Origin of the sequence: Pseudalkalibacillus hwajinpoensis (genome assembly GCF_015234585.1) — a bacterium.
GTDB lineage: Bacteria > Bacillota > Bacilli > Bacillales > Guptibacillaceae > Guptibacillus > Guptibacillus hwajinpoensis_B.
Map to the genome: position 1 here is coordinate 1,669,295 of NZ_JADFCM010000008.1, position 377,000 is coordinate 2,046,294.

General features: G+C 39.3%; 394 protein-coding genes, 15 tRNA genes, 1 pseudogene, 9 riboswitches and 2 other annotated features (1 of these 421 cut by a window edge). Of the genes and pseudogenes, 73 read left to right on the forward strand and 337 right to left on the reverse strand.

The genetic code is table 11. The annotated features are described in order from the left end of the window. The 3 genes from IQ283_RS20145 to IQ283_RS20155 form a co-directional block, all read left to right on the forward strand. On the forward strand, window positions 1–119 hold the 3' portion of the coding sequence (locus tag IQ283_RS20145; protein ID WP_194221846.1) for an MFS transporter. Its footprint begins 1,030 nt before the window's first position; the window shows 119 of its 1,149 coding nt (coding positions 1,031–1,149); its start codon lies off the left edge, out of view; the stop codon is at window positions 117–119. 18 nt (window positions 120–137) lie between these two features. Continuing rightward, window positions 138–464, forward strand: a complete 327-nt coding sequence (locus tag IQ283_RS20150; RefSeq protein WP_194221847.1) for a DUF1516 family protein — start codon at window positions 138–140, stop codon at window positions 462–464. Between the two features lie 979 nt (window positions 465–1,443). Then, a complete protein-coding gene (locus tag IQ283_RS20155) occupies window positions 1,444–3,828 on the forward strand; it encodes a penicillin acylase family protein (protein ID WP_194221848.1) in 2,385 nt (794 codons plus the stop codon). 41 nt (window positions 3,829–3,869) lie between these two features. Here IQ283_RS20155 and IQ283_RS20160 read toward each other — a convergent pair whose 3' ends face one another. Next, window positions 3,870–4,937: a branched-chain amino acid aminotransferase gene (locus IQ283_RS20160; RefSeq protein WP_194221849.1), complete on the reverse strand. Its 1,068-nt coding sequence runs from the start codon at window positions 4,935–4,937 to the stop codon at window positions 3,870–3,872. A 379-nt stretch (window positions 4,938–5,316) separates the two neighbouring features. On the opposite strand from IQ283_RS20160, the gene IQ283_RS20165 reads away from it, so the two are divergent. Then, the gene (locus IQ283_RS20165) at window positions 5,317–5,940 is read left to right on the forward strand and encodes an acetate uptake transporter (protein ID WP_408962612.1); all 624 of its coding nucleotides are present in this window, start codon (window positions 5,317–5,319) and stop codon (window positions 5,938–5,940) included. 584 nt (window positions 5,941–6,524) lie between these two features. On the opposite strand, the gene IQ283_RS20170 is transcribed toward IQ283_RS20165, so the two are convergent. From IQ283_RS20170 to IQ283_RS20195, 6 genes are all read right to left on the reverse strand, one after another. Then, on the reverse strand, window positions 6,525–7,055 hold the full coding sequence (locus IQ283_RS20170) for an RNA polymerase sigma factor (RefSeq protein WP_194221850.1): 531 nt from the start codon (window positions 7,053–7,055) through the stop codon (window positions 6,525–6,527). Next, complete coding sequence (locus IQ283_RS20175) at window positions 7,052–9,067, reverse strand: DUF6449 domain-containing protein (RefSeq protein ID WP_194221851.1); 2,016 nt, start codon at window positions 9,065–9,067, stop codon at window positions 7,052–7,054. The genes IQ283_RS20170 and IQ283_RS20175 overlap by 4 nt, the downstream gene beginning before the upstream one ends. After that, the gene (locus tag IQ283_RS20180; RefSeq protein ID WP_194221852.1) at window positions 9,042–9,944 is read right to left on the reverse strand and encodes an ABC transporter ATP-binding protein; all 903 of its coding nucleotides are present in this window, start codon (window positions 9,942–9,944) and stop codon (window positions 9,042–9,044) included. The genes IQ283_RS20175 and IQ283_RS20180 overlap by 26 nt, the downstream gene beginning before the upstream one ends. Then, window positions 9,937–10,311: a GntR family transcriptional regulator gene (locus IQ283_RS20185; RefSeq protein ID WP_194221853.1), complete on the reverse strand. Its 375-nt coding sequence runs from the start codon at window positions 10,309–10,311 to the stop codon at window positions 9,937–9,939. The genes IQ283_RS20180 and IQ283_RS20185 overlap by 8 nt, the downstream gene beginning before the upstream one ends. A 275-nt stretch (window positions 10,312–10,586) precedes the next feature. After that, on the reverse strand, window positions 10,587–10,937 hold the full coding sequence (locus tag IQ283_RS20190; RefSeq protein WP_194221854.1) for a DUF2200 domain-containing protein: 351 nt from the start codon (window positions 10,935–10,937) through the stop codon (window positions 10,587–10,589). 166 nt (window positions 10,938–11,103) lie between these two features. Further along, complete coding sequence (locus tag IQ283_RS20195) at window positions 11,104–11,400, reverse strand: nuclear transport factor 2 family protein (RefSeq protein ID WP_322098505.1); 297 nt, start codon at window positions 11,398–11,400, stop codon at window positions 11,104–11,106. A 318-nt stretch (window positions 11,401–11,718) separates the two neighbouring features. On the opposite strand from IQ283_RS20195, the gene IQ283_RS20200 reads away from it, so the two are divergent. Next, window positions 11,719–12,150, forward strand: coding sequence for a DUF1641 domain-containing protein (locus IQ283_RS20200; protein WP_194221855.1), 432 nt, complete (start codon window positions 11,719–11,721; stop codon window positions 12,148–12,150). A gap of 30 nt (window positions 12,151–12,180) precedes the next feature. Next, on the forward strand, window positions 12,181–13,362 hold the full coding sequence (locus tag IQ283_RS20205; protein ID WP_194221856.1) for an NAD(P)/FAD-dependent oxidoreductase: 1,182 nt from the start codon (window positions 12,181–12,183) through the stop codon (window positions 13,360–13,362). Between the two features lie 181 nt (window positions 13,363–13,543). Here the strand turns inward: IQ283_RS20205 and IQ283_RS20210 are convergent, their stop codons facing one another. Together IQ283_RS20210 and IQ283_RS20215 are read right to left on the reverse strand one after the other, a co-directional pair. Then, window positions 13,544–14,599: a PQQ-dependent sugar dehydrogenase gene (locus tag IQ283_RS20210; RefSeq protein WP_242057401.1), complete on the reverse strand. Its 1,056-nt coding sequence runs from the start codon at window positions 14,597–14,599 to the stop codon at window positions 13,544–13,546. A gap of 39 nt (window positions 14,600–14,638) precedes the next feature. Further along, the gene (locus tag IQ283_RS20215) at window positions 14,639–14,986 is read right to left on the reverse strand and encodes a VOC family protein (RefSeq protein ID WP_194221858.1); all 348 of its coding nucleotides are present in this window, start codon (window positions 14,984–14,986) and stop codon (window positions 14,639–14,641) included. Window positions 14,987–15,101: 115 nt separating this feature from the next. On the opposite strand from IQ283_RS20215, the gene IQ283_RS20220 reads away from it, so the two are divergent. Beyond that, complete coding sequence (locus IQ283_RS20220) at window positions 15,102–15,491, forward strand: hypothetical protein (protein ID WP_194221859.1); 390 nt, start codon at window positions 15,102–15,104, stop codon at window positions 15,489–15,491. Between the two features lie 155 nt (window positions 15,492–15,646). Here the strand turns inward: IQ283_RS20220 and IQ283_RS20225 are convergent, their stop codons facing one another. After that, window positions 15,647–16,234: a YdeI/OmpD-associated family protein gene (locus tag IQ283_RS20225; RefSeq protein ID WP_194222319.1), complete on the reverse strand. Its 588-nt coding sequence runs from the start codon at window positions 16,232–16,234 to the stop codon at window positions 15,647–15,649. A gap of 262 nt (window positions 16,235–16,496) precedes the next feature. Beyond that, on the reverse strand, window positions 16,497–17,624 hold the full coding sequence (locus tag IQ283_RS20230; RefSeq protein ID WP_194221860.1) for an NAD(P)/FAD-dependent oxidoreductase: 1,128 nt from the start codon (window positions 17,622–17,624) through the stop codon (window positions 16,497–16,499). Window positions 17,625–17,808: 184 nt separating this feature from the next. On the opposite strand from IQ283_RS20230, the gene IQ283_RS20235 reads away from it, so the two are divergent. Continuing rightward, window positions 17,809–18,243, forward strand: coding sequence for a VOC family protein (locus IQ283_RS20235; protein WP_194221861.1), 435 nt, complete (start codon window positions 17,809–17,811; stop codon window positions 18,241–18,243). Between the two features lie 152 nt (window positions 18,244–18,395). Continuing rightward, entirely contained in the window at window positions 18,396–19,184 is a 789-nt protein-coding gene (locus IQ283_RS20240; RefSeq protein WP_194221862.1) for a DUF817 domain-containing protein, read from the forward strand. A gap of 68 nt (window positions 19,185–19,252) precedes the next feature. Here the strand turns inward: IQ283_RS20240 and IQ283_RS20245 are convergent, their stop codons facing one another. The 3 genes from IQ283_RS20245 to IQ283_RS20255 all read right to left on the reverse strand — a co-directional run bounded on the left by IQ283_RS20245 (window position 19,253) and on the right by IQ283_RS20255 (window position 22,958). Further along, complete coding sequence (locus IQ283_RS20245; RefSeq protein WP_194221863.1) at window positions 19,253–19,861, reverse strand: trimeric intracellular cation channel family protein; 609 nt, start codon at window positions 19,859–19,861, stop codon at window positions 19,253–19,255. Between the two features lie 111 nt (window positions 19,862–19,972). Further along, window positions 19,973–21,460, reverse strand: a complete 1,488-nt coding sequence (locus IQ283_RS20250) for a UDP-N-acetylmuramoyl-L-alanyl-D-glutamate--2,6-diaminopimelate ligase (RefSeq protein WP_194221864.1) — start codon at window positions 21,458–21,460, stop codon at window positions 19,973–19,975. A 196-nt stretch (window positions 21,461–21,656) separates the two neighbouring features. After that, window positions 21,657–22,958 (reverse strand): acetamidase/formamidase family protein, encoded by a 1,302-nt coding sequence (locus IQ283_RS20255; protein ID WP_194221865.1) that lies wholly within the window; start codon window positions 22,956–22,958, stop codon window positions 21,657–21,659. Window positions 22,959–23,157: 199 nt separating this feature from the next. Here IQ283_RS20255 and IQ283_RS20260 point away from each other — a divergent pair, with 199 nt between their 5' ends. Both IQ283_RS20260 and IQ283_RS20265 read left to right on the forward strand, forming a co-directional pair. Beyond that, window positions 23,158–24,231: a DUF3900 domain-containing protein gene (locus IQ283_RS20260; protein ID WP_194221866.1), complete on the forward strand. Its 1,074-nt coding sequence runs from the start codon at window positions 23,158–23,160 to the stop codon at window positions 24,229–24,231. Window positions 24,232–24,593: 362 nt separating this feature from the next. Then, on the forward strand, window positions 24,594–25,589 hold the full coding sequence (locus IQ283_RS20265) for an aldo/keto reductase (protein WP_194221867.1): 996 nt from the start codon (window positions 24,594–24,596) through the stop codon (window positions 25,587–25,589). A 165-nt stretch (window positions 25,590–25,754) separates the two neighbouring features. Here IQ283_RS20265 and IQ283_RS20270 read toward each other — a convergent pair whose 3' ends face one another. Together IQ283_RS20270 and IQ283_RS20275 are read right to left on the reverse strand one after the other, a co-directional pair. Then, complete coding sequence (locus tag IQ283_RS20270) at window positions 25,755–26,672, reverse strand: HNH endonuclease (RefSeq protein ID WP_194221868.1); 918 nt, start codon at window positions 26,670–26,672, stop codon at window positions 25,755–25,757. Window positions 26,673–27,067: 395 nt separating this feature from the next. Further along, complete coding sequence (locus IQ283_RS20275) at window positions 27,068–28,063, reverse strand: LCP family protein (protein WP_194221869.1); 996 nt, start codon at window positions 28,061–28,063, stop codon at window positions 27,068–27,070. A 485-nt stretch (window positions 28,064–28,548) separates the two neighbouring features. Between IQ283_RS20275 and IQ283_RS20280 the strand changes: the two genes are divergently transcribed. Further along, window positions 28,549–29,277 carry a glycoside hydrolase family 25 protein gene (locus tag IQ283_RS20280; protein ID WP_194221870.1) on the forward strand — a complete coding sequence of 243 codons (729 nt, stop codon included), beginning with the start codon at window positions 28,549–28,551 and terminating at the stop codon, window positions 29,275–29,277. Window positions 29,278–29,417: 140 nt separating this feature from the next. On the opposite strand, the gene fbp is transcribed toward IQ283_RS20280, so the two are convergent. The 10 genes from fbp to IQ283_RS20330 all read right to left on the reverse strand — a co-directional run bounded on the left by fbp (window position 29,418) and on the right by IQ283_RS20330 (window position 35,022). Continuing rightward, a complete protein-coding gene (gene fbp, locus IQ283_RS20285) occupies window positions 29,418–31,349 on the reverse strand; it encodes a fructose-1,6-bisphosphatase (RefSeq protein ID WP_194221871.1) in 1,932 nt (643 codons plus the stop codon). Between the two features lie 381 nt (window positions 31,350–31,730). Then, complete coding sequence (locus IQ283_RS20290) at window positions 31,731–32,576, reverse strand: bifunctional 5,10-methylenetetrahydrofolate dehydrogenase/5,10-methenyltetrahydrofolate cyclohydrolase (RefSeq protein WP_194221872.1); 846 nt, start codon at window positions 32,574–32,576, stop codon at window positions 31,731–31,733. Window positions 32,577–32,617: 41 nt separating this feature from the next. Next, window positions 32,618–32,700: riboswitch (ZMP/ZTP riboswitch) on the reverse strand. Window positions 32,701–32,891: 191 nt separating this feature from the next. Beyond that, a complete protein-coding gene (locus IQ283_RS20295) occupies window positions 32,892–34,202 on the reverse strand; it encodes an ATP-binding protein (protein ID WP_194221873.1) in 1,311 nt (436 codons plus the stop codon). Window positions 34,203–34,336: 134 nt separating this feature from the next. Next, window positions 34,337–34,410 (reverse strand) — tRNA-Arg (locus tag IQ283_RS20300). A 91-nt stretch (window positions 34,411–34,501) separates the two neighbouring features. After that, window positions 34,502–34,575 (reverse strand) — tRNA-Gly (locus IQ283_RS20305). A 5-nt stretch (window positions 34,576–34,580) separates the two neighbouring features. Next, window positions 34,581–34,655, reverse strand: a tRNA-Gln gene (locus IQ283_RS20310). Window positions 34,656–34,659: 4 nt separating this feature from the next. Beyond that, window positions 34,660–34,744: transfer RNA gene (locus IQ283_RS20315), tRNA-Tyr, on the reverse strand. Window positions 34,745–34,761: 17 nt separating this feature from the next. Then, window positions 34,762–34,838: transfer RNA gene (locus IQ283_RS20320), tRNA-Met, on the reverse strand. Between the two features lie 14 nt (window positions 34,839–34,852). Then, a tRNA-Arg gene (locus tag IQ283_RS20325) sits at window positions 34,853–34,929 on the reverse strand. A gap of 8 nt (window positions 34,930–34,937) precedes the next feature. Continuing rightward, a tRNA-Leu gene (locus IQ283_RS20330) sits at window positions 34,938–35,022 on the reverse strand. A gap of 162 nt (window positions 35,023–35,184) precedes the next feature. Between IQ283_RS20330 and kynU the strand changes: the two genes are divergently transcribed. The 7 genes from kynU (at window position 35,185) to IQ283_RS20365 (ending at window position 40,441) form a co-directional block, all read left to right on the forward strand. Next, window positions 35,185–36,462, forward strand: a complete 1,278-nt coding sequence (kynU, locus tag IQ283_RS20335; protein WP_194221874.1) for a kynureninase — start codon at window positions 35,185–35,187, stop codon at window positions 36,460–36,462. Window positions 36,463–36,520: 58 nt separating this feature from the next. Beyond that, a complete protein-coding gene (locus tag IQ283_RS20340) occupies window positions 36,521–36,706 on the forward strand; it encodes a hypothetical protein (RefSeq protein ID WP_194221875.1) in 186 nt (61 codons plus the stop codon). Between the two features lie 11 nt (window positions 36,707–36,717). Continuing rightward, the gene (locus IQ283_RS20345; RefSeq protein WP_194221876.1) at window positions 36,718–37,002 is read left to right on the forward strand and encodes a spore coat protein; all 285 of its coding nucleotides are present in this window, start codon (window positions 36,718–36,720) and stop codon (window positions 37,000–37,002) included. Between the two features lie 123 nt (window positions 37,003–37,125). Continuing rightward, window positions 37,126–38,508 (forward strand): alanine/glycine:cation symporter family protein, encoded by a 1,383-nt coding sequence (locus IQ283_RS20350; protein ID WP_194221877.1) that lies wholly within the window; start codon window positions 37,126–37,128, stop codon window positions 38,506–38,508. A gap of 112 nt (window positions 38,509–38,620) precedes the next feature. Continuing rightward, window positions 38,621–38,785, forward strand: a complete 165-nt coding sequence (locus IQ283_RS24445; RefSeq protein WP_370314233.1) for a YjcZ family sporulation protein — start codon at window positions 38,621–38,623, stop codon at window positions 38,783–38,785. Window positions 38,786–38,982: 197 nt separating this feature from the next. Continuing rightward, window positions 38,983–39,516 carry a 5' nucleotidase, NT5C type gene (locus tag IQ283_RS20360; protein WP_194221878.1) on the forward strand — a complete coding sequence of 178 codons (534 nt, stop codon included), beginning with the start codon at window positions 38,983–38,985 and terminating at the stop codon, window positions 39,514–39,516. Window positions 39,517–39,526: 10 nt separating this feature from the next. Continuing rightward, window positions 39,527–40,441 carry an NAD(P)/FAD-dependent oxidoreductase gene (locus IQ283_RS20365; protein ID WP_194221879.1) on the forward strand — a complete coding sequence of 305 codons (915 nt, stop codon included), beginning with the start codon at window positions 39,527–39,529 and terminating at the stop codon, window positions 40,439–40,441. 54 nt (window positions 40,442–40,495) lie between these two features. Here IQ283_RS20365 and IQ283_RS20370 read toward each other — a convergent pair whose 3' ends face one another. Continuing rightward, entirely contained in the window at window positions 40,496–41,704 is a 1,209-nt protein-coding gene (locus tag IQ283_RS20370) for a D-alanyl-D-alanine carboxypeptidase family protein (RefSeq protein WP_194221880.1), read from the reverse strand. Window positions 41,705–41,972: 268 nt separating this feature from the next. Further along, a complete protein-coding gene (locus IQ283_RS20375) occupies window positions 41,973–42,137 on the reverse strand; it encodes a hypothetical protein (protein WP_194221881.1) in 165 nt (54 codons plus the stop codon). A 174-nt stretch (window positions 42,138–42,311) separates the two neighbouring features. On the opposite strand from IQ283_RS20375, the gene IQ283_RS20380 reads away from it, so the two are divergent. Next, complete coding sequence (locus IQ283_RS20380; protein ID WP_098443926.1) at window positions 42,312–42,515, forward strand: alpha/beta-type small acid-soluble spore protein; 204 nt, start codon at window positions 42,312–42,314, stop codon at window positions 42,513–42,515. Window positions 42,516–42,566: 51 nt separating this feature from the next. On the opposite strand, the gene IQ283_RS20385 is transcribed toward IQ283_RS20380, so the two are convergent. From IQ283_RS20385 to IQ283_RS20405, 5 genes are all read right to left on the reverse strand, one after another. Then, the gene (locus IQ283_RS20385) at window positions 42,567–43,064 is read right to left on the reverse strand and encodes a hypothetical protein (protein WP_194221882.1); all 498 of its coding nucleotides are present in this window, start codon (window positions 43,062–43,064) and stop codon (window positions 42,567–42,569) included. 54 nt (window positions 43,065–43,118) lie between these two features. Beyond that, on the reverse strand, window positions 43,119–43,373 hold the full coding sequence (locus tag IQ283_RS20390) for a DNA alkylation repair protein (RefSeq protein ID WP_194221883.1): 255 nt from the start codon (window positions 43,371–43,373) through the stop codon (window positions 43,119–43,121). A 102-nt stretch (window positions 43,374–43,475) separates the two neighbouring features. Next, a complete protein-coding gene (locus tag IQ283_RS20395; RefSeq protein WP_194221884.1) occupies window positions 43,476–43,838 on the reverse strand; it encodes a YppE family protein in 363 nt (120 codons plus the stop codon). 107 nt (window positions 43,839–43,945) lie between these two features. Further along, a complete protein-coding gene (locus IQ283_RS20400; RefSeq protein ID WP_194221885.1) occupies window positions 43,946–44,440 on the reverse strand; it encodes a MerR family transcriptional regulator in 495 nt (164 codons plus the stop codon). Window positions 44,441–44,773: 333 nt separating this feature from the next. Beyond that, a complete protein-coding gene (locus tag IQ283_RS20405) occupies window positions 44,774–45,724 on the reverse strand; it encodes a DUF2515 family protein (protein WP_242057402.1) in 951 nt (316 codons plus the stop codon). Window positions 45,725–45,822: 98 nt separating this feature from the next. Between IQ283_RS20405 and recU the strand changes: the two genes are divergently transcribed. Beyond that, the gene (gene recU / locus IQ283_RS20410; protein ID WP_194221886.1) at window positions 45,823–46,428 is read left to right on the forward strand and encodes a Holliday junction resolvase RecU; all 606 of its coding nucleotides are present in this window, start codon (window positions 45,823–45,825) and stop codon (window positions 46,426–46,428) included. Window positions 46,429–46,506: 78 nt separating this feature from the next. Further along, complete coding sequence (locus tag IQ283_RS20415; protein ID WP_194221887.1) at window positions 46,507–49,227, forward strand: PBP1A family penicillin-binding protein; 2,721 nt, start codon at window positions 46,507–46,509, stop codon at window positions 49,225–49,227. A 103-nt stretch (window positions 49,228–49,330) separates the two neighbouring features. Here IQ283_RS20415 and nth read toward each other — a convergent pair whose 3' ends face one another. From nth to IQ283_RS20505, 18 genes are all read right to left on the reverse strand, one after another. Further along, a complete protein-coding gene (gene nth, locus IQ283_RS20420) occupies window positions 49,331–49,993 on the reverse strand; it encodes an endonuclease III (protein WP_194221888.1) in 663 nt (220 codons plus the stop codon). Between the two features lie 88 nt (window positions 49,994–50,081). Continuing rightward, window positions 50,082–50,798 (reverse strand): DnaD domain-containing protein, encoded by a 717-nt coding sequence (locus IQ283_RS20425; RefSeq protein ID WP_194221889.1) that lies wholly within the window; start codon window positions 50,796–50,798, stop codon window positions 50,082–50,084. A 210-nt stretch (window positions 50,799–51,008) separates the two neighbouring features. Beyond that, window positions 51,009–52,301: an asparagine--tRNA ligase gene (gene asnS, locus IQ283_RS20430; RefSeq protein WP_194221890.1), complete on the reverse strand. Its 1,293-nt coding sequence runs from the start codon at window positions 52,299–52,301 to the stop codon at window positions 51,009–51,011. A 146-nt stretch (window positions 52,302–52,447) separates the two neighbouring features. Next, complete coding sequence (locus tag IQ283_RS20435; RefSeq protein ID WP_194221891.1) at window positions 52,448–53,635, reverse strand: pyridoxal phosphate-dependent aminotransferase; 1,188 nt, start codon at window positions 53,633–53,635, stop codon at window positions 52,448–52,450. 22 nt (window positions 53,636–53,657) lie between these two features. Next, entirely contained in the window at window positions 53,658–54,155 is a 498-nt protein-coding gene (locus IQ283_RS20440) for a DUF5590 domain-containing protein (protein ID WP_194221892.1), read from the reverse strand. Window positions 54,156–54,167: 12 nt separating this feature from the next. After that, the gene (locus IQ283_RS20445; RefSeq protein WP_098443938.1) at window positions 54,168–54,338 is read right to left on the reverse strand and encodes a YpmA family protein; all 171 of its coding nucleotides are present in this window, start codon (window positions 54,336–54,338) and stop codon (window positions 54,168–54,170) included. A 324-nt stretch (window positions 54,339–54,662) separates the two neighbouring features. After that, window positions 54,663–55,487, reverse strand: coding sequence for a ComEC/Rec2 family competence protein (locus IQ283_RS20450; protein WP_194221893.1), 825 nt, complete (start codon window positions 55,485–55,487; stop codon window positions 54,663–54,665). Between the two features lie 43 nt (window positions 55,488–55,530). After that, the gene (dinG, locus tag IQ283_RS20455; RefSeq protein WP_194221894.1) at window positions 55,531–58,326 is read right to left on the reverse strand and encodes an ATP-dependent DNA helicase DinG; all 2,796 of its coding nucleotides are present in this window, start codon (window positions 58,324–58,326) and stop codon (window positions 55,531–55,533) included. A gap of 211 nt (window positions 58,327–58,537) precedes the next feature. Beyond that, on the reverse strand, window positions 58,538–58,921 hold the full coding sequence (panD, locus tag IQ283_RS20460; RefSeq protein WP_194221895.1) for an aspartate 1-decarboxylase: 384 nt from the start codon (window positions 58,919–58,921) through the stop codon (window positions 58,538–58,540). 3 nt (window positions 58,922–58,924) lie between these two features. Beyond that, on the reverse strand, window positions 58,925–59,788 hold the full coding sequence (gene panC / locus IQ283_RS20465; RefSeq protein WP_194221896.1) for a pantoate--beta-alanine ligase: 864 nt from the start codon (window positions 59,786–59,788) through the stop codon (window positions 58,925–58,927). After that, window positions 59,785–60,624 (reverse strand): 3-methyl-2-oxobutanoate hydroxymethyltransferase, encoded by an 840-nt coding sequence (panB, locus tag IQ283_RS20470; RefSeq protein WP_194221897.1) that lies wholly within the window; start codon window positions 60,622–60,624, stop codon window positions 59,785–59,787. The genes panC and panB overlap by 4 nt, the downstream gene beginning before the upstream one ends. 262 nt (window positions 60,625–60,886) lie before the next feature. Further along, window positions 60,887–61,864 carry a biotin--[acetyl-CoA-carboxylase] ligase gene (locus IQ283_RS20475; protein ID WP_242057403.1) on the reverse strand — a complete coding sequence of 326 codons (978 nt, stop codon included), beginning with the start codon at window positions 61,862–61,864 and terminating at the stop codon, window positions 60,887–60,889. Continuing rightward, entirely contained in the window at window positions 61,849–63,036 is a 1,188-nt protein-coding gene (locus IQ283_RS20480) for a CCA tRNA nucleotidyltransferase (RefSeq protein ID WP_194221898.1), read from the reverse strand. The genes IQ283_RS20475 and IQ283_RS20480 overlap by 16 nt, the downstream gene beginning before the upstream one ends. Further along, window positions 63,033–64,169 (reverse strand): N-acetyl-alpha-D-glucosaminyl L-malate synthase BshA, encoded by a 1,137-nt coding sequence (bshA, locus tag IQ283_RS20485; RefSeq protein ID WP_194221899.1) that lies wholly within the window; start codon window positions 64,167–64,169, stop codon window positions 63,033–63,035. Before bshA ends, IQ283_RS20480 begins: the two co-directional genes overlap by 4 nt. After that, window positions 64,166–64,879: a bacillithiol biosynthesis deacetylase BshB1 gene (bshB1, locus tag IQ283_RS20490; RefSeq protein ID WP_194221900.1), complete on the reverse strand. Its 714-nt coding sequence runs from the start codon at window positions 64,877–64,879 to the stop codon at window positions 64,166–64,168. Before bshB1 ends, bshA begins: the two co-directional genes overlap by 4 nt. Beyond that, window positions 64,860–65,270, reverse strand: a complete 411-nt coding sequence (gene mgsA / locus IQ283_RS20495; protein WP_194221901.1) for a methylglyoxal synthase — start codon at window positions 65,268–65,270, stop codon at window positions 64,860–64,862. Before mgsA ends, bshB1 begins: the two co-directional genes overlap by 20 nt. A gap of 11 nt (window positions 65,271–65,281) precedes the next feature. Then, on the reverse strand, window positions 65,282–66,082 hold the full coding sequence (dapB, locus tag IQ283_RS20500; RefSeq protein ID WP_194221902.1) for a 4-hydroxy-tetrahydrodipicolinate reductase: 801 nt from the start codon (window positions 66,080–66,082) through the stop codon (window positions 65,282–65,284). A 2-nt stretch (window positions 66,083–66,084) separates the two neighbouring features. Continuing rightward, window positions 66,085–66,423, reverse strand: a complete 339-nt coding sequence (locus IQ283_RS20505; RefSeq protein ID WP_194221903.1) for a nucleotide pyrophosphohydrolase — start codon at window positions 66,421–66,423, stop codon at window positions 66,085–66,087. A 243-nt stretch (window positions 66,424–66,666) separates the two neighbouring features. On the opposite strand from IQ283_RS20505, the gene IQ283_RS20510 reads away from it, so the two are divergent. After that, entirely contained in the window at window positions 66,667–67,536 is an 870-nt protein-coding gene (locus IQ283_RS20510) for a YitT family protein (protein ID WP_194221904.1), read from the forward strand. Window positions 67,537–67,571: 35 nt separating this feature from the next. Here the strand turns inward: IQ283_RS20510 and IQ283_RS20515 are convergent, their stop codons facing one another. From IQ283_RS20515 to aroC, 23 genes are all read right to left on the reverse strand, one after another. Continuing rightward, window positions 67,572–68,249 carry a zinc metallopeptidase gene (locus IQ283_RS20515; protein WP_194221905.1) on the reverse strand — a complete coding sequence of 226 codons (678 nt, stop codon included), beginning with the start codon at window positions 68,247–68,249 and terminating at the stop codon, window positions 67,572–67,574. Between the two features lie 114 nt (window positions 68,250–68,363). Continuing rightward, window positions 68,364–69,125 carry a sporulation protein YpjB gene (locus IQ283_RS20520; RefSeq protein WP_194221906.1) on the reverse strand — a complete coding sequence of 254 codons (762 nt, stop codon included), beginning with the start codon at window positions 69,123–69,125 and terminating at the stop codon, window positions 68,364–68,366. A gap of 59 nt (window positions 69,126–69,184) precedes the next feature. Next, window positions 69,185–69,778: a DUF1405 domain-containing protein gene (locus IQ283_RS20525; RefSeq protein WP_194221907.1), complete on the reverse strand. Its 594-nt coding sequence runs from the start codon at window positions 69,776–69,778 to the stop codon at window positions 69,185–69,187. An 89-nt stretch (window positions 69,779–69,867) separates the two neighbouring features. Beyond that, window positions 69,868–70,635 (reverse strand): menaquinol-cytochrome c reductase cytochrome b/c subunit, encoded by a 768-nt coding sequence (locus IQ283_RS20530; protein WP_194221908.1) that lies wholly within the window; start codon window positions 70,633–70,635, stop codon window positions 69,868–69,870. Window positions 70,636–70,699: 64 nt separating this feature from the next. Continuing rightward, window positions 70,700–71,371 (reverse strand): menaquinol-cytochrome c reductase cytochrome b subunit, encoded by a 672-nt coding sequence (gene qcrB, locus IQ283_RS20535; RefSeq protein WP_194221909.1) that lies wholly within the window; start codon window positions 71,369–71,371, stop codon window positions 70,700–70,702. A gap of 12 nt (window positions 71,372–71,383) precedes the next feature. Next, entirely contained in the window at window positions 71,384–71,881 is a 498-nt protein-coding gene (locus IQ283_RS20540; RefSeq protein ID WP_194221910.1) for a ubiquinol-cytochrome c reductase iron-sulfur subunit, read from the reverse strand. Window positions 71,882–72,014: 133 nt separating this feature from the next. Next, window positions 72,015–72,485 (reverse strand): YpiF family protein, encoded by a 471-nt coding sequence (locus IQ283_RS20545; protein WP_194221911.1) that lies wholly within the window; start codon window positions 72,483–72,485, stop codon window positions 72,015–72,017. Beyond that, window positions 72,466–73,305 carry a GNAT family N-acetyltransferase gene (locus IQ283_RS20550; RefSeq protein WP_194221912.1) on the reverse strand — a complete coding sequence of 280 codons (840 nt, stop codon included), beginning with the start codon at window positions 73,303–73,305 and terminating at the stop codon, window positions 72,466–72,468. The genes IQ283_RS20545 and IQ283_RS20550 overlap by 20 nt, the downstream gene beginning before the upstream one ends. A gap of 180 nt (window positions 73,306–73,485) precedes the next feature. After that, window positions 73,486–74,022: a ReoY family proteolytic degradation factor gene (locus IQ283_RS20555; RefSeq protein WP_194221913.1), complete on the reverse strand. Its 537-nt coding sequence runs from the start codon at window positions 74,020–74,022 to the stop codon at window positions 73,486–73,488. 67 nt (window positions 74,023–74,089) lie between these two features. Further along, window positions 74,090–75,364, reverse strand: coding sequence for a tetratricopeptide repeat protein (locus tag IQ283_RS20560; protein ID WP_194221914.1), 1,275 nt, complete (start codon window positions 75,362–75,364; stop codon window positions 74,090–74,092). Continuing rightward, the gene (locus tag IQ283_RS20565) at window positions 75,334–76,293 is read right to left on the reverse strand and encodes a hypothetical protein (protein WP_194221915.1); all 960 of its coding nucleotides are present in this window, start codon (window positions 76,291–76,293) and stop codon (window positions 75,334–75,336) included. The genes IQ283_RS20560 and IQ283_RS20565 overlap by 31 nt, the downstream gene beginning before the upstream one ends. A gap of 445 nt (window positions 76,294–76,738) precedes the next feature. Beyond that, window positions 76,739–78,025 (reverse strand): 3-phosphoshikimate 1-carboxyvinyltransferase, encoded by a 1,287-nt coding sequence (aroA, locus tag IQ283_RS20570; protein WP_194221916.1) that lies wholly within the window; start codon window positions 78,023–78,025, stop codon window positions 76,739–76,741. Window positions 78,026–78,038: 13 nt separating this feature from the next. After that, window positions 78,039–79,145, reverse strand: coding sequence for a prephenate dehydrogenase (locus IQ283_RS20575; protein ID WP_194221917.1), 1,107 nt, complete (start codon window positions 79,143–79,145; stop codon window positions 78,039–78,041). Next, window positions 79,142–80,245 (reverse strand): histidinol-phosphate transaminase, encoded by a 1,104-nt coding sequence (hisC, locus tag IQ283_RS20580; protein WP_194221918.1) that lies wholly within the window; start codon window positions 80,243–80,245, stop codon window positions 79,142–79,144. The genes IQ283_RS20575 and hisC overlap by 4 nt, the downstream gene beginning before the upstream one ends. Before the next feature lie 9 nt (window positions 80,246–80,254). Next, window positions 80,255–81,082 (reverse strand): tryptophan synthase subunit alpha, encoded by an 828-nt coding sequence (gene trpA / locus IQ283_RS20585; RefSeq protein WP_194221919.1) that lies wholly within the window; start codon window positions 81,080–81,082, stop codon window positions 80,255–80,257. Next, complete coding sequence (gene trpB, locus IQ283_RS20590; protein WP_194221920.1) at window positions 81,075–82,262, reverse strand: tryptophan synthase subunit beta; 1,188 nt, start codon at window positions 82,260–82,262, stop codon at window positions 81,075–81,077. The genes trpA and trpB overlap by 8 nt, the downstream gene beginning before the upstream one ends. Window positions 82,263–82,264: 2 nt before the next feature. Then, on the reverse strand, window positions 82,265–82,903 hold the full coding sequence (locus IQ283_RS20595; RefSeq protein ID WP_194221921.1) for a phosphoribosylanthranilate isomerase: 639 nt from the start codon (window positions 82,901–82,903) through the stop codon (window positions 82,265–82,267). After that, a complete protein-coding gene (gene trpC, locus IQ283_RS20600) occupies window positions 82,890–83,660 on the reverse strand; it encodes an indole-3-glycerol phosphate synthase TrpC (RefSeq protein WP_194221922.1) in 771 nt (256 codons plus the stop codon). The genes IQ283_RS20595 and trpC overlap by 14 nt, the downstream gene beginning before the upstream one ends. Beyond that, entirely contained in the window at window positions 83,653–84,678 is a 1,026-nt protein-coding gene (gene trpD, locus IQ283_RS20605; protein WP_194221923.1) for an anthranilate phosphoribosyltransferase, read from the reverse strand. Before trpD ends, trpC begins: the two co-directional genes overlap by 8 nt. After that, window positions 84,671–86,122 (reverse strand): anthranilate synthase component I, encoded by a 1,452-nt coding sequence (gene trpE / locus IQ283_RS20610; protein ID WP_242057404.1) that lies wholly within the window; start codon window positions 86,120–86,122, stop codon window positions 84,671–84,673. The genes trpD and trpE overlap by 8 nt, the downstream gene beginning before the upstream one ends. 340 nt (window positions 86,123–86,462) lie before the next feature. Beyond that, entirely contained in the window at window positions 86,463–86,825 is a 363-nt protein-coding gene (gene aroH, locus IQ283_RS20615; protein ID WP_194221924.1) for a chorismate mutase, read from the reverse strand. Beyond that, window positions 86,822–87,898, reverse strand: a complete 1,077-nt coding sequence (aroB, locus tag IQ283_RS20620) for a 3-dehydroquinate synthase (protein WP_194221925.1) — start codon at window positions 87,896–87,898, stop codon at window positions 86,822–86,824. The genes aroH and aroB overlap by 4 nt, the downstream gene beginning before the upstream one ends. Before the next feature lie 2 nt (window positions 87,899–87,900). Further along, entirely contained in the window at window positions 87,901–89,073 is a 1,173-nt protein-coding gene (gene aroC / locus IQ283_RS20625; RefSeq protein ID WP_194221926.1) for a chorismate synthase, read from the reverse strand. 279 nt (window positions 89,074–89,352) lie between these two features. Here aroC and IQ283_RS20630 point away from each other — a divergent pair, with 279 nt between their 5' ends. Further along, window positions 89,353–90,771: an amidase gene (locus IQ283_RS20630; RefSeq protein WP_194221927.1), complete on the forward strand. Its 1,419-nt coding sequence runs from the start codon at window positions 89,353–89,355 to the stop codon at window positions 90,769–90,771. An 81-nt stretch (window positions 90,772–90,852) separates the two neighbouring features. Here IQ283_RS20630 and ndk read toward each other — a convergent pair whose 3' ends face one another. The 17 genes from ndk to IQ283_RS20715 form a co-directional block, all read right to left on the reverse strand. Beyond that, window positions 90,853–91,296 carry a nucleoside-diphosphate kinase gene (ndk, locus tag IQ283_RS20635; RefSeq protein ID WP_194221928.1) on the reverse strand — a complete coding sequence of 148 codons (444 nt, stop codon included), beginning with the start codon at window positions 91,294–91,296 and terminating at the stop codon, window positions 90,853–90,855. Between the two features lie 102 nt (window positions 91,297–91,398). Further along, window positions 91,399–92,367, reverse strand: a complete 969-nt coding sequence (gene hepT / locus IQ283_RS20640) for a heptaprenyl diphosphate synthase component II (protein WP_194221929.1) — start codon at window positions 92,365–92,367, stop codon at window positions 91,399–91,401. A gap of 41 nt (window positions 92,368–92,408) precedes the next feature. Next, window positions 92,409–93,122: a demethylmenaquinone methyltransferase gene (locus IQ283_RS20645; RefSeq protein ID WP_194221930.1), complete on the reverse strand. Its 714-nt coding sequence runs from the start codon at window positions 93,120–93,122 to the stop codon at window positions 92,409–92,411. A 3-nt stretch (window positions 93,123–93,125) separates the two neighbouring features. Continuing rightward, window positions 93,126–93,953: a heptaprenyl diphosphate synthase component 1 gene (locus IQ283_RS20650; RefSeq protein WP_194221931.1), complete on the reverse strand. Its 828-nt coding sequence runs from the start codon at window positions 93,951–93,953 to the stop codon at window positions 93,126–93,128. Between the two features lie 213 nt (window positions 93,954–94,166). Beyond that, window positions 94,167–94,388: a trp RNA-binding attenuation protein MtrB gene (mtrB, locus tag IQ283_RS20655; protein WP_098443979.1), complete on the reverse strand. Its 222-nt coding sequence runs from the start codon at window positions 94,386–94,388 to the stop codon at window positions 94,167–94,169. A gap of 23 nt (window positions 94,389–94,411) precedes the next feature. Beyond that, a complete protein-coding gene (folE, locus tag IQ283_RS20660; protein WP_194221932.1) occupies window positions 94,412–94,978 on the reverse strand; it encodes a GTP cyclohydrolase I FolE in 567 nt (188 codons plus the stop codon). Between the two features lie 118 nt (window positions 94,979–95,096). After that, window positions 95,097–95,369: an HU family DNA-binding protein gene (locus IQ283_RS20665; RefSeq protein ID WP_048309232.1), complete on the reverse strand. Its 273-nt coding sequence runs from the start codon at window positions 95,367–95,369 to the stop codon at window positions 95,097–95,099. A 390-nt stretch (window positions 95,370–95,759) separates the two neighbouring features. Then, window positions 95,760–97,238: a stage IV sporulation protein A gene (gene spoIVA, locus IQ283_RS20670; protein ID WP_194221933.1), complete on the reverse strand. Its 1,479-nt coding sequence runs from the start codon at window positions 97,236–97,238 to the stop codon at window positions 95,760–95,762. Between the two features lie 220 nt (window positions 97,239–97,458). Continuing rightward, window positions 97,459–98,178 (reverse strand): hypothetical protein, encoded by a 720-nt coding sequence (locus IQ283_RS20675; RefSeq protein ID WP_194221934.1) that lies wholly within the window; start codon window positions 98,176–98,178, stop codon window positions 97,459–97,461. Between the two features lie 32 nt (window positions 98,179–98,210). After that, window positions 98,211–98,408, reverse strand: coding sequence for a DUF2768 domain-containing protein (locus IQ283_RS20680; RefSeq protein WP_194221935.1), 198 nt, complete (start codon window positions 98,406–98,408; stop codon window positions 98,211–98,213). Window positions 98,409–98,726: 318 nt separating this feature from the next. After that, a complete protein-coding gene (locus tag IQ283_RS20685; protein ID WP_194221936.1) occupies window positions 98,727–98,978 on the reverse strand; it encodes a stage VI sporulation protein F in 252 nt (83 codons plus the stop codon). A gap of 69 nt (window positions 98,979–99,047) precedes the next feature. After that, window positions 99,048–100,103 (reverse strand): NAD(P)H-dependent glycerol-3-phosphate dehydrogenase, encoded by a 1,056-nt coding sequence (locus IQ283_RS20690; protein WP_194221937.1) that lies wholly within the window; start codon window positions 100,101–100,103, stop codon window positions 99,048–99,050. A gap of 12 nt (window positions 100,104–100,115) precedes the next feature. Beyond that, the gene (gene plsY, locus IQ283_RS20695; RefSeq protein ID WP_194221938.1) at window positions 100,116–100,715 is read right to left on the reverse strand and encodes a glycerol-3-phosphate 1-O-acyltransferase PlsY; all 600 of its coding nucleotides are present in this window, start codon (window positions 100,713–100,715) and stop codon (window positions 100,116–100,118) included. A 51-nt stretch (window positions 100,716–100,766) separates the two neighbouring features. Then, window positions 100,767–102,080, reverse strand: coding sequence for a ribosome biogenesis GTPase Der (gene der / locus IQ283_RS20700; RefSeq protein ID WP_194221939.1), 1,314 nt, complete (start codon window positions 102,078–102,080; stop codon window positions 100,767–100,769). Window positions 102,081–102,277: 197 nt separating this feature from the next. Next, a complete protein-coding gene (locus tag IQ283_RS20705; RefSeq protein ID WP_194221940.1) occupies window positions 102,278–102,463 on the reverse strand; it encodes a capping complex subunit for YIEGIA in 186 nt (61 codons plus the stop codon). Then, the gene (locus IQ283_RS20710; protein ID WP_194221941.1) at window positions 102,460–103,350 is read right to left on the reverse strand and encodes a YIEGIA family protein; all 891 of its coding nucleotides are present in this window, start codon (window positions 103,348–103,350) and stop codon (window positions 102,460–102,462) included. The genes IQ283_RS20705 and IQ283_RS20710 overlap by 4 nt, the downstream gene beginning before the upstream one ends. Then, window positions 103,347–103,946, reverse strand: coding sequence for a YphA family membrane protein (locus IQ283_RS20715; RefSeq protein WP_194221942.1), 600 nt, complete (start codon window positions 103,944–103,946; stop codon window positions 103,347–103,349). The genes IQ283_RS20710 and IQ283_RS20715 overlap by 4 nt, the downstream gene beginning before the upstream one ends. A 130-nt stretch (window positions 103,947–104,076) precedes the next feature. Here IQ283_RS20715 and IQ283_RS20720 point away from each other — a divergent pair, with 130 nt between their 5' ends. Further along, window positions 104,077–104,214 (forward strand): YpzI family protein, encoded by a 138-nt coding sequence (locus tag IQ283_RS20720; RefSeq protein ID WP_194221943.1) that lies wholly within the window; start codon window positions 104,077–104,079, stop codon window positions 104,212–104,214. 68 nt (window positions 104,215–104,282) lie between these two features. On the opposite strand, the gene rpsA is transcribed toward IQ283_RS20720, so the two are convergent. The 7 genes from rpsA to prsW form a co-directional block, all read right to left on the reverse strand. After that, entirely contained in the window at window positions 104,283–105,428 is a 1,146-nt protein-coding gene (gene rpsA / locus IQ283_RS20725) for a 30S ribosomal protein S1 (RefSeq protein WP_194221944.1), read from the reverse strand. Between the two features lie 182 nt (window positions 105,429–105,610). Continuing rightward, window positions 105,611–106,195 carry a lysophospholipid acyltransferase family protein gene (locus IQ283_RS20730; RefSeq protein WP_194221945.1) on the reverse strand — a complete coding sequence of 195 codons (585 nt, stop codon included), beginning with the start codon at window positions 106,193–106,195 and terminating at the stop codon, window positions 105,611–105,613. A 4-nt stretch (window positions 106,196–106,199) separates the two neighbouring features. After that, the gene (gene cmk, locus IQ283_RS20735; RefSeq protein ID WP_194221946.1) at window positions 106,200–106,871 is read right to left on the reverse strand and encodes a (d)CMP kinase; all 672 of its coding nucleotides are present in this window, start codon (window positions 106,869–106,871) and stop codon (window positions 106,200–106,202) included. Between the two features lie 151 nt (window positions 106,872–107,022). After that, a complete protein-coding gene (locus IQ283_RS20740; protein ID WP_194221947.1) occupies window positions 107,023–107,190 on the reverse strand; it encodes a DUF5359 family protein in 168 nt (55 codons plus the stop codon). Between the two features lie 13 nt (window positions 107,191–107,203). After that, window positions 107,204–108,553 carry a germination protein YpeB gene (gene ypeB / locus IQ283_RS20745; RefSeq protein ID WP_194221948.1) on the reverse strand — a complete coding sequence of 450 codons (1,350 nt, stop codon included), beginning with the start codon at window positions 108,551–108,553 and terminating at the stop codon, window positions 107,204–107,206. A 14-nt stretch (window positions 108,554–108,567) separates the two neighbouring features. Beyond that, window positions 108,568–109,365 carry a spore cortex-lytic enzyme gene (gene sleB / locus IQ283_RS20750; RefSeq protein ID WP_194221949.1) on the reverse strand — a complete coding sequence of 266 codons (798 nt, stop codon included), beginning with the start codon at window positions 109,363–109,365 and terminating at the stop codon, window positions 108,568–108,570. Window positions 109,366–109,472: 107 nt separating this feature from the next. Then, on the reverse strand, window positions 109,473–110,159 hold the full coding sequence (prsW, locus tag IQ283_RS20755) for a glutamic-type intramembrane protease PrsW (protein WP_194221950.1): 687 nt from the start codon (window positions 110,157–110,159) through the stop codon (window positions 109,473–109,475). A 125-nt stretch (window positions 110,160–110,284) separates the two neighbouring features. Here prsW and IQ283_RS20760 point away from each other — a divergent pair, with 125 nt between their 5' ends. Beyond that, a complete protein-coding gene (locus IQ283_RS20760; protein ID WP_194221951.1) occupies window positions 110,285–111,256 on the forward strand; it encodes an asparaginase in 972 nt (323 codons plus the stop codon). 45 nt (window positions 111,257–111,301) lie between these two features. Here the strand turns inward: IQ283_RS20760 and IQ283_RS20765 are convergent, their stop codons facing one another. From IQ283_RS20765 to IQ283_RS20775, 3 genes are all read right to left on the reverse strand, one after another. Then, window positions 111,302–112,297 (reverse strand): YpdA family putative bacillithiol disulfide reductase, encoded by a 996-nt coding sequence (locus IQ283_RS20765; protein ID WP_194221952.1) that lies wholly within the window; start codon window positions 112,295–112,297, stop codon window positions 111,302–111,304. Window positions 112,298–112,416: 119 nt separating this feature from the next. Beyond that, window positions 112,417–113,697 carry a Glu/Leu/Phe/Val family dehydrogenase gene (locus IQ283_RS20770; protein WP_194221953.1) on the reverse strand — a complete coding sequence of 427 codons (1,281 nt, stop codon included), beginning with the start codon at window positions 113,695–113,697 and terminating at the stop codon, window positions 112,417–112,419. Between the two features lie 285 nt (window positions 113,698–113,982). Next, entirely contained in the window at window positions 113,983–114,897 is a 915-nt protein-coding gene (locus IQ283_RS20775) for a D-alanine--D-alanine ligase family protein (protein WP_194221954.1), read from the reverse strand. Between the two features lie 204 nt (window positions 114,898–115,101). Here IQ283_RS20775 and IQ283_RS20780 point away from each other — a divergent pair, with 204 nt between their 5' ends. Then, window positions 115,102–115,815, forward strand: a complete 714-nt coding sequence (locus IQ283_RS20780) for a PIG-L deacetylase family protein (protein ID WP_194221955.1) — start codon at window positions 115,102–115,104, stop codon at window positions 115,813–115,815. A 102-nt stretch (window positions 115,816–115,917) separates the two neighbouring features. Here IQ283_RS20780 and IQ283_RS20785 read toward each other — a convergent pair whose 3' ends face one another. The 5 genes from IQ283_RS20785 to IQ283_RS20805 form a co-directional block, all read right to left on the reverse strand. After that, window positions 115,918–116,508, reverse strand: a complete 591-nt coding sequence (locus IQ283_RS20785) for a genetic competence negative regulator (protein ID WP_194221956.1) — start codon at window positions 116,506–116,508, stop codon at window positions 115,918–115,920. 139 nt (window positions 116,509–116,647) lie between these two features. Then, the gene (locus IQ283_RS20790) at window positions 116,648–117,571 is read right to left on the reverse strand and encodes a MerR family transcriptional regulator (RefSeq protein WP_194222323.1); all 924 of its coding nucleotides are present in this window, start codon (window positions 117,569–117,571) and stop codon (window positions 116,648–116,650) included. Between the two features lie 93 nt (window positions 117,572–117,664). Then, a complete protein-coding gene (locus tag IQ283_RS20795) occupies window positions 117,665–118,423 on the reverse strand; it encodes a metallophosphoesterase (RefSeq protein WP_194221957.1) in 759 nt (252 codons plus the stop codon). Beyond that, the gene (locus IQ283_RS20800) at window positions 118,420–118,818 is read right to left on the reverse strand and encodes a hypothetical protein (protein ID WP_206759496.1); all 399 of its coding nucleotides are present in this window, start codon (window positions 118,816–118,818) and stop codon (window positions 118,420–118,422) included. The genes IQ283_RS20795 and IQ283_RS20800 overlap by 4 nt, the downstream gene beginning before the upstream one ends. A gap of 58 nt (window positions 118,819–118,876) precedes the next feature. Continuing rightward, window positions 118,877–119,512 carry a CBS domain-containing protein gene (locus IQ283_RS20805; protein ID WP_194221959.1) on the reverse strand — a complete coding sequence of 212 codons (636 nt, stop codon included), beginning with the start codon at window positions 119,510–119,512 and terminating at the stop codon, window positions 118,877–118,879. A gap of 210 nt (window positions 119,513–119,722) precedes the next feature. On the opposite strand from IQ283_RS20805, the gene IQ283_RS20810 reads away from it, so the two are divergent. Further along, window positions 119,723–119,938, forward strand: a complete 216-nt coding sequence (locus IQ283_RS20810; RefSeq protein ID WP_194221960.1) for a hypothetical protein — start codon at window positions 119,723–119,725, stop codon at window positions 119,936–119,938. Between the two features lie 3 nt (window positions 119,939–119,941). On the opposite strand, the gene IQ283_RS20815 is transcribed toward IQ283_RS20810, so the two are convergent. The 5 genes from IQ283_RS20815 to IQ283_RS20835 form a co-directional block, all read right to left on the reverse strand. Continuing rightward, window positions 119,942–120,391, reverse strand: a complete 450-nt coding sequence (locus tag IQ283_RS20815; RefSeq protein WP_194221961.1) for a DUF2663 family protein — start codon at window positions 120,389–120,391, stop codon at window positions 119,942–119,944. A gap of 82 nt (window positions 120,392–120,473) precedes the next feature. Next, the gene (locus IQ283_RS20820; RefSeq protein ID WP_194221962.1) at window positions 120,474–120,659 is read right to left on the reverse strand and encodes a hypothetical protein; all 186 of its coding nucleotides are present in this window, start codon (window positions 120,657–120,659) and stop codon (window positions 120,474–120,476) included. A gap of 27 nt (window positions 120,660–120,686) precedes the next feature. After that, window positions 120,687–121,265, reverse strand: a complete 579-nt coding sequence (locus tag IQ283_RS20825) for a CPBP family intramembrane glutamic endopeptidase (protein ID WP_242057405.1) — start codon at window positions 121,263–121,265, stop codon at window positions 120,687–120,689. Next, window positions 121,246–122,784 (reverse strand): RecQ family ATP-dependent DNA helicase, encoded by a 1,539-nt coding sequence (locus tag IQ283_RS20830; RefSeq protein WP_194221963.1) that lies wholly within the window; start codon window positions 122,782–122,784, stop codon window positions 121,246–121,248. Before IQ283_RS20830 ends, IQ283_RS20825 begins: the two co-directional genes overlap by 20 nt. Continuing rightward, window positions 122,784–123,833, reverse strand: coding sequence for a helix-turn-helix domain-containing protein (locus IQ283_RS20835; RefSeq protein WP_194221964.1), 1,050 nt, complete (start codon window positions 123,831–123,833; stop codon window positions 122,784–122,786). Before IQ283_RS20835 ends, IQ283_RS20830 begins: the two co-directional genes overlap by 1 nt. A 217-nt stretch (window positions 123,834–124,050) precedes the next feature. Between IQ283_RS20835 and IQ283_RS20840 the strand changes: the two genes are divergently transcribed. Next, on the forward strand, window positions 124,051–124,299 hold the full coding sequence (locus IQ283_RS20840; protein ID WP_194221965.1) for a ferredoxin: 249 nt from the start codon (window positions 124,051–124,053) through the stop codon (window positions 124,297–124,299). Window positions 124,300–124,464: 165 nt separating this feature from the next. After that, window positions 124,465–126,045, forward strand: a complete 1,581-nt coding sequence (gene serA / locus IQ283_RS20845) for a phosphoglycerate dehydrogenase (RefSeq protein ID WP_194221966.1) — start codon at window positions 124,465–124,467, stop codon at window positions 126,043–126,045. A gap of 111 nt (window positions 126,046–126,156) precedes the next feature. On the opposite strand, the gene IQ283_RS20850 is transcribed toward serA, so the two are convergent. The 16 genes from IQ283_RS20850 to IQ283_RS24340 all read right to left on the reverse strand — a co-directional run bounded on the left by IQ283_RS20850 (window position 126,157) and on the right by IQ283_RS24340 (window position 140,180). Further along, a complete protein-coding gene (locus IQ283_RS20850) occupies window positions 126,157–126,966 on the reverse strand; it encodes a histidinol-phosphatase (RefSeq protein ID WP_194222325.1) in 810 nt (269 codons plus the stop codon). A gap of 175 nt (window positions 126,967–127,141) precedes the next feature. After that, complete coding sequence (locus tag IQ283_RS20855; protein ID WP_194221967.1) at window positions 127,142–128,932, reverse strand: ATP-binding protein; 1,791 nt, start codon at window positions 128,930–128,932, stop codon at window positions 127,142–127,144. After that, the gene (locus tag IQ283_RS20860; RefSeq protein WP_194221968.1) at window positions 128,932–129,648 is read right to left on the reverse strand and encodes a response regulator transcription factor; all 717 of its coding nucleotides are present in this window, start codon (window positions 129,646–129,648) and stop codon (window positions 128,932–128,934) included. Before IQ283_RS20860 ends, IQ283_RS20855 begins: the two co-directional genes overlap by 1 nt. A gap of 131 nt (window positions 129,649–129,779) precedes the next feature. Beyond that, the gene (gene ccsB, locus IQ283_RS20865) at window positions 129,780–130,979 is read right to left on the reverse strand and encodes a c-type cytochrome biogenesis protein CcsB (protein WP_194221969.1); all 1,200 of its coding nucleotides are present in this window, start codon (window positions 130,977–130,979) and stop codon (window positions 129,780–129,782) included. Window positions 130,980–131,008: 29 nt separating this feature from the next. Continuing rightward, a complete protein-coding gene (gene resB / locus IQ283_RS20870; protein WP_194221970.1) occupies window positions 131,009–132,634 on the reverse strand; it encodes a cytochrome c biogenesis protein ResB in 1,626 nt (541 codons plus the stop codon). A 12-nt stretch (window positions 132,635–132,646) separates the two neighbouring features. Further along, the gene (gene resA / locus IQ283_RS20875; protein ID WP_194221971.1) at window positions 132,647–133,174 is read right to left on the reverse strand and encodes a thiol-disulfide oxidoreductase ResA; all 528 of its coding nucleotides are present in this window, start codon (window positions 133,172–133,174) and stop codon (window positions 132,647–132,649) included. Between the two features lie 64 nt (window positions 133,175–133,238). Next, window positions 133,239–133,976 carry a pseudouridine synthase gene (locus tag IQ283_RS20880; protein ID WP_194221972.1) on the reverse strand — a complete coding sequence of 246 codons (738 nt, stop codon included), beginning with the start codon at window positions 133,974–133,976 and terminating at the stop codon, window positions 133,239–133,241. Between the two features lie 139 nt (window positions 133,977–134,115). Next, entirely contained in the window at window positions 134,116–134,634 is a 519-nt protein-coding gene (locus tag IQ283_RS20885) for a spore maturation protein (RefSeq protein WP_408962613.1), read from the reverse strand. Further along, window positions 134,631–135,224: a nucleoside recognition domain-containing protein gene (locus IQ283_RS20890; protein WP_194221973.1), complete on the reverse strand. Its 594-nt coding sequence runs from the start codon at window positions 135,222–135,224 to the stop codon at window positions 134,631–134,633. The genes IQ283_RS20885 and IQ283_RS20890 overlap by 4 nt, the downstream gene beginning before the upstream one ends. Next, on the reverse strand, window positions 135,217–136,380 hold the full coding sequence (locus IQ283_RS20895) for a D-alanyl-D-alanine carboxypeptidase family protein (RefSeq protein WP_408962614.1): 1,164 nt from the start codon (window positions 136,378–136,380) through the stop codon (window positions 135,217–135,219). Before IQ283_RS20895 ends, IQ283_RS20890 begins: the two co-directional genes overlap by 8 nt. Window positions 136,381–136,446: 66 nt before the next feature. Next, window positions 136,447–136,995: an isoprenylcysteine carboxyl methyltransferase family protein gene (locus IQ283_RS20900; RefSeq protein WP_194221975.1), complete on the reverse strand. Its 549-nt coding sequence runs from the start codon at window positions 136,993–136,995 to the stop codon at window positions 136,447–136,449. A gap of 3 nt (window positions 136,996–136,998) precedes the next feature. Then, window positions 136,999–138,090: a type III polyketide synthase gene (locus IQ283_RS20905; protein ID WP_194221976.1), complete on the reverse strand. Its 1,092-nt coding sequence runs from the start codon at window positions 138,088–138,090 to the stop codon at window positions 136,999–137,001. A 163-nt stretch (window positions 138,091–138,253) separates the two neighbouring features. Then, complete coding sequence (locus IQ283_RS20910; RefSeq protein ID WP_194221977.1) at window positions 138,254–138,628, reverse strand: hypothetical protein; 375 nt, start codon at window positions 138,626–138,628, stop codon at window positions 138,254–138,256. Between the two features lie 35 nt (window positions 138,629–138,663). After that, the gene (scpB, locus tag IQ283_RS20915; protein WP_194221978.1) at window positions 138,664–139,242 is read right to left on the reverse strand and encodes an SMC-Scp complex subunit ScpB; all 579 of its coding nucleotides are present in this window, start codon (window positions 139,240–139,242) and stop codon (window positions 138,664–138,666) included. Further along, a complete protein-coding gene (locus IQ283_RS20920) occupies window positions 139,239–139,988 on the reverse strand; it encodes a segregation/condensation protein A (protein ID WP_194221979.1) in 750 nt (249 codons plus the stop codon). Before IQ283_RS20920 ends, scpB begins: the two co-directional genes overlap by 4 nt. A 63-nt stretch (window positions 139,989–140,051) precedes the next feature. Beyond that, entirely contained in the window at window positions 140,052–140,180 is a 129-nt protein-coding gene (locus tag IQ283_RS24340; RefSeq protein ID WP_276511849.1) for a hypothetical protein, read from the reverse strand. A gap of 45 nt (window positions 140,181–140,225) precedes the next feature. Between IQ283_RS24340 and IQ283_RS20925 the strand changes: the two genes are divergently transcribed. After that, window positions 140,226–140,753, forward strand: a complete 528-nt coding sequence (locus IQ283_RS20925) for a DUF309 domain-containing protein (protein WP_194221980.1) — start codon at window positions 140,226–140,228, stop codon at window positions 140,751–140,753. Window positions 140,754–140,774: 21 nt separating this feature from the next. Here the strand turns inward: IQ283_RS20925 and IQ283_RS20930 are convergent, their stop codons facing one another. The 27 genes from IQ283_RS20930 to IQ283_RS21060 form a co-directional block, all read right to left on the reverse strand. Further along, window positions 140,775–141,137 (reverse strand): GNAT family N-acetyltransferase, encoded by a 363-nt coding sequence (locus IQ283_RS20930; protein WP_194221981.1) that lies wholly within the window; start codon window positions 141,135–141,137, stop codon window positions 140,775–140,777. A gap of 229 nt (window positions 141,138–141,366) precedes the next feature. Beyond that, complete coding sequence (gene ribH / locus IQ283_RS20935; RefSeq protein ID WP_194221982.1) at window positions 141,367–141,837, reverse strand: 6,7-dimethyl-8-ribityllumazine synthase; 471 nt, start codon at window positions 141,835–141,837, stop codon at window positions 141,367–141,369. A 33-nt stretch (window positions 141,838–141,870) separates the two neighbouring features. Beyond that, the gene (locus IQ283_RS20940) at window positions 141,871–143,064 is read right to left on the reverse strand and encodes a bifunctional 3,4-dihydroxy-2-butanone-4-phosphate synthase/GTP cyclohydrolase II (RefSeq protein WP_194221983.1); all 1,194 of its coding nucleotides are present in this window, start codon (window positions 143,062–143,064) and stop codon (window positions 141,871–141,873) included. A gap of 26 nt (window positions 143,065–143,090) precedes the next feature. Further along, window positions 143,091–143,747 (reverse strand): riboflavin synthase, encoded by a 657-nt coding sequence (ribE, locus tag IQ283_RS20945; RefSeq protein ID WP_194221984.1) that lies wholly within the window; start codon window positions 143,745–143,747, stop codon window positions 143,091–143,093. Further along, a complete protein-coding gene (gene ribD / locus IQ283_RS20950; protein ID WP_194221985.1) occupies window positions 143,747–144,829 on the reverse strand; it encodes a bifunctional diaminohydroxyphosphoribosylaminopyrimidine deaminase/5-amino-6-(5-phosphoribosylamino)uracil reductase RibD in 1,083 nt (360 codons plus the stop codon). Before ribD ends, ribE begins: the two co-directional genes overlap by 1 nt. Window positions 144,830–144,971: 142 nt before the next feature. Then, a riboswitch (FMN riboswitch) is annotated at window positions 144,972–145,117 on the reverse strand. 22 nt (window positions 145,118–145,139) lie between these two features. Next, a complete protein-coding gene (locus IQ283_RS20955) occupies window positions 145,140–145,577 on the reverse strand; it encodes a peptidylprolyl isomerase (protein ID WP_194221986.1) in 438 nt (145 codons plus the stop codon). A 92-nt stretch (window positions 145,578–145,669) separates the two neighbouring features. Further along, window positions 145,670–146,989: a diaminopimelate decarboxylase gene (gene lysA / locus IQ283_RS20960; RefSeq protein ID WP_194221987.1), complete on the reverse strand. Its 1,320-nt coding sequence runs from the start codon at window positions 146,987–146,989 to the stop codon at window positions 145,670–145,672. A gap of 100 nt (window positions 146,990–147,089) precedes the next feature. Further along, window positions 147,090–147,277: riboswitch (Lysine riboswitch) on the reverse strand. Window positions 147,278–147,323: 46 nt separating this feature from the next. Then, a complete protein-coding gene (locus IQ283_RS20965; RefSeq protein ID WP_194221988.1) occupies window positions 147,324–148,817 on the reverse strand; it encodes a spore germination protein in 1,494 nt (497 codons plus the stop codon). Then, on the reverse strand, window positions 148,798–149,376 hold the full coding sequence (locus IQ283_RS20970; RefSeq protein WP_194221989.1) for a stage V sporulation protein AE: 579 nt from the start codon (window positions 149,374–149,376) through the stop codon (window positions 148,798–148,800). Before IQ283_RS20970 ends, IQ283_RS20965 begins: the two co-directional genes overlap by 20 nt. A gap of 5 nt (window positions 149,377–149,381) precedes the next feature. After that, window positions 149,382–149,732, reverse strand: coding sequence for a stage V sporulation protein AE (gene spoVAE / locus IQ283_RS20975; protein WP_194221990.1), 351 nt, complete (start codon window positions 149,730–149,732; stop codon window positions 149,382–149,384). Then, window positions 149,732–150,745: a stage V sporulation protein AD gene (gene spoVAD, locus IQ283_RS20980; RefSeq protein ID WP_194221991.1), complete on the reverse strand. Its 1,014-nt coding sequence runs from the start codon at window positions 150,743–150,745 to the stop codon at window positions 149,732–149,734. The genes spoVAE and spoVAD overlap by 1 nt, the downstream gene beginning before the upstream one ends. 13 nt (window positions 150,746–150,758) lie before the next feature. Continuing rightward, complete coding sequence (gene spoVAC, locus IQ283_RS20985; RefSeq protein ID WP_194221992.1) at window positions 150,759–151,217, reverse strand: stage V sporulation protein AC; 459 nt, start codon at window positions 151,215–151,217, stop codon at window positions 150,759–150,761. Beyond that, complete coding sequence (locus tag IQ283_RS20990; RefSeq protein WP_194221993.1) at window positions 151,217–151,648, reverse strand: stage V sporulation protein AB; 432 nt, start codon at window positions 151,646–151,648, stop codon at window positions 151,217–151,219. The genes spoVAC and IQ283_RS20990 overlap by 1 nt, the downstream gene beginning before the upstream one ends. Next, a complete protein-coding gene (locus IQ283_RS20995; protein WP_194221994.1) occupies window positions 151,645–152,262 on the reverse strand; it encodes a stage V sporulation protein AA in 618 nt (205 codons plus the stop codon). The genes IQ283_RS20990 and IQ283_RS20995 overlap by 4 nt, the downstream gene beginning before the upstream one ends. Window positions 152,263–152,462: 200 nt before the next feature. Further along, complete coding sequence (gene sigF, locus IQ283_RS21000) at window positions 152,463–153,218, reverse strand: RNA polymerase sporulation sigma factor SigF (protein ID WP_194221995.1); 756 nt, start codon at window positions 153,216–153,218, stop codon at window positions 152,463–152,465. 12 nt (window positions 153,219–153,230) lie between these two features. Beyond that, window positions 153,231–153,671: an anti-sigma F factor gene (spoIIAB, locus tag IQ283_RS21005; RefSeq protein WP_194221996.1), complete on the reverse strand. Its 441-nt coding sequence runs from the start codon at window positions 153,669–153,671 to the stop codon at window positions 153,231–153,233. Further along, window positions 153,671–154,021, reverse strand: a complete 351-nt coding sequence (spoIIAA, locus tag IQ283_RS21010) for an anti-sigma F factor antagonist (RefSeq protein WP_194221997.1) — start codon at window positions 154,019–154,021, stop codon at window positions 153,671–153,673. The genes spoIIAB and spoIIAA overlap by 1 nt, the downstream gene beginning before the upstream one ends. A 100-nt stretch (window positions 154,022–154,121) precedes the next feature. Further along, window positions 154,122–155,300 carry a D-alanyl-D-alanine carboxypeptidase family protein gene (locus IQ283_RS21015; RefSeq protein ID WP_194221998.1) on the reverse strand — a complete coding sequence of 393 codons (1,179 nt, stop codon included), beginning with the start codon at window positions 155,298–155,300 and terminating at the stop codon, window positions 154,122–154,124. A 287-nt stretch (window positions 155,301–155,587) separates the two neighbouring features. Beyond that, window positions 155,588–156,889 carry a pyrimidine-nucleoside phosphorylase gene (locus tag IQ283_RS21020; RefSeq protein WP_194221999.1) on the reverse strand — a complete coding sequence of 434 codons (1,302 nt, stop codon included), beginning with the start codon at window positions 156,887–156,889 and terminating at the stop codon, window positions 155,588–155,590. Window positions 156,890–156,911: 22 nt separating this feature from the next. Further along, a complete protein-coding gene (locus IQ283_RS21025) occupies window positions 156,912–157,739 on the reverse strand; it encodes a purine-nucleoside phosphorylase (protein ID WP_194222000.1) in 828 nt (275 codons plus the stop codon). Between the two features lie 22 nt (window positions 157,740–157,761). Next, window positions 157,762–158,940: a phosphopentomutase gene (deoB, locus tag IQ283_RS21030; protein ID WP_194222001.1), complete on the reverse strand. Its 1,179-nt coding sequence runs from the start codon at window positions 158,938–158,940 to the stop codon at window positions 157,762–157,764. Window positions 158,941–159,082: 142 nt separating this feature from the next. Continuing rightward, the gene (gene xerD, locus IQ283_RS21035; RefSeq protein ID WP_194222002.1) at window positions 159,083–159,973 is read right to left on the reverse strand and encodes a site-specific tyrosine recombinase XerD; all 891 of its coding nucleotides are present in this window, start codon (window positions 159,971–159,973) and stop codon (window positions 159,083–159,085) included. A gap of 12 nt (window positions 159,974–159,985) precedes the next feature. Continuing rightward, the gene (locus IQ283_RS21040; RefSeq protein ID WP_371018615.1) at window positions 159,986–160,213 is read right to left on the reverse strand and encodes a YqzK family protein; all 228 of its coding nucleotides are present in this window, start codon (window positions 160,211–160,213) and stop codon (window positions 159,986–159,988) included. Between the two features lie 96 nt (window positions 160,214–160,309). Continuing rightward, window positions 160,310–160,789 (reverse strand): Fur family transcriptional regulator, encoded by a 480-nt coding sequence (locus IQ283_RS21045; protein ID WP_194222003.1) that lies wholly within the window; start codon window positions 160,787–160,789, stop codon window positions 160,310–160,312. Window positions 160,790–160,909: 120 nt separating this feature from the next. After that, complete coding sequence (gene spoIIM / locus IQ283_RS21050; protein ID WP_194222004.1) at window positions 160,910–161,551, reverse strand: stage II sporulation protein M; 642 nt, start codon at window positions 161,549–161,551, stop codon at window positions 160,910–160,912. Between the two features lie 72 nt (window positions 161,552–161,623). Beyond that, the gene (locus IQ283_RS21055) at window positions 161,624–162,787 is read right to left on the reverse strand and encodes an endonuclease Q family protein (RefSeq protein WP_194222005.1); all 1,164 of its coding nucleotides are present in this window, start codon (window positions 162,785–162,787) and stop codon (window positions 161,624–161,626) included. A 4-nt stretch (window positions 162,788–162,791) separates the two neighbouring features. Then, entirely contained in the window at window positions 162,792–163,331 is a 540-nt protein-coding gene (locus IQ283_RS21060) for an NUDIX hydrolase (protein WP_194222328.1), read from the reverse strand. Between the two features lie 120 nt (window positions 163,332–163,451). Between IQ283_RS21060 and mciZ the strand changes: the two genes are divergently transcribed. Then, window positions 163,452–163,610 (forward strand): Z-ring formation inhibitor MciZ, encoded by a 159-nt coding sequence (gene mciZ, locus IQ283_RS21065; protein ID WP_194222006.1) that lies wholly within the window; start codon window positions 163,452–163,454, stop codon window positions 163,608–163,610. A 43-nt stretch (window positions 163,611–163,653) separates the two neighbouring features. Here mciZ and IQ283_RS21070 read toward each other — a convergent pair whose 3' ends face one another. Continuing rightward, entirely contained in the window at window positions 163,654–164,193 is a 540-nt protein-coding gene (locus tag IQ283_RS21070; RefSeq protein ID WP_194222007.1) for a cysteine hydrolase family protein, read from the reverse strand. Between the two features lie 136 nt (window positions 164,194–164,329). On the opposite strand from IQ283_RS21070, the gene IQ283_RS21075 reads away from it, so the two are divergent. Then, on the forward strand, window positions 164,330–165,241 hold the full coding sequence (locus IQ283_RS21075; protein ID WP_194222008.1) for an aldo/keto reductase: 912 nt from the start codon (window positions 164,330–164,332) through the stop codon (window positions 165,239–165,241). Window positions 165,242–165,294: 53 nt separating this feature from the next. Here the strand turns inward: IQ283_RS21075 and IQ283_RS21080 are convergent, their stop codons facing one another. From IQ283_RS21080 to IQ283_RS21090, 3 genes are read right to left on the reverse strand one after another with little or no spacing between them, the layout of a single operon-like run. Continuing rightward, a complete protein-coding gene (locus IQ283_RS21080; RefSeq protein ID WP_194222009.1) occupies window positions 165,295–165,963 on the reverse strand; it encodes a CoA transferase subunit B in 669 nt (222 codons plus the stop codon). A 10-nt stretch (window positions 165,964–165,973) separates the two neighbouring features. After that, window positions 165,974–166,660 (reverse strand): CoA transferase subunit A, encoded by a 687-nt coding sequence (locus tag IQ283_RS21085; protein ID WP_194222010.1) that lies wholly within the window; start codon window positions 166,658–166,660, stop codon window positions 165,974–165,976. Window positions 166,661–166,683: 23 nt separating this feature from the next. Next, window positions 166,684–167,868 carry an acetyl-CoA C-acetyltransferase gene (locus tag IQ283_RS21090; protein ID WP_194222011.1) on the reverse strand — a complete coding sequence of 395 codons (1,185 nt, stop codon included), beginning with the start codon at window positions 167,866–167,868 and terminating at the stop codon, window positions 166,684–166,686. A gap of 161 nt (window positions 167,869–168,029) precedes the next feature. Between IQ283_RS21090 and IQ283_RS21095 the strand changes: the two genes are divergently transcribed. Continuing rightward, window positions 168,030–168,947 (forward strand): hydroxymethylglutaryl-CoA lyase, encoded by a 918-nt coding sequence (locus IQ283_RS21095; RefSeq protein ID WP_194222012.1) that lies wholly within the window; start codon window positions 168,030–168,032, stop codon window positions 168,945–168,947. 55 nt (window positions 168,948–169,002) lie between these two features. Here IQ283_RS21095 and IQ283_RS21100 read toward each other — a convergent pair whose 3' ends face one another. The 18 genes from IQ283_RS21100 to IQ283_RS21185 form a co-directional block, all read right to left on the reverse strand. Continuing rightward, entirely contained in the window at window positions 169,003–169,164 is a 162-nt protein-coding gene (locus tag IQ283_RS21100) for a hypothetical protein (RefSeq protein WP_159782922.1), read from the reverse strand. A gap of 21 nt (window positions 169,165–169,185) precedes the next feature. Continuing rightward, complete coding sequence (locus IQ283_RS21105) at window positions 169,186–169,500, reverse strand: iron-sulfur cluster biosynthesis family protein (RefSeq protein WP_160918920.1); 315 nt, start codon at window positions 169,498–169,500, stop codon at window positions 169,186–169,188. Window position 169,501: 1 nt separating this feature from the next. Next, window positions 169,502–170,062, reverse strand: a complete 561-nt coding sequence (locus tag IQ283_RS21110; RefSeq protein WP_194222013.1) for a PadR family transcriptional regulator — start codon at window positions 170,060–170,062, stop codon at window positions 169,502–169,504. A gap of 246 nt (window positions 170,063–170,308) precedes the next feature. After that, the gene (locus IQ283_RS21115; protein WP_242057406.1) at window positions 170,309–174,595 is read right to left on the reverse strand and encodes a S8 family peptidase; all 4,287 of its coding nucleotides are present in this window, start codon (window positions 174,593–174,595) and stop codon (window positions 170,309–170,311) included. A gap of 732 nt (window positions 174,596–175,327) precedes the next feature. Beyond that, window positions 175,328–176,416: an FAD-dependent oxidoreductase gene (locus tag IQ283_RS21120; RefSeq protein ID WP_194222014.1), complete on the reverse strand. Its 1,089-nt coding sequence runs from the start codon at window positions 176,414–176,416 to the stop codon at window positions 175,328–175,330. Window positions 176,417–176,436: 20 nt separating this feature from the next. Further along, entirely contained in the window at window positions 176,437–177,864 is a 1,428-nt protein-coding gene (locus IQ283_RS21125; protein WP_194222015.1) for a dihydrolipoyl dehydrogenase family protein, read from the reverse strand. Between the two features lie 14 nt (window positions 177,865–177,878). Beyond that, window positions 177,879–178,460, reverse strand: coding sequence for a CDP-alcohol phosphatidyltransferase family protein (locus IQ283_RS21130; protein ID WP_194222016.1), 582 nt, complete (start codon window positions 178,458–178,460; stop codon window positions 177,879–177,881). A 13-nt stretch (window positions 178,461–178,473) separates the two neighbouring features. Then, complete coding sequence (locus IQ283_RS21135) at window positions 178,474–179,130, reverse strand: TVP38/TMEM64 family protein (RefSeq protein ID WP_194222017.1); 657 nt, start codon at window positions 179,128–179,130, stop codon at window positions 178,474–178,476. Next, entirely contained in the window at window positions 179,127–180,113 is a 987-nt protein-coding gene (locus IQ283_RS21140) for an ABC transporter ATP-binding protein (RefSeq protein ID WP_194222018.1), read from the reverse strand. The genes IQ283_RS21135 and IQ283_RS21140 overlap by 4 nt, the downstream gene beginning before the upstream one ends. Window positions 180,114–180,126: 13 nt before the next feature. Then, window positions 180,127–180,945 carry an ABC transporter permease gene (locus IQ283_RS21145; protein ID WP_194222019.1) on the reverse strand — a complete coding sequence of 273 codons (819 nt, stop codon included), beginning with the start codon at window positions 180,943–180,945 and terminating at the stop codon, window positions 180,127–180,129. Further along, a complete protein-coding gene (locus IQ283_RS21150; RefSeq protein WP_194222020.1) occupies window positions 180,942–181,826 on the reverse strand; it encodes an ABC transporter permease in 885 nt (294 codons plus the stop codon). Before IQ283_RS21150 ends, IQ283_RS21145 begins: the two co-directional genes overlap by 4 nt. Beyond that, window positions 181,795–183,033: an ABC transporter substrate-binding protein gene (locus IQ283_RS21155; RefSeq protein WP_194222021.1), complete on the reverse strand. Its 1,239-nt coding sequence runs from the start codon at window positions 183,031–183,033 to the stop codon at window positions 181,795–181,797. The genes IQ283_RS21150 and IQ283_RS21155 overlap by 32 nt, the downstream gene beginning before the upstream one ends. A gap of 277 nt (window positions 183,034–183,310) precedes the next feature. Next, window positions 183,311–184,660: a copper amine oxidase gene (locus IQ283_RS21160; RefSeq protein ID WP_194222330.1), complete on the reverse strand. Its 1,350-nt coding sequence runs from the start codon at window positions 184,658–184,660 to the stop codon at window positions 183,311–183,313. A 296-nt stretch (window positions 184,661–184,956) separates the two neighbouring features. Beyond that, window positions 184,957–185,619: a sulfite oxidase-like oxidoreductase gene (locus IQ283_RS21165; protein ID WP_194222331.1), complete on the reverse strand. Its 663-nt coding sequence runs from the start codon at window positions 185,617–185,619 to the stop codon at window positions 184,957–184,959. An 83-nt stretch (window positions 185,620–185,702) separates the two neighbouring features. Further along, window positions 185,703–185,801, reverse strand: a riboswitch (SAM riboswitch). A gap of 61 nt (window positions 185,802–185,862) precedes the next feature. Beyond that, window positions 185,863–186,327 (reverse strand): GNAT family N-acetyltransferase, encoded by a 465-nt coding sequence (locus tag IQ283_RS21170; protein WP_194222022.1) that lies wholly within the window; start codon window positions 186,325–186,327, stop codon window positions 185,863–185,865. A 196-nt stretch (window positions 186,328–186,523) separates the two neighbouring features. Beyond that, the gene (locus IQ283_RS21175) at window positions 186,524–186,955 is read right to left on the reverse strand and encodes a GNAT family N-acetyltransferase (RefSeq protein ID WP_194222332.1); all 432 of its coding nucleotides are present in this window, start codon (window positions 186,953–186,955) and stop codon (window positions 186,524–186,526) included. A gap of 97 nt (window positions 186,956–187,052) precedes the next feature. Then, a complete protein-coding gene (locus IQ283_RS21180; protein WP_194222023.1) occupies window positions 187,053–187,616 on the reverse strand; it encodes a GNAT family N-acetyltransferase in 564 nt (187 codons plus the stop codon). Between the two features lie 65 nt (window positions 187,617–187,681). Next, a complete protein-coding gene (locus IQ283_RS21185) occupies window positions 187,682–187,819 on the reverse strand; it encodes a hypothetical protein (RefSeq protein WP_194222024.1) in 138 nt (45 codons plus the stop codon). 50 nt (window positions 187,820–187,869) lie between these two features. Between IQ283_RS21185 and IQ283_RS21190 the strand changes: the two genes are divergently transcribed. Then, window positions 187,870–188,493 (forward strand): LysE family translocator, encoded by a 624-nt coding sequence (locus tag IQ283_RS21190; RefSeq protein ID WP_194222025.1) that lies wholly within the window; start codon window positions 187,870–187,872, stop codon window positions 188,491–188,493. A 59-nt stretch (window positions 188,494–188,552) separates the two neighbouring features. Here the strand turns inward: IQ283_RS21190 and IQ283_RS21195 are convergent, their stop codons facing one another. From IQ283_RS21195 to IQ283_RS21215, 5 genes are all read right to left on the reverse strand, one after another. Continuing rightward, entirely contained in the window at window positions 188,553–189,329 is a 777-nt protein-coding gene (locus tag IQ283_RS21195) for a 3-hydroxybutyrate dehydrogenase (RefSeq protein ID WP_194222026.1), read from the reverse strand. A 240-nt stretch (window positions 189,330–189,569) separates the two neighbouring features. Continuing rightward, window positions 189,570–191,759, reverse strand: a complete 2,190-nt coding sequence (locus IQ283_RS21200; RefSeq protein WP_206759497.1) for an FUSC family protein — start codon at window positions 191,757–191,759, stop codon at window positions 189,570–189,572. Between the two features lie 216 nt (window positions 191,760–191,975). Beyond that, a complete protein-coding gene (locus IQ283_RS21205; protein ID WP_194222028.1) occupies window positions 191,976–193,505 on the reverse strand; it encodes a glycine betaine uptake BCCT transporter in 1,530 nt (509 codons plus the stop codon). Between the two features lie 259 nt (window positions 193,506–193,764). After that, window positions 193,765–194,526 carry an anti-sigma factor gene (locus IQ283_RS21210; RefSeq protein ID WP_194222333.1) on the reverse strand — a complete coding sequence of 254 codons (762 nt, stop codon included), beginning with the start codon at window positions 194,524–194,526 and terminating at the stop codon, window positions 193,765–193,767. Next, window positions 194,510–195,082 carry an RNA polymerase sigma factor gene (locus tag IQ283_RS21215; protein WP_194222029.1) on the reverse strand — a complete coding sequence of 191 codons (573 nt, stop codon included), beginning with the start codon at window positions 195,080–195,082 and terminating at the stop codon, window positions 194,510–194,512. Before IQ283_RS21215 ends, IQ283_RS21210 begins: the two co-directional genes overlap by 17 nt. A 532-nt stretch (window positions 195,083–195,614) precedes the next feature. Between IQ283_RS21215 and fabL the strand changes: the two genes are divergently transcribed. Continuing rightward, complete coding sequence (fabL, locus tag IQ283_RS21220; RefSeq protein WP_242057407.1) at window positions 195,615–196,373, forward strand: enoyl-[acyl-carrier-protein] reductase FabL; 759 nt, start codon at window positions 195,615–195,617, stop codon at window positions 196,371–196,373. Between the two features lie 109 nt (window positions 196,374–196,482). Here fabL and IQ283_RS21225 read toward each other — a convergent pair whose 3' ends face one another. Continuing rightward, on the reverse strand, window positions 196,483–197,370 hold the full coding sequence (locus IQ283_RS21225) for a phosphatidate cytidylyltransferase (protein ID WP_408962622.1): 888 nt from the start codon (window positions 197,368–197,370) through the stop codon (window positions 196,483–196,485). 96 nt (window positions 197,371–197,466) lie between these two features. Here IQ283_RS21225 and IQ283_RS21230 point away from each other — a divergent pair, with 96 nt between their 5' ends. Then, window positions 197,467–198,021, forward strand: coding sequence for a hypothetical protein (locus IQ283_RS21230; protein ID WP_194222031.1), 555 nt, complete (start codon window positions 197,467–197,469; stop codon window positions 198,019–198,021). Between the two features lie 97 nt (window positions 198,022–198,118). Here the strand turns inward: IQ283_RS21230 and IQ283_RS21235 are convergent, their stop codons facing one another. The 3 genes from IQ283_RS21235 to IQ283_RS21245 all read right to left on the reverse strand — a co-directional run bounded on the left by IQ283_RS21235 (window position 198,119) and on the right by IQ283_RS21245 (window position 201,077). Continuing rightward, entirely contained in the window at window positions 198,119–199,048 is a 930-nt protein-coding gene (locus IQ283_RS21235; protein WP_194222032.1) for a manganese-dependent inorganic pyrophosphatase, read from the reverse strand. 147 nt (window positions 199,049–199,195) lie between these two features. After that, window positions 199,196–199,840: an SDR family oxidoreductase gene (locus IQ283_RS21240; protein WP_194222033.1), complete on the reverse strand. Its 645-nt coding sequence runs from the start codon at window positions 199,838–199,840 to the stop codon at window positions 199,196–199,198. Window positions 199,841–199,901: 61 nt separating this feature from the next. After that, window positions 199,902–201,077: an MFS transporter gene (locus IQ283_RS21245; protein ID WP_194222034.1), complete on the reverse strand. Its 1,176-nt coding sequence runs from the start codon at window positions 201,075–201,077 to the stop codon at window positions 199,902–199,904. Window positions 201,078–201,226: 149 nt separating this feature from the next. Here IQ283_RS21245 and IQ283_RS21250 point away from each other — a divergent pair, with 149 nt between their 5' ends. Next, window positions 201,227–201,985 carry a TrmB family transcriptional regulator gene (locus IQ283_RS21250; RefSeq protein ID WP_194222035.1) on the forward strand — a complete coding sequence of 253 codons (759 nt, stop codon included), beginning with the start codon at window positions 201,227–201,229 and terminating at the stop codon, window positions 201,983–201,985. 219 nt (window positions 201,986–202,204) lie between these two features. On the opposite strand, the gene IQ283_RS21255 is transcribed toward IQ283_RS21250, so the two are convergent. Beyond that, window positions 202,205–202,510, reverse strand: a complete 306-nt coding sequence (locus IQ283_RS21255) for an AbrB/MazE/SpoVT family DNA-binding domain-containing protein (protein WP_194222036.1) — start codon at window positions 202,508–202,510, stop codon at window positions 202,205–202,207. Window positions 202,511–202,892: 382 nt separating this feature from the next. Here IQ283_RS21255 and IQ283_RS21260 point away from each other — a divergent pair, with 382 nt between their 5' ends. After that, window positions 202,893–203,345: a MarR family winged helix-turn-helix transcriptional regulator gene (locus tag IQ283_RS21260; protein WP_194222037.1), complete on the forward strand. Its 453-nt coding sequence runs from the start codon at window positions 202,893–202,895 to the stop codon at window positions 203,343–203,345. Beyond that, window positions 203,342–205,984, forward strand: coding sequence for an MMPL family transporter (locus IQ283_RS21265; RefSeq protein WP_194222038.1), 2,643 nt, complete (start codon window positions 203,342–203,344; stop codon window positions 205,982–205,984). The genes IQ283_RS21260 and IQ283_RS21265 overlap by 4 nt, the downstream gene beginning before the upstream one ends. 84 nt (window positions 205,985–206,068) lie before the next feature. On the opposite strand, the gene IQ283_RS21270 is transcribed toward IQ283_RS21265, so the two are convergent. From IQ283_RS21270 to IQ283_RS21290, 5 genes are all read right to left on the reverse strand, one after another. Next, window positions 206,069–206,998, reverse strand: coding sequence for an aminoglycoside phosphotransferase family protein (locus IQ283_RS21270; RefSeq protein ID WP_194222039.1), 930 nt, complete (start codon window positions 206,996–206,998; stop codon window positions 206,069–206,071). Between the two features lie 28 nt (window positions 206,999–207,026). Continuing rightward, complete coding sequence (locus tag IQ283_RS21275; protein WP_194222040.1) at window positions 207,027–208,400, reverse strand: hypothetical protein; 1,374 nt, start codon at window positions 208,398–208,400, stop codon at window positions 207,027–207,029. Window positions 208,401–208,711: 311 nt separating this feature from the next. After that, window positions 208,712–209,170, reverse strand: coding sequence for an NUDIX hydrolase (locus tag IQ283_RS21280; protein WP_194222041.1), 459 nt, complete (start codon window positions 209,168–209,170; stop codon window positions 208,712–208,714). 17 nt (window positions 209,171–209,187) lie between these two features. Continuing rightward, entirely contained in the window at window positions 209,188–209,751 is a 564-nt protein-coding gene (locus IQ283_RS21285; RefSeq protein WP_194222042.1) for a M15 family metallopeptidase, read from the reverse strand. Between the two features lie 36 nt (window positions 209,752–209,787). Further along, window positions 209,788–209,925 carry a hypothetical protein gene (locus IQ283_RS21290; protein ID WP_206759498.1) on the reverse strand — a complete coding sequence of 46 codons (138 nt, stop codon included), beginning with the start codon at window positions 209,923–209,925 and terminating at the stop codon, window positions 209,788–209,790. Window positions 209,926–210,072: 147 nt separating this feature from the next. Here IQ283_RS21290 and IQ283_RS21295 point away from each other — a divergent pair, with 147 nt between their 5' ends. Both IQ283_RS21295 and IQ283_RS21300 read left to right on the forward strand, forming a co-directional pair. Then, complete coding sequence (locus IQ283_RS21295) at window positions 210,073–210,612, forward strand: topology modulation protein (protein WP_194222044.1); 540 nt, start codon at window positions 210,073–210,075, stop codon at window positions 210,610–210,612. Window positions 210,613–210,702: 90 nt separating this feature from the next. Continuing rightward, window positions 210,703–211,164 (forward strand): hypothetical protein, encoded by a 462-nt coding sequence (locus tag IQ283_RS21300; protein ID WP_194222335.1) that lies wholly within the window; start codon window positions 210,703–210,705, stop codon window positions 211,162–211,164. A 47-nt stretch (window positions 211,165–211,211) separates the two neighbouring features. Here IQ283_RS21300 and IQ283_RS21305 read toward each other — a convergent pair whose 3' ends face one another. Genes IQ283_RS21305 through IQ283_RS21315 form a run of 3 tightly spaced genes read right to left on the reverse strand, consistent with a single transcriptional unit; the run spans window position 211,212 to window position 214,527 of the window. After that, the gene (locus IQ283_RS21305; protein ID WP_194222045.1) at window positions 211,212–211,643 is read right to left on the reverse strand and encodes a GNAT family N-acetyltransferase; all 432 of its coding nucleotides are present in this window, start codon (window positions 211,641–211,643) and stop codon (window positions 211,212–211,214) included. Further along, on the reverse strand, window positions 211,640–212,875 hold the full coding sequence (locus tag IQ283_RS21310) for an MFS transporter (RefSeq protein WP_194222046.1): 1,236 nt from the start codon (window positions 212,873–212,875) through the stop codon (window positions 211,640–211,642). The genes IQ283_RS21305 and IQ283_RS21310 overlap by 4 nt, the downstream gene beginning before the upstream one ends. A gap of 32 nt (window positions 212,876–212,907) precedes the next feature. Further along, a complete protein-coding gene (locus tag IQ283_RS21315; RefSeq protein WP_194222047.1) occupies window positions 212,908–214,527 on the reverse strand; it encodes an SLC13 family permease in 1,620 nt (539 codons plus the stop codon). A 295-nt stretch (window positions 214,528–214,822) separates the two neighbouring features. Between IQ283_RS21315 and IQ283_RS21320 the strand changes: the two genes are divergently transcribed. Then, the gene (locus IQ283_RS21320) at window positions 214,823–215,500 is read left to right on the forward strand and encodes a hypothetical protein (RefSeq protein WP_194222048.1); all 678 of its coding nucleotides are present in this window, start codon (window positions 214,823–214,825) and stop codon (window positions 215,498–215,500) included. 61 nt (window positions 215,501–215,561) lie between these two features. Here the strand turns inward: IQ283_RS21320 and IQ283_RS21325 are convergent. The 5 genes and pseudogenes from IQ283_RS21325 to IQ283_RS21345 form a co-directional block, all read right to left on the reverse strand. Next, window positions 215,562–216,897, reverse strand: a pseudogene (locus IQ283_RS21325) (IS3 family transposase). Window positions 216,898–217,062: 165 nt separating this feature from the next. Further along, window positions 217,063–218,358, reverse strand: coding sequence for a Na+/H+ antiporter NhaC family protein (locus IQ283_RS21330; protein ID WP_194222049.1), 1,296 nt, complete (start codon window positions 218,356–218,358; stop codon window positions 217,063–217,065). 70 nt (window positions 218,359–218,428) lie between these two features. Then, window positions 218,429–218,532, reverse strand: a riboswitch (SAM riboswitch). 193 nt (window positions 218,533–218,725) lie between these two features. After that, window positions 218,726–219,565, reverse strand: coding sequence for an alpha/beta fold hydrolase (locus IQ283_RS21335; RefSeq protein ID WP_194222050.1), 840 nt, complete (start codon window positions 219,563–219,565; stop codon window positions 218,726–218,728). A gap of 162 nt (window positions 219,566–219,727) precedes the next feature. Next, window positions 219,728–220,057: a YolD-like family protein gene (locus IQ283_RS21340; RefSeq protein ID WP_194222051.1), complete on the reverse strand. Its 330-nt coding sequence runs from the start codon at window positions 220,055–220,057 to the stop codon at window positions 219,728–219,730. Window positions 220,058–220,071: 14 nt separating this feature from the next. After that, complete coding sequence (locus IQ283_RS21345; protein WP_194222052.1) at window positions 220,072–221,328, reverse strand: DNA polymerase thumb domain-containing protein; 1,257 nt, start codon at window positions 221,326–221,328, stop codon at window positions 220,072–220,074. Between the two features lie 520 nt (window positions 221,329–221,848). Here IQ283_RS21345 and IQ283_RS21350 point away from each other — a divergent pair. Both IQ283_RS21350 and IQ283_RS21355 read left to right on the forward strand, forming a co-directional pair. After that, entirely contained in the window at window positions 221,849–223,504 is a 1,656-nt protein-coding gene (locus tag IQ283_RS21350; RefSeq protein ID WP_194222053.1) for a M4 family metallopeptidase, read from the forward strand. A gap of 119 nt (window positions 223,505–223,623) precedes the next feature. Beyond that, window positions 223,624–224,427 (forward strand): SDR family NAD(P)-dependent oxidoreductase, encoded by an 804-nt coding sequence (locus IQ283_RS21355; protein WP_194222054.1) that lies wholly within the window; start codon window positions 223,624–223,626, stop codon window positions 224,425–224,427. Window positions 224,428–224,515: 88 nt separating this feature from the next. On the opposite strand, the gene IQ283_RS21360 is transcribed toward IQ283_RS21355, so the two are convergent. From IQ283_RS21360 to IQ283_RS21385, 6 genes are all read right to left on the reverse strand, one after another. Further along, entirely contained in the window at window positions 224,516–225,076 is a 561-nt protein-coding gene (locus IQ283_RS21360; RefSeq protein WP_194222055.1) for a GNAT family N-acetyltransferase, read from the reverse strand. 161 nt (window positions 225,077–225,237) lie between these two features. After that, the gene (locus IQ283_RS21365) at window positions 225,238–225,585 is read right to left on the reverse strand and encodes a DUF805 domain-containing protein (RefSeq protein WP_194222056.1); all 348 of its coding nucleotides are present in this window, start codon (window positions 225,583–225,585) and stop codon (window positions 225,238–225,240) included. 116 nt (window positions 225,586–225,701) lie between these two features. Continuing rightward, a complete protein-coding gene (locus IQ283_RS21370) occupies window positions 225,702–226,238 on the reverse strand; it encodes a GNAT family N-acetyltransferase (RefSeq protein WP_194222057.1) in 537 nt (178 codons plus the stop codon). 193 nt (window positions 226,239–226,431) lie between these two features. After that, window positions 226,432–227,079, reverse strand: a complete 648-nt coding sequence (locus IQ283_RS21375; protein WP_194222058.1) for an NUDIX hydrolase — start codon at window positions 227,077–227,079, stop codon at window positions 226,432–226,434. Between the two features lie 725 nt (window positions 227,080–227,804). Beyond that, on the reverse strand, window positions 227,805–228,596 hold the full coding sequence (locus IQ283_RS21380) for an SDR family NAD(P)-dependent oxidoreductase (RefSeq protein WP_194222059.1): 792 nt from the start codon (window positions 228,594–228,596) through the stop codon (window positions 227,805–227,807). Window positions 228,597–228,608: 12 nt separating this feature from the next. Continuing rightward, a complete protein-coding gene (locus IQ283_RS21385; RefSeq protein WP_194222060.1) occupies window positions 228,609–229,577 on the reverse strand; it encodes an MBL fold metallo-hydrolase in 969 nt (322 codons plus the stop codon). Between the two features lie 415 nt (window positions 229,578–229,992). Between IQ283_RS21385 and proC the strand changes: the two genes are divergently transcribed. Further along, entirely contained in the window at window positions 229,993–230,823 is an 831-nt protein-coding gene (proC, locus tag IQ283_RS21390) for a pyrroline-5-carboxylate reductase (RefSeq protein WP_194222061.1), read from the forward strand. Window positions 230,824–230,912: 89 nt separating this feature from the next. On the opposite strand, the gene IQ283_RS21395 is transcribed toward proC, so the two are convergent. Next, the gene (locus IQ283_RS21395; protein ID WP_194222062.1) at window positions 230,913–231,176 is read right to left on the reverse strand and encodes an HPr family phosphocarrier protein; all 264 of its coding nucleotides are present in this window, start codon (window positions 231,174–231,176) and stop codon (window positions 230,913–230,915) included. Window positions 231,177–231,437: 261 nt separating this feature from the next. On the opposite strand from IQ283_RS21395, the gene IQ283_RS21400 reads away from it, so the two are divergent. After that, complete coding sequence (locus IQ283_RS21400) at window positions 231,438–231,746, forward strand: MerR family transcriptional regulator (protein ID WP_194222063.1); 309 nt, start codon at window positions 231,438–231,440, stop codon at window positions 231,744–231,746. 107 nt (window positions 231,747–231,853) lie between these two features. Beyond that, window positions 231,854–232,240: a DUF302 domain-containing protein gene (locus IQ283_RS21405; protein WP_194222064.1), complete on the forward strand. Its 387-nt coding sequence runs from the start codon at window positions 231,854–231,856 to the stop codon at window positions 232,238–232,240. Window positions 232,241–232,291: 51 nt separating this feature from the next. On the opposite strand, the gene IQ283_RS21410 is transcribed toward IQ283_RS21405, so the two are convergent. Further along, window positions 232,292–232,615 carry an MGMT family protein gene (locus IQ283_RS21410; RefSeq protein WP_194222065.1) on the reverse strand — a complete coding sequence of 108 codons (324 nt, stop codon included), beginning with the start codon at window positions 232,613–232,615 and terminating at the stop codon, window positions 232,292–232,294. 141 nt (window positions 232,616–232,756) lie between these two features. Here IQ283_RS21410 and IQ283_RS21415 point away from each other — a divergent pair, with 141 nt between their 5' ends. Beyond that, entirely contained in the window at window positions 232,757–234,403 is a 1,647-nt protein-coding gene (locus IQ283_RS21415) for a BCCT family transporter (RefSeq protein WP_194222066.1), read from the forward strand. 113 nt (window positions 234,404–234,516) lie between these two features. Next, window positions 234,517–234,720: a binding site (T-box leader), on the forward strand. Between the two features lie 72 nt (window positions 234,721–234,792). Beyond that, window positions 234,793–236,136: a sodium-dependent transporter gene (locus tag IQ283_RS21420; protein ID WP_194222067.1), complete on the forward strand. Its 1,344-nt coding sequence runs from the start codon at window positions 234,793–234,795 to the stop codon at window positions 236,134–236,136. A 54-nt stretch (window positions 236,137–236,190) separates the two neighbouring features. Here the strand turns inward: IQ283_RS21420 and IQ283_RS21425 are convergent, their stop codons facing one another. Further along, window positions 236,191–238,239 (reverse strand): peptidoglycan D,D-transpeptidase FtsI family protein, encoded by a 2,049-nt coding sequence (locus IQ283_RS21425; protein WP_194222068.1) that lies wholly within the window; start codon window positions 238,237–238,239, stop codon window positions 236,191–236,193. A gap of 284 nt (window positions 238,240–238,523) precedes the next feature. Then, the gene (gene cls, locus IQ283_RS21430; protein WP_194222069.1) at window positions 238,524–239,969 is read right to left on the reverse strand and encodes a cardiolipin synthase; all 1,446 of its coding nucleotides are present in this window, start codon (window positions 239,967–239,969) and stop codon (window positions 238,524–238,526) included. A 257-nt stretch (window positions 239,970–240,226) separates the two neighbouring features. Between cls and IQ283_RS21435 the strand changes: the two genes are divergently transcribed. Both IQ283_RS21435 and IQ283_RS21440 read left to right on the forward strand, forming a co-directional pair. Continuing rightward, the gene (locus IQ283_RS21435; protein ID WP_194222070.1) at window positions 240,227–240,364 is read left to right on the forward strand and encodes a hypothetical protein; all 138 of its coding nucleotides are present in this window, start codon (window positions 240,227–240,229) and stop codon (window positions 240,362–240,364) included. Window positions 240,365–240,535: 171 nt separating this feature from the next. After that, on the forward strand, window positions 240,536–241,171 hold the full coding sequence (locus IQ283_RS21440) for an FMN-dependent NADH-azoreductase (RefSeq protein ID WP_194222071.1): 636 nt from the start codon (window positions 240,536–240,538) through the stop codon (window positions 241,169–241,171). Between the two features lie 52 nt (window positions 241,172–241,223). Here IQ283_RS21440 and IQ283_RS21445 read toward each other — a convergent pair whose 3' ends face one another. The 3 genes from IQ283_RS21445 to IQ283_RS21455 form a co-directional block, all read right to left on the reverse strand. Continuing rightward, window positions 241,224–241,433, reverse strand: a complete 210-nt coding sequence (locus IQ283_RS21445) for a heavy-metal-associated domain-containing protein (protein ID WP_242057408.1) — start codon at window positions 241,431–241,433, stop codon at window positions 241,224–241,226. Window positions 241,434–241,556: 123 nt separating this feature from the next. Then, on the reverse strand, window positions 241,557–241,943 hold the full coding sequence (locus IQ283_RS21450) for a DoxX family protein (RefSeq protein ID WP_194222072.1): 387 nt from the start codon (window positions 241,941–241,943) through the stop codon (window positions 241,557–241,559). 69 nt (window positions 241,944–242,012) lie between these two features. Then, a complete protein-coding gene (locus tag IQ283_RS21455; protein WP_194222073.1) occupies window positions 242,013–243,629 on the reverse strand; it encodes a M20/M25/M40 family metallo-hydrolase in 1,617 nt (538 codons plus the stop codon). A 152-nt stretch (window positions 243,630–243,781) separates the two neighbouring features. On the opposite strand from IQ283_RS21455, the gene IQ283_RS21460 reads away from it, so the two are divergent. Both IQ283_RS21460 and namA read left to right on the forward strand, forming a co-directional pair. After that, window positions 243,782–244,567 (forward strand): glycerophosphodiester phosphodiesterase, encoded by a 786-nt coding sequence (locus IQ283_RS21460; RefSeq protein ID WP_194222074.1) that lies wholly within the window; start codon window positions 243,782–243,784, stop codon window positions 244,565–244,567. A 76-nt stretch (window positions 244,568–244,643) separates the two neighbouring features. Next, the gene (gene namA, locus IQ283_RS21465; protein WP_194222075.1) at window positions 244,644–245,663 is read left to right on the forward strand and encodes an NADPH dehydrogenase NamA; all 1,020 of its coding nucleotides are present in this window, start codon (window positions 244,644–244,646) and stop codon (window positions 245,661–245,663) included. 30 nt (window positions 245,664–245,693) lie between these two features. Here namA and rnz read toward each other — a convergent pair whose 3' ends face one another. Further along, a complete protein-coding gene (gene rnz, locus IQ283_RS21470) occupies window positions 245,694–246,626 on the reverse strand; it encodes a ribonuclease Z (RefSeq protein WP_194222076.1) in 933 nt (310 codons plus the stop codon). A 90-nt stretch (window positions 246,627–246,716) separates the two neighbouring features. Between rnz and IQ283_RS21475 the strand changes: the two genes are divergently transcribed. After that, window positions 246,717–247,313 carry a CPBP family intramembrane glutamic endopeptidase gene (locus IQ283_RS21475; RefSeq protein ID WP_194222077.1) on the forward strand — a complete coding sequence of 199 codons (597 nt, stop codon included), beginning with the start codon at window positions 246,717–246,719 and terminating at the stop codon, window positions 247,311–247,313. Here IQ283_RS21475 and IQ283_RS21480 read toward each other — a convergent pair. The 9 genes from IQ283_RS21480 to IQ283_RS21520 all read right to left on the reverse strand — a co-directional run bounded on the left by IQ283_RS21480 (window position 247,290) and on the right by IQ283_RS21520 (window position 257,921). Then, window positions 247,290–248,510 carry a hypothetical protein gene (locus tag IQ283_RS21480; protein WP_194222078.1) on the reverse strand — a complete coding sequence of 407 codons (1,221 nt, stop codon included), beginning with the start codon at window positions 248,508–248,510 and terminating at the stop codon, window positions 247,290–247,292. The genes IQ283_RS21475 and IQ283_RS21480 overlap by 24 nt on opposite strands. Further along, window positions 248,507–249,718 carry a DUF58 domain-containing protein gene (locus tag IQ283_RS21485; protein ID WP_194222079.1) on the reverse strand — a complete coding sequence of 404 codons (1,212 nt, stop codon included), beginning with the start codon at window positions 249,716–249,718 and terminating at the stop codon, window positions 248,507–248,509. Before IQ283_RS21485 ends, IQ283_RS21480 begins: the two co-directional genes overlap by 4 nt. Further along, a complete protein-coding gene (locus IQ283_RS21490) occupies window positions 249,715–250,668 on the reverse strand; it encodes an AAA family ATPase (protein WP_194222080.1) in 954 nt (317 codons plus the stop codon). Before IQ283_RS21490 ends, IQ283_RS21485 begins: the two co-directional genes overlap by 4 nt. A 36-nt stretch (window positions 250,669–250,704) precedes the next feature. Continuing rightward, window positions 250,705–251,985, reverse strand: a complete 1,281-nt coding sequence (locus IQ283_RS21495; protein ID WP_194222081.1) for a DNA polymerase IV — start codon at window positions 251,983–251,985, stop codon at window positions 250,705–250,707. A gap of 98 nt (window positions 251,986–252,083) precedes the next feature. After that, window positions 252,084–252,572, reverse strand: a complete 489-nt coding sequence (locus IQ283_RS21500; RefSeq protein ID WP_194222082.1) for a transcriptional regulator, SarA/Rot family — start codon at window positions 252,570–252,572, stop codon at window positions 252,084–252,086. A gap of 138 nt (window positions 252,573–252,710) precedes the next feature. Continuing rightward, entirely contained in the window at window positions 252,711–253,832 is a 1,122-nt protein-coding gene (locus tag IQ283_RS21505) for a M20/M25/M40 family metallo-hydrolase (RefSeq protein ID WP_194222083.1), read from the reverse strand. A gap of 25 nt (window positions 253,833–253,857) precedes the next feature. Next, window positions 253,858–255,408: an acyl-CoA carboxylase subunit beta gene (locus IQ283_RS21510; RefSeq protein WP_194222337.1), complete on the reverse strand. Its 1,551-nt coding sequence runs from the start codon at window positions 255,406–255,408 to the stop codon at window positions 253,858–253,860. After that, a complete protein-coding gene (gene mce, locus IQ283_RS21515; RefSeq protein ID WP_194222084.1) occupies window positions 255,405–256,241 on the reverse strand; it encodes a methylmalonyl-CoA epimerase in 837 nt (278 codons plus the stop codon). Before mce ends, IQ283_RS21510 begins: the two co-directional genes overlap by 4 nt. Before the next feature lie 21 nt (window positions 256,242–256,262). Then, on the reverse strand, window positions 256,263–257,921 hold the full coding sequence (locus IQ283_RS21520; RefSeq protein ID WP_194222085.1) for an acyl-CoA mutase large subunit family protein: 1,659 nt from the start codon (window positions 257,919–257,921) through the stop codon (window positions 256,263–256,265). A 206-nt stretch (window positions 257,922–258,127) separates the two neighbouring features. On the opposite strand from IQ283_RS21520, the gene prli42 reads away from it, so the two are divergent. Next, entirely contained in the window at window positions 258,128–258,220 is a 93-nt protein-coding gene (prli42, locus tag IQ283_RS21525) for a stressosome-associated protein Prli42 (RefSeq protein ID WP_142329569.1), read from the forward strand. 140 nt (window positions 258,221–258,360) lie between these two features. Here the strand turns inward: prli42 and IQ283_RS21530 are convergent, their stop codons facing one another. From IQ283_RS21530 to IQ283_RS21595, 14 genes are all read right to left on the reverse strand, one after another. Further along, window positions 258,361–258,918 carry a L,D-transpeptidase gene (locus IQ283_RS21530; protein WP_194222086.1) on the reverse strand — a complete coding sequence of 186 codons (558 nt, stop codon included), beginning with the start codon at window positions 258,916–258,918 and terminating at the stop codon, window positions 258,361–258,363. Between the two features lie 46 nt (window positions 258,919–258,964). After that, window positions 258,965–259,933 carry an aromatic acid exporter family protein gene (locus tag IQ283_RS21535; RefSeq protein ID WP_194222338.1) on the reverse strand — a complete coding sequence of 323 codons (969 nt, stop codon included), beginning with the start codon at window positions 259,931–259,933 and terminating at the stop codon, window positions 258,965–258,967. Window positions 259,934–260,160: 227 nt separating this feature from the next. Further along, on the reverse strand, window positions 260,161–260,883 hold the full coding sequence (locus IQ283_RS21540) for an amino acid ABC transporter ATP-binding protein (RefSeq protein WP_194222087.1): 723 nt from the start codon (window positions 260,881–260,883) through the stop codon (window positions 260,161–260,163). Continuing rightward, a complete protein-coding gene (locus tag IQ283_RS21545; protein ID WP_194222088.1) occupies window positions 260,876–261,535 on the reverse strand; it encodes an amino acid ABC transporter permease in 660 nt (219 codons plus the stop codon). Before IQ283_RS21545 ends, IQ283_RS21540 begins: the two co-directional genes overlap by 8 nt. 26 nt (window positions 261,536–261,561) lie before the next feature. Further along, window positions 261,562–262,362, reverse strand: coding sequence for a transporter substrate-binding domain-containing protein (locus IQ283_RS21550; RefSeq protein ID WP_194222089.1), 801 nt, complete (start codon window positions 262,360–262,362; stop codon window positions 261,562–261,564). Window positions 262,363–262,614: 252 nt separating this feature from the next. Beyond that, a complete protein-coding gene (locus IQ283_RS21555) occupies window positions 262,615–263,043 on the reverse strand; it encodes a BrxA/BrxB family bacilliredoxin (protein WP_194222090.1) in 429 nt (142 codons plus the stop codon). Window positions 263,044–263,170: 127 nt separating this feature from the next. Next, window positions 263,171–264,466 carry a dihydrolipoamide acetyltransferase family protein gene (locus IQ283_RS21560; protein ID WP_194222091.1) on the reverse strand — a complete coding sequence of 432 codons (1,296 nt, stop codon included), beginning with the start codon at window positions 264,464–264,466 and terminating at the stop codon, window positions 263,171–263,173. 27 nt (window positions 264,467–264,493) lie between these two features. Next, window positions 264,494–265,477: an alpha-ketoacid dehydrogenase subunit beta gene (locus IQ283_RS21565; protein WP_194222092.1), complete on the reverse strand. Its 984-nt coding sequence runs from the start codon at window positions 265,475–265,477 to the stop codon at window positions 264,494–264,496. A 12-nt stretch (window positions 265,478–265,489) separates the two neighbouring features. Continuing rightward, entirely contained in the window at window positions 265,490–266,482 is a 993-nt protein-coding gene (locus IQ283_RS21570) for a thiamine pyrophosphate-dependent dehydrogenase E1 component subunit alpha (protein ID WP_194222093.1), read from the reverse strand. Between the two features lie 28 nt (window positions 266,483–266,510). After that, window positions 266,511–267,932 carry a dihydrolipoyl dehydrogenase gene (lpdA, locus tag IQ283_RS21575; protein ID WP_194222094.1) on the reverse strand — a complete coding sequence of 474 codons (1,422 nt, stop codon included), beginning with the start codon at window positions 267,930–267,932 and terminating at the stop codon, window positions 266,511–266,513. Window positions 267,933–268,010: 78 nt separating this feature from the next. Beyond that, entirely contained in the window at window positions 268,011–269,117 is a 1,107-nt protein-coding gene (gene buk, locus IQ283_RS21580) for a butyrate kinase (RefSeq protein ID WP_194222095.1), read from the reverse strand. Window positions 269,118–269,131: 14 nt separating this feature from the next. Beyond that, window positions 269,132–270,229, reverse strand: coding sequence for a branched-chain amino acid dehydrogenase (gene bcd, locus IQ283_RS21585; protein WP_194222096.1), 1,098 nt, complete (start codon window positions 270,227–270,229; stop codon window positions 269,132–269,134). Between the two features lie 30 nt (window positions 270,230–270,259). Next, window positions 270,260–271,156: a phosphate butyryltransferase gene (yqiS, locus tag IQ283_RS21590; RefSeq protein ID WP_194222097.1), complete on the reverse strand. Its 897-nt coding sequence runs from the start codon at window positions 271,154–271,156 to the stop codon at window positions 270,260–270,262. Between the two features lie 118 nt (window positions 271,157–271,274). Further along, window positions 271,275–273,341 carry a sigma-54 interaction domain-containing protein gene (locus IQ283_RS21595; protein ID WP_194222098.1) on the reverse strand — a complete coding sequence of 689 codons (2,067 nt, stop codon included), beginning with the start codon at window positions 273,339–273,341 and terminating at the stop codon, window positions 271,275–271,277. A gap of 237 nt (window positions 273,342–273,578) precedes the next feature. Between IQ283_RS21595 and IQ283_RS21600 the strand changes: the two genes are divergently transcribed. Next, on the forward strand, window positions 273,579–273,818 hold the full coding sequence (locus IQ283_RS21600; protein ID WP_226614134.1) for a DUF2627 domain-containing protein: 240 nt from the start codon (window positions 273,579–273,581) through the stop codon (window positions 273,816–273,818). Between the two features lie 66 nt (window positions 273,819–273,884). On the opposite strand, the gene spo0A is transcribed toward IQ283_RS21600, so the two are convergent. The 30 genes from spo0A to IQ283_RS21750 all read right to left on the reverse strand — a co-directional run bounded on the left by spo0A (window position 273,885) and on the right by IQ283_RS21750 (window position 299,602). Beyond that, window positions 273,885–274,685, reverse strand: a complete 801-nt coding sequence (gene spo0A / locus IQ283_RS21605) for a sporulation transcription factor Spo0A (RefSeq protein ID WP_194222100.1) — start codon at window positions 274,683–274,685, stop codon at window positions 273,885–273,887. Between the two features lie 242 nt (window positions 274,686–274,927). Continuing rightward, entirely contained in the window at window positions 274,928–276,223 is a 1,296-nt protein-coding gene (gene spoIVB, locus IQ283_RS21610; protein WP_242057409.1) for a SpoIVB peptidase, read from the reverse strand. A 124-nt stretch (window positions 276,224–276,347) separates the two neighbouring features. Then, window positions 276,348–278,042 carry a DNA repair protein RecN gene (recN, locus tag IQ283_RS21615; RefSeq protein ID WP_194222101.1) on the reverse strand — a complete coding sequence of 565 codons (1,695 nt, stop codon included), beginning with the start codon at window positions 278,040–278,042 and terminating at the stop codon, window positions 276,348–276,350. A gap of 35 nt (window positions 278,043–278,077) precedes the next feature. Further along, a complete protein-coding gene (gene ahrC, locus IQ283_RS21620) occupies window positions 278,078–278,527 on the reverse strand; it encodes a transcriptional regulator AhrC/ArgR (protein ID WP_098444159.1) in 450 nt (149 codons plus the stop codon). Window positions 278,528–278,706: 179 nt separating this feature from the next. Next, window positions 278,707–279,513: a TlyA family RNA methyltransferase gene (locus IQ283_RS21625; protein ID WP_194222102.1), complete on the reverse strand. Its 807-nt coding sequence runs from the start codon at window positions 279,511–279,513 to the stop codon at window positions 278,707–278,709. A gap of 6 nt (window positions 279,514–279,519) precedes the next feature. Then, window positions 279,520–281,412: a 1-deoxy-D-xylulose-5-phosphate synthase gene (gene dxs, locus IQ283_RS21630; RefSeq protein ID WP_194222103.1), complete on the reverse strand. Its 1,893-nt coding sequence runs from the start codon at window positions 281,410–281,412 to the stop codon at window positions 279,520–279,522. An 18-nt stretch (window positions 281,413–281,430) separates the two neighbouring features. Continuing rightward, window positions 281,431–282,039, reverse strand: coding sequence for a hypothetical protein (locus tag IQ283_RS21635; RefSeq protein WP_194222104.1), 609 nt, complete (start codon window positions 282,037–282,039; stop codon window positions 281,431–281,433). 768 nt (window positions 282,040–282,807) lie between these two features. Next, window positions 282,808–283,689 carry a polyprenyl synthetase family protein gene (locus IQ283_RS21640; protein ID WP_242057410.1) on the reverse strand — a complete coding sequence of 294 codons (882 nt, stop codon included), beginning with the start codon at window positions 283,687–283,689 and terminating at the stop codon, window positions 282,808–282,810. Then, a complete protein-coding gene (locus tag IQ283_RS21645) occupies window positions 283,686–283,922 on the reverse strand; it encodes an exodeoxyribonuclease VII small subunit (RefSeq protein WP_194222105.1) in 237 nt (78 codons plus the stop codon). The genes IQ283_RS21640 and IQ283_RS21645 overlap by 4 nt, the downstream gene beginning before the upstream one ends. After that, window positions 283,909–285,267 carry an exodeoxyribonuclease VII large subunit gene (gene xseA / locus IQ283_RS21650; protein ID WP_194222106.1) on the reverse strand — a complete coding sequence of 453 codons (1,359 nt, stop codon included), beginning with the start codon at window positions 285,265–285,267 and terminating at the stop codon, window positions 283,909–283,911. The genes IQ283_RS21645 and xseA overlap by 14 nt, the downstream gene beginning before the upstream one ends. Window positions 285,268–285,288: 21 nt before the next feature. Continuing rightward, complete coding sequence (gene nusB, locus IQ283_RS21655) at window positions 285,289–285,675, reverse strand: transcription antitermination factor NusB (protein WP_194222107.1); 387 nt, start codon at window positions 285,673–285,675, stop codon at window positions 285,289–285,291. A 127-nt stretch (window positions 285,676–285,802) separates the two neighbouring features. Continuing rightward, window positions 285,803–286,198, reverse strand: a complete 396-nt coding sequence (locus tag IQ283_RS21660) for an Asp23/Gls24 family envelope stress response protein (protein WP_194222108.1) — start codon at window positions 286,196–286,198, stop codon at window positions 285,803–285,805. Window positions 286,199–286,208: 10 nt separating this feature from the next. After that, the gene (accC, locus tag IQ283_RS21665; RefSeq protein WP_194222109.1) at window positions 286,209–287,576 is read right to left on the reverse strand and encodes an acetyl-CoA carboxylase biotin carboxylase subunit; all 1,368 of its coding nucleotides are present in this window, start codon (window positions 287,574–287,576) and stop codon (window positions 286,209–286,211) included. Window positions 287,577–287,587: 11 nt separating this feature from the next. Next, the gene (accB, locus tag IQ283_RS21670) at window positions 287,588–288,076 is read right to left on the reverse strand and encodes an acetyl-CoA carboxylase biotin carboxyl carrier protein (RefSeq protein ID WP_194222110.1); all 489 of its coding nucleotides are present in this window, start codon (window positions 288,074–288,076) and stop codon (window positions 287,588–287,590) included. 442 nt (window positions 288,077–288,518) lie between these two features. After that, window positions 288,519–289,082, reverse strand: a complete 564-nt coding sequence (locus IQ283_RS21675; protein WP_194222111.1) for a SpoIIIAH-like family protein — start codon at window positions 289,080–289,082, stop codon at window positions 288,519–288,521. Further along, the gene (spoIIIAG, locus tag IQ283_RS21680) at window positions 289,083–289,721 is read right to left on the reverse strand and encodes a stage III sporulation protein AG (protein ID WP_194222112.1); all 639 of its coding nucleotides are present in this window, start codon (window positions 289,719–289,721) and stop codon (window positions 289,083–289,085) included. A gap of 5 nt (window positions 289,722–289,726) precedes the next feature. Next, complete coding sequence (gene spoIIIAF / locus IQ283_RS21685) at window positions 289,727–290,332, reverse strand: stage III sporulation protein AF (RefSeq protein WP_194222113.1); 606 nt, start codon at window positions 290,330–290,332, stop codon at window positions 289,727–289,729. Between the two features lie 10 nt (window positions 290,333–290,342). Further along, the gene (spoIIIAE, locus tag IQ283_RS21690; RefSeq protein WP_408962615.1) at window positions 290,343–291,533 is read right to left on the reverse strand and encodes a stage III sporulation protein AE; all 1,191 of its coding nucleotides are present in this window, start codon (window positions 291,531–291,533) and stop codon (window positions 290,343–290,345) included. A gap of 15 nt (window positions 291,534–291,548) precedes the next feature. Next, on the reverse strand, window positions 291,549–291,938 hold the full coding sequence (gene spoIIIAD / locus IQ283_RS21695) for a stage III sporulation protein AD (protein WP_194222342.1): 390 nt from the start codon (window positions 291,936–291,938) through the stop codon (window positions 291,549–291,551). 12 nt (window positions 291,939–291,950) lie between these two features. Continuing rightward, window positions 291,951–292,157 carry a stage III sporulation protein AC gene (gene spoIIIAC, locus IQ283_RS21700; RefSeq protein ID WP_048308951.1) on the reverse strand — a complete coding sequence of 69 codons (207 nt, stop codon included), beginning with the start codon at window positions 292,155–292,157 and terminating at the stop codon, window positions 291,951–291,953. A 19-nt stretch (window positions 292,158–292,176) separates the two neighbouring features. Then, window positions 292,177–292,689 carry a stage III sporulation protein SpoIIIAB gene (spoIIIAB, locus tag IQ283_RS21705; protein WP_194222114.1) on the reverse strand — a complete coding sequence of 171 codons (513 nt, stop codon included), beginning with the start codon at window positions 292,687–292,689 and terminating at the stop codon, window positions 292,177–292,179. A gap of 1 nt (window position 292,690) precedes the next feature. Continuing rightward, window positions 292,691–293,626: a stage III sporulation protein AA gene (spoIIIAA, locus tag IQ283_RS21710; protein ID WP_194222115.1), complete on the reverse strand. Its 936-nt coding sequence runs from the start codon at window positions 293,624–293,626 to the stop codon at window positions 292,691–292,693. A gap of 76 nt (window positions 293,627–293,702) precedes the next feature. Beyond that, entirely contained in the window at window positions 293,703–293,963 is a 261-nt protein-coding gene (locus IQ283_RS21715) for a DUF2619 domain-containing protein (protein WP_194222116.1), read from the reverse strand. A 206-nt stretch (window positions 293,964–294,169) separates the two neighbouring features. Further along, complete coding sequence (locus tag IQ283_RS21720) at window positions 294,170–294,829, reverse strand: TetR/AcrR family transcriptional regulator (RefSeq protein ID WP_194222117.1); 660 nt, start codon at window positions 294,827–294,829, stop codon at window positions 294,170–294,172. Window positions 294,830–294,844: 15 nt separating this feature from the next. Continuing rightward, a complete protein-coding gene (locus tag IQ283_RS21725; RefSeq protein ID WP_194222118.1) occupies window positions 294,845–295,858 on the reverse strand; it encodes an ABC transporter permease in 1,014 nt (337 codons plus the stop codon). Further along, entirely contained in the window at window positions 295,855–296,577 is a 723-nt protein-coding gene (locus IQ283_RS21730; RefSeq protein ID WP_194222119.1) for an ABC transporter ATP-binding protein, read from the reverse strand. The genes IQ283_RS21725 and IQ283_RS21730 overlap by 4 nt, the downstream gene beginning before the upstream one ends. Window positions 296,578–296,700: 123 nt before the next feature. Then, the gene (gene efp, locus IQ283_RS21735; RefSeq protein WP_194222120.1) at window positions 296,701–297,258 is read right to left on the reverse strand and encodes an elongation factor P; all 558 of its coding nucleotides are present in this window, start codon (window positions 297,256–297,258) and stop codon (window positions 296,701–296,703) included. Window positions 297,259–297,277: 19 nt separating this feature from the next. Beyond that, the gene (locus tag IQ283_RS21740; protein WP_194222121.1) at window positions 297,278–298,345 is read right to left on the reverse strand and encodes a M24 family metallopeptidase; all 1,068 of its coding nucleotides are present in this window, start codon (window positions 298,343–298,345) and stop codon (window positions 297,278–297,280) included. 226 nt (window positions 298,346–298,571) lie between these two features. Continuing rightward, entirely contained in the window at window positions 298,572–298,991 is a 420-nt protein-coding gene (gene aroQ / locus IQ283_RS21745; RefSeq protein ID WP_194222122.1) for a type II 3-dehydroquinate dehydratase, read from the reverse strand. Window positions 298,992–299,071: 80 nt separating this feature from the next. Beyond that, complete coding sequence (locus IQ283_RS21750) at window positions 299,072–299,602, reverse strand: YqhR family membrane protein (RefSeq protein ID WP_194222123.1); 531 nt, start codon at window positions 299,600–299,602, stop codon at window positions 299,072–299,074. A gap of 223 nt (window positions 299,603–299,825) precedes the next feature. Between IQ283_RS21750 and IQ283_RS21755 the strand changes: the two genes are divergently transcribed. Next, window positions 299,826–300,773 carry a DUF1385 domain-containing protein gene (locus IQ283_RS21755; RefSeq protein ID WP_194222124.1) on the forward strand — a complete coding sequence of 316 codons (948 nt, stop codon included), beginning with the start codon at window positions 299,826–299,828 and terminating at the stop codon, window positions 300,771–300,773. A 22-nt stretch (window positions 300,774–300,795) separates the two neighbouring features. After that, window positions 300,796–301,185, forward strand: coding sequence for an SA1362 family protein (locus tag IQ283_RS21760; protein ID WP_194222125.1), 390 nt, complete (start codon window positions 300,796–300,798; stop codon window positions 301,183–301,185). Window positions 301,186–301,322: 137 nt separating this feature from the next. Here IQ283_RS21760 and IQ283_RS21765 read toward each other — a convergent pair whose 3' ends face one another. From IQ283_RS21765 to IQ283_RS21780, 4 genes are all read right to left on the reverse strand, one after another. Further along, window positions 301,323–302,228, reverse strand: coding sequence for a patatin-like phospholipase family protein (locus IQ283_RS21765; protein ID WP_194222126.1), 906 nt, complete (start codon window positions 302,226–302,228; stop codon window positions 301,323–301,325). Window positions 302,229–302,305: 77 nt separating this feature from the next. Beyond that, entirely contained in the window at window positions 302,306–302,752 is a 447-nt protein-coding gene (mntR, locus tag IQ283_RS21770) for a transcriptional regulator MntR (protein ID WP_194222127.1), read from the reverse strand. Between the two features lie 298 nt (window positions 302,753–303,050). After that, window positions 303,051–305,615 (reverse strand): vitamin B12-dependent ribonucleotide reductase, encoded by a 2,565-nt coding sequence (locus tag IQ283_RS21775; RefSeq protein WP_194222128.1) that lies wholly within the window; start codon window positions 305,613–305,615, stop codon window positions 303,051–303,053. A 404-nt stretch (window positions 305,616–306,019) separates the two neighbouring features. Beyond that, window positions 306,020–306,850 (reverse strand): lipoate--protein ligase family protein, encoded by an 831-nt coding sequence (locus tag IQ283_RS21780; RefSeq protein WP_194222129.1) that lies wholly within the window; start codon window positions 306,848–306,850, stop codon window positions 306,020–306,022. Between the two features lie 299 nt (window positions 306,851–307,149). On the opposite strand from IQ283_RS21780, the gene IQ283_RS21785 reads away from it, so the two are divergent. After that, the gene (locus tag IQ283_RS21785) at window positions 307,150–307,521 is read left to right on the forward strand and encodes a rhodanese-like domain-containing protein (protein ID WP_194222130.1); all 372 of its coding nucleotides are present in this window, start codon (window positions 307,150–307,152) and stop codon (window positions 307,519–307,521) included. 165 nt (window positions 307,522–307,686) lie between these two features. On the opposite strand, the gene gcvPB is transcribed toward IQ283_RS21785, so the two are convergent. Genes gcvPB through gcvT form a run of 3 tightly spaced genes read right to left on the reverse strand, consistent with a single transcriptional unit; the run spans window position 307,687 to window position 311,611 of the window. Continuing rightward, window positions 307,687–309,144: an aminomethyl-transferring glycine dehydrogenase subunit GcvPB gene (gcvPB, locus tag IQ283_RS21790; RefSeq protein ID WP_194222131.1), complete on the reverse strand. Its 1,458-nt coding sequence runs from the start codon at window positions 309,142–309,144 to the stop codon at window positions 307,687–307,689. Further along, window positions 309,141–310,484, reverse strand: a complete 1,344-nt coding sequence (gene gcvPA / locus IQ283_RS21795) for an aminomethyl-transferring glycine dehydrogenase subunit GcvPA (RefSeq protein WP_194222132.1) — start codon at window positions 310,482–310,484, stop codon at window positions 309,141–309,143. Before gcvPA ends, gcvPB begins: the two co-directional genes overlap by 4 nt. Window positions 310,485–310,510: 26 nt before the next feature. Next, a complete protein-coding gene (gene gcvT, locus IQ283_RS21800; protein ID WP_194222133.1) occupies window positions 310,511–311,611 on the reverse strand; it encodes a glycine cleavage system aminomethyltransferase GcvT in 1,101 nt (366 codons plus the stop codon). A 173-nt stretch (window positions 311,612–311,784) separates the two neighbouring features. Then, window positions 311,785–311,873, reverse strand: a riboswitch (glycine riboswitch). Between the two features lie 209 nt (window positions 311,874–312,082). Between gcvT and IQ283_RS21805 the strand changes: the two genes are divergently transcribed. Both IQ283_RS21805 and IQ283_RS21810 read left to right on the forward strand, forming a co-directional pair. After that, window positions 312,083–313,753, forward strand: coding sequence for a DEAD/DEAH box helicase (locus tag IQ283_RS21805; protein ID WP_194222134.1), 1,671 nt, complete (start codon window positions 312,083–312,085; stop codon window positions 313,751–313,753). Next, window positions 313,731–314,525: a YqhG family protein gene (locus IQ283_RS21810; RefSeq protein ID WP_194222135.1), complete on the forward strand. Its 795-nt coding sequence runs from the start codon at window positions 313,731–313,733 to the stop codon at window positions 314,523–314,525. Before IQ283_RS21805 ends, IQ283_RS21810 begins: the two co-directional genes overlap by 23 nt. A 48-nt stretch (window positions 314,526–314,573) precedes the next feature. On the opposite strand, the gene IQ283_RS21815 is transcribed toward IQ283_RS21810, so the two are convergent. The 11 genes from IQ283_RS21815 to IQ283_RS21865 form a co-directional block, all read right to left on the reverse strand. Beyond that, window positions 314,574–314,768, reverse strand: a complete 195-nt coding sequence (locus IQ283_RS21815) for a YqzE family protein (protein ID WP_194222136.1) — start codon at window positions 314,766–314,768, stop codon at window positions 314,574–314,576. 56 nt (window positions 314,769–314,824) lie between these two features. Beyond that, the gene (locus IQ283_RS21820; protein ID WP_194222137.1) at window positions 314,825–315,322 is read right to left on the reverse strand and encodes a shikimate kinase; all 498 of its coding nucleotides are present in this window, start codon (window positions 315,320–315,322) and stop codon (window positions 314,825–314,827) included. After that, window positions 315,319–315,741: a competence type IV pilus minor pilin ComGG gene (gene comGG, locus IQ283_RS21825; protein WP_194222138.1), complete on the reverse strand. Its 423-nt coding sequence runs from the start codon at window positions 315,739–315,741 to the stop codon at window positions 315,319–315,321. The genes IQ283_RS21820 and comGG overlap by 4 nt, the downstream gene beginning before the upstream one ends. Next, window positions 315,692–316,111: a ComGF family competence protein gene (locus IQ283_RS21830; protein WP_194222139.1), complete on the reverse strand. Its 420-nt coding sequence runs from the start codon at window positions 316,109–316,111 to the stop codon at window positions 315,692–315,694. The genes comGG and IQ283_RS21830 overlap by 50 nt, the downstream gene beginning before the upstream one ends. A gap of 302 nt (window positions 316,112–316,413) precedes the next feature. Further along, window positions 316,414–316,866: a competence type IV pilus minor pilin ComGD gene (gene comGD, locus IQ283_RS21835; RefSeq protein WP_206759499.1), complete on the reverse strand. Its 453-nt coding sequence runs from the start codon at window positions 316,864–316,866 to the stop codon at window positions 316,414–316,416. Further along, window positions 316,866–317,195, reverse strand: coding sequence for a competence type IV pilus major pilin ComGC (comGC, locus tag IQ283_RS21840; protein ID WP_194222141.1), 330 nt, complete (start codon window positions 317,193–317,195; stop codon window positions 316,866–316,868). Before comGC ends, comGD begins: the two co-directional genes overlap by 1 nt. Window positions 317,196–317,209: 14 nt before the next feature. After that, complete coding sequence (comGB, locus tag IQ283_RS21845) at window positions 317,210–318,238, reverse strand: competence type IV pilus assembly protein ComGB (protein ID WP_194222142.1); 1,029 nt, start codon at window positions 318,236–318,238, stop codon at window positions 317,210–317,212. After that, complete coding sequence (gene comGA, locus IQ283_RS21850) at window positions 318,213–319,295, reverse strand: competence type IV pilus ATPase ComGA (RefSeq protein ID WP_194222143.1); 1,083 nt, start codon at window positions 319,293–319,295, stop codon at window positions 318,213–318,215. The genes comGB and comGA overlap by 26 nt, the downstream gene beginning before the upstream one ends. Window positions 319,296–319,451: 156 nt before the next feature. After that, the gene (locus IQ283_RS21855) at window positions 319,452–320,303 is read right to left on the reverse strand and encodes an alpha/beta fold hydrolase (protein ID WP_194222144.1); all 852 of its coding nucleotides are present in this window, start codon (window positions 320,301–320,303) and stop codon (window positions 319,452–319,454) included. 37 nt (window positions 320,304–320,340) lie between these two features. After that, window positions 320,341–320,655: a YbjQ family protein gene (locus tag IQ283_RS21860; RefSeq protein WP_194222145.1), complete on the reverse strand. Its 315-nt coding sequence runs from the start codon at window positions 320,653–320,655 to the stop codon at window positions 320,341–320,343. After that, the gene (locus IQ283_RS21865; RefSeq protein ID WP_194222146.1) at window positions 320,636–320,830 is read right to left on the reverse strand and encodes a hypothetical protein; all 195 of its coding nucleotides are present in this window, start codon (window positions 320,828–320,830) and stop codon (window positions 320,636–320,638) included. The genes IQ283_RS21860 and IQ283_RS21865 overlap by 20 nt, the downstream gene beginning before the upstream one ends. Window positions 320,831–321,187: 357 nt before the next feature. On the opposite strand from IQ283_RS21865, the gene IQ283_RS21870 reads away from it, so the two are divergent. Continuing rightward, window positions 321,188–321,262: transfer RNA gene (locus tag IQ283_RS21870), tRNA-Gln, on the forward strand. A gap of 5 nt (window positions 321,263–321,267) precedes the next feature. Here IQ283_RS21870 and IQ283_RS21875 read toward each other — a convergent pair. Then, window positions 321,268–321,651, reverse strand: coding sequence for a Spx/MgsR family RNA polymerase-binding regulatory protein (locus tag IQ283_RS21875; protein WP_194222147.1), 384 nt, complete (start codon window positions 321,649–321,651; stop codon window positions 321,268–321,270). Window positions 321,652–321,899: 248 nt separating this feature from the next. Here IQ283_RS21875 and IQ283_RS21880 point away from each other — a divergent pair, with 248 nt between their 5' ends. Then, complete coding sequence (locus IQ283_RS21880; protein ID WP_098444207.1) at window positions 321,900–322,145, forward strand: DUF2626 domain-containing protein; 246 nt, start codon at window positions 321,900–321,902, stop codon at window positions 322,143–322,145. 22 nt (window positions 322,146–322,167) lie between these two features. On the opposite strand, the gene IQ283_RS21885 is transcribed toward IQ283_RS21880, so the two are convergent. Together IQ283_RS21885 and IQ283_RS21890 are read right to left on the reverse strand one after the other, a co-directional pair. Beyond that, the gene (locus tag IQ283_RS21885) at window positions 322,168–323,241 is read right to left on the reverse strand and encodes an SAM-dependent methyltransferase (protein WP_194222148.1); all 1,074 of its coding nucleotides are present in this window, start codon (window positions 323,239–323,241) and stop codon (window positions 322,168–322,170) included. 24 nt (window positions 323,242–323,265) lie between these two features. Then, the gene (locus IQ283_RS21890) at window positions 323,266–323,907 is read right to left on the reverse strand and encodes an MBL fold metallo-hydrolase (protein ID WP_194222149.1); all 642 of its coding nucleotides are present in this window, start codon (window positions 323,905–323,907) and stop codon (window positions 323,266–323,268) included. 73 nt (window positions 323,908–323,980) lie between these two features. Between IQ283_RS21890 and IQ283_RS21895 the strand changes: the two genes are divergently transcribed. Both IQ283_RS21895 and IQ283_RS21900 read left to right on the forward strand, forming a co-directional pair. Next, the gene (locus IQ283_RS21895) at window positions 323,981–324,460 is read left to right on the forward strand and encodes a hypothetical protein (protein WP_194222150.1); all 480 of its coding nucleotides are present in this window, start codon (window positions 323,981–323,983) and stop codon (window positions 324,458–324,460) included. A gap of 147 nt (window positions 324,461–324,607) precedes the next feature. Beyond that, a complete protein-coding gene (locus IQ283_RS21900; RefSeq protein ID WP_098444211.1) occupies window positions 324,608–324,793 on the forward strand; it encodes a DUF2759 domain-containing protein in 186 nt (61 codons plus the stop codon). Window positions 324,794–324,907: 114 nt separating this feature from the next. Here IQ283_RS21900 and IQ283_RS21905 read toward each other — a convergent pair whose 3' ends face one another. The 15 genes from IQ283_RS21905 to IQ283_RS21975 all read right to left on the reverse strand — a co-directional run bounded on the left by IQ283_RS21905 (window position 324,908) and on the right by IQ283_RS21975 (window position 338,983). After that, window positions 324,908–325,213: an MTH1187 family thiamine-binding protein gene (locus IQ283_RS21905; RefSeq protein WP_194222151.1), complete on the reverse strand. Its 306-nt coding sequence runs from the start codon at window positions 325,211–325,213 to the stop codon at window positions 324,908–324,910. After that, window positions 325,213–325,986: an ABC transporter permease gene (locus IQ283_RS21910; protein ID WP_194222152.1), complete on the reverse strand. Its 774-nt coding sequence runs from the start codon at window positions 325,984–325,986 to the stop codon at window positions 325,213–325,215. The genes IQ283_RS21905 and IQ283_RS21910 overlap by 1 nt, the downstream gene beginning before the upstream one ends. A gap of 3 nt (window positions 325,987–325,989) precedes the next feature. Beyond that, window positions 325,990–326,685 carry an ABC transporter ATP-binding protein gene (locus IQ283_RS21915; RefSeq protein WP_194222153.1) on the reverse strand — a complete coding sequence of 232 codons (696 nt, stop codon included), beginning with the start codon at window positions 326,683–326,685 and terminating at the stop codon, window positions 325,990–325,992. 153 nt (window positions 326,686–326,838) lie between these two features. After that, window positions 326,839–327,651 carry a bifunctional hydroxymethylpyrimidine kinase/phosphomethylpyrimidine kinase gene (gene thiD, locus IQ283_RS21920; protein ID WP_194222154.1) on the reverse strand — a complete coding sequence of 271 codons (813 nt, stop codon included), beginning with the start codon at window positions 327,649–327,651 and terminating at the stop codon, window positions 326,839–326,841. A 16-nt stretch (window positions 327,652–327,667) separates the two neighbouring features. Then, window positions 327,668–328,759 carry a glycine oxidase ThiO gene (gene thiO / locus IQ283_RS21925; RefSeq protein ID WP_322098509.1) on the reverse strand — a complete coding sequence of 364 codons (1,092 nt, stop codon included), beginning with the start codon at window positions 328,757–328,759 and terminating at the stop codon, window positions 327,668–327,670. A 16-nt stretch (window positions 328,760–328,775) separates the two neighbouring features. Next, the gene (locus IQ283_RS21930) at window positions 328,776–329,540 is read right to left on the reverse strand and encodes a thiazole synthase (RefSeq protein WP_194222155.1); all 765 of its coding nucleotides are present in this window, start codon (window positions 329,538–329,540) and stop codon (window positions 328,776–328,778) included. A 4-nt stretch (window positions 329,541–329,544) separates the two neighbouring features. Further along, entirely contained in the window at window positions 329,545–329,742 is a 198-nt protein-coding gene (gene thiS, locus IQ283_RS21935) for a sulfur carrier protein ThiS (protein ID WP_194222156.1), read from the reverse strand. Continuing rightward, window positions 329,739–330,374 (reverse strand): thiamine phosphate synthase, encoded by a 636-nt coding sequence (gene thiE / locus IQ283_RS21940; protein WP_194222157.1) that lies wholly within the window; start codon window positions 330,372–330,374, stop codon window positions 329,739–329,741. The genes thiS and thiE overlap by 4 nt, the downstream gene beginning before the upstream one ends. Window positions 330,375–330,586: 212 nt before the next feature. Further along, window positions 330,587–330,703: riboswitch (TPP riboswitch) on the reverse strand. 55 nt (window positions 330,704–330,758) lie between these two features. After that, window positions 330,759–331,946 carry a M14 family metallopeptidase gene (locus IQ283_RS21945; RefSeq protein WP_194222158.1) on the reverse strand — a complete coding sequence of 396 codons (1,188 nt, stop codon included), beginning with the start codon at window positions 331,944–331,946 and terminating at the stop codon, window positions 330,759–330,761. Window positions 331,947–332,112: 166 nt separating this feature from the next. Next, entirely contained in the window at window positions 332,113–333,987 is a 1,875-nt protein-coding gene (locus IQ283_RS21950) for an LTA synthase family protein (protein ID WP_194222159.1), read from the reverse strand. Between the two features lie 293 nt (window positions 333,988–334,280). After that, the gene (locus tag IQ283_RS21955; RefSeq protein WP_194222160.1) at window positions 334,281–335,252 is read right to left on the reverse strand and encodes an ROK family glucokinase; all 972 of its coding nucleotides are present in this window, start codon (window positions 335,250–335,252) and stop codon (window positions 334,281–334,283) included. Between the two features lie 27 nt (window positions 335,253–335,279). Then, entirely contained in the window at window positions 335,280–336,029 is a 750-nt protein-coding gene (gene nfsA, locus IQ283_RS21960) for an oxygen-insensitive NADPH nitroreductase (protein ID WP_194222161.1), read from the reverse strand. Beyond that, window positions 336,026–336,226 (reverse strand): YqgQ family protein, encoded by a 201-nt coding sequence (locus IQ283_RS21965; RefSeq protein ID WP_194222162.1) that lies wholly within the window; start codon window positions 336,224–336,226, stop codon window positions 336,026–336,028. Before IQ283_RS21965 ends, nfsA begins: the two co-directional genes overlap by 4 nt. A 133-nt stretch (window positions 336,227–336,359) precedes the next feature. Then, window positions 336,360–337,823, reverse strand: coding sequence for a spore germination protein (locus IQ283_RS21970; protein WP_194222163.1), 1,464 nt, complete (start codon window positions 337,821–337,823; stop codon window positions 336,360–336,362). Window positions 337,824–337,930: 107 nt separating this feature from the next. Beyond that, window positions 337,931–338,983, reverse strand: a complete 1,053-nt coding sequence (locus IQ283_RS21975; RefSeq protein ID WP_194222164.1) for a M42 family metallopeptidase — start codon at window positions 338,981–338,983, stop codon at window positions 337,931–337,933. A gap of 113 nt (window positions 338,984–339,096) precedes the next feature. On the opposite strand from IQ283_RS21975, the gene IQ283_RS21980 reads away from it, so the two are divergent. Next, a complete protein-coding gene (locus IQ283_RS21980) occupies window positions 339,097–340,002 on the forward strand; it encodes a hypothetical protein (RefSeq protein ID WP_194222165.1) in 906 nt (301 codons plus the stop codon). 8 nt (window positions 340,003–340,010) lie between these two features. On the opposite strand, the gene IQ283_RS21985 is transcribed toward IQ283_RS21980, so the two are convergent. The 16 genes from IQ283_RS21985 to IQ283_RS22060 form a co-directional block, all read right to left on the reverse strand. Next, window positions 340,011–340,718, reverse strand: coding sequence for an HAD family hydrolase (locus IQ283_RS21985; protein WP_194222166.1), 708 nt, complete (start codon window positions 340,716–340,718; stop codon window positions 340,011–340,013). A gap of 220 nt (window positions 340,719–340,938) precedes the next feature. Further along, window positions 340,939–341,112 (reverse strand): hypothetical protein, encoded by a 174-nt coding sequence (locus IQ283_RS21990; protein WP_194222167.1) that lies wholly within the window; start codon window positions 341,110–341,112, stop codon window positions 340,939–340,941. 54 nt (window positions 341,113–341,166) lie between these two features. Next, window positions 341,167–342,552: a Na+/H+ antiporter NhaC gene (nhaC, locus tag IQ283_RS21995; RefSeq protein ID WP_194222168.1), complete on the reverse strand. Its 1,386-nt coding sequence runs from the start codon at window positions 342,550–342,552 to the stop codon at window positions 341,167–341,169. Window positions 342,553–342,638: 86 nt separating this feature from the next. Further along, window positions 342,639–342,837 (reverse strand) — a binding site (T-box leader). A gap of 112 nt (window positions 342,838–342,949) precedes the next feature. After that, window positions 342,950–343,969, reverse strand: coding sequence for a ThiF family adenylyltransferase (locus IQ283_RS22000; protein ID WP_194222169.1), 1,020 nt, complete (start codon window positions 343,967–343,969; stop codon window positions 342,950–342,952). Next, window positions 343,970–344,566 carry a molybdenum cofactor guanylyltransferase gene (gene mobA / locus IQ283_RS22005; RefSeq protein ID WP_242057443.1) on the reverse strand — a complete coding sequence of 199 codons (597 nt, stop codon included), beginning with the start codon at window positions 344,564–344,566 and terminating at the stop codon, window positions 343,970–343,972. Further along, a complete protein-coding gene (locus tag IQ283_RS22010; protein ID WP_194222171.1) occupies window positions 344,563–345,333 on the reverse strand; it encodes a DUF92 domain-containing protein in 771 nt (256 codons plus the stop codon). Before IQ283_RS22010 ends, mobA begins: the two co-directional genes overlap by 4 nt. After that, complete coding sequence (locus IQ283_RS22015) at window positions 345,330–345,896, reverse strand: 5-formyltetrahydrofolate cyclo-ligase (protein ID WP_194222172.1); 567 nt, start codon at window positions 345,894–345,896, stop codon at window positions 345,330–345,332. The genes IQ283_RS22010 and IQ283_RS22015 overlap by 4 nt, the downstream gene beginning before the upstream one ends. Window positions 345,897–345,974: 78 nt before the next feature. Beyond that, complete coding sequence (rpmG, locus tag IQ283_RS22020) at window positions 345,975–346,124, reverse strand: 50S ribosomal protein L33 (RefSeq protein WP_048308894.1); 150 nt, start codon at window positions 346,122–346,124, stop codon at window positions 345,975–345,977. A gap of 76 nt (window positions 346,125–346,200) precedes the next feature. Continuing rightward, window positions 346,201–348,183: a glycoside hydrolase family 15 protein gene (locus IQ283_RS22025; RefSeq protein ID WP_194222173.1), complete on the reverse strand. Its 1,983-nt coding sequence runs from the start codon at window positions 348,181–348,183 to the stop codon at window positions 346,201–346,203. Between the two features lie 116 nt (window positions 348,184–348,299). Beyond that, window positions 348,300–348,959: a phosphate signaling complex protein PhoU gene (gene phoU, locus IQ283_RS22030; protein WP_194222174.1), complete on the reverse strand. Its 660-nt coding sequence runs from the start codon at window positions 348,957–348,959 to the stop codon at window positions 348,300–348,302. 21 nt (window positions 348,960–348,980) lie between these two features. After that, on the reverse strand, window positions 348,981–349,790 hold the full coding sequence (gene pstB / locus IQ283_RS22035; RefSeq protein ID WP_194222175.1) for a phosphate ABC transporter ATP-binding protein PstB: 810 nt from the start codon (window positions 349,788–349,790) through the stop codon (window positions 348,981–348,983). A gap of 54 nt (window positions 349,791–349,844) precedes the next feature. Continuing rightward, the gene (gene pstA / locus IQ283_RS22040; protein ID WP_194222176.1) at window positions 349,845–350,723 is read right to left on the reverse strand and encodes a phosphate ABC transporter permease PstA; all 879 of its coding nucleotides are present in this window, start codon (window positions 350,721–350,723) and stop codon (window positions 349,845–349,847) included. After that, window positions 350,723–351,655, reverse strand: coding sequence for a phosphate ABC transporter permease subunit PstC (gene pstC / locus IQ283_RS22045; protein WP_194222177.1), 933 nt, complete (start codon window positions 351,653–351,655; stop codon window positions 350,723–350,725). The genes pstA and pstC overlap by 1 nt, the downstream gene beginning before the upstream one ends. 79 nt (window positions 351,656–351,734) lie before the next feature. Next, the gene (locus tag IQ283_RS22050) at window positions 351,735–352,697 is read right to left on the reverse strand and encodes a PstS family phosphate ABC transporter substrate-binding protein (protein WP_194222178.1); all 963 of its coding nucleotides are present in this window, start codon (window positions 352,695–352,697) and stop codon (window positions 351,735–351,737) included. Window positions 352,698–352,986: 289 nt separating this feature from the next. Next, window positions 352,987–355,008, reverse strand: coding sequence for a peptidoglycan D,D-transpeptidase FtsI family protein (locus IQ283_RS22055; protein ID WP_242057411.1), 2,022 nt, complete (start codon window positions 355,006–355,008; stop codon window positions 352,987–352,989). 112 nt (window positions 355,009–355,120) lie between these two features. Then, window positions 355,121–356,365 carry an MFS transporter gene (locus tag IQ283_RS22060; RefSeq protein ID WP_194222180.1) on the reverse strand — a complete coding sequence of 415 codons (1,245 nt, stop codon included), beginning with the start codon at window positions 356,363–356,365 and terminating at the stop codon, window positions 355,121–355,123. Window positions 356,366–356,466: 101 nt separating this feature from the next. Here IQ283_RS22060 and IQ283_RS22065 point away from each other — a divergent pair, with 101 nt between their 5' ends. Beyond that, window positions 356,467–356,757, forward strand: a complete 291-nt coding sequence (locus IQ283_RS22065; RefSeq protein ID WP_194222181.1) for a hypothetical protein — start codon at window positions 356,467–356,469, stop codon at window positions 356,755–356,757. 48 nt (window positions 356,758–356,805) lie between these two features. Here IQ283_RS22065 and IQ283_RS22070 read toward each other — a convergent pair whose 3' ends face one another. The 10 genes from IQ283_RS22070 to IQ283_RS22115 form a co-directional block, all read right to left on the reverse strand. After that, the gene (locus IQ283_RS22070) at window positions 356,806–357,417 is read right to left on the reverse strand and encodes a superoxide dismutase (protein ID WP_194222182.1); all 612 of its coding nucleotides are present in this window, start codon (window positions 357,415–357,417) and stop codon (window positions 356,806–356,808) included. Window positions 357,418–357,687: 270 nt separating this feature from the next. Continuing rightward, window positions 357,688–357,763: transfer RNA gene (locus tag IQ283_RS22075), tRNA-Phe, on the reverse strand. A 150-nt stretch (window positions 357,764–357,913) separates the two neighbouring features. Next, window positions 357,914–357,990: transfer RNA gene (locus tag IQ283_RS22080), tRNA-Met, on the reverse strand. A gap of 56 nt (window positions 357,991–358,046) precedes the next feature. Further along, window positions 358,047–358,139, reverse strand: a tRNA-Ser gene (locus IQ283_RS22085). 10 nt (window positions 358,140–358,149) lie between these two features. Continuing rightward, window positions 358,150–358,226 (reverse strand) — tRNA-Ile (locus tag IQ283_RS22090). 12 nt (window positions 358,227–358,238) lie between these two features. Continuing rightward, window positions 358,239–358,314: transfer RNA gene (locus IQ283_RS22095), tRNA-His, on the reverse strand. A gap of 22 nt (window positions 358,315–358,336) precedes the next feature. Further along, window positions 358,337–358,413, reverse strand: a tRNA-Met gene (locus IQ283_RS22100). 3 nt (window positions 358,414–358,416) lie between these two features. Continuing rightward, window positions 358,417–358,491: transfer RNA gene (locus IQ283_RS22105), tRNA-Asn, on the reverse strand. 134 nt (window positions 358,492–358,625) lie between these two features. After that, on the reverse strand, window positions 358,626–359,108 hold the full coding sequence (locus IQ283_RS22110) for a DUF456 domain-containing protein (protein WP_194222183.1): 483 nt from the start codon (window positions 359,106–359,108) through the stop codon (window positions 358,626–358,628). A gap of 101 nt (window positions 359,109–359,209) precedes the next feature. Continuing rightward, window positions 359,210–360,838 (reverse strand): Na/Pi cotransporter family protein, encoded by a 1,629-nt coding sequence (locus tag IQ283_RS22115; protein ID WP_194222184.1) that lies wholly within the window; start codon window positions 360,836–360,838, stop codon window positions 359,210–359,212. Between the two features lie 236 nt (window positions 360,839–361,074). On the opposite strand from IQ283_RS22115, the gene IQ283_RS22120 reads away from it, so the two are divergent. The 5 genes from IQ283_RS22120 to metH all read left to right on the forward strand — a co-directional run bounded on the left by IQ283_RS22120 (window position 361,075) and on the right by metH (window position 369,744). Then, window positions 361,075–361,884, forward strand: a complete 810-nt coding sequence (locus IQ283_RS22120; protein ID WP_194222185.1) for a DUF1189 domain-containing protein — start codon at window positions 361,075–361,077, stop codon at window positions 361,882–361,884. 85 nt (window positions 361,885–361,969) lie between these two features. After that, window positions 361,970–362,080: riboswitch (SAM riboswitch) on the forward strand. A gap of 73 nt (window positions 362,081–362,153) precedes the next feature. After that, window positions 362,154–363,284: a methionine biosynthesis PLP-dependent protein gene (locus IQ283_RS22125; protein ID WP_194222186.1), complete on the forward strand. Its 1,131-nt coding sequence runs from the start codon at window positions 362,154–362,156 to the stop codon at window positions 363,282–363,284. After that, window positions 363,271–364,464, forward strand: coding sequence for a cystathionine beta-lyase (gene metC / locus IQ283_RS22130; protein WP_194222187.1), 1,194 nt, complete (start codon window positions 363,271–363,273; stop codon window positions 364,462–364,464). Before IQ283_RS22125 ends, metC begins: the two co-directional genes overlap by 14 nt. Then, window positions 364,461–366,317 (forward strand): bifunctional homocysteine S-methyltransferase/methylenetetrahydrofolate reductase, encoded by a 1,857-nt coding sequence (locus IQ283_RS22135; protein WP_194222188.1) that lies wholly within the window; start codon window positions 364,461–364,463, stop codon window positions 366,315–366,317. The genes metC and IQ283_RS22135 overlap by 4 nt, the downstream gene beginning before the upstream one ends. Before the next feature lie 40 nt (window positions 366,318–366,357). Further along, window positions 366,358–369,744, forward strand: a complete 3,387-nt coding sequence (gene metH / locus IQ283_RS22140) for a methionine synthase (protein ID WP_242057444.1) — start codon at window positions 366,358–366,360, stop codon at window positions 369,742–369,744. Window positions 369,745–369,866: 122 nt separating this feature from the next. Here the strand turns inward: metH and IQ283_RS22145 are convergent, their stop codons facing one another. The 9 genes from IQ283_RS22145 to IQ283_RS22185 all read right to left on the reverse strand — a co-directional run bounded on the left by IQ283_RS22145 (window position 369,867) and on the right by IQ283_RS22185 (window position 376,846). Beyond that, window positions 369,867–370,430 (reverse strand): NAD(P)-dependent oxidoreductase, encoded by a 564-nt coding sequence (locus IQ283_RS22145; RefSeq protein WP_194222190.1) that lies wholly within the window; start codon window positions 370,428–370,430, stop codon window positions 369,867–369,869. Next, a complete protein-coding gene (locus IQ283_RS22150; protein ID WP_194222191.1) occupies window positions 370,427–371,173 on the reverse strand; it encodes a sirohydrochlorin chelatase in 747 nt (248 codons plus the stop codon). The genes IQ283_RS22145 and IQ283_RS22150 overlap by 4 nt, the downstream gene beginning before the upstream one ends. Window positions 371,174–371,186: 13 nt before the next feature. Next, window positions 371,187–371,972 carry a uroporphyrinogen-III C-methyltransferase gene (gene cobA / locus IQ283_RS22155; protein ID WP_194222192.1) on the reverse strand — a complete coding sequence of 262 codons (786 nt, stop codon included), beginning with the start codon at window positions 371,970–371,972 and terminating at the stop codon, window positions 371,187–371,189. Window positions 371,973–372,028: 56 nt separating this feature from the next. After that, window positions 372,029–372,637, reverse strand: coding sequence for an adenylyl-sulfate kinase (gene cysC / locus IQ283_RS22160; protein WP_194222193.1), 609 nt, complete (start codon window positions 372,635–372,637; stop codon window positions 372,029–372,031). Between the two features lie 14 nt (window positions 372,638–372,651). After that, on the reverse strand, window positions 372,652–373,800 hold the full coding sequence (gene sat, locus IQ283_RS22165; protein ID WP_194222194.1) for a sulfate adenylyltransferase: 1,149 nt from the start codon (window positions 373,798–373,800) through the stop codon (window positions 372,652–372,654). Window positions 373,801–373,824: 24 nt separating this feature from the next. Next, complete coding sequence (locus IQ283_RS22170; RefSeq protein ID WP_194222195.1) at window positions 373,825–374,889, reverse strand: inorganic phosphate transporter; 1,065 nt, start codon at window positions 374,887–374,889, stop codon at window positions 373,825–373,827. Between the two features lie 5 nt (window positions 374,890–374,894). Further along, window positions 374,895–375,617 (reverse strand): phosphoadenylyl-sulfate reductase, encoded by a 723-nt coding sequence (locus tag IQ283_RS22175; protein WP_194222196.1) that lies wholly within the window; start codon window positions 375,615–375,617, stop codon window positions 374,895–374,897. A 111-nt stretch (window positions 375,618–375,728) separates the two neighbouring features. Then, the gene (locus IQ283_RS22180; protein WP_194222197.1) at window positions 375,729–375,872 is read right to left on the reverse strand and encodes a YezD family protein; all 144 of its coding nucleotides are present in this window, start codon (window positions 375,870–375,872) and stop codon (window positions 375,729–375,731) included. Window positions 375,873–375,968: 96 nt separating this feature from the next. Next, a riboswitch (SAM riboswitch) is annotated at window positions 375,969–376,074 on the reverse strand. A 115-nt stretch (window positions 376,075–376,189) separates the two neighbouring features. After that, window positions 376,190–376,846 (reverse strand): NfeD family protein, encoded by a 657-nt coding sequence (locus IQ283_RS22185; RefSeq protein WP_194222198.1) that lies wholly within the window; start codon window positions 376,844–376,846, stop codon window positions 376,190–376,192. Window positions 376,847–377,000: the final 154 nt, after the last annotated feature.

A 377,000-nucleotide genomic window follows, 5' to 3' on the forward strand; every position in this document is an offset into this window, starting at 1 on the left:
CATGGATTTTTGAAATGCATACACTAGCTACTTTTTTAACCGCGAGTCTACTAGGTATTTTAAGCGTTACGCTAATTATCGCCTTTGAAAAGAAAGAAATACAGGCGAACACTATATAAAAAGGAGATTATATTCTTATGTTTTATTCTATCCATGCCAGTACTTGGTTACTAGTTGTTATATTGTTTATTTTGTCAATTACATTACGAAAGAACACCATTCTGAAGATATTGTTACGAATCAGCTACCTGGTCATGCTTACTACAGGAATTATTATGCTCGTACAATTTCAGTTTCCCGGCATTTATATAACCAAAGGATTATTAGCTATATTCATGATTGGAACAATGGAAACCTTACTTGCCAGAAAGAAGAAAGGAAAATCTTCATATCCTATTTGGATCCTGTTTGTTTTTTTACTTATTTTAGTACTACTGATAGGGTTTAATTTGATTACATTTTAATAGTTGATATAGTCAGAGAAAGATGAAGGGCGTTGAAATTGGACGTCCTTTTTTTACTCATTTATTATCAGAACATTATTAACCTGAAAGGAAAAGGTTATGAAAAAGAAAGTTTTCAATACTAACACCTTTCGTGACTTACTTAACCATCATTCCTGGAAATCTTTACAGAATGGAATATCATATCATACATTTCAACAAAAGGTACTAAATTCACAACTCTTGGAAATTCAGACCCGTAATATCTGGGATAAAGAGTGACCAATAATACCCCAACTGTGCTTAGTCCAACTAAAGAATTTATTAGCAAGCAAGATTACTCTTCTTACTTACAAAATAGCCCACAGCACCAACTACTATAGCAATAACGAAAAATAAAGGAAACAAGTTTCCAAAAGCCCTCCATAATTGAGTCATTTCTATCCCCTTTTTAAAATCAACTTTCTTATCCTAACAGAATTGATCCGAAATACAAGATACTCATACTGTTTGAAAGGTGCTACTCATATTTCATTAAAACCCTAACTAGAAACCATTATTTCAAAAAACATCCATATGCTCAACGTTATTTTTTCCATTAAATCACTCTAATTATTTCGAAACTGAGTCTTCCATAAACCTATCCGATTGTCGAACATCACTCAATTACTATCCAATGCTGATATTAACATATTTTGGATGTTTTTTCTTCGCCATACTCAGTAATTTTCTATCTTATTCATTTTAATCAAACCAAAAATTTAATTCGTATCATACACACTGATCCGAAATCATCAACAGTAATTGTAATGTAACTAAGGGGTCCAATTATTTAGGTTTATACATAAATTTATTATTTTGATTTGGTTCGTGATCGGTTCAATCACACCTCTATTACCTATCTTTTGTCTATCGCCTTAATACCCTTCCACGCCAAAAGAAAGCGTTATCATTCAAGGTAATTATGGTAATATATAGTTAAAATGAAATGGGGGACGTTATGAGCACGGTTGTTACACCTGAAAAGCACGTTAAGATCCAAAGGAGGAAATGGCCGTATTATCTGCTTGGGGGTTTTTCACTTTTACTGGTCATTGCTATCGCTGTAAGCTTCTGGTTTGTTCAAAACACAGCTCCTAAGACAAAGGGGGAAATTATCCTATTAGGCTTGGAGGAATCTGTTTCCATATATCGAGATGAGCCGGGTATTCCTCATATTGAAGCCTCCTCTACTAAAGATCTCTTTATGGCTCAGGGATTTGTCACGGCACAAGATCGCATGTTTCAAATGGACTTGAGTCGTCGGCAAGCTTCCGGAACGCTTAGTGAAGTCATTGGTGAATCAACAATTGATAAGGACAAGTTCTTTCGAACGCTTGGTTTAAGAAGAGCTGCAGAAGATTCATTTGATGCCTACTCTCAGGAAGCGAAACAAATTCTTCAATGGTATGCTGATGGTGTGAATGCCTATATGGCTCAAGCAAAAGAAGAAAACTCATTACCACTTGAATTTACACTTGCGGGTTATGAGCCTAATGAGTGGGATCCAATCGATTCTCTTACAATCGGTAAATATATGGCTTTTGATCTTGGAGGACATTGGGAAGGTCAAGCCTTTCGTTATTATCTTCTGCAGAATTTCTCAGAAGAAGAAGCCGTGGACTTGTTCCCAAGTTACCCTGAAGAAGCCTCAACTGTGATTCAAGAAATTAAGGAAAGTAACCTTGATATGTCAAAAAGCTTTGCGAAATCAGTAATCCCAGATCAATATAATGGGAGTAACAATTGGGTCGTTTCTGGAGATAAAACCGCTTCGGGACAACCGCTTCTAGCCAATGATCCTCACCTGGGTCTTGGTACCCCACCGATATGGTATGAAACTCACTTAAATTCACCTGAATATAATGTAAGTGGCGTTATCTTTGCTGGTGTGCCAGGTATTATCGTTGGACGAAATGACTCCATTGCCTGGGGCGTTACCAATGTTGGTCCTGATGTTCAAGATCTTTATATTGAGAAAAGAAATCCTGATAATCCGACTGAATTTCAATATAATGATGAATGGGAGAAAGCAGAAGTTATAGATGAAAGCATTCTTGTAAAAGATAGTGAACCAATTCCATATGAAGTCGTTATTACGCGCCACGGGCCGATTCTCTCTGAATTTGCTTATGACGACCAACCTGATACTGCATTGTCTTTAAGGTGGACAGCCCTTGATCCCTCTAGCGAGCTTGAGGCCGTTCTAATGATGGATAAAGCATCTAACTGGGAAGAATTCAAAAGTGCCTTAACCTCTTTTCATACACCCGCTCAGAATTTCGTTTTTGCTTCTACTGACGGCACGATTGCCTACCGGGCGAATGGATTAATTCCTATTCGCAAAAATGGTGACAGCATGGTGCCAGTCCCTGGATGGAACGATGAATATGAATGGGAAGGTTATATCCCATGGGAAGAGCTTCCCACAATTGTTAATCCTGACGAAGGCTTCATTTCAACAGCAAATAATAAAATCACAACGGAAGACTACCCATATCACATCACACATACATGGGCGCAACCTTATCGTCAAGATCGCATTCGAGAAGTTTTGCTTGAAAGCGATGAACTTGAACCAAAAGACATGATGGATCTACAAAATGATTTCGTGAATTTGCAGGGAAAAGAATTTACTCCTCTTCTCATAGAGGAACTTAACAGTGAAAACTTAACATCTGTTGAAAAAGAGGCGCTATCTGTCCTTAATGAATGGAATTATATTGATGGTAGAGATGAAGCTGCTCCCCTACTCTTTCACCTCTGGTTAGTAGAAATGGAGAAAGTTCTTTTTGATGGAAAAATTGAAAAAGAGATGATGCCGCTTTTTGATGGTAAAAGCCAGGTGGTTGACCAGCTCATAAGACGAGCTGCAAGCGGGGATGAAGGGGCATGGATAAAGAAGTCTGGAGGGTTTACATCCTTAGTCACTGAATCTTATCAGGCTGCAGTTGCGAGAGCAGTTGATTTACAAGGGCGTACACCAGAAAAATGGGCATGGGGTACGTTCCATGCGGTACCATTTGAACATCCCCTAGGTGCGATTAAACCGTTAAACCTCCTTTTTAACCCTGATGTAAATGCAATGGGTGGCAGCCGCGTTACGGTAGGTGCTGCTGGATGGAACACGACAACTGGACTTGTAACTCATGGTGCACCATGGAGAGGCGTTACTGATTTATCAAACATTCAAACAAGCTACAATGTCATTTCACCAGGTCAGTCCGGCTTCGTTTTTAGTAAATGGTATGATAATCAAATTACGGATTGGGTTGAAGGAGAATATCATGAAACAAAGATGAATGATTATCAAGAAAATGCACAGCACCTCATTCTAAAACCATAACAAAAGGCTCTCTCAGTCAATGAGAGAGCCTTTTAGCATTTTTATTTTACAGAAACGGTCCAATTCTGCGTATCTTCTAATTTTCCAGTTTGAATTCCTGTAATTGTATCATAAAGCTTTTGAGACAGTTCCCCAATTTCATGATCATTGATGACCATTTTCTTACCAGCCCAGTTTAATTCACCTACAGGGGAGATAACAGCGGCCGTTCCTGTTCCAAATGCTTCTTCAAGCTGCCCTTTTTGAGATAGCTCGTACAGCTCTTCAATGGAAACTTTTCTTTCCGTAACAGGGATATCCCATTTCTTTAACAATTCAATAACCGACATTCGCGTAATGCCGTGGAGAATGCTACCGTTTAATTCAGGTGTCACAACTTCCCCATTTATTTTAAAGAAGATGTTCATGCTTCCCACTTCTTCGATGTAACGCTTCTCTACCCCGTCCAACCAGAGAACATCAGCATTTCCATCTTTATATGCTTTCGCTTGCGCTTGATATGCAGATGAGTAGTTACCAGCCGTTTTGGCCATACCCGTTCCACCTTTAACAGCTCTTGTAAATTTATCCTCTACGCTAATTTTCACTGGAGTTAACCCTCCTGAGAAATACGACCCTACTGGTGAGAGAATAATCATCAATTTGTATGTGTGGGAAGGGGCAACAGATAGATTTGGTTCCGTTGCAATAATATAAGGACGTACATAAAGAGACGTTCCAGGTGTTGAAGGAACCCAATCTTGCTCCAAGCTAATTAATTCCTTAAGATAGCCCATTACACGCTCTTCATCAATATGTGGAATGCTTAAACGTTCACTTGAAAGGTTCAGTCTCTGTAAATTTTTCTCAGGTCTAAACAATAAAATTCGATTATCAGCACGATAGGCTTTTAACCCTTCAAAAACGGTTTGACCGTAATGAAAAATCATTGCAGCAGGATCAAGAGTGATTGGCTCATATGGAATGATGCGAGGTTCAAACCACCCTTTTTCAGTTTCATAATCCATTACAAACATGTGATCTGTGAACGTTCTTCCAAAAGGAATTTGATCTTTCTCAGGCTTCGCTTTCAAATTAGTGCTTTTCACAATTTCTAAATCTGTACTCATGGCCAGGACTCCTTACTCTCTTGAAAGTGGTTATGATAATGAATTCATACTCCTTCCACATGAAGGCAGTAGATTAACTATTCATCTATTGTACTGCCAAACTCTACTGAATTAAAGCTTTATAGTGCAGAAAGGTAAAAAAATTCAGTTTTTAACACCTAGCTCTATCATTTCATACAAATTCTAGCTTTCCGGTCCTGCTGGTCAGCATTTGAATCACACTTTTTTCACCTTTTACTGTAAGCGATTTCGAGTGAACAATAGCAATGTTTTTAACCAGAATAACAACCAGTTCAGATAATGCCTTTTAATATTTGCTATTGCAAGAGAGGCGATTTTTATGTAAATTAGTCAAGTATGTTTATTAGGAGGTCTCATCATGAATCAAACACAAAATACTCAACGCGTGCAAATGGTTACAGCTGATCCATCCGCTATTGGATTATTCGGGCTTGCTATGGTAACGCTTGTTGCATCATCAGCCAAGCTTGGTTGGACAGATGGCGTCTCATTTGTACTCCCTTGGGCGATTTTTCTAGGGGGCATTGCACAGCTGATCGCTAGTTTTCTAGATGCAAAGCACAATAATACATTTGGTACGACAGCCTTCGCAGCTTTTGGACTGTTTTGGCTTGGAGTAGGAACGTCATGGTTAATTGAATTCGGTGTCTTTGGAGACGCTGCGGCTGCCGCTGTGGATCCAAAGCAATTAGGCATTGCATACATCGGCTATTTGATCTTCAGTGTCTTCATGACAGTTGGAGCTATGGAAACACATAAAGTACTTTTCTATATTTTTGTCTTTATTGATTTCTTATTTATCGGACTCACATTCTCCACTTTAGGTATTTTCCCTGAAGGCATGCACTTCTTAGCCGCCATTGCTGAGTTCTGCATTGCTATTTTAAGCTTCTATGGCTCAGCTGCGAGTGTTTTGAATACTCACTTTGGCAAAGTCACACTCCCGATTGGCAAACCATTCGGTATTTTCAAACAAGCTTAGTATCACGTAAAGAGACAGATGAATCTAGATTCATCTGTCTCTTTTATAATTTATAAAGATTTATGAAGATCATGGAGCCTTTGAATTGCCTTAATGCGAATCAAGTTCTAATAAAATGAGTTGTATCACCTATCTCCTTCACTGCGAACTTCCCCCTTATCACGCTTCTATATCAACCATAATATCATTATGTAAACTTCATTAGTGATTAACTATAAAAAACTCTATTATCTCTTTTCACCTAAGCCAGGATAAGTGAATTGATTCTCTCCAAATCATTTTAACGCAATATGTATATTATATATTTTCAATTAATTGTGAAATGCTAAAAAGAGATACAAGGCTAACCTCGTATCTCCAATTGATATTCGTCATCCTTATTCACTCAACTTTTTAATCTGATCGATAATATTATTTATCTCAGCTAACGTTTGAAAAGCTTCTGTATTTTCAACCATCGAAAAATCTAAATTCCTAGTTTTTATGTTCGTAAGAAGCGATCACCTTTGAAAATTAGTTCATATACAATTCAGAAAAATTCAGTTTTATTAACCCTCTTATCATCAAGTAAGGACGCCTTTTGATTATGCCGAATGATTTTGTGTTAATTCATCACTTAGTTTTGTTCTCATAGCCATTCGCCCACGATGTAGACGAGACTTCACTGCCCCCGGTGATAGCTGCAGTTTATATGCTATTTCACTTTCCTTTAAATGATCATAGTAGTGAAGCTTCATCACCACTCTTAATCTCGGGGATAACAAATGGATCTTTCTTTTCACAGATTCTTCAAAAAGAAGAATCTCACAGTCTTCTTCTACGTTACAATCGTGATCCGCTTGATTCATGAGAGTATCTTCCGTATGGAACAGAGTCACTTTTTTTTGCTTTCTTAATTGATCAATCGATTTTCGAGCGGCAATAGTTGAAAGCCAGGATCCTAGCTTCCTTTCACTTTGCACTTCGTCTAATCGATCATACGCCTTTAAAAAGGTTTCTTGAAGCACATCTTCGGCAAGTCCATGATCTTTCAATATGCTTAATGCGGTATAATAAACGCGGTTATAGTATTTTGTAAAGATTCCATTAAAACATATTGTTCTCAAGTCTTTCATTGTTGTTGATCCTTAAAATGATTTTGCACAAAGCCTGGAGCATTTGAAGAATCAAAGGTTAACACTTCATAATACCCACCTTTTAAATCCTCATAATGAATGCCAACTAAATAATCCCCTTTCTCTCCTTCTTGGCTGCTTAATAATATCGTTTGGATTTGCTTCTTATCCTTTATCTCAAAAGGTTCAACGGATTCATTCTCTACAATTTGATCATAAGCTTCTCTCGGATATTGATTTTGTGCTTCACCCCATGGATAAATGCTTACATGATCGATTTCACCTTCGTCAATAAAAGCATCCTCATAGAAGCCTTCCTCTTTCAACCAATTAACAGTATTTTCATAAGAATTATAGATCGAATTGTCTTGCGGATAATAGTATTCCTCTGTCCAATCGGAACCTTCTCTTACTTCAGATACATGAGATCGAATCCCTTTTGGATGAATCAATTGATCATAGGATAAATTGTAAATATCCTCTCTTACATGTTGATAGAATTCTTGAATTTGCAGCGGATCAAGTATGGAAACTTCTTTATTAACGGGCCCTCCCGGTTGAAGTGTGACTTTTTGAACTTTTGAAGGGTCACTATTTAAGACAGGGTAAGTTAATTCTTTGTATTCCTTAGTTTCCATTACACGTTTAAGGGTTTCCTGGACGTTCTTTCGATCGACTTGATACGAACGTTGCACGTGATCCCCGTTTTTCAATTCATATGAGATGAAATACATCATTCCGGTAGAATTAAACTGATCGTTCTGGTTAATCATCTCTTTTTGTAACTGTATAACTGCATTAATTGCACCTTCTGATTCTATTAAATCAGGTGAAGTATTTTCGATAAGTTCTTCTAACTGATAGATATTGTCTCCTATATAAACATTTTTAACTTCACTCGTTTCTGGAACGTAACTTTCATAGTTTAACCAGAACAATGGCAAAATCCCTATAATTAAACCAGCTGTTGCTCCGTAAACGAACAAGCCTTTAAAGTGCTGCAAGCGAAACACGCGCCAGCTTTTATCTAACACCATTGAAGAAAGGAAAAATCCGACGATCCCACCTATAACGTACCCAAAAATCAACCACGATAACATTAGTTGAGTTTCTCCAAAATAGGTACCACCGACTAGAGCAAAGCAGAAGGTCATTCCAAACTGAAAGACTGGCTTTAACACGTTAATGGCAATCGTCTGTGAAGCTACTTCTAATGGACGTTTCTTATAGATGGCTTTTCCACTAAAGTAGAATACTATTGAAGCGATAAAATAGATACCCAACATTATATACTGAACGGGGAGAAACCCCTCCTGTGGGTCGTTAGGGTAATATTGAAAAACGTTGACAAGGGGAGAATAGTTACCTACCGTATGATTGATTACCACCAAGTCTGAAAACCCAGCAATAAAGAAGCTAAGATGTACCGCTACAAGAACATAAATCCCTGCGGGAAGAAGCATAAGGATATAAGTTAAAACAGCTTGAACGGTTGATAATCCAGTTAATGTACCAGCAAAGACACAAATCATAAACGTTAGAATGCTTAAAATGATCATCATCAGCGTCCAATAACCAAGCTGGCTAATTGAATAAAAAGCTGACACGTTAGTAAACAAAAAGAACATGAATAGAATAAGACTAGTCAACAAAATAGGCGCAATGAGCAAAATCACTCCTGAAAAAGCGTGATGGCGAAATAGATGCTCTCTGCTAATTGGTAAACTGTGAATAAAGTCTGAAGCACCTTTCACGTGAATGTAACGAAAAAGAAATACAGCCATTAAAACGGGCATAAGAAATAACAGCATAAATTGTACTTCAAACATAAATATCGGATCAAAAAGCCCAGCTCCGCTTGCTTCTATCCTATATTCATCGTTAAACGCCATGAGTAATTGGAGCGGCAAAGTAAAGGCAAGACCACAAAAAAACAAAATACTAATCCAACCAACATTTCTAAAATCTCTTTTGAACATTTCTCTTCTAAACAAGGACGTTTTCGATAGCATATCCAACACCCTCCATTTCATAGATGAATATTTCTTCTAATGTAAGTGGTAATCGATCCATTAAGACTGGACCAATTTTCTCGATTTCGGTCATCACTTTTTGTTCTTCTCCTTTTACGATCAAGAGAATAACACTTCCCCGTTTTTCTTTATAGAGAATATCAAGATCGCTAGAAGTCAAATCGTGTTCTCCTGAATCTTTGAATGCGACTTGAACTTTATGTACGTCTTCCTTTAATGCATCTAAATCACGTTCAAGAAGAATTTCACCATGGTGAAGAATCCCGACATGATCACAAATCTCCTCAACTTCTCTTAAATTATGTGACGAGAGCAACACAGACATTTCTCTTTCAGCCACATCCTGAATGATCATGCTTCTTACTTTTTTTCTCATAACGGCATCCAAACCATCAAAAGGCTCATCTAAAATAAGCACATCCGGCTTAACTGACATAGATAAGATGAAAGCCACTTGTCTTTGAAGACCTTTAGAAAACTGGCTTACTTTCTTGTTCTCATCGAGCTTAAACAAATTCGTTAGATTTGTGTAGCGCTCCTCATCCCACTGTTCATATAAACTAGCATAATAATTGGCTAGCTGCCTCATTGTATATTGTGGTAAAAAATAAAGGGCATCTGGAATAAACACCACTCGTTGCTTCGTAGAGACATTTTCATAAATGGGATGGTCCAGTACGAGAATTTCTCCTGAATCTTGTCTCAGAATACCGGAAATCATTCGCATAAGTGTTGTTTTTCCGGCGCCATTTGAACCAAGCAAACCATATATTGATCCAGGCTGCACAGTAAAACTAACTTGATGGATGATTTTGTTAGTCCCAAAAGACTTTTCAACACCGTTTACTTCAATCATCCTTTTTCCCCCCTTCAATTTCAGTTAATAGTGACTCAATTTCCTCTACTGTCATTCCAAGATAAATGGCTTCAGCTAGTAGCTTCTTTAACTGATCTCGCACGTTTTTTAGCTCCTCACTCTCAAGCTTTTTTGAAGGATTAACAAAACTCCCCTTCCCTTTCACTGAATAAATGTATCCTTGAGACTCAAGCTCTCTATATGCCTTTTGGATGGTATTCGGATTAATTGTCAGCTGATGCGCAAGTTCACGGACAGAAGGAAGTTTCTCATCGTCTTTCATAACATCTTTAATGATCAGCTGCTTCAAACGATCAACTAACTGTTCATAGATCGGCTTTCGACTTCTAAAGTCCAATTCAAACATCAATTCACCTCCACTCTCACTAGCTATAACTGTATTAACTGTATTAATATATGTAGTACAGTTAAAGTATATCGAAAGCCGATTGATTTGAGAAGTCTTTTTTTGTAATTTTTTCTATTAATGATCAAAAATGACTTTATCAAAATAAAAATAAGCCGTAACTCAATTCCATACTTGGGATTGAGTTACGGCTATTAGTTAGTTTTCAATAGACTTCCTTGTCTAAAGGTTTATGTAAATTCGCAAATAAATCAGATCATTTTCTTTCCAATATATTATTTACGCAAAATCTTTTCCATCGCTTTTCCTTTTGCTAACTCATCGATCATCTTATCCAAATAGCGAATTTCCTGCATAGTTGGTTCTTCAATGTTTTCTACTCGTACACCACAGACCACTCCTTTGATCATCTTGCGTGAAGGATTCATTTGGGGAGCTTCCATAAAGAAGGTCTCAAAGTCTGTCTTTTTTTCTAATTGAGTTTCAAGCTCATTTTGGCTATACCCTGTCAACCAACGAATGATTTCATCCACTTCTGCTTTTATCCGCCCCTTTTTTTCCGCTTTCGTCACATAATGGGGATAGACGCTTGCGAAGCTCATTGTATAAATTTTATGTTTTGTCATAAAAAAAGCCTCCTTTGATTACTAAAGTAAAGATTTGCAACAGCTTACATATTCGTCTTCACATCATACTGTCCCTCAACCTTTAATGTTATACAATTTCATCAGTCAACGTTCCCTGATGAAAAATCATCTCCCACTTTCCATTATTGTTTCTCCATATGGAACTTCATAAGGTCTTTTGTGATCTTGTTTTATCATGGATGCGATATGTTGCAAGAACGGCAGCCTCTGATATTGGGTGTATTTCGAATTCACTTAGAATCATTTCTCTATTGGAAAGACCATTAATGTGATTCCCCTCTTTATGCCACACTTTCCCGGAACTGCCAAACTCAAAGAAATCATCTGCAAGTAGCTGATTTAATCTATCTGGATGAGAACGTATTTCAGGCTTTAATAGTTCTTCTTCTAATTTCAATAAATGATTTTTTAACTCTATTTCCTCGATGATAATCACCCCCACTTTTTACTTATTCATCCATATTGTACTCTTTTAAAACGACAGAACGTGATATTCTTCACGAAATTATTGATGTAAGCGGTTAAGTATGAGGCTATGCATTGAAATTCGCTCAAGGATAATTTAACCTATTAGAGTAGGTATAAAAGATGACTGGATGATGGACACTTTATAGGGAAAAATAAACAGAGTGAAGTCCAACTTTTCTTCTATCTCTTGATTAGTAACTTCGTTTCTAATCGGGTATAAAAATACCTTAACATGGTTTTGCCTTACTATATAACAAATAAGCGTAATTGCTTAAAAGAAGGAGAAGTGACTATGTCAGAATCAATCACAACCGAAACAGGCGAAAAACGCGTCCCTACTCAAGACGAACGCGAACTGCTTGATCAGCTTTTGGATCCTAAAGTTCAAGAGTCACTAAGCGTGCTTGTAAAGGAACTTCCTAAAGTAACGGAACTTGTTAATATGATGTCTAAATCATATGATACGGTCCAAGCTCTTGCAACAGATGATGTATTGAAGAATGATACAGTAGAATTTATGTCTGAAATTCTTCATCCTGTTACAAACTCCGTGAAAGACGTTGCAGCAAATGCAATTGAAGCAAAAGATGAAGCTGAAAAGAGCTCAGAAGTTATTGGGGTATTCGGTCTTTTAAAAATGTTAAAAGATCCTCAAGCTCAGAAGCTTTTCAGATTCGTGAATGCTTATCTTAAAGTTTCAGGAGAAAAAAGTAACCAAAAATAATACTGATCTGCTAGAAATGGAGGAACAATCATGTCAAAACAAATAGTCATTTTGGGCGCAGGTTATGGTGGGCTTCTTTCTGCTTTATCCGTACGTCAATACTTAAATGAATCAGAAGCTACTGTTACATTAATTAATAAAACACCTACTCATCAAATCATTACAGAGTTGCACCGTCTAGCTGCTGGTAACATCTCTACAGAAGCAGCGGCACTTCCACTGGACAAGTTATTAAAAGGAAATGACATTAACCTTAAAGTTGCATCGGTTGATTCATTTTCTGTTGATAATAAAGAAGTTAAGTTATCTGATGGTTCTACACTTTCTTACGACGCATTAGTTGTAGCACTAGGTAGTAAAACAGCGTACTTCGGTATTCCAGGACTTGAAGAAAACAGCATGGTACTGAAATCTGCTGAAGATGCAAACCGTATCCACGCTCATGTTGAAGAACGCATCAAGAGCTTTGCAGCATCAGGTGACGAAGCGGATGCTACAATCCTTATCGGCGGTGGCGGTCTTACAGGGACTGAACTCGTAGGAGAACTAGCTGATGAAACACCAAAGCTTGCTCGTAAATATGGCGTAGATCCTGCCAAGATCAAATTGAAGCTTGTTGAAGCAATGCCTAAAATTCTTCCAATGCTTCCTGATGAATTAATTAACCGAGCGATGACTAGCCTTGAAAAACGCGGTGTTGAATTCCTTACAAACCTTCCTGTAACGAATGTAGAAGGAAATGTTGTTGAATTGAAAGATGGCCAAAAGATTTTTACAAACACATTTGTTTGGACAGGCGGCGTTCAAGGGAATCCACTTGTTGGCGAATGCGGTATCGAAGTAAATCGCGGCCGTGCAACAGTGAACAATTACCTACAATCCACTTCTCATGAGGATGTATTCGTTGCCGGTGACAGTGCCGTTTACTTCAAACCAGGTGACGAGCGTCCACAACCACCAACTGCTCAAATCGCTTGGCAAATGGGTGACCTTATTGGTTACAACTTGTATGCTTACCTTTATGACAAAGACTACAAAGAATTTGAACCAGTTAACTCTGGAACATTAGCAAGTCTTGGTCGAAAGGATGCCGTTGCTCAAATAGGTGGCAACGCAACATCCCTTAAAGGCCTTCCTGCATCTGTGATGAAAGAAGCAAGTAACGTTCGTTACCTTTCACACATCAAAGGATTGTTTGCATTAGCATACTAGGATATTGAATATGATTAAGGGTACTGTGTAGATAACACAGTACCCTTTTTTTAGTGCCTTATCTATTTAATAAGGCCATTCTATTCAAAAAAACACAAACAAAGCAGTCATAAAAGCAGAGAACGATTTCCTTCTAAAATCGCTCTTACTTCTTCATTAACTTCTAACTTTTGCTATAGCGCTATTCTCCTAAACGTACCTTCACCATACGATCATCCTCTTTAACCGGGTCTCCCCGACCATCTTTATTGTTTGTTATCGCAAATAATATGTCCTCGTCCAATAATAAGGAGCGAACTCGTCCAATATCTTCTGACTCCACAGTAGTACCCTGGCCCTTCAGTTCAAACGACCGAATTTCCTCGCCTCTTAAGCAAGCAACGTAAAGTTTGTCATCTTGAAAAACCATTCCTGACGGAGCCCATGTATCATCTCCAGAGTGATAGATCGGCTGCACCATGCCATCAGCAATTTCATCTCCTTCAATCACTGGCCACCCATAATTGTTTCCTGCTTCAATTTGATTGATTTCATCATGAGCAGACTGCCCATGCTCTGAACTAAAAAGCTGTCCTTCTTCATTCCACGCGAGTCCCTGAGGGTTTCGATGACCATAAGAATAAACATAGGAATCATTAAATGGATTATCTTCTGGTACGTTTCCTTCCAGATCCATACGCAAAATTTTGCCCGCTAAACTATCTTTATCCTGTGCAAGCTCCGGTTCTCCAGCATCACCTGTTGTGATATAGAGCATACCGTCTGGTCCGATTTTCAGTCTTCCTCCGTTATGAAACTGTGAGCCAGGAATATTCGCAAGAAGCTCATCCGTTTCTTCCCAGGTGTCCTCTGTAAGTTTAAGCTTCACCACCCTATTAAATGTGTTTCCACCTTCTAAATAAGTATGGTAGAGATAGGCTACTTTAGACTGAGAAAAATCTTCAGCTATTGCCATCCCCAAAAGTCCGCCTTCACCTTCACTATGCACAGGTTTTGTAAGTTGGATCGTTTGCCTTTCCAGGGAGTTATCGAATTTCGCTATCTTACCCGAACGTTCTGTGAGATAAAACGTTTCTCCTGTTTGGACGATCTCCCATGGAACATTTAAATTTTCAATATAGGCTGACTCTATTTTAGTCTCCTCATCCGCACCATCGCTAGAACTTGAGTTTGGATCATTACTTGAGCAGGCTGTTACGAGGAGTAACGCACAAAGCAAGCCCCCTATTTTCACCATGTCTTCCTCCATTTCATCCAGATCTTATTTTAAACAGTGCTACTCACAAATCATGAGTACATTCCCATCAGGATCTTTAAAATTAAACCAATGACCATTCTCAATATCAGTGATAAGCTCAATTCTTTTTTCTTTCATAAAAGAAAAAGCGGCTTCAATGTCTTTCGTATTGAAATGAAGAGGTGGAGTTTTGTAAAGGTTATCCTCAGAATAAATTTTGCTATCTAATACAAGGCCGTTATCTTTCATTGGCACGACATACAAATGTCCTGCTACTATGTCGCCAGAGGCAGGAATCCCAAGTAAATCACAATACCAATTTTTTGCATCTTCAATATCTTTTACGGGAATAAAAACAGCACCAATTTCATTTAAAATCGGATTCATTTGAATGACCTTCCTTCCCAAATCATTTTTCAGTACTTACTCCTTCTTTCTTATTTGATCCGATCCTTCCAAAACCCACTAAAAATATGTACACCACATTATTGAGGAAGAAATGATGAACATGTATGATATTCTTGATTTAACAAATATCCCCATAATAAATCACTCTACAAAAAAGGAGTGGACTAGTCTGAGTACGATTAAGAATATTTTCTTAATCGTTTTTTCAAGTGACCATTCTCAAAACGACCTTGCAGAGCTTCTGGTAATGCCTATAGGACTATTTTTAATACTATTGATTCATCATTTTTTCCATGTTGTTCCGCTAAACTGGTACTCGTTACGGTCAGCTGTCATTTTCATAGCTATTTTTACACTCTTCTATTCTTTTATGAAACTAATTAGAAAAAAACTAGGAACCAAAAACAAAAAGCTCTCACCTTATGTCATTTACATGGCCTATTTTGTTGCCATCCTCGGAGGATCAGTGATCATGGCCTCATGAACAAAACCGCACTTTCCCTTTACTAATCCCCCAAAAAGCTCGATGTAGCAATACTCCGGGCTTTCACCACAGGCAGGAAGAATATCAAATCTAAAATCCTTATCCACAGCCACTGAAGCTACCAGCGGATCGATCAGGAATTACTATTATGATCTCTAATCATTTAATCCTTTTCCCTGTAGAATTTGCTGCATATATTTCTCGATCCTTGCTTCTCGTGTTTTGGATTGTTTAGCTTTAGAAAAGTAAAGGACATATGCTCTTTGCCTTCCTGGTGTTAAAGCTTCAAATGCAGATTGTAATGCAGGTACTTCATTGAATTTATTTTGAAGTTCTTCAGGGATTTCTATATTCTTCTCAATATTCACTTCTATACCAGCTTTTTCAACGGCAATGGCGTTATAAATATATTCTTTCAATATGTTTTCCTTATCCACTATTTCTTCTATATTGGTGAATCTTATCTGACGGCTAGACTGTACATTTTCCGTTTGTTGAACAAGCATATCATGCGTATCTTGTAACAAGACACCTTTAAAAAATAATAGAGCACAGTATTCTTTAAATCCATGTATTAAAACGATATTTTTCCCTTTGAATGTGTAACATGGAACCCCCCACTTCAATTCTTCAGTCAGCTCACAGTCAAGAATGATCATTCTCAATTTCTTAAATTCTTCCTGCCACTTTTGGGGTTTACTGATAAAGCCATCAACTTTAGGATTCATTCTACTATTTGTCATTAAAGCACTTCCTTTCGCAGTTTTTTGATCAGCCGAAAGTTTTAAATCACTATTTGCAATTGCCCCATCCATTTTCAATGACAATACTTTCATATTTACTTCTAAATAATACCACAAACCTATCCATTACCTTGAGCAGGCTTAGTCTCATTTTCGATGACCTTCCTTATTAGATTTTTCGTGCAAATACAAAAAGCAGTTCAATGTAGGTGACTAATCTATCTTTGCACGCTACACTGAACTGCTTCATTTTCATGTTATCTTAAGTTTCTTGTTTAGTTATGGCTACTTCAATGTCATAATCTTCCGGGTCAAGTTCTGTTTCCGTTCCGAGCGCAAGTTTAGCGAGCTCAAGTCCTAGATACGGGCCAACTGTGAGTCCAGAAGCCCCCAGACCATTAGCAGCAAGTAGATTCTTACTACCTGGCACATAACCAAACACTGGTAAAAACCCTGGTGTGAAAGGACGGAACCCTACTTTCGCTCCTAGAAACGTACTATCCGCTAATCCTGGGGCGACGGATAGGGCTTTAGTGAAGATTTCCTGCAGTCCTCCAGCAGTCACACGCTGATCCATACCAGCTTCATTTTCATGAGTTGCCCCAACAACAACGCGTCCATCATCAAAGCTTAATAAGTACTGATCGTTAGGCGGCATCACGACTGGCCACTCATTCGTTACCGAGTTGTTCATTTCAAGGTGGACGATCTGAGCTTTCTGAGAAGTAACATTAAATTGAAGGCCCATTGGAGATAAAAGCTCTTCCGCCCAGGCTCCAGCCGTCAAAATTACTTTGTCCGCTATAAAGATCTCGTTACCTAACGTAACACCAGTCACTTCGTCTTCTGATAAATAAAGCTTAGCATCACCATACATGATGGTAGCACCGTGTTTTTCAGCTGAGCGAAGTAGCGCATTACGAAGAGCTGAACCGTTCACTCTTGCCGCTCCACTAACAAATACAGACTGGTAATCTTCAGCTATAGGGGGGAATATCTCTCTTGTTTCCTCAGAAGATAGCTTCTTGATGTCCCCGATTTCAGGGGCATCTTCTCGTCGCTTTTTAGCACGTTCGATCATTTTATCTAATTTTGTCTCATCAGTGTGGAGGCTGATTGCTCCTACTTTCTTATAACCCGTTTCTGTTTCTCCATCCTCTATTAATTGTTGAATCAAGTCTGGATAATATTTTGCTCCCCCTTTAGCAAGTCGATACCAGACTTTATTCCGACGTTGGGAAAGCCATGGACAAACAATACCAGCTGCCGCTTCTGTCGCTTGTCCAGGTTCATTACGATCGATAATCGTAACGTTTATTCCTTCTTTTGCAAGATGATAGGCCGTTGAAGCTCCAAGGATGCCGGAGCCGACAATAATTGTTGATTTCATATGTAACACCTTTTTCATTGATTTCGATTCTTTGTTCATTTTACATAAATTCAGTTAAGCACACAAACCGACTGTATTAACTAATACTCTTTAAATGAAGACCTATCTTTTTTCAACCTATTTCTTCAGGTGAAGCCTTTCATTATGCTAAAATAACACCATTACATGAAGAAGGAGTCTCACTATGAAAAAAACATTAGACCACATTGGAATTGCAGTCAGACGTTTAGATGAAGGAGTTCAGTTTTATACAGAAGTATTAGGTGGCGAGCTTTTCGACCGTTACCGTAGTGAAGCAACAGGTGTAGAAAGCGAAATTGCCGTTATAGATCTTGATGGCAGTCGTATCGAACTGCTGATGCCTACGAATAATTCCACTTCGCCAATCGCACGTTTTATGAAACAAAAAGGGAAAGGCGTCCACCATGTTGCCTATGTTGTCGATAACCTTGATGAGGCAATAAAGGAATTAGCGCAACAGAATATTCGCGTAATGGAAGATACGCGACGAGTAAACAAACACGGCAGAAGATTAATTTATTTAAATCCAGCTGACACAGAAGGAACAATCATTGAATACTGTGATTATCCTGAATCAGGTAAAACTACAATTGAATAACTGCCAGTCGAATAACAAGAATCATAAACAGCAAGAATGTAAGTACAAGTAGTACATTCAATCTTGTCGGTAGGTCATTATTCCGATTATTTTTATCGCTCATATGATTTCTCCTTCCTTATATGTTAACTACGTTCAAAAAGGCGGTGCTTATGAAGCATATTTATAATCTTTTTTACTTCGGTTACTTGCAAGCCATTTCTTGTCTGTTTCCATTAATTATTTTTGTAACGCTAGCATTAAGCGAAAGAATGACGCCTTTTTTTCTACCAAGGTATGATTTTATTCTTATCGTTTGCATTTTAGCACAAATCTTCTTATTAATAACCAAATTTGAGACATTTGATGAAATGAAAGTGATTCTTGTTTTTCACATTATTGGTTTGGCACTCGAGATATATAAAGTTCATATGGGTTCATGGTCTTATCCAGAGGAAGCTATTTTCAAAATAGCTGGCGTTCCACTGTATAGCGGATTCATGTATGCAAGCGTGGCTAGTTACATGTGCCAGGCATGGCGACGACTGAATTTACAATTAGTGAATTGGCCTACATCTTGGATGACGATCGGTTTAGGAATTGCCATCTATGGAAACTTTTTCACCCATCATTTTCTATATGATTTTCGCTGGGTGTTGAAGATCCTTGTTGTGGTTCTCTTCTTTCGAACGATGGTGTACTTTACTGTCCACCAGACAATTTACAGGATGTCTCTCCCTATATCTTTCGTACTCATTGGTTTTTTCATATGGATTGCTGAAAATATTGCGACGTTTTTCGGAGCATGGGCGTATCCAAATCAGCAAAGTGATTGGGAAATCGTACATATTGGTAAAATTAGCTCGTGGCTTTTATTAGTCATTGTGAGCTTTATGATCGTAGCTCAGTTAAAGCATACAAAATACGAAAAATTAGCTCATAACAAAAATGCAGCTCTTTAAGAGAGCTGCATTTTATAATCCACCTATTTCTAATGAAATGTTCGTCTCCAGATGAATATAGCTACTTTCTATGAACTGTGAATGCTACGATATGGCAATTTCCATCCATAACGGAGGGACAGCATTCGGAGAAAGACGATGGCACCAAATAAGAACATGAGCTGAGGCAGTTCTTGTGGATAACCAAGACCAATTAACAACCCTGCCATCATGGCCCACACAGCATAAACCTCTTTTTGTAAAACGGTCGGTTTCCTTCTCGCTAATAGATCACGAATAATTCCACCACCAGTTCCCGTCATGGCTGCAGCAACCATGGCAGCAATAAAAGGATGACCCATTTCTTCTGCGAATAGCGCGCCCTGAATCGCAAATGCAGCAAGCCCAATTGCATCAAAGAAGCTCCCCCACTTCTCCCAATAGTAGTTAATCCAGCTTGCAGGAAAAACAAAAATGATCAGGATTGTGCCGATCGCAATCATAATAAGCACATCCTGGTCCCAAATCGAAGCGACTGGCACCCCTATTAATAAATTCCGTATAATTCCACCACCAAATGCTGTAGCAAGTCCAAGAACAATCACACCGAGAAAATCAAACTCCTCCTCTAATGCAACAAGTGCTCCACTTGCAGCAAAGGCAATTGTACCAATGATATTTAATATTTCCCAAGTCACACCATTACGCCCTTTCACGATCTATTGAAAGTTAAAGTGTACGTCAGCTTTCATCTGTTATCAACCCTTATTTTTTGGATAAAAGAATTAAAAAAACCTCCTAATGGAGGTTTAAGACGAAAGATGATAATACATTTCGATGATGTCCTCATCTGAATGAGGAATTTCATTTCCTTTCACAATTTGTGCACCGTTGATACATCCACTTGTTAAAAGGATGATATCCTGTTCGCTGCCAAGTTGTAAAGACTTTAAGACGCCCTCTCTTCTTGTATTCGTTCGATAAATATTAGGGTCATTGGGATTCGAAAATCCTGACATAACCTTGTCGACAATGAGAGATGGCTCATGGTAGCCGGGATGATCAACTGTGACGATAATTTCATCCGCTCTACCTTCAATTGCTTTCGCCATTTTAGGCATCTTCTCAAAATCCCTAATCCCAATTCCGGCAATCATTACAATAAGCTTGCGATGATCCATCTTTTTCACTTCATCTACAAGACGTGTTAAAGCTACTGGAGTATGCGCGTAGTCCAGGATGATTGTTTCCCGGTTAGGCCCACTAATTACTTGAAAACGACCTTCAGGGCTTTCTAATTGCGGTAGCACATTAATAATCGTTTGCAATCGGTATCCAAGTAACAAAGCTGTTCCGACAGCAGAAAGCACGTTTGCAACATTATAATCAGCAAACACTGGTACAAAAACATCGTACGCTTTACCATGTGAGAACAATTTGAATGAGGTACCATCTAGTGTATATTCCAACTCAGTGGCTACAAGATCCGCTTCTGCATGTGGATTTAAGCTATAAGTCACTATGCGATGTTCATAAGCTCGGCTAAGTTCAACACCCATTTCATCGTCTACATTGACTACAGCCGCTTTTGCTTGATTGAAGAGTTTTTCTTTACAAGCTTTGTAGTGTTCAAAAGTATGGTGATATTCTAGGTGTTCTGGAGAAATGTTAGTGTGAATAGCGACATCAAATTCAATTCCTTCTACCCGCTTTTGATCAAGAGCAATAGAAGAAACCTCCATCGCTACTCCCCCATCTCCTTCGTTTATCAAATCCTTGAAGATGCGATGAAGATCAAGTGACTCAGGAGTCGTTGGCGTGCTTTTCTTATAGGGAATTTTCTTTTTGGAGGACCAAATACCTGTTGTTCCAATAGATCCTGTTGGCAATCCTAGCAGTGTAAGTAACGAGCGCACATAAGCTGCAACGGTTGTTTTACCATTTGTACCTGTAACGCCAACCGTCTTTAATTTCTCGTCTGAAGAGCCATAATATTGTTTCGAAAAGGATGCCATTGCTTTTCTAACATCATCGACAAGAATAAAAGTACAATGAGGATAACTGTGAGCAAGACTTGTAATGAGATCATCTTGATCTGCTACTACGGCTACTGATCCATTCTTAATCGCATCTTCTATGTATTTATGTCCATCGTGATTCTCGCCTTTAATTGCAAAAAAAACAGAAGAAGACCCTGACATTTTTGAATGAAATGTAAGGCACTTAATCGTTTGAATGTCTGGTCCATATATATGGGTGATCGGAGTGTATTGAAGTTGGTTAAAATTAATCTTCATGGTGAATTCCTCGCTTCAGTGGTATTATTTACTTTTATTGGAAAATTTTTATATCGAAAGTAAATAATATATTTTTACTTAAATTCCCCATTTTTCCTTACTTAAAACAATATCGTTACATTTAGCATACTCAATTAGTACCATGCTTCATTCATGTAAAATCAACAGACAGCTAATGAGCTGTCTGTTATGGTAATTATTTTGCCGCGTTGTAATGATTGCGAACTAGGTCTGTTAAACTCAGTTCATCTAATAAGTGTACAGGTACTAATAATGTAATCGTGACAACACCAGGATGCCTTCCTATTTCAATCGAACCAGTGATCGTCGCTCTATTCATAACTTCTGGAACTGATATTCCGAGAGTTTCTGCTGCACGATTAAGGCCGTTATCTGTTGCCTCATTAAGGTTCGCTCCTGTGCCTATAAAAGAAAGAGGTAAAGATTCTTCTATTTTTGCAACCCCGTACATATCTGCTACTTGTTTAGCTGATGCTTTTTCCTTATCGGTGAAAGGTTTAGCTAAATGAGGTAGATCTTCTAGTACCGGGAGTAAAATAGGGCCTTCAATGTTAAGATTCTTGATTACCTTTGCTTGAAGGTTTACGATACCGGATACGTCAGCAGTATGCCCAGCGATTTCTCCATTCCCCTGCATGGCATGCATATCCCCAATATAAACGCCTCCACCTGGGACCTTTACAGGACAAATGAGAACCGCACCTTCTCTAACGCGATTAATATCCATATGACCATCTGTACGATCTTCTAATTCCTCTTTCGTTACGCCATAATCATGCGGAGCATCAATGAGAAATTGACCGAAGTCTCCTGCATTATGAGAATCGGGCAATGGGCGTGAAGGTGTTGTTCCGAGCTGCCCTAAAAATGGACGGAGCCTAGCTATTGTTCCAACGAGATCACTTGGCGCAAAAGTAACAACTGGATTTTGTACAGAGTTCTCGGGAGTAGCCATAAATGATTTTCCATGTTCTGCTATGTACTTCGCAGCTGCCTCATCCACTGTCACACCTATTGTTCGATTCGAATCAAATGCCATTGTATATCCATTCGTAAACACAAATGGCGTCACATCTTCACCACAATTTGAACACCGAATAGCTTCTGGTCCTGTACCTTCAATCTTAGTCTCTGGATATAGTTCACCGCAGCCAGGACACTTGACAGCAACGAAAGGATCACCGACAAATCTTCCATCAACGGGACGATCATTTCCTGAAGAAGTAGCCATAGATGTAACTTGAACGGATTTAATTCGAATCGCTATGGCGTCACCAACTTCAGCCCCTTCCACAAAAACAGGCTTTGTTACTTCATGGCCGCCTCTTAAGCAGGGGGTGATCATGGGTCCCCAACAGCCAGGTGCAGTATTTGCAATAATATGACCGCCGTCCTTCAATGGTCCTATCATCTCTTCCTTTGGATCCAAAATACCATTCGTAAACTCATTTACAAAAACGGTTTGCTTCGCTTCCATTACCTCTCCCCTTTTCATCATTATTCCTACCTATATTATAAGAGTAATGTCGATTCATGTAAAAATTTAATTGGCTAAATACAAAAAAACTTTGAATTCAAAGAAATACACCTTCTCGAATTCACTTTTTTTCAGTGATTGACGAAATGCAAAACCTTGCCTATACTGAATAAACGCAAACGTAAAGACAGGTGATGAAATGGAATTTAAAATGCAGTATCTTTCCTTTTATTTAATACAAGTAGAAGGAAGCGGAGAAAGTGAAGAACGACGTTACAAGCATTATCAAACTCTTGACGCAGATGCCTATGAGGAAAGCTCGCTAAAAGACTTTCTAAACGGTGAGTTAACGAAAATCATGAAACGTAAAGTAGATCGTCATGCGAAGTCAGAAGGAGCACCTACGAAAATTGGGCGCTTTATTGTTGAGCAAGGTCATGATTTAACATCTAATCCAAATTATAATTTATTCGCTCGGACACGTTATGCTGAATCAGCAGATGATTTCGAAACTTCATCCGATCAAATTGTTCAAATGTATTTGGATACTAGCGCAATCAGAGGTGGCGTGTTAATTGTGGCCACATCAAAGCTTACAAAACTCTTTGATGACCCTTTTCTCTTCATCTTGAAGTGCGATTTTGAACCGAAAGTAGCAACAATTACTGATGAAGATACGCTAATTCAGAATGTGGAAATGGCGATCACAACAAAAAGCATGAAATCCGTCCAATACCCCTACATGCCAGAAGAAGGCATGATCGACAGTGCTGAAATCAAAGTCCACCAGTCTTCTCATGCACGCTACTTCGAAGACTTCTTGAAATGGGTCGAATATGAAAAGTCGATGCCTGAAATTGTGAAGACACAAACGATGGGTATGGTCCAGGAGCACATCCAGGAAACGTATCAGGAAGAAAGTGAAGAAAAAGAAGAGTTCGAACAAGCGATAGAGGAATGGTCTCAGAGTCCAAAGCGAGAGCTACAAGAGCGGTTTACGACCGAACAGGTCGTGGAAGCTACTTCACAAATCGTGGAGCACTCCCCTGACGTTGAGTGGAAGCTAAAGCTTGACCATGTGTCCGTCAAAGCGATGCTGTCTGACTTCGGGGAATCGATTCATCTTGCGAAGGTAAATGGCAAGTATGTGCTTGCGATTGAAGCCGATTCGATTACGTTCGAAAAAGGCTTTTCTCCTGTCGAGTTTCATAAGCCTGATACGCTTCAGGAAGTGGTGGAACGGATTTATAAGAAGAATGAGAATGAATCATAATTAAAGCGTTTTGGTCTCCTGAAAGTTCTGATAAAGGAGAATCCATTTAATTTCTTAAATAAGGTGCCTCGCAAATGGAAAGAACATTTTGCGGGGTATTTTCATTTTCGTATTGCTCAGTGAAACGAACAGTTTAGTAAAAAGACGATCAGAAAGCAAAACCGATTTCCAACCCTCACGAAATGCCGTTATCGATATCTCACTACTTAAGACGGAATAACTCCTTAATGGATGATAAAACTAGTAATCTATTTTGATATAGTGACTGCATATTCTCTTGCCATTTCTTATTCTATCGCGTTTATTTTTCCCTTTTTCTGGGTAGAAAATTATATCATTTAATTAAAGGTGGAATTGAACTTATGACATCCTTTGAAAATGCATTAAAACATCAAGTAGGATTAGGCACTGCTCCTTTAGGTAATATGTTCAGGGAAGTTCCAGAAGAAGAAGCACGCAAAACGATTCAAACCGCGTGGGATCAAGGAGTACGTTATTTTGATACTGCCCCTTTCTACGGTGCAGGTTTGGCAGAGATGCGCCTTGGTAACGTACTATCGCAATATAACCGTGATGACTACTTATTAAGTACAAAAGTCGGCCGTTATATCACTGAAGATACAGAAAATAAGGAAGGTTTATTCCAATATGCCCGGAATAATAAAGTGGTTACGGACTACACGGAAGATGCAACGAAACGATCTATTGAACAAAGCCTGGAACGATTAAAAACAGATCGATTAGACTTTGTCTTTGTGCATGATGTTTCCCCTGATTTTCACGGGGATGAGTGGCTAGCCAAATTTGATGAAGCTCGTGAAGGAGCTTTTCGTGTGTTAACACGCCTGCGCGAAGAAGGAGTAATCAAGTCGTGGGGCCTTGGTGTTAATACGACAGAACCGATTGAAAAAGCAATGGAACTTGAAGAAACTCAACCGGATGTATGCTTGTCGGCTACCCAATATACATTGCTACAGCATGAACAGGCTTTACAAAAAATGATGAAAAAAGCTGTAGAAAAAAATGTAGACATCGTCGTTGGATCACCTTATAACTCCGGTGTATTGCTAGGCGGGGATCATTACAATTATGAGAAGGCGGATGCTGATATTATTGCCAGAGTCAATCAGCTAAACGAAATAGGTCAGAAATATGATGTCCCATTAAAAGCAGCAGCCCTTCAATTTTCAACTTCTCATCCTGCCGTAAAATCAGTCATTCCGGGATCAACACGTCCAGATCGAATTAAGGAAGATCTCGATATGATTCAACTCGATATACCGAAAGAGTTCTGGGATGAATTGCTCAGCAAAGGGTTCATTTCATCAAATGCCCCTTTGCCTAGCAATGTTAGCTAAATTATTTTTCTCGGTAAGTTGCGCTTAACTAAAAGAGCAATAGTTAAAGCTCAAATAAAGAATGGACTTCTTAAGAAGTCCATTCTTTATTTTATATTTTCAAATGGCACTGTAATTCTAAACAGATACTTTATCGAGTTCAACCCCATAGCCAAACTGTAACAATTACTTTCTAAATATCTTTCGCTTATGCCACTTGAAATACACTTTATTTTCCTGATGAATGCTAATTTTTGCTCGCTCCACTAATCCGTATATTTCGTAGTCTTTTTCTTGCATGATCGAAGAAATATGCAAGCGACCCTGACCATCAAACGCAATTAGCCCTTCCTCATATAAACCTGCGTGGTTTCGACAAAGTAACAAGCCGTTATAAGGATCCAACCGCTCATCATTTGAACAATCCTTCCAAGGTTTAGAGTGACTAGCCTTCAATAATTCCGGCAAGTTAATCGCACATAATGCACATTGTTCTTCCCATAACGGGGCTACTTCATTTCTAAATTTAAGCTTGCCCCACCTCATTTTCGTTTTTGCTTCTGATTCAGTTTCTGTAATCACCGGAACGAGCGTATTCCGATCCGTTCGCCTTACTTCATCGACTGTAAGCTCTAATTGCTCTTCATTTACTCGATAAAAATTCGACTCACTAATAAGCTCAAGCAATTTAATCGTTAATGCTTCATTACAAGGATATAAGTATCCAGGATTCCCACTAGCATCATTTTGAAACGGCGAATATTTAAGAGGTAATAAAGGAGAAATCTCTTGAAACTTCTCTTTCACATTCACCGGAACATCTAATTCTTGATATTCTAACTTCACTAAATATCCCTGTTTGGATTCGGTTTGATTCCACAAAGTTGACGGTTGCATTTCTTCGCTACAGTCAACCTTTGCAATACTAACGGCAACAATATCTCCTTTAACATAGTGGAAAATAGGATCTCCTTGCCTCACTTCTTTCAGCCTTTTCCAAGAATGCGGTACCTGACCTCCCCTGTCTTGTTTAGGAGACCAGATCACTCCTGCTTCTTTTTCCTCAAGGTATGTATCTCCTTGCATGACAATAAAACTATTCATCTTTCTTCCCCCACCTGACGAGCATATTCCTCTAGTTGTTATTCTACATGAAACATAAGGGTTTTTCCCTTCTAAAACGTTATTCCTTGTCTTAGTATGAGTATATGGTGGATGAAAGAATCATTCAAGTAAAGTCTTCGCAATTTTTCCGATAAAAAAACCTTATAAGATGGTTTCTATTGCATCATTTGCATGACCACACACAAATAATCCCACCACCACACGAGCAATATCATCTGCGTATAGAGCTTTCCCTGAAGAAGTATGAACGAAGTCAGAAAGCCTTTCTTATAGTTGCCCAATAATCATGAGTTAAATTCATACGCGAACTCAAAAGAGACCAACAAATTTTCCTTTGTTGGTCTCTTACTTGGTGTATCCATGTCGTTTAAACTCTATAAATTGAGAGCTTCTCTTAATTCGTTCTTCAATAATTCTAGCTGATCGAGATCTGGAATAAAGTAAGAAGGACCACTTACCTCAGGCGTCGTTCCCTTTATTTCTTTCGTTTCAATCGCAGTTGAACTAAGTGATGGGAACTCTCTCTGAAGAGCGAGAATCTCTCCAGGTGTAATATTTGTCTCAACATTATTTTTCAATACATTTGAAATTTTATTAATCTCAAAGATCGTGTCTCCAGACTTCATTTCATCGACCGTTGCTTTAATAAACTGCCTTTGACGCTCTTCTCTTGAATACACCGTATTTATATCACGTTTCCTCATTCTTACAAAGGCTAGTGCCTCTTCACCATTCATTTCGGTTATGCCTTCATCGAAATAGATGCGATCATTTGAGTAGTAGTTTTTTTCCCAGAATGGGTATTTAACATCAACTTCCACTCCGCCGATTGCGTCAACAATATCATGAAAACCATCAAAATCCACGGCTACATACCGATCTATCGGAATATTCAATAGATCTTCCACTGTTTCTACGGCTAATTTCTTCGCCCCGTAATCACTAAGATATCCGTATGTATAAGCAGCGTTTATTTTATGACTACCATCATATTCCTCTCCTACTTTCTCTATAGGAACTTCTACCTTCGTATCTCTTGGGATACTTGTCATAGTAACATTCTTTGAAACAGGATCAAGTGTGAGAACAATTTGGGTATCAGCTCTTCCACCCTTTCCATCTGAAGAGTAGTTTTCAATTCCAAGAAGTAGAATCGAGATCGGCTCTTCTCCAATGTCCACTTTTGTCTCTCTCAATTCTGAAATATCATTATCCCGATCAAGCTCACTATAAGATTGCTTTGCCGTGTTATAAACCTGGAAGCCTAGATAGCCACCAATACCAACGATCACTAGTAATAGAATTGAGACACTAAACAGTATTTTCTTTTTACGCTTCTTTTTCCTTCTATGAGCTAATCTATTTTTCATATCTTTCACTGCTAATTATTCCTTTCTTTCACTTGTTCTGTGTTAATGACTATCGAAACTTTTGGCTCATTTACGCTCTATGTTGAAAAAGGATTGAAGTAAATGTTTCACTCGAATATAGCAAAAATCATACTATCAACAATATAAGCTCATATCGTTAATTGCATAAAAATTTATCTAAAACAAACTCATCTACAACATGAGCCACTCTCTAAAGCTATCATCAGAATACCACTATTTATCGTAACATTAATTTACCAATTATTTCATGATTTTTTAATAGGTTATATTCACTTTTTATTTCTTTGATCTGAAAAACAGATGAAAATCCTTGTGAATCTAGTATTAATTAATATGTATATTCAACTTTAAACTATACATTTCAAACTATTAAGGGGGGGTTACCATTTCCTTAATTTGGTATATTTTTAAACGATAACCTTTCTAGATGTTATACTGAAAATAAAAAATGAAATGGTGAAAAGATGAGAAAAATTGTTGCATCTCTTATTATAGCTCTGATCAGCGTCCTGCTTATATCCGTTTTTTTGTGGTACGAAGGAATCATTATCCCTAACGCTTCTAATATAAAACCTTTTCCTGTTAAAGGTGTCGATGTCTCATCTTATCAGGGGGAGATTGAGTGGACCAAAATACAGGACCAAGGTATGTCCTTCGCTTTTATTAAAGCGACAGAAGGAAGCTCATTTATCGATCCATATTATCAAACGAATTGGAAAAATGCTCAAAAGACTAACTTACGAATCGGCGCCTATCATTTCTTCAGTTTTGATAGTAAAGGAGCGACGCAAGCCAAGCATTTTATCGAAACCGTACCGATTGATAAGTATGGATTACCACCAGTTATTGATGTTGAATTTTATGCTGATAAAGAAAAAAATCCTCCTGATAGAAGCGAAGTAGAGTCAGAGCTTCAGACAATGATAACGATGCTGGAAGAACACTATGAAAAAAAGGTCATTCTTTATACCACTCACGAGGCATATGAGCTCTATATCAAAGATAGCTTCAATCAGTGTGATCTTTGGATAAGAGATGTTTTAACTAAACCAACCTTACCTGATAATCAATCTTGGACTTTTTGGCAATATACTGACAGAGAGCAGTTAAATGGGTATAACGGAGAAGAAAAGTTCATAGATGTTAACCTATTTCATGGTAATAAGAAGGAGTTTGAAAAGTATAGTTATTAATTTCGAACCTTTTAAAAACTCAAATGAGCTAGAGTTGTTATTTACAGAATACCCCTTATAAAAACAACCCACATTTCTGTGGGCTGTTTTTATAGTAAACCGCAATTGTAAATTCGTTTATACCCTGGCATGTGATTCCTTTAATTTACATAACGATATTCCATTAGACTATTTAAAAAATAGACTTCCTGTAACAATTCTTCTCCAACGTTCGTTTCGCGAACCTTTTTCCTCTCTAACTCCTTATCTACCAACCTTTTTACTGATAAAACATCTGCTCCATTTAGTAAAACCTCATCTTTGGAATTAAAATGTTTATGTGCGACAAGTTGCATGCCGTATGAATTAAATAATAACGTGTATCCTGCAATACCTGTGGTTGATTGATAAGCCTTAGAGAAGCCTCCATCTATCACTATCATTTTACCATTTGCCTTAATTGGGTTCTCTCCGTCTATTTCTTTTACTGGTGTATGCCCGTTAATAATATGACCTTGATCTGGATTAAGATCAAATTCTTCAAGAATATCTCGGCAGGTATTCTCGTTTTCACGTAAATAGTAATATGGGTTCTTTCTTTCTTTATGAGTTGCTTTATTCTTAATAAAATAACGTTCAAAAGTGGTCATTTCTCTTTTACCAAAAAGTGATGAATATTGTCCGGTCCACAAATACCAAACCATATCCGTTGCTAGATCGTCTGTTTCATCAGGATGTGCAAACGCATGTCGAAGATAATTTTCAAAAACGTCGAGCAGTTCACGACCTCCATAGGATTTGTTTTCGATCATCATTTCTTCCATATTACCTTTTTCATCTAAAGGAATACATCCATGTATTAATAAGTTCCCGTTGTACTTCAAATATAGAGAACCTTTTTTCATCAAGAAATTCATATGCCTTGCCAGCTTTTCAGAGTGTTGGAGAGAAAAAAGCAGCTTATCGATTACTTCCTCCTCTTCTTCCAATAACTGATCCGGTCGCTCTGGATTAACGGTCGCAAAACAAGTGTTTTCAAGCGGATACGTTTTACCGTGAAGCGTAATGTTATTCTCATCAAAGTCTATTTTCTCAAGCAACAGCCTTTCCGACATATTAAAATACGAGCGCCTCTTTATAATCGGACTTTCAAGTTTGAACTGAATCATAGTTATCGCCTGATGAATTTTGGTAATTTGACATTTTTCATGATTCGATTGCTTTTCATCCGAATCTATTTTAGGTGTAAACGCTGGATTGTCATGATAGTATTTCTCTGCAAGATTTAGTAGCGGTCTAAGATTGATTCCATACACATCTTCAATAATCTCCAGATTGTTATATCTTGCGCATATACGAATGATATTAGCGAGACAAACCTTTGAACCAGCAAACGCACCTATCCATAGAACATCATGGTTTCCCCACTGGATATCAACTGAATGATAATTAATGAGTGTTTCCATAATTTTGTCAGGTTCTGGACCTCGATCATAGATATCCCCTACTACGTGAAGATGGTCAACGACTAATCTCTGAGTCGTATATGCAAGACCAATGATGAGTTTATCAGCTTGTCCGAGGGAAATAATTTGCTGGAGAATTTTCTGGTAATACGTCTCCTTATTTGTAAGATCGTCCGTTTTGTATAGCAGTTCTTCAATCACATAAACAAACTGAGCAGGTAAAGCTTTTCGTAATTTCGAACGTGTATATTTGGAGGACGCATAAGAGATAAGCTTAAGCATCCGCTCTATGATTTCTGCGTACCATTGGAATAATTCTGTTTCATTGTCAAAAGCATTCTTAATTAACTTTATTTTTTCTTCAGGATAATAAACTAAAGTGGCAAATTCATTAATCTCATTCTCTGGTAATATTTCTTCAAAAAGATCAGTTATTTTCTCCTTCACTTTCCCAGAACCGTTTCTTAAAACATGTTGAAAGGCTTGATATTCTCCATGTAAATCACTCACAAAATGCTCCGTACCCTTTGGTAAGTTAAGAATGGATTTAAGGTTGATTATTTCAGTGACTACCTTTTCTTCACTATCATATTTTTGAGCTAATAAATCTAAGTATTTCGTGTTCATGATTATGTATCCCCTTTCAATATTAATGACTATGTAAGTTAAATTACCGTCTTTGTATAATCTATTCTATTAGGTGATCGCATGTTTCTTGATTTCCATGCTCATTCATTACTGCTGAAAGGAAAAGGCACTCACTACTCATCACTTATGTGTGAAGCGATGAATAAACGATTCATTATCTATGATAGTATCACATTTTTATCTACTGAAATAAGAGACTATTATAAAAACTATGTTCGTTCGTATAATTGATCACCTTACATCATTCCACTATGTTCATAACCAAGGTGGAATGATTGAATTTAAAAAGCAGCTTAACTTAAAGGACAAATTAAATATTTGTCCTCCTACATTAAACTGCTTTTCATATCTTATGTTATTTTAACGAACTGTTTTCTCAGCTGCATCAACCGTATGCTTTAGTAGCATAGCAATTGTGACAGGTCCAACTCCACCTGGGACAGGTGTGATATAGGAGGACTTTCTAGCAGCAGCCTCATATTCAACATCCCCGATATTGCCTTTGTTGTACCCGGCATCGAGCACAACCGCTCCTTCTTTGACCCAGTCCCCTTTAATAAATTCTGGTTTTCCTACAGCAGCTATCACAATATCTGCTTGACGAACATGAGAAGCAAGATCTGCGGTCCTTGAATGACACGTTGTAACTGTAGCATTCTGATTTAATAAGAGAGCCGATACTGGTTTTCCTAGAATTGGACTACGCCCAACAACCACAGCGTGCTTTCCTTCAGCTTGAATATCATAATCTTCCATAATTTTCATAATAGCTGCAGGAGTACAGGATGGGAAAGTTCCAAACCCAAGAGCTGTTTGGCCATATCCAGCACTTGTTACCCCATCAACGTCCTTCTCAATAGCAATGGTTTCAAAAGCAAGACGCTCATCAACTTGTGATGGCACTGGATGTTGAAGTAAGATACCGTGTACTGATGTATCATTGTTTAATTCTTCAATAGTTTGAACTAACGTTTCTGTTGTCGTGTCTTCAGGGAGATGAATTTTTTTAGACGTAATTCCTACCCGTTCACAAGCGTTGCCCTTCATTCTCACATACGTTTCAGAAGAAGGATCATCTCCAACTAGAATCGTTACAAGACTTGGTGTAACTTCTTTTTCTTTAAGAGAAGCTACTCTTGTTTTCAGATCTTCCTTTATGCGATTTGCAACTGCTTTTCCGTCTAGAATTTTAGTTTCAATTGTCATTTCTATTCCTCCTGAAAATTGGTAAAGAATGAGGTCACTCACTTCTTCGCCCAGACGACCGGCATTATACACCGCAGCTCCCCTGTGGTTATTTCCACATTTGTCGTCAGTTACTGCAATGAATCGTTTCTACGGATATAGTAGCACAATTCAATGAAAAACAAAAGAAACACACCTGAAAAAGTCATCAAAAGTGAATAAAGAACGTCGCAACACAAGCATCGTTCGTCTTTTTCTAATTTTCAGCTATATTAGCTTATACTATTTATTCTTGATTTTGGCACATTCGAGTGAAATCTTCGTTTCACTCCCCTTTCATTCCAATATGTGCTGATCTATCATAAGACGAGGTAGTTTCATTTCAAATGTAGACCCTCGCCCTTCTTCACTCTCAATTAATAACTCTCCTCCGTGTTGTTCTATAATCTTCAAACACACTGATAACCCAAGCCCAGTACCACTCTCTTTTGTTGTAAAAAATGGTTCCCCTAGTCGATCAATATCTTCTTTAGAAATACCCGCGCCATTGTCGGTAATCCGCACAGATATAAACATCTCTTGAACATCCATACTCAAATGAAGATATTTCGATTGCTCCATATGACTCATTGCTTCAATAGCGTTTTTCATGAGATTAATGCATACTTGCTTCATTTGGTTAGGATTAGCAAAAACAACCGCTTCCTCATCCCCAAAACTCGTTTGTAAAGTCACATCGTTCAATAGAGCATTAGACTCAATCAAGGTCGAGACCTGTTTTAATAAACCTTTCATTTCAACATTCGTAAATAACGTACTATGCGGCTTTGCTAGCGTTAGAAGTTCACTTAGCACTAATTCGATACGTGATATTTCTGAAAAGATTATTTCAAAATACGGCATAGTGGATTCCTTCTTCTCAAGCAGTTGAAGAAATCCTTTTACTGATGTTAGAGGATTCCGAACTTCATGCGCAATGCCAGCGGCAAGCTGTGCAGCTGATGCTAACTTTTCAGATTTAACCGCAAGGGCTTCATTGGTTTTAAGTAATCGCTCTTCTGATTGCTTTCTAAAGGTTTTATCCTTAATCGTTCCTGTCATTCCTTCAAAGCTTCCTTTAGAGCTATATTCATATTTAATAAAGACCTCACACCAGACGAATCCCCCGCCTTTTTTCTGGACCCTGAATTCAAATACGTTAGAATTACCGGCGCCATCTTGGAATCGAGATAATTCTTTATGTAAATTCAGCCGATCATCTGGATGTATATAAGATAAGCTGTATGTGCCTATTGATTCCTGAACGTCGTAACCAGTTAACTCTCCCCACGCTTGATTCAACCAGATCCAACTACCATCTATTCCAGTTTGAAAAACAACTTCGTTTAAGCTGTTTATGACACTATTATAGTTTTCTGATAGTTTACGATATTTTTCCTCACTATCCTTTAATTTGGACAGAAGTATGACAGAGCGATCATAATATGACGAGTACCACCAAACAATTACCATAACTGAGATCGTAAAGAATATGTCCATTAACCAATTGATTTTAATTCCATTAACAGAATAAAGCCAATAATCCCATAATAAAATCGCTATTAAAAACGTTACAACAGATATAATTCTTCCTTTATATCGCTTCATTTCGTCACCATTTCCTAAGTGATTTATTAATTACTAGTTTATTGGAAATGAAGCGTATGTGCAAACACACATGTGCCATTAATAGGATAAAAAAACTCCTTGAATAAGTAATCTTATTCAAGGAGCTATAGGTATGCGCCTTAGAGGATTCGAACCTCTGACCCACAGCTTAGAAGGCTGTTGCTCTATCCTACTGAGCTAAAGGCGCACGATATGAATGGTATTTCATCTCAACAAAAGTATACCATGATTAAAATCAGATTGTGAAGTAGCTTTTAAAACTCTTCTAGAATATGTAATGGAGCGGGTGATGGGGATCGAACCCACGACATCAGCTTGGAAGGCTGAGGTTTTACCACTAAACTACACCCGCAAATATGGCTGGGCTAGCTGGATTCGAACCAACGCATGACGGAATCAAAATCCGTTGCCTTACCGCTTGGCTATAGCCCAATCATGGTGGAGGGGGACGGATTCGAACCGCCGAACCCTGAGGGAGCGGATTTACAGTCCGCCGCGTTTAGCCACTTCGCTACCCCTCCATGATGAAATTGTAATATGGTAGCGGCGGAGGGGATCGAACCCCCGACCTCACGGGTATGAACCGTACGCTCTAGCCAGCTGAGCTACACCGCCACTTAAATTATGTATGGTGCGCCCGAGAGAAGTCGAATCCCTAACCTTCTGATCCGTAGTCAGACGCTCTATCCAATTGAGCTACGGGCGCAAAATATATGGTGCGGGTGAAGGGACTTGAACCCCCACGTCGTAAGACACTAGATCCTAAGTCTAGCGCGTCTGCCAATTCCGCCACACCCGCATATGTTGTGTATCAGCGACGTTTAATAATATACCATTGAACCATTTAATATGTCAATCATTATTCTAAAAAAATGTAGAAAGTTTCTATTGCAAAGAGTGAAAGCGTTGACATGCTCTTCTCCCTCTCATACGATAAGTTGTAGAAAAGGAGCTGTTACATATGAGTTTATCACAGTCCATTACAGGCGCAAAAGAATTCGACAAGAAAGACCCTTTAGCCCATTTTCGTGATAAGTTTTACTTAAATCCAAATACGCTATATTTGGATGGTAATTCACTTGGTCTTCTATCAAAGAATGCAGAAGCCTCCCTTCTTCGATCTCTTGATGACTGGAAGCAACATGGAATTGATGGCTGGTCTGATGGAAAGCAGCCCTGGTTTTATATGGCAGAAAACATCGGTGAGATGACATCAACGCTAATCGGTTCACATGCTTCTGAAACAATTACTACCGGTTCAATTACAACTAACCTTCATCAAATGCTCGCTACTTTTTTTAAACCTTCTGGAAACAAAACAAAAATACTAGCCGATTCTTTAACATTTCCATCTGACATTTACGCTATTCAAAGTCAGCTTGAACTCCATGGATTATCCCCAGAAACTAATTTAATACAAGTTCCGAGCCGTGACGGAAGAACAATCCTGGAAGAGGATATCATTGAGGCCATCGATGAAACTGTAGCCCTTATTCTCCTCCCTTCCGTACTTTATCGGAGCGGACAATTACTAAATATAGAAAAAATTACAAAAGCAGCCCATTCTAAAGGGGTAATCATTGGCTTTGACCTAGCTCATTCAATCGGAGCCATTCCTCATAAACTTCACGACTGGAACGTTGACTTCGCGGTTTGGTGTACATACAAGTACTTAAATAGCGGCCCTGGTGGTGTAGGTGGACTTTTTGTGCACGAAAACCACCTTGGCAGACGACCTGGTCTTGCTGGATGGTTCAGTTCCAAGAAAGAAATGCAATTCGATATGAGCCATACGCTTACTCATGCCGAAACCGCTGGCGCATTTCAAATAGGAACACCCCACATTTTTAGTATGGCTCCTTTAATAGGAGCTTTGGAATTGATGAACGAAGCTGGCATAGATGCGATTCGAGAAAAATCATTGTCTCTTACCAACTATTTAATGTGTCTTATTAAAGAAAATCTTGCTGAAGATGGTTTTACGATCACTAATCCATCAGAAGATGATCGACGGGGTGGGCATATTTGTCTCGAGCACGATGAAGCTGCTCGAATTTGCAAAGCGCTAAAACAAAAAGGCGTCATTCCAGATTTCCGCTCACCAAACGTCATTCGCCTTGCACCAATTGCTCTCTATTCATCATTTGAAGATGTCTATCATGTTGTCCAAATTCTAAAGAGTATTATGATTGAAAAAACGTATCAGCAGTTTTCTAACGAGCGAAACGTTATCGCTTAAGTGAGTATAATTTGGTTTTTCTCCATTCATACTATGTGAAATGAAGGAGGGAAACAGGATGACTCAGCTGAACGAACTTGAACTTCAAAATCTGCGTCACATGATCGGCGGACATGAAACACTCGCAAACAAACTTGATTCCTATGCCAAATCTTGTACTTGTCCGCAGCTTAAGCAAATGCTTCAAAAGGATGCACAAGACGCACGCAACACACAACAACAATTAATCGGCTTCTTAAGTTAAGGAGGGATTTTATGAATGAGAAAGACATGGTAAATGATTATTTGTCCGTGTTGAACAGCAGCTTAAGTAATTACGGGAGCGTCATTTCTCAAGCTGACAATCAACAACTTCGTCAGGCTCTTCAACAAATTAGAAATACCGATGAGCAGCGACAGTATAACCTTTATCAATACGCTAAACAAAAAGGGTATTATCAGCCAGCTGCCCCAGCACAAACCAATGAAATTCAACAAGTTAAAAACCAACTAACAGCTCCGCAGCAACAACAGAATAATCAGCCTCCCCAGGTCCATTAATCCAGAGCCGGTGAAAACCGGCTCTGTGTCTTTATGCTCATTTTTTCATAATTTTGTAAATAGCGTTTCAGCCTCCCTTTATATGGATAATTAAATGAGTATTACCTATAGGGAGAGATTGATATGGACTATATTCTTAATGCAATAACTGAATTTTCCGCGTTCATCTGGGGTTATCCTATGATGATTTTACTCTTAGGCGGTGGATTATTTTTAACAATCCGCCTCGGCTTCTTTCAAATAATCTTTTTTCCCCACGCTTTAAAACATACCATCGGTAAAATTTTCAAAAAAGAAAAAGGTGATGGAACAATTTCTCCATTTCAAGCCTTTGCCTCCGCTCTCGCATCTACTGCAGGTGCTACAAACATTGTTGGGGTTCCTGTGGCAATCGCTTTTGGAGGACCTGGCGCTATTTTCTGGATGTGGATTGTCGCAATTATTGGAATGTCAACAAAATTCTCAGAAATTGTTCTTGGGATCAAATACCGAGAGGAAGACAAAAACGGCGTTTATGTTGGTGGCCCAATGTATTACATAAAAAAAGGCTTGGGATGGAAGTTCGCTTCATCTCTATTCGCTTTTGGACTGATGATTGAAATCATTCCAAGTGTCATGGTCCAAACTAACTCCATTTCAACACTCTCAGAAAGTTCTTTTGGATTACCGACCTGGATAACAGGTGTCTTATTAATTATCCTTATATCAATTGTTGTATTCGGTGGAATACGTAGAATTGGTTCTGTAGCTGAGAAGATTGTTCCATTCATGGTACTTACATATATTGCAGGCGCTATCGGCGTTATGGTGATTAATATAGAAGAGTTTCCAGCTGTTATGAACCTTATTTTCGTACATGCTTTTCAACCGATCTCAGCAGCTGGAGGTTTTGCCGGAGCTGGTTTTGCTGCAGCTGTTAGATGGGGCCTTGCTAGAGGGCTTTATTCAAACGAAGCTGGTATGGGTACGGCGTCTATTGCCCATTCTGCTGCACATACGCCTCATCCATGTAGACAGGGATTATGGGGCATTTTCAGCGTCTTTATCGATACAATCGTTCTCTGCACAGTAACAGCTTTTACAGTGCTTCTTTCCGGAGCTTGGAAAGACGTTAAACCCTCAAATGCAGCTGATATGGTTTCAGATGCTTTCTCTGGACTAATGGGAGCTACATGGGGCCCCATCTTTGTTTCCTCCCTCCTTTTAATTTTTGTTATCAGTACGATAGGTGTCCTTGTCTTTTATGGTGAGAAACAAGCTGAATACTTATTTGGCACACCCTTTTCTAGAGTAATGCGATTTGTTTATATTATTTCTATTTTTGTTGGGGCTATAGGAGGACTTCAATTTGTTTGGGAGCTAGTCGACATTACACTCGCCTTGTTTGTTATCCCAAACGTTATTGCGATCTTATTCCTTAGTAAGGAAGTGAAAGAACTAACAGATGACTACAAATTAAATTTCTTAAAGCAAGCCCAAACGAATGACAAAGGCATTAGTTCTTAAGAAATTTACATGGGACATTCACCTAATTTAGGTTCCTCTCCGCTCCTGCCTATATCTTTTCTAGACGGAAACATACAGTGGTAAAGAAAGAGAATTTAAAGGGGGACCTAATATGTATCATGCAAACAATGCACCATACGGAAATGAGCCTTACCAACCAGTAGCTGGAGCTTCTTACGGCATGCCTTGTCACCGACCAGCTGGAAATGGCTTTGCGCTAATTGTTGTACTATTTATCCTGCTTATTATAGTAGGTACAGCTTTTATTAAATGTTAGTTTTTAACAAGCAAGAGCCACTTGGTTCTTGCTTTTTTTATTTACGCTATGTTAGCTTAATTTTCGATTTATAGTTCATTCATTTTTTGGTGAGTCAAAAATCAAGAACGTTCGTTCCATGTCCTTTCCTGAACAATTGTTCCAATTAACATTGCCTGTTATAGTGATAAAGAATGTATGATGAAAGAAGTGAGACAATGAAAACCTTATTAATCGATATGGATTCGGTTATATGTGACCTTATGTCTGAATGGCACCGGAGATACAATCATGATTACAATGACGACTTGTCTGTTGAGAAACTTGAATGCTGGCGATCTGAAGACTATGTAAAAAATGAGTGTGGAGATAAAATTTATGAATACCTTGATCAGCCAGGTCTATTTCTTCAACTCAAGCCTCTACCACATGCTATTGAAGTAATGGAACGTCTTTCATCCGTGTATGACGTAATGATTGTCACGAGTAGCCGTACATATGCTTACACTGAAAAAGAACAATGGGTAGAAAAACACCTTCCGTTTATCGGCAAAAGAAATTTGATTTTCTCGCATAGAAAAGAAATGATTCGCGGAGATTTATTATTTGATGATGCTCCTCACAACCTCATCGCATTTAAAAATTCAGGGAGAATGGCCATTGCGATGAACTATCGTTATAATCAATATGTCGACGTCCCTCGCGTGAATAACTGGTTGGAATTTGAAGAGTGGCTTTCAACATGGAAGTGAGGGTACAGTGGTGACTCAACGAACAGATTTGCTAATAATCGGTGGAGGACCCGCTGGAATTTCTGCTGGAATATGGGCTAAAAGACTAGGCATTAATCATTTATTGCTTGAAGCAAAGGATAGCCTTGGGGGGCAATTAAGTACAATCTATAATCAAATTGTAGACTACCCAGGTATGGTGGTTGCAAACGGTCAGGTTCTACAGGAACAGTTCATAAAACATGCTGAGGAAATCAAATGTGATTATGTTACAAACACTTGCGTTAAGTCGATCGATTGGACTAATCGGATACTTCAAACAGCAGAAGGCAATTCATATACATTTCGCTCTTTGCTTATTGCTTCAGGGTCTTCCCCACGTAGGCTAGATGTTCCTGGTGAACAAGAAATGATCGAGCAAAATGAAGTATACTCGGCAACTCGAGATAAATTGAAATTCAAAGGCAAACATGTTGCTGTAATCGGGGGCGGAGACCGCGCATTCGAAGGAGCTCTTCTTCTTGCTGAAGCTGGGGCTCAAGTTACACTAATACATCGTTCTGATTGTTTTAAAGCTCGTAAGGAATACAAAGAACCTGTCATGCTCCACCCTAACATCGACATACTTACAAAAACATTTATTACACAAATAGATGGAAAAGGAAAGAAGAAACTATTCCTCGCTGACGAAGATCATCACTTTACAATGGTGGTAGATGGTCTGTTCATTCGAATTGGTGTTAAACCAAACACTGAACCTTACGAGGATGGCATTGACGTCGATCAGGAAGGATACATTCGATGCAACCCTTATGGTGAAACATCTCTGCCATTCGTCTATGCTGCAGGAGATGTTTGCACTAGACCGCTGTTATCAAGTATCGCCTCCTCAGTTGGACAAGGAATGACCTCTGTCAAACAGCTATCGTTCTTTCTTGAAAATTAAAAAAGGACCCTGAGGTCCTTTTTTAGTTTTCAATGTTAGGTTTGAAAGTTGATTTTAAGGAAAAGTTCGATGTCTTTTTTGAGAAGAGTGACTTCTTCCAAAAAATAAAGAAAGTAAAATTACCACAAAAACGCCGATCCCAAAATAGAAAATGTTTTCACTAGACAGCAATGATGCTGTTTCCTCATCTTTTACTTTTGCTGCTGGTTTTGTTTCAGTTTCCACTATTGTCGCATCTTTGTCTTCTTCTAAAGAATTCACTTCAAGAAAATCAGCATCCAGAATGGAGACATATGAATCCCCTTTACTTTCAAGAATATTGTTATCAGATATGGTAAGATCTAGCTCGTCATCTCCAACTTGATAAAGGGTCATATCCTCAGAAAGACTATATTCCTCATTATTTCCAAATCCTAATTCAGTCCCCTTCTTAAACTCAACCGGCGTGAAAGCATTAAACCCATAGTTAAGCATGGATAATGTGTCCTGATAAGCGATTTGATCATCGTTTGCTTTCATCGTAACAGCAATCAATTCTTGACCGTCTTTTGATGCGGTTGTCACTAAAGTGAAGCCAGACTCTGAGACATACCCATTTTTTCCACCTGTAACAAAATCATAATCGAGTAAGAGTCGATGATGGTTAATAAGCGTCGTTTCCCAATCTTCTCCAACCCATTCTAATTTTTTGATTCCTATCACAGATCGAAACTGCTCATTTTTCATGGCGTACTGTGTTATTCTAGCCATATCTTCTGCAGTCGTTACATGATTCTCATTAAAAAGTCCATTTGGGTTAACAAAATTCGTATTTTTGACACCAATTTCTTCACGTAAAAATTCGTTCATATCTTCAGAAAACGATTCCACGCTTCCACTTAAATGCTCAGCTATAGCGATTGCAGCATCATTTCCGGAATTAACCATCATTCCTTTAACTAATTTTTCTAACGAAACGATTTCTCCTTCTTTCAAATACACCCTAGTACCATCTGCTTTACGTGCACGCTCGCTTACCGTTACCATATCATCCATCTCTCCGGATTTAACAGCCATAAATGCAGTCACAATTTTTGTAATACTCGCTGGGTACATTTCGTCATCGCCATTCTTATTAAAAAGAATTTGTCCTGTTTTGCCATCGATCAGTATAGCGGTTTCGCTTCTTACATTTGGTGGTTCCTGTGCTTGCGTTACTGATGGAAATAAGCTTACAGTTAAACATATGACCATTATAAGATACGAATAGTGTTTTAGAATCATGGAAGCTCCTCTTTCTTTAAAATGCTATTTAAACTGTTCGTTACATATTTTCATACATTGTCTAGTATAAAAGACCTGATCCGTTTTCTATTATAGCTAAGAGTGGTAAAACAGAAAATACTTATTTCTTTATACCCTCCTTAATAACTTTTAATATAAAAGTATTGGAATGAACTAATTTTTCATTTTCTTATTTATTTGTGAATCCTAAATTTGATAGAAGTAAAAATCAATTCAACCATAATAAAAACCGCTCAGGGCGGTTTAGTTAAGAAGCATACGATCCTTTCCACTGCTCTACCATGGTTTGAGGGGCACTCCAGCAGACCCAGGATACAAGCACTTTATTTTCTTCAGATATCACCAACCAATATTCCAACCTTCTTTTATCGAGGTTTTGATAAAATCCTGTCTTAGTAATAAAGCGATCCATTCTTATATCCCTCCAGTTCATTAGTCTCTAAATAACATATTCGTCACCTAAATACAGAACCCTCTAAATTTTCAGAAAATGAATGTCTCAGTAACTACCAAAAAGTTCCTATATTAAGATTGTATATCATTCTTTACTCCTGAGCATTATATTAGTCAAGGAGGTGTACACAACATGGCAAACAACAATAGCTCAAACAATCTGGTAGTCCCTGGTGTACAACAGGCTTTAGATCAAATGAAGTACGAAATTGCTAGCGAATTCGGCGTTCAACTTGGCCCAGACTCCACTGCTCGCTCTAACGGTTCTGTTGGAGGAGAAATCACTAAGCGCCTTGTCCAAATGGCTGAACAGCAAATGGGCGGCGGAAGCTACTAATCACCAACTGCATAGTATGGATATAGAGGGCGGAGCAATCCGCCTTCTTCTTTATTCTCCAAGTAATGTTGAAGTTTGTACAGCATGTGCAATTAACTCCGAAAGATCACTTATTTGATCTTCATTAATTCGACGGTTAAATTCTAAAACAATGTGAGTCTTTAATTGTTCCTCATCCTCGTATGGGAAAGATATCGTTTGTCGGATAGCAGGTCGATAACCCCAAATACTTCGGATATCTTCTTCAATCTGTTCACAGTCCTCTGCATCGGATATCGCAACATCAAACAGAATTTTGATTTCACATCCTGCTTGAACATGCTCTAGCTTAAGCTGCTCCGCACTGAAATTAGCTAGATCAGCAAAAAGTTCGATCGTTACATTCACATGCTCATTTTCACTAAACTCTACTTGATACTTTCTTGAAAGAGAAGCTAAATCAACCAGATCTTTTCGATTGATGATCGAGATCTCACCATCAAGATCTCGATCATATAGCTCTCCCTCAAGAACTACTTTTACATTCTCATATATAGTTGGATCAAACATCATGTCCCCCTCCTTGCTTTCTCACTATATCATGAATAAAGGAGGGAAAAGTCATTAAGAATTAGCACGTGGATGTGATCGAGCAAATTGAATAAAGGTTTCTTCGTCTCCAATTTCGCCACAAGCCCCACATTGAACTCGTATACTTGGTCCTTTATAAACCATATGGAATGGATCAGCTTTCCCCTCTTCTATAATAGACATCACTTCTCCAGATTGAGGATCTAATTTAACTGAAGTCGCTTTTTGCTCAATTTTATTAAATCTCATTCGATTGGTTTTACATCTTGGGCACAAATACGCAGTCATAAACTCACTCCCTTTTTCTTTAGTGTTACTCAAAAAAAGGGAAATTTATTCATTTTAGTATGGTATGTGAAATTAACTTTTAAAAAACGAGTCTCAAGCTCGTTATGTTACTTGCTCAATTATTTTTTCAAGTACATATTCAACAGATTGGACACGCTCATTAAATTTCTTAGGTCCAGTATCCTTCTGCCACGCCACAACTGAAACCATTTCGATATTTTCGAATGTATTTTTTATTTGAATCGGATATAAATATTTAGGTTTGTTTTCCATTACCCATGCTCTTGCTAATGGCTCCCATACCTTCAAAATCTCAAGTGCTCGATCGGCAAAAGGTTTCACTTCTTCATAGAAGTTAACTTTGTACGTATCAAGATGTGTGCGAGTAGTATATTGAACCCTCGCTTCTTCATTTATTGTGATTAGCTGCTTTGTTAGCTTTAGTAATTTTTGTGTATCTTCCATTTCATTCACCCCTACTCCCTTATCCTACCATACTCACTGGTCACCAAACACATACAAAAACCTTATATCCATTTAGGACATAAGGTCAGAAGGGAACGTAAAGATCTCTAGAAACTGAATAAACTCATGATCCAGGGACGCTTGCCTTTGCCCGTCGACTGACCTACTGCCTCTTGTATTGAAGTATGATCCTCAAGCTCAGATAATTTTTCTTCTAATGAAGAAACTTTCTTTACTAGCTCTTCCAGTTCAGATCGATGCTGAAGAACTTGAACGGTGATAACCTCATTAGCTTTTTCATCCAACTGTCGCTCAAGCTGTTCCAGCCTTACTGAGAAGCGATCTAACCTTTGCTCAAACCGTTCCGGTGATACCATTGCTACTTTTGAATTGTTTTTACCAGCTGATTTAATTTTCTCCATTGAGTAACCCCTTCTTAAATCGTTTTTAATCGATTTTAGCTCCTCAAGTGTTTCATTAGAAAATAAAAAGTGGCCAAGTTCATTCTTCTCACATGATAGGTCAAAATACTTAACCCAACGCTGAACAGTAGTAGGGTTTACACCAAGTTCATCCGAAACTTGCTTTGTTTTTAATAACATGCAATCCCATCCCCTCTGTCATTCTCAGGCCTTCGCCTGTTAGTTTGTATACGTAATATTCGCCTTTCTTTTTTGTTTGCCTTCTCCGTTGACAAAACTAGTACGGTTTCGGCAAAGGTAGTGGTTTAATGCTAAAGGAAAAGGATTTCGACAATGAATAGGAATGTTTTTGTAACATCTGCTCAAACTAAAGTAAGGAGGTGTCAAAATAATGACCAAAAAGCAAAAACTTGATCAAACAAAACGTAAGGGTAAAACTGAGGAAGAAACTAGAACTGGATATGGAAATAAGAAAATGGAAGGACCAGATCGACCTTCCACTTAAAAGCAGGGCTATTTCCTGCTTTTTTGTATGAGCAGATTTTCCACTTCCATCGCAATTCTGATCTGACTTCTCTTTCTTTCATACCAATCTGAAATGAGAACTTTATCTGGTAATTCCGATTCAACTTTCATCATTTTTTTTACTAGTAATTGACCTCTAAACCAATCTTTCTTATCCTGTTGATGATGAGGAATAATTGGATAAACCTGTCTTAACATTGGTCCCTCTCTTCTTTTCCCCATGAACCTTTCATAATCGTAGCGTGATCCCGTTGGAGCAACTTTCATTGCAAAATGATAAAATGCACTAAAATAATTAGGATGAAAGAGGAGCTTAGCTAAGCTTTTTCCTAGCTTAATTCGGTTACGCGTATGACGAAAACCACTAACTGATAAACCAAATAGCTCTCCCCTCACTGTCGGAAAAAGAACTGTGCTAAAATGGAACCAATCTTGAACGGTGAATAGCAATGAATGAAATACCTTCTTAGCATATAAATGATGTTCCATAAGCGGTCCTTCAATCACGTGCTGCTCATTAATAATTAACGCCGTCATTAAACGATCCTGATCACCCAACTCAAGAAAAGTTTTCCATTCTTCTAACATAAAGCATGATATTCCAAGATCTCTACCAAAATGAAAGAAGGAAGTGTTTGCTTTCTTTCCTAGCTCATAGAGCAATAGCTGTGGGGCTGCATCTGCAAATATGATCCAATTTGCTCGTTCATATGCGAGGAATAACTTTATTAATTGCTCTTCCTTGATTGCCTTAGGAAACCATTCTCCTTGTAAGTCAGTCATACTCCAACCGGCATTTCTAGAAACCATTGCGGCGAGGAACGACCATTTTATTTCTGGATTCCGATTGAAAAATTCCTGATAAAATACGGTACGTGAAATATTGTCAATGTTCCATTTTTCTATCGCTTTTGTGATTGTTTTAGGGACGTTCTCCACAATTTTTTTCACCTGCTTGAAACATTTTTGTCGTACAACTCGTAATAAGTAAAGTAAAATAGATTCAGTGCACCTTTTATACAGAAAGGATGGTTAACGTGCCGATTCGATATCCGAACGGAAAGCCGTACGTCCCTTCGGCTCAGAATCAGCTAGCAAGTCAGAAACAAAAAACATACAGCAATCGCGGTATGACATTAGAGGAAGATATTAATCATAGTAATACGTATTATCTCTCAACAGGCAAAGCTGTTATACACAAAAAGCCTACGCCTGTTCAAATTGTTAACGTTGATTACCCCAAACGAAGCGCAGCCGTGATAAAGGAGGCCTACTTTAAGCAGGCATCTACAACTGATTATAATGGCGTATACAAAGGCAGATATGTGGATTTTGAAGCGAAGGAAACAAAAAACAAAACAGCTTTTCCATTAAGTAACTTTCATCAACATCAAATTGAACATATGAAACAAGTTCATGAGCATAACGGAATATGCTTTGTGCTTTTACGTTTTTCAATCACTGACGAAGTTTTCTTAATGGATGCCGCTATGCTCTTTTCCCACTGGGAAACAATGAAAAATGGTGGAAGAAAATCCATAAAAAAAGAAGAGATTGAAAAGCAGGGAACGCTTATTCCTTATACCTATCAACCGCGCATTGACTATATCAAAATTATTGATAAAATGTACTTCAGTTATTAAACAATTGGTTTTAATTCATAAAATGAAGGATTCATTCGAATCCTATTAACAGTACAGGCTTGAAAGGCAGGAATATTCATGAGTGAATATCAATCACGTCAAGAACGACGTAAATCAAATGACAAGAAAAAGAAGTCCCCGAAGAAAGCTGGGAAGAAAGGCATTTTCAAAAAAATCTTTCTAACCCTCGTTATTTTGTTTTTAGTTGGTTTAGTTGCTGGAGGAATCACCTCTATTGCTTATATCAACAATGCACCAGAGCTAGATCCAGAAAAGCTTACGAATCCACAGTCCTCCATCATACTGGATAAAAAGGATGAAGAAGTTCAAACTCTCGCAGGAACCGATGCAAGAGAAGTCGCTAAAATTGATGAGATTCCGGATATTCTAAAAAATGCTTTTGTCTCTGTTGAAGACACTCGTTTCTATGATCATTTTGGAATTGATCCACGAAGGATTGGCGGAGCTGTTCTTGCAAATATTACGCAAGGGTTTGGCGCCGAGGGTGCTAGTACGATTACACAACAGGTCATCAAGAACTCTCTCTTAACATCTGAAAAATCATTAGAACGAAAAGTTCAAGAAGCTTATCTATCCATTAAGCTTGAACAAGAATATTCAAAAGATCAGATCTTAGAAATGTATTTAAATAAAATTTATTTCGGTAATGGTGCATGGGGAGTTGTTGATGCAGCCGAAACTTATTTTGGCAAAAACATTACAGAAGAAGACTTAACACCTGGAGAGGCCGCACTACTAGCGGGACTTCCGCAGCGTCCTACCTACTATAATCCATATGAATACGCTGATCAGGCCGAACAGCGTAGAAATGTTGTTCTTAGCTTGATGGAAAAACAGGGCGTTATTACAGCTGAGGAAGCTGACAAATATCAAGCAGAAAAAGTTAGTGACATGGTTGTTGCATTAACAGAAGATAAAGAAACAGATCAATATAAAGTCTTCATGGATCAGGTTGTGAAAGAACTACGAGAACGTGATGATATTTCAGAAAAAGATATCTACTCAGGGGGACTTGAAATTTACACGACCCTTGATACGCGCGCTCAAGATATTACAACTGATGTCATCGCAAACTATCCTTATTCGAATGAAGATATGCGCTCAGGGCTTGTCCTGATGGATACTAAAACTGGTTCGATTAGAGCCATTGGTGAAACGCGTAAAGATGAGAACGTAATTACTTACGCAACGACAGGAAAGTTTCAGCCAGGATCAACAGCTAAACCGATTGTTGCTTATGGTCCTGCAATTGATACCGAGCAGTGGTCAACTGGCCGCTCCATTAAAGATGAGCCTCTAAAAATAGGTGACGCTAATATTCGTAACTGGGACCGCGAGTATCGTGGTCAAGTATCAATGAGACGTGCTCTCGAGATGTCTTATAACGTTCCGGCTGTTAACACCTTCCTTGAGATTGGTAAAGAACCTGCTCAAGAGTTTGCTAACAAGCTTGGTATGGATTTGAAAGATGAAGACATGGTACCTACTGCTGCTATCGGAACATTTAGCACCTCCCCCCTTCAAATGACTGGTGCTTATGCTGCTTTCGGTAACGGTGGAACGTATAATGAGCCTCACACGGTACGAAAAGTGGTCTTTCCTGACGGAAGAGAGATTAACATCGAACCTGAACCAGTAAAGGCAATGAATGATTACACAGCCTACATGGTTAGCGATATGCTTAAATCCGTCGTAAACGAAGGAACTGGAACAGATGCTAAAATTTCCGGTCTACCTGTCGCTGGTAAAACGGGTACGACAAACCATCCTCAAGAAGTCGTTCAATCACAAGGCTTCCCTACATCAGGTATTGTAAGAGATGCCTGGTTTGCTGGATATACTACGGAGTATTCCATGGCAGTATGGACAGGATTTAACGAACCAAATAAGCACTATTTAGATTCTAGCAAAGGCGAAGATGATACTTCCAAGCTCCTTTTCAAAGAAATTATGAGCCAAGTATCTGAAGGTATTAATACTGCCGACTTCCAGAAGCCCGACTCGGTCGTAGAGGTTGGCGTTGAGAAAAGCACTGGTCTATTGCCAAGTGACTACACGCCAAAGGATCAGATCGTCTATGAGCTATTTGTAAAAGGTAGTACGCCAGAAAAGACTTCTGATAAGTACAAACAACCAGACGGCGTCAAAGGACTTTCTGGAAAGTATAATGCTGACTCCAATAGCATTTCACTATCATGGCAGCCTGGTGAAGATAAGAGCTTCACTTATAAAGTGGAAATGGCTGTAAATGGTGGAGGTTATCAAGGGGTGACCGAAACAGGAGATACTGGATTTACGTTAGAAAATGCCCAAAAAGGTAGCGAATATAAATTTAAAGTAACAGCCGTTTCAGACTCAGGAGTATCAACGAAGCCGGCTGAAACATCCGTATCAGTTCCTAAAGAAGAAGAACAGGAACCTGAGGAGCCTACAGAAGAAGATACAAACGAAGATAGTGAAACACCGCCGGACGAAGGTAATGATGAAAATAGCGATGCTGGAGACGGAAACAGTGGTGACAATCAGGGAGAAGAAGAACCTCCAGCTGACGACCAAAGTGGCAACACTGATGAAAGTGGTAACGGAGGCCAGGATCAAGGAAACAATGGTTCTGGAGAAAATCCTGGTAACGGGTCTGGGAACGGGTCTGGGAACGGTTCTAGTGACGGTTCTGGATCTGGCAATGATTCTGGATCTGAGACTGATAATCCTGGTGACACAGGAAACACAGGTTCAAACGCTCCACCAGCCAGCACACCACCTAATGAGGAAGAATAGCTTTAAAGCCCAATCTGCAATGCAGATTGGGCTTTATTTATACTTATTTGATTTAAAGACTAACTAGTTCTGTTTATTAATTCATTGTAATAATACATAAAATCTATTTGCCTTTCCGAGCACGCTGTTTCATTCTCTTCTGTCCTTCTCGGCATAGCTCGAGAAGTGGACAAATTTCACATTGCGGAGATTGAGCTTTACAATGGTACCTTCCAAAGAAAATAAAACGATGGTGAGAAACGGACCACTCCTCTTCTGGAATTTTTCTCATGAGCGTCTTCTCAACTTCTAGAACGGAATCCTTCCATCTGCATATACCGAGCCTCTTGCTCACTCTCTCAACGTGGGTATCCACGGCGATCGCCGGAACATCAAAAGCTACTGAAGCAATGACGTTAGCCGTTTTTCTTCCAACACCTGAGAGCTCCATTAGCTCTTCCCTCGATTCAGGAAGAGAACCGCCATATTGTTCAACAACCGTTCTGGCAAGCTTTTTTATATTTTTTGCTTTATTTCGAAATAAGCCGATCCTTCTTATATCGTTCTCGAGTTCTTCTATGGGTACTTGAAGAAAGTCTTCAGGACCGTTATATTTTTCAAATAAACCAGGAGTAACTTTGTTTACTAATGCATCTGTACATTGAGCTGATAATACAACTGCAATAGCAAGCTCAAATGGAGTAGAATGATTCAATTCACAATGGGCATCTGGAAACATCTCTCCCATCGTATCAAGAACTGTTCTTATCTTGGCTTTCGTTAGCAAAAGTCCGTCTTCCTTTCTTATGTCTAGTATAGGCTTTAATTTGTTCATAAACAAAAAGCGGAAGCAACACTTCCGCTTTACATATGACCTATCTTCCAAGCCAGTTATATATAGGAGCACTCTGACCTGAATCTTTCTTCACATCAGGCTTAGCAGGTGCTTTTTTATCATATTGGTGCTTTCTAAACTTCTCTCCGTAGGAACGTGCCTGCTCTAATGTCTTAATGCCGTTTCGCTTCCATTCAAAGAGTATGCGGTCAATGTAGCGAAAGTTTAGCTTTCCAGCAAGAACAGCTTCTTTTAACGCCCCTTTAATTAACTCAGCATCATGCTTATCACCATCTATCCACATGGCAAGCGTCTCGCATTCAATGGGGGAAAGTGGCCTTGCAAATTCACGCTCAAACAACGTGTAAAGACTTTCTTCATTCTCATCGTTTTTCGCAGCAGCCTTCTCTGCTTCTTCTTGCTCGATCGCCTTAAAAATTCGCTCCCACAACGGGATTAGCGAATAGACTTCAGAATAATAATTCTTCGATTCATTCTGGTGTTCCTCGATCGTTAAAACACCTTTTTGCATAAGCTGCTGTATTTTATCTAGACAAGCTTGTGGTGAATATGTCATTGCTTGGGCAAGTTCCTCCGGTGTTGGAAAAGAATTCCCCTGTTCAATAAAACTGTGTAGTCTAATTAAAAAGAAGGCATCTTCTTCATGTAAACCAACGCTAACATAGTAATTGAGCAAGAGCCTTGGTACTGAAACATGACCTTCATTAATGATTTGAATGATGTGTTCCTTCTTCATCCCATCCACCTCTACCTTTCATTATAGCACGCCGGCATTTTGTGATGGGAGTAGAAAAATCTGGCTATGTACTTTCACGTACATACCATTTTTTCCTCTCATCTTCTAATCTTATCCATCTTCACTTCGTGAAATGCTTTAACCTACGGCTTTTTCATCAGATAAAGACGCTTCTTTCACATTGAAAGAAGCGTCAGCTTTGTTAGTTTATCACGGATATAGTCTATTTAAAAGACGTGGGAACGGAATTGTTTCACGCACATGTTCCACACCAGATAACCATGCCACAGTTCGTTCTAATCCAAGACCAAAACCAGAATGTGGAACAGAACCATAGCGGCGAAGTTCAAGATACCATTTATATGCATCGTCTGTAAGACCATGTTCTTCATATCGCTGCTCCATAAGTGCTAAATCATCAATTCTCTGACTACCTCCAATGATTTCACCATAACCTTCTGGAGCGATTAAATCAGCGCATAGAACAACTTCTTCACGCTCAGGATCAGGCTTCATATAGAACGCCTTAATGTCCTTAGGATAATTAGTAATGAACACTGGTTTCTCAAAGCTTTCAGCGATTGCAGTTTCATGAGGAGCACCAAAATCTTCGCCCCATTCAATATCTGTAAAGCCTTTATCTTTCAATAGCGTAATCGCATCATCATAGGAAATGCGAGGGAATGGCGCTTGAATCGCTTCTAGTTTCGAAACATCACGTTCAAGCGTTTTTAACTCAAGTTGACAATTATCTAATACAGATTTTACAAGGAAGCTAACATACTGCTCTTGAACTTCAAGACTTTCGTCATGATTCATAAATGCCATCTCAGGCTCAATCATCCAAAATTCGATTAAATGACGGCGCGTTTTTGATTTTTCAGCTCGGAATGTTGGACCAAAAGAAAAGACGCGTCCAAAAGCCATAGCTGCTGCTTCCATATAAAGTTGTCCACTCTGTGATAGATAAGCATCTTCTTCAAAATATTTTGTATGGAATAGATCTGTTGTACCTTCTGCAGAGCTCCCTGTTAGAATAGGCGGATCAATTTTAACGAAGTCATTTTCATTAAAGAATTGATAAGTTGCACGAATAATCTCATTTCGAATGCGAAGAATAGCGTTTTGGCGTCTAGAGCGAATCCAAAGGTGACGATTATCCATTAAGAATTCTGTACCATGCTCTTTTGGCGTAATTGGATAATCCACAGCTTCATGAATTAATTCAATGTTAGTAACAGTTAATTCATATCCTGATTGTGAACGATCATCTTCACGGACAACTCCTGTCACCCATACTGAAGATTCTTGAGTTAAATTCTTAGCAGCTTCCCATGCTTCTTCTGTTACTTCCTTCTTAACCATAACGCCTTGAATGAATCCCGTTCCGTCGCGAAGCTGAAGAAACTGGATCTTTCCGCTTGAACGTTTATTATGTAACCAGGCTCCAATTGTAACGGTTTGTTCAACCTGTTTATTTACGTTAGAAATCGTTGTTTTCACTTCTTATTTCCCTCCAACTAATTAGAAAAAATTGGCGCACATTCTTTATACAATAAGAGAATAGCGCCATGAATTAATTTGTTTAAATAGATGAATCTATTGTTCGGTTCTTATTATACCGATTATTTGACCATACAACAACTTGCTTAAACTGTCTGTTTCGTTTTAACAAATCGTTCAATTCGATTTATGGCTTCAAGAATCACCTCAAGTGATGTTGCATATGAAAGCCTAACATTATCAGGAGAACCAAAGCCGGATCCAGGTACAAGCGCTACTTTCTCTTCTTCAAGAAGGCCTTTTACAAACGCATCAACAGAATCAAAACCTGTCTTCTCTGCCGCTTCTTTAGCATTAGGGAAAAGATAGAATGCTCCTTGTGGCTTCACACATGTAAATCCAGGAATCGCATTTAATTGTTCATAAACGGTGTTTAATCTACCTTCAAATGCTTCTTTCATTTCACTAACAGGCTCCTGTGACCCTTCATACGCTGCTAGAGCTGCATATTGGGAAATGGAAGTTGGATTTGAAGTGGAATGGCTTGCAAGGTTTGTCATTGCTTTAATGATCTCTTTTCTCCCTGCAGCATAACCGATTCTCCACCCTGTCATGGAATGGGATTTGGATACTCCATTAATAATAATCGTTTGATCCTTCAATTCAGGTGAAAGCTGTGCGATAGAAGTATGTTCTGCTCCATCATACACAAGCTTTTCATAAATCTCATCAGAAACAATGAGAATGTCATGCTCTAAACAGAATGCACCTATTTGCTTAAGCTCTTCAGGTGTATAGATCGATCCTGTTGGATTAGAAGGAGAATTAATGATCACAGCTTTTGTATTGGACGTTACTGCTGCTTCAAGTTGAGAAATTGTCACTTTAAATGACTGTTCTTCTTTACCTTCTACATAAACGGGCTTGCCACCAGCAAGCTTAACTTGTTCAGGATAACTAACCCAGTAAGGTGTAGGAATAATAACCTCATCACCTTCATCTAGTATTACCTGGAACAATGTGTAGAGAGCATGCTTCGCTCCAGTACATACAATAATTTCATCAGCTTTGTACGTTATATTCTGATCTTCTTGGAATTTAGCGATAATACTTTCTTTTAGAGGAAGAATGCCTCCAGAAGGAGTATATTTTGTTAACCCTTCATCCATTGCTTTCTTCGCTGCTTCAAGAATGTGAGATGGTGTATTAAAATCTGGTTCACCTGCACCTAATGCGATAACGTCATGTCCTTCAGCCTTCAATGCTTTTGCTTTTGCAGTTATTTCAAGCGTAGCAGACGGTGTAAGAGCTGCTACACGTTTAGATAAATTCATTTCTCTTCCTCCCTTAATCACATTAACTTTGTTTTATTGAACGAGATCGCCAATATTCACCATTACTAAAATAATAATATGCAAATGTATAGCGGTTGTTGGTATCAATGAATGTGGCTTCCCATACAAGCACTTGCTTCTCTTCTTGATTGATTTCAATACCTGGTTTAATATTAATGACTTCTTGTGGAGAAAATTCTTCAGAAAGCTTCTTTTTGATGGCTTCTAACGTAACGCCGTCTTCTATTTTCTTTGTGACAAGCGCCCCATCCTTTCGTGGCACGAAAACATAAACCTGATCTCCATCTGCATCGCTACCTTTTAAGACAACATAAGCACTATTTGTACCATGATATTGAACCGCTTCATCAACTTTTTCTATCACCGATTCCGATTCAGCTCTCTCAATCGCTTTTTCTTCTAGCCGATCAGGTTGATCGGTTACGGAAGAATAAAATGAAATGCCTTGCCAGATCAAAACTGCTAAAATCACGCCTGCAATTATTCCTATTACTCGCATTCGCTCACCCTATTATGTACGATAGATTGTAAAAATCATCTGGTCCTGGTCTTCTTCATCAAGTGCAAGTCCAAACATTAAATCTTTTTCTTTTAAGGTGCGATTTAACGAATCAACAATTTTGTAAATATCGAGGGATTTACTAACCTTCACAGTCGACAATACTTCAATGTTGCTTTCCATTGCTGTCATCTCCCTATAGTATGTGTTTTAAGCTGCCAATCCTTTTATAGAGACGTTTTCTCACTCAGGGATAAATTTACTACTTATAGATGCAAAAAGGTGTGACAAACTATAAGTACCGTCAAAGACGGTGCACTATATCTGCTCCACTTCCAACAGTGCCTGCGCCTTGCGCAGGCTATTTTAGTGGGACGGTTTCATGCGATTCATTGATCCCTCATGGAGATATGAGACACTTTTTCTATAAGAATATAGGACGGCTTCTTTTCTATTCCTATTTTTAAATAAGTTACGGGATTTTGCAACAAATACTATGACGAATTTTCATCTAACTTCTTTAGTAGGAAGTGTGATAACGTCATAACGATCATGTTGCAACCTTAGGGTTACGCTTCCGATTCGGTATGGGTAATAGACATCAGTCCAGCTTTCACTTAACCGTTCAAGCACTGATTCACTTACATCAATGTTATTGTGACGAAAAATCACGGCCATTTGTGGATCGATGGCGTTCAATAATTCGGTTGAAGTTCCATTACCTGATCCGAAATTCGCAACTTTCAATACCTCTACTGCTCTCCCGGAAGACGCGATCTCTTCCTCAAGTTCGAGATTCGTTTCTCCCATCAGTAGTAAATCCTGACTTCCTAAGGATAGCACAAATGTTACAGAACCCGCCTTAGATATGTTTATAATTTCGACATCAACGCCATCCATCAGTGTAAGCTTTTGATTTATCTTTAAGTTAGTCTTTTGAAGATGAGTTGGTATCTTCGTAAGAAATGCCTTTTCTGCTTGATCAGATAAAAATACTTCGTCTATATCAAAATATTTGAGCAATGCAGTGAAGTTTCCCGTATAAGCTTCCTCAGCATTCGTAAGCCAAACTTTTCTCAGCTCCTTCACCTGGTACATCTGTAGTCGATTCATTAGCTCTTTTTCGGAAAGGCTACTCCCTGTATTAATCAGAATTGCCTCTCCATCTGATCCTTGTATCAAAACCGCTTCTCCAATTGATAGATCAAGAAAAGTTACGGCTACTTCGTGGTGCTTAAGGTGTAAGTCAACAGATTGGATAGCTGCGTCAGCACCCGGGCAAGCCAAACTAAAAAAAAGGAAGCTCGCACTAAGTAAAAGTAATTTCTTCATCACAAAACCCTCCTGTAGAATTAGTTTGTGATGAAGTGGAGCTTTATAACCAGAGATCTAATTCATTTACTAATTCTTCCGTTGTCCCTTTCATAAGAGGAACGTCAGGGAGTGACTTTACAAATGAACGACCGTATCTTGTAGAAATGATTCTGCGGTCAAATACAAACACAGCTCCTCGATCTCGCTGTGATCGTACAAGCCGACCAAAACCTTGTTTGAATCGAATGATTGCTTCAGGTAGAGAAAGTTCCATAAATGGATTTCCACCTGACTGCTTCAATTGCTCTGATCTAGCCTGAAAAACGGGATTATCTGGTGGTGAAAATGGAAGACGAACAATGATAAGGCAGCTTAAGTCTTCGCCTGGTATATCTACGCCCTCCCAGAAGCTGCTTGTACCAAACAGAATCGCTTCTTCACTTTCCTTGAAATTCTTCGTAAGCCTTACTCTACTTCCACTATCTACGCCCTGACTGATCAAAGTTAACTCGTCATGAACAATGAGTTCCTTCATACGGTGGTGAGCTTTTTTGAGCATATCATAAGATGTAAAGAGAACGAGCATTCTCCCTCGAGTCACGCGGGCAATTCGAAGAATCGCTTCTGTAATATGGTCTACAAACTGATTGTCCGATACATCTTTAATCATTGGTAAATCAGTCGGAATCATTAGCCTTGCCTGTTCACTATAATCAAATGGAGAATGATATTGGTGAATAAGTGGCCCAAACTCCTCTAATCCAAGTCTGTTAATAATGAAATCAAACGAATTTCTGACAGTTAGCGTTGCAGAGGTAAGCAAAATACTCTTTTTCTTTCCAAAATAGTCGCTTGATAGTAATGAACCTACCTCAACAGGTCTACTAAACAAAAAGGCTGAATTTAATGAGCCCTTCGGATCAATCTCCACCCACTTCACATCATTTTCGCTTTCGTTTAGTAAGAGGTAATCTACTTTTGAAAGTTCCTCCAAAACAGAAGCATGAATTCCTTTAAAATCAGCTGAAGTGTTCAATTGCTCTCTTGTGAGTTCATCTTCTTTTAAATCAAGTTCTTTTTCTACCTTCTTTAAACCTTTATCCAAATCTTTCAAGTAGAACACTAATCGATGAGCTGCTTCTTGAATAGCTTCCCATGTAGGACCGTTTTCATCAGAAATACGATAGCTTAATCGACCAATTTCATTCGAACGACGAGTGTTTTTCTGAACGTAACGGTGAAGCATGCGAAAAAGCTCATCTACATCTCCAAGAATCGTCTTCACATAAGCATCAATTTCCCTTTTGGTTTCATCTATTTCAATTTCAAGGTTTTTGAGGATACTAATTACCTTTCCGTAAATGCCATCACCATCTTTTAATCCCATCCGAACAAACCCTTGTAGAATAGAAAAGTAATCCGTTTTAATACCGAAGAATTCTGTAGCAATATCTTCTAGATGATGGGCTTCATCAATTACTGCCTGTTGATAAGCGGGTAATAATTGATGGTCGTTAATTAAATCACTAAATAATAAAGCGTGATTTGTGATGATTAAATCAGCATTCATCGCAAAGCGCTTTCTTCGATGGTAAAAATCACGGGAGAACCACGGAGAACGGTGGTTTGCAGATACAGCGGCATCGCTTTTCACCTGTTGCCAAAAAAGCTTGCCTCCACTAGAGAGATTTAATTCCTCCACATCCCCATAATCTGTTTCTAGCAACCATACGAGAATTTGAGCTTTCGTTAAAATCGTATCATAATTATCTTCTTCTACATGATGAAGCTGCTGTTCAAATCGCGTTAAATCCAAATAATGACTTCTGCCTTTAATAATCGTGGCTCTAAAAGGGAACGGCAAAATATCACGAAGAAACGGTAGGTCTCTTTGTAATAGCTGTTCTTGTAGTTGGATTGTATGCGTACTGACAACAACAGGCTTACCTGTATTTTTGGCATGAACAACCCCAGGTAATAAATACCCTAAAGATTTTCCTATACCCGTCCCAGCTTCAATCAAAATGTGCTGATTTGTTTCAAAAGCTTCTGAAACCTGCTTCATCATGTCACTTTGACCTTCTCGCACTTCAAAACCGGGGATAATCTTAGACATTTTTTCCTCAAATTCATTTTGGGCATCATGGAACGCGATACGCTTCTGAAGTGACTCAACTTCGTCTACTTGCTCTTGTAATTTAATCGCTATATCCCGAAACACTTCAAAATTGCCTTCAGGCTCAATCCGTCTCTGCTTATCTTGAATAAGCTCATGAAGGACTACTTCTATATCACTATAAAGCCGAGTTGAAAGCTCCTCGAGCTGCGTTAACGTTACGAGCGGTAAATCATCCATCTTATCAAATAGATAAAGCAAAAGTTCCGCTGTTACCTCCGCATCACTATCTGCTTGATGCGGATTATCATGCTGGATTTCTAAAAACTCTGCTAGTGAAGATAATTTATAGGCCTCTGCTGTAGGCAAGAGGATTCGTGCAAGTTCTACTGTATCGAGCGTTGGTCCAGTAAAAGCCTCATATCCACTTGAATCAAGCTGTGCATTCATGAAATTAAGATCAAATCGAACATTGTGCGCAACAAAATAAGCACCGTCAAGACGTTTAAGAAGTTCAGGTGCGACTTCTTCAAATAGTGGCGCATCTTTAAGATCTTCATCCGTTATCCCTGTCAGCTGCTGAATAAATAACGGTAGTGGTTTTTCAGGATTAACAAACGAAGCATATCGGTCAACGATCGTGTCATCCTCTACAACAGCAAGTCCAATTTGAATAATGCGATCCCCGTTTTTGGGGGAATTACCGGTTGTTTCAAAATCTATAATTGTATATCGATTCATACGTTTTCACCTCAGTTGCTTAAACCGTTCAAGCGGTCACCTTACTAACTTTATCATTTTTTCTATGGAACGGAAAATAATTTCTTATAAGCTGAGATAAGAATCCACGAAAATGCGATAGATTCGATTGTGAGGATATGATTTGAAAGGAGTAAAACTAGGATGGCCATTCAAAAAAAAAGCCCTGGACCAAAGTCCAGAGCGTAGGTATTTATAATATAGTCGCCTCAGGCTCTACCCCAATCATATCGATGATCGTATTGTGCTCGTCCATAATCGCAACACGAGGCGTAAAGTTTCTGGCTTCTTCTTCACTCATCATGCCATAAGCGACAATGATGACGACATCGCCCTCTTGAACAAGACGAGCTGCAGCACCATTCAAACAAACTACACCTGACCCTCTTGCCCCAGGAATAATATACGTTTCCAACCTTGCACCATTATTATTATTAACGATTTGAACTTTCTCATTCGGTAGCATACCAACCGCTTCGATAATATCTTCATCTATTGTGATGCTTCCTACATAGTTCAAATTTGCTTCTGTCACACGTGCTCGATGAATTTTCCCCTTCAACATTGTTAGAAACATGTTCTACACTCCTATCGCTATTTCGCTTTTTAGCGCTACAATATTATCAATTAGCCTTGCAGCAGAGAATTGAACGGCAACCGCTATGATAACGTCTTCTGTTATCACATCTACCTTCTCTAATGCAGGGTAGGCTAACACTTCTACATAATCAATACTTCCAGAAGTTTCGCTTAAGTAAGTTGAAACGATATCTTTAATTCGTTCCGGATTTATTTCGCCATCACTAAGTGCTTTTGAAGCAGCACTTAAACTTCGTGAAAGTTGAATGGCTTCTTTCCGCTCGGTCGGTGTTAAATACACATTCCTTGAACTTTTGGCAAGCCCATCCTTCTCTCTAATGATAGGACAAGGGACAATCTCAACAGGTACATTAAAGTCATCGACAAGCCCTTTTATCACAGCTACTTGTTGAGCATCCTTCATACCAAAATAAGCTCGATCAGGTAGTGTAATTTGCAACAATTTCAAAACGACTGTAGCTACGCCATCAAAATGGCCAGGTCTAGATTCACCACATAATGTATTAACACGTTCTTGAACGGTTAGCTTTGTCGTACGCTCCTTCGGATACATTTCCGTTACACCAGGATAGAATAAAACATCTACTCCTGCCTGACTAGCTAGTTCTTCATCTCGCTTTAGGTCTCGGGGATAGCGATCAAAGTCTTCATTCGGACCGAATTGAAGTGGATTTACAAACACACTCATGATAACGCAATCATTTTGCTTCACAGCTTCTCCCACAAGGCTCATATGCCCTTCATGAAGATAACCCATGGTTGGTACAAACCCAATCTTCTGACCTGATCTCATCGCTTGTTTTGAGAATGATTGCATTTCGTTAATAGTCTTTATAATCTTCATAGCCTTGTTCCTCCATACACTCCTGAAAGTTGCTCCTCTTTCATATTAAATGAATGTTTTTGTTCGGGAAAATGACTTCCTTTTACATCAGAAACGTATTGTTCAACAGCTTTATGAATTAAGTTGGACACGTTAACATATTGCTTGACGAACTTAGGTACATGACCAGAACCATATCCGATCAAATCATGATAAACGAGTACCTGGCCATCAGCTTTGACCCCTGCTCCAATCCCTATTACTGGAATAGAAAGCTCGCTAGACACAATTTCAGTCAGCTGTTGCGGCACACATTCAAGTACTAGGGCAAATGCTCCAGCTTCTTCAACAGCTTTCGCTTCTTTTACTAATAATCCGGCACTTTCTGACTCTTTTGCCTGTACTTTATATCCCCCAAGAACACCTACTGATTGCGGAGTTAATCCTAAATGCCCCATCACTGGCACTCCAGCTGAAGTTAACTTTTGAATATGATAGATAACTTCTCCACCACCTTCAAGTTTAACAGCGTGAGCTCCTGCTTCTTGAAGTAATCGACCAGCATGAGAAAGCGTTTCAGAAACGCTGCTATGATAAGTGAGAAACGGTAAATCTGTAACGATAAAAGTATTTGGGGCGCCTCGCTTAACCGCTTTTGTATGAAGGACCATATCATCCATCGTTACTGGAATAGTTGAGTCATAGCCGAGCGCCACCATTCCAAGTGAATCACCGACTAATAACAAATCAATATGAGCTTCTTCTACTAACTTAGCTGAGGGATAATCATATGCCGTAAGCATAGCAATTGGTTCGTGATTTGCTTTCATTTTTCTAAAATCACTCGTTGTTTTCATATCTTTTCCTCCTTTATTCAGAGGAATACCGCACAAAAAAACTCCTGAAATGGAATTGCAGCAGACAGGGGTATCCCATCAGTCTATGACAACATAGACTAGCTGCAACGCTCCATCTTCAGGAGGTTACTGTATCGGTCTCATCCCTCTGTCCCAGTCCATATGGATCAAGGCAGATTATTTTTTTGAAGTTACGATTGGTGCGGCTCCATCCGGATACCACCCTTACATCTGTTAGTATAGCAGAAATCATCAGCTATAGTTAACAAATTTCGATATCTGCTGAATAAATGTAATGCATCTTACCACTTTCATCTTCCAAAAGGAGTACCCCTTCTTCTGTTATTCCTTTCGCAAGGCCTTCAATCACACCATTTAGAGTTCTCGCCTTAATTCTTCGACCAAGACTGACGGCATAACTTTCCCAAAGTAGCTTGATCATTCTAAAACCGTTATTTAAGTACTCTTCATATAGCGTTTCAAGTTCGTTTAAGATAGCTGCTAATAACACTGAGCGCTTTATTTCTTTTCCTAATTCAATCCTAAGGGAGGTAGCTGTCGTTAAATCTTCTGGAAAATCTTCTTTAGTGGCATTGACGTTAATACCCATTCCAATAATAATTGATTTAATTTGATCAGCTTCTGCTTGTAGTTCCGTTAGGATTCCAACTACTTTTTTTCCATCTATAAGAATATCGTTTGGCCATTTAATTTCTGCTTCAAGCCCTGTTTGTTTACGGATAGCATGGACAACACTAACAGCTGCGATAAGAGTGAATTGAGGTGCCCTTTGAGGCGGTAATTTTGGACGAAGTATAATGCTTGTCCAAATACCATTCCCAGGTGGAGAATGCCACGAACGTCCAAGCCTTCCTTTTCCCGCTGTTTGCTCATCAGCAACAATGATCGTACCGTCTGCTGTCCCTTTATGCGCATAGTCATGCGCAATAAACTGGGTCGATTCGACAGTAGGATATGTGTAAATGGTTTTACCAAGAAAATCTGTTGTTAATTTTAAGCTGATTTCTTCTTTACTTAACATATCTGGTCTAGAAACAATTCGATAACCTTTTTTCTGAACAGCCTCAACCTCATATCCGTTTTTACGAAGTTCAGATACATGTTTCCAAATGGCTGTTCTAGATACATTAAGCGTCTCGCTGATCATTTGACCAGAAACATATGATTCTGCATGTTCTTCAAGCATTTGCAGCAGGCGCTGCCTTATTGAGTCTGCCACTGTTCAAGCCACCTTTTAATGCTGGATTTCTCATTCTTTATCTCTTCTGTTATAACAGCATGCTCAATTTGTTTAAGAGCTTCTCCAACCCATGGCCCGGGCTTTGTACCCTTCCATTTAATCAATTCTTCTCCAGTCACACCGAGCATTTCGGCTGATGTTATCACTAGTTCTGAAGTGATTCGATCCACTTTCAAAAGATTTGGAGGGCGCTTTTCAAAAACGGATAAAAGCCGTTCGCATGACCTTACTTCGGGTATAGCTTCGTATATGCGCCACCTGCTCCAACCCTCACTTTTAACAAGATCGACATTCCTTAATAGAAATTCGACCTTTTTAACGATCCGATTTGGTAAGCGCCATTCTTTAAGAAATCGAACGGGATCATCTGTAGTCCGCGCAAGAAAAGCCCATCTCTCTTCTTCCGTAGCCAGATAGTGCAAGTACCTTGTCTCTTCAAGCCATTTCTCTAAGTTTTGGAGTCCTGGTAAAATTTGATGCAAATGTGCTTGAACAAGCTGATTGATGGCTGAATGAACAGCCTTTCCGTACAACAATTTGCTTATCTCAATTTGAATTCTTTCAATCGCCACACGCTTAAGGAGAGGCGCGTTCAGTATTAACGCTTCTTCCGTTTCTTTATCCAACGAAAAGTCCAGGACACTTTGAAACCGAAGCGCTCTTACCATACGTAGAGCATCCTCTTGAAAACGCTCAGCGGGATCTCCTACAGTGCGTAAAAGACGACGCTTCAAATCATCTAAACCATCGTATAAATCAATCACATCCCCCTTTATTGAAAGAGCCATGCTATTGATAGTAAAATCTCGGCGCCCAAGGTCATCTTCAATCGTTCCAAGAAATGATACAGCTGATGGATGTCTAAAATCCCGGTAACCTTTTTCAGAGCGGAACGTTGTCACTTCAAAAGAAAACTCCTTATAGACGACCGTCACGGTGCCATGATCAATCCCAGTAGGTACAACTTTATCGAATAGCCTCATTACTTCTTCTGGTTTAGCAGATGAAGCAATATCAAAATCAGCAACAGGTATACCTAGTAAAGCGTCTCTCACAGCTCCTCCAACAATGTAGGCTTCAAATCCATCTTCAGTTAGGATGTGAAGCACTTCCATACATGTGTTGTAAGCCTTCCCTTTTAGGTCAATCAAGTCAATGCCCCTTGAAGTGTTTTATAATAAAGGGCTTCATATTGTTCTAGAATCCGTTGTGAAGCAAATCTCGTTTCAACAGCTTTTACAGCTGCCGTACTCATTCTCTCATGCAGAGCGTCGTCAGATAGCAACTGCTTTGCGTAAGCAGAAATCGTATCTATATCACCGACTTCTGCAATAAAACCGTTCACATCATGTTCGATCACTTCTGGGATTCCCCCAATGTTCGTACCAATGGCTGGAACTCCACAAGCCATCGCTTCAAGTGCAACAAGCCCAAAGCTTTCTTTCGAAGAAAGCAATAATTTCAAATCACAAATGGAGAGAATTTCGGCCACATTTTCTTGTTTACCAAGAAATTTCACTTTATCCTTCAAACCAAGTTCATTAACGAGTTTACAGGCAACTTGAATTTCAGGACCGTCTCCTATGAGTAGCAGCTTCGCTGGCATGTCATTTTGAATACGATGGAACACCTTAATGACATCCGGTACCCGTTTCACTGCTCTAAAGTTTGAAATATGAACAATCACTTTCTCCTCTTCCGAAATACCATATGTTCTCCTTAAATCGGCAGGCGCTTTTGGATAATAAATCCTTTCATCAACAAAGTTATACACTGTATCGATCTCTTTATCTGTTTCAAGGAGCCGATGCGTTTGTTCAACGAGATCATCTGACACAGCTGTAACTCGATCAGATTTTTCAATCCCAAATCGAATCAATTGTGTTAAGGAAGGATCATAGCCAAGCACGGTAATATCCGTACCATGGAGCGTTGTCACAATTTTTATGTCTCCTCCCACCATTTCTTTAGCAAGAAAAGCACAGACCGCATGCGGAACAGCATAATGTACATGAAGCAAATCAAGGTTTTCTCTTTGAATGACCTCTGCCATTTTACTTGCAAGAGTTAAATCATACGGAGGATAACGGAAAACCGCGTATTGATTTACTTCAACTTCATGAAAATAAATATTCGGGTGGAACGTATCCAAACGGAAAGGAACGCTACTCGTAATAAAATGGACTTCATGCCCTTTTTCAGCAAGCATTTTACCAAGCTCAGTTGCGATCACTCCAGAACCCCCGACAGTTGGATAACAGGTAATACCAATTTTAAGTGTCATTTGCTTTCTCCTAACGGAAATTCTTCCAAACATAACAGATTCTTTGCGATAAACCCTTCCGCATAATCTACTCCAGATTCTTTGCCATATAAGTATTCACGATTGATTACTTTCTCAACGTAGCCATTCGTTAGTGGAGTTGAGACGCTTCCGTTACTTAGAACGAATTGACTTTCATAGGCTTCTAGAGACTGTTTCTTCGCTTCTATTTGATTTGAAATATTAATTGTAAACTGAGGGCGGTGAAATCCATTAATAAAATAATAATAGACCTGACTTACTTTATGAGCAGATCCTAATTCAGGATTGTATTTTCGGATTCCAGCTGAAAAAACCGCTTCTTCAACTAAGTGAGCAGCATGCCCATGATCAGGATGGCGGTCTTCTGGATATGGAACAAAAATAGCCTTAGGTTTTGTGCGGCGTATTACTTTAACAAGGGAAGAAATTTTATCATCAGAGATCATCAAACCACGGTCAGGAAACTTCATATTTACCCTCGTTTTAACAGATAAAATTTCTGCGGCATTCCTTGCTTCATGGTGCCGTATAAACACGGTCCCGTTGGACGATAGCTCAGCCTCTGTTAAATCGCAAATACCCGTCTGTTTACCTTCGTCAGCAAGCTTCTTTAATGTTCCAGCCATTCCGATCTCAACGTCATCAGCATGAGCTCCGAACGCAAGTATATCAAGTGTTATTTCTTCCATGTACAATTTCTCTCCAATCCAATTCTCCCCTAGCAAGGGCATGTACAAGAATCTCTGCACTGCCCATATTTGTTGCTAGCGGGATATCGTATACATCACAAAGCCTGATAAGAGCAGTTATATCAGGCTCATGAGGCTGTGCTGTGAGGGGATCTCGAAAGAAAATCACTGCATCCATATCGTTTTCTGCAATCATAGCGCCAATCTGCTGATCTCCACCAAGAGGTCCTGATTGGTACCGGTGCACGTCTAATCCCGTTTCATCAATAATTCGTTTACCAGTTGTACCAGTTGCAAAAAGTTCATGTGGATCTAGAATCATTTTATACGCAAGAGTAAAACGAACAAGATCATCCTTTTTCTTATCGTGCGCGATTAAAGCGATTTTCATAAGGTCATCCCCTACTCCATAATATTTTCAAGCCCATAGACAAGCTGATCAATTTTCAAAACCGTTTCAACAGCTAACTGCACACCTGGCATAAAGGAAGCTCGATTCATTGAGTCATGACGTATTTTCAACGTTTGTCCTTCTCCACCGAATAAAACTTCCTGATGAGCAACAAGTCCTGGTAAGCGTACGCTATGAATTCTCATTCCTTCATAATCCGCACCACGCGCACCTTCTAAATCCTCACGCTCATCTTCATGCCCCTGTTTCTTTGCATCTCTTACTTCTGATATCATTTTCGCTGTTTTGACAGCAGTTCCAGATGGAGCATCAAGCTTACGATCATGGTGTTGCTCGATAATCTCAACGTCATCAAAATATTTAGCTGCCATAGAAGCAAATTTCATCATAAGAACTGCGCCGATAGCGAAGTTTGGGGCGATAATGGCTCCTAATTCTTTTCGTTCAGCTACTTTGGATAATTCTTCAACATCATCATTAGAAAAACCTGTTGTTCCAATGACAGGACGTACGCCATGATTAAAGGCAATCTCCATATGTTTTTTTCCATATTCAGGCGTTGTTAGATCAATTAATACATCACATTCTACTTCTGACAAGCACTTGTCAAGATCCGTATACACAGGAGCATCTAGCGACGGAAGTCCTTCAATATCCGCTACCGTTTGTCCTGTTTGTTTGCTGTCAATAACTGCAGCAAGAGTAAAATGACCTGTACGATCTACCAACTTCACTGCTTCGCTCCCCATGTTTCCTCTTGGTCCTGCGATTACGATTTTCACTTCTTGCATGCCTATTCACTCTCCTCTTCTATTCTCGTCCATCGATCTTTGTCTCTCGTGTTAAATTTAGTCATCACTTTTCCAAATGCTTCATCAAGATCTATATCTAACGAATTTGCAAAGCAGGTTAGTACAAAGAGGAGATCTCCCATTTCATTTTCAATGGTACGTTCTTCCTCCGTATTTTTTTTCGGTTTTTCACCATGGTAATGATTAATTTCACGTGCAAGCTCACCAAGTTCTTCGGTCATTCTTGCTAGCATCGCAAGGGGAGTAAAATACCCCTCTTTAAACTGACTTATGTATTGATCTACCTCTTTTTGCATCTCACTAATCGATCTATTAGCCATCTGTCAAACCACCTTTCACATCATTTCTTATGTTAGCTAAAAGATAGGCATTTGACAAATGTTTCACAAGTTTTTTCTTTATCAAATCTTCACCTCGTCAGATCTTTAACACCAAATTCGTAAAATCTAACAACATATTCTTACCAAACCTAAAGTGAGTATAACAGATTCAAATTGCTGTCTGCTCAGTATTTGATTATAATGAATTCTGTTGGCTCTACTGGAGGGATAGGAGTGGTTATTATGGAAGGCATACGTGGAAAAAATGTATTCTTCATCTTACTTGGGTCTGCAATCTTTGCATTTGGCCTTGTGCATTTCAATATGGAAAATAATTTAGCGGAAGGTGGCTTTACTGGCATTACCCTTTTGCTATACTTTCTATTTCAAATTGATCCTGCGATTAGTAATCTAGTTCTTAACATTCCATTATTTCTAATTGGATGGAAGTTGCTTGGTCGAAAGGCATTTATTTATACGATTATTGGAACCGTTTCCTTATCTGTGTTTCTGTGGATTTTTCAGCGATATTCCGCTCTATCCATCCCACTTAAAGACGATTTAACTCTTGCAGCATTGTTTGCAGGAGTGTTTGTAGGGGTTGGTCTTGGCATTATCTTTCGTTATGGAGGAACAACCGGTGGGGTGGACATCATCGCGCAGCTCGGTTCTAAATACATTGGCTGGAGCATGGGTAGAACGATGTTTATTTTCGACTTTTGCGTTATAGCTTTATCACTTGTTTATTTAAACTATAAAGAAGCGATGTATACATTATTAGCGGTATTTGTAGCTGCTAGAGTCATTGATTTTATCCAACAAGGGGCATATTCTGCGAAAGCTACCATGATCATATCTGAGAATAATAAAGAAATTGCTGACAATATTATGAAGCAGATGGATCGGGGAGCGACCGTATTGAATGGAAAAGGCAGCTTTTCCGGTCTTCAAAAAGATGTTCTTTATTGCGTTGTTGCTCGAAATGAAATTGTACGTTTGAAAAACATCATTCGACAGGTTGATCCACATGCTTTTGTAGCCGTTAACGATGTTCAAGATGTTTTGGGTGAAGGCTTCACCCTAGATGAAAACAAAAATCCCATCGACCAATAAAAAATCTCGCCCCATAAAGGGCGAGATTTCCTTATTTAATCTTCGTTCATTCCTATAAAGATGAACACAAATCGAAGTAATTCTAATAGAGCAACTACTGCTGCTGCAACATATGTTAAAGCCGCTGCGTTCAATACTTTTTTCGTTTCTCTTTCTTCATCATTTCGAATAACGCCTGTTGATACAACTTGTTCCATTGCTCGATTTGAAGCATTAAATTCAACTGGAAGTGTTACCAATTGGAACAACACAGCTGCACTCATAAAGACGATCCCAAGTAAAATAAAGTTTTGCGATGCCATCAAAATACCAGCGAGAATGATGAAATAGCTAAAGTTCGAACCAAGATTCGCCACAGGAACAAGCGTATGACGGAAACGAAGCGGTGCATAGTTCTGCTCATCTTGAATCGCGTGTCCTACCTCGTGTGCAGCGATCGCTGCTCCCGCCACTGATTGACCATGAAAATTACCTGATGATAGTCTTACTGTTTTTGAGCGAGGATCATAATGATCCGAAAGGTGCCCGCGCACTTCTTCAACCCCTACAGAATACAACCCATTTTCATCAAGAATCTTTCTTGCCACTTGAGCACCAGTCATCCCAGACGAGTTTGGAACTTTTGAGTATTTTTTGTATGCGCTCTTCACTCTACTCTGAGCCCAGAGTGGAATGATCAACAAAAGCGCAAAATAGACTAGAAAACCAGCCATTTCCATTCCTCCATCATATGTGTAATTGCTTTCTAAACTGTTATTAACGTCAATTTTAGTCAAATCCCACTAGAAAGTCAATCACACTGTTTCAGGTTCACAAGATCTTCAAATTTAATCAGCTTGTTTCCTTTTTAAGCCTTCTTTTTCGCCTCTATATTTTCGATAGGTCACATAAATCAGTGTTGAAATGATAATACCTCCAATTGAAACAATTAACCATAAAAGGGAAGATTCCTCAGATGAAGAAGGGTGGTAAGCTTGTTTGAAATCATCTTTCATGGTTTGCAATTGACCCGATAATTCTGAATTACGATCAGACCCATATCGCTCAATAAATGCAATATGCGAATCAAGTCGTTGCTGAGTTTCAGGCGAGAGATCAATTGCCATCGCTGGGCGTATTACACTATACGTTCCAATAAAACGATCCTTACTCGCATTGTAGACGTCTACGTCTCCGTGTTGAATAGCGGTGGACATTTCGGTAATAAGCGGGAGAATTTGGTCATCAGTCTGTTTCCACATTGGCTGATCTTCAGCTACTAGCGCATCAACAGCCAGACGAAATTCCGTTAAGGACTGAATTCTTTGATCAACAGCTTTATCCATAGCTGTCACTGCCTTTAGTGCACGGTCATGTGTATTGAGGATCACTCTTAATTCAGTAGTCGAAAGTTCACTAGACTGATCACCTGGAAAAGCATTAGAAAATTCATCAAGCATCGTTTTGGCACGGTCAAAATTCTCTTGTTTGCCAAATTCCAACGCATTTGCTGCTATATCATTCCAGACTTGTTTCGTATCTGTTTCCGAAGCATGTACATTGACGGGAAGCGTCAAAAGCAACACTACAAGGAGCCATCGTCTACCCATTCCCTGTCCCTCCTTCTTCCTACTTCAATGTATGAAGAACTGGACAAGAGTAGACCATCTTAGATGGAAAGCTGATAGTGTCCTTTTCGAACAGATAAGAAATAGACAAGAGCTAGAGAAAAGATCGACAGCCAGAATGTAGAATATCCAATAAGCGGTGTATACTCACTTAATATTGAATAACGTGGCATTTGACCGAAAACATAATCGATCACATCATTATGTAATGTCCATATCGCCACTAGCACGAGATGCCACAACTTAATTCTGTAGAAAGGGGTAAAAAGCAATCCTTCTATCGCCATTCCAAGATGAGATAAGATGAGCATAATTGCGATAGGAGATAGCTGTCCTGTCACAACCATCACTAGAGCATTCATAATGACCGCCCAAATCCCATACTTGAATAAAGTCACGGCAGCTAGACTTTCCATCAGTGGCCAATTTTTACCAAAGAGAAAGGCCAGTAAAACAAAACAGAAAAACAGACTCGCTGTAGGACTATCCGGAACAAATAGTAAAAAGATAGGCTTTGTTTCTGCTAACTGCCATCCATACCAGTAATAGCCGTATATGGTACCCGGAATGTTAATGATCAACAGAAGTAGAAGAAAAGGTCTTGATTTTAGTAGGTATAAAAATTGAGAAATCATAGGAATCTCCTTTTCAATATCTTTCATCGATTGAAGTGCATAAGCAATTTAAATGAGAAAAAGCTGACTGCAACAGTCAGCTTTTCATCTTATTTATTTGCTTCTGCCGTTTCGACAATAAATTCAGCTAGCTTTTCACGTTCTTCATCAGAACCTTTAAAAGCATTCGCTGGCATTCCGCCGATCCCGTTCACAGCAATGTCCATAATTGACTCTTTGGTTTGCTGTGTTTCAAGAAGAGATGGACCTGAACCACCCTGAAGGCTGTCCCCATGACAACCAATACAAGATTGTCCAGAATAAATGGCGTAACCTTCTGATTCTTTGTCAACCTCAGCTTCAACAATTTCCCCTTGCTTTGCTGCTTTTTCCCAGTCATGAGTTACAACTGATTCCCACGTCAAGTATACCGTTGAAATAAGACCAAGTAACATAAGCGCTGTCGCAACAGGACGCTTAGCTGGTCTTCTTTCTGGACCGCGGTCAAGCCATGGAGCAAGAAGAAGTGCACCAAATGCAAGGCCTGGCATAACAACTGTACCTACAAGCGTATAGTCACCGGCGGCAAATTTGTACTTCAAGAGCTGGTATAAGAAGAGAAAGTACCAGTCAGGAAGCGGCGTATAGGTCGCATCTGTCGGATCCGCTACACGCTCGAGTGGAGATGGATGGGCAATTGTTAGTGCTAGATACCCAACTAGAAATACAGCACCTACCATCCACTCTTTTAATAAGAAGTTCGGCCAAAACGCTTCTGTTTTGCCGGGGTACTCTGAATAATCTTTTGGAATGTTAGGCTTTCTCTGCGCAGGAATACGCGAATCGCCAACAAACTTCATTCCTTTTCCGCGATGCATCTGTCCCCCTCCTTCGTATAAAAAATTGTGTCGAAATGATCATTATAAGTTCTGAGATTACATCTTATAGCGGGCCAGAAATACCCTGTTTACGAATCATGATAAAGTGAGCACCTAGCAATCCAAGAAGTGCAGCTGGCAAGAAGAATACATGAATCGCAAAGAAACGAGCGAGCGTTTGAGCTCCGATAATTTCTCCACCTGCAAGAAGAGTTTTTGCCCATTCTCCAACCACTGGTATAGTCACTGCAATTTCAAGACCAACCTTCGTTGCGAATAGCGCTTTCATATCCCATGGTAAAAGATATCCTGTAAACCCTAGACCAAGCATAACGAAGAAAATCAATACACCTACAACCCAGTTTAATTCACGAGGTTTTTTGTAAGAGCCGGTAAAGAACACGCGAAGGGTATGTAGAAACATCATAACGATAACGAGACTGGCTCCCCAATGGTGCATTCCTCTTACAATTTGTCCGAATGCTACTTCGTTTTGAAGATAGTAGACAGACTCCCAGGCATTCACAATGTCAGGTACATAATACATCGTAAGGAACATCCCGGATAGAATTTGAATAACGGTAATAAAAAACGTTAAACCGCCGAAACAATAAACAAACGCCGAAAAGTGATGAGCAGGGTTAACGTGCTCTGGCACTTCGTGATCTGCAATATCGCGCCACATTGGCGTAATATCTAAGCGTTCATCTACCCAATCATAGATTTTATTTAACATAGATTACGCCCCCTAACGTGGTTCAGGTTTTCCGAGGTAAAGTTTTCCATCTTCAACTTTCTTGTTGTAAACATCAAGCGGCGCAAGAGGTGGTGTTCCTTTTACATTCACACCATCTTTTGTGTAACGGCCACCGTGGCACGGACAATAAAACTGATCTGGATATGCTGCGTTTGAAGCCCAGTCCACCGTACACCCTAAGTGTTTACAAACAGGTGAAAGTGCGACGATTTCGTCTTTTTCATCTTTGTAAACCCATGCGGATTGAGTGACCTCAGATTCATACCAACCGTCTACCTGGTCAATTTTGAATTCTTTACGAACAGGTTTGTTCGTAATCTCACTTGTGTCCATTACAGGAACAAAATCCTGCTTGGCACCTTCTTTTAATAATGGATCAATTGCAAAACGAACCATCGGCATTAGCATTCCTGCTGCCATAAAACCGCCGACACCAGTCAGGCTGTAGTTTAGAAATTGGCGTCTTGTTACTTCCTTCTTCTTCGCCATTGGTTTCCCCCCTATCCTATGAAGTCAGTCCAGCCGGACATAAATAGTACATACATATAACTAGGACATTCCTATGATAGCGTAGTCACTCTTGCTCTGTCAATATTCGGATTGGTCTTTAGCATGCCACAAACTAACTATTTATATTACTTTGCCACGTATTTGTTACAAATTGTAAAACTTGTTTCACTTGCGCTGATACCGTTTCCATTTTATATTGTTCATCCATATGCTCTAGAGGAATCGCTGGCATCCATAGCATAGCACTATCTAACTGATCTTCAAGTTGCTTCCAATCAACATCGGCTGTTAGGGTAACAATGTGTTTAATCCCACCTTCGAATAACTCTTGTTCTACTTTTTTTAGACGTTCTACTTTTGATAATGATTCCTCAGAAGTCAAATAAGTAAAGGAAGGTAATAATAATAGACGCCCTTTTAACTGTCTTTCAAGCTCACTTGCTATTATGTTTATATATTCTCCCATCGATACAGTTGTTTTTATGCTACTCGTCATCGATAGCGGGACGAGCGGAAGCACAGCAGTATCTACATATTCTTTTTCTTTTTCAAATAGAGCAATATCAGCTTCTGTCCATTTCATTTTGATAACTCCTTTTCTGTCCATATAAGTGCCAAATGGTTTGGTGAGACATCATTTCTAGCCACTTCGCTTCTTTCATTGGTAAATCAACCCAAATTGTTCTCGCTTCCTCGCTTGCACAGGTGCTTGCAATCTCCCACATTTCCTTACTATAAAGGACCGCTTCATTTAATACTTTCACATGCAAATAAGAAGCTCCCTTCTCCTCTTTCGTCATCATAAAGCTTCCATATTCATTTACAAAGATCTCAGTGCCATCAATGTAAGAAGACGATAGAGCAGGAACGAAGGGAAGTGGATAATAGATTGAATACGGGAAAAAAGAATGACTATTATTTTCCCATTCTTTTTCTATTAGACCTTTCTTTTCTGTTCCGGCCACTTTTTGAAAAGGTGACGTCACGATGTCACCAGCAACGGAATGAGGACTTATACGGGATGAGACTATAATTGCCTCAAGGTTCATATGTAAGTGAGGTGCTAACCGATTACCTGCTATGTTATACTCTTCAGTCGCATACCCGATCCATTTCACATTTGAATTCTGATGTGCTTCTTTACGTAAGAAGTTCATCAATGCTGAAGCAACACCTTTACCACGATAGTCAATATGAGTTCGCAATCTACCTAGAACTGCAGCTTCATCTTCATAGAGCGTCATCCCCGCTATGCCGATTAGTTTCCCTTCTTCAAAATAGCCGATCATCTTCTCTTCTTTAATCAACCTTTTAATAATCCGCACGACGTAGTCATCTTCAATTCCAGTCGGCATTTCTTCTACAAGAGCGATATCATTCCACTCTAAACTTCGGATTAACACGTTTTCTCCTCTCTGACTGTGAGTCGGTTAACTCAAAACGAATTCGACTAGCGACTTTCATTTCTTTCTTAGTATACCATCTGTAAGGTCATCGATGAAGGGGTTTTCTCGAACGCACGTTCCAAATAAATGATCATAACGATTGCCACCAAAATAAAAAAACCCTTGAAAAATCAAGGGTTATAAATTACTTAATTGCTTGCTTAAATTTTTGAACGCCATTTCATCATTTCGATCCAATGCTTCATCAATCTGTTTCAAAATCGATTCTTTCTTGAACCGTGTAAACGACTCATCAAGAACCATTTCAGCCATAAATGAATACTTTTTATCCGCTGCCATATTTTCTGGTAAAAATGGATTTTCCTCCAGAACAGCCACATAGTGCGGAGAAACGTTTTTACTCTTGAAATTCAATTGAATGTAGATAGGCTCGTCCTGATTCAGACGAATGTCATGAAATGATTTTTCAGGGTCAGTCGTGATGATGTTGTGCTTATAAAAACGGAATGGAGCATTTTCTACACAATGAGTTGAGATCACAAGCGCCTTTGGACAAAACTCAGCATTCTCAACAAAATGTACGTTACCCATGAGCACTTCATCGCTTATTAAATAATTTAACAGCCAGACACATTCACGTTTCTTCACCTGGTATTTCTTCAAAAACCATTTCAGAAAGTCTTTCTTTTCAACGACAGAAACGGAGCTGCTCATAGCGATTCCTCCCTGAGATTTTCCTAATTTAACAATTCGTCATTGAACATAAATTTCCTTCTTCGCCTTACTCCTCTTTAAATGTTTCTTCTTCAAAGCGCAGTACTTCTTCCTCAAGATGAACGAGCGTTGGGTCCAACTCCAAAGCTAGCTTAAATGCATTAACAGCTTCTTCACGCCGACCCTCTTCAAACAAAAATCCTCCATACTCTTCTAAAAAGATCGGATCGTTTCTGAAATAAGTATATGCGTTTTCATAGCGTTTTATGGCATCTTTATACTCTTCTACCTGCGCATAAGCAGTTGCAGCAGACCAATCTAAGTAAGGATCGCTTTGATCTCCTTCTTCAATATTACGTAGTAGATCAAGGATGTCTTCATATCTTTCTTCTGTTCTAAGATACGTTGCAAGCGTCTTCGCTGCTTCAATGTGCGTTGGATTAATAGCTAGTAATTCGCGTAAGTACTGTTCACCGCTTGTGTTATCATGAGTTTTATAACTTAACCTGCTCGCTTGCAAATAGAGCTCTTCGTTAAATTCATCCACCTTTATTCCGTCTGCTAGTACTTGAATTGCTTCACTAGTAGCTCCCTCTTCTTCATAGGCTTTTGCGAGGTATGGATAAAGCGTGCTGTATTGTGGATCAACTTCCTTCAGTTCGTTAAATGCGTTAATGGCTTTACGGTATTCACTTATTTGTAACGCTGTAAAAGCATATCCAAAGAGTGCATTAATTTCGCGAGCATTCTCAAGGCCTTTCTCATAGTAAGAAAGCGCCTCTTCAAACTGTCCGCTTCCACTTAGGGCTTCAGCTAACCTAAGTTCAATGTTCTCATTCGCAAGCTCTCCCTTAGTTCCGAGTACTGATTCATAGTAAGGTACAGCTTTTAAATGATGCCCTTGAGTGAGATAAAACTCACCTAGTCCAAAATCAATGATTGGCTCATCAGGTGAAAGACGCTTTGCTTCCATTAGTTTTTGTTCCGCAACCTCTTCTAACCCTTCTGTTTGATATAGATCCGCAAGCAAGAGAAGCGCCGGCGGATAAGCAGCATCACTTTCATCTATTTTATTTAATGCGGCAATAGCCTCCTGCTCTTGTTCAAGATCAACATAGCATTCAGCTGCCTGTACAAGTAATTCTCCTTCATTTGGATAGTGTATTAACAGTTCCTCTACTACATCTCTAGAATCTTCAATCAGTCCAAGACTATAGTAAATGTTTGAGAGATCATATAATGTTTCATGATCTGCATCTTTTCGTACTTCTTTCAATTCTGTTAAACCTTTTTCAAAGTTCCCCGACTCAATTAATGAGACAGCCTGCTTAAGACGCTCCACGTTCCAAAACTCCTTCTAACACTACTTTTTTTATTTCGATGACTCGCAGTAAAAAACGATGGTCTGTGAATTTTCAAATGTTGACCATATCCTGGGTTTAGGAAAACATGATGATTCACTTTCAGTAATTCACCACGAAGTCCTGAAATGATTGGGTCTCTTCCATCATAATCAAGAAATAGTTCATCTTCAACTTGATTGCCTGAATTCGTTCGATAGAGATTAAAATCAAAATCCGTTCCTGTAAGGATTCCACCTTTTTGAGGATAAAAACCAATTCGCATTAATATTGGTTTAGGAAGCTCTCTCTTTCTCAATAATTCAGGATAGTGGAATGCGTCTAGCCCTTTGAGTACCGCTTCATCAAGCAATTGTGTAAGCTTTAGTTCTATAGCATCAGAATCCCACGTTTCGATAAATGAAAACAAAGGCACAAGCATGGCATGGTAAGGAAAATTCGCTTGAACGATCCATTCAGATACGAATTCTTTCCATTCTTCCTCACGTTTAAAATCCATTACAATGAACGGAACCTGGTAACGTGCACACTTCCTAATAACATCTGGAGTCACTTTAGTGCTGTCCATTCGTAAACCAAGAGCATAGTCAATAGGAGAATTCACTAGGTATGATAACGAACGACTGATCTCTTCTTCAAATGTACAAGCATGTTTTATTTCGGTTATCGCTAGAATCGAAGTGACGCCTTGTAACATGTATTCTCTCATTAATTCGATAAATTCACTCTCTGGTTCTCTATTGTTTATTTCTGAAAGATAAACTTTCCCAGCCCTCATTGAAAAACCGTTCAAGTTGCAACGGACTCCTTTATTAAGCTTTCCAACCTTCGTCTTATAAGATAACAATTCATCCGCAACCAACTTATAATGAGTGCCATCTATAGATGCATTTTCATAAAGACGTTTCAAACAAGCGCCTCCCTGCCATTTTGTTTATGACAGGCTATGTTTTAGAGAACTTGTTTATGTTATAAAAGCACCAATGAAAAAAATTCCCTGTGCCGAAAGCCGTTGTTAGCGCTTTCAAAACACAGGGACAAAATAAATATGGATAGGAGTGGAGAGAAACCATTACTATTCTTATTATAACAGGGTATTCCAGAAAATCAACAGATTCTTTAGAAAATTTCGGTTTTTTATCCGAAAAGCGTAAGCGCCCGTTTAGAGCCGACTAGCGCTGGAGACTTTCAATTTGAACACGCCCTTTGTGTTCAGAGTGAAAGGCGAAGCGTCTCGAGGCTCTGGGCGCTGAAGCTGGACATCGAAAAGCGTATGCGCCCGCTTAGAGCCGACTAGCGCTGGAGACTTTGAGCGCCAAAAGATGGTATCTGTTGTCACATAAAAAAGCAGGTTCCTAGGAACCTGCTCTTAGTTGTTTCAAATGTTCAAAGAAATCAGGATATGAAACTTTGATTGCTTCAGGTAATTCAAGCTGAACAGACCCCTCTGTAATGCAACCTGCGACTGCAAGCATCATTCCAATACGGTGATCACCTAAACTTGAAACCTGTCCACCATGGAGGCGTGTAGGGCCTTCTATAACCATTCCATCTGGTGTTCCTGTTACAGATGCTCCTAACGTTTTTAATGCTTCAACGACTGCATCGATACGGTTTGTTTCTTTTACTTTTAATTCTTCCGCATTTCGAATAACCGTTTTGCCATTAGCCTGCGTAGCAAGTAAAGCAATAACTGGAAGCTCATCAATCAATCTAGGGATCATCTCCCCTTCGATCGTTGTTCCCGAAAGATCGCTAGTACTAATTGTTAAATCAGCCACTTCTTCCTGATTCACAACCCGCTTGTTTTTAATGGACAAAGAAGCTCCCATCTGTTCAAGAACATCTAATATACCTGATCTTGTCTCGTTAATCCCTACGTTTAATAGGGTTAAGGTGCTATTAGGAACGATTGCTCCTGCTACTAGGAAAAATGCAGCTGAGGAGATATCACCAGGTACTTCTACATTTGTAGCGGTTAGATGCTGTCCTCCTTCAACGCTGACAGATAAACCGTCTCTCTTCACTTTGACACCAAAACTTTCTAACATATTTTCAGTGTGGTTTCGTGAACGATGAGTTTCTGTAACCGTTGTAACGCCATCAGCTTGAAGACCCGCAAGAAGAATACCTGACTTCACTTGGGCACTCGCTACAGGTGAATCATATGTAATACCACTAAGATTACCGCCTCTAATCGCTATCGGAGCAAACGTGCCATTCTCTCTCCCATCAATTGCTGCACCCATTTGACTTAATGGAACTGTTACGCGATTCATTGGTCGCTTTGCAATTGACTCATCTCCGGCTAATACAGAATGAAATGGTCTTCCAGCGAGTAAGCCCATCATTAAACGAAAGGTCGTTCCAGAATTCCCTACGTCGAGAAGCTCTGATGGCTCACGAAGACCATCGATACCTTTGCCTTCTACCACTACTGAAGCTCCGTCTTGTTCAATCTGAACACCCATTTGTTTAAAGCAAGAAATCGTACTTAAACAATCTGCCCCAGGAAGAAAATTTGTAATTCGAGTTGTACCTTTTGCAATAGAACCAAACATAATGGCACGATGAGAAATTGATTTATCTCCAGGAATTGTAACTGTTCCTTTAAGACTTTGTGCTTGCACAATCGTTTCCATAGTCACTTACTCCTTATTTATCATCTACATACGTATCGAAGTCATGATCAAGGACCACTTTTGCATTGTCACGGTCTTTTTCTGAGCGAAAACTCACTCTAAGAACACCCATAATATCTTCTCGTGTCTCGATGATTCGAATATTTGTTATTGAAATTTCTTCACTTGCAAGTTTTTGTGTAACGCTAGCGATGACACCAGGCTGGTCTTGAACGTCGAGAAACAAATCATAAAAAGCAGGGATAGCTCCTCTAGATCGAACAGGTAACCCATCCCGAAAGTCCTTAGCGTCTGAGAAGTAATCGTAAATACGATCTCCGTCTTCTTTTTTAATATAACTTTGAATTCGATCTAACTCGAGCTTCAAGTCTTCAGTCATCTGCAGTAAGACAGATTTGTTTCTTAGAAGAATATCACGCCACATCACAGGACTAGCTGATGCTATACGGGTAATATCCCGAAACCCTCCTGCAGCAAACCTCGCTACATTATAGCTCTGATTATTATTTCGATCACTAACAAAGTTAACCAGACTTGCTGCTAATATGTGTGGGAAATGACTAATTAATCCTACTAAATAATCGTGCTCTTCAGCGTCTAATTCAACAAATGTAGCATTAGTTGAACTTAGTAATGCTATTAGAGCATCTAATTTTGATTTGTTGACCGATTCATCAGGTGTCAAAATATAAAAAGCATTCTCAAACAAATGTGATTTTGCTGCTGTTACGCCGGTTTTGTGAGAACCAGCCATCGGGTGACCACCGATAAAGGTAACGGAAGGACTTAAGATTTTTTTAGCATGACTTACAATCGAATGCTTCGTGCTACCCACGTCAGAAATAATCACATTGCTCTTCAAATTGATTTTGGCTAATTGTTCTAAAATTTGTTCTGTTTGAACAACCGGGGCAGCAATCATAATAAAATCAGCGGTTTGAACGGCTTCTTCAAGCGAAGAAGCCGTTTGATCTACAACCCGAAGTGCCATAGCTAGATCCAACTGATTCTGGTTTACATCATACCCCGTAATGACAGCATCGTGATGCCCTGCTTTTATGGCTAGAGCAATTGACCCTCCTATTAATCCAAGGCCAATAACCGCAACATGTTTACTCATGACTGTTCCTTTCTCTTTTCATCAAGAAATTGAGAAAGACAGCTAATGATTTCTTTGTTTTGCTCCTCTGATCCAACTGTTATTCTAGCTGAAGTTGGAAAACCAAGCGCAGAACCAGAACGGACGATGTATCCTTGTTTCATCAAGTATTCAAACACTTCGTCTGCAGGTATACTAAAATCAATTAATACAAAGTTCCCTTGAGAAGGATAAATGGATAAATCGTATTGCTCACAAAAAGCATAATAAAGCTCTCTGCCTTTTTCATTTTCTATTCGACACATATCAATAAACTGCTGATCCTTGAGAGCAGCAATTGCCGCAGCTTGCGCCACACGTGAAGTGTTAAACGGCTCTCGTGAAGGTTCAATTGAGGCGATTACTTCCGGGTTAGCTACTCCATAACCGACGCGAAGAGCAGCAATCCCATATGCTTTAGAAAACGTTCGTAAAACTACAAGGTTTTTATACTCTGAGAGCGCTGATAGCGTATCAGGAAAATTCTTCGCAGTAACATATTCTTTGTAAGCCTCATCCATGACAACTAGAACGTGATCTGGAACCTTTTTCAAAAATGAAAATAGTTCTTCTTCTGGAATATGCTCTCCTGTAGGGTTATTTGGTGAACACACCCAAATGATGCGCGTATTCTCATCAATGGCTTTTAGCATTTCTTCCAGTTGATGCTTTCCTTCAGTCAGTGGAACCTCACGAATTTCTGCATCTTCAATAACTGCGTTATGGCGATATTGAGGAAAAGTTGGTGTAGCCATCACTGTATTAGTTCCTTTTTCAAGATAAGTTCTGCAAAGGATTTGAACGACTTCGTCTGATCCATTACCGAAAACAAGCTGATCTTCATTTACATTAAGATGCTTTGCTACCTCAGTCCGAAGAGAAGCTGCATAGCCATCTGGATAAATGTGTAATTGCGACAGTTCCTTTTCAATGGCTTCTTTCACTGTTTGGGAGGAACCATATGGATTCTCGTTTGAAGCGAGTTTAATTACTTGTTTGAGACCAAGCTCTTTTTTTACTTCCTCAATTGGCTTACCTGGCTTGTAAGGGGTTAACCCTTTCATTTGTCTTTTTGGAATCATGCCTGCACCTCACGAATGGATTTTCACTTTCCCATATGGAGAAATCAAATTTCGTACATATGCCCGAATTTGATCTATCCCTTCTTTCTGGGATGCTTCTTTCTTCAACACTTCCACTTGTTCCTCAACTTGACGAATAATCGCACTACCAACAATAACGCCATCACAGTGCTCTTTTAGCTTTTCAACTTGTTCAGGAGCCGAGACTCCAAAGCCAACCGCAACTGGAATCATACTATGCTCTTTCACTCGATCGAGAAATGTAAAGACTGAGGAATGAAAGTCAGTCCTCGTTCCCGTAACACCGAGTGACGAGACGCAATAAAGAAATCCAGTAGCTTCTTTCGAAATGGCCTGCAGTCTTTTATCTGAAGTTGTTGGCGCAACAAGAGAAATCAGCGCAGTCTCATTAGCATTGCAACTTTCTCTCCACTCTTCACTTTCTTCAAAAGGAAGATCTGGAACTAATAGTCCGTCAATATCATTTTCTCGCACTAAAGCGAAGAAGCGTTCTTCTCCTAATTGTAACAAAAGATTGTAATAAGTAAATATCACAACTGGAATTTCAAGTCCTTTTTCTCGCATTTGTTTCACGAGACCCATCGCTTTCTCAAGGCTCATTCCGTGTTCTAATGCACGTAGTGACGCACGCTGAATCACTGGACCATCTGCTAGAGGATCAGAATATGGAATACCGAGTTCAATTGCATTAGCTCCTTCTTCTTGAAGCATCAATGCTAAATTAATAGTCGTTTCTTCAGTTGGATCACCAGCTACAACAAAAGGTATGAATAGATCGTTTCGTCCATCTACATGTTTCTCAAATCGTTTATTCATTAACGTCACCTCCAAGATGTTCCATTATCGTGTGCACATCCTTATCTCCTCTTCCTGAGAGGCATACAAGAATAACTTCATTTTCGTTCATGTCTGGCGCTTGCTTAATTGCTTCAGATAGCGCATGAGCACTTTCAATCGCCGGAATGATACCTTCCTCTTCAGATAGAACTTTTAATGCATCAAGTGCTTCATTATCAGTAATTCCTGTATATGTCACGCGACCCGTTTCATTTAAATAGGCATGCTCAGGTCCAATTCCAGGATAATCGAGTCCGGCAGAAATTGAATGTGGCTCTTGAATTTGTCCCGTTTCGTTTTGCAATAAGTAAGTAATTGAGCCATGAATAACACCGAGACGACCTTCAGAGAGCGTTGCGGCGTGTTCTCCAGTATGAATCCCCTTACCGGCAGCTTCTACGCCAATCAAGCGAACATCATCTTTAAGAAATGGATAGAACATGCCCATTGCATTACTTCCACCTCCAACACAAGCGATTACCTTATCGGGTAATGCTTCCATTTGTTCGCGTGATTCATCGCCGATCACGCGCTGGAAATCCCTTACCATTTTCGGATAAGGATGCGGGCCAACTACAGAACCAATTAAATAGAACGTATCTTCCACATTTGCTACCCAGTACCGAATCGCTTCATTCGTCGCATCTTTTAACGTTTTGCTACCAGAAGAGACTGGGACAACTTCAGCACCGAGAAGCTTCATTCTGAACACATTCAATTCCTGACGTCTAATATCCTCTTCTCCCATAAACACTTTACATTCTAATCCAAATCGAGCGGCTACAGTTGCAGCTGCAACACCATGCTGGCCAGCACCTGTTTCAGCAACAATTTTTTCTTTCCCCATACGAACGGCAAGAAGAGCCTGTCCAATTGCATTATTTAATTTATGTGCCCCTGTATGGTTAAGATCTTCACGCTTCAAATAAATTTGTGCCCCGCCAAGTCTTTTTGACAAGTTTTCTGCATGTGTAATCGGCGTTGGTCGACCTGAATATTTTTTCAGTTCCTCATGATAACTCGTCATAAATTGTTCGTCTGCCATTGCTTCGTTTAGCGATTGTTCTAATTCTTCTAACGCATACATCGCTGTTTCCGGAACATATTTACCGCCGTATCTTCCATATCTACCGCGTTGATCAGGTACAGTTGTTGACATTGTTATCCCAGCCTTTCGATTATGGTGTTCATTTTCGTTTTATCTTTCCTATCATCGGTTTCGATTCCACTTGATACATCTATTCCATCTGGATGGTAGCTTATCAATTCTTGAACATTATCTGGCTTTACTCCACCTGCTACAAATAAAGGCACCCTTTGCTCAGCCGCTTCAGCCTGATATGACGGGATAGAATCCCAATCAAATCGTTTTCCGGTTCCTCCCCATTGTCCAGGTAGTTTGGTGTCAACGATATATCCGTCAGCGATACCTTCGTACCGTTTCATTTCATCTAGAGATCTTTTACCATGATGAATCACTTTCCAAATCGTTTTCCCTGTCATTTGTTTAATCTTGGCCGCGAAAGCTGGTGTTTCATTACCATGGAGTTGGAGAATATCAAGCGGTACTTCACTTACCGTTTGCGCTAACTCTTCTAATTCCGGGTTCACAAACACCCCTACAATTTTCGTATCATTCAGCGGTGGATAATCGCTTAACCAACCTTTAACTTGTTCATCCGTAACGCGCCGTACGCTATTTGCAAAAATAAATCCTGCATATGGGACACCGCTCACTCTTACGCTCTCCCAATCCTCTAACGAGCGATTACCGCACAGCTTAAGTTCAGGCTTTCTCATGAACTGTTTCACCAAACAAATGCTTAATTCCCTTTTCATAAGTACCATCTCTCATAAGGGCCTCACCTACTAGTACGGCTTTCGCTCCCGCACTTTTCACGTCTTTAATATCCTCGTAAGTTGATATGCCGCTTTCGCTAATCATCAATGTTGACTGAGGAATATACTGGCTGAGTGAGTGTGTTTGTTTAGTAGACGTTTCAAATGTTGCGAGATTACGATTGTTAATTCCTATGACTTCTGGAGTAAAGTGATCAGTAAGCGCTTCAAGCTCTTCTTTGGAATGTACTTCAACAAGGCATTCTAATCCTAAATTTGAAGCATAATCATAAAATTCCTTGGTCTTTATTGCGCCAAGCGCTCGCACAATTAATAGAATAGCATCTGCACCAATACGTTTACTCTCTTCAATTTGTCTTTTATCAATAATAAAGTCTTTCCGTAAAACCGGTAAAGACACGTGCTTTTTAACTTCTGTTAGGAAGGAATTTGCCCCCATAAAGAATGACTCATCCGTTAAAACAGAAATGGCATCCGCTCCTGCTTTTTCATAAGCTTTAGCTACTTCTACAGGATCAAAGTTGGCGTTGATAATACCTTTTGAAGGAGAGGCTTTTTTCACTTCTGCAATCAATCCTAATTCATGCGTTGGCTTACGCAAACTTCCTAAAAATGAAACATTTGTCACTTTTTCATCATCCGGCATAATAAACCGTTCCATCTCTTCGTGCTTCACTTTAATAATTTGATCAAGCATGAACATTCAACTCCTTGTTTGCGCTTAATGCATTTAGTTGCTTTCGACCAGTACCATTCATAATGGCTTCTTTAGCCATCTGCACACCTTCTTTAATAGTTGCACACGCTCCTGCAAGGTAGAGAGCTGCTCCAGCATTATAGAGAACAATTCCAGTGCTAGCTTCATTTCCTTCATCGTTAAAAATTCGTTCAATTAAACTCGCACTTTCTTTTGAAGTGTTGACCACTAAATCCTGAGCGTTACCTGTTGATAGACCAACTTCTTCTGGTGTGTGGCGATAAGTCATGATCTCACCATTTCTTAATTCGACAAAATCAGTGTAAGTTGAAATAGAACACTCATCGATTCCTTCCCCACCAGTCACCAGTAAAGCGCGTTTTGTTCCTAGACGCTTTAATGCTTTCGCCATTTTCAATGCTTTGTCATGACTATAAACACCAATTAGCTGTGACTGACTACCGGCTGGATTTGCTAGCGGCCCTAGGCTATTAAAAACCGTTCTAAAACCAATCGCTTTTCGAGCACTTACAGCGTGCTTCATAGCTACATGGTAATTCGGAGCAAATAGGAAACACATGTTTCTTTCCTTCAGAGTTGCAACAGCTTCGCTACGACTTGATTGTGTAGGGATACCGAGCTCATCAAGAACATCTGCGCTACCACTCTTAGAGGAAACAGCTTTATTACCGTGTTTCGCAACTTTGACACCCAGACTAGATACGAGTATGGCCGAAGCAGTTGAAATATTGAAGGTAGAGTGGCCGTCCCCTCCTGTACCACAAGTATCGATTAGCGGCAGTCCGCCATGATCAAGCTGAACAACATGGTTTCGAAGGGAGCGAACAAACCCAGTCAATTCATCAACCGTTTCTCCCCTCATTTGGAGAATGGTTAGGAAGCTAGCAATTTGTGCATCATTCGCTCTTCCTTCCATAATAACATCCATGACCTGTTCTGCTATGGATTCAGCCAGCGTGTGCCCCTCCATCATTCTGCTTAATTGTTCTTTAAACATTTAGCTGCTCCTCCTTTTTGTCGAAAATGGCTTCCGCTACCTGAATCGCTTTAATTAGAGCACTCGCCTTATTTCGCGTCTCTTCCCATTCGCTCTCAGGTACGGAATCAGCTACGATCCCTGCTCCTGCTTGCACGTATGCTGTACCGTCTTTGATCACCATTGTTCGAATGGCGATACATGAATCAACATTGCCATCAAATCCTATATATCCAATAGCTCCTGAATAAATGGATCGCGAAGTTGGTTCAAGCTCGTTCAATATTTGCATCGCCCTTACTTTTGGCGCACCAGAAACTGTACCTGCAGGAAAGGAGGCTACTACCGCATCTAAACTAGTAAATCGAGGTGCCAAAACACCTGTTACTTTAGAAATAATGTGCATCACATGAGAGAAGCGTCCAATGTCCATTAACTGTGGTACTGAAACACTTCCGTATTCCGCTACTCTCCCAACGTCATTTCTTGCAAGATCGACGAGCATATAGTGCTCTGCTCGTTCCTTCTCATCTTCAAGCAATTCTTCAGCGAGCTCATTATCTTCTTGAGCTGTTTTTCCACGTTTTCTCGTCCCTGCAATTGGATCGATCTCAATTTTCCCATCTTGTACCTGAACTAATTTCTCAGGTGAACTACCGATGATTTCTACATCGTTCATTTTTAAATAAAACATATATGGTGATGGGTTAATGACTCGGAGAACTCGATAAAGATCTAATCCTCCAATGGTGACATCTTTTTCAAACCTTTGAGATAATACCGCCTGGAAGACATCCCCTTCTTCAATATAAGATTTTATTTTATTAACATCATTTAAGAATTGCTGCTTTTCATAGTTCGATTTAATTTCAGAGAAATCCACTTCATGTGAAGCATCTTCAGGAAGAAGCATCACTTCACCTTGATTAGGCTTTGATGCAAGAGAGACAAGTTCTTCCATAATCGAAAAAGCATCGGTATAAACTCGTTCAACATCTAAAGCCTCTTTTACCCTGGCGTGATGACAAACTGTTAATCGCTTTAAATGATGATCATAGATTAATAAATTCTCACAAACCATAAAATGAACTAACGGCATATCTTCGTCCCGGTCAGGATGAACTGGAATTTTGTCAAATTGACTAACAGCATCATAGCCAATATAGCCAACAGCTCCACCATAAAAAGGGAAGTCGTGATCTGGTAGCTTAGGATTTAAATATTCAAATAGTGCTTTTACTCCTGACTGGAAATCATTTCGTTGAAGGATTCTATTCCCATCCACATCATTAACAGAGAAAACACCTTTTTGTTCAACCAGGGAATAGACTGGATCTACTCCTATAAATGAATAGCGTGACCAGCTTGACTCTTGATCACTACTCTCTAATAGAAAGCTTGCTCGTTTACCTATATTTTGAAAAATTTGAATGGGTGTTGTCGTATCAAGGAAATACGACTTCATTAATGGGATCATCCCGTAAGTTTCGGAATCCCTTTGAAAAGAAGAATAATTTGAAGTCAACTTTCTCACCTCTCCATTGTTAGTCATGGAGAATGGAAAAGCTGAGTAATCCGAGGATAAAAATGTGGTATAACAAAGAACAGACTGTAATTGTCTGAATGTTACCAATATCGAAAAAAGGTATAATAAAACCCCCTAATAACCTCAGGGGGTGTATAAACGTATCCCTCTAAGCTCTCCTCAACTCAACTATCCTATTCTCTGCTCTCTCAACTCGTAATACCTAATCGTGCCTCTGCTCTAAAACTTATTTCTATCCTAGTATGATGAATCTGATTTGTCAACTCGCAAGATCTGGACGAAGTGACACAGCTTTCTCTAAATAAATGTGATTAATTTCATCCTGGTCAATTGTTGTATTCACCGTCATTAACAGTCGAATACACAGCGGTAGCGCTCCTTGAACAGGGATTTCTGATGAGCAAAGCAACGGAACGTTTGACCACCCTTTAAATGCTCGAACTGCTTCTGCAGGGAATACAGCATCTAAATCCCCAGTCATCGTAAACTGAATGGACGCCACCATAGCAGGATCGATTTTATTATGTTCGATTAGTTGTTCTAGTAATGTCGTCGTTGCATGAATAATTTCATCTTTTTCATTAAGGTTAACTGTTGTTGCTCCTCTAACCCCTCGAATCAATGTGCTCCACTCCCTTCCATACTAGATCGAAGCAGTTCAAGGGCAGATTCATCGTCTATTATCACCTTAACAGGCTGACCGATCTTCTTTAATAAAACAAATTGTAATGTTTTGTTTTCCGCTTTTTTGTCTTTCTTCATCCGGCCAACTAATTTGTGACTACTAAGCTCATTCGGAACCGCAGTAGGAAGACCGATATCTTGAAACCATTTCGTTATTTCATCCATACGAAACGTTGTTTGAAAATATTCCTCACTTAGTTTGAGGGCATAGATCATACCAATAGCAACCGCTTCTCCGTGTGTCATTTTTCCATATCCAAGCTCTGATTCAATCGCGTGACCTAGTGTATGACCAAAATTCAAGTAAGCTCTGATTCCTTGTTCGCGCTCATCTTCCTTCACAATTGCGCCTTTGACACTAATACCCTTCTTAATAATGAATTGAAGCTCTTCATCTGTGTAGTCCTGAACTTTCTTTCCTCTATCCATTAGCCATTGTAAAAACGATTCATCATGTATGAGCGCATGCTTGATCACTTCACTAAATCCAGAACGCCATTCGCGATCTGGAAGGGTTCTTAGACACTCCGTATCATAAATAACGGCTGATGGCTGATGAAAGGCACCAATTAAATTCTTACCGACTTCATGGTTAATCCCTGTTTTGCCACCAACGCTTGAGTCATGAGCTAGTAACGTAGTTGGAATTTGAATAAATTCAATTCCTCTCATGTATGTAGCGGCAGCAAAGCCGGCTAGATCACCTACTACCCCACCACCAAGAGCGATGATGCAGGCTTTTCGATCCAACTCAGCTTTAAGTAATGCCGTCATTACCTCATGGTACATAGCGAAAGATTTCGATTCTTCTCCAGAAGGAACAACGAAAGTCCGGATATTCTCATGTCCTTGAATTGATGATAAATATCTTGCTTCAACTGCTTCATCTGTAATAATGAAAAAACTTGAGTAAGAAGCGTAATCAATCAGATCTCTCCATTTGTTTCGAATCCCAGTTCCAATATGAACAGAATAACATCCCCCATTTGTATCAATCTTTAAACTGTCCATCCTTAAAACTCCCGGCTATATGTCCTGAAGCGTTCAAGCGCATCTGCAATTTCTTCAATACGATCATGACCAAACTTATCAAGAATTGAACACGCTACTTCCCATGCGACAACATTCTCAGCAACAACGCTTGCGGCTGGAACCGCACAGCTATCAGATCGTTCTATACTCGCTTGGAATGGCTCTTTTGAATCGATATCTACACTTTGCAGTGGTTTGTATAATGTTGGAATAGGTTTCATAACCCCTTTCACAACGATAGGCATACCGGTTGTCATACCACCTTCAAAACCACCAAGGCGATTTGTTTTACGTGTGTATCCCTCTTCCTCAGACCATTGAATTTCATCATGGACTTCACTTCCAGGAATTTTTGCTGCATCAAAACCTATTCCAAATTCAACACCTTTGAATGCATTAATACTCATAACAGCACCAGCAATTTTCGAATCAAGCTTTCGATCATAGTGAACATGACTTCCAAGACCTACAGGCAATCCTTCTACGATCACTTCGACGATTCCACCAATTGAGTCGCCATTTTTCTTTGCATCATCAATTGCTTCCATCATTTTCTGACCAGCTACTTCATCAAGGCTTCGAACAGGCGATTCTTCTGAAACACGCTGAATTTCTTCAAGAGACATACCACCATCGTATTGACTCTCAATTCCTCCAATCATGCGCACGTGCCCAGCCACCTTAATACCAAGTGTCTTAAGTAGTTTTTTAGCTACAGCTCCAGCAGCAACTCTTACTGTTGTTTCTCTAGCAGATGACCGTTCTAACACGTTTCTCATATCTCGATGATTGTATTTAATAGCGCCGTTTAAATCTGCATGACCAGGTCGCGGACGTGAGATTTGACGCTTCATGTTTTCTTCTTGTTCTTTTGTTAATGGTTCAGCACCCATGTAATTTTTCCAATGTGTCCAGTCTTTATTTTCTACGACAAGTGCAACTGGAGCACCAGTTGATTTCGCGTGACGAACACCACTTAGAATTTGAACCTGATCCTTCTCAATTTGCATACGGCGACCTCTCCCGTATCCAAGTTGGCGCCTCGCAAGTTCTGTATTAATATCTTCTGCTACTAGCTCAAGACCAGAAGGAAGTCCTTCAAGTATTGTCGTTAGCTGTGGTCCGTGTGATTCTCCTGCTGTTAAGTATCTCATCTCTATCTCCTCCATTTTGCTTTGGCGCTTTTACGTACTACTATATCACACCATCTAAAATTCGTGTAATTATTTTTAACTTTTTCAATAATGGTTGGGCATATCCTAACATAATTTAACTAAAAAAACACAATTTTTTATTCTTCCTCTCTGTTAAGATCCCCTCCTTGCTACTACTGTTAACCACGTTATGTTTATAGTTAAGAGCGATACTTGATTGCCTCATAAGCCATATTTCGTTACAGTTGACGGTATAGTTTAACTTAAGGAAGTGTACAGATGGAAATTACAAACCTAACCGCTCAATCCATGGCCAAAAAAATAATGACAAAAGAACTTTCACCTGTTGAAGTTGTGCAAAGTCATCTTGAACGAATAAAACAATTGAATCCTAAATTCAACTTATTTATCACTATTTTCGAAGAAGAAGCTTTAAAAGAAGCAAAAGGAGCTGAGGAAGAGCTGATGAAAAGTGGAGTACGTGGTCCTTTACACGGAATCCCACTCGCCCTTAAAGACCTCACCCCCGTAACTGGTCGCCTTACTACCTTTGGCTCCCCAATTTTTAAAGATCACACTGCCCAATCAGAACCAACGATAGTTAAAAGGATTCGTGATGCTGGTGCAATCATCATTGGAAAAACGAACACTCCTGAATTTGGACATAAAGGTACGACAGATAACCTTTTAGCTGGGCCAGCGAAAAATCCATGGGATTCATCTAGAACTGCCGGTGGCTCTAGTGGTGGATCGGCTGCTGCAGTAGCAAGCAAATGCGTTCCGTTGGCAGAGGGAAGTGACGGTGGCGGATCGATTCGAATTCCTTCGAGTCTTAATGGCATTATCGGCCTCAAACCAACATTTGGCCGCGTTCCATTCGATAGTTCACCGATCAATCGCTTCGGAACTACACAGCCTTTTGTACATTATGGTCCAATGGCGAGATCTACGGAAGACGCGGCATTACTTCTATCGGTTATGGAAGGTTACGAACCAAATGACCCTTACTCGGTTCCAGTACCAGAAAGTAACCTACAACAAGAAATGCAGCTGGGAGTGAAAGGAAAGAAATTTGCCTATACAGAGGATTTCGGGTTATACCCATATGACCCAATGATTCTAGGCCCAATTGAAGAAGCTATTTCCATATTACGTGATCAAGGGGCAATAGTAGAAAAAATCCCCTTCCAGTTTGAGATGAAATTAGAAGAATTAATTTCTTTCTTTAATAAAATGTGGTTTGCGGGGTTAGCGTCTGCTTACGGATCCCTTTACGACCGTTTCCCATCTCAATTTAGCTCATCTGTCTCTAACATGATTGAAGCAGGCAGAAAGCTCAGTGCAGTAGAATTGAGAGAAACTGAAATGAAGAGAACACAAGTGTGGAACATCATCCAAAAAGAACTTAATCGTTTTGATGCCATTCTCTCTCCTGTAGTTGGGGTAACCGCTTTTTCACACCAGATCGAAGGACCCGATCGGATTAACGGAAAAGCATCCGCCCCTATTTCTGACTGGATGATGACACAGCTTTATAATTGTACCGGGCACCCGGCTATATCAATACCCGTTGGTTTAGCACATTCAGGCTTACCAGTAGGTCTTCAAGCGGCATCTAAGAAATTTAACGATAGTTTATTGCTTCGAATTGCACATACTATTGAAATCGAAAAAGTTTTCCAATTTCCAAACTTATAACTTAAGACTTCATGTAATAAAAGAATCCGGACTAGTTGTCCGGATTCTTTTATATAAGCGCTTTCATTTTGTTGCAAAAAATCAAACCCACTTTGAGATCGTTTTCGCATACTCATTTAGTTCATTTTCATTAAAAAATAAAGCAATTTCTCTTTCAGCACTTTCTGGAGAATCTGAACCGTGAATGACATTCATACTTACTTGCACTCCATGGTCACCACGTATCGTTCCTGGACTTGCATCTTTCGGATTTGTTGCCCCCATCATTGTACGTGCTGTTGAGATGACGTTCTCACCTTCCCAAACCATCGCAAAGACAGGACCTGATGTAATGAAATCTACTAGTTCGCCGAAGAATGGACGCTCTTTATGTTCGCCGTAGTGAGTTTCTGCAAGGTCTTTTGAAACCGTCATCAATTTCGCTCCCACTAAGTTAAAGCCTTTATTCTCGAAGCGTGATACAATCCCACCAATTAAATTACGTTGAACCCCGTCAGGTTTTACCATTAGAAATGTTTTCTCCACAAAAATCTCCTCACTTTCAACACTTTATATGTATAGGGCAGAAAGCATTTTTCTGCCCTTCAAAATTCTATCAAATATTCGCAAAAATAACAACATTTCCTTTTAATGTTTCCGTTTGCCTATATATTCTGCGATTTGTCTAAGTGAGGTTCTAGCAGAATGCGAAGGTAATTGATTCAATTCATGAAACGCCTTTTGAAGATAGCGATCACTAATGTCCCGTGCGTGCTCAATACCTCCAGAAGACTTTACAATGCTTATGACTTGATTTACTTGCTCCTGAGAAGCATAGAGTTCTTCTGAGAACACATTCATGATTTCTTCCTTGTTACCTTGATTCATGGCATAAAGCACCGGTAACGTAATATTCCCCTGTAATAAATCGCCACCAGCGGGCTTTCCAAGCTGCTTAACCGTTCCTGTGTAGTCCAAAATATCATCCGTGATTTGGTAGGACATTCCAACGTAATAACCGAACTTTTTAAGATGAAGCTGTTCTGCTTTCGAAGCACCTGCTGCTACAGCACCAAGTTCACAAGAGGTAGCAATAAGTAGAGCGGTTTTCCGCTTGATTCTCCGAAAATAATCTCGTACATTTTGATTCCAGTTAAATTGATCACGAATTTGTTCAATTTCACCTATGCTCATCTCAAGAATCGCAGTAGATAAAATGGTATTGGCAGCTGGTTCTTTCAATTCTGTAACGAGCTCAATCGCTCGTGCAAAAATATAGTCCCCAGTATACATCGCCACACGATTATCCCATTTGGCTTTAATCGTTTTAGCCCCTCTTCTCATTTCTGCATCATCGATCACATCGTCATGTACGAGAGAAGCCATATGAATAAGTTCAAGTGCCACTGCCACATTCTTCATAAGTGGCAAATTATAATCCCCAAATTTACCTGAGAGCAAAACGAAAACAGGACGGATTCGTTTCCCTCCAGCTTTTAATAGGTGGTTAGAAGCATCCCGGAGAACAGGATGGTGAGCATCTACCGTTTGCTCCAGTTCGGATTCAATAAAAGATAAATCTTTTTTTAAAGAAGCGTATATCGTTTTTAATTTCATGAGATCCACCTTACTGATTTTCACAAAATATCTGTTCTCTTTTATGGTTTGATTGGCTTAAATCCTCTATGCATCGCTGCAACGCCACCTGAGTATGGCTTTATGTCTACACGGCTAAATCCATTTTGAAAGAAAAGTTGCTTTAATTCATCGCGTCCAGGGAATGTGCTTGCTGATTCCTGTAACCATGAATACTCTTCGTAACTCTTCGCAAAAACTTTACCTAGCACCGGCATTACGTGTTTAAAGTAACCATAATACACCTGTCTGAATACTGGAATCGTAGGTTGACTTGTCTCTAGACAAACCACCTGACCACCCGGTTTTACTACCCGAAACATTTCTTTAATAACTTGATTGTAATCCGGTACATTACGGAGTCCAAAGCCAATTGTCACATAGTCAAAGGAATTATCTTCAAAAGGGAGATTCATCGCATTTCCATGAAGAAGTGTAACATTATCTTTTTTCTTTTCCCTGACTTTCACTTGACCTACTTCAAGCATATTTTCGCTAAAATCAAGTCCAATTGCCGTTCCGCTTTTACCGACGGCATCTGCCATAGCCAGTGTCCAGTCTGCAGTACCACAGCAAACGTCTAAAGCTGTTGTTCCCTTCTGAACGTCCATCAGTCGCATTGTATCTTTACGCCATGCTTTATGACGTTGAAAACTAATCACAGAATTCATGACATCATATCGCTTTGATATGGTTTGAAATACGTCGTGAACTCGTTCTTCTTTAGATGAAGCCATTCTTTATCCCTCTTCCGCCATTTTCTTTTCCTGTATGCCCAGTAAACCCCAATTATATTCAAATCGCTTCTGAAACAGATGATGAAGCTCTGAATGGTTATGAAGTAGCTGATCCATCTCTTTCTTCGCATGTGAAATATAAGAGTCCAGGACAATTCTTACTTTAGAAACTTGATTGGTTGTAAGCTTCGCATCTTTAACCGATAGAAGCGTAGCAGCAATCTTATAAAGGACATCGGACCCAGATTGAATGAGCCCCTTCTTACGTTCAACAAGAAGACGGTTCATATAAAAATAGTGAGTTCCAAAATTGCTCCAGTTATTTAAACCATAATGTTCAGCAACTTTCCGAACTAATATAGACTCAATCGTCTTTATGTTATCAAAGACGGATTCAATTGATGTATAGTCCGTTTGATAAAAAGCCATCTTTGCCTCATTTATTTCCTGAATGGCCTCTGAAAGAGTACGAATCAGACCATTATCTCCCCACTTAGAAAGAATATGATAATACATGCTACTAAAATAGTCACCAGCAAGCACCGTTAGCTGACGATTTTTCCGTTCACTTTCGTTCTCAATATTATCGAGTGAGATTAATTCATGCGTATCAAGTGCAATCTGCACAAGCATGATGGACAGGAGCGTATCCTGCTTTCTTTTATGTTCGAGCTTCGCTTGTTCTAATATGCCATAGAACACATATAGCTTCTCTTCATCAATAACTGGAAAATCAATAAATCGAAGCAAATATGAATGGGATAGGCGAGACTGAAGCATGTCTCGAACTCCTGCTATTTTTTTATGTGTACTTTCTTTCGGATTTGTCATATCCCATACCCCTTACATGTCTTCCAATTAGAAAAGTGAGCCAGCCGCGTCTTTTTGCGAAAGCTTACATTTTCCATATACTTTATTTTGTCGGTTTTTTCATTGTTAAAGTATAAATTATGTATTCATTCCTAGTATAGCACAATAACCCTCTAGCTAAAACGAACGGCTAAGGTTTTGAAATGAAAGAAAAGCAGGTTATAATGTCCTGCTTTACTCTTCCGTACTTATTTCACCATGTTCTGTTTGAATGACAGCTTTTCCTCTCACCTTAACCGCAGATGTATGCTCCGTGAATTGGGCAATCATAACTTCGCCTTTATCTAGTTTCTCTGAATGATGAAATCTTGTATCAGATCCACGCGTCAACCCAATAACGTTCACACCATTTTCAAGTGCTTTAATTACAAAAAAATCGTTGCTATCACTCTTCATATCGATCACTCCGCTTAAAAGGATTAGCCCTTGATCAAACCAAGTACTTCAGATCGTGCAGCAGCGTCATTTTCAAACACGCCTCTTACTGCTGATGTAACGGTTGATGAACCAGGCTTCTTAACGCCTCTCATAGTCATACACATGTGTTCTGCCTCAACTACGACCATAACACCATGTGGATCTAATGTATCTACCATCGAATTTGCTATTGTAGATGTAATTCGCTCTTGAAGCTGTGGACGCTTCGTTACAGATTCAACAGCTCTTGCTAGCTTACTAAGTCCTGTTACCTTCCCGCCTTTTGGAATATAGGCAACATGCGCTTTTCCGAAGAAAGGAACAAGATGGTGCTCGCAAGTTGAATAAAAAGGTATATCTTTAACTAAAACAAGCTCCTCGTGGTCTTCTCCAAAAATAGTCTGAAAATGCTCTTTTGGATCCTGATGCAGCCCCTGAAAGATTTCTTCGTACATTCTTGCTACACGTTTTGGAGTATCCAACAATCCTTCACGCTCAGGATCTTCACCGATCGCTTCAAGGATCATTTTCACTGCTTCTTGTATTTTTTCATGATTAACTTCGTACATTGTTCTTACTCCTCCATTCAGGGCCTTTATTACCTATCAAGATTCTAGCACATGGAGAAAAAGTTAGCAAAAAAGAAGAGCCGCAGAATGTGCGACTCTTCTTGGCCCTATGTATTTCTTACTTCACTGCATCCTTAAGGGCTTTACCAGGTTTAAATGCAGGAACCTTACTTGCAGCGATTTCGATTTCTTCGCCAGTTTGAGGGTTACGCCCTTTACGAGCAGAACGCTCACGGACTTCAAAGTTACCAAAACCAATTAGTTGAACTTTGTCACCTTCTTGCAAGGATTGCATAATGTTATCAAAAACTGAGTCAACAGCTTTTGTCGCTTCTTTTTTAGAAAGCTCTGCAGATTCTGCAACAGCATTGATTAGATCTGTCTTGTTCATTCTGTTCACCTCCTCTCAAGAGAGATGGATAAATACATTCATTTACTTAATGACCAATATTTATACGTTGCAATGCACGTTTAGTACGTTTGCAAGCCCTATATTATACGAAGATGCGAAAGAATTCAATACGTTTAGCTCGATTTCAACGATTTTTCAATGTTTTTTACCTATTATCTGCTAAATGAGCGTTTTGTAAACGCTCTAAAGGTGACTTTTCTATTGTCTGTTAATTCAAGCAATTCAACACTTTAGATGGACAAATGTTAGATATACTCCAAAGTCGCTAACTCAGCATAACAACTCACTAAACTAGATAATACCCCTTTTCTCGGTTTTTCTAAACCACTTAACGTAAAAAACCGACTCCATGTATTGGAGTCGGTTTTGTTATAATATAATCGCAATTAAACCGCCGGATCCTTCGTTAATAATGCGTTCGAGCGTTTCTTTTAATTTATAACGAGCATTTTCAGGCATTAAACCAAGTTTTGCCTGAATCCCCTCTCTCACGATAGAATTCAGGGAACGACCGAAAATATCTGAATTCCATATTGAAAGCGGATCTTCTTCAAAATCTTGCATTAAATAACGAACAAGCTCTTCGCTCTGCTTTTCCGTTCCAATGATTGGTGCGAACTCCGATTCTACGTCTACTTTAATCATATGAATAGATGGGGCAACTGCTTTCAACCTGACACCAAACCTTGACCCTTGACGAATGATTTCAGGCTCATCGAGGCTCATATCTTCAATCGCTGGCGCTGCAATACCATAGCCAGTTTGTTTAACCATCCGAAGAGCGTCTGAGACGTGATCATACTCAGCTTTTGCAAATGCAAACTCCTGCATAAGTTGGAGGAGATGATCCTTTCCTCGAATTTCAACACCAACAACCTCTTTTAGAATTTGATCGTATAGATCTTCTGGAGCATAAAGATCAATTTCCGCTATTCCTTGCCCCATTTCAATTCCTGCTAAACGAGCATCCTGAATAAATTCAAATTCCTCAAACTGACCTACGACACGATCAACATCCCTAAGACGCTTAATGTCTTTAACAGTCTCTCTAACGGATTCTTCATAACTCTGTCGCAACCAATGATCTTGATGGAGAACCATTACCCAACTTGGTAAGTTCACATTAACTTCTAGAACCGGAAATTCGTAAAGCACTTCTCTCATGACATTGTTAATATCATGCTCCGTCATAGTCTCTACGCTAAGAGAAATAACAGGAATATCATATTTATTACAAAGGTCTCCTCTTAATGCCTCCGTTTGTGGATGGTGTGGGTGGGCAGAATTGACAATCATAATAAATGGCTTACCTACTTCTTTTAATTCCTCCACGACTCTTTCCTCAGATTCAAGGTAGTCGTGTCTTGGGATCTCCCCAATGGATCCATCAGTCGTTATCACGACGCCAAGCGTGGAATGTTCTTGAATTACTTTTCTTGTACCAATTTCAGCTGCTTCTTGAAACGGTATCGGCTCTTCATACCATGGTGTATTGATCATTCTTGGCCCATCTTCATCTTCGTATCCCTTAGCTCCAGGCACTGCATATCCGACGCAATCGACAAGTCTAACATTAACATCAAGACCATCTTCCACATGAATTTGAACGGCGTGATTTGGTACAAATTTAGGCTCAGTCGTCATAATGGTACGGCCAGCAGAACTTTGGGGTAGTTCATCCAGTGCCCTCGTTCGATCAGAATCACTTTCCATATTGGGCAGGACGATTAGTTCCATGAACTTTTTAATAAATGTTGATTTCCCTGTTCGAACAGAACCTACGACTCCAAGGTATATATCTCCCCCTGTACGCTCTGCGATATCTTTGAAGATATCTACTCTCTCCACGTGATCGCCTCCTGAATTCCGTCTCATTGGACGAAATGATTCACTCCAGACCGCAGACTTTCTTGAACACTACCATTCTATGATGTTGTCCAATAAATATGACAGTTCACAGTAAAAGGATTTGATGCTTTAAGTAAACTTTTCGTCCTCTATTGAATAAGCCCATAAAAAAGTCCCTCCTCTTTTTAATAGTTGTATTGCTAAAGAGGAGGGAAAATACCTATTTCACTAAAAAAACAGCTTTATCATTTTCAATTGTATACGCAACAGAAGCAACAGGAACATAAAACGAATTGTCTGCTAACAAATCTCGGATATCATCGCCCTTTTCATAGCTGTGATCTGGATTACTTTCGATTGCCTTCGTAAGGTCGCTAGAGTAATTAATATGTACATCACCTTTTTCATCTAAGAAAAATGGAAGTTGTTCATTTGTAAATGGACTTTTAACAGTCGGCTCTTCATCCATCCCCATCGCATCGTAATCGATGGAATACCGGTCTTTTGCAAGAACATCTTTGAATGGTGGATAGTTCTTTTTCCTTCTATAATCATTAATACGTAGCTGAAGATCTTTTACTTTTTCAATAGTGACTAAATCAATTAATCTTACTGTAGGCTCTTCTTCTACATGGATAAGTACATATTGAAACACCCCACCACTTTCAAATGAATTCCCAGGTGCTTGCTGTAAGAAAGCGGGCACTAATTTCTTGAAGTCAACTGGATACTTCTGATAGATTGGTGTTTCCTGATCTCTTGTTTTGATAGGAAGAATGGACTTATTTTCTTGGAATTGCTCTACTGCTGTTTGAACAGATTGAATTTGGTCTGTATAAGGAATTTGATTCTCGTTTTTTTGACTCTCTGGATACAGGCATCCTGACAGTAGAGTAACAAGGCATGTCCATAATACAGCTTTAGTAGCTAAACGTTTCATTACACTCATTCCTTAGTTAGAAATTTACTCATTTAGTTAGTAGGTCCAGTAAACACGACGAGAAGCATGAGTACCCCCGCAACGAACATACACATATATGCAAAAGTTGACACAAGCACTCGGAAAATACCTTTAAGCTTCGTGCGACTTAGCATGATCGCCATAACAGCTATAAACATTAGTCCTAGTGCCGAAAGTGCTACCCACATCTTAATTAACGCTGGTGACATTTTAATCCCCCTAATATGACAAATCTAGTTTGCACTGCCCACCATTATATCAAATCTTTACTCCATTTACCTCTAAAGGTTTCAACAATTCAATGGTTCTACTTAATTAAAGCTCTTAAAACATGCCAGCGTACTTCATTTAAAAGGTAACGCTTCCATAAATGACAAATAAAAAGCTGAAGAAAGGGGCTTTTCTTCAGCTTTGACTATTCTAATTTCTTAAAGAAGTATGCTTCTGCACATTGATGGTTCATTATTAGTATATGGTCTTACATCGAAGGCGGTATCGTTGATTAGCCTAAGTTTCTACTAATTTCTTTATTTTTGACTGAAAATTTTTGCAATAGCAGACAAATCGAACGGCATATTCTTATTTACGATTGCCTTTACGATTCGATCTTCTTTTTCTTTTGTGACATTTACGTTAGCAACGCGTGCAACATTCGCAATTAATTTACGCACTGTTTTCTCATCAGTAAAATCTGCTCCCTGAACGGAATTAGCTAACTTAAAAATGTCTTCCTTTTTCACATTGGTTTTCTTTTCTATGTTATCGAACAGATCGCTCACGCAGTTTCCTCCTTACCATTAACGTTCAACATAGTGTATGCAAGGAGGAATACTTCGTGCTACGCCTATTTAGAGTTCTTTCGGATTCAATTCAAAACGGTCCGCAAGCAATGACGTTAGATCTTCTGTTTCATGAGTTCGAAGCCTACCCATCAGTTGATCTACCCCATCTTTCGCATCTTTGTTATTAAATAGCACTTCAAATAACACAGATGTTATAGGCATTTCTACGTTCTGTTTTTGTGCGAGATAATAAGCAGCCTTCGTAGTCCGAACACCTTCTACTACCATCCCCATATTTTCGAGAACCTCATCTAGATTATTTCCTTTTCCGAGAAGATTTCCGGCTCTCCAGTTACGACTATGTACACTTGTACACGTAACTACAAGGTCTCCTATACCTGTCAATCCCATAAAAGTAAGTGGATTTGCACCCATAGCTGCACCAAGGCGAGCAATTTCAGCTAAGCCTCTTGTGATGAGGGCAGCTTTCGCATTATCACCATAGCCGAGTCCATCAGATAAACCTGCCCCTAGAGCAATGATATTCTTTAATGCACCACCAAGCTCAACACCAATGATGTCATGATTAGTATATACTCTAAAATTCGAGTTAATGAAAAGATCCTGAACATACTCAGCTTGAGTCATTGATTTAGAAGAGGCCGTTACTGTCGTCGGGTGACGAAGACTCACTTCTTCTGCATGACTCGGCCCAGATAAAACGACAACCGATTTTCTTAAATCCTCTGGGATTTCTTCTTCAATCACCTCTGAAATGCGCTTGGATGTTTCTGGTTCAATTCCCTTACTAGCATGAATGAGCGTAACCGGCGTTGATAGGTATGTCTTAAGTTCAGGAAGAACCTCTCTAAGCGCTTTAGTTGGTGTAACAAGTAAGATAGCTTCAGCATCTTTCACGCTCTCTTCAAGGGAACTGGTAGCCCTAATCCCCTCAGGTAATTCTATACCAGGAAGGTACTTCTCATTCGTATGCTTCTCATTCACTTCATTTGCAAGATCTGTTCTTCTTGCCCATAATGTCACATCATGTTGATTATCTGCTAGTACAATTGCAAGGGCTGTCCCCCAGCTCCCTGCACCTACAACTGATATTTTCGCCATTGAACTTCCTCCTTACTGCTCGACCTTTTGACCGAGCTTGCTTTCAGTACCAGAGAACAGTCGTTTTACATTTGTACGATGTCTCCAGACAGAAAGAATCGCTAGAATGGTCCCTAACAAAATATATGAAGCTGGATTCCCTCCAAGTAAGAAAATAAACGCTGGAGTTAATACTACAAAAATCAATGAACCAAGAGAAACAAATCTCGTTACTACAATGGCAATAATAGCGATGATACCAGCATAAAGTGCTGGTAAAAACGCAATTGTTGCGAATACTCCTATCGTAGTAGCAACGCCTTTCCCTCCGCGGAATCCAAAAAAGATTGGCCAGTTATGACCTAAGATAGCACAAATTCCCGCAAGGAAAGGAACGATTGGTTCACTAGTGAACCAATACCCTAACCAGACGGCAAGTATGCCTTTTATTACATCAAGTGCAAGAACAGCAATCGCTGGGCCAGTCCCTAGCACTCGAAGTGTATTTGTCGCTCCTGCATTGCCACTTCCGTGATCTCTAATATCTATTTTCTTCACGACTTTTGCAATTAAATAACTAAAACTAATTGATCCAAGCAAGTAAGCAGCAATGCAAATCAGGATCGCGATCATCTCATTTCCCCCTTTGTATTAGCAAGGTTCCCCCGAATGAAACAAGCTTAATTATTCGCTTTTTCTACGTGCAAGAATTCGTAAAGGAGTCCCCTGGAAACCAAATGTTTCACGAATACGATTCTCTAAAAAGCGTTTGTAAGAGAAATGAAGCAGTTCCGGATCATTAACAAATAATACGATGGTAGGCGGTTTAACAGCCACTTGCGTCGCATAGTTAATTTTCAATCGCTTCCCATTGTCTGTTGGTGTTGGATTCATTGCAACGGAATCCATAATTAACTCATTCAAAACATTCGTTTTCACACGAAGGGCATGGTTATCAGCTACAGTGTTAACAACTGGTAACAATGTATGAAGACGCTGCTTTGTTTTGGCAGATAAGAACACAATCGGTGCATAGCTAAGGAATAAGAAATGATCACGAATTTTTTGTTCAAATTCTCTCATCGTCTTATCGTCTTTCTCAACTGCGTCCCATTTGTTTACGACAATTACAATGGCTTTACCAGCTTCATGAGCATACCCTGCCACTTTTTTGTCTTGCTCTATAATGCCTTCTTCTCCATCGATCACAACTAAAACGACGTCAGATCGTTCAATCCCACGCATTGCACGAAGAACGCTGTACTTCTCAGTCGTTTCATAAATCTTTCCACGCTTTCTCATGCCAGCAGTATCAATAATGACGTAATCCTGTTCATCACGAGTAAACATAGAGTCAATAGCATCGCGAGTTGTACCAGCAATATCACTTACAATCACTCGCTCTTCTCCTAAAATCGTATTAACAAGCGATGATTTCCCAACATTCGGACGACCAATTAACGAGAATTTAATCGTTCCTTCGTCATATTCTTCTTCTGCTACTTCAGGGAATGATTTAAAGACTTCATCTAAAAGATCACCTAATCCAAGACCATGTGAACCTGAAATACCAAATGGAGTTCCAAATCCTAAAGCATAGAAATCATAAATCAACGTTTGCTGTTCAGGATTATCTACTTTATTTACAGCTAATACAACAGGTTTATTGGAACGATAAAGAATTTTTGCAACCTCTTCATCCGCATTCGAGATGCCATCTCTTCCGTTAACCATGAAAATAATAACGTCCGCTTCGTCTATTGCAATTTCTGCCTGATAACGAATTTGAGAAAGAAATGGTTCGTCACCTATTTCAATACCACCTGTATCTATGATATTAAATTCACGATTCAGCCATTCACCTTTGCTATAAATACGATCTCTTGTTACTCCTGGAGTATCTTCTACAATCGATACTCTTTCTCCTACTATACGATTAAAAATGGTCGATTTCCCAACATTCGGTCGACCTACTATTGCGACAACTGGTTTTGTCATTTTATGCACGCCCTTTCTAAAAGACTATCTAAGCTTGAAACCAGAAAGTCGTGGACAAACTTTCCAGGAGTTCATTGTAAAAAACCCTCCTCTATAAGAAGGGCATAGTCTTCGATAGCTTTTATATCTTATCAAAAAAGCAACCAATGAACAACAGACGATCAAATGAAACTTGGTAACTTCTCTTCGAAAACTTGCTAATGCTTCACAATAATATAAACACCATTGCTCAATTTATGAGCAATTCCATCTAGTATAGCTTCCAGGTCAGCGGCTACGCCGTCCATTTCATCTTGAGATTCACATACAAACACATTGGCTCCTACAGGGGCCTGATCTAATGATAGTGTAACAGTTGCAAGTATCGCTTTCTCAATAGTCATGATGAGTCACTTCCTTTTTTCTTCGTTTCCGTAGGCATCCTTATCGCATTTTCAAGAGTTGGTACTTGAGAAATGACTTTCATGGCAAGATCCACGCTTTTATTTTGAGGTAGAATAAAAACTCCAATTCGACCATCGTCTAAATCGCGTTTAATTAATGGAACTAATGCAGGCGTTCCTGAATCCCGGTATACTCCAAGAGATATAGCAAGGTCATGAAGGATGGCTTGTCTTTGTCCGAGGTTACCAATCGTCATTCGCGCATCAAAATTCTTTGGAGAAATCGTAAATCCAAGTCCATGTTCTAAAATTTCTTTTTGTCTTGCTGGTATGCCAATATTCATAATATAGATGTTGTCAACGTATAGCCCTGCACCTTCAAATCTAACTTCTTTTTGTTCAATATTCGCAATTTTTCCGAGTTTACTTCCAGTCATGTATTTTTTGGCTACTAGAAAAGCAAGAAATGCAGCAACTAATCCAGCCCACACATTTATTGCAAGATAAGCAAATGACGTGACAAATGAAATGAAAATGACTAAATAATTTCTCCCTTCAAAGGTTACAGCTATTCCTTCTATATAGGACGCTCCACGAGGGACAAGCTCTAGTGAATCCATTTCAGTTAATGTTTTTCTTTCCATATTGCGCACTTCCCGAAATTGCGATGCAGCTAGGGTTAGGAAGGTCACCGCTGTAAATTCTTGCTCCATAATTGATGGAACGACGAGCGCTCCGAGTGAAGCTGCAATAAAACCAAGCGCGAGATGTATAATCATTCCATGTGGATAAGTAGGGTATTGCCTATAATCTGTTCGAAACATATAAATTCTCGCAAGCGTACCGGCTATCACGCCAAATAGAATTGGTATTGTATACTCATTCATGAATATCCCCGTCTTTCTTGATGTTTTTTGACAGTTTTCTCTAGATGAACTGTTAATTTCACGAAGGAGGACCAGATCCATGTTGCCATAATCGAAATGGCCATTACATCGAAGGAAGCTAACTCGCCAGCAGTTCGCTCAAACCCCATTCCTCGAAAAATTATTGTTAATATAACCTCACCATGAACGATACTAAGAATTAATAACGAACATCTCTCTGCAAAACCATTCAGTGTTAGATGAATAATAATAAAAAGAATTGCGGCAACCGACCACTTCGTATACAAGTAAGTAAAAACAGGATCATATATGGCAAACAGCTGAATCGAAGTATAAGCTGCTGTTAACATAATGAGTAATATCATGGCGTAAACCGTTCTTACACCGTTCTTTATCCAGAGGAGATATCCACAAACATAGGCAAGCACCAGTAAAACAGCTACAGAAATACCCATCAGGGTGACGGTTTTATTCACGACACATATTGCCACTAACAATAAGAACGCTGACCCAGTCCTTTCTAAAGATGGCTTTTGAAAAAAGACCGTGATGACAACTCCCATCCATACAAACCAAATAAAAATCGCCCCATCCACTCCGTTACCTCCTCTCATTATGATCAGTATGGGACGTTTTCATGAGAGATAGACTTAAAAATTGTAAATGAATAACTTTCGAAGATTTTTTTCATGATAAGAAAAGGTACAGTTGAAGGGAGGCTAAATGATGGGAAAAGATCGACAGGAAAGAAAACTTAAGAAATCGAAACGAGTAGAGTCTGATCGTGATCAGTCGCTTTCGCATAATGGAGCAGCAATGCTTGAAGGACCAGACCAAGCTCGAAAACGAAATGGACAGAATTAATACGTTTCCTTCTAGCTAGAAAATCAAAAAAATCCTCTCTGCATGAATGCAGAGAGGATTTCATTTACTTATTTGTACTTTTTAAGCTGATCACCGATCATATCTCCAAGAGAGAATGGCGAGTTGCCGTCACTTTCTTTTTGATATTCTTCAACTTCATTTGATACTTGTTCAGTTTCGAGGACTTTGATGCTTAATGAGATTCTCTTTTCATCAAGATTAACATCCAAAATCTTCACTCGAACTGTTTCTCCCTCTGAAAGAACTTCTTGAGGAGTTCCTATATGCTTGTTCGAGATTTCAGAAATATGAACAAGCCCTTCTACACCCGGAGCAACTTCTACGAATGCACCGAAGCTAACTAAACGCTTCACTGTGCCTTCGATTTCATCTCCAGCACTAAGTTTTCCTTTTACTTCTTCCCACGGTCCTGGGAGTGTTTCTTTAATGGATAGTGAAATACGTTCGTTGTCACGATCAACAGAAAGAATTTTAACATTCACTTGTTGACCTTCTGTTACAACTTCAGATGGGGTTTCAACACGATGATGAGCCATCTGAGAAATATGAACGAGGCCATCCACTCCACCGATATCTACAAAAGCACCGAAATCAGTTAAACGTTGAACTGTCCCTTTGACAACTTGTCCTGCTTGAAGAGATGCTAGCGTTTCTTGTTTCTTATGATCCGCCTCTTGCTCAAGAACAGCACGATGTGACAGGATCACTTTTGCTTTCTCTGGATCAAATTCCACAATCTTAACGCTCAGGTTTTTGCCTTTGTAATCTGAGAAATCTTCAACATAATGTCTTTCTACAAGAGAAGCCGGGATAAATCCGCGAACACCAAGGTCAACCACAAGGCCGCCCTTAACTACGTCTGCAATTTCAACATCAAATGCAACGGAGTTTTCATACTTCTCCTGTAGAGCATCCCAGGCTTGATCAGCTTCGACTGCTTTCTTAGAAAGCACTAGCTCATCTTCAGAAACTTTGATTACTTTAACTTCTATTTCATCACCTTCTGAGAGCACGTCGCTAACCTTTTCGACGTGAAGGCTTGACAGTTCGCTGATTGGCAGCACTCCATCAACTTTAAAACCTACATCTACTGATGCATGTTTTTCTTCAACCTTGGAGATCTTACCTGTCACCACTTCTCCAATTTCGAATGATTTGAACTCAGTCATTTCCTGATTCATCTCTTCACCCATTGACAAACTCCTCCTTCAATCCAAAAGAAATAAAACTTTTCGATATGATTTATAAAAGTCTTCCACTTTTAGCGAAAGAAATTTATTGAAAAGTTAAGCACCCTTTCCTCTAACTTTCACTAAAAATGACGGATTTGTCAAGTATCCTGACACATTTATTTAAATTTTTTAACAATATCGAATTATTTATGATGAATTTCAATAAGATCTTGAATTTCTTTCATGATAGCCTGAGTGGCTTTTTTAGCTGCTCCCTGTTCTTCACGAAGCGGCGATAAGTCAACTGGTTTTCCGTACACGATTTTCAAGCGGCCAAACGGTTTATAAGATCCTTTAATTGCGCACGGTACGACCATCACTTCTGGACGTAAAGCAAAAAAACCTGCTCCAGAGAGCCCCTCGCCTAGTTTGCCATCTTTGCTTCTCGTACCTTCAGGAAACAAGCCGACAACACCGCCATCTTTCAAAAATTTCATTCCGCTTCTTAGAGCTTGTTTATCACTCATTCCTCGTTTTACCGGAAAAGCCCCAACCTTATGAATCAATTTACCTAGTACCGGAATGGTAAACAATTCTGATTTAGCCATAAAATGAACATCTCTAGGAAACATGGCACCTACTAGCGGCGGATCAAGGTTATTAATATGATTTGAGCAAAGAAGAATCCCTTTGTCTTTGGGTATATTCTCACGACCAACAACTGTTACACGATTGAATACCTTGAAATAAAAATGAAATAAGCCTTTTCCTACTCCGTATAAGCTCACTTGATCATGCCCTTTCTTTTGCTAATTGTAAAATTTGGTCCACTACTTCAGAAATTGTCATCTTCGTAGTATCAATTTCTATGGCATCGTCCGCTTTTACAAGAGGGGCTACTTCTCGCTCAGTGTCACGCTTATCTCTTAAAGCAATCTCATCCTTGATACGGTCATAATCCGCTTCAGTCCCGTTTCCAATAAGTTCATTATATCGTCGCGTGGCTCTTTCTTCTACAGAAGCACTTAAGAATACTTTAAGCTCTGACTCAGGAAGAACGTGTGTACCGATATCACGTCCATCCATTACAACGCCTCCACGATCAGCTAACATCTTTTGTCTCTTTACCATTTCTAATCTTACTTCACTTTGTCTTGCTACAAAGGAAACATTGTTCGTGACAGCATAAGAACGTATATCTGTTGTTACGTCCATGTTATCAACCAAGACAAGCTGTTCACTTTCACCAACTTGTAGGTCGATCACAGTATCATCTAGAAGTGCTTTAAGAAGAGGACCATTCTCTAAATCAATGTCCTTCTCAATAGCTTTATACGTTAATGCACGATACATTGCGCCTGTATCAATATAAAGGAAAGATAGGTTATCTGCTACTTTTCTTGCAACTGTACTCTTACCGGCTCCTGCTGGACCGTCAATTGCTATATTTATTCGCTTGTTCATATTATTATTGCCTCCAAATTCCATTCATCCATCCGAATTAGATCATATAAATGACAATTTAACGTACAAAAAAAGCAGGAGAACCTGCTTTCCTCAGTACGACCAAAATGTCATATTTATCATAACACAAGACATTTTATCGGTCTATTCACTATTGGCGTCTAATCAGGGGAGGCATATCCTTTAGCACACCTTCATAATAAATCGCTTTGCTTAGATAGATACGAAACTCTTCTTGAGTTAGAAGAACTTGAGAAATAATAAGAAAAACAAATTGAATGACGATGAGTTTTATTAATAATTGTTCCATTCTCGCCATACATTCGCTCCTCTCATAGGGTATCGTAATTCATTTCGGTACCGTCCATTTTTTCTACTCTTTCTTCTCTTTCGTTAGATGCGTTAATAAAAATGCGATACGTTTCATTATCAATCGTACCCATAAACTCATAGCATAATACTTCTTCTCCAAGATCGTTTCGAATGACACCTAATCCTTCTTCCATTATTTGAACATTTGGATTCACTTGTTCTAACGCTTGATCCCTGGAAATAGTTGGGGAGTCCAAAGTTCTTTCATGGTGATTTGTTAAATACTCTAAGGATTCATAGCCGGAAATATCCCCATTATCAAGCGCAACTTTAATATGAACAGCATCTGGATAAATTAAAACGTCTTCCTGATTGTATACAAAAGTAAATACACCTACTCGATCATATTGACTACTTTCTGAAATGCTCATATTTGTTATATCGTGCTCTTTTAGAAATGCTCTTGCTCGATCAGCGGCTTCATTTAGACTAAGCTTCTGATCTCCTATTTTTCTATCCATCAAAATCCAGATTGGTTTTGCCCCTTTTTTTGTAACATCTAGATTGATACTAGATTTCGTATCTGGCTCTTCAATTGATAAACTATAGGCTTTGTATTTTGACTTTTCCCCAGTAGTCGTTATATCAATGCTTGCTTTAGGATCAAGATCCAAAAAGTCAATTACATGTTCCTTTGCTTCTTTTTCAGTCAGTTTTTTCCCGACTATATTTTTGTCCAGGTTTTCTTTCTTTTCATTTAATTGAGTAATCTCAGGTCCCCAGTTTACTTCACTATACCCTTCCACTTGTTTATCAACTGTTTTAAATCCATCAATAATCGTGTTATCTTCAGCCTGTGTTTCTGAAGCTAGAGCAAGCTCCACATCCATCCAACGTAAGTTATGATCAATGACCATCGCCTGCACTTTTCTCAGTTCATTTTTAATATCGGTGGAATGACTATGCAATTCCTTCAATGTTTTATATTCTTCATCTGACAGAGGGTTTTCATCAAGATCACGTACAGCTACACGATAACTAAATGAGCCTATGTTTGTTAAAAATTCTTCCGTTTTATTAAAAGGCATTAGCGTTAGCGGCAGTTGTCCAACATCATTTTGAGCTTCAGACGTTAAACGCCATACCTCTGCAAGGGCAGGAGATAGACTGCCACGGGAGTTCATCGCCAATGTCGATCCTATCTTCTCCTCTAGTGCATCCATATGAAAGTTTAAGTCATGGAAAGCACGCTGATACGTGTTTTCAGCATTAATTAACACGGCATTTTTTTCTTGATGCTCCTTGTACCCCCAGTAGCTAGTTCCAGCAACGCCTACTGCGAGCGCACCAATTAAAATCGAACGAATCATTTTAACCACCTCCACTATTCACAGAATATATGCTTACCAATTTGTTTGATTTGCGGCCTTGTCCAAATCCATCCAGATGTTGCCGTGTTTGGATTGAAATAATACAATGCTTCCCCAGTTGGGTCCCATCCATTTATTGCATCAATCACAGCTTCTTTCGCTCTTTCATTTGGAGTAAGCCATATTTGTCCATCTGAGACGGCCGTAAAAGCTCTCGGTTCAAAAATCACTCCTGAAACTGTGTTTGGAAATGAAGCACTTTGAACACGGTTTAGTATGACCGCGGCTACCGCAACCTGACCTTCGTAAGGTTCCCCCCTTGATTCACCATAAACTGCGTTTGCAAGCAGCTTAATGTCGTTTTGGGAATAACCGGACGGTACGTTTTTCGCCTGAGTAGTTGAGTCTTTTGGATTATTCGTTTCATTATTTTGATTTGATTGTGAAACATTAGGACTTTTGCCACTATTCGCCTGCTGTTGAATGGAAGGATCATACTTCGTAGACTTGTTTAACTTTGCTTTCATTTCAGGACCAACTAGTCCATCAACATCCATTCCAAATTCATACTGAAAGTTTCTAACCGCCCAATAAGTCCCCCATCCAAATACGCCGTCAATTGAGCCTGTATAGAACCCTATATGCTTTAAGCGTGCTTGAAGTTCAATGACATCATTGCCTGTTGCACCCTTCTGGATGATTTGGTTAGAAAATGCATCTGCTCGATTCTCCATATCAAATACCATGACAAGCGGTGCACAGACTAGACCAATTATTAGAGGGATTTTTAGAATAAGAACTGTCTTTCTCATGATGTGGACCTCCCTGATCATTCTGTTTTCATAAGTGTAGTTTTTGTATCAGAAGGTATTTTATACAAAACAAAAAAGATGCCTTTTCGGCATCTTTCAAACTGTTATCATATTGGCATATTTTCTTTCGTTTCCATTAATTCTGCTTGATTAAGGTTTGCAGCCTTGATTTTCCTTACACCTATAAACCATAGAACAAGCATAAATGGAATCATTAAATAGATGGTATTGCTGTTCACCTGAAGAACTAAATAATTATATGTTCCGTGAAACAAAAATGGAACGAAAAGAGATAGAGAAATCCACTTTCCAATCTTATTTTGCAATGAGAATTTTCCCCTTCCAAGATAAGAACCCATAATTAAGCCAAATAAAGCGTGGCTTGAAACAGGAAGAAGCGCTCTCCACCATGCTTCTTGAATGCCATATGCAAAAAGATAAAAGACATTTTCAACAGATGCAAATCCTAGCGAGATAGCAACACCATAAACAATCCCATCATAAAACTCATGAAACTCTATATGGATGTATACAGTAAAATAGAAAATAAACCATTTTAGAAATTCTTCAAGCAGTCCAGACATCAAGTACGCTTGACTGAATGGTGATTGCAAGAAGTTTTCGACCTCAAAACCATGCTGAATCACCATTACTGGAAATACTAGCATAGCACCAAACACAAAACTTCGTACAACCGGGCCTATTGGCTCAGATTCATACTGATGTTGTTTCAAATAAAAAAAACAAAGAAGCGCAATGCCTGGTGCTATTCCAGCAGTTATTGCTGCTAACATAGGCTTTCCCCATTTCTATCCTGAACCTCATTTTTAAGCAGGATCAGTCATACCTATACTTTTATAATCGTATCATGTTACTTTATTTAAGGAAACAATTATTAGGAAAACGATGAGGTGACGCAATGAGCAAGCTATTGATCATTCATACCGGAGGAACTATCGCTATGGAGGAAAATAAGAACTCTGGTGCTGTTAGCCCAGGTAAAGAAAATCCTCTAAATGCAACACTGAGCGAATTACTAATCGGGAATGACGTTATTATTGATGATTACATTAACATTCCCTCCCCGCATATGACACCTGAGGTCATGTTTACAATTGCGGAAAGGATTGAAACGAGAATTAAACAAGAACACATTAGCGGAGTGGTCATAACGCATGGAACCGACACACTAGAAGAGACAGCTTACCTTCTAGATCTTGTTCTGCAAACAGATCTGCCTGTCGTCGTAACAGGTGCGATGCGCTCAAGCAATGAGCTTGGCTCTGATGGACCTTATAATCTTCTCTCATCCATAAAAGTAGCTTCTTGCCATGAAGCAAAAGGAAAAGGCGTGCTTGTTGTGTTGAACGATGAAATACATACGGCAAAAAATGTGACAAAAACGCATACGAGTAACGTTTCCACTTTTCAAAGTCCTCAATATGGCCCTATCGGGATCGTAACAAAACAACGTGTCTTCTTTCACCATACTTTAACGATGAGAGACCGCTATCATATTTCTGGACTAACGAAAAATGTCATGCTTCTAAAGGCTTATGCAGGGATGGATTCACAGCTACTATTTGCTGCTGGAGAAATTGGCATTAATGGCATCGTAATAGAAGCGCTTGGACAGGGGAATTTACCACCGGATATGATGGAGGGAATCAAACTTCTAAGAGAAAAAGGAATTGCCATTGTCATGGTTTCTAGGTGTTTTAATGGCATTGTACAAGATGTTTATGGTTATAAAGGCGGTGGCAAGCATTTAAAAGAACATGGAGTAATTTTCTCTAACGGATTAAATGGACAAAAAGCGCGTTTGAAATTACTCGTTGCACTCGAAGCAACAGAAGACCCAAAGGAATTACACAATTTCTTTTTACGATGATGAAACAGAGACCTTCCCTGATTGTTAAAAGCACAAAAACCTACCTTAATTGGTAGGTTTTTGTGCTTTTCCTATGATTGACTGAGCTATTAATGCACCGTGTAGCCTGCCATTCTCAATAAAGATCTCATTGGCGTTATTTCCAGCAGCAATCACGCCAGCAATATAACAATTCTCTACATTCGTCTCCATAGTATCTTGATCGAAAGCAGGTCGCCCGCTTTGTTGATCAATTTCTATACCGATTTTTGTCAAAAATGAATGATCAGGATGATAACCGGTCATTGCGAATACAAAATCATTCGGTATGCTCTTCTGTTCACCCTTCACTTCATATACCACTTCTTTTTCTTTCACTTCCACTAATGAAGCATTAAACTCCATTGTCACTTTCTTATTTCTAACGAGAGCTTCAAATTCCGGTAAAATCCATGGTTTTACACTTTTTGAATATTCCGCTCCTCTATAAAGAATCGTAACCCTTGCCCCAGCTTTTTCAAGCTCTAATGCTGCGTCAACTGCTGAGTTTTTACCGCCTATCACGACAATATCCTGGTCAAAATAAGGGTGCGGCTCTTTAAAGTAGTGCAAAACCTTATCGAGGTTTTCTCCTTTAACACCCATAAAGTTAGGACTATCATAATATCCTGTTGCAATGATTAAATGCTGTGCGCGGTATGTTATTTTTTTGGATTCGTGCACTTTCTCCGTTTCAATAATAAATGCACCATTCTCCTTTGTTATCAAATTTGCTTTTTCAAAGGAATGAATACGAAGATCTTTTCTTTTAGCAACGTCCCGATAATAAGCAAGGGCCTGATTTCGTTTTGGCTTCCGCTCTTCAATTATGAAAGGTACTTCACCAATCTCAAGCTTTTCACTTGAACTAAAAAATGTTTGATGCGTTGGATAATGATAAATAGCATTCACGATATTTCCTTTTTCGATAATTAGAGGATCGTATCCCTCATTCATTAATTCAATTGCCGCAGACATTCCACAAGGACCTGCGCCAATGACCACCACTTGTTCTTCTCTCATCTCACTCACTCCCGAACCTATCCATAAGAAATGGAACATTTCTTTTTATTATTCTACTCTTTGCAATAGAAAAATTCCCTACCTGAATGATAGGGAATTTTCATCGGATTGGCAACTATTTATATCCATCCTCTAAATCTAGAGGCTTCAGCCATTTTACGCACGCCGACCATATATGCTGATAGTCTCATATCAACGCGACGCGTTTCAGAAGTTCGGTAAATTGAATTAAAAGCGTTTACCATTACTTTTTCAAGCTTCGCTTCTACCTCTTCTTCTGTCCAGTAGTAACCCTGGTTGTTTTGTACCCACTCAAAATAAGATACCGTTACACCACCAGAACTTGCAAGAACATCTGGTACGAGTAAAATACCACGATCCGTTAAAATTTTTGTAGCTTCAATCGTTGTAGGACCGTTCGCTGCTTCCACAACAATACTTGCTTTAATTTGATGTGCGTTGTCTTCCGTAATTTGATTCTCAATAGCAGCTGGAACAAGAATATCACAGTCAAGTTCAAGAAGCTCCTTGTTGCTAATTGTTTCTTTAAAGAGCTTTGTAACTGTTCCAAAACTATCACGTCGGTCTAATAAGTAGTCAATGTCAAGACCTTCAGGATCATGAAGAGCTCCATATGCATCTGATATTCCTACAATCTTAGCCCCCGCATCGTGCATGAATTTCGCTAGAAAACTACCCGCATTTCCAAAACCTTGAATAACGACACGTGCACCTTCTATTTTGATATCCTTTTTCTTAGCAGCTTCGCGAATACAAATGGTAACGCCTTTCGCGGTGGCGGATTCACGACCATGAGAACCACCTAATACGAGAGGTTTACCAGTAATAAATCCAGGAGAATCAAATTCTCTAATTCGACTATACTCATCCATCATCCAGGCCATAATTTGAGAGTTCGTAAATACATCTGGTGCCGGTATATCTTTTGTTGGACCTACAATTTGACTAATTGCTCTTACATATCCTCGACTCAATCGTTCTAGTTCTCTAAAAGACATCTCACGCGGATCACAAATAATTCCACCTTTACCTCCTCCATAAGGAAGGTCTACAATCCCTGCTTTAAGGCTCATCCATACAGATAGTGCTTTAACTTCTGTTTCTGTCACATCTGGATGAAAGCGAACGCCACCTTTAGTGGGTCCAACAGAATCATTGTGCTGCGCACGATACCCAGTGAATATTTTTATCGAGCCATCATCCATTCGAATTGGAATCCGAACTGTCATTAATCTCATTGGTTCCTTTAATAGTTCATAAACTTCGCTCGGATAGCCTAATTTGTCCAGCGCTTCGTGAATGACTGATTGCGTCGACTCTAATACGTTCCGTTTCTTCTTATTTCCTTGTCCATTATCTGTTTCGTTTTTGTCGACCATTGCTTTACCTCCCATTACTGTGCACTTACTCTGCTGTTTTTGTACTTTTTAGGCTAAATGAAACATAGCCTATTCGATTTTAATTGTTAAAGTTCATATGTTGTTTATAGAATGTTCCATTGCTCTGCTTTCAAAACATAGTATACACGTTTAGGTAAGCTATGAGAAGGCATTCATGCTACATTTATGCAAATTGTTCCACAGCAATGAAAACGCTTACCAAGTAGAGGCGTAGTCATATCAATTAAAAAGAAGACCTCACAATTTGTGAGGTCTCTGCTTTTACTATTTTTTTAATCCTAATTGAATAAGGTTTTCAATCATCTGTTCATAGGTATATCCAATCTCTTTAGCCGCGTCAGGAAACAAGCTTGTCGGTGTCATACCTGGCAATGTATTTACTTCGAGAAAAACAGGATTCGATCCATCATTCGGCACAATATAGTCTACTCGAGAATACGTCTCACAACCAAGCAGTTCATGTGCCACTATCGACTGCTCTTGGATAAGTGTCGTATAATCAGACGATATACGTGCAGGGACAATATGCTCGCTTCCACCTTCAGAATACTTCGATTCATAATCATAGTATTCATTTTTCGGAACAATCTCTACGACAGGAAGTGGCTTAACATCACCTTTAGCTCCCATTACGGCAACAGTCACTTCTGTGCCAGAAATAAATTCCTCAAGGATTACAGTATCATCAAATCGAAATGCCTCTTCAATCCCCTGCTGAAGCTCTGCTTCGTTCTTAGCAATTGTTAAGCCTATCGTTGAGCCCTCACTGTTTGGTTTTACAACAACTGGATACCCAAAAGGTAATTCCAAAGAACGGTGATCATGCGATTTATGAAGAACGAGATCTTGAGCAAGGCGAATGCCTGAATCTCTTAGTACTTTCTTACTTTTTGCTTTGTCCATCGCAACGGCAGATCCAAGTACTCCGGATCCTACATAAGGAATTTGTAGCATATCAAGTAAACCTTGAATTCTACCATCTTCCCCATACTTACCATGAAGACCAATAAAAACAATGTCTACATCAAGTTCCATTACTTCAGCTAAGCGATCTGGATGGAAGTCAATACCAACTACTTCATGACCGTTATTTTTTAGAGCTCTCATAATTCCTTTTCCGCTAGATAAAGAAACTTCTCTTTCTGCAGAGGTTCCTCCATAAAGTACTCCAACTTTCATTCTTTATACCTCCTGGGCTACATTTATGTATGTCATTATATTCGATAGTTAATCGAGTGGAACTAATCAAAACTCCTCTCATCATACCATGTTTTTCGAACACTATGTTATCCCTAATGACCATCGAGAAATAATATTATTGGAAAAAAGTCTTTTACTTTTTGTATACTGGCAGTAATCTTATTTATGAAAGGAAATGCCCTTATGTCTCAAACATTTATGTTTGTCTTCGCTCACCCTGATGATGAGAGCTTTACTTGTGGAGGAACATTATTAGAGTTAGCGAACAAAAAAGATATTAAAACCGTTTTATATAGTGCAACACCTGGTGACGCTGGAAAATGCGGCGAACCAGCTATTTGTCGCCCCGAAGAACTCGCATCCGTTCGAAGGAAAGAACTTGAAAAAGCTTCTAAGCTACTTGGCATCGATGAATTATATATCGGTGAATATCAGGACGGGAAGTTAAATTCTTTGCCTCCAAATGTGCTTAAAAATGATGTAATCAACCGAATCAAAGAAGTTAAACCTGACGTTGTCATCACCTTTCCACCCCATGGATTATCAGGGCATCCTGACCACAAAGCGATTCAAGCTGCAACGCTCCAGGCAGTACAAGAAACAAACATTGTGAAGGAATTATACTACACTACCTTCCCACAGTCATTAGCTGATGAAACAGGCCATCCTGCTTTTTCTGACCCTGATGATTCGATTACATTGATGAAATCATTCTCAAGTGACCATATTAATCCCGTAAGAGAAGCTCTTCTTGCGCATCGAACGCAACACCTCTCCGTTGAAAGAGCTTTTCCAACCATATATAATCAAGAAGGTTTCATGAAATACAACAATAAAGAATATTTCATTAAAGCGTGGGAAAACGCCGAATCTTCATCTAAATCCCTGCTCACATAAAAAAACCTCCTTGGGAGGTTTTTTCGTGTTCAAGAAAGCAATAACTGAATCATTTCGAATGTTAAGAATCAAATTGGAATGATACAGATAGCCTCCAGAACCTTATTTGAAATAATGATTTAACTGCTCGATTGCAGTTGTCTTCATAATCTGTTTGCCGTATTCCATCACCCGGTAGCTTGTAATTGTGGAAGGATTCCCAAATTCAGCCAGTAAAGCGACTAGAGAATCTAATTCATACTCTGCAAATTCCTCTTCATCAAACTTAAGATAAAAATGGTTTTGATAGGAATAAAGTGTTCCTCCTTGTATACCCACATTGATCAATCTTTTCGAAAGACCAATCACATCTTCAAAAGAACGAAACTCATAGAAAACTTCATCGCTTTCATCAAGGGTCACTTGCATTTCAATATACTCATCGTTGTAGTCCTCTTCAAATTCACTCTCACCGGAACCTTTTGTGACAATGACTACCATTCCCTGAGCAGGAAGTGAAAATACTTCTACAGCGATAGGACCATCGACTTTAAATCCAAGTTCATCATCAGCTTCCATGATCATCTCACGAAAAAGCCTATGAACTTTCGGTACGTCCTGCCAGAGCTCTTCTTTCGTAATTCCACGCTCATTTAAATCGTCATAAGTTAGAAATATTTTTATTTTATCATATGCTAAACGTTCAAGACGCATCTAATTCCCCCCTACCGTCTGTCACCCGCAAATCCTTTATTCATACTATATGTGATAATACAAAGATGGTTCTTGGTTGACGATATTCTTCTAGTTTACACTGTCAAAGGAAGCTTAGACAAGTCATGTCCACTTTCAACTAAGTAGTAAGCTTTTGAATTTTATCTTTGATCCAGGCATCCCATTCTTCTTTATTATTTCCAACTAAAAACGGTTCGTAAGCCTGTCTCTTTTCATCACGTAAATGTCCAATAGCTGAACCACCAACTCCAATGGTTAATTCAGAGAAACGTTGGTTCAATCGATCAATCATACCTAGACACCTTGGTAAATTCGTCATCAACGTGCATGATAGAAACAGAATTTTGGGGTCAGTATCTTCTACGACGATCTCAATATCCTCTTCTGGTATGCTCGATCCGAGGTAAATGACTTCGAACCCTTTCCGTCTAAGATACAGAGTAAAAATTAATAATCCAAGCTCATGGTATTCACCAGTTGAGCAAACAGCCATTACTTTTGGGAGGTACCCATCGACAGGAAGCGTATGGAAAATCATACCGATTCTAGAACGAAGAAAAGCGGTAGTAAAATGCTCATGCGCTATTGTTATTTTGTCATTTTCCCATAGGTCTCCAACCCTCACAAGTAGTTTAGCCAATATATCATGAACAACTTTATCTATACTGAAGACAGAGAAAGCCTGGTTCAACAAATCTTGCGCTTTATTCTCATCAAAAGCTAAAAGGGCTTCAAGGATTTCATCAGCTAAGATTTGAGCCCTATCCTGAACCATATCAGTGCCCATACTATCTGTATCTGATGAATCATTTCCATTCTCAAGCAATTCAACGGCCTGACTAATTGTAAAGCCTTGCGTTGTTTTTTGGACCAGCCATTTTAATATAGACATATGCTCTTCCGAATAAAGACGATGACCAGCTTCATTTCTTATTGGAGAAATAATATTATAACGCCTTTCCCATGCCCTCAAGGTCCCGGGTTGAATACCTAATTTTTTCGAGACCGCTTTAATATTATACTTACCTGCAGACATAGTCATCTTCCCCTCTAATACAGCCATTATCACACCTAGTATAAAGGGTGAATGATGTTTGTGTAAACTTTGTATAAGCGTTGCCTTGTTTTTTTGTATTTATTTCCTTTTTAATATAAAAATATGTGACTCAGCTGGAGCCATCAATCTTAACGGTAAAGTTGTAGTGCCATATCCATTGCTGATTACTACGGTTGTCCCATTAATATTCTTAATTCCACCTTTTTCTCTTATCCCCCATCCAAACAGTCGAATCTGACCTCCATGAGTATGTCCGGATAAAATCAATTGAATCCCACTCTCTTCTGGCCAATCTTGTTTAATGTCCGGGTTATGACTAACCAGGATCTTAAGGTCTTCTGACGCTCCATTAAGCGCCTCCTGAAGTGAAGCGTTTTCTGTTGAAAGGTCATCAATTCCTAATAAGCTTATTCCATCATTATTTTTCATTACTGTTTCTGCCTGGTTTTTTAAGATGTGGATTCCGTGATCAACTAGAATTTTTTGTAGCTTTGCAGGATTTTCTTCATAATCGTTATTCCCCCAAACGAAATAACAAGGGGCGATAGCGCTAAGATTCCTCATGTTTTGAGCAACCTTATCAAAAGATACCCCTTTTTCCATTACGTCTCCACCTATTATTACAATATCAACCTGATCTCTCACCTTTTCTAAAATTTTCTCAGAAACCACTCGATTGTGTAAATCTGAAATAAAAAAAATCCGAAATGATTCAAAGCTTTTTGGTAGTTGTTTAATGTAAAGTTCCTTCGTGTGGACTCGATTTAGATGAGCTTCAACCCACATATAAATTAGTAACAGTACACCTGCTAAAAAGATCCCAATGATATAGTTCATGTTTCATTGCTCCTCTGAAAGCGTTTCACTTCTCTGGCAGCCCTTATATTAGCAGACAAACCACCATATATAAATGCCATCACGAGAGAAGCTAGAGATAACCACTTATTATTTTGAAACAATACCCAGTATACGCCAATTAACAAACTACCTTCAATGCAGAACGTTATAAGGTGAGCTTTGTTTTTGATTCCGAATGCAAGAAAGCTCTCTACATGCTCCCTGATTACTCTTGCCACGACTAAAAATCCAAATAAAAAACAAATCGCCCCAAAACCATAGCGCGCACTGTTTAACATTAAATCTGTAAAGGTCATACTTTTTAAATTCAAGTTACTTTCAGCTAAATACAGTAAACAAAATATTGTCATAACCCTTATCAAGAGAAGCGGCATAGTAAAACCCCCCACTCTAACGTATGTAAGAGTAGGAGGCTTTATGGGTACTAATCTCTCATACTTCTTTAATATCGAGTACTTTAAATCCATTCTGTTCAAGTTTTGCAATAAATTGATCGATATTTTCTTTTTTCTCGATCTTCATTACAATCCTTCGTACATTTTGGTTTGACTCGTCAAAAGTAGAGAGGGAAATAATATTTTCATGAAAACTCTTTGCTATTTTAGCTAGTCTTGCAATTCTTCCTTCTGTTTCAGAAGATGCAAAGGCAATTCGAATTCCCGGCTTTCTCATACCAAAAGCACTTTGGAATTGATCAAGTATATCTGATCTAGTAATGATTCCAATGAAATCTTCCTTTTGATCAACCACTGCTACAAGTGGTGCATTTTTAGCTAAAAGGAGCGTATTCTCAAACACTTCCTCTTGATCAACCGTAACATTTTTTTGGAAAGCAATATCCCCTGCATTGGTTTCCCTAAGAAACATTTCTTTATCTGTTGCATCACTTTTGAAAAACGCTTTGTAAATGCGATTAAAAGTAACAATACCAACATATTTCGTTCCCTGGATAACGGGGACACCATCAATTTCACGTTCCTTCAATAATTTCAGGGTTTCATCCAACTTTGTGTCATGATTCACATAAACAGTTTCTCTAATTGGTTTCATTGCACTACGTACATACACTGCTATCACCTCTTTGTAAGATCATTACTCTTAATTAATACCACATTTCAAAGATAATATCCTTCTAAATGAGAAATTCATGTGATATTGAGGCGATTTCTTCCGTAAATTGGGCTTTTTAATTGCTTGAAGATTCAGTCTTTTTGAGGTAAGATTAAAGCATAACCAGACCAATTGGGACGGAAACAATAAAACGGAGATGATGGATCTATGATAAACAAACTTAAAACCAAATCATTGTTACGTAATGAAGATTTGGATTTCAACCGTCGTTTAGGTATGCCCGTAGAAGTTTTCTGCCCAAAACTTAAAGATACTGTTGCCTTCGGGAAAATTGAAATGTTTGCAGAAGATGCGCTTTCCATTAACGGAAGTCATTTCCAAATCGAACAATATTTATTTTTCGGTTGTCCTGAACAAAGATAAAGTTCACTTGTAATAAAGGTTAATTCCATGTTGATCTTTCAAATATTTAAAAACAGCATGACGATTTTGCCACTGTAATTGTCCTTCAAACAGTTCATCACTTCGATCTAATATCTCCAATCTTAAAGATTCAAATTCTTCCTCGGCCTTTTTGCATTTTTTTGCAATCTTTCTTAATTGAAAATATGCTACTATACTCAAACTAACCATCAACATAAAAAATGGCATCAATGACGGGGAGAACCCATTTACAAATAAAGATGAGTTCTTTTCTAGCTCGTACCAGAATAGGCCGCCTATACCTAAAAGTAAACATGAAAGAACATACCCATAAAATTGAGATTTTCCATTAAACTGTATTTCAGCATTTTTTCTTTCCACTAACTCTTCTAACAAGACGTTTGTCATTTTAGATTGTGGCTGTGGAAGATTCCATTGTTTGAACGCATCCACTCTAGTCCCCCCTTTTATAGAAACTAGTTTATGCAACATATGCGCCAGATAATACAGGGGGGCATTGAATAAGAAAAACATATTAAGAAAAATAAGAATATAAAAGAAATATGGCAACCATGCTTATAAATAGCAGCGCGAGCACTCGGATTAGCGTAAGAGATGGAAGTTCATTCTCTTCACTACCTTTGCTTCGTGACTGCTTTTTTTGTTTTTCCTTATTCCGATGGAATTCCTTCCTAGAGGGTAGCGGACGATCGTTTTTCATAAGACTCACCTTTCATGATGTACTTACTCACAGACGTGTTTTCCTTTTTATCAAACAACCCATAATAAAATCAATAAAAAAATGAGCTGACATCGTGACAAGAACATTACCTGTCACCTCATATAAAATACCTAGCAAAAAACTGATTCCTACAACAGATGTGAATAACACTGGCTTAGAAAGATACCTAACATGTATCATTGCAAATAATAAACTTGAAAGTATTAGTCCGAAGTGTGTTTGAATGACTCCTCGAAACATCAGTTCCTCACTAAAAGATATAAGAAATGACAAAAAGAAGATATGTTGCACAGAAAGCTTGGAAAATATCCGTTCGTTAATCCCTCCATCATCTAATTTCTCATCCGGGAGAGATTTCATCAAAAGAAGATCAGCTAGAACAACGAGTAAGCCTGCACCACCTCCCAGGAAGACTATATCACTCCAATTGAATTCCACAATTTTAGGAAGAAACCATAACTCCCCAAATAGAAAAGCTCCCAATACAAAGGCTAGAATAAGCATGATCGCCTGTGTTAAGTAAACATTTAATACCAGCTCACGATCAGTTAATTGTTTTACTATTTCAGCCTGTCGGTTTCTCACTGGTATCCTCCCCGCACACTGTCAGCATCCGTTTCAGTTCAGCATCCCAGTCAAATTCTTCTTGTGGTGAGGAATCACTTTGATCATGACTAGCCGCATAATCTTCAAGGTTTAAACCACAATAATCACAACATGGGTTAATAATATGATTCGCTTCACCGAACCTAGCTAATAAACCTTTTCTTCGACACTGCTCTTCCTCTAACCAGCTTTTGAATCCAAACCACTTAACAAGTTTTTCTGTGCGCCGGATTTCTGTTTCATCTATTATTTTCATTAAAGTAGAATCGACCTCAAAAGAGCGAATAACTTTATCCTCTATCACTCCTTCAACTTCTAGACGATGGAACAAATAACGCCACGCCGTTTCATTCAACCCAAACTTCGCGCCTTCATTTTCTATTTGATTACTTGTATATGTTTCACCTGATCGGCTAGATAAGTCTCTCATAACTTCTTTAATTTGCACCTCTTTAGGCAGTTCTCCATCAATAAATGAAAGGGGTAGAAATTCATCTTCTTCTGTATACAAGTGAATAGCTATCGCTTGATTTTGATCCCTTCCCGCTCGACCAATTTCTTGCAAATAGCTTTCGATTGTAGCTGGGGGATGAAAATGAATCACAAATCGAATGTTGCTCTTGTTTATGCCCATTCCAAAAGCATTTGTCGAGCAAACAATGGATAGCTCATCATTTAGAAACTGCTGCTGTATTAATAACCGATCTTCCTGCTCCATTCCTGCGTGATAAGATGCTACGGTTTTCACGTCATCATTTAATTCTTTTGCAATTCTATCTGCCCAGTTCCTGCTTGAGAAATAGATGATTCCAGGCCCTTCTAACTCATTAGCATACCGCTTTAACGCTTGGATTTTCGTTTCAAGTGAAGGCAATTTATCTAGCTTAATAGCAATGTTAGGTCGATCGACGCTGTGTATATGAATAGCGGGTATCTTCATTTGCAATTGATCCATAACATCATTCCGCACTTCATCTGTAGCTGTAGCTGTTAACGCAAGAACCGGAGGTTTACCAAGCTTGTCTCTAATCACACCAAGTTTTAGATAGTCTGTTCGAAAATCATGGCCCCATTGAGAAATACAATGTGCTTCATCCACGACCATTAACCCTAAATCCAATTGAGTTAAAGCATCTTGCACAAACTTATTTTGAAGAATTTCTGGTGATACGTAAATAAAGGTGTAACGCGATAAGTTTTTAAGAATCGAGATTCGTTTCTCAAAGGGAAGAAAACCATTTAACGCAACGACTCGCTTTTCTCCTTGTGCTTTTAATTGCTGTACTTGATCTTCCATTAACGATATGAGAGGCGAAACAATAAGAATATGTGCCAGGCCTGCATATGCTGGAAGTTGATAACATAGCGATTTACCTGCACCTGTAGGAAGCATCGCAAAAACGTCTTTTCCTTCTAGCACATCCAAGATGATTTCCTGCTGTCCTTGACGAAATTCGCGGTATCCAAAATGCTTGTATAACAAGTCTGTTAAAGCCATTAAATCCCTTCCTTACAAAGTGTTAATCGGATTTCAAAGTATGAATAATTATCATCTAAATACTGTTTGATTGTTTTTAACCGCTGACTGTTTAATTTCTCGCTCGCTAATCGGATTTCCCTCTGTGCATCTTGAGATACAAAAGGATCAATTGAGAAGCCAGGTACATTTATTGCAATTTCTACGAGGTGATCCTCGATCGTGCTTCTCTTTAATCGACGCCTTTGAGCTATTTGTTCTAGTGACACTCCCGATTGAAGAATGGTATACGTCTGCCTCGTTGAAGACGTCAACGGCCACTCGCCCTCATACCCTTTCGCCACTGTTCCCAATATAGGGAATTGAAGAGGAGTATTTTGAATATACGTAAGAAAAGCATGAATTACATTCTGAAATTGTACTGTAGCTTCTTCCACACTAATCTTGTTCGATGTACTCATTTGAGCAAAAGTAAGTCCTGTCCTTCCTTTACCACTTAGCCGATTGACAAATAATGCCGCATGATGTGATGGGAGGTGGAGTAAAATAGCTGATATTTCTTTGTACAAATCATATGCTAAAATGGCTCGCTGTTCTTTCACGCTTGGAAAGTGTAGCCTGACCCAGTTTTGAATATTCTCTTCTTTGCTTATAGGATAAAAATTCATGTTTCCATGGATTGAATAAGATAGCGTTTGAACGTATAAACTAAGCCGCTGCCAGAATAAATCACTAATAGAATGATACTTCCATCCTTCTAAGTATGTGGGAATAGGATTATCCACTAGGAAAGCGCCCAATTTTTCTTTACCTTTTAATGTGACCTTAAAACCATCATGTTGGTTAAGCTCAATCAATTTAACTTTTTGAAGCTTAGCGGAATGATCTACGAGTTGAGATCGTTTGATTTGCTTCAAAACACCAAAAAAATTTGAAACATTAAATAGTTTTGCATCCTGAATCGTTTGTGAAGATTTTTTCCCAGTAAGGAGATGGAAAACGGCTGATAATGAACGCTCTCCCCTAAAACGGTCAAAAATATATAATAGCACACCATCTAAATATTGCATGTATCAATCACCCAATTCCTTCTTCTTTATATTGTATCAAATTTTTTCATCTGTTTACTTATTTTAAAACCGGGTAACATTCAATTAGGCGGTAATAAAAGGATTAAACTATTGAAAAGTCAAGGCGCGACCTTTACAATAAGGTTATTAAATACTTTCATTTACGCATAAAATGACGATGAAAGGCATATAGAAGTATTGAATAGGAGGTTAAATCATGGCTAAGTATACTATTGTAGATAAAGACACATGTATTGCTTGTGGTGCCTGCGGCGCCGCTGCACCTGATATTTATGATTACGACGACGAAGGTATCGCATTTGTAACCCTCGATGACAACGAAGGTATCGTTGAAATTCCAGATGTACTTCATGAAGATATGATGGATGCGTTTGAAGGCTGTCCTACTGATTCTATTAAGATTGCTGATGAGTCATTTGACGGAGACGCTACAAAATTCGAATAATAAAGAATGGAATCCCCGGTTTTAATACCGGGGATTTTTTATTTTCGCATCTTTTTCACTAAAAAATGTTCCTAATGAAATTGACACTTTAGTGCTTTCATGATAAAAAGTAAGTTATTAAGTTTTCTAAAAAATGAGAAGAGAGAGACAAAGGGAGTGGAGAAGTTGGCTTACGTTTTAGTAACTGATGGTATTAAGGAAGATGGCTTACAGCCGCTTTTGAATGAAAGCACGATAACATGTGACATTGGATCATTAAATGACTTCAATGATCGTCTGGATCGCTATGAAGCCTTGCTTGTAAGAAGCGCGACAAAAGTAACAGCAGAAGTGCTCGATCAAATGCCTTCGCTTAAGATTGTTGCAAGAGCAGGTGTTGGTGTTGATAACATCGATATTGATGCCGCAACGAAACGAGGCGTCATTGTAGTTAATGCACCTGATGGGAACACTATATCAACAACAGAACATACTTTTGCAATGATGGCTTCACTCGTTCGAAATATCCCTCAGGGAACATCGTCATTGAAAAAAGGACAATGGATGAGAAAACAGTATGTCGGAACAGAGTTAAGTGGAAAAACCCTTGGTATTGTAGGAATGGGACGTATCGGTACAGAGCTTTCTAGACGCTCTAGAGCGTTTGGTATGGATGTCGTCGTATTTGATCCATTCCTAACAAATGATCGAGCGGAAAAACTCGATGTACAGTCTGTTGATTTGGATCACCTGCTTCAAACAGCAGATATTATCACCGTTCATACTCCTTTAACTGATAAAACACGTGGACTCTTAAATAAAGAAACGCTAGCGAAAACTAAAAAAGGTGTTTTCTTAATTAACTGTGCTCGTGGAGGAATTATTGATGAAGAATCACTCATTCCTTACCTCGAATCAGGTCACATTGGCGGCGTAGCACTTGATGTGTTTGTGGCAGAACCACCAGAGGCTGACCACCCTCTCTTAAGCTTTGATCAAGTTATTGCAACTCCACACCTTGGGGCTTCTACAAAAGAAGCACAACTCAATGTTGCTGCACAGGTAGCAGACGAAGTACTGCACTTCCTAAAAGAGAAACCAATTCGAAATGCGATCAACCTCCCTGGTTTTTCAAAAGAAGAATACGAAAAAATCAAACCATATTACGAACTAACTCGTAAGATGGGGAGTATACTCTCACAATGTATGAAATCAGCAGTGAATCTCGTAGAAGTCACTTATGCCGGAAAGCTAACTGAATTAGATACAGCAATCTTGACAAGGAATTTAATGGCGTCCTTCCTTAAATCAAGACTGGACACTACCGTTAATGAAGTAAACGCCCCTTCTATCGCTAGAGAAAGAGGGATCACTTACGGTGAGAAACATAGTTCTGAAACACAGGGATACTCAAACCTTATTTCTGTAACAGTAAAAGGGGATAAAGAGGCCTTCTCACTTCAAGGAACATATATTAAAGAATATGGAGATCGCATCACTCAGTTAAATGGATTTGATATTGACTTCCACCCTCAAGGTCACCTTCTCTATATCCAGCACAATGACCGTCCTGGTGTCATTGGAAACGTAGGAAAGGTTCTAGGTGAACATAAGATTAACATTGCCACAATGCAAGTTGGAAGAAAGACAGCAGGTGGAGAAGCGATTATGATGTTATCTTTTGATAATACCTTACCAAAAAATATTGAAGAAACTCTCGAAGAAGTGCAAGATATCGTGAAAGTAGAACAAATTGGCGGCGTTTAATTCATCTAAAAAGGAACGGGAGCGATTAGCTCCCGTTCCTTTTTTGTTGCATTTATATCCCACTGATTTGTGCGCTCATTCGAGCAAAAAATTATCTTCACTCACCTATATTTATAACGATATTGACTTGCGCTCTCCTTTTTCGAACGTCATTAATTTAGAATACCCAACTGATTTAGCAAGCTCAACCGCCTTATCATAGTCTGCACCAACATCTCCCGGAACGTGCGCATCTGATGAGAGGACAATTGGAATATCTTTTTCATAACACATTTTAAGAAGTTCAGGATCAGGATACAATTCTCCTACTGGCTTACGCAACCCCGCTGTACTAATTTCGACGCATGTTTTGGAATGAGATAAAGCATTTGTCGCTCGGTCATATTGTTCAAGTAGAAAATCACGGCTTTCAGGTTTGTATTTAAATATCTTTACAAGGTCGAGATGACCTACGATATCAAACAAATTTGATTCTGCCAGTGTGACAACTTGATCAAAATATTTGCGGTAAACCGTATTAATATCACGTTCATCCCAAAGATGACGATACTCTGCTAGATCAATCCCAAAGTCTTCAACCCAATGAATGGATCCAATGACATAATCAAATCGATAGCTAGAAATAAAATCTTTCATTTCTTGATGTTTACCTGGCGTATAATCCATTTCAATGGACATCTTAACGTCCATCCCCTGTTTTTCCGCTTCCTGAAAAAGACGAACGTAGTCATCCATGTTGTACCATCTTCTTTCGTTAACCCACGGATTGCTTAAAATATTTTCTGTTTCATAAAAATGATAAGCATGTTCGGAAATCCCAAAATGGCTTACATTTTTGCGCTTTGCTTCTTCAACAAACTGAGATAAATAATCAAGAGTTAATGTACCTTTTTCTAAGTGATTGTGATAGTCAGTATACACAGCTTCAGCTCCTTTTATCGAACTAGTTTGACTCTTCCACTTGTTATTGTAACGCATTAACGGGAAACAAGGATACCTATTCCTTACTCTTTTTCTTCTGCATAAAATGTCACTAATCAAACAAAGAGCTTCCGATTAATTCGGAAACTCTTTGAGTATATCGACGGAGTGCCTGTCACTCTTTCACTTTATCAGGTATATAGAAAGAGAACGTTGTTCCTTCTCCGCTCTTGCTGTGGACGGAAATGTGGCCGTGATGAGATTCCACAATGTTACGAGCAATGGCAAGCCCTAGACCCGTTCCTGACCTTCCTCTTGTACGAGCTTTGTCGGCTTTGTAGAAACGCTCAAACACGAATGGAAGATCATCTTCAGGAATGCCAGAACCAGTATCTTTCACGTCGAACTGAACGCCTTTCTCAAGGGAAGTAATTAATAATCTTACTTCCCCTCCTCCTGGTGTATGTCTCACAGCGTTGTCTATTAAATTCGTTAATACTTGTTCGATTCTGTCAGGATCAATCTTTAACATTCTTTCATCATTTGAAACATGGAAATTTAATTCCACTTGTCGATCTCGAGCAAGTCCGGAAAATTTCCTTAATATTCTTTGTCCAAAATCTTGCAAATGAATATTGCTATAATGCAATTCGTTGTGACCGGCTTCCATTCTAGCTAAATCGAGCAGTTCATTCACTAACCTTCCCATCCGCAAGGATTCATCGTAAATGATTTGAGCGACCTCTTTCTTTTCCTCGTCACTACTTGCGATATCATCTACGATCGCTTCACTATATCCTTGGAGCATCGCAATTGGGGTTCTAAGCTCATGAGACACATTCGCGATAAAATCCTTCCTTAGCTTATCCAAACGACGTTCTTCTGTCATATCCCTAAAGACTGCAACCGCTCCCCGAATAGCAGATTGGTTATAAAGTGGCGTCATAACAACAACCCAGCTCCGCCCCTGTAGTTCAACTTCTGTTAACTGTTCCCGCTCAAGTGTTACAACAAGACTAAACAATTCATTGATATCCTCAGGTACTTCATTACCAGGCTTTTCTTCCATTCCCTGCTCGTAATACCAGGCTTTCAAAAAACGTTCAGCAGGGGGATTCGTGCTTAATATGGCTCCAGTTTTATCAAATGTAATAACGCCATCCGCCATACTGCTTAAAATACTAGAAAGCTGTTCCTTCTCTTGATTCAACGCTGTAACATAGTTATTGAGTTGGCGCCCCATACGGTTAAACGCAACAGAAAGTTCGCCAATTTCATCGTGGGTCACCATCGGAACTTTTGTATCGAACTTCCCTTTTGCAACCTCTGTAGCTGCTTCTCTCATTTTCAGAAGTGGAGCGGTAATACGAGTAGATAAGAAGAAGGCAAAGATTGTCGTTAAAACAATGGCAATCCCGGCAGCTATGTAAATTAAATTTCGAGCCTGGCTCGTTGTCTTTGCTATAACGTCAAGGGATTGGTAAAGAAATACCTCTCCGTTATCTTCTCCATCAAGTTCCATGGGGACACCGACGATTAGAAGTTCATTATGTGATGCGGCCGCTTCATCTGTAACGAAATCTCCCTTTTTAACAACCGTTTCCCGATCAGTAAATACCCCTTTTAAGATGGGATCTTTTTTAAACACATCCAATGACAGCTCTGGTAATCCATGGGCATTGGGCGAATACCTACTTTCCCCCTGGCTGTCATTTTCAACGATCATAACCCTAGTAGGATAAAAGTCTGTGATTTCCCAGGCTGTGTCAAGCGCCTGCTCTCGATCATCATATCGTTCAATAACAGAAGCCACTTTATTAGCGAGTCGCTCCATTTGCTCTGCTTCTTTTTCAACATGAAAGTCTTCAAAAAATTGAAGTAAAAGAATTGTTAAGATGGATAGCACAAATGCTACAAGTAAGATGATTGTAAGCCATAGCTTACCAACAACGCTTCTCCAAATCATTATTCTTTAACTGCCTCGAATTTATATCCCACTCCCCATACTGTTGAAATCATTGCAGCAGCATTTGGTGATACTTTATTTAGCTTCTCTCTTAGTCTCTTCACGTGCGTATCAACTGTTCGGAGATCTCCAAAGAATTCATAATTCCAGACATCTTTTAACAGCTCTTCTCTCGAAAATACTTTATCAGGAGCTTTTGCAAGATAATACAATAGCTCATATTCTTTCGGTGTTAAATTAATAATTTGTTCCTCCGCTAACACCCTATGAGCGTCATGATCGATTGTTAAATACGGAAATACAATTACGTTTTTAGTTGTGGTTTCGGTTTGTAAAAATTTCGTCGTCGATGATCTTCTTAACAGTGCTTTAACGCGAAGAACGACTTCTCTTGGACTAAATGGTTTTGTAATATAGTCATCAGCCCCTACTTCAAACCCCTGTACGCGATTAGCCTCTTCCCCTTTTGCTGTAAGCATGATCACAGGAGTGGCTTTTTGTTCACGCATTTGCTGACAAACTTCTGTACCATCCATTCCCGGAAGCATTAAATCAAGTAAAATAAGATCGAAATCATCCTCAATTGCCATTTCCAGGGCTTGTTCTCCATTTTCAGCTTCTTCTATTTCATAATTCTCTCTCTCAAGATACATGCGCAATAGCTTTCTAATACGCTCTTCATCATCTACTACTAATATTCGTGCATCTTTTTCCAAGAAGATTCCCTCCTACATGAGCTCATGTGTTCTATTCTACCATGCCTATAGCAATCCAGACCAGTGATGAGAAACCGCATTCACCTCTCACCTTATAAGAAAACCTTCACAAATCGTGAAGGTTTTCGAAGTTATGCATAAGAATGAAGTCCAGAAATAACAAGGTTGACGACAACAAGGTTGAGCATAATGATGACAAAACCTACTACAGCAAGCCAGGCTGATTTCTCACCTTGCCATCCTCTTGAAAGACGAAGGTGAAGATATGCAGCATAAAAAAGGAATGTAACAAGAGCCCATACCTCTTTTGGATCCCAACCCCAGAAGCGTGTCCAAGCAGCCTGCGCCCAGATCATGGCGAAAATAAGTGCTCCTAATGTAAACACTGGGAAACCAATCGCTACTGCACGGTACTGTATTTCATCTACCAATTCTTCATTCACATTTTTAAGTGCTGGTTGAATGGCAGCTCCAATTCGTTTCCTTAAAATTAATCGGACCAGACCATACAAGATCAGACCACCAAATATCGACCAGATTAACGTATTTAACTTATGTGCAGCTTTTTCCCCTTTCATCCATCCGGGTGCTTCAAAAAGAGGTCCAAATTCGTTTCCACTAACATATTGGCCGTCTGTCGGCCCTGCTATGGCTGGCAATGTATAATCCACTGTTATCTGCTGCTCATTTTGATCAACAAATTGATAAGTGGAAGAATACCCAGCAGCTTCAAATCCAAGTGATAGGACAACAAATGCAATCGTGCTAATGAGAGAGTACATGACAAACTCAAGCCAGAAAGTTGATTTGCTCGCTTTAGATTGATTGACTGTTTTAACTAGATAAACAAGTCCTGCTGCAAAGCTAATGGATAGAATCCCCTCACCAAGAGCAGCTGTTGTAACATGAATTTTGAGCCAGTTACTTTGTAAAGCTGGAATAAGTGGCTGAATATCTGATGGGAATACACTTGCATAAGCAATCACAATAATTGCAACAGGCATTGCAAATACTCCGATAACATTGCTCTTATATATCAGATAAATGATTAAGAAAGCGAATACCATCGCCATTCCAAAGAATGTTGTAAATTCAAACAAGTTACTAACTGGTGCATGCCCTGCAGCAATCCACCTTGTAATAAAATAGCTCAGCTGAAAAAGAAAACCCACTGTGGAAAGAGCAAATCCCCACATTCCCCATTTTTTTGAATGGGTCACTTCATCCGACTTTCTCCACTTCTTACCAAACAAAGAAATAGCGAATACAATACTTGCTGCAAAGTAGATAAAGAAAGCAACATAAAGCAAGTTACTGCTTAATTGAGCCATCTTATCTTGCCTCCTTTCGTGCTAAACATCTATTTCTTTTCTTCCGACTGATCAAGTGGCATATTCAGACCAGTCTCTTTTGTAATGCTTTCTAGCTCTCGTTTCAAACCATACCAGTTTTTATTCGTGTGACAGGATAACCACATTTCGTCATTCCCTTTTCGAATCCAAATTCTTCGATGGTTCCAATACATCCCTTGAATAACACCAATCATGAAGATTGCGCCGCCGATCGCTAAAATCCATAATGTATTGTCTTTCCTTACGACTAAACCGGAAACATTTTTTGTATCTACATTTTGAAACGACATTTTGTAATCATTTTCTCCAAGAGGCTCTAAGTTCTGCTTAATCGCAACAAAAGCTACTTCTCCGTCAGGATGTTCTGGAGAAATCATATTAAGTATAAATGCAGGATTATTCGGAACTTTAGATTTAGTTGTTGGCTCACCCTTGTCATTAAATTCAAAATCCGGGAAGTAGTCCATTACTTCAACGCTGTAGCCGTTTTCAAGGTTGTATTCTTTCTCAGGATTATAAAGATCAATAGTAAGGTCACCTATAGACTCTCCGGACTCTTTATTGTCCATAGTAAATGACATCTTCTGAAGTTCATTCAATTTATAATCTACCTGGTAAATGGCATACCCTTCAAACTTAAGCGGTTTATTAACTTGAATCGGATGTTCTTTCACTTTCTCAAGTTCTGGATCCGTCCCAGCTACTCTTTCACCAACCTGCTTGTATAAAACAGCATCCGTTTGATAGTTCTTTGCCACGACTGCTTGTCCAGACTCTTCAATCGCATCTTTAAATTTCTCATCTTCATTATCATAAGTTTCTAGAATAAAACCATCACTTTTTAAATAATAGGCTTCTTCCGTCCCTTTGATCTTCTCTGTTTCACCTTCTCTTAACCAGAGCACCTCATCGACATACATTCCAGGGAAAAAGCGGAGCATTCCGCCGATGAGGAATAGAATGAGTCCGATATGATTTACGTAAGGTCCCCATCTGGAGAAGCGATTTTTCTCAGCAAATAAATGACCATTTTCTTCTTTAACATTGTACCTTTTATTTTCTAATGCTTGTTTAATGCCGCTTAAGTCAGGCGAATCATGGCTGATTTCCGTCTTACCAAAATACTTCTGACGCTTCATGAAACTTTCATGGCGAATGACTCGCTGCTTCTTTAATGAGCGATACAGCGGGACAAACCGATCGAGACTGGCTACAATGAGCGAAAGTCCCAATGCGGCGATTAATAACATATACCACCATGAGCCGTATAAGTTATGAAAACCCAGGTCATAATACAATTGACCAAGTACGCCGTATTGTTCCTTGTAATAAACTGTCGGGTCTGACAGCGGTGGTATGTACATTTCTTGAGGGAAAATAGTGCCTATCGCTGAAGCTACTAGCAACAAGACGATGATCCAGATTCCGACCTTTACAGATGAGAAGAAATTCCAGATCTTATCGATGATCGTCGTTTTGTACGTTTGAGACCTCCGTGCACTTCCCTCGTATCTCATATTAAGCAGTTTCTTAGATTCTAAATCTCCTTGAAGCGGTTTACCACATACTTCGCATATCTCAGTTCCATAAGGGTTCACATGTCCGCATTCACAGGTGATGTTATTGTTGCTCATTGGAACACCCCATTACGGTTGGATTTGCTTCATATAGCTATCAATTACTTCCTCTGAAAGGCTGGCTTCCGTTTTTTGAACGACCTTGCCATTCTTGTCAATTAAAAAGGTTACTGGAATTGGTCCAACTCCATAGTGATTAGTTACATCATTGCTCTTATCAAGCAACACTGGAAAACTAAGGTTATACCGATCAGCAAAGCTTTCGGCAGTCAATTTAGGTTCCGAAACATTTACTGCAAGTATTTCGACGCCTTTTTCTTTGTATTCTTTATACTTCTTGTCCATCGCTGGCATCTCATCTTTACAAGGCTCGCAATAGGTTGCCCAAAAATTCAGAAAGACGCCTTTCCCTCTGTAGTCCTCAAGCTCTACTTCATTTCCGTCTAAATCCGTTAAAATAAAGTTTGGCGCTTGATCTCCGGCCTGTACGATTCCGCTTTCATTTGCAAAAAAGTTTGTATAGAACGTATAGCCGACTGCTATAAAGACGATAGTCAATATAACAGTCCGCACGATCAGCCGGTTTTTCTTTTTCATTCAACCAACTCCAATCAAACAAAGCAATACTACTCTCACTATAACGTGTCGATAAGGGGTCACCTTATCGTTTTTTTGAATTTTGTGTGACAGCTTGGTTACGAAGCTGCTTCACTTCGTAAGGTTTTAGCTCACGATAATCTCCAGGATTCATTCCAGTCAGCTCAAGAAAACCATATCGTTCTCTCTTTAACTTTTGCACAGGGTACCCTAATGTTTCGAACATACGGCGTACCTGGCGATTCTTACCTTCATGAATGGTCAATTCTACAATTGATTTTCCTTTTTGTTTATCAACGGATAGAATTCTAGCTCGTGCTTTCGAAGTCTTTCCGTCTTCTAGCTGCACACCTCGCTCAAGCTTTTGAATGGTCTCTTTATTCATTAAGCCTTTCACTTTAGCGACGTACACTTTGTCTACATGATAACTTGGGTGCATCAGCTTATTCGCAAAATCACCATCATTCGTTAAGAGCAAAACACCTGACGTATCGTAATCAAGTCGTCCAACAGGAAAAACCCGCTCTTCGATTTCATGGAAATAATCGGTGACGGCCTTTCTTCCTTTATCATCTTCTACTGTTGAAATAACGCCTGTTGGTTTATAAAACAAAAAATAAACCGGCTCTTCACGTTCTACCGGAATCCCGTTTACTTCAATTTTACAGCGCTCAGACACCTTTGTACCGAGTTCAGTTACGACTTTGCCGTTAACTTTCACTCTACCTTCTTCAATCAATGTTTCTGCTTTTCGTCTGGACGTTACTCCAGCTTGAGCAATTACTTTTTGCAAACGTTCCATCAAATTCACCTCACTAAAACATCATACTCTTGTCACAGTCAAACCTCAAGCACAGATTCATTCTATCATTTATTATGCTCAAACAGGAATGTTCCAAACATTCCGTTACAATAAAAAAAGCCATCGAATAAGATGGCTTCTATCCAAATACGAGAGTAACAAATATAATCGCTGCTGCCATCCCGACTAAATCTGCTAACAATCCAACTTTAAGAGCATTTCCCATTCGTTTGATGCCAATCGCCCCAAAGTAAACCGTAATGACATAAAGCGTCGTATCTGTACTTCCTTGCATGGTAGAGGCTAACCTCCCAATAAAGGAATCAGGCCCATATGTGCTAATAATATCCGTTGTCATTGCAAGCGCACCGGTACCAGAAATCGGGCGAATGAGAGCCAAAGGAACGATTTCTGTAGGTACCCCAATCGCTTCTAGTGGTACTCTTAATAATCCACTAAGAAAGGCCATTGCACCAGATGCTCGAAAAACAGAAATCGCTACCATCATGCCTACCAAATAAGGAACGATCGAAACTGCAATAGAAAGTCCTTCTTTACCTCCTTCTACAAAGGTTTCATAAGTTGGTACTCTTTTCCACGTTCCGTACGCAAGAATAAACCCGATCAATAAAGGGATAATCCAGATCGATGCATTCACAGAGATCCTCCCCTTTTGCTTCTTCGATATAAAAAGCGATCAATGAGGATCGCTCCAATTGTAGAACATGCTGTAGCAGCAATTGTTGTACCAACGATTTCCGTTGGTGAAACTGATCCATATTTCATCCGAATAGCTATAACACTAGTTGGGATAAGAGTTAAACTTGATGTATTGAGCGCTAGGAGGGTAATCATTGACCTTGTTGCATTATCTTTCATATCATTGAGCTTTTTTAACTCTTCCATTGCCTTTATCCCCATTGGCGTAGCTGCATTTCCAAGGCCGAACATATTCGCCATCATGTTCGAGAGAATATATCCCATTGCAGGATGATCAGGGGGAACTTCCGGAAACAGCTTCCGAGCTATCGGTTTAAATCCTCTTCCCAAAAGGTCTAACAGTCCTGCTTTCTGAGCAATCTTCATCAATCCAAGCCAGAAAATAAGAACACTTAACAACCCTATACAAACAGCTATCGCTTCTTCAGCCCCTGTAAATATTGCTTTATTGACCTCTTCCATCGTTCCATTAATTAGAGCAAATAGAATACCAATGAGAAATAAGCCAGCCCAGATGAGATTAACCATTCGGCTCACGTCCGATATCTAATGAAAATAACCCTTTAAAAAATCCCCATAATCCTCTTTCTTTTTTTTCAACGGAGTCAAAAGTAATGGGTGCTTTCACAATTGTCTTGTTATTTAGTTTTACAACATACATTCCAACAGGATCATCTGTTGACCCCATTTCATCCCACTTACTTTCATCTGGAGGTTCTACAAGTTGGATGGTGGAATGAATTTGACCTCTTTCTTCTGAGGTTAAAGGATAGGAAAGATCTCGATTCAACCTCACATTGCCTTTGTAAGGTGCATCCTTCACATCTTTTATAATCCCTTTAGGCTCTAGTAGAGTCAGCTCATAGTTACTATAACCCCAATTAAACATCGAAATATGATCATTCCAATCATCAGGCGCATCTAAGGTAACAGCAATAAGAGTCATACCATCACGTTCAGCAGTAGAAACGAGTGTACGCTTAGCTCGCTTTGTGTATCCCGTTTTCCCACCAGTGGAATCAGAGTATAAACTAGTTAACAGCTTATTTTTATTACGCCATACATAATCCCAATCCTCTGTCGCATTGGGTGCCTTATGTACTTTAGTACTTGAAATAATACGGTAAGTGTCATTATCCATGGCGTACTGTGTTAGGATAGCCATGTCATAAGCTGTCGATAGATGATTCTCATGATCATCAAGTCCATGAGGATTCATAAATACTGTGTGAGACATCCCAATTTCTTCTGCTTTCTGATTCATCAATGTAACAAAGCCTTCTAAACTGCCTCCAACTTCTTCAGCAATTGCCACAGCAGCATCATTACCAGAACGAAGCATTAATCCGTATACCAAATTTTCAAGTGTTATTTTCTCTCCTTCTTTTAAATAGAGAGAGGAACCTTCTGTCCCAGCAGCGTTTCCACTAATTTTTACTGTTTCATTCATTTTACCTGACTCAATCGCAATGATCGCAGTCATAATTTTTGTGATACTCGCTATTCGTCTTTGTGTATAGGCATCTTTTTCGTAAAGGACTCTTCCTGTTTCTTGTTCAAGTAGTATGGCACTTCTCGCTGAGACGCCTACTCCCTCTGCTACTACACCTCTTGGAATCATGAGAAACAGCAAAGCAGCAATTAAAATAAAGACGCCAATTTTTGTCTTAAGCGATTTCATCATGACATCCACGTCCCTTAAGCTCTATATTTGTACAAGTTTATGAGCAAGAGACGCAGTATATGTCTTTCATTCCTTTTCGGCATTCGGAAACATCACGGGATAATTGGTCGACTCTTTTAAAGCTTTCTCTTCAGCGGGAATACGAACTCTCAGAAGTAATACTGCATTTAGCACGGTAAAAACAATCGCAGTGAAGTAAGAGGAGAAAATAAGTGGCAAAGAGAGAATTTCTAGTGCCACAATTAAGTAGTTAGGGTGTTTCAAAAATCGGTAAGGACCCTTTTTTACAACATCTGCATCTTGTAGGACGATTATTTTTGTATTCCAAAAGCGGCCCAGACTTCTAATTGTCCAGACTCGAAGGCATTGAGCCAAAAGAAACACAAACAGCATAACAGACCAGACGAAGGAGAGAGTGAAATCTCGTAAAATCGCTTCAATCGCTACTGCGAAAAGAAAGAAAATGTGTAGCAGCACAATGTATTTATAATGATTTTTTCCAACTTCTCTTGCTCCCTGCTCTTTCATCCACTTTTCATTTTTTTTAGCTATATATAGTTCAATTAATCTTTGAAACACAAGAAGGATAAAAACCCCAGTAAATATTAGCCCCATTTTTTATGCTCCTTCTTTCCATTCTAGCAGCAGCAGTTCTGAACAAAAACCAGGTCCGAGAGCTGCCATTAATCCAAGATGTCCATGTTTACACCCATTTCTCAAAAATTGGTCTAGTACGTAAATAACGGTAACTGAACTCATATTTCCATATTCTTTTAATACATTTCTCGATACTGCAGTCATCGACTTATCGAATCCGAGAGCTTCTTCATATGCTGTTAATACTTTTGTTCCTCCAGGATGGGCAATAAAATGATCTATTTCTTGCGTGGTCTTCTCGTGAATAGAGAGGAATTCCAGAACATTAGGTTCAAGCCAACTTGACACAATCGCGGGAATAGACTTAGAGAACACTACGTGCAAGCCTTCGTTGCTAACTTCCCATCCCATCACATCTTCTGAATCTCTCATTAATGTGGAGCGTGTGGCGACGATGCCTGGAATGCTCGGCAAGGTGGAACGCCTAAGAAGAGATGAACTCTCACCTGTCAAAAGTACAGCTGATATCCCATCAGCAAAAAGTGCTGTTCCAATAAGGTTGCTCTTGGAAAAGTCACCATGTTGAAAAGTAAGACTACACAGCTCAACATTCACTACTAGAACAGCTTGATCAGGATGGGCAAGACAATAATCATTCGCTCTTGCAATACCTGCAGCACCACCTGCACACCCAAGGCCCCAGATGGGGATCCGTTTTGTATGGGGAGAGAATGGTAGGACATTCATAATTCTAGCCTCTATACTCGGTGTAGAAATACCTGTTGTTGACACAAAAAATATTGCATCGATATCTCTACAATCAATCATTTCATTTAGGTAAAAAGGATTGTTCAGACAGTCCAATACTGCTTCTTTAGCGTATTCAACAGAAAGAGAAACGTATTTTTCGTTTTTTTCTTCAAATGTTGGCCCACTACTATACCATTCTAGTGGCATAGCGAAATATCTTTTATCTATTTCAGCACTTTGAAAAACAGGTAGAAGACGATCTATATTTTTAAAATGTGGACCAAATTGCCTTTTAGCAAAAGTCGCAGCTTCTGTTTGCAGAAGACAATGAGGGGGTAAAGATTTTCCGATCGATAGTATCATTGATCTGAGCTCCTATTCCTACTCTTTTCAATTAGTGTTCGAAGTTTATTTCATTTTTATTCTAGAACCGTTAATAACTAGAAAATAATGGGATTTTCACTCATTTGAGCCAAAAATGATACATCAATATAAGCGAACATAGTCAAAGCATAAAAAAGATGCCTCAGTATGGAGGCATCTTTTCTTTGTTTGAATGTAAATACGTACCTGTTGTTTTTATCTCATGGATGATCGTGAGAAGCTCTTGTAAATCCGCCTTCTTAAGCGGATCAAGGAACTCATTTTCACTACTAATATACAAACGTTTTCGATTCGGATAAGATGAAAGGAGATTCAGTGCGATTGCTTCGTGAATGGGGGTCTCATAATCCCAAAATTCTTTAATGGCAGTTTCTGCAAAAACACCAGGATATAAAACATGAAATCGCTTTACCTTTCCATTCTCCTCATACGTTATTGTAGAACGAACGAATGAATCTTCAGGGGAGTTTGCACGATCTTTTTGAAGCTCCTCGAAAGCAACATGAGTTAACCGCATCGATTGTCCTCCTTCATCATGATCGAACTTAGCATCTACTCAGAAATTTCTTGAAACTTCTCAAAAAATAAGTCTGCTTCCTCATCTTCCTTATCTTCTGTCCCATCAGGTAAAGGGGGTAGATCCTTGATTGAGCTTAAACCAAAATGAAATAGAAACTCTCTAGTTGTTCCATATAAAATCGCTCTTCCAGCTTTTTCGGCTCTGCCTGCTTCTTTAATGAGCAGTTTACTCATTAAAGTTTGTAAAGGCTTATCCGTTTTAACACCGCGAATTTCTTCTATTTCTACCCTTGTTATTGGTTGCTTGTAGGCGACGATCGCAAGTGTTTCTAGAGCTGCCTGCGATAAAGTATGATTACCTGGTGTCGCTACTAGTTTTTCGATATAGGGAGCATTTTTAGCATTTGTAGTGAGCTGATAGCCACCACCAATAAAACTAATTTTAAAACCGCGATCTTTTTCATTGTATTCATCCTGCAAATCACTTATTGCACTTAGAAGGGTGTCTTCTTCCAATGAGATGGTTTCACAGAGATCTTTCACTGTGATCCCTTCATCACCAACTACAAATAGAAGACTTTCGATAATGCTTTTTATTTCTTCGTTTGTCACACTGATGCCTCCCCTTCTCGTTCAAAAATCATAATTTCGCCAAAGTTTTTATCTTGTTCACAAGCCACATCTCTCGTTTTCATTAACTCAAGGACTGCAAGAAACGTCACAATCATATGCCCACGATCCTCTTCACTAAAAAGATCACTAAAACGCGTCTTTCCACTTCCTCGTAGCTGGTTCCGAATAGCGTTCATTCGATCTTCAATAGGAACATCTTCACTTTGAATTCGTGTACGCTTTGGTTTCTTCTCCTTTACACGTCTGGACATTTTTTGAAATGCCGCAAGCATATCATACAATGTAACGTCGCCAATGGAGGTTTGACTATCCTCATGACTAAATTCACTAGTATCTACAGGTGGCCGAGCATAAATAAGGCTTCGACTACTTTCTTTTTCCTTTAAATCATTCGCAGCCTCTTTAAACCTTCGATACTCAACAAGACGTTGAACGAGTTCATCACGGGGATCATCTTCAAACTCAGGATCCTGTTCGAAAATTTCTTCTTCTTTTTGAGGAAGAAGCATTTTGCTTTTTATCGCAAGCAACGTCGCAGCCATAACAAGATATTCACTTGCCACATCAAGTTCTAACTCTTGCATTGTATGGACAAACGTTAAGTATTGATCTGTAATTTGCGAGACTGGAATATCATAAATATCCACTTCGTACTTATTTATAAGGTGGAGCAAAAGATCCAATGGACCTTCAAATGCATCAACCTTTACACTGTATTGCTTCATTTTCCATCTTCCTTTATCCAAGTCCATCTAGTATTCCGATTATATCACATTTACAATAGGGGCTTACAGCAATGCAAGAAAACCATCCGGTTCATTTTTAACGTAAATTGATTTCCATTGATCGTTAACAGTTTGATAGCACCCTAACGACTGATCGCTATTTTGATCCATAAAAGCACTTGCTTTATCCATTTAACACACATGTGCTACACTACTAAAAGAAATGGAGGAATCAGCATGTATTCAAAAGCCTATATTGATTATTTGGCTCATTTCCATGGACTTCGTGATTATTTTGAATGCCATGAAATCCTCGAAGAACATTGGAAAGAGGATCCGCGTGGAAGTCGTAAACTTCATTGGGTAGGTCTTATCCAAATTGCTGTTGGCCTTTATCACCATCGACGCGGTAATTTCACAGGGGCAAAGAGAATGATTGCTAATGCCATACGCATTTCCAATAGCGAAAGTGAAGAACTCGATAAATTAGCGATAAATATTGATCAACTTTCTAAAAACCTATCAAACGAGTTACAACTCATCAACACTCACTCTCCTTACCAGGGATTTGATATTCCTCTCACCAGCTCCGCCCTTCAAACGGCTTGTGAAGAAAGATGTCGTGAACTTGAATGTACTTATGGTAGTAAAAGCGATCTTTCGAATATAGAACTCATCCATCGTCATACGAGACGTGATCGATCAGATGTGATTGAAGAAAGAAAACAACAATTTGAAATAAAACAACAGAAAAGGAACGGCTAAGCCGTTCCTTTTCTTTGCATCTTACTTCATATTTTCTTCCAAGTGACACCTTTCAAAAAATGTCCCCGTATATTCATTTCCCTTAATAGATATTTCATCACTTAGCATTTCTCGAAGTGCTTCAACCATTTGTTTTCCAATTCCTTGATGGCGATGGGAAGGATTAACACTAATATCCTTTAACTCTACTTCGTTGTCGTTTACCCATTCAATTCCGAGCAATCCGATAATATCTTCTTCTTTCCAAAGAAAAAGCTGCAAAGAATCCATATCCTCATAGTCTTTAATCGATTGTTGCAGTTTCTTAATATCTTTTTCGTTCGGCATGAAGCTTAATAGCCCCATGGCTATTTTCTCATGAGCTTTCTTATAACGAATTAGCATGATTATCCCTCATTAAAGTAATTCTTGGCTTTCCGTTTAATAACTTATTCTAAAATCAATTAGAATGTTAAAATGATTCGACGAACAAGCTCAGCTAGCATGATAATGACAATGATCACACAGAACTAAGAATCAACCATTTTCTTTCTCTCTTCATGGCTTTACGATTCCAAACTCTTTTGCCCTTCATCGCATACCATACTCATCATAGCCAAAAATGAACTGATAATCAACCTTCAAATGATTTTGATAAATTAGCCATTTCAATTGCTGCCGTTGCAGCATCCCAGCCCTTGTTACCAGCCTTAGTACCTGCACGTTCAACAGCTTGTTCAATGGTATTTGTGGTTAATACTCCAAAAATAACAGGTACACCCGTCTGCATCGTTAAATTCGCTACGCCTTTAGAAACTTCTCCACATACATAATCAAAGTGTGGTGTAGCCCCGCGAATAACCGTACCAAGCGTAACAATTGCATCATATTTTCCTGTTTCAACCATTTTCTTTGCTGCAAATGGAATTTCAAATGCTCCAGGAACCCATGCTACATCAATGTTTTCTTCGGACAAGCCATGACGCTTCAATGCGTCTTCAGCACCTCCAAGTAACTTACTTGTAATAAATTCATTAAATCTTCCTACTACTATACCCACTTTTAATCCAGATCCAACCAAATTTCCTTCAAATGTTTGTCCCATTATTAATATCCTCCTATTTTCATACGTAAATTTTTAGAAATGAAGCATGTGTCCTAGCTTGCTATGTTTTGTTTTTAGGTACTTTTCATTCTCTTTTCGAGAAGCCATCTGAAGAGGTACCCTAGATGCTACTTCAAGACCATAACCTGTTAACCCAGCTATTTTACGAGGATTGTTTGTCAGAAGGTTCATTTTAGAAACACCAAGGTCTCTCAAAATCTGTGCCCCTATTCCATAATCCCTTAAATCAGGCTTAAATCCAAGTTTCTCATTCGCTTCAACTGTGTCGTAGCCCTGTTCTTGCAGTTTATAAGCTTTCATTTTATTAAGGAGCCCGATACCTCTTCCTTCCTGGCGCATATACAAAAGCACTCCATGACCTTCCTCTTCAATTTGTGCCAATGCAGCATGTAGTTGTGGACCACAGTCACATCGAAAAGATCCAAACACATCACCAGTTAAACATTCAGAGTGAACTCGCACAAGAGTTGGTTGATCTGGTAAGATTTCTCCCTTAATCAAAGCTACGTGCTCTTTCTGATCAAGAATATTCGAATACCCTACCGCTCTAAAAGAACCAAACTCAGTCGGAAGTTCTATTTCTACTTCTTTTCGAACAAGAACATCTTTACGGTTACGATATTGAATCAAATCTTTAATCGTAATCATTTTCAAATCATACTCTTCAGCAATTTCCTTTAGATCAGGAACGCGCGCCATTTCACCGTCTTCTTTCATAATTTCACAAATAACACCAGCTGGGGCAGAGCCAGAGAGTCGTGCCAAATCGACTGCCGCTTCCGTATGACCTGCTCTTCTTAGGACCCCTCCATCCTTAGCAATCAATGGGAAAATATGACCTGGTCGATTAAAGTCTGAAGGTTTAGCATCCGGGTTAATTAAGTATTGAATTGTAGATGCTCTTTCAGCTGCCGAAATTCCTGTAGTTGTACTTTTGTGGTCGACACTCACTGTAAACGCTGTACCATGAGAATCTGTGTTATGATCTACCATTGGACTCAACTTCAGTTCATTTGCACGCTCTTCCGTAATCGGCGTGCATACAAGGCCTCTTCCTTTTGTAATCATGAAATTGATTGTTTCAGGTGTGACTTTATCGGCTAAAGCGATAAAATCCCCTTCATTCTCCCTGTCTTCATCATCACAAACGATCACCACCCGGCCTTGCATTAAATCATAAATCGCTTCTTCTATTGTATGGAACATATACGATGACCCTCCTGATAGTACCATTATTTAAATCCATGATCTTCAAAAAACTGACTCCCGAGTGAAGCAGTAGGTTCGGGTTTTGAACCGCTTCTTTGCTCCAAGTACTTCATAATGTATTTACCAAGCATATCGCATTCTATATTCACTGTATCTCCCACTTTTTTTCTCCCAAGCACCGTTTCCTCTACGGTATGGGGGATAAGAGATATAGTAAGAGAGTGCTCCCCTATTCCAAAGACCGTAAGACTAGTACCATCAACAGAAACTGAGCCTTTTTCAACAAAGTAAATTAAAAGGTTTCGCGGAATCGAGATGTCATAATAAACAGCATTATCGATTTGTTCTACACGAGTAATTTTTCCCACACCATCAACATGTCCAGAAACAAAATGACCACCAAAGCGTCCATTTGCAGACATAGCTCTCTCCAGATTCACCGATGAGTTTGGTCCTAGCTGACGAAGACTGCTTGCACGAAATGTTTCAGGCATAATATCTACGGTAAAAGAAGAGTCTGTATACGTCGTAACAGTTAAGCACACGCCGTTTATCGAAATGCTATCTCCTAAATGAACGTCTTTTAAAATAGTCGACGCCGCAATTTGCATTGCAATGGATTCTCCTGATTGTTGAACACTTTCAACTCTTCCAATTTCTTCTACAATACCTGTAAACATTAAGAAAGCCTCCTTGATGAAATAATTCGAATATCATTTCCAATTTGTTCTACGCTATCCACTTGTAAATCGATCGCTTCATTCATCGTTTTAAAACCTGCACCTCCGAAAGCCGTAGGAGATTGTCTCCCACCAATTAGCTTCGGCGCAATGTATGTAATAACTTGTTGAAAAGAGCGTGATTCAAGAAAGCTACCGTGTATTTCTGAACCACCTTCAACAAATACTGATGTAATTTCTCGTTCCCCTAAAAGGTCAAGAACTTTATCCATTGGGAGCAGTGGATCTGTGACATCGATGATTTGGACATGTTTTGGGAAGGTTCGCTTATTTTTTAGCGCAGCTCGTTTTGTTGTAATGATCCATGTTTCTGCATTCTCATCACTTATTACTTTAGCGTCAGAAGGCATCCTCAATTGACGATCTAACACGATTCTAATCGGCGATAGGCCCTCACCGAAACGAGTCGTTAGTGATGGGTCATCAGCGAGGACCGTGCCAATACCTACAAGAATGGCATCATGTTGATGACGATAGGCATGAACATCTTTTCTCGAGTCTTCCCCCGTGATCCATTTACTATCACCTGAATGAGTTGCTATTTTGCCATCAAGCGTTGTAGCAGCTTTCAACGTTACAAATGGTCTTTTCTGTGTAATGTAATGGAAAAACATCCGGTTTAGCTGTAAGGCTTCTTCTTCCATAAGCCCAATATGGACAGCTATGCCTGCTTTCTTTAATTTAGTCACACCATTTCCTGCGACCAGGGGATTCGGATCTTGACTTGCAATAAATACCTCTTTGACTCCTGCTTGAATTAAAGCATCAGCACAAGGAGGCGTCTTTCCATGATGACTACATGGCTCCAGTGTCACATAGGCAGTACTCCCACTTGCTCGATTGCCCGCCATCTTGAGTGCTTGAATTTCGGCATGGCCTTCTCCAGCCTTTAAATGAGCTCCCATCCCCACGATACGCCCACTATTAACAATGACGGCTCCTACGGAGGGATTCGGACGCGTTTGACCTATCGTACTTCTAGCCATATCGATCGCTGTTTTCATAAAATCCGTATGATTCATCGTATTTACTCCTGTTCCACTCTCCATTATTGGTTGAGAAGGAGAACAAAAAAAGCCTCCCAAAACACAGCTGTCCCGGGAGGCAAAAGTATATGCCAAATAAGCCTTTTGAATCTATGATTCAAAAGGAAATTGGTCACTTTTATTCCTTCTCCCATCCAGACTATACTGTCGGTTCTGGTTTCTCACCAGATCCACCGTTTGCTTACGCAACCGGGTCACGGACTTAGCTAGCATAAGCTAGTCATCACCGCCGGTTGGGATTTTCACCCGACCCCGAAGGAAAGTATTAAGTTTTTAAGAGTCTGATCTATTCTTCGTCCCAGACTTTTACTTCTTTCATTACGTCACCCTGTTTAACGCGAAGGACCGTATCCATTCCTTCTGTTACTTGACCAAAAACGGTATGAACGCCGTCTAGGTGAGGCTGAGGTTCATGAACTAGGAAAAACTGACTGCCGCCCGTGTTTTTACCAGCATGTGCCATAGACAATGAGCCTGCTACGTGTTTATGAGGGTTACCTTCTGTTTCACAGTCAATTGTATATCCTGGTCCACCCATTCCAGAACCTGTAGGATCTCCACCTTGAGCAACAAAACCTGGGATTACGCGGTGAAAATTCACACCGTTGTAGAAACCTTCATTTGCAAGCTTCTCAAAGTTAGCAACAGTGTTAGGTGCTGCTTCTGGATAAAATTCAATTTCAATAACTTCTCCATTTTCAAATGCAATTGTTCCTTTTTTCATAAATAAATCCTCCTGCACTAACAATTTTCTTAAAAGCTCTTTCATTATAGCACAGACTGAAGCTGTTCCATATCATTTATGCTTTTCAACTATTATTTTGATATAATCGCTTGTTTTAATGGCAAATCATGTCGAACTAAATCCTCGTATGACTCTCTCTCAACAACAAGGTTTGCCTCACCATTTTCAACAAAGACAACAGCTGGTCTTGGTAATCTATTGTAGTTATTTGCCATGGAATAACCATATGCCCCCGTTGAAAAAACAGCCATTGTATCGCCAGCAATCGCTCGCTGTAACTGGCAATCCCAAATTAACATATCACCTGATTCACAACACTTTCCTGCTACAGAGTATAGGTGATCTTTTGCTTCATTCATTCGATTTGCTATTGTGGCTTCATATTTTGCCTGATACAGAGCAGGGCGTAAATTATCCGTCATCCCTCCATCTACAGCGAGGTAATGTCGCAACTCTGGAACATTTTTGTGTGAACCAACCGTATATAACGTCAGTCCAGCTTCTCCTACTAGTGAACGCCCAGGTTCAATCCAGATCTCAGGCATGTTCATTTGCCCTGTTACCTGATTTCTGATTGTTTCAATCATAGCTTCAATGTAGTTCCCTACTGGTAGTGGGTGATCTTCGCTCGTATATCGGATTCCAAATCCTCCACCAAGGTTAAGGACTTCAGGCTCAAAACCATAGGCATCATACCATGTTGTAAGATAGCTATAGATCTTTTCAATCGCCATTACAAAACCATTTGTTTCAAAAATTTGTGAGCCTATATGACAATGAAGTCCAAGAAGATGAATAGCACTCATTTTTGTTACATCCAATATCGCGCGTTCTACCTGACCACTCTGTAAATCAAAACCAAATTTAGAATCTTCTTGGCCTGTTAAAATATAATCATGCGTATGTGCTTCAATACCTGGTGTTATACGCAACAGCACATTAGCTTTCACATTTTTTTCTTCTGCAATTTGCTCGAGTAGAGATAATTCGTAAAAATTATCAACAACGAAGCAACCTATTTCTGCATCAAGCGCCATTCTAATTTCAGATTCACTTTTGTTATTTCCATGAAAATGAATGCGCTCCACGGGGAAACCCGCCTTCAAAGCAGTATAAAGCTCTCCACCGGATACAACATCTAAACTTAATCCTTCTTCTTCTGCAAGTTGAATCATTGCCATACATGAAAAGGCCTTACTAGCATAAGCTACTTGATAGTTTACATTTTCACGTTCAAAGGCACTTCGAAACGCCCTTGCTTTATCTCGAATCATGGCCACGTCATAAACATATAACGCAGTGCCAAATTTTTTTCCTAATTGGACCGTATCGATCCCTCCAACTGTTAAATGCCCCTCTTCTGAAACTGCAGATGTACTGTATAAATTCACAATCATTTCTCCCCTCTCGCTTATATAAATGCGAGCTCCCTCCACACAATAAGAAAAACAGCCAACTTTATAGATAGGCTGTTTTCTCCGTATCCTCACGAGTTGGATTAGCTCACCACTGAAAGAAATCCATCCTCCAGTGACAGTCTGCAACTTATTCAGCAGCAGCCCAGCAAGAAAAGAATGGGTCCTTTCTCACTTCGGCAAATTGACCTTTCTGATATCGTCTTCGCATTCCATTCTATGCTCAGATATCTTACTCATTCGTTTTGCGCCTCTATCCCCATTACGTTCAATGAGGTCTATTCAATTAAGAAATAAATTATCATACTTTTTAAGATTCGGCAAGTGGTTTGTCCGGCTGCTTCGTTTCATTCTGGGGCTCTGTAATACTCGGACGCAATTTTGTCAAAGGAACAGAAACGCGAATTAGCACTTGAATAAACGCTTTTGCATTAAAAGGAATGAACGGCCATAAATAAGGTGTGTTTAATGGCTTTAAGGCGACCAGGAAGAGAATAATAGCTGTCACGCCTATTATATATCCTGGAACTCTGAAGAAAAAGACAAGGAAAAGTAATAATAATCTAACTAGTTTGTTCGCTATTGATAACTCATAACTTGGCGTTGCGTAAGAACCTATAGCCGCAATAGAAACATACAAAATAACTTCTGGCACAAATAATCCTACATCGATGGCAATTTGACCAATTAATACAGCCGCAATTAAACCCATCGCTGTAGAAAGCGGGGTAGGCGTATGAATGGCGGCCATTCTCAGCGTTTCGATCCCAACTTCTGCAAGAATGATTTGAATAAATATCGGCACATTCGTTTCATCATTTGGCCCAATAAAATCAATTGATTTAGGCAATAACCCTGGTTCATATACCGCTAATAACCACAGGGGAAGTAACAATAGCGCTGCTAGCATTCCCCCAAAGCGGACCCATCTCAAGAATGCCCCAGGTAATGGAGCTTCCCTGTATTCTTCTGCATGTTGAACATGGTGGAAAAAGGTTGTTGGCGTAATAATTACACTCGGAGAAGTATCGACGATAATCAAGACATGCCCTTCTAACAAATGGGATGCGGCTACATCTGGTCTTTCCGTATACCTTACAAGCGGAAAAGGATTTCCCGCCTGATGCACTAAAAACTCTTCAACGCTTTTATCAGCCATAGGAATACCATCAATATTAATTTCTTTTAGTTTTTTCTTAATGATTTCAACTAAGTTTGGGTTAGCTACATCCTGAATATAAGTGATACACACATCCGTTTTGGAACGCTCTCCGATTTGAAATATTTCATTGCGCAAACGACCATCTCTAATACGCCTTCTTGTAAGTGCAGTATTCTCAATAATATTTTCTGTGAAACCATCTCTGGAACCTCTGATCACTTTCTCAGTGTCTGGCTCCTGAGGCGTTCTACCTGGATACTTCCGAACATCAATAATGTAAGCAATCTCTTCGCCTTCCATAAATACAGCGATCAGTCCTGAAAGAACTTGGTCGACGACCTCATCAAACGTCTCTACCTTTGTTACTTGCTGATGGGGCAAATGATTATGAATAACTTGCTCGAATTTAACGGTCAAGCGATGATGATCATCTAATTCCATCAATTCACGCATGATCTCAACAATGATTGATGTATCACATAATCCTGTACAATAATAGAATTGTATTTCTTTATTCAAAATCTTGAGTTTACGTACACCTACGTCAAAGCTTTCCCCAATGCCAATTGATTTTTTCAAGAAGTCTTCATTTTCTTTTAATTTTTTAAATATTTTTTGTTTGTTATTCACTTTTGTTGTCATAGAAACCGCTCCTTTCAAGCAGAATTTGAACGGCTTTCAATGTTATAGGCGACCCAACCTCCGGATCATCAAGCCCAGACATTTTACCTATATCACCGACACCTATAATAATGGGGAGATTCAGTTTATCTAAAATAGATACAGTATCCCCATCTATTCTCCCAGCTTCCATATCAGCAAATCCATTCTTATCCACACCGAAATGCGTTAATTCACCATCCCTGTCAATGGAAACATCTACTCTCGTCCATTCAGAAAAGTGCGTTCTTGAGGCAACTGCAATCGCACCGAGGAGTTCAACATCTTCATCCTCAGCCACAGCCTGCATCGCTAGTTCTCCATAACCTTCACCGGGAAAACCACTATCATCGAACATTACAAAGATTGGATCGTGTGGAGCTTCTTTAATTAGGGAAACAATTTCATAACCAGCAAGCGGGGTCGGATTTCCTGCTGATTGGCTAATGCATCTCCCGCCAATATCCGAAGCCACTTTTTCAATTGCTTTTTGCGCGTAAAGATCTCCATCAGTAACGAAAATAACCCGCCGCTTGTTCAATTCATTCACCCCTTTGGTTTGAATATAATGGCTATGATAAATCCGAAAACAATAGCTGATGAAATTCCAGCTGAAGTTAACTGAAATATTCCCATTGCAATGCCTATAAATCCATGTTCCTCTCCTTGCTGCATCGCCCCATGTAGCAAGGAATGCCCAAAGCTCGTAATCGGTACTGTCGCACCAGCTCCTGCAAATTCAATCAGTCGATCGTATATACCGAATCCGTCAAGAATCGCTCCAGCCACAACAAAAGATGACATGACATGAGCTGGTGTTAATCTAAAAATATCGAGCAATAACTGACCAACAACACAAATGGCTCCTCCTACTGCAAAAGCAATGAAGTATTCCACTATTCCTCACCTCCAACTCGCTCAAAAACCACTGCATGAGCGATAGCAGGCATACTTTCTTTCTGCTGCACCATAACGGGGCTATGCAAGCATCCTGTAGCTGTAACAAGAATTTTTGAATACTTCCCTTGTTTTAGAAGCTCTATGAGATGACCATACGTAACAACCGCCGAACAGGCACAGCCGCTTCCACCTGCGAATACTTCTTTCTGATCCGGACGATAGATCATTAACCCACAGTCATTATGATTATTAGTAATGTCAATCCCTTTCTCAAGCAATAAATCACGAACAATCGGAGAACCAACTGCAGATAAATCTCCAGTAACAATTAAGTCATAATCTGAAGGCTTTACATTCAGGTCCTCAAAATGTGTGGCCAATGTATCTGCTGCCGCTGGCGCCATCGCACTCCCCATATCAAACGGATCTTTGATTCCCCAGTCAACTACTCTTCCAATCGTTGCGGCAGAGATTTGAATGTCCGAAAACTCCTGACTAACTAAAGCAGCTCCAGCACCAGTTACAGTTGATGTCGCAGTACCGGGTTTCTGACCTCCATATTCTGTTGGATATCGGAACTGTCTTTCAGCAGTTGCATTATGGCTACTAACTCCAGCAATAGCCCTCTCTGCAAAACCACCATCAACTAGAGAAGAAGCAATCGCTAGGGATTCCATCGATGTGGAGCATGCTCCAAAAACACCTAGAAAAGGAATATGATTAGACCTTGCTGTATAAGTTGCGCTTACGATTTGATTTAATAGATCACCTGCTACAAAAACATCAACTTGATCAGGAGCTAATTCTTTTTTCTTCAAACAACTCATTACTGCATCTTCTAACAATTTTCTTTCAGCAAGCTCCCAGTTTGCCTGATTACAATGAAGGTTATCATAGGTCACATCAAACGAATTTCCAAATGGACCTTCTGCTTCCTTTGGGCCTGTTGCTGTACCTACTGATTGTAAATAAACATTTGAAAAACTCCATGTTTGCTTTCCTGATTTCATACAGGTTCTCTCCTTATATCAGGGCTTTAAAAATCATTCTGACCATTCCTACAATGTAAGCCGCAACGACGCCAAACACGATGACTGATCCAGCAAGTTTAAACATATTGGTTGCTATGCCAAGTACAATCCCTTCGCTTTTATGCTCGAGAGCAGCACTAGTAATCGAATTAGCGAAACCTGTAACTGGTACAGCTGAACCTGCTCCCGCAAATTGACCAAGCTTGTCATACCAACCGAAAGCCGTTAATATAGCTGCGATCAAAATGAGAGTGGCTACAGTCGGGTTTCCAGCATTTTCTTTAGAAAAATCAAAGACATTGATATAGAAATTCTGAACACCTTGTCCGAACATACAAATAAATCCGCCTACAACAAACGCTTTTATACAGTTGAAAAAATACGGCGGCTTTGGCTGATACTCTTTAATGTTCTGACTATACTTTTCCCTATCGTTTAATGATTTTTTCATTACTTGATCCCTCCATCCACAAAAATTGTCCAATGAAACAATGATCCGAATACTTTACCAAGTACTATAGCCATTAGTAAAACCAAAATTTTATCTATAAACCCAATCCGTTTCGTTAATATTGGCAGGACATTTAGTACTTCTGTTAATGCTGCTGCTAACATCCCAATAAATATACCTGCACCAAGTCCAATTGGGATCACTACAAATTTGGGCAGGCCCAGAGTTGGATTTCTTAACGATAACCAACTTGCCACTACAGCACCTACAATGATCCCCCATTCATAAAAACGAATGAGGTGTAACGTTTTGGACAATTGAGTGAGTCTAGGGATAATACCAAGAACTGAAAGAAATGCAACAAATCCAGCCCCAACCGCAATCCCTTCAGCAAATCCGATTAACATCACAAAGACAAATTGAACATTCATGGTTTCGAATTTCCGTTTTCTTCGTTCTCATGAACGATTACATATTGATCAAGGTCCTGTTGATAATTAAACATTTCCACTTCAAGTGGGCTCGGTTCTTCGTTAAACCGCTTTTTGAAAAGATGATTAAAGAAAAGGACCATCCCAATTCCAAGTCCAAATGAGTATGGTACTTGTAGAAGCAGTGGTTTTGGATTGTCAATTCCAGTCACAATTTTATATATTTGCTGATGAACCTCTCTCATACTGACGTCTTCATGAAAATTCATAATAGCGAGGGCCGCACCAATAAATAATAAAAACCAGATAAGAACAAAATAAACGGGTGCTAATTTCTTCTTTGGATACTGAACTTCTACAATCGTTTGTGTAGGACCAACTACTTGAATCTCAATGTTTTCCATTTCGCTATGGATTGACATAATGACTTTCATAACATCAATTACGACTAAGTTCTTATCTTCTTTCGTCACATGGTAAATGTGGATATTCTCCACCTTACTACAGCAAGAATCTTCTCCTATGAGCTGAGCAATATCACCAATCAATAGTTTCTTATTAGGCGGCACTTTCTTTTTTTGCCTAAGTCGAAGATATATTATCTGACTATCCATGATCCTCCACCTCCTTATTCAAGGGGCATATTGGTTATAGTATGTTTCTACCAAATGACTCTCATTCTTTAGCAACCTAAGTACCATTAATTCCCTAGAAGTGTGGGACCTTTTTATATCGTCCATTCATTAATCTTAGTGATAGCTCGATTTTTATTCAGGTAAAAAAAGCCTTTGCACACAAAAAAGAACAGAATGAGCTATTTGCTCATCTGTTCTTTAATTTGTTTTAATATTTTCTTTTCAAGTCTCGATACTTGAACTTGAGAAATCCCAAGTCTTTCTGCCACTTCAGACTGAGTTTGATCTTTATAATACCTTAAATAAACGATTAGTCTCTCACGATTATCAAGATACTGCAATGCTTCCTTAAGGGCTAATTTATCAAACCAAGCACTATCTGTATGATCGGCAATTTGGTCGAGTAAAGTAATGGGATCTCCATCATTTTCATAAACCGTTTCATGAATAGAAGTTGGTGCCCTTACAGCTTCTTGTGCCATGACAACTTCTTCCGACGTGACTTCTATTCGTTCTGCAATTTCATTAATTGTGGGCGTTCTGCCGAGCGTTTTCGATAACTCATCCTTCGCTTTCCTAACTTTATTTCCAGTTTCTTTAAGGGATCGACTCACTTTCACTGTTCCATCATCTCTAATGAAGCGCTGAATTTCCCCAATAATCATTGGTACCGCATAGGTGGAGAATTTCACATCGTAACTTAGATCGAACTTATCCACGGATTTTAACAAACCAATACAACCGATCTGAAACAGGTCATCCGCTTCATACCCTCGATTTAGAAATCGCTGCACAACGGACCAGACGAGACGCATATTCTTTTGAACAATGAGGTCTCTAGCTCCCTGGTCCCCATTCTGGCTTTGTTTAATCAATTCCTTCACTTCATCAGGCTTCAGTTGCGACTGCTTCCCTTTTCTAACCTCCACGTCCATATGCAGGTCCCCTTAATTACATAGCGCTTTATTTTTTGATAGATACTTCATTAAGTGAATGGTCGTACCCTGGCCACTTGCAGACTCCACTTTGACCTCATCCATAAAATTCTCCATAATTGTAAAGCCCATCCCTGATCGCTCTAGTTCAGGCTTTGTTGTAAACAAAGGTTGTCTTGCTTCCTCAAGGTCAAGAATTCCGATTCCGTGGTCACGAATTGTTAAATTGACCGTGTCGTCATTTAACTCGACTGAAATGTAAACCTTCTCTTCAGAATTTTGCTCATATCCATGAATAATGGCATTTGTAACAGCTTCCGATACAACAGTCTTGATTTCAGTAAGTTCATCAACAGTAGGATCGAGCTGCGCAATAAAAGCTGCTACAGTCACACGAGCAAATGATTCATTTTGACTGAGCGCAGAGAACTCGATATCCATACGATTTCTCATTATGCCACCCCCAAAGTAGCGAGGGCATGCTGCTCATCAGCCTCAAGCCTCACAATTTTAAAGAGACCTGACATTTCAAACAATCTCTTAACAGGTGGAGAGATTGAACATACGACCATTTCTCCTCCAAAACTCTTCACTTTATTGTACCGCCCTAGAATAACACCGAGACCTGAACTATCCATGAATGAAAGACCGTCTAGACTTAGCACAATATGTTCAATTTTACGCTCTTCAATAATCGAATCTACCCTGTCTCTTAGTTCTTCTGATGTATGATGATCCAACTCTCCATCAAGACGAATCAAAAGAACGGGATGGCGCACTTCAAGATTGATCGAAAGACTCACGTCACATTCCTCCTCATGTTTGCTTGTGAGTTTTTTCTCTCTTTACAGGGTTAATTCCTTCTTCGTGACAAAACTAGTGAGATTTCGATGAAAGAGGTGATCACTTGACAGTTTGAGTAGGCGCTTTGGCGAACTGCGCAGCTGTTCGTTTCATCAGCTGCCACCAGGAAGCTTTTTGAATGTCTTTGGCTGCAATAACCGGAGATGTAGCTGTCACATGACCATCTATTTTCACAGACAACTCACCTACCTCTTCCCCTTTCTTAACAGGTGTTTCTATATTCTTATTGACTTTGATGCTTGTTGTAATTTTACCGTTTTCTTGCCCTTTCTTAAGAAGAACGGAAACTCGCTCAGATGTTACAACAGACATGGTAGGTTGATCTCCTTTATTTACCTTTACTTCTTTCACGATGTTGTTTCGATCGAATAATTTATGTGTTTTATATTGAGAAAATGCATAATCAAACAGTTTTGTAATATCTGCATTACGTACTTTTGGAGATGGAGCCCCCATTACAACAGCCACCACTCGCATGTCATCTCTTTTCGCCGTTGCCGTAAGACAATACTTTGCTTCACTTGTAAATCCTGTCTTCAATCCATCTACACCAGGATAAAATTTAACAAGCTTATTAGTGTTAACGAGCCAGAATTTCTTATCTGTATCCTGCCTCAGGTAGTCTTCATATAATCCAGTATATTTTGTAATCAATTCATATTTAAGAAGCTCTTTAGCCATAAGGGCCATATCATTTGCAGTGGAATAATGACCCTCCGCAGGTAATCCAGTAGGATTTACAAAATGAGTGTTTTTGAGCCCCATTGATTTTGCCTTTGCATTCATCGAATTAACAAATTCTTCTTCCGAACCAGCGATCGCTTCAGCCATTGCTACCGAAGCATCATTACCGGAAGCAATCGCGATACCTTTTAACATATCGTTAACTGTCATTTCTTCCCCTGCCTCAAGAAAAATCTGTGAACCACCCATCGAAGCAGCATATTCACTTGCTCTAATTTTCTGATCGAGGCTTACTTTTCCACTTTCAATCGCTTCCATAATTAAGATCATTGTCATGATTTTAGTCATACTTGCAGGAGGAAGCTTTTTATCACTATCTTTTTCAAACAATACTTCACCTGTATCTCGCTCAATCAAAATAGCGGAAGAAGAATTCTCTGCGATTTTTAGCTTTGCTTCTTCTGCATGCGCAAAAGAAGGAACAATAAGAGTTACTCCCAGCAAGAAGGCGAGCGCTGTTGCAACAACTTTCATTGGTGATCCCTCCATTCTTAGTATTACAAGGATTTCCAACATCTTGGAAAAATATACGAATTCTATATCCTCTTTTGATAATCGCATTCACTCTCCTTAAATCTTTTCACGGATTTATACACATGGACATGGTAATGAAGTAGTTGATTATTGCCTTAATTACGCTCTGAGATAAAGATGTCACTCGAATGAGCCAAAATCGAGAACCAACAGGATAAGCTAACTTAGCTAAACACAAAAAAAGAAGCCCCCCAAAAGAGACTTCTCAAGATACTACCTTATATTAATTAGTTAATAACTTTATAAATCAACTGTGGCTTTTCAGCAGCTTGCTTAGAAAGAGTATACGCTTCATTAATTTTATCGATTGAGTTCTGAACGTCTTCTTCATCACTGTGAAGAACAACTAGCGCTTCGCCTTTCTCCACTTTATCGCCGACTTTTTTCTTCAGCGTAATCCCAACACCGTGATTAATTTGATCGTCTTTTGTCGCTCTTCCTGCACCAAGATACATAGCAGCAACACCAACAGATTCAGCATCAATTTCTGTTACATACCCATCTTGCTGTGCCGAAACTTCAATATCATGCTTTGCCTGTGGAAGTTTAGAAAGATCATCAATGACGGATACATCTCCACCTTGAGCTTGAACGAGCGTTCTAAATGATTCAAACGCTTTTCCATTTTGAAGATTCTCTTCAAGTGTTTTATACGCCGTCTCAAAGTCATCGAAAGCACCAGCTATCACTGTCATATGTGAAGCAAGTTCTAGAGAAAGTAGGCGTAGATCCTCGATATTTTCTCCTTGAAGAACCTGACAAGCTTCTCGTACTTCATTTGCGTTTCCTACTTCAAAACCAAGCGGCTGACTCATATCACTAATAACTGCCACAGTGTTCCGTCCAAGGTTGTTTCCGATGTTAACCATTTCTTTAGCAAGAGCTTCTGAGTCTTCAAGCTTCTTCATGAAAGCACCGGATCCAGTTTTGACATCAAGAACAATCCCATCTGCTCCAGAAGCAAGCTTTTTACTCATGATAGATCCTGCGATTAAAGGAATGGAATCCACAGTAGCTGTTACATCACGAAGCGCGTATAATTTTTTATCTGCAGGAGCGAGGTTCCCTGTCTGACCAGCTACAGAAAGTTTATGTGTGTTCACATTATTTACAAATTCTTCTTTGGTCATCTCAATGTGGAAACCTTTAATGGACTCCAGCTTATCTAAAGTTCCACCGGTATGACCTAAACCTCGACCAGACATTTTTGCAACTGGTACACCTACAGAAGCAACCAATGGACCAACGATAAAGGTTGTCTTATCACCTACTCCTCCAGTTGAATGCTTGTCCACTTTATGACCCTCTATAGCAGATAGATCGATTGTTTCTCCTGACTCTACCATTGCTTGGGTAAGCATAGCCGTTTCATTTGACTTCATCCCATTAAAATAAATCGCCATCATTAAAGCTGACGCCTGATAATCAGGGATGTCCCCCTTTGTATATCCTTCAATAAAGAAATTAATTTCTTCTTTTGTCAATTCATTTCCATTACGTTTTTTTTGAATAACATCAACCATTCTCATTCGAATAGCTCTCCCTTCTACATTAACCCATTTTACTTACAATTGTTTTAACTAAAAGAAGGAAGTTTGCCTTTACCTTCTCTGTTGTTTCAATCACTTCGTCATGGTGAAGTGGTTGATCCAGAATTCCGGCAGCCATATTTGAAATACAAGATATACCAAGTACATCCATGCCCGCATGTCTTGCAATGATAACTTCTGGTACAGTTGACATTCCAACGGCGTCTCCACCTAGCGTTCTTAGCATTCTAACTTCTGCTGGCGTCTCATATGTAGGACCGGTATTCCCTACATAAACACCAGATTGAAGCTTCATTCCAAGGTCCTTTGCCGTCTCCAGTGCTAAGTGCTGAAGTTCTAAAGAATAGGCAGTAGACATATCTGGAAAGCGAGGTCCAAACTCATTACTATTAGGCCCAATTAACGGATTTGTACCAAAGTTATTAATATGATCGGAAATCACCATTAAATCCCCCGGTTGAAACTCTTCATTGATACCACCTGCAGCGTTAGTCACAATAACTTTATTAATTCCTAGTTCCTTCATCACTCGCACAGGAAATGTAACTTTATCCATTTGATAGCCTTCATAGAAATGAAAACGACCCTGCATCGCTGCAACTTTTTTTCCGTTTAACGTTCCGAATACGAATTGACCCGCATGTCCTTCCACAGTGGAAACCGGAAAGTTCGGAATGTCGCTATAAGGTATTTGAACTGGGTTTTCGATTTCTTCAGCCAGTACTCCCAGACCTGATCCAAGAATAAGACCTATCTCTGGTCGGAACTCTTCCACTTTTTCTTGAATATAAGACGATGCATCCTGTATTTCTTGTTTAACAACAGTCATGTTATGTTCCTCCTCTTCAATCCTAAAGCTTTTCTAGAAAACTCTTGCCGTGTTCTGGTAACTTCACTTCAAAATTATCGGCGATGGTTGCTCCAATATCGGCAAATGTTTTACGAATTCCAAGGTCAGTACCTTCTTTAATGCCCTTATAATAAGCAAGCAGCGGCACATATTCACGAGTATGATCTGTTCCGTGATGTATAGGATCATTACCATGATCAGCAGTAATCAGTAATAAATCGTCTTCTTCCATACGTTCTAGAACTTCTGTTAGTCTTTCATCGTATTCCTCTAATGCTTCACCATAACCTTGAGGATCTCTTCGGTGGCCAAATAACGCATCGAAATCAACAAGATTTAAGAAGCTAATCCCCTCAAACTGCATTTGTTGAGTTTCAAGCAACTTATCCATGCCGTCCATATTTGATTTCGTACGAAGAGACTTTGTTACACCTTCTTCGTCATAAATATCTGAAATCTTTCCGATTGCAATAACGTCTTTCTCATTATCCTTTAATTCATTCATAACTGTATGACCAAAAGGTTTTAGCGCATAATCATGACGATTAGAAGTACGTTTAAAATTGCCAGCTTCACCTTCAAAAGGTCTAGCGATTACTCGTCCAACCATATATTCTTCTGCTTTTGTCATTTCTCTTGCAATCTCACAAATATGATAAAGCTCATCCAATGGAACAACATCTTCATGGGCCGCAATTTGAAGAACAGAATCTGCAGAAGTATAGACAATAAGTGCGCCGGTCTTCACATGCTCCTCACCAAGTTCTACAAGAATTTCTGTCCCAGAAGCAGGTTTATTTCCAATGATTTTTCTTCCTGTTCTACTTTCAAGCTCGGAGATGAGATCGTCAGGAAATCCATTAGGGAAGGTTCTAAAAGGCTGCTCTATATGAAGGCCCATAATTTCCCAATGTCCAGTCATCGTGTCTTTCCCATTCGAAGCTTCCATCATTTTTGTATAATGAGCCATCGGCTTATCTGCTTTACTAACCCCATTAAGTTCACGAATGTTGCCAAGACCCAGCTTCTCCATATTCGGCATCTTCAAACCATTCATATGATCTGCGATATGACCTAGAGTATCGGCGCCCAGGTCGTCAAATTGATCAGCATCAGGAGCCTCACCAATACCCACCGAGTCCATTACAACCAAAAATACTCTCTTAAATCGTTTTGTCATTATGATCCTCCTCATTCAATGTCTATCTATTGTTACTATTCCCTTCAAAAACAAAAAAACTCACGCATGAATGCGTTTACGAAAGCAGAAAAAAGAAAAAATCTGGCCAATGACCAGATCTCTTTCTGGAGAAAGCCTCCTATTAGGCCCTTGGATGGTAAGTTGAATAAATATCCTTCAATCTCGCTTTAGTTACATGTGTATAGATCTGTGTTGTTGAAATATCTGCATGTCCGAGAAGCTCCTGTACTGCTCTAAGGTCCGCTCCATTTTCAAGTAAATGTGTTGCAAATGAATGTCTTAGTGTATGGGGGGTAAGAGGTTTTACAATGTTAGCTTTCAATGCAAGCTTTTTAAGAATTTTCCAGAAACCTTGTCTCGATAGGCTTTCACCACGATGATTCAAGAAAAGCATTTCGTTTTTATTCTTTTTCATTAATTGCCCTCTACCTTCATCCAAATAAATGGTTAAGGCATCTCTTGCCATCTTACCTAGAGGCACAATTCGTTCTTTATTCCCCTTACCAATCGTTCGAATAAAACCCATTGTTAAATGAACATCTTCCATTTTCAAATCAATGAGTTCACTCACACGCAAACCTGTTGCATACAATACTTCAAGCATAGCGCGATCGCGTTTACCAAAAGGAGTCGAATAATCAGGTGCCTCTAGCAGCTGCTCTACTTCAGTTGTTGACAAAATCTTAGGTAGTTTCCGCTCTGTTTTTGGCGTTTCAATATGTACAGAGGGATCTTGATCCACTGCCTTTTCTCTAAGTAAAAATTGATGAAAGGCACGAATAGAAGCAATGTTTCGAGCAATTGTAGTAGATGCTTTTCCACTGTCTCTTAGCGTATAGAGATAATTAACAATATGCACACGTCGCACTTCATCCAAAGTGGAAATGTTCTCATTTTCTTTTATGTGTTTTAGATATTGAGCGAGATCTCGCCTGTATGCATCGAGAGTATTTTTGGACAGGCTCCGCTCAACTATCAAATAGTGCAAAAAATCCTGTACCTGATCTTCCATTGTAAACGCTCCTTATTCACCTGTCTGGTAAAACAAATTGAGCCTTTCAAGGAAAGTGTGTTGAATACCCGATTCCATTTGAACGACTTTCACTGCTTTTCCTTGTGGCACATCATACCGATGATAATTCTGGTACTCTTGATTTACCCAGAGAATGCCAAAGTAAAACAGTAATGTACAACCTGTGAACAGTAAGAAAACTTTCATTGTATCTAAAACAAGCAATAAACCCCTTCTCAAACTAACGCACCTCCATCTCTAGTAAAAGATATGCCAGGGATAGAGAATTTTATACATCGTTAGGAGATACAGGTTCTTAAATGTCTTCTATTACAATTATGAATGATTAACGGCTTGCTCCGGCTGTTCTTTATCTTCCTGTCCTTGACAACGGTGACAGATCCCATGAAATGTAAGGCGATGATCTTTAATTTTAAAGTTCCAATCATTCTCAACTACCTTTTCTACATCACCAAGTAAATCATCTTGTATTTCATCTACTGCGCCACACTCAATACAAACCAAGTGATGGTGAAAATGGGCAGCGCCTTCTTGCCTGAGGTCAAACCTTGAAACACCGTCACCAAAATTAATTTTATCAACGATTTTCAATTCAGCTAATAACTCAAGCGTTCGATATACAGTTGCTAATCCAATTTCAGGAGATTTTTCTTTTACTAAAAGATACACATCTTCAGCGCTTAAATGGTCTTCTTCGTTCTCAAGAAGTACCCGCACGGTTGCTTCTCGCTGGGGCGTTAACTTATAGCTTTGAGAATGAAGATGTTTCTTAATTCGATCGATTCTGCTTTCCATGTCCCATTTCCCTCCCTCGATCGATGCCATTTTCATTATAAGCAGTAGGGAAATCGGTGTCAAATTAAAATCATTATCAACCTAATGTTATAATGATTTTAATTTGATAATGAATATAATTTACTTCATTTCCACTACGGCCTTTATCAATCCTGGTGATAAATAAGCTTCAAACCATGCTGCTAGACAAAGAAAACTTAGCGCACATATAACTAGTCCTGAAAACCTTAAGAATGGAGGAAGAATCGGTTCTATTCTGCGTTTCATAAATAATTGCCTCATCAGTCGAAGCGAAAAAGTTAGAGAAGCCGTTGCAACGATCACCATCGCGGGTACCGCTATAATATTCTGTGGAAAGACTGAAACAAATGCCAATAAGAAGCCTTTCCAGCTCATTTGATTCACAAGAAAACCTACTGTAAAACCAACAACTATCCCTTTTAGAAAGAGCATAATTAGTACAATTGGAAGACCAATAATCGTAAGTCCTAGAAGCCACATCAAACCAATATATTTGGCATAATGAGTTAAGCTTTGATGAAACATTTCAGATGATGTTGCGAACTGTCCATCTGATACCTGTCCAAAAAAACGCCCCAAGTATACAGCAAGATCTTCTTTTTGAGTGAAGCTTAGGCTATTGACTATAACGGCTCCGAATACAATGCCCATGAGGAACAATACGGCAATAAATGTGTAGAGAGATAAATGATCTGATAGATGAGTTGATATCATTTGCTTCAGATGTCGGCTACGATTCATACGATTTCCTCCTTCATACGACCTTTGGTAAAGTCTATGAAATGGATTTTGAACGTATGACTGATCGATAGATTATCTCTTTTGGTTTACAACTTTACCGTATGTTCCACCCCCACCTTGTTCTAAAGTAAGCTGCCCATTCCTTGAAAGGACGATCATATGAGCGAGTGACTCTCCCACAACGCCGGTCAGATCACTCTCAGTCACCCGGTGAAGAATATTCATCTCCGTACTAAAAGAATCTAATAGACGCTCGAAAGTTTTTGGTCCTACCCCTGGTAGAAAGTCTAGAGGAACGTGATGTACATATGGAGGACGAACAGGGCACGTCGACGCTGAACTCAATTCTTGAATTCGATTCGCCACCCCTTTTATAATCTTCTTACTTCCGCATGAATCGCAAACCAACTGATTAACTGGAGAATTACATTTAGAGCATATGGTCTCATAATATTTACCTAATTTTGGGTCCAATCCAAAATTCGCTGCAATTTTCCGGTCATATTTGCCTTGTAATGCCTTTTTCCACTCAAGAAATGTGGGTTGTTTTAAATATAAGCATTGATATTCTCGAGCTATTTTTTGTGTGGAATGTGCGTCTGAATTCGTCAAAAATGGGTAACGATGAAGTTCTTCAATTTGGTCTGCCATCTGTGTGTTAGAAGAAAGACCTAATTCAATTCCATCAATATTGTTTAGGTCAAAAACTTCGCTTATTGACTGATGGACTCCCTTCCCAAATAGGCTCTTAAATGGTGTGAATATATGGGCAGGTATAAATAAACCATCAAGCTCTTTTGCCTTTTCTTGAATGACCTCCGCTCTTTCATATATGCGTTGAGAACTTAGAGTAATGTTCGTCATTCTAGCTCTTAGCCAATCTGAAAAATGTTTCATTTTTGTTAAATCAGGCAAATAAACTAGTACATGAATAGGACCCTGACAATTCTCATCATAGATTTCGATTTCTGTACCTAAAATGAGAGTGAGAGATTCAAACCGAATTCCACCCTCACTCAATTCATAACATTCACCCTTCTCCAAATAATCTTCTATCTCTTTCATAACTTCAGGAACGTGGCAATCGATCACGCCAACCATATCAAGCCCTTTTCTTGCACTAGCTTCATTAAGGATATGAGATAGTGTTAACGTTTTTGAACCAGTTATCTTAACAGGTTTGTTCGTTCTAGTTCTCCCGATATGAATATGAAAATCTGCATAACATGATTTCATGTAATCACTTCAATTTCATTTGTAAATACATGAGAGCATAAGCGGTTTTAGCATCATGAATTTCCTGGCTTTCTACCATCTTTTCCATTTCTTCTATTGTTAAATGAAGAACATCAAGAAACTCATCTTCATCAGCCGATTGTTCTCCTTTTTTTTCTAATCCCTTTGCTACGTATAAATGAACAAGTTCATTTGCAAAACCAGGTGATGTGTAAAATGAAATCACTTTTTCAAGCGAGTCACACGTATATCCTGTCTCTTCTTCTAATTCACGAACTGCTGTAACTTCAGGTTTCTCCCCCGGTTCAAGTTTCCCAGCTGGGATTTCCACGATAGCTTTATCAAGGGCTTTACGATATTGTCTAACGGCTAAAATTTTATGATCAGGCGTCTCTGCAATAACCGCAACAGCACCAGGATGATCAATTAATTCACGCTTACTTTGTTTCCCATTTGGTAACTCAACATCTTCCACTCGTAAGTCTATAATTCGACCTTCGTAAATCGTTTCTGAATGCAAGGTCTTTTCATATAAATGGTCCATTTGTTCATCATCTCCTGGTTCTAAAAATTCAAATCGATACATAAAGTCTATCACATGAGACAGATAATAGGGAAAAGACTAAAACCATTAATGTATCGAACTATTTAGGAGGTTCTGTTTATGAAAGTCTATATTCAGCCAAACGGTGTCACAATGGTAGGAAAACCAAAGCAGATTCAATTAATGATTAGACATTATATGAATCATTATGAAACGATTGAAGAATGGATTCAGGCTCCTGCTGTTCGAACTAAAGCACACCTAAGGTTAATACAATAAGAAAACAACAAGAAACGCTGCCATTAATGGCAGCGTTTCTTGTTTAACGAATCTCCGTTTTGAAAATATTTTTCATTTGCTCAAGGAATACGTTATGATGCTCGGTAAACGTTGCCATACACGATGAATGCGCAACTGTTCTAAATCCTCTTGCGTAAGCACCATAAGCAGTTAGAAAATCGCAAATATCTGTACATACTCCTGCAAGATGAACAGTTTCCACGCGACGTGATTTAAGTATTTCTTCCAGATTCGTTCCATAAAATGCATCATATTCTGGCTTAGGAACAAACGTGACATTCGGAAGCTCCTTATGGGATTCATACCACTGCTGTAATTCACCATATAACTTCTGTCCCCACGTTCCTCTTACATTATGTACGGGCCAGATATTAAAGTGATCATCCTCTTCTTCATGCTCATCCATACAAATCACAACTTCCTTGCCTTCCTCAATAAACGTTGTGGCAAGTGAAATAATGCTAGGAACAATCTCTTGTCCCTTCTTGCCTGAAGTAAGTCCTCCCTCATCATGAACAAAATCATTGCTCATATCAATAATTAAAAGCGCTTCTGTTGCCATTCTACCGCCTCCCATTATGTTTACTATAGCAGGTGTGTTATCGGGTAACAAGACATCGGAATCAGCATATGATTGGCATGAATCCTCCTATCACGATACACTTAATACAGGTTAAAAATGGGAGGTATGGAATGCAATGAAAACCAATCAACTCGGAAGCTCAATACTGAACGTTAGCGAAATTGGATTAGGTACTATGTCACTTGGCACTGATCGAGAGAAAGGTATTTCGCTTATTCATGAGGCAATTGATAACGGCGTTACATTTATCGATACAGCTGATTTGTATGACTTCGGTCTAAATGAAGAAATAGTAGGAGAAGCCCTACGTGATCGACGGGATACAGTCGTACTTGCTACGAAAGCAGGGAACCACTGGGAAGAAGGAAAAGAAGGCTGGTACTGGGATCCATCAAAAAAACATATTAAATCAGCACTAAAAGCTAGCTTAAAACGATTGAAAACAGATCACATTGATCTCTTTCAGCTACACGGTGGTACAATCGAGGACCCATTCGATGAAACCATTGAAGCTTTTGAAGAATTAAAACAAGAAGGATTAATTATCGAATATGGCATTTCAAGTATACGCCCAAATGTCATCCGAGAGTTTGTAAAAAAATCTTCTATCGCATCAGTTATGATGCAATACAGCATTCTTGATCGTAGACCCGAAGAAGAAATTCTAGATTATTTGCATGAAAACAACATCAGTGTCATTGCTAGAGGACCGCTTGCTAAAGGCATGTTAACTGATCGATATGAGGAGAAAGTAAAAGAAGACGGATTTCTCGACCATTCTAAATTCGACGTTCTTGAAACTGTTAAGCAACTTTCTGAAATAAAAGGGGATAAGCGCAATTTAACTCAAACGTCACTAAAATATGCTCTTGCTCATCCCGCTGTAGCTACAGTAATTCCTGGAGCTAGTCGCAGTGAACAACTTCTCGCAAATATTACAGCACAAAATGCTCCAGACTTAACACCTGATGAAGTTCAGAAAATACGTGACGTTTCAAAAATGAATGTGTACGATAAGCATCGGTAATTAAAAAAAGAGCGCAGTCTAGTGACTGCGCTCTTTCCTTCTATTTTCATAAATTAAAAGGCATCTAATATTGGATCGCTAATAATAATGTCCGGTTCTGTTGAAGCTTGAATTTGCTCAATGCTATAGCCAATGGCAACTTCTTTTAACACAAGCCCTTCATCCGTTATGTCAAAAACAGCCCGATCCGTAATGATTCGATTAACAACGCCTTGACCTGTTAGGGGGAGGGTACAAGAATTCAAAATTTTCGGGTCTCCGTTTTTGTTCACATGATCCATAATGACAACAATCCTTTTCGCCCCATGCACAAGATCCATGGCCCCACCCATACCTTTAATCATCTTTCCAGGTATCATCCAATTAGCGAGGTCACCATCTTTTGAGACTTCCATTCCGCCTAGTATCGCAACATCAATATGTCCTCCACGAATCATCGCAAAAGACTCTGCACTATCAAAATAGGATGCTCCTTGCATCGCTGTAACTGTTTCTTTCCCGGCGTTAATAAGATCAGGATCAACTTCACCTTCAGTTGGATAAGGTCCGATTCCAAGAAGGCCATTTTCCGATTGAAGCACTATTTTTTTGCCTTCTGGTATATAGTTAGCTACCATCGTAGGCATTCCAATTCCTAGATTCACATAAAAACCATCCAGGATTTCTTTTTCAGCACGTCTTGCAATCTTTTCACGAACTGCTGCTTTATCTACTTTCACCATTATGATCCTCCTATCGCGTTGTTAATCGCTCAATCTTCTTTTCCTGCTCACCCACAATAACCTTTTGAATATAAATACTTGGAGTATGAATTTGATCAGGGGATAACTCTCCTACACCTACTAATTCCTCTACCTCAGCTATCGTCACTTTACCTGCTGCAGCAATCATAGGATTAAAATTACGTGCCGTTTTGTTATAGACCAAGTTCCCCATTATGTCCCCTTTCCACGCACGAACAAATGAGAAATCTGCCTGAATGGCTTCTTCAAGCAAGTACTCTTTACCATTGAATACTCTGACTTCTTTTCCTTCTGCTATCGGTGTTCCCACGCCAGCTGGAGTATAGAACGCTGGAATGCCAGCACCGCCTGCCCTTATTCTCTCTGCTAGCGTTCCTTGAGGAATGAGCTCAACTTCTAATTCACCGGATAACACCTGTCTTTCAAATTCTTTATTTTCTCCAACATAGGAACCTACCATTTTTTTTATTTGTCTGTTTTTAAGGAGCAATCCCAGGCCCCAGTCATCAACTCCACAGTTGTTCGATATGACTGTTAAGTCCTTTGTTCCTTTCTCTTTTAATGCAAGAATTAAATTTTCTGGTATACCTACAAGGCCAAACCCACCAACTAGAATCGTTGCTCCATCTTGAATGTCTTGTACGGCTTCTTCAAAGGTATCAAGTACTGGCTTCATTTATTTAAACCTCCATATCTTTTTTAAGTTCGTTCAACGATTGTTGCTACGCCCTGTCCTCCACCAATGCAAAGCGTAGCCAGACCAAACCGCTCATTTCTACGTTTCATTTCATGTAGTAGGGTTACTAAGATTCGAGTACCACTTGCGCCAATCGGATGACCAAGAGCGATCGCCCCACCGTTCACGTTCAAGATTTCTTCATTAAAATCAAGGTCTCTTCCAACGGCAAGAGATTGAGCAGCAAAAGCCTCATTTGCTTCCACTAGATTCATTTGATTCATTGAAAGTCCAGCACGTTCAAGTGCTTTCTTCGTAGCAGGAACAGGACCTAACCCCATTACGCTTGGATCTACACCTCCACTTGCATTCGAGCGAATAACAGCAAGGTATTCTATTCCAAGTTCATCAGCCTTTTCTTTACTCATTAAAACAACAGCGGCTGCGCCATCGTTAATACCAGAAGCGTTTCCTGCTGTAACCCCACCGTTTTTCTTAAAAGCTGGGCGTAACTTTGCAAGTTTATCAGCCGTTGTTCCTGGTTTAACGTATTCATCGGTATCAAATAAAAGAGGGTCACCTTTTCGCTGCGGAATAGAAACCGGGAGAATCTCTTCTTTAAAACGCCCCTCTTCAATTGCAGCCTGTGCTTTTTGTTGACTCCATGCAGCAAATTCATCCATTTCTTCTCTTGTTAGCTGATAATGATCGCACAGGTTCTCAGCAGTAACACCCATATGATAATCGTTAAATGCGCACCATAATCCATCTTGAATCATGCTATCCACCATCTTTTGGTCACCCATTCGCAAGCCTTCTCGCGCTCCGTTTAATAAATAAGGCGCCTGACTCATGTTCTCCATCCCACCGGCGACGACAATATCTTGATCGCCAAGCATAATAGATTGAGCTCCAAGATGAACTGTTTTCAATCCTGAACCACACACTTTATTTATTGTCATCGCTGGAGTTGAAACCGGAATTCCCGCTTTGATAGCTGCCTGACGAGCAGGATTTTGTCCGAGACCCGCTTGAAGAACGTTTCCCATAATGACTTCTTCCACCTGATCTATCGATAAGCCAGCCTTTTCGATCGCTCCTTTAATGACCATCGCCCCAAGTTCTGTAGCAGAGATAGATTTTAGTGAACCATTAAATGAACCTACCGGCGTTCTGATAGCGCTTACAATTACAACATCTCGACTCATTTCGATTTCCTCCTTATGTATCTATGACTCTCTTCTACATAATTCTTACTTAATTCAAAAAACTCCTCCCTCCAAGCGAGAATTTCCATTATTCAAACGATTGTCTTGCAAGACTTCCGATCCTTTGTTTTAATTAAAGATAGCGCTTACAAAGAAAGGTGATGAATGTTTTGCTACCACAACATGCAACAATCATTGAAGTTGGTCCAAGAGATGGACTTCAAAATGAACTAAATCAGATCAAAACAAATGATAAAATCCGTTTCATCAAAGCCTTAAAAACAGCCGGAATGAAAGAAATGGAGATTACCTCATTCGTATCACCTAAATGGGTTCCCCAAATGAAAGATGCCAGTGAAATAGTAAGTACTTGCCTTGACGATACAAGAAACTTCGTCTTAGCCCCTAACCGTAAAGGGGTCGAGAGAATTAAAGAAACGAACGTGAAAGCGATAGCACTTTTTGCTGGTGTTAGTAACTCCTTTAATCAAAAGAATAGCAATAAAGAGACAAAGGATCTACTCAATGAGCTAATTCCTTTAGTCAAAGAATTAAAAGCAGAAGGTTATTTCGTTCGTGCATGCATCTCTACTGCTTTCTATTGTCCATATGAAGGAAAAATAAAAGTAAATGATGCGGTTGACGTTTGTCGTCAATTTGTTGATGCAGGCGTAGATGAATTGAGCGTAGCAGATACTATTGGAATGGCCACTCCTGCTGAATCACACAACCTTTTTAGCCAACTTGTAAAAGAATTACCGTCAACATTGTTAACAGCTCATTTCCACGATACAAGGGGTATGGCACTTGCTAACATCTATGCATGTCTCCAAGCTGGAATTTCAAGATTTGATACGTCAGCGGGCGGACTTGGCGGCTGCCCTTTCGCCAAAGGAGCGACAGGCAACGTTGCAACAGAAAGTGTTGTCTATATGTTGGAGAGAATGGGTATCAAAACAGGTATTGATCTAGAAAAACTAATGAGAGCTATTGATGAGATTGAGCCTCACCTATCAAGATCCATCCTAACACCTTATCGAACGTTATATAATAAAGAAAAGGAAGCTTCCATAAAGTAGACATATAAATATTATGGTAAACTAAATAAAACAAGCACACAGACGTGTGCTTATTTTATCCTTTTACTATAGTTAAAATAATACTATAGATTAGAGCTAGAACTAGTCCACCGATAACCGTAATTCGATCCATCTTTTGACCTTTAAATAAATTCAAAACTCCCTTTACGACCATAAATACTACGAAAAAAATAACAAAATACATCAAAAACGTCACTCTAGTAAATCCCCCTAATCGTTATCCTTTGTTTATATATCGCATTCTCGGGTTAATGATTTCACTATCACTTTTAAGCATAAAACACTGGTGTTTCGGAAGAAAATCAATTTTCATTTCTTTATCAAAAAACACTTTATATTGTTTCTGAATCAATACAGGTCTGAAATTTGACTCAAGCGTCATATTAAAATCACCCTGAGCGGAATCATTTACTAATTGCGTAACACCGTTCACTACACACCCGCAATCTTCGATGTCATAATGTAACTTCATATAACCCTCAGAATCATGTTCTAATTTCTCGATCGCTTGGTCTGTGAAAGTCACTCTCATGTTATCTCTCCTCTCCACTATCTTCTATAATAACGTCTATAAACTCAATAGCCCAGTCACACCACTCAATCCAGGTTTTCATCTGACGCCTACCGTATTCAAGCGTAAGGTATTCCCCCAGACGATCTTTCTCTATTCTGTGATCAACTGCATTTTCTTCTTTCCAGCTGTTCATATGATCAAGCACCATTTGGTGATGCTCTTTACTCTCTTTTAGGAATTGGATCGCTTCTTCTTTTGGAATAAGATGAAATAAAGAAACACGCATCAATTGTTCGTTTTTCATTTTTGGTGGGTCTACTGTATGATGAGCAAGCCATTCAATGAGAAGACGGTACCCTTTATCTTCAATAGAATAGATCTTTTTATCTGGAAGATCTAACTGCGGAACAATTTCAAAGCTTACTAGCTTCTCTTTCTCCATCTTTCCAAGTTCACGATAAATTTGTGTATGATGCGCAGACCAAAAATGGATCATCGTTTCTCTAAATTGTTGTGTTAGCTCATATCCAGTTGATGGTTTCTTTGTGAGTAATCCAAGAAGAGCATATCGTAAAGCCATATCATCATTTCCTTTTCAGCAATTTGCTTCTTCTCCATTATAAACGTCTTTACAATATCTTTGCACATTTGAAGTTGCAAATCCACATTTGACAATTAATTTGAATTTTATTTTATCAGAAATGATAAGAAAAACCACCGCCGATAATATGCTTATACATTGCTTAAGATGAAATTTGATAAAATACCGGACAAATCAAAAAAGCAGGCTGTCTATTTCGACTGCCTGCTTTTTCGATGGTTTAAACTATTCTTTCGTATTGATATTTAGTAATCCTTCCGCTGTTTTTCGTGTCTCGTTGCCAAAAGAATCTTTCACTTTCACTTCGATCTCAGCACCTTCAGCCACCACATTCGAAGTAGCTGTCCAGTAACCGACATAATGCCCTTCTGATACTTCCATCATTGGAAATTCAGTCATACTTGAAGGCATCATCGTTGGATTCACTAGCGGCATACGAATTGAGAAAGTAGCCTTTATTCCTGGAGCGCTATCGAATTCAATTTTCACTGATTCTCCCGCTTGAAGATCTTTATTTTGATCTGGTTTTAATTGATTAATGACCAATTCTTCTTGCTGGGAATAAACTTTGATCGACTTTTTCGTTTTATTTCCTGCTTTGTCTTTCGCCACTACTTTTATAATGTTCTCACCTTGCTCGAGCAGCATCCGATGTGAAAATGCACCATCTTCTACTTTCGCTTTCGTTCCGTTAACCTTTACCCAAGCAAGATTTTCATCATGAACGTCACCTTTAACTGTTACTGATCCTTTATTTGTTTTCCAGTCATCTTTAGGAGATGTGATCGTTAATTCCGGTTTCGTTTGATCTAAAGTGACCATAACAGCATCAGATTCTCCCGTCATCCCACGGTCAGTCGATGCACGAGCTGTTAACTGATTTTCACCATCGCTCAATTGGATTTCTGTTGTAAAATTACCTTCTTCATTAGAAGTTGTGACAGCTGCTTCTTCGCCATTTTTCATAACATGAACGTCTGTCATTGGTGCCGTTTCACCATCAACTTCAATGCTATTCTTGTTTGTATACGAACCGTCTTTTGGAGATGTAATCATTGGTGCTGTTAGTTCATAATCAACGACTGCACGGATCATATAGTTCCCTTCTTCTTCAGGAGCCTTCGACCATGCGCCGCTAACATATTGAAAGCTTCGGTCGACATATTCCCCGTCTTCATCTGTTGCAAGACCCGGAGCATTTGGATTGGCATCCGCTTGAATATAAGTGAGATAAAAATCACCTTCTACGATCACTCCTTGATCAGACAGATCAACCATCGTCCATTCGCCATTTCGAAGAGCAGTCGCGTCAATTGGACCAGCGAGTTTCTTACCTGGTGCTCCATCCGGACCTGATGCATCATGAATTTCGACTTTAAAATTTGTGCCGCCTGGATTTGGCCATTCCGTATTCCAGAATCTAAATAACCCTCCAGTCACAAGCGCACGTTCTTGACCTTCTGCTAGCGACATTTTCACAGCCCAACCGTTCCCAGCATCATAGAACGCTCTTGCGTTCTCAGCAGTACCATCGTCATACCCGATTTCCCCTGCATATCCGATGAATGGGGAAAGATCAGCATTCTGTACAACGGTCTCGTTCGCTTCCACAGTGACGTTAAATGTTTCGCTATAGTAACCGGCCGCAAGAACTTTTAACGTATACTCCCCTTCATAACCTGTTACTGAATAATGTCCTTCTTCATCAGTTTGAACAGGTGCTATAGCAGCATCTTCTACTAATAAAACAGTTGCATCTTGGATTGGCTCTCCTGTTTCACTATTCGTGACTGTTCCTTCGATTTCTCCCTCTGGTATCGCTTCTAATGTGAAGTCAGCTTCTGTCACTTCATCATCTACGATCGTCACTTCCTGAGTCTCTGACTGGTAGCCATATGCTTCTGCAATAGCTGTGTAGTCCCCTGCTGCATGAGTCATGGAATAGCTCCCATCTTCCAAGTTCGTTGTTGCAGAGCGCCCTGTCTCAAGAATAGAAACTTCTGCTTGAAGCGGCAGAGCTTGAGGCGTAGGTGATGGTTTCTCTTTAACTGGATTTACAACAAGCGGTGAAGGTTTTAACTTGTCAGGATTGACTTTTTCTTTCGCTTTGGCACTAGCAGATTTTTCATCAGGCTGAATAGAAACTTTCGCGCTCTTTTTCTTAGCGGCGACTTCCATCGGCTCTGCTGATAAACTTAAATCGTCAATATACCAGCCCTGCTTCATCACGCTACCATCCGTCTCGACGTGAAAAGCTAAATAAATCCGCTGATTTTCATAGGCAGATAGATCAACCTCTTCACTCACCCATTCATTAGAAAGATTATTATACTCCGCAAGAGCTTCCCAATTTTCCTGATCGGTTGAAACGAAGAGATGACCATAATCATAGTTTCTTTCAAGTTCATACCATTGATTGAATTGAAGATAAGCTTCACCTTCTGGTAAATCGATAGGAGGCATCATCAGCGTCATGTTAGCACTGTTGTCATATGCTCCATCAAGGTTGGTTCCATAAACCTTTTCTCCAGAGTAAGCTTCAGGACCAACCGTTGGCGTCCCCCACTCCCATGAATTATTTTCTCCCCAGCTCATCCATCCAGCTGGCTCTGATTCAAAGTCCGTTTCGTAACCTGTTGAGATACCAGGAATAATTTCTACCTGATATTCGTCCGTTGTGACAACATGCCCGCCATAGTCTTCGATTTTAAACCTGTAACTAACGGAAGGTTCACTGACGGCGTCACCTGGAATAATAGCTTGATAGGATCCAGAAAGATAGTTCCCATCAACTCTTGTTGCTTCAGTTGACGTCCACCCTCCGTTATGAGCATATTCAAGCTCTACACTCGTTACGCTCACATTATCTGTCGCTGTGACGGTAAGAGGAAGGTCCATCTGAGCATAAGCCTCTGCAGGAGCATCGTGTTGATACGTGGGCTCTTCTTCATCGCTTCCTTCTTTCATCACATCACCTTCTAATGTACCGAGCCCACTCATAACAGAAGAAACGGCATCAAATGCATTCACTAATCCATAACCGTAACCATTATTCGGAGAATCTGGGAATTCATCGTCTGTAAGTGGTGTGACGGTGTTTAAAAAGATGTCTTCTATATCATCAACCGTCAACGATGGATCTGCTTGACGAAGGAGAGCAGCGATCGCTGATACGTGTGGCCCAGCCATCGACGTACCATTCCACCCTCCTTCATAGCTACTCCCTGGTACCGCAGAACGGATATTAACTCCAGGAGCTGAAACGTCAGGTTTTATTTCATCATATGGGGATGGTCCCTGTAGAGAGAAACTCCCAAGAGCATCATTGATATCTGTAGCTCCCGTAGCAAATGACTCAGGATAATTTGCTGGTGTTGCGATTGACTCCGGACCTCCGGGATTAAATAGTGTTGTATTACCCGCAGAAAATTCTGGGAATATATCTGCATTTCGCCAATTTTGAACCATTGGGCGATACCATTCGTCAAGCCCAGGTCCGCCTCCCCAAGAATTGTTCACGACATCAGGAGCCTTCTCAGGGTGTGGATTGCCTTCTGCATCCTTAGGAGCAATAATCCATTCTCCTGCTTCAAGAAGATCGATATCTGTTCCACCGTCTTCGCTAAAAGCTTTTACCGCTATCCATTTTGCCCCAGGAGCGACGCCAATCTCATTCGAACCATCCGGTTCAGCGCCAACCATAGTTCCCATTGTATGAGTCCCATGTGCGAGATCATCATACGGGGCGGCTTCTCCGCTTACAGCGTCAAACCAGTTAAATTCATGATCTACTCCTTCAGAACTATATCCTCGATACTGTTCCATAAGAGCGGGATGATCCCACTGAACACCGGTATCAATGTTAGCGATCACCGTCCCCGCCCCATCAATTCCCATATCCCATACTTCAGGAGCACCTACTCGATCAATATTCCACTCAATTGAGTTCGTATCTGCAGTCGTTTTAGCCTTAGTTTTCGTTTTATCTGGAATTGGCTGAATCTGCCTGATCTCGTTAGGAAGTATTTTATCCACTTCAGGAAATGATGCTAGTTGGTTCATCACTTTTTTTGTTGCTGTTACTGCCATACCGTTTACGATGTAAAATGATTTTATGTCTTCTGCATTGCCTTTTTTCTCTTGTTGTTCTAAGTATGTGGACACAGAGTGTTGTGTTTCAATAGACGTAGCTCTTAACGCATTAACAACAGCTGATCGCTTAGTGATTTCAGCTTGAAAGGAAGTTAAGTTGTTTTTCTTAGCCTTTTCTTCAGCTTCTTTCGCAACTTTTTTCGTATCAGCTTGTTCTGCAAATTTAATCAAGAACGTTACTTTTTCGTTCTTCTCGAATGCTTTCGATACCTTCTGATCAATGCGCTTCACTTCATCATTCATGGATACAGAAGAATCACTTTTCGCGTTCACTTGCATCGCTGGTTGTATGAAGCTCGTGATGAGGAGAATAAAACAAGCAAAAAGAGCTACGATTTTACGTTTGCTTCGTTTTCTCAAATTTCTTCCTCCCTAATTATTAGTTTTGTGTTTACACTCTGCCCTCCTTTTGTATTGCCGGGTTCACTTAATATGCTATACCAGGATTTGTCACAACCCAAACAAAAATGACGAAATTTTCAGAAAATAATTCAATTCTCTCAAAGTACTTTTAATATAAAAAAATGATGATTGTCCTACTTCTGAAGTATTTTGATGAGTGATATCGTTTTTTAATAGCCTTTAGCGGTTAAGGACTATAGAAGCAGCGATTCTTACTCAAGTAATACACATATGACAAAGTCCCTAAAATTCACTTTTATATCTTTTTGATGTCAGCATAAAGGAGGAGTTTGTTCAAATAGCCCTTTATCGACATGCCAAAAAAATTGAGAAGTCACTCCAATTTGTCATATTTCGCTAGCAATCGTTTCGTCAACCCCTCTCTTTTCAGCACAAATATCCGACAGGGTTTTCACATGTCCACTCATAAAGTCGCGGTCTTTTTGTATGAATTAATGAAGATTATACCTATATTTTTTATCAACAAACTACATTAGCTTATACTTTTGATTCTCGATTTTTGGCTCATTCGAGTGCAATTTAATCACAGAGCGTACATGAGCCAAAAATCAGCAACGTTCATTAACATCCTTTTTCAATAAAAAAACTCTCTTTCTTAAAGAAAGAGAGTTTTTTATGAAGAGGACCTCTTAAAGTCCTATTGTAATACACCTCTAAGTGGGGCGTTACTCAAACATTCGTCTTGTATGTGGTCATAAACTTTTGATCTATTCTATTTTTTAATTTCCATGAGAGAGGATGATGAAGAACTATTCTCCCATATAACAGTAATCCCTGTTTCTGACCAGTAGAAAGAATCGATAAGTAAGTATTTTTAGGTTGGAAACGCCGACCATTCGCCTCTTTCAGAAACCCCTTTATGTTCGCCCAGAGGATCTCTGATTGTCGCACGGCTACTACACCGGCTTTAGGAAGATCCGGATACTGGCGGATAGAAGCACAATCTCCTGCCGCAAAAATGGCCGGATACTCCTTCACTTGTAGTGTATCTTCTACAAGTAAATAACCCGCTTCATCAACTGGTAATTGAGAAGTTCGAAATATACCTGGAGCTTTTGGTCCAGTTAACCATAGCACTTCATCATAAGCAATTTGATTACCAGTTGTTGTGATAATCTGACTTGACGTTACATTTGCCACTTTTTCTTGCAAATAAAGTGGCAAGCTTTTATCTTGCATAATTTGCTTGATTTTTTCCTGCGCTTTAGCAGAAGTATTTTCTAACAATGGTGAATGAGAAATTAATGCCACAGGTTTTTTATCCTCAAGTTTTCTTTTTGCAGTGAGCGCTAAAGCCATTTCAACACCTGCAGCGCCACCCCCTACAACGACAGGGGTTTCTGCCGCCTGCATTGCCTTCGCGACTTCCTCGAAACGATAGTTAGGTTTTATGCGGAGAGCATGCTTTCTAGCGCCAGGTACGTCAATTCCGGCTGTTAATGAACCGATATCTACGGAAAGAACATCATATGAAAGAATATCACCCTTTTCCGTTAACACAACTTTTGCTTTAGCATCTATAGATAACGCTGCACCCTCCGTAAAATGAATGCCTGCCTCTTTTGCTAATGTTGGAATATGTATTCGCATATCTTCTTTGTTATATAGCCCTTCAAGATAGCCTGAGAACATTCCAGAATAATATTGATACTCCGATGGAGAAATGAGTATCACCTCATGCTCTCCTTTTTCTTCCTGAAGCTTCTTCATTATGTGAAGGTGAGCATGTCCCGCTCCAATTAACAACAGTTTCTTCAAGCTTCTCCTCCTTTAATTCTTTATCGAACCCATTTAATATATTTTTCTGACACCTTAGGAAGCCAACCATCAAATAATTTTTCTCTCCAAAATAAATCAGCGGCTTGATTTAGGATAGCCCCTTTCGTTGGGTATGGATGAATGACTGTAGAAATGTCTCCGATTTTATGACCATGTTCTTTCGCAAAAACAATTTCTTGCATCCAGCTTCCAGCATCTTCGCCAACAGCATGAGCACCTAGAATATGCCCTTTCATGTCTGTAATGACCTTTAAAAGTCCATTTTTTTTGCGCTCAGCTATAAAACGATCGACATCTTCTGTACCAACCTTGAAAACGCGAATTTGATCGCCATGTTTCTCTTTCGCTTCTTTCTCAGTCATTCCAAGGTGAAAGACCTCAGGATCTATATACGTAACCCATGGAACGTTCTCATAGTTTACTTTTCTCTTTAATCCAAACACTGCGTTTTGTACAATAAGTTTCCCTTCCATACCAGCTCCATGTGTAAAAGGAAAGGCACCATTCACATCACCAATTGCATAGATGTGGGATTGGCTAGATTGTAATGACGCATTAACTGTAATAAAACCCTTGTCTTCATCTACTGAGGCCGCTTCTAAATTCAATTTATCTGTATTAGGCTTTCTACCCGTTGAAAACATAATCATTTCTGATTGGATAGTTTTCTCTTCGCCATTCTCAATATACGTCACAACTTTATAACCGTTTTCCTTTTTAATTCCTTTTACTTCTGCTTTAAAAATAAATGAAAGCTCTTTCTCCAATTCCTTCGTAGCAATTGGTATGATATCATGATCTTCTTTTTTCAAAATGGTCTCAGAGGTTTCTAGTATAGTTACATTTGTGCCGAATCTTGAGAGAGATTGAGCAAGCTCAAGTCCAACAGGACCGCCTCCTATAAAAACGATACTTTCGGGCAAATGGTCTAAATTGAAAATCGATTCATTCGTAATATAAGAGACATTTTCCACTCCATCAATTGGGGGGACTTTCGGGCTTGAACCTGTGGAAATCACAATTCGTTTCCCTTTGATGGGGTTCTCGCCATCAATGAGGACTGTATGACTATCTTTAAATGAACCTTTGCCTCGATAAATATCTACCCCTAATTTCTCAAAGCGCTCATCACTATCAATTTCTTGAATTTCACTAATCGCTTCTTTAACGCGATTTATAGCACGACTAAAGAGCACTTCGCCGCTCACCGTAAGGCCAAATTCTTTTGCCCCCTTGTAGACAGCATGAACTTCTTTAGCAGCTGTAATAAAAGCCTTTGATGGGACACACCCATAATGAAGACAGTCACCACCTAAACCTGGCTGATCATCGATTAAGGCAACATTGGCTCCCATATTGGCTGCACCAGATGCAGCAGTCAGTCCACCAGAACCCCCGCCTATTACAATTAGATCATATTCTATCATTCGTCCCATCTCCTCTATGCTAATATCCTTTTGGCTTCTGCTAGTCTTTGAAAAGCAGTGAATAGTTCAATTGCTACAAACGCTAGTGTCAAGATAACTAAAAAGTTGTGAAACAAAATCATTGCTGTAAAGAGAAGAAAACCTTCTGTTCTCTCCGCAGCTCCCGCTTGATAATAGAATGATTTGATGCCTTTTTTCTCTGACACAGCACCTACTGTAAGGAAGATCGTCATGGCAAAAATGATGGAAGTACTTAATAATAACAAGGCCCACATCGCTTCAGGAAACCGAAAAGCAAGCCCTAATATGACACTAATTTCAACAACGCGATCAAAACTCACATCCAATACGGTGCCAAAAGCAGATGGCTTTGTTTTACGTGCCATTGTTCCATCAACAGCATCAAGAAAACCAGAAGCCCATAAAACGATAACCGCCCAAACGTAATAATCAAAATAAATAAATATCCCCGATGAAATGCCAATAATGAATGAAATAACCGTTACTTGATTAGCTGTAAGACCTAATCGAAGCAGCGATTCTGAGGTGCGATCCATTAGAGGCTGAACATATTTCCTTGCATGAGTGTCAAGCACGACAGCACCGTCCTTATTTCAGTTCTTCTTCAACAGAAGGTCCGAATGCTTTTCTGCGAATATATAGACTTACGATAAGTAATAGTAGTAATACGGCAGCAGCAATAATGACCGATGATAAATTATTTGATAAAAAACTTGCCCCCAGAAAATTCAATGCAATGGCACCTGGTAACATCCCCAGCAGCGTTGCTAAATAGTATTTCCTCCGATTCACATTAGAAACCCCACAAACATAGCTAACTAAATCAAAATGAAGAAAAGGAACGAGACGTAACAAGAGTACATAAAGAAAACCCTTTTCTGATAATCGTTTCTCAAGGTTTTCTCCCTTCCGCTTCCATGATTTCGGTAGAATGTTCATTCCTAATTTTCTTGCTAATGAAAAGAAAAGAAGAGCTCCTGTTGAACCACCTACCACCGCTAGAACTGTACCAAGTAGAGGCCCGAATACTAAGCCACCACTGATCGAAATGATCGATGTGGGAAAGAGCACAAAGGGTCTACCAATACAAATAAGCAAGAAAATGAGCGGAGCATAAAAGCCGAATGATGAAATCCAACCACGAATGTGAGAGGGTCTAAAATCAAATACATATTGATTAAGTAAGTAAATAACAATGATAAGTGCCGTCAACGATAATCCTTTTAGAAGTGTTTTAACAGTCATTGGGCAAGACCCCATTGATCTTTGGAATATTCTTTCATGTCTTCCCTCTTAGCACTTAATAGAACTTCTTGACCCGCAACTAAACGACTGTCTGACATGACAAGAATACTTCCCTGTTCCCAGGTTATACGATAGCATTCTATGTTGTTTTTTACTGTAACCGCGCTTACCTTTCCTAAAACAAACGTACAATCCTGGTTACTTTGTTTATCTTGCACAGAAATGGCTTTTAATTTACTAAGCGGAATAAACCCTTCTTCTAGAGCTAATCCTTCTCCAATAATTTTAGCGCTCTCCATAGATGAAGGATTCGTGACAACATCATAAGGATGACCGATTTGGATGAATCTCCCCTCATACATAACAGCAAGCCTATCACCCATTTCGATAGCTTCGTCACGGTCGTGAGTAATAAACAGTGAAGTAATCCCTTCTTCTCTTAATAAATCCTTCACCTCACTACGAAGTGATTCTCGTAGTGCAGCATCAAGTGAACTAAACGGCTCATCTAATAAAAGAAGATCTGGTTTCAGCACAAGCGCTCTTGCAAGTGATACTCTCTGCTTTTGACCACCTGATAATTCATGAGGAAAGGTATCTTTCCATTTAGACAGCTTTACTTTATTTAACATTTGTTCAGCTTGCCTAACGCGTTCGTTTTTTGATACTTTTTTTCTTTTCAAACCATAAGTTACGTTTTCTAGTACTGTTAAATGAGGAAATAATAATGAATCCTGAAACATCAAAACGACCGAACGATCTTCTGGTTTCAGCCTTACAATTGATTTTTCTCTTAAGTAAATGTCTCCTTCATTTAGTGCTTCCAAACCAGCAATACACCTGAGGAGTGTACTCTTACCGCATCCTGATGGTCCTACTACTGTAAAATGCTCACCTTCTTCTAAATGAAACGAAAGGTTCTGCAAGATGGATGTATTTGAAAATTTCTTATGAAGGTTTCTGCATTGCAATAGCTGGTTCAAAACAATCTTCCTTTCAAACGCGATTAACAGCTCGAATAACCAGCCTCAACATAACTTCCACCAGGCCAATAAATAGAAGGGGAAGCAAAGCAAAAAGTATTGAAAATCCTGCAATAACTGCTTCATTCGAACTTGAAAAATAGGGATAATATAATAATGGGAGGGTGATCACTGTACCTCCCCCAATAATAGCTGTAAGCGCATATTGTCCTAAAGATATAACAAAAGTTAATAACATTAAGCTTCGAATACTTGGAAGTAATAAAGGTAGGGCTACTGTCAAAAAGCGCGTCAACGGACCGGCTCCTAGTACAGCAGCCTGCTCATTTAGACTACTTCCCATTCTCTCATAGCCTGCCCTCATGACACGAATGGCATAAGGTAGCGTAGGAATCAAATGGACAATGACAACGCCTATCATCTTATCTGCTAAGTCAAATTGTATCATCGTAAATTGAAGCCCCATTGCGAGTAAAATGCCAGGTATTAAAATAGGGGATAGCAATAGTCCCTCAATAATGGATTTTCCTTTAAACGTATAGTGAGAAAGAGCCCTGGCCGCTGGTATTGCGAGCAAAATATTTAATATTACAACTAGAAGAGCAATCTTGAACGTTGTAACAATTGATTCGATTAATGAAGGATCTTTCATAATGCTACGCCACGCATCCAAACTTAGTTCGTTTGGAAATAACGCAGGCCACCTCCACCCTTCGGAGACGCTTTTCATTCCTATTGTTACAAAAGGTAGGATGAATAAAATAATAAACAAAACAAACACGAAACTAGTTGCTAACTCTCTTTTCCCTAAACGCTTCAAAAATAACCTCATCTGTTTCTCCCCTTTATCATTCTAAGCCTATGTTTTTGCACAGCTCCGATTGAAAAGGTCGCAAGAAGAAGGGCGAGCACACCTGGAAGAAGCATAGCAGAAAATGCAAGTGGTCGCTTGCTCCAATCCCCATCATAAAACCATTCGTACGCTCTAACTGGTAACATTTCTGGTCGTGTAACACCTAATAAATATGGGATTTCAAACGCAGAAGCGACAAATGCTAATAAGATTACTGCTGTTTCGATGAGAATCGGGAGTATCCAGGGTAGTTCAACTGTTTTAAAAACATCCCACTTACTTCCACCTAGCGTTCGAACGACTTCAGAATAGCGATGATCGATCTCATAATAAACAGGCAACAGCATGAGAATTACAAAAGGAACTTCCTTCCAGATATATGTTAAAATGATCCCCAACCCAAATTTCTCTTGAACAAGAACTGGAAAATTCCCTCGACTCTCTAATACTCCCACTTGATAAAGTAGAGAAGAGAACAGTCCACTTTGCGAGAAAAACAAAAATACTAAATAACCTGCAACAAAATGCGGAATTAACATCGGTATCCATACAAGTATCTTCAACGTTGAATCTTTAAATAACTCATATAACATTCTAGTCATTACTAATCCTATCACTAACGATAGTAAAGTGGACAGGACGGCAACTCGAAACGTTAATTTAAGGGAATGAAAAAAAGCATGATTACTAAAAAGTTCCGCGTATGTTGCAATAGTCCATTCCCCATCTATTGTTTGAAAACTTTGAGCTACCGCTGACCACATTCCATGCCCTACAAGTAGCAATGTGACCGCAATCGCAGGTAATAAATATAAACGTAATTTCCACTTATTGCTCAATAACCCGATTCGCCCATTCATTATTAATCCACTCCGTGTAACCTGTATCTAAGTCTGGTAGCTTATATTCATTTAAAACCTCTGTGGAAAGTACGCTTTCTCCCCGGTCAAGGTTTCCAATAATCTTCTGATCCTCTTCACTCAATTTATCGAAATTTAATACCGTACCTTCCCCCCACATTGTAGGATCCATTTTAGCTATTTGAGCTTCTGGCGATTCAAGAAAATCAATAACTGTCATAGCTCCCTCTGGATTCGGACTATTAAATGGAATACTGAGATAGTGTGTATTTGAAACCGATCCAGGATCTTTTAGAACAAATGACTTCGTGCTTTCAGGAAACGTCCCATTTTCAATTAAACTTTCTGCTCTTGCTTCGTTAAAGCCCATAGTCATTAGGATTTCCCCCTGACTATAAAGCGTATCAAGTTTAGTCAATGATTCAGGATAAGTTTCACCATTACGCCAAAGATCAGACTTTATATCATCAAGATAGTTCCACACGTATTCTTCGGAATCTTTAATAATCTCTTTGTTAAATTCCTCTGCCAGAAGACCCGACTCTTCGCCTGCACCTTTTATTAGTAGGTGTTTCACGAACGTATTACCAGTAAAATCCGAAACGTTAGGATACGTAAACTTCCCAGGATTATCGTGAATCCACTGCTTTAACTCCTCAAGTGTACTTGGAGGTGTATCGATCTTGCTCGAATCGTAATGAAAAACATATTGAACATTTCCCCACGGAGCTTCTAATCCATCAATTTCCGTCCCTTGATCATATTCAGCATTCTGATCCTTTGATCCAATGTATTCTTGAAAATGAGGCAGCTTCTTTGAGAAAGAACCTAGTAATAAATCAGCATTCTTAGCATTTTTGAAGTTTGCGCCATTGATCCATATGACATCAATTGTACCTTTGTTTTTATTTGCTTTTTTCTCTGTTAAAAGTTTTTGCATAAATTCTTCGGTATTCATCGGCTGACGATTAAGCGTAATATCATGCTCCTCTTTTAATCTTGGTGCTGCCCATTCATCAATGTACTGATTAATGCCTTCATCTCCTCCCCACATATAGAGATTTACCTCTGTTCCATTAGAAGAGGATACGATTTCATCCCACTCCTTTGATAACACCTCTGTTTTACCAGTTTCATTGGTTTCACTATTCCCACATGCAACAATAAAAAGTAGCGTTGCGAAAATAAATGTAAACTTTCGCTTCATCTAGTTTCCCCCTCATATAAACTATCCTAGCAACTGAAAGACATATTTGACGAACTTGATTGTGTTTCATAGTCAGACATCATCTATTTTCCCATTATCAGTATACCTTTTTTAAAAACATGATGCTGTAACGCTCCTTACATCTCAAACTTTATTAAAACCATTTCCTATAGCGTAAGTACGGCAAGTTCATCGTCCTTTTCACGAAGAAAAGCAATAGCCACTTTGGCTATTGCTTTTCTAGCGGGTATGTTAGGCTACCCTATCATCTATTCCCTTAGCTTTTCTGCATTTTTCTACGAACAATTACGCCAGTTGCAGCCATAGTTGCAAGAATGGCTGCAACAATCCATTCGATTGGCATTTGCTGTTCAGCTGTACCACCCATACCTGTTTTAGGCATATCAGTTGGCATAGCTTCCATAGCGAATTTGTCCGGGAATTGGTTTACGAAAGCACCAGAAAGTCCCTTTGCCGGCTTATACATATGAGCATAAGCTTCACGAACCGAATCATAAGCTGCATCGTAGTCTTCCGTAGTGTAGCTATCAAACGCAGATATTAATTGATTCACATGCATTTGTAACCCTTCAGATAATGGTCCCGCTTCTAATCTACCTTCAGTTGCTGTTTCAAGAAAACTTGAGAAGTCTGCACGATAGTCTTCCAGCGCTTTTAGTGCTTTTTCTTGAGCAGCTTCATCTTCAGCTCCTGTCGCTTGAACATATTCTACAAAGTTACCGATATGTCCAGACCACATTTCTTTAAATTGATTTCCTGCTTCTTCACCATATACAGAAGTTATCGCAGCAGCTAGATCATCCGTATTCTCGCTTAGTGCAGCTGCAGATGCATCAAAGTCTTCTGATCCGTCGATTCCGTTCTGCATTGTCATCATTGCAAGACCAGCATGTTCAGATAATAAATGACCTAATGTTGCACGAAGATCAGATGCTGGTGTTACGGCTTTTGTGTTCTCGAACTTGTCTGGGAACTGATCAGTAATGGCACCAGAGAATCCTTTAGCCACCATTTGCATGTGAGCAATCGCTTCACGTTCTTTCTCGTAAGCCATCTCATAATCACCTGCTACATAGCTATCAAATGAACCAATCAACTGATTAATGTGAGCTTGAAGTCCTTCAGACAATGTTTCAGCTTGAAGTCGTTCTCCTGTTGCATTTTCCAAGAAATTAGAGAAATCTTCTTTATAACCATCTAAGCTATCTAAAGCTTTTTGTTTTGCATCTTCATCTTCATTACCTGTTGCTTTCACATAGTCAACGAAGAAACCGATATGATTGCTCCAAATTTCATTAAATTCAGCTCCTGCTTCTTCACCATAAACGGATGTAATCGCAGCTGTAAGGTCTTCCGTGTTTTCACTTAAGGCACCAGCAGAAGCTTCAAAATCTGCAGAACCTTCAGCTCCTTTTCTCATTGTTTCTACTGCAAGATAAGCATGCTCACTTAGTAAATGGCCAAGATCAGCACGAAGATCAGCACCTGGTGTTTCTACTGTAGGCTTGTCCATTTGCTGGTCGTGGTCAGAGGCAAATGCTCCAGCAGTTGGTATTAAAAGTGAAAAGCTAAGCGGAACAATTAATAGTCCCTTTTTCCAATCGATCACTTTCTTTTTCATATTCTTGTTCGTATTCATTTTCAAATCCACTCCCCTTAATTTTGATTTACACTTAGCTAACGGAGAGAAGATCCATTTGGATCATTCTTTTTTAAAATTCTTCTCTTTTTTTAATTACGAGAGAATAAAAAGTCAGCAAAACCCACACATACTAAGGTTCTGCTGACTTTCAAGTTTTAACTATTTTTTATAGATATGATGATATTTAGAATGTGATAATAAACTACCTTTTCCTCAATCAATTCTATATGTGTTAATCACGCCCGCTTTTTTAAGAAAAATTAATCAAACTCTTTTTTCTCCCATTCATCTTCCGGTAGTCCCAAATCCTCTCCAGAAAACCTTTCTTCTTTAAATGGATCGGCATGGTTATGAAATCCGTTTTGTTCCCAAAAACCAGGTTTGTCTTCATTGATAAATTCTATACCTCTGATCCATTTAATACTTTTCCAGAAGTAAAGATGCGGTACAACTAACCTGAGAGGCCATCCGTGTTTTGCCGTTAATTTCTCTCCATCAACTGAGTGGGCAAGAATAACATCATCTCTCATTAAGTCAGTGAGGTGAATATTCGTTGTATAGTTATGGTCACCATGTAGCATAACATGGTTCGTTTTCGGTACTATCCCATATGCGTTCATAAAATCCTTAATCAAAACCCCTTCAAAAGTATTATCAAACCTAGACCACCTTGTGACACAGTGAATATCACACTTTACTTTCTTCTGTGGTAAGGCAAGTATGTCGCTATAGGAAATGATCACTTCCTTATCAATTTCTCCAAATACACTTAGGTTCCATGTCGACATCTCATACACAGGTACATCACCTTCATGTAGAATAGGGAACCTTTCTGTAAGTACTTGCCCCGGTGGCAGACGATCACCATACATTTCACTTGCATCTGGAACTTTCATTTTGCGAATACGGTCAGCTTTTTTCAAATCCTTCACAACCCGTCTCTCATTTATTGAATCGTCTAAAAAACTCTTCCTAACTAATAAGGAAGAGTTCGCTTCAGAGCTCTTCCTTATCTCTCAGAGCATAGACTCTGCTGGATTTGGCACCTTGTCTATCAGGTTGCCGGGCATCAAAGGGCCAGTCCCTCCGCCTCTCTCAATAAGGAAATTAAAAAATGTAATTTTGATTCATTCTATCGGTCTATTTAGTATTTTGCAATTATTGTTTTAAACGAGGTTTTTCTTCATTTCAACAAATTGAAATTCTCGCCCATTGGTTTGTTGCATAAACAGATGAGTGATTTGAAATCCAGCCCTTTGATACACTTTTATGGCTCGTTTATTAAATTCAGCTACTGCCATTCCAAAAGAAGTTGGACGATACAATTCAACTGCTTTTTGAAGGCCAGCCTCCAAAAAAGAAAAGCCTTCTCCTTTTCCAACATTATCGGGACACATTCCTAGACCAATTTCTATATGGTTGTCTTCATGCTCATGAAAACTAAAAAAACCAATAAGATGATCCCTTTGGTAGACGCTCCAATAATTTTCATTGCTGGCTGCATCTTCCCGGAACTCTTTCAGATCTTCAAGATCCTCGTCCATATTATAAAATGAGTATACCCCATCATAGTTCCACGAGATAATTCGCTCGACTTCTTCTTGACTTATTAACTTAAATTGATATACCAATACTCTCCCTCATTTCTGTGTGATTGAAAAGGAAAAGCCCCATGCTGGGAAATGCATGGGGCTCACACTTTATATTTTAAGGGGGGCAGGAACCGGGGAAGTCCCTGCAAAAATAGTGTAGCAAGTTCCAAGGGCATGATGATTGATTATGAGTTGTTTTTCACATTCTTTTAATAAATGAAAAGAAGCTGGACAACTATTTATAAACCATGATCGTTTGAAGTTCTCGAAATCCAATGTCTTTATAAATGTATTTCGCGAAGTTAGAGGAATACACATTCAAACGAATTTCCTCATACCCCTGTTCTTTGAAGTTTTCAATACTCGCTTGAACGAGCTGCTTAGAATACCCTTTCCCACGAAACTTTGGAAAAACAAATACATCATAAATGAACCCATGCTTGCTTTCTGTAAAATAATCCGTGTTTTCTCCAAGTAATACCCAGCCAGCAATTTCCCCTTCGTCGCGATAAATGAGGTGGTAACCACCTCGATCAAGAATGGATGATACAATTTCAAGTGCTTTCTCTTCTTTTACGATACCAGGATTTGTCGTTCCTTCATTAACAGATTGAATGGAATTCGACAAAATAAAATCTCTTTCTTCTATCGTCGCTCGTTCGATCACATAGTTTCCCTCCATCATCAAAATCATTCATTACTCGTTTATTCTTGATGCAAGAACCTTATTCCTCCCATAAGTAAGATGCATATTCTTACCAAATTTATTTTTTTGTTAAAGCATAGACGCATGTATCAGTTAGTTTACTGCCATCAATTGAGACATGGTCGTTTCGTAAAATAGCCTCAAGTTGAAACGATTGTTTCTCGGCAATTCGCCGACTTCGCCAATTTGTCGCATTGCAACGAATTTCTAGCCTTCTAGCGTTAAGCTCTGAAAAGGCGTAATCTACAATGCCTTGGACCGCTTCAGACATATAGCCTTGACCAGCGTATCTAGAATCAATCCAATAACCGATTTCAAATTTACGAACGTTCCAATCTATTCGATGTAACCCTGAGGAACCGATAAAATCACCCGTCTGTTTATGGAAGAGTAATAGTCGAAGATCCTCCCGCTTTAAAAACGCTACGTGAGATTCGCGGATATTCGCTTCAACATCTTCTTCCGTTTGATCTATATGTGCGAAAGGCATCCAGGGTTTAAGCTCTTCTAACGAGGCATCAATTGATTGATGAACCGAAACACCATCCCCAGGTAGTGGAGAACGTATATGTAAACGGTCAGTGCTAAATTTATTTGGTATATCAAGTAAAATGGGTTCCATGGAACTATTCCTCCAACAACACTAAAAGATGTCAGAATTATATCATTAATGAGAAACCTGTCAAGTTATTGCTCTTTTCCGGCCAATGTCCCGCTACCATCTAATTGAAATCGAGAGACGAATTGACGGATCACTTCACGAGGATATGGTTTTCGATATTCCGCATAATATTCATTCGCACCTTTGAACAAGCCTTTATACATTTTCATTCCTCCTATATACTTGAGAAAATAGTTTTGAAAGGTGAGATCTATTGGATATTACAATTATACTATCATTCCTTCTTGCTGCTGTTCTTCTAACCGTCATGCCAGGACCTGACAATTTATTTGTTCTTGCTCAAAGCATCACACAGAACAAACAGGCTGGTATCGCCACTTCTCTTGGCCTCTGTTCAGGACTACTTGTTCATATTTCTGCTGCTACCTTAGGAATTTCTGCCCTCCTTTATCAATCCACTCTCGCCTTTTCGATTGTTAAGTTTAGCGGGGCAGCTTACTTACTTTTCATGGCATATGAAGCTTTTAAAGATAGCGGATCCGCAGCTAAACCCCTAAGTCAACCTAGCAGACCTTATTTTTCTTTATATCGAAAAGGGATTGTTATGAATATTTTAAATCCAAAAGTCTCTTTATTCTTTCTCGCCCTTCTTCCACCTTTTGTAAACCAGCAGGCGAATTCACCCGCTCTTCAAATGTTAATTTTAGGAGGGGTTTTCATTCTACAAGCCTTTCTTATCTTTAGTGCAATAAGCTTTTTTGCAGGAAAAATCGCATTCTATGTCGTAGAAAATCATGCTCTAGCTAGAAAATTCAATCTTGCAAAAGCTTTATTGCTTGCTTTAATTGGTCTTCAAATAGCCTTTAGCGATCAATAAAAAAGCAGCGCTTCTCATTAGAAGGCGCTGCTTTTTTATTTTTTTAGTAAAATCTAAATTTACTGAGCTGTATAGCCACCATCAATTAGAAGGGCTTGCCCTGTAATGCTCTTCGCTGCATCACTTGCGATAAACATTGAGTAATCAGCTATCTCTTTCACTTCAAGAAGTCTTCTTTGTGGTACAAGTGGATAGATTACTTCTTCTAGTACCTTTTCTAGCTCTACTCCGCGTTCTTTCGCTAGATCTTCCATCTGTCCTCTTACGAGTGGTGTATCAACATATCCTGGTGCCATGGCATTTACTGTGATACCGTGTTCCGCACCTTCAAGAGCAGAAACTTTTGTAAGGCCGATGACCCCATGCTTGGCACTATTGTAAGCCGCTTTCCCTGCGAAACCGATGACACCATTGATAGATGCCATGTTAATAATTCGCCCAAATCCTTGTTTCTTCATGATTGGAAATACATGCTTTGTTGCTATGAAAGGAGCTGTAAGCATAATATCCTGCATCATACGAAACTTCTCAGTTGGGAAGTTTTCTAATGCAGATACGTGCTGAAGTCCCGCATTATTTATTAACACGTCTAAGCGACCGTATTCTTCTATAGTACGGTCAATTGCTTGTTTAATTTCATCTTCATTTGTCACGTCTGCTTTAATACCAATAGCGTTATAACCTTTATCTCTTAGTTTCTGAGCAGCTTCTTCTGTTCCTTCTTCATTTATGTCAGATAGAACAACTTTTGCTCCATTCTCTGCGAACGTTTCACCAATTTCAAAACCAATACCTCTAGCTGCGCCTGTAATAAATACAGTCTTGTTGTTAACCATGAATATTTCCTCCTATTGTCAATCCTTAATTAAAATTATACTGTCACCTCTCTCTATTCCCGCTCTAACTTTTAATAAACTAATCATTTTCGATTTATTTTCATAGCTCCCACTTCAAGTCATTTCATTAAGGATTTGTTAGCCTATATTTAGATGTATTGATTTCTGGTTTATTCGAATGAAAGCTTAATTTCAATCGCCCCATCAACATTTTGCTCAACAAAAAACTAACCCGGTGCGTTACTGCTCCAGGTTACGATTCATATTAAAATGATCAGATGCTTCTTTATTCTTTATTGAGCCAAGTTCCTTCCCTAATATCAAAAGTGACTGGTTAATTCTCCATATATAATAGAGGTCATTTACAAACTTTTTCAAATTTACATCTTCATATTTAACTTTTTCTGAAAGACCTTCAATATGCTCTCTTTCTTTATTTAAACTATACATCGTTAACCCTGTTTCACCTTTTAATAGTTTAAGTAATGTATGGACATTATGTTTAATCACTTCATTAACCTCGAAAAGTGTGTTCTCTGATCCTTCTATGATAGTTGAACGGTTATTTCGATTTGTCGAAGCCAATAGATGTTTAGCAAAATAATTGATCGCTGTTAGTACAGTTAACCAGCGTTCAATCCCTGATCGGGCAAGAATAGCAGGTCGATTACGAAGCGGTCTCGCATCTTCAACGATTTTTCGCATTTGTTCATCAATACCAAACGCCTGATTTGTAAAATTAAAATTCTTTTCAGTATGTGAAAAGGATTCAAGATAATCCGACACATACTCATTTAATTTATTAAGAAAATCTTCCGCAGTATCTGCAACCTTTTCACGTGTAGTTTTAGGATAGATCACTGCTGCTGCTAGAAAACCAATGAATGCTCCTGCTAACGTATCAAACACGCGAGCTATTAGAATCTGTTCTGTAATCCCACCTAGGATAAAATCGTACATAATTGCGATTAGCATTGTCATCCAAAACATCATCATCGCATACGAAATGGAGAGCAAATAAAATGCCATAAAGATACAGCAAAATAATGCAATTAACTCTAAGACAAGCCTTCCTTCAAGAAGATGCGCCAGGCCAAAACCTGCAACCGCGCCGAAAATAGTTCCCAGTGACCGTTGAAAAGCTTTTTGTAACGTCATTCCAACGGTATCCGTTCCTAAAAGTACTACAAATGCAGAGAGGAGAACCCAGTACTGGTGAGTAGGTGAAAGAAAATAACCTAAGAAAATAGCCACTGCGCCTGCTACGATAGCTTGGAGCGCCTTCTTTGTGGCTGCTCTTGGTTGATTTGATTTTTCACTTTCTTGAACATTTTCTTTCTTTATTTCTTCTGGATCGTCTAATCGAACTTGTTCTTCAATATTTGCCATCCGTCTAGCTCCGAGTTCGTTTGAACTTTCAATAAGATGATTGGCAATCGACTCTATTCTCCTAATTAACCATAACCAATCTTTATTTTGATGATTAGATATTCGTAATTCGATCAGCTGATTTTTTAATTCTTCAATAACGGTCTGTGTTTGCTTTAAGTTTCCAACGATATCGTGGCTTCGTAACACCTCAGCGTCTCTAATGGATTCAACAACTTTATATAGCAATTTTCTTACTTCATTATGTTCAAGCGCATGAAGTTCTTTCATCCTTTTAACTGCGGGATAAAGTGTTTCAATTAACATCTCAGCATCAAAGACGTACATTCTAAGTTGCTCAGCGTCTATACCACTCCAGACTTCTCCTGGATCAGTTGTTGTTAATTGGCTTGAAATAACCTGTGCATACTCATTAAGCTTTCTTACATCTCGCTTTAATAACAAGGCTCTATAGCGATTCGGAGTCGGATCTGAAATGGCATCAAGTACGAGATCTAGCGTAAGATTTGTTTGAATATGAAACGACTTCATACTTCGACTGAGCTGTCTTTTAGGACGATTTCTAAACAGAATAAAGTGATATAGATACGAGTATGCTCCTCCGACAACAATTCCGAGGATAAAACCGAGCAAATCGGATGGTTGAAGTTTCAATAAGGTTGAAAAATAGATTGATAAAAAAGCAATCATAAATAGTCCAAAATATCGAAAACCATAATGTTGTAAGTAGTAAGCAAAAAAGATCACAAGTAAAAACAAACCATCCGTAACAAATGGAATAGAGCTAAGCAATGTTCGAAGTGTTAGCCAAATAATACTTGAAATTACTAACAAAAGGGCAGTGATTTTTTTCTTTTTATCTGTGTCATCATTCACAAGCAATAATGATAAAAGACTTACCACCCCAGCAAGAATAGCTGGGGTAAATGATATCCCAAGTATTGTAGTCAACCACAGCATTGTCATGACGGAAGAAAAAACGCTAATCGTTATTCTTGCTGCTTGATGTAACCTAGTCCTGCCGGGGTCTGTAGCAGCCAAACGAGACCACCAGCTTTGTATGATTGATTTCTCGTTTTTAGTCCACATACATTAATAATAGCGAAATTTGATTCATTCTGCCAACATTGCGTATTCCATCTCTGCTTTTATTTGATCGGAAGTTAATGTTAGACCGCTCATATTGCTTATCTTCTTTTCCTCGGTATCTAGCTCTATTTAAAAAACCTTTGGAGAATTTTCTCCAAAGGTTTTATTTTAAACCGTTTTTAGATCTTTTTTGGACTTGGCTTTCTTATCTGTACTACGTTGCTTTCTTGGTACTTCTTCATTAAATGATTTAATCATTCCCCAGCACGTAAATAACAGAATGATTGTAAGCGGGAAAGCACTAACGATTATAGCCGTCTGCATACTTTCAAGTCCACCCGTAATCATTAGAACGATCGCTGATGCTGATAACAAAAATCCCCAGGTGAATTTCACATAGTTCGGGGGATTCAAACTTCCATTTGTTGTTTGCATTCCAAGCACGAATGTAGCTGAATCGGCAGATGTAATAAAGAATGTAGAGATTAATAATAGTGTAACGATAGTTAAAATACCACCGAGTGGAAGTTGTTCATATAAGAAAAATAACCCCGTCTCAAGACTTTGACCTGCTATATCTGTTCCTTGAGTAAAATCAAAGAAAATACCAGATCCTCCAAATACGCCAAACCAAAATGCACAAACGACTGTTGGCACAACTGTTACGGCTATCATAAACTCTCTAATCGTTCTTCCTTTCGAGACCCTTGCAATAAATGTCCCAACAAAAGGAGACCAGGCAATCCACCATGCCCAATAAAAGATTGTCCAATCTTGAATCCACGTTTCACTTTCTGCATTCATTGGAGCAAGTCTCATGCCCATAGCAAATATATTTTGAACGTATTCTCCGAAAGTAGTGACAAATAAATCTAACACAAATTTTGTTGGTCCGAGAATGACAAACATGATAAGCAATAATACAGCAAGCGCCATATTAGCATTACTTAAATACCTTATCCCCCTCTTTATTCCTGTTCCTGCTGAAACAGTAAAAAGAACAGTGATAATCGCAATAATAATCAATTGAATTGTGAAATTATTAGGTATGTTTGTTAAATAACTTAAACCACCGTTAATTTGTTGAGCCCCAAGTCCTAGAGAAGCGGCAACACCAAATATTGTCGCAAATACTGCAATAATATCTACTGTAATCCCGATAGGGCCTTTCACTTTATCTCCTAATAGTGGATAAAGCGTTGCGCTCATTAATCCCGGCGCCCCTTTTCTAAATTTATAATAAGCTAGCGCTAAAGCGATGGTTGCGTATATAGCCCATGCATGGAATCCCCAATGTAAATATGTATATCGAAGTGAAAGGTGCGCGGCTTCAACCGTTCCTCCTTCACCATATGGCGGGGTAGAAAAGTGGGACATTGGTTCTGATACACCAAAGAACAATAGCCCTATTCCCATCCCGGCGCTAAAGAGCATAGCAAACCAAGTGAGCCTGCTATATTCAGGCTTATCTGTATCCTTTCCTAATTTGATATGCCCAAATCGACTAAAAATCAAATAAATTGCAAATATTAAAAAGAAAGTTGCGGCAAGCTGATAAAACCAACCAAACTGTTCTAAGAAGAAATTTTGGGAAACCGTCATAACCTGATTAAGGTTATCTGGCATCAGCACGCCCCAACCAACGAAGACAATCGCAATAGCGATTCCTATCCAGAAAACGTTAGTAACTTTGTTCATTCTCTCCACTCCTACATTTATTATGTGGATCTCAAAAATATTTCAAAATAATAACCACATCGTTACTAATCATAAGCAAAACCGAACTTATTATCAAATTTTTATAAGAATTTAGTATAATATACCCCATACTGCTTTACTAAAAACCCCGTCATATTCACATTGATTTATTTTAGTGTCATGTTCTATTATTCAGCTTTTCCTTTCTCTATTTTCATAAAAAAACAGAGACGAATTTTACGTCTCTGTTTTCTGTGATCTATAAACCTGAACTTAGTATAATTTTCCCTTTAGGCGTTTCACTTGTATTGTCCGGTTCAAGGGTAATTGCGACAGCATCCCAGTCGTGCTCACCTTCATAATCTACCTGATAAGCTACCTCACCTTTTCCTTCCTGATTCGGAACAAATGAGCCTGCGCGGTATGGTTTTTCACCTTCAAGTAACCAAACTTGATACACTTGATCACCTTCAACTCCTGACACATCGTTCACTTGTACAACTAAATTCATTTTTCCATCTTCGTTCATAAGCGCTGCAGATCCTGCTGAAGCTTCTGCTTCAGTTGGCTGTAGTTGTACAGCTTTGATAAGAGATGAAATTTGTTCTGAATTATCTATCCCGCCATCAGATTCGTTTATATACGTATACAAATTTCCACCAAGGGAGAGAAAAAGTGCTGCTGCTAATGCGGGCGCTACCCACTTCCTCTGTCTTGATTTTCTTTCTGTCTGCAGATCTATTACTGCATTACTCTGTTTCTCTTCCAGGTTTTCGACTTCATTGTTACCTACTTCTTCAGCATCGCTCTCAAACACACTTGTCAAAACACGATCTTTCATTCCAGCGGGTGGTTCTTCTGGTATAGAGAGATAAGGAAGGTCACCTGTCAATTCTTCCAGCTCCTTTAACTCCTCTCTGCACTCTTCACAAGATAAAAGGTGAGTTTCGAACCGTTCTTTTTCTTCTTCTGATAAGGTTTCATTAAAATAGTCAAGTAGTTGCTCACAATTTGCTTTCATCTGAGACCCCTCCTTTCTCTCTGAGACTGGTATTTAAATGTTTGAGCGCTAGCCGAATTCGGCCTTTAACAGTACCCAGAGGGAGGTCGAACTCTTCAGAGATCTTTTTGTGCGTCATTCCTTTAAAATAGAACATTTCAATTATTTTCTGTTGCTCATCTTTAAGTTTTGATACAGCTGTACGAAGTATCTGTCCTCGCTCTTTCCATTCAACCTGATCTTCCACTGAAGATTCATCACTATGAAGAGAGTCTCGTTCATCTAGTTCAAAATCTGGCTCTTTTGATTGTTTGCGGAGCAAATCAATTGCTGTATGTCGCGTCATTGTAAGGAGCCAAGAAGAGAATTTCCCTTTGTCAGCACTATACTCGGCCTTCCCTTTCCATAGCTTTATGAACACTTCTTGCATAACTTCTTCTGCAAGTCCTCCATCTTTTACAATTCGATATGAGAAAGAATATAACAACTTTTCATATCGATCGTAAAGAGATGAGAGAGCTTCTTTATCCTTTGCCTGCACCTTAACATACAGCTCGGCATCGTTAAGTTCTCTCATATCATTCTCCTTTTCATCGCAACTGACGCTAGCCTGAAGAGGCAGGAAGCTTATGTATAGCTAACGTTACTCAGTCTACTTTGGATGTGTTTTTCATAAAAAATCATCTTACCAATCCACGAAAGCGCTTTTAGTTTATAATGCCTCCTCTGAAAGAAAAGCTGCAATTATACATAATTTCTGTCTCCAACACTTCTCTCAAGTATTGGATCCCTAAACCAAGTATACTCATTACATCCAGTATTTCCCTAAAAAAGTTTTCTTCAAATCAGCTCCCTAAATAAACAGTTTACTGGCAGTTTTGACCAAAACTGATTTTAATATATTCACTTTCATCTCCATGCTCTACTCAACTATTCAGCATAATTTGTTTCTAGATGAAAGTATATCATAATTGTATACTTTCCCAATGAATACACCCTCTATCTTAAAAGCTTTTCCTACCAATTCTCCTCAGTTTGATTTCACGAAACTTTTCACATGCTTCTTGTTCCTGTATGATAGGTTGGAGTAAATATTGAAGAGGTGACTTATGATGAGTAATAAAGTAGCGCTAATCACAGGCGGAACAAGAGGTATCGGTAAAGCAATAGCACGAAAATTTGCTTCCGAAGGCTACAACCTTGTTCTCAACTTTATGAGAAAGAAGAAAGATGCGGAACAAACAAAACAAGAATTAGAAAGCGAATATGGCATTACTGTACATATCGTTAAAGCAAATGTTGGTGAAGTGAAGCAAATCACTTCTTTATTTCATGAAACAGAAGAAACATTTGGTCGACTTGATGTATTTGTTAACAATGCCGCTTCAGGTGTTTTAAGACCTCTAATGGAAATAGAAGAAAGTCATTGGGATTGGACACAGAACATCAATGCTAAAGCATATCTATTTGCTGCACAAGAAGCCGCTAAAATCATGGAGAAAAATGGTGGAGGAGCGATTGTAGCCCTATCAAGTCTTGGATCAATCAGGGCACTTCCAAATTATGTTGCTGTTGGCGTATCTAAAGCATCCGTAGAAGCGATTACTCGCTATCTCGCTGTTGAATTATCACCAAAAGGAATTGTCGTTAACGCTGTTTCTGGTGGCGCTGTGGATACGGACGCTCTTAAACATTTTCCAAACAGAGAAGAATTATTAGAATCTGCTAAGGAAAGAAATCCAGCAGGACGCCTAGTAGAGCCTACAGATATGGCAGATACCGCTTATTTCTTAACAACTCCAGCAGCAAGTATGATTCGCGGGCAAACGATTATTGTCGATGGTGGATTATCTTTGCTAGGTGAATAAACGTAAAGCACGACCGCGGTATTTTCTGCTGTCGTGCTTTATTTTGTCGCATCCTCGATAACAACAAGCTAAAATATCTTTCCTAGCTGTATGAAACATGCTCTTTTACTTACATAAAATCAAAAAAGTACCGAATCACATGGAAATAAACAGGTGATGTGTATGCAAGACTGTCCACTCTACTTAAGTAATTTCCCTCCAAAGCTTTCATTCTTCGATCGTCACCAAGTAAGAGATCCCTCTTCAGAACGGAGATTGTTAGACTACCAAGAAAGCCAGCGACGCTGATTAGTACTCCTGATAAAACTCCAAACAACGCACCAAAAGGCGTTAAATAAGGAAATAACGTATAGGCTAGTGCTGTTGTAACGATAATTGCGCATAAAAATCCTTCTAAGGTAAGATAAGGATTGGAGGATGAAACGACTTTACGCTTGCCTACATAAAGAGAAATGATGTAATGAACTGCATCATTTGCCTGAGTTAGTAATACAAGAAATAATACTAAATTGGCTCCATAAATTGGGCTAGCTATTTGGAAATAGGCAAGGTGGCTTAGACCAAAAACCATTAGCATTAAACCCCATTGAGTCGAACTAACTGATCTTAGAAAACCTAGCGTCCCTTTTCCTATAATACGTGGAAGCGGTAGCAATAAGAAAACATAAACTGGTATAAACACAATGAACATTCCATACCAATCGATTAGGATCCAATAGAATTGGAGTGGGATAGCGACATAGGACCATAGAAAAATTCTCCTATCAGCTTTCCGAGTTTTCATCATTGAGAAATATTCTTTTAATGCGAAAAAGCTTAGTATCATTAAAGAAAACAAGGAAACGATTGGATTAAATAGTGTAGCAAGACAAAAAACGCCAAACATGCCCCACCACGTTTTTACTTTTAACGATAGTCCCGTAAAGTCCTTGTTTGGCTGCTTTTTTTTCGCAACAAGGAAAGCAGCCTGTGCAAATAAAAGACCTAATAAAATAATTGACAATGTCCATTTTGTACTTTCCAGAAGGGGTACCTCCTTATCAATCTATTTATGTATAATGAGAGTAAACGTCAAATTTATAAGGATGCCATGATGAGTCATAAAATATATATTTTACTTTCTGATACCGGTACGCTCTTTACAAAATCGATTAAAAAATATACTAAAGCTCCTTACAATCATGCATCACTAGCCTTCGATGAAGAATTAAATGATATGTATAGCTTTGGAAGAAAAAAGCCTGGTAATCCTCTAAATGGTGGATTTGTGAAAGAGGATGTCCTAACTGGCACATACCGTCGATACCCCAAGACGACATGCGTGATCTATGAACTCAACGTAACAGAACGTGATGTGCACAAAATGAAGCGCTTGCTAAAGATATTCATTCGAAACAAACAGCGATTTTTGTACAATATTCTCGGCGTTCTGGGGGTTTCAATAAATGAACCTATTGAGTTTAGTAATTCTTATTTTTGTTCTCAATTTGTTGCTGAAGTTCTTTATCGTTCCGGCATTCAACTTTGGAACAAGCTTCCAGCACTTGTCACTCCAGATGATTTTCGCAAATGCGAAAGGCTGTTACTAACTTACGAAGGGAAACTTTTTGATTATGAACCTATTAGAAAGCAGCTTCATAAATTCTGACGTGTATATTTAGTATGACTTTTATGGTGTTTTTTCACAATAAATTAATAAAACGTGGACAGATCCCCTTAGAATCTGTCCACGTTTGGAACTATCATTAAGCTGTAAACGTTTCTGTTAGAACAGGAACGATTTGTTTCTTACGAGAAACAACGCCTTCAAGTACAGCAAGGTTTTCAATTAATGTGACATCAAAAGCCTTCTCGACTTTATTTGCCTGTTTACCTAGTGCTAAAGCCGTTGAGTTATTTGTAAGAATGTCCGTTACAACAAGTAAGAAAAGATCAAGATCTTTAGCTTCGATCGTTTTTCTCATTTCCTCTTCAACTACATCCTGACGAGCAAGAACATCGAGAGTATCAACAACGTTAACTTGAGCTACTTCCACTTTAGAAGCTCCCATACCAAATTCTTTCGCATCAAGAGAGATCAGTTCAGCAGGCGTTTTACTGCTCATATCCGCCCCAGCCTTAAGCATTTCAAGACCATATGTTTCGGCATTTACTCCAGCTATTTCAGCAAGTTCGCTAGCCGCAGCTATATCTTCCTCCGTACATGTTGGTGATTTGAAAAGAAGAGAGTCAGAAATAATCGCAGAAAGCATAAGACCAGCTATGTTTTTATCAACCTGAACATTCTTCTCTTTGTATAACTTATTTAGAATCGTTGCTGTACAACCAACTGGTTCTGCTCTGTAATAAACAGGGTCAGCTGTTTCGAAGTTCGCAATGCGGTGATGGTCAATCACTTCTAGAATCCGAACATTTTCAATATCCTCTGCACTCTGTTGACGTTCGTTGTGGTCAACAAGAATAACCTCATTTGTTTCATTCGAAACTGTTTGAACCATTCGTGGAGCTTCCACATTAAATTGATCTAACGCGTATTGTGTTTCTCCATTGACTGCACCAAGGCGGACTGCCTCTACATTCATGCCAAGCTTCCTTTTTAAATCGGCATAAACGAGAGCAGAAGTGATCGTATCCGTATCAGGATTTTTATGTCCGAAAATCAATACTTTTTCCATAGTTAGACTCCTTTTAGATGAAAAGATTTATGTACTCAATACATATTGTAAAGATCTCTTACCGTAAACTCAACAGCATTTTGTATTCTTTAAATAAGAAAAGTAAGGAAACCAATTCTTTCGCATAAAGAATCGGTCACCTTATTATTATAGAGATTCTATTGACTGAGTAATCCCGCTATCCCCAGAAATCAAATCGAAAGATCGGCGAATCGTATTTTGCTTCATTAGTGTAGAAACGATAACCTCAGCTACATCATCACGTGGAATCGATCCACGTCCTAGATTCTCAGCGATTGACACCTCACCAGTTCCTTCTTCGTTCAAAAGACCACCTGGGCGCACAATAGTATAGTCCAATGAACTTGCTTCTAACGCTCTATCAGCGTAATGTTTTGCAGCGTAGTATGGCAATAATGCCTCACTCCAATTTTCTCTGTTGTGTGCTTGAAGTGCACTCAACATCACATAACGCTTAATGCCAAGTTTTTCAGCTGCTTCGATCGTTTTTACTGCTCCATCTAGATCTACTAATAATGTTTTATCTGATCCAGTACTTCCACCAGAACCAGCAGCAAAAATAACGGCGTCGCTCCCTTTCATAGCCTCAGAAATAGTATCGACTGAGTCTTCAAGACTCGCTACTACTGATTCAATTCCGCGGTTGGCTAATTCATCCGCCTGTTCTTTCTTTCGGACCATCGCCTTTAAGGAATGGTCTTTGTTATTATCAAGAAGATTAACAACTTTTTGACCTACCTGGCCGTTTGCACCAATAACCAATACATTCATGAGTAAACTCTCCTTTTGGATTGTCTATCCATATTATTTCAAAATCAATTCTTAATCTCAACTAACCTGCTTGATTGTTCAATTGCGTTGACGTATTCCCGCTACCTCTCTTCATAGAAAATACCGCGGCAGCAAGTGAAAGTAAAATAAAGACACTTCCAACAGTGGCATTCATTTCAACTGAGCTGTTTTCAATGACAAAAGCTCCAACCGAGGAGCCCAGTGCAATTCCGAGGTGAAGAGCAGAATTATTCAGGCTTTGTTGAATATCAGATGATTCTGGCGCAAGTTCAATTAAATAGCTTTGTTGTGCAGGTGTAATCCCCCAGCTCAGCATACTCCAAATTACCATTATGATAAGAAAGACTGGAAAGGAGAAAGTTGAAAAGGGAATAATAAACATCGCAACAGCAAAAACCAGAATCGATATAAGTATTGTTGGTCTTGTTCCAAATCGATCTGAAGCCATTCCACCTAGTCCGCCCCCGGCAACTGCAGCCACTCCAAAGATCAGATAAACAATACTTACCCAACTTCCCGATAATCCAAGCGTTGTTTTGAGAAACGGCGTTAGATATCCATAAAGAGTTAGGTGACCTGTTAAAAACATTAAGGATGTTAACTGTGCTGAAAATACACGTCTATCTTTCAGGGTTTGTAGCTGTTTTCGAAGTGGAACCGCGGGTTTAGGCTGAATCTTTTCCATAAACAAGGTAACTCCCACCATTGATAACAGTGTGAGAACTAGGATTAAAACAAAAGGCGCTTTCCATCCAAAAGCATTTCCAAGCATTAATCCAATTGGCACTCCCAAAACTAGAGAAGCGCTAATCCCCATAAATACAACCCCTATAGCTCTTGCGCGATATTCCTGTTTTACTATATTTGAAGCAATAGTGACACATAGCACAACAAGAAGAGAACCACTTGCCGCCGAGATGATTCTCGCTGTCATTAACAGACTAAACGTTGTACTAATGACTGCAATTAGATTCCCTATTAAAAAAATAACGAGTGAGAATAGCATCAATTTTTTCCGTTCTATCTTTGCAGTTACAGAAAGTAGAACAGGACCCATTAATGCAAATACGATAGAGAAAACACTAATTAATAAACCTGTCTTCCCCAAACTTATTTGAAGATCTTCTGCTACAAGATCAAGAATTCCTCCTATAATTAATTCCACCATTCCTACTACAAATGAAACAATCGTAAGTAAGTAAACACGTTTATTCATTACCTCTTGCACCTCTCTTATTAAGTTACCACTAAAAGAGTAACTTTTTTTAGAATAGAAGGCAATAGGTAAATGAAGGACGCTTTTGACTGGTAAGTTGGTGTGATATCATAATAAGAAAGATTAGATGAAGCAAGGAGAATCGATACATGCTGCAACAGTTTGGATTTACTCAATATGAAAGTCAAGTCTATGAAGCACTGATCACAATAGATGAAGCACTGGATGCCACAGCTATTGTAAAACGTTCTGGTGTTCCTCGTTCCAAGGTTTATGACGTTCTCCGTCGTATGATTGAGAAAGGGATGGTGTTAGAATCAACCACTGAGAAAAAAAGACTATATACCGCTCTTCCAATTGATTCAGCGATCACCAAGCTTAAAAGTGATTTCAACGAAAATATTACACAATTAAAATCAATTCAAACTCGTAAGAAGCAAGCAGATGATCGCGTTTGGACACTTAAAGAAGACCAGTCGATTCATTCCCTTGTCTCAGAGTTACTTCAACATTCATCGAGCTCTATTATCTTTTCGGGCTGGGCCGATGATATCGAGCAGCACCTCTCCTTACTTGCGGAAAAAGAAGCTGAAGGCGTTATCGTTGAATTACATTCAATTGGAGAGATAGATTCTAACCTTAATAACGTAACAACTTTAATTCCCGACAGCGCTCACCAAAAGTTAGAGCGGAGTCGTATTGTTATTGTAGATAATGAGGACGTTCTATTTGCCGGAATCGAAGATACAAGCTGGCAGGCGATTCACACCAAATCACGACCACTAGTTACCTTTTTCACAGAGTTCTTCTATCATGATATTGCATTAACTGAAATTACAAGAAAATTTGGGTCTTCAATGATGGAAGATCCTCATTTAAGAGATCTATTATTGAAATTACGTTATTAGCCACGCTTATCTTCTTATCATTTTAACTTACATTAGTAGAAAAGTTCCCACGCTATCCTCTTTGATCTTTATAAAGAATCTCAATTGTTAGAAGGTATATTAGCTTATATGATAAAAACTCAAAATTTCCAGCTATTCTATTGGATAACCAACAACCTTCATTAAATTACCTTTAACAAAAAACACCCTTCTCCTTTGGAAGGGTGTTACAGATAACACTTATTTCGCTTTAAGTATTTCCTCATTTTTCTTTCCTAGCTTCATTTCCAATTCTTCTCTCAGAAGCGCCATTCCTTCTGGGCTAAGAACAATGTTTCCATTTCCAAATGTTTGATTTTCGTCTAATATCTCTCCAGTAACCATACATGCCATATCTGCCTGATACTTTTGTAAGACCACCCTGTTTTCACTTGTGAAGATTTCAATTGGATCTTTCACGTTAATATCTAAAGTTCGTCGGAGTTCTTTTGGAATGACAATTCGGCCTAGTTCATCAATTTTTCTAACCACACCAGTACTCTTCATTCTCATTCCTCCCTTTCGTTTTAGCGAACAATCGATGGTTTCTTTAATCATAATACCGTCGATCGTATTATGCAATACATATTGTGCCAAAATTCTGCAAATTTACATTTTATTTTATCATTTGGTAGATTTCTAGTGTATTGAAAAAGAAATTCCGTGAACAGAAACAGAAATTTCATCAACATACCCTACTGCTCTTATTGAAAGTTATTTAAAACGAGACCTATTCTTCCTCTCCACCTTATCGTTAACTTAAAACGTTATTATGAAATACTCCCTTTCACTGAGCTTCACACTTCATGCGTATTAAATAGTTGCAAAAACCATAGTTTAGAGGGTAAACTAATAATGTTTAGAGGGTAAACTAGTGGAGGAATGGTAAATGAATAAGAAGTTATGTGAAGCCGTTGAGCTTTTCGAAGAAGTGATCATGTATGGAACAGAACGAATTATTCGTTCTTTTGAGCATCAACTATTTGAAGAATATTCTTCAGAGCAGCTTCAGATGCTTCAAATTATTTCTAAATCAGGTCGTATTTCACCTGGGAAGCTCGCTTCTTTACAAGGCGTTCACAAAAGCGCTATATCAAACCGTTACAAAAAACTTGAGATGAAAGGACTCGTGGTCACAGTTGATTCCGAAGAGGACCTAAGAGGGAAATCGATTACGCTTACTGAAAAAGGAAATGACGTTGTCGACTTATTTGATAAAGTGATCTATGAACATGTAGAGAAAATCGTTTTAAACGATTTTCATGAAGAGGAAATCGATGAATTCCTGCGTATTTTCCGCAAGTTAAGTTCAATTTTAAAAGCAGAAGGAGATGCAAAATGAGACAAATTTTAAAATTCAAATGGCCAATTGCCATTGCACTTATTGCTCTAACAGCCGTACTATTTGTTTTATCCCCTAACCTTACGAAACAGGCTGAAGATGCTGGAACCTTTCAATTACCTGAAAATGCAGATTCAAAAATAGCCGCAGACATTCTTGAGGAAGCTGGTGCGGGCGATGAAACCATTTCACTTGTCTTCACCTTCGATGAACCAGTAAATGAGGACTCTAAAGAAAAAGTTTCTTCAATTGCAGAAGAAATTGCTGGAGAAGGCTCACTCATAAAAGAAGTACTCGATCCATTTGAAAGTGAAGAGATGTCTGATCAACTTGTTTCAGATGACGAACAAACCATTCTTCTTCCCATTACAGTCGATGGAACAGACGATGAAGTGAATGAACTCGCCAATCATATTCGTCAGGATCTAATTCCAGACAATACGACCGCTTACCTTACAGGTGAATCCATTATTAATCACGATGTGAATGAAAGTGCTCAAAAAGGACTTGAACGTACTGAAATCATTACTGTTGTGTTGATTTTCGTTCTACTTTTGGCCGTTTTTCGTTCGATTACAACACCTTTCATTCCTTTACTTGCAGTAGGGGTTACGTATCTCCTAAGTCAATCGATCGTAGCCTTTTTGATTGATTGGATCGGCTTTCCTGTATCCAACTATACTCAGATTTTCCTCGTTGCCGTCCTGTTCGGGATTGGAACAGACTATTGTATCCTCCTCTTAAGCAGGTATAAAGAAGAATTAACTGAGGGACATTCTGTAGAAGATGCGATTGTGAATACTTACAAAACAGCAGGTCGTACCTTATTAATTAGTGGATTAGCTGTATTCATCGGTTTCGCAGCGATTGGCTTTGCAGACTTCCCGATATTTAAATCAGCTGTTGGGGTTGCTGTAGGAATCGCGATTCTTATGCTCGTCCTGTTTACGCTTGTGCCATTCTTTATGGCCTTATTAAAAGATAAGTTGTTCTGGCCTTCAAAGAAATCAGCGTCACACAAAGATAGTAAACTGTGGACTTCGTTCGGTCGTTTCTCTATTAACAAGCCCATTTGGTCTATGCTCGTTGTCGCTGTTATTATGGTTCCACTACTTTTCACTTACGACGATCAACTGTCGTTTAATACAGTAAACGAGATTGGTAGTGACTATGAATCTGTTAAAGGACTAGATGCAATTGAGGAAGGGTTCGGCCAAGGTGATTCACTTCCGGTTAAAGTGATCATTCAGCAGGATCAAGATATTGTTACAGAAGATTATCTTCCTTATATCGAAACAATTAGTAAAGAAATTGAGAAAAATGATAACGTTGATTCCGTTAGGTCCATTACAAGACCAGCAGGAGATGTGATTGATGATCTTTATGTTGATTCACAACTTGCACAAGTTGGGGATGGGCTCAACGAAGCAACGAATGGCATCGATGATGTTCAAAACGGCCTAACCGAAGTTCAAAATGGATTGGATAGTATTAGTAACCAAATTCCTTCTAGCAGCAATGCTGGTGGACTTGAAGAAGCCGTAAATGGACTGGGGCAAATTAACGATCAACTTGGCTCTATTTCCGCAGGGCTTCAACAATCGCAAAATGTTGCTGCTGCTTCCGAACAGCTTGGGCAGGTGCAACAACAGCTCGGACAAATCCAACAGGGCCTCGCTGGCGCCTCTTCGGATCTACAAGGTCAGGCTGGTCAGGCGTCTGAGCTAAGCGGTGGCATTACTGAACTATCTAAAGGTGTGGGTTCATCCATTGATGGTCTTGATGAAATAAAGAACGGCTTACAAGATGCTGCAGACATCGTGACCGATATGGGTAATTCGAAAGCTCTTCGGGATACAGGTGTATTTATTCCAGATGGAACCCTTGAAGACGAAGAATTTGAGCCTGCCATCGATCGCTATGCCTTCGATGAACAAAAAGCGGTAACACTTGAAGTTATTTTAAAGAAAGATCCTTATTCTACGGAAGCTATTGATACTGTAAGAGAAATTAAAGAAACAGTATCACGAACGATTGACGGTACGCCGCTTGAAGATGCAACTGTCGCTTATAACGGCGTAGCAAGTATTAACAGTGACCTATCTGACATTTCAACAAGTGATTTTACTAGAACAGTCATTATCATGCTTGTCGGTTTGTTTATTATTCTAACAATCCTTTTCCGCTCCATGATCATGCCACTTGTTATGATTGGTTCGCTGTTACTCACATACTTTACGTCAATGGCGATATCGGAGTTAATCTTTATTAATCTACTAGGCTATGATGGCATCACATGGGCAGTTCCATTCTTTGGATTTGTAATGTTAATTGCACTAGGTGTCGACTACTCCATCTTCCTACTCGACCGTTTTAACGAAGAAGCTTCCATTGGGATTAGGGAAGCAATGCATCGCTCTATGGCAAAAATGGGTACGGTAGTCATCACGGCCGCTATTATCCTAGCCGGTACATTCGGGGCCATGATGCCTTCAGGCGTTCTTAGCTTAATGCAAATTGCGACCATTGTCATTACTGGCTTACTTCTTTACGGTCTAATCGTTCTACCACTTCTAATTCCTGCTGTTGTTGTCTCATTCGGTAAAGGAATTTGGTGGCCTTTTAAACCTAAAAAATAATCATTTACATTTTCATCGATCGAAAAGGCTCAGAGCGTATCGCTCTGAGCCTTTTTAAATAGAAGCAACATTGTTTATCACTACTTAATCTACATAACACCCTATTCCAATTCCGTAATATTCAAAATATAGTCTCTCAAAAATATAAATCATCCTATAAAAACAGCTATTATAACTCATGCCTTCGACTGTCCACACTGTCGCTAGTACGGCATGACAATATCCCCACAAAAACAATCGCTCTAGATTCAGGTTCAGTTCATTTGTTAAAATTTCTATCCGCTTTTTCGTTACTTCATAAACCCCTTTATCAGGAAGACGATTTAAAAGAAATTGGATCACATCATACTCTACTTCACCGATTAATCCCTTTGGATCAATCGCAACCCAATCTCCCTGTTCTGAAGCCAGTACATTATAATGATGAAAGTCTCCATGAAGCAACTTATACTGAGCGATTGTTTTATTCAGCTTAGCAAAAATGCTTAGTGCATTTACGAGCAAATGTTGGGAAAGCGGACCGTATCCTTTCTCATTACGATTGACCGTATCTCGAAGCTCTTCTTCCCTTGCTCTCGTCGTTTGAATTCGAGTGTTTCTTGGAGCAGGAAAGGATAGCCTTCTAACAACTTGCGCTGCTAAATAACAGGCTGTTTCGTCATCCTCTATTTCAGCTAACGTATATCCAGGTGACAATTTCTCTAAAATGATAATTCCCTTTTCTATTTCATAGTCAAGGACATTCACTATCCCCTGATGTTTAAATAAACGTAGTGATTCTAGCTCATTAAGAAAGTCAGCTCCTGGTATACAAATTTTCACCACTATTTCTTTTCCGTTCCTAAGCTTAGCAGGGGCAACATAATTAATAGAGAGACGGTAAGGTTTTTCCATTTTCATTGACCATTTTTGTTCACAATAATGGATGATTCCAGGTAACTCCTGTAGCCATGCTTCTCCTTCTTCCTTAAAATAAAGACGAACCGATTGCACAAACTGCTTTTGAAACTTCACCTTGCACCTCCTATTCTTCACAATGATTCTAGTAAAGAAATAAAGTGAGATAAGCGATCAAAACGCCAATAAAGCCACACATCAAACTATATGGGATGTTTTTTAAGACGATTTTATATGGATTCATTTTTAATCCAACTGAAGTGAGTGTAACAATAAGCCCATAAGGAGCCGAAGGAACGGTAGCAATCGCGCTACTTGCAAGCAGGAGCGTTAACGTCACAGAAGGAAAAGTGTTTAATAATAGTTCACTTACCCCACCAAAGATTCCCATTGTTGCAATGGGATGGACACCTAATAGTGTCATGATAAGAAAAGTTGCCTGAATGAAAAGCATGATAAAAACTTGATGCCCTTCTAATGCCACAAGAGGGTCCTGTAAATACCGTAAGTACGTAGAACCATTTAACGTTTCTGTAAAAAAAGAGAGTGTTAGTAGTAAAACAATAAAATTATGTAAATGATTGGTTTGTCTTTTCCAAGTTGGCCAGCCAATTTTAAGGAAGCTTCTTTTTCGTTTCAGGAGTACCGCCCAAATGTAAGCAAACGGGAACAGAGCGATCGTTACAGCAAACAAAAAGTTAAACTGAACAACATTGGTTAAAAATACAACAACGACTAAGAACAGTACAAGCGCCAGAATAAATTGAATTAACTTCTTCCGACTCCCTCTTCTCAAATTCGTAGAAGCCCCAGTTTCTTCAACGACTTCGTTTCGAAAGATGATTTTTCCAATACTCGAATCGATCGCAAAACCAAGAAAAGCAATAAGTAACATCCATGGTAATACTTCTAAATAATTGGCATTCGTAATGAAAATCGATGTAGCTAACAATATTTCTAGCGGACTCCATAGCAGAGCAAGTGAATATCCTCTCAAAGTAGACCTTGCTATAAAGCTATTTCTAACGTTTGTGTTAGCATTCTTCAACTGTTTTTTTAATAGGTCTTGAGAAATGGTAGCGGACGATAGATTTAAAAATGCAGCGAGAGAAACCATAGTCGCCTCTCCACGCACATATAATTCTCCCATCCCTTTCACATTGCCACCCAGTAACGTTTGTAGTAGCTTATTATATCTCCCAGCTTTAACAACGGTATTCATCCATGGAAGCATCGATATAAGAAAAAGCAATCCTATATTTCCCGCAAAAAAGGAGGGGATTTTTGTGATAGACTCATTGCTAGATAAGTAGAAAACTGCCCCCGCGGATAGAAGGATGATGCCAAGTATTTTAAATACACGATCGGCTTCCTTAAAATTAATGACAATCATTACAATTGCAAACAAGCCAATTACGGTATAAAGGGAAGAATTAGACCAGAAAAGGTAAATCACATCCAATAGAAAAACAAATAAATAAAATACATACAAATACTGAGTAAAATTACGGTTCCACATGATATTCTCCTATCCAATAGCGAACGGCAAAAGGACAAGTTCGTCTACTTCCCTGTTGTTTGGTTGCTGTTCTTATACTATCGATAACAGCTGGAATTTTCAAGAATTTAGAAGGTTTCAACCGCTAAGAGTTTTATGTCTCATCATTTACATCTCCATTTGAGAGAGATTTACACTCACTCTCTTTCAAGCACTCTTAGCAAAAAAAGTACCGCCCGATTTAACGGACGGTACAAAAGGGGGAAAATTATGTTAGTTTGAATTTACCCCTTCTCCAAATACCTAAACCTCTTTTTTTAAAATCCTTACTATTATTTTTTTCGTTCGAAATTAGCCTGTTTAATGAACTCCTGTGTTTCAGGGTGCTTAAGCATGAGCAATAACTCTTTTTCACCAACAAAACGTAGCTGATCAATTTCCTTATCAAGCGGGCTAAGATCCTGTTCATCCCCCTCGTACTCATAGTGAAACATGGTGGTAACCTGGTTCTGATAGCCTATTTTATTTTGAACCTCAGCTGGAAATTCAAATGTGATCGATTCATCAAACCTCTTCATCAGCTTGTATTTTATTGATCCCGTTTCCTCTAGCAATTCTCTTCTAATCGAAGCTTCAACGTCTCTATCCTCGTCTTCTACTCCACCTTTAACGAAATCCCACGTTTCACCCTGAGACTCTTGTCCCGCTTTGGTATTCATCTTTGTTTTATGAACGATCAAAAAACGGTGCTTATACGTTACGATAGCCCCCACAGCCTGTCTTGTTCTCATAACCACATCACTCCAAGCTAGTTTGTCGCATATTCACTCTCATCTGGCATATGACCATTCTTTAACTCTCGCATTGTGAAACCAAAATCCATTTGAAGATGAGGATAATCTTTGAAGCTACTCCAATCGCCTCCCCATTCAAAACCAAGGTCTTTCGCCATAGCAACAACCTCCATCCAATCTGACTTCCCGTTACCATTATCGTCTCGCTCCATATCCCAAACGACGTCACCATCATCTAACTTTAATGCAAAATCAATTGCTAGTCCGTAGTTATGATAGGAACCGCCGCCCGCTACGTTCGTCACCACCTGGCCCCCAGTAGAACGTCCCTTTTCATAAAGAGCATCCTGTTCTTCTTTCGTTCGATGCCCAGCGGTTATCACAATTTCTATTCCAGCTTCAGCAGCTCGATTCATCAACGCCTTTTTTGCTTCATTAACCTTTGGGTGAAGATCAGTTGGTAAGGGCACATCCTTCTTTATGAATTGTCTTTCAAGATCATCACTTATATAGATACAAAAGATACCGACTCCTATTATAAAAAAGAAGGTTATAAGGTTTTTCGATCGTCGTTTCATAACAAAACCTCCCACATTACTAATCTAATCATTTGATCATAACATAGCAATCTGACATAGATTAATACGGACGTTCGCTTCATGAAGCAACTTGTCTGTAATACCTGCGTCACAAGGAAGATTTTCTTTAACAAGCTGTTTTGCTAAAGAAATAATGGTTTGGAAGCTGCTCAACTTTTTGCCTTCTTCACATTTTTTTGGGTTTTCGATCCATTCGATAAACAAATGTCCTCTTCTGCTCTTCATCATTCTTTAGGCCTGTTTGCTTACGTTAATTTTTGGTAAACTTTAGTGGTGTATAATAATGGAAGGAGCGAGGATATGAACCGAATTATGGTAATGGGCTCTTCCGGCGGGGCGGGTAAATCCACTTTCGCCCGTCGGCTCGGTGAAATTCTAGATCTGAAAGTTTTTCATCTTGATACCCTTTTCTGGAAGCCCAATTGGGTGGAAACAAGTCTTGACGAATTCCGTGATACCCAGGAAAAGATTGCTATGACTGAAAAATGGATAATGGAAGGGAATTATAGCAATTCTTACGATATTCGGGTTGCACGAGCTGATACGATTATTTACTTAGATGTTCCGAGATTGCTTTGCATTTACAGGGTGCTAAAACGATGGGTCACTCATATCGGTCAAACTCGTCCTGATATGGGCAAAGGGTGTAAAGAGAAAGTGGATTGGTCTTTTTTAACTTTCATTTGGACGACCTATTATCCTCGTAAAGAAAAAATGAGAAGTAGATTCGAACAGTTAGAACAAACTTCCCCCGATAAAACCATAATACATTTAAAAAACAAAGCAGATATCGCTAAGTTTCTTCATGAACTTCATTCAAAGCATACAATTTTGTCATAAGCCATGATAAGATAAGGTGCAGTATGTTTGAATTGGAAGTTTCCTGTTCAAAATGAATATAGAAAGACTATTGAAGCACATGGAGGCATTATGCTAACTTTTGAAGAAAAATTAGAAATTATTGAATCATCCTTTCCTGAACTGACACGAAAAGACGTTTCTCTTGGACGTGTGAATTTTCACTATGAAGAAGCGGTTATTGATAAGAAAAATGTTGTTTATCATCTTCACCCTAATGGCAACGGCTATGTATTTGGTGACCTTATTGAAGGGTATCCATTAGATGAAAGAGGAATGGTTAATATCCGTGATTTCTCAAGCAACGAGCTTCGTAAAATCATAGGCGAATCCATTCAATCGCTTTCTGTTCTTCCTGGTTCAGATATTGAGATCCAAGTTTGGGTAAACGATGAAGAGCAAACTCTGGAATTAATGTATGAGCCTGAGCTCGAACTATGGAATGTTTATGCTGGAGATATCCTTGATGGTACATTCCCTTCTCGTAACGAAGCGATCCAATATCTTGATGAAGAAGGATTTACTAGAAAGTAAACCTTAAGCGCCTGCCACCTTTTAAAGGTGGCAGGCTTTTCCTATTATCAATCTATCGATTTATAAAACCCCGTGGATTTCCCTGTAAACCCACACGCTTCATAAAAAAGGTGGGCAGACTTCCTTTCATCCCGATTCCCACTATTTAAGACGATGGTTGAGGCACCCTTTTCACGAGCTAGATTTTCTGCTTCCAAAAGCAGAGTCTTCCCAACTCCCTGCTGCCGGTAATCTTTTGCCGTTACCATTGTAATAATTCTTGCAACAAGAATATTAGCAACATAAGATCGTTCATAATGCATTCCAAGCAGTCCAATCAAAGACTCCTGTTTTTCACTAACAAGCGTGACGTACAAAGGATCTGACAAAATTGGTTTTAGACGCTCCGTCACTTCGCAGACAGAGGTCTCATACCCCATTTCTGAAAGCAAATAAGTAATCCATTCCTCATCACCTTTTCTAGCCCTTCTAATGTTCATCGTGCTTTCTCTCCTCGTAAGTCTTCATAATGATATCTTTTTGAAACCTGTTTTTGTGAAAATAATAATAAAAGCGGCACAATTAAAATAAGTAAGCTCACTACCCCTATCCATCCCAAACCGTCCCATAGGATACCAACGCCCGAACTACCTGCTGCTACCCCGGCATAGTAACTAATCAAATAAAAACTAGATGCCCCACTCTTATGATGCTCTGCCGTCTTTGCAACAGAAGCTGATGCCATCGAATGAGAAATGAAAAACCCTGCACAAATAACGCAAAGCCCAATCATTACCACAATCAGTTCTTGATATAGTGTAATGGCAACTCCTAACGTTAATAATAATAGGCCCGTTACCATCGTGCGCCGTAAGCCAATACGAGATGAAATTCGTCCTGCAATTGGTGGTGAAACTACTCCGAGAATATACGCAAAATAAGCAAGGGAGATCCATTTTAACGAAAGAGAAAATGGATCTTGTTTAAGGAAGAAAGGCAAATATGTCCACACGCCCGTAAAGATCACTTGAATGAGAAAGCCAAGCGTAAATAGCGATAAGAGCCGACGATCTCTTAAATGTACAAACATTCCTTTCATATCCTTTATAACACTGCTATTCCCCCCCTTAAAAAAGCGAGAGGGCGGCAGGAGCCAATAAAAGCAAATGATCGCTATAATAGCAAACCCTGCAAGGATGATAAAACTTACTTGCCAACTATATAAGTCAGTCAAATATCCTGTTGCGACTCGTCCACTAAGTCCCCCCATTGCATTGCTCGCAATAAAAATGCTCGTAGCAAGTCCTACGTTACTTGGAGCTACTTCATCTGCAAGATAAGCCATCGCCGATGCCGGTATACCTGCAAGAAAGAATCCCTCAATACACCGAATAATAAGCAGAAGAAGGAATGAATTCATAAACGGCATTATTAGTAATGAACTAAGGACAAAAAGGAGCGATATTTTCATCACTACTGTTCGCCCATAGCGGTCTGAAACAAAGCCAAGTATAAGAAGTCCTGGTATCATCGTGATGACGGGCATGGACATAAGTAAGCTTGACGTTGTTGCCGTTAAATGAAATTCACTCGCAAATATTGGAAGCAATGGTTGAAAAGCATAAAGTGCCGAAAAGACTAATAATGCTCCACATCCAAGACTAACCGCCGCTCGCCAGAAACCCGCATCTTTTGATGTATATGGCTGATTGTTATTTAGAACAACTGACACTTGATCATCACCTTCAATTTTCTATCTTACTTTTATTTTAACTGATTGGGAATTTGAGTGAGATCAATTCCCCACACCACTGGCATATAAAAATAAATCGCCAGTGTAATAATGACGACAGATGTTAGATTTAGCCAGAAACCTGCTCTCGCCATATCTGGGATTTTTAAATAGCCTGACCCGAATACAACGGCGTTCGGAGGGGTTGCAACCGGAAGCATAAAAGCACAGCTTGACGCAATTCCTGCCCCAATCATTAGAGCATAAGGATGAACTCCGATCGCGGATGATAGAGACGCCATGATTGGAAACATCATTGTCGCCGTCGCCGTATTTGATGTAATCTCCGTTAAGAAAATAACAAGCGATGTGACAAGTAGTAAAATGACGAACAGATGGATGCCTTCAAGAACCGTTAATTGCTCCCCAATCCAATTCGCAAGTCCTGATTCCTGAAAGCCAGAAGCAATGGCGAGTCCGGCTCCAAATAATAGAAGAATTCCCCATGGTAATCCTTTTGCTGTATCCCAATCTAAAAGAAAGGCACCTTTTTTCGAAGGGGCAGGTATAAGAAAAAGTAATAGCGCTGCAGTCATCGCGATGACAGTGTCATTTATATTCGGATTAAGCTCACTTAAAACAAAGGAACGGCTAATCCAGGCAACCGCAGTGAAAGAAAAAACCACCATAATGACCTTTTCTTCCATAGACATTTTCCCAAGATCCGCTTTCTCCTTATTAATCACCTCTTTCCCGCCTGGCAGCTCTTTAACATTCATCGGAAATGCCATTTTCACAAGGTAATACCAGCAGCCGAATAAAAGAAGAACAGTTAGAGGTACGCCAAACATCATCCAGCGGGCAAATGAAATCTCGATGCCATATAGCTCATTGACCACGGCTGCAAAGATGGTATTAGGAGGTGTTCCAATCAATGTTGCTAGACCACCAATTGAGGCACTGTATGCGATGCCAAGCATAATGGCTTTTCCAAAATTAAATTGCGGCACCCCTTCTTGCTTCATATCAAGCTGCTCGGATACTTGATAAATCACGGCCAGCCCAATTGGCACCATCATCATAGCCGTTGCCGTGTTTGAGATCCACATTGATAAAAAGCCTGTTGCAATCATAAAGCCAAGTACAATTCTCTCTGTACTTGTTCCTATTGCTGATATAATGAAAAGAGCAATTCGTTTATGTAAATGCCACTTCTGCATTGTAAGCGCGATCAAAAAACCACCCATAAATAGAAAAATGGTGTTATCGCCATAAGCTGATGCTGTTAAATCACCTTTTAGTCCGCCCGTTAGTGGAAATAAAATTAATGGTAAAAGAGACGTCGCCGGTATCGGAATGGCTTCTGTAATCCACCACGTTGCAATCCACGCCGTACTTGCTAAGATGGCCAAACCTGCTTCTGAAAGACCATTTGGATTAAAAAACAACATTATGCTAAGAAAAAGGACCGGTCCGAGGATCAACCCCGTCAGTTTCCTTTTATCATAAGCAGGATCTGGTCCAGATGCATAACCTGGATTTTTTTGAGAACTTTTTGAAGGGATTTCCGGCGTGTGTGAAGAAGCGAATGTTAAGAGATCTTTTGCTCGATCATGTTCTTTCCATAATTGGTTCCAAAGGTGTTGTTCCATAGTCATACCTCCTATCGTTCATTAAACTATAGTGTAGAATTCGCTCGCCACATCTGTCAATAAATTCACAATTTTGGTACTTTATTACTCTTTTTCGAGAAAGGACTTTTGATTCGTTTTTCCATTTCCATACAAGTAATTCATATCAAACCCCCTTAAATTTCCATTTGGGGCGAAAATTATAAGTTGATGATATGTTTTTTTATAATTCAAAATAAATAAACTCAATGATTAAATGTAAGAATAGATACACAATCCACAACAAGTTGCTCAAAATCGATCCAGGGGGTATATGATGAGAAAGATACAACAGACTACTATTAATTCGGTTGTGAAATACGGACAAACAAAGCTTCCAAAATCAGCTAATACAGAATGTCCAGAATGCGGAAACGATGCTTCATTTCAACTGAAGTTCGATTATCAAATTAATCAGGCTGTATTCTCCACGCTTTCTCGCTGCTCTATTTGTAAAGAAGCTGTACTTTTTATACTCATTAAAACGTCCCATAATGATCGCGGAGAAGAAGTTGAGCTATTCGTGCATCAAACCTCTTTTACACGAGAGCCGCTCGGCAGACTGACTAGCACAGCTAGATTACCCGATGACCTTGAGCGTGTTTATCGCTCAGCAGTGAATGTACATAACATGAAGGATTGGACTGCAACGGCTGTAATGGCTAATCGTGTTCTTGAGAGCATTACAGGTAGTTTTCTATCTGAAAATGAGCTAGGACAGCCACTTTCTAAACAGCTAGAAACACTTGCTAAGCAGATTGATTTAGAAGAACCAATTGTAAAACTAGGACACCTACTAGGCAAAGGTAGTAATTTAAATAACCTCCTTTGTCTTGAGAAAGCTACAAGCGAAGAAACGGCCAACTTAATTATCGACTTACTAGATTCACTTATTGAATACTTGTACATTCTTCCTCAACGAATTGTGCATCTTCAAAAACAAATCGAAGGATAATAAAAAAAAGCAGGTAGCTCAAATTAATATGTACCCTGTGTAAAGGACAGTTTAAAAAAGACTAGGCAACATTAAGAAGATGATTCCTGTATTGAACAGGGGTCATCTTTTTTAAGTTCCACTGACATCTTTCCAGGTTGTAATACATCATATAACTCTTAACTTCACGTTTTAATTCGATTAGTGTTTGACAAGGTTTTATTGAGGCTTCGTCTTTAAAGTGACCAAAGAAAGATTCCTGTGGGGCATTATCCCAACAGTTTCCTCTTCTAGACATAGACTGATCTAAACCGTATTTCTTTAGCTGTTTTTGGTAGGTAGGGTGAGTATAGTGAAAGCCTTGATCAGAATGAATAAAGGCATTCGCATCTAGTTTTGCTTTACGGTTGTTTTTAAGTTTTACTAACGTATCTGTCGCTAGATCGAGCGTAATTCGGTCAGACACATGATAAGCTAGGATCTCATTCGTAGAGCCGTCCTTTATGGTAGATAGATACGCTTTCTTCTTATTTCCATAAAACAAATAGGTAATGTCAGTTAGAAGTACTTTCCCTGGGATGCCTTGTTTGAAGTTTCGCTCAAGTTTGTTTGGTACAACGCTGTGCTCTTTCGTTGCTTTCGCCATACGACGATAGGGATTCGCTCTTCTGATCGGACATACGATTCCGTATTTTTTCATGATTCTGCGTATGCGTTTTAAGTTATAGGTTATTTGATACTGGTTAGCTAGCGTCATCTTGATTTGACGTGCCCCTTTTTTCGCTTTTTAAAGGCATAGGCTTTTAGGATCCAGTCTTTTAAAACTTGGTCTCGCGCCTCGTTTTCTGTTCGACGCTTTCGAGCACCTTCAGTGAAATAACGATAATAACCAGATCGTGAGACACCCACTACGGAACATAAGTATCGGACCATATTTTTAAGTTGATACTCATGGATGATATGGCGGATTAATTCAAACTTGAGAGAAGCAGCTAATTTTATCTCTTTTTTCCCATCCCCTTTTCCATCATTTCGAGCTTTTTTAGGAGATCATTCTCTGCTTTTAATAGGTTATTTTGAGCTTCTAAACGTTTGTATTTTTCCTCTAAAGACAGTTCCTTATCTTTGGATCTTCCGGAGCTTTCTTTACGAGTGTCAGTAAGTCCATTAATCCCTTTGTTTTTATAACCCTGTCTCCACCTTCTCGCGGCAGAATGTACTCTATCGTGTCCGAGAGTATCGACATCAAATCCATTTTCTTTAAAAATCTGACTCGGTAGTTTTCCTTTTTCATACTCCGTAATGAATATTCGCTTAAATTCATCACTGTATGTGATTCCTTTTTCACTAACTGATTTCACAAATTTATTAGAGGCAAGTGTTTTGACATCTTCCTCTGAGAATACTTTCTTACTCATTAATAATCATTTCCCATCGTAGAATTTGTCCTCATTATACATAAAAGTACCCTATAGGGCAGACTTTTTTTAAGTGTCTACTCTATAGGGTACATACTAAATTGAGCTACCTGCTTTTTAAATGCTCATATCAAATTTTAATTCAAGATTCTGTTTACTATCACTTTAGCCCTTTTTCGAAATAGAGGGATAGTTGATGAAAATCGCAATAATTCCTGCAATAGCAATGAGGATTGGATAAATTGAATACGGTAGTAGAGCGAGTGGCGAAATCGACGCAAGACCTGCTACTGCAAGCACCTGTGCCCCATATGGGAGCATGCCCTGTATACTACCTGAGAAAATATCAAGAATACTAGCAGACTTTCGTGGGTCTACCCCATATTCTTCAGAAATGTTTTTCGCAAGTGGCCCCCCCATTATGATCGAAATGGTGTTGTTAGCTGTTGATAAATCAAGCACGCTTGCGAGACCGGCGATACCAAACTCTGCTCCTCTACGAGAAGTTACTTTGCTCAGGATTTTGTCCAATACGTATTGTATTCCTCCGTTATGCTTAATGACTTCAATCATCCCTCCGATGACGAGAGCAATCATGGCAAGGTCTTCCATCCCTTTTATGCCCTCTGTAACCGTGGAGATCAGTCCACTCATTCCAAATGTTCCGTTATATAAACCTACAATCCCAGCAAATAAGGTACCACTTACAAGTACAATAAGAACATTAACACCAGCGATCGCTGCGATCAGTACACCTAAATAAGGGATAATTGTAACGAAATCAAATGCGTGATCTCCTCCAACCGTTGCTTGCTCTCCCATCGTTAAAGCACCATAAATAATGGCTGTTACGATAGCAGCTGGCAAGACTATAAAAAAGTTTACTTTGAATTTATCTTTCATTTGCGTATTTTGTGTGCGTACTGCCGCAATCGTAGTATCTGAAATCATAGAAAGATTGTCACCAAACATTGCCCCACCTATGACCGCTGATAAAGCCAGTGCTGGGGCAACTCCGGTTTGCTCTGCAATTCCAATTCCAATGGGAGCAAGTGCTACAATCGTTCCCATCGATGTACCCATCGAAATAGAAATAAAACAGCCAATGACAAACAAACCTACGATTAAAAGATTAGCCGGTAGAATTGATATACCTAAATTAACAATCGAATCTACTGCTCCAATTTTTTCAGCTGTTCCGGCAAACGCCCCAGCCAGTAAAAAGACCAAAATCATTAATATGATATTCGTATTACCTGCTCCACGACAAAACACTTCCACTTTTTTCATAAAGCTTTCTTTTCGATTCATCGAAAGAGCTACGCCCGCCGCAATTAGAGAAGCGAGAATAACAGGCATACTATAAAAGTCCTTTGTTATGATAGCTGTACCAATAAAAAGCACAATAAATATTCCAAGGGGAAGTAAAGCCAGGCCGTTCCCCTTTATTTCTTTCTCCATTATTCATGTCTCCTTCATCTTTTATTCTGTCTCAATAAAAAAAGCCCACTTCAAGAGAAGAAGGCTTTTGCACTTATCTCTCAAGATTTCTCTTGCTGGAAGCAGCACCTTTCTGATGATCAGAGGTTGCTGAAGCTTCTTTGGGCCAGGTCCCTCCACTTCTCTTAATAAGAAATATACAATTATCAATGAGCGCATGCTTCATTTTACTTTTTCATAACGAGCTTTACTTTATCACGCATTATTCTGATGAGTCAACTTTGATTAACTGCATCAAAATAAACTCCTCATCCTTAAAGGAGTTTACCTGATTAACTAGTCTGGTTCAAGCTTTGTATGACTACCAATTTTTGCAATAGATCAATCTTTATTTTCCCAAAAACCGCTCAATATCCTTCATAATCGATTCCGGTTTTTCTTCTGGTAGAAGGTGACCGGTTTTTTCATAGATGATCAGTTTAGCATTGGGGAGATCGTTACTGAGACGCTTCCCAATTTTCAACGGCACAACTCTGTCATTTTCTCCCCATATTAGTAGGCTAGGTGTATGAATTTGATTTAGTTCAACTTCTGACAAATCTCCTTCGCGATCTCGAATCATCCTAACTAATGACCGAAAGATACCCTCATTGAAGAAAGGCTGGATATATCCATCCATCATTTCTTCATCGATAAGGGAAGGATCATAAACACAATTAAGCAAATTTCCTCTGACACCTTTTCGATAAAGCCACCTTTTCAAGTATACCGAGAAAAAAGGTAAATACGATGTATACACTAGACTCTGTTTAGCCTTTTCAAGATATCCTGAACTGCACAGTAAAATATTCTTACTAACGAGATCATCTTTCATAGCCGAGGCTCTCATTGCTACTTGCCCACCCATAGAATGGCCGATCATAACAGTATGATCAATTGAAAGTCTTTCTAAAAGTTCAACCACCACTTCCGCATAATTATGATAAGAGTGGACAAAACGATTAGACTTTTCACTTTTTCCGAACGGAGGAAGATCAATGGCAACAACAGTATATCCCTTTGTTAATAATGGTATCAATCTTCTGAAGCTGAAGCTCGACGATAGAAAACCGTGAAGAAGCGTTAATACTGGCCGATCGACGGCTGTGTCATTTCTATAGTATTCATAGTGAATATCAATTCCTTTGATCTTTTCCGTATTTTGTTTAAGATTTTGAGCTAATAGCATCTTTCATCTCACTCCGGATTTTGAATTCATCTGATCTGATTTACTCTTCGTTTCTAACCAGAAAGAATGGTCTCACTTATTCAGGTTTGACTTTATACTTATTTTACCCCAATCCTGAAATGAAAAACTTTTTTTTACAACCGAGAGTATACTCCATTTTTTTCATTCTAACTCTACGTGCACAAGGTCCAGCAGCTTTATCGTTGTCCTTTTTTCATTATGGTCAATAATACGCAGTTCTTTCGTAAGTGGATCTACATAGTGCACATATCCAAAGAGAGTTTTCATTTCTCCTCCACTAAAATATTGAAAACAAAGCGAGTTGTGAATGGCCATTGCTTCACATATCGTTTCATTCATTTTCGCCATTTTTTGTTCATCAAGTACCGGCTTTTCACTTCTTTTTTCTTCGATTTTCCAATCTCTTAGCTCTTTCACATGCTCAGGTAACATCATTGATGTCCATTTTATATTTCCGCGATCACGAATCACGCTTCTTCCCCCTTCTATGCTTTATGACCACCCACAAGTTTACTTCTATGCAGTGCCGTACCGGCCTTTGTGTATGAAACGGCACGAAGCAGCGCATCTGAGCCATATTTCTCCCGGATCGAATCCATCACATATCCGAGATCCCGCTGCTTTGGGCGTGACGCATTAAATAAGTCCAACTGCACTTCTTCATCATTGCAAATATTTGAAAGGGTAATGGAAATCTTACGAACCGTTTTTCTTTCAAAAAACTCCTCAAATAACTGAAGACATACATTGTATATTTCGAGCGTAATAGCAGTCGGGCTGTGGATACTCCTTGAACGGTGAAAGCCACCCCCGCCTTCTTCTTTGCTATAACCAATCCCAAGGCTAATCGTACGCCCTGCCTTCCGGGCTTTTCTCGCACGTCTTGCAACTTCTTCACTCATCTCAAGAATGACGTGTTGAATGTCTTTTTCGTCATGGTAATCTCGTAACAAAATTTGGCTTTTCCCATAGCTAATCTGTCCCTGCATAATCGGCGCACCCATTTCAGAAAGATCGATGCCCCACGCATGATGATAGAGCTGATTTCCCATAATACCGAACTTTTCTTCTAGTAGATGTAGCGGGTAATGCGCAAGCTGCTTTACATTCATAATCCCCATGCGATTTAACGTTCGCTCGACACGCGATCCAATACCCCACATTTGACTTAGCGGGGAAAGCGGCCAGAGTTTTTTAGGAATATCTTCATAAGTCCATTCTGCAATCCCTTTTTCTTTCGCTTCCAGATCAAGACAAAGCTTTGCCATTAAAAGATTTGGCCCGATCCCTATGGCGCATGGTAATCCGAATGTCTCTCTTATTTCATTTTTGATCTTGTGAGCTACTTCAAATTTGTTTCCCCAAAGTCGTTCTGTCCCATCAACCTGCAAAAACGATTCATCAACGCTATACGTATGGATACATTCTGATGGTACATAACGATGAAAAAGCCTCGTTATTTCCATTGATTGTTTCAAATATGAAGACATTCTCGCATTAACGATACGAATGTTTTTGTTATTTGGAATTTCAAATAGTCTGCTCCCTGTTCGTATTCCAAATTCCTTTTTTAGTGCCGGAGACGCCGCCAGCACAACACTTCCCTGTCGCTCGGTATCACCAACAACCGCGAGATAGCACGTAAGTGGATCAAGCCCCATCTCTACTGCTGAACAACTTGCATAAAAACTTTTCATATCAATACATAGGATTGTTTTCTTTGGAAATTTAGAATAATCCATTTGTATCCCCCCTTCTCCTAAATGAAAGAACATTTGTTCCCTTTATGTATACCCGTATTTTAACCGAATATACGTTCCCTTTACAATAAGTACTTTCTTCCAATCATAAAACGATTCACTTAGCATCACCCTTTTCTCTAAAGTAACGAAAAAATACCGGAAGAAGAACGATAATGAACTTAACGCTATACACTCGAAAGTTAGTCATCAAAGCACATACCGATTAGAGATCCTACACTTGTTCCATTAACAGATAGGGATGTAGAAATACTCGCGCATCAATCTCTAAACGCACAGAAAAAGAACCAGTATATTCCATTTCACATGGTCATTCACGTCCTTGTTTATGAGCACACGACCTACTGAGTCTAAAGAACCAATCCCCTTTTTAATAACAGGTATATCTCCCTATAACTATATCCAAAAGGATAGGTCTTAAATATCAAAATAGTTTAAATAGTTTGAATATTAAACCTTTTATGATAATGTTAGCTCATCTTAATCACGAGGGGGATATAGAATGGGAAAGAAAAAAAATTTACTTTCAATCGGTTTATCAGTGGGGCTCGTTAGTACCATGCTCGCACCATCCTCAACATTTGCAGCAGCAGATACGAATATGAATAAAGAAACAGGAACACCTTCTTTTGTTTCAGGAAAACTAACAAAAGCAAGCTCTCAAAATGCCAATCAAGTGTTATTTGATTACTTGAACGAACAGAAAAACCTGTACAAGTTTAGTGGATCTTCTGCTAAGGATTCCTTTAAAATCCTATCAAAAGAAAAAGACGATCTTGGTTTCACGGTTTTTCGATTACAACAACTTCATGAAGGAACACCTGTTTATGGTTCAACTCAAACGGCTCATGTTGATGAAAGTGGTATTTTAACAGCCGTATCAGGTACAGTTATTCCAGACCTTGGGTCGAAGAAAGAGCTTAAAAAAGCAACAAAATTCAAGAAACAGGACGCCGTTAAAAAAGCAGAAGAAGATATCGGTTTTTCACCAGCCTATGAACAAAAACCCGAATCCAACCTTGTCGTCTATACCGAGGGAGAGTCTGCAACGTATGCTTACCATGTGACCTTGAACTTCCTCTCGCCTGAACCGGGTAACTGGCAATACATAATTGATGCAACAAGTGGTGAAGTTCTAACAAGCTTCAACGCCCTACACGAAGCAAAAAAAGAAGGAGTTGGCAAGCCAGGTGGTGGCGATAATGTTACCGGAACAATTAAGACGGCAAGTGGAACTGGTGTACTTGGTGATCAAAAAACGTTCAATACGCTCCTCTCCTCTTCAACTTATTACTTGAAAGACACTACGCGAGGTGGCGGAATCTTAACATATGATGCGGCAAATCGCACAAAACTGCCAGGCTCTTTATGGGCGGATTCGGATAACGCCTTTAACGCAAGCTATGACGCGGCGGCAGTCGACGCTCACTACTATGCAGGAGCGACGTATGATTATTATAAAGATGTCTTCAACCGAGATAGTTATGACGGAAACGGTTCACCACTAAAGTCCACCGTACATTACGGACGTAACTACAATAATGCGTTCTGGAACGGAAGCCAAATGGTCTATGGTGATGGAGATGGCTCAACTTTTGTATCCCTTTCAGGTGGTGAAGATGTAGTTGCTCATGAATTGACACACGCTGTCACTGATACAACAGCTGACTTAATTTATCAAAATGAATCAGGAGCACTGAATGAATCCATGTCTGATGTATTCGGAACGCTTGTAGAATACTACGACAGCAATAACCCTGACTGGTTAATCGGAGAAGATATTTATACACCAGGTACATCCGGGGATGCTCTTCGTTCAATGTCAGATCCATCCCAATTCGGAGACCCTGATCATTACTCTGTCCGCTATACTGGTTCTCAAGATAATGGCGGCGTTCATATCAACAGTGGCATCATGAACAAAGCAGCTTATCTGCTGAGTGAAGGCGGTACATTCTATGGCGTAACCGTATCAGGAATTGGAAAAGACAAACTCGGCGCTATTTACTACCGCACCCTTACGCAATACTTAACCGCTTCTTCAAACTTTAGTCAGATGAGAGCAGCAGCAGTACAAGCTGCAACTGATCTTTATGGAAGCGGAAGCTCAGAAGTTCAATCTGTAAAACAGGCTTTTAATGCGGTTGGAGTTCAATAGAAAGAAGTTAGGCAGGCAGCCAATGGCTACCTGTCTTTTCGTTATGTCAGGGTTTTATAAGTATTCAAACGGGTAAAAGGGTGGTGCTAGACCTTAAAAGGAGGAAGGAGGAAGGACGAATGGGAATTTTCAAAGAGGATACGCTTAAGCATGAACATGTTCTCATTACCGGAGCCACGGGTGGTATTGGATATGAAACCGCAAAGGCCGCCGTACAAGCCGGTGCTACGATTACGATAACTGGAAGAAATAAGGATAAATTAACTCAGCTGAAGCAGGAGTGCGATGAGTTAGTGGCGGAAGCAAAAGTTGCTGTTCTTCCCGCTGATTTAAACAATGAGAAAGATCGTTATACCCTTATCGAAAGTGCGATTAAATATAACGGAAGCATCACGGGGTTAGTTAACTCAGCAGGAATTGGCGGCGGCAATACGCTTGATCAATTACAAGAAGAAGATCTTCGCAAAGTAATGGAGCTAAATTATACCTCGACTGTTTTACTGACTCAACTTGTGTATAAGCGAATGCGTGAGGATAAGAAGAAAGGGGCGATTGTAAACCTCTCTTCTCTCTCAGGTCTTAGAGGAACTTTTGGTAACACGGCATATAGCGCTTCAAAGTTTGCTATAACTGGCTTCACGCAGTCGTTTGCCCACGAGGCTATCCGTGATGGAATTAGAGTTAACGCAGTATGTCCCGGCTTCGTTGATACAGAAATGGGCCGAAATAGTATTGCTTCAAAAGGGGCGAGAGAGAATAAAAGCTTTGAGGAAGAATTAAAGGCTGTAGAAGCAGCAATGCCATCTAGAAGAATTACGCAGCCTGAAGAAGTCGCCAATAGCATCATTTACCTTCTCTCAAATGCGTCAGAAAACATTATTGGCGAATCGCTCAAAATTTCAGGTGGAAGCGTTATGCGCTAGGTGCTTTGGAGAAATTATCTACAAATAAAAGATGACTCATGCTTGAAGAAAGCATGAGTCATCTTTTATTTGAGCATTCACGAAGCCATTAAGTAATACTCGCGTAGATACAAGTATCTGCTATCTGTGTTCCGTCGATCGACATATCTTCGTTTTTGAGAGTTCCTTCGAAATCATAGTCCAATCGTTCTGGAATCGCACGACTTCGCTCGTTTTCTCGATCGCATCTAATCTCGACCCTTCTGCACTTCAAGTCCTGATGTGCATATTCAGTAAGTTTCTGAACGGCCTCAGTCATATAGCCATGACCACTTTGCTTCGTAGCCACCCAATACCCAATTTCAAGCTTTGGAACATCCCATTCAATGTTATGAAACCCAGTGGATCCAACAAACTCATTTGTTTCTTTCAAAAACACCAGGAACCTTAAACTTTCACGCTTTAGGAATTTAATATGCGCCTCTCGTGTATTAATCTCTGTATCCTCAGGAGTCGGCGTTTCTCTAGCAAAGCCAAGCCAGGGCCTCAGTTCACTTATAGAAGATTGAATGGCTTGATTAACTATTTTACCATCCCCGTATTCAGGCATTCTTAACATTAATCGTTCTGTTTCAAGTACTGTTTCAATTTCCATTAAGATTGGATTCATTTCTATCCCTCCGACGTAAGTAAAGACATTCCCTCAAAAAGAAGGAGATTTACAAATAAGATGGAACAAGCGATTAACTTTTCACCTTCAACTAGAATTTGAACCGCCAATCAAGGAGATTAGCGGTTCAAATGAGATCAGAATAATTGAAATTGAGCTAACTATACTACTTTAGGATTTATCCCAAAACGGTTTTCTTCTACATCGCTATCTAAGCAAGTGAAGACCAGAATGACAATACTACCAATTAGAGGAATAAGTCCAATGAGCACCCACCAACCGCTTCTTCCAGTGTCATGCAATCTACGCACAGTTACAGCAAGCGATGGTAAAATAATGAACAATGAATAAATACTTGTCAAAAATGGGGAAATATCAGCTAGAGACTCTACTATCGTTAAGACAATAGAAAAAATAACATTAAAAAGAGTAAACATCCAATATTCTTTACGCCTTGCTCTTCCTTGGAAATTCACATAATTCTTTAATACTTTCAAATACCAGTTCATACTGCTTCTCCTTTAGCGAATAAGTTTAGTAGATTAGTACCTTTTTCATACAAAACAGTATAACATAAAGGCTAACAATATTAGGTAAACAAATCAATAATTGGATATAAAATCTGCTAATTCACTTCTCTTCTCAAAATACTCATTCTAACCCGGTCCACATACTTTCCTTCTCTATACCGATCCTCGCGCAATATTCCTTCTTCAACAAAGCCACACTGCTTGTAAGACTTGATTGCCCTACCATTATCTACTTCTACTCTTAGCCAGATCTTATTTAAACTAAGTTCCGTAAACCCTAAATGAAGCATAGCTTTTAAGGCGCTCATCCCATAACCTTTCCCCCAATAGCGTTTATCACCTATGGCAATCCCTAGCTCTGCATGACCGTTTAACTGATCAATATTCTTTAAGTCTACCCAGCCAATATGTTGACCTTCACCAGTTACAATAGCTCTTTGCTCATACCCGTTCTTTCGAGTGATGCACATTTGAATCCAGTTCATTGTTTCTTCTCGTGTAAAAGGAGGATATTTCGCCGGCATATTCAGATGCTTCGTTACGTCTCGATCCAGGCACCATTGATAGCGATCTTCAACATCTAATAGAGATAGTTCTCTAATCGTAACAAAAGGTAAGGTTTTTGTTTTCATATTCTGCTCTCCTACTTGATCGATTTTAGTGGTGCATTTCTCCCGTTGCAGAAACTTTAATCTTTATTCCCAATAACAAGCCTGAAGGTAGGGAAAACAAGTTACCATTGGCTCGGCTGGACCATACTTTATGAAGAACCAAAGAATGAAGTAATAAGACAGCATTACCCGATTTTCTTCTTGGACACCCCTTTTACCTCCTCAGATTATCTTCACTCTGTGTGAAGTTTTTTTCTATCTCCTTCACAACCGATTGATAATAAGAGACTTCATGTGGCACAAAATGAAGTTTATTGATTTTTTCATTCACGTTTATTCTCTCTTCATCGTCATTCAAGCAAAATCCTTTTACATCCACTTCATCCCGCTCTCCCAACCAAAGATCATAAAATTGATCAAAATCAGCTTGTACGATTCCAGAAACTTCTTCTTTTTGAAGTTTAAACTTCTCCAATGGCTGATTACACTCATAGAGGAAGATATTGGCGATTTCATTATCAAAAAAGTGGTCTTTTTTAATCGAAGCTTTTATGACCTTTAGCGGGGTCAATTCATTATAGGAAACACCAATTCCGAGCTCTTCCTCGACTTCCCTCACTCCGTCTTCAACAGACTCATCAGCCATTAAGTGACCAGCCGCTGTGATGTCATACAGCCCTGGAAAATCCTTTTTCCGATCACTTCGAAGCTGAAAGTAAATCTTTCTAACACCATTTTCGATCCGCACAAACCAGCATTGAAAAACCTCATGCCAGTAACCTTCTCTATGTACCTCTTCTCGAGATGCGATGCCGATCACTTCTCTATTCTCATTAAATATCCTTACTTGTTCACTTTCCATTTTACACCCTCACTTTTTATCTTTAGCTGTTTTTGTAAACATTGTTGCTGAGAGGGATTTCCGCTCCAATCAGCTCAGTGTGCTTCTTTATACAAAAATTCTTTCAAAAACAACAATCTCTGAAAAAAGAGACTTATCTTTAGCTGGATAGATAAACTTCTATTTCAGCAAAATCCTCTTCCTTATTTTAGCATTCTTACTATTGACTACAATTATTTTTTCATCAACGTTTCCATTCACATATCTAATAAGCTAGATTATTCCGAAACTTCTCTACTGTATTAATCGTATAAATGGAGGAGGGAGTGATGATTAGTATGAATCAATTATTTTTTTCGGATAACTTTTTTTTCGGCAGGAAGAACAGACATCTACAATAGCCATCGCGAGACGGTAGGGGCACTTAACCTTAGAAGCGCGTTCTCTTCTAAAGTCGAAATAGAAGACGGCAATGGAGACGTTACTATGGAGGGAGCCTTTACGTTTTTCGCTAACAAATGGATAGTTAGAAGAAAAAACGGCGATGAACTCGGTTACGTGAAGCGGGCATATTGTTTCTCTCTACGAAAGAAAGAGTGGCTCTTTCTAATGAAAACACCACTAGTGCCTATATTTTCATCATCCTCGATCCACTTAACCTTAGGCAGGGGCAAATGAACGAACGGCTCCTAGAAAAGAAACCTAAAAAAAGAAGAGCACTTTAAAAGCGCTCTTCAAACAACTCATTATTTTTGATCAAAAAACTTCCCCGCCACTTTTTCAACCACGCCTGGGGCAGTATGATAAAGTTTTGCTCCTACGTTCATCCAGCCTGGGAGATTGACTTCTCGTCGACCCTTTTCAATAGCTGCTATGATTTCCTTTGATACCTTCTCTGAAGATAACATCATTTTTTCAACATTCTTAATATAAGTCCCACTACTATCTGCTGTCTCAAAAAAGCTTGTATTAATTGGACCTGGGTTAACTGTAGTAACAAAGATGTTATGTTCCTTCATTTCCATTCTTAAACTATTCGAAAAGCCAAGCACAGCGTGCTTGGAAGCAGAATAACCGGAGGATTTTGGAGTAGCAAGTTTACCTGCCTGTGATGCTACGTTAACAATGTGTCCCTGTCTTTTTGCAATCATCCGAGGCAGCACATGAGATGTAAAGCGCATCAGTCCCAATACGTTCACATCAAACATCGCTTCAATATCTTTCATATCTGCATCTACAAAAGCATCGAATTTCCCAAATCCCGCATTATTAATTAATACGTCTATAGGTGGCATTTCCTTCAGCAAAGAAGGCAATAGTTGATCAACCCGCTTACGGTCACCTACATCCAGGCTCCATACAGCTGGAGGGTATGCTCCACTTTCTTCGATTTGCTTCTTAACGTCCATTAATTTATCTTCGGAACGAGCAACGAGGATGAGTTTAGCGCCTTTTCTAGCTAAGTCAACAGCTAGCTGTCGTCCTATACCGCTTGACGCTCCGGTGATCAGGATTACTTTGTTTTTTATTTTTTTCATTAGTTCCTCCTCTTACAGATTATACCGATAATAAGTTTGTTCTTTATCCTTTATTTTCACGATGACATTTTCCGACTCTAAATAATCTAAGTGACCAATTGTCTCTGAAAGTGTAAGGCCCACTTGCTTCTTATAAACACCTGGAAATAATTCCTTACATACTTCGAAAGCAGTTAGCGGCTGTTTTTGCAAGAGCAACGCTACTTTATCAGAGCGTTCTTCTTGCTTCCTTAGGCGCTCCTTAATTAAATCATCCGGATTTAAAATAGGCTCTCCATGTCCCGTATATACATATTGCAAATGAGCATCTAACGTTTTCCGATAAGAATCACGCTGCTGAATGAGTGGTTTTGGACGCTCTGTTCCTTTTACATAGGGCGGTTCAAGAAGCGGATTAGATGAGATTTTCTTAATAAGATGATCGCCAGCGATCATCGTTCCTGTTTCTTTATGCCATAGAGAAATATGACTTTGTGCATGACCAGGAGTTTCCATGACCGTCCATTCTGAACATCCAGGCACGGCATCCCCTTCTGATAGATGGATATCGCACTTCGCTCGATCTGTAAAAGCAAGATAATCACGCGTGTCGCGAGCATGATCAAAATACTGATCAGCCACGCCCGCTTCTCGATAGATACTTGTCATAAATGTATCATTTTCTTTCAAAAAAGAATCGCTCATTTGAAGCCAGCGATCATTTTTCCAATGTCCAAGCACACGTACTCCTCTTTCCATCATACCCCCAACCAGTCCAATGTGATCTGGATGATGATGAGTTAGTACTACTTGTTCAATATCCTCCAACGCATAACCATAATTTTTCAACTGCTTATTGAGTTCTCGCTGTGCCTCAGGTGTTCGCGGACCTGTATCTACAAGCGTCAGCACATCTCCTTTTATTAAAAAACAATTAACAGGGCCAACTGCAAATGGTGTTGGTACCGTCATTGAAAGAACGTCAGCTTTCGTTATATTCAAATTACCCGCCACCTCTACTTTTCTTTCGTTGCATGAACTAATTCTATTCTACCGCTCTTCCCTCTATTTGTCATTATAGCAAGATAATTAAATTTGAATTTTCCGACAATAGGTATTGACAATTCTCCCTGTTCGTTGCATACTATGTAAAATTAGATTGAACGTATTGGCTTTGAACGGGACTAGTAAAAGACTAGGTAAGCGTCAGAGAGAGGAATTCACCGGCTGAAAAATTCCTTCACTTCGCCTACTTTGAACCTGCCCCGGAGCCTGCTGTGAAAACACAGCCGCTTCCCACGTTACAGGGTACTTGAGGATATCGCTATGATATCAAATGAAGGTGGTACCACGGATAACGCCCATTCGTCCTTTAAATAAAGACGAATGGGCGTTTTTATATGGAAGGATGAGTAAGATGAAGAAACACACCATCGCATTCATAGGTGCCGGATCGATCACAGAAGCCATGATCGAAGGTATGATCAAAGAAAAATTTATTCATGCAAATCAAATTGTTGTGATGAACCGCTCAAACTTGGATCGCCTTAAAGAACTTAAAGACAAATACAATGTGCAAACTACACAGAACATAGAGCAGCTATTAAAGAACAATAAAGTAATCATCCTCGCCATGAAGCCTGCTGACGCAGAAACCGCCTTAAAAAATATTCAACCATATATTAATGAGAGCCATCTTATTATCTCTGTACTCGCCGGAATCACAACCTCTTATGTTGAGGAGGCTATTGGAACGTGCACACCTATCGTTCGAGCTATGCCTAACACATCAGCTATGATTGGATTATCCGCAACAGCGATTTCTCCAGGTCATTTCGCTCAGAAAGAGGACCTGTTATTTGCCGAAAACTTATTCCTTACAATCGGAAGTGTTGTACAGGTTACAGAAGATAAAATGAACGCTGTAACAGGGTTATCTGGTAGTGGCCCAGCTTATTTTTACTATATGGTTGAATGCATGGAAAAAGCTGCGATTCAAAATGGCCTAGACCCAGATACAGCACGCGAGCTGCTGCTTCAAACAATGAATGGAGCCGCAAACATGCTCCGTCGCACTAATCAATCTCCAACTTTATTAAGAGAAAAAATTACAAGTTCAGGAGGAACAACACAAGCTGGAATAACTTCTTTAAAGGAATATCAATTCGAAAGAGCAATATTGTCTTGTATTACGGACGCAACTAATAAAGCAGAAGAGCTAGGAAAAGCGTTTGAGAAACAAAAATAACTAGCTAAACTAACCCGGACATTCGTACAATGTCCGGGCAAACAAAAATAGAGCGCCATTTTAATTACTTTAAAGCCCTCTTTATCTATTTACACACTCTTCTTCTGAACAACTTCACACCTCTTTTTCAAGTGATATAAAGCCTCTTCACTGTCGAGTCCATTTGCAATAATTTTCATTGGCCCAAAATGAGTTGTTAACCGTCCCATACTTAATATACTTTTAGCATTTAATCGTCTTCCTTCAACTTCAACAATAATATAACTACTAAACTCGTTCGCACTTTTGACAAAATCCATTAAAAAGGTCATTGTCACTTTACCTGTGATCAAAACGGTTTCTTTATATACCATTGCAACATCCTCCTTAGTAATATATACAACCGTTTGCACATTTCTATATTGACACCCTCTTTGGCTATCCGCAAGTCTTATGGCACCTTTCCTTACACATTCTTTGCGAAAAATACATATCCTATGTTAGGTATTCTAACATGCGATGCATTATCTTTTAGCGCCTATGCTATAATCATAGTAGATTGCCAGTTTAGAAGACTTCAATAGTATATGTAGCGGTAGCTGCATTATGAATATATCCACAGGGAGTGACTGGAGATGTCATACAAAGATAAAAAAGTTCTGCCAATCGGTTCAGTTAGTGAACTAACGGGACTATCTTTACGAAAAATCCGCTACTACGAAGAAAGAGGACTAATCTTGCCAGAACGATCTGGTGGCGGAACTCGAAAATTTTCATTTACGGATGTAGAGAAATTAATGGATATCGCCAATCAAATTGAAGATGGTATGCAAACATTTGAAATCAAAAAGCTATATAAGAAAGAAAAGCAGAAAGACAAAGATAAAATCAGAGATGAAATGATTCGTGGTCAACTAAATGCCGCTTTCAAAATGACGAAATAAACAAAACAGGCGACAAACGCCTGTTTTTTCATATGGACTCGTTTAAAATATACGATGCCGGGTATACCAATAAAGCATAACGATATTTATTTTAGGGGGTCTTCTAAATGAGTTTTCATTACACAGTTGAAACATCCAAAACAGTCGAACAGGCAGTCTCTGATTTAAGTACGGAACTTCAGACAGAAAAATTCGGTGTATTATGGGATTTCGATCTATCTGCTAAGTTACAAGAAAAAGGAATGGACTTTCATACACCTTATCGTGTTCTAGAAGTTTGCAATCCTAAAGAGGCTGAACGCGTTCTAAATGAAGACAAATTAGTTGGGTACTTTCTCCCATGTAAAATTGTTGTATATGAAGAAGATGGTCAAACTAAAATAGGGATGCCCAAGCCAACAACATTATTAAATTTAACGGGTGATGACAACTTAAGCGATATTGGCTCTGACATTGAAAAGCGCCTTGTTTCATGTATTGATAAAAGCAAATAGAATTACTGAACAAGAAGGTGTATCTCGTTAGAGATACACCTTCTTGTTTTATTAACCATTGTCTCGCAGAGCTGGCTCATAGCGATAGACAGTTAAATCAACTTTTGAATTAGTTAGAAAGACAATCCCTTCTCCTTCGAGCAACATTTTCTGATCAATAGAGCCTTCTTCCGTTTTGATACCAATTTCCCCTTTTGCGTTGATCACACGATGCCATGGGAGTTTATACTTCTGACTCATTGAATGGAGAATTCTAACCACTTGTCTTGCTCCTCTTCGACTTCCCGCACACTTTGCGATTTGTCCATATGTCATCACTTTACCAGATGGGATTTTACTAATAATCGAAACGACTTTCTCAGTAAATGGCTCCAAATACTTCACCCTCTAATGTCACTTTCTATCCACTTATTATAACAAAACCGACGTAATTCCAAAAAATAAAAAGCGTTGTATAAAAAAATGTTCGCGCTAGAAACTAAGTTTAGTCCGCTATTGCAAAGGAGTTTAAATGTAATGGATAAGCGAATAATTGATTGGCCTACCTTTCTAGGTGCTTTAAGTTTATTACTGCTCGTTACCGTCCCACTTACTCTTTTTCCCGAGAGTGGAAAGGAATTCGTCGATAAAGCAAATGAGTTTGTTACAACCCAATTTGGTGTCCTTTATTTAATTGTCGGTCTCGGTATTTTTTTCTTTTTGATCTATGTCGCGTTCAGTGATAATGGACGCGTGCGATTAGGTGAAGAAGGAGAACGTCCTGAATTCAATAATTTTTCTTGGGCAGGAATGCTATTCTGTGCAGGAATAGGATCAAGTATTTTATATTGGGGAACGATCGAATGGGCCTATTATTATCAAGGACCACCGTTTGGATTGGAGCCTGGAACAGAAGAAGCTATCCTATGGGCAAGTACATACGGAATCTTCCACTGGGGACCAATCGCATGGGCGATCTACACCCTTCCCGCTCTTCCTATGGCTTATTTCTACTATGTTCGTAAAAAACCCGTTCTCAAAATAAGTGAAGCGACAAGACCCTTAATCGGAAACCTTGTTGATGGACCTTTAGGGACTATTATTGATGTTCTATTCATGTTTGGACTCCTTGGGGGAGCAGGTACCACGCTTGCCCTTGGAACTCCTATGATCGCTGAAGGAATCGATGCTCTGACAGGTATTGGAGTAACAATGGGCTTAAAGACGATGATTCTTATTCTGGTCACAGCTATTTTTGCTATTAGTGCCTACTCAGGATTAAAGAAAGGAATTAAGGTGCTATCAGATATCAACTTAGTTCTCTCGATTTTTCTGCTTCTCTTTGTTTTAATAGTAGGTCCGACGCGGTTTCTCGTTGAAACGGCAACGAACAGTGTCGGCTTATTGTTAGATAACTTCTTTCATATGAGTACATGGACAGAGCCATTCAATGCTCTTGGTCCATATGATAAAACTGGATTCCCCGAGAGTTGGACCGTCTTCTACTGGGCATGGTGGCTTGTTTACGCACCTTTTGTCGGGCTATTCGTTGCCAAGATTTCAAGAGGTCGTTCTATTAAACAAATGATCCTTGGAACCATTAGTTACGGAACCCTGGGCAGCTTATTATTCTTTGGTATCCTTGGAAATTATGGACTTCATATGCAGTTAACAGGTGAATTCGACGTCATTAACGTACTCAATGACCAGGGTGCACCAAGAGCGATAATTGAAACGATTGCTCAGCTTCCCCTATCATGGTTTATGATTCTCGTTTTTGTTGTGTTAGCGATCATCTTTCTTGCGACTACGTTTGATTCTAGCTCCTATATTCTCGCTTCCGTTGTCCAAAAAGAGGTTAAAGATGAACCCCTCCGTTGGAATCGGCTCTTCTGGGCATTTGCTCTTTGCTTAATGCCACTGGTGCTGATGTTTGTTGGGGGACTTGGAACTCTCCAAACCGCAAGTATTGTCGGTGGGTTTCCTCTTCTATTTATCATGATTATGCTAGGTTGGTCGTTTATGCGTGCTTCAACAGCCGATATTAAAGCTTCTGAACACTATGAGCCCAAGACTTTTTCATTAAACTACAAAAAGATTTTACAGACAATTCGCCGCAAGAAAAATAAGCCGCAAAAAGGACCGATTGACGCGCATTTTGAAGACGATAAAAAAGACGACTAACTTTTCGGCACCCGATTCAAACACAAAACATGTTATTGATTATTTTTCCATATTTAAATTCTTGTTGACACTTTCAGTTGGTCATGATAAAAATTGAATAACTCTAAAATAATTGAACTGCTTTGAAGGAAACTAAGTAGCTACCTTTTCCCTATTGAAGAGAGCCGATGGTTGGTGAGAATCGGTATATAAAAGGACGTGAAATTCATTTCTGGAGCTTCTTTTGCAATCGCAAAAGACGGTGAAGATCGTTATACTATGAAGTGGTGAGTTCATCTCACAACCAGGGTGGTACCGCGATAACAATCGTCCCTACGGATAACGTAGGGACGATTTTTTTGTGGCATAGCGTGATCAGCATTTAATACAAATTGAAAGGAGAAAACAGCATGAGTCAAAACGAACAGTGGTCATCAAGACTTGGATTTATCCTAGCTGCAGCAGGTTCTGCCATCGGTCTTGGCGCAATTTGGAAATTCCCTTATACAGCAGGACAGAACGGAGGCGGGGCTTTCTTTCTGATCTTCATCCTATTCACCTTAATTCTCGGTCTCCCTCTTTTGCTTGCAGAGTTCTCTATTGGACGAACAGCTCAAAGTAATGCGGTAGATTCTTATAAAACCATTTCTCCTGAATCAAAATGGTATCGCGTAGGGATTATGGGCATGATTACTTCATTCATCTTGTTATCCTTTTACAGTGTTATTGGGGGCTGGATTATTGCCTACCTGTATAAAGCTGTGTCAGGAGAGTTAAATGGACTATCTTCAGACGAATACGCTCAGGTTTTTGGAACGACCATTTCAAATTCATTTATTAGCATATTCGCACAATTTATTTTTATTATTTTAACGATCCTTGTTGTAGCAAGAGGTGTTGAAAAAGGAATTGAACAAGCAAGTAAAATTATGATGCCTGCATTATTTCTTCTCTTTATTATTCTTGTCATTCGTGCGGTAACATTAGAAGGTTCGATGGACGGGATCTTATTCTTGCTTCAACCCGATTTCTCAAAAGTCACATCACAAACCATACTTGAAGCAATGGGTCAATCTTTCTTTACATTAAGTGTTGGTGTATCCGTTATGGTTACTTACAGTTCTTACTTACCAAAGACGCAGAGCTTACCACGCTCAGCGATCTCGATTGTCGCAATGAATATTTTCATTGTATTGCTTGCTGGTCTTGCGATCTTTCCTGCTGTATTTGCTTTCGATCTTGAAGCAGGCGCTGGTCCCGTTCTATTGTTCAATGTCCTTCCGACAGTCTTTGGGCAATTACCGTTCGGCATGCTCTTTTTCATTGCATTCTTAGTTCTTTTCTTATTTGCGGCATTAACCTCCGCCTTCTCTATGCTTGAAATCATTGTATCGGTGATATCAAAAGGCGATCTTAAGAAACGAAAAAAATGGGCATGGATTATCGGACTTGCGATCTTTGTTGTTGGAATTCCCTCTGCCCTATCATACGGCGTTTTAAGCGACGCGACATTATTTAATAAAACGATTTTTGATTTAGCTGATTATGCAGTAAGTAACGTTTTGTTACCAATAGGAGCTTTGTTAATTTCACTATTTGTTCCATTAAAAATGAAGAAATCAGCACTCTATGAGGAATTAAAACGTGGAAGTGGCTTAAAAAAAGGATTGTTTGAAACGTGGTATTTTCTTATTCGCTTCGTTGCACCTCTTCTTATTTTGTTCGTCATGTTAGATGTCCTTGGTATCTGGTAGTATGAGTAAAAGCCTCACCAATCTGGTGAGGCTTTCTTGTTATATCATAATCTGTTATTCAGCATCTTCCTCTTCACCAGGAGAAGCTGGTTTTGGTTCGTCTTTAAGATCAAAATAAGCTTCAAATAATCGTCTAGCTATGTCTTTATTTACTGATTCATTTCGATCACTACTTAAGCTAGGGACTACAACGGCTAAGGCAATTTCAGGGTCCTCATAAGGAGCATAGCCAACAAAGGTTAAATTAAACCCCTTAACCTGATTATCATTACCGAATGACACCTGAGCAGTCCCTGTTTTACCCGCATGAGTGAAATCTACTCCCTTAAAATACTTTGTCGCTGTACCATTGGTAGCATTCGTCACTCGCCATAAACCATTTTGCACTCGATTTATATCACTTTGACTCATTTGAATACGATTCATTACGTTTGTATCGAACTGATCCACGATAATATTCGATAACCCATCGACATTTGAAGCTTCATGAACTTCTTTTAAAAAGTGTGGTTGAATTCTTTTCCCGTCGTTCGCAATCGTTGAAATATACTGAGCCATCTGCAAGGGGGTATACGTATCAAACTGACCAATCATTAAATCCATTAAGTTACCAATTTGCTGAATGCCTCCATTGATTCCTGTTGTTTCAATTGGCATATCAATTCCCGTCTTATTGCCTAATCCAAATTGATTGAAGTGATAACGAACAGCATTATAGCCATCTCGATTCCAGGGAATCCCGCTTGTGTCTGGAACATAATCAAACCCTGCTATCATCATAGCGATTCGGTACATATACACGTTGGAGGATCTTTCTAATGCTTCCACATCATTTACCCACCCTAAGTTTGCATATGAAGCTTTCTTTGGAGTAGAAGGAATAGATATTGGAGTATCGAACAGAGTTGTTCCATGGCTAATCACACCCGTTTCATAACCCGTTAGGACGGACGCCCCTTTCACCGCTGATCCCATTTCATATGATTCTGAAAGGGTCCCATAGGAATACTCGATATACTCATTTTCTTTCGAGCTATATTTTGTTCCACCAAATGCTAATACCTCACCCGTTTCTGGATCCATTCCAATCGCATACGCACGATCAGCGTATGGGTTCCCACGAGCTCTAGCTTTTCTTAATTCCTCTTCAAGAATCGATTCAAGCTTCTGCTGAAGATCTATATCTACTGTAAGAACGAGATCATTCCCTCTTTTTCCTGGAGTCACCTCAGGTTCACCTATTGGTTTGCCCGATTTATCCGTTACGTACTTCTTCATCGCTTTCTGCCCTCTTAATAAATCCTCATACTGCTTCTCAAGATAGCTGATGCCTACAAGATCATTATTGTCGTAGCCTTTCATTGTATAAGCATCTAAAGATTCTTTAGGGATTTGTCCTAGATTACCAAACATCGTCTCCATCGTTTCATCGTATGGATAGACACGTTCGGCATCTGGTGAGATATCAACTCCAGGAAGCTCTTCTAGGTTCTCGCTCACTTTTGCGATTTCTTCTCTCGTTAATCCTTTTTTAATAGCCTGAGAAGAAAGCGCATACCCAGTATCCATTTGTCTTTTAATTGCCGCTATTTTTAGTTCCTCTTGATTACTCGTTATTTCTTTAAGATCTTCTTCTTTAATCCGATCAATTTGCAATTGATATGCTTTTTTAGAATCAAGATCATTCCATTCTTCTTCCGATAACTTCTCCTTTGCCTTTTCTGGTCTCGTGATAATCCAAAAATCCTTTAAATCTCGTTCAGTCACTTTATCTGTATCTATTTCTATGTATGCTGCTAACTTACGAGCTACATCAAGTCTTTCCTGCTGTTTCGTGTTCTGATTTCGGATATACGTTAATGTAAACGTTGGTTCGTTATCAACAAGTACTCTTCCATATCGATCATACATCTTCCCTCTTGGTGCTGATGATTTCGCTGTCACATTTTCTGTTTGCTCTGAAATTCGCTCAAAATCTTCCCCTTGCACAATTTGGATCACACCAAGTCGTAAGATTAAAACAGAAAACAATAAAAAAACAAAAAGAAATAAGATATTCAGCCGAAATGGCACATGTGTTTTCTTCATTTTTTCTTTAATCATAAAGGCCCCCCACGACATTTCCTTATCTTCCCAACTATCATAACATAGGTTTATTAGGACTTTTTTCCTTATTAGAAAATAAATACAATTTCATAACACCTAAAAAAACGCTTACTTTCTCTATAGTTAGACGATTCAATTCGTTTGAATGGTTCAATTCAAATGGTAAAAGTAGCTATATATAATCAATTCAGTCCTTTTTTCGCTTTTTTCCCCATAAAGACATAACAAAAGGAGCGTGTTTAGTTAACACACTCCTTTACGTATTTCTATTAAGGTCTAACTTATAGTATTGGAGAAAGCAAGCGTGAAATTGATTCTTTAAAACGTATCCAAAGCGAGCGTTCAAGATATCCCACTTCTGTTAGTTCCTCACTCTTCTTCATATCGTTAATGAAAATATTCTCCAGTTTCTTTGAGATTTCCTCATCATAGATAAAGGCATTTACTTCGAAATTAAGTCGAAAGCTACGAACATCAATATTTGCTGTTCCTACTGAAGATATTTCGCTATCAACCGCAATGGTTTTAGCGTGAATAAACCCGTTCTGGTAAATGTAAATTCTAGCTCCCGCTTTCAGTAATTCTCCCACATAAGAATAGGTTGCCCAGTATACAAACAAATGGTCAGGTTTGTTGGGAATCATTAACCTCACATCAACCCCGCTAAGAGCCGCTATACGTAAAGCATCTAACAGACTTGCATCTGGTATAAAGTAAGGGGTTTGAATGAATATGGTGCGTTTTGCTGATGTAATAAGTTTAATGTACCCATTTTTAATTTGTTCCCATTCTGAATCTGGTCCACTACTGACGACCTGCACACCTGCTTTTCCAATCGATTCGATAATAGGAAAGTAACAAGATTCATAACCTACTTTGTTCCGAGCAGCATGATTCCAATCTAAGAGGAACCTTGTTTGCATAGCGAGCGTTGCACTTCCTTCTATTCGTAGATGTGTATCACGCCAATACCCAAACTTCGGATTTAAACCTAAGTACTCATCACCAACATTAAACCCACCAACATAGCCAAGTTTCCCATCAATAATAACGAGCTTGCGGTGATTTCGGTAATTCAAGCGAGTATTGACATATGGAATTCGAGAAGGGAAAAACACCTCCACTTCTCCTCCCGCTGCAATTAAATCTCGGAAGAATCGCTTCCTTGTTTTTCTTGAACCCATTTCATCATAAAGAACACGTACCTTCACACCTTCTTGTGCCTTTTGAGTCAACTTTTCTACCAGTTTCCTACCAAGATCATCTTTTTGAAAAATATAGTATTGAAAGTGAATATGATCACTCGCACGGCCAATATCCTCAATTAGGGCGTTAAATTTTTCTTCTCCATCTGTAAAAACGCTTATTGCATTATCCTGAGTAAGTACTGCGTCATCATTTACAAGATGCATATAAATAAGATCTTTATGTCTGGCAATTTCTTCATGTCTAAATGGATAAATCCCGCTTTTGATCTCACTAACTTGTTCCTCAATTAAATCCTCGATTCCTACTTTTTTAATATTATCCCAATCAAATAATCTTCTTCGACTAAGGTTTTGTCCAAAAACTAAATACATCACAAAACCAAGTAGAGGAATAAAAAGAAGGACCATTAGCCAGGCCCACGTGGCCCCAGCATCCTTTCGTTCCAGGAAAATAACGAGCGCAGCAAAACCAAGATTAAGAACGAATAATATTCCTAATAAAATCGATATAATGTGCATAAATAATAACTCCTTTATTAACCACAATGACAAATTTTACTCTCTAATCCCTTAAGTTTACCTTATTTCTAAACTGTTATTAAGATTAATTGTGAAACAAGTGAATCCTTTCCATGTTTTATCTCGTTATTAAGTGATTTTACCCATTTTCTCTTATTAGTTGAAACAAAAAATATTGAATTATATTACATGAAAGCTATTCCACTTCTTCTTTTTTCAAAGTAAAATAGAAGCAACAAATACAAGGAGGGGTTTAAATGAATGGTAAACCAATTCATTTCGATGGAAGCTCTGTTCCCTCTGTAACTTCAGCTAAGAATCAACCTCTTAAAATCACTGATGACGTTCGAAAATGTATCAGCTGCAATCCATTTCAACTGCCACCAACTAAATAATTCTTCATAAAAGCCTTGCTCATCTAGCAAGGCTTTTATGACTTTGACTTGATTTAATTACTATGAGGCAAATTCCTTGAATCAATCTTACGTCTGTTTTATAATTTGTCTTGAATTAAAAATAACTCAATTCAAGATAATTGGAACGAATAGGAAAGGAATGAATCTGTAATGGCAAAAGTTTTATACATCACTGCTCATCCACACGATGATACTCAATCTTATAGCATGGCAGTAGGTAAAGCATTTATAGAGACGTATAAGCAAGAAAATGAAAACGATGAGGTTGTTCATATAGATCTTTATAGTGAGCATATTCCTCAAATCGATGCTGATGTGTTCAGCGGCTGGGGAAAATTGCAGTCTGGAAAAGGGTTTGAAGAACTATCAGCAAGTGAGCAAGAAAAAGTACAGCGTCTTAATGAATTAAGTGAAGAATTTATTGAAGCAGATAAATATGTATTCGTTACTCCACTCTGGAATTTCTCTTTCCCTCCAGTAATGAAAGCCTATTTTGACTCTGTATCTGTGGCTGGTAAAGCCTTTAAATATACTGAAAATGGCCCTGTAGGTCTTTTAACAGATAAAAAAGCCATTCATATCCAGGCACGTGGTGGCGTGTATTCTGTAGGTCCCGCTGCTGAAATGGAAATGGGCCATCGTTACTTCACAACGATGATGCAATTCTACGGTGTTCCAGAATACGAAGGACTCTTTGTAGAAGGTCATAATGCTATGCCAGATAAAGCAGAAGAAATTAAACAGGATGCTATTGCTCGTGCAAAAGACACTGCACATACATTCTAATCTCGATATTTATTTACGAAAACCAGCTGAAGAACTAATTTCAGCTGGTTTTTTATACCTCCACTTCATACCCCTGCTTTTCCACTACTTTCTGTATATCTGAGGAAGACACTTCATTTTTATCATAAGTTACTTTAGCATTTCCTTCCTTGAGATGAACTTCTACAGCCAAAACTCCATTCAATTCTAGTAAAGCAGTCCGAACGATCACCATACAATTTTCTCCAGTCATTCCTTTAATCTTCAAAGTTGTTTTTTCCACTTCTTGTTCACCCCTCCAGTTGTTAAGTTGACTCTATTCTTCCCCTATTCTTGTTAAAGTACTATGTCCAAGAATTTAAAGCTAGAACTTTCAATTATAGCAAAAGACAGCAGGGGAAATTCCCTAACTGTCTTTTTGAGCTGCGGCCCAGAATACCCACCAGATCAATAATGGTTGGAAAAGTAATCTCACCCATAATAATACTTGATTTGCTTCATCTTGCCCTGGAGCAGGTACGCCAGCAATTGCTGCATAAATATTTGCTGGAAAAATGGCGATTAAATATATGACCGTCCACAATCTAGCCTGTTTTCGTGTGGAAGGAACAAGTAGAAGAATCGCTAATACGACCTCTATGATTCCAGTTAAATAAATGAGGCCGAGTTTGAACGGAACCCAATCGGGTACCATTGCGGCAAAACCTTCACCCTGAAGAAAATGAGCAAATCCTGCAAAAATAAAGAAGAAAGCAAATAAGACGAGCGCTATCATCCGAATCGTTTTTTTCATAAAGTATCTCCTTTTCACTTCGATTCTTTCATGATAGCAAACTCACCTTCATTTGTTGAAGGAAAACGCTTAGCGAAGCAGCTCCTTAATTGTATATGGAAGCATTTCATGAAGCGTTTCAAAAGAATAGGTGAGTTCAAGCCGTTCTGTCCATTTATGCGCATCTTTACCCTTAGGTCCAAGGTTCATGACGGGAACTTTTAGCTGCTCTAAAGCTTCTAGAGGCAATTCGTATGATTGACCATATAACGGCATGTTGCTCATTAATGGTTGGATTGTTTCTTTCGTTCTTTCAAGCCCTACGAAGCTTAAATCAGAAAGTCCAGGAAAATAATGTTGAGGTTTCAGCGTCACCTTATGTTTAGTTGAACTATAAGCGACCACTCGCTGAATGGTTTCCTGAATAAAAGAATCATGCCTGGAAGATACAGCCGGATAAAATGGCGGATTATAAAAAAGGATAATCATCGGACCATCATCTTTACAAAGTGCGGCTAAATCAAAAACCATTCTTGTTGAAAGATCTCGATCGCCTAGATCTTTAAAATTGGCAGATATATAATCTTGCCGACGTTTAATTTCTGCCTCCCCAAACAGCATAACAGCACGTTGGTGCAGCTGCTCATAAGTCAGAACGTTAACCTTGAATGGTTCAGGGACATAGTTTTGGAGCATGGAGAACGCTGTAGCTTTCTCCAAATAGTGATTTTCAATGCGTTTGGCAGCAACTTTGACTGCCTCCATTAATTGATTTGTAATATGCTGAATGCTCCTCTCCATACCAAGAACATTGAAAAGAGTTACACCCACATGCGGAATCTGTACGGAGTATCCTTCTTTTAAATCCTTTTGCATTAAGTTAGTTGGCGGAGGCGTTACCTCCCCATCGACAACTTCACAAAAATCAGCGTTAAGCTCAAGCTCTCTTGTTACTTCAGCAGCCATGTAGTTAGCGTTCAATCCTGAGAACGGCTCACCAACGTGCGTTTCTTGACCGTAACAGAAAAAGCCAGGTAATAGCTTTCCAATTGATCCTGAATAAACATACAAGTTCTGGTCGCCAGGATAATTTGTAAAAACAGGTTCTGAATTTAAGCAAGCAGTATAAATTAAATCATGCTGTTTAGCCATTTCGACAAGTACAGGAACAGCTTCGATCATGCCAAGTGAATTCGCTTCTTCATCAGGAACGGTAAGAAATAAAATATTCCCATCAAATTCACCAAAATTTGCTTTTTCAAGCATACTCATTTGAAGGGCAATCCCAGCTTTCATATCCATTACACCACGCCCAAACATCCACTCGCCACTTGTAAGGTCGTTCTGAACTTCAACCGGCATTTTATCAATATTTTTGTATATTTCTTCTGTAAGATCATATGGACTAAAAGCTAGATTTTTGAATTGTCCGTAGTCTTCTATGTCTACCACATCAAAATGGCTAATTAAAATAACTGTTTTCTTAGACCGTCCTTTTTTAATAAGTCCTGTAACGAAAGAGCGACCATCACTTGTTGGATGAAGAGCGAGCATATTAGGATTGTCTTTGAAATAGTCCAAATCTTGAAGCTGAAGGTGAATATATTCAGCAAGTGCTACCTCCGGATATGATCCCGTTACACTCTGATGTTCAACTAGTCTGGATAGTAAGTACATTAAGGTTTCTTTCGTTTGCCATTTCCCCATCTCATCGCCCCCTCATATGTCTGTTATTTTTGCAAATCCAACCTGTTTTTGGTAGGTTTAATGGGAATAGACGGACTTTTATGAACACTTTTTCCGTTTATCATATTTTATACATACTAAACCCGAAAAGACCAGCAGAAATGAGGGGAACAATGACAATTATATTCGCTCACAGAGGCGCAAGTAGACAATGCCCCGAGAACACAATAAGTGCTTATCAACGCGCTGTTCATCTTGGAGCAGGCGGAATCGAAATTGATATTCAGCTTTCAAAAGATGGGATCCCTGTCGTCATTCATGATCGAACGTTGAAAAGGACAACATCCGGAAAGGGGATTGTGACACAAACAACTCTCTCTGACCTCAAAAAACTTGATGCGGGAAGTTGGTTTTCTCCCGATTTTAAACATGAAAAAATCCCTTCGTTAGAAGAGGTTTTGTTATGGGCAGCAGACTACCCAGATGTTTGGTTAAACATTGAATTAAAATACTATCGAGAAGACGACGAACAGCTTGCCAAAGTGGCGATTCCACTCATTAAGAAATATCGCTCTGAGAAAAATACGATGATTTCTAGCTTTGAACATCAACGGCTGATAGATGTGCATAAGTTATGGCCAAAATTAGAAACAGCACCTCTTTATAAGGGGAATTTACATGAGCCATGGCATTATGCTAAGAAATTAAAAGCAAAAGCGATCCATCCGCAATTCAAATCCATCCATGCATCACTCGTAAAAGCAGTGCATTCACATGGCATTAAAATACGTCCTTATACGGTCAATGACGAAAAAGGACTCAGACAATTCCTCGATTGGGAAGTGGATGGAATTATGACAGACGTCCCAGACCTGGCGCTTAATATCATGCATAATAAACAAATTCCTCAACAAAAGAAGTCATGGTGGAAAACTGTCTGGAGTGTGGTAACAAAGTAAAGCAAGATTTGCGACATCTATTTTAGGACATGCTATACTTTTGGGGTCACGAAAGAAGTAATAAAGGAGCGATTGCATGTCTTCAGCATTATTTACACCATATACTATTAAAAATGTCACCTTCCCTAACCGGATTGTGATGAGTCCCATGTGCATGTATTCATGTGAAGCACAGGATGGTAAAGCCACAAACTTCCACTATATTCACTACACTTCCAGAGCTGTAGGAGGAACAGGCTTGATTTTCACAGAAGCAGCAGCCGTCACAGAACAAGGTCGTATTTCTCCACAGGATCTTGGAATCTGGAGTGATGACCATATCGAAGGATTAAAAAAAATTGTTCATCTTTCTCAAGAACAGGGATCAAAAGTTGGCATTCAACTTGCGCACGCAGGTCGAAAAGCCGTTCTGGATGGACCGATTATCGCACCATCTTCCATTCCTTTCAATGATGAGATGAAAACACCAGAAGAAATGACGGTCGAACAAATTAAGGAAACCATCGTTGCTTTTAGAAAAGGAGCGGCACGAGCGAAGGAAGCAGGATTCGATGTGATTGAACTACACGGCGCTCACGGATATTTAATCAATGAATTTCTATCCCCACTCACTAACAAACGTAAGGATGAATATGGCGGTTCAAAAGAAAACCGTTATCGTTTCTTAAAAGAAACCATTAATGAAGTAAACAAAGTTTGGGACGGACCACTATTCGTTCGAATTTCTGCTGAGGAATACCATGAAGAAGGTAATACAATGGAGGATTTCGTTTATTTTTCTGACGAAATGAAAAAGCAAGGCGTCGATCTTGTTGATTGTAGTACTGGTGGAGTTGTTCCTGCGCGTATTCAAGCCTACCCAGGTTATCAGGTAAAGCATGCCGAACAAATCCGAAGGGAATCTAACATTGCAACTGGAGCCGTTGGATTAATTACCCATCCTCTTCAAGCAGAAGAGATCATTCAAAATGAACGCGCGGATCTCGTTTTACTCGCTAGAGAAATGTTAAGAGATCCTTATTGGGCTAGAACTGCCGCAGCTGAACTTGGAGGAGATTTAAAAGCTCCTAAACAATATGAACGTGGTTGGAACTAATGTGTTGAAATAGATATAGATAAAGCGAGCTCAAGTTGAGCTCGCTTTTCTTAATGGAATATGTACCGTTGTCTGGTCCTCCATTAAATCGGTATTTTCAAAAACATTTCTCGCTTCTTCCACCAGTCCTACAACATCAGATTCCTGGTATCGAGAACTAATATGATTTAACAACAGTTTCTCCACCCGAGCATCCTTTGCAATCCTAGCTGCTTGCACTGTAGTGGAATGATAATACTCATACGCTAGTCTAGTGTTTGCCTCAGAAAAAGTAGCTTCATGAATCAAAACGTCGGCATTTCTGGCAAAATCAATGGTCTTTTCTGTAAATCTTGTATCGCCACAAACGACAATGTGCCTACCTTTAATGGTTGGTCCTGTCACGTCACACGCATGAATCGTTTGCCCATTCTCCAGTTTAATTGAACTACCGCTTTTCAACTTTTGATAGATCGGTCCAGGCTGTACGCCGAGAGCCTTTAATTTTTCAACATTTAACGTACCTGCTTTATCCCTTTCTTCAATGCGATAACCAAAGCTATCGATTCCGTGCTCCAAAAGAGCAACCTTAATGGAAAAATGAGATTCATTCACTTGAACCCCGTCCTCTACTTCTACAATACGCAGCGGATAACGTAGGTAGGTGCCACTAATCCGAATCGCTGTATCAATAAAATCAGCTAATCCTTTGGGACCGTATACAACCAACTCTGATTCTCCTCCCTGAAAGGAGCGACTTCCAAGGATGCCTGGTAATCCAAAAATGTGGTCTCCGTGCAAATGAGTAATGAAAATTTTTGTCATTTTACTAAGTGAAATAGATGAAGTAAGAATTTGATGTTGTGTCGCTTCTCCACAGTCAAATAACCATACTTCTCCAGAATCCAATCGAAGGGCTGCGGAACTGACGTTGCGTTTTGTGGAAGGAACACCGGCACCCGTCCCAAGAAATGTGATTTCCATCTAAATCCTCCTTTTCATCGTCTCTTTATCGCAAACATTTAGATGATCAGCTACACTATATGTATGAATTTCATATAGGAGCTGAATCTCATGTCTTCGAAGAATAGATTAATAGTTGCATTAGTCCTATCTCATATTCTTTTATTCTTGTCTTTCTTTTTGTTAAATGACATCTTCTGGCCGCTCTTTACCGTATCTCTTCTCTTACTCGGTAGTTTTTCATTCCGTCATGTTAAATGGAGGAAACTTTCTTTCGCTCAACTCATAATCGGAATTGGAAGCGGTGGCTTGCTGTATCTCATTTTTTATGTGGGTAAAGTGATGATGCTCTACATTTTCCCTCAGTCGATCACTCAGGTTGAAGCACTCTATCAACTTGTAGCGCCTGATCAAACCTGGCATTATTACAGCCTAATTCTTATCATCATTCCGGGAGAAGAACTGTTTTGGAGAGGATTTGTACAAACACAGCTAAGAACGATTCACATCAAGTATCCAATCTTACTAGCTGCTCTTCTTTATATGAGTGCACACATATATGCAGGTGCTTTTCTATTGCTGATAGCTGCTGTTTTAGCAGGAATTGTATGGGGATACCTGTATAACCGCACAGAAAATATGATCGTTCCGCTGCTTTCACACCTTGTTTTCGACTTATTTCTTCTAGTTTTCTTTCCGCTTCTCTAGTTTATACGAAAACTTTACTTCATGAAGGAGGTTCTTCACATGCTTTTTATACAGAAGAGCCTCTTTGTGATCTGGATCTTTCTCTCCATAGCGAACCTTCTCGTAAATTTTAATAATAAACTCTTTGTTTTCACGACTACCAGGAATCCTTCGCAACCATTCACTTAACGTTTCATCTTTTTGGCGACCATTACGATATTTGAACGCTTTTATTTCAAGATCATAGAGCTGTTTTCTTATTTGATCAGAAGGTGGCTTTAATTGCTTCATTTGCTTACCTTTTTGTGAATACAATGTTTCACTTGTCGAAGTTGCAAACGATTTGAGTTGAAAACGAGTAAGAGCCAACCTTTTCTTATACAAAACGATCGCAACAATAACGAAGCAAATGAAAAGTAATGTATAGAAAATCATCTCTATCGGAATATCCATCCCTTGATTCAGAATTTTTTTATCGTTCATGATTTCTTGAGTCTCACTACTCGAGCTCGTCTGTAATAATTCCTGACCATCTTCAGTAAAGCGACCTTCAAGAAACGATGTTAACCAGTAAATCGGTAGACCAATAACATAACCTAGTCCGCTTATTGAATAAGAGATTGCTTTTACTATCGGTTCTTTCACCCAAATCAGGATACTAAACAGAACACTTGAAGCAGATAACAAAATGAAGATAGAGCTTATCGCCCACCTCGCCTGCTTCTTCCCTCCTGTTTTTCTAACTTCTACAGCAGCTCTACAAATAAGAAGCATCACAAACTGCACAAGAGGCAACAAAAAAATAACCTGTCGCAGCTCAGATGAATTACTAAATAAAAAGAATAGAAACGCCCCAATTAAACTCAAGAAAAATATGAGCGCATCATTACTTCGCTCGATTTCCCACATGTTTATATAACTCCGCCAGGCAATGACTATCGAAAGAAGAACCGTATATAGGAACGGGAAACCTAGCACTACTACTCCCGCAAGAGTCGTCAAAACCATTAGCAGCAACATCCATGTAAACGAAATGTATGCTCGGTTTCGGGCGTAGACACCGAAAAATACTAAGCCTCCCCCTATAACCATGGTCAGAAAGGGAAATATCGGTGGAAAGGTTTTTTCATACAAATAAAAAAACGAAATGATAAGATACACAAACACCATGTCATAAACGTAATAAAGAATATGAGGGAGTTCCTTTCGTAAACTCATGACTCCTTCTTCCTCTCTAAATGGCTAAGATATGCGTCATCACCTGACATTTTCACTTCATAGCATTTATGTCCTTTCCTTTCTAATAGATGGTAAAACGCTGCTTCTTTGCTCTCTTGGATCGGTTCTCCTAATCGAATGACAACAGAACGATCTGTTATTCGCTTCCGCAGCCATGCACTCATTCGCTCAAAAGATAACAAAGGTCTCGTTTCGTCAATTCGAGCTAGCAATTCAAGCGCATTACTCAACTGAGCATTTCCCTCACCTGCTTCCAGTGTCATACATGGGGACGGTCCTTCTGGATCTAGATTGATATGTAATTCGAATGACACTCCTCTTTTGGTAGCAAGTTTGCAGAGAAAAGCAAGTTGACTTATATACGTCTCGATGTCTTTAGAGACCTGCCCAGGACTATTTTTCCTTTTAACAGATAAATCAAGAACAAATATCCACCTCAAATCAATCGAACGTTCGTATACTTTTGTTTTCAATTCTGAGGTTCTAGCTGTGGCTTTCCAATGAATGCGATTGAATGGGTCCGAACTTTCGTATTCCCTGGCACCTGCTGGAGATGAGAGGTTTTCATATAGCGAATGTTCATAAGAATGGCTTCCCATTTCGAATGTCGAAAGTCGCTCTACACCTTTTACCTCTAAAAGTTCGGGATATATCAGAATTTCTGTCTGAAATAAACTTTCAAGAATGGATAACTGTCTCCCCCATCCAAAGAGATCTTTAATCAAAAGCTCTACTTTTCGTATCCGAGTCACTCCTCTTTTATCTGCATAAATCGGAAAGGAAATGGTTTTCCCTTCCTTTCTATCAAGATAATAAGGTATGGAATAAAATTGAAGGTTTTTGGTATTTTGGACTAGATCAACGTTTGAAACATGCAGAATAGGCTCTAGAGAAAAATGGAGCTGCCCATTCCATATCGGCACTTTCCCTGTATTGTTTAGTGTAAAAGAGAGGGTTTCCTGCTCCCCTTTGAAAAGCTTAATCGTTCGACGGTTATTTACTAATTCAACATGCTCACCTGCATTTTTCAAGTACAGACGAGTAAAAAAGGTTAATAGCAATAGCGCAATGGTGATTAAGAAAAGTTCAAAAGACTGAAAATAAAATGAGAGAAGAAGGACAATCCAGCTCAGAGCAAAAAATGAAGTTAGAAACAATGAAAGCGTGGTTGACGATCTCCACCTCATGTTGCTGATGTCCCTAACACTTCCACAGGCACTTCAATTTGAGTGAGAATTTCATTAAATACTTTTTGTTTCGTCATACGCATGGATCCTTCCATCGTAAGTACAAGACGGTGACTAAGAACATAAGGAGCCACGAACTGGAGATCATCAGGAGTGACATATCGTCTCCCTTCTAAATACGCTTTTCCCTGTGCGGCTTTCATAAAGGCAATTGTGCCCCTTGGACTAACGCCAACACTTATGTACTCTGAATTTCTTGTGGCTTCCACAATATTAAGTAAATAATCTTCAATCACATCAGAAAGTTCAATTCGTTTTACTTCCTCTTGAAATGATTCAATCTCACCTTCTTCAAAAAGACACGTCAAATCATCAAATGGATTATGTAATCTCATCATTTGAATCATCTGTTTTTCTTCTTTCATGGTTGGGTAGCCACTTTTCATTTGCATAAAGAAGCGATCCATTTGTGCTTCAGGTAATGAGAAGGTGCCCTGTGATTCTAATGGGTTCTGTGTCGCCATGACGATAAAAGGAGTAGGAAGCTTTAATGTTGTTCCTTCAATGGTTACTTGCTTCTCTTCCATAACTTCCAATAAACTCGACTGGGTTCTTGGAGTAGCTCGATTTATCTCATCTGCGAGTAATACATTCGTCATAACGGGTCCGGGTCGTAATTCAAAATCTTGTTTCTTAGGATTGAAAAATTGAATACCTGTGACGTCACCTGGAAGAACATCAGGAGTAAATTGTATTCTCTTAAATTCCCCTCCTAGTAAAACGGCCATTGACCGGGCAAGAAGTGTTTTCCCCGTACCTGGAACATCTTCTAATAAAACATTCCCATTATTCAACAATGAAATCATTACAAGTTCAATCGTTTTTTCTTTGCCGATCAGCACCTTTTGCATTTCTTGTTGAACAATCTTCATTTTTTCTACAATTTTCATTTTGTCAGCTCCCTTTCAGATCAGATGAAAAATGGGCTATTCTTTTTCTTTTTTATAATTCCAAAGAAAATCACGATCTAGACTCGTCCCACGTCTTTTCTCGTCTCGCAGTTTATGACTTCCATCTTCGCCAAGCTGGTTCCCTTTTAGAAGAGCACTATCTCCGTATTTTGATCGGATAGATCCAATGGTTTTCTGTAAGCTATCTCTTCTTGAATCAGCTTCAAAAGAAAATAAATCAAGCTGAACAGTGGCTTCGTTTCGATCAACTAATTGCTGTCCAGTTATTCCAAGTAATCGAATTGGCTGCCCGGACCAGTTCTTTTCAAATAGTCTCTGAGCTGCATCTAAAATATCAGCAGATTGAGAAATCGGGTTTTGAAGCTTCTTGCTTCTGGTTACAGTTGTGCGATCATTGTAGCGAATCGTCAGCTGAATATTAAAGCTCAAAACATTTTTCTTACTCATACGCTTCGCGACCGAATCTGATAAATTAGTCAGCGCAGTATTAATACGATGATGATCAATGAGGTCCTCGGGAAAAGTGGTGGAATTCCCAACGCTTTTAAACTCATCTATGGCGTCAGGATCAACCGGACGGTCGTCCCTCCCATTTGCGCGGTCATGTAACCTTCTTCCGTTAATACCAAGCTTCATTTCAAGCTGCAGAGGATTCGCATGAGCAAGATCGTGAATGGTTTTAATATTGAGTTCATGCAATTTTCCCTTCGTTTTTTTGCCTACGCCATGCATTTCACCAACATCTAGCGGCCAGAGTAATTTATCTAGCTCTCTTTTACGAAGAATCGTTATACCTAAAGGCTTCTTCATATCAGAAGCCATTTTAGCCAAGAATTTATTAGGGGCGATTCCGATACTACAAGGAATACCAATTTCAGAATGAATCCGCTGTTGAATTTCCTTTGCAATAGCAACAGGACTTTTCTCACCGCAATCTTCCGTAATATCTAAGTAACCTTCATCAATCGATACTGGCTGAACGAGTGGCGTGTAGGTTTCTAGCAATTCGAATATTTGGAGAGAGGTTTGGCGATAAAGGGGAAAGTTAGGTGGCATGATGAGAAGTTCTGGACAGTACTTTTTCGCTTCCCATACCGGCATTGTTGTTTTCACACCTTTCTTTCTTGCTTCATAGCTACTCGTCACCACAATGCCTCGCCTTTCCTCAACATTCCCGGCAATCGCAAGAGGTTTTCCGCGAAGCTCTGGATTATGAGCAGCTTCAACTGACGCATAAAAACTGTTCATATCCACATGAAAAATAATTCTCCCTCTTCCCTTTGCACTCCTATCCATTCCACACATCTCCTTAAACCTATATCGACTCCGTTCGAGTCTATTCGGGCGGTGCCTGTCACTAATAACTAACAAAAAGACAGGAGTGGCCCCCTGTCTTACGTCGTTTTAACTTGTTGTCTTTCAACCCATTTCACAAATTCATTTCCGTGAAAATGCTTATTGAACTCCATCTGAAATTGATACATTTCCTCAAGAAATTCAGCGTTTTCTTCTGATTTGGAGCGATATTCTTCAAGGTATTTCATAACGGAGTATGAATACTGGTCACTCGCTTCTACTTTAGTTAGTCCTTCTTCAGTCAAAGTAACGTATGATACGCGTCGATCATCCGTTTTCTTTTCAAGTTTAACGAACATTTTGTTTTTCAACCGCTTTAATACCTGCATAACGGTGGAGACATCCCATAGACCGATTTCCGATATTTTGGTTATCGTTACCTCTTCCTCAAAGTAAACAATCCACATGACATGTTGTTCAGCCTGAGTTAATCCAATCTCTCTTGCATTTTTTTGCCATTCATTTTCGAGAACTTTATATGTTCCGCGCATATAGTTCATTAGTTTATGAGTTTGAATAGAGTCCATCTTAACACCGCTTCCACTTCTTTAATTGTAATCATACGAATCTATTTTAACATAATATAGGAATCCTGCCACGAAGATGAGAACAACAAAAAAGAACATTGTCTAAATCCGACAATGTTCTAAACAATGCTTTACTTACTATGCATTTGCAACTTCTTTTATAATAGATACAACGGCTTCAGAAACTTTCACTAATTCTTTTACCGGCATCCGTTCATTTGTAGTATGAATTTCTTCATAACCTACCGCAAGGTTGATTGTGGGAATACCGTGTCCAGCTATAACGTTTGCGTCACTTCCACCGCCACTAGTTAATAGTTCTGGGGAACGACCAATCTTTTCCATAGCTTTTTTCGCTATTTCTACAACGTAATCACCATCGTTGAACTTAAATCCAGGGTACATGACCTTAATATCAAGATCAACGGAGCCTCCCATATCTGAAGCTGTTGACTCAAATGCTTTCTTCATTTTTTCTACTTGAGCTTCCATTTTCTCTGGAACGAGCGAGCGTGCTTCTGCAAGAACTTCCACATAGTCGCATACAATGTTTGTTTGTGAGCCACCTTGAAAACGACCAATATTCGCTGTCGTTTCATTATCCAAACGTCCAAGAGGCATCTTAGCAATAGATTTTGCTGCCATCGTGATTGCAGAAACTCCCTTCTCAGGTGCTACTCCTGCATGAGCCGTTTTTCCATAAATAGTTGCCTTGATTTTTGCTTGAGTAGGGGCCGCTGTGATGATTTTCCCAACTTCACCATCACTATCGAGAGCGTAGCCAAATTTGGCGATTAGCTTCTCTGGATCAAGAACTTTTGCACCTTGTAGTCCAGACTCTTCTCCAACAGTTATTATAAATTGGATCGTTCCATGCTCGATATTCTGTTCTTTTAGTACACGAATAGCTTCAAACATCGCAGCTAGTCCTGTTTTGTCATCGGCACCAAGAATCGTTGTTCCATCCGATACAACATATCCATCTTTAATTGAAGGCTTAACTCCTTTTCCTGGGACAACTGTATCCATATGCGAAGTGAAGTAGATCGGATCTGCACTTTCAACGGTGCCTTTTAGTGTACAAATTAGGTTACCGGCTTCATGTTCCGTTTTTTCTGCTGCATCATCTTCTTCTACTTCCACACCAAGTGATGTGAACTTTTCTTTTAAAATGGCAGCTATTTTCTTTTCGTTTTTTGTTTCAGAATCAATTTGAACGAGTTCTAAAAACTCATCCACAAGTCTTTGTTCATTAATCATGATGTCGTGCCTCCTGTAATTCATTTTATAGCGGAATGTTACCATGCTTTTTCTTTGGACGTTCTTCTCGCTTATTTCTCATTAATTCCAGTGCTTCAATCAATTTCTTTCTAGTCTCTCTCGGATCAATGACATCATCAACCATCCCGCGTGATGCGGCTATGTATGGATTAGCAAATTTCTCCCGATACTCTTCAATCTTTGAAGCGCGCGTTTCTTCGGGATTATCGCTCCCATTAATTTCTCTCGCAAAAATGACGTTTGCGGCTCCCTCTGGACCCATTACAGCTATCTCTGCATTCGGCCATGCATATACAAGATCAGCTCCAATGGATTTCGAGTTTAGGGCAACATATGCTCCACCATAAGCTTTTCTTAAAATGACTGTAATTTTGGGCACCGTTGCTTCAGAATATGAATAAAGAATCTTTGCTCCGTGACGAATAATGCCCCCATGTTCTTGCTTGATCCCTGGGAAAAATCCTGTAACATCCTCAAACGTGATCAATGGTATATTAAATGAATCACAGAATCGGATAAACCGTGAAAGCTTATCAGAAGAATCAATATCAAGTCCTCCGGCCATTACCTTAGGCTGATTGCAAATCATTCCCACTGTTTCTCCCTTAATTCTTGCAAAACCAATGACGATATTCTTCGCAAAATACTTTTGTACTTCTAAGAAAGAATCTTTATCAACAACTGAATCAATTACGGCTCTAACGTCATATGGTCTCGTGGAGTCGAATGGGACAATATCCGCAAGATCCGAACAAAAATCATCTCGTTCCGGACTTGCCACGATTGGCGTTTTCTCCTCGTTATTGGATGGTAAGTAAGTGATCAAATCGCGAACGTTTGCGAGAACTTCTTCCTCAGTTTTTCCTGTGAAGTGCGCGTTTCCACTTTTAGAACGGTGAACTTTCGCACCGCCAAGATCTTCAGCAGAAATTTTCTCGCGCGTAACCGTTTCGATTACTTTTGGACCAGTAATAAACATCTGACTCGTATCTTCTACCATAAAAACAAAATCAGTAATTGCAGGTGAATAAACAGCCCCACCTGCGCATGGACCCATAATCACAGAAATTTGTGGGATCACTCCGGAATAGATCGAATTTCGATAGAAGATATGTCCGTACCCGTCCAATGATACCACACCTTCTTGAATTCTCGCACCTCCAGAGTCATTCAAACCAATGATTGGAGCACCATTACGAGCAGCAAGATCCATAACATGGGTTATTTTTTTGGCGTGCATTTCCCCTAATGCGCCACCAAACACTGTGAAATCTTGGGCAAATACATAAATAGGACGACCATCTACTTTTCCATAACCGGTCACAACACCTTCTCCAGGTGCTTTTAAATCTCCCATGCCGAAGTCTTGAGAGCGATGTTCTATGAACGAGTTCAGCTCTACAAAGGTACCTGAGTCAACCAGCAAGTCAATTCGTTCCCTAGCGGTTAATTTACCTTTCTCGTGCTGCTTGTTAATCCGTTCATCACCACCGCCCATTTCTACTTCTCTTCTGCGATCATACAGTTCATTAATTTTATCGTACATGTCCATTATTCTGCCTCCTTCGTTCCTTTTTCACAAAGTTCGTATAGTACTCCTCCTGCTGATTTAGGATGCAGAAATGCAATGTTCGCTCCACCAGCTCCTTTAACAGGTGTTTCATGAATCAACTTAACACCGTTTGAAGAAAGCTCTTTCAATCGTTCCTCAATCCTTTCATCAGCAAGAGCAATATGGTGAATACCCTCGCCTCTCTTCTTAATGAATAAGGCAACTGGACTAGACTCACTCATTGGTTCAAGAAGTTCGATTCTCGACTCACCGATTTTCATAAAAGCGACTTTCACACCTTCAGAAGCGACTTCCTCAATCGCTTCAAGCTTCAAGTGAAGCTGATTCACATAAAAAGGTAGTGCTTCTTCAAGAGAAGAAACGGCAATCCCAATATGATCAATTTTCTTAGGTGGCTCTTTAACGGTTTGGTCAATTCCATCACGCTCATATACTGCTTTTTCAATAAAAATGGCTGTATCTTTTGTAGGGGTTCCTGGTGTGAAAACTTTTTGAATCCCTTTTGATTCAAGAAACGGAATGTCTTCCCATGGAATTACGCCCCCTCCCACTACAATAATATCCCCCGCACTGCGCTCTTCTAATAATGAAACAATCTCAGGGAATAATTCATTGTGGGCCCCAGATAAACAAGATAGGCCAATTGCATCTACATCTTCTTGTACAGCAGCTGCAACGATTTGCTGGGGCGTCTGTCTTAACCCTGTGTAGATCACTTCCATTCCATAGTCTCGAAGGGCCTGCGCAATAACAAGAGCACCTCTATCGTGTCCGTCAAGACCTGGCTTCGCAATCAATACTCGAATCTTCTTCATATCGCTCAACTCCCAGTTTGTTTAGATTCCTGTGTACTCACCAAATTCTTCCCGTAGTACCCCGCAGATTTCGCCAACCGTGCAATAGTCTCTAACACAGTTAATAATAAGAGGCATTAAATTGCTAGTTCCTTTAGCTCCCATTCTCAATTCTTCCAACCGAGCGCTCACTCGATTCGGTTCTCTCGTAGAGCGAAGCGATTCAATTTTCTCGATTTGTTTGCGCTGAAGCTCCGGATCTATACGGTGTAATTCAGGCTTTGGTTCATCTTCTAGAGTATATTGATTCATTCCAACAACGACTTCTTCGCCGCTTTCGATTTTCTTTTGAGTTTCATAAGAAGCTTGATGAATTTCCCGCTGCATATAACCTTGCTCAACAGCTGAGACTGCGCCACCCATATCATCAATCTTGCGAATATAATCAAACACATACTCTTCTAACTGATCAGTTAGTTTCTCAATAAAGAAAGAACCTCCTAGCGGATCAACCGTATCCGTAACACCACTTTCATTCGCGATAATTTGCTGCGTTCGAAGAGCGATCCGTGCTGAATCTTCTGTTGGTAACGCTAATGCTTCATCCTTTGCATTCGTATGCAAACTCTGGGTACCACCTAATACTGCTGCAAGCGCCTGAATGGTAACACGAACGATATTGTTATCCGGTTGTTGGGCTGTTAGCGTTGATCCCGCTACTTGAGTGTGAAAACGTAGCTGAAGGCTTTTCGCTTTTTTAGCTCCATACCGTTCCTTCATAATCTTTGCCCAAATTCTTCTCGCAGCTCTGAACTTCGCAATTTCTTCAAGGAACTGATTGTGTCCGTTAAAGAAGAAGGCCAATCTTGGTGCAAAGTCATCGACCTTTAACCCAGTTTCAATGGCTGCGTCAACATAAGCGATTCCGTTAGCAATTGTAAAAGCTAGCTCTTGGGCCGCTGTCGATCCCGCTTCTCTTATGTGATAGCCTGATATACTAATCGTATTCCATCGCGGTACATGCTCAGCACAATAAGCGAAAATGTCTGTGATAAGTCTCATAGATGGTTTTGGTGGAAAAATATACGTACCCCTAGCGATGTATTCTTTTAAAATATCATTTTGGATCGTTCCAGAAATTTGTGCTTGTGACACTCCCTGTTTTTCTGCAACGACAATATACATAGCAAGCAATACAGATGCTGGAGCATTAATGGTCATGGAAGTACTGACTTTATCAAGAGGGATATCTCGTAAAAGCGCTTCCATATCATTGAGTGAATCAATAGCAACACCCACTTTACCAACTTCACCTTTGGCCATCATATCGTCTGAATCATAGCCGATCTGTGTAGGAAGATCGAAGGCAACTGATAATCCAGTTTGACCTTGATCAAGTAAATATCTAAAGCGACGGTTGGTCTCCTCAGCTGATCCAAACCCCGCATACTGTCTCATTGTCCATGTTCTACCTCGGTACATCGTTGGTTGAATACCTCTTGTATATGGATATTGTCCTGGTAAGCCCAATTTCTCCATGTAGTTCTCATCCAAAGTTTCTGGATGTCCCAAACGGTCTATATCAATTCCAGAGCTCGTCTTAAACGCTTCTTTCTTCTCCGGAAACTTCTCAATAAGTTTTTCAGTTAGTTCTTTCCATTCCTCAAATTGAGTTTGAAAATCTTTCTTCTCTGTCTCCATCCCCATTCCTCCCTAGTTGTCTTGCTATAGAATTAATTCGAAATTTAGATGTCTAACTTATATCTAATTCTTCATTAAGTAAGCGTTTTCCTTCAAGAACTACAAAATTTGTCGATACTCGCTAGTGTTTCATGAAGGATTGTCTTGTCCAACATAAGAAATCCATGTAAAATGACAATAGAATGTTTATTTTGGGAGGGACTCTCATGCCTCGTAAAGCCACAAAGATTGTTGTATATATTATGATTATCTCAATGCTTCTTAGTTTGTTTGCTGGAGCAACTGCGATGTTGTTTTAATAACGACTTGTTTTTAGCAAAAAAATCATTTTCAAATAAAGAAATAGTTTTCATCCTATACAAAGAAGAGGCTGTCAGTTGACAACTTCTTCTTTGTATAGGGATTCTCTTTGAAGGATCTCTCATTATTCTTAGCTATGTTAATGAACGAAGTTAATTTGGACTCCTTTATGGTCTAAAATCGCTTTATCCTTAGATAGGGCTCCAGCTTCAACTCCAAGCTTATAAAAATCATTCTCACTCGTAGTAATCATGATTTTCGTTCCAATTGGAACGACCTCAAAAAGCGACTCAACCTCTTTATTTAATAGACGTATGCAGCCCGCCGTAATATATTTACCAATTGAATCTGGACGATTAGTACCATGTACACCGTAAATCCGACCATTTGTACCTTTTGCATCAAACCCAATCCATCTTGTACCAAGGGGGTTGTCTTTCGCACCCCCCTTTATGTTTTTCTTTCTGTAATAAGGATCTTCTGCTTTTATAATGATTGTAAAAAGCCCTTCTGGTGTATCTTCCGTACTTCGACCAGTCGCTACCGGTAAAACACGCTGAACTTCATTTTCATTAATGAATGCAAGCTCATTAGTCATCTTATTAACGATAAGAAACGGGTCTCCTGGGGTAGGTTGACTACCAAAAGGGAAAAGAATGGATACAGAGAGATATATCGATAGTACGAAAGAGGTCATGGTCTAACACTCCTTTTAGTATCTATCATGCATCCATTTATCCAATTCATTCGGATTTCGAGAAAGCTCCCGGTTTAAAGTATCGTTTTAATAGCAGATATTGTTCGATTTCATTTAGAAAATAAAGAAGAGCTGACCGCGTTTCAAATTCGTCTCGAGCAACAGGTAACGGCGAATTCCTAAATTCCTCTCTCATGGATTCAAGCTCTTCTAAAAAAAGATTCGCAGTATTTTGAGGTTTAACAGCTTCACTAAGCTTTTCCATAAAATCGGCTATTGTACGGCCATGAATATACGTTTGATCGAGTGAAGAAATAATCGGTAACACTCTCTCTAATATCGTAAATTGTTTTTCTCGCATTTTAAAATAAACATAGTATTTATCATCATCGCGAATCATATGGTTTTCGATATCTTTAAGAGCTAAGTTCTTCGCATACTGAAGCAAATCACCTACTTCAATGATTTCTTTACCGTCCCAGTTGCTTTCACCTTCTCGAAGATAAACCGCGTATTCCATTAAGATCACAGAAAACTTCTCTTCAATTTGTTTTCTAATATTCAACAAATCTTTCTCAAGACTTGGCATATAGAGGTTAAATAGAAGAGCAACACCTATACCAATAACAATAATAGCTACTTCGTTCCATACAATGTCCCAGCTTACTTGATTAAAATTATAAATATGGAGAATGATAACTGAGCTTGTAATGACGCCTTCGGTTGCCTTGATGGCGACAACAGCTGGTATAAAGAAAAGTAACAATAGTGAGATGCTAAACGGTGTATATCCGATTCCTTCAAAAAACACAGCGCTAAACACAATTCCGAGTAAACAAGCTAGAAATCGTTCCCATGAACTTCGAAAAGACCGTTTAGTCGTCGGTTTTATACAAAGAATGGTAAGTATGCCAGCAGAAACGTAGTTATCAAGAGATAACAATTGGGCGATTGTTATCGCAACACCAGTACCTATTGCCGTTTTTAGCGTTCTATAACCAATTTTCACTTTCAATAAAAATACTTCCTTCCAAATATGACTTACTACTTTAATATCCTTCAATTATCAGAGTCTAAACCATTTTCGTATCGTTGAACAGCAAATTCTCTCTAAATAGCGCTTTCAATTAAATATTTTCATAATATATCCTTACTTTCTATTGTTGTGAAAGGGCGATTATATATCTAAGTCAGACACTTTACCTTATATTCAACATAAAAAAAGTGAACCATAGGCTCACTTCATAACACTTTTTCTAAGAATGCTTTTGCTCGATCTGTTTTTGGTTCATTGAAGAATGCTGCAGGTTCACTTTCTTCCACAAGCTTTCCTCCATCGAGAAAAAGGATACGATCAGCTGCTTCTCTTGCAAAAGCCATTTCATGTGTAACAATCACCATAGTCATCCCTGATTGACCAAGATCCTTCATTACATCAAGAACTTCTTTTACCATTTCAGGATCGAGTGCAGAAGTCGGTTCATCAAACAACATATACTCAGGTTCCATAGCTAGAGCTCTAGCTATGGCTACACGTTGCTTTTGACCTCCAGAAAGCCGTTTCGGATATTCATTCGCCTTCATTGAAAGTCCAACTTGCAATAGGAGCTCATGTGCTTTTTTCTCAGCAGCATCTCGCTTTAATCCTTTTACTTTCATTGGTGCATAAATAAGATTTTCCAATACTGTTTTATGAGGAAAAAGGTGAAAATGCTGGAACACCATCCCAATAGACTGACGTAACTCCATGACGTTTGTAGTGGGATCTGTTAATTTTTTATCATCTACCCAGATTGTTCCGGAGGTTGCATTCTCTAATTGATTCATACATCGAAGAAGAGTTGATTTACCAGATCCAGAAGGTCCAATAATTGCAACTACTTCTCCTTTTTGAATCGTTGTTTGAATATCAGTTAATACTTCAAGAGTTCCAAACTTCTTGTGCAAATTGTCTATTCTAATCACTCCGGCTCATTCTCCTCTCCACCATTTTTCCAACTAGAGTTAATATCATAACGAGTAAGTAATAAATGATCCCCGCAATAAGTAATGGCTCAAAATACTTGAACTTCTCTGCTGCCACTATTTGACTTCTTCTCATAATATCAAACACACCAATAACAGATACAATCGCTGATTCCTTCGTTAATGTAATAAATTCATTCATGAGTGCAGGTAAAATGTTTTTCATAGCCTGTGGTAAAATGATATCCTTCATCATCGGACGATAAGGTATACCTAATGCAGCAGCCGCTTCATTCTGTCCGCTGTCTACTGCACGAATTCCAGCCCGAATAATTTCGGAAATATATGCAGCTGAATTTAGACCAAATGAAAGGACACCGGCTTCAAAAGCTGAAATATCATAACCCGTTAGCTGAGGAGTTGCATGATAGAATAATAGTAGCTGTAAAATAAGTGGCGTTCCTCGGAAAACGGAAGTATAGGCATCAGCTATCCAAGTTAGAACCTTTACTCTACCAATTTTAAATAATGCGAGAACCGTACCAAGCACAAATCCTACTATTGCAGATACACTTACAAACTTTAACGTGACCAATATTCCTTGCAGGATGTAGGGAATATTAGGCACGAATTGGCTGAAATCCAAATCCATGCCTGATCATCCTTTCTTCTAAGGTGTTATTCTACGGTGTCTTGACCAAACCATTTCTCAATAAGCTCGTCCATCTTGCCATTTTCTTTCATTTCTTTAATTACTTCGTTAAATTCTTCAGTCAGTTCACTATCTTTCGGAAAAGCGACAGCTGACCCTGCTTCCTCGGTATTAGGAAGGTTCTCACCAGTTAAATCTTCATTACTTTCTAAGTAGCCCTTCGCTACCGTATCTTCAATAATAATGGCATCGTAACGTCCTGACTTAAGTTCTTGAATCAGTTCTGGAATTCGATTTAATGTGATAATCTCCATATTTATTCCACTGTCTTTTAGCTCATTCGCTTTATCTTCTTGAATCGATCCAAGCTGAACACCAACTTTTGCTCCGTTAAGGTCTTCTGGCTTTGACATTTTATTATCTGATGAAGAAACAATCATGTGATTAGCTGAATAATAAATTTCTGAGAAATCAACATTTTCCTTACGTTCATCTGTAGGCGTCATTCCTGCAAGAACGAAATCAACACGTTCACTACTTAGTGCTGTAATTAATCCGCTAAAATCCATATCTTTAATTTCCACATTATATCCCAACTCATCAGCGATGTAGTTTGCAATATCGACGTCAAAACCAATAATATCTTCTCCTTTTGCAGAATCAATATATTCAAACGGCGGATAATCTGCTGAAGTTCCCATAATGAGCGTTTCTTCAGATGAACCTCCACTTTCTTCTTCGTTCGAATTTTCATTTGAAGATCCGCATGCAACTAGTGCCATCACCATGAATAATCCAACTATAACCATTAGCCAATTTTTCTTCATTTTAATTCCCCCTGATCAATGTATAATAATTCGTTTTTTTGTATATTGATTACTATAGCAGATAATAATTTAGATTTCTACATATTTATTCATATAATTTCATATAAATTAAAGTTGTTAAATTCGGTTTATTCTGTATTATTAAACAAAAATCCCTCTTGTTCCTTCTTAATTAAAGAAGCAGGAACTAATATTATATGCAAAAAAGCACCAGGCAAGTTTGCCTGGTGCTTTTGAGTAAACGAGTTCAATTTAACAATATTTATTAAATAAGTATTGTAGCATTCCAGATACTTCTTCAGGATCGCTACCTTCGATTTCATGACGTTCAACCATATTAATAATTTTTCCGTCTTTTAATATAGCAAACGATGGAGAAGATGGTGCAAAACCTTTGAAGTATGAACGTGCTGTTGCTGTAGCCTCTTTATCTTGACCTGCAAACACAGTTACAAGTTGATCTGGCACCTTCTCGTTTGTAATAGCCATTTTTGCAGCCGGTCGCGCAACCCCTCCTGCACATCCACATACAGAGTTTACCATCACAAGCGTTGTTCCTTTACTTGTCACAACCTCTTCTACTTCTTCAGAAGTTGTTAATTCTTTATATCCTGCTGCTTTGATTTCTTCACGAGCTGTTGCAACAACGTCGTTCATAAATAAATTAAAGTCCATAGACATTTTATATTCCTCCCTTTATCATGAAACCTTCTCTCTTATTGTATCGCGAATCCCTATACTTTTCCAAGAAACGCTTTCAAACTTTATCAAAAAAAACAGCCATCCCGAGTAGGAACGGCTGTATTTCTTAATAAACGGAAGTATTGTCTTTTGAAATCGTCTCTAGGTTTTCTTTTACCCGAGCAAGAAACTTACCGCAAATCATGCCATCTAGAACTCTATGGTCAAGAGAAAGGCAAAGGTTAACCATATCACGAACAGCAATCATACCGTTGTTCATAACTACAGGACGCTTCACAATACTCTCAACTTGAAGAATGGCTGCTTGAGGATAGTTTATAATCCCCATTGATTGAACAGAGCCGAAAGATCCAGTGTTATTCACAGTGAATGTTCCACCCTGCATTTCTTCACCCTTCAATTTACCCGTTTTCGCTTTTTGAGCAAGCTCTTTCACTTCGCGAGCAATGCCTTTAATTGATTTTTCGTCTGCATTTTTAATAACAGGGACGAAAAGAGATTCATCTGTTCCTACAGCAATGGAAATATTAATATCTTTTTTCTGAACGATCTTATCGCCAGCCCACATTGAATTCATTTGAGGGAATTCTTTCAGAGCTTCTACGACAGCTTTAACAAAGAACGCAAAGAACGTTAAGCCATATCCTTCCTTCTTCTTAAAGTCATCTTTTATCCCATTTCGATATTCAACGAGATTCGTTACGTCAACTTCAATCATCGTCCATGCATGTGGCGCTTCATGCTTACTGCGAAGCATATTGTTGGCAATCGCACGACGAACACCAGTAACAGGAATTTCAATATCCCCTTCTGCTACAGGAACATCTGCTCCTTTTCCTTCAGAAGTTTCTTTCACTGGAGCTTTTGGAGCTTCTTTCTTCTCTTCCTTCTTGCTAACAGCTTTAGGTTCTTCTTTAGGTGCTGGCATTTCACCTGATTCAATCACCTTCTGGATATCTTTACGGGTAATACGCCCACCTTTACCAGAACCGCTTATTTGTTCAAGATCAAGATTGTTTTCCTGAGCCATACGGAGAACAGCTGGTGAATAACGACGTTTCATCGGCTGATCTACTTCTTCTTGATCTTTTTTATCTTCAGATAAATTCTCTATCGCTTTTTGACCAGTAGATTCTTCTTGCTTTTCTTCTGATGCTCCACCTTCAATATCGATATAGCAAACCAGTTCGCCTACTTCAATCGTATCGCCTTCTGCAGCTACAAGCTCTTTAATTACGCCTGTATAAGATGATGGAACTTCCGCATTCACTTTATCAGTATTTACTTCCGCAATTGGATCGTACTTATTAACAGTATCGCCAACTTCAACTAGCCATTTCTCAATTGTACCTTCTGTGACACTCTCGCCCAACTGGGGCATGAGTATTTTTTCAACTGCCACTCTAATCCCTCCTATTCATCCCACGGTTTAAAATTCAGCTAATTCACGCATCGCTTTCTCGACTTTATCAGGATTTAACATGAAATATTTCTCCATCGGAGGAGAATACGGCATTGCTGGGACATCAGGTCCTGCAAGGCGTTGAATTGGAGCGTCAAGATCAAAAAGACACTCTTCCGCAATAATCGCTGAAACTTCACTAATAATGCTTCCTTCTTTATTATCCTCTGTAACAAGAAGAACCTTTCCTGTCTTCTTCGCCGCTTCTACAATCGCTTCACGATCAAGCGGGTATACTGTTCGAAGATCAAGAACATGAGCAGAAATACCGTCTTTCTCAAGCTTCTCGGCTGCTTGAAGGGCAAAGTGAACGCTTAGACCGTATGTAATTACCGTGATATCGTCACCCTCACGCTTCACATCCGCTTTTCCTATTGGAAGCGTATATTCTTCTTCAGGCACCTGTCCTTTAATTAAACGATAAGCTCGTTTATGCTCAAAGAAAAGAACTGGATCGTCATCACGAATCGCTGCTTTTAGCAATCCTTTTGCATCGTAAGGTGTTGATGGCATAACAATTTTAAGTCCCGGTACATTAGCAAAAAGTGCTTCGACAGATTGCGAATGATAAAGGGCACCATGCACTCCACCACCATACGGAGCACGAATGGTAATTGGACAGCTCCAATCATTATTAGAACGATAACGAATTTTTGCTGCTTCTGATACGATTTGATTGACCGCAGGCATGATGAAATCAGCAAACTGCATCTCAGCTACAGGACGCATCCCATACATTGCAGCACCGATACCAACGCCTGCGATAGCAGACTCTGCAAGTGGAGTATCAATCACTCGTTGTTCTCCAAACTCATCATACAAACCATCAGTAGCGCGGAAAACTCCACCTCGTACCCCTACATCTTCACCTAATACAAAGACTTTCTTATCGCGCTGCATTTCTTCTCTTAGGGCCTGGGTTATCGCTTGAATATATGAAATAACTGGCATAATGGTTCCCCCTTACTCTGCGTATACATGCTTCATTGCATCTTCGGCAGGTGCATAATCCGCATTTTCTGCGTATTCTGTTGCTTCATCGACCTCTTTTTGAACACGGTCGTGAATTTCTTTTTCAATCTCATCTGTTAGAACGCCAACCTCTTTTAAATAAGCTGCAAAGGTAATGATCGCATCCTTTTTCTTAGCTTCTTCTACTTCCTCACGCGTACGATAGGCGCGATCGTCGTCATCACTTGAGTGAGGCGTTAAACGATAAGAAACAGTCTCAATTAATGTTGGACCATCACCGCGACGTCCTCTTTCAACTGCTTCTTTTGATGCTTCATATACAGCAAGTGGATCATTTCCATCAACAGTTACTCCTGGCATACCATAACCGATAGCACGGTCTGACACCTTCTCACAAGCTAACTGCTTAGAAACTGGTACTGAAATCGCATATTTATTGTTTTCACATACGAATAGAACTGGTAACTTATGAACACCAGCAAAGTTTGCTGCTTCGTGGAAATCACCCTGGTTCGATGAACCTTCACCGAATGAGCAGAATGTGACAAGGTCTTTCCCTTCCATACGCCCCGCAAGAGCAAATCCTACCGCATGTGGTACTTGCGTTGTTACTGGAGAAGATCCAGTAATAATATTATTCTTCTTCTGTCCGAAGTGTCCAGGCATTTGACGACCTGCAGAGTTTGGATCTTCTGCTTTCGCAAATCCAGATAGCATAAGGTCTTTTGCAGTCATACCGAACGCAAGGACAACTCCCATATCACGATAATAAGGAGCGACAAAATCTTTTTCTGGATCCATTGCAAAGGCAGAGCCTACCTGTGCGGCCTCCTGCCCTTGACAAGAGATTACAAATGGAATTTTCCCAGCTCGGTTAAGTAACCACATGCGTTCATCAATTTTACGAGCCATTAACATTGTTTCAAACATTTCGAGCACTCTTTCATCAGAGAGACCTAATGCTTCATGACGATTTTCAGCCATAATGTTTTACCTCCTTATATAACCTTTATTAAGAATGAATTGCTTTTCCATCCACTGCAAGCGCAGCTTCACCAATTGCCTCGGATAATGTTGGGTGAGGATGGATTGTATGTGCCACTTCCCATGATGCAGCATCTAGTACTTTTGCAAGACCAGCTTCAGAAATCATATCTGTTACATGAGGACCAATCATATGTACGCCAAGGAGATCCTCGTTATCAGCATCAGCTACAATTTTCACAAAACCATCAGACTCTCCAAAAACAAGCGCTTTGCCAATCGCTTTAAAAGGGAATTTCCCAATCTTAACATTATGACCTTGTTCTTTTGCCTGATCTTCTGTCAAGCCAACACTTGCCATTTCTGGACTGCTGTAAATGCAGCTAGAAACCATTGTGTAATCAATTGGTTCAGGATTTTGATCCGCTAAATGTTCAACGGCTGTAATCCCTTCATGAGAAGCCACGTGAGCCAGCTGCATACCTCCAATAACATCACCAATCGCATAAATATGAGATTCTTTCGTTTGGTAATATTCATTGGTCTGGATGACACCCTTCTCTACCTCGATCGTCGTGTTCTCAAGTCCAATGTTTTTCACATTTGCCTCACGCCCAACTGATACAAGCATTTTGTCAGCAGTAAATGTTTTGGTTTCCCCTTCATGCTCAGCATTAATGGAGACACCATTATCTATTGTAAGAGAATCCCCCATCACCTTTGCTCCAGTGAAAAGCTTGATTCCTTTTTTCTTCATAAGCTTATGCGCTTCTTTAGAAATATCCTTGTCTTCTGTTGGTACGATCCGATCCGCATATTCTACAACCGTAACGTCTACACCAAAATCAACAAGCATTGAAGCCCATTCAATCCCGATTACGCCTCCGCCGACAATGATGATCGAAGATGGTAGGCTTTCCATACGAAGCGCTTCATCAGAAGTCATAACATATTCGCCATCTACTTCAAGGCCTGGAAGCGTACGCGGTTTAGAACCAGTTGCAACAATAACGTTTTTTGGAATTAGCATTGCATTTTCTTCTCCGTTATTCATCTCGACTGAGACCGTACCAGGCATTGGAGAAAAGATAGATGGTCCAAGAATTCTACCAAAGCCCTCAAATACATCAATCTTCCCCTGCTTCATTAGGTGTTGAACACCTTTATGAAGTTGGTCAACGATTCCTTGTTTACGTTCTTGAACTTTCTTAAAGTCTAGCGCAATTTCTTTAGCCATAACGCCAAATTCTTCACCGTGCTTAGCGGTAGCATACACTTCAGCACTTCGAAGCAATGCTTTACTAGGAATACATCCACGATGCAAACACGTTCCACCAAGTTCACGTTTTTCAACGATTGCCGTTTTGAGACCAAGTTGTGAAGCCCGTATAGCGGCTACATAGCCACCAGTACCTCCACCCATAATGACGAGATCATATTCTTCAGCCATTCAAATTCTCCTTTATAGAACAATTTATTCCCTTTTACAGTTAAGGTCGTAACGATCATACCAAAAGGTTAATAACCATTACATGACAGTCGATTCTACGGAAGAAACAGGGTATACTTTTGCCTTTTCTTCTTTTCTCAACACCCGTAATCCACCTTCAGCTAAAGCCTGAAGCTCATTTTCTCCAGGATGGACAATAACGTCAGCGATCCACTTAATCTGATCTGTTATTTGAGATACAAACTGCTTACCATATGCTAGTCCACCCGTTAATACAATCGCATCGACCTCTCCAGCAAGAACAGCGCTAGCAGCACCAATCTCTTTTGCTACTTGATATGCCATTGCGTCAAAAACGAGCTTTGCTCTCTCATCACCTTCACTGATCCGCCGCTCTACTTTCACAGCATCATTCGTCCCCAGATAACCAACGTAACCAGCTTGTCCAACGAGCTTCTTCATAATTTCATCTGCATAGTATTCTCCGGAGAAGCACATAGATACTAATTCTCCTACCGGAACTGTACCGGCACGTTCAGGTGAGAAAGGGCCTTCCCCATGCAAACCATTATTCACATCAATAACTTTCCCTTTATGATGCGCGCCTACCGTAATCCCTCCACCCATATGAGTTACGATAAGGTTCAACTCTTCGTATTTACTATTCAGTTGGGATGCAACTCTTCTAGCAACAGCCTTTTGGTTTAAGGCATGAAATATACTTTTGCGCTCTATTTCAGGCACTCCCGAAAGACGGGCGACATCTTGAAGCTCATCCACAACAACCGGATCTACAATAAAAGAAGGAATATTTAGCTGTTCAGCAATTTCAAAGGCAATAATTCCACCTAAATTTGAAGCGTGTTCACCTGAGAAACCGTTTCGAAGATCTTCGAGCATCATGTCATTGACTGAATACGTCCCCCCTTCAATGGGACGTAATAAACCACCACGGCCTACTACTGCTGATAACCTCGAAATGTTAATATCTTCTTCATCTAACGCTTCAAGAATAGTGTTTTTTCTGAATTCATACTGATCGATGATGGTTTTGTATTGATTAATCTCATCCGTATCGTGCCGTAATGATTTCTCAAATACGGCACGTTCATTATCAAAAACACCTATTTTAGTCGATGTTGATCCCGGGTTGATTACCAGAAGTCGATATTCTTTATCTGTCACTCGAAACCCTCCGTTTATCTGCGATGACCTAGAATGTGCTGAGAATTCATTAAGAATTGGCTTCTTGATTGCTTCATTTGCTCAATTCTTTCTTCAGCAAGGCGGTCAGCTGCTGCATAAGTAGGAATACCATCGCGTTTAGAGATTTCAATGACTTTCGCAATGGTGTCATAAATGCCATCAACACGTTTCATAGCGCGATCGCGATTATAACCATAAAGCTCATCAGCAACGTTAATAACGCCACCTGCGTTAATTACATAGTCCGGTGCATAAACGATACCCATTTCGTGAATCTGATCACCATGAGACGTTTCGCGAAGCTGGTTGTTGGCCGCTCCTGCAATAACTTTTGCTTTAATTTTCCCTATAGTCTCGTCATTAATAATGGCACCAAGTGCACAAGGAGCGAAAATGTCGCACTCTACTTCGTAAATATCGTCCGGATCGACTGCTTTCGCTCCAAAATCAGCAACTGCACGATCAACAGATTCTTTGTTAATGTCAGTGACTACAAGTGAAGCTCCTTCTTCGTGAAGATGTTTGCAAAGGTTATATGCAACATTCCCAACACCCTGAACTGCTACTGTTTTACCTTCTAACGAATCGGTACCGAATGCTTCTTTTGCAGCTGCCTTCATTCCAACATAAACACCGTATGCTGTTACAGGAGAAGGGTTACCAGAAGAACCAAATGCCGGTGAAATACCCGTTACATACTCTGTCTCTTCGTGGATCATATCCATATCTTGAACTGTCGTACCTACGTCTTCTGCAGTAATATAACGACCATTTAGACCCTGAATGTAACGACCGAACGCACGGAACATTGCTTCGTTTTTGTCTTTGCGAGGGTCACCAATAATAACAGTTTTCCCCCCTCCAAGATTCAAGCCAGCCGCAGCATTTTTGTAAGTCATCCCTTTTGCAAGACGAAGAGCATCTTCAAACGCCGCTTCTTCGGAAGCATATGTCCACATTCTTGTACCACCAAGAGCTGGTCCTAGTGTTGTATCATGAATGGCGATAATCGCTTTTAATCCTGAAGCTTTATCCTGACAAACTACCACTTGTTCGTAATCATATTTCTCCATATAAGTAAAAAGTTCCATTTAAATCTCCCTCTCTGTTTTCCTAAAAATTTATTTAGCTGAACTAACCGCAAGCGCGATACTATAAACTTTACTTTGTGCACTATCTGCTCGAGAAGTTAAAACAATTGGCGCCTTTGCACCTGCAATAACTCCACCAACTTTTGCATTTGCAAAATAAACGAGTGATTTATATAGTGCATTCCCCACTTCAATTGAAGGAACAAGAAGAATGTCTGCTTTTCCTGCAACTTCACTCTTTATCCCTTTATGCTCAGCTGCCTCGACAGAAATAGCATTATCTAGTGCAAGTGGTCCATCAATGATACAATCAGCAATTTGACCTCTATTGTTCATTTGTGTAAGTGCTGATGCATCCAGCGTCGCCTGCATAGCAGGATTGACCACTTCTACCGCAGCAAGCGGTACAACTTTAGGTAATGTGACACCAATGCTTTTCGCAATATATACAGCGTTTTTAACAATTTCAACCTTTTGCGTTAAGTCCGGGGCAATATTCATACCTGAGTCTGTCACGAAGATCAGGCGTTCGTATCCCTGAACGTCAAACGCAGCTATGTGAGAAAGTACTTTTCCTTTTCGTAACCCATATTCTTTATTTAAAACTTCTTTTAAAATAACCGAAGTGGAGACCATTCCTTTCATTAACACATCGGCTTCTCCGTTTCTAACCGCCATCACAGCAGCTCTCGAAGCCTCCTGGTCTGATCGAGCCTGTACAACCTTGATAAATGTTGATTGAGATAATCCGTGATCGTCCAACATTTGCTCGATTTCGTTCTGATCTCCGTAAAGGATGAATGAAGCAAGTTGTTTGTCAATGGCTTTATGAACTGCTTCAATCACTTCTTGATCTGCCGCGGAGGCAAGCGCAACTGTTTTAGTCGGCTGCTCCGCTACCTTCTTCACAAGTTGATCTAGATTCATTGATGTCCCTCCTTTTACGCCATCATACTATTATGCAAGTTCCATGCCAATTCTCACTTGTTGACGCAACAAGGATTCGCGGTTATTGAACTATGCAATAATTTGCAATCCACGCAAATTATTGCATGCTAGATTTTTCAATTTCGTGTTTCTCCATTTTATAATACAAATTTCGAAGTGACACTCCTAACGCCTTTGCCGTGGCAGTTTTATTCCCACCATAATGCTCAAGAGTTTGCTGAATCGTTTTCCTCTCAAATTCATCAACTAACTGGGATAGCATTTTGTCAGGGGTACGTTCTACCGACAATAAATCAGCGTCTTTCTTTTCGCTTAATAAGGACGGAAGATGTTCAAGGTCAATCATGGTTTCAGATGTATCCATATGAATAACAATTCTACCAAGCACATTTTCAAATTCTCTAACGTTTCCAGGCCAATCATAGCTTTTTAAATAATCAATAGCTGATGACGTAATCCCCTCAACGTTTCTTCCATAATCTTGGTTAATTTTTGTAAGAAGATGCTCAGCAAGTGAAGCTATATCTTCTTTCCGTTGCCTTAGTGGAGGGATTTGGATCGGTAAACGATTTAATCGATAGTATAAATCTTCCCTAAATGAACCATCGATTATTCTTTTTTCAAGTTTTGCATTGGTGGCTGCAATAATTCTTACATTGATGGAAACCGGCTTCGCTCCACCCACTCGAACAATTTCACGTTCCTGAAGAACGCGAAGAAGCTTCGCCTGTGTACCTAATGACACCTCTCCAATTTCATCAAGAAAAATACTTCCACCATTCGCTTCTTCAAAAAGTCCTCGTTTCCCCCCTTGACGGGCACCTGAAAACGCACCGTCCTCATAGCCAAAAAGTTCACTTTCAAATAGTGATTCTGAAATGGCCGCACAGTTCACTCTAACAAACTTGTTGTACTTACGATCACTGGCATTATGTATGGCATGTGCAAATAGTTCTTTCCCAGTCCCGGATTCTCCACGGAGGAGCACGGTTGCTGGTGTAGAGGCTGCAAGCTTTGCTTGCTGGACAGAAAACGTCATTTCTTCTGATTTCCCTATAATATCTTCAAATGAATATTTCGCTTCAAGCGTTCGAATAATTTGTCTTGCTCTCTGCAGTTGACTATTCAATGAATGAAGTTCTGAAATATCGTGAATGACGCCTACACTGCCCTTCAATCTGCCATCGACAATAACCGGAGAAACATTAACAACAACTTCTCTCTTACTCGGTCCAACCTTCATCTGAACACCACGCACAGGCTTCCTGGTCCTTAATACACGCATATGCATGCTTTCACCTTCAGATATGTCTGTACTCGCCGGCTTGCCAATAACTTGGTCATGTTCAAGACCCGTTAACCTCGTATAAGCCGGATTGATCATTAGACCCTTCCCTTGTTCATCAACAACAGAAATCGCTTCATCAGATGATTGAATAATGGCTTCAAGCATTGACTGCACGCTTTTTAAATTAGTAACTTCTTGTGCCATTTGCTCAATAGCTGTCATGTCTTTAAAAACCGCTAATGCGCCAATTCTCCTGCCTTCATCATCAAACATCGGGATTCGCGTCGTAATAATTTTTTTCCCATTTGGAAGGAGCTGCTCTTGATTAATTTCCGGCTGGCCAGAAGATAAAACCCGAGGCAACATGCTAGAGGCCATGAGAGACCCAATTATTTTTCCACCAGCATGTGTTTTGGAAATTCCGGTAATTTTCTCAGCACTCCGATTAAATAACGTCACTTCTTCATTTATATTGACCGCAATCATACCGTCATGAGTAGAATCAAGAATGATTTCCTGCTGTTTTGATTGGTGACGTAAAGTATCAATTAAATCTTCTTTTTCTTCAATTAACTTAAGAACGATGTTAGCAACTGAACCCGGAATCAATACAGTATGCTTCTCTCGCATGTCTCTAATCTCTTCAAAAACGGTCTCATTTCCAGTAGCTTCAACAATGACATCGATTTCAAAACGCTTTAGTGCAACTTTCCAATTGTCAAAAACAGCAATGCCACTTTGACGAGCTTTAAGAATACCAGGCGCATCTAAATTACAATCAACCATTGCAATAACATTCATCATCTCAGTCTCTTGTAAGATATCCAAAAGTGCTACCCCGCCTTTTCCGGCACCTACAATCATACATGTTCGCAAAAATTCATCACCTGCATCCTATACATGCAATATATTTCATACCTATCATACATCTCTTTTCTTATTTTGACAAATCATGCATGGTTTGCTTTTTTGACTATATTAACTTATCGAGTTGATTATCCATTTAGTAGTTCTCAATGCCGTTGTAACAAAATCCGGTACAAACACGCATAGACACTTTATTCAGAGTTCGCTACAATAACACTAGTGATGTCTAGAAAGGGTGCGCGGGTAATGAGGTTAATCGCTTTACTTATCGTATTAATTCCAGGAATTTTAGGAGTAATCGGTATTAAATTAATGAGAGACGTCCTTTTCGGTGTACTTAACCCACCATTCACTTCTCTTATTGTTCAATTCATTCTCGGTCTAGTCTTTCTTATAGCCGGTCTTTCTTTTGTCGGTGGGTTTATCTTTTATCGTGATCGTAAGCGAAATAAAGTACAGCAAAAATTTTCTTCAAAGAAACAATAACAAAAAAACAAAGCCCTTTTGATGTCGGGCTTTGTTTTTTTGTTATAAATTATTTAATAGTGCACTTTACCTGCTATGAGAATAATTATCCATATTGTGCTCAATGCGAAGCTTATCGGCAACCATCGCAATGAATTCACTATTTGTTGGTTTTGCTTTTGACATGCTTACAGTATAACCAAACAGATTGGAAATAGACTCCACATTCCCTCGACTCCATGCTACTTCAATTGCATGACGGATAGCCCGCTCAACTCTTGAAGAGGTTGTATTAAACTTCTTTGCGATATCTGGATACAAGACCTTCGTAATAGATCCAAGTAGTTCAATATCATTGTAAACCATCGTGATCGCTTCTCTCAAATACATGTAACCTTTAATATGTGCAGGAACCCCAATTTCATGAATAATACTAGTGATACTTGCATCAAGGTTTCTTGGTCTGTTTTCTCGTTGCGGGCGTTTGTATGATCCGCCATTTGTGGTAAACGTTGTTTTCTTACCACTTACCTGCCTCACATGGCTTGCCAAATTATCCATATCAAACGGCTTCAAAATAAAGTAGGATGCTCCAAGGTCCACAGCTTTTTTGGTTACATCCTCTTGTCCGAACGCAGTAAGCATAATAACGCTACAAGTGTAATTCATTTCACGTAAGCGTTCCAGAACTGCTAGGCCATCGAGATGAGGCATGATAATATCTAGAACAAGTACATCAGGCTCGTGATCTTCAAGCACTTCCAAGCACTCCTGACCATTGGAAGCGGTTCCGACTACCTCCATATCCTCCTGTCGTGACATATATTCCTCAATCAAATTAACTAATTCGCGATTGTCATCAGCTAAACATACTTTTATTTTTTGCACGGTTCCGTCTCTCCTTCCACAAGTTTGGTTACCGTAGTATAGACATTCAACGGATTTGGTAAATTTCCTCTAAAATTTCTAAAAACTTTTAAAAACAATATTTATTCCACATAATTCTTAGCTATTCTTCAATTTACTACACGTTACTCGTTTTTCTGAATACTCTTTCAATTTTGTCGAATTTTCTTCATCCACAGTATATCATGGTTAAAAAACGAAAGAAAGCGAACAGTGAGCTTTTTTTAGCTCGCTGTTCGCTTCTCATGACGACTTTCTTCATAAATATTAATCCCAGCCTCTTCTAGCATCCATTCAATGTGAACACCATAGCCTGAAGTGGAATCATTGACGAACACATGCGTGACTGCACCGATTACTTTTCCCTCTTGAATAATCGGACTTCCACTCATTCCCTGTACAATTCCACCTGTTTCTTTTAATAGTTCAGGATCCGTTACCTTAATAACCATTCCTTTTGTCGCTGGAAACTTCTGTGGTATTGAACTGATCACTTCTACATCGTATTCTTTTACTTCACTACCTTTAACCACTGTTAGTATTTTGGCAGGACCTTCCTTCACTTGGTGAGAAAGTGCAATAGGCATTGGTTGGTCATACATCCCTTTTTTGACTTCATCATTCATTTCTCCAAAAATTCCAAATGGACTGTTGCGTGTAATCGTTCCAAGCTTTTGCGCCGTATTAGAAAATCTAGCCAGCTTCTCACCTGGATGTCCATTGCTCCCTTTTTCAATAGAAGTGACAGATGATGGATAAATTTCTCCATGGTTCACTACAATTGGCTTTTTTGTATCCATATCAGATATAACGTGTCCGAGTGCACCATACTTCTTTGTATTAGGATGGTAAAATGTTAATGTTCCAACTCCAGCTGCAGAATCACGTATATATAATCCAATCCGGTATGATTCATTTTGTTTATCTTTCACCGGAATCAGCTTCTTACTTAATTCTTCATTTTCTCTCACGATTGTAACTTTTAGTGCATTACCGTCGCTACCGGCTTTCTTAACAATTGTTCCAATGTCACTCATTTTCTTAACGGTTTGACCATTGATCTTAGTAATAATATCGCCAACTTGTATATCTGCTATTTCTCCCGGAGAACGATCTCCCTCATTTGTATGAATTAAATGGTGGCCAACTACTAACACCCCACGTGTGTTTAATTTAACACCTATAGACTGTCCTCCAGGTATAACCTTAAAATCAGGAAGAACTTTCACACCAACTTTTTTGACTGGGAAATCGCCTACCGTTAAATCCAGAATATCAGAACCGCTTTTTTTGCCGTTTATCGTAAGGTTGCTTTTCTGCTGATCTAGGCTTGCCACTTCTATACTTCCTAGCGAAGCAACAGCAGGTATTACAGATGAGATTCTGGTTTGATCTCCTTCGAACATGATAATCTCGTCTGGGATAGTTAAAAATAATTGTACCGGCTTTGAAAAACCAAGTGCAATTAAAAAACCAAGGAGAACTACGCCTAACAATTTACGAAACATCTCTATCTTCAATCCTTCACTCTCCTCGCTCTTGCTCACACCTCCAACATGGCTGTATCTATAATTTTGCCTTGAGTCGCGGTTATTATAACCTCTAAAAATGAAAATGCTACCCTGAGTTGGATAGCATTTCAAATCATGATTTTATTTGGTTCGCTTGATGCAATAATTCTCTCGCATGTTTCTTTGTTAGCTCTGTCATTTCAGCGCCAGATATCATTCTTCCAAGTTCTTCAATTTGTTCTTCATCACTTAAATTACCAACACTTGTCTTTGTTCGCCCTTCACCCGTTTCTTCTTTAGAAATATAAAGGTGATGGTCAGCCATTGCGGCAACCTGAGGAAGATGTGTAATAACAAGAACTTGAGAACCAGAAGAAAGGCGCTGAATCTTCTCAGCCATCGCTTGAGCTACTCTTCCACTAACGCCTGTATCAACCTCATCAAAAATAATAGAGGTAATTCCCTGGTGTTTTGAAAAGATGGATTTTAACGCTAGCATTATACGTGATAATTCACCGCCAGATGCTGTTTTTGAAAGCTCTTTAAGCGGCTCACCTGGATTTGTAGAGATCATGAAATCAATATCATCTTGTCCTGATCTGTGAAAGGATTCTTTTTTATTATTTAAGTCATTAAAATGAATAGCAAATTCTGTCTTTCCCATATATAAATCTCTAAGTTCATGATGTATCGCCTCTACAAGATCACTGGCGACCTTTTTACGAAGTCTTGTAAGGTTTTCCGCTTCTACGGTCAAGTCGGCTTTAATACCTTTTAAATTGGATTCAAGCTCTTCTACGCGGTCTTCTCTATTTACAAGTTCATCGACTTCATCTTCAATTGAAGCAGCGTATTCCAAAATTTCTTCTACCGATTCACCGTATTTCCTTTTGAGCACCTGAATTTCATTAAGGCGCTCTTCTACAAAATCTAGACGAGCAGGATCAAATTCGAGTTGATCTCGATATGTATTTAACTTTCCAGCCGTTTCTTCAAGCAGATAAAATTGATTAGCTACTTCTTCGTGGTATCCTTGTAATTCCTCATCAAGATCAGTTACTGATTCAAGTTGCGCCATCGCAAGTCCTACCCAGTCTAATCCTTTATTATCTCCATGCAGAGAATGATAGACATCTTGAAGAGCAGAAAATAATTTCTCAAAATTGCCAAGACGTAGCTTCTCTTCCATTAATTCTTCATCTTCATTTGGAGATAATTCTGCTTTTGAAATTTCTTCAAGTTGGTATTGAATTAAATCTAATCTATGTGCCATTTGTTGTTCGTTTTCTGTCAGATTCTTCATCTGCTGCTGAATTTTCTTGTATCTTTGAAAAATGTCTCGATATTCCACTAATGCCGGACTAATAGCACGGTCACCAAATTGATCGAGCAACGTTAAATGTTTGTCTGATTGCATCAAATCTTGGTGTTCATGCTGCCCATGTATATCAATAAGTGTTTGACCAATTTCCCTTAAAATCCCGAGTGTGACTAACTTTCCATTGACTCGACAAATGCTCTTACCAGTATTTGAGATATCACGTCGCAATACGACCATATCATCAGTAAACTCGATCCCAACGTCCTCAAGCTTTTGAACTGTTGGATGCTCAGGTTCAATGTGAAACAACCCTTCGATTTCTGCTTTTTTTGTTCCATAACGAACGAATTCAGCAGAACCTCTCCCACCAACTAAAAGTCCAATGGCATCTATGATAATGGATTTACCTGCGCCCGTTTCTCCAGTAAGGACTGTTAATCCACGATCAAATGAAACGGTGATCGCTTCTATGATCGCAAAATTACGAATGGATAGTTCCGCTAACATATTCTCCCACCTTCAAAAGATCCTCTTTCATTTTCCTAAAGCATGTCAATAAAGCGTTGTGATAACATAGGTGCAGCATCGGCACTTTTGCAAATGATTAATATAGTATCATCTCCGCTAATGTTTCCCATGATTTCTTCCCAGTCTAAATTATCTATTAGCGCACCAATCGCATTCGCATTACCAGGAAGCGTTTTCATAACGATAAGATGATCCGCATGATCTATGCTAATAAATGCATCTGTTAATGTTCTCTTCAATTTCTGAAGTGGATTAAAGCGCTGATCTGCAGGAAGACTGTATTTGTATCTACCATCAATTGTTGGCACTTTAACAAGATGAAGTTCTTTAATATCCCGTGAAACAGTGGCTTGAGTTACATTAAAGCCAGCGCTCTTCAGGCAATACACAAGTTCATCTTGTGTTTCAACATCTTGATTGGCAATCATTTCACGAATTTTGATATGACGTTGTCCTTTATTCATTGTATAACCTCCAGAAGTTCCGGTAAGTAAAATCTGACAGCCTTATTATATAGCCACGCTTCTCTTTTGTATAGACCCTCATAAATATTCACTCGTAAAAAGATATTTTCTGGACTAAATACGAATAAACTTCTCTGGTACAGTGACGAACGAGAAAAAGGACACACAGCGTGTATCCTCTATAACTTTTGATGCGCTTCTTCTACAACTTCTTCAGGCGTAGGAATTGTTTCGTTAACCATATCCTGCTGCCAGCCCAAGTATAATAAAAATTCGATATTTCCTTCACCACCGGTTATTGGAGAAAAAGAGATGCCTTTGATCTGATAGCCTTCTTTAGTCGCGAAGTCCATCATTTCTTTTAGTACACGTAAGTGAATTTTTTTATCACGTACGATTCCTTTTTTCCCAACTTCTCCTCTTCCAGCTTCGAATTGAGGTTTTACAAGTGCAATCACTTCTCCATTTTCTTTTAAGATCTGCTTAAGAACTGGCAAAATCAATTTTAAGGAAATAAAGGAGACATCTATGGTGGCAAGATCTGGCAACCCCTGTTCAAAGTCTGCTTTCTCTGCATATCTAAAATTTGTTCTTTCTTTAACAACTACTCGGTCATCTACACGTAATTTCCAAGCTAATTGATTATATCCAACATCAAGTGCATACACGAGTGAAGCACCATTTTGCAGCGCGCAATCCGTAAACCCACCTGTAGATGAGCCGATATCCAATACAACTTTGTTTTCGGTGAGAAGAGAGAAGACGTTAATCGCCTTCTCAAGTTTTAAACCACCGCGTCCAACATAACGAAGCGTATCACCTTTTATTTGTAAACTAATGTCTTCTGCTACTTTCACACCCGGCTTGTCCATTCTTTCTGTTTCCGAAAATACAAGGCCAGCCATGATCGCTCTTTTTGCTTTTTCTCTTGTATCGATTAGTCCACGATTAACAAGGATTACATCAAGTCTTTCCTTCTTAGCCATTCTCTTTTATGCCCTCTTTTGTTTTGCTGGAATTATTTTCTTTGCTTTCGCAACAATATCATCTGGAGTTAAGCCGATTTCTTTTAATAGTTCATTGACACTGCCGTGTTCAATATATGCATCTGGTATGCCCATTCTTTGAATTGTACCGTGTTGATAACCGCTGTCATTCACATATTCAAGTATAGCACTACCAAATCCACCTTGAAGAATCGCTTCCTCCACTGTTAACATCGGAATTCCTTCTTGCATAAGTTCAGCCATCATTTTCTCATCAAGGGGCTTAATAAAACGAGCATTAATTACTCGAGCTGAGATGCCTTCTTGTTCAAGCTTCTCTGCAGCTTTCAAAAGGTCTTGAAGCGTAGGACCAAAAGAAAGGAGTGCGACATCTGTTCCTTCGCGAATCACTTCCCAAGTACCAATTGGAATTTCTTTTAAGTCTTTATCCATCTTCGTACCGATGCCATTTCCTCGCGGATACCGAACTGCAATCGGTCCTTGATTATACTTCATTCCAGTATTCACCATATGTTGCAATTCATTCTCATCTTTAGCCATCATTAAGACCATGTTCGGTAAATGACGAAGGAACGAGATATCGAATACTCCCTGATGTGTTTCCCCGTCTGCTCCGACAAGACCAGAACGATCAACTGCAAGAAATACGTTTAGATTCTGCCTGCACACGTCGTGAACAAGCTGATCATAGGCTCTTTGGAGAAACGTGGAGTAGATAGATAAGACAGGCTTCAGATTTTGTGTAGCAAGTCCTGCAGCCATCGTTGTAGCATGCTGTTCTGCAATTCCTACATCAAAAAGTCTTTCTGGAAATTGCTTTTCGAACGCTTCCCATTTTGAACCAACTGTCATAGCTGGCGTAATAACAGAAATGCGATCATCTTTTTCAGCGAGCTTCCGTACTGTTTCACTTACTACCTTGCTGTAGCCTGGGGCAGCAACTTTCGGTTTAATCTGTTCACCAGCTTCGATTTTATAAGGACTCACACCGTGCCATACACCGATCTGATCGCTTTCAGCCGGTTGATAACCTTTTCCTTTTTTTGTTAACACGTGGATAAGGACAGGCCCTTTTGTTTTCTTAGCGTACTTAATATTCTCCATTAGAGCTTCAACGTCATGCCCATCTACTGGTCCAAGGTAGGTAAATCCAAGTTCTTCAAAGAAAATACCAGACACCAATAGATATTTCAGAGCATCTTTAACACGCTCAGCAGTCGAAGCAAGCGCACCACCGAAAGCAGGGATTTTCTTAAGCAAATATTCAAGCTCTTCTTTCGCTTTATGATATTTACCTGCTGTACGAAGTTTTCCTAGAATATTATGAAGTGCTCCAACGTTAGGAGCAATCGACATTTCGTTATCATTTAAAATCACTAGCATATCTTTCTGCTCATGACCAATATGGTTGAGCGCTTCTAAGGCCATTCCACCTGTTAATGCGCCATCCCCTATGATCGCGACAACACTCTCGTCGCTTCCTTTCATATCACGAGCAGCAGCCATACCCATCGCCGCAGATAATGATGTAGAACTATGACCAGTTTCCCAAACGTCATGCTCACTCTCATTTCGCTTAGGGAATCCACAAAGACCTTTGTATTTTCGCAAAGTATCAAATCTAGAAGCTCGTCCTGTCAGAATTTTATGAACGTATGCTTGGTGTCCTACATCCCAGATAAATTTATCTTTTGGACTATCATAAATTTTATGAAGAACGATTGTCAGTTCAACCACACCAAGGTTAGGACCAAGATGTCCACCAGTTTCAGACAATTTATTAATTAAAAAACTTCTAACTTCTTCTGCAAGCTCGGTCATTTCATTGATATCATAATTTTTGAGAAACTTAGGATTCTCAATCTTTTCTAAATCCATGGGAATGTCCTCCCCTTCTTATTTCGATTTACGGTTTCCCTTTTTCTTTTTGGATTGGTTGCCTACCATTTTAATTTTAAATGTTTTTTCTACATAATATAAGAACCGACCTACTTGAAAAATGATTCCAGTAGAAAAATGGATCGCAAACGTTTTTCCGAGCGCTTTTCCTCCGACCGTCAACGCAGCTATGACGCTGGTAAATACTACTGATACTATATATTGAAACAAAGATCCATCGCTATGTCCAAGTTGAAGTGTTAATTGTACGACAACGGTTGCGGAGGCTGTACCACTTATAATACCCGAAATATCACCAATTACATCATTACAGAAGCTTGCTACGCGATCTGCGTTACGTGTAACAAAAATTGCATGCTTCGCCCCGGTTAGGCGTTCAGCAGCCATAGCGTGGAAGGGTACCTCATTTGCTGCTGTTGAAGCAACCCCAATTGTATCAAAGAATATACCAATTAGAACGATTAATAATACTACAATCATACCAATTGCCCAAGATACACCACTTAATACAGCCGTCGATATAATTGAAAAAATAGCCGCTAACACAAGTGTGATAACGGCAATAGCTAAACTCCAGTTTATGGATTTTGATACGGAAGCTTTCATATCTACTCCTTGTCCATTATATAATCACATAAAAATAGGTATCCAGCTGGCAGGAATTCATGGGGTCAGTTCGTTTCCCCCTGTTCCCTGTCAGTTGAACACCCCTTTACTCATATGTATCGAAGAGTGGTCACTTAAAGAGTAAAGACTGCGGCTTAGGTCCAGTAGGTTTTCCCAGATAGATACCTGAACGTCGCCATTCAGGCGGTTTCCCTTTACATCTATCTTAGCGTAGTCACCATGCGCTAGACTGGATTACCACTTAGTCCGCACTATAATCCCCTTTAAGTGTCACTCGGAACAGTCTAGGAGTTTTCCTCAACAGTTCCACACATTTCCTAGCCTCTTTTGCAGAGCAGATTTCATATGGGTGGTAGGAAAAAAGCGGCCGGCCGAGCTGCAAATTTCCAATAATCCATAATCCCCTCTAGCTCCACTCAAGGCAGGCTACGCTGTTCAACTGCGTTCCCATGCAGCTGCAACAGGTTCATACCCCAATTCATAGCAGGCAGCGTTAACCGCTCTACTACAAGAATGGGCCTCCGCGGAAGCAGGGTCAACGCCCACATGCCTTTGTGGATCGCCCTGCGACCTTAACTCCCAGCATCGACCCAAGTCTGGGCGACTCAAGCCAACACCAGGAACTTCATCGATGTGCCCTATGGCGGATTTTTAGGCCCGCCTTCAGAAATGGCGAACTGACTAGAATACTGCACCACTCAATCTTAACTTATTATACCACAGGTTATGATTATGCTCAATTATATGTTAATGATCACGCTCTACAATAAACTTTGCAATCGACCTTAATCTATTTTCCTTTATGTTAGCGGCAGAAAGGTGAGATAATCCCTCATCAAAATGATGCTTTAATTTTTCTTTAGCGCCCTTTAAGGACAGAAGCTTAGGATATGTGCTTTTCTCGTTATTCTCATCACTTCCTGGTTGTTTACCAATCTTGCCTTCATCTCCTTCAACATCAAGGATATCATCACTTATTTGGAATGATAACCCGATGTGCTCACCGAATGCTTGGAGATGTTCCCGTTGAAGTGGCGAAGCATTTCCAATAATCGCCCCTGCCATAATGGAAAACATAAGAAGCTTCCCAGTCTTATGATGATGAATATACTCAAGTTGTTCTAACGTTAATGCTTGTTTTTCACCATCCAAATCTGCCATTTGCCCACCAACCATACCCGAAGGTCCAGCAGCATGAGACAATAACTTAATAAGCTCTACTTTTTGCTCGCTCGTTAAGTTGGAGTCTGCAATAAGTTCAAAACTTTGGGTTAAAAGGGCATCACCAGCAAGAATAGCCGCCGCTTCGCCGAAAACGATGTGGTTTGTAGGTTTTCCTCGACGCAAATCATCATTGTCCATAGCCGGCAAATCATCATGAATTAGCGAATACGTATGAATCATTTCTACAGCACAGGCAATGGGGATTGCTTGATCAATCGATTCGCCAAATGCTTCTACAGTAGCAAGCATTAATATCGGGCGGATCCGCTTCCCTCCCGCATGAATCGAATACAACATCGCTTCTTTTAATGATTCTGGCATTTCAAGATGATTAATATATGAAGGCAGTTCTTGATCAAGCAGTTTTTTACACTCATTCATATAAGAGCTAAGATCTTGGATCACGCTTCATCCTCCTGCACAGAAAAACGCTTGATTTCACCGTTTTCCTCAACAATTTGATCCATTTTCCCTTCAACGGATTGCAGTTTTTCATGACAGATGTTTGATAAGTTCATCCCCTCTTGAAAGAGTGAAATAGCTTTTTCAAGAGGAACGTTTCCCTCTTCTAAGGCCCCTACGATTTGTTCTAACTTTTCCATTGCTTCTTCAAATGTGACGTTCTCATTTTTCTCCATTCGAATCACTCTCCTCTAATCCCCATACATGGCAATCAATTTTTCCATCTGTCATTTCAAGTTTAAGAACATCTCCAGGTTGGACCTGACTAACAGACTTAATGAGTTCTTCTTCTTTATATGCAAGGCTATACCCCCGCTCCATTACTTTCAATGGACTTAATGCATTCAATTTCCCAGCAGCAAGTGAGAAATCACGTTGTTTTCCAACTAAAACACGTTGCATTTCCTTATTCAAAGAATTCTTGAGCTCTACAAGCTCTTGACTCGCTTCTTTTAGAAGTTTTTGGGGGTGCTGCTTTTTTAATTGCTTATGGTTTCGATCGACTTGTTCTTTTGTATACGACAATAACCGCTTCATATTTCTCTGCAATCGCTCTACTTGCAAATCAAGCTCTTGTTCCTTTTGCTTCAATAGTTGATCTGGATAGCGAAAAGCATAAGACTTTTGGAGGTTTGACAGCCGATCTCGATCGGAGACAAGTTTTTCTTGCATTACTCTCATGAGTCTATGTACTCTTTGATCAACTCGCTCTTTCAATTCCACTACACTAGGGACTGCTAATTCAGCAGCACCAGTTGGTGTCGGCGCTCTTAAGTCAGCAACGAAATCCGCAATCGTAAAATCCGTTTCATGGCCTACCGCAGAAATAATCGGTACGTGCGACCTAGCAATACTTCTTGCGACTTCTTCTTCATTAAATGCCCATAGTTCTTCAATAGATCCACCGCCACGCCCCACAATCAGCACATCAATCATTTTCATCGCATTCGCCATCTCTATAGCTTGAACAATCGATCCCTTAGCACGATTTCCCTGCACGAGAACGGGAAAAACCGTAATTCGCGCAGCTGGATACCGTCTTTTAATTGTTGTGAAAATATCTCGAATGGCCGCTCCAGTAGGGGAAGTAATAACGCCAATTTCTGTAGGATAACGTGGAATTTGCTGTTTGAGGTTATCAGAAAACAATCCTTCAAATTCGAGTTTTCGTTTCAACTCTTCGTAAGCTAAATACAGATTACCAATTCCATCAGGTTGCATTTCTTTTGCATATAGCTGATATTGGCCATACGGCTCAAACACAGATATTTCTCCACGGATCAGTACTTTCATTCCGCTTTCGGGTTTGAATTTCATATGTCGATTATTTCCTGCAAACATGACAGCCTGAACACGTGATTTATCATCTTTAACTGTAAAGTAAAGATGTCCTCGATTGTGAAGCTTCACATTGGATAATTCGCCACGCAACCAGACATCTTGCAGTGCAGGTTCATTATCAATCATTCGCTTAACATGTCTCGTAAGCGCCGTTACCGATATATAGCGATCCGCTTTCACAACTATCCCCTCCTACTTAAATTAGCTTTTTTGGATAATCTTAGAGAGGACACCATTCACAAAACGCCCTGATTCTTCTCCACCGAATAACTTCGCAAGTTCAACGGCTTCATTTAAACTAACGTTAACGGGTATATCATCTCTGACTACCATTTCATAAGAAGCCATGCGTAGTACTGAACGGTCAACATTTCCGATCCGATTAAATGTCCAGTTCACAAGATTTTCTTTAATGACTTCATCAATTTTTTCGAGGTTCTCAAGCGTTCCGAAGACAAGCTCAGATAGAAACTCGTCAACTTCCCCCTCATTTAAAACGTGTTGAAGAGCCTCACGTGGATCGGTGTCTGTTACATCTATTTGAAACAATACCTGGATGGCTTTTTCTCTTGCATGTCTTCTTTTCATTGCTATACTCCCTTTACGCTAATATTGCTATACCAATAAATAATAGCATACTGTAGAGGACAAATACAGGTTTTGCAATGTCCAATTGTTTTCACAAACAAAAAAGCAGGGGGACAATCCCCGCTGCTTATTCTTCGTTCTCTGGTTCTTTTTTATCAAATGTAATGCCTACAACACTCACGTTGACGGCACTGATTTCTAGAGCAGTCATTGTAAGAAGGGCCTGACGGATATTTTCCTGAACCTTCTCACATACTTCCGGAATGGATAAACCATAGCTTACCACCACATAGGCATCTAGGATGATCCCATCTTCATCAAGTTCCACCTTGACGCCTTTTCGATGATCCTTTCGCCCAAAGCGTTCTACAACACCAGAGGCGAAATTCCCTCTCATCTCTGCTACACCATCAACTTCAGAAGCTGCAATACTTCCAATGACTTCGATAACTTCAGGTGAAATCTCTACTTTTCCAAGACCAGTATCGTGCTCTTCCATTTCAAATGATTGAAGTTCATTCATTCTGAACACCTCACTTAGAATTCATTGATTGCTCTGTTAAATCATATTTCTCAAGAAACTTTGTATTGAAATCGCCGCTTACAAATTTCTCATGATTCATAAGGCGCATATGGAACGGAATAGTTGTTTTAACACCTTCAACGACAAATTCTCCTAGTGCTCGCTTCATTCTAGCGATAGCTTCTTCTCGAGTATCAGCATAAGTAATCAGCTTTGCAACCATTGAATCATAAAAAGGTAAAATATCATACCCTGGATAAACAGCTGAATCAACTCGAACTCCAAATCCACCCGGCGGCAGGTACATTTCAACCTTACCAGGGGACGGCATAAACTTTTTGTCAGGATCTTCTGCGTTGATACGGCACTCAATCGCCCATCCTTTAAACGTCACATCTTCTTGTTTGTATCGAAGTTCTTCATCAGAAGCTGCTCGGATTTGTTCCTTAATTAAGTCAATACCCGTTACCATCTCAGTCACAGGGTGCTCAACTTGAATGCGCGTATTCATTTCCATAAAATAAAAATTCCCTGTTGGCTCAAAAATAAACTCCACAGTTCCTGCACCGGAATATTGAACGGCTTGAGCAGCTCGCACTGCCGCATCTCCCATTTTCTTTCTGATTGTTGCGTCAAGAGCTGGAGAAGGGGTTTCTTCCACTAGCTTTTGTAAACGCCTTTGTATAGAACAATCACGCTCACCTAGATGGATCGCATTCCCATGATTATCTGCAAGAACCTGGATCTCTACATGTCGGAAGTCTTCAATAAACTTTTCAATGTAAACCCCAGGGTTTCCAAATGCGGTAGAGGCTTCTTGTTGCGTAATATTGATTCCTTTTACTAATTCATTCTCATCCTTAGCAATACGGATTCCTTTACCGCCACCGCCAGCAGTAGCTTTAATAATGACGGGATAACCCATTTCGTTCGCAAGAGCTACTGCTTCGTCAGCATCTTTAATAATCCCTTCAGAGCCAGGTACAATCGGAACTCCAGCTTCCTTCATTGTCGTTCTAGCAACGTCTTTCGTGCCCATGCGATTAATGGCTTCAGGACTAGGACCAACAAACGTCACATTGCATTCTCTACAAAGCTCAGCAAAATCGGCATTTTCAGCTAGAAAACCATATCCGGGATGAATGGCGTCAACCCCTGTCACAGTAGCAATACTCATGATATTCGTAAAATTTAAATAGCTGTCTTTTGCTGCTGTGGGTCCGATACAATAAGCTTCATCAGCAAGTCTAACATGAAGCGCATCTTTATCCGCCTGGGAATATACGGCTACTGTTTCTATTCCGAGCTCTTCACAAGCTCGTATGATTCTTACTGCTATCTCTCCGCGGTTAGCTACAAGTAATTTCTTAATCTCCATCCTATCATCACCTATGCTTTCACTAAAAACAGAGGCTGTCCGTATTCAACCAGCTGACCATCTTCAACTAGCATTTCTACGATTTCTCCATTTACCTCTGCTTCTATTTCATTAAAAAGCTTCATTGCTTCAATGATGCAGACTACGCTATCTTCCGAAACTTTTTCTCCTGTTTTCACATAAAGATCTGACTCTGGATTTGGACGAGCATAGAACGTTCCCACCATTGGGGATTCTATCTTATGTAATGATTCATCCTGTTTCTCTTCTTTTGGTTCTTCAGTAGCTTGCTCTTTTGAAGAAGACGCCACTTGCTTCACTGGCTCAGGCGCCTGTTGTGCAACGGGCTGCTGAACAGGCTGCTGTACCGGTGCTTCAGCATATTGTACGTCGTTTTTCTTTAATACAATTTTAGACCCATCATTTTCGTATTCGAATTCATCAATGCTTGATTGATCAATAAGTTTGATCAATTCGCGAATTTCTTGAACTTTTAACAAGACTTCCACTCCCTGTCATCTTTTTTCAAATTTAGTATTTAGGAGGTTTTTCTGTGCAGAAGACACGCTCCAACCTATAGCAATTATAGCATAATAAAGATGTGTATTAGTATCTCCAGCATTTCATCTAACAAATCAAACCTCAGAATTAAGACCATTATATAAAAGCAGGTCCTAAGCCTATTCATCATATCATATCTTCAGTTTACTTGGTAGAAGGCATCTTTGCACACCGACCTATAATAAGGGTAACAAACCTAGAAAACGTTTTCATCTATAAAATTATTGTGTGGATTATCTATATACGCTCACTTTATAAAATTGGTATTTTATCTACTATTGTTTATTTTTCAATAACCGCTTCTTTCTGAATGAAACTCTTTTCACAATACTTTCAGAGCATAAATGGGTCAAAACAAAAAAGATGGAGTGAACTCCATCTTTACTTTGCTGCAGCCTGAAATTCAACCGCTATTCTATGGCCTTCTCCTAGTTGTTCCTCTGCTAGTACCATAATGTTGTTGGCTTCTTCATTCGAGAGTTGATCTGCTTTAACAATAACTCTTACTTTATCATCATCTAGCGTATAAACTACCGCATCGCTATACCCTTCTGACTTTATCACATTTTCCAATACAGATTCTTTTTGAGATAATGCCATCAATTCTTGACGTTGCTCATGTGCCTCATTTCTAAGGTCAGCAGATGCTTCGCTTGCAATAACTGCCGTATAGTCTTCAATCGCTGCATCTCGTTGTTCTTGAATCTCAAGTCTTATGGATGCAAATCCTTCCTCACTTGAAACACTTGAAGAAACAGCATCTCCTTCTTCTGCGTTCGTTTCTTTTGCCTCTTCTCCTTTACTTTCCTCACCACTCTGCTCTTGATCCTGATCCCCTACAAACGCTACATTATCAGTTCCAGGAGTCATAATATAATAGGCTGATAAAACAATGATTAAACTTAACATCGTTAGTAACCACACTGTTTGCTTTTTCAAAACCATTTAGGATTCCCCCTTTAATTTTTTCGGAAGCACCATGACACGGTGACTCTTGACGTCTAGCAGTCTTGTTACTGCATCCACGATCATTTTCTTTACTTCCATATTCTCTGCTCCAACTGCTACCACTACAACTCCTCGTACGACAGGCTTCTTTGTACTAACAATGATAGGCTCCTGTCCGTTGTCATTTTGAATGACGACAACTTGTTCTTCACTTGACTGTTCTTCAATCTTTCTTGAACCTCCATCATTTGGAGATTCATCCGTATATTTATCAGTAGAAGTGCTGTTCTTCTCAACGATTTTTTCTTCTGTAGAATCTAAATTCACAATAACTGTGGCATCAGAAACTCCTGCCACTTCATCTAAAGCTTCTTTCAGCTGTGTTTCGTATACATTCTCGTATTCAGCCATAGACGACGGATTGGACTTTTTTTGACTAAAGGTAGGTTCACTATCCTTCGAACCCGCCTGCTCTGAAAACACTTCCTGGACTTGTTCAGGCGACTGGAAAAAGCTTCCGGAAAACATGAAGATAACGCCAATCCCCGCAGCAATAATCAAATATAATAACGGGATTCCCTTTTTCTTTTTAGGCTTCTTCAATTGATCAAGCCAGCTAGTTGGTTTTTCATCCACGTTCCCTACTCTCCTCCTTTCACCTGAACTCCGACTTGTTTTGGATACAACTCCCACTCATCTGCAAGAAAGTATGCAACCTTACGCGAGAGAGTATCCGTTTCTTCGACCTCTTCCTCTTGAATATCAATTGATACGGATACAGCATCCACTTCCTGAACAGATTTTTCTGCTCCTGCTTCATTTACTGTTACTGCAATTTGATCAATATCCTTTTCCCCATCAAGATTCTTTAACTGAAGACTAACGCTTGTGATCTCGAGGTTAAACTGGTCCCTCAACTCCTTTTCTACCTGGCTTTTCATTTGGACAGCCATTTGTTCTTCAATATATGCAGCATTGGATGCTTGTATTTCACTTTTCTTTGATTCTATCTGATTTTCCATATTTGCATTTAGAGTTGAGTCAGTGAGCGTTACTGTTCGGAGCATGGCATCAAAGTCTTTTGTGAAAATCGTGAGTATAGGAGATAAAATAACCGCCATTAACATTAAACCTATAACCATCTTTACATAACGCTGCATATTTGAATTTGGCAACAATAGTTCTAGCACTGTTGCTAGAAGGATTAACACAATAATATTTGTAATCCATCCTGTAATAATATCCACACGACACCTCCTAACGCACCATTAACGTAATATTGCCAGATGCTATAATAATCGTTACAGCAAGAAAGAACATCAATGAAACAATAGCAAGGGCCGCAAATATGAACAAAATGCTTTTTGATATAACATTTAAGGATTGAATAATTGGACCACCGCCCAATGGTTGAATCACCGCTGCAGCAATATTATAGATTAGTACTAGTGATAATACTTTTAGCGCCGGAAAAGCGCAGATCATTAAGAGAATGACAACCCCAGCTAAGCCCACCGTGTTTTTTAATAGAACAGAGGCGCTTAACACCGTGTCGGTGGCATCTGTAAACATCCGACCAACGACTGGGATAAAGTTACCCGTTACAAATTTCGCAGCTCGTATCGTAACGCCATCCGCTACCGCAGTTGTCGCACCTTGTACTGAAATAACCCCTAAAAAAACCGCAAAGAAAACGCCAAGAGTTCCTATCGCTACATTTCGTAATAAATTAGAAAGCTGGGTAACCTTGTACTGCTCACTGATAGTACTTACAATAGCGAGGACCGCTGATAGAAAGAGCATTGGAAGTACAAACTTCTGAATAAGTAATCCACCAGTATTTACAAGAAATAAGACGATCGGATGAAAGAAAGCAACAGAAGCTACTCCACCCACAGATGCCATTAAAGCTAAAAGCAATGGAATTAATGCAAGTAAGAATCCCATCATGTTAGCTATAGCATCTTCTGTATACTGAATCGCAACATGAAAGCTATTTAGTGCCAGGATAATTAAAACCATATAAATAATGCCATACGCTACTGTACTAACTGCTTTATGTTCAAATGCATTTTGCATGTTCTGCAGAAGGATACTAAAAATTGTAAGAAGGATCAGACTCCCAAGAAGCTTTCCATGCACAAGCAGTTCATGGAAGAGAAACTTTAGTAGGCCAATAAAATACGCTTTTAAAGATATCTGCTTTTCTCCTTTAATGAATTCCATAAATGAGCCTTTCTGACTTTCAGGTAAAAAACCCCCGTATTCTTCAATGACTTCATCCCAATAATCTTGTATTTCTTGTAAACCAAGCGTATTTAACTGCTTGTCTACAAATTGACTTGAAAGAGGCTCCTCTTCCCCTTTTGCCGCTACTGAAGATTCAAAAAACATAAGAGAAAAGCAGAGGAATAGCAGCATCAACAGCATTTTTTTCATGTGAGGCATGTCCCTCTCCCCCTCTTATGATGGTAATAATTTCAATACTGTTTCTATGATTAACGTTAAGATTGGAATTGCCATAGCAAGAATCAACAACTTACCAGCAAGTTCAATTTTCGATGCAATTGCGCCTTGACCCGCATCTCTTACAATTTGCGCACCGAATTCTGCTATATAAGCGATTCCGATAATTTTTAAAACCGTTTCCACATACACGATTTCAACATTCGCTTTTGCTGCAAGACTTTCAAGCATTCGAATAATGTGTTGAATTTCTCCTATTAAGTAGAGAAAAATTAAAGCGCCTGTGAAAACCGTAATCGTGAAGGCAAACACAGGCTTTTGCTCTTTGACCACAATAACTAGGAAGGTAGCGATTAATCCTAAGCCGACTATTTGTAAAATATCAATCGCAGTCACCCCCTACCCTTGAAAAAGGAAGACTCCTCGTATTTTCTGAAAAAGATCATCTATAATTGTAATGACCATATAAAGGACAACAATAAATCCTATTAAAGTGACCCAGTGCGCGTATTCCTCTTTTCCCATTTGCTTTAAGATTGTATGAAGCATGGCAACGATAATACCAATACCAGCTATTTGAAAAATCGTATTTACATCATGATTCATCTACGCTTCCTCCCAATGACTAAATCAAAAGTATGACAAGAAGAATACCGCCAAGTACACCAAGGCTTTTAAACATTCTTTCATATTTCATCTGATTATCTCTCGCTTCACTTTCTTCTCTCTCTAAGTGAATTAATGCCAGCTTCAGTTGCTTTTGCTCATGTTCTCGATCATGCTGACCAATGGTAGCGCCTAATTGCTTCATCACTTCTTTTTCCTCATTTTTAAAGGCAGTGTATTTCCAAACTTCCTCCATACTTTCAATCCATGCTTCATACGCAGTAGCATGGCCTGCCTCAAGCTTCCTCCTAAATGAATCAAAAAACCACGATACAGGATGACCAACCTGTCTACATATATGACTACAAGCAACGCTTAAAGGTGTCATTCCGTAAACAATCTCTGCTTCTAGTGACTGTAATGCCGCCTTCAACTGACGTAATTGGCGTGACCGTTCACTAACTGTCCTGGACCATTCCACACCTGCCCATGTGCTTGCCATAATGATGAGCACTGCACCTAGTAACTTCATGCTAGATCACCTTTTTACGTCGAATTTCCTTACCGGTTTTATCTTTAATCGCACTAATTGTTCCTGGACCATCTTCTCGCGACAGTTCGACGATACGATCAAAGCACCCCGACTTTAATAACCCCTGCATACTTGGCCTACGGTTTAAATCATCCAATTTCGTCCCATGGACTGTCACTACGAGATTAATCCCAGCATTTATTGCTTCGATAATCGCTTCACTGTCTTCTTTTCGTCCAATTTCATCTACAATCAGTATTTCTGGACTCATGGAGCGAATCATCATCATCATTCCTTCCGCTTTTGGACACGCGTCGAGTACATCAACACGGTCTCCCAATCGATGTTGAGGGATCCCCTGTACACATCCAGCTATTTCTGAGCGCTCATCGACAACGCCTACCTTTGCTGATGGAATCCTTCTTAATTCATCTCCTTCAGCCATAAGTCGAGTTAAATCACGAAGCATTGTCGTTTTACCAGACTGAGGTGGCCCTAATATAATCGTATTCATCCACCTTCCAGCATATAGATATGATACTAGCGGTATAGCTATTCCAAGCTTTTGCTTCGCAATTCTCACATTAAATGAAGCAATATCTCTAATGGCTTTGACATGTCCATTTAGTGTAATAACCTTCCCTGCGAGGCCTACACGATGCCCTCCCTCAATCGTTACAAAACCTTTTTTAAGTTCTTCTTCCAGAGCATAGAGAGAGTAGTGACTTAGCTTATTTATCATTTGTAGACCATCATCTTTTGAAATAAAATAGCCCTGGCCATTTAAGAGAGGAAAATCCGGCTTCCCGTTGATCATTATCTCAAGTGGACGGTTAATACGCATTCGAATTTCTTCAATCGTCGATCTTTCAACAATTGAATACTGATTCAAGATTTTTTGTACATTTTCCGGAAGCACGCGAAGAACTTCTTCCAAGAATGTCCCCCCTCTCTAAGCTTGTTTCTCCCTACACTACTATTCCTGCCTTGATTAAATTATGTCTCTACTAAATCTATGAAAGGGTTCCAATTAAAATAAAGGCAACCCCTATCATGATAAAAATAATTTTCATAATTGATAGATCACCTGCTAGACCAATCAACCCCACTGACATGGTAACTACTAAAATAATTGGACCAACTATAGCGAGAATGGCATTAATCATCATGGCTGTTCTTAGATCCTGAATAAAAAGAATGAGAATCGCTGCTGTAAGCTCAATCACACCAGAAAGTATTCGAAGCACTCCCATGACAAGAACGGAATGAATCATCTCTAGCCTCCCACAAATTGTTTGTACAACTTATGATGAATTTATGATTTTCAGAAGAAATTCGTAAATCATATAACTCATTTCATTATTGAGAAATCAGCTTCATAATGCACCTGAGGCAAATAGTATGTTAGTTAAATTGTTGCATTTAAAATATTGAACTTATTGGAGGAAAACAAAAAAACCACCCAGCGAAGGCTGGATGGTCATTTTGCTTTTAAACCATTTAATATAAATTGAACTGTCAGTTCAATCTCCTGCTCATCATCCCACTCACTCTCCGGCACCATAATATACCGTGCAAGAAAAAACCCGAGAACGGCTGTTATCGAAAGTCTGATCGCAGAGGAAGGCGGAATTTGGATTAATTCGCCTTTCTGTTGGAAGTGAACGATCACTTTTTCAAATCGATCAAACAAATCCTTTGCTACATGCTCGATAAATTGGGTACGAAGTTCTTCATGAAAAGGAATCTCCTGCATCAAAATTTTAACAATTGGTAAGTGCTTGTGTATGAACGCCTGTCTATTTTTTACAACAGCTCTCAAAAAATCCTCATAGTGCTCATAGTCTGGTTTTAATACTTTGTCTAAATCTTTCACGATGAAAGGGGCGACAAGATGGCTCATAACAGGTGTAACAATAGCGAGCAGCAAGTCTTTCTTTGTATTATAATGGCGAAATATTGTTCCTTCCGCTACACCAGCACGTCTCGCAATTTGACTTGTTGAGGAAGCGGAGAATCCTTTTTCCTGGAACATTTCAACTGCCGCTTTAACAATGCGTTTTTGTTTCTCAGTTAAATCTCCGGACTCGCTTACCTCTTCATCAAATAGCCATTCCATGCTGTCTTCTATCTTTTTCATAAGCTCCCCCTGACTCTAAATGCGTCGGTGTTTTTTTAGTGCGTATATATTTAAAATCATAAAAGCGATTGAGAATCCAAATAAAATAAGTAAATCAATCCATATTTCTGTTATTCCCTGTCCTTTAATCATAACATTTCTAAGAGCTTCAGCTCCATAATACAAAGGAGTTAACGGACCAATCCAGCTTAAATAATTTGAAATCGTATCAAGATTAAATAACCCAGAAAAAAAGAGTTGCGGTACAACAACAAGTGGTATAAACTGAATCATTTGTAATTCATTCTTTGCAAATGATGAAAGTAAAGTTCCTAAAGTTAGGGCACTTAATGCTAGCATGAGTGTTATAAGTAGTACAAAAAAGAAAGCGCCTTCCATTTTTAAATCAATCACATAAATACTATATAGGGCAATGATCGCTGATTGAAACATAGTAAATAATCCAAAGCCGATCACGTATCCAATTACAAGTTCCCACCTTTTAATAGGACTAGCTAAAACTCGTTCCAGCGTCCCCTGGGTTCTCTCTCTCAAGAAAGAAACTCCAGCAATTAAAAACACAAAAAAGAAAATAAAGAAACCAACTAGTACAGGACCAAAGTGATCAAATGAAGTCATGTCACTCGAGCCAAAAAGATAAGATACATCTAAATCCACTTCTTCGTTGTTTACCATAGAATTACTTCTAACAAGATTAATTACTGCTTGATTAATGGAGGGATCACTGCCCTCTAGATGTAGTTTCTTTTCCCCATTGCTGAAGTCAATGACTGCATCATAATCTTCTTTCAGTAGTGACTCAATGGTATCTTTTGACGTAACTTTTTTAACAATAGAATGCTCTTCTATTCTTTCGACGAGTTGCTCAGGTATATTTAGTGTGCCCACTTTCAACTCCAGGTCTTCCCCGTTAAACACTAGCGATAACATGGTTAAAATGATAATTGGTGCCACAATCATTAGGCCCATCGTTCGCTTATCATGAATGAACTGCCTCAATATACGTTTTACAACGGCTGTAATTCTCATTCCTTAACACCCCCATATGAAAGAAAAGCTTGCTCAATTGTCGTCGAATCTGTTTGCTTTTTCAATTCTTCTGGGGTTCCAACAGCAATCAACCGACCATCTCGAATCATCCCAAGCCTTGAACATCTATCAGCTTCATCCATTACATGAGTCGTAACGAGAATAAGCACGCCCTTTTGTCTCAGATTTTCAAACGTATCCCATATCTTTTGTCGCAAGGACGGATCTATGCCAACAGTCGGTTCATCAAGCAACAGAACTTCAGGGTCGTGCAATAAAGCGATAGCAAGTGATAAGCGACGCTTCATTCCTCCTGAGAAGTCTTCCACTCTTTTCTGAAGTTCTTTTTCTAAATCTACTAGCCTCATAGCAGATAAGATACGATCTTTTCGATCACGACGACTCACACCGCTAAGCGTTGCAAAGAATTCTAAATTCTCATAAGCGGATAGTTCACCATACAAAGCATCCGCTTGTGCCATATAGCCGATCCGCTTCATTATCTTTAAATCAGGCATTCGTTCACCTAATACTGTTACCTTTCCTTCTGAAGCCTCTTCAATACCACAGAGCAGTTTGACAAATGTCGTTTTTCCAGATCCTGATGGTCCTAGCAGACCAAATATCTCACCTTCCTTAAGTGAAATGCTTATATTATCTAAGATCGTAGTCGTGCCAAATCGTTTTGTAACACTTGCTTGGATAGCATCTTTTTGCATATGATCCCTCCTAAAATGAGTGATTACTCACTTTATTATACCATTCATCGCTTTGTTGTAAAGTGAGTAATCACTCATTTTTATTTTAAAAAAAACCGCTCAAACAGAGCGGTTTAAAAATGTTTATCCTCTTGATACATACTCCCCTTTAGAAGTATCGATAATTAAAACATCTCCCTGATTAACGAAGAAAGGCACTTGAACAGTTAAACCTGTTTCAACAGTTGCAGGCTTAGTTCCACCGGAAGCTGTGTCCCCTTTAATACCAGGCTCAGTTTCAGTAACAACGAGTTCCACCGTATTCGGCAATTCAACTCCGATCGTTTCTTCACCATAAGTACGAATTGAAATTTCCATGTTTTCTTTTAGAAATTTAAGTTCATAACTAATTTGCTCTGCAGGAAGTTCAACTTGCTCATAAGTAGTAGTATCCATAAACGTATGCATGTCGGCACTTGCATAAAGATACTGCATTTTACGATTTTCAATATGAGCTTTTGCTACTTTTTCTCCTGCTCGGAAGGTTTTCTCTTGAATTCCACCAGTACGAAGGTTACGTAGCTTCGTTCTTACGAAAGCTGCTCCCTTACCAGGCTTCACATGCTGGAAGTCCATTACCGTCCAGATGCCATTATCCACTTCAATTGTAAGTCCAGTTTTTAAATCGTTAACAGAAATCATTAATAGTCCCTCACTTTCATTATTCGCCGAGGATCAGCAATTCCTTAGTAGAATGAGATAACGTCTCATTGCCAGTTTCAGTAATTACTGTATCATCTTCAATTCTTACTCCGCCTTTACCAGATAGGTAAATACCTGGTTCAACGGTTACTACCATACCTGGCTCTAATACTGTATCAGATTTGGTTGAAAGACTAGGTCCCTCATGTACTTCAAGACCAACCCCATGGCCTAGTGAGTGCCCAAAGTATTCTCCAAAGCCTTTAGAAGTAATTAAGTCACGTGATAGAGCATCTGCTTCTTTCCCGCTCATTCCAGGCTTAATTTGTTCCATCGCCTTTAATTGAGCTTCTAGGACAGTATGATAAACACCTTTAAGCTCTTCTCCAGGATCCCCAACAGCCACAGTACGTGTAATATCAGAACAGTACCCTTTATAATAAGCACCAAAATCAAGTGTTATCAGTTCGTTCTTTCCAATGATTTTATCACTTGCGACGCCGTGCGGAAGAGCTGAACGTATACCCGACGCAACTATAATATCAAATGAAGACGAGGTTGCGCCATTTTTTCTCATGAAAAACTCTAGTTCATTAGAAACGTCCAATTCAGTTAGACCCGTACGAATGTATGATGTAATATGTTGGAAAGCAGCGTCTGCTATTTCGGTTGCTTCTTTAAGAACCTTTAATTCACTCGAATCTTTAATCATACGATGTTTCTCAAGAATACCATTAATCGGTACAAGTGTACCGTCTACTTTATTCTCATATGCTTTAAAAACTTGATATGTAACCTGCGTTTCTTCAAAGCCAAGTTTTTTAACTCCTAGTTCATTCGCAAGCTTTGCTACTTCTCCAACAATCGGGCCTTTATGCTGCACAATATCAAACCCTTGTGCTTGCTCTCGTGCCTGATCCATATAGCGGAAATCTGTTACAAACTTCGCTTCTTTCTCAGTAATGAGAACAACACCTGAGCTACCTGTAAACTGGGAAATATATCTACGATTGCTTGCTGAAGTAATTAACATCGCATCTATATCATACTCTGTAAATGACTGACGTAGTTTCTCAATACGTTCCACTGTTTCGTCCCCCTTTAAAATGATGGCTATGTTAATGAACGTTGTTTATTATTGGCTCATATACGCTCTGTAACGACCAACCGTCTGAACAAATTTATTTGCTCGAAGCGATTGATCGTCACAGAGCGACCTTTCTATAGAGCTGAAAGGCAAGTGAAATGAAGATTTCACTCGAGTGAGCCAAAAATCGAGAATCAACAGTATAAGCTAACATAGCTAACTAAAATTATAGAAATGACCGCAATGCCAGTTCGTACCCATTCAAACCAAATCCTACCACTTGCCCTTCCGTTACTGGTGAAATAACAGATGTATGGCGAAAAGGTTCTCGCTTATGTACATTCGAGATGTGTACTTCCACAACCGGTACAGGAACACTTGCGATAGCATCTCGTATGGCGTAACTATAGTGAGTAAAAGCACCAGGATTTAAAATGATACCTGAAGCACTTTCTGCTTCGTGAATCCAGTCAATGATATCTCCCTCATGGTTTGATTGACGAAAAACAACAGCAGCGTCATTCTCACTAGCAAATTGTGTTAACCGTTGTTCAAGCGTCTCTAACGTGTCATTACCATAGATGCCGGGTTCACGCTTGCCAAGTCGATTTAAGTTAGGTCCATTTATTACGTAGAATGTTTTCATCCCGGTCTCCTTCATCACGATCTGACTTCTATATTAAATAGAAAAAAAAGAGAATGTTCCATGAACATTCTACCATAGCTTCATTTATTTGAATAGGAAGCGCCCTTCTGCTGGTTTTCATGATATTCAAAAGAAATCGAATACCCGATAAAGACTCCGTAAAGAAGATAAAGGCATATCGTAGTAATGACTGTGTTGCGATCAAGTTTCGTAATCGTTGGCAGATCGATGAACATTGGATTGAGTAAATAAAATACAATTATCCATAATACAATCCCATAAGCAAGTCCTGCAAGCATGTTATTTATTTTCACAAGCGTTACTTTGTACAAAAAAGCTACAAGTATGGATACAAGCCCCAGGGCAAGAATTCCAATCCACTGCCCTAGCTGTTCATTTTTCCATTCGCCAAGTGCCCATGGTGACAAAATGAGAGAGGGTGGTATCTTAGTAAATTTAAATAAGTATGTGAGATAACCAATTACACCCCAAAAAAGTCCTCCAGCAATCCCGATTGTAATAACTTTTGATGTAAAAGATAAAGGTTGCTCCTGCTTATTTTGTTCAAGTTGCTCATTCTCTTTACCATCTTTCTGCTTCTCTTTATCCATAACACTCACCTCCCCCTTAAGCATTCCCTGTTGATGATGGAATTATTTATTAGAAGAATTGTCTATTGAAAAGATTAAAATTGCCGGTGTTGGGGAAAATGATTATTACAATCTATTACCTAGAGGTTTTTGCCTATTTCTTGTAGAATGGTATAAAGTACAATTTGTTAGAGTTTGATCGCTTCAAAACATTCTACTTCATACAATAGGTTGGTGAGAGATATTGTCAGATACAAATAAGCCTGCTTATGGCGGGCAAGCGGTTGTTGAAGGTGTTATGTTTCAAGGGAAACATACGTCTGTAACCGCCATTCGGCGCAAGGATGATTCAATTGATTATTTAGAAGTTCCGAAGCAGCCGAAGCCTATCCGAACAAAGCTTAAGAAAATCCCATTCATACGTGGTGTTGTTGCGATTATCGACGCCAGTGGCAATGGAACTAAACATTTGAATTTTTCAAGTGAACGCTATGATGTGGACCCTTCGGAAGATGAGGAAGTGTTAGGTAAGGAAGAGCCTTCCAAAATAACGCTTTTATTAGGTGCAGCAGCCATAGGCGTTATCTCGTTTGCATTCGTAAAAACGATTTTCACTATATTACCCGCCTTAGCCGCAGCCTCACTTGAGTTTATATTTCCAGGGCACGTTGTACAGAACTTGATTGAGGGTTTCATTAAGCTCATTCTATTGCTTGGGTATATTTATTTTATTTCGTTAACCCCAATTGTAAAAAGAGTCTTTCAATATCATGGCGCTGAACATAAAGTCATCAACGCTTATGAAGCAGGACTTCCTATTACAATAGAGAATGTTCAAAAGCAATCGCGTCTTCATTATCGATGCGGAAGTAGCTTCATCCTTTTCACAGTAGTCATTGGGGTATTTATTTATCTTCTTGTTCCTACTGATCCATTATGGGTAAGGTTACTCTATCGTGTTGCATTAATTCCGGTAGTTCTTGGAGTTTCATTCGAAGTTCTCCAATTAACGAATAAAGTTAGAGAAGTTCCTGTATTAAAAGTGCTTGGCTATCCTGGGTTATGGGTTCAGCTACTAACAACCAAAAACCCAGATGATAAACAAGTTGATGTTGCAATCCACTCATTTAATGAACTACTTTCTCGAGATAAACAACGAGAGGAAGACGATTCAAGCACAAAAGTTGTGTAAAGATGAACAGGAGGTGAATCATTTGTCGCGCCGTGTTGTTCAACCTCTAATTTATTTATTAATTGGCCTAGCAGCTATTGGTTTTGTTTGGAAAATGGTCACAGACCCTCAAGGACTTTTCATGCAACTTCTTATCACTGCTGCGATTGCTGCGATCATGATCTTCGTTGTCAGAAAGTTAATGGCTAGAAGAATGGGTCAACAATCAACTTCCTATCAAAAGGCCGCTAAACAATCAACCAAAATGAAAAAGAAAAAAGCTACACCAAGAAAAAATGCACCTCACCTTCGTGTCATTCCATCTAAACGTCTTTCTCCTAGAAAGCGCTCTTTACAGGAGGATCGAAAACAAAATCCTTTTACCGTAATCGAAGGACGTAAAGGAAAAAAGAAAAACAGAGCTCTCTTTTAACATGGTTCACTTGTTTTACCGATAAGATTGGGCGACTTAATAAAAAGTCATTGTCTTGAATGGAAAGCTCTTTCTATTTGGAAGTAACTAAACTAACATAAATATAGAAAAGGTGGCTGATTTCATCAGCCACCTTTTCATGTAATAATGTCAGGCAATTTTCTCCACGTATTGAGAAATTGAGAAGTTCGCTCTTCTCCTAACAAGATTAGTTTCTTTTGACTTTGTCTCTCTAGTTTAAAAGCTGTCGTCAAATCATGATCCACAGGTATAAACACAATGTTCTTCGCTTTTTGTTCTTCAATATATCGCGCATCATGAGCCTGCTTCATTGTTTCAAATAATGCCTGATACATATCAACAGCATTTGTAATTTTATTTTCCGGAATGTGGTTAAAGTTTGCACTCAATTGAAAGCCTAATACAGGTCTTTGTGGCTTTTTATTTTCAGGAGGTTGGAATATCCATAGAGGGAAGTTACTTAAAATCCCGCCATCTACCATATAGTGCTTTTTACCATCAATGGAGTAGAGCGGTTGAGGTTTAAAGAAAAATGGTAAACTCGCACTCATCCTAACAGCTTTCGCGACAGAAAATCGCTCAGGTACGAAGCCGTACTGTGCTAAGTCATCAGGTATAACGACAAGCCTCCCTTTCGATATATCGGATACAATAATCTTTAGTGATCCCTCGGGTAAATCACCGAATGTTTCAATGCCTTTGTTTTCTAATAAATCCCCAACCCATAATTCTAGGTCCTTCCCAGAATAGAGTCCAAGATTCCAGTACAACATCAACCACCGTATCAACGGGAATGTATAACCTGAGTTTTTTTCGAGTAGTGTCGTTAGATCCGTATCGAGCAAGATCTTTTCTAATTCATTTCCTTTATAACCTGAAATAATCAAAGATGCAATTATAGCCCCAGCACTCGTGCCCGCTGTACGTTTAAATTCGAGGCCTTTTTTCTCAACGGCTTGAAGTGCTCCCACTAGCGCTATCCCTTTAACTCCGCCACCTGAAAAGACGCCATCAATGTACACACTCAAACCTCCTTCCCACCTTATTAAAGCCTAAGCTTTAACGGGGGAATTTAGTACAAAAAAAAGAAACAACCCGATTAAACTTCGGATTGTTCCTCGTGTGCTTCTTCATTTTTACGTTGCACTTCTCTAAGTTCATCCACTCGTACATTTGTCTCTTCAAAGTACTGGACAAGATCACCAATGCGATCGATAGCGTCCCAGCTTAGATGATGTTCAATACCCTCAACATCTTCGTATATATTCTCTTCGTTAACCCCGATAACACCTAGAAATTGTTCAAGCAAAGCATGGCGATCAACGAGTCGCTTTCCTAGCTTTTTCCCTTTTGGAGTAAGCATAAAGCCGCGATATTTTTCGTATACGACATATTTACCTTTATCTAATTTTTGAATCATTTTGGTTACCGAGGAGGGATGTACCTCTAATGCTTCCGCGATGTCTGATACGCGAGCATACCCTTTTCCGTCTATAAGTGCATAAATACGTTCAATATAATCTTCCATACTGGGAGTAGTGGCCATTGGATTCCCTCCATCTTTTATTCCATTTAAGCCAGTTAATAAAAGCATACACCATAGTATGGGCGGATACAAGGAAAGGTTCCATAAGCTTCTATTAACTGCATTAACTCAGTTCTAACACTCTTATGTAGAGCAGATATTATATCATATTTCATTTAATCGGTTTTGTAAATTAGTGGATAAAATACAAAGTCACTTGAACCCCCCAACAGCACTTGCGAAAAAATGCCCCTAATCTACGCACAAAAAGATGAAGGATAAACGTTTCCGTCTATCCTTCCCTTACATCAGTTAGCTATTAAAGTCCGCACTTCAGCTGTGCACCACAATTATCACAAGTATTGCATCCACCGATTTCCTTTACCTGACCCTTTCGACAAACAGGGCACGTATTACCTACTTCAGACCCGATTGTAACGTCTGTAGAGCGTAGATCTGTAATCGTGTCAACTAGTACTACTTGCTTCTTTTCTTGCATGCCATCTTCAAACTCAAGCTGTTCAAATGAATTTTCTTCTGCTTTAAGAGTTAGAACCTGAGAATCACGGCTACCATCTACATAAACGGTACCGCCTTTGGCTCCTCCATTATATAGACGCTCATAAACTGCTTCCACTTGTTTCACTGAATACCCTTTTGGAGCATTAACAGTTTTTGAAATCGAGCTATCAACCCAGCGTTGAATAACGCACTGAGTGTCAGCATGATCTTCTGGTGCGAGCTCCATTGCTGAAACGAACCATTCCGGAAGGTTTTCTGTATCAGCTTCTGGGTTTCTTTCAAAGTACTCTGCAAGAATATCTGCTTTTACTTCGATAAATTTACCCAGTCGTCCACTACGGTAATAAGAGAAAGAGAAGTAAGGCTCAAGACCGGTAGACACCCCTACCATCGTGCCAGTGCTACCAGTAGGCGCAACTGTTAGAAGATGTGAATTACGTATACCATAGTCCATAATGCTGTCGCGTAGGTCATTGGGCATTTGTTGCATATAACCTGTGTTAACAAATGCTTCACGTAATCTATTTGTCTCCGCAACTGTTTCACCCTCAAGGAAAGGGAAGCTTCCCTTTTCTTTAGCAAGGTCCACAGAAGCACGATAAGCTGTTGTAGCAATTGTTTCAAAGATCTGATCTGTTAAATTATTCCCTTCTTCTGATCCATATATTGTTTCACAGTATATAAGAAGGTCGTGTAGCCCCATTACTCCTAGACCTACTCGACGTTCGCCAAGAGCTTGCTTCTCATTCTCTTCTAAGAAGTAAGGTGTTGCATCAATAACGTTATCTTGCATGCGTACGCCAACCTCAACCGTTTCTCTCAGCTTATCGAAATCAACAGTCTTTGTCTCCTTATTAGCCATCTCAGCAAGGTTCACTGCTGCTAGGTTACATACAGAGTAAGGTGCTAATGGTTGCTCACCACATGGGTTAGTAGCGACAACTTTTTGACCGTAAGAAGTTGCGTTTGTTTTTTCATTTGCATTATCAATAAAGAAGATACCTGGCTCTGCAGAGTAAGTAGCACAAATATTAATTAAATCCCACAGCTCTTTTGCCTGAACCTTACGATAAGTTCTTACTGGAAAGCCTTGCTTCTCCCAGTCACGTACATCCCCTGATTCATGCCAGTTCTCATTATAAAGTGCCATTTGTTCTTTCGTATAGTTCTCTACATCCGGGAATCGAAGTTCATATTCAGAATCATTTTCAACCGCGTCCATAAAGTCTTTAGTTAAACAAATCGAGATGTTTGCACCAGTCAAGAAGTCAGGATTGTGGACAGAATACGTTCCACCCGTTGCAAGCTTATCCTGCGCATCCTGCATCACTTTTTCTTCAAAGCCACCTGTTCCGGGAATACTACGGTAGTTTAAGATACTTTGGTACATAGATCTTTCCGACTCTGAGAGCGGTGTGAATTTCAACTTATCTTCTGCAAGTTTCTTAATTTGTTCATCCTTTGTATTCTCCATAAGGAAACGAAGAATGCGTGGATTCTGCATTTTTGAAATGATAAATTCAATAATATCAGGATGCCAGTCAGCGAGCATAATCATTTGGGCCCCACGTCTTGAGCCACCTTGCTCCACTAGATGCGTCAGCTTTGCAATATCATCCAGCCATGAAACCGAACCTGATGATTTACCATTCACACCCCTAGCAAGCGTGTTTCTAGGACGAAGTGTAGATCCGTTAGTTCCTACTCCACCACCTCGACTCATAATCTCCATTACTTGTTTACGGTGTTCAGAAATACCTTCTCTTGAATCCTGTGGAAACGGCATAACGTAACAGTTAAAGTACGTCACTTCCGTATCAGCTCCAGCTCCGTAAAGCACACGTCCTGCAGGAACAAAGTTCATTGATGAAAGTTCTTTATAGAAACGATCTTCCCAATATGTCTTTTCCCCATCTGTTTTCTCTACATCAGCAAGACCACGTGCATTACGACGAGCAATTTGCTCATAATATACTTCCAAGGGCTTTTCTATGACATCCAACGAACGGACAATAATACCTGATTCTCTTTCTTCTTCTGTGTCTAAGACGCCAACGTAATCCTCATGAACAGCTACAGTTGCTTTCTTAGATTGAAGATCGAATTCTTCAATATACCCAAGACCTCTTGCTGGAAATTTTGGATCTTCTTTAATCGTTAAGACAACAAAATCACCTTTTTGTAATGTCTTTTTCTCTGTATCTTTAAATGCATAGCGGTCAAGCATCACAAGACGACTAACACCTTTGTGAGTTAGATGCATATCCTCTGTAATCGGATGAACCTGCGCAAACATTTCAATATCCTTATTCAACTGCTCAATGTTAATAGATCTTCTTTTTTCATTGGTTTGTATTGTCATATAAACCCCTCCATTTCGACATTTATACACTTAAGAGCATCTCTAGATGTATGTAGCTATGATAAATCGTCTTGATTAATAGTAGCACATGTACACGAACCAGACAATCATTTTTAACCATATATAGTGTTCAGAATTCTTCAATCAATACTACATATAGTAAAAGAGCGAATACTTTAGCGATTTGTCAACTTTCAAATCCAGTGAAAATGAAAGGTTTTCCTCGATAAATAAAGATTAGATTAGAAGAATAGAGAAAAAAGAGGAATTTTGTCTATTGCACATTTTTCCACACTCTGCCTTTTTAACATAGGAGACAAAAGTTAATCAGTTAACAGACCATGATTAAGATTAGAACATTTGTTCTTGTTAAGTCAATAGGAAAAAGCACCCAACGAAGGTGCTTATTTGCTAAAGTTCCATTCCTTGCTAGCGTATTTCTCCTCTGCTAGTTGAACAACAAAGGACTCTTGTTCATCCGTTAGTTGATATGGAACCAATTCAATATCAAGTCCCTGTTGAAAACCATCATAAAAAGCTTTAACCGCTTCTGATATCGATACAGGAGTTTCACGGAGTGCATTAATAGCTACAGCCTTTTTTCTAAAACCTCGCTGCATCCGCTCACGTATCCGTTCATTTTTAAATTTGAAACAATCAAACAATTGGTCCTCATCAATGTCAAGAAGAATCGATCCATGCTGGAGAATGACACCTTTTTGACGAGTTTGAGCGCTCCCAGCGACTTTTCGCCCTTCTACAACAAGTTCATAATAGGATGGAGAGTCAAAACATACACCCGATCTTGGTGCACGTAGCTCTTCTTTCTCTGCATCCGTTTCAGGAACAGCGAAATAAGCATTCAATCCAAGTTTTCTGAAACCAATCAATAACCCTTCTGAAATAACCCGGTACGCTTCTGTTACGGTTGAGGGCATGTCTGGATAATCTTCAGAGACAATAACGCTATAAGTCACTTCCTGATCATGAAGGACAGCTCTTCCACCAGTAGGGCGTCTCACAAACCCTAGACCATTTTTTTCTACAGCATCCATATTAATATCACGTTCGATACGCTGGAAATAACCAATTGAAAGTGTTGGGGGATTCCACCCGTAAAATCGAATAACAGGGGGGATAGTCCCATCACTATGCCATTTCAATAATGCTTCATCAAGTGCCATGTTATAAGCTGGAGAACGTTCTCCCGAATCAATAAATGCCCATTGCTTCATTTTCGGAACTCCTTTATCACTGTCAGTTTTCTAACACCTTCCCTATTCTAGCAGAGGAGAAAATGGATGACCAATGAACACTCTCAATTATTTTAGCTATGTCTTGAACATTATTGGTTTTTCGATCTTTCGAGTATAGGCGAATCTCCTCTATCCCAACTAATTTAGAACAAATTTGATTTAATTACTGAATACTACCTATTCTTTTTATAGTTATTCCTTTTTTTCTTTTGCGGAAAGCCGAAAAGACGTGTAAACTTAAAGTTGTCGATTTTACTTGAAAGGGTGTAACAAAGTTTATGGAATGGATTATCGCAATACTCGTCGCGATCATTGTGTATGTTGTCATTACTCGATACATGCAAAAGAGGAATTTGAAAACGTTAACGGAGGAAGAATTCCGTGCCGGCTATCGTAAAGCCCAACTGATTGATGTTCGTGAACCAAACGAATTTGATAATGGCCATATTCTAGGGGCAAGAAACATCCCTGTTAGTCAGCTAAAAATGCGAATTAAAGAAATCCGCAAAGATCAGCCAGTTTATATGTACGACTACAACGGAATTATTGTAGCTCGCGCTGCAAGCATTCTTAGAAAACATGGCATTAAAGATCTTTATCAATTAAAAGGCGGCTTCAAAAAATGGGGCGGCAAAGTAAAGAAAAAATAAAAAGCAGCTGCCTTTGCAGCTGCTTTTTTTGATTGCTATTCAGCAACTCAAAATGGCTTTGTTGATTTTGCATCATTGATTTATCCATGTTAAACGTATCTCTCATTTGAATGAGCCATAATCGAGTAGTGAACAATATAAGTTAACAGGGCGTATCAATAAGCATTAGGCTTTTTGATAACGTAAAACAGGCTTTCTGGCAGCCGTGGTTTCATCAAGGCGACCAATAACTGTTGTATGTGGGGCTTCCTGAACAATTTCCGGATTTTCCTCTGCTTCTTTTGCAATTTGAAGCAGTACATCACAGAACTCATCAAGTGTTTCTTTTGATTCTGTCTCCGTAGGTTCAATCATCATACATTCCTCAACGTTAATTGGGAAATAGATCGTTGGCGGGTGGTAACCAAAGTCTAGCAGTCGCTTTGCCATATCAAGCGTTCTGACACCAAGTTTCTTTTGTTTTTTTCCTGAAATCACGAATTCATGCTTGCAGTGCTGTTCATAAGGTAACACAAAGGCATCTTGTAAGCGTCTCATCATATAGTTAGCATTTAATACCGCATTTTCCGATACTTGCTTTAAGCCTTCTGGCCCCATAGTACGAATATACGTATATGCTCGAACATTGATACCGAAGTTACCATAGTAAGGCTTTACACGACCAATGGACTGAGGACGGTCATACTCGAAACGATAGGCATTATTCTCCTTCACGAGTACCGGCTTAGGAAGATAAGGAATTAAATCAGATTTAACACCAACCGGTCCAGATCCAGGTCCACCACCACCATGAGGTCCAGTGAAAGTTTTGTGTAGATTTAAGTGCACAACATCAAAACCCATATCTCCAGGACGAGCAGCCCCCATAATAGCATTCATATTTGCACCATCGTAATATAGCTTTCCACCTGCGTTATGAATAATTGACGCCATCTCTGTAATCTGTTCTTCAAATAGTCCAAGTGTATTTGGATTTGTCAGCATCAGCGCAGCCGTATCTTCATCTACTACACGTTTTAAATCTTCAAGATCAACTAGACCTTTTTCATTTGATTTCACTGTCACTGCCTCAAAACCAGCAACTGTTGCAGAAGCAGGGTTTGTACCGTGAGCTGAATCTGGAACAATGACCTTTGTGCGATTGAAATCACCGTTCGCTTCATGATAAGCACGGATCATCATTAATCCTGTCCATTCTCCGTGAGCACCTGCTGCAGGTTGAAGCGTTACTTCATCCATACCTGTTACAGCCACGAGGTTTTCCTGAAGATTGTACATCATTTCTAGCGCACCTTGAACGCCCTCCTCTTCTTGAAGCGGATGTATGAAGGCAAAGCCAGGATACCTTGCTACATCTTCGTTAATTTTTGGATTGTACTTCATCGTACAAGACCCAAGTGGATAGAATCCAGAATCCACTCCATGGTTACGCTTAGACAAGGCTGTATAATGACGCATCAATTGTAATTCTGACACTTCTGGTAACTCTGGTTCTGTTTTACGATTAAACTCTTCTGGCAACCACTGATCTAAATCCATATCAGGAACATCAAGTTCAGGTAGACTATAAGAAATACGCCCCGGTTCACTTAGTTCAAATATTAATGCCTGATCTTTACTCATTGTGCTCCCCCCACTTCTTTTACGAATGCATCAATTTCTTCTTTCGTCCGATTCTCTGTAACGGCTATAAGCATATGATCCTTCAATTCTGGATAATCTCTCCCAAGATCATATCCACCAATAATCCCTTTTTCTAATAACTTTCGATTAAGATCTTTAACCGAACCGTTTAATTTAATCACGAATTCATTGAAGTACACTCCATCAAAAACGGTTTCAACTCCCGCCTGTTTCAGCTGACTCTTCGCATAATAAGCTTTCTTCATATTTTGCTCTGCCATATGTCGAACGCCTTCTTTACCAAGAGCACTCATAGCAACTGAAGAGGCAAGAGCATTCAACGCCTGATTGGAACAAATATTAGAAGTCGCTTTATCCCTTCGAATATGTTGCTCGCGTGCTTGTAAGGTTAGAACGAAACCGCGCTGTCCATTATCATCAGTTGTTTGCCCGATCAAACGACCTGGTACTTTTCGCATCAGTTTTTTTGTCACTGCGAAATAACCACAATGCGGTCCACCAAATTGTGCCGGAATTCCAAACGGTTGACAATCTCCAACAACGATATCTGCCCCCATCTCCCCTGGAGGAGTTAAACGACCAAGGGCAAGCGGGTTACTTGAAACAACAAACATCGCTTTTTGCTCATGGACAAGCTTTTCAATTTCGGGTAAGGGCTCTAACTGACCAAAAAAGTTCGGGTACTGAACCATAACACATGCAGTATCTTCGTCGATTTCATTTTTCAATTTATTAAGATCTGTACACCCATTCATCGTATCTACTTCAACCACTGAAAGACGCTGTCCACGCGCATATGTATCAATAACAGCACGGGCTTCAGGATGTACGCTCTTTGAAACAATGATCTTTTTCTTTTTAGTTTGTCCAGCACTGAGCAGACCAGCTTCGGCAAGAGCAGTTGGACCATCATACATCGAGGAATTCGCAACATCCATTCCAGTAAGTTCGCTTATCATTGTCTGAAATTCAAAAATGGCCTGCAATTCCCCTTGTGAAATTTCAGGTTGATATGGAGTATAAGCTGTATAAAACTCTGAGCGACGAATCACATGATCTACAACAGAAGGAATGGCGTGATCATAAACGCCAGCACCAAGAAAAGATACATTCTCCTGTGTATTCGCATTTTTAGAAGCCAGTTTTGACATATATCGAATCAGTTCAGGTTCAAATAACTGTTTCTCTACTTTAAGATCTCCCTTAAAACGAATAGCCTCCGGAATATCTTCAAAAAGAGCTTGGACAGAGTCCACTCCAATTGTTTCAAGCATTTCCTTTCGATCTTGATCAGTTGTCGGCAAGTAGCGATGTTTCATATGTTTTTCTCCTCCTCTATTTCCTTTTATTTCTGTCGTTTATAAAATGGTGATGGAACAACTTTAGCTCCCACACGTTTGTTACGAATTTCAACATCTAGCTCAGTACCCATTTCTGTAAACTCTTTCTTTATTAATACAAGACCAACATTTTTCTTCAAAGTTGGAGATTGTGTCCCAGTAGTAACTTCGCCAATCAATTGTTCCCCTTTGTAAACAGGATAGTGGGTCCGCGGAATCCCGCGCCCAGTCATTTCAATCCCAACTAACTTTCGCTCAAGACCATTTTCACGCTGACTTAGTAGAACAGATTTTCCGATGAAATCAGCTTCTTTACTAGTTTTAACAGCAAAACCTATTCCCGCTTCTAGCGGAGAAATATCTTTCGTTAACTCCTGCCCATAAAGAGCTAGCTTTGCCTCAAAGCGAAGCGTATCGCGAGCCCCAAGGCCACAAGGTAGAATATTTTCTGGCTCCCCCGCAGCAAGAATCGCCTTCCACAGTGAAGGGGCATCCTCCCAAGAAGTATACAGTTCAAAACCATCTTCACCCGTATAGCCGGTTCTAGACACTAACGTATTAATGCCCTCAATCACGACTTCATTCTGAAATTTAAAGAAACCGATAGTTGAAAGATTCACCTCCGTTAGACGTTGGAGAATCATCTCTGCTTGTGGACCCTGAATAGCAAGTTGGGCCATCTGACTTGATATGTTCTGAATAGAAACTCCTTCGATAAGGTGTTTTTCAAGCCAGTCAAAATCTTTCTCAGTGTTAGCGGCATTAACTACCAATAAATAATGGTGTTCTGAATGCTTATACACAAGAAGGTCATCCACAGTTCCGCCATCTTCATAGCACATTGCTGTATATTGAGCACCGTTGACCTTTAGTTTGCTTATATCATTTGTCATCATCTTTTGAAGGTAATGAAGCGACTGTTCACCACTAACATCAATTTCTCCCATATGAGAAACATCGAATAAACCTGCTCTCGTTCTAACGGCCTCATGCTCTTCTTTAATACTTGAAAACTGAACCGGAAGAGCCCATCCTCCAAAATCAATTGTTTTAGCGCCCATAGCTTTATAGGTTTCAAATAATGGTGTTTTTAATAGTTCACTCATCTTATTCCCTCCTAAAATCATTCATCTTAAAAAGCGTTTTACCGAAGCATAAAAAAGGACAGAGAAAACCGCTTTAAGTAGCGCGGTTTCTCTGTCCCGTTGACCTGAAAGTTTCTCCTCACATTACGCGAGAATTACATCTTTGGCGGCTATAAAAGCTCTCTCCAGAGGTGCGTCTAGCAAGAGTCTTTTTGCCTGAGAGATTCACAAATTTGTTTGCTCCTTCGGCGCTGCATATAGCAGTCTCTCCTCTTGCTTTCATTCGCCTATTTTCAGTTTTAAGGTATTGGATTCTACTGATTGATTCATACTAATAGTGCTTTCGATTTCAATCCTACCACTACCATAGTGGCATTGGCAACAATCTTTTTAATAATGAAAGTATTTTAACTAATATATTAAACACGAACATTATTATACATTAATCACGTATCATTCGTAAATAATCTTTATCGAGAAAGGGTTTTCATTTTGAGAACAGAGTTGAAATTTGATCAAGAGTGGACAAACAACTTTCTGAAACAAATTGATGAAGACGGCCCCTGGGCTAACTGGGACCTTTTTAAACTGGCTATTGAGGCTGAGCATCATACAACCATCCCCACTTTCGCAGGCTTACAGGCGCCATCACATCTCCCTCATTTAACACCACATCCTTACCAGCTTGAAGCAGCTCGGCGAGTTGTAGAGGAAATGAACGGAAAAGCGATTCTAGCAGATGAAGTTGGACTTGGAAAAACCATTGAAGCTGGTTTGATTATTAAAGAATATATGATTCGGGGTCTTGTCAAAAAAGTCCTGATCCTTGTTCCGGCATCATTAGTATCACAATGGGCTATTGAATTAAATCAAAAATTCTACATTCCAGCTGTAGTCCAGAGGAAAAGCTATGTATGGGATCAATGTGACGTTGTGGTTTCATCGATAGATACAGCTAAACGAGAGCCTCATCGCTCAATAGTTTATGAGCAGAACTACGACATGGTTATTATCGATGAAGCACATCGTCTAAAGAATAGTCGTACAAAAAATTATGAATTTGTACAGCACTTACCTAAAAAGTTCTGTCTGCTATTAACGGCTACCCCTGTTCAAAATCGTCTTGATGAAGTCTTTAACCTTGTATCATTATTAAAACCAGGACATCTAGGAAGCTTGGAAAATTTCGAAAAAGACTACAATGGTAAAGAAAAAAAGCTCGAAGACGAAGAAAGGCTTCGCGCTCTCATTCAAAAAGTGATGGTCAGAAACCGGCGTGAAGATACCGGAATGGACTGGCCAGAACGTATTGTTCAAACAGTACCTATTACTTTCTCACCTGAAGAAGATGAGCTTTATCGTTCAGTCGAAGCGCTAAAGAAACAGCCAGTGGCTACGAGAAGTCAATTCTCGATCATCACTTTACTAAGAGAAATCTGTTCAAGCCGCGAAGCTGCATATATGACATTAAAAAAAATGCTTGATAAAGAACACCTTGACGACTCTTCTCAAACTCTCATTCAAATGTTAATTAAAAAAATTGAAGGAGTGCCAACAAATTCAAAAGCAGAAAAGGCCCTTGAATTGGTTCAATCAATCGAAGGTAAGGTCATTATTTTCACAGAATATCGAGCGACTCAATTATATTTACAGTGGTTTTTAAAAGAGCATGGAATTACGTCTGTCCCATTTAGGGGTGGGTTTAAACGGGGAAAAAAAGACTGGATGAGAGAACTCTTCAAAAATCACGCAAAAGTCCTCATTGCAACAGAAGCAGGGGGAGAAGGAATCAATCTTCAATTCTGTCAGCACGTTATCAACTACGATCTACCTTGGAACCCAATGAGAATTGAGCAGCGCATCGGTAGAATACATCGGCTTGGGCAAGAAAGCGATGTGCACATTTATAATTTTGCTACGAAGCATACAGTTGAAGAGCATATCCTTACCCTCTTATATGAAAAAATTCAACTATTTGAAAGTGTTATTGGACAATTAGATGAGATTTTGACACGACTTGGTATGCGCGATATTGAAAAGCATATTTCTGATATACTTCTACACTCTGAAAGCGAAGGAGAAATCCGAATTAAGATGGAGAATATTAAAGAGCTTATCAATTATCAGAAGGAGGAGACAGATGCAACAAGAAAATATTCATAATTATCTGCGCTCGTATTTTCTTGCCAATGACTGCCAGATTCGAGAAGAAAAATCCGGCTATCTTGACGTCCAATTAACGATTGATCTTGATAAAGAACTAATGAACCGCCCTTTTTATTGGCACTATCTTGAGAAGACTGGTGGTACTCCTCGACCAATGACACTCACCCTAATTACAAACCAATCAAGCGATGAAAAAGGGGAGTTCGTTCACTTTGGTGCACCAAGACTACATCAAATTTTCTCATCTACTAAAAAGCTTGCGTCCTCTATCCGACTTTTTGAGGATGTGCAAACAAATTATCAACAACAATATTCTCTTCATCCATGGCTCTGCCTTAATATTAAAATATCTTATCAGTGTGATCGAAAGAAACACCGTCTCCTCTCCCTCGGTCTACACCTTGTAAGCGGAGCGGTTGTTGATGACTTTCACCAGTTATTACTAACAAAGAAACTCACTCCTAAAATTCCAGATTATGCTTTTACAATAACGCCAATTATTAAACCCTCAAGCGGCTTGAAGAGACTTGAAGATGTGGTAGAAATGCTTATTTCACAGGAGGATTTAGAATGGGCAGAAGAAGCAAAAATGAGATGGGCCACTGATTTAAACCTTCTTGATCAATTTTATAACGGAAAAACCAATGATCAGAGCTATCAAGTTGAAAGAGATGCTCTTCGAAAACAATATGAGCCAACAATTACGGCAGAAATAATTAACGGGGGCATCTTTCATTTAGCACCAGGTATTGAGTCACATCCTTCCTAAACGAAGAATGTTAAAATTAGCGAATCCATACAAAAAAGCTCAGACGAGTCAGTCCGAGCTTTCATGTTTCTTTTTTTTAACAAACATTGAAATCGACATAGGGATAATGCCAAACCATCGAAACAAAAATGGTTGCTTTTTGGCTTTTTTGACAGCACGCTGTTGCTGCCTTTCCTCTTTTGGTTGATCAATATAAGACACAACTTGCTGAGTCATATATTTCACAAGATCATTTGATGACATCTTGATCACCCTTTAATAGTTGTCTTCTATTTTAAGGATGCCCATTTATTCTTTGTTTAACCAAGCAGGTTACATATTTCCTTTACAATTCCCCCTACTGAACGTTTCGTTGTGTCAATTTCATATTCTGCTTCACGATAGAGTGATAATCGCTCTTTGAATATCGTATGAACCTTATGTTCTAGATCCGCTCCAGCAAGTAAAGGCCTTGATGTATCACCTTCAAGTCGCTTTATGATTTCTTCTGGTTCACAATGTAAGTAAATCACCGTTCCATTTTGCTTCATAAATGTTCGATTTTCTTCTTTTAAAACAATCCCACCGCCTGTACTAATGATCACGTTTTCAGTTGGTAGATCTTTTAGAGAGGCTGATTCATACGTTCTAAAAGCAAATTCTCCTTCCTCTTCAAAAATGGCAGGAATGGTCTTGCCTTGCATTTTCGTAAGATGCTCATCTGTATCAACCGATTTCAGCGATAACGCTTGAGATAATTCCTCACCTATAGTTGTTTTGCCAGAGCCCATAAATCCTGTTAAATAGACCGCTCTCATGTTGAACCTTCACTCCATTCTACGACTTGCTTCATCATTTGATTGTATTGAAAAGACGCAGCTACGCGTATTCCATTATCCGTCGTTCCACTCAACGTAATTTGCAATACATCAGAAGAAGAATTAATCACAGCGCGAACTGTACCTTCATTGTACGTAAACGTTCTCTCCGCACTAGCTCCCCCTGTTTTCTGTATATATGAAATTGTATCTTTCATACTAAGGACTAGCAAGGTCTGCTTCTTAATTTCTTCCTCTTCACGATCAAGAAAAACTCGCTCATTTTGTGTCACATTCCATAAATGAAAAACAAACCCAAGAAGCAGCGTACTAATCATCATCATCATAGCCGTCATATAACCTTTTTCATTAAGGTTTATGAGACATTTGAAATATAGCGCGCTTTTCTTTCTGTCCATCAGCAAGTTCCACCTCAACAATCACTCTTCCATCAGTTACTTCAAGAAATAACTCCCGAATGTTCTGTAATACAATTTCATGCCCAGCATTGTTTACTCTACGCCGAATAGACGATCCGTAGCGTTCGTATCGTATAGTTGTTCCGTTCTTCGACAACATCTCAATTCCGCCATTATGGATCTGAATTCGAGAAGATTCACGAACTTCTTTAGAAAACAAATGAAAGAACAATTGTGCTTCCTCATGCTGAAAATCTGCATTCACTTCTTGTAAAGAAGCGTTCATTATCAAAGGAAGCACACATACAATCGCAATGAGAATGGTCACAGTTAACATCAATTCTAGTAATGTGATTCCTTTTTCATTCATTATCTTGCGGTAAGCTTTTACATATCATTGATTCAGTTTTTACTCCCCTATCAAAAGAAACACACACTTTATCAACCATTACTAAAAAGGAAAATTTGGAGCCTTCAACGGTTTCGCTTGCAGGTAGAATTCTCCCCTCCAAGACCATTCCCCTCCAGTATTGATCAAGCAATATCACTGCAGTTTTTCGCACATGTATCACCTCTCGCTCTTCATAAAGATGGGAATAAATCGGTAATACACTTGAAGATAAGATCGTTAAGATAGAGAGACCCGTTAATGCATCAAGCAAAGAATATCCTTTACAACTCTTTAATATAGAAACGACCAGCTCCCACCTGCACCACAAGTTTATACTCCTCCTTGCCATCCTTTATATAAAGTGTTCCTGCTTTTTGAACGTTTCCATTCCCCCCAAACACAATTTGATACCCCATTGTTCCTTCATCAATCGTAATATGTTCTGGAATTTCATTCGACTTCACTACCGTAGATGCGGTGCCCTGTATACTATACGACCCTTTACTAGGTGAAATGGAAAATCGATACGAGGATTTATTTACATATGCAAGCTCCTGGGTATACCTTAGATCTGATTGGATGTCGTCTAGAAAATGTCGTGTGGAAGAAGCATTTTGTGTAGGGGAAATGTGTAGAAAGATCAGACATAGAAGAATTGATAAAACGGAGAGAACAATCATCATTTCTAGCATGGTGTAGCCAAAAGAATTTCTGAATTGCACACGAAAAAACATTAGTTAGCTAGCTTTACCTTCCCATCGGCGACGGTTAACTCTTCACCTCCAGGACAAGTTACTTCATCCATGTCTAGGTATTCTTCTGAAACAAGATCATTGATTGAAGTTGGATAGGATCCAAAATTCGCTTTATACGCCGCTACCTGTGTTTGGGCAACTTTTATTGTGGCCTCGCAGCTTTTCGCCTCAACAACCTCGTTGTTTTTAGTTAATCCTGGTACCGCAATTAAAAGCAATATTGAAATGATCATAATAACAATCATCATTTCGATTAGCGTAAACCCTTTCTCATCTTTAATAAAACCTAACCATTTCCTTATTTTCATTTACAATCTCCCCTTTAAATATTTTGCAAATAATAAAACATGGGTAAAAGAATAGACATAAACATCAACATAACAACAAGACCAACACCGACAAAACTAACTGGTTGCAAAATCATAAATCCTTTTTTTACCAACTCCTCAAACCGTTCACCGATCACCTCCCCATATAAGATTAGCTCTCTTCCTAAATTCCCACTTGCCTGGCCATGCATTAAAATTTCTTTGAATTCAGGAACATACAAACGTGGCTGATCAAATAAATCCTCTAATTTTTCACCACGCATTAATGATCGTGAAACACGTTCGGCTTCTTCTTGAAAAAACACAAAGTGAGATTGTTTAGTTAATAACGAGAAAGCTTCTGCAATTGAAAGACCGCTTTGAAGTAGGAGCCCCAGGTGAAGAGAGGTATGATGTGTCAGATAAAGAGGAATAAAAAAATGCACGAACGGAATTTTACTGTAGACAAGCATTTTGTGTACAGCTGAACTTTTCTTGTTTTTTATCAAAGTGGAAAGGTAAAGGACAATAGAAAGTAAAATTAAACCGACAAAAATAGCCGGAGTAAATCTAACGAGCGTCATAAAAAATCTTGAAATAAAAGGGAGTGGAACATCAAGGGAGTGGTAGAGCGTATTAAATTGAGGTAATAAATACTTTCCTACGACAAACAGCATGATCGCTGTCATCCAAAATAAAAAGATGGGGTAAGCAAGCGTACTTCTAAGTCGTTTTTGCCATTCACTTCGCGTTTTCATCAACTGACCGGATGCCGAAATACCGGTTGCAAAATCTCGCTGCTCAGACATATATAAATAGGATAAGATATCTGCTGGAAACTGAAAATCTGCTAAAACATCGTGAAAGGAATCACCACCCTTAAGTCTGATAATAATCATTTCAATATTTGATCGAATATGGTCGTTTTGATATAAGGCGTATACCTCCAAACATTTGGCAAGTGAGTATCCTTCCTCAAGCATCTTCCCTATACGACAAAGAAAATCTGCTTTACGGTCAAGCTTCCATTTGAATCGTTTCACGATTAAATAAACCCAACTCCTTCTCGACAGTCTCTTTTTGAATATAACCTAGGGCATAAGCTCGAAGAATGTAATCTTTAATGGTGGATTGACCAGGGATCGATAAAAGATCTGGATGATCGAGGGCTTTTTGAAGGTGAAGACCAGCGAGAATTTCAACGACAGCAAGTTTTCTTCGTGTTCTTCGCTTTAGACACTCCAGAGAGCATACTTGACAATAGGGACACTTTAGGGGAACAAGTCGTTGAGTGGCGACTCCTCTTAACGTTTGAGTAATATTATGAAGAGGAATACCAAACTCAAGTAATCTTGGAATGCACTCTAGCGTACTTCCGGTGTGTAGCGTTGAAACCACAAGATGCCCCGTCATGCTAGCTCGAATAGCGAGTTGGGCAGTTTGTTCATCTCTTATTTCCCCGACGACAAGAATATCTGGATCATGCCTGAGCCCAGCTTTGAACCCCTCATAATAAGATAGTCCAGCTTTCTCATTGACTTCCATTTGAATAAAATCAGGATTGCGCTTTTCGATGGGATCTTCAATTGTAAGAACTCGCCTATGCCGCTTAACGCTGAGAGTTTGAAGGAGGGAATACATGGTTGTAGTTTTTCCAGAACCTGTTGGTCCTGTAATCATAAATAAGCCACTGTTACAACTTACGATTTGGAGAAGTCGAGTTGCAGTTGAGGGGAAAAGAAAGAGTTCTTTAAAGGAGTGGGTTTCATCTTGCGGAAGGATACGAACGACAAGACTTTCGTGATAAGGGGTGGGAATCGTTGAGAGTCTTAAGTGGAGTTTTCTTGGATATAGAACCATATCCATGGCCCCATTTTGTGGGCGACGCTTCTCTCCAATATCCATACCACTGAGGAATTTAAAATGAGACAATAGCTTTTCTGCTACCATCATAGGAAGCCAAAGCGCATCATAAAGTCTATTATCAACACGAAATTGAATCAACGCTCCTTTTTCTTTCGGATGAAAGTGTACATCTGAGGCCCCTACTTCCACCGCCTGCTTAATAATATCCTTTCCTTTTTCTTCAATGTTCAGCAAAAACACACCTTCCTTTCATATAAATTGACAGCAAAACCAGTCACGATTTTTAAATCGTAAAGAGAAGGATTCGCCAGGTAAATGGCAATTCCTTCTTAATAAAGAAATTTCTTTTTGACTAGCCCTCAATAATGATTTGGGGTTTATACTCAATATTCAATATCTAAATGACGCATCATTGAGAAAATCATGAACCTTTGTTTCAAATAATGCTTTTTCTTCAAGAAAAGGATAATGATTGCTTTGATCAAAAATAGCCAGTTGGGCATTTGGAATTCCATCTGCTATTTCTTCCGAAAATAATAAAGGACACTGGACGTCATGCTTCCCACATGCTATTAAAGTTGGGGCAGATATTATATTAAGTTGTTTCGTTACATCAAATTGGATGATTTCGCGGGCAAAAAAGTTCATCCGATTTGTTGCCATCTTTTTATTTATTCGTTTTGAAAAATAGTCTTGATATTTTTCTGGCAAATAAAGAGACAGCTTGGTTCTGTCTCTCGTGATCCTTTCCCGCTCATCATCACCAAGTCTCGAGTCTTTTAGTTTTTCTATGTAATGCTGCATGATGTGATAATTCTCATGCGCAGAGTTATATATACATGCTGACGACGAAGAACCATATTCTCTAGCTGCAGCTCCTACTATTATTATGGCTGTAAGCGAACGGGATGCATGAATTCCATATACACAACCAAGCATCCCTCCCGTAGAATGACCAGCGAATGTCCACTGTTTAACTCCAAGAGCTGATCTAACACTTTCAAGATCAAATACAGTCTCCAACATAAAATACTCATAAGGTGCGTTTAAAGAATCTGAATGACCCGCATCCTTTAAATTAACTAAGTAGACTTTATGACTAGTCGTAAACGTATCTGCAAAATAGTCTCCGCTTTCATTAAATTGAGAGTACAGGTGCGTCACACATAATGGAGGACCGTTCCCTTTGATAAAAACTTCAAAAGTCCCTCGCTTTGTATTAATAAGCGTTTGTTTCCACATATAGACCACTCCCTTTACTTAGGTTGCGTGTATCCCGTCATCCTATAATAACCGCTGTTCCATAAGCTATAATTTCTGATGCGCTTGACATTACAGCTGAAGACTGAAGGCGAAAACCGACAATTGCATTTGCTCCCTTTCCTTCAGCATCTTTGACCATTCTTGCGATAGCTCTTTGCCGTGCTTCCGTCATCATTTCTGTATATTCTGTTATTTCTCCCCCTACTATTGTTCGAAGACTTGCTAGTATGTCTTTCCCTACGTGTTTGGATTGAACTGTGCTCCCACGAACATACCCAATAACTTCCTTGATCTCTTTCGTTGCTATCTCATCAGTAGTTACGATCATCATCACTTTTTTCTCCTCTCTCCATCGATCTTCGTTCTTTTATTAGTACAAGAATTAAAAATAAAAGTGAAAGAACATATGCCAACGCAACAATCGGCACCCAAACTTTCTGGATAAAGAACATTACTACAATAAGGAACTGAAATACAGAGGCGCTAATTATAAGGAATATCTTCATTATGCTCTTCCCTTTCATTCTTCAATTACTACTTAAAGAATACCTTATTAGGATCTACTTTACTTCGTTTTCTCTGAAAATTTCGCCTTTATTAGTGAACATTTTTATTTTTCACTAATTAATTAAAAAATCTTTAACAAACTACAAAAAAGCGATACGCAGAAGTTTTCCGCATATCGCTGTGACATGGATTATGATGCTATCTTATTCAAATAAGCAGTAGGACATTCCTAAAACATACATTACTTATTATTATTTAAAGTGCTAACTCAGAAAAAAGATACCATTACAATTCGCACCTTCAATGTAAGTATAAGTTACTGATTCTCTGATCATACTATCAGAGAAATACATGATTGGGCTATAGCCAAGCGGTAAGGCAACGGATTTTGATTCCGTCATGCGCTGGTTCGAATCCAGCTAGCCCAGCCAATTTCTTATGAAACCACCGCGAGTTTTTTCTTTCGCTGTTTTAAGTTCTGAAGTCCTGATTTGTTATAGCCCACAATCAGTTTTTTTCCATTTGTTACGATAGGTCTTCTAAGAAGTTTTGGTTCGTTATGCATAAGCTCTAACATCTCTGTTATGGTTAAATCGTCAATTTCAACATTTAGCTTTTTAAAGGAGCTACTCCTTCTAGCTAGAATCTCTTCAATTCCGTCAGTAGAAAGAGTGATAATTTCTTTTAGCTCTTCAATGGAAGGTGTGTCTTTAAATAAGTGACGCTCCTCAAAATTAACGCCATTTTCTTTTAACCAGGCTTTCGTTTTTCTACATGAGGTACAACTTGGATAAGTGTAAAACAATAATTTATCTTCCAATTTAAATCCTCCCCGTTACGTTTTCCGTTAATAACTAACATTACCCACATTATACAACACTTAAACAAATATTGTACAAGAAAAAGATTTGTATTTTTGTGAACGATTTGGGATAATAAATTGGAACCCTTTTCAAGGTTAAATAAGGAAAGTCATTATTTTGCCATGAGACTAGCATTTACTTTTCTACAGAACCTCATATATAATACGATATGTATGAGGAATGAACGAGCAAGGGAGGAACTTTTATGCCTAGAATGTACCGAGTTTTAGCTTTCTGGACCGGCATTTTCTCACTAATGGGCTTTGTTGGTGAGATGCCAGTATTGGGATTGCTGTTCCTTGGCCAGGCCGGCATGTTTTTAGCGTTAAGTTATTTAAACTTAACAGAACGTACTTATCTGTATATTTTTGGTGTATACTTAACTTTATTTATGGTCGGTTTTTCATACTGGTCAGTGTTCATGATGACGCCTGGATCAGGCGGACATTAATTCGAACGAAAAAAGACGATGCTCATGCATCGTCTTTTTTTCTTTGGCGCTTTTCTTGAATCATGACAAGAAACTGATTTGATTCTGCTAACCATCTAATTGCTCGATTTTGTTTTTGTTCATTAGAAAACGGTTTATCTGGATTGACTTGCTTAATAAAGCTTAATAGATCATGCTTCAAAAGAAACTGTCCCTGCGGCAAGCACTCAAGCCATTCTAGTCCATTTTCTATTCCAATCTTTTCAATTGCATCAATAGAAACATGGGTGGTTAAATCCATTTCCCCTGGATACCGGAGAACGTCTTCCATTAATTGGTGTTTCCTGTACCCGCGCAGACTCCCCCTTTTCCTTGCAGGATGTTGCCATTCCTCGTTCGTGTAGCCGTAGTCAATTGTATAAACTTTCCCCTCGGAAATCCATTCACCAGTCTTATAAAGCCAATCGCTCATGATCAAGGGTACTTCAAAGCGTTGATCTTCCGCAAGAACAACGTCATGATGATTTAACCATTTGATTAGCTTTGCATCTGTACAAGGTTTGTAGATCTCCCTAAAAGAACCACGATGATCTATTCCCACACACACTTCGTACAATTGCTTTTGAAATTTCTCTACAACCCGAACAGGAAAAGCATCTAACAGTTCATTGGATAAAAGAATACCGTTTAATATAGGTACGTCATTCTTTATTTCAGAAAGTGAAGAATACATTCTCACGTTAAGCCCGTGCACCTTTTCTTTAATTAGACGACGATGGTATTGACTTGCTTCTATCACACAATAAGTTAGTTGATGAAAAAGTGCCTGGTCTTTTTGTTTCACTTCATCAAGAAAGGAGGCAATGAAGTTCCCATCACCAGACCCTGCATCAACAATGAAAGGTTCAAGATTATGCTTGTGAATATCGGCGATCAGAACCCGAGCCATAACTCTAGGAAAAATATCATGAACACTTGTAGATGTATAGAAATCACCGTTTCGACCTGTTTTAGGTTGATTTACCTGGTAATAGCCATACCGCTCATGATAAAGAGACAGCGTCATAAATTTCTCGAACGATATAGCGCCTCCAGGACTACGCTCGATCTCCTTCATGATTTCATCCCTTAAAGACGTCATTTATAAAGAAAATCCATTTAGAAACGGATTCTCTGCCATCTCCACTTCTATTGTCGTAGACGGTCCATGACCAGAGGCTACAATCGTTTCTTCTGGTAATACTAGAAGGCGGTTATGTATACTGTTCAGCAGCTGCTTTTGATTTCCACCAGGAAGATCAGTTCTTCCTACGCTACCTGCAAAAAGGGCATCACCTGAAAAGACTAGATTAACGTCTTTAAAATAAAATGAGACGCTACCAGGTGAATGTCCTGGCGTTTCAAATACCTCAAATTGAAACGGTCCGATTGTCATTTCCCCTTCACTTTCAATTAAATGATCAGCCGGCTTACCTTCAATATCATCAACTACCGGAAACAGCTTAGAGCCATTTAAAGAAGCATCTGAAAGCCATTTTTCCTCATAAATATGTAAGTAAACTGGGATTTGATACGTTTCTCTTATCAGATCCACCGCTCCAATATGATCGAAATGAGCATGAGTTAAAAGAATAGCGATTGGTTTTAGTTCTAGCTTTTCCACTTTCCTTTTGATTCGACCACCTTCAGCTCCCGGATCAATGATAAGAGCCTCATTTTGCTCATTCCATAAGAATCCTGCGTTTGCTTGCACCGGCCCAACAGCCATTTGTTTCCATTCCATTGTCATCGCCTCCATTGAAAGATTATGTTTCTTATTCTACACTATACAAAAGGTTGTACAAAAGGAGATGTTTATGTTGAAAAACATGTATGGCGTAGAAATGAATCCCCCAAATAATAAACTACCTGGCTTCATGGCCCAGATAGTGAAAAAGACAGCCGAACTTGCAAAAGTGTTTGATCGAGATAAACAGCTCGTTATTCTAAATGATCGTGAAGAAGCTGTTGCTCTTCAGGAATACTACATTTCAAAAAATATATTTCAAGAGTTCTACTCACTTCTATACCTTTCTCCAAACACAGAAATAACGCCCTCTTTTTCAGATTATGGCTTTGTTTCTCAAAACAATGAGTATTTTCTTTATAAAAAGATGATCTCCTGCTTCACTATAAGGAACGGAGAGCAGTCGCAAATCGAAATGGCGATTCTTCAAATGGAAGAGCATTTGATTTGCAAAGAGGGTGAACTCTTTTTTGTTGATCATATGTCCATTGAACTAATGGAGGGTATTGCTCGAGCTTATAACATTGAACTTACATTTTTGGTTGAATAACACCTCGACAAACGAAAAGAAAACGGTTAAAATAAGAAAGGACTTATCGTACATACCACGCAAGTTAGAAAAATTTATGATTTAACCATGCAACAGCTATTTTACGGGTATACTGATAAAGAGTGCATGGATAGGGAGGTATTCCAAATGGGGTTAGCAATTATTTTTGCAATCGTTACGTTATTTTGCGTATGGGGCGTATTCCGTTCTCTTCGTGAAAAGAACTTTATGGGCCTTGCCTTTGCAGGATTAACAGTGCTTGTATTCGGCGCCTTTACTGTTGCCACAATGATCGATATACTTTTCGGATCTGGGGGCGGCGGAGGCCACTAAAAAAACAGCCATTTAGGCTGTTTTTTTATTTTGAAGAAAAATGAAAAGAATAAGCTTATGAACCTGTCACAGCATAGCAAAACAACCAGTAATCAACTAAATGATGACAGGCACTTATTCTAAGTGCCTGTTTACCGAATCAAGTTTATCATCCATCTTAACCTTTTTATCACGACGATCATCTATACGAAGGTTAGTAGCGACACGCTCTATCCCCGCTTGAAAAGGTGCCTCATGTATGGCATGGACCACCTCGAGAAGATCTGCTATTTCCCCTTCAATAAGAGTGCTCATTGGTGTTAACCTATAAGTAACTCGATCTGAATAGGATTCAAGAATTTTCTGTACCTCAGCTACATATTTGCTGACACTAGGAGTTTCTGTACCAATCGGAATAACCGTAACGTCTACAATTGCCATTATTTATTTCCTCCTTTGACTTCTAATAACTGCATCTTTCGATTATAGAAAAAGCGATATGTAACTAACGATATAATCATCGCACATATGGAAACGGATGAGAAGATGCTTATCGATATTACAATTTGATATCGTATAGCTTCAATGGGCGAAGCGCCACCTAGAATAAGTCCTGTCATCATACCGGGCAATTGTACAAGACCAATCGTTTTTAATCCATCTACGTTAGGGATCATAGCCGCACGAATTGTTTTCCTTATGATCATTTGAGAAGCTTGTGACGAATTTGCCCCAAGTGACAACGCTGCAAGAATTTTCCCTTTGCTATCATGAAACTCATTTTTCATTCTCTCAAATGCTAGACCTGTTGCAACCATACTATTACCAATAATCATTCCACTCATTGGAATGACTTGTTCTGATTTAAATGGAATGATATCAAAAATAATCCATAGTGAGAGAACAAACACTTCAATCAATATGAGAGAACAAAGAGATAGCAGAAAGGCATAGGGTATACCCTTTCCTCTTTTGGCAGCTTGTAGAGAAGCAATGACCAGCATAACCGCTACCCAAAGTCCTATTCCCTGCCAATCAGGCATTGAAAACAAAAAAGTAAGAATGTATCCTATAAAAAATAATTGAACTACCCCACGTAAGGAGGACCAAATCGCGGATTTGCCAATTCCTAGTGAAAATAAATAAGAAAGAGACACGGGGATTATGACAAAGAGAATCATCGTTAATAAAGATAGATTTGATATTTCAGTCATTGGTTATCCTTCCAAAAAGTGCTTTAAAGCATCTGATTTAGGCGATTGAAACAATATTTTCGTTTCTCCTTGTTCTTCAATCTTTCCTTCATTCATAAAGAGAGTATATGAACCAAGCCTCTTCGCCTGTTTTAGATCATGTGTAATCATTAGAATCGTTTTCCCTTCTTCATTCACAAGTGTATGTAACAATTCTTCCATCCAATCAACTGTACGCATATCAAGCGCACTAGTCACCTCGTCTAATAACAACACCTCAGGATTATTAGCAAGCGTTCTCGCAAATGCCACTCTTTGCTCTTCACCACCAGATAAATTTTCCACATCTTTTGTTAAAAAATCGCGAGGTAATTGAACTTTCTCTAATAGTTGAATGCCCATTTTTTCATTCCATTTCTTTTCTAGAAGCGGTCCAAACTTTAAATTATCTTCAATTGTTCCATTAAATAGGTGAGCCTGTTGAAAGACCATCCCAATATTTCGACGTAGCTTATTGATTGGAAATTCATCTAGCTTCTTTCCTTTAAAGAGAATTTCACCTCTATCAGGATCCTCTAATCGGTTCAGCAACATCAATAAGCTACTTTTTCCAGCGCCTGAAGGGCCGATGATCGTTGTTAATGATCCTTCTAGCATATCAAAATGAATATCTGACACACGTTCATTATTCACATTTTTCACTTCAATTATTTTATTCATGAGACGACCTTTCCTTACTGTAAATTAACACCATTATTCTATCATGCATTGATGACCTATGATACGAAAGTGCCTTTCGTGTATAGCTTATGTATTTTCGACCTTCTCATCCTAAAAGACAACCCCAAATAAAAAACTCTGCGCAGTGCAGAGCTATTGTTTCATTCCACTTATTAGCTTTTGCCTATGCGCAGAGTGGTTCGTAGGTCCAATTCCATTACCTATAGAAAGAGAATTCGCAATGGCTGCTGTAATAAATTCTTTTGCAGTTGAGACCGCCTCTTGTATTGTTCGTCCTTTCGCAAGCTCTGCAGCGATGCAAGCAGAGAAGGTACATCCCGTTCCATGAGTATGTTTTGTATCAATTCGTTTAGACTCATAGTGATAAAAACGTTGGTTCGCATACAAAACATCTATAGAAGTTTCTCCATCCATATGTCCGCCTTTAACAAGGACAGCCTTTGCACCAAAGTCCTGTAATGCCGCTGCAGCTTCTTCCATTTCTCGAACTGAAGTAATTGAGTCGCCACCTAATAACTCCGAAGCTTCAGGAATATTTGGTGTAATAATAGTACCAAGAGGAATGAGTTCTTCCTTCATGGCACGAATCGCCTCTTTTTGAAGGAGTGATGCTCCTCCCTTTGCAATCATAACAGGATCAATCACAAGGTTTGGCACCTGGTATTCTCTTATCTTCTTAGCAACGCCCAAAATAATATCACTAGAGAAAAGCATACCAGTTTTCACAGCATCTGTTCCAATATCCGATAGCACAGCATCTAACTGAGATTGAACCGCTTCTATAGATTGGGGATAAACATTGTGAACCCCTAGAGTATTTTGCGCTGTAAGTGCCGTTATGGCACTCATCCCAAACACCTCACGCTCTTGAAATGTTTTTAAATCGGCCTGAATACCAGCTCCTCCCCCACTATCAGATCCAGCTATCGTAAGTGCTTTACGCATAAAACTCACTCCTTCATTATATAACCTGGAAACGATCAGGTCGAAATTGACCGAGCCCTATTTCACTAACACTTCCATCGATTTCATCAGCTACAATCTTTGCTGTAACAGGACTAAGTAAGATTCCGTTCCGATAATGACCAGTGGCTAAAATAACCTTAGGTTTATGATCTAGCTTTCCGATAATAGGAAAGCCATCTTGAGTAGCAGGTCTTAACCCCGCCCACTTATGAAATGGATTTTTCTGCTGTAAGGCAGGCATCACTTGCTTACTCCATTTCTCAAGTCTTCCTACACCATGTTCCGTAACAGCTGTATCAAAACCAGCGATGTCCTCCGAAGCACCAGCAACCACTGATCCATTTGCTTTCGCTACAAGATAGCCTTGACTTGTAAAAATAATGTGATTGAGAGATGGGGCTTCATATGCGCAAATTTGTCCTCGTATTGGATAAATTGGCAACGTCAAACCAAGTGCTTCCTCCCAGTACATAGACCATGCTCCTGCAGCAAGAACAACTCGATCGCTTGCGATCCGTTGACCTTTTACCACAACGTTATTCTCTTCAAACGTCGCCTCTCCCGCATTCTCTATCACCCGAACACCTAACTTGCGACAAGCATCTAAAAGTGCTGAGACGTAGCCAGGAGCATAAATATGTGACTCTTCTGGACACCATAATGCTGCAACAACATCTTGAGAAAGGCCTGGCTCTTTCTCTCTTACTTCGTCAGCATTTAATATTGTAGATTCGACGTTAAACTTACGTTGCCAGGCCTGCTTTGTCTCAAGAGACAGCCGATCAGCCTCATGATAGATACAATAAAGACTGCCGCTCTCGCTATATTCAAAATCAACATCTGAATTCTGTTTGATTTCTTCCTGCCATTTCGGGAAAAGCTTTAAACTATTTTGGCAAAGCCTGAAAAAATCATCTGGATCTTCTTCAATTTCCGAATAAGGCGCAAGCATGCCTGCAGCTGCACCTGAAGCTTGCCCCCCACACTTATGAGCTTCTACTACAGTCGTTTCATGTCCCCTCGTACGGCATTCATAGGCAATGGAGAGACCAATCACTCCGCCTCCTACAATCGTAATGTTAGCCATGATCGCCCTCCTTCTATTAATTTCGTACTGGACTACTTGCAGTGGCGTACTTCTTTTTAGGAATTCTTCCTGCAACGTAAGACAATCTTCCTGCTCTAATAGCCAACTTAACTGACTCAGCCATCATGACAGGGTTTCTCGCTTTCGCTATGGCTGTATTAAGGAGGACTCCATCTGCCCCAAGCTCCATCGCTTGTGTTACATCAGATGCATGTCCAAGACCCGCATCGACTATGACTGGTACCTTCAGTTGTTCTGTAATTAGTTCAATATTGTATGGATTTAAGATGCCGAGACCAGTTCCAATAGGAGATCCACCTGGCATGACTGCCGCTGCACCTGCTTCTTGTAGTCGATAGCAAAGTGCTGGATCATCAGAAGTATACGGTAAAACAACAAAACCTTCTTTAGCAAGAACCTCTGTAGCTTTCAAAGTTTCCACCGGATCAGGGATTAGCATTTTTTCATCACGACTAACTTCGATTTTTATCCAATCACTTAAGCCAGATGCTTTTGCTAAACGAGCGATGCGAATGGCTTCTTCAGCAGTCGTAGCTCCGGAAGTATTGGGCAAATAGTGAAATGATTGATTCTCGATGTGCTGTAAAATCGCATCTTCATTTGGTGCAGTAAGATTCACTCTTCGAATAGCAAATGTGAGAACTTCTGCTTCAGAAGCTTCAATTGCTTTATTTTGAACATATGGATTTGGATATCTTCCCGTGCCAAGAAACAATCGTGAAGAAAGTTCTTTACCGGCTATTGTTAATTTATCATTCATTCGGTCAACCCCCTCCTACAAAGTGGACAAGTTCGATTTTCATTCCTTCTTTTACTTCTGTATCGATCCATTCCGAGCGATCAATAATTGTTCCATTAACTTCAGTGACAACCAACCCTTCTTGCAAGCCAAAATGAGTAACAACTTCTTTCAATGTTGCCACTTCTAAATCATGCTGCTCTCCATTAACTAGTAATGTCACTTGGGAATCACCTCTTTTTGAATGGATTGAATAAATGCTTCGCACGTGCCTTTAATATCGGCACTACCAACTACTTCACTAATGACACATACTCTAGAAGCACCTGAATGGAGGACGTCCGAAACATTATGCAATTTGATGCCGCCGATGGCTACAAACGGAATAGATATTTCTGCTGCAACTTCTTTGAGATAGTCAGTTGTTACTGGATCAACAACATCGCTTTTGCTATTTGTAGGAAAGACTGGCCCAGCCCCAATGTAATCAGCACCACGCTGCTCTGCTTCACGCGCTTCTTCGATTCGATGTGTGGAGATACCTATGATCTTATTAGGTCCAACAATCTTCCTTGCTACCTCTAAAGGTAAATCATCCTGACCGAGATGAATGCCATCAGCATCAACGGCTAGCGCAATATCAATGTAATCATTCACAATAAAGGGAACTTCATATTTTTGTGTTAGCTCCTTTAATCTCAAAGCTTTTTCTAGTACAACCTTTTTAGAATTCGTCTTATCACGCAATTGAATAATATCAGCACCACCTTGTATCCCTTGCTCCATTACCTCAACTAGGTCTCGATCAGGGTGGAATTCTTCCCCTGTAATGACGTATAATTTAAAATCCTTCATTATTTACCTCCTCTAATACTTTTAACCTTAAGCCTATGTTAACGAGCTTTGTTGATTTTCGGCTCAATTACGCTCTGTGATAACCAATCGCTTCGAGCTAAAAATCGAGAATCAAGAGTATAAGCTACCACCGTAAACACTTAAAAACGATTAACATAAAACACACTAAAAAACCCCATTCCGCGTAAGGAATGGGGGTAGTAATACGTAATCAATACTGCTACCGACTTCCCTACGCTGGTATCAACCAGATCAGGTTCAAGGGTAAAAGAAATGACGGTTTCTTTTTCTCAGCCTTCCCTTACATGAAGGCACCCCTAGTCTTTGGAATTATGAAATTAAGTTTATTATGACAAAGAAGTGATTAAAAAACAAGCCACTAACCTACATATACAGAGAAGAAAGGAAAATCCCTAATGTATCTTGGTAAATAGTGTTGAAATCAGAAGTAGGCAAAGGACTTTCCCCTTTTCCAATTTCTACGGTAAAACCCGGTCTTCTAAAGTCTTGAATAAACCAATCCTTGTATCCAGCGAAACTATCAACATAGCGAACTGCTCGATAACCGCTCAGTCGCGAAAATTCTCTCACCAAGATTTCTGACTCAGGAGGTTCAAGTCCTTCGAAACCCCAAAAGATCACTTCACCTTGAGAATGAAATGCTAGCGCACGATCAAATTTCTTTCTTCTCGTCAGGTCTGCGATCGCTATTGCTTCTGGCTCTGTAAGCGGTGCTTTTCCCGGGTAATTTCTTGGAGAAGGTTTTGTTGGTTTTCGTTCAGCTTCTATTTCCCATTTAGCAGGATACTGATTGTTTAAATCAACTCCCCTAATGTTCGCCTTCCATCTGTTAAATTGTTCACTTCCATTATTAATTTGATCCGCCAATGAGCGGTAAGGTTCTTCTTCAGGTAATCCATTAATGACAAGATCCACTCCATCTGGGTTTACCATGGGTACAAGAGAGAGAGAAGTCGTTTCATATAGAGATGGGAGGTAAACACCGCTCAATCTCTGACTATTCGTCAATTCACGAGAATAATCATCTACAAATTTCATAATGAGAGTTGAGGTTAACCATTCATTAGCATGAAATGCTCCATTCATATGAACTTTTTTCTTTCCTGTTCCCACTACTAGTTCTGGGATTGGCTTTTCCATGACAGATTCGCCAATGATGGATCGTTTAATAAATGGATAAACAGCAAGTATTTTTCGAATATCATTAACAAGGGTTTGATAATCGTAATTTTGATTTGGGTTAATGAGTGACCACGTTACACGAATCGGTATATTCACTTTTTCTCCTGGTTGTAACGAAAAAGGATTCGAATCGTTTAGCAAAAGAACACCATCTAGGGGTGTTCCGTACCATCCTGCTATTTTCCATAATGTATCTCCTGGCTTAATGGTATAACTTTTCGTGACAAACCCAGGGATCTGAATTTGTTCTCCGACTATAAGTTGATCAGGATTCTCAAGATTATTACTATCTAATATTAATCGAAGTGGAATTTGAAACACTCGGCTATATTTCCAAAGGCTATCCCCACTCTTCACCCTAATTTTCATGTCATACCCTCCCACATTTCATATCCTTCTTACAATGATATGAAATAATGAGTGATGCATATGCTACATAATTAGGACATATTAGCCTTATTGCTCGCCTCAGAAAAAGTTCATTACAATACAAAAACCCCACCTAATATCCAAGGTGGGGTTTGCATCTTTCATGCTATTTTTCTATTTCTGTATTCTCTTGTTGCTCATCATGCTTGCCTAAGAAACGTAGAAGGTCTCCATAAACGATTTTATCTGAGTAGGCAAGATCAGTTTTTGCCTTCTCCATGTATGGTTCACAGGCCGATTTATCCGTTTCTTCTCCTGTTTCTTTGTCATAACAGACATTTTTAGTGTATAGATTATTTTCAGTAATGAAGCTTCCATCGCGAAGGATAGTGAAATTATCCTGTTCTTTTGCAAAAAGATCGTTACCAAATTTAATCATATCCTTCGTATCAATACCAAGCAGGTGCATAATTGTCGGCTTCAAATCAATTTGACCACCGACCTGTTCCATCACTTCCCCTTCTTGGCCAGGAATATGAACAACGAGCGGAACTTTTTGAAGCTCCGTGGATTCAAATGGTGTGATTTCTTTGCCTAAGAATTCTCCCATAGCTTTGTTATGGTTCTCAGAAATTCCATAGTGATCACCGTACATGACGAAGATCGAATCTTCATAAAGTCCTTCTTCTTTCATTCGCTCAAAGAATTTCTTTAGAGCTTCATCTTGATATCGAACCGTAGTGAAATATCTGTTAACAGTTCCATCATCTGAAGTCCACTCTGGAATATATTCATCCTCTGATTCAAGTGTAAAAGGAAAGTGGTTTGTTAATGTAATGTATTTAGCATAGTAAGGTTCCGGTAGCGTTTCTAAATATTTAATGGATTGATCAAAGAAATATTCATCTTTCAATCCCCATCCGATTGAATTATCAGGCGTTACTGTAAAATCATTAATGTCATAGAACTTATCGTATTTAAGGGAGTCATACATAACGTCACGGTTCCAGAAGCTTTTGTTATTCGCATGGAAGACAGCGTTATAGTATCCATTCTCACTTAATATTTCTGGAGATGCATTGTATTCGTTCCCTGAATGGGTAAAGAATACAGCTCCACTTGGAAGTCCATATAATGAATTCTCAAGAATAAATTCGGAGTCAGAAGTTTTACCCTGAGCTGTTTGATGATAGAAATTCGGGAAATAATAACTTTCATCTATAAGATCATTTAAGAAAGGCGTAATTTCTTCTCCATCCACTTCTTCATTCACTACAAAACTCTGTGTGGATTCTAACGATACAAGGATGATGTTTTTCCCTTCAGCTTCACCAAACATTTCAGGATCTGGCTCAACGTGGTTAGCTTTTACATAGTTTTCAATATCTACGATCTCACTGCCATCCGCAAATGCTCGCTGTGCTTTTGCTTTGGACTGAAGAACAGCGTCATAAACGTGGTAGTTATAAGTACCAATATATTTTATGAGCATTTCACGATCAAACGTACGAGTTAAAAGCTGCGGGCGTTCTGTTTCTGCAAGCCCAACATTAACAGCAAAAAGAGCTATAGCGCTAGCAAATACAATAGCAATTTCTTTCTTCTTAACCGTGTACGCCTTCGTTTTTCTTACGAAAAGGAAAACTGCCAGAATAATGATATCTACAAAGAGCAAGAAATCAAAACCGCTTACAAGTTCAGCAATACTATTACCGAGCTCTCCCATATTATTCGTTTGAAACAACAATGGTATTGTTATAAAATCAGTAAATTCACGGTAGTATACGACGTTTGCAAATAGAATAAATGAGCCAATAAAATTAATGACCAGTAGTACTCTGTTGCGATACTTTGGTGAGGCAAATAGGGCAAAACCGAGGAATAGCAATACAGAACTAAGTGGGTTTAGCAGTAATATAAACCCTTCCATTTTATTTTCAGGTTCAATGTTGAAAGCAAATTCGTACACCAAATACGTTTTTAACCACAGCATAAAGGCTACGATTAGGAAAAAAGAATACTTATTTTGTAGCTTTTTCATGTTTTCTTAGTACCTCCTTAGTTGAATATAAGGAAAAGCTACCATTACTTTCTACGACCATACATAATCGCTATGATAGTATGTTTTCGAAATTTAATCAACTAACTTTTGTCCTTATTTTAGTATTTCTTTCACAATTATTTTGATTCTGAGCTTCCTGTCTGTTAGTAATAACGAATGAAATGGACAAAAAGTTTCATTTGGGCAATTTTTTTACAAAAAAAAAGAAAAGATCGAACTTAACTGATCTTTTCTTCCCTTGTTATAGCAGGCTGAAACATGAAAAACCAGGACTATTTCATCAATTTCGTTTTTACGAGCCACGCTCCTCCTATTACGCCAGCATCATTGCCGAGTGTGGCAATTGCAAAATCCGCACCTTCTCTAACTCTTGGCAATGCATATTTTTCAAATTGTTTTTTTAAGGGGGTTAGAAGCGCTTCGCCTGCTTTTGATACGCCCCCACCTATTACAATTTTAGAAGGATTCAAAGAATTAGCCAGGTTCGCAATCGCAAGTCCTAGATGGAAAGATACATTATTCACTACTTCAACAGCATATGGATCCTCGGCTTCAGCGCCTTCAAAAATATCACGAGAAGTAATTTCATTCTTTTCTTGATAAATATGATATAGGACACTGTCCTGATGTGACATAAGTTTTTCCATCGCAATACGAACAACACCAGTCGCTGATGCTACTGTTTCAAGGCAGCCTGTTTTGCCACAATTGCATTGCGCTCCACCATCAGGGATGGATGTAATATGACCTATTTCCCCCGCCATGCCATTCGTTCCATGAATGATTGTTCCATTCGTAATAATGCCTCCGCCTACTCCAGTCCCAAGCGTGACGCATAGCAAATCACGTGCTCCATCACCTGCGCCACGCCACATTTCACCAAGAGCAGCAATGTTCGCATCGTTATCAATAATAACTGGTAACCCTGTTTCAACTTCAAGCTTGTCTTTTAAAGGAAAGTCTCGCCATCCAATGTTTACTGCGTGGTAAATAAATCCTGAATCCATTTCAATGAAACCTGGAGCTCCCATACCGATACCAGAAAACTTCTTTCTGCTAACGTTCATTTCTTCCATCTTATCATCAATAGCACGAGCTATATGAGTTGTGATATGACGACCAGCTTCCGATTTATCAGTAGGAATTTCCCATTTACTAATAATTTCACCATAAAAATCTAGGAATGAAAGCTTGATGGTTGTTCCACCTAAATCAACACCAATGAGCCATTTTTCTTCTTTCATCTTAATCCACCTTTCGCAAGTAACACTTTATTTCAGAGGAAAACCTTTCTTTTCAAGAAATTTCTTCATATACGTTCGAACAGGGGTCGCTAATTTATGTGCCATCATAGAAGTCCATCCTGCTGATCGTTGACCTCCCGTTCGATTCGTGTAATAACCTGAAATAACTTCATCATATTCGTTTAATCCTTCTTTAAATGCATTTGCATCCTGCTCATATTCATCAATATGATAGATGTTATTTAGAGGTAATCGTGGTTTTACATCTGGATCCTGATCGGGATATCCAACACAAAGACCAAATAAAGGAATAACAAATTGAGGAAGATTCAATACTTCACTCACTTTTTCAAGGTCGTTCCGAATGCCACCAATATAGCAAATACCTAGTCCCATTGACTCTGCTGCTATGCTGGCGTTTTGTGCAGCAAGCGCTGCATCTATTAATCCTACCATGAACTTTTCAGTTGTTTGCGTCGTTTCCGTTACATCTGTCCCATGCATTTCAGCTGTTGCGTGGTGACGATTGAAATCTGCACAAAAAACAAAGAAGTGACCATTCTTTTCAACATAACTTTGCCCACCAGCTAATTCAGCAAGCTGCTTTTTCTTTTCTTTGTCTTCCACACCAATGATCGAATAAGCTTGTATGTAGCTTGAAGTTGAAGCGGATTGCGCTGCTTTTACTAACGTATGAATTTGCTCTTCCGTTAATGGCTTATCTTTAAATGCTCTAATTGAGCGGTGAGCAAGCATCGTTTCAATTGTCTGATTCATGTTTTGTCCATCTCCTTGCTAATTTCATTTCTTATGATCATTCTGGCGACGAGGTAATCCTCTTTCTCGAGAATTTTCATATCGTATAACTCTTGGATCTCACCTTCCATTAGTTCAAGATCTCCAAGTCGAGTTCCAGTATAAACAATCATGCCATATTGCTTTAAAAGCTGCTGTATATCATAAAATGTTTTCATTTTCTTCACCATTGTTCATTATAGCAATCCCTAGCGCCAAAAAAAATAATTACGCACAAAAAGACCACATTCCCGTTTAAGAAATGTGGTCTCTGCTTTACATTTGTAAATAAGCCATTGCTAATAGTCTATATTAACGATCTGGATCTTTAGGATGTAATACCGTAGGCCTGCGATTTTTAAGTGGCATAGGTGATCTGAAAATAACATCTCGAAATGCTCGATAAGAAAACGGGATAAACGGCCATAGATAAGGAATATGAAACGATTTTGTACGAATTAAAAGCATTATCCAGAGTGTAAATCCTCCAACAAATCCAACTACGCCAAAAGCTGCGGTCAAAACGAGCAGTAAGAGACGAAAAAGTCGATTGGCAAGACTTAATTCATAGGATGGTGTTGCGAATGTCCCCATTGCTGCAAGGGCCAAATATAAAATGACCTCATTAATAAACAGTCCTACCTCTACTGCTACTTGTCCAATCAAGATGGCTGATACAAGACCAAGCGCAGTCGCAAGGGAGGTTGGAGTATGAATGGTTGCCATCCTGAGTATATCAATCCCTATTTCTATAAGAAAAAATTGAACGAACAGAGGCAATGTTCCGTTTTGATCTACCCCAATAAACTGCATATTTGAACCGAGTAAACGTGGGTTTGTAGCAAATAAATACCATAGCGGCAAAATGAAAATTCCGATCCAAACGGCTATAAAACGAACAAGTCTCAAATATCCGCCAACAAGCGGCTTTTGCCTGTACTCTTCAGCATGTTGCAGATGATGCCAGAAAGTAGTAGGTGTAATAAGCACACTGGGCGATCCATCTACAAAGATCAATACATGACCTTCATAAAGGTGAATAGCTGCTGTATCGGGACGCTCTGTGTACCTCACAAGAGGATAAGGATTTAAATGTCTTCCACAAATAAATTCTTCAATTGTCTTTTCGCCCATCGGTAAGCCATCTGTATCAATGTTACTAACAGAATCCTTAATTCTATTTACGATTTCAGGATCAGCAATATCTTCAATATAACTAATACAAATGTCTGTTTTGGACCTTCTACCTACTTGCATATATTCCATTCTTAACGTTTTATCTCTCACTCTTCTTCTCGTTAGTGATGTATTGAATACGATCGTTTCTACAAAGCCATCTCTCGCGCCCCTTGTTACACGCTCCAAATCTGGTTCCTGTGGTCCTCTGACCGGGTACGTTCTTGCATCGATCATAATAACTTCGCTCATACCTTCTACAACAAGGGCAGTTGGACCAGCAAGCACTAAATCCATTACAACATCAAGATCTTTTTGTCGATCAATTTCAACGTATGGGATATGTACTTTCATGAGCTTCTCAAGTGGATCAGGATCAAGTTGGGAAGGTTCAAGTCTTGATAGTAACTTCATAAGATAGTGAAGAATATCATCTTTGACAAAACCATCGATTAAAAACATCGCCATTTTTCTACCTGCGTAATCAAGATCTAGCTGAATAACATCAAAACTTTTACCAACACCTAATTCTTTATGAAGGAAATCGATATTTTCCTCAAATGAACGACTAACGGGATGAATGATCTTTTTTTGAGACATAGTTCCCCCTCCTCCCTTCCATCATTCACCATTCTTACATTTTGCATACCTCATTGGAAAATTGGGCATAGAAAAACCAGCCTTTTAAGAAAGGCTGGTTATCTCATTCAATCGATCATTTCCGATAAGAGGTACTGATAAATTAAATGTGCTGTATGAAGCATTGAATCCTGATGTGTTCGCTCATATGCGTGGGAAGCATCAATACCAGGACCAATAAGCGCATGACGAACATCCACTCCTGCCCGAATGGCAGCTGATGCATCTGACCCATAATAAGGATAAATGTCGAGTTTATACTCAATCTTATTTTCCTCTGCAAGCTTCACAAGATGTTTACGTAAGCGATAATGATATGGACCGCTTGAATCTTTGGCACAGATCGAAACCGTATATTCATCAGAAGTTTGTCCATCTCCAAGTGCTCCCATATCCACAGCTATGTATTCAATGGTTTGATCAGGGATATTGGAATTACCACCATAACCAATTTCTTCATTATTCGAAATTAGAAAATGCGTCGTATGTGGAAGCCTGATGTTGTTTTCTTTTAGTTTCTTAATGTTTGCAAGAAGAAGAGCTACACTAGCTTTATCATCCAAATGGCGTGATTTGATAAATCCAGAATCGGTAATTTGTACACGAGGGTCAAAAGAAATAAAGTCACCAACACTCACTCCCAATTTCATGACATCTTCAGGATTAAAGACCCGCTCATCAAGACGCACTTCCATGTTCTGTTCGTCTCGTTTGACCTCCCCATTGTTTTTATAAACATGAACAGAGGTTTGGTGTAAAAGAATCGTTCCAGTAAAACGCTTGCCATCTCCGGTGATAATCTCACAGTACTCACCTTCAATTGCATTAAATCGAAAACCACCAATTAAAGATAAGCGCAGGCGACCATCACTCTTAATTTCTTTCACCATCGCTCCCAATGTATCAACATGAGCTGTTAACATCCGTTGACGCGACGAATCTGCCCCTTCAATAGTAGCAATGAGTCCACCCTTATTATTTCGTTTTGTCTCTACTCCAAGCTCTTGCATTCTCCCCTCAACCCAACTAATGACTTCATCAGTGTAACCAGATGGGCTTGGAATACTAACTAATTCTTTCGTAGTTTGTAGAAGTTCTTCTGCATGAAATAAATCACTCATTGATTTCATCCTCTCAAATTGAATTAATTGGAAAAGCAAACGAATCCTTCTTCATATTTCAGTTAACTATCACATACATATGATGACAAGCTTACTCATTTGGAGGTATCGGGATGATCAAAAGAATTCACTACGTTATCATGCTAGGTATGATTGGTTTTTTTGCGCTCATCCTTGTTAACACTAGTAGTAATCCTGTTAGGGAATCATTTACGTATTTCCCACCTGATCCAGAAGTCACATTTGATTCAGCAAGCACATCTCTTACTATTCTAACGCAGGACGATGAAGATGAATACACATTGGATTGGAAGACAGAATCAAGTCTTTCTGAAGTGGCTTACCTTCGTCAAGATTTATCATTTCTCTATGAAGAAGGTCGCCTGATTGATTCCATGTCAATTTGGAAAGAAAATACGGCTACACTTCGTCAAAAAAAAGAATCTACAAGTGAAGATAGCGGACATTATGAAGCGATTACCTACCATTATGGAGAAATCCATTACCCTAATGATGTAATTAAAAGTGCCCAGCAATTGAGTTATGACCAACTTTACGTCATTGACTCTCCGATGACACCACTTGAATCTTTTAAAGAGGCTTCAAGTGAAGAAGAAAAAGAGTGGCAATACATTCTCGATCATGCCATGGATCAACAAGCCCAGTTGGTTTTCAAAGCTATGGTAACAGAATATAATCTTCATCCTGAAGACTATTATATTTTCCCGCTAACCTCGTTAGATCAATATCAACAGCGAACGCTCCCAGGACTATCTCAGAAACAGACTGCTGATACGATCGGAGGTATTTGGGAAGGTCTATACAAAAACTATTTCCTTGGCATAATTCCTCCGAATGGCCCGACAGAATCACCTATTGGCAGTACAATTCCAATCATATTGCTTCATAAACATTCACCATATTTACTCATCCTATTCCAAACGAAAAGTGGAAAGAACATTGAGCTTATTCAATACCTTAACGAGCCTATATTAGAGCCACAAGATACAGAAGAATAAAGAAAGTATTAATTGATTAATACATTCTTCAGTTCTTCATAAGTCAATATTTCTGGAATATCTTTCCTAATTGAGTGGTCAACAGCTTCATTCCTGGAATTAAAATATATTGCATCAAAGCCTGCTTCTATAGCAGGCTTAATGTCATGATCCCACGTATCCCCTATGTAAAGATAATGCCCCATACTTCCAAGAACATATTGAAATATGTCAACGTCTGGCTTTTCAATCCCTACAGTTTCTGAAATGTAAATATTCTCATGAGGGATCCATTGAAGCAATTGAAGAGCATTAATTTTTGCTAGCTGTGTTTCCTGCCCACCATTTGTAATAATGCCTAGCTCTATTCCACTATCCCTCAAAGTAGATAGAATAGAGGAAACCCCGTCATATAATTCAGCGAAGGAGGCAACTTTAGATTGATATTCTCTTTGGAACTCTAACGCTTCCTCCTCAGAGCAAGTTAAGTTAAAATAGTCATTCGTTTTACAAAATCGCTTCACCTGGTACCGTTCTCTTGACCATCTACCTTCTTCATAGGCATTCCAATATTGATCGCAATTAGATTTGAATACATTAAACCACTGCTCAACTGAAACAGATGTACTTTTATTTAGCAACATTTTTTCTGCACAATGCAAAATGGTTTTTTTAAAGGCCTTTTCATGATCATAAAGAGTGTTATCTAAATCAAAGTAGATGTGTGTCCACTTCATATAAAGCTCCCCCAGTCTCCGGTTAATCAAACTATTCCTTATTGTCTTCCCCCTATTCTAACCTTTTCAATTTTTAGAAGAAAGCTTTGTTAGCTTATATTGTTGATTCTCGACTTTTGCCTCATTCGAGTGGTCATCACAGAGCATAAATGAGCCAAAATCAACTGCGTGCATTAACATACCCTAGAACAAAGAAAAACCTCCACCGGTGAGGTAGAGGTTAAGATAGAAAAGAGCTAAAAAGTTTGTTACGTAAACCTGGAAATTTCAACGAATTTCCGACGACAAAGCGCCTTATCACCGCGACGCCTAGCAGCCCATTTAATAATCGGTATCGGTATTCATACAACACGACTACTAAAGATAATAGAACAAGAACCTTCGTTATTTTCATCATTCTCCTCCTGAAACTGTACTATATCTCTACTGTTTGCAGGTAATGACGTTTTTATCCATGATTCACAGAGGGGTCTTCACCTAATTTCTTATTATTCCAATAGCCCAAAATCACAGTAAATAATGGTGATAGCCATAGAAAGACTGCAAACGGAAGATAGCTTAACACCGATACCCCTAACGTTTCTGCAAAAAAGGCTCCCGATACTCCCCATGGAATTAACGGATTAATGAGCGTCCCAGCGTCTTCTAATGTACGGGAAAGATATTTCCGATCCACGCCTGCTTTATCATAAAACGGCTCAAACGTTTGACCAGGAAGAAGAATTGACAAATACTGCTCACCTGTTAACAAATTCACTCCAATTGCAGATGTGGCTGTGGCAGAAATTAAATGACCTCGCTTATTTAGAAGCTTTGTTAACCCGCTCATGAGGGATTGAATGATTCCCATCACTTGCAGAACGCCACCAAGTGCTAATGCTAAAATAATCAGTGAGACGCTCCACATCATTGATTGAAGGCCACCTCTATTTACGATTCCATTTACAAGATCACTTGATGTATCACTCGCAAAACCATTTTGCATCGTTCCAAGAATTGAACCAGCTGAATACACGCCTTGCGTTAACATTGATACGATAATTCCCGCAAGAAGCCCGGCAAACAAAGTGACTAGAACAGGCACTCTTCTTACAGCAAGAACGAGCACGATAACAGGAGGAATTAATGTCCAGAGCGATATATTAAACTCGCTTTGCAAAACCGACATAGCTTTGTTCAAATCCTCCGGGTTAACGGAAGTAGATAAATTTTTACTCATCATAAAAAAGAAGATCACTGCTACGACAATGGCTGGAATCGTAGTCTGTGTCATATGTCGAATATGAGTGAACAGATCTACTTTTGCAACAGCAGGAGCAAAGTTGGTCGTATCAGAGAGGGGAGACATTTTGTCTCCGAAGCATGCACCTGAAATAACAGCTCCAGCCGCCAAAGCCGGGTTAACACCCATTGCTGCTCCTATTCCCATCATCGCTACGCCAATGGTACCGATTGTAGTAAATGAACTGCCTGTAAAGCTTGAAACGATAATGGTCACGATCAATGCACTGATGAGAAACCACTCAGGCTGGATGAACTGAAGCCCTCCATATAACAATGTTGGCACCGTACCACTCTGCATCCATACGGCGATCATCATTCCTACTACAAAAAGAATGAGAATTGGCTTTAAGCCCGTAGTTATACTCTGCAGTAAAGCCTTCTCTATTTCTTCCCACTTCATACCAAGAATTAATCCCAAAATCCCCATTCCTACTACGCCAGCAAGAAGAGGAATATGCGGTTCTACCTTTAAGCCAATAATACTAAACAACATCCAGCTCATTAATAGCGCAATCACAACAAGCGCTATTGGAAATGATATTTTTTTCATTTTCTTTCTCTCCCTTGATCTATGTTCTCTCACCGATTAGTTTTGCTCTATCTGTATTTTTCCATTAAAAAAAGCCCTTCAATAATTGAAGGGACGAAATTTTTTCGCGGTACCACCCTTATTGACAGTAATAACTGCCCACTTATATCCTCAATATCGGGAGGATCACCCGTACCTAGCTCCTCAAATGTAATTTCACTCCTAGACGCCCTAGTTTTCACCAACCACCAGGTCTCTTCGACTGCTTATCTAGAGAAGCTACTTTTTCTGAATCTTCGCTTTTGTACTTTTATGCTTTTGTGCGTTTAAGTAACATCGTTATTCTATAATTGAATATGAGCGATGTCAAGGATAAGAGTTAAGATGTCAAAAAGCACCAGCCTAAGGCTGATGCTTTTTACATGCCAATATATCTTGAATAGAGTGCTTTTGCTCTTCCACTATCTTCTGTTCCTTGAATAAGTACCCTTCCATCTGGAAATAACACTAGTCTTTCCCCTTCCTCAAGTTGCGCTTTAAGTAAGAAAGGAGTTTTCTTAACTGTTGTTGTTTTTTCTAGCTTTGATGCCCATTCTTTTAAATCAAAATGACTTTCAAGCTGTATCTGAATCGTTTCTCTTCCACATAGAGAGGTGATATCCTGCTTAGCTCCCGCTTTTAATGATGGATATTCGTTTGTTTGGCATGTTGGACAACCTTCTTTAGGCGAAGAAAATTTCATCGCATAACTATGATTATGCCAAATATCCATTGTCATTAGGCTGCGATGAAGCTTCTCATGGTCTCCCGCTATATATTTCATAATCTCCGTCACTTGATACGATGCGATAATATCAACGATAGGAGAAATAACCCCGATCGTGTCACACGTTTCACCAGTCGTTCCTTCGCCACCCTGAATAAAGCAACGAAGGCAAGGCGTTTCACCAGGAACAAATAGTGCTGTCATTCCCCTTGAACTTACCGCCCCACCATATACAAAAGGAATATTCATTTTAAAACAAGCATCATTTAAAAGAAAACGTGTGGAAAAGTTATCGGTCCCGTCCATAACAAAGTCCACTTCTTCCATAAGGTCACTTACGTTACTTGCATTAACATCCGCTATGATCGCTTCGATTTCAACTGAGGAATTCATTTTTTCTAGTTTCTTTTTGGCTGCAATTGTTTTTGGTAACGCTGCCGAAACATCCTCTTCGTCAAATAGCATTTGTCTTTGAAGATTGCTCTTCTCAACATAATCACGATCGACAATTCTTACATGACCGAAGCCCGCTCGCACAAGATGATTGGCAATCGCTGTCCCTAGTGCACCCATTCCTACAACAAGAGCCCGTGATTGACTGAAATTCTTTTGGCCTTCTTCGCCTATAGGAGAAAACAGCATTTGTCTTGAATACCTTTTAAAGTCATCCATTTAATCTCTCTCCTTTTGAACAAATTTATATTCTTCTTTTGTATTTACATTTAAAAACTGCTTTTTCAGTTCTTCAACTTTTATATATTGGGCATTAATTAATTCAAAAAGATCATTCATTTTTCTTTTTCCTGATAAAAGAAGCTCTTCGATAATGGATTGACAGGAAGAATGATAGATAGCACAGAGTGGCTGGCTTCTTCCTGAGCTCACCGGTATGACGGCCATTGCTTCTGGATGTTTGATCATTTCTTCAATTAGTGTAGAAAATAGACCATCTGTTACGAACGGCATATCACAAGCGACCGTTAGATAAAGATCACCATTCGTTTGAGTCATCCCAGAATAAAGACCTGCTAGCGGTCCCATCCCTACAAATTTTTCCTCATCTCTTATCACTCTTATATCTTCTGATGTGCTCATGCTAAACTGCTCTAATAAATCTCTATTTGTTACGATAATGGATTCATTTACAACAGGGTGAAGTTGATTCAGTACCACTTCATAAAAAGGCTTGCCGTGATAAGTGGCAAATGCTTTTGGGGATCCAAACCTTCTGGACTCCCCTCCTGCTAGCAATGTACCTATTATTTTCATAACCACCATGCACCTCCCACAAGAGCGCCAATCATAGACGAGGCGAAATTGACCACGTCATTATTAAATCCTTTTATACCGCTGATTTTGACTGTCCTATTTCCACAATGTATATGGCGTTCGGTTTTTGAACCACATTTCTGACATTTTAATTCTTCTTGCAAGGTTGCTCCAATCAGCGTATCGCTTAAACAGCCGACAAATCCTGCGACCGTAACAATAACTAACCCTAGAAAAGATAAGTCAAAAACAAGTGAACCAACTCCTCCAATTAAACCAGCTCCGAGCAAAGACGCCAATATACCTGGCATACTAATAGCTCCAGAAGTGCCTGCCGGAACGAATTTCATCGTTATTATATGAAGGGGGCGTCGCTTTGAGAGAACGCCAAGTTCAGATGCCCAGGTATCAGAATTAGAAGTGGCAATCGCACTTAGAAAAATAAACAGCCATACATCCCCAGGGAATAAAAGCATCATTATTCCAGCGAAAGCAGCAACCCCACCATTTGCAAGAACTTGATACTGATCTCTCGAAGCGCCCTTTTCAACAATTTGTTCCACGCCATCTTTTAACTGCGCTTTATACTTACTCCATATAGTAGAAGTTAAAAAAAAGATACCAAGAAGCAAGAGCCCTTTCCAGCCAAAACCTAGTGCGATCGCGCACCCAACACCTGTGGCGGCTATTGCTCCATTTCTCGAAAGTGCATGAACTTTATATCCTAAAATACCTGTTATAGCACTTAAAAAAGCGTAAATGATCATTTTACGTTAACAAGCTGTTCATTAGTAATGATGGCTTCCACAGGTACGTCAAAAGATTCGGTTGGCACCTTTTCAACGACTTGAAATTGATAGGCAAGGGATACGGTTGAGTTTGAATAGTGTTGCAAATATCGATCATAGAAACCGCCACCAAATCCAATCCTAAAGCCATTAAGATCAAAAATGAGACCAGGAACAAGCAAAAGATTTATTTCTTCTGGGGGACACACTACTGTTTTATCGGGGCGAGGTTCTTCCAACCCAAAATAAACGCTTTCTAGCTGATCCCACTCTGTTAAGTAGCGAAAAGTCATCTGCTTCGTCTTCGGATTGCACTTCGGGACTGCTACTCTCTTTCCATCAGTCCAAGCTTTTTCTATAATTTTCTTCGTATTTATTTCACCTTTCATTGCCACGGTTAATCCGATCGTTTCAGCCTTTTTGAATGGTTCATATGTATAAAGACGTTCACGTATTTGTTCATCAAGCAATATTTTCTCATCAGCACTAATTTCTTTTAATTTCACTTTCATGTTTGTTCGCCATTCATGTTTTGATTGCATCATCATTCCTCCTACTTTTCTCTTCTATTAGTTTACGAGAAAATGTGCAAATAAAAAAGCAGTAGGATATCCTACTGCTTACTTTGTTTCGCGATGTAACGTCTGCTTTTTAAGTCTTGGGCTGTATTTTTTAAGTTCAAGACGATCAGGGTTAGTACGTTTGTTCTTCGTCGTGATGTAGTTACGATCGCCTGTTTCAGTGCAAGCCAATGTAATTTGTACGCGCATGAATATCCCTCCAAATCCTATCAAACTGTTCATTTAACAACATACTTCATTATGATAACAAACATATCTCATTCAATCAAGTTGTTTTTGTTGAAGAAAGTGACTCATATTTCTCAAGATAATCCTTCACCACATCTACGTACGTTGCATGCGACCAGGTTAAGGGTGCTACAGATAGTGGTTTACCCGTGTAAGGATGAACCTGTTCTGGTAGTATACCACTTGTGAGGGCCTGCTTAAATACCCAATCAATATGATTCTTCGCATCGCGAAGTTGTTCAATCGTTTGAGCACTAGAAATTTTCCATTTGGCGATCCATAGAGTACAAATAACCCACGGATTCCCTGGTACTTCTTCTACATTTTGTGATTGTTGAAAATAATAATCACTAACATAACGTGCTACACCGCCTATACTTGTTTTGACAGACAGGCGTTTTTCAATTTCTTCCATTGTACGAACGACCCTTGGATCATCTGCAGGGAACACTCCAAAAGCAAATAGACCAAACAAACTGCTTTCTATTGTATAATCCTTCGTTATCTCTCCAGTCTCACAATTGCGGTACAACCCCCGAATAAAGCAGGAACGGGTCTTATCATATAAATGTGTCTCAATTCCTTTTTTGATCCGCTGTGCCCCTTCAAAATAGCTATCAGCGCGGTCATCTTCACCAAATAGCCTTGCAAACGAATGAGCTGCCATCAAACCTCCATAGCAAGCTGAAGCTGTAAAGCTAAAAATTCCAAATCGCTCTTCCCAAAGATCGTAAGAAGGAAGTGGTAAATCTAGCGCTTCATCCATAAATTGCAACAAGAACTTAGCTCCTGGCCGTACTAAGAACTTATAGAGCGATTGAGCAAATTCAATATCTCCTGTCGATTGATAATGCTCCCAAAAAGCCCAGAGAACAAGAGCAGTTTCATCTTCTTGTATTGGAAGCTGAGATTGCTTTAAACGATCCACATAGGGATGCCAGCTCGATCCTACAGAGCCATCAGGATTGTATTTGTGATGTAAATACCCTTCTTTTGAAAGAAGCTCTGCACAGCAGCGATAGAAGTTCGCCACCATTCCATGGTAACCTGCTTTTGACATCGCTGAAGCAATGAGCGCGCCATCTCTTGGCCACATATAACTATAATGGTCTCGATTGTAATGCAAAATGTCTGAATCATTCGCCGCAATAATCGTTCCATTTTGGTTGGTTTGCGTTCGAACAATTAATAAGCTTCTTTTATAAAGTGAAAGAATGTCCGATCCTAAGTCTGTCTCAGGTAACACCGACTTATTCACCCAACGGTTCCAGTACATCCGAATTTTTTCAACAGTCAATTGTGTTCCAATCTCACTTACATACTCATGAATACTACTAACTTCTTCCTTCGTTCTTCCAACTGTCATCCAATAATAGGCTACTTTCTCACTGTTAGGTTCCAGCTTCGTTTCCAAAGAAAATGTGCTATCTACTGATCCCTGTGCGATGGGATTCACATGTAAGTGGCCGTCTTCAGCATCGCGCCACGTACCTTCAGCAGCCTGGAATCGTTTCACACCAGAAGTATACTGTTTAATCCCCGCCCCATCTATTTCACCATTAAAAAGAAAATATCGATATCGTTTGTAATGAATCATCGACTTAGTATCCGGACAATAATAAGCTGTATCGCCTACTTCAGTTTCATAAATATTCAGATCTTGATGAAAAAAAATCCTAACGTCACGTCTTTGACCTTCAAGGTTATGAATCGTAATCTTACGAATCATCAGCATCTCACGCTGATGGACCCCCTCTTCAAACACAAGCTTAAGTCCGAGATGAGGATGGACAGCCGTACTATATGTTACCAGCGTGTCTTGATCATAATTAGGCTGAATCTCCCATTCAGATGAATGTAACCATGAAAATTTCCCATCTACCCAAACCCCTATACGATTTGCATGACCTTGAACGTGATTTTGCTGCCCAACATACGGATAATAAATATCTCGTATTTGAAGAAACTGGTCCATATTTATAAGCAATTGTCCATTTCCTATTACTAAGTGTCTTGGCATTTTGCTACCTCCTATCCATCTCCTACACTAGTTTATTGCACGAGTGGACAGGTCATTACTTAAGCTTTCTAATTATATGAAAAAACCACACTCTAATTTAGAGTGTGGTTCGATCACTATGCATTAAGGTCGTATCGTTTCCCCTTCACAACATAAATCACGCTTTCGGAAATGTTCGTACAGTGATCACCAATACGTTCAACATAGCGGCATATAAATGAAAGCTGTTGAATTTGACTAACACTTTCAGGATGTTCGGTCATTAACTCAAGTAGCTCCTTCACAAGACGACCATACATGTTGTCAATTTCATCATCTGCATCAGCAACAGCCATAGCCTTATTCACATCTTCATCATAGAAAGACGCAAGAACTTCTCTCAACATGTTATTTGCTTTCTCAGCTAGCGCTGGGATTTCTTCGATTGGCTTTACGAATGGCTTGTCGCCAATACGGATAATCGACTTTGCAATGTTGACCGCAAGATCTCCAACACGCTCAACATCTGTTGTAATTTTAAGTGCTGAGATGAGTCTTCTCAAATCTGTTGCAAGCGGCTGCTCTTTGGCAATTAACCAGATCGCTCTTTCATTAATTTCTTCCTCAAGTCTGTTTATTTTATGGTCATTTTCAATGATCTCAAGAGCTTTGTTAACATCCTGAGCTTTTAATGCTGTAATCGCATCATCAACTGCTATTTGTGCTAGTGATCCGAGTTCAAGTAGTTGTGACTTTATCTCATCTAACTGTTCCTGGAAATTCTCTCTTACTACCATGGTTGCTCACCCCCGAATTTATTAACCGAAACGGCCTGTAATATAATCTTCTGTACGCTTGTCAGTTGGATTAGAAAACAGCTGATTCGTATCAGAAAACTCAACGACTTCACCGTTTAAGAAAAAGGCGGTTTTATCAGAGATACGAGCTGCTTGTTGCATGTTGTGAGTTACAATAATAATACTGAAATCCTTCTTCAATTCCTGAACAAGCTCTTCTACTTTAAGGGTAGAAATTGGGTCAAGAGCAGAAGTTGGTTCATCCATTAGAATCACGTCAGGCTCAATAGCAAGGCAACGCGCAATGCAAAGACGCTGCTGCTGCCCACCGGATAAACCGTAGGCATTCTCGTTAAGACGATCTTTTACTTCTTCCCAAAGCGCTGCGCCTTTTAAGCTTTTTTCTACGATTTCATCTAAAACCTTTTTATTTTTAATTCCATGAATTTTAGGGCCATAAACAACATTTTCATAGATTGACTTTGGAAATGGATTCGGTTTCTGGAAAACCATACCTACCTTTGTGCGCAAGTCTTCTACTTTATATTTGTTTTCAAAAATGTTTTTCCCTCGATAATTAATATCACCAGACATTTTTACAATCGGCACCATTTCTACCATTCTGTTAAGTGCTTTAATAAAGGTTGATTTCCCACACCCAGATGGCCCGATGATGGCTGTTACCTGATTTTCTGGAATTTCAAATTTGATATCTTTAAGTGCTTGATCTTTACCGTACCAAAGATTGAAATTTTGAATGCTATAAACTGATTTCTCCTCTTTATTCTGTTTTTCTGAACGAGGAGCTTTCACAACTTTTTTTTCATCCATGATTGTTTTCAATTTCAAAATCCCCTTTTCACATTGATGAGAGTTTTATTCAATCTACAGTCTCTTTGAGAATTTATTTCGTATTAATACAGCAATTGAATTCATAATGAGCAACATTGCGAGAAGTACAATAATACCAGCTGCTGCTACATCGTGGAATTCCGTTTGTGGACGACTTGTCCAGTTGAAAATTTGAATAGGCATTACTGTAAATCCGGACAGTAAATTCTCAGGTAAATAGGCTACAAACGTTAGTGCACCAATCATTAGAAGTGGAGCTGTTTCCCCAATTGCTCGAGAAAGGGCAAGAATTCCTCCTGTAAGTATTCCAGGAATAGCAGCAGGAAGTACTACTTTCTTGATGGTTTGCCATTTTGTAGCACCCATTGCATAAGAAGCTTCACGTAATTCTTTTGGAACAGAGCGAACGGCTTCTTGAGCTGCTACTACAATAATTGGTAGAATAAGCAAGCTCATCGTTAGTCCACCTGCAAGAACACTACGCCCCATTTCCAACATACGAACAAATACAGTTAGTCCGAGTAAACCAAAAACGATTGAAGGTACGCCAGCCAAATTGGATATATTGATTTGAATAAAAGTTGTAAACTTATTTTTCTTTGCGTATTCTTCGAGATATATCGCAGTTCCTACACCAAGAATGAGTGAAACTGGAGCAATCACAGCCATTAACCAAAGTGAACCAAAGAAGGCTGCTTTGATCCCAGCTTTCTCAGGGAAACGCGATGCGAAATTTTGAAAGAACTGAAGGTCGAGATAACCAATTCCTTGAGTGAATATCCGATATAACAAGATAACAAGTACAACAAGGGCAAACATCGTTGCACCAAAAAAGATTCCTTTAAGAATTTTATTTTGTGTTAATCTGGTTTGCATTCTACTTTTAACTTTTGCCTGATCTACTAATTGCATTAGTATTCCTCCCTGAATCTACGAGAAATATATTGCGCGATAAGGTTCATGATAAGCGTGAATAGGAAGAGCGTCATACCGACAGCATAAATGCTGTAATAAATTGTCGTTCCAAATCCGGCATCACCAAGACTTACCTGGACAATATAAGATGTCATCGTTTGGATCGATTCCGTAACATCTAATGTAAGCTTAGGTGTTGCACCACCCGCTACTGTTACAATCATCGTTTCACCAATTGCTCGAGAAATCGCAAGCACAAAGGATGCAATAATTCCTGATAAAGCTGCTGGCAACACAACTTTCACAGCTACTTCAAAACGAGTTGCCCCAACACCAAGCGCACCTTCTCTAATTGCATTCGGAACAGAACTCATCGCATCCTCAGAAAGCGATGCAATCATGGGGATAATCATGATTCCAATAACAATACCAGGACTTAACGCATTAAAGACCGGTAAGCTCGGAATAATGTTCTGTAGTACAGGTGTAACAAAGGTTAAAGCAAAGAAACCATACACAATTGTCGGAATACCTGCTAATACTTCTAGAATCGGTTTAATAAATCTTCTTACACGATCACTTGCATATTCACTCAAATAAATGGCTGCTGCAAGACCAAACGGGATAGCAACCAGCATGGCAATTCCAGTAATCATAAGTGTTCCTGAAATAAGTGGCCAAATACCGTAATCAGGATCACTTTCAAAGAATGGATACCAATCTTTGTTTGTAAAAAACTCAACAATAGACACATGGTTAAAAAAGGTGATTGTTTCGACAATCAGTGTAAACACAATTCCGAGCGTTGTTAATACCGAAATAATTGCACATAAAAGCAATAAGCCCGGTACAAGTTTCTCCATAAACTTCGCTCGTGCTTGATTTTTCTCTTTTTTGTCTTTAATCATTTGACGAACTGAGCTTTGCATTTATTACTCCCCCTCACAAAGAGCAAAACAGGATTAAGTGAGGAGTATGAACTCCTCACCAATCTGCTTTAATTTATTCTTATTTACCAGCGATTTCGTTTAGCTTATCCATATCTTCTGTATACTTTTCTTCTGGAAGAGCTACGTAACCTACTGCTTCAGCCATATCTCCAGCGTTCTCAAGTGCGTATTTAGTGAAATCATAAACAGCTGGATTATCAGTTACTGCAGAATGTTTTACATAAGTGAATAGTGGACGGGAAAGTGGTTCATAAGATCCGTCTTGAATTGTCTCTGCATTCGGCTCTATTGCTTCGCCGTCACCGTTAACAATTGGAATAACATTTAAGCTATCTTTATTTTCAAGATAGTAAGCATATCCGAAGAATGCCATACCGTTTTTAGAACCAGTTACACCATTTACAAGTACATTGTCGTCTTCAGAAAGTGTTGCTTCTTTTACCATTTGCTCATCTTCTAGAACAACTTCATTAAAGTAATCATACGTACCAGAGTCCGTACCTGGGCTAAATAGTTCGATTTTTTCTTCAGGCCATTCAGAGTTAACGTCACTCCACATTGTTGCTTCGCCAGTCCAGATCATTTTAAGCTCGTCGATTGTAAGCTGATCTACCCAGTCATTTTCAGAGTTAACAACGATAGAAAGGCCGTCTTTTGCAATTTCAAATTCAGTGAATTCAATTCCAGCTTCTTCAAGCGCCGAAACTTCTTCTTCTTTAATCGGACGAGAAGCGTTACTCATGTCTGTTTCTCCAGCTGCGAACTTTTCGAATCCGCCACCAGATCCTGAAACACCAACACTTACTTTTACGTCAGGTTGTGCGGAAGCATATTCTTCAGCTACAGCTTCCATGATTGGAAATACTGTAGAAGATCCGTCCATTAGTACGTCTCCAGAAACTTCACCATCGCTGTTTGTGCTACCAGAGTTTTCTGTATTACCAGAGTTATTCCCGCAAGCTGCTGCGAAAACCATTACTAGCGACATAACTACCATGAGCATAATACCTTTGAACTTCATGTAATTTCCCCCTAAATGGATGTTTGTACTTGTGACCAACCAGGTTGTTTGTGTACTGGCCTCTCAATCACAATTCTTAGAATACAGGCTAGATATTAATGTCGTATAAACCGAATGTAAAGAGATTGTAAATGCGTGTCGGAAAACGTTTTAATTAGTCTTTTTTGGGGCATACCTTACTTTTGCAATGCATTCAGCCTATCACTTCACCTCAATCTGACAGATATTATTCATTAATTTGTCCTTAAACAATAAAAAAAACCGCTTTTCAGCGGTTTTTCATGAAATGCTATTCTGTTTCTTTTTTGTTAGCCTCAATAGGTTTCTTCGCTTCATCTTTTAAATCAAAATAAGCATCTAGAACGCGTCCACCTATTTTTTTATTAACATATCCTGAAGAAGAATCATTTACTTCTGGAACTACTACAGAAAAGGCTACTTCGGGATTATCATAAGGTGCATAGCCAACAAGGGTTAAATTATATCCATCTCCGATTTGCGCTGTTCCAGTCTTCCCAGCAGCTTGATAATCATCACTTTGGAAGTAAGGATAATGTGTACCTGCGGTTCCATTTGCCGTATTCATAACCATCCACATCCCCTTTTGGACATGTGTCACTTCTTCTTCACTCATTTTAATTTTGTTTAACACCTCTGGAGTGTTTTGGAAAAGAATAGTATTTGATAGACCATCTTTTTCAGAAGGTTCATGAACTTCTTTTAATATGTGTGGCTCAATACGATAGCCGCCATTTGCGATTGTAGAGGTATACTGAGCCATTTGCATTGGTGTATACGTATCATACTGTCCAATTGCAAAATCGAGAATTTTACCGAATTCATTCACACCTCCGTTTAATCCTGCACTTTCACCAGGGAGATCAACCCCGGTTTTAACGCCGAGACCAAACTGGGAGAATGACTCTTTTAGCTCATCGTAAGCTGAAGGGTCATAACTACTACTTTCGTACGGAGCATAGTCATAGTCAGCCATCTTCATCGCGATTTTCCACATATATACGTTTGAAGATCTTTGTAAAGCAACTAGGTCTGATATAGGCCCCATCGCATTAGCCGTATACGAAGATTTTTTACCTTCGTCCTTAAAGTATAAAACTTCATCCACAAGCGTCGTATTCGGGTTAATAACACCATACTGATAACCTGTTAAAACAGTTGCTCCTTTAACAGTCGATCCCATTGCGTAGGAGTCACCGATCACTCCAAACGTTCGGTCTTTAAACTCTCCGTTGCTATATTCCTTACCAGCAAGAGAAAGAATTTCACCTGTTTTGGGATCCATCATGACTACATAGCCTCGTGTTGCCCCATATTGTCTTGCATCACGAAGCTCTTCATCGAGAATTTTCTCGACTTTCTTTTGAAGATCGATGTCTAATGAGAGGACCAAATCGTTTCCTCTTTGTCCTTCAATTACTTTCGGTTCACCAATCGGCTCTCCTGATTTGTCGGTCACGTAGGTTTGCTTTTCTTTTTGACCTTTTAAGTACTCTTCATATTCTTTCTCGAGATAGCTAATCCCCACTTTGTCATTTCTTTCGTAATCTCTCAAACCATAATAATCTAACTCATCTTTAGGGATTGGTCCGACCCTTCCGAAAATTGTTTGAAGAGTATTTCCATAAGGATATTCTCGAGTTGCGTCTGCTTGAATTTCTATTCCAGGTAGTGAACCAAGGTTTTCACTTACTTTAGCAATTTCATCTTCAGTTAAACCAATCTTAATTGTTTGAGATGATAAAGCGTACCCAGTATCCATCGCCCTTTTGATAGCAGCTACCTCAAGCTCTTGTGGATCGTTCTTAATCTCTTCTAAATCATCATCATTAATCCGTTCAATTTGGAGTTGATAAGCTTCACTCGACTCAAGTTCTTCCCACTCTTTTTCCGTTAGCTTTGCCTTCGCTTTTTCCGGATTCGTCACAATCCAATAATCTTTAAGATCTCGATCAATGACATCATCTGTATCTTTTTCAATATACCCAGCTAATTTCTGAGCTAATTCAAGCCTCTCAGCTTGCTTAGTATTCTGCGTTCGGATATAGGTAAGCGCAAATTCAGGGTTATTATCAACCAGAACTCGCCCATAACGGTCATACATTTTCCCACGAGGCGCTGTTGATTCTGCTGTAACATTCTCAGTTTGCTCAGAAACACGCTCGTATTCTTCACCATTTACAATCTGTATAACGCCCAGTCGAAGAATTAATGTAGAAAACAAAAGGAATACAGATAAAAATAATATATTTAGCCTTAAAGGCACATGATTTTTCTTTTTCTTCGTGTTCACGATAGACTCCCTTCCCTTAAACAAATATAGACACCTGTTCCAGACAGGTGTCTCTGCTCTCTCTTCTACTTACTATACTTAGTGATATAAAAAAAGTAAAGGGTCTAATGAGCTATTGTACGGCGTCAGGAGAAGGGTTTGGGGGATGGGGAGCTTGAAGTTTTCTTACAAACAGGTAAATAAACGAATGGCCAGCACCAACAATTAATAATAAAATCGGAATGCTCGTTTCATCGTCGAATAACGCTACTGTTATTAAGAATAAAAGAACGGAAACAATTCGTCCTAAGTTTAAGTACACCTCTCGAACAACAATGTACTCAATCCGCATTTCAGCTGCATTCCAAGCCTTACCGATCACATCGTACGTAAGCGAAATGTAGGGGACAAGTAAAAGTGGATAAGCAAGAGAAATACAAACACCATACATTAACAACCGGGCAAACGTTAGGTCGGATACAAGCAAGAAAACCGAAGCGTAAAGAATAAGTCCGCCATATAAAATAGCCTTCTTACGATATCGCGGTTTAATCAATCTCGTCGCCAAATAATAGGCTAAAAACGATACTCCTGAATTAACAAGTCCAAATGTACCAATTGCAAGCTCACTTTCCGTCGTAATAAAAACCAGGACAACGATAATGAAAATAAAGGTACCTTCTCTTATACCTTGAAAAAAATGCGCGTGTAAAATGTTAAGCCAATCTGTATTCGCTTTTCTTTCTTGAAAAACACGTGTAAATGAAAAAGTCCCTTTGGCAGAACGACGTTCGAGAAAGAAACTTAAGATTACAGCTGCGAAAAACAAAGCAAGTGAGACGGCAAATATTACTTTGTATCCCGTGAATGCTTCTAGACTTGAAATAATAACACCAGCAAATATTGGCCCAATCATCCCAGCGAAAGATGTAAGTAAACCAAGGAATCCATTAAAGAAATCCCTTGTGTCCGGTTCTGTAATTTCGAATGTTAGCACATTAAATGCAAGCCAATAAAAGCCAAACCCTATTCCGAGTAAAGCGCCCAGTAAGATAAGCAAATGACTAGCGTTCTGACCAAGAAAAAGCACTGTTATATAGAAAAGAGCGAGAAAAATCACTCCAATCCGCAATACAATAACTCTATCCATTTTCTTAGCCCATCTACCTGCGAGAATAAAGGTAAGCGGCTGACTTATAACCGCAGCAAGGTTGTATATACCTATATCCGCAAACTCACCAGACTGCTTCCACAAGTAAACATTTACGAACGTATTTGAGAGCGCAATACTCAGCGCGTATAAACCACCGATTGTAAGTAATAACAACAAATCTTTTGTTACTTCTATCTCACCAATCATATGTTTTATAACTTTCATAACAAACTCCCCTTTTTTCATCCACCCTTATTTTGACTTAAATTCTGTTCGTTATGCGGATGAAACAAAAAGGATAAACTGTTTTTGAAAGGGGACTGGGTATGTATTACTTTCTATATCGGACAGACTACATTACTGAAAACAGTCAAATCCAACTACTTCAAAGCGTTCAACATCTTATAGGAGATGATGAACACTCGTTCTTTATTAATAGGATGAGGCACTATCTTCAAATCCAATATCGAAATGATCTCATCTCATTAACCATCACAGATCATCAAGTTCTGATTTGTACACCTCATGATTTTGAAACTGGCTGTGATTTTACAGATTTTATAATAAATTTCATGCTACACCATTTAGGAAAAATTTATACCTTAATCGAACCATAATAGAAAAACCCCCAACATAAATGTCGGGGGTTTTGAAAGCTTGGTAAATTATTTAGCTGCTTCGTAACGCTTTGCAACTTCATCCCAGTTAACTACATTCCAGAATGCAGCGATGTAATCAGGACGTTTGTTTTGATACTTAAGATAATAAGCATGCTCCCAAACATCTAGCCCAAGAATTGGTGTAACACCTTCCATTACTGGAGTATCTTGGTTTGGAGTGCTTGTTACTTCAAGTTCTCCACCTTTTACTACTAGCCAAGCCCAGCCTGAGCCAAAACGACCAGCTGCAGCATTAGCAAATTCTTCTTTAAAGCTTTCAAAGCTACCAAATTTCTTTTTAAGTGCTTCGCTTAGATCACCTGATGGTTCGCCGCCACCGTTAGGGCTTAGCAATTGCCAGAAAAGTGAGTGGTTAGCGTGTCCGCCACCATTGTTTCGAACAGCCGTGCGAATGCCTTCAGGAAGTGCGTCAAGGTTGCCAAGAAGATCTTCAAGGCTCTTAGATGCATGCTCCTCATGACCTTCTAGTGCACCATTTAATTTTGTTACATATGCGTTATGGTGCTTGTCGTGGTGGATCTTCATTGTTTCTTCGTCGATGTGTGGTTCTAGTGCATTGTAGTCGTAAGGTAGTTCTGGTAGTTCAAATTTAGCCATTGTGAATCTCCTCCTTAAATATAGTATGTAACTTGCTGTTAGGGTAGCGTTAGCCACCACTTGAACATGATGTCGTCACAAGTTTACACTAGCAGAATTGTCATGCGTTTTCAAATAATAAACCTTTGAATTTCCGCAACACAGATAAAGTTTCCCCTCAGTATATGGAATTAAACATCTTAAAGAAAAAAATCGAGAATTAACAGCGTAATAACATACATAAAACATAAAAAAACTCGTCATTAATTGACGAGTGGGATCTTTATTGAGTGGTGGCTCCGGACGGAATCGAACCGCCGACACGAGGATTTTCAGTCCTCTGCTCTACCGACTGAGCTACAGAGCCAAATCATGTTATCAGTATTAATTTTAATTAGTATGTAGTTTGCATTTACATTAAAAGTAATTTGGCCTTGCTATGAGCTTAGGTTGCCCCTAGGGCACTCCAATTAAATTCTGACGAAGAAGTATGTTCGACGTAGTAAGAATTTAATTTTGGTTGCGGGGGCAGGATTTGAACCTGCGACCTTTGGGTTATGAGCCCAACGAGCTACCGAACTGCTCCACCCCGCGATGATGTAAAAGAACTTAATTTGCATCCATTTTTTAGAAAGCTAACTTTTAGAAAATGGAGGAGGAAGAGGGATTCGAACCCCCGCGGGCGACTAAGCCCCTGTCGGTTTTCAAGACCGATCCCTTCAGCCAGACTTGGGTATTCCTCCGATATGCATTTGGTGGACCCTGCAGGACTCGAACCTGCGACCGGACGGTTATGAGCCGTCAGCTCTAACCAGCTGAGCTAAGGGTCCTTATGTAATAAGTGGGGCGGCTGATGGGAATTGAACCCACGAATGCCGGAATCACAATCCGGTGCGTTAACCACTTCGCCACAACCGCCATGTTGTATCGTTGAAATATATGGTAGCGGCGGAGGGGATCGAACCCCCGACCTCACGGGTATGAACCGTACGCTCTAGCCAGCTGAGCTACACCGCCATATGGCTCCACAGGTAGGATTCGAACCTACGACCGATCGGTTAACAGCCGATAGCTCTACCACTGAGCTACTGTGGAATATTTCTTAACGACAAGAACTAATATATCATATGGATAAAGAAAGCGTCAATAAGTTTTTCGAATTTAATTGAATTAATCTTAATTCCAATTATGAAAATACTATATCACGCTTTCATTTTGTCATCAAGAACTTATAGGACATACACTAGGAACACAACAACCATGATCGTTTGGAGTAATCCTTTCATAACAGCTCCACCAAGAAAACCAAGCAATGAACCTACACCTACTTGAACAGATTCTTTAAAAGCTTTTCGATGAATAACTAGTTCAGCTAAGATAGCACCGATAAATGGTCCAAGGATGATCCCTGCAAACGGAATGACAAATGGGCCAACAAGTAAACCAATTGTACTCCCCCATATCGCCGCCTTTGACCCTCCATACTTCTTCACGCCAAATAAATTACTAGCATAGTCCGCAACAAATAATAACATCGTCAGCAGAACTTCAACAATCCAAAAGGAAATAGTCATTGAACCAAAATCAAAAAACACCCCATACAGGATAAACCCAACATAAATAAATAGTACGGCTGGAATAATCGGATAAATCAATCCCACAAATGCAATGATGAACGACGCAATAATCAGGCACCATATTAGAATATCCACGCTTTCAACCTCCCTTCAACTTGACTCTATTTTAGCGGAGATGTCACTTTTCTTCTATATAATGATAAAAAGAAGCAGAGGCATCCCTCTGCTTCCCGCATTTATTCTTCTCCAATGACGGCTTCTGCAATATTCACCGCATGGTCACCAATACGCTCAAGGTTACTGATGATATCAACAAAAACAATTCCAGCACTTCCAGTACATTCACCCTCATTTAGACGAAGGATATGCTGCTTACGAAGCGTTCTTTCCATTTTGTCGATCTTATCTTCTAGCTTAACAACTTCCTGCGCCTTAGCTACATCCCATTTATCGAGTGCATCAAAGGCTTCATTGAGTGCAGAAAGAGTCAGATTAAACATTTCATCAAGGTCTTTCATAGCAACGTCAGTCATCTTCACTTTATTGCTTATTTGATAATCAACCAACTCAACAATATTCTCCATATGATCCCCAATACGCTCGATATCACGAACTGAGTCCATTAGCATACCGTGTCGTGTCGACTCATCTCCAGACAGAGAAGTTGCTGATAATTGGATAAGGTAATCTGTAATTTTATTATCCAGGTTGTTAATAGCTTCTTCATACTGAGCGGTTTTTTCAGCGCTCTTCTGACTCTTAGATGTTAAATAATTTGATGCTTCTTTAACACCCTTATAAGCAAATCCGCTCATTCGAATCACTTCTTCTTTAGCTTGTCCTAATGCAACAGATGGAGAGCGTTCGATAAATACTGGATCAAGGTGTTTTGGCTTATATTCAATCGTTGCATCATCACCAGGAATAATTTTTGTAACGAGATAGGCAAGTCCGGCAATGAATGGGAATTGGATAACAGTATTTGTAATGTTAAAGATCCCGTGTCCGAATGCAATCGTCATTTCCGGTGTTAAGTTTAATGCGTCTCTTAAGTATTCAATAAACGGCGTATAGGCGAATAAGAATATTAGGAAAAGCGCCGTTCCAATTAAATTGAAAATAACGTGAGTCAGTGCTGTACGTCTAGCGGCAACGGATGCACCGATAGAAGCAAGAACTGCTGTAATCGTTGTACCGATATTATCTCCAAACAGAACTGGTAATGCAGCTTGAATATCCATTGCGTTCTGTGAATAAAGACCTTGCAATACACCAATTGTCGCACTGGAACTTTGTACAATGACAGTAAATACTGTACCGATCACAACGCCTAACAGTGGGTTCGAGCTCATGTTTACTGTTAATTCTTGGAAAGCCTCAAGGCTACGAAGTGGTTTCATTCCCGTACTCATTAATTCAAGTCCAAAGAACAACGCACCAAATCCGAAGACGATTTGACCAGCGTAGTTAATTTTCTTGTTTTTAAAGAAGAAAATTAACAAAGAACCGATGGCTATAATTGGAAGTGCGTAATCTTTAATAGGAAAACCAATAATAAATGCTGTAACAGTTGTACCAATGTTCGCACCCATTACAACGCCAATTGCTTGCTTGAGAGTCATAAATCCTGCGTTAACAAGACCGACTGTTAAAACCGTTGTTCCTGAACTACTTTGTATGAGAATAGTTACAATGACCCCAGCGAGTACACCCATAAACGGGTTAGTCGTAAAGCGATCGAGAATGTCTCTTAATCGATCACCTGCTGATCGTTGAAGGCCGTCTCCCATATACTTTAGTCCAAACAGGAAAATACCAAGACCTCCCACAAACTGAAAGATCATCTCCTGAACGTTGAGTTCCATCATTTCAACCCCTTGCACTTATGTTTTATTTTTTCGACAATACTCAACAAAGTCCCTTGTCTATTATCTACATCGCTCCCCCCTTTGTAAAGAGTTAATATAGATTTGTAAAGATATTATGCTTAAAACAAATTTGTTTCAATAAAGTTTCACCAAGAATACTGTTCCCTTCTCTCTATATAAGATAAACTGATTGGGTGGAGAAATGCTCCACATTTAGAAAGGAGATTATTAATTTGAACGTTTTTAAACAACTTTACTACAGCTTATTTTCCCCTAAGATGATGGCCAGGTTCCGTTTTCAAAAGCTAGGCAAGCCAATATTGTACGTATTTTTACTTATGTTCCTTTCTTCTGTGCCAGTTGGAATTATGACGGCTTTATCCTTTACAAACGCTTATGAGGATCTCAAAACACATATGTCAGATCTACCAGAATTCACTTTAGAGGACGGATCTTTAACAAGTGAGCAGTCTGAACCGCTTATTCGACAAAATGATGAAAATACTTTTATTTTTGATGCGACAGACCAGACAAAGCCTGATGATGTTGATCAATATGATTCCGTTATCGCATTCCTAAAAGATCGTGTAATCGTTGTAGATAGCGGTGCTAGACAGGAGTTTAATTACAGTAACTTTAGTTCGATGACTTTCACGAAGCAAGATGTTAATGAGCTAAGTAATAATCTGGACAACCTGCTCCCTATCTTTATTCCGTTACTGATATTCGTTATCTATTTGTTTCAAACCGGCCTTAAGTTTATAGGAGTTACCGTACTAGCTACAATTGGACTACTATTGAGAAGTATTACCGGAAGAAAAGCTTCTTATAAACAACTTTGGGTCTTATCTGTTTATTCAGTAACAATTCCAACGCTCTTCTTTGCGATTATGGCCCTCATTAAAACAGCAGTCCCTTTAGGATTCCTACTTTATTGGATTGTGGCCATCATGCTACTTTATCTTACGATTAAAGAAATCCCGTTACCAAAAAAACGTGTAACGAACGAGCAAGCAAATGATTCAACAGAAGAAAAATTTTGATAATTTACTCAAATCCCTTGCTTTTCACTTTAAAGTGATGTAGATTATGAAAAAAGCGACACAATAAAATTCCATATATTTTCAATTCTTATCAAGAGAAGCAGAGGGACTGGCCCTATGAAGCTTCAGCAACCACCGGATATTTTCTGGTAAGGTGCTAACTCCAGCAAGTTGATTTCAACTTGGAAGATAAGAAGAAGAGCAACCAAAGTCTTCTTCTTATAGAGGGCTTTTTTTATTGCCCTTATTCAATGAAAAGGAGATTGATTATGTCGAATAAACAGTTAGAAACACTACTTGTCCAATTAGGTAATCATTCAGATACTAAAACCGGTGCGGTAAATCCTCCAGTGTACTTCTCCACATCGTATAGCCATGAAGGCATCGGTCAATCCACTGGATTCGATTATTCAAGAACCAAAAACCCGACACGATCCATTTTAGAATCCGCTATATCAGAACTCGAACATGGTGATCAGGGATTTGCTTTTAGTTCCGGAATGGCTGCGATTCAAGCAATCCTTGCCATATTCAAAAGCGGCGACCATATTCTCGTCTCAGATGATTTGTATGGTGGGACTTTTCGATTATTTGCCCATGCTGAAAAACATTATGGTATCTCCTTCACATATTTTGATACACAAAGCAATGAACAACTTTCATCACTCCTAACTCACCGTACAAAAGCCATTTTTGTTGAAAATCCATCTAATCCATTAATGAAATTAACAGATCTTGAAAAAATTGCACGGATAGCAGAAAACAGGGACCTATTATTTATTGTAGACAATACTTTGTTCACCCCTCTTCTACAAAACCCACTACTGCTTGGGGCGGATATCGTCGTGCATAGTGCCACTAAGTATTTAGGCGGTCATAATGATATTCTCGCAGGGCTTGTGGTTGCAAAAGGTGAGAATATTTGCGCTGAAATCCAACAATACCAAAACGGTGCAGGCGCTGTGCTTTCTCCTTTTGATTCCTGGTTATTAATGAGAGGCATGAAAACCTTGCCACTCAGAATGAAGCAGCATGAAGAGAATGCCAGAAAGGTAACTGAATTTTTAACGAATCATGAAGCAATAACAGACGTTTTTTATCCAGATAAAGGTGGGATGCTTTCTTTCAGATTGCGGTCCGAAGAATGGGTAGATCTCTTTCTTAGAAAATTAACACTTGTCACATTTGCTGAAAGTCTTGGAGGGGTAGAAAGCTTTATCACATATCCTTCAACTCAAACTCATGCTGAAATACCAGAAGACATCAGACTTGAAAAAGGGGTGTGCAATCGACTGCTACGTTTCTCTGTTGGGATTGAAAACATCGATGACTTAATACAGGACCTGAATCAAGCATTGTCCATTTTTAAAGAGGAGGTTGTTCAAATTGACAAATACTGATTATACATTTCAAACAAAACTTCTTCATAACGATCACAAATTTGATAGAGCTACAGGAGCTGTTAGCGTCCCTATCCAACAGGCTTCTACATTTCATCAGGTGGATTTTGACCAACCAGGAAAATACGATTACAGTCGTTCAGGCAACCCCACTCGCGAAGCGCTTGAAGAAACAATTGCCAATCTTGAAGGTGGGGTTAAGGGATTTGCGTTTGCTTCTGGGATGGCCGCTATCGCCACCTCTTTTATGCTTCTTTCACAAAACGATCACGTTCTTATATCTGAAGACGTCTACGGTGGGACGTATCGCATGATTCACGACGTTCTCGGTAGATTTGGAATTAAACATACTTTTGTAGACATGACAGATTTAAATGAAGTGGCGAGAGGTATTCAATCCAATACTAAAGTCATCTATATCGAAACGCCTTCTAATCCTTTGCTGAAGGTAACTGACATTCAAGCCGTTGTTAAATTAGCTAAAGCGAATAATTGTTTAACATTTGTCGATAACACCTTTATGACACCTGCTCTACAACGTCCGTTAGACTTCGGAGCCGATATCGTATTGCATAGTGCTACGAAATTCATTTCAGGACATAGCGATGTCGTCGCTGGTCTTGCTGCCGTAAAAAGTGAGGAATTAGCGGAACAGCTTGCATTCCTGCAAAACTCGTTTGGATCGATCTTAAGCGCTCACGATTCCTGGTTAGTTCTCCGTGGCTTAAAAACATTGCATTGTCGACTAGATCAATCGTCTAGATCTGCGTTTCGTCTTGCGCATGCTCTTACTAAAGAAAATATGGTAGAAGAAGTCTTTTATCCAGGGCTTTCTTATCACCCTGGTCACTCCACTCATATTTATCAAGCCGCTGGTCCTGGTGCAGTTTTGTCCTTTCGGTTACCTGATGAAAATGCCGTGCGTCTATTCACAAAGCATGTTCAAATTCCTGTTTTCGCGGTAAGTCTTGGTGCCGTAGAATCAATTCTCTCCTATCCAGCTAGAATGTCACATGCTTCTATGCCTCCTATAGAACGCAGAAAACGAGGCATCACAGATGGATTATTGCGATTGTCTGTGGGACTTGAAAATCCTGATGATTTATTAAAAGATTTCAAAAATGGATTTGCAGCTATTAGAAAGCAATACTCCGCTTCCGAAGCGAGTGGTCAACTATGAGTTTCCTTAATAAATTAAAAAACAATATTCTAATCGGTGATGGCGCGATGGGAACACTTCTCTATTCATATGGCGTAGATCAATGTTTTGAAGAGTTAAACCTATCGCATCCAGAGCAAGTATTAAACATACACCGCGCATATGTAGAAGCAGGTTCAGACGTGATACAAACGAACACCTATGGAGCAAACTACAGTAAATTAGCGAGATATGGTCTTGAAGATCTTGTAAAAGAAATGAACACTGAAGCTGTTAAATTAGCTCGACAAGCAGCAAACAAAGCGACTTATGTATTTGGAACTATCGGTGGCATACGAGGAATCAATACTCAAAAGACTTCTCTTGATGAAATCAAACGTAGCTTTAGAGAACAGTTATACTGTCTTCTACTTGAGGGCGTTGACGGGATCTTACTCGAAACTTATTACGATCTTGAAGAAATTTCATCAGTCCTTGGGATTGCTCGAAAACAAACGAATCTCCCCATAATAGCTCAAGTTTCCATGCATGAACCCGGGGTTTTACAAAACGGGACCTCCCTTCCATCTGCTCTTAAACAATTAGAAGAGTCTGGAGCAGATGTGACAGGTGTTAATTGTAGACTAGGGCCATATCATATGATTCAAGCTTTTGAAGAGGTCCCCCTTTCAACTAGTTATCTCTCTGCTTATCCAAATGCAAGTTTACCTGACTATGAGGAGGGACGATTGGTTTACCCCACTGCCCCTGATTATTTTAAACAAAGTGCTGAATCTCTCCGCAAACAAGGTGTTCGATTAATTGGAGGATGTTGTGGTACAACACCAGAACATATTGCTGCTGTTTCAAAAGCTTTAAAGGGAACAAAACCTATTACTCATAAAAAAATAGAAGTAATAGCTAAAGAAGTCACGCAAACCGAAAACAACATAGATCGTTTGCCCCACTTGCATGAAATTGCTCAAAAGCAACGTTCTGTTATCGTAGAGCTTGATCCGCCTAAGAAGCTAAATACAAAGAAGTATCTCCAAGGTACGAAGGCCCTACAAGAAGTCGGAGTAGATGCTATTACACTAGCTGATAATTCCCTTGCTTCACCTCGTATTTGCAATACAGCTATGGCATCAACTATTCAGTCACAATTTAATGTTCGCCCTCTCGTGCACATAGCTTGTAGAGACCGGAATATCATCGGATTACAATCGCATATAATGGGGCTTCATACACTGGGAATTAATCAAGTACTCGCTGTTACTGGAGATCCTACAAAAATAGGAGATTTTCCAGGTGCAACTTCTGTATATGACGTATCATCTTTCGACCTTATCCGGTTAATCAAACAATTCAACAACGGGTTATCTTATTCCGGTAAATCACTTGGGATGAAGACTTCCTTTTCGATCGCAGCAGCTTTTAACCCTAATGTTCGCCATCTTGATCGAGCTGTCGCAAGACTTGAGAAAAAACAGCAGTATGGGGCGGATTATTTTATTAGTCAGCCTATCTATAGCGAAGAACAATTAATCGAAGTACATGAAGCTACAAAACATTTAATGTGCCCTATTTACATCGGAATCATGCCGTTAACAAGCTATCGAAATGCCGAATTCCTGCATAATGAAGTACCAGGAATAAAATTATCTGATTCAATACGTAAGCGAATGTCCACAGCCACCGATGCCAGTGAGTCACAAAATGAAGGACTCGCCATCGCAAAGTCCTTAATTGATGCAGCATTCGATTTATTCAATGGCATTTATTTAATAACACCGTTTTTGCGCTACGAATTAACAGTTGAATTAACTCGTTACATTAAAGAAAAAACTCGTATTGAAGAAGAAAGGAAGATTCATAGTGGTCTACCCCTCATTTGAAGATCTACTTAAGAAGAGAATTCTTGTTCTTGATGGAGCCATGGGAACAATGATTCAACAGGCTAATCTTATGCCTGCTGATTTTGGTGGTGAAGATTACGAAGGCTGCAACGAATACTTATCTTTAACAAGACCAGACCTTATCTCCTCAATACATGATGATTACTTAGCTTGTGGTGCTGATATTATTGAAACGAACACTTTCGGAGCGACCGATCTCGTTCTCGACGAATATAATCTTGGCCATCTTGCTGAAAAGCTTAACTACACATCTGCCATTCTAGCAAAAGAAGCAGTTTCAAAAGTGACGACATTTGATAAGCCCCGTTTTGTAGCTGGTTCAATGGGGCCAACAACAAAAACATTATCTGTTACAGGTGGCACTACATTTGAAGCTCTATGCCGATCCTATCAATTACAAGCAAAAGGATTACTAGAAGGTGGCGTAGATCTCCTCCTTGTTGAAACAAGTCAGGATATGCTAAATGTTAAAGCCGCTTTTATTGGGATTTCAAAATCTTTTAAAGAAAGCAATCGTTCTGTTCCCCTTATCATTTCTGGTACTATCGAACCGATGGGAACAACTCTCGCAGGTCAAAGCATTGAAGCTTTTTATTTATCACTTGAACACATGAACCCAGCTGTTGTTGGTCTAAACTGTGCAACAGGACCAGAATTTATGAGAGATCACCTCCGCTCTCTATCAGATCTTGCCACAACTTCTGTGAGTTGCTATCCAAATGCGGGCCTTCCAGATGAAGAGGGGCATTATCATGAAACGCCAGAAAGTTTGGCATCAAAAATTAGAGGATTTGCGGAAAAAGGATGGCTAAATGTAGTTGGCGGTTGTTGTGGAACGACACCTGCTCATATCAAAGCGATATCAGATTCTGTGAAGAATGTTCAGCCTAGAAAAGTACCTCACTCCCACCCGCACGCAATTTCAGGGATTGAGCCATTTATCTATGATGAAAACACAAGACCTGTTCTTGTCGGAGAGCGGACAAATGTGATTGGTTCACGGAAATTCAAACGTCTTATAGCTGAGGAGAAATTTGAAGAGGCTTCTGAAATAGCTCGCTCACAAGTAAAAAAAGGAGCGCAGGTTATCGATATTTGCCTAGCAAATCCTGACAGTGACGAACTTGCAGATATTGAGAATTTCATGAAATATGTTGTAAATAAAGTAAAAACCCCTCTTATCATTGACTCAACAGATGACGCGGTGATTGAAAAAGCCCTTTCTTATTCACAAGGAAAAGCGATCATCAACTCAATTAACCTCGAGGATGGAGAAGAACGATTTGAAGCTGTCACTCCTCTTATTCATAAATATGGCGCCGCCGTTGTAGTTGGCACTATTGATGAGATAGGGATGGCGATAACAGCTGAACGTAAGCTCGAAGTTGCTAAACGCTCACATGAGCTACTCGTTTCTAAATACGGTCTCAAATCTTCGGATATCATTTTTGATCCACTTGTTTTTCCAATCGGAACAGGCGATGAACAATACATCGGCTCAGCTTCTGAAACAATTGAAGGGATAAAGCTTATTAAAGAAGCGCTCCCGGACTGTCAGACTATACTCGGAATTAGCAATGTATCATTCGGGCTTCCTCCTGTAGGGAGAGAAGTATTAAACGCTGCCTATTTGTACCACTGTACAAAAGCAGGATTAGATTACGCAATTGTGAACACTGAGAAATTAGAACGATACGCTTCCATTTCTGATAAAGAAGTTCGGCTTGCAGATGAACTTCTTTTCGAAACAAACGACATGACTCTTGCTGATTTTACAGCTTATTATCGTGGTAAAAAGAAAGAAAGTAAAGTACAAACCTCGAACCTCACGCTTCAAGAACGACTTAGTTTATATGTAGTAGAAGGAACAAAAGAAGGTTTGCTGCAGGATTTAGAAAAAGCCCTTAATGAATACAGTTCTCCACTTCAAATTATCAATGGACCTCTAATGAATGGGATGGCAGAGGTGGGTAAATTATTTAATGATAACCAATTAATTGTTGCTGAGGTACTCCAAAGTGCAGAGGTGATGAAAGCTTCCGTCGCTTTCCTCGAACCTCACATGGAAAAAGAAGATGCCTCCCATACCAAAGGGAAAGTATTATTAGCAACCGTTAAAGGCGATGTTCATGATATTGGTAAGAACCTAGTTGAAATAATATTAAGTAATAATGGTTTCGAGGTGGTTGACCTTGGAATCAAGGTTACCCCTACCGATCTTATTCATCAGATTCAGGAGCAAGAGCCAGATTTTGTTGGACTTTCAGGACTATTAGTGAAATCTGCCCAACAAATGGTTCTGACCGCTCAAGATATGAAGCAAGCTAAAATATCTATACCAATTATGGTAGGCGGTGCGGCTCTATCACGTAAATTTACCGATAATAAAATTTCAGCTGAGTATGATGGACCTGTTTTTTATGCAAAGGACGCAATGGAAGGACTATCGCTTTCCAATCGGCTAAGTAATGAAGAAGAAAAAAGAACTCTTATGGAAGAGCAATCTAAAAAAAGAGCTACTCAACCTGTCATAGAAAGGAAAACTAGCTCTAATAACGGAACGGCCGTTGCTGTTAAACCTGTTTCTAATGTAACGACTGATGTGCAGGTTTATCAGCCATACGATCTCGAGCCGCATATTTTAAGAAATTACTCTGTTGCACATATTGAGCCATATATAAATATGCAGATGTTAATTGGACATCACCTGGGTCTTAAAGGGAAGGTATCAAGACTATTAAAGGAAAAAAACGAGAAGGCTGTTCATTTAAAAGAAGTGGTTGACCAGCTGTTAACTCGAGCGAAAAAAGAAAATTGGATACAGCCCTCAGCGAAGTATCAATTCTTCCCAGCACAGTCCAATGGGAATGAAGTGATCATTTACTCTCCACATGATCATCAAACAGTTATTGAACGGTTTTCGTTTCCTCGTCAGCAAAAAGAACCTTTCTTATGTCTTGCTGACTACCTTCGTTCGGTATCAAGTGGTGAAATGGATTATGTTGGATTCTTTGCTGTTACAGCGGGAAGAGGAATTCGAGAACGTTCTCTAGAGTTAAAAAATAAAGGTGATTATTTGGAAAGTCATGCACTACAAGCATTAGCTCTAGAGACTGCTGAAGGTCTTGCTGAACACATTCATCAGTTGATGAGAGATAAATGGGGATTCCCAGACCCCACAGATTTCACTATGCAGAATCGATTTTCAGCAAAATATCAGGGTCAACGCTTTTCCTTTGGATATCCTGCTTGCCCCGAACTCGAAGATCAAAACAAGTTATTTGCACTCATTCATCCCCGAGACATTGGGATTGAATTAACGGATGGATGTATGATGGAGCCCGAAGCCTCTGTCACTGCAATGGTTTTCGCTCACCCAGAAGGAAGATACTTTAACGTTTTATAAGAAACAAAAGGAGGAGCCAGGGCTCCTCCTTTCTTATCTTATGGTAATTTTAGGATCGCTTCAAACGTATCATTGATGATCTTGAAACAGAAAAATAGTCTAAGCGAATCAATAGCATGTGATTATAGAAATGTCTTATTCATAGCTGTTTCTAAAATGTCCTTCTTTTCACTTTCGCACAAGTTATTGCTCTTTATTTCCAGCCTTTTCTTATATAAACTCTCTACATACTGTCCATATGACTGGTCATATTGCAACGAAAGGTCATCTCGAATTTTCTTTGCGAGCAACGGACTTGCTCCACCTGTGACAACAGATATCACTAGTCTTCCTCGCCTCAACGTTGCAGGTAGAGACACGTTACCTCTGTCAGCCTGATGTGATGCATTAACTAGCTGATTATCTTCGGCATGTTTGACAACAAATTCATTCACTTCATACGAATTGGTCGCTACAATAATTAAAAACGCATTATGTATATCACACTCCCTAACTGCGCGTTCCACGAGGGTAATATTGTCAGAATCCACATATTTCTTAATATCACTGTGAATAATAGGGCTTACTACTTTTAGATTCGCACCGCAACCAAGTAGACCTTTGAGCTTCCTAAGCGCGATACGACCCCCTCCAACAATGACAACTTTTTTTCCTACCAGGTTAAGGGTAACCGGATATTCCCTCATACCTTTACCTCCATCTCATATGCTTCTATTACTCTTTCTTTCAATACATCTTTCAAAAATTCATGGTAGCCAAGGTAATGACAAAGATAGAAATCTGGACCATCTCCATCTAACCTACTTATTTTATGTTCCATTTCTCTCATTAGAACACCTGTAAATAAAAGATAAGGAATGACAAAGACCTGACTATTAGTGCCGTTTTTAGCGTGTTTAATTCCTTCATCAAAGGTTGGAGTTGCAGCTGCAAGATAGCACACAGAGACCTTTTTAAATCTCATCTTTTCAAGGATTCGCCTTGCGATTCGATCTAAATCTCTTATTGTATCAGGATCACTACTTCCTCTCCCTACAAGTAGAGCACTTGCATCTTGTTGAATGGAAACTCCTGTCTCCCTAACTCTTTCTTCTATAATAGAGATCAACTTATCGTGTACTCCTAAAGGACATCCCATGTGAACAGTTATCGATGGAAATTCTCCAGAGACGCGCTCTACTTCGTTCGGAATGTCCTTCTTTACATGAGTTGCTGCAAGTAATAAGACGGGTACTACCACAATTTCTTTCGCACCTTGTTGTACACATGTTGATATACCTTGATAAATATCGGGCTTCGAAAGCTCAAGAAAACATGTCTCTTGGATTGGATACCCAAGTTCTTTTTTACACTTCTCAACAAATTCTACCGCTTGATTTCTTCCTTCTTTCACGCGACTACCATGACATATATATAGAACGGCTTTCACTATCCACCACCTCCTATAAGGCGCTAACGACCGACTTAGTGCTTTGTTCATCTCGTGACATTTTCTCAAACCAATTCAGTTTCGACCTTAGGTTTACCACTTCACCCACGATAATCATGCTTGGGTTTTGCACTCCTGCTTTCTTTACATCTTCTGTTATTGTCTCAAGGGTACCCGTTACCGTTTGTTGCGTTTGTGTTGTTCCCCAGTGAACAAGTGCAACAGGAGTTTCTTTATTCCTTCCATATTTTCGAAGCATCGAGCAAATATAAGGTAAATTTTTCACTCCCATATAAATGGCGAGTGTATCTATACCTTTGGCGAGACTCTCCCAGCGTAATTCTTCTTCTTCGCCTTCTTTACGATGACCAGTTACAAATGCAAATGTTGAACTTAGTTCACGATGTGTTACTGGAATGCCTGCATACATAGGGGCAGCAATACCAGAAGTAATACCTGGAACGATTTCAAAAGGGATTCCATGGTTTGAAAGGACTTCGGCTTCTTCACCACCTCGACCATAAACAAAAGGGTCTCCTCCTTTTAACCTTGTGACCACTTTCCCTTTAAGTGCATGCTTTACGAGAAAACGATTTATGGTTTCCTGTTTTAGTGTGTGGTAATCAGGTAACTTACCGCAGTAAATTAACTCGATCCCTTCTTTTGCGTAATCGAGAAGGTCTTGATTGATTAAGCGATCATAGAGGATCACATCTGCCTGCTCAATACACTTTACGCCTTTCACTGTAATTAAGTCGATGTCTCCTGGTCCTGCGCCAACTAGATAAACTTTCCCCATCTGATTTCCTCCTCCACGAGATGATTTTATTCTTAAAAATCACTTAAGCTCAAAAGTTATTGATTTATAATCAACCCTTGCTTTACTAAATAGGACATCACTTTATCAGCACATTCTTCTCTGGAGTGGTTGTCCGTATCAATGGTGATTTCGGGATTGATCGGTACTTCGTAAGGAGATGATACGCCTGTGAAGTGAGGAATCTCGCCACTACGAGCTTTTTTGTATAATCCTTTAGGATCTCGACTCTCACACTCATTTATTGGACATTTCACATATACCTCAATAAATTCACCTTGTTGCAGAAGTTCACGTACTACTTGTCTATCACTATGGAACGGGGAAATAAATGCAGTGATTGCGAATTGACCGCTATCAACTAGTAGTTTAGACACCTCCCCAATACGTCTAATATTTTCCTTGCGATCTTCTTCTCGAAAACCAAGATCCTTATTTAAACCCTGACGGATATTATCACCGTCTAGAACATAGCTTTGGACGTTTAATTCATGAAGCTTCCTTGAAACATCATTTGCCAGTGTTGATTTCCCGGAACCAGACAAACCTGTAAAGAAGAGTACTGCACTTTTATGCTGATTCCTCTGCTGCCTCATTTCTTTTGTTACCACTGTATCGTGCCAGGTTAAATTATTGTTCACTGTCATCTCAAATCTCCCCCTTATGCGTTCACTGTCTTCTCACTCATTCCTTTAATTAGTACCTCCACAACCTCAGGACGACTAAATGTTGCCGGAGGCTGCTCCCCATTTCGTAAAAGGGCACGTACTTTAGTACCTGATAAAATGACGTGATGCTCCTTCCCATGCGGGCACGTTTTGGCCGAAGCCATGCTATCGCACTTCTCACAGTAGAAACTGTGTTCAAAGAAGAGTGGTGTAATTCCTAATTCCTCGCTTGTAAATTGACTAAAGATTTCCTGGGCATCATAAGTGCCATAGTAATCACCTACTCCGGCATGATCTCTCCCCACAATAAAATGTGTGCATCCAAAGTTTTTTCGAACAAGCGCATGAAAGATTGCCTCTCTTGGCCCTGCATAGCGCATAGCAGCAGGAAAGACACCAAGGTGCACACGATCTTCAGGGTAATAGTTCTTAAGTAGAACTTCATAGCTTTCCATTCGAATTTCTGCTGGTATATCATCTGATTTGGTTTCACCTACAAGAGGATTCAAGAACAAGCCATCCACTGTTTCAAGTGCGGTCTTTTGAATATACTCATGCGCTCGATGAACCGGATTTCTTGTTTGAAATCCTACAACTTTCTTCCAGCCCTGACGTTCAAAATAATCTCTTGTTTCAGATGGATCATAATGATAGCGGTCAAACTTGCCTTTTTCGGTTCTTTTAATAAGCGTAATTGGTCCACCAATGTAAACATCTGGTCTATCGTAAACTTTTTTCACTCCTGGATGTTCACTGTCCTCTGTTAAATACACGTGGCGCGCCTCCACTCCCTTATCAGGAGTATATTTGGATTCCACTTCTATTGTGCCGTACACAGTCCCATTATTAGTTAACTTCACTTTATCACCAATTACGATCTCAGCAGCTCGTTCGTGCGTAACTGGCAACGTAATAGGAATGCTCCATGGCAACCCGCTTTCTAATTTGAGGTGATGAACGACTGACGTATACTCATCTTCATTAAGAAAACCAGTTAACGGACTATACGCTCCTGTTCCGATTAATTCCAGATCACTTAACGCAGTAGTGTCTAGCTCAATTTCTTTAATAATCCCATCAATTTCAGTATTAGGTTTGTAACGGTTAATCAATGTTCCTCCATGCGCGTTAATTGTTGCCATCTTAATCCCTCCAAATTGAATTTATTATAAGCTTCCTTCGTCTTGTAATGTTCTCTTTTGAGAGCGAATCGATCGAATTAAACTTCCTGATCCAAGCGTCGCTAGAATAACGCTGCCAATTGCAATTAATGTATATAAATCACTTTCTAAAAAAAGTTTGATCATACTATAAGAAATAACTAAAGAAAAAACCGGTGAAACTGCCCAAACTTTAATCATTCGCGTAATGACATCTTTCTGCCAAAGCTGAAATCCATCTTTAGCCGTTCCAATACCAATGATCGATGAGGTGGTAATCTGGGTAAGCGGCACCGGAATCCCAAATAAGGAAGCTCCAATCACAAGTCCAGCGCTCGTACCTGATATAGCACAACCTTCACCAAGTGAAAATTTTGTGATGCGATAACCATTCGTTTCAATGACACGTTTACCAAAAACTAAAGCACCTAAAGCAACAAAAGCTCCCCCAAAAAATGCGCCGTGAGAAAGGGATAAAACTCCCGCTCCAACTAGCGGTCCAATCGCATTTGCGACGTTATTCATTCCTGCTGAAAAGGCTTCTAGAAAACCGGCTACAATTAAAAAAATGGTGAGTGGCTTTTGCCACTTTGAAGTAAGATTGATTCTTTGTTTTAAAAGACCTAAAATTTTCCCAACACTGAGAGCTGTCGCAAAAGCAATAACCGGTATAACGATCCACAACAACATAATGAACATCACATTCTGAAAGTACAAAGCACGATAAGCAATACCAACTCCTACCACTGCGCCCACAGTAACTTCACTTGTTGATAATGGAATCCCCATCATATTTGCTAGAAAGAGCGCTGTTGTAGCTGAAATGAAAATAATCAAGATAACCTTTAGACTGAGTACGGAAGAAGGTATAATGCCACTCCCCATTGTTTTAATAACATTACCTCCACCTAATGTGGCACCACCAACAATCCCAATCGCACAAACACTCAGTGCTACGCTTCTTCTTTTAATCGCTCCCGCCCCGTAAGCCACTCCCATCGATGCCGCAGCTCCACTAGCGCCAATATTCATAGCAAAAAAGAGAGCCACCGTAATAACTAGGGTTGTCATGACCGTCACCGATTTGGTGCTGAATCAAGATGCAAGCCGCATTCCGTTTTTTCCTGATTTGCCCATCTCCCAGCTCTAGAATCACTACCTTCCAATACCCTTTCAGTGCATACCGCACATCCTATACTTGGGTAGCCTTTATCATGAAGGGGATTGTATGGTAAATCCTTTTCGTACACGTACCTCCAAACATCTTTCCATGTCCAATGAATAAGTGGACAAACCTTAATCGCCTGAAACTTATCATCTCTATTGAAATAATTTGTCTTTTGTCTGAGTGGCGACTGCTCTCTCCTTAACCCTGAGATCCAGGCACTTACATGATCTAATTCTTCATGCAATGGTATGATTTTTCTCAAGTTGCAGCACTGTCCCGGGTCTCGCTCCCATAGAGCATCCCCTTTACTTAATGCTTGTTCTTCGACCGACTCCTTTGGTTGCTTTAACTTAATATTTAGAGATGGATATTTAGCTTTTACTTTATTAATTAGCTCATAAGTCTCATTAAAATGGAGACCTGTATCCAAAAAAACAATTTTCGCGTTCTGGTTTATCCGGGAAATCAAATCAATTAGAACGACACCTTCAACACCGAAACTACAAGCATATACAATATCACCTTGGTAAATTTGATACGCCCACTCCAGAACTTCAAGAGCCCCTTTCGTTTCTGATTCAACGTTGAATTCAGGTTCCTTCCCCGACCAATTATCATAGAACCAATTCATTTCTAACCCTCCCAATTCCGATCAAGGAAATATATTTAAAAGTTTAAAAAAAGAGGCGATTCTAACCTTTAGGGTTAGAACCGCCTCTAGTTTCTCTAGTCAGCGCCAATATTAAAGTCGTTCTTTTTCTTTTCTTTCAAGTTGAACAACTTTCCCATCTTGAACAACAAGCGTAATTGATCCAAATTTCAACGAACTTAGCATTCGTTCTATACGTACAGCAACGTCTGAAAAATTCTGGTCTTTCGTTCCCATCATGCAACCTCCCTTTGTCGTAATAATCATGAGGAGAAGCTTATAAATGAAAAAAGCCTTCCCAAATTGGAAAGACAGATCAGGTTACCTTAATTCACCTTATCTTCCAAAATGGACTCCATTTTGCTGGAAGTAGCACCTTGCCAATCAGGCAGGTTGCTGGACGTCAACGGGCCAGTCCCTCGGTCTCTCTTGATAAGTTATTTTCTAAATCTTAACTATTATCTAACAACATGTCAACCCTAGTTTAGAGATCGGGATAAAGGGATTAGAAAAGAATATGAAAAAATCCCCGAATCTATGACTCGGGGACCATTTTAAATTGGATGACGTTTACTTTCTTCTTTTTTCTCTTCTATTAAGATACGCGTACCATCTACAGACGTAATAACTACTGCCGTATCCTTATCGATCCAACTTCCAACAGAAATGGCGCTGTACTTTTTCTCATTGACTTGTATTGTTCCACTTGGTCGAAATGGAGTAATTGTTATAGCCGATTCTCCAACTAAACTCTTATACTCAGAGTTCATGGAATTATACCCCATTTCACTGCTTAATCGATCCTTTAACGTCATTTTCGTCCACATAGAGCGTGCGGGGAAAACACGCAAAAACAGGAATGAAGCAGCTGTACCAATTAAAAAACCACTTGAAACGAGAAGTCCATAAAGGAAAGTTGGGGAAGGAATGGCTACGGCTGTAACCATCATAATTAATCCAATCAGACCAAATGTACCATCGTTGAGTAATTTCCCATCAAGAATAACTAAGCCTAAACCAACAGCAAACACAAGTCCCATCCAGAGAATTGATGATAAAGAAGTAAGATGGAAACTAAAATAAAATGTGAGCAATAGTATTCCGATCAATCCAAAAATACCTTTTACACGGACAAGTAACTCAGCAAACAAGAATAGCACGCTAAGTAAGACGATAAGAAAGCCAACTGCTGGCAAAGATAGAATCTCCATCCTCGCTCCCTCCTTTTCCTTCTTCTCTTATACGTTCAAAAGGGAAGAAAGTTTCAGTCACTTGTCACTTTACGATTGAAATACCCCTTTTATTCCATCAATAATCGCAATAAAGAAATCAATGATTTTTTGAATAAATGACTGTGTCTCGTCT

Excerpts from the sequence above, each read along its gene's own strand:
- cysC (WP_194222193.1), bottom strand. The coding sequence starts at position 372,637 with ATGACAGTGAACAATAATTTAACCTGGCACGATACAGTGGTAACAAAA.
- IQ283_RS20190 (WP_194221854.1), bottom strand. The coding sequence starts at position 10,937 with ATGACAAAACATAAAATTTATACAATGAGCTTCGCAAGCGTCTATCCC.
- IQ283_RS21360 (WP_194222055.1), bottom strand. The coding sequence starts at position 225,076 with ATGAATCCAATCTTAATGGAAATTGAAACAGTACTTGAAACAGAACGA.
- folE (WP_194221932.1), bottom strand. The coding sequence starts at position 94,978 with ATGTACGAAGTTAATCATGAAAAAATACAAGAAGCAGTGAAAATGATC.
- nusB (WP_194222107.1), bottom strand. The coding sequence starts at position 285,675 with ATGAAAAGAAGACATGCAAGAGAAAAAGCCATCCAGGTATTGTTTCAA.
- gcvPA (WP_194222132.1), bottom strand. The coding sequence starts at position 310,484 with ATGAAACATCGCTACTTGCCGACAACTGATCAAGATCGAAAGGAAATG.
- trpC (WP_194221922.1), bottom strand. The coding sequence starts at position 83,660 with ATGCTTGATCAAATTATTAAAGTGAAGCACGAAGAGATGGAACGGTTT.
- IQ283_RS21810 (WP_194222135.1), top strand. The coding sequence starts at position 313,731 with ATGCAACAAGAAAATATTCATAATTATCTGCGCTCGTATTTTCTTGCC.
- mce (WP_194222084.1), bottom strand. The coding sequence starts at position 256,241 with ATGAAGAAGATTCGAGTATTGATTGCGAAGCCAGGTCTTGACGGACAC.
- IQ283_RS20905 (WP_194221976.1), bottom strand. The coding sequence starts at position 138,090 with ATGATACTATCGATCGGAAAATCTTTACCCCCTCATTGTCTTCTGCAA.
- xerD (WP_194222002.1), bottom strand. The coding sequence starts at position 159,973 with ATGGAAGATCAGGTACAGGATTTTTTGCACTATTTGATAGTTGAGCGG.
- IQ283_RS21915 (WP_194222153.1), bottom strand. The coding sequence starts at position 326,685 with ATGAATAAAATAATTGAAGTGAAAAATGTGAATAATGAACGTGTGTCA.
- IQ283_RS21240 (WP_194222033.1), bottom strand. The coding sequence starts at position 199,840 with ATGAATGTATTGGTTATTGGTGCAAACGGCCAGGTAGGTCAAAAAGTT.
- IQ283_RS21980 (WP_194222165.1), top strand. The coding sequence starts at position 339,097 with ATGATCAAAAGAATTCACTACGTTATCATGCTAGGTATGATTGGTTTT.
- nfsA (WP_194222161.1), bottom strand. The coding sequence starts at position 336,029 with ATGAATCAGACAATTGAAACGATGCTTGCTCACCGCTCAATTAGAGCA.
- panB (WP_194221897.1), bottom strand. The coding sequence starts at position 60,624 with ATGAAAACAACGAGTGATTTTAGAAAAATGAAAGCAAATCACGAACCA.
- IQ283_RS21425 (WP_194222068.1), bottom strand. The coding sequence starts at position 238,239 with ATGATTAAAGAAAAAATGAAGAAAACACATGTGCCATTTCGGCTGAAT.
- IQ283_RS20515 (WP_194221905.1), bottom strand. The coding sequence starts at position 68,249 with ATGGCTGGTTTTCTAGTCTATTTTGCGCTTTTGTTGATCATTCCACTC.
- IQ283_RS21250 (WP_194222035.1), top strand. The coding sequence starts at position 201,227 with ATGCTGCAACAGTTTGGATTTACTCAATATGAAAGTCAAGTCTATGAA.
- IQ283_RS21500 (WP_194222082.1), bottom strand. The coding sequence starts at position 252,572 with ATGGACTCTATTCAAACTCATAAACTAATGAACTATATGCGCGGAACA.
- prsW (WP_194221950.1), bottom strand. The coding sequence starts at position 110,159 with ATGTTAGCAGCAATAACTGCTGGAATAGCACCAGGCATTGCGCTTCTT.
- IQ283_RS21400 (WP_194222063.1), top strand. The coding sequence starts at position 231,438 with ATGTCATACAAAGATAAAAAAGTTCTGCCAATCGGTTCAGTTAGTGAA.
- IQ283_RS21530 (WP_194222086.1), bottom strand. The coding sequence starts at position 258,918 with ATGACCTCTTTCGTACTATCGATATATCTCTCTGTATCCATTCTTTTC.
- IQ283_RS21955 (WP_194222160.1), bottom strand. The coding sequence starts at position 335,252 with ATGAAAGAAGAAAAATGGCTCATTGGTGTTGATTTAGGTGGAACAACC.
- panC (WP_194221896.1), bottom strand. The coding sequence starts at position 59,788 with ATGAAGATTATAAAGACTATTAACGAAATGCAATCATTCTCAAAACAA.
- IQ283_RS21635 (WP_194222104.1), bottom strand. The coding sequence starts at position 282,039 with ATGAAAGCTTCCGTATCAAAATCCATAAACTGGAGTTTAGCTATTGCC.
- IQ283_RS21280 (WP_194222041.1), bottom strand. The coding sequence starts at position 209,170 with ATGAGAACAAGACAGGCTGTGGGGGCTATCGTAACGTATAAGCACCGT.
- IQ283_RS21725 (WP_194222118.1), bottom strand. The coding sequence starts at position 295,858 with ATGAGAATTACAGCCGTTGTAAAACGTATATTGAGGCAGTTCATTCAT.
- IQ283_RS20680 (WP_194221935.1), bottom strand. The coding sequence starts at position 98,408 with ATGTCACCAGCGTTAATTAAGATGTGGGTAGCACTTTCGGCACTAGGA.
- IQ283_RS20645 (WP_194221930.1), bottom strand. The coding sequence starts at position 93,122 with ATGGCTTCATCTAAAGAAGAACGAGTTCACGACGTATTTCAAACCATA.
- comGC (WP_194222141.1), bottom strand. The coding sequence starts at position 317,195 with ATGAAAATAAGGAAATGGTTAGGTTTTATTAAAGATGAGAAAGGGTTT.
- IQ283_RS20775 (WP_194221954.1), bottom strand. The coding sequence starts at position 114,897 with ATGAAAGTTGGAGTACTTTATGGAGGAACCTCTGCAGAAAGAGAAGTT.
- IQ283_RS20930 (WP_194221981.1), bottom strand. The coding sequence starts at position 141,137 with ATGCTAATTCGTTATAAGAAAGCTCATGAGAAAATAGCCATGGGGCTA.
- cobA (WP_194222192.1), bottom strand. The coding sequence starts at position 371,972 with ATGGGGAAAGTTTATCTAGTTGGCGCAGGACCAGGAGACATCGACTTA.
- aroQ (WP_194222122.1), bottom strand. The coding sequence starts at position 298,991 with ATGAAAACATTCTACGTAATAAATGGACCTAACTTAAATCGACTTGGC.
- IQ283_RS20270 (WP_194221868.1), bottom strand. The coding sequence starts at position 26,672 with ATGAATAGTTTTATTGTCATGCAAGGAGATACATACCTTGAGGAAAAA.
- IQ283_RS20940 (WP_194221983.1), bottom strand. The coding sequence starts at position 143,064 with ATGTTCCATACAATAGAAGAAGCGATTTATGATTTAATGCAAGGCCGG.
- IQ283_RS21965 (WP_194222162.1), bottom strand. The coding sequence starts at position 336,226 with ATGAAAACATTTTATGATATACAGCAGCTTTTAAAGCAATATGGCATG.
- IQ283_RS20795 (WP_194221957.1), bottom strand. The coding sequence starts at position 118,423 with ATGAACTATATCATTGGGATCTTTTTAGCAGGTGTACTGTTACTAATT.
- IQ283_RS21370 (WP_194222057.1), bottom strand. The coding sequence starts at position 226,238 with ATGAAAACAAAAACCTTACCTTTTGTTACGATTAGAGAACTATCTCTA.
- comGG (WP_194222138.1), bottom strand. The coding sequence starts at position 315,741 with ATGGACAGAAAGAAAAGCGCGCTATATTTCAAATGTCTCATAAACCTT.
- IQ283_RS24340 (WP_276511849.1), bottom strand. The coding sequence starts at position 140,180 with ATGGATAAAGCAAGTGCTTTTATGGATCAAAATAGCGATCAGTCGTTA.
- IQ283_RS21645 (WP_194222105.1), bottom strand. The coding sequence starts at position 283,922 with ATGGAGAAAAATGAGAACGTCACATTTGAAGAAGCAATGGAAAAGTTA.
- rpmG (WP_048308894.1), bottom strand. The coding sequence starts at position 346,124 with ATGCGCGTACAAATTACATTGGCTTGCACTGAAACAGGCGATCGTAAC.
- IQ283_RS20450 (WP_194221893.1), bottom strand. The coding sequence starts at position 55,487 with ATGAAGAAATTACTTTTACTTAGTGCGAGCTTCCTTTTTTTTAGTTTG.
- IQ283_RS20990 (WP_194221993.1), bottom strand. The coding sequence starts at position 151,648 with ATGAATGTTCAATTTGTCTTTGTGATGTTAATCGGATTTGCTGAAGGG.
- IQ283_RS21550 (WP_194222089.1), bottom strand. The coding sequence starts at position 262,362 with ATGAAGAAAAATTGGCTAATGGTTATAGTTGGATTATTCATGGTGATG.
- IQ283_RS21090 (WP_194222011.1), bottom strand. The coding sequence starts at position 167,868 with ATGAGTCGAGATGTTGTAATTGTAAGCGCTATCAGAACGCCGGTAGGT.
- IQ283_RS22170 (WP_194222195.1), bottom strand. The coding sequence starts at position 374,889 with ATGACAACCCTAGTTATTACGGTGGCTCTCTTTTTTGCTATGAATATT.
- IQ283_RS20180 (WP_194221852.1), bottom strand. The coding sequence starts at position 9,944 with ATGATTGAAGTAAACGGTGTTGAAAAGTCTTTTGGGACTAACAAAATC.
- IQ283_RS20415 (WP_194221887.1), top strand. The coding sequence starts at position 46,507 with ATGAGTGAATATCAATCACGTCAAGAACGACGTAAATCAAATGACAAG.
- IQ283_RS22015 (WP_194222172.1), bottom strand. The coding sequence starts at position 345,896 with ATGCAATCAAAACATGAATGGCGAACAAACATGAAAGTGAAATTAAAA.
- IQ283_RS21900 (WP_098444211.1), top strand. The coding sequence starts at position 324,608 with ATGGGGTTAGCAATTATTTTTGCAATCGTTACGTTATTTTGCGTATGG.
- IQ283_RS21495 (WP_194222081.1), bottom strand. The coding sequence starts at position 251,985 with ATGGATAGGAGTGCAAAGGGAAGAGGGAGAATTATTTTTCATGTGGAT.
- IQ283_RS21555 (WP_194222090.1), bottom strand. The coding sequence starts at position 263,043 with ATGTCTATGGACTTTAATTTATTTATGAACGACGTTGTTGCAACAGCT.
- IQ283_RS21460 (WP_194222074.1), top strand. The coding sequence starts at position 243,782 with ATGACAATTATATTCGCTCACAGAGGCGCAAGTAGACAATGCCCCGAG.
- IQ283_RS21860 (WP_194222145.1), bottom strand. The coding sequence starts at position 320,655 with ATGATGATCGTAACTACTGATGAGATAGCAACGAAAGAGATCAAGGAA.
- IQ283_RS20205 (WP_194221856.1), top strand. The coding sequence starts at position 12,181 with ATGTCAAAACAAATAGTCATTTTGGGCGCAGGTTATGGTGGGCTTCTT.
- IQ283_RS21520 (WP_194222085.1), bottom strand. The coding sequence starts at position 257,921 with ATGGAGACAGAGAAGAAAGATTTTCAAACTCAATTTGAGGAATGGAAA.
- IQ283_RS20505 (WP_194221903.1), bottom strand. The coding sequence starts at position 66,423 with ATGGCTAATAGATCGATTAGTGAGATGCAAAAAGAGGTAGATCAATAC.
- IQ283_RS21300 (WP_194222335.1), top strand. The coding sequence starts at position 210,703 with ATGCTAACTTTTGAAGAAAAATTAGAAATTATTGAATCATCCTTTCCT.
- dapB (WP_194221902.1), bottom strand. The coding sequence starts at position 66,082 with ATGCAAGAAGTGAAAATCGTAATCGCAGGACCAAGAGGAAACATGGGG.
- IQ283_RS22185 (WP_194222198.1), bottom strand. The coding sequence starts at position 376,846 with ATGGAGATTCTATCTTTGCCAGCAGTTGGCTTTCTTATCGTCTTACTT.
- IQ283_RS20820 (WP_194221962.1), bottom strand. The coding sequence starts at position 120,659 with ATGAAAAACGATCGTCCGCTACCCTCTAGGAAGGAATTCCATCGGAAT.
- IQ283_RS21570 (WP_194222093.1), bottom strand. The coding sequence starts at position 266,482 with ATGGCTGAAAATCGTCATGAAGCATTAGGTCTCTCTGATGAAAGAGTG.
- IQ283_RS21415 (WP_194222066.1), top strand. The coding sequence starts at position 232,757 with ATGGATAAGCGAATAATTGATTGGCCTACCTTTCTAGGTGCTTTAAGT.
- IQ283_RS20175 (WP_194221851.1), bottom strand. The coding sequence starts at position 9,067 with ATGCTATCGAAAACGTCCTTGTTTAGAAGAGAAATGTTCAAAAGAGAT.
- deoB (WP_194222001.1), bottom strand. The coding sequence starts at position 158,940 with ATGACAAAACGATTTAAGAGAGTATTTTTGGTTGTAATGGACTCGGTG.
- IQ283_RS21105 (WP_160918920.1), bottom strand. The coding sequence starts at position 169,500 with ATGAGAGTGACTTTCACAGACCAAGCGATCGAGAAATTAGAACATGAT.
- IQ283_RS20390 (WP_194221883.1), bottom strand. The coding sequence starts at position 43,373 with ATGACTGCGTATTTGTGCCCAAGATGTAAAACCAATCGAATGAGATTT.
- ribE (WP_194221984.1), bottom strand. The coding sequence starts at position 143,747 with ATGTTTACAGGTATTGTAGAAGAAATTGGAAGAGTTGAAAGTGTTCAA.
- IQ283_RS20280 (WP_194221870.1), top strand. The coding sequence starts at position 28,549 with ATGAGAAAAATTGTTGCATCTCTTATTATAGCTCTGATCAGCGTCCTG.
- IQ283_RS20395 (WP_194221884.1), bottom strand. The coding sequence starts at position 43,838 with ATGGAAGATACACAAAAATTACTAAAGCTAACAAAGCAGCTAATCACA.
- IQ283_RS20785 (WP_194221956.1), bottom strand. The coding sequence starts at position 116,508 with ATGCGTCTTGAACGTTTAGCATATGATAAAATAAAAATATTTCTAACT.
- IQ283_RS22000 (WP_194222169.1), bottom strand. The coding sequence starts at position 343,969 with ATGGATGACTTTAAAAGGTATTCAAGACAAATGCTGTTTTCTCCTATA.
- resA (WP_194221971.1), bottom strand. The coding sequence starts at position 133,174 with ATGAAAAAGAAAAACCGGCTGATCGTGCGGACTGTTATATTGACTATC.
- IQ283_RS21985 (WP_194222166.1), bottom strand. The coding sequence starts at position 340,718 with ATGAAGTGGACACACATCTACTTTGATTTAGATAACACTCTTTATGAT.
- IQ283_RS20555 (WP_194221913.1), bottom strand. The coding sequence starts at position 74,022 with ATGAGCAGCTCCGTTTCTGTCGTTGAAAAGAAAGACTTTCTGAAATGG.
- spoIIAB (WP_194221996.1), bottom strand. The coding sequence starts at position 153,671 with ATGAGAAATCGTATGGATATCGAGTTCTCTGCGCTCAGTCAAAATGAA.
- IQ283_RS20800 (WP_206759496.1), bottom strand. The coding sequence starts at position 118,818 with ATGCCGCTTCTCTTGATAAGGGTTATGACAATATTTTGTTTACTGTAT.
- IQ283_RS21255 (WP_194222036.1), bottom strand. The coding sequence starts at position 202,510 with ATGAAGAGTACTGGTGTGGTTAGAAAAATTGATGAACTAGGCCGAATT.
- IQ283_RS21895 (WP_194222150.1), top strand. The coding sequence starts at position 323,981 with ATGTTGAAAAACATGTATGGCGTAGAAATGAATCCCCCAAATAATAAA.
- IQ283_RS20235 (WP_194221861.1), top strand. The coding sequence starts at position 17,809 with ATGAAAAAAACATTAGACCACATTGGAATTGCAGTCAGACGTTTAGAT.
- IQ283_RS20225 (WP_194222319.1), bottom strand. The coding sequence starts at position 16,234 with ATGACAAATAGTAGAATGAATCCTAAAGTTGATGGCTTTATCAGTAAA.
- IQ283_RS21975 (WP_194222164.1), bottom strand. The coding sequence starts at position 338,983 with ATGAGTGATTTATTTCATGCAGAAGAACTTCTACAAACTACGAAAGAA.
- IQ283_RS21970 (WP_194222163.1), bottom strand. The coding sequence starts at position 337,823 with ATGTCTCAAAAAAAGATCATTCATCCCGTTAGTCGTTCATTTGAGGAA.
- namA (WP_194222075.1), top strand. The coding sequence starts at position 244,644 with ATGTCTTCAGCATTATTTACACCATATACTATTAAAAATGTCACCTTC.
- IQ283_RS21045 (WP_194222003.1), bottom strand. The coding sequence starts at position 160,789 with ATGGAAAGCAGAATCGATCGAATTAAGAAACATCTTCATTCTCAAAGC.
- mobA (WP_242057443.1), bottom strand. The coding sequence starts at position 344,566 with ATGAAAATAATAGGTACATTGCTAGCAGGAGGGGAGTCCAGAAGGTTT.
- IQ283_RS21095 (WP_194222012.1), top strand. The coding sequence starts at position 168,030 with ATGAATGTTTTGCTACCACAACATGCAACAATCATTGAAGTTGGTCCA.
- bshA (WP_194221899.1), bottom strand. The coding sequence starts at position 64,169 with ATGACACTTAAAATTGGTATTACCTGTTATCCAACTGTCGGGGGTTCT.
- IQ283_RS22125 (WP_194222186.1), top strand. The coding sequence starts at position 362,154 with ATGTCGAATAAACAGTTAGAAACACTACTTGTCCAATTAGGTAATCAT.
- IQ283_RS22180 (WP_194222197.1), bottom strand. The coding sequence starts at position 375,872 with ATGGGAACGAAAGACCAGAATTTTTCAGACGTTGCTGTACGTATAGAA.
- IQ283_RS20185 (WP_194221853.1), bottom strand. The coding sequence starts at position 10,311 with ATGTTTGAATTGGACTTTAGAAGTCGAAAGCCGATCTATGAACAGTTA.
- IQ283_RS20340 (WP_194221875.1), top strand. The coding sequence starts at position 36,521 with ATGACTCAGCTGAACGAACTTGAACTTCAAAATCTGCGTCACATGATC.
- IQ283_RS21660 (WP_194222108.1), bottom strand. The coding sequence starts at position 286,198 with ATGAATGAACTTCAATCATTTGAAATGGAAGAGCACGATACTGGTCTT.
- IQ283_RS22175 (WP_194222196.1), bottom strand. The coding sequence starts at position 375,617 with ATGAATTGGTTCTATGATAATTGGTCGGGGAAGGAACCTGAATTCAAC.
- IQ283_RS21335 (WP_194222050.1), bottom strand. The coding sequence starts at position 219,565 with ATGCTATTAGCTCAAAATCTTAAACAAAATACGGAAAAGATCAAAGGA.
- IQ283_RS20210 (WP_242057401.1), bottom strand. The coding sequence starts at position 14,599 with ATGGTGAAAATAGGGGGCTTGCTTTGTGCGTTACTCCTCGTAACAGCC.
- ypeB (WP_194221948.1), bottom strand. The coding sequence starts at position 108,553 with ATGATTCGTTCGATTTTAATTGGTGCGCTCGCAGTAGGCGTTGCTGGA.
- IQ283_RS22145 (WP_194222190.1), bottom strand. The coding sequence starts at position 370,430 with ATGAGGGAATATCCGGTTACCCTTAACCTGGTAGGAAAAAAAGTTGTC.
- thiO (WP_322098509.1), bottom strand. The coding sequence starts at position 328,759 with ATGGCTAACATTACGATTGTAGGAGGCGGAGTGATTGGTCTCTCCATT.
- IQ283_RS21025 (WP_194222000.1), bottom strand. The coding sequence starts at position 157,739 with ATGACTGTTGTTAAACAAGAAATACAGGATGCATCGTCTTATATTCAA.
- IQ283_RS21485 (WP_194222079.1), bottom strand. The coding sequence starts at position 249,718 with ATGAGGTGGAGATCGTCAACCACGCTTTCATTGTTTCTAACTTCATTT.
- IQ283_RS21155 (WP_194222021.1), bottom strand. The coding sequence starts at position 183,033 with ATGAAGCGAAAGTTTACATTTATTTTCGCAACGCTACTTTTTATTGTT.
- trpA (WP_194221919.1), bottom strand. The coding sequence starts at position 81,082 with ATGAATAAACGATTTGAGAAACATGTAGATGGACGAAACGATCTATTC.
- spoVAC (WP_194221992.1), bottom strand. The coding sequence starts at position 151,217 with ATGAAAAAATCATTAAACGATAGGGAAAAGTATAGTCAGAACATTAAA.
- IQ283_RS21070 (WP_194222007.1), bottom strand. The coding sequence starts at position 164,193 with ATGGCAACAGAAGCGCTTTTAATTATTGATATGAGCAATGATTTTGTT.
- IQ283_RS20345 (WP_194221876.1), top strand. The coding sequence starts at position 36,718 with ATGAATGAGAAAGACATGGTAAATGATTATTTGTCCGTGTTGAACAGC.
- IQ283_RS21150 (WP_194222020.1), bottom strand. The coding sequence starts at position 181,826 with ATGAATGGGCGAATCGGGTTATTGAGCAATAAGTGGAAATTACGTTTA.
- IQ283_RS21420 (WP_194222067.1), top strand. The coding sequence starts at position 234,793 with ATGAGTCAAAACGAACAGTGGTCATCAAGACTTGGATTTATCCTAGCT.
- IQ283_RS21435 (WP_194222070.1), top strand. The coding sequence starts at position 240,227 with ATGAATGGTAAACCAATTCATTTCGATGGAAGCTCTGTTCCCTCTGTA.
- IQ283_RS21990 (WP_194222167.1), bottom strand. The coding sequence starts at position 341,112 with ATGAAAATAACGAAGGTTCTTGTTCTATTATCTTTAGTAGTCGTGTTG.
- thiE (WP_194222157.1), bottom strand. The coding sequence starts at position 330,374 with ATGAAGGATTTTAAATTATACGTCATTACAGGGGAAGAATTCCACCCT.
- IQ283_RS20810 (WP_194221960.1), top strand. The coding sequence starts at position 119,723 with ATGATAAACAAACTTAAAACCAAATCATTGTTACGTAATGAAGATTTG.
- qcrB (WP_194221909.1), bottom strand. The coding sequence starts at position 71,371 with ATGTTAAATAAAATCTATGATTGGGTAGATGAACGCTTAGATATTACG.
- IQ283_RS21490 (WP_194222080.1), bottom strand. The coding sequence starts at position 250,668 with ATGAAAATTGTAGAAAAAATGAAGATTGTTCAACAAGAAATGCAAAAG.
- der (WP_194221939.1), bottom strand. The coding sequence starts at position 102,080 with ATGACAAAACCAGTTGTCGCAATAGTAGGTCGACCGAATGTTGGGAAA.
- IQ283_RS24445 (WP_370314233.1), top strand. The coding sequence starts at position 38,621 with ATGTATCATGCAAACAATGCACCATACGGAAATGAGCCTTACCAACCA.
- aroB (WP_194221925.1), bottom strand. The coding sequence starts at position 87,898 with ATGGACAGTTTAAAGATTGATACAAATGGGGGATGTTATTCTGTTCAT.
- nhaC (WP_194222168.1), bottom strand. The coding sequence starts at position 342,552 with ATGAAAAAAATATCATTTCCAATAGCGCTTGTTGTGATTGCGCTATTA.
- IQ283_RS21375 (WP_194222058.1), bottom strand. The coding sequence starts at position 227,079 with ATGGAAAGTGAACAAGTAAGGATATTTAATGAGAATAGAGAAGTGATC.
- IQ283_RS21480 (WP_194222078.1), bottom strand. The coding sequence starts at position 248,510 with ATGAGTTTACGAAAGGAACTCCCTCATATTCTTTATTACGTTTATGAC.
- IQ283_RS20650 (WP_194221931.1), bottom strand. The coding sequence starts at position 93,953 with ATGACAAATCCGAAAGAAAGTACACATAAAAAAATAGCAGGAGTTCGA.
- IQ283_RS20215 (WP_194221858.1), bottom strand. The coding sequence starts at position 14,986 with ATGAATCCGATTTTAAATGAAATTGGTGCTGTTTTTATTCCCGTAAAA.
- IQ283_RS20595 (WP_194221921.1), bottom strand. The coding sequence starts at position 82,903 with ATGAGAAAGCCTGAACTTAAGCTGTGCGGTAATCGCTCGTTAGAGGAT.
- fbp (WP_194221871.1), bottom strand. The coding sequence starts at position 31,349 with ATGAACACGAAATACTTAGATTTATTAGCTCAAAAATATGATAGTGAA.
- IQ283_RS20575 (WP_194221917.1), bottom strand. The coding sequence starts at position 79,145 with ATGAGTAAACATGTTGCGGTTATTGGCCTTGGATTAATAGGAGGGTCA.
- trpE (WP_242057404.1), bottom strand. The coding sequence starts at position 86,122 with ATGAAGTCGTATTTCCTTGATACGACAACACCCATTCAAATTTTTCAA.
- IQ283_RS21315 (WP_194222047.1), bottom strand. The coding sequence starts at position 214,527 with ATGGAACAACACCTTTGGAACCAATTATGGAAAGAACATGATCGAGCA.
- IQ283_RS21820 (WP_194222137.1), bottom strand. The coding sequence starts at position 315,322 with ATGAGAGCGGTCTATTTAACAGGATTTATGGGCTCTGGCAAAACAACT.
- IQ283_RS20780 (WP_194221955.1), top strand. The coding sequence starts at position 115,102 with ATGTCTCAAACATTTATGTTTGTCTTCGCTCACCCTGATGATGAGAGC.
- gcvT (WP_194222133.1), bottom strand. The coding sequence starts at position 311,611 with ATGAGTGAACTATTAAAAACACCATTATTTGAAACCTATAAAGCTATG.
- IQ283_RS21330 (WP_194222049.1), bottom strand. The coding sequence starts at position 218,358 with ATGGAGAAAGAAATAAAGGGGAACGGCCTGGCTTTACTTCCCCTTGGA.
- IQ283_RS21930 (WP_194222155.1), bottom strand. The coding sequence starts at position 329,540 with ATGAATGATAAATTAACAATAGCCGGTAAAGAACTTTCTTCACGATTG.
- IQ283_RS20220 (WP_194221859.1), top strand. The coding sequence starts at position 15,102 with ATGAACATGTATGATATTCTTGATTTAACAAATATCCCCATAATAAAT.
- IQ283_RS20830 (WP_194221963.1), bottom strand. The coding sequence starts at position 122,784 with ATGGCTTTAACAGACTTGTTATACAAGCATTTTGGATACCGCGAATTT.
- aroA (WP_194221916.1), bottom strand. The coding sequence starts at position 78,025 with ATGGAAACGATTGTGCAAGCACAAAGTCTTAAAGGAACAGTTACAATT.
- IQ283_RS21600 (WP_226614134.1), top strand. The coding sequence starts at position 273,579 with ATGAGGTTAATCGCTTTACTTATCGTATTAATTCCAGGAATTTTAGGA.
- IQ283_RS21950 (WP_194222159.1), bottom strand. The coding sequence starts at position 333,987 with ATGAAAAAGCTACAAAATAAGTATTCTTTTTTCCTAATCGTAGCCTTT.
- IQ283_RS20425 (WP_194221889.1), bottom strand. The coding sequence starts at position 50,798 with ATGAAGAAGGAACACATCATTCAAATCATTAATGAAGGTCATGTTTCA.
- IQ283_RS20200 (WP_194221855.1), top strand. The coding sequence starts at position 11,719 with ATGTCAGAATCAATCACAACCGAAACAGGCGAAAAACGCGTCCCTACT.
- IQ283_RS20380 (WP_098443926.1), top strand. The coding sequence starts at position 42,312 with ATGGCAAACAACAATAGCTCAAACAATCTGGTAGTCCCTGGTGTACAA.
- IQ283_RS20765 (WP_194221952.1), bottom strand. The coding sequence starts at position 112,297 with ATGAGAGAAGAACAAGTGGTGGTCATTGGCGCAGGTCCTTGTGGAATG.
- IQ283_RS20170 (WP_194221850.1), bottom strand. The coding sequence starts at position 7,055 with ATGAAAGACTTGAGAACAATATGTTTTAATGGAATCTTTACAAAATAC.
- IQ283_RS22070 (WP_194222182.1), bottom strand. The coding sequence starts at position 357,417 with ATGGCTAAATTTGAACTACCAGAACTACCTTACGACTACAATGCACTA.
- IQ283_RS20530 (WP_194221908.1), bottom strand. The coding sequence starts at position 70,635 with ATGCATCGCGGAAAAGGAATGAAGTTTGTTGGCGATTCGCGTATTCCT.
- IQ283_RS21215 (WP_194222029.1), bottom strand. The coding sequence starts at position 195,082 with ATGAGAGAACTTAACGATGCCGAGCTGTATGTTAAGGTGCAGGCAAAG.
- IQ283_RS20910 (WP_194221977.1), bottom strand. The coding sequence starts at position 138,628 with ATGCGGTTAACTCATGTTGCTTTCGAGGAGCTTCAAAAAGATCGTGCA.
- IQ283_RS20690 (WP_194221937.1), bottom strand. The coding sequence starts at position 100,103 with ATGGCGAAAATATCAGTTGTAGGTGCAGGGAGCTGGGGGACAGCCCTT.
- IQ283_RS21295 (WP_194222044.1), top strand. The coding sequence starts at position 210,073 with ATGAACCGAATTATGGTAATGGGCTCTTCCGGCGGGGCGGGTAAATCC.
- IQ283_RS21675 (WP_194222111.1), bottom strand. The coding sequence starts at position 289,082 with ATGGTTTTGAAAAAGCAAACAGTGTGGTTACTAACGATGTTAAGTTTA.
- trpB (WP_194221920.1), bottom strand. The coding sequence starts at position 82,262 with ATGTCAACAACTGTACCTGATCAACGCGGTAGATATGGAAGATACGGC.
- IQ283_RS21245 (WP_194222034.1), bottom strand. The coding sequence starts at position 201,077 with ATGAATAAACGTGTTTACTTACTTACGATTGTTTCATTTGTAGTAGGA.
- IQ283_RS20855 (WP_194221967.1), bottom strand. The coding sequence starts at position 128,932 with ATGATTTGGAGAAGCGTTGTTGGTAAGCTATGGCTTACAATCATCTTA.
- IQ283_RS21395 (WP_194222062.1), bottom strand. The coding sequence starts at position 231,176 with ATGGTATATAAAGAAACCGTTTTGATCACAGGTAAAGTGACAATGACC.
- ribD (WP_194221985.1), bottom strand. The coding sequence starts at position 144,829 with ATGAATCATACGGATTTTATGAAAACAGCGATCGATATGGCTAGAAGT.
- aroC (WP_194221926.1), bottom strand. The coding sequence starts at position 89,073 with ATGAGATACTTAACAGCAGGAGAATCACACGGACCACAGCTAACGACA.
- IQ283_RS21815 (WP_194222136.1), bottom strand. The coding sequence starts at position 314,768 with ATGTCATCAAATGATCTTGTGAAATATATGACTCAGCAAGTTGTGTCT.
- gcvPB (WP_194222131.1), bottom strand. The coding sequence starts at position 309,144 with ATGAGTAAAGATCAGGCATTAATATTTGAACTAAGTGAACCGGGGCGT.
- IQ283_RS20790 (WP_194222323.1), bottom strand. The coding sequence starts at position 117,571 with ATGACTATGTCTGCAGGTAAGTATAATATTAAAGCGGTCTCGAAAAAA.
- IQ283_RS20230 (WP_194221860.1), bottom strand. The coding sequence starts at position 17,624 with ATGAAATCAACAATTATTGTCGGCTCCGGCATCCTTGGAGCTTCAACG.
- IQ283_RS21080 (WP_194222009.1), bottom strand. The coding sequence starts at position 165,963 with ATGGTGAAAGTAGATAAAGCAGCAGTTCGTGAAAAGATTGCAAGACGT.
- pstA (WP_194222176.1), bottom strand. The coding sequence starts at position 350,723 with ATGCAATTAGTAGATCAGGCAAAAGTTAAAAGTAGAATGCAAACCAGA.
- IQ283_RS20255 (WP_194221865.1), bottom strand. The coding sequence starts at position 22,958 with ATGGAAGCGAAGCAAACCGTTTTTGTAAATGAGTTTACGAATGGTATT.
- IQ283_RS20260 (WP_194221866.1), top strand. The coding sequence starts at position 23,158 with ATGGAATTTAAAATGCAGTATCTTTCCTTTTATTTAATACAAGTAGAA.
- IQ283_RS21880 (WP_098444207.1), top strand. The coding sequence starts at position 321,900 with ATGCCTAGAATGTACCGAGTTTTAGCTTTCTGGACCGGCATTTTCTCA.
- IQ283_RS21775 (WP_194222128.1), bottom strand. The coding sequence starts at position 305,615 with ATGACAATACAAACCAATGAAAAAAGAAGATCTATTAACATTGAGCAG.
- IQ283_RS20290 (WP_194221872.1), bottom strand. The coding sequence starts at position 32,576 with ATGACAATTGAAACTAAAATTCTAGACGGAAAAGCAGTTGCAAATCGC.
- IQ283_RS20665 (WP_048309232.1), bottom strand. The coding sequence starts at position 95,369 with ATGAACAAGACAGATCTAATCAATGCTGTTGCAGAATCTGCAGAGCTT.
- IQ283_RS21945 (WP_194222158.1), bottom strand. The coding sequence starts at position 331,946 with ATGAAAATTAGGGTGAAGAGTGGGGATAGCCTTTGGAAATATAGCCGA.
- IQ283_RS21180 (WP_194222023.1), bottom strand. The coding sequence starts at position 187,616 with ATGGAACCCATTTTACTTGATATACCAAATAAATTTAGCACTGACCGT.
- IQ283_RS20510 (WP_194221904.1), top strand. The coding sequence starts at position 66,667 with ATGGAAGGCATACGTGGAAAAAATGTATTCTTCATCTTACTTGGGTCT.
- IQ283_RS21195 (WP_194222026.1), bottom strand. The coding sequence starts at position 189,329 with ATGGTTAACAACAAGACTGTATTTATTACAGGCGCAGCTAGAGGTATT.
- rnz (WP_194222076.1), bottom strand. The coding sequence starts at position 246,626 with ATGGAAATCACATTTCTTGGGACGGGTGCCGGTGTTCCTTCCACAAAA.
- IQ283_RS21885 (WP_194222148.1), bottom strand. The coding sequence starts at position 323,241 with ATGAAGGAGATCGAGCGTAGTCCTGGAGGCGCTATATCGTTCGAGAAA.
- panD (WP_194221895.1), bottom strand. The coding sequence starts at position 58,921 with ATGTTTCTAACAATGTTGAAGGGGAAAATTCATCGAGCACGTGTGACA.
- dxs (WP_194222103.1), bottom strand. The coding sequence starts at position 281,412 with ATGGATTTAGAAAAGATTGAGAATCCTAAGTTTCTCAAAAATTATGAT.
- dinG (WP_194221894.1), bottom strand. The coding sequence starts at position 58,326 with ATGAATCGATATACAATTATAGATTTTGAAACAACCGGTAATTCCCCC.
- ccsB (WP_194221969.1), bottom strand. The coding sequence starts at position 130,979 with ATGGCTCAATTAAGCAGTAACTTGCTTTATGTTGCTTTCTTTATCTAC.
- phoU (WP_194222174.1), bottom strand. The coding sequence starts at position 348,959 with ATGGTAGTAAGAGAGAATTTCCAGGAACAGTTAGATGAGATAAAGTCA.
- trpD (WP_194221923.1), bottom strand. The coding sequence starts at position 84,678 with ATGTTTAAAGAACAATTAAGCAGAATGATGGAGGGGCACACGCTGGCT.
- IQ283_RS20545 (WP_194221911.1), bottom strand. The coding sequence starts at position 72,485 with ATGAAATGGACAGAAGCTGATATTGCTCTATTTGAAAAAGAAAAAGAA.
- IQ283_RS21565 (WP_194222092.1), bottom strand. The coding sequence starts at position 265,477 with ATGCCAGTTATTTCATATATTCAAGCGATAACCCAGGCCCTAAGAGAA.
- IQ283_RS20880 (WP_194221972.1), bottom strand. The coding sequence starts at position 133,976 with ATGGAACGTTTGCAAAAAGTAATTGCTCAAGCTGGAGTAACGTCCAGA.
- kynU (WP_194221874.1), top strand. The coding sequence starts at position 35,185 with ATGAGTTTATCACAGTCCATTACAGGCGCAAAAGAATTCGACAAGAAA.
- IQ283_RS20900 (WP_194221975.1), bottom strand. The coding sequence starts at position 136,995 with ATGGGGCTAATATTTACTGGGGTTTTTATCCTTCTTGTGTTTCAAAGA.
- accC (WP_194222109.1), bottom strand. The coding sequence starts at position 287,576 with ATGGAGATTAAGAAATTACTTGTAGCTAACCGCGGAGAGATAGCAGTA.
- ahrC (WP_098444159.1), bottom strand. The coding sequence starts at position 278,527 with ATGAATAAAGGACAACGTCATATCAAAATTCGTGAAATGATTGCCAAT.
- IQ283_RS20710 (WP_194221941.1), bottom strand. The coding sequence starts at position 103,350 with ATGAATGAGTATACAATACCAATTCTATTTGGCGTGATAGCCGGTACG.
- IQ283_RS21125 (WP_194222015.1), bottom strand. The coding sequence starts at position 177,864 with ATGATAGAATATGATCTAATTGTAATAGGCGGGGGTTCTGGTGGACTG.
- IQ283_RS21055 (WP_194222005.1), bottom strand. The coding sequence starts at position 162,787 with ATGAAATCATGTTATGCAGATTTTCATATTCATATCGGGAGAACTAGA.
- metH (WP_242057444.1), top strand. The coding sequence starts at position 366,358 with ATGGGAACAATGATTCAACAGGCTAATCTTATGCCTGCTGATTTTGGT.
- resB (WP_194221970.1), bottom strand. The coding sequence starts at position 132,634 with ATGAGCAACAATAACATCACCTGTGAATGCGGACATGTGAACCCTTAT.
- lpdA (WP_194222094.1), bottom strand. The coding sequence starts at position 267,932 with ATGGCTGAAGAATATGATCTCGTCATTATGGGTGGAGGTACTGGTGGC.
- IQ283_RS20540 (WP_194221910.1), bottom strand. The coding sequence starts at position 71,881 with ATGGCGAAGAAGAAGGAAGTAACAAGACGCCAATTTCTAAACTACAGC.
- IQ283_RS22060 (WP_194222180.1), bottom strand. The coding sequence starts at position 356,365 with ATGAAAGTTATAAAACATATGATTGGTGAGATAGAAGTAACAAAAGAT.
- IQ283_RS20150 (WP_194221847.1), top strand. The coding sequence starts at position 138 with ATGTTTTATTCTATCCATGCCAGTACTTGGTTACTAGTTGTTATATTG.
- IQ283_RS20705 (WP_194221940.1), bottom strand. The coding sequence starts at position 102,463 with ATGACTATTGAGAAAGCGATACTTGCAACTGTTACACTATCATTAGAT.
- IQ283_RS20240 (WP_194221862.1), top strand. The coding sequence starts at position 18,396 with ATGAAGCATATTTATAATCTTTTTTACTTCGGTTACTTGCAAGCCATT.
- IQ283_RS21015 (WP_194221998.1), bottom strand. The coding sequence starts at position 155,300 with ATGAAAGTTGTTGCAACAGCGCTCGCCTTCTTGCTGGGAGTAACTCTT.
- IQ283_RS21440 (WP_194222071.1), top strand. The coding sequence starts at position 240,536 with ATGGCAAAAGTTTTATACATCACTGCTCATCCACACGATGATACTCAA.
- spoIIIAE (WP_408962615.1), bottom strand. The coding sequence starts at position 291,533 with ATGCCTCACATGAAAAAAATGCTGTTGATGCTGCTATTCCTCTGCTTT.
- IQ283_RS22065 (WP_194222181.1), top strand. The coding sequence starts at position 356,467 with ATGTATTACTTTCTATATCGGACAGACTACATTACTGAAAACAGTCAA.
- IQ283_RS22010 (WP_194222171.1), bottom strand. The coding sequence starts at position 345,333 with ATGATCATTTACGCTTTTTTAAGTGCTATAACAGGTATTTTAGGATAT.
- recN (WP_194222101.1), bottom strand. The coding sequence starts at position 278,042 with ATGTTAGCGGAACTATCCATTCGTAATTTTGCGATCATAGAAGCGATC.
- IQ283_RS21260 (WP_194222037.1), top strand. The coding sequence starts at position 202,893 with ATGAATAAGAAGTTATGTGAAGCCGTTGAGCTTTTCGAAGAAGTGATC.
- IQ283_RS21545 (WP_194222088.1), bottom strand. The coding sequence starts at position 261,535 with ATGGATTTGGATTTCAGCCAATTCGTGCCTAATATTCCCTACATCCTG.
- IQ283_RS21355 (WP_194222054.1), top strand. The coding sequence starts at position 223,624 with ATGGGAATTTTCAAAGAGGATACGCTTAAGCATGAACATGTTCTCATT.
- IQ283_RS21020 (WP_194221999.1), bottom strand. The coding sequence starts at position 156,889 with ATGAGAATGGTTGATGTTATTCAAAAAAAACGTAATGGAAATGAATTG.
- IQ283_RS21730 (WP_194222119.1), bottom strand. The coding sequence starts at position 296,577 with ATGCAAAAAGATGCTATCCAAGCAAGTGTTACAAAACGATTTGGCACG.
- IQ283_RS20520 (WP_194221906.1), bottom strand. The coding sequence starts at position 69,125 with ATGGGTAGACGATGGCTCCTTGTAGTGTTGCTTTTGACGCTTCCCGTC.
- sat (WP_194222194.1), bottom strand. The coding sequence starts at position 373,800 with ATGGCAACAATTAACGCGCATGGAGGAACATTGATTAACCGTTACAAA.
- IQ283_RS20770 (WP_194221953.1), bottom strand. The coding sequence starts at position 113,697 with ATGGTCGACAAAAACGAAACAGATAATGGACAAGGAAATAAGAAGAAA.
- IQ283_RS22135 (WP_194222188.1), top strand. The coding sequence starts at position 364,461 with ATGAGTTTCCTTAATAAATTAAAAAACAATATTCTAATCGGTGATGGC.
- IQ283_RS20925 (WP_194221980.1), top strand. The coding sequence starts at position 140,226 with ATGTATTCAAAAGCCTATATTGATTATTTGGCTCATTTCCATGGACTT.
- IQ283_RS21285 (WP_194222042.1), bottom strand. The coding sequence starts at position 209,751 with ATGAAACGACGATCGAAAAACCTTATAACCTTCTTTTTTATAATAGGA.
- IQ283_RS21890 (WP_194222149.1), bottom strand. The coding sequence starts at position 323,907 with ATGGAATGGAAACAAATGGCTGTTGGGCCGGTGCAAGCAAACGCAGGA.
- IQ283_RS21785 (WP_194222130.1), top strand. The coding sequence starts at position 307,150 with ATGGAATGGATTATCGCAATACTCGTCGCGATCATTGTGTATGTTGTC.
- IQ283_RS21505 (WP_194222083.1), bottom strand. The coding sequence starts at position 253,832 with ATGATTAATGAACAAAGACTTGTGGATGAGTTTTTAGAACTCGTTCAA.
- mciZ (WP_194222006.1), top strand. The coding sequence starts at position 163,452 with ATGAAAGTCTATATTCAGCCAAACGGTGTCACAATGGTAGGAAAACCA.
- mntR (WP_194222127.1), bottom strand. The coding sequence starts at position 302,752 with ATGGCCACTACTCCCAGTATGGAAGATTATATTGAACGTATTTATGCA.
- spoVAD (WP_194221991.1), bottom strand. The coding sequence starts at position 150,745 with ATGAAATCAGGAAAGCAAACATGGAGTTTTTCAAATGTTTATTTACAA.
- IQ283_RS20400 (WP_194221885.1), bottom strand. The coding sequence starts at position 44,440 with ATGTTATTAAAAACAAAGCAAGTTTCGGATGAACTTGGTGTAAACCCT.
- IQ283_RS21830 (WP_194222139.1), bottom strand. The coding sequence starts at position 316,111 with ATGAATGAAAAAGGAATCACATTACTAGAATTGATGTTAACTGTGACC.
- IQ283_RS20965 (WP_194221988.1), bottom strand. The coding sequence starts at position 148,817 with ATGACAACAAAAGTGAATAACAAACAAAAAATATTTAAAAAATTAAAA.
- cmk (WP_194221946.1), bottom strand. The coding sequence starts at position 106,871 with ATGAACAAGCGAATAAATATAGCAATTGACGGTCCAGCAGGAGCCGGT.
- IQ283_RS21865 (WP_194222146.1), bottom strand. The coding sequence starts at position 320,830 with ATGAAGATATTCCTTATAATTAGCGCCTCTGTATTTCAGTTCCTTATT.
- IQ283_RS21750 (WP_194222123.1), bottom strand. The coding sequence starts at position 299,602 with ATGGATAAAGAGAAGCAGAAAGATGGTAAAGAGAATGAGCAACTTGAA.
- IQ283_RS20350 (WP_194221877.1), top strand. The coding sequence starts at position 37,126 with ATGGACTATATTCTTAATGCAATAACTGAATTTTCCGCGTTCATCTGG.
- bcd (WP_194222096.1), bottom strand. The coding sequence starts at position 270,229 with ATGGAACTTTTTACTTATATGGAGAAATATGATTACGAACAAGTGGTA.
- sleB (WP_194221949.1), bottom strand. The coding sequence starts at position 109,365 with ATGAGAAAGACAGTTCTTATTCTAAAAATCCCTCTAATAATTGGTCTA.
- yqiS (WP_194222097.1), bottom strand. The coding sequence starts at position 271,156 with ATGAATCTAGATCAACTTGTGAAGAAGGTAGCGGAGCAGCCGACTAAA.
- IQ283_RS21345 (WP_194222052.1), bottom strand. The coding sequence starts at position 221,328 with ATGGATTATTCTAAATTTCCAAAGAAAACAATCCTATGTATTGATATG.
- IQ283_RS20160 (WP_194221849.1), bottom strand. The coding sequence starts at position 4,937 with ATGAGTACAGATTTAGAAATTGTGAAAAGCACTAATTTGAAAGCGAAG.
- IQ283_RS21185 (WP_194222024.1), bottom strand. The coding sequence starts at position 187,819 with ATGTATAAAGGCTTGTTCAAAGGTGCGAATGAATATTATGCGGAATAT.
- ribH (WP_194221982.1), bottom strand. The coding sequence starts at position 141,837 with ATGGGACAAACATTTGAAGGAAATTTGGTTGGATCTGGATTAAAAGTG.
- IQ283_RS20525 (WP_194221907.1), bottom strand. The coding sequence starts at position 69,778 with ATGATTTCTCAATTTTTATACCTACTAAAATCAAGACCTTTTCTTCTA.
- cls (WP_194222069.1), bottom strand. The coding sequence starts at position 239,969 with ATGCACATTATATCGATTTTATTAGGAATATTATTCGTTCTTAATCTT.
- IQ283_RS20435 (WP_194221891.1), bottom strand. The coding sequence starts at position 53,635 with ATGAATTTATCTAAACGTGTAGCAGCTCTTACACCGTCTGCTACGCTT.
- IQ283_RS20375 (WP_194221881.1), bottom strand. The coding sequence starts at position 42,137 with ATGGATCGCTTTATTACTAAGACAGGATTTTATCAAAACCTCGATAAA.
- IQ283_RS20445 (WP_098443938.1), bottom strand. The coding sequence starts at position 54,338 with ATGGAAAGCAACATTGAAGTATTGTCGACTGTGAAGGTTAGTAAATCC.
- IQ283_RS21110 (WP_194222013.1), bottom strand. The coding sequence starts at position 170,062 with ATGGCTTTACGATATGCTCTTCTTGGATTACTCACAAAGAAACCATCA.
- IQ283_RS21365 (WP_194222056.1), bottom strand. The coding sequence starts at position 225,585 with ATGAACTGGTATTTGAAAGTATTAAAGAATTATGTGAATTTCCAAGGA.
- IQ283_RS20250 (WP_194221864.1), bottom strand. The coding sequence starts at position 21,460 with ATGAAGATTAATTTTAACCAACTTCAATACACTCCGATCACCCATATA.
- IQ283_RS21905 (WP_194222151.1), bottom strand. The coding sequence starts at position 325,213 with ATGGCAATTGTAGACGTTACGGTTATTCCGATTGGTACAGAAACTCCT.
- IQ283_RS21305 (WP_194222045.1), bottom strand. The coding sequence starts at position 211,643 with ATGAACATTAGAAGGGCTAGAAAAGGTGATGAGGAATGGATTACTTAT.
- fabL (WP_242057407.1), top strand. The coding sequence starts at position 195,615 with ATGATGAGTAATAAAGTAGCGCTAATCACAGGCGGAACAAGAGGTATC.
- IQ283_RS21320 (WP_194222048.1), top strand. The coding sequence starts at position 214,823 with ATGAGAAAGATACAACAGACTACTATTAATTCGGTTGTGAAATACGGA.
- IQ283_RS21265 (WP_194222038.1), top strand. The coding sequence starts at position 203,342 with ATGAGACAAATTTTAAAATTCAAATGGCCAATTGCCATTGCACTTATT.
- bshB1 (WP_194221900.1), bottom strand. The coding sequence starts at position 64,879 with ATGGAAGAAATAACACTTGATATACTTGCGTTCGGAGCTCATGCTGAT.
- IQ283_RS21230 (WP_194222031.1), top strand. The coding sequence starts at position 197,467 with ATGAGTCATAAAATATATATTTTACTTTCTGATACCGGTACGCTCTTT.
- IQ283_RS21780 (WP_194222129.1), bottom strand. The coding sequence starts at position 306,850 with ATGAAGCAATGGGCATTTATTGATTCGGGAGAACGTTCTCCAGCTTAT.
- IQ283_RS20920 (WP_194221979.1), bottom strand. The coding sequence starts at position 139,988 with ATGAAGCAATACAGTGTAAAGGTTGATGCATTTGAAGGTCCATTGGAT.
- IQ283_RS20890 (WP_194221973.1), bottom strand. The coding sequence starts at position 135,224 with ATGGTTAATCTCATCTGGGCTGGCTTATTTCTCATTGGTATTCTATTT.
- IQ283_RS20265 (WP_194221867.1), top strand. The coding sequence starts at position 24,594 with ATGACATCCTTTGAAAATGCATTAAAACATCAAGTAGGATTAGGCACT.
- thiD (WP_194222154.1), bottom strand. The coding sequence starts at position 327,651 with ATGCGTAAAGCACTTACGATAGCTGGATCTGATAGTGGGGGAGGAGCT.
- IQ283_RS21380 (WP_194222059.1), bottom strand. The coding sequence starts at position 228,596 with ATGAAAAAAATAAAAAACAAAGTAATCCTGATCACCGGAGCGTCAAGC.
- IQ283_RS20760 (WP_194221951.1), top strand. The coding sequence starts at position 110,285 with ATGAGCAAGCTATTGATCATTCATACCGGAGGAACTATCGCTATGGAG.
- IQ283_RS20740 (WP_194221947.1), bottom strand. The coding sequence starts at position 107,190 with ATGGCGAGAATGGAACAATTATTAATAAAACTCATCGTCATTCAATTT.
- IQ283_RS21625 (WP_194222102.1), bottom strand. The coding sequence starts at position 279,513 with ATGGCTAAGAAGGAAAGACTTGATGTAATCCTTGTTAATCGTGGACTA.
- sigF (WP_194221995.1), bottom strand. The coding sequence starts at position 153,218 with ATGGACGTGGAGGTTAGAAAAGGGAAGCAGTCGCAACTGAAGCCTGAT.
- pstB (WP_194222175.1), bottom strand. The coding sequence starts at position 349,790 with ATGGATGAAAAAAAAGTTGTGAAAGCTCCTCGTTCAGAAAAACAGAAT.
- IQ283_RS20165 (WP_408962612.1), top strand. The coding sequence starts at position 5,317 with ATGAATCAAACACAAAATACTCAACGCGTGCAAATGGTTACAGCTGAT.
- IQ283_RS20630 (WP_194221927.1), top strand. The coding sequence starts at position 89,353 with ATGGAAATTACAAACCTAACCGCTCAATCCATGGCCAAAAAAATAATG.
- IQ283_RS21720 (WP_194222117.1), bottom strand. The coding sequence starts at position 294,829 with ATGAAAAAGATAGAAGACAGCATGGAATGGCTATTTGATGAAGAGGTA.
- IQ283_RS22115 (WP_194222184.1), bottom strand. The coding sequence starts at position 360,838 with ATGGAACTCAACGTTCAGGAGATGATCTTTCAGTTTGTGGGAGGTCTT.
- IQ283_RS20675 (WP_194221934.1), bottom strand. The coding sequence starts at position 98,178 with ATGAAACGTTTAGCTACTAAAGCTGTATTATGGACATGCCTTGTTACT.
- IQ283_RS21475 (WP_194222077.1), top strand. The coding sequence starts at position 246,717 with ATGTCTTCGAAGAATAGATTAATAGTTGCATTAGTCCTATCTCATATT.
- IQ283_RS20955 (WP_194221986.1), bottom strand. The coding sequence starts at position 145,577 with ATGAAAAAAGGAACAATTGCATTTGAAAATGGAGAAGTTATTGAAATT.
- IQ283_RS21060 (WP_194222328.1), bottom strand. The coding sequence starts at position 163,331 with ATGGACCATTTATATGAAAAGACCTTGCATTCAGAAACGATTTACGAA.
- IQ283_RS21350 (WP_194222053.1), top strand. The coding sequence starts at position 221,849 with ATGGGAAAGAAAAAAAATTTACTTTCAATCGGTTTATCAGTGGGGCTC.
- IQ283_RS21910 (WP_194222152.1), bottom strand. The coding sequence starts at position 325,986 with ATGACTGAAATATCAAATCTATCTTTATTAACGATGATTCTCTTTGTC.
- IQ283_RS22025 (WP_194222173.1), bottom strand. The coding sequence starts at position 348,183 with ATGCCAAGACACTTAGTAATAGGAAATGGACAATTGCTTATAAATATG.
- IQ283_RS21455 (WP_194222073.1), bottom strand. The coding sequence starts at position 243,629 with ATGGGGAAATGGCAAACGAAAGAAACCTTAATGTACTTACTATCCAGA.
- IQ283_RS21205 (WP_194222028.1), bottom strand. The coding sequence starts at position 193,505 with ATGAACAAAGTTACTAACGTTTTCTGGATAGGAATCGCTATTGCGATT.
- IQ283_RS20440 (WP_194221892.1), bottom strand. The coding sequence starts at position 54,155 with ATGCGAGTAATAGGAATAATTGCAGGCGTGATTTTAGCAGTTTTGATC.
- IQ283_RS21135 (WP_194222017.1), bottom strand. The coding sequence starts at position 179,130 with ATGACTGTTAAAACACTTCTAAAAGGATTATCGTTGACGGCACTTATC.
- mtrB (WP_098443979.1), bottom strand. The coding sequence starts at position 94,388 with ATGAAGAGTGATAGCAACGATTTTTTTGTAATTAAAGCACTTGAAAAT.
- spoIIIAB (WP_194222114.1), bottom strand. The coding sequence starts at position 292,689 with ATGAAGTTACTAGGTGCAGTGCTCATCATTATGGCAAGCACATGGGCA.
- IQ283_RS20385 (WP_194221882.1), bottom strand. The coding sequence starts at position 43,064 with ATGTTTGATCCAACTATATATGAGAATGTAAAAGTAGTTCTTGAGGGA.
- IQ283_RS21855 (WP_194222144.1), bottom strand. The coding sequence starts at position 320,303 with ATGTGGAAACAAACGCTTATTAATACAAAGCGAGGGACTTTTGAAGTT.
- IQ283_RS21405 (WP_194222064.1), top strand. The coding sequence starts at position 231,854 with ATGAGTTTTCATTACACAGTTGAAACATCCAAAACAGTCGAACAGGCA.
- IQ283_RS20720 (WP_194221943.1), top strand. The coding sequence starts at position 104,077 with ATGGGAAAAGATCGACAGGAAAGAAAACTTAAGAAATCGAAACGAGTA.
- hepT (WP_194221929.1), bottom strand. The coding sequence starts at position 92,367 with ATGAAATTAAAAACGATATACGCTTCTTTAAAAAAAGATTTATCTTTT.
- IQ283_RS20275 (WP_194221869.1), bottom strand. The coding sequence starts at position 28,063 with ATGAAAAATAGATTAGCTCATAGAAGGAAAAAGAAGCGTAAAAAGAAA.
- IQ283_RS20155 (WP_194221848.1), top strand. The coding sequence starts at position 1,444 with ATGAGCACGGTTGTTACACCTGAAAAGCACGTTAAGATCCAAAGGAGG.
- pstC (WP_194222177.1), bottom strand. The coding sequence starts at position 351,655 with ATGCAAAGCTCAGTTCGTCAAATGATTAAAGACAAAAAAGAGAAAAAT.
- IQ283_RS21275 (WP_194222040.1), bottom strand. The coding sequence starts at position 208,400 with ATGTGGAACCGTAATTTTACTCAGTATTTGTATGTATTTTATTTATTT.
- rpsA (WP_194221944.1), bottom strand. The coding sequence starts at position 105,428 with ATGGGTGAAGAGATGAATCAGGAAATGACTGAGTTCAAATCATTCGAA.
- proC (WP_194222061.1), top strand. The coding sequence starts at position 229,993 with ATGAAGAAACACACCATCGCATTCATAGGTGCCGGATCGATCACAGAA.
- IQ283_RS21715 (WP_194222116.1), bottom strand. The coding sequence starts at position 293,963 with ATGATTCATTCCGTTCTTGTCATGGGAGTGCTTCGAATACTTTCTGGT.
- IQ283_RS20835 (WP_194221964.1), bottom strand. The coding sequence starts at position 123,833 with ATGCAATATTTAGATGGTGTGCTATTATATATTTTTGACCGTTTTAGG.
- IQ283_RS21450 (WP_194222072.1), bottom strand. The coding sequence starts at position 241,943 with ATGAAAAAAACGATTCGGATGATAGCGCTCGTCTTATTTGCTTTCTTC.
- IQ283_RS20360 (WP_194221878.1), top strand. The coding sequence starts at position 38,983 with ATGAAAACCTTATTAATCGATATGGATTCGGTTATATGTGACCTTATG.
- IQ283_RS20840 (WP_194221965.1), top strand. The coding sequence starts at position 124,051 with ATGGCTAAGTATACTATTGTAGATAAAGACACATGTATTGCTTGTGGT.
- IQ283_RS21075 (WP_194222008.1), top strand. The coding sequence starts at position 164,330 with ATGAAAACCAATCAACTCGGAAGCTCAATACTGAACGTTAGCGAAATT.
- IQ283_RS21235 (WP_194222032.1), bottom strand. The coding sequence starts at position 199,048 with ATGGAAAAAGTATTGATTTTCGGACATAAAAATCCTGATACGGATACG.
- IQ283_RS20295 (WP_194221873.1), bottom strand. The coding sequence starts at position 34,202 with ATGAAGCGATATAAAGGAAGAATTATATCTGTTGTAACGTTTTTAATA.
- prli42 (WP_142329569.1), top strand. The coding sequence starts at position 258,128 with ATGCCTCGTAAAGCCACAAAGATTGTTGTATATATTATGATTATCTCA.
- IQ283_RS20995 (WP_194221994.1), bottom strand. The coding sequence starts at position 152,262 with ATGGATAGTCAGATAATATATCTTCGACTTAGGCAAAAAAAGAAAGTG.
- IQ283_RS20895 (WP_408962614.1), bottom strand. The coding sequence starts at position 136,380 with ATGATGAAATCGCTTAAGACAAAAATTGGCGTCTTTATTTTAATTGCT.
- IQ283_RS21145 (WP_194222019.1), bottom strand. The coding sequence starts at position 180,945 with ATGAGGTTATTTTTGAAGCGTTTAGGGAAAAGAGAGTTAGCAACTAGT.
- IQ283_RS21210 (WP_194222333.1), bottom strand. The coding sequence starts at position 194,526 with ATGAAAGCAAATTGTGAGCAACTACTTGACTATTTTAATGAAACCTTA.
- mgsA (WP_194221901.1), bottom strand. The coding sequence starts at position 65,270 with ATGAAAATCGCTTTAATCGCGCACGATAAGAAAAAGGATGATCTTGTT.
- plsY (WP_194221938.1), bottom strand. The coding sequence starts at position 100,715 with ATGATCGCGATCCTGATTTGCATTGCTGCTTACTTGCTTGGATCAATT.
- IQ283_RS21085 (WP_194222010.1), bottom strand. The coding sequence starts at position 166,660 with ATGAAGCCAGTACTTGATACCTTTGAAGAAGCCGTACAAGACATTCAA.
- comGD (WP_206759499.1), bottom strand. The coding sequence starts at position 316,866 with ATGTTTTTTCGTGTGCAATTCAGAAATTCTTTTGGCTACACCATGCTA.
- hisC (WP_194221918.1), bottom strand. The coding sequence starts at position 80,245 with ATGATTCCAAAAAGACAAATGAAAGGGTTAACCCCTTACAAGCCAGGT.
- spoIIIAC (WP_048308951.1), bottom strand. The coding sequence starts at position 292,157 with ATGAATCATGATGTAAATACGATTTTTCAAATAGCTGGTATTGGTATT.
- IQ283_RS22050 (WP_194222178.1), bottom strand. The coding sequence starts at position 352,697 with ATGAAGTTCAAAGGTATTATGCTCATGGTAGTTATGTCGCTAGTAATG.
- spoIIM (WP_194222004.1), bottom strand. The coding sequence starts at position 161,551 with ATGAATCGTAGCCGACATCTGAAGCAAATGATATCAACTCATCTATCA.
- IQ283_RS20370 (WP_194221880.1), bottom strand. The coding sequence starts at position 41,704 with ATGATTCTAAAACACTATTCGTATCTTATAATGGTCATATGTTTAACT.
- efp (WP_194222120.1), bottom strand. The coding sequence starts at position 297,258 with ATGATTTCTGTTAACGATTTAAAAACTGGACTTACAATTGAAGTGGAT.